The sequence below is a fragment of the Promicromonospora sp. Marseille-Q5078 genome (assembly GCF_050315395.1).
Classification (GTDB): Bacteria; Actinomycetota; Actinomycetes; order Actinomycetales; family Cellulomonadaceae; genus Isoptericola.
This window is the reverse complement of record NZ_JBNPQG010000001.1, coordinates 1,919,698-2,372,316: the sequence shown is the minus strand read 5'-3', so window position 1 is coordinate 2,372,316 and position 452,619 is coordinate 1,919,698. Positions and strand designations below refer to the sequence as shown.

Here is a 452,619-nt window from a genome sequence, read left to right as displayed (position 1 = left end):
CCCGGGGCGCCACGCCGACGACGACCCTCAACCTCGGGTTGACGGTCAGACTCGGCTACCGTAGGCACCGAACCTTCAAGTCGTGGTCGAAAGTTGAGCATCCGGCGTGAGGGCCCGTCCGGGGCGGGGCGGCGCGACACGCGGTCCCGCTCGGGGCCGACGTCGTTGACGACCCCCGGGGGGCGTCCTAGCGTGGAGTCCGACACCAGGAGGCACAGTGAACAGCAGCGGTGAGGCCAGCGTCCCCACGGGTGCGTCGATGCCGCAGGGCGCTCAGGGGCTCCTCTTCGGCGAGGACCTCACAGAGCAGGACTCCGCCACCGGGTACCGCGGCACCACGGCGTGCCGGGTCGCAGGGATCACGTATCGCCAGCTCGACTACTGGGCGCGGACCGGGCTCGTGGAGCCGTCGATCCGCCCCGCGACCGGGTCGGGCACGCACCGTCTGTACAGCTTCCGCGACATCCTCGTGCTCAAGGTCGTCAAGCGGCTCCTGGACACCGGCGTCTCCCTGCACCAGATCCGCAGCGCGGTCACGCACCTGCGCGAGCGCGGCGTGGACGACCTCGCGCAGATCACGCTCATGAGCGACGGCGCGTCCGTGTACGAGTGCACGTCCCCCGACGAGGTCGTCGACCTCGTGCAGGGCGGGCAGGGCGTCTTCGGCATCGCCGTGGGACGCGTGTGGCGCGACATCGAGGGCACGCTGTCCTCGATGCCGACCGAGTCGCTCGAGGACGAGGAGCCGGCGCCGCACGAGGGCGACGAGCTGGCCGCCCGCCGCGCCGCACGCACCGCCGGCTGACCGGCCCCTCCCGGTCCTCCGGCGCCCGCCAGGGCCTCAGAGGCAGGACCTCAGAGGAGGGGGCGCAGGGGAGCCATCAGCCGCTCGGCCACCTTCGACAGCGGGTGCCGGTGGTTCCACTCGTCCTGGGTGAGCTCGCGGGAGTTCGACTCGTCCATCCGGAAGGCCGCCTCGAGCTGTGCGGCGAGCCCGTCGTCGACGACCTCGAGGTTGATCTCGTAGTTGCCCGTGAGGCTCAGGCGGTCGATGTTGGCCGTGCCGACCGTGGTCCAGCGGCCGTCGATCGTCGCGGTCTTCGCGTGGATCATGGCGCCCTGGTAGAGGAAGATCCGCACGCCTCCGCGCAGCAGAGTCGCGTAGTGCCCGCGGGCCAGCCAGTCGGCCACCACGTGGTTCGAGCGCTCCGGCACGAGCACGCGGACGTCCACCCCGCGGGCGGCCGCGGCGAGCAGGCCCGCCTGGATGTCCTCGTCCGGGATGAAGTACGCCTGCGTGATGTAGATGTGGGAGCAGGCCCGGTCGATCGCGTCGAGGTAGATCCCGCGGATCGGGAAGACGAGCTCGGACGGCGCGTTCCGGGCCGCCCGCAGCCGCGGGAGCCACAGCGGCGACCCGACGTCCTGGAGGACGGGCTGCCGCGGGCCGCGCCAGCGGTTCCAGAAGTCCACGAACGCGTTGCGCAGCTCCCAGGCCGACGGCCCGGTCAGTCGCAGGTGGGTGTCGCGCCACTGCGTGGCGTACAGGGAGCCGATGTTGTACCCGCCCACGAACGCGACCTCGTCGTCGACCACGAGAATCTTGCGGTGGTCCCGGCCCGAGCGGCGCACGTCCAGCATGAGCAGACCCGGCCGCATCGCCGGGAACCGCAGCACGTGCACGCCGGGCATGTCGTAGAAGCGCCGCGAGATCACGAGGTTGGCGAAGCCGTCGTACACGACGTGCACCGACACCCCGCGTGCCGCCGCCTCCGTGAGCGCCTGCTTGAAGTCCTGACCGACCTCGTCGTCCTTCCAGATGTACGTCTCGAGGAAGATCTCCCGCCGCGCGCTGCGGATCGACTCGAGCATCGCCGCGTAGAGGTCCGCGCCGTAGGTGTACAGCGTCGCGGTGGTGTCCTCGACCTCGGTCGAGGACGGCGGCGACGTCGGGAAGGGCTCGTCCAGCGGGTACTGGTGGCGGCGGAACCGCTCGAGACCCATCACGGTCGCGGCCGCGACCACCGGCACCGCGGCGGCGAGGACGGCTCCCCGGGTCGCGTAGCGGCGCAGCGCGGGCCAGTCGACCTGGACTCGGACGGGCTTGCGGGGGCGTGAGAAGCGGAGCAGCACGGGCCTCACGCTATCGACGCGGCGGGGGTGGCGCGCGCCGAACTGTCGGGTACGTCGGTGATGTCACCCGGCGGGGGGTGGCTCGGCCTCGCTCGGCACGGCTCCGACCGACTCGGGCCCGGTCGCCGTCGCGGTCGTGAGGCCGACCGACAGCGGGTGGGACCGGATGGCCGCGGCGAGCTCACCCTCGATGCGGTCCAGGTACACCCCCGTGGTGGCGATCGACCGGTGTCCGAGGAGCTCGGCCACGACCTTGACGTCCCATCCCTCGGCCACCAGCAGGGTGGCGGTCGTGTGCCGCAGGGCGTGCGGCGTGGCGGGCCGACGGTAGGTCGAGGGCATCCGTTCGACGGCGCGCGCGAGGAGGGCGCGCACGGTCTGGGTGTCGACCCGGCGGCCGCGCCAGGTGAGCAGGAGGGCGCGCCGGGCGTCGGGGTCGTCGGCCCGCCGGGCGGCAAGCTTCGGCCGGAGCTCGCGCAGGTACTCCTCCAGGGCGGACGCGAGCGGCGGCGAGAGCGTCACCGTGCGGATCGAGCCGCCCTTGCCCACGATCCGCCAGCGCGTCTCCTCGGGCTCGCGCGCGAAGTCGGCGACGTCGGCGCGGGCGAGCTCCGAGACCCGCGGGCCGAGGACGAGGAGCAGCGCGACGACGAGCCGGTCGCGCAGGGCGAGCGCCTGGTCGGCGCGCGGGGTGCGCCCCGAGCGTGCGACGGGGGCCGGCAGGTCGGGCGCCGCCGCCGACGCCTGCAGCAGGGCGCCGGCGGCGGACGCGGAGAGCGCGGTGCGCTCGACACGCAGGCGGTCGCGGGAACGCGCGGGCGGGGCGGCCCACTGCATCGGGTCCGCCTGAACCCAGCACTGGCGTGCGGCGTGGGCGAAGAACCGGCTGACGGACTGCCGGAACCGGTTCACCGTGGCGATCGACCTGCCGGGGCCGCCCTTGCGCTCGGGGTCGCTGTACCGCAGGTCCGGGCTGGCCTGGTAGCGCACGAGCGCGTCGTCGACGTCGTCGCCCGTCACGTCGTCCAGGACACGGTCCGCGCCCACGAGGCCGGCGAACTCCCGCACGTCGCGCTCGTAGCTGCGGGCGGTGGTGGGGGAGAGGACCCCACGCACGCTCTCCACCCGGACCGCGGCCAGGTACCGGTCGACCGCGGTCGCGACGGCGACGCGGTCCAGCCGGGGCGGGGCGACCATCTCTTCCTCCAGCGCGTCGTCCCGTGGTGCGGCGGGCTCTCTGCGCGCCGATGACCTGCAGCGACGCCCACCGCACGGCCCGCGCCCAGGCTAGGCGGCAGCACCGACACGACCGCGGCGCTCGCGGGCACATGGTCCGACCGCGCGACCGCGCGCTGGGGTCAGCCGTCGAAGAGCGTGGGGTGCTCGAGGTGGACGCCCTCGGCCTCGAGCATGCGCAGCTTGGTGCGTCGCCCGCCCCGCGCGGAGAAGCCTCCGACCTGGCGGCCGGCGGCGAGCACGCGGTGGCACGGGACGATCGGCGGGAACGGGTTGCGCCCGAGCGCCTGACCGACCGCCTGCGCCGCGCCGGGGGCGCCGAGCCGTGCCGCGACGTCCCCGTAGGTGAGCGTCGCGCCGGGGGCGATGGCGCGCACGACCTCGTACACCCGCCGGTCGAACTCCGGGACGGTCCCGAGGTCCAGCTCGACGCCGGAGAGGTCCGCCGTGCCGGTCTCCAGCAGCGTCGTGATGCCCGTGACCGCCGTCGCCACCGCGCCGTCAGGGAGTGCGTCGCGGGCCGACGGGTACCACCGGGCGAGAGCGTCGCGGGTCTGGTCCGCGGACCCGTGGGGTAGGGCGGCGCCCACGATCGCTCCCGACTCGCGCCACACGACGGCGCAGTGACCGATCGTCGTGGGGAAGACGTGGGAGGCGAGCCCGTCACGGGGAGTGGCCATGCGGCCCACCGTAGGCCCCGGGGCTGACATCCAGCCGTGCGTCATCCAGCTGTGCGCCGGGGAGCGGAGCGAGCTCCGGACGCCCACCTCCGCGAGACCACTGTGTTGTGTCATACACAATGGTTTGAGTCGTATGTCCGAATCATCCTACCGCGGGCCGCCGGGCAGGGCGAGTGCCATGTTGGCCGCCGACCTGCCTCGGGCCGAGATCGGCCGACGCCGCCTCTGGGCTGCAGTACCTCGGGGCCGCGATGCGGGCGATCGCCGGTCCGTGCCGGGGGACCGCCGGGCGGCGCCGGGGCGGCCATCGAGCCGCTGGTGCCGGACGTGCGCCCGGAGCATGCGGCGTGGCGACGCCGGCGACCGGTGACCGTCGCGTCCTGACGGCCGGCTCAGGACGCATTCAGCGCGAGCTGCATTCCGAACGGCGCGACGCGCGAACGTTCGGCCGGCGCGGCCTGCTCGGGCGGCGCGGCCGCCGTGAGCCGCCCGCGGTGCGGCGTTCTCGGCCGATAGCGCGTCCAGGGAGGAGCGCCGACGTGGACCCGTGGAGTGCAAGCGACGTGACAGACGATTCCGCGAGCAGGAACGCGCCCCGGGGAGAGGGCCTCAGGGCCCGATCTCTCACGTAATGACATAATGTGCATTATCGGCTGGGCGTGCTGGTTGCTGCTGAGCCGCTCGGCAGGGCCGATTCTCAGGTTCATCGGCCTCACAGCGGCGTGCTGCCCCCGGGTGGCGGCAACGGCCCGACGCCCTTGCGTGACCACACGACCCGAGCCCCGGGCTCCGGCCACTCCGGCGGCACGTACGCGCGACCTTCCCGGCGTGCGCGCCGTGCTGCGGTCCGCCTGCGACGAGCCGCCCGCAGCCTCGCGACGATCCTCACGCCCGCCACCTCATCGCTTTCGCGATGCGGAACTGAGGTGCTCCACTGCCCGTCCGCGCCTCGGCGACCTCATCGGCCCGGCCGAGCGCGCCAGTGGCCGGTGACCGGGCGGCCGGCGCGCTCGTGGGGCGGCACCCAGGTGGCGGAGGCGGGACCGGCGTCCTCTCCCCCGCGCTGCGACCGGCCGAGCGCCCGCACGACGTCGGCGGAGCGGGCCGCGGCACGGTCCACGAACCGCTCCGCGACGTCGTCCCCGACGTGGTCGCGCTCGCCGGCCGCGGCCTCACGCACGGCGTCGGGCCAGGCATCGGCGTACGCGGCGGCGGTCTCCAGGAGCCAGCCCGCGTCGACGCCGAGCTCGCCCGCGGCGCGTTCGACGTGGCGGGCCCCGAGCGCGCGCAGCCGGTACTCGCCGCCGAGCTTCATGGCGAGCCGCGCCTTGTAGCGGACCTCGTCGGCGGGCCACAGCAGCGCGGCGCTGACCAGGTCGTACAGCGGCGCCAGCACGGTACGCGCGCCCACGTGCAGCAGCGCGAGGTTCTTGGCGTGCGCGTCCGTGCCGGCGGCCACCCAGTTGAGGACCACGGCGCGCGCGAGGTCGTCCCGGGATCGGGCGAGGTCGCGCCGGTCGACGGCGCGCGCGACCACGGACGCGACGTCCCGCACGCCCGGGCCGCCGTCGGACTCGTACTTGGCCGAGCGCCAGAGACCGAGCGCCTGGCACATGTCCTCCTGGTGCAGCCGCCGAGCGCCGCCGTCCGCTGCGGGCAGGCGGTCGAACCGCTCGACCACGACGGCGCCCTGGTCCTCGAACCAGGCGGTCTCGACCCCCGCGACCGGCAGCCCCAGGGATCGCGCCGCGCGCATGGTGACGAGCTCGGCCGCCGCCGAGTCGGCGACGCCGTCGACGCCGATCTTGAAGATGTGGGTGCTGGCGCCGCGGCCGGTGGGCTGGTGCCAGGTGCCGTCGGCGCCGCGGGCGAGCGCGAACTTGCCCTGCTGCCCGCCCAAGGAGAACCTCCCGCCGTGCTGCTCGAACGCCCACGAGCTGTCGTCCGCGCGCAGCTCGCGCAGGTGGGCGGCGATCTCCGCCTCGCCGAGGGCGCGGCTCCCGGCGCCGTCCCGGGGCTCCTCGCCCTCGGGCACCACCTGCACGGCGCCCGCGCAGTCGGCGCCCATGTGTCGCAGCAGGTTGAACGCCGTCGGGCGCCGCTCGTCGAACTGCGCGGCCCAGCGGGCGCGCACGGTGTCGTTGTCGGGCAGCAGGTTGTCGATCCAGGGCATCGTCACGTCCGCGCTGTGCTCGGTGACGTGCCGGGGCATGCTCACCGACAGGGACGGCGCAGAACGGAGTCCCTGGTAGGACGCCGTGTACGCGAACGAGACGTCGCCGCCGCGGGCGCGGTGCAGGGTCCCCGCGCGGGCGCCGTCCAGCCAGACGTCCAGCCGGTCAGCCACGCGCCCGTCCCAGCACCGTCTCGAGGGCGTCGTCCGGCTCGTCGGGCACGACGTCGACGACCAGGTCGACGGCCCGGAGCGCGTCCAGGACGAGGTCGAGCCGCGCCGTGGGCGCGCCGGCCTCGGCGGCGATGATCCACTGTCGGGACACGTCGACCGCGGCGGCGAGCTGGGCCTGCGTCATCCCCTTGTCCTTGCGCGCGCGGCGCAGCATCGAGCCGAGCTGCTCGGCGTTCGCGACGATCACGGCACTCCTCCCCCGCCGGCCTGTCGCCCCCGCGACGGAATGTCAACGAGCGACGACATCGGGCGTGATGTCAACGCTAAGTAACATTCGGGGGTATGTCAACGATCGCTGACATCGGGGTGGTCGGCACCGGGGTGCCGCTCTCCCCCGCCGCCGAGCCGCTCGAAGCTCGCGAGGGGCCCGGCGCACCGCGAGGTTCTGCGCCAGCGACGTCAGGCGCCTTCGCGGCGGAGTAGTCCTCGTCCCCGAAGGCCTGCAGGCCGTTCATGGAGCCGACCGGCACGATCGCGCCGCCGCGGGGCAGGTGGGGCGCGGCAGCGCGCACGCAGCGCGCGGGGCCGGCGGGGTCGAGGTCCGCGACGACCACGGAGGCGCCCTCGGCCTGCGGGCGGCGCACGGTGGCCGCGCCGATCCCGTGCGCGCCGCCGGTCACCAGCGCCGCGCGACCCTCGAACCGTGCTGTCACGATCTCCTCCTGGGACGGGGCAGCTGACGTCGGCGTCAGAGCGTGAGCCGGTAGTAGTTCTCCTCGCCGTACCGCTCGAACCCCGCCTTGCGCAGGACCCGCGCGGACGTGCTGACGCGGCCCTTGACCAGGGCCAGGGACGCTCCCGCGTCGCGGGCGAGGCGCAGCCGCTCGGCGAGCACCGCCAGGTAGGCGCCGCGTCCGCGACGGTCGGGCAGGGTGCCCGCGCCCCACAGCCGGGCGACCGTTCCCAGCTCGGCGTGCGGCGCGGGGGCGAGCGTGACGCCTGCGGTCGCGACGGGCTCGCCGTCCAGGTAGGCCACGACACGCATCTCCGGGCTCGGGTCGGCCAGCAGCGTCCGCGCGGACTCGGCGAGGCGGTCGTCGTCCATCGGCTGCTGGTCCCACACGAGCGTGTCGACGCGGTCGGCATCGCGCAGGCCGTCGACGTCCTCGACGCGCCGCACGACGAGTCGGCCGTGCTCGCCGGGCCGCCCGACGTCGTCCAGGGGCCGGGCCAGCACGTCCACCGTGTCCTCGAGGCGGGCGCCGCGCGCGAGCAGCTCCGCGGTCGGGTCCGGGGTGCTGCCCGCCGAGACCCACACCCCGAGGGTGTCGCTCCCCCACGCCCGCGCGCGGTCGACCGACTCCCGCAGCACCTCGGCCGCCGGGCGCTCGGACGCCAGCCCGGTCAGCACGACGCGACCCTGTGCCCAGGCGGGCCAGCGGGTGAGCGTGACGTCGGTCGTGACGGACTCGGCGTCCGGCGGCACCCACGACCACTCGGCGGCGGCGTGCAGCACGGTGCGCGGGTCCCAGGCGACGGTCATGACCGCAACCTAACGAACCTGCCGTGCTGCGCGGGGGCGGCGCGCAGCACAGCGCGCAGCACGACAGGCGGCCGGTCAGAGACCGGCGGCCAGGGCCCGCACGACGTCGCCCGCGGGACCGGTCGGCGCGCTGCGGTGCCCCGTGCCCGCCCACAGGTGCAGGCGGTCGGCGTCCCCGGCGGCCGCGGCCGCGCGCCGCAGCCCGCGGGTCAGGTGGTGCACCTGCGGGTAGCCGACCGGGGCCGCGCCGTCGTGCCGGCGGGCGAAGCCGTTGCGCAGCGCCCGCGCGGGGCGGCCGGTGAAGGCGCGGGTGACGATCGTGCCGTCGCCGGCGCTGCCACCGAACCGCGGGTCGACGAGGGCGTCGCGGTGGGTGGCCGAGGCGCCGGACTCGTCGGTGCGCAGCAGGAGGGTCCCCACGGCGACCGCCTGCGCACCTGCGTGCAGCAGCCGGGCCGCCGACCGGCTGCCGTCCACTCCCCCGGCGGCGACCAGCGGCAGGGGCGTGCGCGCGGCGACCGCGGCGACGACGTCGGCGGTCGCGTCGTCCCCCACGGCGCGCGCCGGGTCCCACGTGCCGCTGTGGCCGCCCGCGCGCGGGCCCTGCACCACGAGCCCGTCCGCCCCGAGGTCCTGGGCGGCCGCCGCCTCCTCGGGCGTGGTCACGGTGACGAGGACGACCGACCCGGCGGCACGGAGCGACGCGACGTCGTCCGCCGGCGGGGCGCCGAAGGTGAACGACACCACCGGGACCGGGTCGCGGCGCAGGAGGTCGACCTTGGCGGCCCAGGCGTCGTCGTCGGACACCGGGACCGGGCCGAGCGGCACGCCGAGCGCCGCCGCGTCGGGCGCGATTCGACGGGCGTAGGCCGCGAGCGCCGCGGGGTCGACGGTGGGCGCGCCGGGGGGTGCGGGGACGAAGAGGTTGACGCCGAAGGGGCGTCCGTGGCGGCGGGCGAGGCGGATCTGCTCGGCGAGCGCGTCGGGGGCCTGGTAGCCGCCGGCGAGGAACGCGAAGGCGCCTGCGTCGGTGGTGGCGGCGAGGAGGTCGACGGTGGTGGCGCCGCCGGCCATGGGGGCGGCGACGATCGGGAGGGCGGTGTCGAGGAGGCGGGTGGCCATGGGGTGATGCTGCCACCCGCGGTGGGTGCGGTCCTGTGCCCGCACGGGTCCGGGGACGGGGCGGGACGGGTGGCGTGCGGCATAGGGTCCGGTCATGACCCGGACGGATGTCTCTCGGTTGACGCTGGCGCGGCTGGTCTCGCACGTGCGCGGGGCGGGTGACGGCGTGCTGTCGACGCGGGGGCCGGACGGCGGGCCGCAGGCGGCGTACCTGGCGCTGGCGGTGACGGACGAGGGCGAGTTCGTGCTGGATGCGCGGGCGGGGTCGCGCAAGGTGCTGAACGTGGGGCGCGACGACCGGGTGGCCGTGGTCGTGGGCGGCCGGGAGGGGACGACGCTGCAGGCGGAGGGCGTGGCGGACGTCCCGGCGGGGGTGGACCGTGCCCGGTGCGTGGACGCGTGCCGGGCGGCGTTCCCGCAGTTCGCGGGGTCGTTGTCCGACCCGGGGATCGTGGTGCTGCGGGTGCGGGTGGAGTGGGCGCGGTGGGGGGACTTCCGGGTCTCTCCCCCGGTGCTGGAGGAGGCCTCGGGCGGCGTGCGTGCCTGAGGCGGCCAGGCTCGTGCGGCTGGACGGCCCGGAGGGTGTGCGGGGTGTCCCCCGCGTCCCCACGGGGACGGGTGCGCTGGTGCTCGCCGGGTCGAGCGGGAGGGTGGACGAGGGGCGGGTGCGGCTGCTGGCGGAGCACGGTGTCCTGGCGGAGTCGGTCCGGTGGTTCGGCGGCCCGGGGCAGCACGCCGGGCCATGGGAGATCCCGGTGGAGACCTTCGTGCGTCGGGTCGAGGCGCTCGCGGAGCGCTGCGACCGGGTGGCGGTGGTGGGGACGTCGTTCGGCGCGGAGGCCGCCCTGGTGACGGCGGCGGTCTCGCCGCGCGTGGACGTCGTGGCGGCGTTCGCGCCGTCGGACGTGGTGTGGGCGGGGGTGGCCCCGGACGGTCGACAGACGTCGCACTGGACGCTCGGCGGTGAGCCGCTGCCGTTCGTGCCGTTCCTTGCGGGGTGGGTGCCGCCGGACGACCCGCCCGCGTTCCGGGAGCTGTACCGGCGGTCGCGGGAGGCGGACCCGCGACGTGCGGCTGCGGCTGCGGTCCCGGTGGAGCGCATCGCCGAGGTGCTGTTGGTCGCGGGCGGTGACGACCAGGTGTGGCCGGCGGTGTCGCACGCGGAGGCGATCGTGCGTCGCCGGGAGGAGCACGGGCTGACGACGACGCTCGTCACGGACCCGTCGGCGGGGCATCGGGTGCCCCTGCCGGGCGAGCCTCCGGTGGCGGCGGGGATGTCCATGCGCCGCGGCGGGACGCCGGCCGCGGACCGGGACCTGGGTGTCGCGGCGTGGGACGCGCTGTGCGCGGTGCTGCGGGTCCCGCGCGGCGGCACGCGGTGACGGGCCGCCGCCCGGGAGGCCGAGCGGTCGTCAGCGCCAGCCGAGGGCGGGCGCCACGTGCTGGACGACGTTTTCGATGACGTGCGCGTTGTACTCGACGCCGAGCTGGTTGGGCACGGTGAGCAGCAGGGTGTCGGCGGCGGCGACGGCCTCGTCGCCGGCGAGGTCGGTGACGACGTCGTCGATCTCCCCGGCGTAGGTCTTGCCGAACCGGGCGCGCACGCCCTCGAGCACGCCGACCTGGTCGGTGCTGAGGGCCTCCGCGCCGAAGTAGGCGCGGTCGCGGTCGTCGGTGATCGGGAAGATGCTGCGGGACACGGACACACGCGGCTCCCAGGCGTGCCCCGCGGCAGCCCAGGCGTCGCGGAAGCGCTGGATCTGCTCGGCCTGCAGCTGGTGGAACGGCACGCCGGTGTCCTCGGTGAGGAGGGTGGAGCTCATGAGGTTCATCCCCTGGGCGGCGGCCTGCTCGGCGGTGGCGCGGGAGCCGGCGCCCCACCAGATGCGCTCGCGCAGCCCCGCGGAGTAGGGCTCGACGCGCAGGGGCCCGGGCGGGTTGGGGAACATGGGGCGCGGGTTCGGTTCGGCGAACCCCTCGCCGTCGAGGACCTCGAGGAGGCGTGCGGTGTGGCGGCGTGCCATGTCGGCGTCGGACTCCCCCGGCCGGGGGTCGTGCCCGAAGTGGCGGAACCCGTCGATCACCTGCTCGGGTGACCCGCGGCTGATGCCGAGCTGCAGCCGCCCGCCGGCGATGAGGTCGGCCGCGCCGGCGTCCTCGGCCATGTACAGGGGGTTCTCGTAGCGCATGTCGATGACGGCGGTGCCGATCTCGATCCGGCGGGTGCGCGCGCCCACGGCGGCGAGCAGCGGGAACGGTGAGGCGAGCTGCCGGGCGAAGTGGTGCACGCGGAAGTAGGCGCCGTCCGCCCCGAGCTCCTCGGCCGCGACGGCGAGGTCGACGGACTGCAGGAGGGCGTCCGACGCGGAGCGGGTGGCGGACTGCGGGTGCGGCGTCCAGTGGCCGAAGGAGAGGAATCCGAGGCGTTTCACGGGGGCGTCAACCTCCTGCGGGTCGTGGTCCTTCCCGGGGCGTCCTTCCCGATCCTCGCCGCGCGGGACGCCGTTCGCGCGGCGGGTCGAATGCCCGTGCCCGCGGGGGTCCGCGCGCCTAGCCTGGGCGCATGACCCTCGCTCACGACGTCGCCGGTGATCCCGGCGCGCCCTCCGTCCTGCTCGTCCACGCCGGGGTGGCCGACCGCCGCATGTGGGACGCCGTCGCGCCCGCCCTCGCGCACACGTTCCGCGTGATCCGCCCGGACCTGCGCGGCTTCGGGGACTCCCCGCTGCCGGTGGGCGACGCGGAGGGGTATACGAACGCCGGCGACCTGGCGGGTCTCCTCGACGAGCTCGGGGTCGCCGACGCCGCGGTGGTGGGGGCGTCGTTCGGCGGCGAGGTCGCGCTGGAGCTCGCCGGCGCCCACCCGGGGCGCGTGCGCGAGCTGGTGCTGCTGTGCCCGGCCGCGCCCGGGGTGCCCGGCACGGCGGTGTCGGACACGTTCGACGCCGAGGAGGGCCGCCTCCTGGCGGTGGGCGACGTCGAGGGGGCCGTGCGGCTCAACGTGTCGACCTGGCTCGGCCCGGACGCCGACGACGCCGCGGCCGCGGCGCTCGCGGCCATGCAGCGGCGCGCGTTCGAGGTGCAGCTGGCGGCGGACGAGGCCGCGAGCGCCGCCGGCCTGCCGGAGCCGGGTCCCGCGGAGGTCGAGGTGGACCTGGCGGGGGTCCACGTCCCGACGTTCGTCGTGGAGGGGGCGCACGACATGGACTTCCTGCGGGCGTGCGCCCGGCACGTGGCGGCGTCGGTGCCGGGGGCGGAGCTGTCCCTGCTGGAGTGGGCGGGGCACCTGCCGGTGCTGGAGCGCCCGGACGCGATCCTGACCTTGCTGCTCGACGTGCTGCGCGACGACCCGACGGTGCACGCTCCCTGACGTGCGCGGCTACCTGCGCGAAACATGCGCGCGCGAGGATGCGGCGGTGAGGATCGCCCCCGAGTCGCCGGACCGCGCGGACGTGCGGGCGCTGCTGGCCGAGCACCTGGCCGACATGCACGCCACCTCTCCCGCGGAGTCGGTGCACGCGCTCGACGTGACCGCGCTGCTGGCGCCGTCGGTCACCTTCCTGACGGCGCGCGACGACGAGGGCGTGCTGCTCGGCTGCGGTGCGCTGAGCGAGCTGGTCCCCGCGATCGGCACAGTCGGCACAGTCGGCATGGGAGGCGGACCCGTCGGCGGGGGCGTGGGGCACGGCGAGGTGAAGTCGATGCGCACCGCCCCGGCCGCGCGCGGCCGGGGGGTGGCCGCCGCGGTGCTCGGGCGGCTCGTGGACCTGGCCCGGGAGCGCGGGTACGCGCGGGTCAGCCTGGAGACCGGGCCGCAGGAGTTCTTCGCGCCCGCGCGCCGCCTGTACGCCCGCCACGGGTTCGTGCCGTGCGGCCCGTTCGGCGCCTACCGCCCCGACCCGTTCAGCGTGTTCCTGACCCTCGACCTGACGGCACGGCCGGCGGCGCTCGACGAGGTCGGGGCGGCCGCGAGCGCCGAGGTGGGCGTCGGTGGAGGCGGAGGCGCGGTGGTCGAGGCGGGTGTCGGTGGAGGCGGAGGCGCGGTGGTCGAGGCGGGTGTCGGCCCCCGCGCCTAGCCTCGCGGGATGAGCGACGCCCCGGGCACCACGGACACCACGACGGCAACCGCGAGGATGACCGCGAGCACGACGCCGGACGGGCCGGCGCCCCTGCTGGAGCGCCGGTTCGCCTGGCGGGACCGCGAGGTCGCCTGGACGGCGTTCGGGTCCGGCCCTCCGCTCGTCTTCTGCCACGGCACGCCCTGGTCGTCCTGGCTGTGGGAGCCGTACGCGCGCGCCCTGGCGGCCGAGTTCACCGTGCACCTGTGGGACATGCCCGGCTACGGCGCGTCGTCGAAGGACCCCGCGCACGCCGTCGACCTGGGCGTGCAGGGCGAGCTGTTCGCCGCCCTGCTGGAGCACTGGGGCCCGGCCTGGGAGGAGGTCGCGCCCCACGTCGTCGCGCACGACTACGGCGGGGCGGTCAGCCTGCGCGCCGCCCTGCTGCACGGTGCCCGGTACGCGTCCCTGTGCCTCGTGGACGTGGTCGCGCTGCGCCCGTGGGGGTCGCCGTACTTCGCGCTGGTGCGCGAGCACGCGGACGTCTTCGCGAGCACGCCCGCCGCGGTGCACCGGGGCGCGCTCGAGGCCTACGTGCGCACGGCCGCGCACCGCCCGCTGAGCGACGCCCACCTGGACGCCCTCGTCGCCCCCTGGACGGGCGAGCCGGGCCAGGGGGCGTTCTACCGGCAGGTCGCCCAGGCCGACGAGCGGTACACCGCGGAGCTGGAGCCGCTTCTCGGCGCCCTCGACGTGCCCACCCGGGTGCTGTGGGGCGAGGAGGACACCTGGATCCCCGCGAACCGTGCGTCGCGCCTGGCCGCCGCGCTCCCCCGCGCCGAGGCCCGGCTGCTGCCGGGCGCCGGCCACCTGGTGCAGCTCGACGCGCCGGTCGCGCTCGCCGTCGAGCTGCACCGCTGGCTGTCCGGGGAGCACGCCACGGCATGACGCAGGCGGCGCTGTGGTGAAGTGCTCGCGGTGCGGCCGGTCAGTACCAGCCCGCCCGCGCGTGCTGGAAGATCAGGTTGGTCTCGGTGAGCGCCACGTCGGGGTCCGTGGACAGGTGCTCGATGACGAACTCGTTCAGTGCGTCGGAGTCGGCCGCGGCCACGTGCACGAAGAAGTCGTGGGCGCCGCCGAGCAGGAAGACGTTCAGCACGCCGGGCAGCTCGGCCAGCCGCTGCAGGTAGGTGCTGAGCCGGGTCCGCGCCGCGCCCCGCATCTGCACGGCGATCATCGCCTGCAGCGGGTGCCCGGCCCGGCCCGGGTCGACGTCCGCGTGGAACCCGCGGATCACGCCCCGCTCCCGCAGCTGCCGCACCCGCGTCAGGCACGTCGAGGGGGCGATGCCCGCCCGCGCGGCCAGCGCGTTGTTCGGGATCCGCGCGTCCTCCGCGAGCGCCGCGAGCAGGCGCTGGTCGACGTCGTCCAGGGGGGCGGCGGGCTCGCTGCGCCGGTCCAGGCCCCACGACCCGGCCGGGCGAACATCCTTCGGCCGCGGCTGGCGCGCCCCGGGGGTTGCTGAGCCTCGTGTCGACATCTGGTCAATCTACCGAACGATCTGCGGAATCGTGGCGCCGTGCCGAATCGCTGCCTCAGACTTGGTGGTGAGCGGGATCACACCCCGCGGTCAACCTGCGGTCACCCCCACGGTCACGAGCCACGAAGGCGGACTCTCCCCATGCGCATCGGCGTCCCGAAGGAAGTCAAGAACCACGAGTACCGGGTGGCGATCACCCCGGCGGGCGTGCACGAGCTGGTCGGCCGCGGGCACGCGGTGAGCGTGCAGGCGGGCGCCGGGCTCGGCTCGGCCGTCACCGACGAGGAGTACCGGGCGGCGGGGGCGGACGTCGTCGAGGACCCCGACGAGGTGTGGGCCGGCGCGCAGACGGTGCTGAAGGTCAAGGAGCCGGTCGCCGAGGAGTACCACCGCCTGCGGCCCGGGCAGGTGCTGTTCACCTACCTGCACCTCGCGGCCGACAAGGCGCTCACCGAGGAGCTCCTCGCCCGCGATGTCACCGCCGTCGCCTACGAGACCGTGCAGGCCGCCGACGGGCACCTGCCCCTGCTCGCGCCCATGTCGGAGGTCGCGGGCCGGCTCGCCCCCCAGGTCGGCGCCGCGACGCTGCTGCGCGCCGCCGGCGGCCGCGGCGTGCTCCTCGGCGGAGTCCCCGGCGTCCCGGCGGGGCACGTCGTGATCGTGGGCGCGGGCGTCTCCGGGATGAACGCGGCGCGGATCGCCGTCGGCCTCGGCGCGCGCGTCACCCTCCTGGACACCAGCGCCGACGCGCTCAAGGCCGCCGACCGCGAGCTCGGCGGCCGGGTGCAGACCCTCGCCTCGAACCGGCTCACCCTGACGGAGGCGGTGCTGGAGGCCGACCTCGTGATCGGCGCCGTGCTCGTCCCCGGCGCGAAGGCGCCCGTCCTCGTGCCGAACGACGTCGTGGCGCGCATGCGTCCGGGCGCGGTCCTGGTCGACATCGCGATCGACCAGGGCGGGTGCTTCGAGGACTCCCGACCGACCACGCACGACGACCCGACGTTCCGCGTGCACGACACGGTCTTCTACTGCGTCGCGAACATGCCCGGCGCCGTGCCCCGCACCTCCACGTTCGCGCTGACCAACGTCACGCTGCCCTACGTCGTGGCGCTCGCGGACCACGGCTGGCGCGAGGCGCTGCGCCGCGACCCCGTGCTGGCCCGCGGGCTGAACGTGCACGACGGCCGCGTCACCAACCCGGGCGTGGCCGAGGCGCACTCGCGCGAGCACGTCGACGTCGCCGAGCTGCTGCTCTGACGGTCGGGGGCGTCGGGAGTCGTCAGCGGGTCCGCCCGGCGCGCGGCCGGGGCGGCAGCGGCACCCGGTCGAGGTCGGACGCGACGGTGAGGCCGCCGTCGAAGACCTCGCGCGCCTCGCGCTCGAACCCGTCGGGGAGCTCGTCGGGCACCCGGTAGCGCTGGGAGAAGTGCGTGAGCACCAGGTGGCGCACGCCCGCACGGGAGGCCACGACGGCGGCCTGCCGGCACGTCAGGTGCGCCCACCGCGCGGCGAGCTCGGCGTCCCGGTGCAGGAACGTCGACTCGACCACCAGCAGGTCGACGCCGTCGGCCAGCTCCAGGACGGCGTCGCACAGCCGGGTGTCCATGACGAACGCCACCGACTGACCCGGCCGGGGCGCGGACACCGCGTCCCGGCGCACGGTGCGCCCGTCCTCCAGGGTGACGACGCCGTCGCGCAGCAGCCGGCCGACCGTGGGCCCGGGCGGGACGCCGGCGGCCGCGAGCGCCGCCGGGTCGAGGGAGACGCCGTCGGGCTCGTCGAGGCGGTAGCCGACGGCGTCGACGCGGTGCTCCAGCGGGCGGGCCGTGAGCACGGGGGCGCCGGGGCCGGCGCCGCGCTCGCCGTCCACTCGGGGGAGCTCCACCTGCGGCACGGCGTCGCGACGGGCGTCGTCCCCCGCGGGGAACGCGACGGGCTGCAGCGTGACGCGCTCGTGGTGGTCGTACGCGCTGGCGTCCAGCAGGTGGCGCACCCAAGGCTCTCCCGAGGCGGGGAAGGAGATCGGCACGGTGTGCCGCACCCGGTCGCCGGACAGGCGCTGCGCGACGCCGGCCAGGCCGAGGGAGTGGTCGCCGTGCAGGTGGGTGATCGCGATGCGGGTCAGGTCCGTGGCGGACACGCCCGCCAGCGTCATCTGCCGCTGGGTGCCCTCGCCCGGGTCGAACAGGACGGTGGTGTCGTCGAAGAACAGCACGTACCCGTTGTGGCTGCGGGTGCGGGTGGGGACCATGCTGGCCGTGCCGAGCACGACGAGCTCGCGTCTCGACACCTGTCGACCCGTCTCAGCGGGCCAGGGCGCGCCCGACGACGCGCACGATGCCGGTGGTGACGTGCTGCACCGGGCGCCACAGGTCGCGGTCGAACACGGCGGTGCGGGTCGCGGGCCCGCGGCGCAGGCGGCCGGTGAGCCGCGGGGCGACGTCCGTCACCTTCGCGCCCGCGAGCACCGACGGCCGGTAGCGGGCTCCGGGGTCCCACCGCAGGTCGGGTCGCTCGCGGGCGTCGTCGTGCATGGGGTCATCGTGGCGTGACGGGCGGTGGCCCGCAAGGCCGCGGCGCAGACCCGCCACCGGTGCCGGCGCGTGCGGGTCAGGCGTCGGGGTAGCCCTGCGGGTTCGCGGACTGCCAGCGCCACGTGTCGGCGCACATGTCGTCGATCGTCTTCGTGGCGCGCCACCCGAGCTCGGTCTGCGCGCGCGTGGGGTCGGCCCAGAACGCGGGCAGGTCCCCGGCGCGGCGCGGCCCGACCTCGTAGGGCAGCTCGCGGCCGACGGCGCGCTCGAAGGCGTGCAGCATCTGCAGCACGGACGTGCCGGTGCCGGTGCCGAGGTTGAACGCGCGCACGGGCTCGGTCATGGCGTCCAGGTGCTGCAGCGCGGCGACGTGCCCGGCGGCGAGGTCCTCGACGTGCAGGTAGTCCCGCTCGCAGGTGCCGTCGGCGGTCGGGTAGTCGTCGCCGAACACGACGAGCTTGTCGCGCTTGCCGACCGCGACCTGCGCGAGGAACGGCATGAGGTTGTTGGGGATGCCCTGCGGGTCCTCGCCGATCCGCCCCGACGGGTGCGCGCCGACGGGGTTGAAGTAGCGCAGCAGCGCCACCTTGAGGCCGTCGCTGGCCGCGGCGACGTCGGACATGATCCGCTCGACCATGACCTTCGTCTGCCCGTACGGGGACGAGGACGACAGGTGCGCGTAGTCCTCCTGGTACGGCACGGGGGCGTGCTCCCCGTACACGGTGGCCGAGGAGGAGAAGACCAGGCGCGGCACGTGGTGGCGGCGCATCGCCTCCAGCAGCGCCAGCGTGGAGTCGAGGTTGTTCCGGTAGTACTCCAGCGGCTTGGCCACCGACTCGCCCACGGCCTTGAACCCGGCGAAGTGCACGACGGCGTCGAACTGCTCGTGCGCGAACAGCCGCTCGGTCTTCTCGGCGTCGGTCAGGTCGATCGCGTGCACCGGCACGTGCACCCCGGACAGGGACTCCAGCCGCCCCACGACGGTGGGCTTGCTGTTGGAGAAGTCGTCCACCACGACGACGTCGTGCCCGGAGGCGACGAGGGACAGGACGGTGTGGGAGCCGATGTACCCGGCGCCGCCGGAGACGAGAACGCGCATGGGCCCAGCCTAGGGTGTCCGGGCCCGTCGTCGGACGGGCGTCCGCACCCCGGGCCGGGCCCGTGCGCGTGCCGCTGCTGCAGGGAGCTCCAGCCGGTCAGCTGCCGCCGAGGAGCTCGGTGAAGCTCGGGGTGGCGGCGAACGGGTCGACCGGCCCGGCGTTCCGGCTGCGGTCGACGCGCAGCGCGAGCTCGCGGCCGGCGCGCCCGATGCGGCGGGGCAGCCCACCGTCGTCACGCCGCCCTGAGCCTGTCGAAGGGTCGGCGCTCGCGGCCCAGTCGTCGGTGGCGGCGAACACGCTGGTGGGCACGACGTCGGCGCGCAGGTAGGTGAACAGCGGCCGCATCGCGTACTCGAGCGCCAGGGAGTGGCGGGCGGTGCCGCCGGTGGCGCCGAGCAGCACGGGCATGCCGGTCAGCGAGTCGGGGTCCACCACGTCCCAGAAGGACTTGAACAGCCCGGAGTAGCTCGTGGTGAACACGGGCGACACCGCGATCAGGCCGTCGGCGCCGGTCACGTGCTCCAGGGCGCGCGCCAGGTCGCCGGTCGGGAACCGGGTGAGCATCGCGTCGACGACCGCGTGGGCCACGTCGCGCAGCTCGACCGTCTCCACCCGCACGGTGTGCCCGAGGTCCTCGAGCTCCCGCACGGTGGCGTCGGCCAGCCGGTCGGCCAGCAGCCGCGTGGACGACGGCTGCGACAGGCCCGCCGAGACGACGGCGAGCGTGCGGGTGGGGGTCTGGCCGGGGATGCCCGAGGGCCCCGAGGACATGGTCATGCGCGTGCCTCCTGCGATGCGGCGGGCTGGGTGCCCTCGGCAACGGTACCGGTGTACGGGTCCGAGGTGTCACCGACGTGGGTGGCGCCGGCCTCGCCCGCGGCGCGGGCGGCGGCGACACGCTCGGCGTGCGTCGGCGGGTTCAGCGGCACGTCCTCGGACGGCCGCTTGGCCTCGACGATCTTGCGCAGCTCGGGCACCACGTCCTCGGCGAGGAGGTCGATCTGCTCGAGCACCGTCTTCAGCGGCAGCCCCGCGTGGTCGAGCAGGAAGAGCTGGCGCTGGTAGTAGCCCACCTCGTCCACGAACGACGCGTACCGGTCGATGACCTGCTGCGGCGAGCCGACCGTCAGCGGCGTCTCGCGCGTGAAGTCCTCCATCGACGGGCCGTGCCCGTACACGGGCGCCTCGTCGAAGTAGGGCCGGAACTCGTTCCACGCGTCCTGCGAGCGCTTGCGCATGAACGCCTGCCCGCCGAGCCCCACGATCGCCTGGTCGGCGCGGCCGTGGCCGTAGTGCTCGAAGCGCTGCCGGTAGAAGCGCACCATCTGCCGCGTGTGGTGCATGGGCCAGAAGATGTTGTTGTGCAGGAAGCCGTCGCCGTAGAACGCGGCCTGCTCGGCGATCTCGGGGCTGCGGATCGAGCCGTGCCACACGAACGGGGGCACACCGTCCAGCGGGCGCGGGGTGGAGGTGAAGCCCTGCAGCGGGGTGCGGAACTTGCCCTCCCAGTCCACGACGTCCTCGGTCCACAGCCGCCGCAGCAGCGCGTAGTTCTCGACGGCGAGCGGGATGCCCTGGCGGATGTCCTGGCCGAACCACGGGTACACGGGGCCCGTGTTGCCGCGGCCCATCATGAGGTCCATGCGCCCCTCGGAGACGACCTGGAGCATCGCGTACTCCTCGGCCAGCCGCACCGGGTCGTTCGTCGTGATCAGCGTCGTCGCGGTCGACAGGGTGATGTTCTTGGTGACGCCCGCGAGGTAGCCGAGCATCGTGGTGGGCGAGGAGGCGACGAACGGCGGGTTGTGGTGCTCGCCGGTGGCGAAGACGTCGAGGCCGGCCTCGTCCGCGTGCCGCGCGATAGTGAGCATGTTGCGCACCCGCTCGGTGTCGTCCGGCGTACGGCCCGTCGTGGGGTCGGTGGTGACGTCGCTGACGGAGAAGATTCCGAACTGCACGGCTGCGCTCCCTGCTCGTGGACTCTCGTTGACGTGAAGCCTAGGTCCATGCGTTTGCATGTACATGCCGGTGAACCGCCGCACCCGCCCCGTTGTTCCCCGCCGCCCCCGTGCCACGCGTGACGTCGCGCACAAAGGGTGCCCGCAGGGCGGTCTCGAGTTGCGCACGGCGCGCCGACTGGCCAGCCTGAGGGGGCAACTCGTCACGTCCACCACCATCCTGCCCGGTCGCCTCCTGGCCACCGGCACCCGGGTGTGGACCGTGCTTCACGGGACCTTCACGGACCGCCGGAACAACCGCCGGTGGGGCCGCGTTGAAAACCCAGGCCCCTTCCCACCGACCCCCAGGAGGACGACATGCCCGACCGGTCCCTGCGCGGCATGAGCATCGGCAGCAAGAGCATGGAGTCCGACGAGGGCGTGGACTTCGCCCCCCGGTTCCAGGCGCACTACGACTGCCCCAACGGCCACACCATCATCCTGCCCTTCTCCACCGAGGCCGAGGTGCCGCCGGTGTGGGAGTGCCGGTGCGGCGAGGAGGCGCTCCTGCGCGACGCCGAGAAGCCCGAGCCGAAGGCCACGAAGCCGCAGCGCACCCACTGGGACATGCTGCTCGAGCGCCGCACCGTCTCCGAGCTCGAGGAGCTCCTGGACGAGCGCCTCGAGCTGCTGCGCGCCGGCAAGCTGCGCCGCAGCGCCTGAGCCAGACTCCACGTAGCTCGACATAGCTGCACATAGCTGCACGCACGAAGGGCGGGCACCCCACCGGGTGCCCGCCCTTCGTGCATGCGGCGCCGGAGCCGGCGGCGCCGACCGCCCAGCGGGTCAGGCGCCCTTCCGCAGCGCCCGCCGGGCCCGCCGCGCCCGGGCCGCCGTGACGACGCCGCCGGCCACGAGCACCACGGCGGCCGCCCCGACGGCCCAGCCCGGCCAGTAACCGGCCCGCACCGCCGGCGTCAGCTCCGTGCGCAGCGGCAGGTCCGCCACCAGGTGGTCCGGGGTGAACAGCTGCGTGCGCGCCACCAGCGTCCCGTCCGGCGCGACCACGCCGCTCACGCCCACCGTCGAGACCTGCACCGCCGCGCGCCCCGTCGTGATCGCCTGCATCCGCGTCATCGCGAGCTGCTGCGTCGACTCCGCCGTGTACCCGAACGAGGCGTTGTTCGTCGGCACCACGAGCACCTGCGCGCCCCGCTGCACCGCGTCGCGCACGATCTCGTCGTACGCCACCTCGAAGCAGATCACGGTGGCCATCGGCACCGTCGCGGGGCCCGTCCCGTGCCCGATCGCCGCACCGTCCACCGGCAGGTCGATCAGCGCCGGCTCCGTGCCAGGGATCATGTCGGTCGTGACCCGGTCCACCTGGGAGCTGAACAGCCGCACGAAGCCGCGGATCGGGATGTACTCGCCGAACGGCGCCGGGTGCTGCTTCGCGTACCGCTCGGTGACGCCCACGCCGGGCTCCCACAGCAGCGACACGTTGTAGCGGCCGCCCGTCTCCGGGAACTCCTGGGCGCCCACGAGGATGGGCGCGTCCACGGCCTGCGCCGCGTCGTCGATCGCCGCCGCCACGTCCGGCGTGGTCTGCGGGTCCAGGTCCGAGCCGTTCTCCGGCCACAGCACCACGTCCACCGCGTCGCCCGGGGCGTCGCCGAGGTCGCCCGACGCCTGCTCGTCCGCGATCGCGTACGTCCCCTGCAGGTGGTTGTTGAGCACCTCCGCCCGGTTGGCGAACGAGCCCTCCCCCGGCTCCGACACGTTGCCCTGCACCGCGCCCGCGCGCAGCACGCCCGCCTGCGCCGTCCCGGTCCCGGCGTCCACGACCGTGCCCCGGTGCCCCGGGTCGTTCGCGTCCGTCACCTCCCGGGTGCCCGCGTCGTGCGCCAGCGGCAGCAAGAGCGGCCCGAGGACCAGCGCCGCCGCCGCGACGACCATCGCCCCGGCGCTCGCGGACCCGCGGGCCCGATGCGCGGCGTCGCGCCAGTCCGTGCGCAGCACCCGGCCGACGGCGAGCGCGAGGAGCACGCCCGCGGCCGCGACGAGGAACGACACGAGCGTCGTGCCGCCCAGCCACGCGGCGCGCCCGGTGGGGGCGCCGGCGACCGTCCAGGCGAGCCGGCCCCACGGGAACCCGCCGAACGGGATCTCCGAGCGCCACTGCTCCACCGCGACGAACAGCACGGCGAACACCAGGCCCTGGGCGAGCGGGTGGCGGCGCACCCAGCCCCAGCGGCGCGCCCACGTCCACAGCGCGCCGAACCCCGCCAGGAACAGCGCCTCGAGGGACGCGAGCGCGATCCACGGCACCGTGTCCGTGGCGAAGTTGGCCCACCAGATGTGCGGCAGCCAGAACGTCACCCCGGCCACCAGGCCCACGAGGACGTTCCAGCCGGCCGCACGGCGGCCGTCGCGACGCAGGGCGGCGAACAGCAGCCCCACGGCGACGAACGCGAGCGGCCACGCGCCCACGTCGGGGAACGACGCCCACAGCGCCGCGCCCGCGGCGACGCCGAGCAGCAGCGTCGCCGGACGGCTCGTCCACCGGTGGGCCCACCGATCGGCCCACCGCGAGGCGGAGAAGCTGCCGGCGTCCGCGCCGGCGTCGCCCGCGGGCGCGCCGGGTGACGTCGCGCCGGTGGCCGTCGTGCGGCGGTCGGTGCGGCCGTCCGAGTCCGGGTCCGAGGGGCCGTCGAGAGGCGCCGAGCTCACGTGCAACACCCCCGCAGGGTACGTGACCGGAGACCGCCACCGGGCCGGGGGCTGCCCGCCTTCGAGCACGCGGTCGATCGCGGGAACCGGACGGTTCCCGCGATCGACCGCGTGCTCGAAGGCATGGGAGGGTCGGGCTCAGTCGAAGGTGTCGTGCAGCACGACGCCGTCGCGCACCGTCTGCAGGCACACCGGCTCCGGCTCGCCCGGCGACAGGTCGGGCAGCAGCGGCTGGCCGGCGCGCGCCTCGGGGTTCCACGCCGACAGGCGGTCCCCGGGGGCCTGGACGGACAGGGTGTCCGCCCGCCACACCGCCAGGTGCGCGGGCGCCCCGACGCGCAGCTCGCCCGCCCCCGTGTGGTCGAGGCCCGCCAGCCGCCAGCCGCCGCGGGTGTGGGCGCGGAACGCGGCCCGCGCGGAGATGCGCTGCGTCGCGTCCTCGTGCGTGAGGGTGGCGCGCACCGCCTGCCACGGGTCGAGCGGGGTCACGGGCGTGTCGGACCCGAACGCGAGCGGGACGCCCGCGCCGGCCAGGTCCGCGAACGGGGACAGCGTGGACGCGCGGGCCACGCCCAGCCGGGACGCGTACATGCCGTGGGTGCCGCCGAACGCCGAGTCGAACGCCGGCTGCACGGACAGCGCCACCCCGTACAGCAGCAGCGCCGCGAGGGCGGACGCGTCGACGAAGAGGGCGTGCTCGACGCGGTGGTGCCCGGAGCGCAGCAGCGACGGCCCGTGCTCGGCGGCGGCGAGCTCGAGCCCGCGCACCACCTCGTCCATCGCGCGGTCCCCGATGACGTGGAAGCCGCCCTGGGTGCCGGCCGCGGAGCAGGCGGCCAGGTGCGCCGCGATGTCCTCGCCGGTCAGGAACAGCCGCCCGGTGGGCTCGACGCCTCCCGGGCCGGTGAGCAGGTCGGCGTACGGGTGGCGCAGGGCCGCCGTGCGCGAGCCGATCGACCCGTCGGCGCACAGGTCGCCCGCGATGCCGGTGAGGAAGGGCAGCTCGGCGAGCACCTGCCGCGCGTCGTCCGCCGTCGCGCACAGCTCGCCGCGGTAGGCGACGACGTGCGGCAGGGCGCCCGCGGGGTCCGCGGTGAGCCCGACGAGCTCCGCCAGGCCATCCCGCGTGTCCATGTTGGGCTCGCTCATCTCGTGCACCCCGACGATGCCGCGGGCCGCGGCGTCCGCGAGGGCGCGGCGGTACGCGCGGGTGCGACGGGCGGGCGACACCTGCCGCACGACCGCGGCGGCCGCGTGGTGGGCGTCGGAGGTGACCATCCCGGACGGGTCCCACCCGGGCGCCCGGTCGATCCCCGCCGACCGGGCGAACGCCCCGGACACCACCGCGGAGTGGCCGTCCACCCGGGCCGCGTACACGCGCCGGCCACCGCAGGCGGCGTCGACCTCGTCCGCGGTGGGGGCACGACGCTCCGGCCAGGCCTGCTCGTCCCAGCCGAACGCCAGCAGCACCTCCTCGCCGCCCGCGTCGGCCGCGTCCAGCGCGCGGGCACCACGCGCGAGCGCGTCGAGCGCCGCCGCCAGGGACGTCACGCCCGCGGCCGCGGTGAGGTCGACGGACTCCGCCGCGAGCCCGGTCTCGAGCAGGTGCACGTGCGCGTCGACGAACCCGGGGGCGACCAGGGCGCCGTCGAGGTCGATCACGCGGTCGGCGCGGGCCGCCAGCCCCGCTGCCGTGTCCTCCGCGCCGAGCCAGGTCACGACGCCGTCGTCGACGAGCAAGGCCTCGGCGAACGGGTCGGCGGGCGAGTGGACGGCTCCGTTGCGGTACAGGGTGGACGTCACGGCCTGCACTCTATGGCACGGCCCCGGCCCGCCGACCCCCGGGCCCCCGCCCGACCCGCACGGGTTCGTCACACCCGGGCGGCGGCGCGCCCCGGCGCGCCGGGGCGGCCGGTCACACGCTCGAGTAGGCGACCACGCCGCGCAGCACCGCCGTCTGCGCCTTGCGGGCGGTGGCGCGCAACCCCGCGCGGGGGGCGGCCTTCGCCAGCTGGTCGAGCACGTCGAGCACCTGCTTGCACCAGCGCACGAAGTCGCCCGCGGCCACGTCGGTCCCGCGCAGGACGGCGTCCAGGTTCCGGCCCGACGCCCACCGGTGCACCGGCGCCACCAGGCCCAGGTCCAGCGGCCCGGTCGCCTCCAGCCGGTGCTGGGACTCGAGGTCGGTGACCTCCGACCAGACCCGCGTCGTCGCGTCGAGCACCTGGGCGAGGCGGCCGTGGGGCCCGCCCGGCACGAACGGCTCCGCGGCCTCCTCGCGGCGCCCCGAGTACACGACCGTGGACACCGCCGCCGCCAGCCCGGGGGCGTCGAGCTCGTCCCAGATGCCGCGGCGCAGACACTCCGCGAGGAGCAGGTCGTCCTCCGCGTACAGGCGGCCGAGCCAGCGCCCGTCCTCGGTGACGCCCAGGCCCCCGTCCGCGCCCGCGCCAGCCGTGTCGGCCGCGTCGGCCGACCCGCTCTTGTCGCCCGACCCGCTGGCCGGCGGAGCCAGGTAGCCCAGCCGGGTCAGCACGTCGCAGGTGCGGTCGAACGTGCGCGCGATCGTGCCCGTGCGCCCCTCGACGCGCCGCACCAGCTGCTCGTGCTCGCGGCGCAGCCGCTCCCAGCGCTCCGCCCACCGCGCGTGCTCGTCCCGGTCCGGGCAGCCGTGGCAGGGGTGGGCCCGCAGCGCGGAGCGCAGCCGCTGCAGCTCGGCGTCGGACGCCGCGTCCCCGCGCCGCCCGGCCCGGCCGCCCGCGGACCCGGCCCGGCCGCCGCGCCGGCCCGGCGCTCGACCCGTGCCGCCGTCGCCGGCGAACGCGCCGAGCGCGTTGCGCATGCTCGACGCCAGGTCGCGCCGCTGGTCGGGCCGGCGCTGGTTGAACGACTTCGGGATCCGGACCGTGGCGACCACCTCCACCCCGTCCGGCGCGTCCGCGAGGGTGAGCTTCTTGACCTGCTTCTCCTGCGTGAGGACGGTGGGCCGCGGGCCGTCGAAGGTGCGGTCGTCGCGGCCAGGGTCCAGCACGACGACGTAGCCGCGGCGCCGTCCCGACGGCACCTCGACGACGTCCCCGCGGCGGAGCTTCTCGAACGACTCGACCGCGTCCGCGCGCCGGGCCCCCGTCGCCGCCCGCGAGAGCTCCTTCTCCCGGTCCTTGATGGCCACCCGCAGCTCCATGTAGTCCGCGAAGTCGCCCTGGTCGCAGGCCATCGCCTGCGCGTACCCCTCCATGGCCTCGGCGTGCGCCTGCGCCTGCTTCGCCAGGCCCACCACGCCGCGGTCGGCCTGGAACTGCGCGAAGCTCGTCTCGAGCACGTCCCGCGCCCGCTCGCGGCCCACCTGGCCCACGAGGTTGACCGCCATGTTGTAGGTGGGGCGGAAGCTGGAGCGCAGCGGGTACAGCCGCTTGGACGCGAGGCCCGCCAGCGCCACCGGGTCGAGCCCCGTGTGGTCGACCACCACCGCGTGCCCCTCGACGTCGATGCCCCGGCGGCCCGCGCGGCCGGTGAGCTGCGTGTACTCCCCCGGCGTGACCGGCTGGTGCGCGGTGCCGTCCCACTTCACGAGCTTCTCCAGCACCACCGACCGGGCCGGCATGTTGATGCCGAGCGCCAGCGTCTCGGTCGCGAAGACCACCTTCACCAGCCCCCGGGAGAACAGCTCCTCCACGGTCTCCTTGAACACCGGCAGCATCCCCGCGTGGTGCGCGGCCACGCCGCGCGACAGGGCGTTGGCCCACTCCCAGTACCCGAGGACGTCCAGGTCCTCGGTCGGGATCGTGGCCGTGCGCTCCTCCACCACCTGCCGGATCTCCGCCTCCTCCGCGGCGTCGGTCAGCCGCAGCCCCGCCCGCAGGCACTGCTGCACCGCCCCGTCGCACCCCGCACGGGAGAAGATGAAGTAGATCGCCGGCAGCAGCGCGTCCGCGTCGAGGGAGTCGACCACGGCGAACCGGGGCGGCGTGCGCCGGTGCTGCACGGGCGACGCCCCGCCCGGCCGGTGGCCCCCACGGCCCCGGTAGCCGCGGTCGCCGCGGCCCTTGTGCCCGTGCCTGCCCTCCGCCCGCGCCGAGACGCGGAACATCGCCTGCAGGTCCGGGTTGATCGGCGGGTTCGTGCCCGGGTCCGTCGGGTCCACGTGCCCCGCGTACAGGTCCATGAGCCGAGGCACCCCGCGCGGCTCCGGCGCGGACACCACCACGTGCTGCCACAGGGGCACCGGCCGGCGCTCGCTGACCACCACGGCCGTGTCGCCCCGGACGGTGGCGAGCCAGTCGCCGAACTCCTCCGCGTTCGACACCGTCGCCGACAGGGAGACCAGCTGCACGTGGTCGGGCAGGTGGATGATGACCTCCTCCCACACCGGGCCGCGGAACCGGTCCGCGAGGTAGTGCACCTCGTCCATCACGACGTACGCCAGCCCGTCCAGCGCGGACGACCCCGCGTACAGCATGTTGCGCAGCACCTCGGTGGTCATCACCACGACGGGGGCGCCCGCGTTGATCGACGTGTCGCCGGTGAGCAGGCCCACGTTCGCGACCCCGTGCCGGGCGACGAGGTCGGTGTACTTCTGGTTGCTGAGCGCCTTGATCGGCGTCGTGTAGAACGCCTTGCCGCCCTGGGCGAGGGCGAGGTGCACGGCGAACTCCCCCACCACGGTCTTGCCCGCGCCCGTCGGCGCCGCCACGAGCACGCCGCGCCCCTCCTCGAGGGCCACGCAGGCGTCCACCTGGAACGGGTCGAGCTCGAACCCGACGACCTGCCGGAAGAGGCGCAGCTCGCCCTCGGCGTCGGCGCGGTCGCGGGTGGCGCGCGCCCGCGACGCGGCGTAGCGCTCGGCAGGGCTGGGCGCGTCGGTGCCGGTGTCGGGGCGAGGGTGGGCGGTCATGCCGCCAGCCTAGGCGCCGGGCACGACGCCCGGCCGCCACGCACCCCGCCCTCGTCGGACCGGCGGGGTGCTCAGCGGGGAACTCAGCGGGGCTCGACCAGCACCTGCAGCGCGCGGGCTCGGGCCTCGACCCGCAGCGGCAGCGGCCCGAGGCGCTCGCCGTCGGCGTGCGTCACGGGCAGCGGGCGCTCGCCGGCCGCCCACGCGTCGGGGCCGGGCTCGATCGTCACGGCGCGCGCCCGCACGACGTGCACCTTGCGGCGCCGCACGTGCCCGCCGGTGAACATGCTCGGGAAGACCAGGAGGGCGCCGGGCCGGGACAGGTCGGTGGCCACCAGCACGTCGAGCAGCCCGTCGTCGAGGGACGCCGCCGGGGCCACGCGGATGCCGCCGCCGATCTGCGGCCCGTTCGCTGCGGTGACGAGCGCCGCGCGCCCCGTCCAGGTCGCCGTGCCCGCGGGCCCGGGTCGCAGGTGCAGCCGGTCGTCGCGCCTGCCCCGCCGGGCGCGGTCCGCTCGGTCGCCTGCCCGGTCGGCTGCTCTGTCATCGCAACCGTCGTCGGCCTCGACGACGCCGTCGAAGGTGAGCCGGTACGACCAGGGCCGGTAGCGCAGCAGTTCGAGTGCGGCGGCCACGGTGTACCGGGCGCTGCCGCGGGGGTGGCGCAGCAGGTTGGCGCGGGCGTTCACGGCGGCGTCCAGCCCGGCGGACACGGCGCCCGCCACCCAGCGGGTGCCGGGCGCGATCCCGGGGCCGGTGACGAACGCGGCGTCGACGGCACGCCGCCCGGCCGGGCCGGCGTCGAGGGCGCGGCACAGCGCGGACCCGGCGGCCGCCGGGTCGCGCACGGGCAGGCCGAGGGTGGCCGCGAAGTCGTTGCCCGTGCCGACGGGGACGATGCCGAGCGGGACGGCCGTCCCGGCGACGGCCTGCGCGCCGAGGTGCACCATGCCGTCGCCGCCCACCACGACGAGGGCGTCGACACGTCCGGCCGACCCCGTGGGCCCCGCCGCGCCGGTGCCGTCGACGGCGGCACGGGCCCGCGCGAGCGCCGCGTCGGCGTCCGGGCCGGACAGGTCGACGACGTCGTGCCCGGCCCGGCGCAGCCCGGCGAGGACGCCGGTGCCGGCCTGCGCGGCACGCCCCTTGCCTGCCGTGGGGTTGACGACGACACCCAGGCGGTACGGGCGCGGCTCAGGCAGCGGGGGCGACCCTGCGCTTGTCGACGCGCCGGTCGTGCAGGACGCACAGGCCGAGGGCGCCGAAGTACAGCACGCAGATCGGCAGGGCCACGAAGATCATCGTCAGGGCGTCGGGGGTCGGCGTCATCACGGCCGCGAACACGAAGGCGACCAGCACCGCCCACCGCCACCCCCGGGCGAGGGCCTCGTGCCGCAGCAGCCCGGCCACGTTCAGCCCCACCAGCAGCACGGGCGAGACGAACGCGATGCCGAACGCCAGGACCAGGCGCATCACGAAGCTGAGGTACCCCTGCGCGTCGGTGAAGTTCACCGCGCCGTCGGGCACGAAGCCCGCGAGAATGTCCACGGCGTGCGGCAGCACCCACCACGCGAGGGCGGCGCCGCCCAGGAACAGCGGCACGGCCGCGCCGAGGAACCCGTACGCGTAGCCCTTCTCCTTGCGGGTCAGGCCCGGGGTCACGAACGACCACAGCTGGAACAGCCACCACGGGCACGACACGATGACACCGAGGAACAGCGCGACCTTGATCTTCATGTCGAGCGCGGACGCCATGCCCGTGAAGTTGAGCGCGATCGTCTTGCCCTGCTCCTGCGCGGCGACCTCGAGGGGCGCCTGCAGCGCGGCGAGCAGTGGTTCGTACAGGACCCAGCCGGCGATTCCACCCACGACGAGGCCGCACGCGGCGAGGAAGAGCCGCTTGCGCAGCTCCAGCAGGTGCTCGCGCAGGGGCATGCGCCCCTCGGGGTCCCGGGAGTCTCCGGGCACCGACTACGCCCGCGGCTGCTTCGGGTCGATGAGACCCGGGATCTGGTCCTTGCCGTCACCGGTCCCGCCCGGCGGCGCATGCGTCGACGGCGTGGTCCCGGCAGCGGGGGTCGACGGCGTCTGTGCCGTCGTGTCGTCGGCCGGCGGCTCGTTCGAGTCGTTGAGCTTGCCGTCGTCCGTGAGGTCCTTGACCTCCTTCTTGAAGATCTTCAGCGACTGGCCGACGCTGCGCGCCAGGTCAGGGAGCCTGCGCGCCCCGAACAGCAGCAGGATCACGACCACCAGCACGATGATGTGCCAGGGCTTGAGCATGCCCATGAGAATGGCTCCTCGTTCTCGTCCGCCCGGAGGGCGGGTCCGTCGGGGTCAACCCTAGTGGGTCCTGGGAGTGCTGGTGTCGCGCGTCACAGATCGGCCGCGCGTGGACCGCGCCCGTGCGCACGTGCCTGCGCCCGGCCGGCCTTCTCGGCGGTGCGGCGGGAGAGCCAGCTCTCGGCGTCCCACCGCTGCCACGTGGCCGCCTGACGTGCACGGCGCTCGGTCGCGCGCGCGGCGCGGCGGCGGCGCTGCTGCGCCACCCGCTCCCGCAGCGCCGTGGGGTCGTCGAAGAGGGTCGGCGACGTGTCGACGCGGTGCGCCTCCGCCTCGGCCACCGCGGCGGACACCCGGTCCCCCGCGGAGCCGAGCGCCTCGCCGGCGCGGGACGCCTCCCGCAGGGTGCGCACCCCGACTCGCCACAGGTGGCGGCCCAGGAAGAACGCGCCCACGAGCGTGCCCACCACCAGCCCGGCCCAGATCCAGCCCCACATGCCGGTCAGCCTACGGTGCCGGCGTCGGGGCCCGTGTCACGGGGTGTGTCACGCCCCGCGCCGGGGCCGGTGACGGCGTACGCGTCGAGGGCCGTGCGCGCGGCCTGCGCGACCTCGTGCCCGACGTCGGGCGGGTCCACCGCCACGACGTCGGGCGCGTTCGCCAGCAGCAGGCGCCGCAGCCACGCCGGGTTCGTCACCCGCAGCCGCACCTCGACGGTGCCGTCGGGCAGGTCGAGCACCGACTCGGCGGGCACCTCCTCGGCGACCCACCGGGCGGCGGACGCGAGCCGCAGGGTGGCCGCCGGCGCCCCCCGGTGCGCGACGGACGCCCACACGTCCGCGCCGAGGTCGCCCGCCACGGCGACGTCGTGCTCGGCCACCGGGTCGTCCAGCACCCGGGCCGCGAGGATGCGGTCCACCCGGAACGTGCGTCGCCCGTCCACGCGCAGGCACCAGCCCACGAGGTACATCGCGCCGTCCTGGGTCAGCAGGCGCAGCGGGTCCACGTCGCGCTCGGTCGTGATGTCCGCCGCGTTCACGTACCGCAGGTGCAGGCGGCGCCCCTCGGCCAGGGCGGTCGTGACGGCGGCGACCACCTGCGGGTCGCCGTCCCCGGCGAGCTGCACGTCCACCGCGCCCGCGGCCTCGCCCGTCGCGGCGGTCAGCTTGTCCAGGGCGGACGCGACGACGGCGGCCCGCCCCCGGTCGGCCTGCACGGCCGGGGAGGCGTGCATCGCCCGCAGCGCCGCGACCAGCGCCACCGCCTCCCGGGTGCCGAGCCGCAGCGGGCGGGTCATGCCGCGCGCCTGCGTCATGGACACGACACCGTCCTCCAACGAGAACGCGTCGAAGTCGATGAGGTCGTCGGGCATGTACCCGGGGGTGCCGGACACCCACAGCGCGTCGACGTCCTCGCGCACCTGCCGCGGCGTCACCCCGAAGCGGTCCGCGAGCTCCTCCACCCGCACCGGGCCCGCACCGTCGAGGAACGCGACGAGCCCCAGCAGCCGCACCAGCCGGTCGTCGGCCCGCTCAGCCATCGCTGTCCTCCCCCGTGCCGTTCGTCGTGCTGTCGGTCGCGCCATCGGCCGTGCCGTCAGGCCCGTCCTCGGGCTCGCGGGGGGCGTCGAGCGTCGCCGCCGCCCCCAGGCGGCGCAGCACGTCCGCGCGCAGCTGCGCCGGGCCGAGCACGACGACCGCCGCCCCGTACCCGGCGACCTCGTCCGCGAACGCCGACAGGCTGCGGAACTCCACCTCCACCAGGTCACGACCGTCTCCGCGAGCGTCTCCGTGCCCGTCTCCGTGCCCGTCGCCCGGCCCGTCCGTGCGCGCCGCGTCGTCCGCCGGCAGGGCGCGCGCCCGCAGCGCCTGCGCCCGCTCCGGGACCACCGCCAGCCGCGCCCGCTGCAGCACCCCGACCCGCTCGCCCAGCATCGCGTCCACGTCCACGGCCTCGGGCACGTCGAACGCCCCCGCCCGCGCCCCGACGCGCACCCGCCCGGCGATCCGGGACAGGCGGAACACCCGCGCCGCCCCCGCGCCCGGTCGAAGCCCACCAGGTACCAGCCGCTGCCGCGGGCCGCGATCCGCCACGGCTCCACGTGGCGCGTCAGCTCCTGCCCCGTGCTCGCCGCCCGGTACCGGAACGACACGTCGCGCCGCTCCGAGACCGCCTCCAGCAGCGGCACGTACGCGTCGCCCGCCGCCCGCACGCGCGGGGCCAGGCCCGCCACGGCGTCCGCCGCGGCCTCCCCGCCCCGGCGGCGCGCAGCTTCGTCATCGCGCGCGACATGTCCGTGCGCAGCGTCTTGTCCGACCACAGCTGCGCCGCCAGGGCGACCACGCCCAGCTCCGCCGGGGTCAGGTCCACCGCCCCCAGCGCGTACGCGTCGTTGTCGATCCGGTACCCGACCTCGTCGCTGTGCCCGCCCGCGTCCACCGTGACGATCGGGATGCCCAGCGCCCGCAGCGTGTCCTTGTCGCGCTCGAACATCCGCTCGAACGCCTCCGTCGACGGCGCGTCGCCGTACCCGGCCACGCCCCCGCGCACCTGCTGCTTCGTCATCGACGCGCTCGTGTTCACGAGGGCGATCACGAGGTTCAGCAGGCGCTCGGCGGGCGGGGTGCCCCGCGACGACGGCGCAGGGTCGACGGCAGGGTCGACGCGCGCGCCGGCGGCCGGGTCGACAGGGTTCGCAGGCATCGGGACCACGGTAGTCGCCGGTAGCCTCGGACGGGTGACGACAGCGCCGAACCCCCGCAGCCCGCCGCCCCCGTGACGTCCCCGCCGGGCACGTCACCTGGCGCACCGGCACCGTGACCGCCCGCGGCAACACCTGGACCGGGGCGCGCGAGGTCAGCGTCCGCCTCGACACCCCGCTGCCCGCCCGCGGCCTCACCACCGCCCCCGGCGAGGTCCGCGGCCTCGCGTACACCGCCCTCGTCGGGGACCCCGACGTCGACGACCGGCTGCTGCTCAACGTCTCCGCCCTCGCCCGCGGCCTCGGCACCGGCGGGTACGCCCTCGTCGTCGGCCCCGCCGGAGACACCGCCACCCGACTGCCCGACGACCCGCCGCCCGGCCCCGGCCACCTCGTCAAGGCCCGCTACACCCCGCTGCAGGCCATGGTGCTGGGCGTCGACGAGCAGGAGTCCGACCACCACGACACCCTCCGGGACGCCGACGACCTCGCCGGCCTCCCCGTCGTCGTCGCCGACCTGCACTCCGCCCTGCCCGCCGTCGTCGCCGGCGCCCGCCACGCCGCCGACCTCGCCGGCCGCCCCCACCCCCGCATCGCCTACGTCATGACCGACGGCGGCGCCCTGCCCGCCGCGTTCTCCCGCACCGTCGCCACCCTCCGCGAGACCGGCTGGCTCGCCGCCACCGTCACCGTCGGCCAGGCCTTCGGGGGCGACCTCGAGGCCGTCACCGTGCACACCGGCCTGCTGGCCGCCGGCCACGTCGCCGACGCCGACCTCGTCGTCGTCGCCCAGGGGCCCGGCAACCTCGGCACCGGCACCCGGTGGGGCTTCTCCGGCGTCGCCGCCGGAGAAGCCGTCAACGCCGTCGCCACCCTGGGCGGCCGCCCCGTCGCCTCCCTGCGCGTCTCCGGCGCCGACCCCCGCGACCGGCACCGCGGCGTCTCCCACCACAGCCTCACCGCCTACGGCCGCGTGGCGCTCGCGGCCGCCGACGTCCCCGTCCCGGCCCCCACCCCCGAGCTCGAGGCCCTGCACGCGTGGGGCGCCGAGCTCACCCGCCAGGTGCACGACCAGGCGGCCACCCTCGCCGCCACCACCGCCGGCCACCGCCTCGTCGACGTCCCCGCCGACGCACCCCTGCTCGACGCCCTCCGCGGCTCCCCCGCCCGGCTGTCCACCATGGGACGCAACCTCGACGGCGACCCCGCCTCCTTCGTCGCCGCCGCCGTCGCCGGCGTGCACGCCACCCGCCTGGCCCAGGGGGACACCACGACGACCGCCTGACCCGATAGCGTCAGCGCATGGCAGCCCCACCGCCGCGGTCACGCCGAGCCGCCGCGCCCCTCGTGGCCGCGGCGCTCGCTGCCCTCGTCGTCCTCGGAGCCGCCACGGCCACGCCGTGGCGCGTCCAGGTGCCCCGCGCCGTCGTCCCGGAACCCGACAGCGACCCCGCACTGCCGCAGCGGCCCGGCCAGATCGTGCCCGGCGACCAGCCAGAGACCTCCTCCGACGTCGTCACCTGGATCGTCGTCGCCCTCAGCGTGGCCGGCGCCGTCCTCGTGATCGTCCTCCTCGTGCTCCTCGCCCGCCGCGTCCTGCGCGCGCTCGCCGTCCCCGACGAGGACGACGACGGCGACGACCTCTCCCCGGCACCGCTGCCGCGGGCACCCTGACCGACCTCCCCTGCCCGCGCTCCAGGACGCCGTGGCCGCCGCCCTCGCCCGCGTCGACACCGCCCGCACCCCGCACGACGCCGTCGTCGCCGCCTGGGTCGCCCTCGAGGACGCCGCCGCCCGGCACGGCACCGCGCGCGACCCCGCGCAGACCGCCACCGAGTTCACCGCGCACCTCCTCACCGCCCAGCGGCGCGACGGGCGCACCGTCCCCACCCTCGACGTCGACACCCTCCGCCGCCTGTACCAGCGCGCCCGCTTCACCGAGCGCCCCGTCGCGCCCGACGACGTCGACGCCGCCCGCGCCGCCCTCACCCGCATCGCCCACACGCTCGCCCCGTCGCCCCGTCGTGCGCCCGGTGCAGAGCAGGGTGCAGAGCCTGGTTCAGTGCCCGGTCCCGTCCCCGGCACCGCGGACGGACACCCATGACCCGCGCCCGGCTGCCGCGCGCCGCCCTCACCGTCGTCCTGCCGGCGCTCGCTGCGGGTGCGCTCCTCGCGCTCACCGGGGCCGTCGACGTCCTGCACGCGGCGCTGCTCGTCGTGGTGGTCGCCACGGCCACCGTGCTGTGGCGGCGGCTCGACGACGGCGACGAGGCGCCCTGGCCCGACCCCCGCAGGACCGGCGCGAGGGCGCGCGCAACGACGTCAGCGAGCTGGGCTGGGCCACGTTCACCCGCAGCGGTGCGGTGGGAGACCGCGTGCTGCGCCGGGTGCGCGCCCTCGCGTCCGCGCGGCTCGCGCGCCACGGCGTGGACCTCGCGGCCCCGGGCGGCCCCGAGGCCGCGGCGCCGCTGCTCGGGGCCGACGTCGTCGACGGGCTCACCGCGCGCCGCCAGGTGGGCCGGGCCGAGGTGCACCGATGGCTCGACGCCGTCGAGGCCCTCGACCCGACGCCCCCGGCTCCCCGCCCGCCGCGGGCACGTCGCCCACCATCGCCCCCGTCCCCGGAGGAAGGCCCCGCCCATGACCGTCGAGCACCCCGCCGCCGAGCCCACCGACCACCCGCTGCCCGTCGCCGAGGTGGCATCCCTCGGCCGGCGCGTCCTGGCGGAGGTCGGCACTGCCGTCGTCGGCATGCGCGACACCCTCGAGCTCGCGCTCGCCACGGTGCTCGCCGGCGGGCACGTGCTGTTCGAGGACGTGCCCGGGCTCGGCAAGCCCCTCGCCGCTCGCTCCCTGGCGTCCGCACTCGGCCTCGACTTCGCCCGCCTGCAGTGCACGCCCGACCTGCTGCCCAGCGACATCACCGGGTCGTCGGTGTACGACCCCGCGTCGCGCGAGTTCGTCTTCCGGCCCGGCCCGGTGTTCACCGGCCTCTTTCTCGCCGACGAGATCAACCGCACCCCGCCGAAGACGCAGTCCGCGCTGCTCGAGGCCATGGCCGAGCGGCAGGTCTCGGTCGACGGCGCGAGCCGCCCGCTGCCTCGTCCGTTCCACGTCATGGCCACGTCCAACCCCGTCGAGTACGAGGGCACCTACCCCCTCCCGGAGGCGCAGCTGGACCGGTTCATGGTGCGCCTCGCCGTCGGCTACCCCGACCGGTCCCAGGAGCAGGACGTGCTGCTGCGGCGCGTGGCCCGGCGTCAGGAGGCGGCGCCCGTGCGCCCCGTCGTCGACGCGGCCACGGTGCTCGCCATGCAGGCGGGCGTCGAGACCACCGAGGTGGACGCCGACGTGGCGGGGTACTGCGTCGACCTCGCCGCGGCCACCCGCACGCACGGCGCGCTCGAGGTCGGGGCGTCGCCGCGCGGCTCGCAGAACCTGCTGCTCCTCGCCCGCGCGGTCGCCGTGCTCGGCGGGCGCGACTACGTGCTGCCCGAGGACGTCAAGCGCGTCGCGGTGCCGGTCCTGGCGCACCGGCTGACCCTCACGCCCACCGCGTGGGCGTCCGCGGTCCGGGCGGAGGACGTCGTCACGGGGCTGCTCGGGTCCGTGCCCGGCCCCGCCACGGTGGGCCGGGAAGGGTGACCGGCCCATGACCGACCGGACGTGGCGGCGCACCCCGCAGGCGGCCGCCGGAGTCGGCGCGGGCGTCCTCGTGCTGGGCCTGGGACTGCTCGTCGGGCGGGCCGACGTCGCCCTGCTCGGCGTCGCGCCGCTGCTCGGCGCGCTGTGGGCCGGGCGGCCCGGGGCATGGCGGTCCGGTGCGCCCGAGCAGGGGACGACGGTCGCGATCGAGCCGACGACGGACTCCGTCGACCCCGGCAGGCTGACCGCGACCCTGCGGCTGGACCCGCCGCCCGGCGCCGAGCTCGTCGTCGCCCGGGTCGCGGCACCGGGCCACCGCTCCACCGGCGTCGTGGTCGCCGCCGAGGCGCGCGCGCTGCCGCTGACGCTGAGCACGGTGCGCACCGGCCCGCAGCGGACCTTCCACGTCGACGCGCGCGGCTACGGCGCCGGCGGGACGTCGGCCGAGGACCCCCTGTCAGCCACCGCCCCCGACCGCCTCGTGCTGCCCACGGCCATGCCCCTCGGGCGGGTGCCGGTTCCGCGGCGGCTGCGCGGCCTCACCGGACCGCACACCTCGCGGCGGCTCGGCGACGGGGACGAGCTGCGCGACGTGCACCCCTTCGCCCCCGGCGACCGGCTGCGCCGGATCGACTGGCGCACCACCGCCCGCCGGTCGCCCGACCTCGCCACCCTCTACGTGCGCCGCACCTACGCCACCGCGGAGGCGACGGCGGTCCTCGTCGTCGACTCGCGTGACGACGTCGGCCCCGACCTCCGCACGTGGCGCGGCACCGGACCGCAGCGCGTGGACGAGCCCACGTCCCTCGACCTGGCGCGGCACGCGGCCGCGTCAGTGGCGGCCGCGCTCGTCGCCGCCGGGGACCGGGTCGGCGTCGACGACCTCGGCCGGCGGCGGCGTCCCCTGACCCCGGCCGCCGGCCGCCGGCACCTGCGACGCGTGCTGCACGCCCTCGCCCTGAGCAGCCCGGCCGGCGCCCCGGCGCGCCGGCTGCGCGCGCCCCAGGTCCCGGCCGACGCGATCGTGTACCTGTTCAGCACCGTGCTCGACGACGAACCGGTCGACCTCGTGCGCGCCTGGCGGGCGACCGGCCACCCGGTCGTCCTCGTCGACACGCTGCCCGACGTGCGCGGCGCGCGCGAGGAGCACATGCGCCTCGCGTGGCGGGTCACCCGGGCCGAGCGCGACGGCCGCCTGCACCGCATGGCCGCCGAGGGCGTCCCGGTGGTGCGCTGGGCGGGCGAGGCCCGCCAGGGGGCGGCGCTCCGGCTCGAGGCGCTGGTCCGCGCCGCCGAGCGCCACCACGGCGGGGCAGGTGTCCGATGATCGCGACGGTGCGCTCGCGGCTGCGCGCGTGGTGGCGGTCGCGATACGAGACAGGGCGCCCGCTGCCGGCGGTGGGAGTCGGGCTCGGGCGGGGGCTCCCGGGCTGGGTGCTGCGCGCCGCCTTCGTCGCCGCCGTGCTCGCGCTGGTCCTCGGGACGGCCGCGCGCACCACCCTGGTGGTCGAGTTCGACGTGATACTCGCCCTGCTGGTGGCCGGCTGGGGCGCGGCCCGGCCGGGCCCCGCGCCCGCGCACATCGCGCTCGTGGTCGCCGCGCTCCTGCTGCTCGGCTCCACCGAGGCCCCCTTCGACCCGGCGGTGCTGTGGCTCGCGCCCCTGGGGTACGTCGTGAGCCGGCTCGGCTGGTGGGCGAGCCGCGTCGGCGCCGCCGACCGGGTGGAGCTCGCCGCCCTCGGGCGCACGGCCGTCCGCGACGGGATGGTCGTCGCCGTGTCCCTCGCGATCGGCGGCGCGGCGTGGGCGTCGGCCGGCCGGCCGGTCACCGGGCTCGTCGCCGTCGGGGTCGCGGCACTGGCCGCACTCGCGTGGACGGTCGCGCGGCGCGACGATGGCGAGGCGCGCTGACCGGCACGGTCCGCGCGCCGACACGACGAGGACGGAGACGACCCGATGGCCGACAGCAGCAACCCGCGATACACGGTTCCCTCGCTCACTCCCGCGCAGGGGGCCAAGACCGCCGCCATCCTGCAGGGGCGGCTCGATGCGCTGACCGACCTGCACCTCACCCTCAAGCACGTGCACTGGAACGTCGTCGGCCCGCACTTCATCGCGGTGCACGAGATGCTGGACCCGCAGGTCGACGCCGTGCGTGCCATGACCGACGCGATCGCGGAGCGGATCGCGACGCTCGGCGTCTCCCCCGTGGGGACCCCCGGAGCGCTGGTCGCGGCCCGGACCTGGGACGACTACGCGCTGCGGCGGGCGTCGGCGATCGAGCACCTGGGCGCTCTCGACGAGGTCTACCAGGGCGTCATCACCTCGCACCGCAAGGCCGCGAAGGACACCGAGAAGCTGGACGACGTCACGAACGACCTCCTCATCGGCCACCTGCACGACCTCGAGCTGTTCCACTGGTTCGTCCGTGCCCACCTCGAGAGCGCCGGCGGCGAACTGTCGACGGCGGGCGCCACCACCGAGAAGGGCGCCGCGCGCCAGGCCGGCGCCGCCACCCGGTCGCGGACCACGAAGAAGAAGTAGCCCGGCGAGGCTCGTGCCCGGGTGACGACCGGGCAGGTCGGAGGGGTGCCCCGCGGTGTCGACGCGCGGCGCCCCTCCGGCATGATGACCTCGTGATCCGTACCTACCGTGCCTCCGACCGCGCCGCCGTCGCCGAGGTCTGCGTCCGCACCGCCGCGGGCGGGGCCGACGCCCGCGGCCTCTACTCCGACGACCTCCTCATGCCCGAGGTGTTCGCCCTCCCGTACGTCGAGTACGCGCCGGAGCTCGCGTTCGTCGTCGTCCGCCCCGACTCCGAGCTCGGCGCAGAGGCCGAGGCCGACCCCGCGGACGACGTCCTGCGGGTCGCCGACGGCCGCCTGACGGGGTACGTGATCGGCGTGGCCGACACCCGCGACTTCGTCTCGTGGTGGGAGCGGACCTGGGGCCCGGGCTTCGCCGAGCGGTACCCCGAGGCCGGCGCGTCGCCGACGGGCCGCGAGCCCAGGTTCGCCGAGCCCGCGCTGGTCGCCGCCGGCAAGGACCCCGGCCGGATGGTCCGCGGCCTGACGGACGACGAGCTCGACGGGTACCCCGCGCACCTGCACATCGACCTGCTCCCCGAGAACCAGGGGCAGGGCATGGGACGGAAGCTGATGGAAACGCTGCGCGCGGCCCTCGCCGAGCGCGGGGTGCCCGGCGTGCACCTCGGGATGGACCCGAACAACACGCGCGCCCGCACCTTCTACGACCGCTACGGGTTCCACGAGCTGCCGTCGCACTCCCCCGGCTCGCCCCTGCTGGGGATCGCCACCGGCTGACGAACCGGATGTCGGCCCGCGTTCGGGGCCGGCACCTCCGAAGGGGGCCCACGTCACCGCGACGTGGGCCCCTCCGGTCCGTGCTGGACGGTGAGGTGTCCGCTGTGCGTACCCGTGGTTGTTCTGGGCGCTTGGCACACTATTTTCTATGAGGAGATCGGCGACTCGTCCACGCCTTCCGTCGCTCCCGATCCCTCGGGGGCGACGACGTCCCGACCGAGGTCCGGGGTCCCCGCCTCCACCCATGCCCTCCGCACCTGCTCGAACCGCGTCGGCAGCGGCGCCCGCACCGCCCCGTAGCGCGCGTTCGTCCGGTGCACGAAGCGCCGCCACGACAGCACCAGCCCCTGCCGCGTGATGGGCAGCCCGCTCGACACCGTCGTGCCGTGGTCGTGGGTGTGGTGCACCGTGAGCAGCAGCGCCCGGGGCACGGAGCCCTCCAGCTCCGCCGCGAGCTCCGTGCGCACCACCATCCAGTGCCGCAGCAGCAGCACCACTTCGGGCGGGAGCCGGTGCTCGCGGACCGTCCGATGCTTGCCGTGCCGCAGCACGACCCTCCCCTCCCCCGGCTCCCGCGTGCCCCCGACGCGGCCCCTGGGGCTCGCCGCCTCCGACTCGGGGCCGAGGTCCAGGTCCTCCGCCCGCACGCGGAGCAGGTCCCCGTACCGCGCGCCCGTCGCCCGGGTCAGTCCGGCGATGACCGCGAGGCGCACCACCTCGGGCTTCCCTCCCGGCCGCAGCGCCTCCACCGACAGCTCGCGCCACACCCACTCCGCCTCCTCCAGCGTGACCGTGGGACGCGGGTAGCGGGCGACGTTCGGCGCGGCGGGATCCGCGGGACCGTCGAGGTCAGAGGCCGGGTCTGGCGTCGCGCCGGGCGTGGAGGTCATGGGTCGATTCTGGCGCTTGGCACACTTTTTCGCGCCCAAGCGCTCGGCGTGTCGGCGGACGCGTAGCCTCGTCCGCGTGAGTCGCCCCGACAGTCCCGACCCCGCGCCGCTCCCGGGGACGCTCGCGACGCCCGTCGACCACGAGCTCGTGATCAAGAAGTCGCGGTTCCTGGCACACCTGGCCCCCGCCCGGAGCGTCGAGGAGGCGGACGCCGTCGTCGCCCGCCTCCGCAAGGAGCTCTGGGACGCCCGGCACCACTGCGTGGCCCTCGTCGTCGGCACGCACGCCGACCAGCAACGCTCCTCCGACGACGGCGAGCCGTCCGGCACCGCGGGCGTGCCGATGCTCGAGGTGCTGCGCCGCCGCGGGCTGACCGACGTCGTCGCGGTGGTGACCCGCTACTTCGGCGGCGTCCTGCTCGGGGCGGGCGGCCTCGTGCGGGCCTACTCCGGCGCCGTCGCCGAGGCGCTGGACGTCGCCGCGTCCCGGCGGCTCCTCCTGCGACGCGAGACGCTGACCGAGGTCACCGTCGACGTACCGCACGCCGACGCCGGGCGGGTCGACCACCTGCTGCGCGACTGGGCGACGACGCACGGCGCGGTGCTGGAGGAGCCGACCTACGCCGCCGTGGCGCGCCTGGCCCTGCTCGTGCCGCCCGGCGCGCTCCCCCGGCTGCGCGACGACCTCGCCGCCGCCTCGGCGGGCGCCCTGGTGCCCGTCCATGGCGCCGACCGCGTCGTCGACCTCCCGCCGCCGAGATAGAGAGGCAGGCCCGCGAGATAGTGAGGCGCCGTCCCGTGGCGCGACGGGACGGCGCCTCTCTATCTCGCGGGCCTGCCTCTCTATCTCGACGTGACGCCGTCCGCGGTGACCGTGGCGTCGTCGGGCACGGTGGCGGGCTCGCCCGCGTCGGGCAGGGCGGCCTCGCCCTCGGCGCGCACCCGCCCGCCGAAGGTCCAGTCCCCCTCGACCGTCAACGAGGACGCCTCGCGCAGGGACGGCGCCCCGGCGGCGAACCGCTCGTCGAACGCCGAGATCGTCTTGTAGGTCTTCGACAGCGACACGAGCGGGGCCTCGACCTGCGCGACCAGCCGGTAGTCGTCGGTGAGCTCGTACACGTCCGAGCGCATGAGCAGCAGGTCGCCGGTCGTCTTCACGGGCAGGAACCGCTCGCGCCCGACCTCGATCGCCGTCGCCCCCTCGAACACCGCCACGGCGGCGCCCATCGCCGACTCGATCTGCACGACGGCCGGGGACGACGCGTCCGTGGGGTCCACCGTCTTCTCGTTGCGGATCAGCGGCAGCTCGAGCACGCCGCCGGTGCGGTCGAGCTCGGCCGCCAGGGCCTCCAGGTCGAACCAGAGGTTGTTCGTGTGGAAGTACGGGTGCACCGTCGGGTCGAGCGACACGTCGACGTCGTCCGGGTGGGTCTGCGCCGTCTCGCGCTGCACGATGCGCCCGTCGCTCCTGCGCACCACGAGCTGCCCGCCCTTGACGTCCGCCGGCGACTTGCGGCACATCTCCGCGGCGTAGGGGGCGCCCGAGGCCGCGAACCAGGCCGCGATGGCGCCGTCGGGCGCCGCGCCGAGGTTGTCGGAGTTGGAGACGCTCGCGTACCGGAAGCCGGCGTCGAGGAGCGCGCGCACGACGCCGGAGGCGTGCAGGGCCGGGTACAGGTCGCCGTGCCCCGGCGGGCACCACTCGAGCGACGGGTCGGCGGACCACTCGACCGGCTCGAGCGTGTCGGCACGGAGCTTGGGCTCGCGGTTCTGCAGGAAGTCCACGGGTAGCCCGCCGACGGCGAGGTCGTCGTACGGCGCGAGCGCGGCGAGCGTGTCGTCGCGGGTGCGGAACGAGTTCATCAGCACCAGCGGGATCCGCGCGCCGGTGGCGGCACGGGCCGCCCGCACCTGCCGCACGATGACGTCGAGGAAGCTCAGCGCCGTGCCCCCGCCGCCGTCGCCCCCGGGCGCGTCGTCGCGCACCGTGAGCAGCGACTTCGCCTTGTCCATGCCCATCGAGGTGCCGAGGCCGCCGTTGAGCTTGATGATCGCCGTCCGCGCGAGGGCGGCCTGGGCGTCGGCGTCCGAGACGTCGAGGTCGGCGTGCCGCGGCAGCCCGGTGAGGGGCTCGACGTCGGCCTCGCGCACGAGGCCCGTCTCGCCGGACTCGAGCAGGTGGTAGAAGCGGGTGAAGGTCTCGATCGCGGCGGGGGCGACGCCCTCCGCCGACATCTTCTCTCGGGCCAGGGCAAGTCCGCGGTCGCTCATGGGCAGCACCCTAGCCGGGGCGCGGGAGCCCCGGGCGGGGAGTCCGCGGCCTACTCGAACCGCGACGGGTCGCCAGCTCCCGCGCGGACGACCTCGGGGTAGCCCTCCGACCAGTCGACGACGGTGGTGGGCTCGGCGAGCACCTCGCCGCCGTCCACGACCGCGTCGACCACGTGGTCGAGCTCCTCCTTGACCTGCCACCCGTCCGTGAGCGGCTGGTCCTGGCCCGGCAGGATGAGCGTGGACGACAGCAGCGGCTCCCCGAGCTCGCGCAGCAGGGCCTGCACCACCCGGGAGTCGGGGATCCGGACGCCGATCGTCTTCTTCTTGGGGTGCGCCAGCCGGCGCGGCACCTCGGCGGTCGCCGGGAGGATGAACGTGTACGGGCCCGGGGTCGCGGCCTTGATGGCGCGGAAGGCGTTGTTGTCGAGGCGCACGAGCTGGCCGAGCTGCGCGAAGTCGGCGCACACCAGGGTGAAGTGGTGACGCGCGTCGAGGTGGCGGATCTGGCGGATGCGCTCGGTGCCGTCGTGCTGGCCGACCCGGCACCCCAGCGCGTAGCCGGAGTCGGTCGGGTACGCGATCAGGGCGCCCTCGTCGAGCATCGCGACCACCTGCGTGACCGCCCGGGGCTGCGGGTCGACCGGGTGCACGTCGTAGTAGCGGGCCATGCCCGGAAGCGTATCCCCGGGCAGCGCTCCCCCACCCGGCGAGCGTGCGTCGGGACCCCTCCGGCATCCTCCGGCAGGGGCCGGCGCTCAGACCCCGAGCGCGCGGCGGAGCTCGTCCTCGCTGGCGTTGCCGCCGGAGCAGACGACGCCCACCCGGCGCCCCGCGAACGCCGCGGGACGGGTGAGGACGGCGGCCAGCGCCGCGGCGCCGGCGCCCTCGGCGACCGTGCGCGCGCCCGTGAGGTACGCCCGCTGCGCGGCGGCGATCGCGTCGTCGTCCACCAGCAGGAAGTCGGCGAGGCGCTCGCGCAGCACCGCCTGCGTGAGCGCGAAGCCGCACCCGACGGCGAGGCCCTCGGCCCGCGTGGTGTTGGCGGCGGTGCGCAGCTCGCCGGCCCGCCACGAGTCGTGGGCCGCCGGGGAGGCGGCCGCCTGCACGGCCACGACGCGCAGCCCGGGGGCCAGCGCCGCGGCCACGAGACAGGCCGCCGCGGCGCCGGAGCCGCCGCCCACCGGCACCACGAGGACGTCGAGGTCGGGCGCCTGCTCCAGCAGCTCCAGGGTGGCGGTGGCCACCCCGGCGACGAGCACCGGCTCGTTGGCGGCGCCCACGAGCCTCGCCCCGCCCGCGGCGGCCAGCTCGCCGGCTCGGGCGCGGGCGTCGTCGAACGTGTCGCCGTGCAGGACGACGTCGGCACCCAGGTCGCGGACCGCACGCTCCTTCAGCGGGTTCGGGTGGCGCGGCATGACGATCGTGCAGCCGGTACCCGTGCGTCGTGCGGCGTGCGCGAGCGCCTGGGCGTGGTTGCCCGTGGAGTAGGCGACGATCCCCCGCCGACGCTCCTGGTCGTCGAACCCGAGCAGGAGGTTGAGCGCCCCGCGCACCTTGAAGGCACCGGTGTGCTGCAGGTTCTCGTGCTTGACGACGAGGGTCGCCCCGTCGGCACCGGCCGCGGCGGCGGCGCGGTCGAGCTCCGGGTGGCGCAGCGCGGGGGTGCGCACGACGAGCCCGTCGATCCGGCGGGCCGCGGCAAGCACGTCGCGCATCGTCGGGGGCTCCGGCACGGCGGTCGCGGGGGGCGAGGTCGTCATCACCCCAGGATCGCCGCGCGGCGACTGATAGGTCTAATGCCTGTTCCGACTGCTCCCCATCGAAGGCATCGATGCGTGGCCGTAGGCTGGCGTCGTGTCCGTCGAACCCGTTCCCCCGCCCCACCTGGACCTCACCCGCCTGCGCGTGCTGGCCGCCGTCGCCCGCACCGGCTCGGTGACCGCCGCGGCGCGCGAGCTGCACTACGCCCAGCCGTCGGTGAGCCACCACCTGGCCCGCCTCGAGGCGGAGGCCGGGATCCCCCTGCTGCAGCGGGCGGGCCGCGGCGTCCGGCTCACCGAGGCGGGCCGGCTGCTGGCGGCACGGGCCGAGGAGATCCTCGGCCGGGTCGAGGGCGCGCGCCGCGAGCTCGACGCGCTCGCCGGGCTGCGCGCCGGGCGGGCCCGGCTGGCCGCGTTCCCGTCCGCGCTGGCGACCCTCGTCCCGACCGCCGTCGCCGGCCTGCGGGCCGCGCATCCCGGCCTGGGCGTCGGGCTGGTCGAGGCGGAGCCGCCCGAGGCGGTCGCCGCCCTGCAGGCAGGGGACGTCGACGTCGCCCTCGTCTTCCGGCACACGGACTCCCCGCACGCCCGGCCCGCCATGGACCTGTCCCGCTTCGAGTCCACGGTGGTGCACGAGGAGCCCGTCGCCCTCGTGCGTCGCGCGGCCGACGGGGCGACGGCCGGCGACGCCCCGCCGCCACTGGCCGACCTGCGCGACGCGGCGTGGATCGCGGGCTGCGAGCGGTGCCGCGCCGACCTCGTGGCCCGGTGCGCGACCGCCGGCTTCGTGCCCCGCATCGCGTTCGAGACCGACGACTACGTGGCCGTGCAGGCCCTGGTCGCGTCGGGCGCCGGGGTGAGCCTGCTGCCGTCGCTGGCGCTGCGGGCGCACCGCAACCCCGACGTCGTCGTCCAGCACCTGCCCGGCGCGACCCGGCAGGTCCTCGCCCTCACCGTGGGCGCGCCCACCCCGGCGGCGCACGCCCTCGTCGAGCGGCTCGTCGAAGCGGGCGAGGCCGCGCGCGACTAGCGTGGTGGCGTGCCTCCGCAGCTGCCCGCCGGGCTGCCGCCATGGCTCGCGGGATGGCTCGACGGGTGGTGGGCCACCACCGACTACGACGTCGCCCGCGAGGTGCTGCAGCGCGGCGTCGGCGCGCTGCTGTGCCTGGCGTTCGTCCAGGCGCTCGGGCAGTTCCGGCCGCTGCTCGGGGAGCGGGGTCTGCTGCCCGTGCCGCGGTTCACCGCGCGCGTCCGGTTCCGGGACGCGCCGTCCCTCTTCCACGCGCGCTACTCCGACCGGCTCCTGGTCGTCGTGGCGGGCCTCGGGGCCGCGGGCGGCGCGGCCCTCGTCGTCGGGCTGCCGCAGGCCGGGCCGTGGTGGGTCCCGACGCTCGTCCTCCTCGCGCTGTGGGCGGCCTACCTGTCGATCGTCTCCGTGGGCCAGCGCTTCTACGCCTTCGGCTGGGAGACGCTGTTGTGCGAGCTCGCGTTCCTCGCGGCGTGGTTCGGCTCCCCCGCCGTCCCCGTGCCGTTCCTCCTGGTGCTGGCCGCCCGCTGGTTGCTGTTCCGGCTGGAGCTGGGCGCCGGGCTCATCAAGTGGCGCGGGGACCCGGCGTGGCGCGACCTCACCGCCCTCGACTACCACCACGAGACGCAGCCCATGCCCGGACCGTTCAGCTGGCACGCGCACCACCTGCCGCGCTGGTGGCACCGCACCGAGGTCGTGGGCAACCACGTGAGCCAGCTGCTCGTGCCGTGGCTGCTGTGGCTGCCGCAGCCGTTCCCGAGCGTCGCCGGCGGCGTGGTCGTGCTCACCCAGGGGTGGCTGGTGCTCACCGGCAACTTCGCGTGGCTCAACTGGGCCGCCATCGTGGTCGGCGCCGCCATGGTCTCCGACGGCGTGTGGCACGCCCTGCTCGGCGGGCTCGCCCCTGGCGCGGCCGCGAGCGCCGGCGCCGTGCTCCCTCCCGCGCCGCCCTCCGTGCCCCTCGGGTACCTCGTGGCGGCGACGCTCGTCGCCCTCGTCCTCGCGGCGCTGTCGGTGCGGCCCGCGCTCAACCTCGCCTCGCGGCACCAGCGGATGAACGCGAGCTTCGAGCCGCTGCGCCTGGTCAACGCCTACGGGGCGTTCGGCAGCGTCACCCGCCACCGGGACGAGGTGATCGTGGAGGGCACGCTGGCCGACCGTCCGGGCCCGGACGACTGGCGCGAGTACGGGTTCCGCGGCAAGCCGGGCGACGTGCGGCGACGGCCGCCGCAGGTGGCCCCCTACCACCTGCGCCTCGACTGGGTGCTGTGGTTCGTTCCGCTGGGCGCCTCGGGGCCCTGGATCGCGCGGCTGTGCGAGCGGCTGCTGGAGGCGGACCCGGCCGTGCTGCGCCTGCTGCGGGAGGACCCGTTCGACGGCGCCCCGCCGCGCTGGGTGCGGATGCGACTGTTCCGCTACCGGTACACGACGCCCGCCGAGCGCCACCGCTCCGGCGACTGGTGGGTACGCCGCGAGCTGGAGACGATCGTCGACCCCGTCCGGCTCTCCGACGGCGGCGGCCTCACCCGCGGCGGGCCTGCCGCAGGTACTTCCACCCCACCGCGAGGCCGCTGACGAGCAGGGCGAGGCCGAGCACGATCATCGCGACGACAGCAGGCCAGGCCAGCTCGGGCGGCACGCGAAGGGCGAGGAACCACGACGGCTCGACGTCGTCGGCCCCGACTCCCGCGCGCAACATGACTGCCGGAACGGCCCGGGGAGCCCGCCGGATCGGGGGCGGCCGGGGGACACCCGGACGTCGCGGCGCGACCGGTGCGCGGCGAGGACCGCGGGTGCCGGTCCGGAGCGCCAGCAGGAGCTCCGGGGCCGTCGCGTCGAGGCGTCCGACTCCCCCGACACGGGAGACGTGGTGGCGGACGTCAAGCGGCAGATCTACGGCTCCGTCGATCTCCTCGCGAGCGACGAGGTCGCCCCGCTGTTCCGCGCACTCGTCGCCGAGGCGCAACGGGACCCCGACGTCGCCGCCTCGCTCGTCGAGCGCTTCGCTGCCGCCCGCGCCATGGGTCAGGTCGCCGCGGACGCCGACCTCGGCCTCGCGCCCCGCGTTTGAGCCCGGCACCTGAGCCCGGCGCACCGACCGTCCCGGGATTGCCACCCGTCGTCCGCGCGTGCCACGATGCCCAGCAACCGGTTTCTCATCGCCGAGGACCGACCGGGTCAGCGCTGACCCACCGACCCCAGGAGGCAACGTTGCCCGCAGCACAGAAGAGTCCCGTCCCCGCATCGCGCCCCCGCAGGACCTCGGCCATGCCGCGCCGGGCCGTCCTCGCACTTCCCGGGGCGGTCGCCCTCGGGGCGGTCCTGGCCGGCGCCCCGGCGGCGTCGGCGGCGACCGCACGGCGTCCCCGGCCTGCCGGGTGCGCCCGCATCGTGGTGGCCACCGACGGGTCGGGCGACGCCGCCACGATCCAAGAGGCCGTCGACCTGGCCCCCGCCGGCTCCACGGAGCGTGTCGAGATCGTCATTCGCCCCGGCACCTACCACGGCCGCGTCGATGTCGGCGCGGACCGGACCAACCTCGCGTTCCTCGGGTCCACGGGCGACCCGGAGGACGTGATCATCACCGACGACCGCGCTGCCGGGACCGTGAAGCCGGACGGCAGCACGTGGGGCACCACCGGCAGCGCGACGGTGACGATCTCCGGAGCTGGCTTCAGCGCCTCCGCCGTGACCTTCGAGAACGCCTTCGACGAGGCGGCGCACCCGGAGCTCTCCGGCCACCAGGCCGTGGCCGTCAAGACCCGCGCCGACCGGGTCGTCTTCGACCAGGTCCGGTTCCTCGGCAACCAGGACACCCTCTACCTCGACACCCCGGCGGCGGACGTGCCCTCGCGCGTGTACGTGACACGCTCCTACGTCGAGGGTGACGTCGACTTCATCTTCGGCCGCGCGACCGCCGTCATCGAGGACTCGACGATCAAGGCGCTCTGGCGCGACAGCGACCCCGACGGTTACGTGTTCGCGCCGAGCACCTCGAGCGCGTTCTCCCACGGATTCCTCGCGACCGGGTGCAGGTTCGTCACCACCGCAGACGACGGGTCCTACTTCCTGGGCCGCCCGTGGCACCCGAGCAGCAACCCCGACACCGACCCTCGAGTGGTCGTGCGCGACTCGTGGCTCGGCGCGCACGTCAAGGGCGACGACCCGTGGACGACGATGTCCGGCTTCGACTGGTACGAGGGCAGCAACGCCGAGTACCGCAACGTGGGCCCCGGCGCCGCCCACGGCGGGCAGCCGAACCCTGAGCGCCCACAGCTGTCCCGTGAGGAGGCCCGCGCCCACACGGCGAGCGCCTACCTCTCCGGCGACGACGGCTGGGCACCTCAGCGCGACCGCGGGCACGGCAGTCGCGGACGGAAGGACTGAAGGACTGAAGGAACGCAGCGCGGCCCCGCCAGGACCGGTGAGACCAGGTCCCGGCGGAGCCGCGCTGCGTCGCCGTCAGACCAGCGAGTCCTGCCAGGCGGCGTTGAGGGCAGCGTAGTGCCCGTCCCCGGCCGCGAGCTCGTCCGGTGTGCCGTCCTCGATGACGCGGCCGTGCTCCATGACGAGCACGCGGTCCGCGATCGCGACGGTGGACAGGCGGTGGGCGATGATGATCGCCGTCCGGTCGGACAGCAGGGTCTGCAGGCCGTGCTGCACGAGCCGCTCGCCCGGGATGTCGAGCGAGCTCGTGGCTTCGTCGAGCACGAGCACCGCCGGGTCGGCGAGGAAGGCCCGCGCGAACGACAGCAGCTGCCGCTGGCCGGACGACACCCGCCCGCCGCGCTTGTTCACGTCGGTGTCGTACCCGTCGGGCATGTCCATGATGAACTCGTGCGCCCCGACCGCCCGGGCCGCGGCCTCGATGTCCGCCTGCGGGGCGCCCGGGCGCCCGAGGGCGATGTTCTCCCGCACCGACCCGCTGAACAGGTACGCCTCCTGGGTCACCATGACGACGGCCCTGCGCAGGTCGGTGGTCGTCAGGTCGCGCACATCCACCCCGTCGAGCTCCACCCGGCCCTCGCTCGCGTCGTAGAACCGCGTGACGAGCTTGGCGAGCGTGGACTTGCCCGCACCCGTCGTGCCGACCAGCGCGACGGTCTGCCCCGCCGGGACGGTGAGGTCCAGGTCGGGCAGCACGACGGGCCCGTCGCCGTAGCGGAAGGTGACGTCCGCCAGCCGCAGGGCGCCGCGCGCGTGCGGGAGCGCGACGGGACGGCGCGGCTCGACGACCGTGGGCTCCTCGGACAGCAGGCCCGACACCTTCTCCAGCGCCGCCGTGGCGGACTGGAAGGAGTTGTAGAAGTTGCCCAGCTGCTGGATGGGCTGGAAGAACCGCTTCACGTACAGCAGGGTGGCGACGAGCACGCCGACGTCGAGCGAGCCCTGCACCACGCGCCACCCGCCGACTCCCAGCGCCGCCGCGACCGCGATGTTGCCGATGAGGACCAGCCCGGGCTGGTAGCGGCCGTTGAGGCCCATCGTCCTGAGGTTCGCGTCGCGGTACTGCTCGTTCAGGCTCCCGTACTCCGCCTCCGTGGTGGACTCGCGGCGGAACGCCTGCACCGCCCGCATGCCCGTCATCGTCTCGACGAACTTCACGATGAGCCGCGCGGAGGTGGTGCGCTGCTGGCGGTAGAACAGCTGGGAGTGCTTCTGGAACCAGCGCGTGAGCAGCCAGGCCGGGATCAGGGCGGCGGCGAGCACCAGGCCCGACTGCCAGTCGAGCAGGAACAGCCCCACCCCGGTGAAGATCATGAGCATCAGGGACGAGACGACCCCGGTGAGGCCGCCGTCGAGCAGCTCGCGCAGTGCCTCGAGGTCGGACGTCTGGCGGCTGATGATGCGCCCCGACGTGTACGACTCGTGGAACTCCAGGGAGAGCAGCTGGGTGTGCCGGAACACCCGGCGGCGCAGGTCGAGCAGCACCCCCTGGGCGATGCGGGCGGCCTGCCGCACGTACGCGCCGGCGCACACGCCGCCGACCACGGCGGCGACCAGGTAGGCCGAGCCGACCAGCACGAGGGTGCCGACGTCCCCGTCCATGAGGTCCGGGACGGCGGAGTCGATCGCGACGGACACCAGCCACGGGCCTGCCACCTGGCCGAGGGTGGAGAGCACGACCAGGAGGCCCGCGACGCCGAGCGCACCCCGGCGCGGCCGGAGCATCTCTCCCAGCAGGAGCATCGAGCGGGACCGGACGGCGCGCGACGTCTCCTTGTCGAGTCGGGTGGCGTCGTCCGCGTCCGCGTCCGTGGGGCGACGACGTTCCTCGGGCAGGGGCTCGGCCAAGGGCTCGGGCAGGGGCTCCGCCGCGGGGTCGGGTGACGCGGGACCGGGTGCGGGCGTGCTGGGGCGGCTCACCGCTGGACCTCCTGGGTCTGGGCCTGCTCGGACTCTCGCTGCTCGAGATCTCTCTGCTCGGAGTGCTCGGGGCTCTCCTCCCAGTCCTGCTCGAGGCTGGAGATGACGTGCCGGTAGTGGGCGTCGGTGGCCAGCAGGTCGCTGTGCGTGCCGACGGCCGTGATGCGCCCGTCCTGCAGCACCGCGACGCGGTCCGCGAGCGCCACGGTGGACGGACGGTGCGCGATGACGAGGCTGGTGGTGCCGGCGAGGACGTCGCGCAGGCGGCTGGTCACGGCCTCCTCGGTGGCGACGTCGAGCGCCGACAGGGGGTCGTCGAGCACCAGCACGGCGGGCCGGGCGGCGATCGCCCGGGCCAGCGCCAGGCGCTGCCGCTGCCCGCCGGACAGGGACAGCCCCTCCTCGCCGATCTTCGTCTCGACACCGTCGGGCAGGTCGGCGACGAACCCCGCCTGCGCCACCTCGACGGCCTCGTGGAGGCGGCGCTCCCGCTCGGCCTCGGGCACGGCGTCGGGGCCGGCCTCCGGGACGCCCAGGAGCACGTTGTCCCGCACCGACGCGGAGAACAGCGTGGGGTCCTCGAAGGCGACCGCGACGGCCCGGCGCACGTCGTTGCGGCGCATGCTGCGCACGTCGACGCCGTCGAGCAGCATGGCGCCGCCGGTGACGTCGAAGATGCGCGGCACGACCATCGCCAGGGTGGACTTGCCCGAGCCGGTGAGCCCCACGAGCGCGGTGGTGGTGCCGACGGGCAGCTCGAGGTCGACGTGCTCGAGCACGGGGTGCGCGGAGTCCTCGTAGCGGAAGCTCACGTCACGCAGCTCCACGTGGCCGCGGGGCGCCCCCGCCTGCACCGGGTCGGCCGGGTCGGCGAGCGGGTTCGGGGTCTCCATGACCTCGAAGAAGCGGTCTACGGCGGTGCGGGCGTTGAGCGTCATCGACAGTGTCATGCCGAGGTCGACCACGGGGCCGTTGATCACGGCGGCCGTGAGGAAGAAGGCGACGAGGCTGCCGAGCGTGACCTGCCCCTGGGCGGCCAGCACCGACCCGAGCACGAGGCAGACGGCGAGCGTGATCTCCGGGATGAGCTGGAGCGACGTCGTGACCGTGGCTTGGTTGCCCGCCTTGCGGATCTCGGTCTGGCGGAGCTCCTCGGCCTGGTCGGTGAACGAGTCGAGGGCGTCGCGCCCCCGGCCGAACGCCTTGAGCACGCGGATCCCGTGCACGGACTCCTCGACGGTGGTGGCGAGGTCGCCCGACTGGTCCTGCGAGAGGCGTGCGATCACGCGGTAGCGGCGCGAGAAGCGGAAGGCGATCACCGTCACGGGGATGGCACCGGCGAGGTACACGAGGCCGAGCCAGCCCGCGGTGCTGAGCAGGATCGCGACGCCGACCACGATCGTCACGACGCTCACGACGAGCTGCAGCAGGCCGAACACCAGCCAGCGGCGCAGCAGCCCGAGGTCGCCCATGACGCGGCTGAGGAGCTGGCCGCCCGGCCACCGGTCGTGGAACGCGACGGGCAGGTCCTGCAGGTGGCGGAACAGCGCCATCCGCATCACTGCCTCGATCCGCGTGCCCGGGTACATCACGAGGTTGCGGCGCAGCAGGACGAGGCCGGCCTCGGCGACGCCCAGCAGGAGGACCGCGACCAGCGGCACCACGAGAGCGCCCAGGTCGTGGGCCGCAGCGCCGTCCGCGAGCGGCCCCTCCACCAAGGCCTGCAGGACGCGCGGGATCGCGAGCGCGGCGAGGCTGGCGCCCAGCGCGGAGAACAGGCCGCCCACGAGCCGCGGCACCGCCGGCTTGACGTAGGGGTACAGCCGGCGCACGGAGGCGAGCGTGGAGAGCTCGGACCCCGCGGGCGCGGGCGGGCCGGGCGGCCCGGAGGACCGGCCCGGCGGGGTGCCGGTCGCGGCGGGGCGGCGCGGTGCGGAGGAGGCGGAGCTCCTCCTGGGACTGTCGGAGGGATCGGCGCTGCTGGCGCCTCGGCTGCTGCTGCGCGAAGTGCGCGTCGTGTCGGGCATCACACCTATTCTGTCACTCGCCCCCGACATCCTTGCCCCGGTCACCCGGCACGTCGCGTCGGCGGGACACCGCTTACCCCCGGCGGGGCGCCGCGGCATCCCGCCGGAACGGCCCGGGCTCAGCCGACGACGGCCCCCGCGCCGCGGCGCCCCGGGGCGTCGTCCGCGGCGCCGGTCTGGTCGAAGAACGCCAGCTCGTGCTCGCAGGCCTCCTGGAACGCCCGCGCCATCCGGGCCCGCGTGGTCGGCGGGGCGGCCCCGGCGACCCGGCGCAGGATCGCGACGGCCTGCGCCGTGGCCTGCGCGAAGGCGTCGTCCGCGTACGTGCCCAGCCACGCCGAGTACGGGTGGTCCGCGTGGTCCCGGGCGGCGAGGCGCTCCCCCACGTCCTGATAGATCCAGTAGCAGGGCAGGACGGCGGCCACCAGCGTCGCGTAGTCGTCGCCGGCCGCACGCAGGTGCTCCAGGTAGGCCGCGGTCGTCGGGCTGGCGGGCACGTCCTGCGGCTCCCCGCCCAGCCACCGCGTGTGCAGGTCCAGCTCGGTCACGAGCGCGCCGTGCGCGCCGCCCGCCCAGAACGCCTGCTCCGCCCGGGTCGGCGCGAGCTCGCTGGCGCGGGCGAGGCAGCGCGCGTACTCGCGCAGGTAGATCGCGTCCTGCTCCAGGTAGGCGCGGAAGTGCCCGGCACCCAGCGAGCCGTCGCCGAGCGCGCGCACGAACGACAGGTCGTCGATCGCGCCGCGCACGCCCGCCACGTCGTCCCACCACCGGGCGACGAGCTCGTCGCCCGCGCGGTCGTCCCCGGGCGTGGGCCCCGCCGGCCGCGACGCGCCCGGCGGCGTACTGCCCGCCAGGTGGTCCACCGGGCCGTGCCCGCCGCCCACCGCGAGCGCCTCCCCCGCCCGGATGGCCGCCGTCAGCCACGCCTTCGTGCCGCGCAGCGCCTCGGCCCAGTCGCCGGTCCGGACGAACCGCGCCGCGAGCCCGCTGGACAGCGAGCAGCCGGTGCCGTGCGTCGCGCGGGTGGGCACGCGCTCCCCGGCGAGCTCGACGAGCACCCCGTCCGGGCCGACGAGCGCGTCCGGGGCGCCCCCGCCCGCGAGGTGCCCGCCCTTGGCCACGACGAGCACCCCGTGCCGGGCGGCGAGGCGGCGCGCCTGCTCGAGGGCGGCCGGCCAGCCGGGGGCGACCGGCTCCCCGGCCAGGACGGCGAGCTCGGGCAGGTTCGGGGTCACGACGTCGACCTGCCCGAGCATGTCCCGCACGGCGCGCTCCGCCGCCGGGTCGAGGAGCCGGTCGCCGCTGGTGGCCACCATCACCGGGTCCAGCACGACCGCCGGCCGCACGGTGGTCGCCCCCCGCGGCAGGCCGTCGAGCCAGGCGCCCACCGCCTCGGCGACGGGCGCCGAGGCGAGCATGCCGATCTTCACCGCGTCGATCGCCACGTCGTCGGCCACCGCGTCGAGCTGGGCGGCGAGGAACGCGGGCGGCGGCACGTGCACGTCCCGCACACCGTGCGTGTTCTGCGCCGTGAGCGCGGTGAGCGCGGCCATCCCGTACCCGCCGGCCGCGGCGACCGACTTCAGGTCGGCCTGGATCCCGGCACCGCCGGACGGGTCGGAGCCCGCGACCGCGAGCACGCGGGGCCGGCTGGGGACGGCGGCCGACCACGAGGAGCGGGCAGAGGAGCGGGCAGAGGTGCCGGCGCTGCCGGCGGAGCTGTCGTGAGGTGCGCGCGCACTCATGTCGACATCCCTTCGCTAGTGCGAGCTAGATCAGGTTCGACGGGTGTGATCTCAGCGGCCCGACGCCGACCGTGGCCGGCGACGTCGGGTCGCACCCCGTGTCGTCGCGCCACGCTAGCCCAGCGCGGACGACGACGCCGGGCGGGTCCGGCGCGCGCGTCGCGACGGGGGCGGCGGCGGGACGGGAACGGGGACGCGGGCGGGAGGGGGCCGCCGGAGGGCGCGCGATAGGGTGACCCGGTGCCCGTGGTCCTCCGTCGTGCGCGCGAGCTCCTCGTCGCCGGTACGACGCTCAGCATCGCGGCCGCCGCCCACCTCCTGGCCGGCGGCACGCTCCCCGGGGCACCCCTCGCCTGGCTCGTCGTCATGGCCCTCACCGCCCCGCTCGCGGTGTGGACCGCACGCCGCCGGCTCACCCTCCGCCGCCTGCTGCCCGCCATGGTCGCGCTGCAGCTGGTGCAGCACTCCGCCCTGGAGCTCCTCGGCACGACCCGGACGGCCGGTCCGGCCGGGACCGGTGCCGTGGGACTCGCGGGCCACGCGGGCCACGCCGGGCACGACCTGGGGCCCGGCTCCCTGCCGCCCGCGACCGGCACGGCCGCGCACCTGCACCACGCGGACGGGGGCGGTGCAGCGACCTGGATGCTCGCCGCGCACGCCGCGGCCGTCCTCGTCACGGCCCTGCTGCTCGCGGCGGGCGACCGGGCGGCACAGAACGTCCTGACCCACCTGCGGCACGTGGCGGTGCTCGTGCAGGGCCCGCCCGCGCTGCCGGTGCCCCGCCGGGCCGCCGTCGTCACCGGCCGCACCTGGCGTCCCCGGCCCGGGGACGCCGTCCGACGCCCGCCGGTGCGCGGGCCCCCGCTGCTCCAGGCCGCCCTCGTGCGCGCCGCCTGAACCTGCCCCGGTCCGACGTCGGACGGGGGCGGGCCCCTCGTCGTCCCCGACCGTCAGACCCACGGAGCAGACACCCATGCCCACGACCACCCGTTCCTCCCTCCCCCGCGCGCGCCGCCTCGCGGGGGCCGCGGCCCTCGCCGTGCCCGCCCTCGTGCTGGGCGCGGGCGCCGCGTCCGCGCACGTCACCGTGACACCGGACTCGGCAGAGGCCGGCGCATACGCCACCCTGACCTTCAAGGTCCCCAACGAGTCCGCCGACGCGTCCACCACCGCCGTGAAGGTCGACCTCCCGCAGGACTCCCCGTTCACCAGCGTGTCCGTCGAGCCCGTGCCCGGCTGGACCGCGAAGGTCACCCAGGCCCCGCTCGACGAGCCCGTCGAGGTGCACGGCACGAAGGTCACCGAGGCTCCCGCGAGCGTCGAGTGGACCGCCGACGGCCCCGACGCCGCCATCGCCCCCGGGGAGTTCCTCCGCTTCACGGTGTCCGCGGGCGCCGTGCCCGACGGGGTCGACGCCATCTCCCTCCCGGCGACGCAGACCTACTCCGACGGCGAGGTCGTCGCGTGGGACGACGAGACCACCGGCGACGCGGAGCCCGAGCACCCCGCGCCCGTGCTGCAGGTCGTCCCGGCCGCGGGCGACGACGCGCACGGCACGACGTCCGGCACGGCGTCCGGCGCTGCGCAGGCCGCGGGCGACGACGGGAGCGCCGGCGGCGACTCCGACAGCACCCTGCCCCTCGCGCTCGGGGCGGCCGGCCTCGGGCTCGGCCTGGTGGGCGCGGCGACGGGCGTCGCGGCCCTCGTCCGCACGCGCGCCCGGACGGAGCAGCGGTGAGGGCCCGGCCGGCCCTCGCTCGGCGGTGGGCGGCTCGACGGTCGGGGGCTCGGAGGTCGGCCGTCGCGGCCCTCGCCGCGGTGGGCACGCTCGGCCTCGCCCTGGTCGGCGCCGTCGGCGCGGCGGCACCGGCGAGCGCGCACAACGTCGTCGTCGGCACGGCGCCCGCGACGGGCTCGACCGTCACGAAGGCGCCGGAGACGGTGGACGTCACGTTCGACGACGTGGTGCTCAACCTGTCGGCCGACGGCTCCAGCACGGTCGTCACCGTGACGGACCCGGACGGCACCGACCGTGCGACGGGATGCCCCACCTCGCAGGACCGCACGGTGTCCGTGCCGGTGAGCATGGGCGCGGCGGGCGAGTACACCGTCGACTGGCGCATCGTGTCCGCCGACGGCCACCCGACCAGCGGCGAGTTCACGTTCACCTACGACCCGCCCGAGGGCGCCGCGACGAGCGCCCCGCCCACCGGCGGCGCGACGCCCTGCGGCGCGTCCGCCGCGGCGGACGGCGGGACGGGCGCGAGCACCGGCGCCGGGACCAGCACGGGAACGAGCGCCGGGTCGAGCGACGGGGCGAGCGACGGCGGGGCGTCCGAGCTCGCCGTCGTGCTCGGCATCGCCGGCGGCGTCGTCGTGCTCGCGGGCGCGGCCGTGCTCGTGACGCTGCGCGTCGCGCGCCGGCGGGACTGACGCCGGACCGACACCACCGGAGCACCGCGGCGGCGCGGTCCGGCCTCGCGCCCGGCCGCGCCGCCGTCGCGTCCCCGGACGGCGGCGGCGCCGCCTACGATGCCCACCATGGATGCGGGGCAGATCGTCGGGATCGTCACGGGCGTCGTCGTGGTGGTCGTGCTGGTGACGGCCGTGGCCGTCTGGGCGGTCCGCCGCCGGCGTGCCGCGGGCACGCGGGCGCGGGACCGCGAGGCGGAGCTCGAGCGCATGGGCGTCGAGGCCGGCTCCGCGCTCGTGCGCGCCGACGAGCGCGCGCGGCTCGCCGAGGACGAGCTCGCCTTCGCCGTGGCGGAGCTCGGCGAGCGCGAGACGCGCGACCTCGCGCCGACGCTGCGGCGGGCGCGCGAGCGGCTCGGCGAGGCGTTCCACCTCAACCAGCTCCTGCACGACCACGTCCCGGACACCGACCAGCAGCGGCACGAGTGGTCGGCGCGCATCGTCGACCTGTGCCGCTCGGCCGGCGCCTCGCTGGACGAGCTCGACTCGGGCCTCGCGAGCCTGCGGCAGACCGTCCGCGCGACGCCCGACGTCGTCGCCCGCGTGGACAAGGAGCTCGCCCGCGTGCGCGAGAGCATCCCCGGCGCGCGCGCCGACCTCGAGCGGCTGCGCGGCCAGTACGCCGAGCAGGCGCTGCTGCCGGTGGCCGACAACCCCGAGCAGGCGGAGCGGCTGCTCGAGTTCGCCGGGCGCAGCGCGGCCGCGGCCCGCAAGCGGCTCACGACGCAGCAGGTGGCCGAGGCCGGCGCCGCCGCCCGCGCGGCGGAGGAGGCGGTGCGGCGTGCCGAGGGCCTGCTGCGCGCCGTCGACGACTACGAGGCGGAGGCCCTGCGCGCCGAGTCCGCCCTCGGCGCCATCGTCGCGGAGTCCCGCGCCGAGCTCGCCCAGGCCCGCGCCCTGCCGGGGTCCCAGCGCGCCGGGCGGATCGACGGCGCCGTCACCGCGCTCGAGGACGCGCTCGCCGAGCTGCCGCCCCCGGGCCGGCCGGGCGACCCGGTCGGCGCCCTCACCCGGGTACGGGAGGCCAACACGGCGCTGGACGACGCGGTGGCCGAGCGGACGGAGCAGGACGAGCGCGCCCGCCGGGCCGCCTCCCGGCTCGGCCCGGCGCTCGACGACGCCGAGCGGCAGCTCGCGTCGGCGCGGTCCGTCGTCGACGACTACCGCGCCCCCGTCGGCCCGGACGCCCGCACGCGCCTGGCCGAGGCCGAGCGGGAGGTCGCGGAGGCGCGTGCCGCCCAGGACCCCGAGCGCGGGGTCGCGGCGGCGCGGCGGGGCGCGGCGCTGGCCGCGGAGGCCGCCACGCTCGCCCACCGCGACATCGCGCGCTCCGGGCACGGGCAGCGCTGGGACGGCGGCTACAACGGCGGGTACGACGGCGGCTGGCAGGGCGACCCGCGACGCCGCCAGGTCGGCCGCGGCGGCTCGGACGTCTTCGGCGCCGTGCTGGGCGGGATGGTGCTGGGCGGGATCCTCGACGACATCGGCGACATCGGCGACATGTTCGACTGACACGACGGGCGCCCCCGGGCGCCGCGGGAGCGAGCCGGCGGGAGGTCCGATGTCCGGGACGGTACGACGACGGGTGCGCGTGCACGGCCGCGTCCAGGGCGTGGGGTTCCGCTGGGCCACCGTGGACGCCGCCGCGCGGCTCGGCGTCGGCGGCGTGGTACGCAACCTGCCCGACGGGACGGTCGAGGCCGAGGTCGAGGGGTCGGCGGAGTCCGTCGACGCGATGCTCGCGTTCCTGCGGGAGGGCCCGGCCGGCGCGCTCGTGACCCGCGTCGAGGTCGCCGAGACGGAGCCGCGCGGGGAGACGACGCTCGTCGTCAGTCGCTGACCGGGAGCCGTGCCGCGAGGTGCTCGATGACGCCCGCGCGGGTCCGCTCGTGCTCCTCGACCACGAGGCCGCGCTCTCGCACCCCGCGCAGCGGGCGCCGTCGGAAGTGCTCCCCCGCCAGGGGCACGCTCACCAGGTCCGCGAGCGCCTGCAGGGCGTACAGCGGCCAGACGCTCGACCCCACGTGGTCGGCGAGCAGCAGCAGCCCGCCCGGCCGCAGCACCCGCGTCATCTCGTCGAGGGCGGCGCGGTCGTCCGGGATCGCGCACAGCGAGAAGGTGCACACCACGGTGTCGAACGCGTCGTCGGGCAGGTCGAGCGCCTGCGCGTCGCCGAGGCGCAGGTCGACGTCGGTGCCCGGGCCCAGCCGTGCCGCCCGGCGGCGCGCGAGGTCGAGCATGCCCGGGCTCCACTCGACGCCGGTGTACCGCCCGCCGAGGACCGCGCGTGGGTAGTGCTCGAGGTTGAGGCCGGTGCCGACGGCGACCTCGAGGGTGCGCCCCTCCGCCCGGGCGCACAGCCGTCGGCGCACGTCGGGGAACATCCGGCGCTCGGCCGCCGCGAACGCGCGGTCGTATCCCGGGGCCTCGCGGTCCCACCGCGAGCGCAGCCGCGCCGCCCGACGCGTCACCCCGTCGTCGCTGGTCACCGCTCCAGGCTGCCAGACCGTCGCCGCGCGCGACAGGTCCCCGGCGGCCGCCCCGACCACGTAGCATCGCGCACGTGAACCGTCCCACCCACGCCCGCCCCCGACGCCACGGCGTCGGCAGCGCCGTGGTGGGCGGTGTCGGCGAGCTGCTCATCACCCTCGGGGTGGTGCTGGCTCTCTTCGTGGTGTGGCAGCTGTGGTGGACGTCCGTCGAGGCCACGGCCCAGGCGGACAAGGTGCTCACGGAGTTCCGCGCCACCCTCCCGCCGGCCAACCCGGAGCCGGCGGAGCTGCGCACGGACGCCCCGCCCGTCCCGGACCCGGTCGGGTACGGCGAGACGATCGGCACGCTCATCGTGCCGGCCTGGTACGGGCTGACGAACAACGCGATGCCCATCGAGGAGGGCACCGGGATGGACGTGCTGGACCAGGCCGCCGCGGGGCACTACGAGGCGTCCCAGCAGGTGGGCGACGTGGGCAACTTCGCCCTCGCCGGGCACCGCCGCACGCACGGCAACTCGTTCCGGCACGTCGACAAGCTCGACGAGGGCGACCAGATCATCGTCGAGACGGCCAGCACCTGGTACGTCTACGAGGTGACGGGGCACGAGATCGTGACCCCCGACCAGGTGGACGTCGTCGCCCCGGTGCCGCACCATCCGGACCAGAAGCCGACGGAGCGGCTGCTGACGCTCACGACCTGCCACTCGCTCACGCTCGGCGAGTACGGCAACGACCACCGCTGGATCACCTACGCCACGTTCGTCGGCTGGATGGACCGGGCCGACGGCACCCCCGACCAGGTCCGCTGAACGACCCGCTGAGACGTTCCGCGAGAGGAGACGACCGATGTACGCATGGATCTTCCGGCACCTGCCGGGCAACGTGTTCTGGCGCGTGCTGCAGTCGCTCGTGCTCGTCGGGGCGGTGGTGGCCGCGCTGTTCCTGTGGGTGTTCCCCGCCGTCGCCCCGTACCTGACCCTGCTCGAGGGCGACCCGGCGGTCGGCTGACCGGCTCAGCTGCTCTGCCGCACCACCAGCTCCGGGTCGAAGAGCACCTCCTCGCGCGCGGCGGAGGGGTCGGCGATCTCGCGCAGCAGGATCTCGGCGGCCGTGGTCCCGATGGCTGCGGCGGGCTGACGCACCGTCGTCAGCGGGACGGCGCCCGTCGTCGCGAACGGGATGTCGTCGTACCCCACGAGCGCGACGTCCTCGGGCACCCGCACCCCGCCGTCGAGCAGCGCGCGCACCAGCCCGAGGGCGTGCATGTCGTTGCCCGCCAGCACGGCGTCGGGGCGATCGCCCGGGGCCGCGGCGGCGATCCGGAGGCCGATCTCGGCCCCCTCGGCGAGGCCGAGGTCGTCCGAGTGCACCACGTCCAGCCGGGCGCCGGGCGTCGCGTCGACCACCTCCTGCATCCCCTCGAGCCGGTGCCGCACCTGCTGCACCCGGGCCCGGCCGGTGGCCGCGAGCAGCCGGCGGCGGCCGCCGTCCACCAGGTGCTGCGCGGCGAGGCGACCGCCCTCCCGGTGCCGCAGGGACACCGTCGACAGGCGGCGGGCCGGGTCCTGTTGGTCCACCACGACCACCGGGTTGCCCCGCTCCTTGCGCGCCACGAGGGCGGCCATCTGCGCGTCCGAGGGCGCCACGACCATGCCGTCGAAGCGCAGCTGCTCGAAGAGCGCGACGAGCCGCTCCTGCTGCTCCGACGACTCGTGGGTGCTGCCCGTGACGAGCGTGAGCCCCGCCCGCGCCACGACGCGCTCGACGGCGGTCACGACGTCGGCGAAGAACGGGTTGGACGCGTTGATCACGGACACCCCGACGATCCCGGAGCGCTGCCAGCGCAGCTGCCGGGCGGACAGGCTCGGCACGAAGCCCAGCTGCTCGACCGCGGCGCGGATCCGCGCGGACGTCGCGGGCGCCACCTTCTCCGGGCGGTTGAGGTAGTTGGAGACGGTGGCCGCGGAGACGCCGACGTGCCGGGCGACGTCGTGGATGGTCACCATGCGCGCGCCCCCGGCCCGGCGAGGGGCTCGCCGGACCGGCCGCAGCCCGCCAGGATGGGCCCATGACGCTGCGGTTCGGGATCAAGCTGACGCAGGACGCCCCCGTCGGGACGTTCCGGCACGTGTGGCGCACCGCCGACGAGGAGGGGTTCGACCACGTGTGGGTGATGGATCATCTGGCCTCCCTCGGCGCGGACGACGCCCGCCCGATCTTCGACGCGTGGGCCATGCAGGCGGCGATGGCAGTGGCCACGACGCGCGTGCGGCTCGGCTGCATGGTGTCGGGCAACACCTACCGCCACCCGGTGATGCTGGCCAAGCTCGCCACGACCGTCGACCACCTGTCGGGCGGCCGGCTCGAGCTCGGCATCGGCGCCGGCTGGAACGAGCACGAGCATGCCATGTACGGGCTCGACCTCGGCAACGTGCGGTCCCGCATGGACCGGCTCGGGGGGTCCCTTCAGGTCCCCACGGCGCCCCGGACCGCGCCGCGCACCACGTTCGAGGGGCAGCACTACCGGCTCGTCGACGCCGTCGCCGAGCCCAAGCCCGTGCAGCGCCCGCACCCGCCGGTCTGGGTGGGCGGGTCGGGGCCGCGCCGCACCCTGCGGCTGGTCGCGCAGTACGCCGACGCGTGGAACGACACGTCCAGCACGCCCGAGCAGCTCGCGGCGCTCGGCGACGTGCTGGAGCGACACTGCGAGGACGTCGGCCGCGACCCGGCGACGATCCGGCGCACGGTCCAGCTGCGGCTGCGCGAGCATCCCGTGGCGGACCTGCCCGCGCTGGTCGAGCGGTACGCGGCCGTGGGCGTCACCGAGTTCGTGGTGGTGCTCAGCTCCGGCGAGGCGGCCCTGCACGAGCTCGACGACGTCGTCGCCGCGCTCCCCGCGCTGCGCACCGCCGCCTGACCCGGCCGCCGCAGAGACCACCCCGCGGGGCACCACGCGGGGCACTACGCCGCCCCCGCCTGCGCCGCGTGCAGCGCGGGTACCGGGCGCCGCGGCGCATCAGCTCGTCGTGGCTGCCGACCTCCACCACGCGGCCGCGCTCGAGCACGACGATGCGGTCCGCGGCGCGCACGGTGGACAGGCGGTGCGCGACGACCAGCGTGGTGCGGTCGCGCATCAGCCGGTCGAGGGCGTCGCGGACGGTGGCCTCGGCCTCCGGGTCGAGCGCGCTGGTGGCCTCGTCGAGGAACAGGATGCGCGGGTCGCGCACCAGCGCCCGGGCGATCGCCAGGCGCTGGCGCTGGCCGCCGGACAGCCGGGCGCCCCGCTGCCCCACGACGGTGTCCCAGCCGTCGGGCTGGGCGTCGACGAACTCGAGCGCGTTCGCGTCGCGCAGGGCGGCGCGCACCCGGTCGTCGGTCGCCGCGTCCTCGTCCAGCCCGTACGCCACGTTCTCGCGGATCGTGCCCTCGAACAGCACCGATTCCTGCGGCACCACCGACACCGACCGCCGCACGGTGCGCAGGTCGAGGCCCGCCATGTCCGCGCCGTCCAGCAGGATGCGACCGGACGTGGGCCGTACGAACCCGAGCACGAGGTTGAGCAGGGTGGACTTGCCGGAGCCGGACGGGCCGACGAAGGCGACGGTCTCGCCCTCGCGCACCTCGAGGTCGACGTCGTGCAGCGCGTCCTCGGCCGCGTCGTCGTACCGGTGCGAGAGGTGCGCGAGCGTCGCCACGGAGGATGTCGGCACGGCTGTCAGACTCCCCGCATGAAGATCGTGGTCGCCGGCGGTTCCGGCTCCCTCGGCCGCGCCCTGTGCGCGGACCTCGTCGGGCGCGGGCACGAGGTCGTGGTCCTCACCCGCTCCGCGGGCACCTTGATCGTCATCGTGACCGCGCCGATCATCACCATGGCCGCCAGCACAGCAGCGGACGTTCTCGACGTCACCTTGCTCTGCGCGCGGCGCAGGGCGGGGCGCGGGGCGGGACGTCCGCGAGGTCGCCTGGGACGCCCGCACCGTCGGCCCCTGGGCCGACGAGCTGGCCGCCACCGAGGGCGACGTCGGCGTGGTCAACCTCGCGGGCCGGCTGGTGGACTGCCGCCCGACGCCCCGCAACGTCGAGGAGCTGCGGCGGTCGCGGGTCGACGCGACGACCGCGCTGGTCGCGGCGTCCGCCCGGCTCGGGCATCCGGTGTCCCGCTGGCTCCAGGCCTCCACCACGGCGATCTGGTCCGACGCGGGCGAGCGCCGCGTCACCGAGTCGAGCCCGCTGCCCGACGACGGTCTCCCGCAGATGACGGGCGTCGCCCGGCCGTGGGAGGAGTCCGTCCGCGGCGCGCGCGCCCGGCACCTCGTGGTGCTGCGCACCTCGATCGTGCTCGACGCCGCGACCCCGGCCCTGGACCGCCTCCTGCTCCTCGCCCGGCTCGGGCTCGGCGGGCCCGTCGGCCCCGGCGACCAGTGGTTCAGCTGGATCCACGTCGACGACTGGCTCCGCGTCGCGCGCGCCGCGCTCGGGCTCGCGCCCGGGGTGCGCCTCCCGGACGGCCCGTCGTCGCCGCGGCGCCGCACCCGGTGCGCAACCGCGACCTCATGGCCGCGCTGCGCCGCGCCCGGGGACGACGGCTCGCCCTCCCGACGCCCGCGCCCCTGCTGCGCCTGGGCGCCGTCGCGCTGCGCACGGACCCCGCGCTCGCGCTCACCGGCCGGCACGCCACGTCCCGGGTGCTCGCCGACGCCGGGTTCGCCTTCCGGCACCCGACCCTCGACGACGCGCTCGCCGACCTGCTCGCGCGGCCGTGACGCCGCCCGACGCGCGCCTTCCGGAGGCCCGGCGCGTGCGGCGCTCGCCACAGTCGGCCCCCGAAGGTCCGGAGCGCCCCCGGACACGACTAGCCTGAGGCCGTGGCTACCTTCTCGAGCGTGACGCGCCAGCACCTCCTCCGGGCGATCGAGGTACGACGACCGCGGCGCCGACGCCTTCGTCGGCGTCTACGGCTTCACCCGGACCCCGGGCCACACGTTCGTCCACGAGGACCGCGCGTACGACTCGAAGGCGGTGCTCGGGGTGGCGCACAAGTTCGCGACCGGCAGCCCGGCCCGCGCCGAGGACCTCGTGGACGCCAAGTGCGACGACGCCGCGATCCTGCGCAAGCACGGGTTCGACGTCATCGCGCCGCTGGCGCCGGCGACGCCCGCCCCCGCCGTCCGCAAGGCCGCCCCGCGCCGCAAGGCCGCGAGCGCCACGGTGCGCAAGCCCGCGGCGCCGGAGCCCGTGGTCGCGATCTGCCCCACCTGCTACACCGTGCTGCCCGCCACCGGCATCTGCGACGAGTGCGGCTGACCCCTCCCGGCCCGCCCGGCCGCTGACCAGGCCGGCGAGGGCGGCGAGGCCTGCGCCCCGGTGGTGCGGGCCCCGCGGCTAGCCCTGCGCCTGCCGCACGCGCCCGGCCTGCTTGGTCAGGTGGGTGCGCTCCGCGGTGCTGGTGGCGGCGTCGGCCGCGGCGGCGTACAGCCGGGCCGCGTCGGCCAGGTTGCCCGCCTGCTCGTGCAGGTAGGCGGCAGCCGCGTGGCGGCGCGGCAGGTCGGCGTCGAGCGCCTCCACGAGCCGCAGCCCTGCCAGCGGCCCGTCGACGTGCCCGACGGCGACCGCGCGGTTGAGGGCCACCACCGGGTTGCGGGGCTCGAGGCGGGCCAGCTCGTCGTACCACTCGAGGATCTGGGACCAGTCGGTCTCCTCCGCGGTCGCGGCGTCGTCGTGCAGCGCGGCGATCGCGGCCTGCGCCTGGTACGGCCCGAGCCGGTCGCGCGCGAGCGCCCCCTGCAGCAGGGCCACCCCCTCCGCGACCGTCGCCGTGTCCCAGCGGGACCGGTCCTGCCGGTCGAGCGGCACCGGCTCCCCCGTCGGCGACGTCCGGGCGTCGCGGCGGGCGTGGTGCAGCAGCATGAGCGCGAGGAGGCCGGCGGCCTCGGCGTCGTCGGGCACCGCCGCGACCAGCTGCCGGGCCAGGCGGACCCCCTCCGCCGCGAGGTCGACGCCGTCGTCCGCGCCCGACCTGCCGGTGAAGCCCTCGTTGAAGATCAGGTAGAGCACGCGCAGCACGGCGTGCACGTCCCCCGGCTGCTCGAACCGCTCCCCCGTGACCGTCCGCTTGGCGCGCGAGATGCGCTGCGCCATGGTCGCCTCCGGCACGAGGAACGCCCGGGCGATCTGGGCCGTCGTCAGCCCGCCCACGGCCCGCAGCGTCAGTGCGACCGACGACGCCGGCGTGAGCGCCGGGTGGCAGCAGCGGCTGAGCAGCAGCAGCGTGTCGTCGGCCTGCTCGGTGGGGCCCGCCGGCGGCTCGAGGGTCACCCGGATCTCGCGCTGGGCGCGGGAGGACGCGGAGCGCCGGGCGTCCACGAACTTGCGCCACGCGACGGTGACCAGCCACCCCTTCGGGTCGGCAGGCACGCCGGTGCCGTCGTCGCCCGCGACGTCCCACCGGCGCACCGCCTCCAGGAGCGCCTCCTGGACGGCGTCCTCCGCGCTCGCGAAGTCCGCCCCCCGACGGACGAGGACGCCGAGGACCTGGGGGCCCAGGTCTCTCAGCGCCTCGTCCCGGAGAGACCCGTTCACCCCGTGACCTCGCTGTTGTCGGTGAGGAACGGGCGGACCTCGATCCACTCGTGCAGCGCGCGGCCGCCCGGGCCCGGCGCCGACGAGAGGTGGGCCGCGGCCTCGTAGGCCCGCTCCTGCGACTCGACGTCGATCGCCATCCACCCGGCGATGAGGTCCTTCGTCTCGGCGAACGGGCCGTCCGTGACGGGCGCCTTCCCGGCGCCGTCGTACCGGACGAACGCGCCCCGCGGCGAGAGCGCCTGCGCGTCGACGAACTCGCCGCGCTCCTTGAGGTCGTCGATCATCCGGCCCATGAACGCCATGTGCTCGGTCACCTCGTCCGGCGTCCAGCGGTCCATCGGCACGTCGGTGCCGGGCACGGGCTCGGGGATACCGCGGTAGTGCTTCAGCAGCAGGTACTTGGCCATGGGTCCATCCTGTCGTCGCGGGCGGTGCCTGTCACCGCCTCTCGCCCCTGGGACGGAGCCGCCCCCGGGTTCTCGACATCGGCGCGCGGCGGGTTCTGCCCGCCCAGGTCAGCGACCGAAGAGACGCGCCAGGAACCCGCCGCCCGCCGGACGGTCGACCGAGGCCGGCTCGTCGTCATGGCCGAGGCACCACTGCCCCGCCGGGACGGAGCGGCGGACGTCGTCGACGTGCTGGCCGCAACCCTTCCAGGTCGTCTTGCCGCAGGTCGTGCAGGTGACGGGGTAACACACGTGGGAATCTCCTTCGGTGGTTTCGGTCGGTGTCTCGAGCCGGGGGCCGCTCAGGCCAGCGTGAGGAAGAGCTTCTCCAGCTCCTCGGTGGTGAGGCCGTCCTCGCCGGAGCCGCCGTCCGGGTCGGCGAGGCACTCCTTCATCGCGGTCGAGATCACGGCGAAGCCGGCGCGGTCCAGCGCTGCCGAGACGGCGGAGAGCTGGGTGACGACGTCGCGGCAGGAGCGGCCCTCCTCGACGGCCTCGATGACGGCGTTCAGCTGGCCGCGGGCACGGCGCAGGCGGTTGGCAATGCGGCGCTGGGCGTCGGTGTCGGTGGTGAGCATCGGAGTCCTCCGGGTCGGGCGAGCGGTCGTCAGGGTCAGGCGTGGACGGGCACCACGAGGAGGTCCTCGGCGCGGTCGCCGAGCACGGCGCGCAGGGTGAGCGCGCCGCCGGACAGCGAGGCGGAGTCGAACCCCGCCTGCGCGAGCACCCGGTGGGCGATCGCCGACCGGACGCCCGACGCGCACATGACGCGCACCGGTCGTCCGGCGGCGGCCTCCCGGACCTCGTCGAGGCGCCCGCGCAGCTCGGTGTGCGGCACGAGCAGGGCGCCGGGCAGGTGGCCGGTCGCCACCTCCTGCGCGCTGCGCACGTCGAGCACCAGCGAGTCCGCGAGGACGGCGTCCACGTCCTGCGCGTACCAGAGCCGCAGGGTGCCGTCGAGGACGTTGGAGCCGACCATCCCGGCGAGGTTCACCGCGTCCTTGGCCTGCCCGTACGGCGGGGCGTACGCGAGGTCCAGGTCGACGAGGTCCCCCACGGTCATCCCGGCACGGAGCGCCGTGGCGAGGACGTCGATGCGCTTGTCGACGCCGTCGCGCCCGACGGCCTGCGCGCCGAGCACCAGCCCGTCGCCCGGGCGCACGTGCAGCACGAGGTGCACCTGGCTCGCGCCCGGGAAGTACCCGGCGTGCTGGTTCGGGTGCAGGTGCAGGGTGCGGAAGGCGAGCCCGGCCGCCGTCAGCGCGGACCGGCCGGCCCCGGTCGTGGCCGCGGTCAGCTCGCCGACCCGCACGATCGCCGTGCCCAGCGGCGCCGGCACGGGGCGTGCGGTGCCCGGCCGGACGACGTCGTCGGCGACCAGGCGACCCGCACGGTTGGCGGGGCCGGCCAGGGCCACCGGACGCCGGAGGCCCGTGACGGCGTCAGTCTGCACCACCGCGTCGCCGACCGCCCACACGCCGGGGGCGGAGGTGCGGCCGTGCTCGTCGACGACGATCGCGCCGCGCTCGCACTCCAGCCCGGCGGCCTCGAACGTCTCGGTGTCCGGTCGCACGCCGACGGACAGCACCACGACGTCGGCCGGCACCCGGGTGCCGTCGTCCAGCACGACGACGTCCTCGTCGGGCCGGGACTCGACGGCCCCGGCGGCGACCCCCGACCGCACGGACACGCCGAGGCGGCGCAGCTCCTGGGTGACGGGGTGCGCGACCTCGTCCTCCAGCGCCGGGAGCACGTGCGGGCCGAGCTCGACGAGGGTCACCGCGAGGCCTGCGGCCGCGAGCGCCTCGGCGGCCTCGACGCCGATGAACCCGGCCCCGAGCACGACGGCACGGCGCGCCCCGGCCTGCACGCGCGCCCGCAGCGTCCGGGCGTCGTCGACGGTGCGCAGGGTGCGCACCCGCAGGGAGTCGAGCCCGTCGATCGCCGGGCGCACGGCGCGCGCGCCCGGCGACAGCACGAGGGCGTCGTACGGCAGCTCGACGACGCCGTCGGCGGTGGTCGCGGTGACGACGCGCCGGTCGGTGTCCAGCGCGGTCACGTCGTGGCCGGTGCGGACGTCGAGGGCGAGGGCCGCGCGCAAGGACTCCGGGGTCTGCACGAGGAGCCTGTCCGCGTCGGGGATCTCGCCGCCCACGTGGTACGGGAGGCCGCAGTTTGCGAACGAGACGTGGGCGCCGCGCTCGAGCACGACGATCTCGGCGGTCTCGTCGAGACGCCGGGCGCGGGCGGCGAAGCTCATGCCGCCGGCCACTCCCCCGACGACGACGATCCGCCGGCGCGCGGGCGAGGCGACGACTTCCGGTGCGGTCTGGCTGTCGATCATAGGACGAGAATACCCCAGGGGGTATTGATCGCCCCATCGGCCGGTCAGCGACGCGCGGCCCGACCGGTCATTCCTCCACGGCCTGCTCGGCGTCCTGCGCGGACAGCGGTGTCGCGACGTCCTCCAGCGACCGCCGCTCGGCGCCGACGCCGAGGAACATCGCCACCACGCCCCCGCCGACCATGAGCGCGGCGCCGATGTAGTAGCCGACGGCGATCCCGGAGATGTCGCCCGTCGCGCTTGCCGACTCGATCAGCCGGCCGAACAGCAACGGCCCGGTGATGCCGCCGACGGCCGTGCCGATCGCGTAGAAGAACGCGATGCACAGCGCGCGCGTCTCCATCGGGAAGACCTCGCTCGCGGTGAGGTACGCGGAGCTGGCGCCCGCGGACGCGACGAAGAAGATCGCCATCCCGAAGAACGTGAGCGTCCAGGCGGTGAGCCCGCCGAGCACGAGGCCCGCGACCGCGAGCAGCACGCCCGAGACGATGTACGTGCCGGAGATCATCCGCACCCGACCGACCTTGTCGAACAGCGGCCCGAGCGCGAGCGCCCCGAGGAAGTTGCTGACCGCGAAGAGCGCGATGTACGCGCCGGTCTGGCCGACCCCGAGGAACGTCTGCAGGGTGTCGCCGAACGTGAAGAAGAACGCGTTGTAGAGGAAGGCCTGCCCGACGAACAGCGCGAGACACAGCACGGTGCGCCGCGGGTAGTCGGCGAACACGGTCCGGGCGATCCGCGCCAGGCTCACGGTGTGCCGCTGCTTCACCGTCAGGGTGCCCTCGGGCTCGGGGAGCTCCACGCCGTCCTGCGCGGACACGCGCTCCTCGATGCCGGCCACGATCCGCTCGCTGTCCTTCTCCCGGCCGTGGATGAACAGCCACCGGGGGCTCTCGGGCACGTTGCGCCGGACGAACAGCACGCACAGGCCCAGGACGGCGCCGAGCGCGAAGCAGAGCCGCCAGCCCAGCCACGCGGGGATCAGCTCGGGGTTGAGCAGCGGGATGGTCAGCAGCGCGCCGCCGGCCGCCCCGACCCAGTACGAGCCGTTGATCGCGATGTCGATCCGGCCGCGATACCTCGCCGGGATGAGCTCGTCGATGGCGGAGTTCACGGCCGCGTACTCGCCGCCGATCCCGAGGCCGGTGACGAACCGCATCGCGAAGTAGTACAGCGGGTTCATCGAGAACGCCGTCAGCACCGTCCCCGTGAGGTACACCAGCAGCGTGATGATGAACAGCCTCTTGCGACCGAACCGGTCCGTGAGCTGGCCGAAGACCAGCGCCCCGAGGCACGATCCCGTCACGTAGACGGCGCCCGCCAGGCCGATGTCCGCGCTGGTCAGGCCGAGGCCGGTCTCGCCCTTGAGAGCGTCGGACAGGTTGCCGACGATCGTCACCTCGAGGCCGTCGAGGATCCACACCGTGCCCAGGCCGATGACGATCACCCAGTGCCAGCGCGCCCACGGCAGGCGGTCCAGCCGGGCCGGGACGTCGGTCGTGATCGTGCGCAGCGTCGTCGCGTCGCTCCCCGTCGAAGCCATCCTCCGGTTGTACGCCCGACCCGCGCGGAGCGCAGCGCGAGCCCCTGCGCTCCGCGCGCGGCGCTTGTACGTTCGATCACATGGTTGATCACAGGAACAGACCGGAGTCCCCCACCCCGACCCCGCGCCGGGCGGCGTACCTGGCGAGCGCCGCGGCGCTCGCCGCACCCCTCGCGCTGGCCGCCACCGCGGCGAGCGCCACGGAGACCCGTACGGCCTCGGGCCTCGCGCCGCCTGCCACGCAGGTCGCCGGCCCGTCCGACGACGGCCACCCCGACGCGACCGGCGGCATCGACGGCGCGGCGATGCGCGAGCGGATGCAGCACGACGCCCCGAGCAAGGACGCACCGGGCCTCCGCGCCGCCGACGACGTCCCCCGCGTCCAGGAGAAGGACGCGGGCGACGGCGTCGAGAAGGGCGACGGCGCCCAGCGCCTCCCCGCGCCGCGGTCGATCGGCGGCTGGGAGCTGCAGGTGGACGGCGACCTGGACACCGAGCCCGTCAGCACGCAGGCCGTCGCCCCGAACGAGGAGGACGACGGCGCCATCCCGCTGGCGCGCGACCTCGGCCTCGGCGCGGACCGCCGCGGCGTCTCGACCACCGGCGTCGTCGGCGACGGGCCCCACGGCTCGGAAGGCACGGCGACCGGCGACTACGACTTCTACCGCGTCGACGCAGCGAAGGGCGAGACCCTCACGGTCGACATCGCCCCCGACGACGAGCTGGTGGCGAACGCGCTGCTGTACGACGCCGAGGGGGACCTCCTGGTCGGCACCCAGGACATGACCGGCGAGGGCTCCGTGCACCTCTCCCAGCGGATCGAGGAGCGCGGCACCTACTACGTGGCGGTGGGCAACCACTACCCCGACGACCCGTTCGACCCGTCCTCGGGCCCGGCCGTCGTCACCGAGGGACCCTACGAGCTCGACGTCACCCTGCACGCACGGGGCGCGGCCGACACGGACGTGTACGCCGTCCCGCTGCGCCAGGGCGACGTGCTGGGGGCCACCGTCACCGGCTCGGCCCGGCAGGTCGCCGTGCACGAGCTCGACGGGGACCTCGTGCAGCGGTCGTCGGCCGACACGGGGCTCATCTACCCGGACGACTCGCCCCTGGCCCGCGGCGGCAACGCCACCGCGCACCACGTCGTCGACCGCACCGGGCTCTACCTCGTGTCGGTGAGCGACGGCGCGGGCGACTACTCCCTCACCCTGGGCGCGCACCGCGCACCCTCGGTGCGGGGTGAGCAGGTCCAGACCGTCCTGCTCGACTTCAGCGGCCCGTCGTTCGACAACCGCATCTTCGGGGCCGGCGCCCTGGAGCCCGGCGTGCGGGACATCAGCCCGATGCGCGACTTCCTGCCGCGGTGGGGGCTCGAGGCCTCCGACGAGCGCGCCGTCATCGAGGCGACGACGCGGCACGTCCGGGAGATGCTCCACGACGAGATCCCCGGCTCGCAGGTGCGGGTGACGAACGACCTGGAGGACCCCGACCTGTTCGGCGAGCCCGGCGTCAGCCGGGTCATCGTCGGCGGCACCGTGGCGGAGGCCGGCATCATGCCCGCGCTGGGCCTGTCCGAGTCGGTCGACCCGGGGAACTTCGCCCGGGAGGAGACCGCGATCGTGATGCCGGAGCTCATGGCCGGCGACCACCCGATCTCGCTGAACCCGTTCCTCACGGCCGACAGCGACCGCGTCCAGGCGGTCGGGCAGTCGCTCGGCAACGTGGCGGCCCACGAAGCCGGTCACTTCCTCGGGAGCTTCCACACCGACGACCACGACGACCCGACGAGCGTGATGAACACGGGGAACCTGCTGCACTTCTACGCGGTCGGCCCGGACGGCGTCGCGGGCACCGACGACGACGACCACGTCGCGATGCGCACGGCCCGGTACGACCGGCTGCAGGGCCTCTCCGGGGTCGAGGACACCCCGTTCCGCACCGCCGTCGCGCTGCGCTGAGGGACCTGCGGGGTGCCGTCGGTACCCTCCCCGGCAGGGGAGGGTACCGACGGCGCGTCGATTCGGCATGCGCCGGCCGCCCGCGCGCCGGATGTCGATAGGTTGGGTCGCGTGACCCCACCGCACGACGCTCAGGACGACGAGGCGGCTCCGCGGCGCGGCTACGCGAAGGGCACCGCCCGGCGCGCGCAGATCCTCGACCAGGTGATCCGGATGGTCGCCGACCAGGGCGTGGACGCGTCGTCGCTCCGTTCGATCGCCGACGCCCTGGGGATCTCGCACGCCGCCCTGCGGCACTACTTCCCCACCCGCGACGACCTGCTCGTGGCGGTGTACCACGAGCACGAGGTGCAGCGCGGGGGCACGGGCGGGCCGCGAAAGTCGGCGGTCGGGGGCATGCGCGCGAGCGCGGAGCTGAACCGGGAGGTCCCGGGGCTCGTGCAGCTCTACACGACCCTCGCCGGCGACGCGGTGCAGGAGAGCCACCCCGTCACGCGCGAGTTCTTCCGGGCGCGGTTCGCCCGCGTCCGCGGCGAGGTCGCCGAGCGCGTCCGCGCCGACCAGGCGACGGGCAGGATCGACCCCGGCATCGACGCCGAGGACCTCGCCGCGCTCGCGATCGCGGCGTCCGACGGCATCCAGGTGCAGTGGCTCCTCGACCCCGGCGCCGTGGACGGCGCGCGCGTGCTGGAGCTGCTGGAGCGGCTGGTCCCGCCGCCCGCGACGCCTGGGGCCACCGGAGACTGACCCGGGACCCGAGCCCGGACCTGGCCTTCCAGCACGCGATCCCTCGCGCCATCGAGGTCGACGGCGTGAGGGATCGCGTGCTGGAAGGAGACCCGCGTGGGGTCAGAGGGTCGACGCCGCCGGGTCGAAGTCCTCCGGCAGCGGCGGCGGCGCGTCGACGACGGAGGCCACGTCGACCGCCGTCCGCGACTCCGCCGCGTCGCGGACCGCGAGCAGCACGTCGAGCACGTGCAGCGCGACGGCGCCCGAGGCGCGCTCGGGCCGACCCGCGCGGATCGCGCGCGCCAGCTCGACGACGCCCGTGCCGCGGCCCCGGGTGGAGCCGGTCGCCGGGATCGTCTCGGGCTCGTCCTGCCCGTACCGCCACAGGGTGGAGTCGCCGTCGAAGGTGTTCGGGTCCGGGAGCGAGATCGTGCCGAGCGTGCCGTTGATCTCGACGAATCCCGCGCGCGGCAGGGCGTGCTGGAACGAGAACGTCGACTGCGCCGACTGGCCGCCGCGGAACTCGATGAGCGCCGCGTGGTGGGTCGGCACCTCGACCGGGAACGTCGCGCCGGCGCGCGGGCCGGACGCGATGGTCCGCTTCTCGAGCGACTTCGACGACACGGCCTGGACGCGGGACGCCGCGCCCAGCGCGTGCACGAGCGTGGTGACGTAGTAGGGCCCCATGTCGAACAGGGGGCCCGCGCCCGTCGCGTACAGGAAGTCGGGGTCCGGGTGCCACGCCTCGGGGCCGGGCACGTGGAACATCGTCGTGGCCGAGAGCGGCTCGCCGATGTCGCCGCGCGCGATCGCCCGCAGCGCCGTCTGGATGCCGGCGCCGAGCACGGTGTCGGGCGCGCACGCGACGCGCAGGCCCTTCGCCTCGGCCGCGGCCAGCAGCTCGGCGGCCGACGCGTGGTCGGTCGCGATCGGCTTCTCGCTCCACACGTGCTTGCCGGCCGCGACGATCTGGTGCCCGACCTCGGCGTGGACGGCGGGGATCGTCAGGTTGAGGACGATCTCGATGTCGTCGCGCGCGAGGAGCTCGTCGACAGTCCCCGCCGACGCCACCCCGTACGCCTCGGCCTGGGCCTGGGCCCGGTCGAGGCGCACGTCGGCGACCATGAGCACCTCGACGTCAGCGAACGTCGTGAGGTTCTCGAGGTACTGGGTCGAGATGTTCCCGGCCCCGATGATGCCGACGCCCACGCGGCTCACCGGTCGTTCTCCTTCAGCCAGGCGAGGGACTCGGCGATGCCCTCGAAGACGTCGCCGGCGTAGGAGTCGAACTCGACCACGCGGATGGCCTGCGGCGCCGCGGCGAGGATCGCCGCCACGTCGACGTCGCCCTGCCCGGCGGGCTTCTGGTTCTCGTACGCCGCCTTGAGGGCGGGAGGCACGTCGAGCGCGCTCTCGCTGGACGGCAGCACGGTGGCGATGTCGCCCGACACGTCGCCGTCCTTGACGTGGATCGCGACGACCTGGTCCCCGAGCGTCTTGAGCACGGCCGGCGCGTCGGCGCCGCCGACGGTCGCCCAGAAGGTGTCCACCTCGAGCACGGCCTCGGGGGCCAGGTGCTCGGCGAAGATCTCGAAGACCGGCCGGCCGTCGACCTTGTTGGTGAACTCCCACTGGTGGTTGTGGTAGCCGAAGCGCAGCCCGTGGCCGGCCGCGCGGACCGTCAGCTCGTTGACGCGCTCCGCGAGCTTCTTCGCGTCGTCGGCGGTCTGCCAGCGCTCGGTCGGGACGAACGGGTCGATGACGATGCCGATGCCCAGGCGGGCGGCGGCGTCGAAGACGACGTCGGGGTCACGGGCGTCGATGACGGCGGCGTGGCCGGACGGCGCGGCGAGGCCGGTCGCGGCGAGGGCGCGCTCGAAGTCGGCGACGCGCTCGACGAACGCGTACGGCTCGACCTGCTCGTACCCGATCTCGCGGACGCGGGCGACGGCGGCGTCGAGGTCGGCGGCGACGGCATCCCGCAGCGAGTACAGCTGCACGGATGTGGTGGACATCTGAAGCTCCTTTGGCGTGGTCGATGGTCCGGACTTCCGTCGACCGCTGTGCAGAAGTGTGTCGCGGAGCGCCGGAAGCGTGCCGCGAGCGTACATCAGAAACCTGACAGTGGAAGGTTTCTTTCCGGCGGTGCAGGTCGGCGCGTCGGCGCGTGTCCCCTGGTCGCCACTGAGTCAACGCTGTACCTTCGATCGCGCCGACGGCGGACGACGACGCCCGCCCATGACCGAACAGGAGACGCAACGTTGCATCACTCCCCGAGGACCGAGACCCACACCCGGCGCGCAGTTCTGACAGCGGTCGGCGGGCTGGGGGTCGCCGCCGCAGCGCTGGGCGCGGCCCCTGGCGCCGCCGCCGCGGCGCGCGGATACCGCAACCCCGTGGTGCCGACCAACAACCCGGACCCGGCCGTCCTGGCCGCCGACGGCGCGTTCTACCTCTACGCGACCAACGGCGTGGCCGGCGCGATGCCGGTGCTGACCTCGCCCGACCTGGTCGACTGGAGCCCCGTCGGGAACGGCATGCCGCAGATCGCCGCCTGGTGCCGGCCCGGCCGGCACTGGGCTCCCGAGGTGATCGCGGTGGGCGGCCGCTACCTGTCGTACTACACCGCCTGGCGGGCAGACCTCGACCAGCAGGCGGTCTCGGTGGCGGTCTCCGACTCGCCGACGGGGCCGTTCGTCGACGACCGCACCGCGCCGCTGATCGACCAGTCGGACGAGGGCGGGAGCATCGACGCCTCGCCGTTCCGGGACGCCGACGGGTCGCTCTGGCTGCTGTGGAAGAACGACGGCAACCACGACGACCTCCCGTCGTACATCTACCTGCAGCGCCTCTCCGACGACGGCCTCGAGCTCGTCGGTGAGCCGCAGCGGCTGTTCGGGATGGACCAGCCCTACGAGACCTACACGATCGAGGGCGCCTCGGTGGTGATCCACCAGGGTCGCTACTACTGCTTCTACTCGACCGGCGAGTTCTGGAACGACAGCTACGGCGTGTGCTGGGCGAGCGCGCCGTCGATCACCGGACCGTGGACCAAGGAGGGCGACGGGCCGATCCTGGCCAGCAACGACGTGGCTGCCGGGTCGGGGCACGGCATGCCGATCAAGGTCGGCCCGCAGTGGTGGTACGTCTACCACGCCTGGCAGCCCGACCACGTCAACGAGGACCCGGGCCGGCTCGTCTGGCTGTCCCGGATCAGGTTCACCGGGCACGGTCCCGTCATCGACGGGCCGGCGGTGGACAACCCGGTCGCCCCCAAGGTCTGAGCCGCGCGATGAGTCCGGCCCGGGCGGGCGGTCTCCCCTGACGACCGGAGCGACCGCTCCCCGGGAGGAACCATGGGACTCATCCATCTCGAGCTCTTCGCGACCCTCGACCTCGTCGCGCAGGCGCCCGGCGGCCCGGAGGAGGACCCGGCAGCGGGGTTCACCTTCGGCGGCTGGCAGGCACCCCTGCTCGACGAGGTCGCGGGGGCGCAGATCGCCGCCGCCTACGCCGTGGGGACGGACGCACTCCTGCTCGGGCGGCGGACCTACGACATCTTCGCCGCCTACTGGCCGCAGCAGGACGACGAGTTCGGCGCCCTCTTCAACCGCCTCCCGAAGTACGTCGCCTCCCGCGGGAACCCCGACCTCTCCTGGGCCCGGTCCAGCCAGCTCGGGCCGGACCTGCCCGCGGCCGTGCGCGAGGTCCGTGACCGGCACGAGCACGTCCGCGTCGTCGGGAGCCTCGACCTGGTGCAGACCCTCCTGCGGGAGAAGCTCTTCGACCGCCTCGACCTCTGGCTGCACCCGATCGTGCTCGGCCAGGGCAAGAAGGTGTTCGACGGCGGCGAGGTGCCGACGAACCTCACGCTCCTGGAGCCGCCCGCGTCCAGCCCGGTCGGCGTCGTGTTCCTGCACTACGCGCTCGCCGACGGCGTGCCCGCTACGGGCGACATGGCCGCTCCCGACCGCGGGGCGCGGTCCACCGGCTGACGGACGCCGCCACGACGACGCCGGCTCCGTTACCTGTACGACCTCGCGACCGCGTTCACCCGGTTCTACGACGCCTGCCCCGTCCTGAAGGCCGACGGCGCCGTGCGCGCCAACCGGGTCGCGCTGTGCGACCTCACCGGCCGCACCCTCGCGACGGGGCTGGACCTGCTCGGCATCGCCGCGCCCGAGCGCATGTAGCGTCGACCGGTCGCGACCCCGGCGCCGAGGGGTCGCGACCGGAACCCGCGCGCGGCATGATCGACTCGTCCTCGTGACTCGACCAAGGCGCACCGTGCGCAGCACTGCTCGTCGCGACGCAGCGGCGGGAGCGCGCACCCCGCCCGCCGAGCAACGGCAGCACGGGTGCCCTGCCGTGCCGGCCACCTTCTTTCAGATGCCTCAACGAAGAGGAGTCGAATCATGTGCTACGGCTACGACGGCCACGAAGCGTTGCACCGTTCGCTCGACACCCGGGACGCGCCCGCGCCCGGCGGCCCGTCCCGACGCACGGTGCTGCGGGGTGCCCTCACCGGCGCGGCCGGGCTCGCGCTGACGGGGACGGCCGCGGGGACCGCGGCAGCCGGACAGCACCAGAACGGGTGGCCGCCCCAGGGCCGCCGCCGGGTCCCGCCCGGGCGCATCAGTCTCCAGCTGTGGACGGTGCGCGAGGGCCTCGGGGAGCCGTGGGGGCCCGGCGACTACGACGAGACGCTCACCGCCGTCGCCCGGACGGGCTACCCGCGGGTGGAGCAGGCGCTCGGCTACTTCGGCAGGACCGCCAGGGAGCTCCGCGCCTTCTACGACGACATCGGCCTGCGAGCCTCGTCGTCGCACGACGGCATCTCCGAGTCCCGGGCGGCCATGCACGAGAAGTTCCAGAACGCCGTCACGCTCGGCCAGCGCTACGTCGTGGTGCCGTTCCTGAGCTCCGAGTCCCTGTCCGACTGGACGCTGTGGGCCGAGCAGATGAACACCGAGGCCCGCGTCGCACGGCAGTACGGCCTCGCGTACGGCTATCACAACCACGCCCACGAGTTCACCACCGACCTCGGCGGCGGCATCACCCCCTGGGACGTGCTGATGTCGCGGCTCGACCGCCGGTACGTGCACCTCGAGGTAGACATCTACTGGGTCGTGACCGCCGGCGTGAACCTGGGGCTCTCCAACGACGCCGCCCAGCGGTTCGCCATCCGCACCATCCGCAGGTCGCCGCTCCAGGTGCGGCAGTACCACGTCAAGGACCGGCACACGACCGGCCCCGAGGAGACGAGCCACGCCGACCTCGGCACGGGCTTCATCGACTTCGAGCGGTTCTTCCGCGCCCACCAGGTGGAGGAGTACATCGTCGAGAACGACACCCCGGACGTGACGTACCTCCAGACGGCGGACGTCGGCTACGACTACCTCCGGAGGATCCGCTTCTGACCACCGGCACCGTTCGTGTTCGCCGGTCTCCGCCCGATGCACGGGGGCCGACCTCTCCCGGCGAGGACCGGCTTCAGTTCCACCCGACCGTGCCACGGACGGAGACGCCGACGTGCGAGGTCACCCCTTCACCGACCCGGCTGTCAGGCCCTTCATGACCCGCTGGTTGAGGAAGAGGTAGATCGCGAGGGTCGCGAACACGTTGAGGCAGATCGCCGCGAACGTGGGCCCGTAGTCGACCTGTCCGAACTGGCCGCGGAAGTTCAGCAGGCCGACCTGGATCGTCCGCAGCTCGTCGCGGTTGGTGAACGTGAGCGCGATGAGCAGGTCGTTCCAGATGAAGAAGAACTGCACCAGCGCGACGGTGAAGATCGCGTTGCGCACCAGGGGCAGGCCCAGGGAGAAGAACATCCGGAAGACGTTCGCCCCGTCGAGCGTCGCTGCCTCGAAGATCTCCCGGGGCACACCGCGGAAGAAGGTGGCCATCATGAAGACTGTCAGCGGCAGGCCGATGGCGGTGTAGGTGATGATCAGCGGCCACAGCGAGCCGGTCAACCCCACCTCGAAGTACATGGTGAACAGCGGCAACAGGATCATCTGTCCGGGCACCATGATGCCCGCGAGGAAGAGCAGCAGAGTGGTGGCGCGACCCTTCCAGACCATGACCTCGAGGGCGAACCCCGCCGCCACGCCGAACAGGATCGTCAGGGCGAGGGACGGGACCACTGCCAGGACGCTGTTGCGCGCGTAGGTGCCGAGGTTCCCGTCGGTCACGGCGGTGATGTAGTTGTCGACATTGGTCCAGTTCTCCGGCAGGGAGAACGTCGGGTTGTTGAGGAACTCCGACTGGGTCTTGAGCGAGCCGAGGACGAGCCAGATCAGGGGGTAGACCACGATCACCAGGACCACGGCGACGATCACCCCGGTCCAGATCGACCGCCATACGGCGCGGGCAGGACGCCTGCGCCGAATCGGGCGAGTTGCGGTGGGCGTCACGCCAGGGGCAGGAGAAATCAGTGTCTGGGACATGGTCAGGCCTTCGTCAGGTCGCGGCGGCTCGAACGGAAGATGAAGAGGGTCACCATGAGGCAGAGCGCTGTGAGCAGGAGCGCGATTGAGCTGCCGAACCCGTACTCCCCGTAGCTGAACGAGGTCTGGTACATGTACAGCGTCAGCGGGGTCGTCTGGTTGCCGGGGCCGCCGTTGGTGAGGGCCAGCACGGAGTCGAAGACCTTGAGCGTGCCGTTGATGGAGAAGATCACGGACGACAACAGCACCGGGAGCGACAGGGGCAGGACGATGTGGCGCACCAGCCGCGGGCCGGAAGCTCCGTCGAGACGGGCAGACTCCAAGGTCTCCTCGGGGATGTCGACCAGCCCCGCGTAGAGCAGGACGGCGTAGAAGCCCATCGACCGCCATGTCTCCATGGCGATGATCACCCAGAACGCGGTGCTGCCGGAGGCGAACCAGTCCACACCGCCGATCCCGACTGCCTCGAGCAGCGCGTTCACGGGGCCGGTCCGCGGCGCGGACTCGAACAGCTGCTGGAACATCAGCGCGACGGCGACGGTCGGCAGGACCACGGGGAAGAAGACCAGGGTGCGCACGATGCCGGAGGCCCGGCGCAGGATGAAGACGTACAGCAGGGCGAGCAGGTAGCCGACGACCACCTGCACGACGGTCAGCACGACGGCAAAACGCACCGTGAACCACAGGGCTTCGCGCACGCTCGGGTCGTCGACGAGCCGGGCGAAGTTGTCCAGCCCCACGGGCTCGAACCCGGTGATCGCGTTGCCCTCGTAGAACGTGTAGCCAAGGGACCACACCACCGGGACGAGCATCACGAGCGTGTAGACCAGGAGCGCTGGGCCGAGCAGCAACGCGATCGCGCGCCGGTCGCCAAGGACGTGTCGCATGGGACTCTCTCTACTTTCGACGCTGCGGGGGGTGCCCGCGCCGCAGGCACCCCCCACGTGTGGATGAGGTCAGCCGAGGTCGGCCTGGACTGCGGCCATGTAGTCCTCAGGGCTCATCTGCCCGGTGACCAGGAGCTGGGCGTTCGAGGTAGCGGTCGTGGTGGCCTTCGGGTTGAAGAGGGCCTCGAACCACAGGACTGTCGTGTCGGCCTTGTCGATCTGGTCGAGAACCGTCGTCGTCAGGGGCGGGACGTCGGCGTCGGTCTCCGCCTTGAACCCGGTGACCACGCCCTGGCCGGTCAGGGACTGAGGACCGAACCCGTCGGCGATGCATCCGAGCCAGTCCTTCGCGCCGTCGTCGAAGCGATCCTTCGACATGGCCAGCGGGACGCCGATGTTCGCAGCGAGCTGGGACGAGTCCCCGGCTCCGCCGTCAACGTTCGGGAACGGGACGAAGCCGATGTTCTCGGCTCCGACCGTGTTCTGGGACTCGTCGTTGAAGTTCGCCAGCGCCCAGCTGCCCATGTAGTACATGCCGGCCTTGCCGGTGAGGAACTGGTTCATCGCCGTGGTGTAGTCAATCGACCCGACCGACGTGCCGAAGGCGCCGGCCTTGCCGAGGGCGGCTACCTGGGCCGCGGCGTCGACATACTGCGGGTCAGTGAGCTTTGCCTCCCCCTCGGCAACCTTCTCCAGGGCGTCGGGACCGAGCGCGCGGTAGATGTAGTTGCCGACGAGCCGGGTCAGCGGCCAGCCGTCCTTGCCCGCGGCCGCCATCGGCGTGACGCCGGCCTTCTCCAGGGTTGCGGACGCGGCGACAAGCTCGTCCCAGGTCTCGGGGATCTGGATCCCGTTCTCCTGGAAGAGCGTCTTGTTGTACCAGATGCCCTCGACGTTGAACTCGGAGGGCAGGACGTAGACCTCGCCGTCGTACAGCGCCTCGATCGTCGAGCGCGCCGCGGGGATGATGGCGTCGGACTTTCCGAGCGCCTCAAGCTCGGCGTCGATGTCGACGAGCTGGCCGGACTCGTGGATGTCCTTGATGACCTCGGGCGAGTTGCCCGTGGCGAACACCGAGGGCAAGGCCCCCTGCCCGGCCAGGAGCTGGAGCTGCTGGTCGAAGCTGGCCTGCGGCTGGGTGGTCACCTTCAGCGGGGAGTCCGACTCCTGCTGGGTGCACAGGTCCGTGCTCAGGGCGGTCAGCGTGTCCTTGACCGCGGTGTTCTCCGCGAGCGAGAGGTAGTCGAAGCTGCCGGTGGCGCCGGAGCCCTCGTCGCCGGACCCGTTGCCCGACGAGCATGCCGACAAGGTCAGCGCCAGGGCCGCCATCGAAGCGGCGACAGCCGTCGCTCGCCGCTGTGTCGCAGTGATCATCACTTCCTCCTTGAAGTCGTCGCGCCGCCTTTGAAGCGCTTCAAGCGGTGAGGCTAGAGGGCGTTCGCACCACGGGGCAAGGAATTCTGAAACGTTCGGATGTCACGGTTTGGCTACGCACCACGGGACGTGCAGCTATTCATCGCGCGGATGGAGCGGATCAGGACGACCAATGCTGCCTGGAACGCGCGCACCGTCATGCTCAGCTCAGCCGGGTGCGGACATGGGGCGTGCAGGCGCCGAGCTCGTGCTCGACGAAGCACAGGGACGGCCCGAGCACCGTCACCGCTCGCTGGTGCTCGAACCGTCCCTCGTCGTGCGTGCGAGCACGGGTCGACAACCTCTGCCGCTCGTCAGGAGACGGCGGCGGCGCGATCCATCACACCGTCGGGGAGGTCGTCCATGCTGGCGCCCGCACCGAGATCGACAGCTCCGAGCCAGACCTCTCGAGCCCGCAGCCGGGGAGTCTCGCTCACGGGGACGACATGTCCGCCGTCCAGCGCGATCAGGTGGGACCACCGTTCCGCCTCGAGGTCCCGCCACTCGACGTTGAGGTGCACGGCGGCGTGGGAGTGCAGGTTCCGCAGCGCCACGCCGGGCAGCGTCGATCCGAGCTCGACCTCCTCGTCCCGCTCTTGATCGGAGTCATCCATGGGGAGCGATCGCCCCGTGCGCACGCCCTCGACGATCCGTGCGAGCGCACGCGCGTGATAGCCCACGTGTGCCACGACGTGGGCTCTGCTCCAGCCGGGGACACGAGAGGCTCCTGAAAGCTCGGCGTCTCTGAGCTCCCGCAATGTGCGTGAGAAGAAGGCCGTGCCCCGACGCGCCAGGAGCAGATCCTCGAGAATCTGAGGATCGGTGACCAGATCGGTCCTCGCGACCATCAGGTCACCCGCGGCTTCCAGGGACGAGTCGTCCCGATTCCGGAAGGTAGGCGCGCTGGAAGTGGAGTCGCTCGACGATCGGCGCGTCCGAGAACCGGAAGAGGTCGAACTCGCTCTCCGCCTCCAGCGACCACGCCGTCCACGACGGCAGCACGAACAGGTCGCCCTTCACCAGGTCCCGACGCTCGCCGTCGAGCACCACGGTTCCGCCACCCTCGAACACCTGCCAGACCGAGGACCCGACCTCGCGCCGGATCGCCGTGCGGGCACCGGCGCGGAGCCGATGGAACTCGCACCGCATCGTCGGCAGCACGTCTCCCCCGTTGGTGGGGTTCGTGTACTTGATGGCCGCGTGCCCCTGTTCCACGGTCGCCGGATGGCCCTCGTCCTCCAGCGCGAGCTGCTCCCGCAGGGCGGCGTCGGTGTGCTCCCAGCGGTAGGCACCGATCGGCGTGGACACCTGCGGGTCCTGGGCGGACAGCGGCGTGAGGCCGGGGTGTGCCCACAGCCGCTCGGATCTCGAGATGCGCGGTGAGGCCTCGTCCGTGACCCGCTCGGAGCCGAACTCGAAGAAGCCGAGGTCGACGTCGTGCACGAACGGCACGTCGAGGCCGTCGATCCAGGCCATCGGCTTGTCGGTGTCGTTGTGATGCCCGTGGAAGTTCCAGCCAGGGGTGAGAAGCAGGTCGCCCCGGCTCATGCGCACCGGGTCGCCGTTGACCACCGTCCACACCCCCTCGCCCTCGACGACGAACCGGAACGCGTTCTGCGCGTGCCGGTGCTCCGGGGCCGTCTCGAAGGGTCCGAGCCACTGGATGGCGCACCAGAGGGTCGGGGTGGCATAGGCCGTCGGGGCGAGTCCGGGGTTCGCCAGCCCGATCGCACGTCGCTCGCCACCGCGGCCGACCGGGACGAGGTCGCCCGCGCGGCGGGCGATGTCGAGGAGCTCGGCCCACTGCCACACGAACGGGACCGCCGAGGGCTTCGGCGACAGCGGCATCAGGTCGTTGGTCTGCGTCCACAAGGGCGCCATGCTGTTGCGTGCGAAGTCGGCGTACAAGCGGTCGAGCTCCGGGCTCGGCTCGGGCTGCCCGGGGTCTCCGGGCTGGGCGTGGGACGCGATCTGGCTCTGGGTGGTCATGCGCTTCCTCCTTCGCTCTGAGGTGCGGCGTGCGCGACGGCAGCGGCCGGCGTTGATGCCGATGGACGGGTGGCGGGCTCGGGGACGACGGGGCGACGCCTCAACAGGGCGATCGCCGCGGCGCCGACGAGCATGGGGATGACGAACAGGTAGTAGAGCTGGCCGGGCTCCCACCCGGTGTCGAGGAGCCGTCCCGCAACGATCGGCGAGACGATCGCGCCGACGCGGCCGAGCCCGATGATGAGGCCGACGCCGGTCGCCCTGGCGGCGGCACTGAAGTAGACCGGCCCGATGGAGAACATGCCGGCCATCGCCGCGCTCGTCATCGCGCCGAGGGCTGCCGCGAGGACGAACGCGGTGACCAGCGAACTCATCGATGTCGCGTATCCCGCGAACGCGGCACCGGCGAGCACGAAGCACACGATCAGCGTGGGACGGACGCCGAGCCGAGAGGCCACCGGTCCGAAGCCGAGCGAGCCGACGATGCCACCGACGCTGAACATGACGCCGGCCTGGACGCCGTCGCTCGCCGCGAACCCGTTCAGGACCACCAGCTGCGGGGTCCACGAGTTCGCGAAGTAGAAGCCGGCCATGAGCATGAAGAAGGCGATCCCGAGGGATGCCGTCACCAGGCCGGCGCGGCCGGCGAGGACGTCACGCCAGCGGGCGGCTGCGGTGCGGGCCGGTTCGGCGGGCGGAAGCGCGGCCTCCGGCGGCTGTCCGATCCGGGTCAGGATCCGGTTCAGGCGCTCCAGGGCACCTCGCGGGCGCCTGCTGACGAGATAGTCGATCGACTCGGGAAGGACCCGCCACACGACGATCATCAGCACCGCCGTGGCGACGGCGCCGACAGCGAACACCGACCGCCAGCCGAGAGCCGCGAGGAGCACGCCCGCGAGGATCCCACCCAGCGTGCCACCGATCGGCTGACCAGCGGTGTAGAAGCTGATGGCGGTCGGACGGTGCTTGGCCGAGGAGTACTCCGAGACCAGCACGTTGAGGCAGGCCTGGAGCGTCCCGATCGCCAGGCCGGTCAGCACGCGGACCACGAGCAGCATCTCGTAGCCGGTGGCCGCCGCGGACAGGCCCATGCCGACGGCGATGACCACGCCGCAGGCCAGGATGGTGGCACGCCGTCCGATCACGTCCGCAACCTGCGACACGAAGGCGGACCCGACGGCCATGCCCAGGAGAGCGCTGCTGAGCAGCACGCCGAGCTGGCCGCCGCTGAGCTGCCACTCGTCGGCGATGTGGGAGCTGCTGAAGGCGAGCGCGAGCACGTCGAACCCGTCGAGCATGTTCATCGCCACGCAGAGCGAGATGACGGCGTACTGCGTCCGGCTCATGGGCGCGGACTCGACCCGTTCCTTGAGGTTCATCGCCACCGCCCTCATCCCGCCAGCGAGCCGACGCGACCCTGGGGCCGCGACCGGTAGGGGACGACGTTCGTCGCGGTGACACCGACCTCGAGCGCGCCGATCCGCTCGATCTCGACGCGTACCCGGTCGCCGTCGTGGATCGGCCCGACGCCGGCCGGCGTCCCGGTGAGGATCACGTCACCGGGCTGGAGCGTCATGACCGAGCTCGCGTAGGCGATCAGCTCGGGAACGGAGTAGATGAGCTCGGAGGTGCTCGTGCTCTGCCGCAGCTCCCCGGCGACCGAGCAGCGCAGGTCCAGGTCTCCGGGGTCGCCGACCTCGTCCGCAGTGACGAGCCACGGCCCGAGCGGGGCGAACGTGTCGAACGACTTGCGCGTCGATCGGTCCTCGGTCGAGCGGACCGTGATGTCGAGCCCGCAGGTGTACGCGAACACATGGCCCAGCGCGTCCTCGGCCGCGACGTGGCGTGCGCGGCGGCCGATCACCACGGCCAGCTCACCTTCCTGGTCGGTGCGCTGGTCGGTGTAGGGCAGCTCGACATCCTGGCCGGGGCCGATCACCGAGCCGGGCGCCTTGAGGAAGACGCCGTACTCGGCGATCGTCTTCTGCTCGGACATCTCGACCTTGTGGTCGAGGTAGTTGACGGGCGCCGCCACGATCTTTCCGGGACGCGACAGCGGCGCCGTCAGTCGGGCGTCGTCACGGCGATGGCGCGGGCTGCCGGCCAGGTCCAGGTCGCGCAGCTGGTCGAGGCCGTTCCCGGCGTCGAGCCAGGAGGCCCACGGGCCGCCGGAGCCTCCCGCCGGCACCCCCAGGACGTCGAGGACGTCGTACATCTCGTCGTCGGTCACGACGACCGGGATCCGGTCGTCCAGTACTGCAAGTCGCATGGTTGATCTCCGTTGATCGGGTGCTGATCGGGTGTTGATCGGTTGTCGCGTGCGCGCCGGCGCTCAGGTGAGCGACAGCGGACGAGAGGGGGCGACGCGGTCGGCCACCGTCCCCTCGTAGAGCCAGTCGGTGTACTCGCTCAGGTCATCGGCGTGGGCGAGGAGCGCGTTGCGCAGCAGCCGGGTCGCGCCGGCGGCGTGGCAGATCTCGCCGAAGAAGCGGGCGCGTCGTTGCACCTCCGTGGTCCGGGGGGCGCGAGCCTCCGTGAACCGGCGCACGACCTGCGGCCAGTCGACCGGTCCGGCCGCACGGTCCGCCAGCAGAACCTCCAGGGTCTGGGCGTCCTCCAGCGCCTGGCAGCAGCCCTGCGCGAGGTACTGCAGCATCGGGTGCGCCGCGTCACCGGTCAGCACGACGCGGCCCTCGCCCCAGACGTCGGCCGGCTCGCGGTCGAACAGCGGCCAGCGTCGCTGGGTGCCGACGTGCGACACCGCTTCACGGACACGCGGGTGGCAGGCGGCGAACACCGCCTCCAGCTCCTCGGGCGTGCCGTACTCCGCCTCGCCACGGTCGTAGCCGGGCGAGCGGAAGGTCGCGACGACGTTCAGGACGCTGCCCGCGCGCAGCCGGTACTGCACCACGTGGGCGTTCGGCGCGACCCAGCACACGACGTCGTCGAGGTCCTGCTCCTCGGGCACCTGGTCGATGGGAACCGTGCCCCGGTACGCCACGAACCCCGAGGGCACCACGGAGTCTCCGACCAGCTCGTCGCGCAGCGCCGACCGGAGGCCGTCCGCCCCGAAGGTGACGTCGGCAGGGAACGTTCGCCCGTCGTCCGACTCCGCGACGGTGCCGCGGTCGTGCTGGACCACGGACGAGATCCTCGTGCCGGTCGACAGCTCGACCCCGGCTTCCCGGCACGCCTCCAGGAGGATGGCGTGCAGATCGGTGCGATGGATCACCACGTAGGGCGACCCGTACCGCTCGAGGAAGTCCCCCTGCAGGTCCAGCGCGGCCAGCTCCTGCCCGTTCACGGCATCCCGCAGGACGAGACGCGCAGGCTCGACCCCTACCTTCCTGACCTTGTCCATGAGCCCCCAGGAATCGAGAATCCTGGTGGCGTTGGGGCCGAGCTGCAGGCCCGCCCCGATCTCGCCGAATTCCGGCGCCTGTTCGACCACCCGCACGGGGAGCCCTGACCTTTTCAGCGACATCGCTGTGGCGAGGCCTCCGATGCCGCCGCCGACGACCAGTGCTCGTTCCGTCGGGAACACCACGTTGTGAACCATGCCGGGGACCGTACGCACGCCGGCCGTTCCGGGCGATAACGTTCCTCTGTGAGGAATCCGCTGTGAGGAACGCCCGTAGCCATCCGCCGTTGCCCGAACGGCCGCCGACGGCGGTGGAGTCGCTCGACCGCGGGCTGAGGCTGCTGCAGATGCTGCGGGACTACGGGAGTCTGCGGATCGCCGACGCGGCCCAGCAGCTCGGCATCTCCCGCTCGAGCACTCACCGCCTGCTGCAGACCCTCGTCTTCCGAGGGTTCGCGGTGCAGGACGAGTCCCATGTCTACCTCCCGGGCCCGTCCCTGGACGCCGGACCGGCCCGGCTCGCCTGGACCAACAACTTCCGGCGCCTGTGTCAGCCGCACCTGGAGGTGCTCTCCCGGCGCAGCCGAGAGTCCGCCAACCTCATGATCCGTGTGGACCGCAACGTGCGGTTCCTCGTCACGGTGCGCGCGAGAACGGTGGACGCCACGCACGACCGCGACGGCGTCGTGATGCCCGCGAACGAGGCCTCAGGAGGCAAGGCGCTCCTGGCGGAGCTACCCGACGACGAGGTACGCACCCTCTTCGGCACGGGGCCTGCGTCCGGGCTGTCCGACCTCGAGACGACCAAGCTCCTGTCGGATGTCGCCGCGGTCCGCAAGCACGGGTTCGCCCTCAACGTCGAGGAGACGGAGCGTGGGGTGGCAGCCGTCGGAACGGCGATCCACGACCGCTGGGACGCAGCAGTGGGCGCCGTGTCGGTCTCGACACGCGCCGACAAGTTCTCGGAGCGGCTCCACGGGTTGCTCCTGCCCCTGCTGCTGGACTCCCGTGCCCAGATCGAACGTGACCTCGCCGAGATCGACCTGGGCTGACCGGACCCGGGATCACCTATGCGGCCGTCCCGTTCCCCGCCACCACCGACGCGGCCGCCCGCTGCACGACGCCCCGCAGGAACTCGTGCTCAGGGTCGTGGTCGTTGACCGGGTGCCACCACATCGCCTCCATCAGAGCACCGAGATCGATCGGCGAGGGCACCGACCGCACCGCGAACCCGTGCGGGAGGAGGCTCACGACCCGCTCCTGCAGGAGAGCCACCCGACGCGTCCCGGCCACGAGCGCCGGAACGGTGAGGAACTGTTCCGTCACGACCTCCACGTGCGGCTCGATCCCCACCATCCGAAGATGGCGCGCCGCCGGGGTCGACGCCGTGGGGCTGTGGAACGTCATCACCCACGGCAGGGTGCGCAGCTGCTCCTCGGTGAGCTCGTCACCGACCTCGGGATGGGACTCCGCCACGATGCAGACCCACCGGTCGTCGTGCAGGTCGGCGTGCCGCAGGTCGGTGAGGAAGCCGTGCGGCATCAAGATGAGATCGGCACCGATCAGGACGCGTTCGGCCTCGTCGATGAGGCTCGGGGTGTTCGCGACGAACTGCAGTCGCATGCCGGGCGCCTCGCGTGCCAGGAGCGTGGCGATCGCAGGGCCCAGGACGACGACGCTGTAGTCGCTCGCGATGATCCGTACCTCGCGGGTCGAGGACGCCGGGTCAAAGACCGGCTCCGCGGCGAACACACGCTCCACGCCCGCCAGCACGGTCCGGGTGCGCTCACGCAGCTGCAGTGCCAGCGGACTGAGGAAGTACTCGTTGCCGCGGCGGCTGAGCAGCGGGTCGTCGAAGTGGCGCCGCAGCTTCGCCAGCGACGCCGAGAGAGCCGGCTGGCTGAGCCCCATCTGCGCCGCGGCCTTCGTCACGCTGCGGGTCTGCAGCAGGGAATCGAGAGCGACCAGAAGGTTGAGGTCGAGGTTCACCAGCCGCGACGACATCGGCGCGGACCCGGCAGCGTCCAGGGGACGCGCATCCATGCGATTGATGGGCACCATCGGCACATCATGCCTTGCCAGGTCCGCCGACGGGGCCGAGCGTGTCACCATGACACGACGCGACGCCGCATCGGACGGCCTCCACGAGAAGGTGGCGGTCGTGACCGGCGCGGCCCGCGGCCAGGGGGCGGCCGAAGCGCGGGCCCTGGCATCGGCCGGGGCGCACGTGCTCGCCGTCGACCTCGCCGAGCAACCCGCCGAAGATCTCGGCGACGCGCGATACGAGCGCCTCGACGTGACCGAGCCGGCCGGGTGGTCCGCCCTCGTGGCCGGTCTGCGCGAGCGGTGGGGACGTATCGATGCGCTCGTGAACAACGCCGGCATCACCTGGCGTGCCCGGCTCGGCGAGGTCGATCCCGACGACATGCAGCGGGTCTACCGCGTCAACGTCATCGGGCCGCTGCTCGGCATCCAGCACTGCACCCCGCTCATGCCTGCAGGGTCGTCGATCGTCAACGTCGGGTCGGTGGCCGCACTCACGGGCCATGTCCCGGTCGCCTACACGACGAGCAAGTGGGCGCTGCGAGGGCTGTCCAAGGTGGCGGCACTCGAGTTGGGCCCCCATGGAATTCGCGTCAACACCGTCCACCCTGGGTACATCGACACCCCCATGACCGCGTCCGCCGCCCCCTCGTTCCGAGACGCGAACGTCGCCGAGACACCGCTGGGCCGCACCGGGACCGTCGACGAGGTCGCCGCGCTCGTGGCTTTCCTCGTCGGCGACGGCTCGTCATACCTGAGCGGTGCCGAGATCCCGGTCGACGGGGGCATGACCGCGCACGGCGGCGTGAAGTCGATCGCGGACCTGCTCGACTGACCCGCGAACCCTGCCCTCGACTCATGCACATCACTGTGGCCGATACTCCGTATCCACATCTCCTTCTTCCCTGATGCCCGTCCCGCGGTGGAAGGTCGTCTCAGGCCGCGCGGCGTAGCGCAACTCCTCAGGTGCAACGCCGCGCGGGCCGATGATGACCGACCCGAGAGGAACGTTCGATGACGAACCTGCTGGCACACCTCGCCCACCTGGAGATCGCCTCCCCGGACGTCGCGGCCACGGCTGCCTTCTTCGAGAAGCAGTTCGGGCTCCGCCCGGTGCAGACCGACGACGACGGCACGACCTACCTGCGCTGCTGGGGCGACTACTACCCGTACAGCTTGATCGTCTCTCCCGGCGACGAACCGGCGTTGGTGACCATGGCCTGGCGCACGACGAGTGCGGACGCCCTCGAGGAGGCCGCGGCGCGCGTGCAGGCCAAGGGCGTCGAGGGCACGTGGCACGACAAGCGCCAGGGCCACGGCCGGTCGTTCCGGTTCACCGGCCCCTACGGCCACACGATGGAGCTGTACTGGGACGTGCCGCAGCACCAGGCGCCCACCGAGCTCGCGTCGGTGTTCCCGGACCGGCCGGAGCGGCGCAGCTCGCACGCCGCCGCGCCGCGCTTCCTCGACCACGTGACCATCGCGGCGTCCGACGTCAAGGGCTTCGCCGCCTGGTACTCCGAGGTGCTCGGCTTCCGCACGATGGCTTTCACGGAGCTCGACCACGCCGAGGTCACCGTGTTCAGCGTGCTGACCACCAACGAGAAGTCGCACGACCTGGGCGTGGTGCTCGACTCGTCGCAGCGACCCGGCCGCGTCAACCACGTCGCGTTCTGGACCGACTCCGTGCAGGAGCTGCTCGTCGCCGCCGACGTGCTCATGGAGCACGGCGCGCAGATCGAGTACGGGCCGAGCATCCACGGCATCGGCGAGCAGTCGTTCCTGTACTTCCGCGAGCCCGGCGGCATGCGGGTGGAGCTCAACACCGGCGGCTACCGCAACTACGTGCCGGACTGGCAGGCGAACACCTGGAAGCCGTCGCTCGGCTCCAACAGCATCTACCGCAACTCGGCCATGCCGATGTCGATGACGGAGTCGTTCCCGCCGGACGAGGGCAAGCCGTCGGCGACCGAGGAGGGGATCCTGCCCGGCACCGAGGACGCGCTGATCAACCCCTACGCCCGGCACGGCCAGGGCTGAGGGGGCGGCGCATGTTCCAGTACTTCCCCGGCAACTACGTGTGGAACCTGTCGGTCAACCTCGCCATGGAGATGGGCGCGAAGATCGGCGAGGTCGACACGGTCTGCCGCCCCCTGCTCGACGCCGCGGCCCGCGGCGAGGACGCCGGCACGAGCGAGTTCATGGCCGCCTGGGAGCGGCAGGGCGACACGCTCGTCGAGCTGGCCGCGCAGGACGAGGCCGCGGGCCGCCTGCTCTCGGCGGGCGAGAAGCTCGGCCGGGCGGCCACCTACTTCCTCACCGGCGAGCGGATGCAGCCCGCCGGGCACGCGCCGCGCGTCGCGCTGTACGCGAAGTTCCTCGACACGTTCGCGCGCGGCACGACGCTGGCGCGCGAGGACGCCGAGCGGGTCGAGGTCCCGTACGCGGGCGCGCACCTGTCCGGCATCCTCACCCGTGCCCGCAACCCCGACGGCACCCGCCGCGAGGGCCCAGCGCCGCTGCTGATCCAGGTCAACGGCCTCGACAGCACCAAGGAGATGCTCTACCGCACCGGGCCCGCTGCGAAGCTCGCCGCCCGCGGCGTCGCCAGCCTCTGCCTCGACCAGCCGGGCACCGGCGAGGCGCTGCGCCTTCACGACCTGCACGCCGTCCCCGAGTCCGAGCAGTGGGCGTCCGCGGTCTACGAGCACCTCGCGGCGCGCGACGACGTCGACGCCGCGCGCATCGGAATCCTGGGCGTGTCGCTCGGCGGGTACTACGCCCCGCGGGCGGTCGCGTTCGAGCCGCGGCTCGCCCTCGGCGTCGCGTGGGGCGCCAACCACGACTGGCGCGCGGTGCAGCAGGCCCGGCGGGCCCGCGAGGGCGAGCGACCCGTGCCGCACTACTGGGACCACGTGCAGTGGGTGTTCGGCACCAAGGACCTCGACGAGTTCTTCGAGGTCGCCGAGCGCATGCACCTCGACGGCGTGCTCGACCGCGTCGCCGTCCCCTTCCTCGTCACCCACGGCGAGCACGACAAGCAGATCCCGCTGGAGTACGCGCACCGCACGTACGACCAGCTCACGTCGTCGCCGGACCGCGAGCTCGTCGTGTTCACGGACCGCACCGGCGGCACCGCGCACTCGAGCGTCGACAACGGGTCCGTCGCCACCGATGTCATCGCCGACTGGGTGGCCGAGCGCCTGGGCGGGTGGACGAAGTGACGGCCGTGCACCCGGGCCTCGACCCGGCCGAGCTCGACCGCACCGACCCCGAGGGCGCGATCGCGGCCACCGCGAAGCGCGTCTCCAACTGGGGCCGGTGGGGCGAGGACGACGTCAGGGGCACCCTCAACCTGCTCACCGACGCCCACCGCCGACGCGCCGCCGGCCTGGTGCGCCGCGGGCGGAGCTTCTCCCTCGCGCAGCGGTTCGACATGGACGGACCGCAGAAAGGCTGGCGTCGTCGCACCAACCCGGTGCACACCATGCTCGACACCGGCACGGACGCCGAGGCCGGGATCCAGGGCTTCCCGCACGGGCTGGGCGGCGCGGACGACGTGGTGGCGATGCCGCTGCAGTGCTCCACGCAGTGGGACGGGCTCGGGCACATCTTCGACCACGGTCGCGCCTGGAACGGCCGGCGGGCCGGCGAGGTCGTGACGTCGCTCGGCGACGGCGTCACCGGCATCGAGACGGTCGCCGCCGACCTCGTCGGGCGCGGCGTCCTGCTCGACGTCGGGCGCGCGCTGGGCGACGACGTCGCCGGCACCGGCGGCGAGCTGCCCGACGGCTTCGCCGTCACGCCCGAGCACCTGGAGGCGACGATCGCCGCCCAGGGCGCGTCGTCCGAGGTCGGGCCCGGCGACATCCTCGTGGTGCGCACCGGGCAGTACGGGCGCGCGCTGCGCGACGGGTGGGGCGAGTACGCGGGCGGGCCCGCGCCCGGTCTGTCCTTCACGACGGCGGACTGGCTGCACGACCGCGACGTGGCTGCCGTCGCCACCGACACGTGGGGCTTCGAAGTGCGGCCCAACGAGTTCGACGTCGCGTTCCAGCCGCTGCACCAGGTCGTCATCCCGAACATGGGCCTGTTCCTGGGCGAGATGTGGGCGCTCGAGGAGCTCGCGGCAGACTGCGTGCACGACGGCGCCTACGAGTTCCTGCTGGTCGCGGCGCCGCTGCCCGTCACCGGCGCCGTCGGCGCGCCGCTGAACCCGATCGCCCTGAAGTAGCCCCCCGAACCACTGGAAGTGAGGCGACGATGCCCGCAGTCCGTACCGTCCTGATCGTCGGCGGCGGCGCCGCCGGCTGTGCCACCGCGATCCTGCTCGCCGAGGCCGGCGTGCAGGTCGAGATCGTGGAGTCCCGGCCCGACGTCCCCGCAGTCGGCTCCGGCATCACCCTGCAGGGCAACGCCCTGCGCGTGCTGCGCGACCTCGGCGTCTGGGAGCCGGTGAGCGCCGCCGGCTACGCCTTCGACGCCCTCGGCATCCGCGCCCCCGACCCCGCGGGCACCGTCGTCGCGGAGATCCCCGACGTGCGCACCGGCGGCCCCGACCTGCCCGCGACGCTGGGGATGCCGCGCCCCGTGCTCGCGCGGGTGCTGCTGGACCGCGCCGCCGAGGTCGGCGCGAAGGTCCGCTTCGGCGTCTCCCCCACCGCCCTGCGGCAGGACGACGCCGGCGTCGACGTGACCTTCTCCGACGGCGCCGACGGCCGGTACGACCTGGTGGTCGGCGCCGACGGCATCCACTCGTGGACGCGCCGCGAGCTCGGGATCGATGCCGAGCCCGTGAGCACGGGCATGGGCATCTGGCGGGTGTACGTGCCTCGCCCGGCCGACGTCGTGCGCACCGACCTCACCTACGGCGGCCGCTGCTACATCGCCGGCTACTGCCCCACCGGCGAGGACACGATGTACGCCTACCTCGTCGAGGACGTCCAGGACCGGTCCGAGCTGGACCAGGCCGAGCAGATCGCCGTCTTCCGGGAGCTCTCCGGCGCCTACGGCGGGCCGTGGGACGACGTCCGCGCGAGCCTCACCGACGACACCCCCGTCAACTACGCGCGGTTCGAGTCGCACGTGGTCGACGGCCCCTGGCACCGCGGCCGCGTGGTGCTCGCCGGCGACGCCGCGCACTCCTGCCCGCCCACCATCGCGCAGGGCGCGGCGCAGGGGTTCGAGGACGCCGTCGTGCTCGCAGAGCTCCTGCTCGGCGCCGCACAGGTCGACGACGGCCTCCTCGACCGGTACGCGGCCCGACGCTGCGCGCGGGCCCGCGAGGTCGTCGACGCGTCCGTGCAGATCGGACGGTGGATGCTCGACCACACCCCGCCGGCCGAGGCCGACGTGCCCGGGCTGATGCGCCGCGTCTCGACCCTCGTGACGGAGCGGCCATGAGGTTCGCGAGGTACGCCCTGGACGGCGTCACGAAGGATTCGCTGGTCGTCGGCGACTCGGGCGAGGAGCGGCTGTACGACCTGCGCGGTGACACCACCGTGCTCGACCTGGCCGCGGCGGGGCCCGACGCGGCGCAGGAGGCGGCCGCGTGGGCGAGGCGTTCGTCGGCACTCGTTCCCGCAGCCGACGTCCGGCTGCTGCCGCCGCTGCAGCCGCCGTCGGTGCGGGACTTCGTCGCGTTCGAGGAGCACGTCGAGGGTGTGGCCCGAGCCGTGTCCGGCGACGACGGCGTCGCGCCCGAGTGGTACGACGCCCCGACGTTCTACTTCACCAACCCGCACTCGCTGATCGGCGCCCACGACGACGTCCCGGTGCCGCCCGGGAGCCGGATGCTCGACTTCGAGCTCGAGGTCGCCGTCGTGGTCGGGGCCGCCGGCACGAACCTCTCCCCCGCGGCGGCGCGCGACCACGTCTTCGGCTACACCGTCTTCAACGACTGGTCCGCGCGCGACCTGCAGGGCCGGGAGATGAAGGTGAACCTCGGGCCCGCCAAGGGCAAGGACTCCGCCGCGACGCTCGGCCCGTGGGTCGTCACCGCCGACGAGCTCGAGGAGTACCGGGACGACGACGGGTACCTCGCCCTCGGCCTCCAGGCGTTCGTCGACGGCCGCCGCATCGGGCACGACCTGCTGTCCAACGCCGCGTGGACGTTCGAGGAGATGATCGCGTACGCCTCGCGCGGCACCTGGGTGCGCCCGGGCGACGTGCTCGGCTCCGGCACCTGCGGCAACGGCGGCTGCCTGGCCGAGCTGTGGGGCCGCACCGGTGTCCAGGACCCGCCGCCCCTCGTGCCCGGGAACGTCGTGCGGCTCGAGGTCGAGGGCATCGGGGCCGTGGAGAACCGCGTCGTCCCGGGTCCCGACCTCGCCGACCTGCCCGCCGTCCCGCGTGCGCGTGACCGCGACCGACGTCGGGCCCGCCTCACGGAAGGAGCCGTCCCATGACGGCCCTCGCCCCCGACGCCCGCGCGGCCCTCGAGGGGGTGCTGCACGACGGCATGACCATCGCCGTGGGCGGGTTCGGCCTGTGCGGGGTGCCGTACGACCTGATCGACGCCGTCCGCGACTCCGGCGTGCGCGACCTGACCGTCGTCTCCAACAACCTCGGGGTCGACGGCGTCGGCCTCGGGGTGCTGCTGGAGAACGACCAGGTCGCCCGCGTGCTCGCCTCCTACGTGGGCGAGAACAAGCTGTTCGCGCGACGATTCCTGGACGGCGAGCTCGACGTCGAGCTCGTCCCGCAGGGCACGCTCGCCGAACGCCTCCGCGCCGGCGGCGCGGGCATCCCCGCGTTCTACACCCCGACCGGCGTGGGCACGCCCGTCGCGGAGGGCAAGCCCACCATCGAGCTCGACGGACGCACCTACCTGCTCGAGCGCGCGATCCGCGCCGACCTCGCCCTCGTGCACGCGCACACGGGCGACGCGGCAGGCAACCTGCGCTACCGGCTCACCGCGCGGAACTTCAACCCGGTCGTCGCGACGGCGGCGCCCGTCACCCTCGCGGAGGTCGAGCACCTCCTCGACCCCGACCGGGACGGCTACCTCGACCCGGACGACGTCATGACGCCGAGCGTGTTCGTCACGACGGTCGTGACGACGGCCCACGAGCGACCGATCGAGAAGCGCACCGTCCGGACGCCGGCCGAGCCTGTCGAGAGCCCGCCGGTCGAGCGCGTCGAGAGCCCGCCGGTCGAGCTTGTCGAGACCCGAGGAGGAACACGATGACCTGGACCAGGAACGAGATGGCGGCTCTCGCTGCAGCAGAGCTGCGCGACGGCGACTACGTCAACCTCGGCATCGGCATCCCGACGCTCGTCGCCAACCACGTGCCCGAGGGCGTGCGGGTCACGCTCCAGAGCGAGAACGGCCTGCTGGGCATCGGCCCGTACCCGTACGACGGGGACGAGGACGCCGACCTGATCAACGCGGGCAAGCAGACCGTGACCGCCCTGCCCGGCGCCAGCTGCTTCGACGCCGTCACGTCCTTCACGATGATCCGCGGCGGGCACGTCGACGTCGCGATCCTCGGCGCCCTTCAGGTGTCCGCCCGGGGCGACCTGGCGAACTGGCAGGTGCCCGGCAGCATGGTCAAGGGCATGGGCGGCGCCATGGATCTCGTCGCCGGGGCGCGGCGCGTCGTCGTGGTCATGGACCACGTCGCTCGCGACGGCAGCCCCAAGATCGTCGAGGAGTGCACCCTGCCGCTCACCGGGCTCGGCGTCGTCGATCGGATCATCACCGACCGGGCCGTCGTCGACGTCGGCCCGGGCGGCCTGACGGTTCGGGAGCTCGCGCCGGGCGTGTCGTCCGATGGCCTGACCTCCGCCACGGCAGCGCCGCTCACCGTCTCGAACACCCTCGGAGGACGCGCGACCTGATCGGCGCCAGGCATTCACACGATCACCCCGCGCCTGGGCGGGTGTCTCCCCGGTGAGGCAGGTCATCGTCGCCGGGGCGCGGCGCGAGGTCCGTGCCTCGGTCCGGGGCGTTCATCTGCCGGCGCCCGAGACGCGGCGGGAAGACGCTGCATGAGCAAAGGGCGACCGCGTCGCTGGTGGCTCGAAGTCCCATGACGTCGTCGCTGCGCGGCACCACGTCGACCCGTGCCGAGCCCGAGCTGCGCCGCGTGTCCCTTCACGGACGCAACAGCTCGAACCGCCACGCATCCCGAGCGCGCGGGCCACGTCGGCCCAGCTGCTCGCGGCCGCGACGGCCTCCCGATGTCCGTCCTCGGTCCAACGGGCTGCCCTGTGAGGTGGCCGTACTCGACGCCGAGCCGATCAGCATGTGCGCGTACCGACCGCATCGCCCCTGCCAAGGTCCCCAGGAGGCCGAGACGGCGCAGCACGCCTCGCCAGGAGCTCGATGCGGCCATCGCTTCAGCAAGCTGGGTCATCGGTGTGGGTCGGTGCGGGCCCCATTCGCCGAACCGTAGGGCTCGCCACCGACGAGTCGACCGCGCGGGCACGTCCTCGAACGAGGAGAGGCTCGGACCGCCGTGCGGTCCGAGCCTCTCGTTCGACGGTCGGGCTGACAGGATTTGAACCTGCGACCCCCTGACCCCCAGTCAGGTGCGCTACCAAGCTGCGCCACAGCCCGTCGGCCCTTCATGTGACACGAGTGTCACCCCGAAGGGCCGACCGAAATACTACCCCAGGTCGGACACTGCTCCTGCATCGGCGAGGGCCGCGTCGGCACCGTCCGCGCGGATCTCCCCGAGCACACGCGCCGTGGCGAGCGCGGCGGCCACGGCCTCGTAGCCCTTGTCCTCGTGCGAGCCGGCCAGCCCGGCGCGGTCGAGGGCCTGCTGCTCGTCGTCGCATGTCAGGAGGCCGAAGCCGACGGGGACGGCGTGGTCGAGGGCGACGCGGTTCAGCCCGTCGGTCGCGGCGGCGCACACGTAGTCGAAGTGCGGGGTGCCGCCCCGGATGACGACCCCCAGCGCGACGACGGCGTCGTACCCGGCGGCCGCGAGCGCCTGCGCGGCGACGGGCAGCTCGAACGACCCGGGCACGCGCACCACCCGCGGCGCGGTGACGCCTTGGTCGGCGCAGGCTCGCAGCGCGCCGTCGAGCAGCCCGTCCATGACGGCCTGGTGCCAGCTCGCGGCGACGACGGCGACGCGCAGGTCCGAGCAGTCGACAGGCGCGGTCGACGGCGCCCCTGCGCCGCTCATCGCGCGGCCCCTGCGGTAGCGGTCAGCGAGTGGTGCGTCATCGTTCCTCCGTCGTGGTGGTCGTCGCGGTGGTCGTCGTGGTCCGGCTCGACATCGGTCGTCGGGTCGGTGGGGCGTGGTGCGCCGCCCAGGTGCGGCAGGTCGTGGCCCATGCGGTCGCGCTTGGTGCGCAGGTAGCCGAGCGTGCGGGGGTGCGCGGGCAGGGCGAGCGGGAGCCGCGCGACGACGTCCACTCCCCCGCCGGCCAGGCCGTCCACCTTGGCCGGGTTGTTGGTGAGCAGCCGCACCTGCGCGACGCCGAGGTCGCGCAGCACGTGGGCGGCGGGCGTGTAGTCGCGGGCGTCGGCGGGCAGCCCCTGGTCGAGGTTGGCGTCCACGGTGTCGCGGCCGGCGTCCTGCAACGCGTACGCGGCGAGCTTGGCCGCCAGGCCGATCCCCCGACCCTCGTGCCCGCGCAGGTACACCACGACGCCGCGGCCCGCAGCGACGACCCGACGCAGGGACTCGTCGAGCTGGGGGCCGCAGTCGCAGCGCAGGCTGCCGAACGCGTCGCCCGTGAGGCACTCGGAGTGCACGCGCGTCAGCACGGGGCCGGCGGCGGGGTCGCCGAGGGCGTCCAGGGCCCCGGCGACGAGCGCCACGTGCTCGTCCCTGGTGCGGGCGTCCCGGTACGCGACGGCGGTGAGCTCGCCGTGCCGCGTGGGCAGGGTCGTCACGGCGACCCGCTCGACGAGCACCTCGGTGGCACGCCGGTAGGCGACGAGGTCGGCCACGCTGATCAGGGCGAGCCCGTGCTCGGCGGCGAACTCCCGCAGTGCGGGCAGGCGCATCATCGTGCCGTCGTCGTGCACGAGCTCGGCGAGGACGCCGGCTTCCCCGCGGCCGGCGAGGCGCGCGAGGTCGACCGCGGACTCGGTGTGCCCGCGCCGCTCCAGCACCCCGCCGGGCCGCGCGCGCAGGGGCAGCACGTGCCCGGGCCGGGTGAGGTCGGTGGGCGCGGTCGCCGGGTCGGCGAGCAGCCGCGCGGTGCGGGCCCGGTCGGCGCCGGAGATGCCCGTCGTCACGCCGTGGGCGGCGTCCACCGTCACGGTGTACGCGGTGCGGTAGGCGTCCTGGTTGGCCTCGACCATGAGCGGCAGGCCGAGGCGGTCGAGCGTCTCGCCCGCCACGCCCACGCACACCAGGCCGCTCGTGTGCCGCACGAGGAACCCCATCAGCTCGGGGGTAGCGGCGTCGGCGGCGAGGATCAGGTCGCCCTCGTTCTCGCGGTCGGCGTCGTCGGCGACGACGACGGGCCGCCCCGCGGCGACGTCGGCGATCGCTCGCGCGACGCGCTCGACCACCGCGCCCGTGCCCGTCCCAGTGCTCGTGCCCGCCGCGGCGCTCGTCGGCGGGACCGTCCGCGCGGTCATCGCGCCGCCCCCGCCGCGAGGAGCCCGTGCGCGAGGTGACGCTCCACGTACTTGCTCAGCACGTCGACCTCGAGGTTGACCTGCTCCCCCACGGCACGCCGGCCGAGCGTCGTGCGCGCCCGCGTCTCCGGGATGAGGCTCACCGTGAACGACGCGCCCCCGGCCTGCACCACGGTGAGGCTCACGCCGTCGACCGCGGTCGAGCCCTGCGCCACGACGTACCGCGCGAGATCGGCCGGCAGGGCGATCTCGACGACCTCCCATTGCGTGCCCGCCGTACGCGAGAGCACCGTGCCGACGCCGTCGACGTGCCCCTGCACGACGTGCCCGCCGAGCCGCCCGCCGGCCGCGAGCGCCCGCTCGAGGTTCACGCGGTCGCCGGGGATCCGCGCCCCGAGACTGGTGCGCTCGAGCGTCTCCGCCATGAGGTCGGCGGTCCAGGCCGGGCGGCCCCCGTCGTCCCCGATCGACGCGACGGTGAGGCAGCAGCCGTCGACGGCGATCGAGTCGCCCAGCCGGGTGCCGTCCAGCACCGCGTCCGCCGCGACGGTCAGGCGGGCCCCGTCGGCGTGCTCGCGCACGGCCACGACGGTGCCGAGCTCCTCCACGATGCCGGTGAACATGGCTCAGCTCTCCTTCCGCGGCCGCAGGGTGAGCCGCACGGTGGGGGTGTCGGTGGGGTCGGCCGGGTCCCGCTGCAGGACCACGACGTCGAGGAGGTCGAGGCGCGCGGCGTCGGCGATGGTGCCGATCCCGAGGTCCGCCACGGCGGACGCCCCGACCCCGAGCAGCACCGGCGCGACGTACGCCACGACGTCGTCGACGAGGCCGGCGCGCCAGAAGGCGGCGGCGAGGGCGGGGCCGCCCTCGAGCAGCACGTGCCGGTGCTCGCGGTACCAGAGCAGGTCCAGCACCTCGTGCGGGTCGTGCGTGCGCAGGTGCGCGACCGACTCGCCGGCGGCCGCGGCCCGCGCCAGGCGGGACGACGCGGGCAGGTCGCGCAGGCCGACGACGACCCGCTCCGGCTGCTGGCCCGTCAGGGGCGCGTGCCGCACGGTGAGGTCGGGGTCGTCGGCGAGGGCGGTGCCGGTGCCGATCACGACGGCGTCCACCCCGGCGCGCAGGCGGTGCACGTCGTGCCGGGCGGCGCGCCCGGTGATCCAGCGCGAGGTGCCGTCCGCGGCCGCGGCCCGGCCGTCGAGGGTGCTCGCGAGCTTCCACGTCACCACCGGGCGGCCGAGCTCGAGCGCGCGGGTCCACGTCGCGTTGAGCGCGCGGGCCTCGTCGGCCAGCACGCCGCCGAGGACGTCGACGCCGCTGGCACGCAGGCGGGCAGCGCCGCCCGACGCGGCCGGGTTCGGGTCGTGCTGGGCGTGCACGACGCGCGCCACGCCCGCCTCCAGCAGGGCGTCGACGCACGGGCCGGTGCGGCCGTGGTGGTTGCAGGGCTCGAGGGTGACGACGGCGGTCGCGCCCCGCGCGGCGCCCGGGCCGCGCGACTCGACGGCGCGCCGCAGCGCTTCGACCTCCGCGTGGGGCGTGCCCGCCCCGCGGTGGAAGCCCTCGGCGATCGTCGCGCCGTCGGCGTCCAGGAGGACGCACCCCACGCGCGGGTTGGGTCCGCGGGCGGGGACCTGGGCGGCGAGCGCCAGCGCGCGCTGCATCGCGGCGCGCTCGACCCTGGTGGCACCCGTCGCCGGGGTTCCGGCGGGCTGCGTCATCTTCCTGCCCCTGTCGTCCGGTCGCGGACCCGGGGGTGCAGGAAGGCTGGGTCGGACGTGCTCGCACCGACCGGTCGCGTGCCTCCACGGTGGGCGGCGCCGGCCCACGCGGGGCCGGGTACGGACCGGACGGGGAGCCGTCGCGTGCGCTTCCCATCCGGACTTTGACCGTCGGTCCAGGAGTTCCACCTGGTCAACCGGTCACAGGATGTGACCGGGTCGCGGACTGTTACCGCCGGCTCGGAATTTCACCGACCCCAGAGCACGCGAGCATTTCGCTCGTCATCGCCGACCGTGCCACGCCGCACGCGGCCATGGCAAGCCCGCGTGGTGCACGTCACCCACCGGCCCGCGGCGCCGTCGCGGGGTCAGTCCCAGACGAGGGACAGCACACGGTGGCCGACGGGCACGTCCGGCACGTCGGTGAACCAGTCGTCGGGGTACACGTACCCCGCGACCACGCCGTCGGCCTGCAGCTCGTCCGCGCCGACGAGCTCCTCGACCTCCTCGGGGACGAGCGTCGCGCACACGGCGACGGCCTCGGCGGCGATCCAGTCCCCGTCGTCCTCCACGGACTCCTCGTGCAGCTCGACCCGCACCCAGGCGACGCCCTCCTGGGCGGCCAGGCGCTCGAGGCGGCGCCGGATCTCGGCGAGCGGCGGACGCCCGTCGCCCCACTGGTTCGGGGCGAGCGACTCCTCGTCGTCGTTGTCGTCGAAGAACTCGGCGAGCGTCAGCAGCGGGAGGCGCCGGTCCTCGCCGTCGTCGGCGGCACCGGAGCGCCGGTCCAGCTCGTCGCGGGTGATCACCGCTCCGACACTAGGCCGTCCGGGCCGGGCCCGCGACGGCGGTCAGCGGCTCTGTGTCCGGGCCGGCCGGGTGGTGCGCCGCTCGTCGTCCCGCCCGAGGGCGACGCCGAGCGCAGCGAGCACCAGCAGGTCCGCGACCAGCCCGGCGACGGCCACCCACTGCACGGCCCGGAACGCGAGGAGCTGCGTGACGAGCAGGCTGACGAGCACGCCGCGGCGCACCCACACCGCGCCCGCGCGGTGGTCGGCCGACCCCACGAGGATCCCCCGCACCACGCAGGCCACCGTCGCGGCGACGGCCACGAGGATGCCGGCGCCGACCCAGGCCGGCACGTCGACCGCCCCGACCAGCACGCGCACCCCGACCACCGCCGACCCGGCAGCGGTGGTCAGCACGGCGAGGATCACGAGCGTGGCGGCCCATCGGCGCTCCATCGCCTCCCCGAACCACGCGGACGCCCGTCGCACCAGGGCGCGGACGGGGTCGGGCACGGCCACGTCGTCGCGGGGCACGGCCTCCACCAGCGCCGCCACCTCGTCCGCGCCCGGCTCGCCGCGCCCGCGCGCCACGAGGGTCCGCGCCTCCTCGCGTTCGGCGTCGGTGAACCCGCCCGCGACGCCGGCAACTGCGCGGTCCGTCGCCACGGCGAGTAACTCCGCCGGGTGGCGCGCCCGCCGCCCGTGCAACGCCTCGACCAGCAGCACGAGCGCCACGACGACCGCGTAGATGAGGGCCGCCGTCGGCGCGTAGAAGTAGTCGTTGTCGGAGGTGACGAACTTGCCGATCTCGTCGACGAACAGGCCGAAGCCGAGCCCGCCGAGCACGGCGCCCAGCGACCGCGGCGCCGGGCCGACCCACGACAGCAGCACGACCACGGCGAGCGCCATGCCGAGCCCGCCCCAGAGCACGTGCGCGACGTGCAGCCCGCCGCCGCCGACCTGCGGGTACCCCGAGGCCGCGAGGAGGAACCGCGTCACCAGCACCGTCGCCACCGTGACCACGAGGAACGTCACCAGGTGGCGGACGGCGGAGGTGTCGCGCGCCGCGCCCAGGCGCAGCAGGCGACCCCTGGAGGCGAGCGGACCGGCGCTCATCGGCGCCTCATCGGCGGCTCATCGGCGGCGCTTCTCCCGCACCCGCACGCTGATCTCGATGGGCGAGCCCTCGAAGCCGAAGGTCTCGCGCAGGCGGCGCTCGATGAACCGGCGGTACCCGGCCTCGATGAACCCCGTGGCGAAGATGACGAACCGCGGCGGCCGCGTGGACGCCTGCGTGCCGAACAGGATGCGCGGCTGCTTGCCGCCGCGCAGCGGGTGCGGGTGCGCGGCCACGAGCTCGCCGAGGAAGGCGTTGAGGCGGCCCGTGGGGATACGCATGTCCCACGACTCCAGCGACGTCTCGAGGGCGTGCGTCAGCCGGTCGGTGTGCCAGCCCGTGCGGGCCGAGACGTTGACCCGCGGCGCCCACTGCACCTGGACCAGGTCCTTCTCGATCTCGCGCTCGAGGTACGGGCGGCGATCCTCGTCCATGAGGTCCCACTTGTTGTACGCGATGACGAGGGCGCGCCCGGCGTCGACCGTCTGCGAGATGACGCGGGTGTCCTGCTCCGTCATGGGCTCCGAGGCGTCGACGAGCACCACCGCCACCTCGGCCTTCTCGATGGCGGCCTGCGTGCGCAGGGAGGCGTAGAAGTCGGCGCCGCGCGTCTGGTGCACGCGGCGGCGGATGCCCGCCGTGTCGACGAACCAGTAGGGCACGCCCTTGATCGTCACGAGCTCGTCGACCGGGTCGCGGGTGGTGCCCGCGGTCTCGTCGACGACGACGCGCTCGGCCCCGGCGATCTTGTTCAGCAGCGACGACTTGCCGACGTTCGGGCGACCGACCAGCGCGACGCGGCGCGGGCCGGCGGGCCGCAGCTCGCCGTGCTCGGACACCTCGGGCAGCACCTTCATCGCCGCGTCGAGCAGGTCGCCCGTGCCGCGCCCGTGCAGCGCGGAGACCGGGTGCGGCTCCCCCAGGCCGAGCGCCCACAGGTACGCGGCGTCGGCCTCGCCGGAGGGCCCGTCCACCTTGTTGGCGGCGAGGACCACGGGCTTGCCCGAGCGCCGCAGCAGCTCGACCACGCGCTCGTCCGTGGACGTGGCGCCCACGGTCGCGTCCACCACGAAGACCACGGCGTCGGCCAGCTCGACCGCGACCTCCGCCTGCTCGGCGACCTTCGACTCGATGCCCGCGACGTCGACCTCCCACCCGCCGGTGTCCACCAGGGTGAACTCGCGCCCGGACCACTCGCCGGGGTAGCTCACGCGGTCACGCGTGACGCCCGGGGTGTCCTCGACGACGGCCTCGCGGCGGCCGAGGATGCGGTTGACCAGGGTCGACTTGCCTACGTTCGGGCGGCCGACGACCGCGAGCACGGGCAGCGGGGCCTCGCCGTGCCCGAAGCCCTCGTCGTCCCACTCGTCGTCCAGCAGCGCGCGGTCGGCCTCGTCGAGCTCGAAGTCCTCCAGGCCGGCGCGCAGCGCGCGCTCGCGCGCCTCGTCGTCGCCGTCGGACTCGAGGACCTCCGCGACGGCGTCGAGGGTCGGCTCCTCCGCGGGAGCCGCGGCGGCCTCGGGCGCGGGCTCGGCGGTGTGGTCGTCGGTGGGCTCGGCAGCGGGCACGGAGCCGTCGGCGGGAGAGGTCATGGCGACCATTCTCCCAGGACGAACGGCGTGTCACGAACGAGACCCCCGTCACCGCGGTGCGACGGGGGTCGGGCGGCCCGCACCGGGCGGGGTCAGCCCTGCCCGGGCCCGGTCAGGCGGTGACCTGGGCGACGACCGACAGGACGGCGTCGATCGTCTGCTCGAAGTCGAGGTCGGAGGAGTCGACGGTGACGACGCCGTCGGCCGCCACCTGGAACTGGCTCACCGTCGAGTCGTCACGGTCGCGGCGCAGCACCTGGTCGCGCGTCGCCTCGACGGCCGACGCGTCGGCGGCGCCGTGCACCTCGAGCGAGCGCCGGCGCAGCCGCGCCTCCTCGCTCGCGGTGAGCAGCACGCGGGCGTCCGCGTCGGGGGCGACGACGGTCGTGATGTCGCGGCCCTCGGCGACGACGCCCTTGCCGCCGGAGAAGCCGCCGGGCGCGTCCTCCGCCTCGATGACGGCGCGCTGCCGGCGGCGCAGCTCCGCGCGGACCTCCAGGTTGGTCGCGACCTGCGACACCGCGGTGGACACCTCGGTGGTGCGGATGGCCTCGGCCACGTCGCGGCCGTCCAGGAGCACCGAGGGCGCGGCCGGGTCGACGCCCATCTCCAGCGGCATGGCGCGCACGGCGTCCGCCACCGCCGCCTGGTCGGCGAGGTCCGTGCCGCCGTCGACGCACCACAGCGTCGCGGCCCGGTACATCGCGCCCGTGTCGAGGTAGGCGAGCCCCAGCCGGGCCGCCACCGCCTTCGAGACGCTGGACTTGCCGGACCCGGAGGGACCGTCGACGGCGATAACGACCACGTGTGAGCTCACCTTCTGTTGACGCGCGGCGTGGCCGCGCGGTTGCTGCTGGACTCGGAGGGACAGGTTCGGGGCGAGTGCCCGACGGGGACGTCACATGTCGACGTCGCGCATGAGCGTGCCGAGCTCGGTGCGCCCGAGCACCCGCGAGCGCCCCACCCGCAGGTCGCCCAGGGCGATCGGGCCGATCCGGGTGCGCACCAGCCGGGTCACGGGGAAGCCCACGGCCTCGAGCATCCGGCGCACGATGCGGTTGCGGCCCTCGTGCAGCACGACCTCGAGCATCGTGGTTCCCGGCACCGCATCGACCACGCGCACCTTGTCGGCACGGGCGAGCCCGTCCTCGAGCTCGACGCCGTCGGTCAGCTGCTTGGCGTGGCGCGGGTAGAACTCGCCGCCCGTCACGGTGACGAGGTAGGTCTTGCGGATCTCGTAGCGCGGGTGCGCGAGCCGGTTCGCGAGCTCCCCGTCGTTGGTGAGGATCATCAGGCCCTCGCTGTCGGCGTCGAGGCGGCCCACGTGGAACAGACGCTCGGAGCGGTCCTTGACGAGGTCGGTGAGCGTCGGGCGGCCGTCCGGGTCGCTCATCGTCGACACGACGCCGAGCGGCTTGTTGAGGGCGATCGTCACCTTCGTCGCGTCGAGCTGGACCCGCATCCCGTCCACGTGCACGACGGCGGTGGCAGGGTCGACGCGGACGCCGAGCTCGGTGACGAGGACGCCGTCCACCTCGACGTGCCCCTCGGCGATCAGCTCCTCGCACTTGCGGCGCGAGCCGAGGCCCGCCTGGGCCAGCACCTTCTGCAGCCGGACGCCGTCGGCGACGTGCACGTCGTGGTCCGGCTCGGCGGACCGCGGTGCGGGACGACGGGTGGCGGCGCCGCGCGGGCGCTGCGACCGCTGTGCGGCGGGGCCCTGCGGACGGCTGGTGCGGCGGCTCCCGCCGCGGCGTTCGGTGCTCATGGTGCCCGATTCTCTCAGGTCGGGCGGGGCGCGCCCGACGACGGGGCGCCCGGCCCGCCGGCGGCGTCCCGGTGGGCGGCCAGGACGGCCGCGAACGCGGAGGCGAGGCGAGGTGCGACGGCGGTCGCGTCCTCGACGTCGCCGCACACCATCGCCCCGTCGCGCAGCATCATCAGCTCCGCCGCGGCCGCCCGCGGGTCGTCGGCCCCCGCATCCTGGGCGACGTCGCCGAAGAAGCCCGCGTACCAGGCGCGATGGGCCGCCACGGCGCGCCGCACGGGGTGCGCCGGGTCCGCGTACTCCGCCCCGGCGTTGACGAACGCGCAGCCGCGGAACTGCGGGCTGCGCGCCACGGTGCCGAGCACCTCGGCCAGCGCCGCGAGCGTGCCGCCGGGGTCCCCGGCATGCTCAACCCGGAGCCGCGCGAGCTGCACGCGCTCGGCGTCGGCGATCGCCTCGAGATAGGCGACGACGAGGTCGTCCTTGGTCCGGAAGTGCCGGTAGAAGGTGACCTTCGACACACCCGCCGCAGCGATCACCTTGTCCGCGCTCACGGCGCGGATCCCGTCCGCGTAGAACAGCCGGCTCCCCGCGTCGAGGATCCGCTCGCGCACCTGGCCGCGCCCGGCCGTCGCGGGATCGGGCGTCGCGGCGGCCGCCGTCCTGGTTCCCATCGTCCCAACCTCTCACGTCCGCGCGGCCGACAGGCCGCTGCTTGCGGCGACGATCGCCGCGTGGTCTAGTAGACGAACTAGTACCCCTACATAGGAGGATGCACCATGAGCGCGATCTACACCGCTGTCGCCACGGCCACCGGCGAGGGACGGGACGGGCGCTCCCGGACCGACGACGGCGTCCTCGACGTCGACCTCGCGATCCCGAAGGAGATGGGCGGCGCGGGCGGCGCCACCAACCCGGAGCAGCTCTTCGCCGCCGGGTACGCCGCGTGCTTCCACTCCGCGCTCAAGCTCGTCGCGCGGCGCGAGAAGGCCGCCGTCGGGGACTCCGCGGTCGTCGCCGAGGTCTCGCTCCTGCCGACCGACGAGGGCGGCTTCGGCCTCGCCGTCGCGCTGCACGCCGAGATGAGCGGCGTCGACCAGGCCACCGCCGACACGCTCGTCCGGGCCGCGCACCAGGTGTGCCCCTACTCGAACGCCACCCGCGGGAACGTCGAGGTCACGGTCGACGCCACCGTCGCCTGAGGTCGGTCCGTCCCGTCGCTCCGCACGGGCGCGCCACGGTCACTCCGTCGGACCGAGGGACCCGTCCTCCGCCCGGCCGCGCAGCAGGGCCGAGGACGGGTCCAGGCCGATCGCCTCCTCGACGTCCGGGAGGTGCGGAGCGAGCGGCGGCAGCGCGTCGAGCGACGTCCAGCCCATCCGGTCGAGGAACTCGCCGGTGGTGCCGAACAGCACCGCCCCGGTCATCGGGTCCTGGCCGGTCTCGGCGATCAGCCCGCGCGCGAGCAGGGTGCGCACCACCCCGTCCACGCTGACCCCGCGCACCGCCGACACCTGGCCCCGGGTCACCGGCTGCCGGTAGGCGATCACCGCGAGCGTCTCGAGCGCGGCCTGGCTGAGCCGGGACGACTGGCCCTCGAGCACGAAGGCCCCCACGACGTCCGCCTGCGCCCGGGCCGAGTACACGCGCCAGCCGTCGGCGCCCTCGCGCAGCTCGAAGCCGCGCGGCCGGGCGCCCGTCTCGCCCCGATACTCCGCCGCCAGCTCCTCGAGAACGGCGGACACCTCCGGCACGGGCCGCGCCACGCCGGACGCCAGGCGCTCGACCGGCACCGGGGCCTCCGTGACCATGAGCACGGCCTCCAGCGCCGCGGCCAGCCCTCCGGGCAGGTCGTCGACGTCCACCTCGAGCTCCGGCACCTCCGGGGCCTGCTCGGTCGTCTCGGGCTCGGCCGTCTCGGGCTCGGCCGTCCCCGGCTCGGCCGTCCCCGGCTCGGTCACGTCCGTCTCCTGCGTCATGCCACGATCTCCCTCACGTCCGTCCCGCCCTCGCCGTCGGTGGCGGACCCGTCGAACTCCTCGAACCCGGCCGCGAGCGACCCGTCGTCGAGCACGCCGGCGTCGTCCCCGCCGTCCCCGGCCGTCCAGCGCACGGTGAGCTCCCCCAGCGCGGCCGCCTGCTCGAACGCGACGCGGCCGGACCGGAACAGCTCCAGCAGGGCGAGGAAGCGAGCTACCGCGACCAGCCGCTCCTCCCCCGCGACCAACGCGCGGAACGTCGCGACGTGCTCGCGCCGCAGCCGCCGCGCCACCACCCCCGCCTGCTCGCGCACGCTCACGGTCGGGGCGTGCAGGTGCTCGAGGCCGACGACGGGCGGGAGCTTCGGCTCGAGGGCCTTGGCCGCCAGCTCCGCCAGGCGCGCACCGTCCAGCGTCCAGACGAGCTCGGGCAGCAGCGCCGTGAGGTGCGGCTCGAGCGGCACGGACCGCGGCACGCGGCGCCCCTCCGTCTCCAGGCGCTCCGCCAGGATCCGGGAGATCTGCTTGTACGCGCGGTACTGCAGCAGCCGGGCGAAGAGCAGGTCGCGGGCCTCGAGCAGCTCCAGGTCCTCGGCGTCCTCCTCGACGACGCCGGGCAGCAGCCGCGCGGCCTTGAGGTCCAGCAGGGTGGCCGCGACGACCAGGAACTCGCTCGCGGTGCCGAGGTCCCACGACGGGTGCTCCTCGCCGCGCGCCGTGGCGGCGCGGGCCTCCTCCTCGGCGGCACGGATGTGCGCGACGAACTCGTCGGTCACGGCCGCGAGCGCCACCTCGGTGACGTCGAGCTCGTGCTTCGCGATCAGCGACAGCAGCAGGTCGAACGGTCCCGTGAAGTTGTCGAGGTGCACCTCGAACCCGGGGCGCCCGCCCGCGGCGCCCGTCGGCGCGTCGGGCGCGACGCCGCCGGCGGCAGGCTCCGCGGCGACGTCAGGCAGCGTCACCACGGGCGACGAGCTCCCGCGCGAGCTGCCGGTACGCGGCGGCCCCGGCGTGCGTCGGCGCGTAGTTGGTGATCGGCTCGGCGGCGACGGACGCGTCCGGGAACTTCACGGTGCGACCGATGACGGTGTGCAGCAGCGTGTCGCCGAAGGCCTCGTGCACGCGGGCCACCACCTCGCGCGAGTGCAGCGTGCGCGAGTCGTACATGGTGGGCAGGATGCCGTCGATCTCGAGCGCCGGGTTGAGCCGGTCGCGCACCTTCTCGATCGTCTCCACGAGCAGCGCGACACCGCGCAGCGCGAAGAACTCGCACTCGAGCGGGATGAGCACGCCGTGCGCGGCCGTGAGCGCGTTGACGGTCAGCAGGCCGAGCGACGGCTGGCAGTCGACGAGGATCACGTCGTACTCGTCCAGCGCCGGGCGCAGCGCCCGGGCGAGCACGGACTCGCGCGCCACCTCGCCGACGAGCTGCACCTCAGCCGCGGACAGGTCGATGTTCGCCGGCAGCACGTCGAGACCGTCGATGTTCGTGGGCTGGAGCACGTCGGTGTAGGTGACGTCGCGCTCCATGAGCAGGTTGTAGACGCTCAGGTCGAGCTCGTGCGGGCTGACGCCCACCCCGACCGACGCGGCGCCCTGCGGGTCGAAGTCGACCAGCAGCACGCGCCGGCCGTACTCGGCCAGCGCGGCGCCCAGGTTGATGGTCGTCGTGGTCTTGCCGACGCCGCCCTTCTGGTTGCACATCGCGACGATGCGCGCCGGCCCGTGGGAGGCCAGCGGCGCCGGGTCGCGGAAGTCGGGCAGCGGTCGCCCGACGACGTCGGTTCGCGGTGCCTCGGTCCCGCCCGCCGGACTGCCCGGGGCGGGGCTGGTCGCGGGGGCCGCGGCCGGTGAGGCGTCGCTCGTGGTCGTCTGCGTCATGGTGTCGCTCCCGAGTCCCTCGCTCACCTGCGTCACGCTACCCCAGCACCTGTCGGGGTCCGGGCGGCACGCCGGGCGCGCCGCCCATCCCCCTCGCCGTGTGATCGAGCGCCCGCGGGTGCGCCGCGGCGTACACCTCGCGCAGGGCCTCGCGGGTCACCATCGTGTAGATCTGCGTGGTCGTCACGGACGCGTGCCCCAGCAGCTCCTGCACCACCCGCACGTCGGCGCCGCCCGCCAGCAGGTGGGTCGCGAACGAGTGCCGCAGCGTGTGCGGCGACACGTGCTGCGTGAGCCCGGCGCGCTCCGCCGCCGCCTGCAGCACCGACCAGGCGGACTGCCGCGACAGGCGCGCGCCGCGGGTGTTGAGGAACAGGGCCGGGGTGCCGCGTCCGGCCGACGCGAGCGGCGACCGGGCCCGGACCAGGTAGGCGTCGATCGCCGTGCGCGCGTAGGACCCCACCGGCACCACCCGCTCCTTGTCCCCCTTGCCGCGCAGGCGCACCGACCCGGCGGCCTGCGCCCCGTCGTCGCCCGGGTCGGTGGCGACCAGCCCGTCGACGTCGTCGACGTCGAGGCCGACCACCTCGCTGATGCGCCCGCCCGTGGAGTAGAGCAGCTCCAGCAGCGCGCGGTCGCGCAGCGGGACCGCGCCGTCGCCCGAGCCCGCCGCGTCGAGCAGGCGGGCCACCTCGTCGATCGAGAGCGCGTGGGGCAGGCGGCGCAGCGTGCTCGGGGCGTGCACCTGCGACGCGGGGTCCGCGCGGGTCACGCCCTCGGCGTGCGCGAAGCGGTGCCAGCCGCGCACGGCGGCGAGGGCGCGGGCGGTGGACGACGGCGACAAGGGCGCCCCGCCGTCCGTGCCCTGGCGCAGCACCAGCACGTAGTCCTCGACGTCGCGCTCCCCCACGGCGTCCAGGCCCGAGCGCCCGGACGCCTCCAGGTGACGGGCGTACCGACCGAGGTCGCGCCGGTAGGCCGACACGGTGTTGGCCGACAGCCCGCGCTCGACGCCGAGGTGCGCCAGATAGTCCTGCAGCGCGGCCGTCAGCGCGGGCGAGAGGGTCGGGGCGGGCGACGTGTCGGGCACCGGCCCATCATGCCTCGCGGTCGCGACGGACCGGCGCGGCGCCGCGGGGGGCGGGCTCAGAAGGGCAGGAAGACGTCGACCGCGACCGCGATGAACAGCACCGTGAGGTACGTGATCGAGCCGTGGAAGACCTTCATCGCGCCGAGCTTGCCCCGCTCGGGGTGGTCGGCGCGGCGCAGCATGGAGATGACGAGCCACAGGAACCAGCCGCCCGAGGCGACCGCGACGACGGTGTAGAACCACGACATCCCGGCGAGCGGCACGAGCGCCAGCGAGCAGACGATCATCGCGACCGTGTGCGCGACCATCTCGATCGCGACGCGACGGTCCGTCGCGACCACCGGGAGCATCGGGACGCCGGCGTTGGCGTAGTCCTTCTTGAACTTCACCGACAGCGGCCAGTAGTGCGGCGGCGTCCAGAAGAAGATCACGCCGAACAGCGCGACGGCGGCCCAGCTGAGCGAGCCGGTGACAGCGGCCCAGCCGATGAAGACGGGCATGCAGCCGGCGATGCCGCCCCACACGATGTTCTGCGGCGTGCGCCGCTTGAGGATCATCGTGTAGCCGACCACGTAGATCGCGATCGCGGCGAAGGTCAGCCAGGCGGAGGCGACGTTGACCAGCAGCGCGAACCAGAGCAGCGAGACGACGCCGAGCGCCGTGGCGAACACGAGCGCGGCCCGCGGGGTGATCTCACCGGTGGCCAGCGGGCGCCGCTTGGTGCGGTTCATCACCTGGTCGATGTCGCGGTCCAGGTAGCAGTTGAAGACGTTGGCCGACGCCGCGGCCAGCGTGCCTCCGACGAGCGTGAGGACCACCAGCCACAGGTCGGGGAGCCCGCCCTGGGCGAGGATCATCGTCGGCAGCGTGGTGACCAGGAGCAGCTCGATGATGCGCGGTTTCGTCAGCGCGACGTACGCGCCGACCCGGTCCCGCCATCCCTTGCCCGGCGCCGCGGTCGGACCGCGGCGCTCCGGCCGGTCGGCATCGGCACGCTCCCGCTCGGCCCGCACGGCTGCGCGGGTCGGCGTCGACGGGTGGGACGTCGTGGTGCTCGTGGTGCTCACGCGCGTGCTGGTCCGTTCTCGGCTGGGGGTCCGGGGCGCTCGGGCGACGGGGTAGGTCGCCGCCTCATCGTACGCCGAGGTCACCGGCGCGGCGGCCCGGGCGATCGGCACGCGGCTGTGAGAAATACCCGTCACCGCGCCCCCTCCCCGGACAATGTGCGGCCGAGTGTCCGGCCGAGTGTCCGGCCGCCGCGACGGCGCGCCCACCTGATGGGACGAACGCGGTCGGGACGGGCGCGCCGGGAATGCTCGGCGCTATCGTGGTGCTGCACAACGGTGAACAGCGGGCCGCCCGTCCCCCGGTCGGCCCCTCGCCACCGTGCCCCGCCGTCGCGTCGAGGACCCCGTTGCGGCGTCCGGCGCGCCGGCGCCCCGTACCGGCAGAGCAGCAGCAATCACCCGGGGCTCGCTCCGGGCAGGAAAGAGGCACATCTGTGAACGCGTTCGACCCCGTCGTCGCCCCGCTCGAGTGGAGCTCGCTCGACGACCGCGCGGTGAAGACCATCAAGGCGCTGGCCGCCGACGCCGTCGAGAAGGTCGGCAACGGCCACCCCGGCACCGCGATCTCCCTCGCGCCCGCCGCGTACCTCCTGTTCCAGAAGACGATGCGGCACGACCCGAGCGACCCGCACTGGGTGGGTCGTGACCGGTTCGTCCTCTCCGCGGGGCACTCGTCCCTCACGCTGTACCTGCAGCTGTTCCTCGCCGGCTACGGCATGGAGATGGGCGACCTCGAGGCGCTGCGCACGTGGGGCTCCCAGACCCCCGGCCACCCCGAGGTCCACCACACGCCGGGCGTCGAGATCACCACCGGGCCCCTCGGCCAGGGGCTCGCGTCGTCCGTCGGCATGGCGATGGCGGCCCGCCGCGAGCGCGGCCTGCTCGACCCGGACGCCGCCCCCGGCGAGTCCCCGTTCGACCACCACATCTACGTCATCGCGTCGGACGGCGACCTCCAGGAGGGCGTCACCTCCGAGGCCTCGTCGCTCGCGGGCACGCAGAAGCTCGGCAACCTCGTCGTGATCTGGGACCAGAACAAGATCTCGATCGAGGACGACACCGACATCTCGTTCACCGAGGACACGCTCGCCCGCTACGCCGCCTACGGCTGGCACACGCAGGCGGTCGACTGGACGCAGGGCGGCACGGGCTACGCGGAGGACGTGGACGCGCTCGCCGCGGCGCTCGACGCCGCGAAGGCCGAGACCGACCGGCCGTCGTTCATCGCGCTGCGCACCATCATCGGCTGGCCCTCGCCGACCAAGCAGAACACCGGCGGGATCCACGGCTCGGCCATGGGTGCCGACGAGGTCGCCGGGCTCAAGACCGCCCTCGGCCTCGACCCCGAGGCGTCCTTCCACATCGACGACGACGTGCTGTCGTACACGCGCGCCGTGGCCGAGCACCAGGCCACCGAGCGGGCGGCCTGGGACCGGTCGTTCGAGGCGTGGAAGACCGCTGCCCCCGAGGCCGCCGCGCTCCTGGAGCGCCTCACCGCGCGCGAGCTGCCCGCGGACTGGACCGACTCGCTGCCCACGTTCGAGGCCTCCGAGAAGGGCGTCGCGACCCGCGCCGCGTCCGGCAAGGTGCTGACCGCCCTCGCCGACGTGCTCCCCGAGCTCTGGGGCGGCTCCGCCGACCTCGCCGGCTCGAACAACACCACGATGGACGGGCAGCCCTCGTTCATCCCCGTCGAGCACGCGACGAAGAAGTTCCCCGGCCACGAGTACGGCCGCACGCTGCACTTCGGCATCCGCGAGCACGGCATGGGCTCGATCCTCAACGGCATCGTGCTGCACGGCCTCACCCGCCCCTACGGCGGTACCTTCCTGCAGTTCGCGGACTACATGCGGGCCTCCGTCCGCCTGGCCGCGCTTATGGAGATCCCGACCACCTTCGTGTGGACGCACGACTCCATCGGCCTCGGCGAGGACGGCCCGACCCACCAGCCGGTCGAGCACCTGGCCGCGCTGCGCGCCATCCCGAACCTCGACATCGTGCGCCCCGCGGACGCGAACGAGACCGCGTGGGCCTGGCGCGGCATCATCGAGAACACGTCGAACCCGGCCGGCCTCGTGCTGACCCGGCAGAACGTCCCCACCTACCCGCGCGGCACCGACGGCTTCGCCGGCGCCGAGGGCACGCTCCAGGGCGCGTACACGCTCCTGGACGCCACGAACGACGAGACCGGCGCGCCGGACGTCATCCTCGTGGGCACCGGCTCCGAGGTGCAGCTCGCCGTGCAGGCGCGCGAGCAGCTCGCCGCGGAGGGCGTCGCCGCCCGCGTCGTCTCCATGCCGAGCCGCGAGTGGTTCGACAAGCAGGACGCGGACTATCGCGAGTCGGTGCTGCCGGCCGCGGTGAAGGCCCGGGTGTCCGTCGAGGCGGGCGTCGCGCAGGGCTGGCGCGACATCGTCGGCGACGCCGGCCGCAGCGTCTCGCTCGAGCACTACGGCGCGTCGGCGGACTACCAGACGCTGTACCGGGAGTTCGGGATCACGGCGGAGGCCGTCGCGGCCGCCGCCCGGGAGTCGCTCGCCGCCGTGCGCGGCGCTGGCGACGCCGCCTGAGCACTCGTAGATTCCCAGGGTGGGGCGTCGGCCACCGGCGCCCCACCCGGCCCCTCCTCGAGGCCTCCGACTTGGAAGGACGTCCGATGACGCAGAGCACCGTCCCCGCACCGATCACCGACCTGACCGGCGCCGGGGTGTCCATCTGGCTCGACGACCTGTCGCGCGAGCGCCTGCGCAGCGGCAACCTGGCGGCCCTCGTCGCCGAGCGGGGGGTCGTCGGCGTGACCACCAACCCGACGATCTTCGCCAAGGCCCTCTCCAGCGGCGACGCCTACGACGCGCAGCTGGCCGAGCTCGCCGGCTCCGACGTCGACGCGGCCGTGGAGGCCATCACCACCGACGACGTGCGCGCCGCGGCCGACCTGCTGCGGCCCGTCTACGACGCCACGGACGGCGTGGACGGGCGGGTGTCCATCGAGGTGGACCCGCGCCTCGCGTACGACGCCGACAAGACGGTGGTCGTCGCGGAGCGGCTGTGGCGCACCGTCGACCGGCCGAACGTGTTCATCAAGATCCCCGCGACCGTGCCGGGCCTCGACGCCATCTCCCGGACCCTCGCCCAGGGCATCAGCGTCAACGTCACCCTGATCTTCTCGATCGAGCGCTACCGGTCCGTCATGCAGGCGTTCGCGATCGGCCTCGAGCAGGCCCGCGCCGACGGCATCGACCTCGGCCCGATCGGGTCGGTCGCGTCGTTCTTCGTCTCCCGCGTCGACTCGTCCGTGGACGCCGCGCTCGAGAAGATCGGCACCCCGGAGGCGCTCGATCTGCGCGGGCAGGCCGCCGTGGCCAACGCCCGCCTCGCGTTCGAGGCGTACGAGCAGTTCCTCGCCACGGACGAGTGGCGCTCCCTCGCCGCCTCGGGCGCCCACCCGCAGCGGCCGCTCTGGGCCTCGACCGGTGTGAAGAACCCCGAGTACTCCGACACCCTCTACGTCGCCGAGCTGGTCACCGACGGCGTCGTGAACACGATGCCGGAGCCGACGCTGCAGGCGTTCGCCGACCACGGCGTCGTCACCGGCGACACGGTGCGCGGCACCGCGGGGTCGGCCCGCCGCACCATCGAGACGATCGAGTCGCTCGGCGTCTCGCTCGCCGAGGTCACGGACCACCTCGAGACCGACGGCGTCCGCAAGTTCGAGGACTCCTGGACCGAGCTCCTGGACACCGCGTCCGCGGGCCTGAAGGCCCAGGCCGCCGGCTGACCGCCCTCACCGGGGCGCCGTCGCGCACCGGACCGCACCACCTCCCGCCCGCACGACGAAGAACGGTGCCCACCACGTGAGACCGGCCAAGATCACCGCCGAGCACAACCCGCTGCGCGACCCCCTCGACCTGCGGCTCCCCCGCATCGCCGGCCCCTGCGGCCTGGTGATCTTCGGGGTCACGGGCGACCTGTCGCGCAAGAAGCTCATGCCTGCCGTGTACGACCTGGCGAACCGCGGTCTGCTGCCGCCCGGCTTCGCGCTCACGGGCTTCGCCCGGCGCGACTGGGAGGACCAGGACTTCGCGCAGGTCGTGCACGACGCCGTCAAGCAGCACGCCCGCACCCCGTTCCGCGAGGCCACCTGGCGGCAGCTCGCCGAGGGCATCCGCTTCGTGCAGGGCTCGTTCGACGACGAGGACGCGTTCGAGCGGCTGCGCCAGACCGTCGAGACGCTCGACGCCGAGCGCGGCACGGGGGGCAACCACGCCTTCTACCTGTCCGTGCCCCCGAGCGCGTTCCCGGTCGTGTGCCGGCAGCTGTCGGAGTCCGGCCTGTCGAAGTCGTCCGAGGACGCCTGGCGCCGGGTCGTCATCGAGAAGCCGTTCGGCCACGACCTCGAGAGCGCGCGCGCCCTCGACTCGGTGGTCTCGGAGGTCTTCGACCCCGAGTCCGTGTTCCGGATCGACCACTACCTGGGCAAGGAGACGGTCCAGAACCTCCTCGCCCTGCGGTTCGCGAACCAGATGTTCGAGCCGCTGTGGAACAACAACTACGTGGACCACGTGCAGATCACGATGGCCGAGGACATCGGCATCGGCGGGCGCGCGAGCTACTACGACGGGATCGGCGCCGCCCGCGACGTCATCCAGAACCACCTGCTGCAGCTCCTGGCGCTCGTCGCCATGGAGGAGCCGGTGAACTTCGACGCCGAGGCCCTCCGCGCCGAGAAGATCAAGGCGCTGTCCTCTGTACGCCTCCCACGGGACCTCGGCCGGCACACGGCCCGCGGCCAGTACGCCGGCGCGTGGCAGGGCGGCGAGAAGGTCGCCGGGTTCCTCGAGGAGGAGGGCTTCAACCCGGACTCCACCACGGAGACCTTCGCCGCCGTGCGGCTCGACATCGACAACCGCCGCTGGGCGGGCGTGCCGTTCTACCTGCGCACGGGCAAGCGCCTGGGACGCCGGGTCACCGAGGTCGCGGTCGTCTTCAAGACGGCGCCGCACCTGCCGTTCGAGTCCTCGCTCACCTCCGACCTGGGCAGCAACGCCCTGGTCATCCGGGTGCAGCCCGACGAGGGCGTCACGCTCCGGTTCGGCGCCAAGGTGCCGGGCACCGCCATGGAGGTGCGCGACGTGACGATGGACTTCGGGTACGGGCACTCCTTCACGGAGTCCTCCCCCGAGGCCTACGAGCGCCTGATCCTCGACGTGCTGCTCGGCGACCCGCCCCTCTTCCCCACCCGCGAGGAGGTCGAGCTGTCCTGGAAGATCCTCGACCCGATCACCGAGTACTGGGCCGGCAAGGGGAAGCCGGAGCCGTACCCGTCCGGCACCTGGGGCCCGCCGTCCGCGGACGCGATGATGGCCCGCGACGGCCGGTCGTGGCGGCGGCCGTGAGCCTGCTCGTGCACCCCGCCGTGCCACCGGTCCACCCGCCGGTCGCGACCCCGTACGACGCCGCCCGCGCCGCGGCGAGCCGCGCTCACCGAGGAGTTCCCCGATGATCATCGACATGCCGGACACGACCACCAACGCGGTCGGCAAGCGGCTCGACAACCTGCGCGACGAGGGGGGCGCGGTCGCGCTCGGCCGGGTCCTGACGCTCGTCGTCGTCGCCGACGAGGCCGACATCGAGGAGTCGGTGCGGGCGGCCAACCAGGCCAGTCACGAGCACCCCTGCCGCGTCATCGTCGTCGCGCCCCTGGCGCAGCGCGACCCGACCACGCCCCGGCTCGACGCCGAGATCCGGGTGGGCGGCGACGCAGGCGCCTCGGAGGTCGTCGTCCTGCGCGCCGCCACGCCGATGCGCGAGCACACCGACACGCTCGTCATGCCGCTCCTGCTCCCGGACGCCCCGATCGTCGTCTGGTGGCCGACGGGCGGCCCCGACGACCCCGCCAGCACCCCGATCGGCGCGATGGCGCAGCGCCGCATCACGGACACCACGACGGCGCCCGACCCGGTGGCGATGCTCCACCGGCTGGCGGGCTCCTTCCGGCCCGGCGACACCGACCTGGCCTGGGCGCGCGTCACGCTGTGGCGCGGCCTGATCGCCGCCGCCGTGGAGCAGCCCCCGTACGAGCGCGTGACCGCGGTCAGGGTCGAGGGTCAGGACGAGCACACGTCGCTCGACCTGCTGGCGGCGTGGCTCGGCCAGCGCCTGCGCTGCCCCGCCACCGTGGTGCGCACGAACAGCGACGACGCGATCACCCGCGTCACCCTCGAGCGCAAGAGCGGTCCGATCGTGCTCGACCGGCCCGACGGCCGGGTCGTGTCGATCACCCAGCCGGAGAAGCCGGAGCGGCGCATGGCGCTCCCGATCCGGGCGCTGAGCGAGGCGCTCATCGAGGAGCTGCGGCGGCTCGACCCCGACGAGCTGTACGGCGAGGTCCTCACCAAGGGCGTGTCCCGCGTCGAGACCGTGAAGGCGGACGCGTGAGCGACGCCGCCGCGACGGGTGCCACGCCGGGTGCCGCGCCGCTCGTCGTCGTCCACCCGGACCCGGCGGTGCTCGCCGAGGCCGCCGCGGCGCGCCTCCTGACCCTGCTGCTCGACGCGCAGTCCGTCCGCACGCCGGTGCACGCCGTGCTCACGGGCGGAACCGTCGGCATCAAGACCCTCGCCGCGGTGGCCGCGAGCCCCCTGCGCGCGGCGGTCGACTGGTCGGGGGTCCACCTGTGGTGGGGCGACGAGCGCTTCCTGCCCGACGGCGACCCCGACCGTAACGAGACGCAGGCACGCGCCGCCCTCGTGGACGCGCTGGTCGACGCGTCGGGCCTCCCGGCCGACCACGTCCACGCGATGCCCGCGCGTGGCGCCGTCGCGGGCGGCCGCACCGTCGAGACGCCCGAGCAGGCCGCCGACGCATACGCGGCCGAGCTTGCCCGCTTCGCCGGCGCAGCGGTCGCGGTGCCGGAGTTCGACGTCCTGCTGCTCGGCATGGGACCGGACGGCCACGTCGCCTCGCTGTTCCCCGGCCACGACGGGCTCGGCGCGCGCGGTGCCACCGTCGGCGTGCACGGCTCCCCGAAGCCGCCGCCGGAGCGCGTCTCCCTCACGTTCGACGCCATCGGGCGCGCCCGTGAGGTGTGGGTCGTGGCCGCCGGCGCGGAGAAGGCCGCGCAGGCCGCCGCCGCGCTGGCCGGCGGCCCCGTGGCGGAGGTCCCTGCCGCCGGGGCGCGCGGCACCGCGCGCACGCTGTGGCTGCTGGACGCCGCGGCCGCGGCGCCCCTCGCCTGACCGCGATGCCGGACGGCCCCCTCCTCATGCGAGGATGGGGCCGTCCGTCGACAGGTACCAGCGGTACGGCCGGTCCTCGTACCGGGGACCGATCTGCACCCGCTCCAGCCCCAACCGGTCGAGCGCCGCACACGACGCCACCTCCGCGGGCAGGACGCGGAAGACGTGGGCCGCGAGCGGCCATGCGGTACGCAGCCAGTCCTGCACGGCCCGCACCACCTCGTCCACCAGGCCGGTCGTCTGCTCGTCCTGGCGAACCCAGAACGTCACCATCGCCGACGGCGCCGACCCGCCCCGATCGCCAGCGGCCCCAGGGAGCGGGCCGTCGAGCGGCCTGACGTACAGACAGCCCACCGCCCTGCTCCGTCGCGGGTCCAGCAGAGCGAAGGTGAACGCCCGCCCGCTCTCGTGGTCCTTCGCGTGCGCGGCGACGAGCTCCAGGTCCTCTCCGAGGGTGAACCCCTCCGCCCGCCACCGACCCGCGCTGTGCAAACGGATCACGTCGGGGCTCGCCGTATAGGCCTCGTGGTCCAGCTCGACGAGCGCCGCGGTGAGAGGGGTCACGACGAGGCGCGCGTTCTGCAGGCCGTCGACGACGGGCGCAGTCCCCGCGAGCTCCGCTCCTGTGGCCCGGCGCGGCGTCAACTCGCTGAGCGGTGCCGAGCGGCGAGGAGCCGGCCGGGGGTGTCGTCGTCGAACTCGGCGAAGAACTCCCCCACGCGCTCGGTGAGCTCGTTCATGCCGTCGCACGCGAACAGCGTCGGCTGGTAGTGCGAGATGTCGTACTCCACGGTGCCCATGGAGTAGAAGTCCAGCGGCAGGATCGTGGCGCCGCGGAACTCCTCGATCTCTCCGTACGAGGAGAGGAGCCCGGCGCCGTAGCAGCGCAGCTCGCCGTCCTCGTACATGACGCCGAACTCGATGGTGAACCAGAAGACGTCGGCGACGAACTGCAGGCCCTCCGCGGTCTCGCACCGCCGCGCGGCCTCGCCGGCCCGCCGCTTCACGTCGGCGATCGCCGGGTTCGCCAGCAGGTTCCCGTGGCCCACCACCTCGTGGATGATGTCGGGCTCCGGCGTGTACAGCGGCTGCGAGCCGTGCCGCAGGTACTGCGTGGAGTGGAACACGCCGTCGGCGAGCGAGCCGTAGAACTGGTCCAGCGGCACCAGCCCGGCGGCGGGGTGCAGCCGGAAGTCGCTCAGCCGCTCCAGCCCAGCGCTGACCTCGTCCAGCTGGGGCACACGGTCGGTGGGCAGGCCGAGGGCCTCCTTGCCCTCCAAGAACCCGCGGACGGCCAGCCGCTCGTGCTTGGGCGCCAGCTCCGCGCACACCGTGCGCCAGATCGCGTTCTCCCCGTCCGTGTACTCCACCCGGGGCACCGGGTCTCCCGGCTTCCAGCGCAGCGCCGGACCGGCGATGACCTCCCGCCGCCGCCGGTACTCGGGGTCGTTCGCGCCGGGGTGGTCGTCAGCGAGGTGCACCGTGACGCCGTTCTCGTCCTCGGTGACGGGGGCGTAGAGCTGTCCTTCCTCGAACATGGCGACAGACTACGCCCGGCGCCCCCGTCTCGACAGGTGGACGTCGCGGCTCCTCAAGGACTGCCCCACGGGATCGCCCGGGTGTGTCAGCTCGCCCGGCGCAGGCCCGTGCGACGTGCCCGCAGCGTCGCGAGCGCCTCCTCCAGCAGGGCCGCGCCGTCCTCCTCGGACCGCCGCTCCTTCACGTACGCGAGGTGCGTCTTGTACGGCTCGTTGCGCGACGGTGACGGCGGGTTCGCGGCGTCCAGGCCGGCGGGGAACCCGCAGCGCGGACAGTCCCAGAACTCCGGCGGCTGCACGTCCTCGTTCGCCGAGAAGCTCGGCGTCGTCTCGTGCCCGTTGGCGCACCAGTACGACACCCGCACCCGGGGTGCCGCCTCGCCGCGCTCGGTTTCTCCCAAGGGACCCGCGCCCACGCGCGAGCCCCGGATCGCATGACCAGCTGTAGCCACGTCCTGTCGTCCTCACCTTCGACTCAGTGGGCGTCTACCCACGGACGATCTTCGTGAACCATCGGGACGGACAGGGCCGCCCCGCGTGCCCCCGCGCCGGCCCGGGGGCCGGCGACGGTCGCGTCGTGCCGGCTCAGCTCACCTTCGTGATGAGGCCCAGCAGCACGATCACGACGAACCAGACGAGCGCGAAGCTCACCGTGATCCGGTTGAGGTTGCGCTCGGCGACGCCGGAGCTCCCGGCGGCGCTCGAGATGCCTCCGCCGAACATGTCGGACAACCCGCCGCCCTTGCCCTTGTGCATCAGGATGAGCAGGGTCAGGAACCCGCTGGTGATGACCAGAAGAACCTGAAGGATGATCTGCAACGCGTCCACGATGTCCTCGGCTGTCCTCGTTCGTCGTCCGCCCCGCGGGACGGGCTCGGCACCGGGACGTCGTCCCGGCCGGGTCAAGACTAAGTGACGGACGCCTCCCGAGGCGAACACCGGTGTTTCCACCGTGTGACGATCCCGGGAGGCGTCCTTGGTGCGGGCTCGCGCCCGCTGTCGTCGGCGTCGCGTCAGGCGACGTGCGACTGGTAGCGCGCGATCTTGGCGAACTCGACCGGGTCGAGGCTCGCCCCGCCCACGAGGGCGCCGTCGACGTCCGGCTGCGCCATGATCTGCGCGACGTTGCCCGACTTCACCGAGCCGCCGTAGAGCACCCGCACGCCTGCGGCGAGCTCGGCGTCGTAGAGCTCCGCGAGCCGGCCACGGATCGCGCCGCAGACCTCCTGCGCGTCCTCGGGGGTCGCGACCTCGCCCGTGCCGATGGCCCACACCGGCTCGTAGGCGATGACGACCTGCGCGGCCTGCTCCGCGGTCACGTCGGCGAGCGCGGCGTCGACCTGCGCGAGCGTGTAGGTGACCTGGTCGCCCGCCTTGCGGACGTCCAGCCCCTCCCCGACGCACAGGATCGGGACAAGGCCGTGCTCGAAGGCGGCGCGCACCTTCGCGTTGACGAGCGCGTCGTCCTCCGCGTGGTACTCGCGGCGCTCCGAGTGGCCCACGGCCACGTACGTGGCGCCCAGGCGGGCCAGCATGGGGCCCGAGACCTCGCCGGTGTAGGCGCCCGACGCGTGCGTCGACAGGTCCTGGGCGCCGTAGCGCACCTCGAGCTTGTCGGCGTCCACGAGCGTCTGCACCGACCGCAGATCCGTGAACGGCGCCAGGACGGCGACCTCCACGGCCTCGTAGTCGTGCTTCGCGTCCTTGAGCGTCCACGCGAGCTTCTGCACCGCGGCGATCGCCTCGGTGTGGTCCAGGTTCATCTTCCAGTTGCCCGCCATCAGGGGCGTGCGGGTGGTGGCCACGATGGGCTCCTCGTTCTCTCGTGCGGGGGACGGACAGGTCAGGCGGCGAGGACGGCGAGCCCGGGGAGCTCCTTGCCCTCGAGCAGCTCCAGGCTGGCGCCGCCGCCGGTGGAGATGTGGCTGAACCCGGCCTCGTCGAAGCCGAGGACGCGCACGGCCGCGGCCGAGTCGCCGCCGCCGACGATCGAGAACGCGCCCGCGGCGGTCGCGTCGACGATGCCCTGCGCCACGGCACGCGTGCCCGCGGCGAAGGCGTCGAACTCGAACACGCCCATGGGCCCGTTCCACACGACGGTCTTCGCGTCCGCCAGCCGGGCGGCGAACAGCGCGCCCGAGTCCGGGCCGATGTCGAGGCCCATGGTGCCGTCCGGGATCGCGTCCGCGGGCACCGTGCGGTGCGGGGCGTCCGCGGCGAACGAGTCGGCGGCGACGATGTCGGTGGGCAGCACGATCTCGACGCCCGACTCCGCCGCCTGCGCGAGGTAGCCCTTCACGGTGTCGACCTGGTCGGCCTCGAGCAGCGACGAGCCCACCGAGTGGCCCTGCGCGGCGAGGAACGTGAAGACCATGCCGCCGCCGATGAGCAGGCGGTCGGCCTTCGTGAGCAGGTTCTCGATGACCCCGAGCTTGTCGGAGACCTTCGAGCCGCCAAGGACGACCGCGTAGGGACGCGCCGGGTCGGTCGTGGCGCGCGAGAGGGACTCGACCTCTTTGAGCACCAGGTCGCCGGCGGCGGCCGGGAGCACCTTCGCGACGTCGTACACCGACGCCTGCTTGCGGTGCACCACGCCGAAGCCGTCGGACACGAAGGCGTCCGCCAGCGCGGCCAGCTCGCCGGCCAGCTCCTCGCGCTCGGCGTCGACCTTCGAGGTCTCGCGGGCGTCGAAGCGCACGTTCTCCAGCAGCGCCACCTGGCCGTCGGCGAGGTCGGCGACCGTCTCCTGCGCGGACGGGCCCGTCAGGTCGGCCGCGAGGGCGACGTCCTGGCCCAGCAGCTCGCCGAGGCGTGCCGCGACCGGCGCGAGGGAGTAGGCCGGGTTCGGCTCGCCCTTGGGACGGCCGAGGTGGGCCGTCACGACGACGCGGGCGCCGGCGTCCAGCAGACGGCGCAGCGTGGGCAGCGCTGCCTTGATGCGGCCGTCGTCCGTGATCGTGGTGCCGTCGAGCGGCACGTTGAAGTCCGAGCGGACGAGGACGCGCTTGCCGCGCAGCTCGCCCAGGGAATCGATGGTCTTCATGAGGCCCACCTGTCCGTGAGGGCCCGGTGCGCGTCGCATGGCCGCACGCGCCGGGCGAGGGTGTTCTGTTCCGTACATGACGACGTCCGCGTGCGCTGCCGGGGTGCGGCGCGCACGCGGACGTCGTGACTCACGCTCGAGCGGTGTCGGGCGCCGGAGTCGTCAGAGCTTCTCGCCGACGTGCACCGTCAGCGCGACGAGCGAGTTGGAGTAGCCCCACTCGTTGTCGTACCAGGAGACGACCTTGACCTGGTTGCCGATCACCTTGGTGAGCTTCGAGTCGAAGATGCTCGTGTGCGGGTTGGTGACGATGTCCGACGACACGATCTCGTCCTCGACGTACTCGAGGGTGCCCTTGAGCGGGCCCTCCGCGGCGGCCTTGACCGCGGCGTTGACCTCGTCGACCGTCACCTCGCGCGGGGCCTCGAACGTGAGGTCCGTGGCCGAGCCGGTGATGACCGGCACGCGCAGGGCGTAGCCGTCCAGCTTGCCCTTGAGCTCCGGGAGCACCAGGGCGACCGCCTTGGCGGCACCGGTCGTGGTCGGCACGATGTTCTGCGCGGCGGCGCGGGCGCGGCGGAGGTCCTTGTGCGGGCCGTCCTGCAGGTTCTGGTCGCCCGTGTACGCGTGGATCGTCGTCATCAGGCCACGCTCGATACCGATCGAGTCGTTGAGGGCCTTGGCGAGCGGCGCGAGGCAGTTCGTCGTGCAGGACGCGTTCGAGATGATGTGGTGCGCGGCCGGGTCGTACTGGTCGTTGTTCACACCCATCACGAAGGTCGCGTCCTCGTTCTTCGCCGGGGCGGAGATGATGACCTTCTTGGCGCCGGCGTCGATGTGCGCCTTCGCCTTGGTGGCGTCGGTGAAGAAGCCGGTGGACTCGATGACGACGTCCGCGCCCAGCTCGCCCCAGGGCAGGTTGGCCGGGTCGCGCTCGGCGAGCGCACGGATCTTCACGCCGTCGACGATGATGTTCTCGTCGTCGTGGTCGACGGACTTGGGGAAGCGGCCGAGCACCGTGTCGTACTTGAGCAGGTGGGCCAGAGTCTTGTTGTCGGTCAGGTCGTTGACGCCGACGACCTCGATGTCCGCACCCGACTCCACGAGAGCGCGGTAGAAGTTCCGTCCGATCCGACCGAAGCCGTTGATCCCGACGCGGATGGTCACGATTGCCCTCCTCAGGGCGCGCCGGATGAGACCCGGCGCACACAATTGATGCCGACTTCCGCGCGCCACCACGGGCACGCTGATGAACGCGTCGCGACCCTGGGACCCCCGACGTCTTCCTCCGGGCGGTCAGCCTTGGGTCACGTCGTCGTCACCTGACGCCAAGAGCCTATACCCGAACCGGCGGTGCCGCCGACCCTGTGCGGCCCCGTGAGACATGTGGTCTGACCATATGGACCGCGGGCCGCCGGACCCTCTCCGACGAGCCGTCAGAGGTCCAGCAGGTCCGGGCTCAGGCCCGCCTCGGTGTCCGGGATCCCGACCTCGAGCGCGCGCTTGTCGGCCGTCGACAGCAGCCGCCTGATCCGCCCGGCGACGGCGTCCTTGGACAGCGGAGGGTCGGCGAGCTGGCCCAGCTCCTCGAGCGACGCCTCCTTGTGCGCCAGGCGCAGCTCCCCCGCCTGCCGCAGATGCTCGGGCACGTCCTCGGCCAGGATCTCGAACGCGCGCTGCACGCGGGCGCCCGCCGCCACCGCGGCCCGCGCCGAGCGCCGCAGGTTCGCGTCGTCGAAGTTCGCGAGCCGGTTCGCCGTGCCCCGCACCTCGCGCCGGGCGCGACGCTCCTCCCACACCTCGCGCGTGCGGACGGCACCCATCCGGCGCAGGATCTCGCCGATCGCCTCGCCGTCGCGGACCACCACCCGGTCCACCCCGCGCACCTCGCGCGACTTCGCCTGCACCCCCAGCCGGCGGGCGGCCCCGACCAGCGCGAGGGCCGCCTCCGGCCCGGGGCACGTCACCTCGAGCGCCATCGAACGGCCCGGCTCGGTGAGCGAGCCGTGCGCGAGGAAGGCCCCGCGCCACACGGCCTCCGCCTCCACGACGCCCGCCGAGACGACCTCGGGCGCCAGCCCGCGCACGGGCCGACCCCGGGAGTCCAGCAGCCCGGTCTGGCGGGCGAGGGACTCGCCGTCGCGCACGACGCGCACCACGTACCGGTTGTTCTTCCGCAGGCCGCCCGCCTGCACCACGATGAGGTCGCTCGTGTGCCCGTACAGCTCGGTGATCGACTGCCGCAACCGTGCCGCGGCCGCCTCGTCGTCCAGCTCCGCCTCGATCACCACGCGCCCGGAGATGATGTGCAGTCCGCCGGAGAACCGCAGCGTCGCCGAGACCTCGGCCTTGCGGCACGACGTCCGCGTCACCTTGATCCGCGCGAGCTCGTCCTTCACCTCTGCCGTCAGCGCCATGGCGTCATCCTGCCACGGGCGGCAAGCACCCTCGGCGCGGGCGACAAGCCCGTCCGCGCCGCCCGGCGCCCGCGGTCAGACGTCGCCGTACACGCCCTCGAACACGTCGCGGTACGCCGCGGCGAGGCGCAGCGGGTCGTGCCGGGCCGTGCCGTCGCCCCGCCGCACCTGGCGCATGAGCAGCCGCGCGCCCATGGCCTTGGCGGCGTCGGCGAGCCCGTCCACGTCCTCCACGGCCGACGGGTCCGCGAGCACCGCGTCCACGGTCAACCCGGGGGCGTGCCGGTGCAGCGCCTCGAGGTGGTCGGTCGCGGTCAGCCCCTGCGTCTCGCCCCGCTCGGCCGCGAGGTTGAGCGTGACGCACACACGCGCGTCCGTCTCGTGCAGCGCCTGCGCCAGCTCGGGCACCATGAGGTGCACCAGGACCGACGAGTACCAGGAGCCCGGCCCGAGGACGACCCAGTCCGCCGCGCGCACGGCCTCGACGGCCTCGGGACACGCCGGCGGGTCGGCGGGCACCAGCCGGAGCTGCTCGATCCGGCCCTCGGTCAGCGCGACCTCGCTCTGCCCGACGACGGTCTCGATCGACGTCCCGCCACCGTGATCGCGGCGGACGTCCGCCTCCACGACGAGCGGGACGGACGCCATCGGCAGCACGCGCCCGCGCGCCCCGAGGAGGCGACCCACCCAGTCCAGGCCGCTCACGGTGTCGCCCAGCAGCTCCCACAGCGCGACGATCATGAGGTTGCCCATCGCGTGCTTGTCCAGGCTGCCGCCGGACACGAACCGGTGCTGCAGGAGATCGCTCCAGGTGCGGCCCCACTCCGAGTCGTCGCACAGGGCCGCGAGCGCCATGCGCAGGTCGCCGGGCGGCAGCACGTCCAGCTCGTCGCGGAGCCGTCCCGACGAGCCGCCGTCGTCGGCGACGGTGACGACGGCGGTGAGCCGGTCCGACATCAGCCGCAGCGCGGACAGGCTCGCGAACAGCCCGTGACCGCCGCCCAGCGCCGCCACCGCGGGCGCGCCGAGGCTCGTGGCCGGCGTCGTCACTCCTTCCCCAGGTCGCGCGCCGTGAGGGTGACCCGCTGGCCGGCGTCGCGCAGCCGCTGGGCGATCTCCCCCGCGATCGCGACAGAGCGGTGCTTGCCCCCCGTGCACCCGACGGCGATCGTCACGTACCGCTTCTCCTCGGCCAGGTAGCCCGCGAGCACGGGCTCGAGCGCCGCCACGTACCGGTCCACGAACTCGCGCGCGCCGGGGCGGTCCAGCACGTACTCCCGCACGGGCGCGTCGCGGCCCGTGAGGTGCCGCAGCTCGGTGATCCAGTACGGGTTCGCCAGGAAGCGCACGTCCACCACGTGGTCGGCGTCCAGCGGGATGCCGTACTTGAACCCGAACGCCAGGACGTTCACGCGCAGCGCCTCGGGAGCGCCGTCCGCGACGGCCGCGCGCACCTCCCGCGCCAGGTCGTGCACGGACAGCTCCGACGTGTCGATGACCACGTCGGCACGCTCCTCGATCGAGGCGAGCCGGCGACGCTCCTCGCCGATGCCGTCCAGGATGCGACCCTCGCCCTGCAGCGGGTGCGGGCGCCGCACGCTCTCGTACCGGCGCACCAGCGTCTCGTCCCGCGCGTTCAGGAACAGGATCCGGTAGTTCACCCCGGCGTCGCGCAGGTGCTGCAGCGCCCGGGTGAGCTCGGCGAAGTACTCCCGCCCGCGCACGTCCACGACCACGGCGAGGCGCTCCACCGAGGACCCGGAGCGGGTCATGAGGTCCACGAGGGGCACCATCATCAGCGGCGGGAGGTTGTCGACCACGAACCAGTCGAGGTCCTCCAGCACGCCGGCGGCACGCGACCGGCCAGCTCCGGACATGCCGGTGATGATCAGCACCTCCGGCTCCGACTGCTCCGGCGCGTGCGTCGTGGCCTCGATCTCGGGGATGCCCTGCGGGACGGTGGTGGGCGACGGCTCGCTCATGCGCCCAGCATGCCAGCGCCCGACCCGTCCTGGCCGCCCGGCGCGCGGCTCCCGTCGTCCGCGGACGCCCCGACGGGGGCCGCACGGCCGTCCTCGGCCGACCCGGCGCCCGCGTCCCCGCCGAGCGCCGCGACGACCGCCTCGGCGGTCCGCCGCCCCATGCCGCGCACCGCGGCGATCTCGTCGACGCTCGCCGCGCGCAGCCGCTTCACGGAGCCGAACGTGGCCAGGAGGGCCTTGCGCCGCGCGGGCCCGAGCCCCGGCACGTCGTCGAGAGCCGACGCGGTCATGCCCTTGCTGCGCCGCCTGCGGTGCTGGGTGATGGCGAACCGGTGCGCCTCGTCCCGCACGCGCTGGAGCAGGTACAGGCCCTCCGACGAGCGCTGCAGGATCACCGGGTAGTCCTCGCCGGGCAGCCAGACCTCCTCGAGCCGCTTCGCCAGGCCGCACAGGGCGACGTCGGTGACGCCGAGCTCGTCAAGGGCGCGCTGGGCCGCCGCGACCTGGGGCGGGCCGCCGTCGACGACCACGAGGTTGGGCGGGTACGCGAACCGCTTGCGCTCCCCCGGCTCCTCGGCGGAGACCTCGCCCGACCGCGGGCGGGCGACCCCCCGGACGTCGCCGCCCGGCTCCCGCTCGTCGCCGTCGTCGAGCTCCACGTCGCCCGCCGCCAGCCGGTCCGACAGGTAGCGGCGGAACCGTCGCGTGATCACCTCGTGCATGGCGGCGGTGTCGTCCCGCGCCCCGTCGCCCTCGGGCCCCCGCACCGAGAACGTGCGGTACTCGCTCTTGCGCGCCAGCCCGTCCTCGAAGACGACCATCGACGCGGACTGGTACGTGCCCTGGGTGTGCGAGATGTCGTAGCACTCGATCCGCAGCGGCGCGGACTCCAGCCCGAGCGCCTCCTGGATCTCGCGCAGCGCCTGGCTGCGGGTGGTGAGGTCCCCCGCGCGCCGCGTGCGGTGCAGGTTCAGGGCGTGCTCCGCGTTGGCCTTCACGGTGCCCGCCAGGTCGCGCTTGTCCCCGCGCTGCGGCACCCGCAGCTCCACGCGGGCGCCCCGCAGCCCCGTGAGCCACGCCGTCATCTGCTCCGGGTCCGGCGGGAGCACGGGCACCAGGACCTCCCGCGGGAGGGCGGAGCGCGCCTCCCGCCGGGCCTCGGCCCGCACGTGGGCGTCCTCCACCACCTCGTCGGCGGCGGCCCGCGCGTCCTCCACCGCGCCGTAGACCTGCTGCAGCAGGTGCTCGACCAGCTCCGCGTCGGTGACGTCCTCGACCTTCTCCACGATCCAGCCGCGCTGCCCGCGGATGCGGCCGCCGCGCACGTGGAACACCTGCACCGCGGCCTCGAGCTCGTCCCCCGCCAGGGCGAAGACGTCGGCGTCGGTCGCGTCCGGCAGCACCACCGCGTTCTTCTCGGTGGCGCGGCGCAGCGCCTGGATGTCGTCGCGCAGCCGGGCCGCCTGCTCGTACTCCATCGACGCGGCGGCCTCGTTCATGCGCGCGGTGAGCCGCCGCTCGAAGCGCTGGGTGTCCCCCGCCATGAAGTCGCAGAAGTCCTGCGCCAGCTGCTTGTGGTCGTCCACGCCGATGCGACCGACGCACGGCGCCGAGCACTTGTCGATGTACCCCAGCAGGCACGGCCGGCCGGTCTGCTGCGCCCGCCGGTAGACGCCGGCGGAGCAGGTGCGGACCGGGAAGACGCGCAGCAGCAGGTCGAGCGTCTCGCGGATCGCCCACGCGTGCCCGTACGGCCCGAAGTACCGCGTGCCCGGGCGCTTGGCGCCGCGCATCACCTGGGCGCGCGGCACCTCCTCCGCCATCGTCACCGCGAGGTACGGGTACGACTTGTCGTCGCGGTACTTCACGTTGAAGCGCGGGTCGTACTCCTTGATCCACGAGTACTCCAGCGCCAGGGCCTCGACCTCGGTGCCCACCACCGTCCACTCGACCGACGCCGCGGTCGTGACCATCGTCTGCGTGCGGTGGTGCAGGTGCGCGACGTCCTGGAAGTAGCTCGACAGCCGCGCCCGGAGGTTCTTCGCCTTGCCCACGTAGATGACGCGGCCGTGCACGTCGCGGAACCGGTAGACGCCGGGCGACGTGGGGATCTCCCCCGGCTTCGGGCGGTAGGTCGCTGGGTCGGCCATGCCGTCAGCCTAGGTCAGGCCACCGACGCCTCCGACGGCTACTTCATCGTGCCTGCCGACACCGAGCCCTGGAGCTGCCGCTGGAAGATCAGGTAGGCGATGAGCACCGGGACGATCGTGATCACCACGGCGGCGAACATCGCGCCGAAGTCGACCGCGTAGCCCGCGGACGACACGAACGCCGCCAGCCGCTGGGAGAGCACCCAGTTCTCCGAGTTGGGGTTCAGGGCGACGGGCAGGATGAACTGGTTCCACAGGCCGAGGAAGTTGAAGATCGCCACCGACGCCATGCCCGGTGTCGCCATCGGGAGCATGACCTGGAAGAACGTGCGCCAGTTCCCGGCGCCGTCGATCGCGGCGGCCTCCGCGATGTCGTCCGGCAGCCCGCGGAAGAAGGCGTACAGGAAGAACACCGTGAACGGCAGGGCGAACGCCACGTACGTGACGATCAGCCCCGGCAGGGACCCGAGCAGGCCGATGTTGTCCAGCACGAAGAACAGCGGGACGATCGCGAGGAACACCGGGAAGGTCAGCCCGGCGAGCATCAGGTAGTAGATCGCCCGTCTCCCCCGGAACTCGAAGCGCGCGAGGACGTACGCGCACATCGACCCGAGCAGCATGACCAGCACCAGCGCGCTCCCCACCACGATGATCGTGTTGGCGAACGCCCGGCCGATCTCGGCGTCGGTCCACGCCGTGCTGTAGTTCGTCCAGCTCCACTCGGCGGGCAGCGAGAACGGCGACCCGAAGATCTCCGAGCTGGTCTTGAACGAGCCGATGACCACCCACACCATCGGCGCGATCACCAGCACGCACCAGATCCCGAGGACGGTGTGGGACATCCCCGCCACCGTGCGGTCGCCCCGGCCGCGCCGCGCGTCGCGCGCGTCGCCCGCGCTCCCCGCCGCCGCCGGCGTCTTCGTCACGGTGGTCATCGTCGCCCTCCCTCGCCCTTGCCCCCGGTCAGTCGGTTCACGGTGAAGACCAGCGCGGCGAAGACCAGTGTGACGATCGCCATCGCCACGCCCATGGCGCTCGCGTAGCCGAACTTGCCCTCCGTGAAGGCGGTCCGGAAGAGCTGCTGGGACATCACCAGCGTGCTGTTGTCGGGCCCGCCCTGCGGGTTGAGCGCCTGCACGTACACGAACAGGTCGAGCGCGGTGATCCCGAGGTAGATGTATGCCGTCTGCACGTTGTCCCGGATCAGCGGGAGCGTGATCGACCACGACGTGCGCATCCGCCCCGCGCCGTCGATCCGTGCCGCCTCGTAGATCTCGGCCGGCACGCCCTTGATCGCCGCGATGAACAGGAGCATGTAGAAGCCCACGAAGCCCCACACCACGACGAGCATCGTGACCGGCATCGCCGTGCTCACGTTGCCCAGCCACGCGAAGGACTGGAAGCGGTCGAGCCCCAGGGCCGTCAGCACCCCGTTGACGAGGCCGTTGCTCGGGTCGAGGATCAGGCGCCACATGATGCCGACGGCGATCGCCGGGATCACGTAGGGGAACAGGGAGACCACGCGGTAGAACCCGGAGCCGCGGACCCCCCGGATCTGGCCCTTCGCCGAGCCGCCGACGGTGATGAGGATCGCGAACGTCAGCGCGATCCCGATGGTGATGAGCGGGATGAAGATACCGAACATCACGCTGTTGCCGACCGCGTTGACGAAGCGCGGGTCGGTCAGCAGGGCCACGAAGTTGTCGAGCCCGACGAAGTTGAACTCCGCCGAGAAGCCGGACCAGTCGGTCATCGCGTAGAACGCGGCCTGGACGAACGGCCAGATCACGAAGATCAGGAAGAGCGCCAGCGGCAGGCCGAGGAACACCACGAAGAAGCTGACGCTGTCGAAGGACGCCTTGCCGACCCGCCGCTTGCGGGGCCCGTCGCCGGGCCCCGCAAGCGTCCCCTCCGAAGCGGGCAGCGCCCGTCCCGGGATGGCCGTCATGACACCTCGATCTTGTCGATCGTGTCGTCCTCGCGGATACGGTCGCTGATCGCCTGCAGCTCCTTCGTCAGGTCGGCGACCGACTTCTTGCCGTCCAGGAACGAGTTCCAGATCGGCAGCTGCTCCTGGTTCATGCCGTAGGTGTTGACGAAGTTGAAGGTGTAGATGTCGCTCCCGGCGGCGCTGAGCATGTCCGTCTGGGACACGAGCGCCGTCGACCCGAACCCGTCGGCGGGGACGATGTCCTTGACGATCGTGGGGGCGAGCTTCGTCTTGGAGAAGTTCGTCGCGGACTCCTTCGAGAGCATGACCCGCAGCAGCTCCTTGCCGCCCGCCACGCTCTTCGCGTCCGTCGGGACGATGAAGGGCTCGCCGGCCGTCGAGTGGAGCGCGGTGGGTGCCATCTGGGCGCCCGACGTGACCGAGAAGCTGGGGACGCCCATCATCTGGAAGTCCGGCGCGGTCTGGTCCTTCATCTCGTTCTCGATCCACGACCCCGACGGGTAGAGCAGCGCCTCCATCTTGTTGCTCCACTGCGCCTGGGCGGCGGTGAACTGCGTGCCCGAGCCGCCGGGCTTGAAGTACCCGAGGTCGATGATCTCCTTCATGATCGCGAAGGTCGCCTGCACGGCGTCGTTCGACCACGAGCCGGGCTCGAGGTTCTCGAGCGCGAGGCGCACCTCGTCCCCGCCCTCCTTGATCGCCGACTCGATCGCCAGGGTCTGGTAGTAGGTCGCGGCCTCGGTGCCCCACAAGAAGAGGTACTTGCCGGCCTTCTTCGCCTCGGCGCCGAGGGCCTTCGCCTCCTCCCAGGTGGCGGGCGGCTGCCAGCCGTTGTCCTCGAAGAGCGACCCCGAGTACCAGACGCCGTAGACGGTGAGCACGTAGTTGAGGGCGGCGAACTTGTCCCCGTAGGTGCCTGGTGCGAGCACGCCCTCGTAGAGGGTGTCGCGAATGGTCGTGCCCTCGACGTTCGGGGCGTCGATGACGTCCGTGAGGTCCTCGAGCTGGTCCAGGATGGTGTTGAAGCCGATCGACTGGGCGCCGGAGTTGTCGATGAGGTCCGGCGGGTTGCCGCCCACGAACCGGGGCTGAAGCTCGGTGGCGATCTGCGTGGAGGGCGAGACCTTCACCGTGGAGCCCGCGTGCAGGCCCGCGAAGACCTCGCCCGCGAACTCGACGTAGTCGACGCCGTAGCCGCCGTCGAAGATCACGGCGTCCACGGTGGTGTTCTCGGCCATGCCGAACGGGTTCTTCGGGTCCGCGTCGCCCGTGGGCGCCGCGCTCGTCGCGCCCGTCTCGCCGCCGCCGCCGGTGGCGCACGCGGCGAGCGGAAGGCCGAAGGGGACCGCCGCGGCCGTGTACATCACGGCCCGGAGGACGGTCCGGCGGGAGGGGTCGGGGGCGGAGCTGCTGGAGTGGGAGGTGATGTTCCTGGTCATCGTCGTTGGTGCCCTTCGTGTCAGGGTGCGCCGGTCAGCGACCCGTCAGCCGGTGACGCCGTGTCCCGCGCCGTGGACCCTTCGCCAGACCTCCTCGTCTCGCGCGGCAGCGGACCGTCCCCCGGGAGCGTCGTTGCTCCCGAGGCCGTGGCGGCGCCCCGAGCCGTGGCCGGGTCGGCCGCGGTACGGGGTGCGTGACACCCCCGAGGGTGGGATCGCGTGAGCGTGGCCGCACAGGGTCCAGACGTCCACATCGCTCACGGAACTTTCTCCCATCCTTGGAGGGATGGATGGAAAGTATTCACCGGTGGACCGCACGTCAATATGTGACGCGCACCTGTAACCGGACTGGTACCGACCTTCACCCTCCCGGCAACAGCACGGTCAGAGGGCGGGCGTCGACAACCGCACCGGGGCCGGCTCGATCAGCACCGAGAAGTTCACCGACCTCGAGATGAAGCACAGCGCGTGCGCGCGGTGGTGCAGCTCGGCCACGGCGTCGTCCGTCGCGTGCTCCCCCGGGTCCACCGTGACCCGGGGCCGCAGGGTGACGTCGGTGAACTGGCCCTCGCCGCGGGACTCCACCCGCATCGTGCCCGTCGTGTCGTCGACGTACTCCCGCACCACGAGCCCGCGCTCCGCCGCGAGATGCAGGAACCACAGCATGTGGCACTGCGCGAGGCTGACGACGAACAGCTCCTCCGGGTTGTACCGGGTCGGGTCCCCCCGGAAGGCGGGGTCGGCGCTGCCGGGCAGCGGCGGCTTGCCGGTCAGGCGCACCTGGTGGTCCCGCGAGTACGACGTGTACGACGTCGTCCCCGCGGCACCACCGCCGCCCGTGTCCGGGTCGGGCCAGGCGACGGTGACGGCGTAGTTGTGGTGCGCACCCATGGCCACACGCTAGGGCGTCAGGCGGCGCTGCGCTTTCCGGACCGCTTCGTCGCCGGCTTGCGCTCGGCCTTCCCGGTCGAGCCTTCCTTCGACGTGCCCTTCGACGCCGTGCCCTTCGCGCTCTTCGACGCGGTGCCCTTCGACGCGGTCCCCTTCGCCGATCCACGTGTCCTGGGCGCGGACGACGCCGACGTCGCGGCGGCGCTGCGTGCCCGCGGTCGGGCCGCCGTCGGCACGGCGGGGTGCTCGTCGAAGATCGGCGCCAGGAAGCGGCCCGTGTGGCTCGCGTCGACCCGCGCGACGTCCTCCGGCGTCCCCTCCGCCACGACCGTGCCGCCGCCGGAGCCGCCCTCGGGGCCCATGTCGACGACCCAGTCGGCGCTCTTGATGACGTCGAGGTTGTGCTCGATCACGAGCACGGTGTTGCCCTTCTCGACCAGGGACTGCAGGACGCCGAGGAGCTTGCGGATGTCCTCGAAGTGCAGGCCGGTGGTCGGCTCGTCCAGCACGTAGATGGTCCGCCCCGTCGAGCGCTTCTGCAGCTCGCTCGCCAGCTTCACGCGCTGCGCCTCGCCGCCCGACAGGGTCGGCGCCGGCTGCCCGAGGCGCACGTACCCCAGCCCCACCTCGGACAGGGTGGTGAGGTAGCGCGAGATTGCCGGGAACGCGGCGAAGAACTCCGCGGCCTCCTCGATCGGCATGTCCAGCACGTCCGCGACCGTCTTGCCCTTGAAGTGCACCTCGAGCGTCTCGCGGTTGTACCGCGCGCCGTGGCACACCTCGCACGGCACGTACACGTCCGGGAGGAAGTTCATCTCGATCTTGAGCGTGCCGTCGCCCGCGCACGCCTCGCAGCGCCCGCCCTTGACGTTGAACGAGAAGCGGCCGGGCCCGTAGCCGCGGACCTTCGCCTCCTCGGTCTCGGCGAAGATCTTGCGGATCCGGTCCCAGACGCCGGTGTACGTGGCCGGGTTCGAGCGCGGCGTGCGCCCGATCGGCCCCTGGTCGACGTGCACCACCTTGTCGAGCTGGTCCATGCCCGTGACGCGGGTATGCCGGCCGGCCACCTGCCGTGCCCCGTTGAGCTCGTTCGCGAGCACGGTGTGCAGGATCGAGTTCACCAGCGTCGACTTGCCCGAGCCCGAGACCCCCGTGACCGCGGTGAGCACGCCGAGCGGGAAGGAGACGTCGATCCCCCGCAGGTTGTTCTCGCGCGCCCCGACGACCGTCACCTCACGGCCCGGCTCCGTCGCACGTCGCTGGGCCGGCAGGGCGATGCTCCGGCGCCCGGAGAGGTAGGCGCCCGTCATCGACCCCTCGGCCTCCAGCAGGCCGGCGTAGTCGCCCGAGTGCACGACGCGCCCGCCGTGCTCGCCCGCGCCGGGGCCGACGTCGACGATCCAGTCCGCCGCGCGGATGGTGTCCTCGTCGTGCTCGACGACGATCAGGGTGTTGCCGAGGTCCCGCAGCCGCGTGAGCGTCTCGATCAGGCGACGGTTGTCGCGCTGGTGCAGGCCGATCGACGGCTCGTCGAGCACGTAGAGCACGCCCACCAGGCCGGAGCCGATCTGCGTCGCGAGCCGGATGCGCTGCGCCTCGCCGCCCGACAGGGTGCCCGCAGGGCGCTCGAGCGACAGGTAGTGCAGGCCGACGTCGACGAGGAAGCCGAGCCGCGCGTGGATCTCCTTGAGCACCTCGACCGCGATGGCACGCTCGCGCTCGCCCAGCTCGAGGCCGTCGAGGAAGTGCTTCGCCTCGTCGATCGGCAGGCGGCACACGTCCCAGATCGACTTCCCGCCGACCGTGACCGCGAGGACCTCCGGCTTGAGGCGCGCGCCGGAGCAGACCGGGCACGGGACCTCGCGCATGTAGGCCTCGTACTTCTCCTTCGACCAGTCGGACTCGGTCTCCCGGTGGCGGCGCTCCAGGAACGTCACCGCGCCCTCGAACCCGGTCGAGTACTGCCGCTCACGGCCCCACCGGTTCTTGTAGCGCACGTGCACCTGATGGTTGCGGCCGTACAGGATCGCGTCGCGGGCACGCTGCGGCAGCGCGCGCCACGGCACGTCCATGGAGAAGCTCATCTCCTCCGCGAGGGCGGTGAGCACGCGCTCGAAGTACTCCGAGGACGTCAGCGCCCACGGCACGACGGCGCCCTCGCGCAGCGTCTTCTCCTCGTCCGGCACGACGAGGTCGGCGTCGACCTCCAGCCGGAAGCCGATGCCCGTGCACTCCGGGCACGCGCCGTACGGGGCGTTGAAGGAGAACGTCCGCGGCTCGATCTCGTCGAGGGCGAGCGGGTGGTCGTTGGGGCACGCGCGCTTCTCGGAGAACTTGCGCACCCGGCCCAGGTCGTCGATGTCGGCGTCGACGAGCTCGACCATGACGAGGCCGCCGGCGAGGCGCAGGGCGGTCTCGACGGAGTCGGTGAGGCGCCGCTGCACGCCGTCGCGCGAGACGAGCCGGTCCACCACGACCTCGATGTCGTGCTTGAGCTTCTTCTCCAGCGTGGGCGGGCTGGTCAGCTGCACGACCTCGCCGTCCACCCGCGCCCGGGCGAAGCCCTGCGTCTGGAGCTCGGCGAACAGGTCCGCGTACTCGCCCTTGCGGCCGCGCACGACCGGCGCGAGCACCTGGTAGCGGGTGCCTTCCGGGAGCTCCAGCAGCTTGTCCACGATCTGCTGCGGCGTCTGCGAGCGCACCGGCTCCCCGCACACCGGGCAGTGCTGCGTCCCCGCGCGCGCGAACAGCAGGCGCAGGTAGTCGTAGACCTCCGTGATCGTGCCGACGGTCGACCGCGGGTTGCGGTTGGTCGACTTCTGGTCGATCGACACGGCGGGCGACAGGCCCTCGATGAAGTCGACGTCGGGCTTGTCCATCTGCCCCAGGAACTGGCGGGCGTACGCGGAGAGCGACTCCACGTAGCGGCGCTGACCCTCGGCGAAGATCGTGTCGAACGCCAGCGAGGACTTGCCCGAGCCGGACAGACCGGTGAAGACGATCAGCTCGTCACGCGGGAGGTCGAGCTCGACGTTACGGAGGTTGTGCTCGCGGGCGCCGGAGATGACGAGGCGGTTGCTCACCCGGGCATCCTACGTCGGCGCACCGACACTCGTACAGGCGTTCTATGCCCCCGAGGGTGCGGGACCGGTCACACCGAGGCCCGCCCGCCGGCCTCTCGCCGGCGCGCCGGACGCTCCCCGCCCGCGGGGCGTCCGGGTGCTTGGATACCGCCATGTCCGTCTTCGCCGTCACGTACGTCTACGTCACCGACCCCGACCGCCTCGCCGAGGTCCGGCCCGAGCACCGCGAGTTCCTGCGCGACCTCCACGCGCGGGGCGAGCTGCGCGTGTCCGGCCCGCTGCCCGCCACCCCGGACGGCGAGCCCGGGGGCGCGCTCCTCCTCGTCGAGGCCGAGGACGCCACGGCCGCCCTCGAGCTGCTCGGCGCCGACCCGATGCGCCGGGAGGGCCTGGTCGCGCACCGCGCGGCGCGCGAGTTCGTCCCCGTCATCGGCGGCTTCGCCGCCTGACGTCGCGCGGCCGGGCCACGGCGCCACCGGCGACGCACACGACGAGGGCCCGGACGGTGCGCCGTCCGGGCCCTCGTCGCGCCGTGGTCGTGCCGTGGTCGTGCCGGTGTCGCCCCGCGGCCGGCACGGGTGCGGTCAGTGACCGGTCGCGTCCTCGCGCGTCGCGTCCGCCTCCGTCGCCCCGCCCGACGTCGCGGCGTCCTCCGCCGCCGCCACCGCGGCCGTCCGGCGCGTCTTGGCGAGGCTCGCGACCGTGGCGACGGCGATCGAGCCGAGGATCACCGTCAGCGACGCCCAGATCGGGATCTCCGGCGCCCACGCGACGTGCTCGCCGCCGTTGATGAACGGCAGCTCGTTGGTGTGCAGCGCCTCGAGGATGAGCTTGACCCCGATGAACCCGAGGATGACCGCGAGCGCGATCGGCAGGTACACGAGGCGCTCCAGGAGGCCGCCCAGGAGGAAGTAGAGCTGGCGCAGGCCCATCAGGGCGAAGATGTTCGCGGTGAAGACGATGAACGGGTCCTTCGTCAGCCCGAAGATCGCGGGGATCGAGTCGAGCGCGAACAGCAGGTCGGTCGACCCGATCGCGACGAAGACGACGAGCATCGGGGTGAACAGCCGCTTGCCGTCCACGACCGTGCGCACCTTGGCGCCGTCGTACTTCTCGCTCAGCGGCAGCACTCGCCGCAGCATCCGGATCGCTACGTTCTCCTTGTACTCGTCCTCGTCGTCCCCCGCGACCAGCTTGACCGCGGTGTAGATGAGGAAGGCACCGAACAGGTAGAACACCCACACGAACTGCTCGAGGATGGCCGCGCCCGCCAGGATGAACGCGCCGCGCAGCACGAGCGCGATGATGATGCCCACCATCAGCACCATCTGCTGGTGCTGCTTGGGCACCGCGAAGCGCGACATGATGATGACGAAGACGAACAGGTTGTCGACGCTCAGCGAGTACTCGGTGAGCCAGCCCGCGTAGAACTCGCCGGCGGGCGCCGTGCCCCCGACCGCGAGCATGACCAGGCCGAACACGAGGGCCAGGCCCACGTAGAAGGCGACCCAGATGCCGCTCTCCTTCATGCTGGGCACGTGCGGCCGGCGGCCGACGATCACGAGGTCGACGGCCAGCAGCAGGATCAGCGCCGCGAGCGACGCCGCCTCGAACCAGAACGGCAGCTCGTGGATCATGCATCTCCTTCGGAGGACGAGGTCGCGCCGGCGCCGACGCGGCGGTCGCGCCGGTCACGGGCCAGGGAGGCGATCGTCGTGACGGCGAGCACCACCACGATGAACGCGAGCGACAGGGTGGTCGAGATCTCGGGGATGGCCTCGATGTGCTCCCCGCCGTTGATGAACGGCAGCTCGTTGGTGTGCAGGGCGTGGATGACCAGCTTGATGCCGATGAAGCCGAGGATCGCCGCGAGCCCGTAGTTGAGGTAGACGAGCCGGTCCAGCAGGCCGTCCACGAGGAAGTAGAGCTGGCGCAGGCCCAGCAGCGAGAACGCGTTCGCCGCGAACACCAGGTAGGTCTCCTGGGTGAGCCCGAAGATCGCGGGGATCGAGTCGACCGCGAACAGCAGGTCGGCGCTGCCGATCGCGACCATGACGATGAGCATCGGCGTGATGTACCGCTTGCCGTCGATCTTCGTCGTCATCTTGTCGCCGACGTAGGAGTCGGTCGTGGGGAACAGGCGGCGCGTCAGCCGCAGCACGCCGTTCTCGCTCCACTCGTCGTCGTGGCCGGTGCCCGAGCGGGCCTGGGCGATCGCCGTCCAGATGAGGAACGCGCCGAAGATGTAGAACACCCACGCGAAGTTCGCGATGATCGCGGCACCGGCGATGATGAAGACGGTGCGCAGCACGAGCGCGATCGTGATGCCGATGAGCAGCACGCGCTGCTGGTACTCCCGTGGCACCCGGAAGCTCGTCATGATGAGGACGAACACGAAGAGGTTGTCGACGCTCAACGACTTCTCGGTGATGTATCCGGCGAAGTACTCGCCGCCGTACGTCCCGCCCCACACGATCCACACGATCACGCCGAACACGACCGCCACGGCGACGTACGCCAGCGACCAGGTGGCCGACTCGCGCAGCGTCGGGGCGTGCGGTGTCCGCACATGGCCGAGGTAGTCGACGGCGAGCATCGCCAGGATGACGGCGACGGTGACGATCCAGACCCACACGGGCACGATCACGGGCAAACCTCCGGTACGTAGCACTGAGCACCGGAGGTCTTCCCCACCCGGACCGGCCGATGGCCTGGCGTCCGGGCCGACGAGGCCGGACCGACAACGGTGCCGGACGTGATGACGACCTCATCGTGGGCGGGGTACTCCCCTCCAACCCGCATACCCTACATGAGACCCTGGCCCGGGCCTCCGCGCGCGCCAGGACGCGGAACCGCTGATCAGGGCGGCGCGACGACGCGCGGGACCGGGGGCCCGCCGCCTCAGGCCGTGGCCGCCTGCATCTGCCGCAGCTCCTTCTTCAGGCCGCCGATCTCGTCGCGCAGCCGCGCCGCGACCTCGAACTGCAGCTCGGCCGCGGCGGCATGCATCTGGTCGCTCAGCTCCTGGATGAGCTCGGCGAGCTCGCCCGCGGCGGCGCCGGCCAGCCGGTTCCCCGAGACCGCGCCCTCCTTTGGCGAGCCCGGCACGGGCGCACGACCGCGGCCCTGCCCGGACGCCGGCGCCTTGCGGTACCCGCCCGAGAGCAGCTCCTGCGTGTCGATGTCCTCGCGGGCCAGCATGTCCGTCACGTCGGCGATCTTCTTGCGCAGCGGCTGCGGGTCGACGCCGTGCTCGGTGTTGTAGGCGACCTGCTTGGCGCGCCGCCGGTCGGTCTCGTCCAGCGCGTACCGCATGGCCGGCGTGATCTTGTCGGCATACATGTGCACCTGGCCCGTGACGTTGCGCGCCGCGCGACCGATGGTCTGGATGAGCGACCGCTCGGAGCGCAGGAAGCCCTCCTTGTCCGCGTCCAGGATCGCGACCAGGGACACCTCGGGCAGGTCGAGGCCCTCGCGCAGGAGGTTGATGCCGACCAGGACGTCGTACTCCCCGAGCCGCAGCTCCCGCAGCAGCTCGACACGCCGCAGGGTGTCGACCTCCGAGTGCAGGTACCGCACCCGCACGTCCTTCTCGAGGAAGTAGTCGGTGAGGTCCTCGGCCATCTTCTTGGTGAGCGTCGTGACGAGGACGCGCTCGTCGCGGTCGACGCGCTCGCGGATCTCGTGCAGCAGGTCGTCGATCTGCCCGGTGGTGGGCTTGACGACGACCTCGGGGTCCACGAGGCCGGTGGGGCGGATGACCTGCTCCACCACGCCGTCGGACATCGACAGCTCGTAGTCGCCCGGGGTGGCGGACAGATACACCGTCTGTCCGATCCGCTCGACGAACTCCTCCCAGCGCAGCGGCCGGTTGTCCATCGCGCTCGGCAGCCGGAAGCCGTGCTCGACCAGCGACCGCTTGCGGGACATGTCGCCCTCGAACATCGCGCCGATCTGCGGCACGGTCTGGTGCGACTCGTCGATGACGAGCAGGAAGTCCTCGGGGAAGTAGTCGAGCAGCGTGTTCGGGGGCGAGCCCTGCTCGCGCCCGTCGATGTGCCGCGAGTAGTTCTCGATGCCGCTGCACGTGCCGATCTGGCGCATCATCTCGATGTCGTAGGTGGTGCGCATGCGCAGCCGCTGCGCCTCGAGCAGCTTGTTCTGCTGCTCGAGCTCCGCGAGCCGGTCCGCCAGCTCCGCCTCGATCCCGCCGATCGCCCGCTCCATGCGCTCCGGACCCGCGACGTAGTGCGTGGCCGGGAACAGGTAGACGCTCTGCTCGGACCGGATCACCTCGCCCGTGAGCGGGTGCAGCGTCTGGATCGACTCGATCTCGTCGCCGAACATCTCGATGCGCACGGCGAGCTCCTCGTACACCGGGATGATCTCGACCGTGTCACCGCGCACTCGGAACGTGCCGCGCGTGAACGCCGTGTCGTTCCGGCTGTACTGCATCTGCACGAAGCGCCGCAGCATGTCGTCGCGGTCCACCAGGTCGCCGACGTCGAGCCGGACCATCCGGTCGACGTACTCCTGCGGCGTGCCGAGGCCGTAGATGCACGACACGGAGGCGACGACGATCGTGTCGCGCCGCGTGAGCAGCGACGACGTCGCCGAGTGCCGCAGCCGCTCCACCTCGTCGTTGATCGACGAGTCCTTCTCGATGTAGGTGTCCGTCTGCGCGATGTACGCCTCGGGCTGGTAGTAGTCGTAGTACGAGACGAAGTACTCGACGGCGTTGTTCGGCAGCAGCTCCCGGAACTCGGTGGCGAGCTGGGCGGCGAGCGTCTTGTTCGGCGCCATGACGAGCGTCGGCCGTTGCAGCTTCTCGATCAGCCACGCCGTCGTCGCGCTCTTGCCGGTACCGGTGGCGCCGAGCAGCACCACGTCCTTCTCCCCCGCCTGCACGCGGGCGGCGAGGTCCGCGATCGCGGTCGGCTGGTCACCCGCGGGCACGTACTCGGACACCACCTCGAAGGGGGCCACCGCACGCTGCAGGTCGGTCACAGGTCGCATGCCCACCACGGTACGGCGCGCCGCCGACACCCGGCCGGCCGAGCCGGTCCATGGCGCCGTCCAGAGCGCGGCTCAGGTCTGCGACGCCTCGGCGTCGGACTCCTGCTCGACCTCGCTCCGCAGGCGCTGCCACAACGCGTCGACCTGCTCCCGGAGCCCGCCCTCGGAGCCCGTGCCGTCCAGGGTCACGTCCGCGACGGCGGCCCGCTCCTCGTCGGTGGCCTGCGCCCCGACGCGGGCGCGCGCCGCGGCCTCGTCCAGCCCGCGGCCCTCGACCAGCCTGGCCACCCGCTGCTCGGCCGGGGCGTGCACCACGACGAGCAGGTGGAAGTGGTCGGCCTGCCCGGTCTCGACCAGGAGCGGGATGTCGTGCACGACGACGGCCCGGTCGTCGGCCGCCCCCGCGAGGGCCTCGCGCTCCGCGGCGACCCGCCGGATCTCCGGGTGCAGGATCCCCTCCAGGCGCGCCCGTGCGTCCGGGGCGTCGAAGACCACCCGCCCGAGCGCCGGGCGGTCGAGCGACCCGTCGGCCGCGAGCACGCCCTCGCCGAAGGCCTCGACGACCTCCTCGAGCCCGACCGTGCCGGGAGCCACCACCTCCCGGGCCAGGACGTCGTGGTCCACCACGACGGCGCCCAGCTCGGCGAGGCGGCGCGCGACGACGGACTTGCCGGCGGCGATGCCGCCCGTGAGGCCGATACGGAGCATGGGCCCATCCTGCCCCCGGCGTAGGCTTCCCGCCATGAGCGCCCACGGCACCCGGCCGCAGCGCGAGGGGGAGGTGGCATGGCGGGCGGCGGCATGATGCGCTCGTACCTGAAGGACTCGTCGGTCAAGGACCGACGCCTGTCGGGCTCGACGCTCAGGCGGATCCTCGCTTTCGCCCGGCCGTACCGGGCGCAGCTCACCGGCTTCGTGGCGCTCCTCGTGCTCAGCGCGGGCGCCGGCGCCGTGACCCCGCTGCTGTTCCGGCGGCTCATCGACGACGGCATCGCGCACGGCGACCGTTCCCTGGTCCTCTCGATGGCCGCGGCGGCCGTCGCGATCGCGCTCGCCTCCGCGGCTCTGGCGGTGGCCGAGCGCTGGCTGTCGTCGCGGGTCGGCGAGGGGCTCATCCTGGACCTGCGCACGGCGGTCTTCGACCACGTGCAGCGGATGCCGCTCGCGTTCTTCGCGCGGGCGCGCACCGGTGCCCTGGTGCAGCGCCTCAACGGCGACGTCCTCGGCGCGCAGCAGGCGTTCACCTCCACCCTGCAGACCGTGGTGTCCAACGGCCTGACGATCGCCTTCACCCTCGCCGCCATGTTCGTCATGTCCTGGCAGCTCACGCTCGTCTCCCTGGTCCTCCTGCCCGCGTTCGTGTTCCCCGCGCGCTGGTTCGGGCGCCGGCTCGCGACGCTGGCGCGCACCGGCTACGACCTGAACGCCGACGCCGGTCAAATGATGAACGAACGCTTCAACGTCGCGGGCGCGCACCTCGTGAAGGTGTTCGGCGACCCCGACCTGGAGAGCGCGCGGTACGCGGACCAGGTGCGCAGCCTCCGCGACCTGGGGGTGCGCACCGCGCTGCTCGGCACCTGGTTCCGCGTGGGTCTCACGACGCTGGCCTCCGTCGCCATCGCCCTGGTCTACGGGCTCGGCGGGCTGCAGGCGATCGCCGGCGAGCTCACGGTGGGCACCGTCGTGGCGCTCACCGCCTACCTCGGGCGCCTGTACGGCCCGCTGTCCGCCATGTCGAACGTGCAGGTGGACGTCATGACCGCGCTGGTGAGCTTCGAGCGGGTGCTCGAGGTGCTCGACCTCGAGCCGGCCATCGCCGAGAAGCCGGGCGCCGTCGACCTGCGCGAGGCCGTGGCGGGCCGCGGCGCGTCCGTGGAGCTGGACCGGGTCACGTTCCGCTACCCGACCGCCGAGGAGATCTCGCTCGCCTCGCTCGAGTCCGTCGCGGCCCTACGTTCGGACCCCACGGACGACACCCTGCACGACGTCTCCTTCAGCGTGCCTGCGGGCGCCATGGTCGCGCTCGTGGGGCCGTCGGGCGCTGGGAAGACCACCGTGTCGCAGCTCGTGTCGCGCATGTACGACCCGACGTCGGGGGCGGTGCGCATCGCCGGCACGGACCTGCGCGACGTCACGGCAGCGTCGCTGCGCGGCACCGTCGGCGTGGTGTCCCAGGAGGCGCACCTCTTCCACGACACCGTCGCGGCCAACCTGCGGTTCGCCCGCCCCGACGCCTCCGACGAGGACCTCGAACGGGCCCTGCGGCAGGCGAGGATCTGGGACCTCGTCGCCCGGCTCCCGGAGGGGGTCGACACCGTCGTCGGCGACCGCGGCTACCGTCTCTCCGGCGGGGAGCGCCAGCGGCTCGCGATCGCCCGGCTCCTGCTCCGGGCGCCGGACGTCGTGGTGCTCGACGAGGCCACGGCGCACCTCGACTCCGAGTCCGAGGCCGCCGTGCAGGCGGCCCTCGACCAGGCGCTGGCCGGCCGCACGTCGCTCGTCATCGCCCACCGGCTGTCGACGGTCCGCGCCGCGGACGCCATCGTCGTGCTGGCCGACGGCCGCGTCGTCGAGGTCGGCACGCATCCCGAGCTCCTCGCCGCCGGCGGCCTGTACGCCGAGCTCTACGCCACGCAGTTCGCCGACACCGGGGCCCCGGCGACCGAGTAGCAGCCCGCGCCCCCGGGCGGCCAACCACTCCGGCGCCCCACTCCGGCGACATCGAGACGGGGCGGCGACCCTGCCCTCGCCGGGTCCGGCGGGGGCGGTACCGCCGCGCTCCCCCGCACGCACGACGGCGGCCCGCCACCCCGAGGGGTGACGGGCCGCCGTGGGCACCGGTGGGTCGCGCGCGACCCGGCCGGGTCAGTTGCCGGTGAGCTTCTCGCGAAGCGCGGCGAGCGCCTCGTCCGAGGCGAGCGTGCCCGCGGCCTCCTGCGCCGGCGGGGCCGACGAGTAGGAGGAGGACGAGGACGACGACGACGAGCTGCTGCTGCTGCTCGAGGAGCCGCCGCCGGGGACCGCGTCGTTCACGGCCGCGTCGGCGTCCGCCGCGATGGCCGCACGGACCTGCTCGCGGTGCGCCTCCCAGCGGGTGTGTGCCTTGGCGTACTCCGCCTCCCAGGCCTCACGCTGCGTCTCGAAGCCCTCGAGCCACTCGTTGGTCTCCGGGTCGAAGCCCTCGGGGTACTTGTACTCGCCGTTCTCGTCGTACTCCGCAGCCATGCCGTAGAGCGCGGGGTCGAAGTCCTCGGACTCCGGGTCCATGCTCTCGTTGGCCTGCTTGAGCGACAGCGAGATGCGGCGACGCTCGAGGTCGATGTCGATGACCTTGACGAAGACCTCGGCACCGACGCTGACGACCTGCTCGGGCAGCTCGACGTGGCGCACGGCCAGCTCCGAGATGTGCACGAGACCCTCGATGCCGTCCTCCACGCGGACGAACGCACCGAACGGCACCAGCTTCGTGACCTTGCCGGGCACGACCTGGCCGATGGCGTGCGTGCGGGCGAAGGTCTGCCACGGGTCCTCCTGCGTCGCCTTCAGCGACAGGGAGACACGCTCGCGGTCGAAGTCGACGTCGAGCACCTCGACGGTGACCTCCTGGCCCACCTCGACGACCTCGGACGGGTGGTCGATGTGCTTCCAGGACAGCTCCGAGACGTGCACCAGACCGTCGACGCCGCCGAGGTCCACGAACGCACCGAAGTTGACGATCGAGGACACGACACCCGGGCGCACCTGGCCCTTCTGCAGGGTCTGCAGGAAGGTGGAGCGGACCTCGGACTGGGTCTGCTCGAGCCAGGCACGGCGCGACAGGACCACGTTGTTGCGGTTCTTGTCGAGCTCGATGATCTTGGCCTCGATCTCCTTGCCGACGTACGGCGCGAGGTCGCGGACGCGACGCATCTCCACGAGGGAGGCGGGGAGGAAGCCGCGCAGACCGATGTCGAGGATGAGGCCGCCCTTGACGACCTCGATGACGGTGCCGGTGACGACGCCGTCCTCCTCCTTGATCTTCTCGATCGTGCCCCAGGCGCGCTCGTACTGCGCGCGCTTCTTGGACAGGATCAGACGACCCTCCTTGTCCTCCTTCTGGAGGACGAGCGCCTCGACGGCGTCGCCGACGGCGACGACCTCGCCGGGGTCGACGTCGTGCTTGATCGACAGCTCGCGGGAGGGGATCACGCCCTCGGTCTTGTAACCGATGTCGAGGAGGACCTCGTCGCGGTCGACCTTGACGATCGTGCCTTCGACGATGTCACCATCGTTGAAGTACTTGATGGTGGCGTCGACGGCGGCAAGGAAGTCCTCTTCGGTGCCGATGTCGTTGACGGCAACCTGCGGGGCGGACTTCGTGGTGGAGATGGTCATTGAGTAGTTGCTCCGATGCGGACAGGACGTAGTGCGGACAGGGTCTGCGGTACAAGCACCGGGCGTCGCCACGACGATCGATCCGCACGACGGCGATTCGAACCCCAGGACGTCCTCGGGCGCACTGCACCGCCGAACATCCTATCGATGGCGCCCTGCTGGGTCAACGCGCCGACCATGCCGACGGCGATGCCGCCGCCTGCCCGACCGGAGCCCGTGCCACGATGACCGGGTGAGCCACCAGTCTCCCGCCCCGCGGCCGATCTCGCACGCGGGCTACGAGGACGTGCCCGACGCCGCGGGCAGCGCGGCCGCGCGCGGCTGGTGGGACGAGAACGCCGACGACTACCTCGCCGAGCACGGCGAGTTCCTGGGCGACGCCGGCTTCCGCTGGGGCCCCGAGGGGCTCACCGAGGCGGAGGCCGGGCTGCTCGGCGACGTCGACGGGGCACGGGTCGTCGAGGTCGGCGCGGGCGCCGCGCACTGCTCGCGCTGGCTGAGCACCCGGGGCGCGCGCGTCGTCGCCACCGACGTGTCGGCGCAGATGCTCGCCGGCGCGGCGCGGCTCAACGTCGCGACCGGCGTCGCCGTCCCGCTGGTCCAGGCGGACGCCCGGAGCCTGCCGTTCGCGTCGGCCTCCGCGGACGTCGTGTTCACGTCGTTCGGGGCGATCCCCTTCGTCGCGGACGCCGGGCGGGTGCACGCCGAGGCGGCGCGGGTGCTCCGGCCCGGCGGGCGGTGGGTGTTCTCCGTGACCCACCCGGTGCGGTGGGCGTTCCCGGACGACCCCAGCACCCACGGCCTCACCACCCACCGCTCCTACTTCGACCGCCGGCCCTACGTCGAGGTCGACGACCGCGGCGGGGTGCTCTACGCCGAGTACCACCGCACGGTCGGCGACCACGTGCGGGACGTCGCCGCCGCCGGGCTGCGCGTGCGCGACGTCGTCGAGCCCGAGTGGCCGGCGTGGAACACCTCGACCTGGGGTGGCTGGAGCCCCGAGCGGGGCGCCGTCCTGCCCGGCACGGCAGTGTTCGTCACGACCAAGGACTGAGCAGCGGCACCGTCGGTGCCCCTCAGTGCCCGGCGTCGTGCCAGGTCGGTCCGGCGCCCACCGAGACGTCGAGCGGCACGTCGAGCGAGGCCGCGGACCCCATCTGCGAGCGCAGCACGTCCTCCGCAGCCTCGCGCTCGCCGGGGGCCACCTCGACCACGAGCTCGTCGTGCACCTGCAGGAGCAGACGCGAGGCGAGGCCGCGCTCGTCCAGCTCGCGCTGCACGCCGAGCATCGCGACCTTGATGATGTCGGCGGCGCTGCCCTGGATCGGCGCGTTGAGCGCCATGCGCTCGGCCATCTGACGGCGCTGGCGGTTGTCGCTCGTGAGATCGGGCAGGTAGCGGCGCCGGCCCAGGATCGTCGCGGTGTACCCCGTGGCGCGCGCCTCCTCCACCACCCCGGTGAGGTAGTCGCGCACGCCGCCGAACCGGGTGAAGTAGTCGTCCATCAGCGACTGCGCCTCGCTGGTGGGGATGGTGAGCTGCTGCGACAGGCCGAAGGCGCTCAGCCCGTAGGCGAGGCCGTAGCTCATGGCCTTGATCTTCGAGCGCATCTCGGCGGTGACGTCCTCGGGCGCCACCTCGAAGACCCGCGAGCCCACGTACCGGTGCAGGTCCTCGCCGGACCGGAACGCCTCGATGAGGCCCTCGTCGCCGGACAGGTGCGCCATGATGCGCATCTCGATCTGGCTGTAGTCGGCGGTGAGCAGCGTCTCGTAGCCCTCGCCCACCCGGAAGGCGCGCCGGATGCGCCGGCCCTCCTCGGTGCGGATCGGGATGTTCTGGAGGTTCGGGTCCGTGGAGCTCAGCCGGCCCGTGGCGGCGATCGTCTGCTGGAAGGTCGTGTGGATCCGGCCGTCCGGCGCCACCGACTTCAGCAGCCCCTCGACCGTGGAGCGCAGGCGGGTCGCGTCCCGGTGCGCCAGCAGGTGCTCGAGGAACGGGTGCTCCGTCTTGACGTAGAGGTCCTGCAGGGACGCGGCGTCGGTCGTGTAGCCCGTCTTGATCTTCTTGGTCTTGGGCATCCCGAGCTGGTCGAAGAGCACCTCCTGCAGCTGCTTCGGGCTGCCGAGGTTCACCTGCCGCCCGATCACGTCGTAGGCGTCGGCGGCGGCGTCGGCCACCATCGCGGCGAACTGCTTCTCGAGCTCCGTCAGGTACTCGACGTCGGCCGCGATGCCCGTGGCCTCCATCCGCCCCAGGACCGCGGTGAGCGGCAGCTCGAGGTCGGCGAGCAGGCCGGCGGCCCCGCGGTCGTCGAGCTGGCCCGTCAGGGCCTGCGCCAGGTCGACCACGGCTGCGGCCCGGACCGCCGCCTGCCGCGCCCGCGGGTCGTCGTCCCCGCCATCGAGCGCGAGGTCCAGGGCGCCCTGCCCGGCGGCGCCGGCGGACTCCCCCGCCGACAGCTCCCGCCCGAGCAGCCGCACGGTGAGGTCCGCGAGGTCGTACCCGCGCTGGTCGGGGTAGCAGAGGTAGGCGGCGAGCTCGGTGTCGAAGGCCACGCCCCGCAGCTCGAGGCCGCGGCCCGCGAGCTCGTGCCACGCCGACTTGGCGCCGTGCACGACCTTCGGCGCCTCGGGGTCCGCGAGCCAGGCGGCCAGCGCCCGCTCGTCCTCCGGCGCGGCGTCGGCGAGGTCCACGACCGCGGCCGACCCCTCGTCGTCCGCCCCTCCGTCGGCGACCGCGACCTCCCAGGCGTCGCCGGCCCCCGGCGTGGCGGTCCCCGTGACCTCCACCCCCAGGGGGCGCCCCGCCCGGTCCGCGAGCCAGGCGCCGAGCCCGCCCGTCTCGATCGACGCGAGCTCCACCTGGACGCCGGACACCGCCGCGACCTCGACGGGCTCGGCCGCCGGGTCCGCGGCGAGCAGCCGGTCGCGGAGGGTGCCGAACTGCAGCGTGTCCGAGACCCGGTGCACGGCCTCCCGGTCGAAGCCGGCCAGCGCCAGCTCCTCCACGGCGAGCGGGAGCTCCAGGTGGTCGAGGAGCGCGTTGAGCTCCCGGTTGAGCCGCACCTGGTCGACCGCGTCGCGCAGGTTGGCGGCAGCCTTGCCCTTGAGCTCGTCGACGTGCTCCAGCAGCGGCTCGAGCCCCCCGTAGGTGGTGACCCACTTGGCCGCCGTCTTGGGGCCGACCCCGGCGACACCGGGCAGGTTGTCGCTCGTCTCCCCCACCAGGGCCGCGAGGTCCGGGTACTGCTGCGGGGGCACGCCGTACTTCTCGACGACGGCCTCCGGCGTCATGCGCGCGAGCTCGGAGACCCCGCGCTTGGGGTACAGCACGGTCACGTGCTCCGTGACCAGCTGCAGCGAGTCGCGGTCGCCGGAGCAGACGAGGACGTCCAGCCCGGCCTCGGCGCCCTCGCGGGCGAGGGTGGCCAGGATGTCGTCGGCCTCGATCCCCTCGCGCTGCAGCGACGGGATCCGGAGCGCCTCGAGGACCTCCTTGATGAGCGGGACCTGGCCGCGGAACACCTCGGGCGTCGCGTCGCGGTTGCCCTTGTACTCGGGGAAGCGCTCGGTGCGGAACGTCACGCGACCGGCGTCGAACGCCACGGCGGCGTGGGTGGGCTGCTCGTCGCGCAGCAGGTTCGTCAGCATCGACGTGAAGCCGTAGACGGCGTTCGTCACCTGGCCGCTGGACGTCACCAGGGTGTCGGGCAGCGCGAAGAACGCGCGGTACGCCATGGAGTGGCCGTCGATCAGCAGGAGGCGCGGGCGCCCCTCGGTTCGCGCAGAGGTCGTCACGGGTGCCAACCTATCGCCCATGGCCGACACACCTGACGACGCCTCGACGTTCCCCGGCACCCTGGAGCAGTGGTCGGCGGCCGGCCGCGGCACTCTCCTCGAGCGGCTGGGCATCGCGCTCACCGGCGTGGCCGCGGACCTCACCACCGGCGTCATGCCCGTCGCGGGCAACACCCAGCCCGCGGGGCTGCTGCACGGCGGGGCGACGGCGTCCCTCGCGGAGACCCTGGCGTCCGTCGCGGCGCAGCAGCACGCCGGGCCGGGACGCGGCGCCGTGGGCCTGGAGCTCAACGCGACCCACCACCGAGGGGTGCGGTCGGGGACGGTGCACGGGGAGGCACGGGCGCTCCACCTGGGCCGGACGACGGCCTCCTACGAGATCGTCGTCACCGACGACGAGGGGCGGCGCGTGTGCACCGCGCGGCTGACCTGCATGATCCTCGACGGTCGCTGAGCGACCGGAGCGGCGCCGGGTGCGCCTGGCATCAATCAGGAGGGGACGGACTCGCTCGTGGCGTCCGGGCGCGGCACCACGCCGAGGGCGGTGAATCCGTCGCCGGTGGGGGCGTCGCCGGGACGGTCGACAGCACGCTCGGCCGCGGCCCGCAGCGCGGCGTCCCGCTCCGCCTGGAAGGCGCGCAGGTCGACGGGGCCGGTCGGCAGGCCCGCGGCGCGCGCCCGGCGGCGCCGGGCGACGAGGTCCTCGATCGCCGCCCGGGTCGCCTCGCGGCGCCCGACGCGCACGGCGGTGCGGGACGAGCGGGGGCTCTCCTGGGCGAGGCGGCGCTGCAGCGTCGCCGTGGCCACCACGCGGTGGCCGGAGGTCGGCGCGAAGCCCAGCCGGGCGAGGAACCGGTGCATGCCCCGTGCGCCGGGCGCCGGCGCGCAGTAGACGTTCTCCGCGCCGCGCTCCCCCGCCACGGCGGCGGCCGCCGCGAGGAGCGCGTGCCCCACGCCGCGGCGACGCGCGGCCGGGGAGACGAAGACCGCGTCGACGTAGAGGCTCGTCGTGGTCGCGAACAGCAGCGGGTCGATGACGCGCAGCACCGCGAAGCCGCAGACCTCGCCCTCGTTGGTCGCGACGAGGACCTGGCCGCCGGCGCCCAGCAGGACGCTCAGGTGCTCGAGCAGGCGCGACGCGTCGACGGGCGACCCCTGCACGGCCGCCGGCGACTCCTCGACCGCGCGCTCCGCGAGCTGCGCGACGCCGACCATGTCGTCCTGCTCGACCGGTCGGACCTCGACCGTTGCACGCATCGGCACCTCCTCGACGAAGACCGTGAACCCCGGCCCCGGTCCGGTGGGAACCCTCCCACCTGTCCTCACGGGCCCGGCCCGGGAGGATCCCGGGCTCACGATCGTTGAAGCATGAATATCACAGATCGGTTACGACACCCAGGCGACCATAGCCGCCGCAGAGTTGTCGCACAATGCCGGTGGCCCGGCCGCAGGACGAGTCCTGGGGCCGGGCCACCGATGTGCGGGTCAGGCCCCGCCGACCTGCTCGATGACGGCGTCCGCGACCTCACGCATCGTGAGGCGACGGTCCATCGACGTCTTCTGGATCCAGCGGAAGGACTCCGGCTCGCTCAGGCCCATCTTGGTCATGAGCAGGCCCTTCGCGCGGTCCACGCGCTTGCGGGTCTCGAAGCGCTCGGTGAGGTCGGCGACCTCCGCCTCGAGCGCCCCGATCTGCTGGTAGCGCGAGATCGCGATCTCGACGGCCGGGAGCAGGTCCGCCGGGGTGAACGGCTTGACGACGTACGCCATCGCGCCCGCGTCCCGCGCCCGCTCGACGAGCTCCGTCTGGGAGAACGCGGTGAGCAGGACGACCGGGGCGGCGTGCGCCTTGCCGATCCGCTCGGCCGCCGAGATGCCGTCCAGCTCGGGCATCTTGACGTCCATCACCACGACGTCCGGCTTGAGCTCCGTCGCGAGACGGACCGCCGTCTCGCCGTCGCCCGCCTCGCCGACGACGTCGAAGCCGGCCTCACGGAGCGTCTCGACGACGTCCATCCGGATGAGGGCCTCGTCCTCGACGACGATGGCACGGCGCGCAGGTCGCTCCGGCGCCTTGGGAGCCTCCGGCTCCTGGTCGATCATGGGCGGCAGGTCGAGCGGCACCGTCGCCTCGGGCTTCGCGTCGTTGGGCTTCTCGTCGGTCACCCGTTCATCCTAGTGGCCACGGCGGGGCGCCGCGTCCCGTGCCCGGTGTGACACGTGCGACGCCTGGTCGGCGGCCTGGTCGACGCGCGGCCGGTGACCGGACGCCGCGGTTCGGCCCCCGACCTGCACGTGTGGTTCGATAAGCCCCGCGCCCCGGTAGCCCAACCGGCAGAGGCAATCGGCTCAAACCCGATCCAGTGTGGGTTCGAATCCCACCCGGGGCACCCTGCCACCCCTCAGGCGGCAGACCGGCCGAGCCCGTTCGCCTCCCAGCCGGCCGTCCGCCACCGCTCGAGGTCGAGCCGGCCGCGGCCGTCGATCACGCGCGGCGTCGACGTCAGGTGCGCGAGCGGGCCCGGGTCCGCGTCGGCGAAGGCGTCCCACTCGGTCAGCACGAGAACGACGTCGGTGTTCTCCACGGCCTCCTCGGTCGACGTGGCGAAGGCGAGGGTCGGGAAGGTCCGCCTCCCGGTGTCCCCCGCCTCGGGGTCGTAGACCGTCACCTGCGCGCCCTGCAGGTGCAGGGCCGCGGCCACGTTGAGGGCCGGCGAGTCCCGGACGTCGTCCGTCCCGGGCTTGAACGCCGCGCCGAGCACCCCGACGCGGCGGTTGAGCACCGACCCGCCGCAGGCGTCGACCGCCATCGCGACGACGCGGCCGCGCTGCGCCATGTTGATCTCGTCGACCTCCTGCATCAGGGACGCGGCACGATGCGCCCCCAGCTCGCGCGCCCGGTGCATGAGGGCCCGGATGTCCTTGGGCAGGCATCCGCCGCCGAAGCCGAGCCCGGCGTCCAGGAACTGCCGGCCGATCCGCCCGTCGTGCCCGAGCGCGTCGGCCAGGACCGTGACGTCCGCGCCCGCCGCGTCGCAGACCGCCGCGACGGCGTTGATGAAGGAGATCTTGGTCGCGAGGAACGCGTTGGCGCTGACCTTGACCAGCTCCGCCGTCGGCAGGTCCGCGACGATCACGGGCGCCCCCTCGGCGATGGGCCGCGAGTACAGCAGGCGCAGCGTCGCCTCGGCCTCCTCGCTCACGCCGCCGAGCACGATGCGGTCGGGGTGCAGCGTGTCGTGGACCGCCTTGCCCTCGCGCAGGAACTCCGGGTTCCACACCAGCTCGACGCGACGGTCCGCCGGCACCAGCGTCCCCAGCATCTCGCGGAGCCGCGCCGCCGTGCCCACCGGCACGGTGGACTTGCCGACGACGAGCGCGTCGTGGTCCAGGTGCCGGGCGATGCCGGTCACCGCCGCCTCGACGTACGAGAGGTCCGCCGCGTGGCTGGTCGCGCGCTGGGGCGTGCCGACGCACACGAAGTGCACGTCCGCCCAGGCCGCGGCCTCGGCGAGGTCGGTCGTGAACCGCAGGCGCCCCGACTCCGTGTGCCGCTGCAGCAGCTCGGGCAGGCCCGGCTCGAAGAACGGGACCTTGCCCGCGGCGAGCGCGTCGACCTTCGCCGGGTCGACGTCCACGCCCATGACCTCGAACCCGAGCTCGGCCATCGCGGCGGCGTGCGTGGCGCCGAGGTACCCGGTGCCTACGACGCCGACCCGCGGCGCGGTACGTCGGCCGGCGGGCCCGCCGGCCGCCGGGCGTGTGGACCTCTGTCCCGCACGGCGGGACACGGTGCTGGTGGTCATGTTCGCTCCTCCGGTCCGTACTGCCTGGTTGCTGCCTGGTGGCGTGCTGCCTGGTGATGTGCCCGGTGCGTCCGGCGGCGGACCGGTCGCGGCTGTCCCGCCCGGTCAGGGCCGGGGCAGCGCCGTCCAGCCGACCCCCGCCATGTGCTCCGCGAACGCCGAGGACGTCGACGCGCGCGAGTCGATCCGCCAGTCGTTCGTGACGGTCTGGCCGGACACCTGGGAGGTCACCGCGAGGTTGAACCACGAGAACCCGACGATGTCGTCGTTCTCCGGCGCGGTCAGCGCCCAGGCGAGGTGGTCGATCCAGCGGGACTTCTGCCCGCCGATCTCGCTCGCCCCGATCTCGGCCAGGAACAGCGGCTTGCCCGCCGCGACGTCGCGCAGGTCCGCGAGCGTCGCGCCGAAGGTGCTGCTGAAGGTCGGCACGTCGTCCTCGCGGAACGGCGGCCGCCAGTAGGCGGACATGCCGGCCCAGTCGACGTACTCGTCGCCGGGGTACTGGGTACGCAGGAACTCCGTCGACGCACGGTCGGGCGCGAGGTTGTCCACGCGGTTCGGCGCCCACAGCCAGATGACGAGGTCGTTGGCGCCGGCCTTCTCGAAGATGTCGTGCACGTGGCGCCAGACCTTGACGTAGTCGCCCCGCTGGTTCGTGTTGACCCCGTCGGACCACGGGTACCAGTCGCCGTTCATCTCGTGGTTGAGGCGGATCACCAGGGGAAGCCCCGTCCGGGTGATGTCCCGGGCGTACTTCGCCAGGTAGTCGTCGTAGCGGCCGGAGAGGACGACCTCGGACGTGTAGTCGGGCTCCGACACCTGGTCGTTGGCCGCCGCCATCGGGCGGCTCTCCCACGTGAGCACGGGCAGCTCGCCGTGCCGCCAGGACCGCTCGACCCCCTCAGGACGGAAGTCGGTGTCCCAGCCCTGGAAGTAGCCCGAGACGGTGGCGTCGAGGTCGGTGCCGACCTTCTGCTGCACGTTGTCGAACTCCGCCCAGTTCCACGGCGACTGGGTGGTGTACATGCCCCACCACCGCGCGTCGCCGGCCGCGGCGCGGAGGATCTGCTTCTTGGTGGGTGCGGAGACCGCCTCCGGCGTCTCCTCCCCGCCGCTCCCGGCGCCCTGCAGCGACTGCTGCAGCTTCTTCTCCCGGGCGCGCGCCTCGGCGAGCTGCGCAGTGCGGTCCGCCGCGGTCGCCTCGGCGTCCCCGACGCGCGCCCACGCCTGGTCGGCCGAGCCCCAGGCCTCCCCCGCGGCCGCCTCGGCCTCGCCGACCCGGCTCCACGCGCCCCGCAGGGCCGCGCCGTCACCGCCGCCCCCGCTGCCGCCGCCGTCGCTGTCGTCGCCCGTGCCGCCGCCCGCCCTGCTCGCGGACCACGAGTCGCTCCCGGAGCCGCCGGCCGCGGCGGCCTCGGCGGCCCGCGCCTCCGCCCTGCCCGCCCGCGACTGCGCCTCGACCAGCTTCGCGGCGGCGGCCTTGTCGGCGGCCTTCTTCCTGGCCAGTCGCTTCGCCTCGGCCTCCGCCCGCTCCGCCGCGGCCTTCTCCTGGCCGGAGACCATGCCCTGCTCGCGCTCGCCGGCGGCCTTGGCCTCGATGCGGTATCTCTCGGCCTGTTCCTCGGCGGAGGCCAGGTCCTGTTCCAGGGCGTCGACGCGGGCCTGCAGGTCCTCGGCCGACGGCGCGTCGTCGCCGACGTCGATCCGCGGGGTGGCCCACACGAAGGCCGACACGGCGAGGAGCGCGAGGACCAGCACGCCGGCGGCGACGCGCGCCCGCCACGACGTGGCGCGCAGGACGGACGTGATCTTGTCAGACATACAGGAGCGCCTCCAGACCGAGGATCACGACGGCGATGCCGTACGGGACGAGGACGAGGGGGTTGCGCGTGCGGACCGTCGTGGCGCGCCGGCGGGTCGTGGGCGCGGGGGCTTCGGCCCGGAGTTCCACCGCGGTGCCCGCCACCGGTTCCGACGCGGGCGCGGCGGACGGCTCCCCCGCAGGTCGTGGCCCGAACACCTCGTCGGCGAGCGAGCGCCCCGCCGCGTCGTCCGCGACCTGGCCCGCAGCCTGGCCGGCAGCCTGGCCGGCAGCCTGGCCGGCAGCCTGGCCCGCGACCTGGCCCGCGACCTCGCCTCCGGCGGGCTGCCCGCCCCGGTCGACCACGTCGACCGGGGCGGTCGCGTCCTGCAGGTCGTCGAGCTCGGCCATGAGCTGGTCGGTCGTGCGGTCGTAGGCGCCCGCGCGAGTCCCCCACCCCGCCACGTGCGCCATCCGCACGAAACCGAGGAAGCGCACCGGCATGAGGAAGAGGGACGAGACGATGATGAACACCGGCAGGCGGAAGAAGTCCGACGGCTTCTCCCGGAGGTGCCGGAGCTGCCGGAAGGCCATCGACAGCACGGACGAGACGACCATCAGCCCGATGACGAGGATCCAGCCGCTGTTGCCCACCGCCTCCTGCAGGATCGCCTGGTAGAGGTTCACCCCCGTGCCGCTCGCCGCCCGGTAGACCCAGCCGACGATCGTGCCGAGGAGCATGAACGGCAGCAGGATGTCCACGACGAAGAAGACCGCCAGCACCGGGGCGTGCATCAGCATCCACGGCAGCATCCGCAGGGTGTTGTACTGGCTGCCGCGCGCCCAGCGCAGCTGCTGCTTGTAGAGCTTCCGCACCTGCAGCGGAGCGTCCGTGTAGACCAGGGACGAGAACTGGTAGACGGTGCGGTAGCCCTCCTTGAGGGTCAGGTTCGTCAGCGTCCGGTCGTCGGAGACCTCCAGGAACACGCCCAGGAACTTCTCGGTCATGAACTTCTCCATGACCCGCACCAGGATGTTCCGCCGGAAGGCGATGGTGCGACCGGGCAGGCACCCGACCTGGCCGACCACGGACTGGGCGGGCATCGAGTACAGCCCGCGCGAGTTCTCGAGCCAGTCCGCCCAGCGCGTGATCCAGCTGCGCTCCGGCTCCAGGATCCGCTGCCGGGTGGTGACGCCCCCGACGCTCTCCTCGGCGAACGGGCGGAGCAGCTCGACCAGCGTGCCGTCGGTCCAGATCGTGTCGGAGTCGACCAGCACCGTGATCTCCCCCGTCGACGCCTCCGTCCCGACCTTCACGGCGTTGCGCTTGCCGGGGATCGGCGTGTGCAGCCACCGCACGGCCGGCGCGAGGTCGTCGCAGATCCGCTCCAGCGCCTCGTTGCGGGCCCCGTTGATGACCACGATCGTCTCGTGCGGGCCCTGGGCGACGATGCGGCGCAGGACGTCGCGGAAGAGGTCCTCGGGCTCGTCGACCACGGGGACGATCACGCTCGCCGTGCCGGTGAACTCGCCGGTGAAGGTCTCGTAGCGGCGGGACAGCACCACCTTGAGCAGCCAGATCGCCCACACCGTGGCAGAGAAGGCCGCGAAGAGGTAGAACTCCGCGTGCTCGTCGAGCATGTGCCGGACCTGCAGGATGAAGATGAACATCGGGCACCTTCCGCCAGGGTCGCTCGCACACGACGGTGCGGGCGACGCGTCGTCGGGTCTCGCGATGGGCCCCCTCGGGGCCGTCCAGACCGTCGCGCGGCCCCCGCGGAGGGACCCGGGGGCGCTGCCCCCTGGCGACCGTCATGCTCGCCGGACCAGGCGGTCCGGGTCGGTGCCGCGGAGCGGGTCCTGCTCCCCCCGCGGCCTGTCGAGCACCGGTAAGTGCTGACTCCGACGCTATGCGTGGCACAGGCGAAGGCGCAGGTCAAGGATGAACTTTTCACGTGCTGTTCATCGGCTCCCGGCGGGGCGCCGCGGCCCACGGAGCGGCGACGGCGCAGGTCACGAACCGGTCACGACGGCCGTGGCGCCTGCGCGGGTCGGGGTCCAGATCCTGGACGCTTCACACGACCGCAACGTGGAGGGCCGGCCGGCGGCACACGGACGAAACGTCCCCCGGGCGGACGCCCGGCCCGGGCACGACGAAGGGCCCCGCACCGCCGGAGCGGTACGGGGCCCTTCGTCACGGACATCGCGCGCGGCCGGGTCCCGAGGACCCGGCCGACCGCGGTCACACGTCGCTGTGGCTGCCGACCTGGTGCACGAGGATCGAGTTCGTCGTGCCGGGCACGCCCACCGGGGCACCCGAGACGATCACGACGCGGTCGCCGGGCTCCGCGAGCCCGTTGGCGCGCAGGGTGGAGTCGACCTGGCCGACCATCGCGTCGACGCTGTCGACCTTCGGCACCTGGTAGCTCGAGGTGCCCCAGGTGAGCGCGAGCACGCTGCGCACGCTCTCCTCCGGCGTGAACGCGAGCAGCGGGATGCCGGAGCGCAGGCGGGACATGCGCTTCGCCGAGTCGCCGGACTGCGTGAACGTCACCAGGTACTTGACGCCGAGCGAGTCGCCGATCTCCGCCGCGGCGCGGGTGATGATGCCGCCGCGGGTGTGCGGGGTGGAACCCAGCGGCGCGATGCGCTCGCGGCCCATCTCCTCCGTGGCCTCGATGATCCGGGCCATCGTCTGGACCGTGATGATCGGGTAGTCGCCGACGCTCGTCTCGCCCGAGAGCATGACCGCGTCCGCGCCGTCGAGCACCGCGTTGGCGCAGTCGGAGGCCTCGGCGCGCGTCGGCGTCGGGCTGGTGGTCATCGACTCCAGCACCTGCGTGGCGACGATCACGGGCTTCGCGTTGCGGCGGGCGAGCTCCACGATGCGCTTCTGCACCAGCGGCACCTGCTCCAGCGGCATCTCCACGGCGAGGTCGCCCCGGGCCACCATGAAGCCGTCGAAGGCCGCGACGACCTCCTCCAGGTTCTCCACGGCCTGCGGCTTCTCGATCTTGGCGACGACGGGGACCGTGCGGCCCTCCTCCGCCATGATCGCGGCGACGTCGTCGTAGTCCTTGGCGGACCGCACGAACGACAGCGCGATGATGTCCGCGCCCATGCGCAGCGCCCAGCGCAGGTCGTCGGTGTCCTTCTCCGACAGCGCCGGCACGGAGACCGCGACGCCGGGGAGGTTGATGCCCTTGTTGTTCGAGACCGGGCCGGCGACCTCGACGGTCGTGACGACGCGCGGGCCCTCGACGGCGATGACGCGCACGCGCACCTTGCCGTCGTCGATGAGGAGCGGGTCGCCGACGCGGGCGTCGCCCGCCAGACCCTTGTGGGTCGTCGAGACGAGCTCCTTGGTGCCCTCCACGTCCTCCGTGGTGATCGTGAAGGTGTCGCCCTCGTTCAGGTGGTGCTTCACGTCGCCCGCGAACCGGCCGAGCCGGATCTTGGGGCCCTGGAGGTCGACGAGGACAGCGACGTTACGGCCGGACTCCTTCGCCGCCGCCCGTACACCGTGGTACACGGCCTCGTGCTCCGCCTGCTCCCCGTGGCTCCGGTTGATCCGGGCCACGTCCATGCCCGCGTCGACCAGCTCACGGAGCTTGGTCGGGGACGCGGTCGCGGGTCCGATGGTGCACACGATCTTCGCTCTGCGCATGTCTCCAGCCTCGTCGTCGATCGGCCCCGACGCGAGCCGGGGCCGGCACCGGGCGCCGGTAGGGCGCCCGGGTACTGCTTCATCCTTGTCGTGCTTATCCTCGCAGCGCGACCGTCCGCGGTCCCACCGGCGCGGGCAGCTCGCTGCTGCCCTGCAGGTAGGCGTCGACCGCGGCCGCGGTCGCACGGCCCTCGGCGATCGCCCACACGATGAGCGACTGCCCCCGGCCCGCGTCGCCCGTCGCATAGACGCCGGGCAGGCTGGTGGCGTAGTCGTCGCCGCGCCGGACGAGCCCACGGGTGGTGAGCTCGGTGCCGGTCTGCGTCACCAGCTCGTCGGTCTCCGGACCGGTGAACCCCATGGCGATCAGGACCAGGTCCGCGGGGATCTCGCGCTCGGTGCCCTGCTGGGGCACCCGGCGGCCGTCGGGCAGGTATTCCGTCTCGGCGATCCGCAAGGCGCGGACGTTGCCGTCCGCGTCCCCCACGAACTCTACCGTCGAGGCCAGGTAGCTGCGCTCCCCGCCCTCCTCGTGCGACGACGAGACCTCGAACAGGATCGGGTCCGTCGGCCACGGCTGGCTCGCCGGGCGCTCGAGCGACGGCTTCCGGCCGATCGCCAGCGTGGTCACGCTCGCCGCGCCCTGCCGCAGGGACGTGCCGAGGCAGTCCGACCCGGTGTCGCCGCCGCCGATGATGACGACGTGCTTGCCCTCGGCCGACGGGGCTCCCTCGACGGGGCTGCCCGCCGCCGCCTTGTTCGCCGGGGTCAGGAAGTCCATCGCGAAGTGGATGCCCGCCAGGTCCCGGCCGGGCAGGCCCAGGTCGCGGGGCACCGTGGCACCGGTGGCCACCACGACGGCGTCGAACCGGCGGCGCAGCGCGTCCCACGTGATGTCGCGGCCGATGGCGACGCCCGCGCGGAAGCGGGTGCCCTCGGCCTCCATCTGCTCGAGCCGACGCTCGATGTGGAGCTTCTCCAGCTTGAAGTCGGGGATGCCGTAGCGCAGCAGGCCGCCGATCGCGTCGTCGCGCTCGTACACGACGACGGTGTGGCCGGCCCGGGTCAGCTGCTGGGCGGCCGCCAGGCCCGCGGGGCCGGAGCCCACGACGGCCACGGTGGACCCCGTGAGTCGCTGCGGCACCTGCGGCGTCACGAGGCCGCGGGCGAACGCCTCGTCGATGATCGAGACCTCGACGTTCTTGATCGTCACCGCGGGCTGGTTGATGCCCAGCACGCAGCTCGTCTCGCAGGGCGCCGGGCAGACGCGACCGGTGAACTCCGGGAAGTTGTTGGTCGCGTGCAGCCGCTCGATGGCGTCGGCCCACTGGTCGCGCCACACCAGGTCGTTCCACTCCGGGATGAGGTTGCCCAGCGGGCAGCCCTGGTGGCAGAACGGGATGCCGCAGTCCATGCAGCGGCCCGCCTGCTCCTTGAGGAACGGCTGCCCGTCCTCGCGGTGCGCGTGCGTGTCCTTCCAGTCACGCAGCCGCACCTCGACCGGGCGGTTCGGCGGGAGCTCGCGCTCCCGCACCTTCAGGAATCCGCGGGGGTCAGCCACGCGCCACCTCCATGATCTGCTCCCACATCGCCGGGTCGAAGTCGTCGCCCTCGCCCAGCGTCTTCCCGGCGGCCTCGGCGTCGGCCAGCGCAGCGCGCACGCGCGCCCAGCCGGCCGGCACGACGCGCGAGAAGCGCGCCCGGGCCCCGTCCTCCTCGAGGAGCTCGGCCGCGACGGGCGAGCCGGTCTCCTCCTGGTGCTGCTCCAGCAGGCCGCGCACGCGGTCCCAGTCCTCGTCGTCCAGCGGGCCCACCTGGAGCTCGCCGCTCGCCACGGCCTGGGTGTTCATCGCGGCGTCGCGCAGGTTCAGCACGTACGCGACACCGCCGGACATGCCGGCGCCGAAGTTGCGGCCCGTGGGGCCGAGGACCAGCACCGTGCCGCCGGTCATGTACTCGCAGCCGTGGTCACCCACGCCCTCCACGACCAGGGTCGCGCCGGAGTTGCGCACGCCGAAGCGCTCGCCCACCCGGCCGCGCAGCAGCACCTCGCCCGACGTCGCGCCGTAGCCGATGACGTTGCCCGCCACCACGTTCGCGGCGCCCTCGAGCACCGCCGAGCGGTCGGGGCGCACGACGATCCGTCCGCCCGACAGCCCCTTGCCGACGTAGTCGTTGGCGTCGCCGTACAGCCGCAGCGTGACGCCGCGGGGCAGGAACGCGCCGAGCGACTGGCCGGCGGACCCCGTCAGGGTCACGTCGATCGTGTCGTCCGGCAGGCCCGCGGCGCGGTACCGCTTGGTCACCTCGTGGCCGAGCATCGTGCCGACCGTGCGGTTGACGTTGCGCACCGGCAGCTCGATCCGCACGGGGAGCGCGTCCTCGAGCGCGGGGCGCGCCTTCTCGATGAGCTGGTTGTCGAGCGCCTTGGCCAGGCCGTGGTCCTGGGTCGTCACCTGGTGCAGCGTCGAGCCCGGGGCGGGCTCGGTCGCGGCCAGCACCGGGGCCAGGTTCAGCCCCTGCGCCTTCCAGTGGTCGACCGCCTTGCGGGTGTCGAGCGCGTCGACGTGCCCGACGGCCTCCTCGACCGACCGGAAGCCGAGCGACGCCAGGTGCTCACGCACCTCCTGCGCGATGAACTCGAAGAAGTTCACGACGAACTCCGGCTTGCCCGTGAACCGGCGCCGCAGCTCGGGGTTCTGCGTCGCGACGCCCACCGGGCAGGTGTCCAGGTGGCACACGCGCATCATGACGCAGCCCGAGACCACCATCGGCGCCGTCGCGAAGCCGAACTCCTCGGCGCCCAGCAGCGCGGCCACCACGACGTCGCGACCGGTCTTCATCTGGCCGTCGACCTGCACGACGATCCGGTCGCGCAGGTTGTTGAGCACGAGGGTCTGCTGGGTCTCGGCCAGGCCGATCTCCCACGGTGTGCCCGCGTGCTTGAGCGACGTCAGCGGGCTCGCGCCCGTGCCGCCGTCGTGGCCCGAGATGAGGACGACGTCCGCGTGCGCCTTGGAGACGCCCGTGGCCACGGTGCCCACGCCGAACTCGGAGACGAGCTTGACGTGCACGCGTGCCGACGGGTTGGCGTTCTTGGCGTCGTGGATGAGCTGCGCCAGGTCCTCGATCGAGTAGATGTCGTGGTGCGGCGGCGGCGAGATCAGGCCGACGCCGGGGGTCGAGTGCCGGGTCCGCGCGACCCACGGGTAGACCTTGGGGCCGGGCAGCTGACCGCCCTCGCCAGGCTTGGCGCCCTGGGCGAGCTTGATCTGGATGTCGTCCGCGTTGGTGAGGTACTCGCTCGTCACGCCGAAGCGGCCGGACGCGATCTGCTTGACCCGCGAGCGGCGCTCGGGGTCGTACAGGCGCTCCGGGTCCTCGCCGCCCTCGCCGGTGTTCGACCGGCCGCCGAGGCGGTTCATGGCGATCGCCAGCGTCTCGTGCGCCTCCGCCGAGATGGACCCGTAGGACATCGCGCCGGTGTTGAACCGCTTGACGATCTCGCTGACCGGCTCGACCTCGTCGATCGGCACCGGCTCACGGTCGGGCGTGAAGCGCAGCAGGCCGCGCAGCGTCATCAGGCGGCGGGACTGCTCGTCCACGCGGCGCGTGTACTGCCGGAAGATGTCCATCCGGCCCGTGCGGGTCGCGTGCTGCAGGCGGAAGACGGTCTCGGGGTCGAAGAGGTGCTCCTCGCCGTCCCGGCGCCACTGGTACTCGCCGCCGCTCGTGAGCCGCTGGTGCGGCTTGTGGTTGCCCGACGCCGGGTACGCCTCCGCGTGCCGCGCCGCGACCTCGGCCGCGATGACGTCGAGGCCGATGCCCGCGAGCCGGCTCGTCGTCCCGGTGAAGTAGTCGTCGACCAGCTCGTGCGAGAGCCCGACGGCCTCGAAGATCTGCGCACCGCGGTACGACATGATCGTCGAGATGCCCATCTTGCTCATCACCTTGAGCACGCCCTTGCCGAGCGCCTTGATGAGGTTCGCGACGGACTTCTCGGGGCTGACGTCGAGGTAGCCGCGCAGCGCGAGGTCCTCGACCGTCTCCATGGCGAGGTACGGGTTGATGGCCGCCGCGCCGTAGCCGACGAGGAGCGCCACGTGGTGCACCTCGCGCACGTCGCCGGCCTCGACGACCAGCGAGATCTGCGTGCGGGTGTGCCGGCGCAGCAGGTGGTGGTGCACGGCGCTGGTGAGCAGCAGGGACGGGATCGGGGCGAGCTCGGAGTCCGAGTCGCGGTCCGACAGCACGATGTGCGTGGCCCCGGCCTCGATCTCGGCGTCGACCTCCGCGAAGATCTCCTCCAGGCGCGCCTGCAGCGCACGGCCGCCGCCCGAGACCTCGTACAGGCCGCGCACCATGTGCGCCCGGAACTCGCCCTCGAGCCGCTCGTCGCGGTCGATGCGGACGATCTTCGCCAGCTCGTCGTTGTCGAGCACCGGGAACGGCAGCACGAGCTTGCGCGCGTGGCCCGCGTCGTCCGACAGCAGGTTCGGCTCGGGGCCGATGGCGCCGCCGATCGAGGTGACGAGCTCCTCGCGGATGGCGTCCAGCGGCGGGTTCGTCACCTGCGCGAACATCTGCGTGAAGTAGTCGAACAGCAGCCGCGGCCGGCTGGAGAGCACGGCCACCGGCGTGTCCGAGCCCATCGCGCCGAGGGGCTCGGCCCCCTGGTTCGCCATCGGCGTCAGGATGATCTTGAGCTCCTCCGACGTGTAGCCGAAGGCGCGCTGGCGCCGCTGCACGGAGGCCGGGCTGTGCGCCACGTGCTCGCGCTCGGGCAGCGACTCGAGCGAGATCGAGTTCTCCTCGATCCAGCGGGCGTACGGGCGCTGGGCGGCGAGCTGCGACTTGAGCTCGTCGTCCTCCACGATCCGGCCCTGGGCGGTGTCGACCAGGAACATCCGGCCCGGCTCGAGGCGGCCCTTGCGCACGATCGTCGCGGGGTCGAGGTCCAGGACGCCGGCCTCCGAGGCCAGCACGACCAGCCCGTCCTCGGTGACCCAGTAGCGACCGGGGCGCAGCCCGTTGCGGTCGAGGACGGCGCCGATCAGCGTGCCGTCGGTGAACGTGAGGCAGGCGGGCCCGTCCCACGGCTCGATGAGGTTGGCGTGGTACTGGTAGAACGCCCGGCGGGCGGGGTCCATCTCGGCGTGGTTCTCCCACGCCTCGGGCAGCATCATCAGCACCGCGTGGGGCAGGGAGCGCCCGCCCAGGTGCAGCAGCTCGAGCACCTCGTCGAGGCTCGCGGAGTCGCTGGAACCCTCGGTGCACACCGGCAGGAGCGGGGCGAGGTCGCCGAGCTCCTCGCTCGCCAGGGTGCCCTCGCGGGCGGCCATCCAGTTGCGGTTGCCGCGCACGGTGTTGATCTCGCCGTTGTGCGCCACGAGGCGGAACGGCTGCGCCAGCGGCCACGACGGGAACGTGTTCGTCGAGAAGCGCGAGTGGACCAGCGCGATCTCCGAGGCGTACCGCGGGTCGGACAGGTCGGGGAAGAACGGCTCGAGCTGTGCCGTGGTGAGCATGCCCTTGTACGTCAGGGTGCGGCTCGACAGCGACGCGAGGAACAGGTCCAGCTCGTGCTGCGCCCGCTTGCGCAGGCGGTACGTGCGGCGGTCGAGCTCGAGGCCCGACAGCTCGCGCGACGGGTCCGCGACGACGACCTGCCGGAACAGGGGCATGGACGCGCGCGCCGTCGGGCCGACCAGGTCGGCCGTCACGGGCACGTCGCGCCACGCGAGGACGTCGAGCTTCTCCTCCGCGGCGATCGCCTCGAAGCGGCGCGCGAGCGCGTCGGCCCCCGCGACGTCCTGCGGCAGGAACGCCATCCCGATCGCGTAGTGCCCGGCGGGCGGCAGCTCGGCGGCCACCACGTCGCGGACGAAGGCGTCCGGGATCTGCGTGAGGATCCCGGCCCCGTCTCCGCTGTTCTCCTCGGCGCCCACCGCTCCGCGGTGGTCGAGGTTCAGCAGGGCCGTCAGGCCCGCATCCACGATGTCGCGGCCGGGCGTCCCTCGCAGGGTCGCGACGAACGCGACACCGCACGCGTCGTGCTCGGCCGCGGGGTCGTAGAGGCCCTGGGCCGAGGGCCGCGCGACTCGATGCTGCGGCGTGGTCATCAACACCGTCCTCCTGCACGCCCGCACGCGGGCGCGTCATGCTCATGGGTGGTCGGGACGTCGTCGGCCCGTCGGAAACATCAGGTGGTCCGCCCGGGTCTGCCCCGGTCGGAACCCCCTCAGGCGCGGTCGGCCGGCCCCGGGTCGGGCCCGGCGACGTCCGCGTCCGCACGGTTCGGGTCGGTGCCGCTGTCGCGGCCGTCGTCCCGGCCGGGGGCGCCTGCGGCGGCCCCGGCGTGCGCGGTGCTCGTGGTGTCAAGCTCGGTGTCGTGCTGGTCGTCGTCCGTCCCGGCCGGTACGGCGCGCGTGCGGCCGGGCAGCTCGACCCCGTCCTCACGCTCCGGGTAGCGCCGACCGATGACGTAGAAGGCGACGAGGGCACCGAGGCCCACGACGATCGACGTCCACACGTTCAGACGCAGCCCGAGCACGTGCTCGGCGGTGTCGATGCGGAGCATCTCGATCCACACCCTGCCGAGAGTGTAGAGCGCGACGTAGGCCCAGAATACCCGCCCATGACCGAGCCTGTACCGGCGGTCGAGCCAGACCAGAACCGCGGCGGCGCCGAGGTTCCACAGCAGCTCGTACAGGAACGTCGGGTGGAACAGCGTGCCCGCCGCGAACGACGTGCCCGTCTGCGCGTTGAGCTGCTGGATGACCTCCGGGGAGACCTCCAGGCCCCAGGGCAGGGTGGTGGGCGCGCCGAAGAGCTCCTGGTTGAACCAGTTGCCGAGCCGGCCGATCGCCTGGGCCACGAGGAGGCCGGGCGCGAGGGCGTCGGCGAACGAGCTCAGGCGCACGCCCTTGCGGCGGCAGCCGATCCAGGCGCCGACGGCGCCGAGCGCCACCGCGCCCCAGATGCCCAGGCCGCCTTCCCAGACGTAGAGGGCGCGCACGGGGTCCCCGCCCTCGCCCCAGTACGGCTCGGGGGTGCTGATCACGTGGTAGAGGCGGCCGCCGACGATGCCGAACGGTACCGCCCAGAACGCGATGTCGAGGACGTCGTCCGCCACGCCGCCGCGGGCCACCCAGCGTTTGGTCGTGATCCAGATCGCGGCGGCGATGCCGGCGAGGATCGCGAGCGCATAGGCACGCAGCGGCACGGGGCCGAGGTACCACGTGTGCTGCGACGGGCTGGGGATCGCGGCCTGCACGGTGGTCAGGATCGTCCCGGTCACGAGATCTCCTCCGGGGTGGTCCGGCGGGAACGGCGGACGCCGCCGGCGAGCTCCGCGACCGTCGACCGCAGGGCGTCGAGCCGCTCCGGCCACGGCCGGTCGGCGAGCAGGGGCCGTACGAGGGCCGAGCCGACGATGACGCCGTCGGCGAACCGGCCGACCTCGGCGGCCTGGTCGCCCGTCGAGACGCCGAGGCCCACGCAGACATGCTCGGCGCCGGCTGCTCGCGTGTCGGCGACCAGCTGCTCGGCGCGCTCGCCCACCTGCGCACGGGCGCCGGTGACGCCCATCGTCGAGGCCGCGTACACGAAGCCGCGCGACGCGCGGGCCGTGAGGGCCAGCCGCTCGGGCGTGGAGCTCGGGGCGACCAGGAACACCCGGTCGAGCCCGTGGGCGTCGGACGCCGCGATCCAGTCGGCCCCCTCGTCGGGGATGAGGTCGGGGGTGATGAGGCCGGCGGCGCCCGCCCCGGCGAGGTCGCGCGCGAACGCGTCCACGCCGTACCGCAGGACAGGGTTCCAGTACGTCATCACGAGGGCGGGCACACGGCCGCCGGAGCGGTCGGCGACGGCCTCGACGACGCGCAGCACGTCGCGGACCCGCGCGCCCCCGGCCAGTGCCGCCTCGGCGGCCCGCTGGATCACCGGACCGTCCATGACGGGGTCGGTGTAGGGCACGCCGATCTCGACGACGTCCACGCCGGCGTCGACCATCGCGAGGACGGCCTCGACGGAGCGCTCGACGTCCGGGTAGCCGACCGGCAGGTACCCGACGAGCGCGGCACGGCCCTCGGCGCGCAGCGCGTCCAGCCGCGCGGCCGTGGTCGACATGCCCGTGGGCGAGGAGTGGGTCGCGGTGCTCACTGGTCGCCCTCCGAGGACTGCGGGGCGTCGGCCTGCTCGTCCAGGAGGCCGAACCACCGCGCGGCGGTGGCCACGTCCTTGTCCCCGCGCCCGGAGAGGTTCACCAGGACCACCTGGTCCGTGCGCCCCGCCTCGGCCGCGGCACGGCCGACGCGCAGCGCGCCCGCGAGGGCGTGCGCCGACTCGATCGCCGGGATGATCCCCTCGGTGCGGCACAGCAGGCGGAACGCCTCCATGGCCTCGTCGTCGGTCACGGGCTCGTAGGTGGCGCGGCCGAGGTCGTGCAGCCACGAGTGCGCCGGGCCGACGCTCGGGTAGTCCAGGCCTGCCGAGACGGAGTGGCTGGGCAGCGTCTGCCCGTCGTCGTCCTGCAGCAGGTAGGACCGCGCACCGTGCAGCACGCCCGGCGCGCCGCCGGAGAATCGCGCGGCGTGCCGTCCGGTCTCGACGCCCTCTCCCCCGGCCTCGAACCCGTAGAGGGCCACGCCCTCGTCGTCGAGGAAGGCGTTGAAGATGCCCAGCGCGTTGGAGCCCCCGCCGACGCATGCCGCGACGGCGTCGGGCAGGCGGCCGGTGCGCTCGAGGATCTGGGCCCGCGCCTCCTCGCCGATGATGCGGTGGAACTCGCGCACCATCTCGGGGAACGGGTGCGGCCCGGTGACGGTGCCGAGCAGGTAGTGGGTCGACTCGACGTTCGCCACCCAGTCGCGGAGCGCCTCGTTGATGGCGTCCTTGAGGGTGCGCGAGCCGATCCTCACCGGGATCACCTCGGCGCCGAGCAGGCGCATCCGGGCCACGTTGAGCGCCTGGCGCTGCGTGTCCTCCTCGCCCATGTAGACGACGCACTCGAGGTCCAGCAGGGCGGCGGCCGTGGCGGTCGCGACGCCGTGCTGGCCGGCGCCCGTCTCGGCGATGACGCGCGTCTTGCCCATGCGCTTGACCAGGAGCGCCTGGCCCAGCACGTTGTTGATCTTGTGCGACCCCGTGTGGTTGAGGTCCTCGCGCTTGAGGAACACCCGCTGCCCGCCCGCGTGCTCCGCGAAGCGGGGCACCTCCGTCAGCGGCGACGGGCGGCCGGTGTAGTCGCGGTGCAGCCGCGCCAGCTCGTCCGTGAAGGCGGGGTCGCCCAGCGCCTTGCGGTACTCGGTCTCGAGCTCGTCGAGCGCCGCGATGAGGGCCTCGGGCACGAAGCGGCCGCCGAACTGCCCGAAGTACGGGCCCTCGACGTCCGCGAGGCGCCCGAGCACCTGGTGCGCCAGGTTCTCGGTCAGCGCGTCCCGTACGGGCTGGTCGGGCACGGGTCCTCCGTCTCGGTTCGGCGGGTCTGCCGGGTGGATGTCCATGATGAGTCGTCCGAGGGTACCGGCCGGCGGGACCTCGGTGGTGCGGCGTCCTGTCGTCCTCGGGACGGCCCGCCGCGGGCCGCCCGGACAGCGGTTACGGCTGGGCCGCCGGCCGGACCGACCACAGGGCCGGGTGCTGGCCCGCCGCGACCAGGTCCGCGACGGAGCGGCGCGGCGTGCCGTCGGTGACGAGGGCCTCGCCGACGAGCACGGCGTGCGCCCCGGAACGGGCGTAGTCGAGCACGTCGTGCGGGCCCCGGACACCCGACTCGGCGACGCGCACGACGTCGTCGGGGATGAGGGGGGCGAGCCGGGCGAAGGTGGACCGGTCGACCTCCAGCGTCTTGAGGTTGCGCGCGTTGACGCCGACGACCCGGGCGCCGGCGTCCAGCGCGCGGCGCACCTCGTCGTCCGTGTGGGCCTCGACCAGCGCCGTCATGCCGAGCGAGTGCACCCGCTCGATCAACGACGTCAGCACGGTCTGCTCGAGGGCGGCGACGATGAGCAGCACCACGTCCGCCCCGTGCGCCCGCGCCTCCCAGACCTGGTAGGGCGTGACGACGAAGTCCTTGCGCAGCACCGGCACGTCGACCCGCGCCCGCACGGCGTCCAGGTCGGCGAGGCTGCCGCCGAACCGGCGCTGCTCCGTGAGCACCGAGATGACGCTCGCGCCGCCGCGTGCGTACTCCTCGGCCAGCGCGGCCGGGTCGGAGATCGGCGCGAGGTCGCCCTTGCTGGGGCTCGACCGCTTGACCTCGGCGATCACGGCGACGCGGTCCTCCGAGAGCAGGCGCCGGGAGCACTCCAGCGCGCCCGGCACCCGGGCCGCGCGCTCCTTCAGCTCGTCGAGCGAAGTCCGCGCCTGACGCACGGCGAGGTCCTCGCGGACCCCCGCGACGATGTCCTCCAGGACCGTCATGGTCTGCCTCCCCCGTCCCCGCGACGCCGGACGACGTCTGCCTGCCATCGTAGGCCCGTCCGCGGGGCGGTCCCGACACGTCTCCGAGCGTGAGACGACGGGCCCCGGGCGCGTCTCCGGAGACGCCGACGGCGCGCACCCCCCGCGGTGGGTGGGTGCGCGCCGTCGGTGCGTTCCGGAGTGGCGATCAGTGGCCGGAGGGCGCCCGGCGCGGGGCCACGCCCGGCTTCGCCTGGCCGAAGCCCATGTTCCGCAGCACGAGGCCGAGCACGAGCGCGGCGGCGACGATCACGGCGCCGATCCAGACCACCGCGTCCGGGACGTCGGGCAGCATCCCCACGGCGCCGACGAGAACGCCCAGCATGATGCCGATCATCGCCGTCCACGCGGCGGTCGTGTGGCCGTGGTTCGTGGGCGGGACGGCCGGGGGCAGGTAGGCGACCTCGGCGTTGCGGTTGTCGGTCATTGGAATGTGATGCCCTTTCGTGACGTGGTGCGCGGTCCAGCCTAGCGGTCCGCGGACGGGTCCGTGCCCCGGGAGAGCGCGTCCCAGGCGTCGTGCGGGTCGTGCTGACCAGGAGCGTCGGGGTCCTCGCCCGCACCGCCGGTCGCCGGGCCGGGGTCCGGTGCAGCAGTGCCGCCGTCCGACGGCGGCGCGGCGTGCGCGCGCTCGTGCCGTCCGGACGTGCCGCCCCAGGCGGGGGCGCCGAGGGCCGCGAGGACCGCGACGACGACCGCCGCCACGCCGAGCGCCGCCGTCAGCCACGGCCAGACGGCCACCGCGACGGGCGACGTGAGGTCGGTCACGCCCGCGGCGTCGGACGCGCCCGAGGTCGCGGCGGGCACCGGGTCGAGCAGCACCGCGACGGCGGAGGCGGCCGCGAGGACGCCGGCGAGCGCCACGACGACCAGCGCGACCCAGCGCGCCACCCGCCCGGCGATGGCCAGCGCCACCCCCCCGGCCACGACCACGAGCGCCGCCGCGCCGACCGCCGGGGCAGCGCTCGTGCCCGTCACGGCGACGTCGACCGTGGGCTCGAGCGCCGTCGACACGGTCGTGCTCAGCCAGGTGGGCGACGCCGTCGCGAGCGTGAGCCCGCCGACGACGACCACCGCCCACACCGCGCGCGAGCGCGCCCGCAGCGGGCCCCGTCCCGGCGTCGCCGCGGGCCCCCCGGCCGTCCCGTCGCCGTCCGTCGTGCGTGCTGCGTCGTCCATCCGTCCTGACCGTCCGTCCTGCGCGACCGCGCGCCCGCTCACAGCGCCCGGAACCGGGCGGCGAGCTGCACGGCGCGCACCGCCGCGGCCGCCTTGTTGCGCGACTCCTCGTACTCCAGCGCGGGCACCGAGTCGGCGACGATGCCGCCGCCGGCCTGCACCCATGCCCGCCCGTCGCGGATGCACGCGGTGCGGATCGCGATGGCCATGTCCATGTTGCCGCCGAAGTCGAAGTAGCCCACGGTGCCGCCGTAGATCCCGCGCGACGCCGGCTCGAGCTCGTCGATGAGGGCGATGGCCCGCGGCTTGGGCGCCCCGGACAGGGTGCCCGCGGGGAACGTGGCGCGCAGGGTGTCGAGCGCCGTCGCGCCCGCCCGCAGTCGCCCGACCACGGTGGAGCACAGGTGCATGATGTGGCTGAACCGGCGGGTGGCCATGAACTCGACCACCTCGACCGAGGTCGGCTCGCACACCTTGACGAGGTCGTTGCGCGACAGGTCGACGAGCATGAGGTGCTCGGCGCGCTCCTTCGGGTCGGCGAGCAGCTCCTCGCCGAACGCCACGTCCTCCTCGACGGTCTCTCCGCGCGGGCGCGAGCCCGCGATCGGGTACGTCGTGACGTGGCCGTCGGTCACCTTCACCAGCGTCTCCGGGCTGGAGCCGACGACGGAGAACTCGCGGCCGTCCGGCCCGGTGAGCCGGAAGTAGTACATGTACGGGCTCGGGTTGATGGTGCGCAGGGCCCGGTAGACGTCGAGCGGCGCGGCCGGGCAGTCCAGGCCGAGGCGCTGGGACAGCACCACCTGGAACACCTCGCCCCCGCGGATCGCCTCCTGGCCGGTGCGCACGGCCGCCTCGAACTCGTCGCGGCTGGAGCGGAACTCGAGCGCGGGCTCCGTCACCTCGTCGTGCCCGCGCAGCACGGTGGGCACGGCCGGGGCAGGCACGGCGAGGCGCGCCTGCATGGCGTCGAGCCGGGCCACGGCGTCGGCGTGCGCCTCGTCCACCCGCTCGTCGGTGCCGTCGCCGTTGATCGCGTTGGCGATGAGCCACGCGCTGCCGGTGTGGTGGTCCACCGCGACGAGGTCGGTCGCGAGGCTCAGGGCGACCTCGGGCACACCGAGCTCGTCGGGCGCGTTCGCCGGAAGCGTGGGCTCCCAGTGCCGCACGACGTCCCACCCGAGCGCCCCCGTCAGGCCGCCGGTCAGGGGCGGCAGCCCCTCGATGGGCGGCGTGCGCAGGGCCTCGAGCGCCGCGCCGAGCACGTCGACGACGTCGCCCTCGGTCGGGATGCCGGCCGGGACGTCGCCGTGCCACACGGCCCGGCCCCCGTCCGCCGTCAGGGTCGCACGCGAGTCGACGCCGACGAACGACCAGCGCGACCAGCCGCCGGACGACTCCGCGGACTCCAGCACGAACGTGCCCGGGCGGTCCTGCGCCAGCGTGCGGTACAGGCCGACCGGCGTGACGTCGTCCGCCAGGACCCGCCGCACCACGGGGATCACCCGACGGTCGGCGGCCAGCGCGCGGAACGTGCCGAGGCCCGGCCACGTCGCGCCCCACGCCAGGTCCTCCGCCGAGGGGCCCGCGACCGCGGGCGGGCGCGGGGTCGCCGCCGGCATTGCCGGGGCGGTGTCGGGGGCGTGACGGCGGGGGTGGTCACCGGTCCTCCTGGGGGTCGTCGAGGCGGGTCGAGGTCGGGCCCGAGGTCGAGGTGGTCGTGGCGGGCGCGTCGGGGCCGACGACGGCCCCGAGGTCGCCACCCGCCTCGAAGCAGGTGCGGGTGCCGGTGTGGCAGGCGGCGCCCACCTGGTGCACGCGCACGAGCAGGGCGTCGCCGTCGCAGTCGAGCGCGACGGACCGGACGAGCTGCACGTGCCCGGAGGTGTCGCCCTTGCGCCAGTACTCCTGGCGCGACCGGCTCCAGAACGTCACGCGGCCCTCGGTCAGCGTGCGGTGCAGCGCCTCGTCGTCCATCCAGCCGAGCATGAGCACCTCGCCCGAGTCGTGCTGCTGCACGACGGCGGCGACGAGGCCGTGCGGGTCCCGCGTGAGCCGTGCCGCGATCGCGGGGTCGAGGGGCGAAGCGGGGAGGGTGGGCGTCTGCACCCGAGCATCTTGACACGTCGGCGGGGCCCGGCGGGCGCGGGCCCGGGTCCGGTCGGACACAGTGCCGGACAGGGTGGTGGACCCGTGCCGGGTGCAGCGGCCGGCCGCCGGCGCGCTCAGCGCGTCTGTGCCACCCAGCTCGCGTGCATCCCGGCGTACACGCCGCCGCGCTCGACCAGCTCGGCGTGCCCGCCGACCTCCACCACGCGCCCGTCGTCGACGACGACCACGAGGTCGCTCGCCTCCGCCGTCGACAGCCGGTGCGCGATGGTCAGGGTGGACCGGCCCGACGTGAGGGAGTCCAGCGCGCGGGCGATGCGCACCTCCGCGGCCGGGTCGACGGCCGAGGTCGCCTCGTCCAGCACCAGGAGGTCGGGGGCGGCGAGGTAGGCGCGCGCGATGGCGACCAGCTGCCGCTCCCCCGCGCTCAGGGCCTCGCCGCGCTGCCCGACGGGCGTGTCCAGGCCCTGCGGCAGGCCCGCCACCCAGTCGGCCAGCCCGAGCGCGGCGACCGCCTCGGCGACCCGGTCTGCCGCGCCGTCGGCGCCGTCGTCCCGCAGCCCGTAGGCGACGTTCTGCGCGACCGTGCCGTCGAAGAGGAACCCCTCCTGCGGCACGAGGACGACCCTCTCCCGGAGCGAGCCGAGGGTCAGGCGACGCAGGTCCGTGCCGTCGAGCAGCACCTGCCCTCCGGTGGGGTCCATGAGCCGGGTGACGAGCTTGGCGACCGTGGTCTTGCCGGACCCCGTCCGCCCGACGACCGCGATCTTGCGGCGCGCGGGCAGCTCCAGGTCCAGCCCGTGCAGCACCTCGGGCCCGCCCGGGTACGCGAAACGGACGCCCCGCAGGGTCACCGCCGCGGGGCCGCGCGGGCTGGGCACCGCGTCGTCGGCCTCCGCCACGTCGACGGGTGTCTCGAGCACGGCGAGGACGCGCCGCCAGCCGGCCACCGCGTTCTGGAGCTCGTTGAGGATCTCGGTGGCCTGCTGCACGGGCCCGGTGAAGAGCTGGACGAGGAACAGGAACGCGACCAGCTGCCCCGCGGTGAGGCCGCCGCCCACGCCGAGCAGCGTGCCCACCACGACCACGACGGCCAGCACCAGGTTGGCGACGAGCACGCCGCTCGAGAACACCGACGCCACGAGGAGCTGGGCGCGCGCCTGCGTGGCGCGGGTCTCCTCGACGGCCGCGTCGACGCGCCTGCCGGTGCGCCCGGCGGCGCCGTAGGCGCGCACCGTCTCCGCGCCCACGACGGCCTCCGAGATGGCGCCCAGCATCGCGCCGACGGCCTGGCGCACCGCGGCGTACGCCCGGTTGACCGTGCCCTGCGCGCCGCGCAGCACGAGGAAGAGCGGCACGAAGCACGCCCACACCACGAGCGTCAGCTGCCACGAGTACACGGCCATGAGGGCCGTGGCCACCAGCACCTGCAGCGTGGAGACGAGCAGCTGGATGCCGCCCCACTGCACGAACAGCGAGATCGTGTCGACGTCCGACGTGACCCGGGAGACCAGGGAACCGCGCCGCTCCGTGCCCTGCGCGAGGGTGGACAGGTCGTGCACGTGCCGGAACGCCTGCACGCGCAGCGCCGCGAGGCCCGCCTCCGTGCCGCGGAACAGCCGCACGTTCACCACGGCTGAGCACAGCCCGGCCACGACCACCGCTCCCGCGGCGAGCCCCGTGAGGAGCGCCACCCGCCCGACGTCCGGGCCGCCGTCGGCGAGGATGCCGTCGTCGATCGTGCGCTGCACGGCCACCGGCACCACGACCCGCCCCGCCGCGGCGAGCACCGCGAGCGCCAGGGTGAGCCACAGGCCGTCCACGATCTGCGGGGAGATCTGCACGCCGCGGCGCAGCGTGGCGAGCACCCCGAGCTCGCTGGCGGCGGCGATGCGGGACGTGCTCACGACGCCTCCTCCCCCGTCGGCGGCTCCTCGCCCGCGGCCCGCTCGTCCGCGAGCTCGCGCGCCCGGCGGGCGGTCTCCTGCTCGTAGGCGGTGGCGAGGGCGCGGTAGCCGGTGTCGCGGGCCAGCAGCTCCGCGTGGGTGCCGACGTCGACGACCCGCCCGCCCTCGACGTGCACGACGACGTCGGCGAGCGCCACGGACGACATGCGGTAGGCCACCATCACGACGGTCGTGGCGCCCGCGCCGTCCCGCCCGGCGGACCCGGCGGCCTGCAGGGCGCCGAGGATCTCCGACTCGACCCGGGGGTCGACCGCGGACGTGGCGTCGTCCAGCACGAGCAGCCGGGGCCGGCGCACCAGGGCGCGGGCGATCGCCAGGCGCTGCCGCTGCCCGCCGGACAGGTTGGCGCCGCGCTCGCCGAGCGGGGCGTCGAGCCCGCCGGCCAGGTCCCGCACGACGTCGTCCACCCGGGCGACGCGCAGAGCGTCCCAGACCGCGGCGTCGTCGGGGGCCCCGTCCTGGCCGGGATCGGCCAGGGTGACGTTGGCCCGCACCGTGTCCTCGAAGACGAAGGTCTGCTGGGTGACGAGCGCGACCTGCGCCGGGATCTCGCCCGCGGCGAGGTCGCGCACGTCCGCGCCGTCGAGCAGCACCCGGCCGCGGCTCGGGTCGCTGAGGCGCGCCAGGAGCGACACCAGGGTGGTCTTGCCCGCGCCCGTGCGGCCGACGACGGCCACGGTGGCGCCGGGCGCGACGTCGAGGTCGACGCCGTCCAGCAGGGTGGCGGTCGTCCCGGCCGCGGGGACGTCCACGCCGATGCCCTCGAGCCGCACGGCGAGGCCGCCGGCGGCGCGCGGCAGGGGGGCGTCCCCGGGGACGAGGGTCGCGGGCGCGTCGAGGACCGTCGCGATGCGGTCGTAGCCGACGAGCGCGCGCGGCAGCTCGCCGAGCACCCAGCCGAACGCGCGCACCGGCACCGCCATGACCGTCAGCAGGTACGCGGCCGTCACGACGTCCCCCGTGTCCACCGCACCCGACGACGCCCGCCACGCGCCCACGCCGAGCACCAGGAGCGTGCCGAGGGACGGCAGCAGCTCGATGACCGGGTCGAAGAACGCCCGCACGGTGCCGACGCGCACGTTGGCCGCCCGCAGCGCGTCGGTGCGCTCGGCGAACCTGCGCTCCTCGCGGTCGGCGGTGCCCAGGGACTTGACCAGCAGCGTGCCCTCGAACGACTCGTGCGCCACGTCGGCCACCTCGGCGCGCAGCTGCTGCGCGCGCGTCACGGCGGGCGACATGGCGCGCTGGAACACCAGGTTGGCCGCGATCGCGGCCGGCACGACCAGCAGGGCCGCCGCCGCCAGCCACACGTCGATCGCGAGCAGCATCGCGGCGGCCACGCCGATCATCACGACGACGCCCAGGGCGAAGGGCAGCGGGTTGAACACGCCCGTCGCGGCCTCGACGTCGGCGCTCGCCGCGGACAGCAGCCGACCGGCCGGGTGGGCCCGGTGCCAGGACACGGGCAGCCGCAGGTACTGGCGGGTCAGCCCGCGCCGGTGGTGGGCCTGGATCGCGGCGAAGCCGAACCCCGCCCAGATGCGGCGGCCGGCCACGCCGAGGGAGAGGGTGAGCGCAACGGCGGCGAGCACGAGGCCCGCGACCCAGATCCGGTCCTGCGCGGCCGGGCCGCCCGCGATCGCCGGGACGACGACGGCGTCGGTGGCCCAGCCGACCGCGCGGCTCACGGCCACGGTGGCGGCGCCGAAGAGCGCGGACGCGACCACCGCCAGCACGTACAGGCGGGGCTCGGAGCGCATGCCCCGCCACACGAGGGTCGCCGAGCGGCGCAGCCGCGAGCCCGCCAGGGTCAGGCCCGGGGGCGCGGCGGGACTGCCGCTCACGGGACGTCGCGGCGACGCCGGGCCGACGCGGCGGTCACCGCCGCACCACGACGCCCGCCGCGTCGAGCGCCTCCTTGACCTGGCCGACCGTCAGCGTGCCGAAGTGGAACACGCTCGCGGCGAGGAGCGCGTCCGCGCCCGCCCGCGCCGCGGCGACGAAGTGCTCCGGGACGCCCGCGCCCCCGGACGCGACGAGGGGCACGTCCACGCGCTCGCGCACCGCGGCGAGCATCTCGAGGTCGAACCCGGACGTGGTGCCGTCGGCGTCCATGGAGTTGAGCAGGATCTCCCCGGCGCCCAGGTGCGCGGCCCGCGCGGCCCACTCGACGGCGTCGATCCCGGTGCCCCGGCGGCCGCCGTGGGTCGTCACCTCGTAGCCCGACGGCGTGACCGTCTCCCCCGTGACCCGGCGGGCGTCGACCGAGAGGGTGAGCACCTGGCGCCCGAAGCGGGCGGCGATCTCGGCGACGAGCTCCGGCCGCGCGATGGCCGCGGTGTTGACGCCCACCTTGTCCGCCCCGGCGCGCAGCAGGCGGTCGACGTCGTCCGTCGAGCGCACGCCGCCGCCCACCGTGAGGGGGACGAACACCTGGTCGGCGGTGCGGCGCACCACGTCGATCATCGTGGCGCGGTCGCCCGAGGAGGCGGACACGTCGAGGAACGTCACCTCGTCGGCGCCCTCGCGGTCGTAGCGCGCGGCCAGCTCGACGGGGTCGCCCGCGTCGCGCAGGTGGGTGAAGTTCACGCCCTTGACGACCCGTCCGTCGTCGACGTCGAGGCACGGGATCACGCGGACGGCCACGGACATGCGGGACTCACCCTTCCTTGCTGTCGTCGCTGCCGGCGGAGCCGCCGCCGGCCTTCTCACCGGACTTTTCACCGGGCGCGCCGCCGTCGTCGCCCTGGCCCCCGCCGGTCGACTCGTCGTCGGTGACCTGGAAGTGGGCGTCGAGGATGTCCACCACGTAGACCAGGGTCTCGTCCGCGAGGTCGCTGCTGGTGCCACCGTAGCCGAGCTCCGGCGGCACCACGAGCAGCACCTGCGACCCGACGGTCTGCTCCACGAGGCCCTGGTCGAGCCCGTCGACGAGCTGCCCGATCCCGATCGTCGCGGACTGCGGGCGCGTGCCCTCGGACCAGGTCGTGTCGAACTGCTTGCCGTCGCTCCACCGCACGGCCGTGAAGCGCATGGTCACCACCTGACCGACCTGCACCTGCGGCCCCGTGCCGCGCACCAGCGGCTGCACCTGCAGGTCCTCCGGGGGGTCGGCCTTCGCGGGCACGGAGACCTCCGGGGAGCCGTCGTCGCCGCGCTCGACCGTGGGCAGCCCCTTGGCCGCGCGCACGTCGGTGCCCGACGCGTGCGTCGGCAGCACGTCGACGACGAGGATCACCGGCACGCCGTCGTCCTCCTCGGTCAGCAGCATGCGGGCCCCGACCTGCCGTCCGCGCAGCGTGTCGTACAGGTTCGAGCCCAGCGACTCCGGCGACATGGTGTACCAGGCCGGCGCGTCGATGTACGTGCTGGAGATGACCGTGCCGTCGCGCCCGTCCTCCGCGTACATGTTCAGGAGCACGGGTTCCCCGTCGACCACGGGGTCGCCCGTCCCCGGCCACACGGTGCGCGCGCCCGGGCTCGTGACGTCGTAGGGCTGGTCGTACGTGAGGGCGGGCGGCTCCCCGACCGCGCCCGACACCTGCACGGGCTCCCCGGACGCGGCCGACGTCGGCGCGTCGTCCAGCAGCGACGTGCTGCACCCGCCGAGCACGAGGGTGCCACCGAGCAGCAATACCAGCAGGAGCGTCAGACGGCGGAGCACCGCGACAGTTTGCCACGCACCCTCACCGGACGATGTATCCGGTCATCTGTCGAGCCACCCAACGGGGACCGACAGGGCCGGCGTGTCCCGCCGAATCCTTCGCGCGGACGTATCCCTCCCGAAGTGGAGGGCGCCCTGGCGCCCGTGAACGCGTCCGCGCGAAGGAATCGGTGGGTCACGGCGGCAGCGAGCGGGCACCGAGCGGCCCATGCCCCCCTACATCGACTCGATCAGCCGATCCACGCGCTCGTCCACGCTGCGGAACGGGTCCTTGCAGAGCACGGTCCGCTGCGCCTGGTCGTTGAGCTTCAGGTGCACCCAGTCCACGGTGTAGTCGCGCCGCGCCTCCTGGGCGGCGCGCACGAAGTCGCCGCGGAGCTTGGCCCGCGTCGTGGGCGGGGGCACCGCCGTCGACTCGAAGACCTCGAGGTCGGTCACCACCCGCTCCACCATGCCCCGCGCGGCGAGCAGGTTGTACAGCCCCTCCGTGCGCGAGATGTCGTGGTACGCCAGGTCGAGGCGGGCGATGCGCGGGTCGTCGAGCGGGAGGTCGTGCTTCGCCTGGTACCGCTCGATGAGCTTCAGCTTGATGACCCAGTCGAGCTCGCGGTCCACGAGGGACAGGTCGCGCGACTCGAGGGCGCGCAGCCCGCGCTCCCACAGGTCCAGCACCTGCTTGACGACGGGCGTCGCGCCCGCGTGCCCGTCGACGTGCTCGCGCACCCGGTGGAAGTACTCCCACTGGATGTCGACGGCCGTCGCGGTGCGCCCGTTCGCGAGCTGCACCGGGTGCAGGCCGGTGCGGTCGTGGCTGATCTCGCGGATCGCGCGGATCGGGTTCTCCAGCGTGAGGTCGCGCATCGGCACGCCCGCCTCGACGAGGCGCAGCACGAGGTCGGTGGCGCCGACCTTGAGCATCGTCGTCGGCTCGGCCATCGACGAGTCGCCCACGATGACGTGCAGCCGGCGGTAGCTCTCCGCGTCGGCGTGCGGCTCGTCGCGCGTGTTGATGATCGGCCGGGACCGCGTGGTGGCGCTCGAGACCGCCTCCCAGATGTGGTCGGCGCGCTGCGACAGGCAGAAGACCGCGCCGCGCGGCGTCGCGAGCACCTTGCCGGCCCCGGTGAGCACCTGGCGCGTGATGAGGAACGGCACCAGCACCTCGGACAGCCGCGAGAAGTCGCCCTGGCGGCGCACGAGGTAGTTCTCGTGGCAGCCGTAGGAGTTGCCCGCCGAGTCAGTGTTGTTCTTGAACAGGTGCACCTTGCCCGACAGGCCCTCGTGCTCCAGGCGCTGCTGAGCGTCGGCGACCAGGCCCTCGAGGATCCGCTCGCCGCCCCGGTCGTATGCCACGAGCTGGCGCACGTCGTCGCACTCCGCCGTGGCGTACTCGGGGTGCGACCCGACGTCCAGGTAGAGCCGCGACCCGTTGCGCAGGAAGACGTTCGACGACCTCCCCCAGGCGACGACCTTGCGGAACAGGTAGCGCGCCACCTCGTCCGCGGACAGGCCGCGCCCGTCGTCCGCCGCGCACGTCACTCCGTACTCGGTCTCCAGACCGAAGATCCTGCGGTCCACGACGTCTCCCTCCGCTCGGCCCTGCTCGCCCCGGTCTCAGTCGCCCGGCTGCTCGAGCAGCCCGGCCAGCGCCGTGCCCTGCAGCCGGCGGAACGCCCGCCGCCGGCCCGCGCGCTCCAGCACCGCCACCTCGAGCCCCGTGGGCGCGATCGTGCGCTCCTCGCCCTCCGCGGCGACGGAGCCGTCGGACCCCACCGCGCCGAGGGTGCGCACCGCGAGGGCGAGCACCTCGGCGAGGGACATGCCCTCGTGCCAGGCGTCGGTCACGCGCGCGCCCAGCTGCTCGGCCTGTCCGCCCATGACGACGTGCCCGTGCTCGTCGGCCACCGACCCGTCATAGGACAGCCGGTAGATCTGGTCCGCGGCCGGGGTCTCCCCCACCTCCGCGACGACCAGCTCCACCTCGAGCGGCTTCGACTCCGTGGTGAACACCGTGCCGAGCGTCTGCGCGTACGCGTTGGCGAGGCCCCGCGCGGTGACGTCGGTGCGGTCGTAGGAGTACCCGCGCAGGTCCGCGTAGCGCACGCCCGCGACGCGCAGGTTCTCGAACTCGTTGTACTTGCCGACCGCGGCGAACGCGATGCGGTCGTAGATCTCCGAGATCTTGTGCAGCGCGCGCGACGGGTTCTCCGTGGCGAACGCGATCCCGCCGTCGTAGGCCAGCACGACGACGGACCGGCCGCGGGCGATGCCCTTGCGGGCGAAGTCCGCCCGGTCCTTCATCAGCTGCTCGGGCGAGACGTAGAACGGCATCGTCATGCGTGCGCACCTCCCTGCGTCCCGCGGCCCGCGGGCCGGTCGCCGTGGGCGGCGCGGTGGGCCGCCCCCCGGTCCGCCACGATCCGCTCGACCGCGGTCGCCAGCTCGTCGTCGCCCACCCGGTGCACGCCGTCGGCGGTCACCACGGTCACGACGGGCCAGATCTGGCGCACCGGGTCGGGCCCGCCGGTCGCGCTGTCGTCGTCGGCCGCGTCGTACAGCGCCTCGACCGCGACACCGACCGCCGCGTCGGCGTCGAGCCCGGGCCGCCACAGCTTCTTCAGGGCCCCGCGGGCGAACACCGAGCCCGACCCCACGGTGTGGTGGTCGTGCTCCTCGTAGCGGCCGCCGGTGACGTCGTAGCTGAACAGCCGCCCGTAGCCACGGTCGAGGTCGTAGCCGGCGAAGAGCGGCACCACCGCGAGCCCCTGCAGGGCCAGCGGCAGGTTGCCGCGGATCATCGTCGACAGCCGGTTGGCCTTGCCGTCGAGGGACAGCAGCGAGCCCTCGATCTTCTCGTAGTGCTCCAGCTCGAGCTGGAAGAGCCGGACGATCTCGACCGCGACGCCCGCCGATCCGGCGATGCCGACCACGGAGTACGCGTCGGCGGCGAAGACCTTCTCCATCTCCCGGCTCGCGATGAGGTTGCCCGCGGTGGCGCGCCGGTCGCCGGCCATGAGCACGCCGCGGCCGCCGTCGTCGGTCCCGAAGGTCAGCGCGACGATGGTCGTCGCGTGCGGCGCGAGGCCGTCGCCGGAGGCGCTCGCGCCCCCGGACGACAGCCGCTGCCCCGGCAGGAGGTCCGGCGCGTGCGCCGCGAGGAAGTCCACGAACGAGGACGAGCCGGGGCGCAGGAACGCGTCCGGCAGGCGTCCCGAGGTGTCAGCGCTGGTCATGGGCGATCACTGACCGCCCTTCTGCACGAAGCCGCGCACGAACGACTCGGCGTTCGTCTCCAGGACCTCGTCGATCTCCTCGAGGAGGGCGTCCACCTCGGCGTCCCGCTCGGACGCCTGGGGCGCGGCGGCCGGGGCCGGGGTGTCCGCGTCGTCGTCGGGCGTGCGGTCCTCGTGCTGCGGGTTGATCCGTTCCTGACCGGCCATGGTCCGCCTCCTTCGCTGCTGCGGGTCTCCCGGTGAGGGAGGCCCGGGGAGAGTCTCGCGTCGCCAGCCTATGCGTTGCGGCCGACACTGCGCGGCGACGTCCACGCCGGTTGCGCCCAGGGCTGAACGACTCCACCCGACGACGTCAGGCGGAGGTCAGCCGTCGCCCCGGAGCCCCTTGAGCAGGGCCGCCGCGTCCGGGCTCGCGTCCAGGAGCGCGCCGATGTGCTGCCGCGTCCCCCGCGAGGGGTCGAGCATCGGCACGCGCTGGAGGGCGGCCGCGCCGGGGACGTCGAAGATGACGGAGTCCCAGCTCGCGGCGGAGACCTGGTCGGCGTAGCGCGCCATCACCTCGCCGCGGAACCACGCCCGGGTGTCGGCCGGCGCGTGGTGCACCGCGTCCGCGACCCGCCCGTCGTCCACCAGGCGCTCGACCGCGCCGGACGCCACGAGGCGGTGGTAGATCCCCCGCTCCGGGCGCACGTCCGTCCACTGCAGGTCGAGCGCGTGCAGCCGCGGGTGGTCCCAGGCCAGGCCGTCGCGCGACCGCATGCCCTCCAGGAGCCTCCGCTTCGCGACCCACTCGACCTCGCGGGCGCACGACGCCGGGTCGGCGGCGAGGCGGGTCAGCACCGACCGCCACCGGTCCAGCACGTCCGTCGTCTCGTCGTCGGTCAGGTCGGGCGTGCCCGACGTGCCCGCGAGCGCCGCGAGCGACCGGGTCGCGACGTCGACGTACGCCTCCTGGATCTCCAGGGCCGTGCGACGGCTGCCGTCGGCGAGCTCCAGGCGCGCCGACAGGTCCAGGTCGCGCGAGACCCGCTGCACGTCGGCCACCGGGTCGGCCAGCCGCAGCGCCGCGAGCTCCGCCCGGGCGGGCACGCCGGCCTCGGCCAGCTCGTCCAGGTGCTCCAGCACCCACAGCACCAGGGAGGTGGTGCCGAGCTTGAGGTAGGTGGCGACCTCGAACAGGTTGGCGTCGCCGATGATGAGGTGCAGCCGCCGCCAGCGCGTGCGGTCGGCGTGCGGCTCGTCGCGCGTGTTGACGATGGGCCGGCGCAGGGTGGTCTCCAGCCCCACCTCGGCCTCGATGTAGTCGGCGCGCTGGGAGAGCTGGAAGCCCGGCTCGGCGCCCGTCGGCCCGAGGCCCACCCGGCCCGAGCCGGTGAACACCTGGCGGGTGACGAGGAACGGCGTCAGCAGGTCGACGAGCGTGCCGAAGGGCAGCTCCCGGTCGACCAAATAGTTCTCGTGCGTCCCGTAGCTGGCGCCCTTGCCGTCGACGTTGTTCTTGTAGAGCACCACCTCGCCGCCGGGCGTCTCGGCGAGCGAGCGCACCGACGCGAGCATCACCTGCTCCCCCGCGACGTCCCACAGCACCCCGTCGCGCGGCCCGGTGACCTCCGGCGAGGAGTACTCGGGGTGCGCGTGGTCCACGTAGAGGCGGGCGCCGTTGGTGAGGATGCAGTTCGCCGCGCTCGGGTCGTCGTAGTCCTCGGCGGCGGGCCGCTCGACCTCCTCCGGTTGCTGCCGCGCCGCCGCGCGACCCGCGGACCGGCCGCGCGCCGAGGCACCGGGCGTGCCGGCCGCGGAGGCGACCTGGGCCGACGCCGGCGTGTCCCCCGCGCCCGCCGGTCCGGACGGCGCGGGGCGGGACGGGTCGTCGGTGAGCAGCGAGGGGTGGGCCGACGCGCGCTGCAGGTGGAACCCGCGGGCGTCCTGCAGCGGGTCCTCGTCGTCGTAGTCCCAGCGGGCGGGCGGGCGACCGCCCGCCCGCGCCACGAGGGCGCGGTACGTCATGACCACCTGGGAGCTCATGAGCATCGGGTTGGCCATCGGCCGTCCCGGTGCCAGCACGCCGTACTCGGTCTCGATCCCCATCACGCGACGAACGCTCACGTCACCACCCTAGGGCGCGCCGGACGAGAACGAGGCACCCGTCCCGATCTCGGCCCGGTGGGTCGAGGGTGGGACGGGCGCCTCGGTCTGCGCGGCAAGGTCTCGTGCGCGGCGGGCGACGGCTACAGGTACTGGCCCGTGCTCGTCACGGTGTCGATGGTGCGGGGCGCGCCGTCCCCGCCCTTCTTCTGGACGATCGTGCGGATGAAGACGATCCGCTCGCCCTTCTTGCCGCTGATCCGTGCCCAGTCGTCGGGGTTGGTCGTGTTGGGCAGGTCCTCGTTCTCCTTGAACTCGTCGACGCACGCCGACAGCAGGTGCTCCACCCGGATGCCGCGCTGCCCGGTCGCCAGGAGGTCCTTGATCGCCGACTTCTTGGCCCGGTCGACGACGTTCTGGATCATCGCGCCGGAGTTGAAGTCCTTGAAGTACAAGGTCTCCTTGTCGCCGGACGCGTAGGTGACCTCGAGGAACTGGTTCTCCTCGTCCTCGGAGTACATGCGCTCCACGACGCTGCCGATCATCGCGGTGATCGCGTCGGACTCGCTGCCCCCGTGCTCCGCCAGGTCGTCGGGGTGGATCGGCAGCTCCGGGGTGAGGTACTTGCCGAAGATCTCGGTGGCGCCCTCGGCGTCCGGCCGCTCGATCTTGATCTTCACGTCCAGGCGGCCGGGCCGCAGGATCGCGGGGTCGATCATGTCCTCGCGGTTGGAGGCGCCGATGACGATGACGTTGTCGAGCCGCTCGACGCCGTCGATCTCGGCGAGCAGCTGCGGCACGATCGTCGTCTCGACGTCCGAGGAGAGCCCCGTGCCGCGGGTGCGGAACAGCGACTCCATCTCGTCGAAGAACACCACGACGGGTGCGCCCTGCGTCGCCTTCTCGCGGGCCCGGGCGAAGATCAGCCGGATGTGCCGCTCCGTCTCGCCCACGTACTTGTTGAGCAGCTCGGGGCCCTTGACGTTGAGGAAGTAGCTCTTCGCGGTCGGGTCCCCGCCGCGGGCGTTCGCGACCATCCCCGCGAGCGAGCTCGCCACCGCCTTGGCGATGAGCGTCTTGCCGCACCCGGGCGGGCCGTACAGCAGCACGCCCTTGGGCGGGCGCAGCCCGTGCTCGCGGAACAGGTCCGGGTGGGAGAACGGCAGCTCGACGGCGTCGCGGATCTGCTCGATCTGCGGACCGAGCCCGCCGATGTCCTCGTACGCGATGTCCGGGACCTCCTCGAGGACGAGCTCCTCGACCTCGGACTTGGGGACCACCTCGTAGACGAACCCGCTGCGCACGTCGACCGTGAGCGCGTCCCCGACGCGCAGCGCGGCGTCGGCCACGGACCCGGCGAGGCGGACCACGCGCTCCTCGTCGGCGCGCCCGACCACGAGCACCCGCTCGGCGTCGAGCACCTCCTTGACCGTCACCAGCTCGCCGGTGCGCTCGTACCCGCCGGCCTCGACCACCGTCATGGCCTCGTTGAGCTTGACCTCCTGGCCGGGGCGCAGGCCCTGGACGTCGAGCCCCGGGCTGGCCTGCACGTGCATCTTGCGCCCCGCCGACGAGATGTCGACGGTGCCGTCCTCGTGCGCGGCGAGGAACGTCGCGTACGTGCCCGGGGGCTTCGCGAGCTCGTCGATCTGACCCTTGAGCTCGACGATCTGGTCGCGGGCGGCGCGGAGCGCCTCGGCGAGCCGCTCGTTCTTCGCGGCGAGGAGGGCGAGCTGCGCGTCGTGGCTCGGTCCCGTGGGCAGCGCGGGCTGCTCGGGTCGAGGCTCCGGGCGGACAGGGTTGTCGGTCATCGCATCCCCTCTCGTGCGGGCCGGGTGGCCGCCTCCCCGGACGGGAAGGTGCCCCTGGAGTACAGCACCCTAGACATCAACACGGGCGTCCGGGGGTTCATTTCACGGAGCGGTCGCGAGGTTCACACGACCGAGACCTCCCGGTGACCTGGCTGCGACTGGCTGCGACCTCTCCGCGACCAGGCTGCGACCCGTCCGCGACCTGTCCGCGACCAGGCGCCGCGGCGTCAGCCCTGCGCGTCGTCGGGCGCGACCCCGAGGTCGCGGCGCACCCGGCGGATCTTCTTGTCCGACACGGCGCGCTCCCCCAGCTCCTCCTCCGACCAGTCGGCGTCGGGCGCGGGGTACGACCCCTTGGCGGGGCGGCGGGTGCGCTCGGGGGGCGTCACGCCGTCCGCGAGACGCCGCGCCGTGATCAGGAACCCGGTGTGGCCGATCATGCGGTGCTGCGGGCGCACCGCCAGCCCCTCCAGGTGCCAGCCACGGACCATCGACTCCCACGCCTGGGGCTCCGCGAACCGCCCGTCGGCGCGCAGGTCCTCGGCGGTCCGGGACAGCTGCGTGGCCGTCGCGACGTAGCAGATCAGGACGCCGCCGGGGACGAGCGCGCGGGCCACAGGGTCCACGTTCTCCCACGGTGCGAGCATGTCGAGCACGACGCGGTCGACGGTGCCGGGCTCGGCGATCGTGGGCAAGACGTCGGCCAGGTCGCCCACGGAGAGGCGCCACGCCGGGTGCTCGGCACCGAAGAAGGACTCGACGTTGCCGCGCGCGATCGCGGCGAAGTCCTCGCGCCGCTCGATCGAGTGCAGCTCGCCCGCGTCGCCGACGGCGCGCAGCAGGGACATCGTCAGCGCGCCGGAGCCGACGCCGGCCTCCACGACGCGCGCGCCGGGGAAGATGTCGGCCATCTGCACGATCTGGCCGGCGTCCTTCGGGTAGACGACGGCGGCGCCGCGCGGCATGGACAGCACGTAGTCGCTCAGCAGGGGCCGCAGCGCCAGGTACTCGATGCCGGCGGTGTTGGTCACGACCCACCCCTCGGGGTGGCCGATGAGGTCCTCGTGCCGGAAGTAGCCCTTGTGCGTGTGGAACGTGCCGCCGGGCTTGAGCGTGATGGTGTGCAGGCGACCCTTGGGGTCGGTCAGCTGCACCCGGTCGCCCTCGCGCAGCGGGCCGCGGCGCAGGTCGGCGCCGGTGGCCGTGCCGGCCGGTGCGGGGACCGACGCGTCGGTCGGGGGGTTCTCGGGCGCGGCGTGGTCGGCGGAAGTCACGACGAGCGAGTCTACCGGCCACGCTGTCGACGGAGCGCTGCCGACCGAGCGCTGTCGACGGAGCGTTATCGACGGAGCGTTATCGACGGAGCGCGGCCGCGACCCGCGCGACGTCCAGCACCCCGGTCAGCCGGCCGCCGTCGACGACCGGCACCACGCGCGCCCCCGAGGACCCGCGGGCCAGCCGGTCGAGCAGGGCGTCGCCCTCGAGGTCGGCGGTCACGGCCGAGCCCGGCGGGAACGGCACGACGACGGCCTCGACCGGCGTCGTGGCCGCCCGGTCGGCGGGCACGTTCGCGACCGCGCCCGGGTCCACCCAGCCGACGGGCTCGCCGGCGGGCCCGACGACGGCCACGACGGCGCCGGCACCCGCGGCCGCGGCGTCGGAGACCCCGGACACGGAGGTCGTCACCGGGACGACGACGACCGGTACCGCCAGGCCGCGCGCCGACAGCTGCGCGACCCGCGCGCGGGCCGCGGCCCCCTTGATCGCGTCGCCCGCGCCGGACCAGAGGAAGGCGCCGATGAGAGCCGCCCACATCACGGTCACCCAGGACGGCGACCGGCCCTCCAGCACCGGCCACACCAGGGCCCACGCCACCACACCGACCGCGACGACCCTGCCCACCCAGCCGGCGGCGAGCGTGCCGCGGGAGCGGGACCCGGTCGCGCCCCAGACGATCGACTCGAGGACCTGGCCGCCGTCCAGCGGCAGGCCCGGCAGCAGGTTGAAGATGCCGACGAACGCGTTCGAGAACGCGCCGGCGAACAGCAGCATGGACGGCACCGTCGTCGCGGGCTGCAGCTGGTAGGCGACCCAGAACGCCCCCGCGAGGGCGAGGTTCGTCAGCGGGCCGACGACCGCCACCAGGGCGCCGTCGAGCGGGCGGGCGCCCGCGCCCGTGTAGGCGGTGTGGCCGCCCCAGAGCGTCACGGCCAGCTCGGTGACGCGGTGCCCGCGGGCCCGCGCCACGAGCGCGTGCGCCACCTCGTGCAGGAAGACGGACGCGAACAGCAGCAGCACGAACGCGAACGCGACGACCAGGACGCCGGTCGGCTCCATCTGCGGGGCGAACCGGCTGACGGTGGGCGCGAACACGAGAGTGAGGACGACGGCGCCGAGGAACCACGACGGAGTGACGAGGACGGGGGCGCCCGCGATGCGGCCGACCACCCAGCCCCGGGTGCGAGAGGTCACCCGGTCAGGCTATCCGGCCCCGGGCGTGTCCCCGGCCGCGCGTACGGTGGCGCGCATGACGACGACCGCCGCGGCCGACGCTCCCTCGGGCGCCGCCGCCGTCCGGCCGCCGGCCCTGTCGCCGTCGCGGGCGGGTGACTTCATGCGCTGCCCGCTGCTGTTCCGGTTCCGCGTGGTGGACCGCCTGCCCGAGCCGCCGGCGTCGGCCGCCGCGCGCGGCACGCTGGTGCACGCGGTCCTCGAGCGCCTCTACGACGCCCCGCCCGGCGAGCGCACCCCCGACGCGGCGGCCGCGCTGCTGCCGCTGGAGTGGGACCGCCTGGTCGAGGCCGAGCCGCGGTACGCCACGCTGTTCGACGAGGGCGGGGACGCCGCGGGCAGCACCCCCGACCAGTGGCTCGCACGCGCCCGCCGGCTCGTCGCCGCGTACTTCGCGCTCGAGGACCCGAACCGGCTGCAGCCCGAGGCGCGGGAGCTGCGTGTGGAGACGGCGCTCGACGGCGGGCCGCTGCTGCGCGGGATCGTCGACCGGCTCGACGTCGCGCCCGACGGCGCGCTGCGGGTCGTGGACTACAAGACCGGCCGCGCCCCCGGCCCGGGCTTCGAGGGCTCGGCCCTGTTCCAGATGCGCTTCTACGGGCTCGTGCTCTGGCGGGAGCGGGGCGTGCTGCCGCGCATGCTGCAGCTGCTGTATCTCGGCGACGGCCAGGTGCTGCGCGCCCAGCCCACCGAGCATGAGCTCGAGGCCACGGAGACCAAGGTGCGGGCGCTGTGGTCGGCGATCCAGGACGCGGCCCGGACCGGCGAGTGGCGCCCCCGCCGCAGCCGGCTGTGCGGGTGGTGCGCCCACCAGGCGGTGTGCCCGGAGTTCGGCGGCACGCCGCCGGTCGTCCCGGTCGGCGCCCTGCGGCAGCGGCTCGGGGTGGACGACGCGTCCGAGGGTCCCGTCAGCGGGTGAGGTCGACGACCTCGCCGGCGCCGATGCGCGCGATCGTCGCGACGTCCACCGACTCCAGGGACGCGGCACGGCTGAGGCCGTCCAGGCGCGGCACCGGGACGACGGCCTCCACGCCGAGCGTCGAGATCCCGGCGGCGCGGGCGGAGGCGATGCCGGTCGGCGAGTCCTCGATGGCCACGCAGGCGCCGGCGTCGACGCCGAGCCGGGCGGCGGCCATCAGGTAGGGCTCGGGGTCCGGCTTGCCGCGCGAGACCTGGTCGCCCGTGACCAGCGTGACGAATGCCCCGGCGGGACCGCGCGAGACGACCTCCTCGGCCAGCGCCGTGTAGCTCATCGTCACGAGCGCGCACGGCACGCCGGCGTCCGCGAGCGCCCCGAGGAGCTCCCGCGCGCCGGGCTGCCACGGCACCTGCTCGCGGACCTGCTCGACGACACGCCCGAGCAGGCGCTCGACGATGGCGTCGACCGGCAGGTCCACGCCGCCCTGGTCGCGCAGGATCGTGGCCGAGACGGTCAGCGCGTTCCCGACCAGCTGCAGCGCCTGCTCGTGGCTCCAGGTGCCCCCGTGCTCCGCGACCAGCTCCTGCTCGGCCGCGATCCAGTACGGCTCGGTGTCCACGAGGGTGCCGTCCATGTCCCACAGCACGGCCGCGGGCAGGGTCGGCGTGGGGGTCTGCGGGGTGGGGGCGAGGGTCTCGGGCACCCGTCCATGGTACGGACCGGCCGGCCCGCACCGGCCGGGTACCGTCCGTGAGATCGGGCACGCGCTGTATACGCTGGTCGGATGACGACCGAGCCGGAGACCACCGGGCGCCACGCCGCACGGCAGACCGTGATGATCGCCGCGTTCGAAGGCTGGAACGACGCCGGGAGCGCGGCCACGTCGGCGCTCGCCCACCTCGACCACGTGTGGGACGGCCGCCAGGTGCGCGAGCTCGACCCGGAGCTGTACCACGACTTCCAGGTGAACCGGCCCGTGATGGAGACCGGGCCCGACGGGGAGCGCACGCTCACCTGGCCGACGACCACGGTGTCGGTCGCGGAGCTGCCCGACCGCACGGTGGTTCTGGTGCACGGCATCGAGCCGTCGTTCCGGTGGCGGACGTACTGCACGGAGCTGCTGGACCTGGCCGAGGAGCTCGACGTCCGCACCGTGGTGACGCTCGGCGCGCTCCTGGCGGACGTGCCGCACACCCGCCCGATCCCCATGTCGGCCACCACCGAGAGCGAGGGGCTGCAGGCCGTGCTCGACGTCGAGCCCAGCACGTACGAGGGGCCCACCGGCATCGTCGGCGTGCTGCAGCACGAGGCCGACCGCCGCGGCTTCCAGTCCGTGTCGCTGTGGGCGGCCGTGCCCCACTACGTCGCCAACCCGCCGTCGCCCAAGGCCACGCTCGCGATCCTCACCCGCGTGGAGGAGCTCCTCGCGGCGGCGGTGCCCATGGGCGACCTCCCCGAGGACGCCGAGGCCTGGCAGCACGGTGTCGACGAGCTGGCGTCGGACGACGCCGAGATCGCGGAGTACGTGCAGCAGCTCGAGGAGGCCAAGGACACCGCGGACCTGCCCGAGGCGAGCGGCGAGGCGATCGCGCGCGAGTTCGAGCGCTACCTGCGCCGTCGCGACGTCGGCGGCGACAAGGGCGGGGACAAGGGCGGCGACAAGGGCGACCGCGGCTAGGTCCTGCCGACGTCGCCGACCTCACACGACGAGCGCGCTACCGGCGAGCGGTCGCCTGGCGCGGGGCCGCGCGATCGTCGCTGCGGGCACGTACGCGACGCGACGACGCCGTACCAGCGCAACTCCACACCGTGGGCGCAGCGGCCGCAGTGCAAGGACCTCCGCCAGCCTGACCGCTGCTGACCGCTGCTGACCGCTGCTGACCGCTACGGGCTGCTACAGGCGGACGCCGAGCAAGGCGTTCACCGCGCGGGCCAGCACCCCCGGGGCGCCCTCGTGGTCGGCGCTCGTGTCCCGGCCTGGTTCGAGAGACCGGTCGGCCCAGGCGTCGACGGCGGCCAGCGCCGCCGGGCCGTCGAGGTCGTCCGCGAGCGCGGCACGCAGCACGGCGAGGGCGGCGGTCGCGTCGGGGGCGCCGTTGCCGGACACGGCGGCACGCCACCGCTCGAGCCGGGCGACGCCGGCCTCGAGGTCCGCGTCGGTCCACTCCCACTCGGTGCGGTAGTGGTGGCCCAGCAGGGCCAGCCGGATCGCCATCGGGTCCACCCCGGCGCGGCGCAGCGCGGAGACGAACACGAGGTTGCCGCGCGACTTGCTCATCTTCTCGCCCTGGTAGGCGACCAGCCCGGCGTGCACGTGCACGCGCGCCCCGCCGCCGCCCAGGAGGCGGTCGTGGGACGTGGACATCTCGTGGTGCGGGAACAGCAGGTCCGCTCCCCCGCCCTGCAGGTCGAACGGCAGCCCGAGGCCGTCGCGCGCGATGACCGCGCACTCGATGTGCCAGCCCGGACGGCCGGTGCCGAGGGACGCGCCGTCCCAGGCGGGCTCGCCGGCGCGCTCGCGCCGCCACAGCAGCGGGTCGAGCGGGTCCTTCTTGCCCTCGCGCCGCGGGTCCCCGCCGCGCTCGGCGAACAGGGTCGCCATCGCCTGCGGGTCGAGCCGGGCGACCTGGCCGAAGTCGGGGTCGGCGGACAGGTCCGCGTACACGTCGCCCAGGCCGGGGTCGTCGCCGCCGGCGCCGGGCTCGACCGGGACGCGGTAGGCCGCGCCCTCGGCCAGCAGGCGCTCGACGGCGGCGACGACGGCGGGGACGGACTCGACGGCGCCGGTCCAGGTCGCGGGCGGGACCATGCCGAGCGCGGTCATGTCCTCGCGGAAGAGCGCCACCTGGTCGGCGGCCAGGTCCTGCCAGTCGACGCCGGTGGCGGTGGCGCGCTCCAGCAGCGGGTCGTCGACGTCGGTCACGTTCGAGACGAACGTCACGTCCTTGCCGGCGTCGCGCCACGCCCGGTGCAGCAGGTCGAACGCCAGGTAGGTGTTCGCGTGCCCCAGGTGGGTCGCGTCGTAGGGCGTGATGCCACAGACGTAGTAGCGGGCGGTGTCCCCCGGGGCCGGGTCCACGAGCCGTCCGGTGGTGCTGTCGTGCACCCGGACGGGCGTGCGACGGCCGTCGGCCGGTGCGGGGAGCTCAGGGATCTGCGGGGCGGGCCAGGAACGCACGCGCCCAGGCTACCGGCCGTCCCGCCCGGTCCGGTCCCACCGTCTCGTCACCGTCAGACGACGATCCCGCCGTTCGCCGTGAGGGCCCCGGTGAGGAGCAGCACGACGACCACGGCGGCGAGGCCCAGGCGGTACCAGACGAACGGCATGAACGAGTGGGTGGTGATCAGCTTGAGGAACCCGATGATCACGATGTATCCGACGACGAACGCCACGAGGGTCGCGATGAGCGTCGCGCCGGCCCCGGGCGAGCCGGGTGCGGGGTCCTCGCCGACCGACTTGGCGAGCTGGTAGAAGCCCGAGAGCAGGACGGCGGGGATCGCGAGCAGGAACGAGTAGTCGGCGGCGGCCTTGCGCGTGAAGCCCATGAACAGCCCCGCCGTGATGGTGCCGCCCGAGCGGGACACGCCCGGGATCAGCGCCAGCGCCTGCGCGAGGCCGAAGCCGACGGCACGCTTCGGGTTCAGCTCGTCCAGCTTGCGGGTGCGGCGGCCCACCTTGTCGGCCCAGCCCAGCAGCAGGCCGAAGACGACGAGCGTCGTCACGGTGATCCAGAGGTTGCGCAGGTACGTCTCGATCGCGTCCTGGAAGAGCAGGCCGAGCACCCCGATGGGGATGGAGCCGAGGGCGATGTACCAGGCCATGCGCGCCTGGTCGTCGTGGGCGCCCATGCGGGAGCGCCAGTCGCGGCCGTGGGTGCCCACGAGCGAGCGCCACCAGGCGACGCAGATGTCCCGGATCGTGCGGCGGTAGTACAGGAGCACGGCCGCCTCGGTGCCGATCTGGGTGATCGCGGTGAACGCGGCCCCGGGGTCGGTCCCGCCGAGCAGCTCGCCGACGATGCGCAGGTGCGCGCTCGACGAGATCGGCAGGAACTCGGTCAGGCCCTGGACCAGGCCGAGCAGGATCGCTTCCCAGGCATTCACGGGCGGTCACACTACCCGGACCTGCAGGGTTTCCCGGTAGCCTGACCCGCCATGGAGCGTCGTCAGGTGGGCCGCACGGGCCTGCGCGTGTCCGAGCTCGGCCTGGGAACCATGACCTGGGGGCGGGACACCGACGACCTCGATGCCGCGGAGCAGCTGCGCGACTTCGTCGACGCGGGCGGGAGCCTCGTGGACACCGCCGCCACGTACGGCGACGGCGACGCCGAACGTCTCATCGGCTCCCTCCTGGACGGGAAGGTCGACCGCGACGAGCTGGTGCTGTGCACCAAGGGCGGCGTGCGCGCCGGCCGGTCCGGCGCCCGGGTCGACGCCTCCCGGGCGGGCCTGCTCGCCGACCTGGACGCCTCGCTGGCCCGCCTGGGCACCGACCACGTCGACCTGTTCCTCGTCGCGTGCCCCGACCCGGCGACGCCGCTGGCCGAGACGGTGTCCGCGCTGCGCCTCGCCGTGTCGTCCGGCCGGGCGCGCTACGTCGGGCTCTCGAACCACCCGGGCTGGGCGTCGGCGCGCGCGGCGACGCTCCTGGAGGCCGACGGCACCGGCCTCAGCGCGCTGGAGCTCGAGTACTCCCTGCTCCAGCGCGGCGCCGAGCGCGACGTCGTCCCCGCGGCGGACGCCCTGGGGCTCGGTCTGCTCGCCTGGTCCCCCCTCGGCCGGGGCGTGCTCACCGGCAAGTACCGGCGGGCCATCCCCGCGGACTCGCGCGCGGCGTCGGCGCACCTGGCGGCCTTCGTCGACCCGTACCTGGACGCCGCCGCGTCCTCGGTCGTGGAGGCGGTGGCCACCGCGGCCGACGGCCTCGGCCGGGCACCCCTCGAGGTGGCGCTCGCCTGGCTCCTCGCCCGCGACCCCGTCGCCAGCGCGATCGTCGGCGCGCGCACGCCGGCACAGCTGCGGGCCTCGCTCGCGGTCGTCGACCTCGACCTGCCGGGCGAGGTGCACGCCGCGCTCGACGACGTGTCCGCGCCCGCGATCGGCTACCCCGAGCGCTGGTAGGCCTGGCCGGGCGACTCGGCGTCGGCCGTGCCCTCGGCCCCGAGGTCCGCGAGACCGGGACCCGAGAGATCCGAGTCGAGGTCGGTGTCGAGCTCCGCGTCGAGGTCGTCGTCACCCTCGTCGTCGCGGTCGTCGTCATCGTCGTCATCGTCGTCGCCGTCGTCCAGGAAGAACGGCGTCACCTCGGAGTAGACCTGGGCGAGGGCGTCCTCGTAGACCTCGAACGCGTCGGCCAGCACCTCGTAGGCGTCGTCGACCGCAGGGTCGTCGTCCCCCCGGCGGGTCGACACCGCGTGATAGTGCGCCTCGAGCGCGGCGACGAAGCGGTCCAGCGCGGCACGCGGGTCTGCGGTCATGCTCTGACGGTAGCGCCCCGAGGGGCACAATGGGCAGACGAAAACCGCCCGCGACACTTCGGGAGGACGGCGGATGGCTTCGATCTCGTCGACGACGCAGGCAGGCGAGCGCTCCGGCGCGACGTCCGCCTGGCGCAAGCACGGACAGTACGAGTACCGCATGCTGACGATCGGCCGGGACACCAGCGTCCCGGACGCGCGCAAGATGCTCACCGACGAGGCCGAGTACGGCCGGTGGGAGCTCGCGCGCACCCGTCTGTACATGGGCGGCGAACGCCGGGTGTGGTTGCGCCGCAAGATCATCAAGGTCACGCCCACGTTCTGACCCCGGCCCGCACCGGCCGAGGGACACGCATGGTCGCCGCGTTCCGCAAGTCGCGCCAGGACGCACCACCCGGCTTCTTCGACACCGAGGCCGCCGGGCTGCGCTGGCTCGTCGTGCCCGGGGGCCCACGGGTCGCCCAGGTGCTGGACGTCGGCGCGGGGCACCTGGACCTCGAGCGCGTCTCCGCGGCAGGGCCGACGCCGAGCGCCGCGCGCGACCTCGGCCGCCGCCTGGCCGTCCTGCACGGTGCGGGCGCGGACGGGTTCGGCGTGCTGCCGCCGGGCGCGGACCGGGGGTGGTTCGGCCCGCTCGACGACCCGCTGCCGATGGCTGCCGGGACCTGGGGCGACTGGCCGGCGTTCTACGCCCACGCCCGGCTGCGCCCCGTCGTCGCGCAGGGGCGCGAGCGCGGCGTCCTCACCGCACAGGACGCCGCCGCGGTCGAGCGCGTGTGCGGGCGGCTCGGGGTGCTCGCCGGTGCCGCGGCCCGCGAGCGCCCCGCGCGGCTGCACGGCGACCTGTGGTCGGGGAACGTGCTGTGGGCCCCCGGGCCGGCGGGAGCCGGCGAGGCGGTGCTGATCGACCCGGCGGCGCACGGCGGTCACCGCGAGGCCGACCTGGCGATGCTCGCGCTGTTCGGCGTGCCGCACCTCGACGAGATCGTGGCCGGCTACGAGGCGGTGAGCCCGCTCGCGCCCGGGTGGCGCGAGCGGACCGGCCTGCACCAACTGTACCCGCTCGCGGTGCACGCCGTGCTGTTCGGCGGGGGCTACGTAGGGCAGACCCGCCGGCTGCTCGACCGGCTCGCCGCCGCCTGAACGCGGCGGCCGGGTCAGCAGTCGCGCAGCAGCCGGTCGAGCACGCGCGTGCCGAAGCGCAGCGAGTCGGTGGGCACCCGCTCGTCGACGCCGTGGAACATGCCGGAGAAGTCGAGGTCGGCGGGCAGGCGCAGGGGCGCGAACCCGTAGCCGGTGATGCCCAGCCGCGACAGCGACTTGTTGTCCGTGCCGCCCGAGAGCGTATAGGGCAGCACCGTCGCGCCCGGGTCCTCCGCCAGGAGGGACGCGACCATCGAGTCGACGAGGTCGCCCGAGAACGGCACCTCGAGGGCGGTGTCCTGGTGGATCGGCTCCACGCGCACGGCGGGGCCGGCCAGCTCGCGCAGCGTCGCCATGCCCTCCTCCTCGTGGCCCGGCAGCAGCCGGACGTCCACCGTGGCCTCCGCCCGCCCGGGGATGACGTTCGTCTTGTAGCCGGCGTCGAGCTGCGTCGGGTTGGACGTGTGCCGCACCGTGGCCCCGACGAACTTCGCCGCGGGGCCCAGCGCCGCCACGAGCGCGTCCACCGCGCCCGGGTCCTCGCCCTCGAAGGGCAGGCCCGTGAGGTCGGACACCCCGCGCAGCAGCTTCTCCACCGTCGGGGTGAGCGTGTACGGCCAGCGGTGCTGCCCGATCCGCGCGACCGCCGCCGCGAGCTCGGTGACGGCGTTCTCCGCGTTCACCTGGGAGCCGTGGCCGGCGCGCCCGTCGGCGACGAGGCGCAGCCACGCGAGGCCCTTCTCCGCCGTCTGCAGCAGGTACGCGCGCCGCCCGCCGACCTCCACCGAGAAGCCGCCCACCTCGCTGATCGCCTCCGTGGCGCCCTCGAAGAGCTCCGGCCGGTGCCGCACCGCCCACTGGGCGCCGCGCACGCCGCCGGCCTCCTCGTCGGCGAAGAAGGCGACGACGACGTCGCGCGACGGGCGGCGGCCCTCGCGGACCATCTGCCGCACGACGGACAGGATCATCGCGTCCATGTCCTTCATGTCGACCGCGCCGCGCCCCCACAGGAGCCCGTCGATCTCCTCGCCGCCGAACGGGTCGACCGACCAGTCGTCCGCCGCGGCGGGCACCACGTCCGTGTGCCCGTGCAGCACCAGCGCGGGCCGCGTCGGGTCGGTGCCCGCGAGGCGCGTCACGACCGACGTGCGCCCCGGCTCCGACTCGAACAGCTCCACGTCGAGCCCCACCTCGGTGAGCAGGCCGGCCACGTGCTCCGCCGCGCGCCGCTCCCCCGGGCCCTCGCCGTTGCCGTAGTTGGACGTGTCGATCCGCAGCAGGTCGCGACAGATGTCCACGACCTCCTGCTCGGCCGTGGGCTGGGTCGAGGGCGTGGTCGGGCGAGGGGCGATCGGCTGAGACGTCACCCGCACACCGTACCGGCGGCTACGACCGCAGCTCGGTGAGCGTGCCGTCGGGGGCCAGCGCCAGCTCGGCGTCCAGCCCGAGCCGGTCGAGGAACGCCCGGTCGTGGCTCACGACCAGCAGCCCGCCGCGGTACGCAGACAGCGCCTGCACCAGCTGGTCGGTGCTGGCGATGTCCAGGTTGTTGGTGGGCTCGTCGAGCACCAGCAGCTGGGCGGGCGGGTCGGACAGCAGCAGCCGCGCCAGGGTGACGCGGAACCGTTCCCCGCCCGACAGGGTGGCGACCGGGCGACCGGTCTGGTCGCCACGCACGAGGAAGCGCGCCAGGCGGTTGCGCAGCTCCCCGGGGGCGACGTGCGGCGCCCCGGCGCGGACGGCGTCGAGCACCGTGTGGTCGTCGTCCAGCACGTCGAGCCGCTGGGGCAGGTAGCCGACGCGGTCGGTGAGCGCCTCGGCGCGGGCGCCGGTCCCGACGTCGCCGGGCCGCCCGTCCGGGACCGCGCCCGTGAGCTGCTCCAGCAGCGTCGTCTTGCCCACGCCGTTGGGCCCGGTGAGGGCCACGCGCTCGGGCCCGGCGAGCACGACCTCGCGGCCGTCCGTGCCGCGCAGGACGGCGAGGCGCCGGGCGGCGGGCACGTCCGGGTCCGGCAGGTCGACGACGATGCGGTCGTCGTCGCGGACGAAGCGTTCGGCCGCCTCGACCGCCGCCCGCGCCGCGGACTCCTTGTCGGCCGCCGACCCGCGCCGCGCCCCCTGCGCCTTCTGGGCGGAGTTGCGCCGGTCGTTGACCACGGCCTTGACGTAGCGGCTGTTCGCGGCGTCCTTGCGGCCCTGGCGCTCGGAGTGCGCGATACGCTCCTCCGCCTCGATGCGCTGCCGCTTCTCCCGGCGCAGCGTCTGCTCGGCGTCGCGCAGGCCGGCGCGCGCCGCCTCCTGCTGCGTGGCGAGGTGTTCCTCGTACTGGGCGTACGTGCCGCCGAACGTCGTCAGCCCGCCCGTGCGCAGCTCGGCCGTCTCGTCGACGAGCTCGAGCAGGGCGCGGTCGTGGGAGACGACGACGAGCGCGCCGCGCCAGGTGCGCACGATCTCGTGCAGCCGCTCGCGGGCCGAGCCGTCCAGGTTGTTCGTCGGCTCGTCGAGCAGGGCGACGTCGGCGCCCCGCAGCCGTACGCCGGTGACGGCGACGAGCATCGCCTCGCCGCCGGACAGGGTGCCCACCGGACGGTCGAGCACGCCGTCGGACGCGGGGAGGCCGGCGCCCGCCAGCTCGGCGAGCGCGCGCTCCTCGGTGTCCCAGCCGTCGCCGACGACGTCGAACAGCTCGGGCCGCACGTCGCCGCCCGTGATCGCGCGCACGGCGTCGACCACGGCGCGGACGCCCAGCAGGTCGGCGACCGTGGCCCGGGTGTCGAGGGTGAGGCGCTGCGGCAGGTAGTCGGCGACGCCGGAGACGCTGATCCGTCCCGAGGTCGGGCGCAGGCGGCCCGCGACGAGGCGCAGCAGCGTGGACTTCCCGGCGCCGTTGAGCCCCACGAGGCCGGTGCGGCCGCGGGAGAACGCGCCGGACACGCCGGCGATCGGCGTGGCCCCGTCGGGCCAGGAGAAGGTGACGTCGTGCAGGACGACGGAGGGATGGGTGACAGGCACGGTGGCGCTCCAGGACAGCGGGGGGACGGCGGACGACGGGTGCGTCGACGCCGCTCCTGCTCGCCGGCAGGGCCGGCGGGGAGCCTCGGGGTCGACGCGCTCAGGCGGTCCGGATGCCCGTCATCGCTCGGTCTGTGCCTCTCGTCCTGGGGCCGTCCCCTCTCACGCGCGGCGGAGGCCGCGGGGACGCCGACGACGATGCCACGCCGCCGTCCCCCTCGGCAACCCGAGATCGCCCCTCGCGACCGTCAGGCCGCAGGGGTGGCGCCGGCCTCGGCCGGCCACGGCTCGCTCGGCTCGCGCGGCTCGCCGGGCACGTAGGAGGCCACCCACGAGTCCTGCAGCACGCCGCGCTGGGCGCCGAACCGGCGGAGCAGGCCCTCGTACCGGAACCCGAGCTTCCACGCGACGCGGCGCGACGCCCAGTTGCCGACGTTGGCACGCCAGCGCACGACGCCGAGCCCCAGGCCCTCCGGGTCGACCGCCCAGTCGACGACGAGGCGTGACGCCTCGGTGATCAGACCGCGGCCGCGGGCGTCGGGGGCGCACCAGAAGCCCAGCTCACCGGACGCCTGGACGCCGGGAGCTCCCTCGTGGGAGATGCCGACCATGCCCTGCACGGGACCGTCGGCGTCCCCGGGCGCGCGCACCGCCCAGGTGAAGTCCTTCTCCTGGGCCCAGCCGTCCGCGACGAACCGCTCCACGAACCCGTCCGCGTCCTCCCGCGTGTACGGCGAGGGCACCGTGGTCCACCGCGCGATGGCGGGGTCGGCGCAGATCTCGGCGATCCGGTCGACGTCGGCGGGCGTCGGGACGGACAGGCGGACGCGGTCGGTGGCGAGGACGAACGGCTCCATCCGGGCATGGTGGCACGGGGCACCGACGGCTTCACGCTATTTGTCGGGCGTCTCCTCGGGGGCTCCGGCGGCCCCACGGTCGCCCGGCGCAGGGTCGGCGTCGGGCGGGCGGACGACCGGGGCGACGGCGAGCGGCCCCTCGCCGAGGCCGGCGGACTCCTCCAGCTCGGGGTGCGGCCGGTCGCCGCGGAGGGTCGAGAAGACGGTCCACGCGACGGCCATGAGCGGGACGGCGATGATCGCGCCCAGGATCCCGGCCAGGACGGTGCCCGCCGTGACGCCGATGCCGATCACGAGCGGGTGCAGCGCGACCTGCTTGCCCATGATGAGCGGCTGGAGCACGTGCCCCTCGAGCTGGCCGATGAGCGCGATGCCGATCGTGACGATGAGGGCCGTGACGATCCCGTTGGCCGCGAGCGCCACGACGGCCGCGATGATCATCGCCAGCGGCGCACCGATCAGGGGGATGAAGGCGCCGATGAACACCAGCACGGCCAGGGGCGCGGCGAGCGGCACGCCGAGGATGGTCAGCAGGATGAAGGCCAGGACGCCGTCGGTGAAGGCGATGATCACGGTGCCGCGGGCGTACCCGGAGAAGCTGTACCAGCCGGCTCCCGCCGCGGCCTGCCACCGCGTGCGGTGCTCTCCCGGGATCTGGCCCAGGAACCACCGCCACATCTTGCCGCCCGACGCGACGAAGAAGACGGTGCAGAAGATGGAGAGGGCGAAGACGGCGAAGCCCTCGAACACCGACCCGGCGCTCTGCGCGGCCTGGCTCACCAGCGAGTCGGCGTTGTCCGCCACCCACTGGCGCCCCTGGTTGATCCACTCGTTGATCTGGTCGACCGTCACGGACAGCCCGAACGGGCCGCTCTCGAGGTACTCGAGGATCTGCTGCACACCGGTGTCGAACTGCCCGGCGAGCTGCTCCCACTGGCCCGCCACGGAGGCGACGACGTACGTGATCAGGCCGCCGAGGACGAGGAACGCGCTGAGGATCGCGAGCCCGGTGGCCAGCGCGCGGGGCATCACCTTGGCGTAGAAGTCCGCGACGGGGTTGAGCACCGACGCGAACACGAGACCGAGGAACACGGCGACGAAGACGAGCTGGACCTGCACCGTCGCCCAGAACACGAGCGCCACCGCCGCGGTCAGGGCGATGAGCCGCCACGACCAGCCGGCCGAGGTCCGCAGCCACGCCGGGACGTTCTCGTTCGCGCGCTTCGCCACCCGTGCACCCCTCTCGCGATCGTCCGCCCAGTCTGCCGCACCACGCCGCCGGACGAGGGAGGACGGCCCGGGCGTCGCCGTTCCGCACCTCCCTCCCGCAGGGCCTGGCGGGGTGAACGTCGCGATGCCGGCCCGGGCACGGTGCGCGACACCCGACCGCGGACGACCACCCGCGGACGACCACCGCGTGCCGGCCGGGTCTCGGCGCACGCACCGCAAGGACGGCGACGTCACCGTGAGGCTGCCGCCGACGCTCTCCTCGGAGGTCCCCCCGCCCCGGAACTGTCGAGCGAGGCGACGCCGGGCGCGGCTCAGCCGCCGTCGCGCCGGGACCCGGGCTGCGCCGTCGGCAGCAGGCGCGTGAGGAAGACCGCGACCGCGGCGACGATGGCGAGCACCGCGAGACTGGCTCGGAGCCCGGCGAGGCGGGCCGCGGTGTTCTGCTCGACGACGACCTGCGCCGCATCGTCGCTCAGATCGGTCGTGGCCAGCACTCCCGCGAGGTCCTCGTCCGAGACGAACGGGATCCCCGCAGCCATCGCGACCTGGGCCTCTTCGCTCACCGCCGCCATGACGCGCTCGTCGTCCGCGATCCCGGCGACGAAGCTCGCGGTCAGCGCGCCGATCAGCACCGACCCGGCCAGCGCGGTGCCGAGGGACGCCCCGAGGTTGGTCGCGGTGTTCTGCAGCCCGCCCACCTCACCGCTGCGTTCGTCGGGCACCGCCGACACCGTGACCGCGCCGAGCTGGGACGCCAGCGCCCCCACGCCGAGCCCGGCCAGGAGCAGCGGCACCGTGACGACCTCCGCGCCCGCGCCCACCTCCAACGCTCCGACCAGGGACACGATCCCCGCGAGGATCCCCACCAGGCCCCAGGTCACCACCCGCCGCGGGGAAGCCCGCGGCGCGAGGCGCGGCACGCCGAGCGCGGTGACGAGCAGAGCCACGGAGAGCGGCAGGAGTCGCACGCCCGTGGCGAAGGCGCTGAGCCCCAGCACCACCGACAGGTACAGCGGGATGGTGAAGAACAGGCCGGCCTGCAGCAGGAACTGGAAGAAGAACATCGTCAGGCCGCCGCGCAGCCGCGCGTCGTGCAGCATCGCGACGTCGACGAGCGGCTCGGCGCCCCGGTCCACGACGTGCCGCTCCCACCCGACGAACAGTCGCAGCACGAGCAGACCTGCCAGCGCCATCCAGAGCGTCGGAGACAGGCCGAGGATGGCCGGCGCGCCGGGCACGGCCCGGATCCAGCCCCACTCCGCCGCGCGCAGCACGCCCAGCACGACCAGACCCAGGCCGACTGCGGAGAGGCACGCGCCCACCACGTCGAGCCGGGACCGTGGGCCGACCGGAGAATCGTGGATGCGGCGGGACAGAGCGAGGATCACGAGCACCACACCGACCTCGCCCACGAACACCAGGCGCCACGTCCACAGCGTCGTGACCGCGCCGCCGATCAGCGGGCCTGCCGCCACGGCGACCGCCCCTGCCGCGGCGATCAGGCCGTAGGCCCGCGCCCGCCCCTGCGCGGGGACGTTGGCGGCGACCAGGGCGACGATCGCCGGCATGATCAGGGCGGCGCCCAGCCCTTCGAGGACCGACCAACCGAGCACGAGGACCACGAGGTCGGGCGCGAGCGCCGTGGTCAGCGAGCCGACTCCATAGATGACCAGGCCGAGGCCGAACGCGCGGCGCCGCCCGATCATCGAGCCGATCTTGCCGCCGGTGATCATCATCGTGGCCATCACCAGCGTGTACAGCGTGATCGCCGTCTGCACCCCCGTGACCGTGGTGCCGAGGTCCTCCGCGACCTGCGCGATCGAGACGTTCATCACGGAGCTGTCGAGGGTCATGAGGAACTGTCCTGACGCGAGCGTCAGGAGCACAGCGCCCGAGCCCGCGTGGGCCACCGTCGTCGCGCTCGGCGCCTCACCGGCCATCCCGCGGCCTCCTCGCTCGCACCCGGGTCGGGCGGGGCTACGGTGGACGCGTCCCGCGAGGCCACGACCGCGTCGTGACCGTTCCAGACTGGCACCACCCCCCGCCCGCGACCAGGCCGGGTGCCGGTCGCCGCGCGAGTTCACCCCCGGGCACGAAAAAGACCCTCCGTTGTGGACCGGAGGGTCTTGGTCGTCGCTGTCTCAACGAGTGTCCGGAGGGGGACTTGAACCCCCACGCCCGATAAAGGGCACTAGCACCTCAAGCTAGCGCGTCTGCCATTCCGCCACCCGGACGAGTGGACCTCGACAGCGCCTCGGCGCCGTCTCGGTGCGGGGAAAAACATAGCACGGGCGGGACGGGATCTCGCAAACCGCGCTCCCCCTCGGCCGACGCTCGGCGGGCCGGAGCGGCGCACCGGCCGCCGTGGTCGGACCCGTCGTCGGACCCCCTCGTAGCTGACGCCCCCATCGACGCGTCCCCGCAGGTCCGAACGCCGGACGCGGGTGTCGGAGGCGACGTGTAGCGTCTCGCCCGGCCCGGACCAACCGGTCAAGGGTGAGGAACGGGACGACCCCGCCGAACAGGTCGAGCACGCGCCGACCCAGAACAGGAGCGCCGCAGGTCATGATGGGTGGGCACCACGCCGCGTCGGGAGCGGCCGCCTGGGTCGCGGTCACGTCCACGGCACCGTTCGCGCTCGGCTGGCACCCGGTCTCCGACGTCGGGGTGATGACGGGAGCCCTCGTCTGCGCCGGCGCGGCCCTGCTGCCGGACGCCGACCACCACAGCGGCACCATCGCGCACTCGCTGCCGCCGGTCTCCGAGGGGGTCACCAAGCTCGTCGCGACCGTCTCGGGCGGCCACCGCAACGGCACCCACTCGTTCCTCGGCATCGCCGTCTTCACCGCGATCGCGTGGGTGATGGGCATGGTCTCGATCCGCACGGAAGCCTTCGGCGAGGTGCTCGTCGGCCCCGGCATCATGGCGGTGCTGCTCATCGCCTTCGCCCTGCGGGCGTGGAAGGTCACCGGCGGGCGACGGTGGTGGACCTGGACGCTGTCGCTGCTCCTCGCCGCCTGCGTGGCCGTCTTCGCGCCCGAGGAGTGGAACTGGATGCCGTTCTGCGTGGCGCTCGGCTGCGCGGTGCACGTGATCGGCGACCTGCTCACCACCGCCGGCGTCCCCCTGCTGTGGCCGTTGAAGTTCCGCTCGCCGTACTGGGTCCGCCGGTACCGGGTACTGCCGTTCGACGACGTGTGGCGCGACGGCGGCAACCTGTCCCTGCCGATCCTCGGCGACGCCGGGTCGTGGCGGGAGTGGGTGGTCATGACGCCGGTCAGCCTGTACGCCGTCGTGGGCATGGTCTGGGCGGGGCTCCAGCAGATGGGTTACGACACCCAGCCCGTGTGGGAGCAGGTCACCGCCTGGGCAGGCGCGCTCGGTTCCTGAGCGCCCTATCCCCCGACGGCGGCTCGCAGCCGCCGGTCCTCCGCGGCCGCCCCGGGCAGGGACAGGCGCGGGTCGTCGGCCGGGCGCCCGCCCAGCACGGCCTCGAGGTAACGACGGTCGGCATCGAGGCGCTCCCTCGCGGCCGACGTGGGCGCACCGTGCCCCGGCACCAGGACCGCACAGCGCGCGACATACGGCGCGAGGCGGTCCAGCCCTGCCAGGTATCCCGCGACGTCACGGCGCGCTCCGCCGCGGGTGTTCTCGTCGCCGGTGGTCTCGTCGCACGGCAGCGGGAGCTCGACGTCGCTCAGCATGTCGCCCGCGACCAGCACGCGGCTGCGCGGCAGCCAGACCGCGGCGTGCCCGGGCGCATGCCCGTCGTGCTGCACGACCTCCGAGGCCGGCAGCAGACCGTCCGGGTCGGGGACGCCGCGCTCCTCCGCCGGGATCGGCGCGACGCGCCCCATCAGCTCCAGCGCCTCGGGCGCGTGCCCCGCGCCGCCGTACCGCTCGGCGTCGGCCGCGGCCTCCGCGAGCAGCCGTGCCCGGTACCGTCGCGCCACGGCAGCGGCCGGCGGCGTCGCCCACCGCGGCACGTCGGTGCCGAGGCCCGGGTGCCACAGGAGGTGGTCGTGGTGGGCGTGGGTCGAGAACCCCGCGACGACCCGCGCGCCCCGGGCGTGCACCTCGTCGGCGATCGCGACGAGCTCGTCGGGCTCCCAGCCAGGATCCACGAGGAGCGCCGCCCGCGCGCCGTCGGCGCCCCTCGCCGGCGGCGCGAGCACGAGGGTGCTCGTGGTGCGCAGGCGCCGGCTGGTGCGGACCAGGACCTCCTCGACGCCGCCGGACCCGTCGACGACCGGCACGAACCCCATCCCCGCACCCTACGGACCGCGCGAGGCCCGGTCGGGGCCGGGCCGAAAGACAGCCGAAAGACGCCCGGAAAAAGGGGTGCACCGCGCTGCGCCGGGCTGGCATGCTCCCCGCAGGCGGCACGCGATCGGCGCGGGCCCGCACGCGAAGGAGGGCAGATCGATGGACGACGTCGTCATGCGCGCCCTCCCGGAACCTCTCCGGCGAGCGGTCACCACCCGATCCTGAGGGGCCGTGCTCGAGCTCCTCGACCTGACCAGGAGCCTCGCGTGCACCAGCACACCCCTACCTCTTCCTCTTCCGCCTTCTCCCTCCCGCTCTCCCCCTCCCCCTCCCCCTTCGGGACGTCCACCGACCTCGACGTTCCCATGGAGCCCGGGCCCGACCAGCGGTGGTCGACCTGGACGTCCGTCACCAAGGGCCAGCGCGGCCCCGAGCCCCGACCCGACTGGGTCGTCACCGCGGACGCTGCCCTCGACACCGAGCTGGGCGTCCTCAAGACCGGCAAGGAGGCGGACGTCTTCCTCGTCGAGCGCGCCGTGCCCGACGACCCCGGCCGCCGCAGCCTGCTCGCCGCCAAGCGGTACCGCGGCCGCGACCACCGCCAGTTCCACCGCGACGGCGAGTACACCGACGGCAGGCGCGTGCGCCGCACCCGCGACCAGCGCGCGATCGAGGACCGCAAGTCCTCGTGGGGCAAGGCCGTGGCCGCCACCCAGTGGGCGGACGCGGAGTTCCTCGCCCTCGCGAAGCTGTGGGACGCGGGCGCGCCCGTGCCCTACCCGGTCCAGATCGACGGCACCGAGATCCTCCTGGAGTTCGTCGGGCAGGAGTCCGCCGACGGTGCCGTCGAGGCGGCGCCCCGGCTCGCCCGCATGCGCCCCGACCCGGAGCAGCTCGCCAACTGGTTCGACCAGCTGCGCCACGGCATGAGCGTCGTCGCTCGGCTCGGCTGGGCGCACGGGGACCTCTCGCCCTACAACATCCTCGTGGACGGCGCCGAGGACGGCGGACGCCTCGTGATCATCGACCTGCCCCAGGTCGTGGACCTCGTGGCGAACCCGTTCGGCGCCGACCTGCTGCACCGCGACTGCCGCAACGTGTGCACCTGGTTCGCCGCCCGCGGCCTGGACGTGGACCCGGACGAGCTGTTCGCCGACGTCTACTCCCAGGCCTGGTGAGCCGGGGCACGACGTGCTGCCCGCCGCGGCCTCACGCCTCTGCGAGGTCGCGGCGCAGCACCCACCTCGGCAGCCGTCCGCTCGTCGCCGCGGTGTCCCCGACCCGCGCGAACCCGACCGACTCGAACAGGTCCACCGTGCCGACGAACGCCGCGCTCACCGGGACGCGACGGCCTGGCTCCGGCTCGACCGGGAAGCCCTCGACGACCCGTGCCCCGTGGTCCCGGGCGTAGTCCACCGCCGCCGCCAGCAGCGCGCGGGCGATCCCGCGGCGGCGGTACCCCGGCCGCACGACGAAGCACATCACGGCCCACGTCGTCGGCCACTCGTCCGGGTCGCCCCTCGGGAGCACGCGCGTGCGCTGGAGCGACGGCGCCGCGGACCTCGGGGCGAGGCCCACCCACCCGACCACGGTGGCCGTGCCGGCGCGCTCCTCCTCGTCGTCGAGGTAGGCGAGGAGCCCGGGACGAGGGTCCTGCCCCGCCAGTTCTCGGAGGTGCTCGCCCCGGCCGCCGACCGGCAAGCCCTTCGGCTGGCGCCAGTGCAGGCACCAGCAGGCCTCCGCGCGACCGCGCGGGTTGAGCATCGTCGCGACATCGTCGAACCGGTCTGCGTCGGCCGCCTCGATCCGGAGCCCGGAGGTCATGCCCGCCACGCTAGGCCCCGGTACCCACAGCGGTCTCGGCGGCGCGCGCCCTCAGCCGCCGGCGCCCACGCTGTTGTCCGGCGCCCCGTCACCCGGGGGCAGGTCGCCCCGCTCCGTGCCTCCCATGCCTCCCATGCCTCCCATGCCTCCCGGGTCCGAGGGCGTGCCCTCGACCAGGGCGGCGAGCTCGTCGTGCGTCGGGACCCGGACGTTCCCGGCGGCCTCGCGGAGGGCGTCGTGGTCGGCGGCACTCCCCGAGACGCGCACCAGGACGTCGTCGCGCACGACGACGTACTCCTCGGCGTCCCCCGCCGTCCTGCGGAACGCGCCGTCCTCCGGCGTGCACGTCACGGACCCGTCGAGTCCCCCGCCGGAGACGTCCGTCACCGCTCCGTCCGCGCAGTCGTCCGCGCTCATCGCGCCTCCGACGGCGGTGAGCAGGAACGCGCCTCCGGTCGGTGCGCCGAAGACCAGCGAGAATCCGTCCGCGCCGTAGACGCCCGCCGCGAGCGGAACGGCCTCGAACCCGGCGGCCGACGTCGTCAGCACGTACTGCGGGGCGGAGCCCCACCGGTCCGCTGCGGCGGCGATCTCCTCGGGGGAGGCGGGCCCGTCCGAGGAGGTGGGCGCCTGGGAGGAGTGCGACGGGGAGGCGTTCCCGGTCAGGCCCGCGCACGCGCTCAGGGCCAGCAGGGCGACGACGGCGGCGGGCGCGAGGCTCCGCGCGCGACGGGGGCTCATGAGCGGTGATGATGCCACAGCGCTACCGTGAACGGATGGGGACACCGGCCGCCGGCACGTACGACGACGAGGCCCTGGCGTCCTTCCTCGCCGACCTCGGCCTCGTGCTCGGCGCGGAGGACCTCGAGGCCGTCACGGACCGCTACGACCTTCCCGTCCTCGTCGTGGGCCAGGAGCGCTCGGTGCTGCTCGGCTCCCCCGAGGAGGTGCTCGACCTGTCGCGGCAGCGGCCGGCCCGGGCCGGCGACGCGGTCGCGGTGGTGCCCGACCTGGGCACGGTCGAGGAGGTCGGCTGGGGGCTGCTCTGGGTCGACGTCCGATGGTCCTACCGCGACGAGCTCGCCGCGGAGAGCGCGAGCGAGCGGTGCCGCTACCTCCTGCGGCGCGGGCGCGGGACGTTCGTCGTGTGCGTCGTCGTGCCCCTCGACTGAGGACCCGAGGGGACGCCCCGCCCCCACCGGCTCTCCGGGTCTTCCCCTCAGCACTCGTCCGTGCTTCTATATAAGTACTGGCTTATCTATCCGGAGGAGCGGACATGACCATCACCATCGACCCGGTCGCCACCGCAGGGCTGGTGACGCGGGAGATCCGCACGGGCGAACGGGACGGCGCGCCCACGAAGATCGCCGTCGCGCGGCGCGCGTACGCCACCGACCTCGCCGACCTCTGGGACGCGCTCACCTCGCCCGAGCGCATCCCCCGCTGGTTCCTGCCCGTCACCGGCGACCTCACCGTCGGCGGGCGGTACCAGCTCGAGGGCAACGCGGGCGGCACGGTCGAGCGCTGCGACGCCCCGGGGGACTTCGCGGTCACCTGGGAGTTCGGGGGGTCGGTCTCGTGGCTCGCGGTGTCGTTGTCGGAGGCCGAGGGCGGCACCGTGCTGGAGCTCGTGCACGAGGCCTCCGTGCCGCAGGAGCTGTGGGACCAGTACGGCCCCGGCGCCACGGGCGTCGGCTGGGACCTCGCCCTCATGGGCCTGGGCCTGCACGTCACCGACCCCGCCGCCCCGCTCGACCCGCAGGTGGCCGAGGCGTGGTCCCTCTCCCCCGACGGCGTCGCCTTCTCCCGTCTCGCCGCCACGGGCTGGGCGGACGCCGCGATCGCCGACGGCGACGACCCGGACGCCGCCCGCGCCGCGGCCGGGCGCACCGTCGCGTTCTACACGACGGCGCCGGAGGCCTGATGCCCGGCGCCGCCGCGCGGCGGGGGGTGTTCGAGGCCCTCGGCGACCCCGTCCGGCGGCGCCTGCTCGAGCTGCTGGCGGACGGCGTCGAGCGGCCCGCCGGCGCGCTCGTCGAGGCGCTGCGGGCCGAGGCGCGCATCTCCCAGCCCGCGGTCTCCCAGCATCTGAAGGTGCTGCGGGACGCGCGCCTCGTCACCGTCCGCGCCGAGGGCACGCGCCGGCTCTACGCCGTCGACGGCGCCGGCCTGGACGTCGTGCGGCTGTGGCTCTCCCGCTTCGCCGACCCGTTCGCCCAGCCGCTCGACGCCCTCGGGACCGAGGTCGCCCGCGGCCGGCGCGCCCGCCGCGCGGCCGGCGCGGGCTCCGGCGACGCGGCGAGCGCCGCGGGCTGATCCACCGCACCGCGCGCCGAGAGCGTAGGTCAGCCCGCGGTGGCAGCGTCCGTCGGCCGGTGCCCCGGCTCGCGGTACGGCTTCGGCAGCTTCAGGTGACGTTCGGCCATGATGCGGCGCAGCACGTCGGGGGCGTCCGTGATGAGACCGTCGACCCCCAGGTCCAGGAGCGAGCGGATCGTCGCCGGGTCGTCGACGGTCCACGGCACCACCGCCATGCCGGCGTCGTGCGCGGCGGACACCAGCTCGGCCGTGGTGAAGGGCACGTAGCCCGGGTCGCCGACGCCTCCGCCCTGCGGGTCCCCGTGCACGGGCGAGACGGCGTCCGCCCCGAAGGACGCGGCCGCGGCGACGAACCGCTGCTGGAGCGAGCCCTCGAAGTCGTCGATGTCGAGCCCTCCGAGCCACGGCGAGGCCCCCGCCTGGCCCTGCTGCAGGAACTGCTGGCCGTTGGTGAGCGCCACCACCGGCAGGCGCGGCGCGACCTCGCGCATCCGCATGAGAGAGCCCCAGTCGAAGCTCTGGATCGTCACCTGGTCGGTGAGCCGCGCGCGGCGCACCTCGCGCGCCACGACCTGCACGAACTGCTCGCGCGGCGCCGTCTGGTCGGGCGCCCCCGCCTCGACCTTGGTCTCGACGTTCAGGGTGACCTGCCGCGCCCGGTAGCGGTTCACGAGGTCGAAGACCTCGGACAGCAACGGGATGCGCTCGCCGGGGTGCAGCTCCTGGTCCGGGAACTGCGGCTGCCGCAACGAGCCGCAGTCGATCGTACGGACCTGCGCGAGCGTGAGGTCCTTGATGTACGTGCGCCCGGGCACGTACGGGTACTCCGGGTCGCCGGGGGTCGCGGGTGCGGTGTCGACGCACTTGGCGGGGCTGAGGTCACGGTCGTGGGTCACCACCGCGTACCCGTCGGCGGTGATCTGAACGTCCAGCTCGAGGGTGCTCACCCCGAGCTCGAGGGCGTTCGCGAAGGCGGGCAGCGTGTTCTCGACGGTCATCGCGACCCCGCCCCGGTGCGCCTGGAGATCGAACGTCCGCGTGTTGCCGTGGCCGTGCTCCTGTCCATGCCCACGCCCCTGCCCCGTGGCGACGGCGGGGGCGGCGCCCGCGGCCGCGAGGGCGGCGCTGACGACGACGGCGGCGACGGCGGCGACGGCTCGACGGGTGCGCATGGGCCGAGCCTGGGAGACGGCGGTGATCCCCGGGTGGACGGGGTGCAGCCGGAGGCCGACGGCGGGGTGAACTCCCCACGGACGCCCAGGCGGCTCCGAGGGTGCGGTTCCGCGCAGGACGTGGGCCTCACCGGAAGTCCCGGGACCGGGTCGCGACGGGCAGCCGCAGCGGCGCGAGGTGCTCCGCGAGCAGGTTGACCGCGCCGTCGGCGCTCTCCACCCGGCCGCGGACCACCATCGCGGGGGCCCCGCGCGCGACGACGGCGAAGCGCCGCCACAGCCCGGCGGAACAGATGACGTTGAGCAGCCCCGTCTCGTCCTCGAGCGACAGGAACGTCACGCCGCCCGCCGTGCCCGGGCGCTGCCGGTGCGTCACGACGCCGCCGACCGCCACCCGCCGGCCGGGCTCGGTGGCGCACACCCCGGCGACGGTGAGCACCCCCGCCCGCTCCAGGCCCTCGCGCACGTGCTCCAGCGGCGACGTCGAGCCCGGGGTGATCCCGGTGGCCCAGGCGTCCGCGACGTCCACCTCGACCGGCGTCATGCCGGGCAGGGTCGGGGCGTCCACCCCGACGGACACGCCCGGCAGGGTGCCCGGTCCCTCCTGCCCGAGGGCGCCCGCCGCCCACAGCGCCTCCCGCCGTCCGGCGCCGAGGCCCTCCGTGGCGCCCGCGGTCGCGAGCCCCTCGAGCCGGGCGGTGCTGAGCCCCACCCGGCGGGCCAGGTCGCGCAGGTCGCGGAACGGGCCGCCCTCCTCCCGCTCGGCGACCATCCGCTCGGCGAGGTCGTCCCCGATGCCGCGCACCGCGGACAGCCCGAGCCGCACCGCGAGCGCCGGGTCCGGGGCCGGCCCGAAGCCCGCGTCCGGGGGGGCGGGGGCTTCCGCCCCGGCCTCTGCCAGCCGCTCCACGCCCGCGAGCGCCCGCGAGGCGTTGACGTCCGGGCGCAGCACCTGCACGCCGTGGCGGCGCGCGTCGGCGGCCAGCGACTGCGGCGAGTAGAACCCCATCGGCTGCGCGGCCAGCAGGCCCGCGTAGAACGCGGCCGGGTGGTGCACCTTGAGCCACGAGCTGGCGTACACGAGGTAGGCGAACGAGTAGGCGTGCGACTCGGGGAAGCCGAAGTCGGCGAACGCCTTGAGCTTGTCGTAGATCTCCTCGCGCACGCCCGCGTCGTCGACCCCCTTCTCGCGCATCCCTTCCAGGAGCCGGCCGCGCAGCTCCTCCATCCGTTCGACCGACCGCTTGGAGCCCATCGCCCGGCGGAGCTGGTCGGACTCCTTGGCGCTGAAGCCCGCGACGTCGATCGCCATCTGCATGAGCTGCTCCTGGAACAGCGGCACGCCCTTGGTCTTGGCCAGCGAGCTCTCCAGCAGCGGGTGCAGGAAGGTCACGGGCTCCCGGCCGCGCGCCCGCTCGATGTACGGGTGCACGGACCCGCCCTGGATGGGCCCCGGCCGGATGAGCGCGACCTCGATGACGATGTCGTAGAACTGCCGCGGCTGCAGCCGCGGGAGCGTCGCCATCTGGGCGCGCGACTCCACCTGGAACACGCCGACCGTGTCGGCGGCGCACAGCAGGTCGTACACCGCCGGGTCGTCGTCGGGCAGGCCGTGCAGCGTCAGCCGCTCCCCCGTCTGCTCGGCGATCGAGTCGAACGCGTACCGGATGGCGGTGAGCATGCCCAGGCCGAGCAGGTCGAACTTCACCAGCCCCGCGTCCGCGCAGTCCTCCTTGTCCCACTGCAGCACCGTGCGCCCCTCCATGCGGGCCCACTCCACAGGGCACACCTCGATCACCGGGCGGTCGCACATGACCATCCCGCCGGAGTGGATGCCCAGGTGGCGCGGCAGGCGCAGCATGCGGTCGGCCAGGTCGAGCACCGGGCCGGGGATCTGCCCCTCCTCCTCGGCCGACGGCGGGCGCCGTCCGGGCACGACGTCGTGCGCGTCGTCGGCGCGCCGGACCTCGCCCGCGTCCGTCGCGACCGGGTCGACGACGCGTCCGGCGCCGCGCGCGGCGGGGCCCCACAGCGCGTCGGTCCGCGCGTCCTTGGCGGCGGTCCGGTTCGGCGGCTCCCCCGGTGCGCCCCCGGTGCCCGGGGAGCCGGCCTCCGCCCGCGCGGCCCGGACCGCGGCGTCGGCCGCCGGGCTGACGGGGTCCGGGCCGCGCAGCGACCCCCAGCGCTCGATGGACTTGCTCCAGGCGTCCTGCTGCCCGACGTCGTACCCGAGGGCGCGGGCGGCGTCGCGCACGGCCGAGCGCGGACGGTAGGAGATGACGTTCGCCACCTGCGCCGCGTGCGTGCGCCCGAACGTCGCGTAGACGTGCTGGATGACCTCCTCGCGGCGCCCCGACTCGATGTCGATGTCGATGTCCGGCGGGCCGTCCCGCTCCGGCGCGAGGAAGCGCTCGAACAGCAGGCCGTGCTTCACGGCGTCGACGGCGGTGATGCCCAGCGCGTAGCAGACCGCCGAGTTGGCGGCGCTCCCGCGGCCCTGGCACAGGATGCCCTCCCGCCGGCAGAACTCCACGAGGTCGTAGACGACGAGGAAGTAGCCGGGGAAGGTCAGCTGCTCGATGACGCGCAGCTCGTGGTCGATCTGCGCCCAGGCACGCTCGTTGCCGGGGACGCCGGGGGCGGGGCGCGGCCCGTACCGGTCGGTGGCGCCCCGCCGCACCAGCTCGCGCAGCCAGGTCGCCTCGTCGTGCCCGTCAGGAACGGAATAGGGCGGCAGGTTCGGCGCCACCAGGCGCAGGTCGAAGGCGCACTCCGCCGCGAGCGCGGCCGCCGTGGCGACGGCCTGCGGGTGCCGCCGGTGCAGCACGCGCATCTCGGCGGCCGAGCGCAGGTGCGCAGTCGGGGCGCCGGGCAGCCAGCCGTCCAGGCCGTCCAGGGAGGACCGCGCCCGCACCGCGGCCAGCGCCCCCGCCAGGTCGGCGTCGCGCGGGCGGGCGTAGTGCGCGTCCGTCGTCGCGACGAGCGGCAGCCGGGCCTCGCGGGCCAGGCCGGCGAGCGCCGCGTGCAGGTCGGCGTCCCGCGGGTCGCCGGTGGCGGTGATCTCGACGGCCACGTTGTCGCGGCCGAAGGTGGCGGTCAACAGGTCGAGCTCGTGCCGCGCGGCCCCGACGCCGCCGCCCGGTGCGGTGAGAGCGCGCCGGACGGCGCCCTTGCGGCACCCCGTGAGCACGAGCCACTCGCCACCCGCCTCGCCGCCCAGCCCCTCGAGGTCGTACCGGGCCTTGCCCTTGACCCCCGCCTCCAGGTGCGCGGTCGCGATCGCCCGGGACAGGTTCCGGTAGCCCTGGTCGCCCCGCGCCAGGACCAGCAGGTGGGTGGCCCGCGGGTCGGGGACGCCGGTCGGCGGGTCGAGCACCGGCCGGCTCCCGGCGGTGCCCGGCGCCGCCCCGGGCGTCAGCGGGGCCGGCAGGTGCAGCTCGGCACCGAAGACGGTGGGCAGCCCCACCTTCCGGGCGGCCTCCGCGAAGCGCACCACCCCGTACAGCCCGTCGTGGTCGGTCAGCGCCAGCGCGTCGAGCCCGAGCCGGGCGCCCTCGGCCGCCAGCTCCTCGGGGTGCGACGCGCCGTCGAGGAAGCTGAACGCCGAGTGGGCGTGCAGCTCGGCGTAGCCGCTGCCCCGCTCCGCCTCAGTCATGGCTCTCCTGACGACCGAGGCTGCGGTTCCGCTCCCGGCGCGCGCCTCGTACCTCGGCCCCCACCCTCCGCTGCACCTCCGCCTCAGTCATAGAACGCCTCCACCTGCCAGGTGCCGCCGGACTGCGCCAGCAGCAGCGCCCGGCCGTCGTCGAGCACCGCCTGCAGGTAGACGCGGCGGGCCCCGCCGCCGGCGGACCCCCAGCGCTCGGCGAGCGGCCACGGCCCCGCCCAGCCCGTCACCGCCGCCACGTCCCGCGCCCCGCCCCGATCGCCCGGGCGCTCGACGGCGGCGGGCTCGCCGCTCATCGCGAGCCGGGCGTCCACGACGACGTCGCGCCCCGTCGCGTCGAGCAGCCGGGCGGGCACCGGCTCGTCCGGCAGGCCCGCGGGCGCGGGGCTCGGCAGGGCGCCCGGCCAGGGCTGGTCGGGGTCACGACCGGCGTCGCCCTCCGTGCCGAAGGGGACGAGCCGCACCCGGTCGCGGGGACCGCGGCCGCCCTGCAGCTCCACCGTGAGCACGGCGTGCCCGCCGAGCAGGCCCTGCACCCGCCCGAGCGCACGCCGGGCGCGCTCGCCCTCGCCGGCGTCCGCCCCCCACAGGCCGGGCTGGTGCGTCGTCGCCGGGACGACGTCCTCGGCCGCCAGCGCGAGGTGCGCGATCGGCGCGACGACGGGGTCCGCCTCTCCCCCGCGCCGGGCGGACGCCGCGGTGAGCCACCCCTCGAGCTGCCAGCGCACCCGGTCCGTGATCCGCGCCGCGCTCATCCCGCCCGCGGCCGCGTCGTCCGTGCGCCACACGCGCTCCAGCACCGCGCCTTCCCCGTCGCCGCCGACGTCGTCCCCGCCGAGGTCCCCGCCCGCCGTCGTGCGCGCGGTGATGCGCAGCCGCCCGCAGGCCAGGCCGCGGGAGGCGAGCAGGTCGTGCAACGCGGTGGCCAGGCGGCGCGCGGCGAAGGTCGCGACGTCGACCCGCAGCGCGGGCGGGTCGAGCTCCTCCGCGACGGCGAGGTCCTCCTCGACCCGGCGGCGGGCGGGCGGGCGCAGGTCCTCCCCGCGGGCCAGTCGCTGGGCCCACACGCCCAGGTCGCCGAAGCGGGCCTGCACGCTCGCGGCGGGCAGGCGCGCCAGGTCGCCGAGGGTGCGCAGGCCGAGCCGCCACCACAGCCCCGCCGCCTCGCGCACGGCGGCCACCCCGGTCGGGTCGCAGACGGCGTGCACCAGCTCCCCCACGGGGCGGTCGGCGAGGAACGCCGCGGACCCGCCCGCGGGCACGACGGCGTCCTCGCGGGCGGCGAGCACCGCCGCGAGCAGCCCGTCGGCCACGCCCACCTGGCTCTCGTGCCCGGTGCGCGCGGCGACGGCCCCCACCAGGGCCTGTGCCAGCGCGAGCTCCGAGCCGTGGTAGCGCGCCGCCCCGCCGGCCGGCAGCAGGAGCAGGCCCGGGCGCGCCACCTCCAGGCCCGCGACCACCGTCTCGGCGGCGAGCGCCACCGGCTCGAACTCGCGCGCGTCGCGGGCGTCGTCGGCCGGCAGCAACGCCACCTCGGGGCAGCGCTCCTGCGCCTGCCGGCGCCGCATCCCCCGCCGCACCCCCTGGGCGCGGGCGACGGCCGAGACGGCCACGACGCTGTGCCCCGCGCCCGTCCCGCCGCCCGAGCGGGCGCCGAGCACCGCGGCCGGGACGTGCGCGTCCAGGCCGGCGGCCGTCAGCGCCGCCACCACCGGCCAGTCCGGGACCCACAGCGCGGACGTCCGCGCCCCGCCGCCCGACCCCGTGCCGTCCGGTGCGTCGCCCGCCATCACGCCACCCGCAGGCGGGGGCCCGCCGCCCGGTCCCCGGCGCGCCGGGCGACGTCCCCGTCGGTGCGCGTGCCGGCGACGGCGCCCGCCGCGACGGGGTCGCCCCCGACGACGCGCTCGACCCGCAGCGGTACGTCCACCTCGATGTCGACCGGCCGCGCGGCGGCGCCGCGACCCGCGCGACGCACGCGCAGGGTCCGGCGGCGCAGCCAGCCCGCCCCGTGGTCGACGCCGGACCAGGTGCCGCCCCGCGCGTCGAGGGTCACGTGCGCGCCCTGCCACGCGGCCTGCGCCACCAGCACCGCGCCCCGCTCCCGGGCGCGCGCGGCCAGGCGACGGCGGTCGGCGTCCAGCAGCGTGGCGCCCGGCCCGACGACCACCACGTCCATCCCGTCGAGCAGCGCGGCCACCGCGGCCGGCGCGTCCGGGCCGGGGGCGGGCACGAGCACCGTCCGGCCGAGCGCGATCCCCGCGTCCGCGGCCGCGAGCATCCCGACCGCGGGCGCACCGACGAGCGCGACCCACGCGCCGGACCGCGACGCCTCCGCCAGCAGGGCGAGCAGGAGCGTCGTCGAGCCCCGCACGGCGAGCACCGTGCCGGCGGCCAGCCCGCCCCCGGGCAGGAGCGCGGCCAGCCCGGGGTGCACCGGCAGCAGCCGGCCGTCGGGCTCCGGGCTCCCCCGCCCGGTGCGCTGCTCCGCCGCCCGCAGCGCCGCCCGGGCGGCGGCGGCCCGGCCCGGGACGGGGACGGAGCCAGGTGCCGGGCCGGGTGCGGGGGCAGGTGCCGCGGTACTACGCGGAGGGGCGACGACCGTCACGCGACCTCCTCCCGGGCCCGGCGCGCGAGCACCCGGACGACCAGACCTGCACGACGCGCGACGTCCGGCGTCGGATTCGAACGCTTGTTCGAACACTGTCAGTAGACGTCGCGCCGACGGCGCCTGTCAACCGCGCAGGTCGGCCGCCCGGCCCGACCCGCAGCGCGACCCGCAGGCCGGGTGCAGGCGCCCTCGCGCGGCGCGCTTCCTGTACGCTGCACTCGACATACCGCGCAGTCGGTATGTCGATCCCGGCGCCCCGCGGTCCACACTGGGGGCGCCAGCACCGACGACGAGGAGGTCGTGCCCGTGCCGCCCACCGGCGTCCCGCCGCGCACCGTCGCGCGCCATGCCCGGACCTGCGCCCCCGTCGTCGCGTCCGCACCGTCGTCCCATCGAGGAGAGGACCCCGCATGACCGAGCAGGCACCCCAGCCCCGCACCGCGATCGTCACGGGAGGAGCCCGCGGCATCGGCGCCGCGACCGCCCGCCGCCTGTCCGCCGACGGCCACGCCGTCGCCGTCCTCGACCTCCTCGAGGAGCAGGCGGCCGACACCGCCGCCGGCATCGTCGCGGGCGGCGGGCGCGCGATCGGGCTCGGCGTGGACGTCGCCGACGCCGCGGCGGTCGAGGCCGCCGTCGCCCGCGTGACCGACGAGCTCGGCGCCCCCACCATCCTGGTCAACAACGCCGGGATCCTGCGCGACAACCTGCTGTTCAAGATGTCCGAGGACGACTGGGACGCGGTGCTGCGCGTGCACCTGCGCGGCGCGTTCGTGATGTCCCGGGCGGTCCAGTCGCACATGGTCGCGGCCGGGTGGGGCCGCATCGTCAACCTGTCCAGCACGTCCGCGCTCGGCAACCGCGGCCAGGCGAACTACTCCGCCGCGAAGGCGGGCATGCAGGGCTTCACCAAGACCCTCGCGATCGAGCTGGGCAAGTTCGGCGTCACCGCCAACGCCGTGGCACCCGGCGTCATCGCCACGGACATGATCGCCGCGACCGCCGAGCGGGTGGGCGTCTCCCTGGACGACTTCCTCGCGGCCGCCGCGAAGGACGTGCCGGTCGGCCGCGCCGGGCGCCCCGAGGACATCGCCGCCGCCGTGGCGTTCTTCGCCTCCGAGGAGGCGTCGTTCGTCTCGGGCCAGGTGCTCTACGTGGCGGGCGGGCCGAAGGCATGAGCGCCGCAGCCCCCGGGACGAACGGGACGCCCGAGGCGCCGTCCACGGTCCGGGTCGCCTCGCCCGCCGCGCTGGCGGACGCCGTCGGGCAGCGGGCCACCGGCGCGTGGTTCACGGTGGAGCAGGGGCGCATCGACGCGTTCGCCGACGCCACCGAGGACCACCAGTGGATCCACGTCGACCCCGCGCGCGCCGCGTCGGGACCGTTCGGCACGACGATCGCCCACGGGTTCCTCACCCTGTCCCTGCTCCCCCGGCTGGCCTCGTCGCTGGTCGAGGTGGACGGCGTCGCCATGGCGATGAACTACGGCCTGGACAAGGTGCGGTTCCTCCACCCCGTGCCCGCCGGCGCCCGCGTGCGCGCGACGACGGAGCTCACCGGCGCCGAGACGGTCGCGCAGGGCGTGCGGCTGGCCTCCACGGTGACGGTCGAGATCGAGGGCGTCGACAAGCCGGCGCTCGTCGCGCAGACCCTCGCCCTGTACGTCCCGGCAGGCTGACCGCGCCGGGCCCACGGCCGGTCACCAGGACAGCTCGCCGTGCCGGGAGACGAAGGTGCCGGTCGGCCCGTCGGGGCCGACCTGCGCCATCCGGACGACGATCTCGGCCCCCTCCGCGACGGTCTGCGTCCCGGTCCGGCCGTTGAGGCCCGTCCTCGTGAACCCCGGCTCGACGGCGTTGACACGGAACGCCGGGAAGGCCTTCGCGTACTGGATCGTCAGCGCGTTCACCGCGGCCTTCGACGTCGGATAGCTCAGGCCCGGGTAGAAGTGCGTGGGGCCGTCCGGGTCGCCGAGGCCGGCCAGCGACCCGAGGCCGCTGGACAGGTTGACGATCACCGGGGACGCCGAGCGCCGCAGCAGCGGCAGGAACGCGTGCGTCACGCGCACGACGCCGAGCACGTTGGTCTCGAGGGTCCGCCGGACGTCGTCGGCCGACTCGTCCGCGGGCGTCGGGACGGCGTTGCCGGCCAGGCGGGGCTCGATCCCCGCGTTGTTGACCAGCACGTCGAGCCCGCCCTCGGCCTCGACGAGGGCGGCGGCCGCCGCGACGGAGGCGTCGTCGAGCACGTCGAGGAGGACGAAGCGCGCCCCGAGCTCCTCGGCCGTGGCACGGCCGCGGGCCTCGTCGCGGGCCGCGACCCAGACCGTGTGGCCAGCGGCCGCGAGCTGTCGGGCGGTCTCCCTGCCGAGACCCTGGGTGGCACCGGTGATGAGTGTGGTCGTCATGGTTCGAGCATCGCCCCGTCGGCCCGGCCCAGGCAGTCGTCGCCCTGTCGTAGGACTGCCAGGGCCAGGACAGCGCGTCGTCCGGGCCGCACACTCGGAGGATGGTGTCCCACGAGCGGATCAACGAGCTCGGTCCGGCGGTGCGACGGTGGCGCGAGCGCGTCGCGCCCGAGGCGGCCGGTGTCACGGTCGGCAGCCGGCGCCGGGCGAAGGGGCTGCGCCGGGAGGAGCTCGCGGATCTCGCGGGCATCTCCATGGACTACCTCACGCGCCTCGAGCAGGGCCGGGCGACCTCCCCGTCGGCCCAGGTCACCGAGGCGCTCGCCCGGGCGCTGCGGCTCTCGGACCCCGAGCGGGAGCTCCTGTTCCGCCTCGGCGGGCTGCCGGTGCCCGACGCCGGGGCGGTCCCGTCGCGGATCCCGCCGAGCGTGCAGCGGCTGCTCGACCGGCTGGCGGGCAACCCGGTCGCGGTCTACGACGCGACGTGGACCCTGGTCGTCGCCAACACCCCGTACGACGCCCTCCTCGGCGCGACCACGGCGTGGCGCGGGATCGAACGCAACGCGCTCTGGCGCCACCTGGTCGGCCCGGCCTCGCGCGTCGTGCACACCGCCGAGGAGCACGCGGACCTGGTCGCCGGGCTGGTCGGCGACCTGCGCCTGACGACGGCGCGGTACCCCTCGGACCCCCGCGTGCAGCGCCTCGTCGACGAGCTGGGCGCCCGGAGCCCGCGGTTCGTCGAGCTCTGGGAGTCGGCGCCGATCGTCCGGCGCGAGGACCCGTCACGGCACAAGGTCGTCGAGCACCCGTCGGTCGGCCGCATCGCCGTCGACTGCGACACGCTGGTCGTCGCGGGCGACGACCTGCGGATCATGGTCTACAGCGCCGAGCCGGGCTCCGAGGACGCCGACCGCCTCGCGCTCGCCGTCGTGCTGGGCACGCAGTCGCTCGTCGGGTGAGCTGCCCCGTCCCCGGACGTCACGGCCGGCCGACGCGCTCCAGCACCATCGCCATCCCCTGCCCGCCGCCGACGCACATGGTCTCCAGGCCGTAGCGGCCCCCGGTCACCTCCAGCCCGTTGATGAGCGTGGAGGTGATGCGCGCGCCGGTCATGCCGAACGGGTGCCCGACGGCGATCGCACCGCCGTGGACGTTGAGCCGGTCCTCGTCGACGCCGAGCTCCAGGGCCGACGGGATCACCTGGGCGGCGAACGCCTCGTTGATCTCCACCAGGTCCATGTCGTCGACGCTCAGCCCTGCCCTGGCCAACGCCTGTCGGCTCGCCTCCACGGGCCCGAGCCCCATGATCTCCGGCGAGAGGCCGGTGACCCCGGTCGACACGATGCGGGCGAGCGGCTGCAGCCCCAGCTCCTCGACCACCCGCTCGGAGACCACGACGACGGCCGCCGCGCCGTCGTTGAGCGGGCAGGCGTTGCCTGCCGTCACGGTGCCGTCGGGGCGGAACACCGGCTCCAGCGTCGCGAGCCTCTCGACCGTCGTCCCCGGGCGGGGCCCGTCGTCCGCCGCGACGACCGTGCCGTCGTCGAGCGTCACGGGCGTGATGTCCCGCGCCCAGAACCCGTCGGCGATCGCCGCGGCGGCCCGCTGCTGGCTGCGCGCCGCGAACTCGTCCTGGTCGGCGCGCGTGATGCCCCGCATGGCGGCGACGTTCTCCGCCGTCTGCCCCATGGCGATGTACGCGTCGGGCAGCAGCCCCTCGGCACGGGGGTCCGTCCAGCCCGGGGCGTCCCCGACGGCGCGCTTCGCCGTCCGCTCGAGCGCCTGCGCGAAGCGCGGGTTGGTGAGGTCGACGCCGGGGATGTCGTCGCTGGAGCCGACCGCCATGCCGCTGACCGACTCGACGCCGGCGGAGACGAACACGTCCCCCTCCCCCGCCTTGATGGCGTGGAATGCCATCCGGGTCGTCTGGAGGCTGGACGAGCAGTAGCGCGTCACCGTGGTGCCCGGCACGGTGTCCCAGCCGGCCAGCACGGCCACCACCCGGGCCATGTTCATCCCCTGAATGCCGCCGGGCAGGCCACAGCCCAGCATGAGGTCGTCGATGCGGGCCGGGTCCAGCCCGGGGACCTTCTCGACGGCCGCCCGGACCATCCGGGCGGCGAGGTCGTCGGCGCGCGCGCCGGCCAGCGAGCCCTTGTACGCGCGGCCGATCGGCGAGCGCGCGGTGGCGACGATGTACGCCTCGGTCATCATGTCTCCTTCGACAGTCGGTCTGGTCGGTCTGCTCGTCCCGGTGCGCGCCACTCAGACGCCGGTCAGACGAACGCGGCGTGGCCGGTGATCTCGCGCCCGACGATGAGGTTGTTCATGTCGCGGGTGCCCTCGAACGTGTACACGGCCTCCGCGTCGGCGAAGTAGCGGGCGACCCCGTGGTCGAGCTGGATGCCGTTGCCGCCGAGCGACTCGCGGCACAGCGCGACCGTCTCGCGCATCCGGGTCGTGACGAACGACTTGGCCATCGCCGCGTGCGCGTCGCGCTGCGTGCCCTCGTCCTGCATCTGGGACACGCGGACGCAGACGGCGAAGCTCGCGGTGACGTTGGCGAGCGCTGTGGCGAGCTTGTCCTGGACCAGCTGGTAGCTGGCGATCGGGTGCCCGAACTGCTCGCGCTGCTTGGTGTAGGCGACGGCGGCCTCGTAGGCGCCGATCATGGTGCCCAGCGACTGCCACGCGACCCCGTCGCGCGTCACCCGCAGCACCTTCGCGACGTCCTGGAAGCTGTCGATCCCCTGCAGTCGGTCCGCCTCGGCGACCTCGACGCCGTCGAGCACGATGTCCGCGTTCTGCACGATGCGCAGCGACTGCTTGCGCTCGATCTTCGTGGCGGTGAAGCCCGGCGCGCCCTGGCGGACGAGGAAGCCCTTGACCTGGTCGTCGGCCGTGTCCTTGGCCCAGATCACGACGACGTCGGCGAACGTCGCGTTGCCGATCCAGCGCTTGGCACCGTGCAGCACCCAGGTGTCGCCGTGCCGGGTGGCGGTGGTGCGCAGCCCCTTGGCGGTGTCGGAGCCCGCGAGCGGCTCGGTGAGGCCGAAGGCGCCGATGAGGTCGCCGCGCGCCATCGGGGGCAGCCACTGCTCGCGCTGCTCGGGCGACCCGCCGAGGCCGATCGAGCTCATCGCCAGGCCGCTGGAGACCCCGATGAAGGTGCAGAACGAGGAGTCGACCCGGGCCAGCTCCATCCCGATCCAGCCGCGGAACACCGCGGAGCTGGCGAAGCCGGCGGTCTCCGACCAGGCGGCGCCCACCGTGCCGAGCGCCGCGAACGGCTTGAACAGGTGCACCGGGCAGTCCGACCGCTCCCAGTAGTCGTCCGCGATCGGGCGCACCTCGCGCTCCATGAACTCGCGGACCGCGACGGCCTTCTCCTGCTCGAGCGGCGTCAGCAGGCTCTGGAAGCCGTAGAAGTCGGCGTCGAGGGCCGACGCCGCCCAGGTCTCGGCCGTCGGGGCGGCCGTCGTCGAGACGGACGTGGTGGTCATGGTCTGCTCCGATCGTCGTCGATCCCGCACCGGCACTGCGCCACGGTGCGCGTTCCAGGGTCAGTGTGCATCATTCTGGAATATGTTGCACCATCCTGACGGTCCGGCGCTAGGCTGCGGACATGTCCTCGCCGGAGCCGCCGACCAGCTCGCCGACCAGCCCGGCGGTCGACGCCACGATCGGCTCCCCGATCAGCTCGGTCGGGCTGCGCGCCGCACCGACCCGGCTGTCCGCCCGCCTCGCCGGCACCACCCACCCCGACGCGCGCCGGGCGTTCGACCTCGCCCGCGAGACCTTCGTCGCCGGCGGGCGCATCGACATGAGCAGCCTCGCCGCGGCGCTCGGCGTGGACCGCACCTCGGTGTTCCGCTGGGTCGGCAACCGCGACGCGCTGCTGTCCGAGGTGCTGTGGTCGCTCGCCGTGCCCACGCTCGGCCAGGCCGACCGCGCCACGGCCGACCTCGAGGGCGCCGAGCGCGTCGCGGCCCTGCTGACGCGCTTCGCGGGCGACCTCATCTCCGCCGGGTACTTCCGCGAGTTCCTGCGGCGCGAGCCGGCCCGCGCCCTGCGCCTGCTCACCACCAAGGCGAGCCCGATCCAGCACCGCTACACGGCCACCGCCGAGTGGCTGGTGCGCACGCACCTCGGCGACGACCCGTTCGACGGCGCCATCGACCCGCCGACGCTCGCCTACCTGCTCGTCCGCGTCTCGGAGTCGTTCACCTACGCCGACCTCATCGCCGGCGAGGAGCCGAGCCCCGACGCCGCGCGCACGGCCTTCCGCCACCTGCTGCGCGTCGCCTGACGCCCCGAAGGAGAACCGATGCCCCGCGCCCGCCACCCGTTCCCCCTGCGCTGGAACGACAACGACCAGTACGGCCACGTCAACAACACCGTCTACTACGCGGCGATGGACACGGCCGTCAACGCCTGGATGATCGCCCACGGCGGGCTGGACCCGGCCGGAGACGTCATCGGGCTGTGCGTCGCGTCGTCGTGCGAGTTCCGCGCGCCGGCCTCCTATCCCGAGGAGCTCGAGGTCGCGATCGGGGTCGAGCGGCTCGGGCGCACCAGCCTCACGTGGGACCTGCACATCCTGCGGGCGGGCGACGGCGACGGCGAGCACGCCGGCGAGCCGATCGCGCTCGGCCGGTTCACGCACGTCTTCGTCGACGCGACGACGCGGCGCCCGGTGCCGCTGCCCGACGACCTGCGCACCGCCGTCACCGGCCGGCTCGTGGACCCGGCCGGCACCGACTGACGCGCGCCGGCCGCGCGACCGGGACCCGGGGACGACCATGGTCGCCAACATACCGACCGCGCGGTATGCTCACCAGGTCCTGACGACGCGACGACGGAAAGCAGGTCGACGATGACCGACGTGCCCGGCCTGGACCTTGCCGGACTCACCCGCTGGCTGAGCGGCGCCCACCCCGACCTGCTCGACGAGCGGGACGGCGCGCTGACCGCCCGGGTCGTCGCGGGGGGCCGGAGCAACCTCACCTACCGGGTCGACGGCGCACGCCGCCCCCTCGTCCTGCGGCGACCGCCGCTCGGGCACGTGCTGTCCAGCGCGCACGACATGGCCCGCGAGCACCGGGTGATCTCGGCGCTCGCCGACGCCCCCGTCCCCGTGCCGCGCACCGTCGACCTCGTCGACGACACCGCGGACGGCCACGTGACGGGCACCGTCTTCTTCGTCATGGAGCACGTCGCGGGCGAGGTGCTCGCCCGGCCCGAGCAGAACGCGGGCTACACCGCGGGCGGGCTGCACACGCTCGGCCTCGAGCTCGCCACGACCCTCGCGGACCTGCACGCCGTCGACCCCGCCGCGGTGGGGCTCGCCGACTTCGGCCGGCCGGCCGGCTACCTGGAACGCCAGCTCGCCACGTGGCGGCGCCAGTACGACGCCTCCCGCTCCCGCGAGATGCCCGCCCTCGACGCCCTGCAGGACGCGCTCGCCACCCGCCTGCCCACCGGGCGGGACGGTCGCGGCGCGATCGTGCACGGCGACTACCGCCTCGACAACGCGATCGTGGCCGGCCCGCCGGACGCCCCGCGCGTCGCGGCCGTCCTCGACTGGGAGATGGCCACCCTCGGCGACCCGCTCGTCGACCTGGGCATGCTCGGCCTCTACTGGGACATCAACGCCGTCACGGACGGGCACGGCGCCACCAGCGCCGTCGTCCCCGGCGCGGGGTACCCCGGGTTCGACGAGGTCGTCGACGCGTACGCGGAGCGGTCCGGCGCGTCCCTGCCCGGGCTCGGCTGGTACCGCGCCTTCGCGGCGTACAAGCTCGCGGTGATCCTCGAGGGGATCCACTACCGCTACCGCGCGGGCGACACGGTGGGGGACGGCTTCGACCGCATCGGGGAGCTCGTCGCCCCGCTCGCGGCCGACGGCCTGGCCCACACGAGCGGGGCGACGACCGGGACGGTGGCCTGACATGGACTTCGCCCCCGACGCGCGCACCGCCGACCTCACCGCGCAGGTGCGGGCCTTCCTGCACGAGCGCGTGCTGCCCGCCGAGCCCGTGCTCGACGCCCAGCTCGCCGGGACGCCCGGGGAGTGGTCGTTCCGCCCCGTCGTCCGCGAGCTGCAGGCGGCCGCCCGCGACCAGGGCCTGTGGAACCTCTTCCTCCCCGCCGGCGGGCCGACCGGTCCGTACGGTGCCGGCCTGACGAACCTGCAGTACGCGCCGCTGGCCGAGCTCACCGGCTGGAGCCCGCGCCTCGCGCCGGTCGCCCTCAACTGTGCGGCGCCCGACACCGGCAACATGGAGCTGCTGGCCCACTTCGGCACCCCCGAGCAGCGCGAGCGCTGGCTCGAGCCGCTGCTCGACGCGCGGATCCGCTCCGCGTTCTGCATGACCGAGCCCGACGTCGCGTCGTCGGACGCCACGCAGATCGGCACCCGGGTCCGCCGCGACGGCGACCACCTGGTGGTCACCGGGCGCAAGTGGTGGTCCACGGGCGCGATGAACCCCGACGCCGCGCTGCTGATCGTCATGGGCAAGACCGACCCCGAGGCGCCCCGGCACCGGCAGCAGTCCATGGTGCTGGTCCCCCGCGACACCCCCGGCGTGACGGTCGTGCGTCCCCTCACGGTCTTCGGCTACGACGACCGCGACCACGGCGGGCACGCGGAGATCGTCTTCGACGACGTCCGCGTCCCCGCCTCCGCGCTGCTGGGCGGCGAGGGCGAGGGGTTCGCCATCGCCCAGGCCCGCCTCGGTCCCGGGCGGATCCACCACTGCATGCGGGCCCTCGGCACGGCCGAGCGCGCCCTGGCGCTGGCCGGGGACCGGGCGCGCGGGCGCGTGGCGTTCGGCCGTCCGCTCGCCGAGCAGGGCGTGGTCCGCGCGTGGGTCGCCGACGCGCGGATCGAGATCGAGGCCCTGCGGCTGCTCGTGCTCAAGACGGCCTGGCTCATGGACACCGTCGGCAACAAGCAGGCCATGACGGAGATCCAGGCCATCAAGATCGCCGTCCCCCGGGCCGTCCAGAGGATCCTCGACCACGTCATGCAGCTGTTCGGCGCGGCCGGGCTCTCCGGCGACCAGCCCCTGGCCGAGATGTTCGCCGGCGCGCGGGCGCTGCGCCTCGCCGACGGCCCCGACGAGGTGCACCTGAGCGCGCTCGGCAAGGCCGAGCTCCGTCCCTGAGGCCCCGGCCCAGGGCGCACGAACACGAGTCCACCATCGACGACGAGGAGAGGACCTGACATGACCCACACCCCCGACGAGGCCGTCGACGGCCTCGGCTTCGGGACCCTGTCCCTGGCCAGCATCCTGGCCGAGACGGCCACGCGCTCCCCCGGCCGCCCCGCCCTGCACTTCATGGGCAGCACCACCCGGTACGGCGACCTGTGGGACCAGACCCGCGCCTACGCGGGCGCGATGGCGGCCCGCGGCATCGGACGCGGCGACCGCGTCGCGCTGATCGTGCCCAACGTCCCCGACTTCCCGCGGGCGTTCTACGCCGCGCAGGCCCTCGGCGCCGTCGTCGTGCCGGTGCACCTGCTGTTCAAGGCCCGGGAGATCGAGTTCGTGCTGCGCGACAGCGGCGCCGACCTGGTCGTGGTCGCCGCCCCGCTGCTCGCCGAGGCGCTGCCCGCGGCACAGGCCGCGGGCGTGCCCCTGGTCACCGTGCTCGCGCCGCCGGTCGCCGCCGGCGGGCCCGACCTGCCCCGGCTCGAGGACGAGGCCGCGGCCGCCGTCCCCGTGGCGCGCCACACCCCGGTGCACCCGACCGACGCGGCGACGATCCTGTACACGAGCGGCACCACCGGCACCCCGAAGGGCGCCGTCGGGTCGCACCTCGCCGCCGTCGAGCAGGTGCACTGCTCCCTCATCGACTCCTTCGACCTCACGCCGGACGACGTCGTGTTCGGCGGGCTGCCGCTGTTCCACGCGTTCGGCCAGATGGCCGTGATGAACATGGCCTTCCGGGTCGGCGCGTCCGTGGTGCTGCTGCCCCAGTTCGACCCCGACGCCGCGCTCGAGCTCCTCGTGGCCCACGGCGCCACCGTGTTCACCGCCGTGCCGACGATGTTCGTCGGCATGATCGAAGCGGCGGGGCGCACCGCGGCGCGCCCGCCCCTGCGGTACGCCGTCTCCGGCGGCGCGGCCCTGCCGACGGCGGTGCTCGAGGCCTTCTCGGACGCCTACGGCGCGGAGGTGCACGAGGGGTACGGGCTCACCGAGACATCGCCGTCGGTGTCGTTCAACGTGCTCGGCGAGCCGATCCGCCCGGGCACCGTGGGCCGGTCGATGTGGGGCGTGGACGTGGCCGTCGCCGACCCGCTCGTCGAGCCGCGGGTGGAGCTGCTGGCCGAGCCCGGCGCGCTCGGCGAGATCGTGGTGCGCGGCCACAACCTCATGAAGGGCTACCTCGGGCGCCCGGACGCCTCCGCGGCGGTCGTGGCCGACGGCTGGTTCCGCACCGGGGACCTCGGCACCGTCGACGCCGAGGGGATCATCACGATCGTCGACCGCAAGAAGGACATGATCATCCGCAACGGCTACAACGTGTATCCGACGGAGGTCGAGTCGGTCCTGGTCGGCCACCCCGACGTCGCCCTGGCCGCCGTCTTCGGGCTCGACGACGCGGTGCACGGGCAGGAGATCCACGCCGCCGTCGTGGCCGCCGACGGGCGCACCGTCGACGCCGAGATCCTCCGTGAGTACGTGCGCGACCGCGTCGCGGCGTTCAAGTACCCGCGGGTCGTGCACGTGGTGGACCAGCTCCCGATCGGCCCGAGCGGCAAGATCCTCAAGCGCACGCTCCAGGACCGGTTCGCGTCCTCTCCGGCGAGATAGAGAGGCGAACCTGGCGAGATAGAGAGGGCACGGACCACAGAGCCTGTGGTCCGTGCCCTCTCTATCTCGCCGGGTTCGCCTCTCTATCTCGCCGCGCTCTACGGGGCGGGGATGCCGTCGTTCTCGAGCGGCACCGGCTCGGCGTCCACCGCCGAGACGGACTCGCTGTCCACGCGGTAGGTGGCGCCGACGAAGTCCTGCACCCCGTCCTGGACGACCGCGATGCCGACCCCGTCGTACGCGGCGTGGTCGTCGGCGCCGAAGGTCAGTGGCAGGATGCCGTTGCCGACCAGCTCGCCGGACTCCACCGCCTCGACCAGCGACTCGCGCGTCGGGTCCTGCCCCGCCTTCGCGAGCGCCTCCGCGAAGACGTAGCCGAGACTCATGCCGTAGACCGTGTTGCCGTCGAACGCGGCGCCGTCGTTGTACTCGTCGTTGATCTGCTGGAACAGCTCGTACCAGTCCCCGCCGGGGCTGTTGGGCAGGTAGTTGGCGCTCACGAAGCCCTCGAGGAGCTGCGGGCCGACGTCCTCGCCCAGGAACCCGACGAGCGTCGGGTAGTCACCGCCGGACGACGACGCGTACCACTTCGGGAACCAGTCCATCTGCGCGGCGGTGCCGAGCGCCATCGCCGTGAACCCGTTGATGGTGGCCAGCAGGTTGATCTCGCAGCCGGCCTCCTTCATCGCGCCGATCTGCGCCGTCACGTCCTCGTTCGACGTCGAGTACGTCTGGGCGCTGGTCACGCCGTCCGGGCCGAGCGCGAGCTCCACCCCCTGGAGGAAGGTCTCGCCGAAGTCGTCGTCTTGGCCCAGCACGCACACGACGGCCCCGGGCTGCTCGTCGGCGGCGTACTGCGCGAGCGCAGCCCCCTCCACGACGTAGTCCGCGTTGAACCCGAACGTGCTCGGGTACTCCTCGGGCTGGTTCCAGGACGTGCTGCCCGAGGACACGAACAGGTCCGGCACCCCGTTCTGGTCGAGATAGTCCAGCACCGAGGAGTGGGTGGGCGTGCCCAGCCCGCCCAGCACGGCGAAGACGTCGTCCTCCTGGACGAGCTCGCGCACCACGGTCTGGGTGGTGGCCGGGTTGTAGCCGTCGTCCTTCACCACGTAGTCGATGGTGCGGCCGTTGATCCCGCCGTTCTCGTTGACGTAGTCGAAGTACGCCGACGTCGCCGCCGAGATGGACGAGAACCCGGCGGCCGCCGGGCCGGTCAGGGGCTGGTGCGTGCCGACCGTGACCGTCGCGTCGTCGATGCCGGGGGTCGCGGCGGCCGGGCTGCTGCACGCCGTGAGGGTCAGGCCGACGACGACGGCGGAGGCCGCGGCGGCGGCCCGCACGGCGGGCGAGGGGGTGGGCGTGGGGGTGTGATTCCGCATCGGAGTCACCTCTCTGTGATCGGTTGCGGGTCGGGTCGGGTGTCGGACGGCGGGGGAGGGCGGGCGCGGGCGTGCGGGTCAGGCGGCGGGCGAGGCGGGCGCGCGGGCCGGCGGTGGCCGCCGCGAGGCCGCCCGGCCAGGCGAGGGTGACGGCGACGAGGAGCGCGCCGAAGACGGCGACGGCGAGATTGCCGGACAGCCGCTGCGCGAGGTCGGCGGGCAGCCCCGACACGGCGGTGTCGACGAGCCACGGCAGCAGCACGACCAGCGCGGCCCCGGCCGCCGCTCCCCCGATGCTGCCGAGGCCGCCGACGACGACGGCCACCAGGAGCAGCAGGGAGAACGCGAGCGAGTAGCGGCCGGGGCTGACGTTCTGCGTCACGACGGCCAGCACGGCCCCGCCGAGCCCGGCCGCCACGGAGCTCACGAGGAAGGCGCCGACCTTGACGCGGGCCGGCGAGACGCCGGCGAGCCGGGCCGCGACCTCGTCGCCGTGCACGGCGCGCATGCGCAGCCCGGGCCGGCCGGAGCGCAGGACGACGAGCGGGGTGACGACGACCGCGGCGACCAGGACCGCGATCCAGGCGTGCCACTGCTCCACGACCATCAGGCCCGCGAGCGGCGCGGGCACCCCCTCGAACGGGACGCTCAGCCCCTGGTCCTTGCCCAGCCCGGGGACCTGCGTCGCGAGGGCGGGCAGCGCGATGACGAGGGCGAGCGTCAGGCCCGCGAGGTAGGGGCCGCGCAGGCGCGCGCCGGCGAGCCCGAGCAGACCGCCGACGGCGCCCGAGAGGGCCAGCGCCCCGAGGATGCCGAGGGCGAACCGGGCGGGTCCGCCGAGCCCGGCGTCGGCGGCGGGCGCGCTCGCGAGGGCGTACCCGTACCCGCCGGCGGCCATGAGGACGGCGTGCCCGAGCGAGAGCTGGCCGGTGAGGCCGACGAGCAGCGTCAGCCCCGCCGTCGCGCAGAACGTGGCCGCGACGACGGCGAGCTGGTAGTTGCGGAACGGGTCCAGGGCGAACGTCGCGGCGAGGGCGAGCACCGTGAGCAGCAGGGCGCGCAGGACGATCGTCCGGGTGCGGGTCGGGGTCATGCGGTCCGGGCCTCCCTCGTGGCGAAGATGCCGCCGGGGCGCACCAGCAGCACGACGGTGAGCAGGGCGAGGACCGCGAGGGGCGCCAGCCCCGCGGAGGCGTAGCCGGTGACGAGGCTGACGAGCACGCCCACGACGAGCCCGCCCACGAGCGCCCCGGCGGGCGAGTCGAGGCCGCCCAGCACCGCGACGGTGAACGCGTGCACGAAGAGCACGTCGCCGGAGTGGGCGTTGAGCCCGAGCTCGGTCGGCACCAGGAGCAGCACCGCGAGCGACGCCACCGCGGACGAGAGCATCCAGCCGATGGTCACCATCCGCGGGACGCGGACCCCCAGCAGGCGTGACACCTCGGGCGCGACGGCGGAGGCCCGCAGCTGGAGGCCGAGCGTGGACCGGTTGAACAGCAGGCCGAGCCCGACGACCACCACGAGCGCCACGACGAGCACGAACAGGTCGTAGCGGGAGAGCACCGGGACGCTGCCGACGTACAGCGGCGACTGGGAGAGCACCGGCGCCATGGGCCGGTGCTGCGGTCCGACCAGGATGCCCAGGGTCGACTGCAGCACCATGACCAGCCCGATCGCGACGATCATCCCGGGCAGCGGGGTGCGCCCGGCCACGTGCCGCATCAGGCCGCGCTCGACCGCGACGCCGAGCAGGGCCCCGGTCACGAGGGCCGCCAGGAGCGCGAGCACGTACGACCCGGTGGCCTGCTGGACGGCGAACGCGACGTACACGGCCACGACGGCCATGGCCGCCTGCGCGAAGTTCACGATCCGGGCGGCGCGCCAGATGATGACGAGCGACAGGGCGAAGAGCGCGATGACGAGGCCGCGCGCGACGCCGGTGGAGACGAGCAGGACGAGCCGGTCCATGGATACCTCTCAGAAGCCCAGGTAGGCGTGACGGAGGGCGGGGTCGGCGGCGAGGTCGGCCGCCGGCGCGTCGGCGACGACCTGCCCGAGGCCGAGCACGACGCCGCGGTCCGCGATCGACAGCGCGCTGGTGACGTTCTGCTCGGCGAGCAGCACGGTGAGCCCGGTGGCGTCGGCCGCGGACCTCAGGACGGCGAAGAGCTGCGCCACGACGCGGGGTGCGAGGCCGAGCGAGGGCTCGTCGAGCAGGAGCACGCGCGGACGGGAGATCAGGGCGCGGGCGAGGGCGAGCATCTGGCGCTCGCCGCCGGAGAGCTGGTGCCCCGCGCTCGCGCGGCGGCGGGCGAGCGGCTCGAACAGGCCGTACATCTCGTCGACGGCCACGCGGCGCTCCGCGCGCCCGGCGCACCGCCACAGCGCGCCGAGCTGGAGGTTCTCCTCGACCGTGAGCTCCGCGACGACGCTCCGCCCCTCCGGCACCTGGGCGAGCCCGCGCCGGGACCGGTCCTCGACGCTCACCGCGCCGAGGTCGTCGCCGTCGAGCAGCACCCGCCCCGCGCGGGGCGTGAGCAGCCCGGACAGGGCGCGCAGCACCGTCGTCTTGCCCGCCCCGTTGGCCCCGAGGAGCGCCACCACGGCCCCGGGCGCGACCTCGAGCGTCAGCCGGTCCACGACCGGCGCCCCCGCGTAGCCGACGACGAGCCCGTCGACGGCCAGCGCCGCCGTCATCGGGCCGCCTCCAGCCCGAGGTAGGCCGCCTCGACCGCGGGGTCGGCCCGGACCTCGTCGGGCGTGCCGCACGCGACCACCCGCCCGAAGTCGAGCACCACGACGCGGTCCGCGACCTCCATGACGAAGTCGACGTGGTGCTCGACGAGGAGCACCGAGCGGCCGTCACCGACCACGCCGCGCACGAGGCCGGCCAGCTCGCGGATGTCCTCGGGGCCCAGCCCGCCCGCCGGCTCGTCGAGCAGCAGCAGGCGGGGCCGCGTCACGAGCGCCCGGGCGAGGGCGACCCGCTTGCGCTCGGGGTAGGACAGCGCGTCCACGGCGACGTGCGCGACGTCGAGCAGCCCGAGCCGCTCCAGCGCGGCCCGGGCCGCGGCGACGTCGTCCCCGCCCCGACCTCGCCCGGCGGCGGGGACCTGGACGTTCTCCAGGACCGTCATCCCGTCGAACAGCCCGAGGCCCTGCAGCGTCCGCGCCACGCCGCGCTCGAGGAGCCGCGACGTCGACGACGGCGCCGGCCGGCCATCGATCCGCACGGTTCCGCTCCGGGGCCGCACCAGGCCGCAGACCACGTTGAAGACGGTCGTCTTGCCGGCCCCGTTGGGCCCGATGAGGGCGACGACCTCGCCCTCGCCCACCGTGAGGCCGACGCCGTCGAGCGCGGTGAGGCCGCCGAACGTGACGGTCAGGGACTCCACCTCGAGCCGCGGGACCGGGGCCGCGGCCCGGTCCTCGGCCGCGGGCGGGCCGGACCTCACGTCCGGTCGCGCGGCGGCCGCCGGGGGGATCGACGAGCGGGACATCGGCACCTCTTCGTGTCGGGTGCGCCCACGATAGCCGAAAAACCGACTGGCCGGTATGTCATTCTGGAGAATGTTGCACGGCGATGCCGAGCAGGGGTCGGCTTTCGGGATCACACCCGGGTCTCGCGAACCCGCGTCCGTGCACCATGGCAGGGGTGGGCGTCAGGTCACGGCCCGCGGTCGAGGCCTTAGTCGACCAGGTCCTCGCACCTGATGGACCGTCCAGCGTCGAGGCGGTCCAGGCCGCGCTCAGCGATCGTCTGGTACCAGTCGACCACGGCCGCGCCGTGCGCATGACGAATCGACCAGTCCACCTGACGCAAGCTCATGTGTGCCCACCACCGACGGAGCGGCTGCTGCGGCGCGCCGGCCATCCGATCCAGCACCTCGCCAAGTCCTGCCCGGTCGAGTCCGTGGCAGCCGGTTCGGGTGCGCAGCCTGTGACTCAGGTCGAAGGACAAGGTCGTCAGAGCGAATCGGCGATCCCCTCGGGCCGCTCCGTCCCAGTCGACCAGGCCGGTGACCCGACCGTCCTGCACCAGAACGTTTCCCGGATGAAAGTCGAGATGCACCAGGTCGTCGCCGCGCTCGCAGGAACCGTCGAGACCGATCTCGCGGACCCGTGCCAACAACCGTCGGCTGCGGTCGTCGTGGGACATCAAGGTCTCGTGGAGGCAGAAGCCGGGCCCGCTGGACGACAGGTACAGCTCAAGGTCGTCGGCATGATCGCCGAGTCCGGCGAACGTCTCGACCAGGTCGAGCAGATGCCGCACCAGGTCGTTGTCGACCTGCGCCGGCGCTGCGCCCCTGAGCCGCCCCTGGATAAGTGCTCGTGCTGTACCGAGATCGACGATCGCCTGGTACGCCGGGACGGGAACGCCTGCTGCGGCAGCCCTGGTGAGCAGTCGACCGGTGCGCTCGACCTCCTCGACCGTTGCCCCCGTCCTGGTCAGCACTCCGGCTCGGCGGTCGGGCCATCGAACGTACGCCGCCCCCACCTCACCGTGATCCGCCAGACCTGTCAGCTGCAACCCGGCACCGGTGCGGCGATTCACCTCGGCGAGCATCTCTTCCGCGTCCAGGCGCGGCGTACGGTCCGGAATCACGATGAACCAGGCTATATGGAGCACCCACGGCCTCCTGCAGCACGACCAGCTCACCTCCGATCCGACTGCGTCGTCGACGACCTTCGTGCCGGAGAACCTGACCTGGAGGACACGAGCGCGTCTGCAATTTCGGTCGATCCGACCGCCGCGAGGTCCTACCGTGCTCCGGATGAACTTCTACGTGCTGGGTGCCCCTGGGTCGGGGAAGTCGGCCGTCGTGCCCGTCCTCAAGAGTCTGCTTCCGAGCCACGCGGTCATCGACTGGGACGCTCTCGCGACGCCGGCGTCCGAGCTCGCAGGAACGACGATCAGCACGGCACCTCATACCTGGAGCGCGTACGAGAACCTCGTCCGTTCCGCGCTGCAGGCCATCGAGCCGATCCCGAGCGTCCTGCTCGGCGTGGCGACTCCCGACCAGCTCTCGGGCTGGCCCTTGGACGCGTGGTTGCTCCTGGACTGTGGCGACGACGAGCGGCGGAGACGGCTCGCGCCACGAGGCGATGCCGTCGACGTCCCCGACGCCTTGCGGGATGCCGAGGCATGCCGGGGCCTCGGCCTGCCCGCGATCGACACCACCACCCTGAGCCCCGGTGCCGTGGCCGCCCGGATCGCGTCCTGGGTCCAGGCGGCGCCCGAGCGGCACCCCTGACGCACGGGTCGGGCAACCTGCTCCGCACGCCACGCACGGGTTCGTGCAGTCAGCGGTGGCCGACGCCGGCGGTCATGCCGCCGTCGACGACGATCTCGGCGCCCGTCATGTAGGCGGAGTCGTCGCTCGCGAGGAAGACGACCGCGCCGGCGAGGTCGTCGGTCCGCCCGCCGCGCCCGAGCGGGATCGGCAGGCGGCTCGGGTCGATCCGGCCGGTCATGGCCGTGTCCACCCACCCCGGGTGCACGGAGTTCGCGCGGATCCCCGCGCGCCCCAGCTCGACGGCGACGGACTTGGTCAGGCCGCGCACGCCGAACTTGGCCGCGACGTAGCCGTGCAGGCCCTCGCTGCCGAAGAGCCCCTCGACCGACGAGATGTTGACGATGGACCCGCGCCCGGCGGCGCGCATGGTCGGCACCACCGCCTGGCACCCGAGGAAGGTGCCGGTGAGGTTCACCGCGATCACCGCGTCCCACTTGGCCCGGGTGTAGTGCTCGAGGGGCCCGGCGTTCGCGATCCCGGCGTTGTTCACGAGCACGTCGAGCGCGCCCCAGGCCTTCATCGTCGCGGCCACGACGCGCGCCCAGGCCTCCTCGTCGGTGACGTCGAGCCGCTCGAACCGGGCCCGGTCACCGAGCTCGGCGGCGAGCGCCTCCCCCTCGGCCTCGAGCAGGTCGGCGACGACCACCCGCGCCCCCTCGGCGTGCAGGGCGCGGACGTACGACTCCCCGAGCCCGCGGGCTCCGCCGGTGACGACCGCGACCCGCCCGTCCAGGCGCCCGGTCACGCGCCCTCCCCCGGGGACGCGACGCGGACCACGAGCCGGCCGGTGGTCCGGCCGTCCGCGAGGCGCTGCACCGCGGCGGGCGCGTCGCCGAACTCCACGACGCCCTCGACGACGGGCCGCACGCGGCCCGCGGCGGCGAGCTCGGTGAGCCGCGCGTGCGCGTCGTCGACGAGGTCGGGACGCCGCTGCTGGTAGAGCGCCCAGTGCAGCCCGAGGACCGAGTAGTTCTTCACCAGCGCATGGTTCGCACGCACCGGCGGGATCTCGCCGCTGGCGAAGCCCACGACCACGATCCGTCCCTCGAAGGCGACGCAGCGCGTGGACTGCTCGAACGAGGTGCCGCCGACCGGGTCGAAGACGACGTCCGCCCCCGCGCCCGCGGTCAGCTCCTTGACCTGCGCGGCGAGGTCGGCCCCGTCGGCCCTGTCGGCTCCGCGCACGATCACGCGCTCCGCGCCCGCCGCCCGGGCCACGTCGGCCTTGGCCTCGCTGCCGACGACGCCGATCACGCGCGCGCCCGCGGCGGCACCGAGCTGGCAGGCGGCCGTCCCGACCCCGCCCGCGGCGGCGTGCACGAGCAGGGTCTCCCCCGCCCGCAGGCCGGCCCGCCGGTGCAGGCCGAACCAGGCGGTCTGGTAGGCGATGGTCAGCGCCGCCGCCTGCGCGTCGTCGAGCGTCTCCGGGGCGAGCCGCACGGACTCGACCGGCACGGTGGCGTACTGCGACAGCACGCCGATCGTCGAGCCGACCACGCGGTCGCCCACCGCGACCCTCCTGGCGGAGACACCCGGCCCCAGCGCGGCCACGTCGCCGGACAGCTCGATCCCCGGGACGAACGGGAGCTCCGGCTGCACCTGGTACCGGCCGCGGGCCAGCAGCGCGTCGGGGAAGTTCACCGCGACCGCCCGCACCCGCACGAGCACCTCGCCGGGACCGGGCTCCGGGACGGGGACGTCCGCGAGCTCGAGCACCTCGGACGGTTCCCCGTGGCGCACGACGCGCCAGGCGCGCATCGTCGCCGGGGTGTCGGTCGCCGGCGCCGGGGTCTCGACGGGGTCGGGGGTCGGGCGGGGCAGCGTCGTCATCGTCGCTCTCGTCTCGTCGGGGTCCCGCCCGCGGAGCACCCGGGGCGGCGTCGGTCAGGTGGTGGAGGTGCGGATCCCACGCAGGAACAGCTCCGTGAGCTGCTGGGCCACCTCGGTCTTGGTCTCGGGCCCCGCGGGCGAGTACCAGTGCGACAGGTAGTGCACGTCGCTGAAGAAGTGCGCGACGAGCAGCGACCGGGGCACGTCCGTACGGAAGACGCCCTCGTCCTGGCCGCGCCGCAGCAGGGCCGCGAACTCGTCGTGGTACTCGCGCCGCCGCTGGGTGACCTCCTTGAGCCGCGGCTCGGCGAGCATGTGCATGCTGCGGAAGAAGACGGTGCCCTCCGGCAGGAAGTCGATCGACGTCTCGACGACGTCCACGCACACGGCCCGCACGACGTCCTGCACCGGCCCGCCCGCGGCGACGATCTCGTCGAGGTGGGCCTTCTGCAGCGACAGCATCCGGTCGTAGATGGCGAACAGCAGGTCGTCCTTGGACTGGAAGTAGTGGTACATCGCGCCCTTGGTGACGCCCGCGGCCTCGACGATCTGCTGCACGCTCGTGGTGGCGTACCCCTGCGTGGCGAACAGGTCCAGGGCGGCCGCGGTGACCCGGTCGGCGACGTGGGTGCTCTTCATGGCTCCCATCCTTCACCCCACCGGCGCGATGCTCGCGCCGCCGTCGATCCGGAGCGTCTGGCCCGTCACCCACGCCGCGTCGTCGGAGAGCAGGAAGGCGACCGGCCCGGCCACGTCGTCCGGCTCGCCGAGGCGGGCCAGCGGGTAGCGCGCGACCGCCTCGTCCTCGTGGCCCTCGTAGAGCGCCCGGGAGAAGCGCGTCCGCACGACGGCCGGGGCCACGGCGTTCACGCGGAGCGCCGGCGCCAGCTCCTGGGCGAGCTGCTGCGTGAGGTTGATCAGGGCCGCCTTGGACGCGCCGTAGAAGGCGATGTTCGGGCTGGACGACGTCCCCGAGATGGACGACACGTTCACGATCGAGCGGCTCAGCCCCGCGGCGACCGTGTCCCGCGTCCACTCGAGCGCCGCCACGACGTTCACCTCGAGGATCTTGCGCGCCACGCCGGGGTCCACCTCGAGCGCCGGGCCCCAGGCAGGGTTGATGCCGGCGTTGTTCACCAGGTGGTCCAGGCGCCCGTGCTTCTCGGCGACGTGGGCGAGGACGGCGGCCCGGTGCTCCGGGTCGTCCACCTTGCCCGCGACGCCCGAGGCGTGCTCGGGCCCGAGGGCGGCGACCGCCTCGTCGAGCGCGTCCTGCCTGCGCCCGGTGAGGACGACGGCGGCGCCCTCGTCGACGAGCCGACGCGCCACGGCCAGGCCGATCCCCCGGGAGCCGCCGGTCACGAGCGCGACCCTGCCTGCGAACCTGAGCACCATCGCCTCCTCGCGCCGCCCGAGCGGGCGTACCGTCTGGTCGGTTTGCGCGAGCACCGTACCATGGCACGCCCGCGTCGCGTCCTGGCCAGCACCGCCACCGGTCGGGCAGCATGACCCACATGGACTTCGAACGCCCGCTTCCCCCCGACCCGTACTCGCTGCTCCCCGTCCCCGCCACGTTCACGCTCAAGAGCATGGACGTCGCCGAGGGCGAGCCCCTCGCCGTCGACTTCAGCGTCGACGGCGCGGACGTGTCGCCGCACCTCACGTGGTCCGGCGCGCCGGAGGGCACGCGGTCGTACGTGGTGACCTGCTTCGACCCGGACGCGCCGACGCCGTCGGGGTACTGGCACTGGACCGCCGTCGACCTGCCCGCCGACGTGACGTCCCTGGACCGCGGCGCGGGGGCCACGGGCGGGGCCGCGCTCCCCGCCGGGGCGTTCCACGTGCCGAGCGACGGCGGGCGCCTCGGCTTCGAGGGCGCCGGCCCGCCGCCCGGCGACCACCCGCACCGTTACGTCTTCGCGGTGCACGCCCTCGACGTGCCGTCGCTGGGCCTGTCCGAGGAGAACAGCCCGGTCCACGTCGCCTTCAACGTCTACTTCCACGTCCTCGCGCGCGCCACGCTCACGGCGACCTACCGGCGATGAGCGGCACGACGGCCGGGCTCCCGATCCTCGGCGACCTCCCCTGGGCGCCCGCGCTGGAGCACCCGGACCTGCTCGCCGCCCCCGTGCTGGCCGCCCTGGAGTCCTGGGCCGGCGACGACGCCCGGGTGCGCGGGCAGGTCGCGGTGGCCGAGATCGACCCGGACCACGCGGACACCGCCACGCTGAACGACGTGCACGGCCTGCCGCCCGAGGCGTCCGCGAACTGCGTGGTCGTGGCGGGCCGCCGGGGCGACGTCGAGCGGGTCGCCGCGTGCGTCGTCACGGCCACGACGTTCGCCGACGTGAACACCCGGGTGCGCAAGCTGCTCGACGCCCGCAAGGCGTCGTTCCTGCCCACCGACCGGGCGACGGCGGAGTCCGGGATGGAGTACGGCGGCATCACCCCGGTGGGCCTGCCCGGCGGCTGGCGCGTGCTCGTGGACGCCCGGTTCGCCGAGCCCGGGGCGCTGGCGCTGATGGGCTCCGGCCTGCGCCGGTCCAAGCTGCTCATGCCGGGCGAGCTGCTGTGCGCGATGCCGCGCGTCGAGGTGGTCGACGACCTCGGCGTGGCCCGCGGCTGACGCACGACGCCCCGCCGCCCGGCCTCTGCGGTCGGGGGCGGGGCGTCGGTCAGCGCCGGGTCGTCAGCACTCCGCGCGGCCGCGGCGCCAGTAGCCCATGAAGGCGACGGCCTTGCGGTCCACGCCCTTCTCGGAGACGAGGTAGCGGCGCAGGGTCTTGATCGAGCCTGCCTCGCCGGCGAGCCAGGCGTACAGCACGGTGTCCTGGGCGAGCGGCTTGCCGGTCGCGTCGACGGGGACCTCCCAGAGGATGTCCGCGTCGATGTCGACGTCGGGCAGCTCGCCGTCGAGGTCCAGGCCGGCCGCGGTGAGCGCCGGGGCGTCCGCCTCGGCGGCCAGCAGCTCCGGAGCCACGGGCGCGTCCGACGACGGACGCACGCCCATGGCGAGCAGCCGGTCGGCGGCGGCCTGCACGGCGGGCACCAGGACCTCGCCGTGCTCGCGGTCCTCGCGCGGCAGCCAGGAGATCCGCACGCCGGCGGGCGCGGCGAGCGTCCAGCGGTCCTCGCGGTGCGGCACCTCGAGGAAGACCTCGCCGACGGCGTCCTCGGGCAGCGACTCGCAGATCGCGGCGATCGCGGGGACGGCGGTCTCGTCGCCGGCGAGCAGCAGCGCGTGGCTGCGGGCGGGCGGGTTGAACTCGAGCCCGCCGTGCGGTCCGTCGGTGTACGCGGAGTTGGGGCCCATGATGACGAGCGGGGCGCCCGGCTTCGCGCCGTTGGCCCAGCGGGACGCGGGCCCGGTGTCGCCGTGCAGCACGATGTCGACGTCCACCTCGCGCAGGTCCTGGCGCACGGCCCGGACGGTGTACGTGCGCAGCGGGTTGCGGCGCTCCTCGGGCAGCGCCCGCCAGGAGGTGAACCAGTCGGGGTTCTGCCGGTCCAGGTACTCCCAGCCGCCGCACGGCGCCGGCAGCAGGAACTTGATCCGCTGGTCGCGGCCGTTGTCGGCGAACTGGTCGAGGTCGTCGCCCGTGAAGGTGACCCGGATGAACGACGGGCACAGCCGGGTGACCCGGGAGACGGTGACGTCGAACATGCGGTACGGCTGGGCGGGGGCCTGGTCGGCGCGCTGGGTCGCCTCGACTGTCTCGGTCACGGTGGTAAGCCTAACCTCACCTCGCCGGGGGTCCGCAAGCCCGGGTGACCGTCGTCACACGCTCAGACGTCGTCGGCGCCGGGCACGCGCACCACCACGACCGGGCAGGCCGCCGTCCGCACCAGGGTGTGCGTCGCGGAGCCCAGCAGCAGGGACGCGAAGCCGCCTCGCCCCCGGGTGCCCAGCAGCAGGCGCTCGGCCCCTTCCGCCTCGCGGTGCAGCGTGCGCACCACCTGTCCCTCGCGCGTCTGCCCGACCACCTCGAGGGCCCCCGGCGACGCGCCGCGGTCCCGCAGCCTGTCCTCCACCCTGCCGACCGCACGCTCCAGCACCGGGCCGGCGTCGGCCTCGGTGAGGTCGTGGGCCTCGTGCTCGGTGGGGCCGCGCGAGGTGACCCACTCGACCACACCTGGGCGCCACACGACGACGACGCGGAGCGTCCGCCCGAGCTCCCAGGCGGAGTCGGCGGCGGCGTCCAGCGCCAGGCCGGCCGGCTCCGAGCCGTCGTACCCCACCACGACGGGGGCGTCGGAGGGGAGGTCCGGCCGCACGCCCTCGGCCGGCACCACGACCACCGGGCAGTGCGCGTGCGCGGTGACCTGCAGCACCACCGTGCCCCGGGTCGCCTCGTACAGCCCGCCGTGCCGCGTCGCGCCGAGCACGAGCGCGCCGGCGTCCCGCGACACCCCGACGAGCGCCGAGGCGGGCGAGGCGTACTCCACGTACGTCTCGGTCTCCACGCCGGGGGCGACGTCGCGCGCGCGAGCGGCGGCCTCCTCCACGACGGGCCAGGCTCCGCCGTCGCCCCGCGCCCCCAGGTCGTCCCCGTGGGGTCGCGCCGCGACGCCCGTGTCGTGGGCGTCGCGCACGTACACCACGCGCAGCGGCACGCCCCACGTGCGGGCCTCCCGCGCCGCCCACGCGAGGGCGACGTCGGCAGGTTCCGACGCGTCGTACCCGACCACCACAGGGCCGGCCGCGGGCTCGCTCACCCGGCCATCGTCTCGCGGCGCGCGCCCGCTCGAAAGGCGAAGCACCACGTCGGGGGACGTCCGCCGCGCTGTCAGGCGGTCGCGCGCCCGCGCGTCCGCCAGAGCAGGTAGACGAAGTAGGGCGCGCCCAGGAGCGCGGTGCCGAGCCCGGCCGGGATCTGCCCCGGCGCGATGACGACCCGGCCGAGGGTGTCGGCGACCGACACCAGGACGGCGCCGATGAGGATCGCCACCGGCAGCACGCGCGCGTGCCGGGCGCCGACGAGCGCGCGGGCGGCGTGCGGTGCGACGAGGCCGACGAACCCGATGACGCCGACGGCGCACACCGCGGCGGCCGTCGTCAGCGCGGCGGCGCCGAGGAGCACCAGCCGCGAGCGGTCGACGGCGAGGCCGAGCACGCGGGGCGTGTCCTCGTCGAGCGCCAGCACGTCGAGCTCGCGGCGGTACGTCGCCGCGAGCGGCACCATGACCAGCAGCGCCAGGGCGACGGGCAGGAGCTGTTCCAGGGTGCGCCCGTACGTCGAGCCAGACAGCCAGGTGAGCGCGAGGTTGACGTCCCACGGCGCGATGACGAGGACGACGAGGGTGATGAGCGCCGTCGTGCCCGCCTGCGCGCCGATGCCGACCAGCACCAGGCGCTCGGAGCCGAGGCCGCCGCGGGCGGACAGCAGGTACACGAGCGCGAAGACGGCGAGCGCGCAGCCGCCCGCCGCGGCGGACATCGGCCAGATCCCGACCCCGGGCACGAGCAGGATCATCAGCACCGCGCCGAGCCCCGCGCCGGACGTCACGCCGAGCAGGCTGGGCTCGGCGAGCGGGTTGCGGCACACGGCCTGCACGATCGTGCCCGCGAGCGCCAGCGCGGCGCCCGCGAGCACGGCGGCGAGCACGCGCGGCACGCGCTGGTCGAGCACGAAGCTCACCTGCCGCCCCGCGACGCCCTGGGCCCAGTTCGAGACGTCGCCCAGCAGCACGACCCGGTCGCCCAGCAGCAGGCCCGCGACCACGGCCGCGACGAGCGCGACGCCGAGCACCACGAGGACGGTGACGACCCGCGCGCGCGAGCGGGGGCGGCCGAGGGCTCCCCGGGCGCCGCGCGCGCCGGCGCCCGCGTCGCGCAGCCGGCGGGCCATCCACACGAGGATGCCAGCGCCGAGGACGGTCGTGACGACGCCCGTCGGCACCACGACGGACGCCTGCCCCGGCAGGATCGCCCTCAGCAGCACGTCGGAGCCGAGCACCACGACCACGCCCACGAGCGCGGAGAAGGGCAGGAGCAGCACGTGCCGCCCGAGCCCGGGAACGCGCCGCCCGACGAGGCGGGCGATGACGGGGGCCGCGAGGCCCACGAAGCCGATCGGCCCGGCGACCGTCACGGCGATCGCGGCGAGCAGGACGGCGGCGACCACCGCCAGCACGCGGGTGCGGCGCACGTCGATGCCGAGCACGCGCGCGGCGTCGTCCCCGAGGCCGAGGAGGTCGAGCCGCCGCGCGAGCAGGAGGGCGCCCACGACGCCGACGGCGACGACCGGCGCCGCGAGGCTCACCGTGCGGGTGCCGGACTGCACGATGCTGCCGCTGCCCCACGCGAACAGGCCGGTGGTCTCCTGCTCGAAGAGGACGAGCAGCACCATCGTGAGGGAGTGCAGGGCGAGCATGATCGCCGAGCCGGCCAGCACCAGGCGGGTGGGCCCGTCGGCGCCGCCGCGGGCGAGCGCGAGCACCAGCGCGGCGGCCGCCAGCCCGCCGACGAACGCGAGCCCGCCCTGCAGGTAGAACGGCACCGACAGCCCGAGGGCGGCCGCCGCGACCACCGTGACGTAGGCGCCCGCGTTGACCGCGAGCGTGTCGGGCGAGGCGAGCGGGTTGCGCGCCACCGACTGGAGCACCGCGCCGGCCACGCCGAGCGCGACCCCCACGAGCAGGCCGGCCAGCAGCCGCGGGAGGCGGGACGAGACCAGCACCGCGACGGTGCCGTCGGTGTCGGCGCCGACGGCGGCGCGCAGCACGTCGAGCGCCCCGACGTCGGCGGTCCCCTGCGTGAGGTGCACGGCGGCCAGGAGGAGCACGGCGACCAGCGCGATCGCGAAGGCCGCGACGACGCGCACCGGCGCGGTGCGGCGCGCCGGTGCCCCACCGCCCGGCCGACCGACCGTCGTCGCCGTCGAGATCTCCCCGCCGTCCACCGTCCCCGTCCCGGCGCCCGATCCGCTGCTCACCGTGCCCGCGCGCCGATCAGGCGAGCGCGTCGACGAGCGCGTCGATGTACGCCGCGCCCGAGAGGGGCCCGCCGAACATCCAGATGCCGTCGGGGATGCGGTGGACGTCGCCCGCGGTGACGAACGGCAGCTGCTCCCAGACCTTGTTGTCCTTGAGCCCGTCGGCGAACGGGTCCGCCTCGGAGTCGTTGGCGGCGTACACGAACTGGACGTCGCCGAGCTTCGTCAGGCCCTCGACGTCGGTCTGCGCGAGGCCGTAGTCGGGGTCGCCGCCCTCGGTCCATGCGTCCTTGAGACCGACCGCCTCGCCGAGCGCGCCGAAGAACGACCCCGGCGTGTACATGCGGACCGACACGGTGCCGTTGGCGATCCAGCCGTCCGCCATGGCGAACTCGGCGCCGCCGAGCCCCGCGTCCTCGAGGGCGGACGTGCCCTCGTCGACCTTGGCGTCGAAGTCCGCCAGCGCCTGGGTGGCCGCGTCCTGCGTGCCCGTGACCTCGCCGAGGGTCGTGACGGTCTCGCGCATGTAGCCGAGCGGGTCCGCGCCGTCGGAGCCGCGCAGCGCCAGCACGGGCGCGACCTCCTCGATCTGCGCGATGACGTTCTCGGGCAGGTCGGTGGTGGTGACCACCAGGTCGGGCTCGAGGGCCGAGATCGCGTCGAGGCTGGGCTCGCCGCGCGTCCCGACGTCCGGCGTGCCCGCGTCGATCGGCGCGACGGTGTCCCAGGTGTTGTAGCCCTCGACGTCCGCCTGCCCGGCAGGCTCCACCCCGAGCGCCACGAGGTTCTCGGTGAGGCCCCACTCCAGCGAGACGACGTCGGTCGCCGGGGCGTCGAGGGTGTGCTCGCCGCGCTCGTCGGTGTAGGTGACCGGGCCGCTCGCGGCGGACGACTCGGGGGCCGCCTCCGCCTCGGCGTCCTCGGTGGTGCCGCACGCCGCGAGGGCCAGGGCGGCGACGGCGGCGGTGACGCCGGCGAGCAGAGGTCGGGTGGGAATGCGCATGGGGTCTCGGTGTCCTTCGAGTCGGTGCGGGGTCGGTGCGGGGTCGGTGCGCCGCGGGATCGGGCGCGACGGGCCGGCGACGCGCACCGGCGGTGCGGTCGGGAGGCGCGTCGGGTGGGTGGTGGAGTGCGGTCCGGCGGGGTCGTCAGGCGCGGGCGTCGTGCCGGCCGACGGCCTCGCAGCGGGTGCGGCCCGTCTCGGGGTGGGTCGTCACGTCGACGCGGATGCCGTAGACGTCGGTGAGCAGCTCGCTGGTGAGCACCTGGGCGGCGGGGCCCGAGGCCCGCACCTCGCCCCGGTGCAGCACCACGACGTGGTCGGCGACGGCGGCGGCCTGGTTGAGGTCGTGCAGCACGACGCCGACCGCGACGCCGTGCTCGGCGGCGAGGTCGCGCACCAGGTCGAGCAGCTCCACCTGGTAGCGCAGGTCGAGGTAGGTGGTGGGCTCGTCGAGCAGCAGCACCCCGGTGTCCTGCGCGAGGCAGGTCGCGAGCCACACGCGCTGGAGCTCGCCGCCCGAGAGCTCGTCCACGCCGCGCTCGCCCATCTCGGCGACGCCGGTGACGTCCATGGCGTGCGCGATCGCCCGCGGGCCGTCGGTGTCGGCGGAGCGGAAGCGCCCGCGGTACGGGTGCCGGCCGTAGGCGACGACGTCGCGCACGGTCACCCCGCTGGGCGTCGGGTGGCTCTGCGAGAGCAGCGTGACGCGGCGGGCGAAGTCCTTGGGATGCAGCGCGAGGGCGTCCGTGGCGCCCGCCCCGTCGTCGTCCGCGAACGTGACCGTGCCCGCGTCCGGGCGGTGCAGCCTCGCGAGCGAGCGGAGCAGCGTGGACTTGCCGGACCCGTTCGGGCCGAGCAGCGCCGTCACGGCGCCCGGCCGCAGCTCGATCTCCGCGCCGTCGACGACGGTGCGGCGGTCGTAGGAGAGGCGCAGGTCGCGACCGGCCAGCGCCACGCCGGCGCGGGGATCGACCACGGGGGGCGCCGAGGGAACCAAGGTCTGACTCACGTAGGTGAGGCTAACCTTCGTCTCCAGGTTTCGTCATCCCCCTGTTGCGTTATTCCTTGTGACGCGGGTCACCAGGACGCGCCGGATCGAGCACCCTTCGCTCCTGTTGACAGGAGCACCGACCCCGGTCAGGGTGGTCAAACTGGTCTAGACCAATGGAGGTTTCCATGACCACCGTCAGACGACGACTCGCCGCCGGGACGCTCACGGTCGCGACGCTCCTCGCCACCGGCGCGACCGCCACCGCGGCCGCGTCGCCCACCGCCCGGGACGACCTTCCCACCGTCAGCCCCGCGCCGCAGGAGATGCGGCGCTCCGACCACGACCTCCGCCTCTCCCGGTCCGTCGACGTCGTGGTCGGCGACGACACCGACGCGGCGGCGCGCGGCGCGCTCGAGGTGGCGCTGCACGAGCACGGGGTCCGCGCCGTGGTCCGCGACGCGGACGAGCGCACCGGACACCGCACCGGGCACGGCGACCGTCAGCGCGGGACGGTCCGCGTGCTGCTGGGCGACGCCGCGCGCGCCGACGTCGACGACGCGCTGGGGCGCGTCACGGTGCCCGACCACGACGAGGCGTACGCCGTGAAGGTCGACGGCCACCGCGGGCGCGGCACCGTCGTGCTCGCCGGCGCCGACGCCGCCGGGCAGTTCTACGCGGTCCAGACGCTGGAGCAGCTGCTGGTCGACGGCCGGGGCGGCACGCGCGTCGCGGGCGCCACCGTGCGCGACTTCCCGGCGATGCCGCTGCGCGGCACGATCGAGGGCTTCTACGGCGAGCCGTGGACGCACGCCGAGCGGCTCGACCAGCTGGCCTTCTACGGCGACGTCAAGGCGAACACCTACGTGTACGCGCCGAAGGACGACCCGTACCACCGGGAGAAGTGGCGCGAGGACTACCCGGCGGACAAGCTCGCCGAGCTCGCGGAGCTCGTCGAGACCGCCACCGCCAACCACGTGCGCTTCACCTTCGCGCTCTCGCCGGGCAACAGCGTCTGCTACTCCAGCGGCGACGACCTGGCCGCCCTGGAGCGCAAGTTCCAGGCGCTGTACGACGTCGGCGTGCGGGCCTTCAGCATCCCGCTCGACGACATCGACTACTCCGCCTGGGCCTGCGACGCCGACCGGGAGGCCTACGGCGAGCCGTCCCCGGCCAACGCGGGCACGGCGCAGGCGGACTTCCTCACCCGGGTGCAGCAGGGGTGGATCGAGACCCACGACGGCGCCCAGCCGCTGCAGATGGTGCCGACGGAGTACTACAACACCACCGAGTCGCCGTACAAGGCCGCGCTGCGGGAGATGGAGCCCGACGTCGTCGTCATGTGGACCGGCAACGACGTCGTGCCCCAGTCGATCTCCGTCGACCAGGCGATCGAGGCGGACACCGTCTTCGGCGGCCCGACGTTCCTGTGGGACAACTACCCGGTCAACGACTACGGGCAGACGAGCGGGCGGCTGCTGCTCGCCCCGTACGACAAGCGCGAGCCGGGGCTGTCCGACCACCTGGCGGGCCTGGTGTCGAACCCGATGAACCAGGCGGCGGCGAGCAAGGTGGCCGTGTTCGGCATGCTCGACTTCGCGTGGAACGACCGCGGGTACGACCGCGACCGCAGCTGGACCGAGGCGATGCGCTACCTGGCCCACGACGACCGGGACGCGGTGGAGTCGCTCCTCGCCTTCGGCGACCTCAACCACCTGGCGCCGAGCTTCGGCGACCCGTGGCAGCCGCAGGCGCCGGAGCTCGCCGCCGACGTGGACGCCTTCTGGGAGCGCTGGGGGTCCGGCGACCGGCAGGCGGCCGTCGACGGGCTGCGGGAGCGGGCGGCCCTGATCGCGGACGTCCCCGAGACGCTGCGGTCGGCCGACGTCGACCCCGCGTTCGTCGCCGACGCCGCGCCCTGGCTGGACGCGACGGACCTGTGGGGCGACGCGCTCCTCGCGACGCTCGACGCCGCCCAGGCCGACATCGACGGCGACGCGGGCACCCGGGACGCGCGGCTCGCCGAGGCGCAGGCGTCCGCCGAGGCGGCCGCGCAGGTGATCGTCGACCCGCCGGACAACCGGTGGGGCGCGGCACCCGTCAAGCTCGGCGACGGCGTGCTCGACACGTTCCTCGACGACGCGCGCGAGGCGCTGCAGGGCTGAGCGGGGCACGGGACCGCGCGGGCGACGCGGGGGCGACCCCTAGGCTCTCGACCATGCACAACGACTTCGAGCCGGTGGAGGTGCTGCACCGGACCGGCCAGTGGTGCGACGGGATCCGTCAGGGGAACGTGCTCGCGTACGACGTGAACGTGCTGCCCGAGTATCGGATCGAAGGAGGTGGCACCGTCGACCGGTGCTACCTCCTTCCCGACGAGGGGGTCCAGCTGACCTGCCCCGTCACCTTCGGCGGCGCGCTCGCCGGCGGCTGGTACGTCGACCTGATCGAGCTCGAGGAGGTCCCGGACGGCGGCCTGATCGTCCACGACCTGTACGTCGACATCCTCGTGCCGCCGCGGGGGCGACGGTACGAGATCCTGGACCTCGACGACCTCGCCGCCGCGGTCGAGTCCGGGGCCGTCGGGAGCCGAACGGCGACCCGCGTGCTGCGACAGACCCAACAGTTCGTCGACAGGCATCTCTTCGCCCCGGAGGCCCGACCCCATGACCCGTGGCCGGACTTCCCACCGGCGACGATCCTGCCCCTGGTGACTGCCCCGATCGGCTAGGGCGTGTCTCCCAACTCTGAGGTGAGTTGAGCGGCAGACTCGCGGCCGTGAGTCGTTTCCGGGTCTTGACCAATGAGCAGTGGGAGCGGATCGAGCCGTTGCTGCCGTCGAACGCGGGCAAGGTGGGCCGCCCGTTCGGTGATCACCGCGCCGTGGTGGAGGGCATCGCTTACCGGTACCGGACCGGGATCCCGTGGCGGGACCTGCCGCGGGAGGCTTTCGGGCCGTGGCAGACGGTGTGGAAGCGGCACAAGAGGTTCGCCGAGGACGGCACCTGGGACCGGGTCCTGGCCCAGCTGATGGCCGAGGCTGACGCGGCGGGTGAGATCGAGTGGACGGTATCGGTGGACTCGACGATCAACCGGGCCCATCAGCACGCGACGAACACGACCCGTCCGGAGCGGGACACAGGGGGCGAGGTCGAATTACAGGAATCACCGCGCAGGCGTCATCCACAGTGAGCCTGCAGATCACGGTATTGGCCGGTCTCGCGGCGGGCTGACGAGCAAGATCCACCACGCCGTCGACGGGCGCGGTCGTCCGCTGGCGGTCGTGGTCACTCCTGGGCAGTCGCACGACGGGCGCGCGCTGGAGATGGTGCTGGCGGACATCTGGGTGCCCCGACTGGGTGCTGGTCGGCCCCGGTCGACGCCGGAGGCGGTGCTCGGCGACAAGGCGTACTCCTCACGCGGCAACCGGGCCATGCTGCGCCGGCGTGGGATCACGGCCGTGATCCCCGAACCGTCCGACCAGCTGGCCAACCGCAAACGCCGCGGCTCCACGGGCGGTCGCCCGCCGAAGCTCGACCGTGAGACCTACAAGCGACGCAATGTCGTCGAGCGATCCTTCAACCTGCTCAAGCAGTGGCGCGGCCTGGCCACCCGCTACGACAAGCACGCCGTGACCTACCGCGCCGGCGCCGTCCTCGCCGCGATCATCGTCTGGCTCCGGACCTCCCAACGTCCGACTCCTCAACGATAGTCTCGCGAGGTGCAGCCAAGTCGGGGCTTCCGCAACCCTCCCACTTCGCCCCACGAGTTCGTGATGGAGGCGCTTGAGCGAGCCCTACTCGACCCGTCAGCACTCGCAGACGCCACGGACCTCCTCGTCGGGTGCGCACTGAACGACGACGATGCAGTTTTCATCGAGCAGTTGTGCGTGAGCGCCGGCACGCGCGCGACTCCAGGAAGCCCTCTCCTGGGACTGGCTACCCTCTGCCTGGGGCATGCTGCTCGACGCTTCGGTCGTCTCGGAGACGATGCACTGGCCCTGGCGGAGTCGCTCGCTACCCGAGCCGAACTTGATCCATCGGACGTAGACATGCGTGCCGTCGATGGCTACGACGACATCCGGACCTTTCTCGACACCGGAGAACAGACAACGGGGCGATGAGTGTCCATCTTTGGGAGACACGCCCTCGATGTACCCGGCCAGGAGGTTGGTGCCAGTTCCGGTTGTCGAAGGGAGGACCTCCGGGCTTAGTGGAGATGTCGAAGTCTTCACAACCCGGAGGTCCTCGTGTCCCACGCTAATGCCCGTCTGACCGTTCGCGGCAGGATGTTGATCGTCGAGCGTCGCCGGGAGGGTTGGAAGCAGGCCCATATCGCCGCGGCGATGGGTGTCTCTCGCAAGTGCGTGCGGTACTGGCTGGACCGGTTCGTCACCGAGGGTGAGGCCGGGCTGGCTGACCGGTCCTCGCGCCCGCACCGCTGCCCGACCAAGACCCCGCGCCAGGTCGAGGCCAAGGTCGTGGCGATGCGCCGGGCCGAGCGGCGCGGTCGGGACTGGATCGCGGCCGAGCTCGGCCTGCCGGCCCGGACCGTCTCGCGGATCCTGACCCGTCACGACATGCCGCACCTGGCTGTGCTGGACCCGATGACCGGTGAACGACTGCGGGCCTCGAAGACGACCGCGATTCGGTATGAGCGCGACCGGCCGGGCGAGCTGGTGCACATGGACGTCAAGAAGCTCGGCCGCATCCCCGACGGCGGCGGGTGGCGCGCCCACGGCCGCGGCCTGGGGGACAACCGGGACCGCGAGCACGGGACCGGGTATGACTACGTGCACTCGCTCGTGGACGACCACTCCCGCCTGGCCTACTCCGAGATCCTGCCCGACGAGAAGGGCACCACCTGCGCGGCGTTCCTGGACCGCGCGATCGCCTACTTCGCCGCCCACGGCATCACCCGGATCGAACGCCTCATGACCGACAACGCCTGGGCGTACCGCTGGTCGCTACGCGACCTGTGCGCCGCACACGGCATCCGGCAGAAGTTCATCAAGCCGCACTGCCCATGGCAGAACGGCAAGGTCGAGAGACTCAACCGCACCCTGGCCACCGAATGGGCCTACCGGCAGGTCTTCACCTCGAACACCGAACGCGCCGCAGCCCTGGCACCCTGGCTCGAGTACTACAACACCCGACGTCGCCACCAAGCACTCAACGGGCTCCCGCCGATCAGCCGGCTGTAACCAACGTCATGGCCGGGTACACCTAGATGTGATGTCCAGGGAGGTTGGTCAGCCGGGTGATCGGTGGCTGGCCGCCGATGGCGGAGTGGGCTCGATGGTGATTGTAGAAGTGGAGCCATCCGGGCAGGGCAGCGTTGCGCTGGCTGGTTGAGTCGTAGAAGCGGGCGTAGGCCCATCCGTCAGCCAGGGTCCGGTGGAATCGCTCGATCTTGCCGTTCGTCTGCGGGCGGTAGGGGCGGGTGCGCTTGTGCACGATTCCGAGGTCCGTGCATGCGTGGGCCCAGGCGTGGGACTTGTAGGCGGCGCCGTTGTCGGACAGGACTCGCTCGATGGTGATGCCGTGATCGGCGAACCAGGTCTGGGCGCGTTGCAGGACGCCGATCGCGGTCGGGGCCTTCTCGTCGGCGTGGATCTCGGCGTAGGCGACACGGGAGTGGTCGTCGATCACGGTGTGCACGAATGCGGTGCCGACCAGCGGTCCCCGCACGCGACCCTTGCGGCGTTCGGTCACGGTCGCGGCACGGTTGCGGTCGCCCTGCGACTTGCCGACATACCGCCACCCGCCGCCGTCGGGGATGTTGCCGAACTTGGTCACGTCCACATGGATCAACGATCCGGGGTGATCGTGCTCGTAGCGGCGCAACGGTTCTCCGGTGACCCGGTCGATGCGCCAGAGCCGGTTGATCCGGCAGCGCACGAGGACGGCATGCACGGTCGCGGCCGGGATGCCGAGCCGGCCAGCGATCTGAACCGGGCCGAGCCGGTGGCGCCAACGCAGTCGCACGATCGCCTTGACGACCGGCTGCGGAGTGCGGGTCGGGCTGTGGTGCGGGCGCGAGCTGCGGTCGGCCATGCCGGCCGTGCCCTCGGCCCGGTATCGATCGGCCCATTTCTTCGCAGTGCGCGGCGAGACCATGAACATCTTCGCCGCGGCGGCGTGGGTCCAGCCCGACTCGACGATCAGCAGCGCCAGACGCAGCCGCGTCTTCGGAGTCAGCAGGGCGTTAGCGTGGGACACGAAGGCCTCCGGTGGGTGGAAGTGGTTCCTCGACAGCTCCACTTCACAACCGGAGGCCTTCGTCTGTCAGACAGGCTCACCGGATCCGAACGGGACAACGTCCCTGGACATCACATCTAGCGCGTCGCCCAGAACGCCACGGCCGACGCGGCGGCGACGTTGAGCGAGTCCACTCCCCGGCCATCGGGATGGTCACGACGACGTCCGCCGTCTCGACCGCCCCGCGCGAGAGCCCGTCGCCCTCGGTGCCGAGCACCATCGCCAGGCGCTCGGGCGGGTCGGCGACGACGTCGTCGAGCGACACGGCGTCGTCGGCCAGCGCAAGGGCGGCGACGGTGAAGCCGTCGTCCTGCAGCGCGTGCAGCCCGCCCGGCCAGGACTCCAGCCGCGTCCACGGCACCTGGAAGACGGTGCCCATGGAGACGCGCACCGACCGGCGGTAGAGCGGGTCCGCGCAGCGCGGCGAGACGAGCACGGCGTCGACGCCGAGCGCCGCGGCGGAGCGGAAGATCGCGCCGACGTTGGTGTGGTCGACGATGTCCTCCAGCACCGCGACGCGTCGCGCGCCCTGCCCGCCGCGCGCGCCGGCCACCAGGTCGTGCACGCTCGGCAAGGACGGCCGGTGCATGGCCGCGAGCGCCCCGCGGTGCAGGTGGAAGCCGGTGATCTGGCGCACCACGTCGTCGGAGCCGACGAAGACGGGCGCGTCGGGGTGCGCGGCGAGCACGTCGGCCATGGAGTCGAGCCACTTGTCGCCCATGAGGAACGACCGGGGCCGGTGCCCGGCCTCGAGCGCACGCCGGATCACCGACGACGACTCCGCCATGTAGAGCCCCTCGGCGGGCTCCCGGACGGAGCGGAGCTTCACGTCCTTGAGGTCGGTGTAGTCGTGCAGGCGGGGGTCGGCGGGGTCGGTGACCCGGGTCACGCGGCTGGCGTCGGTGACCCGGGGGCGCTGCCGGGATCGGTGGTGCTCACCGGGGCATTCTCCCCGTCGCCTCAGCGCCCGAGCACGTCCTCGAGGGTGCGCGGCGGCTCGGACGCGCGCCACGCGCCGGGCGTCGTGCCGTACCGCCGGACGAAGGCGCGGTGGAAGCCGGGCCCGGAGTCGTAGCCGACCCGGCGCGCCACGCTCGCGACGCTCGCCCCGGGCTCGCGCAGGAGCCGCGCGGCGGCGTCCATCCGGCACCCCGTCACGTAGGTCATCGGCGGCTCGCCCACCGTGCCCGCGAACCGCTCGGCGAACGACGACCGGGACAGGCGCGCCACGGCGGCGAGCGACCCCAGCGTCCAGGGGGCGCCCGGCGCCGCGTGCACGGCGCGGAGCACCGGGCCGAGCGCCGGGTCGCGCAGGGCCGCGATCCAGCCCGACGCAGGCTCCTCGGCCTCCAGCCAGCCGCGCACCACGTGCACGAGCAGGACGTCGGCCAGCCGCGCGGTCACGACGTCGGTGCCGGGCCGGGGGCGGCGCACCTCGTGGTCGATCGCCTCGACGACGGCACGCAGCCAGCCGCCGTCGCCCTCGACCTCCGGCGCCCGCAGCACCGGCGGGAGGCTGGCCAGCAGGCGCCCCGCGCCGGGGTCCGTGAACCCCACCGCCCCGCAGACGAGGGCGGCCGGCCTGCCGCCCCGTCGATGCGCAGCTGCTCGTACCGGTCGGCGACGACGGTCCGGTCGATCTCCCACAGCCCCGTGGCCGGGTCGTCGGCCGCCCCGGTGATGCGGTGCCCGGTGCCGTGCGGCACCAGCACCAGGTCGCCGGGGCCGAGGTCGTGCCGCTGCCCCTCGACGTCGACCACGGCCCGGCCCGTCAGCAGGAGGTGGAACATCGTGGTGCCCGGGAGCGGGGGCAGCGCGATGCCCCAGGGCTCCGTGAACCTGCCCGTCGAGCAGAAGACCGCGACCATCTCCAGGTGCCCCAGCAGGTCCGCCCACGGGTCCTCCTGCGGGAGCCCCGCACCGGGGACCGGAAGCAGGGTCACGTCGTCGGCCATGCCGTCATCGTGCGCCCCGGTCGGACGATCGGTCAAGAGGTCCGGATGGTTTCTCATTGTTCGTCCGCCCGATCCCCGACAGCCTGGATACAGACGCAGGGACCGCCCGGGGACCTGCTCGAGACGGAGGCAGATCGACGTCCTGGTGGTAGGAGCGACCCGGGGCAGCGGCCTCGCGGTGACGCGTCGGCTCGCGGCCGACGGGCACACGGTGACGGCGTTCGGGCGGACGGCGAGCAGCGCGTTCGACGCGCCGGTCCCCGGGCCGGGCGTCGTGCGCCCGGTCGACGGCGACGCACTGGACCCCGACGCCGTCGCCAAGGCCGTCGCGGGGCACGACGCCGTCGTCGTCACGCTCGGCATCTCCGACAACCCGCTCGCGGTCCAGTGGCTGCGCCGCGCCGGCACCGCGCTGGACGTGCGCTCCCGCGGCACCGCGGTCGTGATCGGGGCCATGCGCGAGACCGGCGTGCGCCGCCTGGTCGTGCAGACCACCTACGGCCTCGGGGACTCGTGGCGACATCTGGACCTCACGTGGAAGCTCGTGTTCCGGTTCGTCATCGGCCGACAGTTCGCCGACTCCGGCCGGCAGGAGGAGGCAGTGCGGGCGAGCGGCCTCGACTGGACGATCGTGCGGCCGGTCTCCTCACCGACACCGACCCGGTCGACGGGCCGGAGGCGCCCGCCCGTGTCACGACCGACGACACCCGGCGCGGCCTGCAGGTCTCCCGGGCGCAGCTCGCGGGCGCGCACGCCGACGCCCTCGCCGACCCGGCGACGGTCGGCGCCACGCTGAGCGTCTCGGCGTGACGGGCGGCGGGCGGCGGGCGGCGGGCGGCGGGCGGCGGGCGGCGGGCGGCGGGCGGCGGGCGGCGGGGCGTCGGTCAAGAGGCAGGCGGCGACGGCCGGTGGGCGTCGGGACGCCGTGCCAGGATCGTCCGGTGACCCAGGACGTGACCCAGGACGTGACGCACGACACGACACCCCCGCGCCCGCGCCCGCCGTCGTCCTGCGCGACCGCGCGCCCGCCGACCTGCCCGCGCTCGCGGAGATCCTCGCGGCCCAGCAGCCGGCCTCCGGCTACCCGCACCGGTGGCCGTTGCCCTTCCCCGTCGAGGAGTTCCTCGTGCGCCCCGACGAGGAGCGCGCCTGGGTCGCGGAGGTCGACGGCGACGTCGTCGGGCACGTCAGCGTGACGACCGTGCCCGACGACCGGTACGGGGCCATCTGGTCCGCCGGGGCCGGCCGGCCGGTCGCCGAGCTGGGCTGCGTGTCGGTGCTCTTCGTCGGCCCGGCGGCGCAGGGCCGCGGCGTCGGCGGCGCGCTGCTCGACGTCGCCGTGGCGCACCTGCACGACCAGGGCCGCACCCCGGTGCTCGACGTCGACGACCGCGAGGGCGTCGCGCACGCCGTCTACGTGCACCGCGGGTGGCGCGTCGTCGGCGAGGCCCGGTTCGACTGGCAGCGGCCCGAGGCGCCGCCCGCGCGGCTGCTCGTGCTCCCCTGACCGCAGGGACACGAATCGAGCGTCAGGCCCCGGCCGGGCCGACCACCACGTCCTCCTCGTCCACCGCCGGGGCGCTGAACTGCGACTCGTACAGCCGCGCATAGGCGCCCCCGGTGGCGAGCAGCGTGTCGTGGTCGCCCTGCTCCACGATCTGCCCGTGCTCCATCACCACGATCGCGTCGGCGTCGCGGATCGTGGAGAGGCGGTGCGCGATGACGAACGACGTGCGGTTCGCCCGCAGCGCGTTCATCGCCTGCTGCACCAGCACCTCGGTGCGGGTGTCGACCGAGCTCGTCGCCTCGTCGAGCACGAGGATCTCCGGGTCGGCGAGGAACGCGCGGGCGATGGTCAGCAGCTGCTTCTCGCCCGCGGACAGCGACGTCGCCTCGTCGTCCAGCACGGTCGCGTACCCGTCGGGCAGAGTGCGCACGAACGGGTCCACGTGGGTGGCCTCGGTGGCGGCGAGGAACGCCTCCTCGCCCACCGTGGCGTCGTCGCGCACCCCGTACCGCAGGTTCTCCTCGATGGTCCCCTTGAACAGCCAGGTGTCCTGGAGCACCATGCCGATCCGCGAGCGCAGGTCGTCCCGCGTCATCGCGCGGGTGTCCACGCCGTCCAGCGTGATCCGGCCCTCGTTCACCTCGTAGAACCGCATGAGCAGGTTGACGAGCGTCGTCTTGCCGGCGCCCGTGGGCCCGACGATCGCGATCGTCTGGCCCGGCTCCGCGACGAGGTCGAGGTGCTCGATCAGCGGCGTCTCGGGGTCGTAGGAGAACGACACGTCCTCGAACGCGACCCGTCCGCGCACGCGGTCCAGGCGGCGCGGGTCCGCCGGGTCCGGGTCCTGCTCGGGGGCGTCGAGGAGCTCGAACACCCGCTCGGCCGACGCGACGCCCGACTGGAGCAGGTTCATCATCGACGCGATCTGCGTGAGCGGCTGCGTGAACTGGCGCGAGTACTGGATGAACGCCTGCACGTCGCCCAGCGACAGCTGGCCGGAGGCCACCCGCAGCCCGCCGACGACCGCGACCACCACGTAGTTGAGGTTCGCGAGGAAGCCCATCGTCGGCTGCATCGTCCCGGAGATGAACTGCGACTTCCGGGACGCGTCGTACAGCGCGTCGTTCTCGGCGCCGAACTTCGCAGCGGCCGCGTCCTGGCGCCCGTAGACCTTGACCACCGAGTGCCCGGTGAACATCTCCTCGACGTGCGCGTTGAGCCGGCCGGTGGCCGCCCACTGCGCCACGAACTGCGGCTGGGAGCGCTTGGCGATCTGCATCGTGAGGATGACGGACAGCGGCACGGTGACGAGCGCGACGAGCGCGAGCACCCACGAGATCCAGAACATCATCCCGAGCACGCCGATCACCGTGAGCACGGACGTCACGAGCTGCGCGAGCGTCTGCGTCGTCGTCTGCGCGACGTTGTCGATGTCGTTGGTGACGCGCGAGAGGATCTCGCCCTTGGCCTGCTTGTCCACGTAGCTCAGCGGGATGCGGTGGAGCTTCGCCTCCACCTCGTCGCGCAGGCGCCGCATCGTGTTCTGCACCGCGATCGTCATGATCCGCGCCTGCAGCCACCCGAAGAGGAACGCGCCCAGGTAGATGGCCAGCACCCACATGAGGATCTCGCCGAGCCGCGTGAAGTCCACGCCCTGGCCCGCCACCACGTCGGGCAGGGAGGAGATCAGGCCGGCCTGGGCGCTGTCCCCGGAGGCGCGCAGCGTGGCCGCGGCCTCCTCACCGGTGGTCCCGGCCGGGACACCGGCCAGTGTCAGGCCCTTGCCGACCACGCCCGCGAAGATGACGTTGGTCGCGTCGCCGAGGATCTTCGGGCCCGCGACGGTGAGCGCCACCGAGACGATGCCGCACAGGGTGAGCAGGACGACGCGCGCCCGCTCGGGCCGCATCACCCCCGCGAACCGCTTGAGCGACCCGGTGAAGTCCATCGCCTTCGCGCCCGGGGCACCGCCCATGCCCATCGGGCCGCCGCCGCGGGGACCGCCGCCGGCCCGCGCGCCCGCTGCGGGCGCCTTGCGTTCGGTGCTCATGCCGCCTCCTCGAGGGACATCTGGGAGGAGACGATCTCCTGGTAGGTCTCGTTGTCCGCGAGCAGCTCGACGTGCGTGCCCCGCCCGACGATGCGCCCGTGGTCCAGCACGAGGATCTGGTCCGCGTCGCGGATGGTCGCCACCCGCTGGGCGACCACGACGACGGTCGCGTCCCGCGTGCGCGGCCGCAGGGCCGCGCGCAGCCGCGCGTCCGTGCTGTAGTCGAGCGCCGAGAACGAGTCGTCGAACAGGTAGACCCACGGCCGGCGCACCACGGCGCGCGCGATCGCGAGCCGCTGCCGCTGACCGCCCGAGAACGTGGAGCCCCCCTGGGCCACCGGCGCCTCGAGCCCCTCGGGGAGCGCCTCGACGAAGTCGCGCGCCTGCGCGATCTCGAGCGCGGCCCACATCTCGTCCTCGGTCGCGTCCGCCTTGCCGTAGCGCAGGTTGTCGGCGACGGTGCCGCTGAACAGGAACGCCTTCTGCGGCACCAGACCGAGCAGCGAGCCCAGGTCGCCGGTGGACAGGTCGCGCACGTCGACGCCGTCCACGAGCACCCGGCCCCCGGTCACGTCGAAGAGCCGCGGCACCAGGTTGAGCAGCGTCGTCTTGCCGGCGCCGGTAGAGCCGATGATCGCGGTCACCCGGCCCGGCGACGCCGTGAACGTCAGGTCGTGCAGCACCGGCTCGTCCGCGCCCGGGTACCGGAACTCGACGCCCTCGAACCGCACCTCGCCGCGGGGCCCCTCGCCGTCCGCCAGGGACGTGAGGCCGACCGGGGCGGCCGGCTCGGTGACCGAGGTCTCGGTGCCGAGCACCTCGCTGATGCGGCCCGCCGCCACCGAGGCGCGCGGCACCATCATCACCATCATCGTCGACATCATGACGGCCATGAGGATGTACATGATGTAGCTGAGGAAGGCCATGAGCGCGCCCACCTCCATCTGGCCGTTGTCGATCCGCTGCGCGCCGAACCACAGCACCGCGACGCTCGACGCGTTCATGATCAGCATGACCATCGGGAAGGCCAGCGCCATGAGCTTGCCCGCGTTCAACGACGTGTCGTACAGCGCCTCGTTCGTGGCGCCGAACCGCTCCAGCTCCCGGCGCTCGCGGACGAAGGCGCGCACGACGCGCAGGCCGGTGATCTGCTCGCGCAGCACGCCGTTGATCGCGTCGATCCGCTTCTGCATCGCCCTGAAGTACGGCACCATCCGCCACATCAGCAGGCCCATGGCGACGCCCAGCACGGGCACGACGATCAACAGCAGCGTGGACAGCTCGACGTCCTCCTGCAGCGCCATGATGACGCCGCCGACCAGCATGATCGGCGCCATGACCATGATGGTGAAGGTCATCAGCACGACCATCATCACCTGCTGCACGTCGTTGGTCGTGCGGGTGATGAGCGACGGGGCGCCGAACTGCCCGAGCTCGCGCGCGGAGAAGCCCTGCACGGAGTCGAACAGGTCGCGACGCACGTCGCGGCCCAGCGCCGTGGCGGCCCGCGCGCCGAGGAAGACGGCGCCGACGGCGCAGAGGACCTGGACGAGGCTCACGACGAGCATCCAGCCGCCCACGCGCATGATGTAGGCGGTGTCGCCCTGCGTCACGCCCTGGTCGACGATGTCCGCGTTGAGCGACGGCAGGTAGAGGGAGGCGAGCGTCGCGAGCAGCTGGAGCACCAGCAGCAGGCCGACGGCGCCGGCGTAGGGGCGCAGATAGGTCCGCGCCAGGGAGACGAGCATCAGGGCTCCTGGGGGTGGGAGGTGCGGGGCGAGGCCCCGGGGGGATTCTCGGTCACTGCGGGCTCGGGGTCTCGCCCTTTTCCTGCTCCTGCTCCCCTCGATCCTGCGCGATGCCGTGCACGAGCGCATCGGCGACGACGCGGGGCGAGGGCGCGGGCAGGAGGTGGTCCACGCGGGCGTGCGTGCCGGCGATGCTCGCCTCGATGAGGGCCACCGCGACCTCGACGGGCACCCGGAGGCGGTGCTCGTCGGGCTGCAGCACCCCGATCAGGCCCGCCACGGTGGCCTCGCGCTGCCGCTCTCGCTGCTCCGCCAGCTGTGCCCGGAACTCCTGCACGTGCTCGGGCTCGACCTGGTCGCGGGCGCCGGTGCGGTGGTGCAGCGCCCGGAGCACGCCCATCCAGCGCATGACGTCGCTCATGCGCCGCCGGCCGAGCTCGATGACGCGCTCGAGCCGTTCCTCGAGCGGAGCCTCCCGGTCGATCGCCGCCAGCTCGGCGCGGGTCTCCACGGGCCCCGAGGCGCGGTGCAGGCCCTCGACGGCCACCGCGCCGATCAGCGAGTACTTGTCGCCGAAGGCGCGGAACAGCGTGCCCTCGGCCACGCCGGCGGCGTCCGCGAGCTCGCGGGTGGTCACGTCGACGCCGAACTCCCCCACCAGGGGCATCACTGCCGCGGCGATCGCCGCACGGCGGTCGTCCGGCGCCATCGGGGCGGCGCGACCGCCCGGCTTCAGGTCAGGACTCACGCGGGACACCATAAATGAGTGAGCACTCACTCCGCAACGGACGTCGTGACCCGCGGGGGCCCGGACGCGACGAGAGGGCCGCCACCCTTCGGGTGACGGCCCTCTCGACCGGGGCGACTCGGCTGCTGCCTACGGCTGCGGCTCGTCCGGCTCGCCGCCGAGCGTGCGCGGCTGCGCGCCCGGCGACGGCGGGGCCGTGGGGCCGTCCGCGGGGCGCTGACCACGCGTCGCGTTCGGGTCGAACGGAGCACCCGACCGCGTGCCCGCGCTCGTCGCGTCCGCCGTGGCCGCCTCGGCCTGGCGACGGGCCTCGGCGAGCGCTTCGCCCGGGTCGGTGAGCGCCGACTCCGGGAAGGCCGTCCGCTGCCGGGGGCCACGCTCGCCCTCGTCCTCCGACGGCGACGTCGGGATGCCGGGTGTGCCCGGCACGCCGCCGAAGCCCTGGGCGATCGAGCCGAGCGCCGCCGTGAACTCGGTCGGCACGACCCACAGCTTGGACGCGGTGCCGTTGGCGATCTGCGGCAGCATCTGCAGGTACTGGTACGCGAGCAGCTTCGGGTCGGCGTCGCCCTGGTGGATCGCGTCGAAGACCTGCAGGATCGCGCGCGCCTCACCCTCGGCCGTGAGGATCGCGGACTGGGCGTTGCCCTCTGCGCGGAGGATCTGGGACTGCTTCTCACCCTCGGCCGTCAGGATCTGCGACTGCTTCACGCCCTCCGCCGTGAGGATGGTGGCACGCCGGTCGCGCTCCGCTCGCATCTGCTGCTCCATCGCGCCCTGCACGCTGGCGGGCGGCTCGATGGACTTCAGCTCGACACGGTTGACGCGCACGCCCCAGCGCCCGGTCGCCTCGTCGAGGACGCCGCGCAGCTGGCCGTTGATCTGGTCACGGCTGGTGAGCGTCTGCTCGAGGTCCATCGAGCCGACGACGTTACGCAGCGTGGTGACGGTGAGCTGCTCGATACCGGTGATGTAGTTGGCGATCTCGTAGACGGCCGACTTGGGCTCGGTCACCTGGAAGTAGATGACCGTGTCGATGCTCACCACGAGGTTGTCGCTCGTGATCACCGGCTGCGGCGCGAACGAGACGACCTGCTCGCGCAGGTCGACGCCGGCGCGCACGCGGTCGATGAACGGCACGAGCCAGTGCAGCCCCGGCTCGAACGTGTGCCGGTAGCGGCCCAGGCGCTCGATGATGAGCGCCGTCGCCTGCGGCACCACCCGCACCATCTTGAACAGCGCCACGACCACGAAGATCACGAGCGCGAGAATCACGATCCACAGCACGATGGTGCCGGCATTGGGGTCGGACACGTGGGTCCCTTTCTGTCGACGTCAACAGGACTGCCGGCGGGCCGGCAGGGTGGTGCGCCGCGCGAACGCGGGTCAGACGGTGTGCTCGGGTTGGGAGTGCGACGACGGGACGGGCTCGACCACCGCCGTCGCGCCCTCGATGCGCACGACGCGCAGCTCGGCGCCCGCCGGCACCCGCACCGTCGAGTTCGGCACGCCGTCGTCGACCAGCCGCGCGCTCCAGACCTCGCCCGCCAGCTTCACGCGCCCGCCGGACTCGGTGATCTCGGTGAGCGCCTGGGCCGGGCGCCCCACGTGGGCCGCGACGTTCGTCTCCATGAGCGGCACCCGCTGCTTGAGGTGCTGCAGCAGCCACGGGCGCAGCACGAGGATGAGCAGCAGCGCGGCCACGCACGCGACCACGAACTGGAGCCACACAGGCCCGCCCGCGGCGGCGGTCACCGCGCCGGCGACGGCGCCCCCGGCCAGCATGATGAAGACGAGGTCCAGCGAGAGCATCTCGATCGCTGCGAGCACCAGCGCCGCACCGACCCACCACAGCCAGGAATCCATGGTCACCTCCGCCACGCCCTGCGCCGGGACCGGAATGCCGCGGCCACAGGGTTTTGCACAGACTTTACCAAGATTTCCCCGGGCCAGGGAACGGTCAGCGACCCGCGGGTCGCGCGGCGCGCGCGAGCCAGCGACCGCCGCCGTGGGCCACCATCAGCGGCGTCCCGAAGGCCTGGGAGAGGTTGTCCGCGGTGAGCACCTCGTGGATCGGGCCGGCGGCCTGGATGCCGCCGCGGCGCATGAGCATCAGGTGCGTGAAGCCCGGCGGGATCTCCTCGACGTGGTGCGTCACGAGCACCAGGACGGGCGACGCCGGGTCGGCCGCGAGCTCGGAGAGCGCCGCGACGAGCTCCTCGCGCCCGGCGAGGTCGAGGCCCGCCGCGGGCTCGTCGAGCAGCAGGATCTCGGGGTCGGTCATGAGGGCACGGGCGATCTGGACCCGCTTGCGCTCGCCCTCGGACAGGGTGCCGTAGTAGCGGTCCGACAGGTCCGCGACATCGAACGCCGCGAGCAGGTCCTTGGCGCGCTGCTCGTCGAACTCCTCGTAGGTCTCCTGCCAGCGGCCGGTGACCCCGTAGGCGGCCGTCAGCACGACGTCGCGCACGGTCTCGTGCCCCGGGATGCGGTCCGCGAGCGCGGCGGAGGCGAAGCCGATCCGCGGGCGCAGCTCGAAGACGTCCACCCGGCCCAGCCGCTCCCCCAGGAGCTCGGCCGACCCGGCGGTCGGGTGCGACCGCGCGGCGAGGATCTGCAGCATCGTGGTCTTGCCGGCCCCGTTGGGGCCCAGGACCACCCAGCGCTCGCCCTCGTTCACCTGCCAGTCCACGCCGTCGAGGATGGTGGTGGTGCCGCGTCGTACGGTGACGCCCTGCAGGTCGAGAACCGCGCTCATGAGGCCCGACCCTACCCGAGCGCCGCTCTCCGTCCGGACGATCGCCTCGCCCTGCGGACGCGCTTCCCGGACGTCTACTGTGAGCCCCGTGGAGACCGACCCGAACACTCTGCCGCGCAGCGTCGTGCTCGCGCTCTGGCTGCAGACGGCCGGTGCCGCGCCCGGCATCGTGGTGCGCAGCGTGCAGGGCGACGACGAGCCGCACGGCGTCGTCGGGCTCCCCGGGGCGGACGACGCCGGTCTGCGCGACCTCGTCACCCGGTGGCTCGAGGGTCCGCGCGAGGTGTGCGCCCTGCTGCCAGCCCCGGGCGACCTCGCCGGCGTGCCGGCGGCCGTGAGCACCGAGGCCGCCGAAGCCGGCGAGTGCGTGATGGTGACCACGGGGGCGGGCTCGTGGGCCGCCGTGCCCGCGGTCACCGCGTTCGGCAGCGCGCTCGAGCCCGGGCACCTCGTCGCGTGGCAGGTGCAACCGGTGCCGGCGTGGTCCACGCTCGTCGCGGGCACGCTCGGTTCCCTGGCCGACGCCGAGCGCGAGCTGCGCACGTGCCTCGTCACCGCGACCGACGCCCTCGACGCCCTCGACGTGGCCCGCTGGCGCGACGACGCCGCCGACGCGATCGAGCGGCTCCGCGGCGGCACCACCGACGGCTGGCCCGTCCCCCGCCTCGACGGGCGGCGGGCGCGGGTGCTGCAGCTCGCGACGCGCCTGCTGGCGATCGTCGACCTCGCGACCGTCGACGAGGGCGGCGCCGTCAACGTCTGGCAGTCGGACCAGCGGGCCACCGCGCTGCGCGAGGTCGAGCGCACCGCCCGGCGCGCGCTGAGCGCGGCGACCTACGGCGCGGTCGACTGACGCCCCGGCCGACGCCCCGGCCGACGCCCTGGCCGACACCTGTGGCCCGACCCGGCGCGCTCAGCCGGCGGCGACGCCCCGGTACACCTCGAGGGTGCGCTCCCCCACGGCCTCCCAGGAGAACAGCTCCTCGGCCCGGCGGCGGCCCGCCGCGCCCATCGCCGCCGCTCGTGCGGGGTCGTCGAGCACCCGCTGGAGCGCGGCCGCCAGGTCCGTCACGAACCGCTCGGGGTCCAGGGGCGTGCCCGTGCCGTCGTCGGCCTGCTCGATCGGCACCAGCGCCCCGGTGACGCCGTCGTCGACCACCTCGGGGATGCCGCCGGTCGCCGTGCCCACCACGGGCAGGCCGACGGCCATCGCCTCCAGGTTGACGATGCCGAGCGGCTCGTACACCGAGGGGCACACGAAGACGGTGCTCGCCGCGAGCACCGCGATCAGGTCGGGGCGCGGCAGCATCTGCTCGATCCAGACGACGCCCGCCTCGGCACCGGTGCCGCCCGGGCCCGCCTCGCCGGTCCCGCCACGGGCGCGGCGCAGGTCGGTGACCAGGCCCCGCACCTCGGCGAGCAGCTCGGCCGTGTCGGGGGCGCCCGCGCAGAGCACGACCTGCACCTCGCGCGGGAGCCGCGCCGCGGCACGCAGGAGGTAGGGCAGGCCCTTCTGCCGCGTGATCCGCCCCACGAAGACGACGGCCGGGCGCTCCGGGTCGATGCCGAGGTCGCGCACCACCCGCTCGGCCTCCGGGTCGCCGTCGGCGGGGCGCCGCCAGCCGGCGAGGTCGATCCCGTTGTGCACGACGTGCACCCGCGCCGGGTCCAGCTCCGGGTAGACGCGCAGGATGTCCGCGCGCATGCCCGCCGAGACCGCGATCACGCCCGCCGCGCCCAGGTAGGCGGTGCGTTCCGCCCACGACGACAGCGCGTACCCGCCGCCGAGCTGCTCCGCCTTCCACGGGCGCAGGGGCTCCAGGGAGTGCGCCGTCACGACGTGCGGCACGCCGTGCAGCAGCCCGCCGACGTGCCCGGCCAGGTTGGCGTACCAGGTGTGGGAGTGCAGCACGTCCGCGCCCGCCACGTCCTGCGCCATCGCCAGGTCCACGCCGAACGTGCCCAGCGCCGGGTTGGCGCCCGCGAGCTCGGCGGGCGCGTCGTACCCGGTCACTCCCGCCTCGGCCTCGTCCGCCGGGCGCGGCCCGTCGAAGCAGCGCACCCGCACGTCGAGGTGCCGCCGCAGCACGGCGGCCAGCTCCGCCACGTGCACTCCGGCGCCCCCGTAGACGTGCGGCGGGTACTCGCGGGTCAGGAGGTCGACTCTCGTCGGGGCGGGGCCGGTCGGGAAGCCCTGCTCGGGGCTCTGGGGCGTGCTCACGCGGCCAACCTAGCGGCGACGCGAGCCGGTCGCGGACCGAGGCTCGCGCCCCTGCCCGGACCGGCCGGGAACTCGTGGGGCGGGTCGCGGGCGCGGCGGCCCACGACCCCCTAGGGTCGGGGGCATGGCGTCGACCCAGCCCCGCGTCCTCGCGATCGTCCTCGCCGGGGGCGAGGGCAAGCGCCTCATGCCGCTCACCGCGCACCGCGCCAAGCCGGCCGTCCCCTTCGGGGGCATCTACCGGCTCGTCGACTTCGCGCTCTCCAACGTCATCAACTCGCACTACCTGCACGTCATCGTGCTCACCCAGTACAAGTCGCACTCGCTGGACCGGCACATCTCCAAGACATGGCGCATGTCCTCGCTGCTCGGCAACTACGTGTCGTCGGTGCCCGCGCAGCAGCGGGTGGGCAAGCACTGGTACCTCGGCTCGGCGGACGCGATCTACCAGTGCCTCAACATCATCGAGGACGAGCGGCCCGACATCGTCGTGGTCGTCGGCGCGGACCACGTGTACCGGATGGACTTCTCCCAGATGGTCGAGTCGCACGTCCAGTCCGGGGCCCGCGCCACGGTGGCGGCCATCCGCCAGCCGATCGCGATGGCGGACCAGTTCGGGGTCATCGAGGTCGACCGCGAGGACCCGACGCGGATCATCGATTTCCTGGAGAAGCCGGAGAGCCCGGTGGGGCTGCCCGACTCCCCCACCGAGGTGCTGGCCTCGATGGGCAACTACGTGTTCGACGCCGACGCCCTCGTCGAGGCGGTCACCAAGGACTCGGCCGACCCGGACTCGCGGCACGACATGGGCGGCGACATCATCCCCGCGTTCGTGGCCCAGGGCACCGCCGGCGTGTACGACTTCATCCGCAACGACATCCCCGGCTCCACGGACCGCGACCGGGACTACTGGCGCGACGTCGGCACGATCGACGCCTACTTCGAGGCGAACACCGACCTCATCGCCGTGCAGCCCGTGTTCAACCTGTACAACCAGGACTGGCCGCTGCTCACGGGGTACACGGGCCTGCCGCCGGCGAAGTTCGTGCACGCCGGCCCCGGCCGCCTCGGGCACGCCGCCGACTCGATCGTCTCGCCTGGTGTGCTGATCTCCGGGGCGACCGTCGCAGGGTCCATCCTGTCCCCGGGCGCGCACCTGCACTCCTGGGCCACCGTGACCGACGCCGTCGTGATGGACGACGTCCAGGTGGAGCGGCACGCCCAGGTCCACCGCGCCATCCTCGACAAGAACGTGGTGGTGACCGAACGGGCTCGGGTCGGCGTCGACCACGAGGAGGACCGGGCCCGCGGGTTCACCGTCTCGGAGTCGGGGATCACCGTCGTCCCGAAGGGCTCCGTCGTTGCTTGATCCCGCTCCCCGCACCGCACCCGTCACCGTCCCCGACGACGAGGGCCGGCGGCGCCTCGTCGTGACCGACGTCGACTCGACCTTCATCACCGCCGAGGTGATCGAGCTCCTCGCCGACCACGCCGGCACGCGCGCACAGGTCGCCGAGGTGACCGAGCGCGCCATGCGCGGCGAGCTCGACTTCGCCGGCTCGCTGCGCGAGCGCGTCGCCACGCTCCGCGGGGTGCCGGTCGAGGCGCTCACGGCCGTGCGCGAGGCCGTCGTCCTCACGCCGGGCGCGGCCGACCTCGTCAGCGAGGTGCACCGGAGGGGCTGGGAGTTCGGCCTCGTCTCGGGCGGCTTCGCCGAGATCCTCGCCCCGCTCGCCACCGCGCTCGGCATCGGGCGCTGGCGCGCCAACCACCTCGAGGTCGCCGACGGCGTCCTCACCGGCCGCACCGTCGGCCCCGTCGTCGACCGCGCCGACAAGGCCGCCACCCTGCGCCGCTGGGCGCGCGAGTGCGGCCTCGAGATGGTCGACACCGTCGCCGTCGGCGACGGCGCGAACGACCTCGACATGATCGACGCGGCCGGCATCGGCATCGCGTTCGCGGCCAAGCCGCTCGTGCGCGCGCAGGCGCCGTTCAGCGTGGACGGCCCCCGGCTCGACTCCGTCCTCGACGTCATCGACGAGGTGGACGCCGCCGCCGGCCGGGCACCCGCCACCCCGCACCCGTAGCGCCGCGCGCCCGGCAGGGCCAGGATCGGACCCATGGCGACGACGGTCGAGACGAACGCGCTCAACACCATCGACGAGTCCGAGCGGCACGGGCGCCCGCGCGACCTGTTCTGGCCGTGGTTCGCGGCCAACGTGTCCGTGCTGGGCCTCGGCTACGGCGCGTACCTGCTCGCGTTCGGCGTCTCCTTCTGGCAGGCCGTGGTGGTGGGCCTGGTCGGCATCGTCGCGTCGTTCCTGTGCTGCGGGTTCATCTCCCTCGCGGGGCGGCGCGGCTCGGCGCCGACCATGGTGCTGAGCCGGGCCGCGTTCGGCGTCGACGGCAACCGGCTGCCGTCGCTCCTGTCGTGGATCCTCACCGTGGGCTGGGAGACCGTGCTGGTCGCCCTCGCGACCCTCGCCACCGCCACGGTGCTCGACACCCTCGGCTGGGGCGGCGGCACCGTGACCCAGGTCGTCACGCTGGCCGTGGTGGCGCTGGTCGTGGTGACCGCCGGGATCTTCGGGTTCCAGCTGGTGATGCGGCTGCAGCAGGTCATCACCGTGCTGACGGCCGTGCTCACGGTGGTGTACGTGGTGCTCGTCGCGGGCCACGTCGACTGGGCGACGGTCGCGGCGATCCCGCCCGGGCAGGCGCCGCAGGTGATCGGCGGCCTGGTCTTCATGATGACCGGCTTCGGCCTCGGCTGGGTGAACATGGCGGCCGACTACTCCCGCTACCTGCCGCGCACCGCGTCCGGGCCCGGCGTCGTCGGCTGGACGACGTTCGGCGCCTCGTTGCCGCCCGTGCTGCTCCTGGTCGCCGGGATGCTGCTCGCCGGCTCCGACCCCGCCCTCGCGGACGCCATCGGCGCCGACCCGATCGGCGCGCTGGCGGTACTGCTCCCCGACTGGTTCCTCGTCCCGTTCATCGTCGTCGCGCTCGCCGGGCTGATCGGGGGCGCCGCGCTCGACATCTACTCCTCGGGCCTCGCGCTCCTGTCGCTGGGGCTGCCCGCCCCGCGCTGGGTGGCCGCGGCGATCGACGGCGTCCTCATGGTGCTCGGCGCCGTCTACGTCGTCTTCGTCGCCGACGACTTCTTCGGCCCGTTCCAGGGCTTCCTCATCACGCTCGGCGTCCCGATCGCGGCGTGGTGCGGGGTGCTGCTCGCCGACATCGCGCTGCGCCGCCGGGACTACGCGGACGCCGAGCTGGGCGACCGGCGCGGCCGGTACGGCAGCGTGCGCTGGTCGGCCGTCGGTCTCGTCGTGGCGGGCACCGCGATCGGCTGGGGCCTCGTGACCAACACGTACGCCGGGTGGCTGTCGTGGCAGGGCTACCTGCTGGGGCCGCTGGGCCTCGGCGGGCGGGACGGACAGTGGGCGGGCGCCAACCTCGGCGTGCTCGTGGCGCTCGCGCTCGGGCTGCTCGGCACGTTCGTCCTGTCCGCCCGGGCCGTGCGCCGCCAGGAGGCCGCATGAGCCGCCCGGCGGGCGGCGCCGCGCTGGTCGTCGTGGACATGCAGGCGGTCTTCGCGCGGCCGGACAGCCCGTGGGCGTCGCCCGGCTTCGGGGCCGCGGCCGACGGCGTGCGGCGGCTGCTGCCAGCCTTCGCCGGCCGCACCGCGTGGACGCGCTACGTGGCCCCCGCGACGCCGGAGGGGGCGTGGCGGGAGTACTTCGCGCAATGGCCGTTCGCCCTCGTGCCCGCCGACGACCCGCTGTACGCGTTCGCCGACGGCCTGGACCCGGCGGAGGCCCCGGTCGTGACCGCCACGACGTTCGGCAAGTGGGGACCGGATCTGGACGCGGCGACCGGGCACGCCGCGGAGCTGGTGGTGGCCGGGGTCTCCACCGACTGCTGCGTGCTGTCCACCGTGCTCGCCGCCGCGGACGCCGGCCGGCGGGTGCGGGTCGCGGCGGACGCGTGCGCGGGGGCGAGCCCCGAGGACCACGCGCGGGCCCTGGACGCGATGCGGCTCTACGCGCCGCTCGTCGACGTCACGACCGTCGGCGACGTGCTCGGCGGGTCCTGACCGGGCGCAGGCGCGCCCGGAAGACCCACGGGACGGCCGTCGATCAGGACGGGCGGCCGACGTGCACGAGCCGGGCGGAGCCGCGGCCCCAGTCGGCCCAGGGGTGCTCGGCCGACTCCAGCACGGAGTACGTGGCCGTCGGCACGCCGACGCGCACCTGGGCGAGCGCCGCGGGCTCGGAGCCGTCGGCGGCGAGGTAGGCCGCCGTCGCGGCCATCGTCGGCTCGTGCCCGATGACGAGCACGGTGCGCGTCGACGCCTCGACCCCCCGCAGGAGGCCGAGGACGTCGCGCACGCTCGCCTCGTAGAGCTCGTCGCGCACCTCGAGGGCGGTCCCGGAGGAGCCCTCCAGGTGGGCGGAGGCCAGGTCCCACGTCTGCCGGGTGCGCACGGCGGAGGACACGAGCGCGACCTGCGGCAGCAGGCCGGCGGCCGTGAGCGCCATCCCGACGCGGCCGGCCTGCTTGCGCCCGTTCAGCGCCAGCGGACGCCGGTCGTCGGGCAGCACGCCCTTGCCGGGCTCCGCCTTGGCGTGGCGCAGCAGCACCAGCCGCCAGGTCGGCGCCTCGCCCTCGGCCTGCGTTACCGCTCTCATGGGCTCCGTCTCACAGGTCGTTCCGGGGGTCGCTCCGGGCGTCGGACCCGTCACTGACCCATCGCGTGCACACCACCGTCGACGTGGACGATCTCACCGGTCGTGGCGGGGAACCAGTCCGAGAGCAGCGCCACGACGGCGCGCGCAGCCGGCTCCGCCGTCGTCTGGTCCCACCCGAGCGGGGCCCGCTGCGGCCAGGCGTCCTCCATGGTCGCGAACCCCGGGATGGACTTCGCGGCCGTGGTGCGGATCGGCCCGGCGGAGACGAGGTTACACCGGATGCCGTGCGGCCCGAGGTCCCGCGCCAGGTACCGGTTGGCCGACTCCAGGCCGGCCTTCGCCACGCCCATCCAGTCGTAGACGGGCCAGGCGAACGTCGCGTCGAAGGTGAGCCCCACGTAGGCGCCGCCCGACATCAGCGGGCGGGCCGCCTCGATGAGCGACTTGTACGAGTAGGTGGACACCTGCAGCGCCGTCGCGACGTCGCCCCACTCGGCGGACAGGAAGTTGCCGCCCATCACGGACTGCGGGGCGAAGCCGATGGAGTGCACCACGCCGTCGATGCCGTCCACGTGCTCCTTCACCCGCGCCGGGAGGGCCGCGAGGTCCTCCTCGCTCGTCACGTCGAGCTCGACCACGGGCGCCGCGACCGGCAGACGCTTGGCGAAGGCCTGCGTCAGCTTCATCTGGCGGCCGAAGGAGGTCAGGACGACCTCGGCGCCCTCCTCCTGGGCGAGGCGGGCCGCGTGGAACGCGATCGAGCTGTCCGTGAGGACGCCGGTGATGAGGAGCTTCTTGCCGTCGAGCAGAGCCATGATGACCTTCCGGTTGTGCTGAGGTTGAGCGTAGCGAGGGTGGGGTCGGCGACCCGTCAGTGCCCCATGCCGAGGCCGCCGTCGACGGGGATGACGGCGCCGGAGACGTAGGCCGCGGCGTCCGAGGCGAGGAACTCGACGACGCCGGCCACCTCCTCGGTCGCGGCGAACCGGCCTGCGGGGATGCTGGCCTTGTACTGCTTCTGGGTCGCCTCGGGCAGGGCTGCCGTCATGTCCGTCTCGACGAAGCCCGGAGCGACGACGTTCGCGGTGATGCCGCGGCCGCCGAGCTCGCGGGTGATCGACCGGGCCATGCCGACGAGGGCGGCCTTGGACGACGAGTAGTTGACCTGCCCGGGCCCGCCGTACAGGCCCACGACCGAGCCGACGAGGACGATGCGGCCCTTGCGGGCGCGGATCATGCCCTTGGACGCGCGGCGGACGCAGCGGAACGTGCCGGTGAGGTTCACGTCCAGCACGGTCTCGAACTCCTCGTCGCTCATGCGCATGAGGAGCTGGTCGCGCGTGACGCCCGCGTTGGCCACGAGCACCACGACCGGGCCGAGCTCCGACTCGATGCTCGCGAACGCGGCGTCGACGGCCGTGCTGTCGGTGACGTCGGCGACGAAGCCGTGCACCCCGGCGGGCAGGTCGCCGCCGCGGTAGAGCGTGGCGACCGTGTCCCCGGCCGCGACGAAGCGCTCGGCGATCGTGCGACCGATGCCGCGGGCGGCGCCGGTGACGACGACGACCCGGCCCGTGGGGGCGGCACCGGCGGCGGTCTCCGCGGTGGGCTGAGAGGCGGGGGCGTCGGTCACGGGGTCTCCTCGGCGGTCGCGATCAGGGTCGTCTGCGTGTCGTGCTGGCGGTCGTGCCGGCTGCGGTGCGGCTGTCGTGCGGGTCTTTCGCGCGACGGCCGGGCGGCGGCCGACGCCCAGGTGACGCTACCCCGACGGGGCGGCCGTGCAGGGTCGCGGCGCGTCACACGTCGTCGCGGCGGTTTGTCGGATCCCTACAACTCGGGGCCCGCGGGGGCCGGTCCTGGCCCCCTGGGTGCCGCCGTAGACTGGCCGGGTGAGCAACGCCCGCGCGACCTCGCCCGGTCCGCGCCCCTCCGGGAACCGCCGCCAGCCGGCGGGCCACGGTGCCGAGGTCCCCTCCATCACCAGCGCCCCGGAGCCGCTGGAGGAGGACCAGGCGCGCCGCACCCGGCGCTACCTCGTGCAGATGGGCATCCGGATCGTCTGCTTCCTCGGCGCCATCGTCGTGGACGTCGGCTGGGTGCGCTGGACCCTCGTGGTCGCGGCCGTCGTGCTGCCGTACTCCGCGGTGCTGTTCGCCAACGCCGGGCGCGACCGCGTGTCCTACGACACCTCGCCGATGACCGCCGTCCCCGAGGTCCCCCCGGCGGCGCTCCCCGCGCCCGACCCCGCCCGGCCCGAGTCCTACGACGCCGGCGGCCACCGCGTCGTCGAGCACCGGGACGACGCGCCGGACCCGCCCGAGGACACGCCCGAGGACACGCCCGAGGACATGCCCGGCACGACCGACCACCCGACCGACGAGACCCGTGGAGAAGATCGCTGATGGACGTGCTCGGGACGGGCGCCGACCCGGTGGCGGGAGAGCTCGTCTGCTCCGCCAAGGGCTGCCGCGCGGAGGCCGCGTGGGGGCTGCTGTGGAACAACCCGCGGCTGCACACGCCCGAACGCCGCAAGGTCTGGCTGGCGTGCGACGACCACCGCGAGCACCTCGAGCAGTTCCTCGGGGCCCGCTCGTTCTGGAAGCAGACCGTCCCCGTCACGGAGCTCGACCGCGCGTGACCACGACTCCTGCGCCCCCGGCCCCCGCCGCCCCGCGCACCCTCCGGCAGTGGATCGTCCTCGGCCTCGGCGCCGTGCTGCTGGCCGCGCTGTGCATCCTCGCCGCCGTCTGGCAGTGGCACCGGTACACCTGGCGCGAGGCCCAGATCGACCTGGTGAAGGACAACTACGCGAGCGCGCCCGCGTCCCTCGACCAGCTGCTGCCCGAGGCGGGCGCGGACCTCGACCCGGGCGACGAGTGGCGCCCCGCGGTGGCCACCGGCACGTACCGGCCCGAGGACACCGTGCTGCTGCGCAACCGGCCCGTCGGCGGCGAGCCCGGCTTCCACGTGCTGGTGCCGTTCGAGACCACCGGGGCCGACGGTCAGCCGTTCGTCATCGTCGTCGACCGGGGCTTCGTGCCGCTCGGCCAGGACGCGAGCAGCCCGTCGTCCGTCCCCGACCCCCCGAGCGGCCCGGTCGAGGTGACGATGACGATGCGACCCGACGAGCCGACGTCCGACCGCGGGACCCCCGCGCACCAGGTCCAGGCCATCAACACGGATCAGGTGCTCGCCGCCGGGCCGGACGGCGCGGCCTGGGCCGAGGGCGAGACGGTCGGCGGCTACGGGCAGCTGCGCAGCGAGGACCCGGCGGCCGCCACGACCCCGGGGGCGCTGGAGCAGCCCGACACCGACCCCGGCTCGCACCTCAGCTACACGGTGCAGTGGTGCATCTTCGCGCTGGGCGCGCTGGGCGGCTACGTGATGCTGTGGCGCCGCGAGACCCGTCCCGTGCGCGTCACGGCCGGCGACCTCCTCGCCGCGTACGACGGCCCCGACCCGGACGGGTCAGGGAGCGCCGGGAGCGCGGTGCGTCCCGTCCGCCCGCGCCGGCGGAAGGTGGACGAGGACTACGAGGACGCCCTGCTCGACGCCGCCGAGCAGGACACCGCCGAGCAGGCCCGCGGGCCTCAGGCGAGGGACACCAGCTCCGCGTAGTCCGCGGACCACAGGTCCTCGTCGCCGTCCGGCAGCAGCAGCACGCGGTCCGGCTGGAGCGCCTCGACGGCGCCGTCGTCGTGGGTGACCATCACGACGGCGCCCTCGTAGGTGTTGAGCGCACCGAGGATCTCCGCGCGCGAGGCCGGGTCGAGGTTGTTCGTCGGCTCGTCCAGCAGGAGCACGTTCGCGCTGGACACGACGAGCGTGGCGAGCGCGAGCCGCGTCTTCTCCCCGCCCGAGAGCACCTTCGTGGGCTTGTCGGCGTCGTCCCCCGAGAAGAGGAACGACCCCAGCACCGAGCGCACCTGCGTGTCCGTGAGGTCGGGGGCGGAGTGCCGCAGGTTCTCGACCACGGTGACGTCCATGTCCAGGGTGTCGTGCTCCTGGGCGTAGTAGCCGATCTTGAGCCCGTGCCCGGGCACGACCCGGCCGGTGTCCGACGCCTCCACGCCCGCGAGGATGCGCAGCAGCGTCGTCTTGCCTGCGCCGTTGAAGCCGAGCACGACCACCCTCGAGCCGCGGTCGATCGCGAGGTCCACGCCGGCGAAGACCTCCTGCGAGCCGTAGCTCTTGGACAGCTCCTCGGCGGTGAGCGGCGTGCGGCCGCACGCGGCGGGCTTCGGGAAGCGCAGGTGCGCCACCTTGTCCGCGCGACGCTCTCCCTCCACGCCCGCGAGCATGCGCTCGGCGCGCTTCATCATGTTCTGCGCCGCCGTGGCCTTGGTGGCCTTGGCGCGCATCTTGTCGGCCTGCGCCAGCAGCGCGCCGGCCTTCTTCTCGGCGTTGGCGCGCTCGCGGCGGCGGCGGCGCTCGTCCTGCTCGCGCTGCTCGATGTAGGCGTCCCAGCCGAGGTTGTACTGGTCGAGCTCGCCGCGGTTGGCGTCCAGGTGGAACACCTTGTTCACCGTGGCGCGCAGGAGCTCGACGTCGTGGCTGATCACGACGAAGCCGCCGCTGTAGGTCTTGAGGTAGTCGCGGAGCCAGAGGATCGAGTCGGCGTCGAGGTGGTTGGTGGGCTCGTCCAGCAGCAGCGTGTCCACGCCGGAGAACAGGATCCGGGCCAGCTCGACCCGCCGGCGCTGACCACCCGAGAGGGTGTGCAGCGGCTGCCCGAGCACCCGGTCGTCCAGGCCGAGGTTGCTGGTGATGCGGTGCGCCTCGGACTCGGCCGAGTAGCCGCCCGCCGCGAGGAACCGCGCCTCGAGCTTCGGGTACCGCTCCAGCGCCGCGGCCTGCGTGTCCGGGTCGGCCGAGGCCATCAGGCCCTCGGTCTCGCGCATCTGCGCCACGACGTGGTCGAGGCCCCGGGCGCTGAGCACGCGGTCCATCGCGACGACGTCGAGGTCGCCGGTGCGCGGGTCCTGCGGCAGGTAGCCGATGTCGGTGCCCCGGGTGATCTGCCCCGCCGCGGGCAGGGTCTCCCCCGCGAGCGTCTTCGTGAGCGTCGTCTTGCCCGCGCCGTTGCGGCCGACGAGGCCGATGCGGTCGCCCGGGGCGATGCGGAACGTCGCCTCGTGCAGCAGGGTCCGGGCGCCGAAGCGCAGCTCGACGCCGTGGGCGGTGATCAAGGCAGGGGTGTCCTTCGAGAGATCGGTGGGGGGCCTCGGCGAGTCTAGTGCGCCGGGCGTCGTCGCACGACGACTTACGTCACACCTCCGGTCGGTACAGTTCGCGCGTGACCCACGCCCCCCGCCCGACGACGGCGCTCCTCGCCGTCGTCGTGCTCCTCGCCGGCCTCGCCGGCCGGATGCTGCTGCCCCCCGCGGTCGGGGGCCCGGTGGGCGACGCGCTGTACGCCACGCTGGTCGTCCTGCTCATCGCCCTGGTCCGTGCGCGCACGCGACCCGTCGTCGCCGCGGCGGTCGGCCTCGCCCTGTGCGCGGCGGTCGAGGCGGCGCAGCTCACCGGCGTCCCCGCCGCGGTGGTGGAGCGCGTGCCCGTCGCGCGGTTCGTGCTCGGCACGACGTTCGTGCCCGCCGACCTCGCCTGGTACGCCGCCGGCGCGGCGGCGGGCGGGATGCTCCTCGCCCTGGTCGCGCCCCGGACCCTGCGGGTCGACGGGCTGCTGCGGCACGTGCGCGACGACGACGCGACCGCGCCGCGCCGCCGGCGTCCCCGCGCGGCGGTCGTCGTGCCGGTCGTGGTGCTCGTGCTGCTCGCGGCCGCGGGCGGCGGCCTCGCCTGGGTGCTGCGCCAGGAGTCGGGCGCGCTGACCACGCAGGTCGCGGCCGCGCAGGAGACGCTCGACGACTCCGCGGACCGGGTCGCCGACGACGCGGTCCGGCCCGCCCTGGCCGCGTCGATCGACCGGGCCGAGGCCGTGCTGGCGGCGACGCCACTGCTCGAGCGGCGCCCCGGCGACGCCGACGACGCGCGCCGGCAGCTCGAGCAGGACGCCGCAGCGGTGCAGAGGTCGCGCCTGGAGCTCGCCCGCACCGAGGTGTCCGAGGCGCGCGACGACCTCGACCCCACGACGTCCCGGGCCGAGCAGGTGCTCGCCGCGGTCGACGGCCTCGACGCCGACGGCACGGCGGCCGGCGACGCGGTCCGGTCCGCCGCGAGCGCCGCGCTGGACGACGCCGAGGACGCGCTGGCCCGGACCACGGACGACCGGCTCGACGGGGCCGACGCGCCCGAAGTGGAGGCGGCCACCGCGGCCCTGGGCGCGCGACGCGACGCGCTGGACTCCGCCACGACCGACCTCATGACCGCGCAGGACGCCGTCCTGTGCCCCGAGCCGGACCAGGTGTGGTTCCCCGTGACGGGGCGGCTCGCCGACGACGAGCTCGCGGCACTTCCCTGGGCGCCCGGCTACTCCGTCCGCGCCGACCTCCTCGACGGGCTCGTCGCGCTCGACGACGCCTACCGTGCCGAGTTCGGCGAGCACCTCACGGTCAACTCCGCCTACCGCAGCCACGCCCAGCAGGTCGCGGTGTACGACCCCGAGCACCCGAACCCCCTCGCGGCGCCGCCCGGGTGCTCCAACCACGGCCTCGGCACCGCCGTCGACATCAGCGTCGGGCCTGCCGGCTTCGACAGCGCCACGTACGCCTGGCTGACGGCGCACGCCGAGAAGTTCGGCTGGACGCACCCCGACTGGGCGGAACCGGACGGCCGCCTGCCGGAGCCGTGGCACTGGCAGTCCGTCGAGACGCCGGTCGACTACGGGTCGTGACGCCCCGGTGGGGTCAGGAACCCGGGAGCCGGCGGACGTCGAACGCGGTCTCGACCGCGGTCCCGCCGTCCCGCTCGACCCGCAGCACCGGGCGCCCCGGGCGCTCGCACACGGCCTCGACGGGCACACCGTCCACGAACCGCAGGGCCGCGTGGTCGTCGACGGCGTACCCGCCGGGCAGCGCCCCGGAGGCCACCCAGCCCCGGTAGGCGTCCCTCCGGGCGGCCTCGCCCAGGTAGTGCGGGCAGGCGCTGCCCGGCAGGAGCCCGAGCCCGTCGTCGAGCGGCGCGAGCGGCCCGAACGAGTCCGTCGACGAGGCGTCGAACCAGCAGTTCATGCCCGCGCTGATGCCCGCCAGGACGGTGCCCTGCGCCGCGGCCCTCGCCAGCAGGTCCGGCAGTCCGTGCCGCCGCCAGACGACGAGCAGGTTCGCCGTCGAGCCCCCGCCGACGTACACGACGTCCTGCTCCAGCAGCATCTGCGGGTCGGTGTACCCCCACGGCTCGCGGCAGAACAGCGACAGCACCGAGGTCCGGGCGCGCCCCGCGAACGCGTCCTCGAACCGCCGCGCGTACCCGAGGTCGTCGCCGCTCGCGGTCGGGACGAAGCACACCCGCGGGTTCTCCGTGCCGGTGAGGTCCAGGAGGTGGTCGTCGAGGGCCGAGGACCCGTCGTCGGACATCGAGAAGCCGCCCCCGCCGAGCGCGAGCACCGTACCGATCATCTGCGCCGCCATGGGCGCCACCCTAGAGAGCGCTCCCGCCCGCGCGCCCGTCATTTCCCGCGCGGCCCACCGCGACGCCCCGTCCGCGCGCACCTTCTGAACGCTTCCCGGTGCATCCCGGCAGGCCGGACCCTACGATCCGATCATGGGCGACCCGCCGGACCTGCACACGATCCTCGTGACCGGGGCGGCCGGACCGGCGGGACGGACCCTCGGCGCGCAGCTCGCCCGCCGGCCCGATGCCGGCCGCCGGCACGTCGTGGGCGTGGACCTCTCCCCCGTCCCGGACCCCGGCTTCGCCGCGGTCGAGCACGTCCCTGCCGCCGTCGACCCCGCCTACGAGGCGGCGACGCTCGAGCTGCTGGCACGGCACCGCCCCCGCCTCCTCGTGCCGACCGTCTCCGACGAGCTGCCCCGGCTCGCGGTGCTCGCGCGCGCCGCCGGGCTCGGGGACGCGGTCGTCCTCTCCGCGCCCGGGCCGACCGCCGTCGCCGACGACAAGCTCCTGACCATGTGGGCGCTGGACCGCCTCGGGGTCGCGGTGCCCCGGCACGCCCCCGCCGGCGCCCTGGCCTCCGCGGCCGAGGCCCTCGCGTGGGGCGACGGTCCCGTCGTCGTCAAGCCCCGCGTCGCGCGCGGGGGCCGCGGCGTGCACGTCGTGGAGGACGCCAACGACCCGGTCTGGACCGGGCTCGACGCGTCCTGGGTGGTGCAGGCCTTCGCGCCGGGCGTCGAGTACAGCCCCCAGGTCTACCGGTCGCCCACGGACGGGCGGTGCATCGTCGTTGTGCTCGAGAAGACCGGCCGCAAGGAGGGCCGGGTCGGCAACGCCACCACCGTCGTGCGGCTCCCGGACGGCGCCGTGCCCGACGTCGCGGAGCTGGCCGCGCGGGCCGCGGAGGCGCTCGACCTCGTCGGCCCGCTCGACATGGACGTTCGCCGGCTCGCCGACGGCACGCCGGTGCTGCTCGAGGTCAACGCCCGGTTCGGGGCCGTGTCCGCCGGGGCGCCCGAGCTGCTGGACGCCGTCCTCGGCCGCTGGCCGGGCTGAGCCGTGAGCTCCGTCCTCGACGCGTTCGTCCTCGTCCTCGGCACGTCGCTCCTGGTCGTCGGCGTGCTCCGGCTCGCGTTCGTCCCCGCCTCGCTCGTCTTCGAGGCCCGGCGGCGCCGCGACGACCCCGGCCCCGCCGGCTGCGGCCCGCAGTTCGCCGAGGCGCCCCTGGTGAGCGTCGTCGTGCCCGCCTTCGACGAGGCGGTGGTGATCGAGAACTGCGTGCGTTCGGTCCTGCGTAGCGAGCATCCCGCCCTGGAGGTGGTGTGCGTCGACGACGGCTCCTCGGACGACACGTTCGTCCGGATGCAGGAGCTGGCCGCCGAGCACCCGCAGGTGCGGGCGCTGCGGCAGGACAACGCCGGCAAGGGCGCCGCGCTCAACACCGGCATCGCCGCGGCGCGGGGCGACGTCCTCGTGCTCGTCGACGCCGACGGCCTGTTCCGACCCGACACCGTCACGCGGCTGCTGCGCGGCTTCCGCGACGACCGGGTCGGCGCCGTCTGCGGCAACGACCGCCCGGTGAACCTCGACCGCGTGCTCACCCGGCTCCTGTCGCTGATCAGCCACGTCGGGACCGGACTCATGCGCCGCGCGCTGGACGTGCTGGGCTGCCTGCCCGTCGTGTCGGGCAACATCGGCGCGTTCCGGCGCGACGTCCTCGAGGACGTCGGCCCGTTGCACACCGACACGCTCGGCGAGGACATGGAGCTGACCTGGCGCGTGCACCGCGCGGGATACCGGGTCACCTTCGCCCCGGACGCGCTCGTGTACGCGGAGTCCCCGTCGACGGTCCGGGGGCTGTGGCGCCAGCGGGTCCGGTGGGCGCGCGGGCTGCTGCAGGTGACGGCGCTGCACCGGTCGATGATCGGCAACCCCCGGTACGGCGCGTTCGGCCCCTACCTCGTCTACAACACGGCGGCGCAGGTCGTCGCGCCGTTCGCCCAGGTGCTGGCCATGGTGGTGCTCGCGACCCTGCTGGTCGTCGACGGGGGCGCCTGGGTGCCGACGTCCTGGTGGGGCTGGATCCTGTTCGTCGGCCTGCCGCTCTCGTTCGTGCTGCTGCTCCTGGCGGTGCTCCTCGACCGGGCCCCCGGCGACCTCCGACAGCTGTGGACCGTGCCCCTGTGGCCGGTCTACGCGACGATGATGACCTTCGTCGTGCTCGACGCCGCCCGGCTCGAGCTCGGGAACGCGGAGAACCGATGGAACAAGCTGGACCGCAGCGGGACGGTGTCGGTGCGCGGCCTCGTCGACGACGATGGCCCTGGATCCTGACGGTCGCGCTCGCGCTCGGCGCCACGGTCGGCGCGACAGTGCTCGTCGCGCGCCCCTGGGAAGAGGTCCCGCCCACGATGCGTCCCACGGTCGTCCCGGACGAGGAGCGCTCCGTCAGCGTCGACTTCGGCGTCGTCACCGACCCGGGCACGGACTGGGCGGCGGTCGACCGGCACCTCGACGCCGCGGCTGCGAACGGCGTCGAGCTCAACGCGGGCCGGGTCGAGTTCACGGCGTTCGACTGGCCGGCGCACCCCGACGTCGCGGCCGAGCCCGGCACCGACCACCTCTCTCGCGCGGCCCGCGCCCTGCACGAGTCCGCGGACGGCACCACCCGGCAGGTCGGTCTCATCGTCGACGCGTACGTGCCCGAGTGGATCAAGGCGGACCCCGCCGTGGCGGGCGTCTCCGCCGACGGGCGCCGGTCGCCCTACCAGGCGTCGGCCTCCGAGCTCGCCCACGGGGACGTCGGCGACCGGCTCGTCGAGTACGTCGCCGCCCTCGGCGAGCGCTACGACCCGAGCCGCATCGCCGTCACGGAGCTCTTCCTCGACCAGTACAGCTTCGGCGCCGACGACCTCGACCTGTACCGCGCGATGACGGGCGCCGACGACTGGCCGCGCGACGCCGACGGCGAGATCGACGAGTCCGCGCGCGAGCTCGGCGCCTGGCGCTCGGAGGTGATCGCGGACCTGCTCACACGGATGCGCACGGCGCTCGACGGCGTGCGGGGCGGCGAGGGCACGCAGATCGAGCTCGCGATGGACGTCCGCGTCGACTGGGACGACCCGGCCGCGGGGGCGCCGTCGAGCGGGCACGACTACGAAATCCTCCTGGGGGCCGCCGACCGGCTCGTCGTCTGGGCGTACGTCGGCCCGCGGGACCACTCGCCCGCGGAGGTCGAGGGGCTGACCGCCGACCTCGAGGAGGCGGGCTTCGACATGTCGCGTCTCACGATGTCGGTCGGCCTGTGGGCGGGGTCGGCGGACGCCGACCCGCCCGAGGTGATCTCTCCCGAGCTCATGGTGGAGACGCTCGGGGCCGCAGCCACGCACGGGGTCACGGACGTCAACGTCACGCCGCTCTCGCACCTGTCCGACACCCACTGGGAGGCACTGGAGTCGGCGTGGGGCGCCGGCTCCTCCTGAGCGGTCACGGGTGCGACGCCGCGCCCGTCACGTCGAGGTCCGGCAGCGTGACGTCCACCTCGGTGCCCTGCCCCGGCTCGCTGCGGATCGTCAGCAGCCCGCCGTGGTCGTGCACGATCTGGTCCACGAGGGAGAGGCCGAGGCCCACCCCCCGCACGCGGAGACGCCGGGTCGCCCGGGTGCGGTAGAAGCGCTGGGTGACCTTCCCGAGCTCGTCGGCGGAGATCCCGGCCCCCTCGTCCGTGACCCGCAGGCGCGCCAGCCGCGACCCCTCGGGCGTCGACCCGGCGGTGACGGCGACCCACACCCGCCCGCCCCGGTGGCTGTACTTCACGGCGTTGCTCAGCAGGTTGTCGACCACCTGCCCCACCCGGGCGCCGTCCGAGACGAGCGGCACCGTCGGGTCGCCCTCCACCACGACCTCGACCCCCGCGGCCTCGGCCGCCGGGAGCTGGCTGGCGACCGCCTCCCGCACCACGCGGACCAGGTCCACGTCCTCGGCCGCCAGCGTGTACGACCCCGACACGATCTGCGCGCTCGTGAGCAGGTCGTCGACCATCGAGCGCAGCCGCCGCGCGTTGCGCTCGACGACGGCCAGGTACTCCTGCTGCTCGGTGTCGAGCCGGCCGCCCCCCAGCCGGAGCAGGTCGAGGTACCCGAGGATCGACGCGAGCGGGGTGCGGAGCTCGTGGCTCACGAGGCCGATGAACTCGTCCTGGGTGCGCTCCTCGTCGTGCCGCGCGGTGACGTCCGTGAGCACCAGGAGATAGCCCGCCGGGAGCTCGGGCGCGCGCCCCGCCAGGGCGGGCCGCTCGGTCACGGTGAGCTCGACGTGCCGACGCGCGCCGTCGGGGAGCGCGACCTCCCACTCCTCCACCTGCGTGCCGCCCTCGACGGCGCGGCCGAGCACCACCCGGTTCGCCGCGTCCGCCTCGTGCGGAGCGCCGGGCTCCGCCAGCCTCGCGGCCAGGGCGTCCTCGGCGACGAGCCCCGACACGTCCGTCCCCACGAGCTCGTGCTCCGGCCGCCCGACGATCCGCTCGCCACCCGGGTTGACGGAGACGATCCTGCCCGCGAAGTCCGCCGCGACGAAGCCCTGCTCCGTCGCGGCGTCGAGGATGCCGCGCAAGGTGTCCCGCGAGTCGCGGAGCCGGCGCGCGCCGACGGCGAGCTCGTCTCGGGCGCGTTCGAGCTGCCGGGCCTGCCGCCGGGAGACGCTGACGATCCCGTGCGCCCCCACCGAGACGAAGCCGAGGATGAGGAGACCCACGAACGCGTGTACCCCCGGCGGCACGCGACCCGGCACGTCGTCAGGCCAGATCAACGGGGCGAGCAGCACCGCGGCGGCCCCACCGAGCCCGACCACCACCCCCCAGACCCCCGGCTGCAGCGCGAGGCTGACCACCGGCATGACGATCAGGACGTCGAGGGCGGAGAGGCTGTACCCGGATCCGGCCCCCATCATCCCGATCGCGAGGATCTGCACCAGCGACAGCACGTACTGCCACGCCCGCGGCCAGCGGTCCCAGCGCCCGAGGCTGCCCAGCAGCTGGACCGCCACCACCAGCCCGGTCGACACCACGAGGTAGACCGGGGTCCTGGGCTCCGGCGCCCACCACCGGTCCACGCTCGCCGGGCCCCACATGACGAAGACGACGACCACCACGAAAGAGATCGTCACGGGGACCTGGCGCAGGCCCACGGCGCGGTCGGCGAACCAGGCGTCGAGCGCTCGCCGGTAGGCGTCGTCGGCCCGCCGTCGCAGCCGGCCGGGCATCAAGGTCCGCTCCCGTGCTCACCTGCCTCCTGACCGTCGACGGCGACGAGGGGGCGCACCGCCCGCGCGGTCGCCACGGTCTCGCTGGCCCGCACGGTCTCGAGCGGCTCCACCTCGCGGGCGGGGCTGAACCGCGCCCAGTAGCGGGCCGCGGCGCGGACCGCGTCGGGCTGCATGTACTCCCGGTGCGCCTGCGACACGTACGCCGCGAGCATCCGGAGCTTCGTCTCGACGAACCCGTCGACGGCGACGAACCGGTTCGGCGTGAAGTCGACCGTCGCCGACGGGCTCTGGAAGCACCACAGGCTCGGGACCTGGCGTGCCGCGACCTGCACGGCCTCGTTCACAGCCCGGTGGTCCTGGTGCCGGTCGCGCGCGCTGTGCGTGTAGATCCGGTCGGGCACGACGTCCTCGACGACGTCCTCGATCGCGCCGATGAGCCCGTCCGCCGGGTCGAGCCGGGTGTCGGGGAAGTCGAGGTGTACCAGGCGCGCCCCGACGACCGCTGCGGCCGCCATCGCCTCGTCGTGGCGCACCGCGGCCCGCCCGCCGACCGCGCCGCCCGACATCGTGAGGATCACGAGCTCGTCGCCCGCCGCCGCGTGCGCGGCGAGAGTGGCTCCGACGCCGATCTCGACGTCGTCCGGGTGGGCCCCGACCGCGAGCACCCGGTGCCGGGACGAGTCCCGCTCGCGCCGCGCGCGCTGCGCCAGCTCCGTGGCCCGGTCCACGACCTGCGAGGCGGTCACGGGCTTGACCAGGAAGTCGTCGGCGGCCTCGCGCAGCGCGGCGACCGCATGGTTCACCGTCGGGAACGCGGTGACGATCATGACCGGCAGCGTCGGGTCGATCACCCGTACCTCCGGCAGGATCTCCAGGCCGGAACGCCCTGGGAGCTGGATGTCGCTCACGAGGACGTCGTAGGTCGACCGGCGCAGCGCGCGCAGCGCCCCCTCGGCATCCGTGGCCAGGTCCACGCGCATCCCGCCGTAGCGGTCGAGCGCGATGCGGAGGAACTCCGCCGCGTCGTGGTCGTCCTCGAGCACGAGCGCCCGGAATCGGTCGTCGGACAACGGTCCTCCCCTCCCGGCCCCGCCTCGCTCGTACCGTACGCGCCGCACGGCGCGGCCGCGCGGGAACGCATGCCCCGACCTGCTCCGGGGCGTGCGTCGTCACCGCCCGTCGCCGAGCCGGGCCCGCGCCTCCCGGACCGCGGACGCCTCGGCCACGCGACGCCCGAGCGCGTCCGCCGACAGGTCCGCGCGCTCGCCGGTCGCGGGGTCGGTGACCGCGAGCACGCCCGCGGCCGCCTCGCGGGGGCCTCGCACCGCCAGGAGCGCGTCCCGCCGCCCGCGGGCGAGGCGGACCCGGTTGCCGAGCGACCCGTCCGCCTCGACGCGTACCCGCGCGCCCCGGCGGCGCAGTGCCCGTGCGACGCCCTCCACCTCCGCGCCGCCGACCGGCAGGAGGCACACCTGCACCGGGGCCAGCCAGACCGGCAGTCGGCCGGCGTGCTGCTCGAGCAGGAACGCCACCATCCGCTCCATCGACCCGACGGTGCCGCGGTGGATCATCACGACTCGCTGCCGCGAGCCGTCCGCGGCGGTGTAGCCCAGGTCGAACCGCTCGGGCTGGTTGAGGTCGAGCTGCACGGTCGCCAGGGTCTCCTCGTGCCCGCGCGCGTCGCGCACCTGCACGTCGAGCTTCGGCCCGTAGAACGCCGCCTCCCCCGGACCGTCCGCCCAGGGCAGGCCCGAGGTGCCGAGCGCCGCGCGCAGCCGCTCCTCCGCCTCCGCCCACCGCTCGGGGCCGCCCAGCCACCGCCCGGAGCCGTCGCGGCGCGAGAGCCGGACGTGGTGGAGCTCGAGGCCGAGCACCCCGAGCACGTCGATGACGGCGTCGAGCGCGGCGCGCACCTCGTCGGCGACCTGGTCCGGGCGGCAGAAGACGTGGGTGTCGTCGAGGTTGATCTGCCGCACCCGGGACAGCCCGCTCAGGACGCCCGACCGCTCCGCACGGAACATCGCCCCGAGCTCGTGGTACCGCACCGGTAGGTCGCGGTGGCTGCGCGGCTCGGCCGCGTAGAGCTGGGCGTGGTGCGGGCAGTTGGCGGGCCGCAGGACCAGAGGGTCGTCGCCGCCGTCGTCGAGCGCCGGGAACATGTCGGCAGCGAACTTGCCCCAGTGGCCCGAGCGCTCGAACAGGGACCGCTTGCCCAGCACGGGGGTGTAGACCGGCTCGCAGCCACCCGCGAGCGCGACGTCCTCCGCGAGCCGCTCGAGCTCGCGGCGCACGACGGCGCCGGCCGGCTGCCACAACGGCAGCCCCGGCCCGACGAGCGGGCTGGTGGTGAAGATCCCCATCGCGGCCGCGAGGTCGCGGTGGTCGAGCGCGGCGGGGGTCGACGGGTCGGGGGCAGGAGAGTCGGGGGCGGTGCTCATGTCGGTGCTCCTTCGGGAGGGAGCCGCCCGGGTACGACGAAGGCCCCGGAGCGAGCTCCGAGGCCTGGACGGGGTGCGTGCAGCGGTCAGTCGGCGCCGGAGGTGTCCGGCGTCGTCGTGACCAGTGCGCTGCGCATGGTGCCGACGATATCCACGGCGCCGCGACACGGTCAACGGCGTTGCCGCCGGTGCCGACTCACAGCAGGCCCATAGCCACACCCGTCCCAGGGGCGCTCCCTAGCCTCCGGACCACAGGCCGCCTGCCGGGTGGCCACGAGTCCAGGGAGTCGAGGGTGTTGCTGCAACGCTCACGGTCGTCTGACACCGCGCGGCCGTCGGGGACGAGCCCCGACGCCCCGCCCGAGACACCCGAGGACCCCGGCACGGGTTCCGAGCACGGCACCGTGCGCCGCCGCCGGGTCGCCCGGCTGCGCGCCCTCAAACCGCGGCGGCGCGCCCGGTGTTCGGCGTCGTCGGCCTGGTCCTGTGCGTCACCTATGACGTCGTGACGGCCTCCCTCGCGTGCCGGGCCACGAGCAGGGACGGCAGGTCGGCGACGCTGTCGACGACGTGCGTGTGCGGCGCCGCCGCGAGCACGGCGCGCGGCACTCCCCGCTGAGCACGCCGACCACGAGGCCGGCGCCGGCGTTCGTCCCCGCCTCGAGGTCGAGCACGGTGTCGCCGACGGTCAGCACCCGGCGCACGCTCGTGACCCCCGTGCGCTCCATCGCCCGGTGCACCATGTACGGCGCGGGGCGGCCGGCGGGCACGTCGTCGGTGGTGATCACGGCGTCCACCACGCCGTCGGTCCAGCCCAGCCGCTCGAGCAGCAGCCCGGTGACGTCCGCGGAGAACCCGGTGGTCAGCGCGATCCGGGCGCCCTGGTCGCGCAGCGCCGCGAACGCGTCGAGGACGCCGGGCATCGCGGTGGGCGGGGTCGCGTCGTAGGCCTCGCGCAGCAGCCGCTCGAAGTCGGCGAACGCGGGCTCGACGGCGGTCGGGTCTCCACCGAGCCCCAGCAGGGACCGGATGGCGGTGCGCTTGTCGGCGCCCATCCACCGGGCCACGTCGGCGACGTCGGCGGTGCTGCCGTGCCGGCGGACCGCGTCGTGCAGCGCCCGGTAGACGGCGCCGCCCTCCTCCACGGTGGTGCCGGCGATGTCCAGGGCGGCGAGGTCGATCACAGGGGGTCCTTCCGGTCGGGCGAGCGGGGGTGGGTGTCGGGTCGGGCCGGGCCGCTCACGCGGCGACCCCGGCGCGGTCGAGGACGTCGGCGGCGAGGCCGAGCCCGGTGGTCATGCCGATGCCGGTGGTGACGACGGCGACGTGCACCCCCGGCGCGGGCTCGGCGACGAGGAACTCGCGCCCCGGGGCCGTGGCGTAGGTGCCCTGCCAGCGCTCGACGACGCACAGGTCGTCGCGCCCCAGCAGGTCGCGCCCGAGGCGCAGGAGCAGGTCGAAGGCCTCCTCGTCCTGGAACACGGGAGCGTCGGCGGCGCGCAGGTGCGTGTCCCCGAGGATCAGGCTGCCGCCCTGCGGGGTCGCCATGAGGTTGACGTCCCAGGCCGCACCGGACGGGTCCGCGGCCGCGAGCTCGGCCGCGACGGCCGGGGCCGAGGGGAGCGCGGACAGCGCCGCGTACCGGACGGTCGACCAGCCGGTGAGCAGCGGCGTCGTCAGGCCGACGAGCGGTCCGGTGGGACGCACGCGCAGCATGTGCAGGCGGCAGCGGCGCAACCCCGCGCCCTCGGCCACGTCGGGCAGCAGCCGGTCGACGTCGTGGTGGGCGGCGACCACCACGACGTCGGCCTCGATCGTGCCGCGGGTCGTCTCGACCCGGCCGGGGGCCACGGCGCGCGCGGCCGTCCGCCAGCGGACGTCGACGCCCCTGGCCTCGAGCCAGCGGGCGAGGGCGGGGGCCGCCGCGCGGGGGTCGACGAGGAGATCGAGCGGCAGGTGCGCTCCCCCGACCACCGGGTCCGGGCGCACCGGGACCGCGGCCCGGGCCTCGGCGGCGTCGAGGAGGCGCACCTCGTCCGGTCCGCGCTCGGCGGCGAGCTCGGCGAGCAGCCGCTGCTCGGCGTCGGTGCGCGCGACGACGTGCGCGCCCACCGGCGCGACGTCGAACCCGGCCGCGGAACCGAGACCGAGCCACCGCTCGCGGGCGGCGAGCGCGTAGTCGCGGGCGGCGCCGGCCTGAGCCGTGACGCACACGTGCCCGAAGTTCTGCACCGACGACCCGACCACCCCCGACGCCTGCTCGACCACGGTCACCCGGTAGCCGCGCCGGAGGGCCTCCGCGGCGACGCCCAGGCCGACCACCCCCGCGCCCACGACGACGACGTGACGGCCGGTCGCCGCCGACGGGGCCGAGGTGGCGGACGGTGCGGACGGTGCGGACGGTGCGGACGGTGCGGACGGTGCGGACGGTGCGGACGGTGCGGACGGGGTCATCGGGTCCCTCCCGGGGAGCGGTCGTGGACGAGGTCGTTCACCGCGCGGCCACCTGGGCCGGGTACGGTCCGTGCGTGATCAGTCAGACCCCGCCGGCGAGGTCGTCGGCGCAGATCGTGCGCGTGCTCGCCGACGAGCTCGCGGGCCTGCCGTCCGGCACGCGGGTGGCTTCCGAGGCGGAGGTCGGGCAGCGCTTCGGCGTGGGGCGCGCCGCGGCGCGGGCCGCGCTGGGCGAGCTGGAGCGCCGGATGCTGGTGAGCCGCATCCAGGGCCTCGGTACCTTCACCCGCCGGCGCGTCGACTACCTGGTCGCGCCCGGCCGGGCGCCGTCGTGGAGCCGGACCCTGCGGGAGGCGGGCGCCTCGCCCAGGACGGTCGTGCTCGCCTGCGACGCCGTCCCGCTGCCGCCGGACGTCGCCGCGGCGCTGGAGACCGCTCCCGGCACCCCCGGGTTCCGGCTGGTCCGCCGGTCGTACATCGACGAGATGCCGGCCGCGTGGGGGGTCGAGTGGCTGACCGCCGGCCTGGTGCCCGAGCTGCCCGCCGCGCTGCGGCTCGAGGAGTCGCTGGACGCGATCCTGCGGCAGACCGCCGGGGCGCGGCCCGAGCGCGCGTGGGCACGGGCGAGCATGGAGCCCGCCCCCGAGGAGGCGAGCGACGGCCTGGGCTGCCGGCCGGGCGACCCCGCGTGGCTCATGGCGAGCCTCGCGCGCGACGGCGCCGACGGGCGTCCGCTGCTGTCCACCGAGCGGTGGGTGCGCGCCGACGCGGTGCGCGTCGTGCTGGAGCTCGGGCACGGCCGGGACGGCTGAGCGTGCCGCGGGCGCGGGGCCGGTCACGGGACCACCGCCGCCCGCGGCGCGGTGCCGGCCGGCCCGGTGAGGAGGGCGCCCACGTCGGCGAGCGGCGCGGCGGGCGTGACGAGCTCGGCCCACGGCACGGAGTCCCGCGTCCGCTCCAGCAGGCCGAGGGCGGCCCGCAGATGGCGGGGCTCGTAGTTGTGCACGCCGGTCACGGTGAGCCAGCCCCGCACCACCCGCTCCGGGTCGAGCGGCACGGCGGGCGCGGGCGCGACGGACCCGGCGAGGACGAGGCGCCCGCCGACGTCGAGCGCGTCGAGGCTGCGGGCCACCGCCGTGCTCGCGCCGGAGAGCTCGATCGCGACGTCCACGGGCCCGACCGGCTCGTGGGTACCGACGGCCGCGGAGGCGCCGAAGCGCGCGGCGACGGCGCGCCGGTCGGCGTCCGGGTCGGTGACGACGACGGTCGCCGCCCCCGCGTCCACCGCGGCCACGACGGCGGCCACCCCGAGCATCCCGGCACCGCTGACGAGCACGCGGCGGCCGGACAGCGGGCCCGCCGCCTCGACCGTGGCCATGACGGTCGCGGTGGCGCACCCGGCGGGGGCGGCGAGCGCGTCCGGCACGGTCACGGGCACGCGGGCGATCGTCGCGCCGGCGGGCAGCACCAGGTGCCGCGCATACGTGCCGGACAACGGCCACGCCGAGTCGAACGCCTCGTGGCCCACCTTGCGGACCGACCGGCACTTCGCCGTGCGCCCGGCCCGGCACCGGTCGCACCCCCCGCAGGCCACCGTGACGCCCCACACGACCCGGTCGCCCGCGACGAGCGCGCCGCCGTCGTCGCCCACGGCGCCGCCGGGTCCGACCTCGACGACCTCCCCCACGGCCTCGTGCCCCAGCACGGACGGCGACGGCGACGCGCGGCGCCCGGAGACGGTGTGCCGGTCGCTGCCGCACACGGTGGCGAGGAGCACACGGACGAGCACCTCGCCGGGACCGAGCGCGGGGAGCGGGACGTCGACGAGCCGGACGGCGTCTCCCCCCTCCCACAGCGCGACGGTGGTCAGGACAGCTGAGCGCGGATCCATCCGGAGAGCCTCTCGATGAGCAGGACGACGACGAAGACGAGGAGCACGATCCCGCCCGCCACCTGGAAGTGGAGGGTGCGGACCGCCTCGAAGAGCAGGAAGCCGACGCCGCCCGCGCCGACGATCCCGAGGATGGTCGAGGTGCGGATGTTGACGTCCAGGAGATACAGGCCCGACCCGACGATCGACGGCATCCCCTGCGGCAGCACGGCGGCGAACAGGACCTTCCACCAGCCACCGCCCACGGAGCGGACGGCCTCGGACGGGCCCGCCGGGAGCTCCTCGACGGCGTCGGCGACGAGCTTGCCGAGGAAGCCGATCGACCCGATGCCGAGCGCGACGGCCCCCGCGACCGGCCCGAGCCCCACGGCGGCGACGAAGACGACGGCGAGGATGAGCTCGGGGACGGCGCGCACGACGAGGATCACCGTCCGCGCGGCGCCGTAGACTAGCGGGTGCGGCGCCACGTTGCGGGCCGCCAGCAGGCCCAGCGGCAGCGACAGCAGCACGCCGATGCCGGTCGCGGACAGCCCGATCGCGAGCGTCTGGAGCAGCGCCTCCCACAGCGCGGGCCCGAGCGTGGTGAGGTCGGGCGGGACCGTCCGCCCGGCCACGGCGAGCAGGTCCGGCACGGAGGTCACGAGCGTCAGGGGGTCGATCCCGAGCCGGACGAACGACACGACGAGCAGCACCGCAGCGGCTCCCCCGACGGCGAACCGGACCGCGCGGTCGCGGCCGTACCGGGGGTTCGTCGGCGCGAGCAGCGTGCGGCGGATCGCGACCGACAGCAGCTCCATGCCCGCGACGAGCACGAGGATCACCAGCACGATCCCCATGGCCTTCGGGTAGACCAGGCCCCGCAACGCGTCCTGGAGGGCGAACCCGATGCCGCCGGCGCCGACGAAGCCGAGCACCACGGACGTGCGCAGGTTGATGTCGACGCGGTACACGAACGCGGACACCCAGGCGGGCACGACCTGCGGGACGACGCCGTTGAGCAGCTCGCGCACCCGGCCCACGCCCACGCTGCGCACGGCCTCGCGCGGCCCGGGGTCGGCGCTCTCGATCGCGTCGGCGAACAGCTTGCCGAGCATGCCCACGGAGTGCAGCGCGAGGGCGAGCACGCCCGGCAGGACGCCGAGCCCGAGCGCCCGCACGAACAGGACCGCGAACACGAGGTCGGGCACCGCCCGGCAGAAGGTGATGACGCCGCGGGCGACGGCGGCCACCGCGGGGTGCGGCGTCGTGGTGCGGGCCGCGAGGAAGGCCAGCGGCACGGACAGCACCGTCGCGAGCACCGTGCCGAGGAACGCCATGAGCACCGTGTCGACGGCGAGCGTCGCGACGCGGGCGGGGTCGGACAGCTCGGGAGGCACCATCCGCCCGAGCAGGTTCGCCACGTCCCCACTGCCCGCGACGAGCGTCGGCAGGTCGAGCCCGATGGCCGACGACGCGGCGAGGGTCAGCAGGACGGCGCCGCCGGCCAGCCAGCGGATGGTCCGCAGGCGGCGGTCCACCGGCGGGCGGAGCGGGTCGGGGCCGCGGTCGGCGCCGCCGGCGTCACCCTCGCCGGGGCGGCGCGGCGCCGTGGTGCCGGGGGCGGGTGCCACGGGGGCCGCCGTCATGCCGCCACCGACGATGCGGCCACGGTCGACGGCGCCACGCGGCGGTAGATCGCCATCGCCTCGTCCTTGGTGAGGCCGGCCGCCGGCCGGTCCAGCACCTTCTCGCCCTGCCGCAGGCCGACGAGCCGGTCCGCCCAGCCGAGGGCGAGGTCCACCTGGTGCAGCGTGCACAGCACCGTCAGCCCCTCCTCGGCGCAGACGCGCACGAGCAGGTCCATCACGGTGCCGGCGTTCTCCGGGTCGAGCGACGCGACCGGCTCGTCCGCGAGCACGAGCTGGGGCCGCTGCATCAGCGTGCGCGCGAGCGCGACGCGCTGCTGCTGGCCGCCCGACAGCGTGTCGGCGCGCTGGTAGGCCTGGTCGGCGAGCCCCACGCGCTCGATGTGCGCCATCGCCTCCGCGCGCATCCGACGCGAGTAGGTGGAGACGCCGTAGCGCGGGCCGCGCACGCGGCCCAGGCCCCCGACGAGCACGTTCTCCAGGCACGTGAGGCGGCCCACGAGGTTGAACTGCTGGAACACGAAGCCGACCTCGGTGCGCAGGTGCCGCAGCTCGCGCGACGACGCGCGGTCCACGCGCGTGCCGGCCACCGTCACCTCGCCGCCGCTCGGGCGGTGCAGGCCGTTGAGGCAGCGCAGCAGCGTCGACTTGCCGGAGCCGGACAACCCCAGCAGGACGACGAGCTCGCCCTGCGCCACGTCCAGGTCCACCCCGGCGAGGGCCGTGGTCCCGTCGAACTCCTTGCGGAGGCCGCGGACCCGCACCAGGGGCTCGTCGATGTCCGGCACGGTCAGCCCTCCTCGCACTTGTCGGACTTGGTGATCGCACAGACCTCGCGCGTGCCGTCGTAGTCCGCGTCCGCGGCGGGCACGAAGCCCCACGCGTCCTCGTCCGTCAGCAGGCAGTCGCCGTCGCAGTAGCCGTGCTCGCGCAGGTAGTCGCCGTTGGCCTTCTCGGTCAGCAGCGTCGTGAGCTTGTCGTTCACCTCGGTGCCCAGCGCGTCGTTGCCGACGAAGAGCGAGCCGGAGATCGTCTCGGACTTCCAGACCTCCTTGAGGTCGCCCTTCGCGACGTCTCCGGCGGCGGGGAGCGTGTCCTCGACCATCGACTGCATGGCGAAGCCGACCTCGCAGTCGCCCGACGCGACGGCCAGCGCGGACGCGTCGTGGCCGCCCGCGTACACGGGCTCGACCCCGGCGGCGACGTCCTTCTCCGTGCCCGAGGCGATGACGCCCGCGTCGATGAGGCCGGCGGTCGGGTAGAGGAAGCCCGAGGTCGACCCCGGGTCCACGAAGCAGACCGTCTTGCCGGCGAAGTCCTCGAGCCCGTCCACGGCGTCGTTGTCCCCCTGGGTGATGCCGAGGGAGTAGTAGCCGGGCTCGGCGCCCTTCTCCGCGATGACCGACGCCAGCGGCGTGACGGCGGCGTCGTTGTGCGTCGCGAGGACGTACCCGAACGACCCGAGGAAGGCCAGGTCGACCTTGTCGGCGATGAGCCCCTCGATGACGCCGGCGTAGTCGGACGCCTGGCTGACCTCGACCTTCGCGCCCGTCTCGTCCTCGAGCATCGCGATGATGGGCTCGTACCCCTCGGCGAGGTTCGTCGAGTTCTCCGCCGGGATGGCACCGAGGCGCAGCACCTCCGGGAAGCCTTGGTCGGTGGTCCCCCCGCCGGCGGACGCCGTGCCGAGCGACCCACAGCCGGACAGCGCGAGGGCCGCGACGCCGGCGAGCGCGACGGCGGCGAGGGTGGTCCTGGTGGTCTTCATGTCGTCTCCGGTGATGGCTCTCCGCGTGGGCGCCGAGGTCCGGCGCCGACCAGGAGTCTGGGAGGGCGCGACGACGCGCCGCCCCCGGGAAGGTGAACGACGGATGAAGCCTCGTTAACCGTCTCGCCAGGTCGTCCGGACAACATGCCCCCGTGCTCACCACGCTCCGCCCCGCGCCCGACGCCCCCTGGCCGGTCGGCGCCCCGCCTGCCGAGTGGACGCTCGCCGGCGTCCGCGCCGTCCTGCCCGACCGGGTCGTGGACGACGCCCGGGTCGTCGTGCACGAGGGCCGCGTCGCCGAGGTGGGCGGGCGCCCCCGCGGCTTCCGCGCGGACCTCGACGGCGGCGGCGCGTGGTGCCTGCCCGCGCTCGTCGACGTCCACACGGACGTGCTCGCGCACGAGCGACGTCCCCGGCCCGGTGCGGACCTGCCCCTCGACCTGGCGGTGCGGACGGCCACGGACCGGCTCGCCGCGCACGGGGTCCTCACGGCGTTCCACGGCGTGCCGTTCGGGGAGCGCACCCCGGTCGGCCTCGTGGCCGGCGACCCCGGGCCCGGGCCGGTGCTGGCGGAGCTGCGCGACCCGGCCGCCGCCTCGGCGGGCGCGCGCGTGCTGCACCGCCTCGACGTCCGCTGCCGCACCGGGCTGGCCGACCTCGAGGCCGCCCTGGTCGGCGACGCCGGCGACGTGCCGCCGCTGGTCTCCCACGAGGACCACACCCCCGGCATCGGGCAGTACGCCGACCCGGCGACCATGGAGCGCTACCTCGTCGAGCGCGAGGGCATGGTGCCGCGCGACGCGCGACGCCACGTGGCGGCCTGGCGGGCCGAGCGCGAGGACCGCGCGGACGTCGCGGCCGAGGCGCTCGGCCGCCTGCGGGACCTCGCCACCGCGGGCCGGGTCCGGCTCGCCGGCCACGACCCGGAGACGCGGGCCGACGTCGAGGCGCTGGCCGCGCGCGGCGGCGCCGTCGCGGAGTTCCCGACGACGCTCGAGGCCGCACGCGCCGCCCGGGCGCACGGGCTGCACGTCGTGGCCGGCGCGCCGAACGCCGTCCGAGGTGCGTCGCACACCGCCAACGTCTCGGCCCGCGAGCTCGTCGCCCTCGGCCTGGTGGACGCGCTCGCGTCCGACTACGTGCCCTCGTCCATGCTCGCCGCGGTCGACGTCCTCGTCCGTGAGGGGCTGACCGACCTGCCCGGTGCCGTGGCGCTCGTGAGCTCGGGGCCCGCGCGCGCCGCCGGGCTCATCGACCGCGGGTCGCTCGTCCCCGGCGCCCGGGCGGACCTGCTGATCGTCCGCCGCAGCGGCCGCTGGTCCACCGTGGTCGGCGTGCTCCGGGCATTCCCTGGCCCGACGTGACGGGGCCGCGGGGACCTACCTCTCGAACAGCGCGTCCGGCCCGGCCGTCAGACGTCGAACACGACATCAGCTCGCTGACCTGCGTACCCGTCACGAGTCCGGGCGGTCGGTCGGCGCCAGGTATCCCGCGGGGACCTGCGGCATCCGGCGGACACCGGTGCTGAAGGCCTCGACGACCGACAGCCGTGCGCCGTCCCCGACCAGCTCGACCGTCAGCTCCTGCGTCGTCACCGGCTCGACCAGGTGGATCCTCCCGGCGCCCACGGTCCCGCCCGACGCGAGCACCCGGTCCCCGGCGCGGACGGTGTGCCGCACCACGCGCTGGCCGCGCGTGAGGTCCTCGCGCAGCCGGACGTGGTCGAGGGCGACCGGCCCGTCGAAGCGGGCCGTCCAGGTCGCCGCCCCCTCGCCGCCGGCGGGCGGCCCCGAGGGCTCTGCGGCCGCGGCCGGGGCCCCGAACCTCCGCGCCACCTCCGCCCCGAGCTCGCGCGCACGCGCGGCGTCCTCGTCGGGGATCAGCCCCCGGTCGTCGGGCGGCAGGTTGAGCAGCAGGTTCGCCCCGAGACCCACCGACCGGTAGTAGATGGCCAGCAGGTGCTCGAGCGACTTGGGCTCGTCGTCCGGGCTCCAGAACCACCCCCGCCGGATCGACACGTCGCACTCCGGCGGCAGGTACAGCGCCTCGGCGAACTCGGAGGTGACCACGGTGTAGTTGCTCATCTGCGTGTGGTCCACCACGTACTCGACGGGGTCGGACGCGAGCCCGTCCTCGTTGCCGACCCACCGGATGGTCGGGTCGCCCATGGTGAACACCATCGCGTCGGGCTGGTGCTGGTGGGCGACCGCCATGATCGCGGCCCAGTCGTAGGAGTAGCCCTCCGACCCGGCGCCGTCGAACCACAGCTCGACGAGCGGGCCGTACCAGGTGCAGAGCTCCCGCAGCTGCTCGGCGTAGAGCGTCGTGTAGGTCGCGGGGTCCTCGTACTCGGGCGCGTGCCGGTCCCACGGGGACAGGTAGACGCCGAACCCGAGACCGGCGTCGCGGCACGCCTGGGCGAGCTCGCCGACCACGTCGCCGCGGCCGTCCCTCCAGGGCGAGGAGGCCACGGAGTAGCCGGTCGTCCGGGTCGGCCACAGGCAGAACCCGTCGTGGTGCTTGGCCGTGACCACGACGTACCGGGCGCCGGCCGACCTCGCCACCGCGACCCACTGGGCGGCGTCGAGCTCCGACGGGTCGAACGACGCCGCGGGGAGCGTCCCGTCGCTCCACTCCTGGGCGTGGAACGTGTTGACGCCCACGTGGAAGAAGGCCCCGACGCCCAGCTCCTGCCAGGCGAACTGCTGCGGTGTGGGAGAGATCATGTGACGGCTCCTGGGTCCGCCCCGCGCACGGGACAGCCGCCGGGGCACGTCGGAGAGCGCCACGCTGGGCGGACCGGGTCAGCGCGCATGGCGGTCGAGGAAGTCGAGGGCGGGGGCGAAGACGGTGTCCAGGTCGTCCACGCCGCGCCACAGGTGCTCGGCACCGGGCACGGTCTGCAGCTCGACCGGCACGCCCGCCGCCCGCAGCCTCTCCGCGAAGAGCTCGCTCTGCCCGTACGGGACGAACGAGTCGGCAGTGCCGTGCGCGAGCAGCAACGGCGGGGCTCCGGCGCGCACCTGATGGGCGGGGCTCGCCGCGCGGGCGGCCGCGGGAGCGGCAGCGACGGGACCACCGAGGAGCGCTTCCTCGCGGGTGGGGCCGCCGCCGGGTTCCGGCTCCTGCGGCAGCACGGTGAGATCGCTCGGGCCGTACCAGTCGACGACGGCGCGCACGGCCGGGTCACCCGCCAGCGCGGCGAGCGCGGCGAGATGCCCACCCGCGGACTCGCCCCACAGCGCGGTGCGGGCCGCGTCGAGCCCGTGCTCCGGGCCGCCGACGTCGCGCACCCAGCGCAGGGCGTCGCGGACGTCGTCGAGCGGGGCCGGGAACGTGGCCTCGCCGCTGAGCCGGTAGTCGACCGCCGCGACCGCCCAGCCTCGCGCCGTGAGGCGGCCGAAGGTCTCCGCCTCGGTGCGCCCCGGCACGAAGGTGCGGCGGCTGCCCTGCCGCCATCCCCCGCCGTGGACGAGCACGACGACGGGCGGCGCCGGCCCGGACGCGGCGGCGGCCGCGGGCAGGTGCAGGTCGAGGGACAGGGGCCGGTAGCCCGGCCGCTCGGCGTAGACGACGTCCCGCAGGACGCCAGCGGTGGCCCTGACCGCCATCGTCAGTCGAACAGCTCGTAGCCGGCGACGAAGTTCACGTCGTGCTGCGCGCCCTGGCGGGCCATCTCCTCGAACGACGGGATGTGGAACTCCGCCGGCTCCGGGATGCCGGGCTTGTCGGTCGGGCGCGCCACGGCGCGGAAGTAGTCGCTGAACCCGCCGGAGGTGACGCCGAAGACCTTGCCGGTGCGCTCGATCCGGTAGGAGTGGATCGTGTCGCGTGGCACGTACCCGAACGCGCCGGCCTCGAGGATCCGGGTCTCGCGGCGCCCCTGCCGGTCGTCCATCCAGAGCCGGATCGCGCCCTCGAGCACGAAGAACGTCTCGTGCGTCTTCGCGTGGAAGTGCGGCGGCACCGCCTGGCCCGGCCGGCCCTCGGTGAGGAACGCGTCGAACTCGCCGCCGGTCTGCGGCGACGTCGTCAGCAGCGTGAAGAGCTGGTCGAACAGGACCAGCTTGTCGCCGGTCCCGTCGTCCAGGAAGTACGGGTTGGGGCCGGCGGGCAGGGCGCTGACGGGCGCGGTCGGTTCGGTCATGCCGCCACCCTCCACCCACATGGCCCCGCTGGCCAGCACCCCGCCCGCCGCGCGTGTGGCGTATGGATGGCACCACCGACCAGACGTCGAAGGCCCCGCCCCAGAGGGACGGGGCCGGCGCGTGTCCGACGCGCGCAGACGCCTCGTCAGACGTTGAAGCCCAGCATCCGCAGCTGCTCGCGGCCCTCGTCGGTGATCTTCTCCGGGCCCCACGGCGGCATCCAGACCCAGTTGACGCGGAACCCGTCGACCAGCCCCTCCAGGGCCTGGCCGGACTGGTCCTCGATGACGTCGGTCAGCGGGCAGGCCGCGGACGTGAGCGTCATGTCGATGGTCGCCATGTTGTTCTGGTCCACCTGGATGCCGTAGACGAGGCCCAGGTCGACGACGTTGATGCCCAGCTCGGGGTCGATGACGTCGCGCATGGCCTCCTCGACGTCGGCGGCCGTGGTGGGCGTCGGTGCCGCGGCGGGCGCCTCGACGGGGCGGGCGCCCGCGTCGGTGGTGTTCTCGGTCATCGTCTCCTCCGGTGTCCGGTGGTCCGGTACGTCATCCTGCCAGCGCGCCGCTGCGCGCCAGCGAGTCCTTGAGCGCCGCCCAGCCGAGCAGCGCGCACTTGATGCGGGCGGGGTACTGCGAGACCCCCGTGAAGGCGCTCGCGTCCCCGAGGGCGTCCAGCGAGTCCTCGTCGTCCAGGCCCTTGCCGCGCGACGACATGAGGTCGTGGAACACGGCGTCCAGGCGGGCGACGTCCGCGAGGTCGTGCCCGGTGACGAGCTCCGTCATCACCGAGGCCGAGGCCTGCGAGATCGAGCAGCCCTGTCCGTCCCAGGACACCCCGGCCACCGTCGTCCCGTCGACGTCCACGCGCAGCGTGATCTCGTCGCCGCAGGTCGGGTTGACCTGGTGCGACTCCCCCGACCGGTGGTCGCCAGGCGCCTCCACGAGCCCCCGGCCGTGCGGGCGCTTCGCGTGGTCCAGGATCACCTGCTGGTACATCTGCTCGAGCGAGCTCACGTGCCTGCCTTCTACGTCGTCCTACCCTGCCCGGTCCTGCCTCGTCCTGAGTCGGTCCGGTCCTGTCAGTCCACACCGAAGAACGCGCGCACGCCCGCCAATGCTTCCCGGAACGCCGCGATCTCCTCGGCCGTGGTGTACACGGACGCGGACGCGCGTGCCGTCGCGGCCACCCCGAACCGGCGGTGCAGCGGCTGTGCGCAGTGGTGGCCCACCCGCACGGCGATCCCCCGGTCGTCCAGCACCTGCCCGACGTCGTGCGCGTGCACGCCGTCGACGACGAACGACACGACCGCGAGCCGGTCGCGCGCGTCCGCGGGGCCGACGATCCGCACGCCCGGGATCTCCCCGATGCGCACCAGCTCGGCCGCGAGGTCGCGCTCGTGCCGCGCCACCCGGTCCATGCCCAGCTCGTCCAGCCACTGCGCCGCCACGCCCATGCCCACGGCCTGGGCGACCATCTGCGTGCCGGCCTCGAACCGCTGCGGGGGCGGGGCGTAGGTCGTCTCGGCCATGGTCACGACCTCGACCATGGACCCGCCCGTGGTGACGGGCGGCATGGCCTCGAGCAGCTCGCGCCGCCCGTACAGCGCCCCGACGCCGGTGGGGCCGAGCATCTTGTGCGCGCTGAAGGCGGCGAGATCCACGCCGAGGGCGTGCAGGTCCACCGGCAGGTGCGGCACGGACTGGCACGCGTCCAGCACCGTGAGCGCCCCGACGCGGCGCGCCGCCGCGACCAGCTCGGCCACCGGGGCGACGGCGCCGGTCACGTTGGACACGTGCCCGAACGCCACCACGCGGGTGCGGTCGGTGATCACCCGGTCGGCGTCCGCGAGGTCGATGCGCCCCTCGTCGTCGACGCCGAACCACCGCAGCACGGCGCCCGTGCGGGCGCACAGCTCCTGCCAGGGCACGAGGTTCGCGTGGTGCTCGGCCTCCGTGACGACGATCTCGTCGCCCGGCGCCAGCCGGAACCGCTCGGCGGCCGCTCCCCCGCGCCCGGCGGTCGCGTTCGAGAACGCGTAGGCCACGAGGTTGAGCGCCGCCGTCGCGCCCGGGGTCCAGACGATCTCGTCCGTGTCGGCGCCCACGAAGCCCGCCACGGCAGCCCGGGCGTCCTCGAACGCCTCGGTCGCCTCCTCGGCGAGCTGGTGCGCCCCGCGGTGCACGGCGGCGTTGCGCTGCTCGTAGAAGTCGACCTCGGCCTCGAGCACCACGTTCGGCTTCTGCGAGGTCGCGGCCGAGTCCAGGTAGACGAGCGGCTGACCGCCCCGCACCGTGCGCCCGAGCAGCGGGAAGTCCGCCCGCACGGCGGCGAGCTCCGCCGCGCCGAGGGTGCCGGGGTCGTGGGACCCCGGCGTCCCGGCGGGGCGCACGGTGTCGGTGGTGGTCATGGTGCTCCTCCTGGTGACGACTGCTGACCGCGAGGGTCAGGCCATCGTCGCGCCGGTGCCGACGTACTTGTCGTAGCCGTTCTCCTCGAGCTGCTCCGCGAGCTCGGGGCCGCCCTCCTCGGCGATCTTGCCGTCGACGAAGACGTGCACGAAGTCCGGCTTGATGTAGCGCAGGATGCGCGTGTAGTGCGTGATGAGCAGCACGCCGACGTCGGTGTTCGACTTGGCGCGGTTCACGCCCTCCGACACGACGCGCAGCGCGTCGACGTCGAGGCCCGAGTCGGTCTCGTCGAGGATCGCGAAGTGGGGCTTGAAGAGCTCCATCTGCAGGATCTCGTGGCGCTTCTTCTCGCCGCCCGAGAAGCCCTCGTTGACGGAGCGCTCGGCGAAGGTCGAGTCGATGCGGAGGTTCTCCATCGCACCCTTGACCTCCTTGCCCCACGTGCGCAGGGCGGGCGCCTCGCCGTCGATCGCGGTCTTGGCGGTGCGCAGGAAGTTCGCCACCGACACGCCCGGCACCTCGACCGGGTACTGCATGGCGAGGAACAGGCCGGCGCGGGCACGCTCGTCGACGGTCATCGCGAGGAGGTCCTCGCCGTCGAGCGTCGCGGTCCCCGAGGTCACCGTGTACTTCGGGTGGCCGGCGAGGGCCGAGGCGAGGGTGGACTTGCCGGAGCCGTTCGGCCCCATGATGGCGTGGGTCTCGCCCGACTTGATGGTCAGGTCGACGCCGCGCAGGATCGGCTTGGCGCCTTCCTTGGTCTCGACGCTGACGTGCAGGTCGCGGATCTCCAGGGTGGGCATGCTTCGTGTCTCCAGGTCTGTGTTGCGAAGAGTCTGAGTTGTCGAGGCGGTCAGGACGCGACCGCGAGGGGCTCGTCGACGTCCACGAGGACGCGGTCGCCGTCCACCGTCACCGGGTAGACCGGCACGGGCTGCGTCGCGGGGAGCTGCACGGGCTTGCCGGTGCGCAGGTCGAACTGCGACCCGTGGAGCCAGCACTCGACCAGGCAGCCCTCGACCTCCCCGTCGGACAGGGAGACCTGTCCGTGGGAGCAGATGTCGGACAGGGCGTGCCAGTCGCCGTCGGCGTCGCGCACGACGGCGACCGGGACCGGGGCCCCGTCCGCGCGGTCGAGCTCCACGAGCATGGCTTCCTCGGGGGCGAGGTCGTCGGCCATGCAGGCCAGCTGGGAGGTCATCGCGGGGTCACTCCGCCGGGGCGGGCGCCGCGACGCCGGAGATGACGCTCATCGACTTCTCGAGCTCCGCCTCGATCGAGGCGAGCAGGCGCTCCTCGACCGACGCGACGCCGATCTGGTCGATCAGCTCGGCGAAGAAGCCGCGCACCACGAGGCGACGGGCGTCGACCTCGGGGATGCCGCGCGCCATGAGGTAGAAGAGCTGCTCGTCGTCGAAGCGGCCGGTGGCGGAGGCGTGCCCCGCGCCCTCGATCTCGCCGGTCTCGATCTCCAGGTTCGGCACCGAGTCGGCGCGGGCGCCGTCGGTGAGGACCAGGTTGCGGTTGAGCTCGTAGGTGTCGGTGCCCTCGGCCTCGGCCTGGATGAGCACGTCGCCGACCCACACCACGTGCGCGCCGGCGCCCTGCAGGGCGCCCTTGTAGGTGACGCGCGACTTGCAGCGCGGCACGGCGTGGTCCACGAAGAGGCGGTGCTCCTGGTGCTGGTCCGCGTCGGCGAAGTACAGCCCGACCATCTCGACCTCGCCGCCCTCGCCCGTGAACGTCGCGTCCGGCGTGATCCGCACGACGTCGCCGCCGAAGGTCACGACGACGTGCTTGAGCTTGGCGTCGCGGCCGATGCGGGCGCGGTGGCTCGACGCGTGCACCGCGCCGTCGGCCCAGTCCTGCACCGTGACCAGCGTGAGGTGCGCGCCCTCGTCGACGACGACCTCGACCGTCTGGTTGAGGACGGCGTCACCGCGGTGGTCGATGACGACGACGCCCTCGGCGTGGTGCTCGGCGTGCACCAGCAGGTGGTGCGCCGTCGGGTCCTTGGTCACGCCCTCGACCCGGACGGAGGTCACGTCGGTCGCGACGGCCTCGGCCGGGAGGGTGACGACGGTCGCCTCGGACGCCGCGTTCCACGCCGTGACGGCCGTGCGGTCGCCCGGCTTGCCGGCGGTGCCCAGGCGCGGGTCGCCCTTGCCGACGATCTCGACCTTGACCTCGGGGGCCTCGACGACGGTCGTCAGGACGCCGCCGGCGCCGAGGTCCTCGCCGAACAGCGGCTGGAGGCGTGCGACGGGAGAGAACCGCCACTCCTCCTCGCGCCCGGTGGGCACGGGGATGTCGGCCAGGTCGAACGACGTCTTGCGCTCGGCGCGCGACCCCGCGGGGACGACCCCGTGGGAGTGGGCGCCGTCGGCCACGGCGCGGGAGTGATCGGTAGTCATGGTCTGCGCAGTCATTTAGCCGACGGACCCTTCCATCTGCAGCTCGATGAGGCGGTTGAGCTCGAGCGCGTACTCCATGGGCAGCTCGCGCGCGATGGGCTCGACGAACCCGCGCACGATCATGGCCATGGCCTCGGTCTCCTCCATGCCTCGGGACATGAGGTAGAACAGCTGGTCCTCGCTCACCCGCGAGACCGTCGCCTCGTGCCCCATGGACACGTCGTCCTCGCGGACGTCGACGTACGGGTAGGTGTCGGACCGGGAGATCTGGTCGACGAGCAGCGCGTCGCACAGCACGGTCGACGCGGAGTGCTTGGCGCCCTCCAGGACCTGGACCAGGCCGCGGTAGGAGGTGCGGCCACCGCCGCGTGCGACGGACTTCGACACGATCGACGACGACGTGCGGGGCGCGGCGTGCACCATCTTGCAGCCGGCGTCCTGGTGCTGGCCCTCGCCGGCGAAGGCGATGGACAGCGTCTCGCCGCGGGCGTGCTCGCCCAGCAGGTAGATCGCCGGGTACTTCATCGTCACCTTGGAGCCGATGTTGCCGTCGACCCACTCCATGGTGGCTCCCTCGGCGGCCGTGGCCCGCTTGGTCACCAGGTTGTACACGTTGTTCGACCAGTTCTGGATGGTCGTGTACCGCACGCGGGCGTTCTTCTTCACCACGATCTCGACGACCGCGGAGTGCAGCGAGTCGCTCGAGTAGATCGGGGCGGTGCAGCCCTCGACGTAGTGCACGTACGAGCCCTCGTCCGCGATGATCAGCGTCCGCTCGAACTGGCCCATGTTCTCCGTGTTGATGCGGAAGTAGGCCTGCAGCGGGATCTCCACGTGCACGCCCGGCGGCACGTAGACGAACGAGCCGCCCGACCACACGGCCGAGTTCAGCGCGGCGAACTTGTTGTCGCCGGACGGGATGACGGTGCCGAAGTACTCCTGGAACAGCTCCGGGTACTCGCGCAGGCCCGTGTCGGTGTCCACGAAGATGACGCCCTGCGCCTCCAGGTCCTCACGGATCTGGTGGTAGACGACCTCCGACTCGTACTGCGCGGCGACACCCGCGACGAGGCGCTGCTTCTCCGCCTCCGGGATGCCGAGCTTGTCGTAGGTGGCGCGGATGTCCTCGGGCAGGTCCTCCCAGCTGGCGGCCTGCTTCTCCGTGGAGCGCACGAAGTACTTGATCCGGTCGAAGTCGATGCCGGTGAGGTCGGCGCCCCAGTTCGGCATGGGCTTCTTGTCGAACAGGCGCAGCGCCTTGAGGCGCGCCTTGCGCATCCACTCGGGCTCCTTCTTGAGCGCCGAGATGTTCTTGACGACGTCCTCGTTCAGGCCGCGCTGCGCGGCCTCGCCGGCGGCGTCGCTGTCGCGCCAGCCGAACTGGTACGCGCCGATCGAGGCGATGATCTCGTCGTCGGACCGCTTGTCGGTGACCTGCTCCGGTGCCGCCTGGGCGGCGTCCTGGGTGGGAGCGCTCATCGTGTTCCTTCCTGCGTGCCGCGGGTGCGGGGGGCCGGGGTGGGGAGGTTCTGGGTGGAGATCGTCGGGACGTTCGTGACGCAGGCGTGCGCGCCGCCCGCGATCGTGGCCAGGCGTTGCACGTGGGTGCCCAGCAGCTCGGAGAAGGCGCGGGCCTCCGCCTCGCACAGCTCGCCGAACTCCTCGGCGACGTGCTGCACCGGGCAGTGGCCCTGGCACAGCTGGACCGTCGACAGGCGCGGGCCGGCCACCGGGCGCACGGACGCCGCGTAGCCGTCGGCCGAGAGCAGGGCGGCCAGCTGGCTCGCACGCTCCTCGGGGTCCGTGGCCGTGAGCCGCGGGGCGTACCGCGCGACGACCGCGTCGTACCGGTCGGCCGCGAAGCGCGCGACGGCGTCGGAACCGCCGGTCTCACGCAGGTAGCGCATGACCTGTGCCGCGAGCTCCGAGTAGCCGCCTGCGAGGTCGGACTGCCCGCGTGCGCTGACGACGTACCGGCGGGCGGGGCGCCCGCGGCGGCCGGAGGACGGGCCGGCCTCGTGCACGGCGATCGTGCCGTCCTCCTCGAGGCAGGCCAGGTGGCGGCGCACGGCCGCGGAGGTGAGGCCGAGCCGGTCGGCCAGCTCGGCGGCGGTCACCGGGCCCTCGCCGGCGACGAGCTCCAGGACGCGGCGGCGCGTGGTGCCGTCGGCGTCGGGGCCGCCGTCGAAGGTGTGCGGGTCGACGCGTGCAGGTGTGCGGTCGGCCGTGCTGGTCGGCATGCGCTCACCCCCGTGCGAGTCGTGGAGCACCGGGGGCGGACCTCACCCCGGCGACGTCGTCGATATAGAGAACATCCTTGTTGCGTAATCCAGGATGTCAAGCAAGGCATGCCTCACCGGGGGCGCGTCAGGGCCAGGATGTCGCGAACGTCACTCGGAGACGATGCGCCCCTCGATCACCTCGCCCGGTCCCCCGCCGGGGCCCTGCTGGCCGAGCTGGCGCAGCTTGATCCCCAGCGCGATCATCACGATGCCGATGATCACCGCGAACACGCCGATCACGATGGACAGGCCCACGATCGCGTCGGCGGGGTTGGCGAAGCACACCACCGCGAGCGCGATCAGCAGCAGGCCCGCGAGCAGGTTCCAGACCCACGACGCCCCGCCGCGACGCCGCATCGCCGGGACGACGAACAGCTGGAGCAGGCCGACGATCAGCGCCCAGATGGCCACGAGGATCAGGCCGATCCCTAGGAACACCTTCGGCATGAGCAGGAGCAGAGCGCCGAAGACAAGGGCGACGATGCCGATACCGGTGTTCACCGAGCCCGCCGAGGACCCCCGACGGCGCAGCCCGTCGACGAGGCTCACCACGCCGTCGATCAGCACGAACACCCCGAAGATCTGGACGAGCGCGGTCGGCGTCTTGTCCGGCCAGAAGATCGCCAGCAGACCGAACAGCACCGCCAGCACACCGCGGATCACCGGCCAGTACCACAGGCGCCGGGCCAGGGCGGCGACGTCCTGCGGCGGGGTGAACGTGTAGAAGGTCATGGTCGTGCTGCTCCTCCGGTCGGGCCTGGCGCGGGGCCGCCCGTCCGGGCGACTCCGTAGAATCTTCCGGTGCCCACCTCGATCGCGCCATCGGGCGCGGACGGCGCCACGTCGTCCGCCCGCCCTGCCGAGGACCCCCGCGCCGACGGCGCCGGAGCCGCCGTCCACGTCCAGGGCCTCGTCAAACGCTACGGCGGGAGGGACGTGGTCGCAGGGCTGGACCTCGTCGCCGACGCCGGCGCGGTGACCGCCGTGCTCGGGCCGAACGGTGCCGGCAAGACCACCACCGTCGAGTGCTGCGAGGGGCTGCGCACCCCCGACGGCGGTACCGTGCGCGTGCTCGGCCTCGACCCGGTCGCGGACGCCCGCGCCCTGCGCCCCCGCGTCGGCGTGATGCTGCAGGACGGCGGCCTGCCCACCGGCGCCCGCGCGGGCGAGGTGCTGCACCACGTCGCCGCGATGTACGCGGCGCCGCGGGACGTGGACGAGCTCGGCGAGCGCCTCGGCATCGGCTCCTTCGCCCGGACGACCGTCCGCCGGCTCTCCGGCGGCCAGCGCCAGCGGCTCTCCCTGGCGGCCGCCGTCGTCGGGCGACCCGAGGTCGTGTTCCTCGACGAGCCGAGCGCCGGCATGGACCCCCAGAGCCGGCACGCGGTGTGGGACCTGGTGCGCGAGCTCCGGGACGAGGGCACGGCCGTCGTCCTCACGACGCACCTCATGGACGAGGCGGAGGACCTCGCCGACCGCGTGCACGTCGTCGACCACGGCCGGGTCATCGCGACCGGCAGCGTCCCCGAGCTGCTCTCCCCCGACGCGCAGGACGACCGCACCGTGCGGTTCGACACCGTGCCCGGCCTCGAGCTCGCCGCCGTCGCCGCCGCGCTGGGCGGCACCCTCGACGACGCGCTCGGCGGCACCCCCGGCGGCCCCGCGGCGACCGGGCCCGCGACGTGGACCGTGACCGAGCCGCAGCCCGGCTCGTACGTCGTCACGGGCCCCGCCGGGCCGCGCGCGCTCGCCTCGCTCACCGCGTGGCTCGCCGACCACGACGTCCTCGCGAGCCGCCTCACGGTGGGCCGCCGCACGCTGGAGGACGTCTTCCTCGACCTGACGGGACGGCACCTGCGATGACCACCACCACGGGCGCCCCCGCCCCGACCGCGCTCGCCGCGCCGGCCTGGCGCCGGGTGCTGGCCCAGGCCGGGTTCGAGACCCGGGCCGTGCTGCGCAACGGCGAGCAGCTGCTCGTCACCATCGTGCTGCCCGTCCTCGTGCTCCTCGGCCTGACGCGCACCGGCGTCGTCGAGATCGACACCGGCGGCCTCGCCCGCATCGACTTCGTCACACCGGGCGTCCTGGCGCTCGCCTGCGTCTCCACGGCGTTCACCTCCCAGGCGATCGCGACGGCCTTCGACCGTCGCAACGGCGTGCTGCGGCTCCTCGCGACGACGCCGCTCGGGCGCGGCGGGCTGCTCGCCGGCAAGCTGCTGGGCGTCCTGGCGGTCGAGGTGGTGCAGGTCGTCGTCATCGGCGCGGTCGCGCTCGCGCTGGGCTGGCAGCCCGCGGCCGGCGGGATCCTCCCGGCGATCGGCATCGGGCTGCTGGGCACGGCGTGCTTCACCGCCCTGGCCCTCCTGCTGGCCGGGACGCTCCGCGCCGAGGGCGTGCTCGCGCTCGCCAACCTCGTGCTGGTGCTCCTCGTCGTCGGGGGCGGCCTGCTGGTGCCGCCGGAGCAGCTGCCCGGGCCGCTCGAGCAGCTCGCGACGTTCCTGCCGTCCGGGGCCCTCGGCGAGGCGATGCGCGGCGCGCTGCTCGGCACCGGCGTCCCCGCCGTCGCGGTGGCCGTCCTCGCCGCGTGGACGGCGCTGCTCGCCTGGGCCGCGGCACGCTTCTTCCGCTGGCAGTGACCGGCACAGGGCCGGCACGGGGCCGGCACCCCACCCGGGTCAAGGTCACACCGCGGAGGCCTCGGAGGCGCCCGGGGCGCCCGTGCCAGAGCGATAGCGTGGACCCGTGACCTCGCCGAGCCCTGCCGTGCGCCCTGCCTCCGAGGCAGGGTCGGGCGCCACGTCCGACCGCGCCGGATCTCCCGACCGCCTCGCCCGGTTCCGTTCCTGGACCCGCGGCGCGCTGCTGGCGAACGTCATCGGCCAGATCCTCATCATCGGCTCGGGCGGCGCCGTGCGCCTCACGGACTCCGGGCTCGGCTGCTCCACCTGGCCGAACTGCGAGCCTGGGCAGTTCACGCCCGCGTTCCACCAGGCGTCGACCATCCACCCGTACATCGAGTTCGGCAACCGCACCGTGGCGTTCGTGCTCGGTATCGTCGGGCTGCTGGTCCTCCTGCTCGTCGTGACCGACCGGAGGCGGCCCTGGTCGTACCGGGCCCTCGGCGTCGTGCCGCTGGCGGGCGTGATCGCGCAGGCGGTCATCGGGGGCGTCGTGGTGCTGCTGCACCTGAGCCCGGGCTGGGTCTCGCTGCACTTCGGCGTCTCCGCCGCGCTCGTGTGGTTCAGCGCCTACCTCCTGCACCGGCACGGCGAGGGCGACGCGCCCCCCGAGCGGGTCGCGGGGCGCGGCGTCGCCACCGTGGGCGCCCTCCTCGGGCTGCTGCTGATCCCCGTCGTCACGCTCGGCGTGCTCGTCACCGGCTCCGGCCCGCACTCCGGGGACACCGAGGTCGGCTACCGGCTGGCCCTCGACCCGCTGACCGTCACCCGCGCCCACTCCGGCACCGTCTGGCTGTTCACGATCACGCTCGTGGTGCTGCTGGTCCTGCTGCACCGCACGGCCTCCGGTCCGCGGGTCCAGACGGCCCGGAAGGCGGCGTGGCTGCTGCTCGCGGTGACGCTGGCGCAGGGCCTCATCGGCTACGTGCAGTACTTCACGGGCCTCCCCGAGCTCCTCGTCGGCTTCCACCTGGTGGGTGCCGGCTGCCTCACCTGGGCAACGGCGAACGCCGTGCTGCGGCTGCGCACCCGCGCCTGAGCCCTCCGCGCTACGGTGCTGGCGTGCGTATCGAGGTCGACGGCCGCCCCGCGACGGCCGAGCAGGTCGCGGCCACCGACGGGCACTTCACCGCCATGCAGGTCCGCGGCGGCGGCGTGCAGGGCCTGGAGCACCACCTGCGACGCCTCGTCGCCGCCCACCGGGAGATCTTCGACCGCCCGCTCGACGACGAGCGGGTCCGCGGGCTCGTGCGGCACGCACTCGACGGGCAGGAGGACGCGTCGGTGCGCGTCGTGCTGCGCGACCCGGACCACGTCGCCGTCCAGGTCGGCGATCCCCGCCGCCCGCCGTCCGTCCCGCAACGGCTGCGCGCCGTCCCGTACCTGCGCCCGTTCGCGCACCTCAAGCACCTCGGGGGCTTCGCGCAGGCCGAGTGGGCCCGCCGCGTCCGCCGGGACGGCTACGACGACGCCCTGCTCACCGGACCGGACGGCGCCGTGGCCGAGTCGACGATCGCGAACGTCGGGTTCGTCGAGCCGGACGGGAGCATCGTCTGGCCCGCCGCCCCGCACCTGCGCGGCACCGGCCTCGCACTCGTCGAGGAGACGACGCCGGGCCGGCGCCGCCCGGTCCACCTCGACGGTCTGGGCGGGTTCGCCGGCGCGTTCCTGGTGAACTCGATCGGGATCGTGGCCGTCGCGTCCGTCGACGGGAGCGACCTGCCCGACGCGACGGCGCACGTCGGCGCGATCCGGCAGCGGGTGGCCGCCCTGCCCTGGGACCTCGTCTAGGACGCGCGGGCGGCGAGCACCGCCGCGAGGCCCTCCTGCACGTCGGTGACGAAGTGCTCGGGCACCTCCAGCGAAGGGAAGTGCCCACCGGCCTCGGGCGTGCGCCACCGGACGATCCGTCGGTAGCGCTCCTGCGCCCACGGGCGCGGGCACTTCTCGACGTCGCGGGGATACATGGTGAGCGCCGCCGGCACGTCGACGCGGAGGTCGGGGTCGAGGGAGTCGTGGCTCTCGGCGTAGAGCCGGGCCGCCGACGCGCCGGTCCGCGTCAGCCAGTACAGCGTGACGTCGTCGAGGACCTTGTCCACAGGGATCCGCTCGAACGGGCTGTCCTCGGTGTCCGACCACTCCGCGAACTTGTCGAGGATCCAGGCCAGGAGCCCGACCGGCGAGTCCACGAGCGAGTACCCGATGGTCTGCGGCCGGGTCGCCTGCTGCTTCGCGTACGCCGCGCGGAGGCGCCAGAAGTCGCGGGTCTCCTCGGCCCACCGTCGCTCGACCGCCGTCAGCCCGTCCGTCGGCAGGCCCGGAGGACCCTCCGCGAAGGTCGTGTGGATGCCGAGGACGTGCTCCGGGAACCTGCCGCCGAGCACCGTGGTGATGTTGCCGCCCCAGTCGCCGCCGTGGGCCACGAACGTGCGGTAGCCGAGCCGTCCCATCAGCTCCACCCAGGCGGCCGCGATCCTCTCGGTCCCCCACCCGGTGGTCGCCGGCCTGTCGCTGTAGCCGAAGCCCGGCAGCGACGGGACCACGACGTGGAACGCCGGGGCGTCGGCGTCCGCCGGGTCCGCCAGCTCGTCGACGACGTCGACGAACCGCACGACGCTGTCCGGCCAACCGTGCGTCAGGAGCAGAGGGGTGGCGTCCGCGCGGGGCGAGCGGCGGTGCAGGAAGTGGATCCCCAGGCCGTCGACGGTCGTGCGGAACTGGCCGATCTCGTTCAGGCGCGTCTCGAACGAGCGCCAGTCGTACCCGGTGCGCCAGTGGTCGACGACGGCCACGAGGTCGGCGAGCGGGACACCCTGGTCCCATCGTCGGCGGCCGGACGCGGCACGGTGGAGGGTCTCGGCCTCCGGCAGCCGCGCGGCGGCCAGCCGCGCGCGCAGCTCCTCGAGCTCGGACTCGGGCGCGTGGGCCTCGAACGGCTGCACGTCGGTCGACCGGGGGTTCATGAGGAGCTCCTGCCGGGGTGGGGGGACGACCTGTGATCGGTTGGAACCGGCACCAACGGTTCTACCAGCCTCGACGCCGGCACGCAACCGGCTATGGTGGTTCCATGCCCACCTCGTTCCCCGACTTCCGTCTCGGCAGGGTGCTGGCGACCAGCTTCACGGCGACCCTGACGGAGCGTCAGGGCGACGCGGTGGAACGCATCCCCACGCCCGGCCGGCTCGTCGACTGGCTGGCGGTGAGCGGTCTCGCCGTCGAGTCCTGCACCCCCGGCCAGCTCGACCGCGCGCGAGAGCTGCGGGAGTCGATCCACGCCGCCGCGACGGCGGCCGCGCGACGCGAACCCCTCCCCGAGCCCGCCGTCCGGGTCATCAACGACTGCAGCACGCAGGGCCGGGCCGCGGCGGTCCTGACGGCCGAGGGCGCCCGGCACTGGCGCCTCGGGTCGACCTCGGCCGTGACGGACGCCCTGGGCGTGATCGCCGCCGACGCGATCAGCATCGTCGCCGGCGAACGGGACGGGAGGCTGGCCCTGTGCGCGTCGCCGACCTGCCGGGCGGCCTTCTTCGACACCAGCCGGAGCCGCACCCGCCGCTGGTGCGACATGAACACGTGCGGGAACCGCGAGAAGAAGGCGCGCTTCCGCGCCGCCGCGCACGACCGCTCAGGACCAGGATCGGGATCGGGATCGGGACCGGCGACGTAGCCACGCCCTCGCCGCGTGACGGCGCCGCGCGAGGCCGTGACAGCGCCGTGACAGCCGGCTGCGAGCGCCGCCGCGCAGGGTGGAGCCATGACCACCACCGCGATCGAGGCCGAGGGCCTCGTCAAGATCTTCGGCGACAACCGCGCCGTGGACGGGGTCGACCTCCGGGTCGCCACCGGCACGGTCTACGGGGTGCTCGGCCCGAACGGGGCCGGGAAGACCACCACGATCCGCATGCTGGCGACCCTCCTGCGTCCCGACGCCGGCCGCGCCTCCGTGTTCGGCCACGACGTGGCGCGCGAGCCGTTCGTCGTGCGGCAGCTCATCGGCGTGACGGGCCAGTACGCGTCCGTCGACGAGACGCTCAGCGCCACCGAGAACCTCTTGCTGTTCTGCCGCCTCAACGGCCTCAAGGGCGCCGCCGCGACGCGCCGCACCCGTGACCTGCTCGAGGAGTTCCACCTCACCGACGCCGCCGCGCGCCCGCTGAAGAACTTCTCCGGCGGCATGCGCCGGCGCCTCGACCTCGCGGCCAGCCTCATCGCCCAGCCGCCGCTGCTCTTCCTGGACGAGCCCACCACGGGACTCGACCCGCGCACCCGCGCGCAGATGTGGGAGACCATCCGCCGCCTGGTCGAGACGGGCTCCACCGTGCTGCTCACCACGCAGTACCTCGACGAGGCCGACCAGCTCGCCGACCGCATCGCGGTCATCGACCGCGGGCAGGTCGTCGCGGAGGGCACCGGCGACGAGCTCAAGTCGTCCGTGGGGCAGCAGTCCCTGCAGCTCACCCTGTTGCAGCCCGAGCACCTGCCGGCCGCGCTCGAGGCCGTGCAGGACGTGCTCGGCGTCGCCGCCACCCCGTCCCCCGAGGCGCGCCGGCTCACCGTGCCCGTCGCCGACCCGGCCCGCGTCACGGACCTCCTGGTCCGTCTGCGCGGCGCCGGCGTCGACCTCGACGGGCTGTCGATGGACAAGCCGACCCTCGACGAGGTGTTCCTGACCCTGACCGGCCACGACGCGACCGACCAGGCCACGACCGACCGAGCCACGACCGACCGAGCCGCGGCCGGCTCCCCCGAGCTCGAGGAGATCTCCGCATGACCACGCTGACCACCGCCCCCGCGGCGCCCGTCGCGCCCGGCGGGCGCATCGTCCCGGGCGCCGCACGCACCCTGCGCAACCGCGTCACCCTCCGCCAGGGCGTCGCCGACTCGCTCGCCATGGCTCGCCGCGGCCTGATCAAGATCCGCCGGACGCCCGAGCAGCTCATCGACGTCACCGTGCAGCCGATCATCTTCACGCTGATGTTCACGTACATCTTCGGCGGCGCGATCGCCGGCGACGTGGCGAGCTACCTGCCGATCAACATCCCCGGCATCCTCGTGCAGACCGTCATCACGACGTCCGCCGTCACCGGCACGCAGCTGCGCGAGGACATGGACAAGGGCGTGTTCGACCGGTTCCGGTCCCTGCCCATCGCCCGCATCGCCCCGCTCGCGGGCGCCCTCCTCGCGGACACCGTGCGCTACCTCATCGCCACGACGCTCACGATCGTCATGGGCCTCATCATGGGCTGGCGGCCGGGCGGCGGCGTGGGCGGCGTCCTGCTCGCCGGCCTCCTCGTCGTCGTGTGCGCCTGGTCGCTGAGCTGGATCTTCGCCTTCCTCGGCGTCGTGGCCCGGTCCGCGTCGTCCGTGCAGGGCATCTCGTTCCTGGTGCTCTTCCCGCTGACGTTCCTGTCGAACGCCTTCGTCCCCGTGGACACCATGCCCGGCTGGCTGCAGGGCTTCGTCAACGTCAACCCGGTGTCGCACCTGATCACCGCCGTGCGCGACCTGGCGAGCACCGGCTCCGTGACGGGCCAGGTCGGGATCGCGCTGTTCAGCTGCGCCGTCGTCGTGGCGATCTTCGCCCCGCTCGCCGTGCGGAGCTACATGAAGAAGGCCTGAGCAGCGCCGGGCCCGAGCTCCTGGCCCGCCTCGCCCGCGAGGCGGACCAGGAGCTCTTCCGCGCGCGGCACCAGGTCGCCGCGGCCCAGCGCGGCGGCCCGCTCCTCGGCCGCTCGCACCACGTCGGCGCCGGCATCGCCGAGGGCGTCCACCACGGAGTCCCGCAGACGACGCGTCCGGAGGGCGGGCAGGTCCTGGCGCGCGCCGAGCCGACCTGCGAGCGCCAGCAGCTCCGCACCCGCGGCCACGCGGTCGGGGTCCGGCCGCCCCGAGCGCCCGTCCCCGAGGCAGGCCCAGTACGCGACGCCGACCGACGACGTCGCGAGCACCGGTCGGTCGACGAACCCGCGGCCCCCGCCACGCACCCGGCGCCCCACCTCGACGATCCGCCGCACGAGGCCGTCGTCGTCCTCCGCGCCCGCCTGGACCCGCCGCACCAGCGTGGCCGACGCCGCCATGAGGAACCACGGGGCGGCGTCCCCCGGGGGCTGTCCCGCGCCGAAGGCCGTCACCGACCGCGAGAAGTGGGCCAGCGCCGCGTCACGGTCCCCGCGCAGCCACGCCACCTCGCCCCGCCCGAGCTCGAGCACCGCGACGGTCTCCGTCGCCTGCGCGCCCCGGGTCCCCTCGAGCGCCTCGGCCATGCTCGCGACCGTCGCCTCGGCCGCCGGCAGGTCCTCCAGCGTCAGCGCCGCGCTGAGCTCGATCCACTGGACCTGACGCTGCATCTCGTCGGCGCCGATCGCCAGCAGCCCGTCGCGCGCCGCGGTGACCCAGCCCGCGGCCGCGGAGGCGTCGCCCTGCTCCGCCATGAAGGAGGCCACCACCATCGCCGTCATCGCGGTGGCCGCGGGGTCCTCCAGCCGGCGGGCGACCTCGTGGGCCGTCCCGGCGAGCTCCACGGCGCGCGTCAGCTCGCCGTCGTTCTCGCGCTGCTGCGCCTCGAACATGTGCGCCAGCAGCGACGTGTACCCGTCGTCCGAGCGCTGCAGCCGTGCGAGGACGTCGGCGACCTCCTCCGGCGACCGGGCCAGGACCAGGCCGGCCAGGTCGCGGGTGCGCGTCCCCACGGACCGGCTGGTGCGCAGCAGCCGGCGCAGGCGTGCCAGCGGCCGCGCCGCCCGCTCGGGCGCCCCGAAGACGGAGGCCCCGGCGATCACCACGAGGGCGATCGCGGTGGCGTCCGCGTGCTCCTCCGGGACCGGCCAGCCGGCGAGCGAGTCGAGCACGACGGGGGCGAGCCCGACGACGCGTTCCTCGGCTCCCCGCGAGGTCCAGCTGCCGAGCAGCGCGACGAAGCCGTGCACGACGGCGTCCGGCCTCCCCCGGTCCACCGCGCGGCGCACCGCGAACAGGAGGTTCTCCTGCTCGCGGGCGAGCTCGGCCACCGCCTCGCGCTGCCCGGGCGTCAGCAGGCGCGAGGCGCACCGGCGCGCGACCGTGGTCGACCACCCGAGCACGGCGTCCTCCGTCGCCGCCTCCTCCCGGGAGGCGGCGAGCCGCAGCAGCCCGAACTCCCGCACGGTCTCGACCATGCGGTAGCGGGTCGCCCCGTCGGCCTCCTCGACCCGCACCAGCGACTGCAGCACGAGCGCGGCGACGTCGTCGTCCACCTGCCACCCGGACGCGTCGGGCACCAGGGCCCGTGCAGCCTCGGCCGAGAAGCCGTCCGGCAGGACGGCGGCGCGCCGCCACAGCGCCTGCTGGCCGGCCGTGAGCAGGTTCCAGCTCCAGTCCAGCACCGCCTCCAGCGTGCGGTGCCGGTCCGGGACGGAGCGGTCGCGCACCCGCAGCAGGGCGAACCGCTCGTCGAGCCTGGCGTCCACCTCCGCGACGCTCAGGGTGCGGACGCGCGCGGCCGCGAGCTCGATCGCCAGCGGCAGCCCGTCCAGGCGCTCGCAGAGCCGGGCCACCGCCCCCGGCTCGAGGAGGGCGTCGGGGCGCACGGCGCGGGCCCGCTCGACGAACAGGCGCACCGCGGGGCCGCCGTCGGCCTCCGCCAGGTCGGAGCCGAGCGGCTCCGGCGCGTACGTGACCTCGCCCTCGAGCAGGAGCGGAGTGCGGCTCGTGGCCAGCACCTGCAGCCCCGGGGACGCGTCGAGCAGCGTCGCGGCCCACCGGGCCGCGCCCTCCACCACGTGCTCGCAGTTGTCGAGCACCACGAGGGCGTCGGCGTCGCGCAGCCGGGCCGCGACCTGGGTCGCCAGGTCGCCGGCCTGGAGCCGCTCGGCCAGACGTAGCGAGCCGGCCCCGGGCGCGAGGCCGAGGGCGTCCGCGAGCGCCAGCACGACGTCGTCGTCGGCGCGCACGCCGACCAGCTCGACCACGACCACCAGCGCATTGCGCGCCACGGCCCGTCGGGCGACCTCCTGCGCGAGCCGGGTCTTCCCCAGGCCGCCCGGGCCCAGGACCGTCACCAGGCGAGCCGCGCCGAGCGCCTCCAGCACAGCGGCGACGTCGTCCTCGCGGCCGAGCAGGGGCGTCGGGTAGGTCCGCAGCCCGCGGGCGGTGCCGACCCCCAGGGCAGGCGGTTCCCCGGCGGCGACGCCGGCCGCCGACCCGGACGGGCCCGCACCCGGCGGTGCGCCCGGCCCGGGCTCGGCCCCGTGCTGCGCGACGGCGGCGGCGAGGCGGTCGTACAGCGCGGCCGTCGCCGGGCCGGGCTCGCTCCCCAGCTCGCGCACCAACACCGACCGCAGGCGCGTGAACACGCGGAGCGCCTCCGCGGGCCGGCCGAGACCCCCGAGCGCACCCATGAGCGCGCGGGCCGCGTCCTCGTCCGTGGGGTCGGCGGCGACGTCCGCCCCGGCGAGCTCGGCGACCACGGCATGCTCCCCCGCGGCCTCCGCCGCGTCCCGGCGCACCACCCGCAGCTCGTCGCGCCAGCGCTCCGCGACCGTCGCCAGCTCGCGCGCCACGGCGGCGAACTCGCCGCCCTCGAGGTCGGTGCCGGGCGTCCCGGACCACAGGCCCAGCGCCCGCCCCGCGACGGCCGCGGCGACCGCCGGGTCCCCCGAGACGATCTCCCGGCGGGCGGCCGTCAGCGCGTCGCGCACCACGGCCAGGTCCGAGGCGACGCCCAGGGCGTACCCGGTCTCGGTCGCGCGCACGACGCGGCGCCCGGACACGGCACGCAGGCGCGAGACGAGGTTCTGCAGCGCGGCCCGCGGGTCGGCGGGGAGGTCCTCCTGCCAGAGCCGGTCGACGAGCGTCGTCGAGGACATCCCGTGGTCGCCCGCGAGGGCGAGGAGCACGACCAGCGCCGCCGACCGCGCCCCGCGGGGCGACCGGCCGGCGCCGTCGGGCCCGAGGACCCGGACGGGGCCCAGCACGCGCACCGCAGGGCTCCCCGACGCCGCCGGGGCGTCGTCGGGACCGGCGGCTCGGTCGGTGGCGTCACGCACGCCTGTGGAGCCTACCGGCCCTCAGGCCCCGCGCCGGGAGGGCCAAGGCGCGTCCGCCGGCCGCAGGGACGCCCAGCCCCCCGCCCGGCTCGCCGCGGCGGCGAGGACGCCCACCACGGCGGACGGGTTGTGCAGGCTGCCGTCGAGCACCCGCGCCACCGCCTCGTCGAGGGGCACCCAGCGCACCTCGATGCCGGCCTCCTCGGCCGTGCGGGTGTGGCGGGAGCCGGCCGGAACGTCGCCGAGGCCGCGGGCCAGGAAGATGCGCACGGCCTCGTCGCTGCTGCCCGGCGACGACGCGAAGTCGGCCAGGACGTGCCACTGCTGCGCGGTCGCGTCCGCCTCCTCGGCGAGCTCGCGCGCGGCGGCCTCGACGGGCGGCTCGCCGTCGACGTCGAGCAGGCCCGCGGGGACCTCCCAGAGCTGCGCCCGCACGGGGTGGCGGTACTGGCGCAGCAGCAGCACCCGGTCGGCGTCGTCCAGCGCGACGATCGCGACCGCCCCGGGGTGCACGACGTACTCCCGGGTCACCGTGCCCGCGTCGCCGAGGTCGACGTCGTCGCGCACCAGGTCCACGATCCGGCCGCGATGCAGCACCTCGCTGCGCACGACCGGGCGCGGGGCGGCCTCGTCGGCGACCGACGAGGCGCCCCCCGCCGCGGCGGGCGGCACCGTCACGCCTGGCCGCCCTGGCGCACGAGCGCCGCCGCGACCAGCCCCGAGAAGAGGGGGTGGGACCGCGTCGGGCGCGACTTGAACTCGGGGTGGGCCTGGGTGCTCACGTAGTACGGGTGCACGTCGGCCGGCAGCTCGACGAACTCGACGAGCTTCGAGTCGGGCGACGTGCCGGAGAACACGAGGCCCTCGTCCTCGAGCTGCGCCCGGTAGGCGTTGTTGACCTCGTACCGGTGACGGTGGCGCTCGGAGACCCGCTCGCTGCCGTACGCCTTCGCGACCACGGAGCCGGAGCCCAGGTGCGCCTCGTAGGCGCCGAGCCGCATGGTGCCGCCCAGGTCGCCGTCGCCGCCCACGATCGCGAGCTGCTCCGCCATGGTGGCGATCACCGGGTGGGTGCTGTTCGGGTCGAACTCCGTGGACGAGGCGTCCTCGAGGCCGAGCACGTTGCGCGCGTACTCGATGACCATCGACTGCAGCCCGAGGCAGATGCCGAGCGTCGGCACCAGGTTCTCGCGCGCCCAGCGCAGGGCGCCGATCTTGCCGTCGATGCCGCGCACGCCGAACCCGCCGGGCACCAGCACCGCGTCGACGCCCTCCAGCGCCTCCTGCGCGCCCGCCGGCGTCTGGCAGTCGTCCGCGGCCACCCAGCGGATCCCGACCTTGGTGTCGTTGTCGAAGCCGCCGGCGCGCAGCGCCTCGGTCACCGACAGGTACGCGTCGGGCAGGTCGATGTACTTGCCGACGAGCGCGATCTCGACGTTGTGCTCCGGCTCGTGCACGCGCTCGAGCAGGCGGTTCCAGCCGTCCCAGTCGACGTCGTGGAACGGCAGGTCGAGGCGCCGCACGACGTACGCGTCGAGGCCCTCGGAGTGGATGACCCGCGGGATGTCGTAGATCGACGGCGCGTCGGCGCAGTTGATGACGGCCTCGTTGTCGACGTCGCACATGAGCGCGATCTTGCGCTTGATGCCGTCCGGCACCACGCGGTCGGAGCGCAGCACGATCGCGTCGGGCTGGATGCCGATGGAGCGCAGCGCCGCCACCGAGTGCTGGGTGGGCTTGGTCTTCAGCTCGCCCGACGGGCCGATGTACGGCACCAGGGAGACGTGCAGGAAGAAGCAGTCGTCGCGGCCGAGCTCGTGCCGCACCTGGCGGGCGGCCTCGAGGAACGGCTGGGACTCGATGTCGCCGACCGTGCCGCCGATCTCGGTGATGATGACGTCGACGTCGGCGCCCGCCTGGTCGCGCATGCGGGACTTGATCTCGTCCGTGATGTGCGGGATGACCTGCACCGTGTCGCCGAGGTACTCGCCGCGGCGCTCCTTGGCGATCACGCGGGAGTAGACCTGGCCGGTGGTGACGTTCGAGGAGGCCGGCAGCTCGATGTCGAGGAACCGCTCGTAGTGCCCGATGTCGAGGTCGGTCTCGGCGCCGTCCTCGGTGACGAAGACCTCGCCGTGCTGGAAGGGGTTCATCGTGCCCGGGTCCACGTTGAGGTACGGGTCGAGCTTCTGCATCGTGACCCGCAGGCCCCGAGAGCGCAGGAGGCGCCCGAGCGAGGAGGCGGTGAGGCCCTTGCCGAGCGACGACGCCACACCCCCCGTCACGAAGATGTGTCGTGTCTGGTGCGTCGCACCTGTACGGCTGGAGGAGCGGGGCTGGAGTCTGTTCGCGGTGTCGGCCACGGAACTCCATCCTAACAGCGGCTCCGGCAGCGGCACGCGGGCCGCGCGGTGCGTCAGGTCACTCCGCGGACCTGGCGCGGCGCCGGACGATCCCCATGACGGCCGACCGGTCGACGAGCAGGGAGCCGCCGACCACGACGACGCCGGCGACGAGCGCGGCGAGGACGCCGACACCCAGCGCGGCCGGGATCCCCCCGTCCGGTGGCAGCAGCGCCCGGGACACCAGCGAGCCCGCCCAGGCACCCAGGGCGGTCAGCGCGACGAGCACCGCCACGGTGCGTGGCACGCCGCGGACGGCGTCGCTCCCGGCAAGGCGCCAGGTCGCGACCAGGAGACCTGCCCCGGCGACGGTCATGCCGATCGACGTGGCCAGGCCCAGCAGAGCGAGGACCCCGGGCTGGTCACGGGCCCCGGTCAGCGCGGGCAGCGCGAACGCCGCGACCGCGACCACCGCCCAGCCCGTCACCGTCACGGCCACCGCCGCGCGCTGCCGGTCGATCGTGTACAGCGCGCGGGACAGGTGCAGGATCAGCGAGAAGCCGAAGATCCCCGGGGCCATCCAGGCGACCGCGCCCCCGAGCCCGGCGACGGATCCGGTCGCGATCCCGGTGAACACCACCTCGACCGCTGCCGACGCCGCCACCAGGGCGGCGACACCCACGCCGGCGACCACGAGAAGCATCCGCGTCGTCGTCGCGAGGAGCCCCCGGAAGGCGTCGTGCCGGGCGTGCGCCACGTGCTCCGCCAGGCGGGGGAACGTGCTCGTCGCGAGCGGGAACGCGAGCACCGCGTACGGCAGGAGGTACACCTGCTGCGCGAACCAGTAGGTCGTGAACGTGGACTCCGGGCCGAACCGTGACGACGCGCCGAGCATGGCGAGCACGGACAGCTGCTGGGCCACGAGCGCGCCGACGCCGGCGAAGGCGAGGTTCCGGGCGCGCGCGCCCTCCCCGCCGGGGAAGCGCAGCGTCGGCCGCAGTCGTACGCCGGCGCGCAGCACCGGGGAGACGAGCGGCAGCGCGAGGACCGCGACCCCTGCCGTGGTGCCCCAGCCGAGCCACGCGATCGCCTCGCCGGACAACGCGGCCACGTCCTTCTGGTCCCCGTCGGCGAGATGCGCGAACACGAGGAACACGGCGATGACCGTCAGGCTCGACAGCAGCGGCGAGAAGGCCTGCCAGAAGAAACGCTTGTGCGCCTGGAGCACGCCGCCCAGCACGACCGCGATCCCGTAGAGCGGGACCTGGAGCGCGAACACGCGCACGAAGGTCGCGGTGACGTCGACCAGTTCGGGGTCCTGGGGCCACAGCACGAGGGAGATCGGGTGGGCGAGGATCGCGAGCAGCGCCCCGACCGGGACGAGGACGGCCAGCGTCCACCCGAGCATCGCCGACGCGATCCGCGAGACCTCGGTCCCCGCCCGCCGCACGATCGGGCCGGCGAGCAACGGCACCACGGATCCCGCGAGCGCCCCGCCGGCGGCCACCTCGAAGAGCACGTTGGGCAGGAGGTTGGCGGCCTGGTAGGCGGCGCCGATCCCCTCGGTGCCCACCGCGTTCGACTGCACCAGCGACCGGGCGAACCCGACCAGCCGGCTCGCCACCGTGACCACGGTGATCATGGCGGCGGCCCCCGCGAGCGTCTGGGTCGCGGCCCGCAGCCCGCCCGGGCGCGACGTCATGCCGTCACTCCCCCGTCGGAGCATCCTGTGCCATCGCGCCCTGTGCCGCCGCGTCCTCCCGGCGTCCCCACCGGTCCGCGCGGCGCAGCCACGGGGTGCGGTCGACGAAGGCCGAGAAGCTCACGCGCTCGGAGGCGAGGGTCAGCCCGACGACGGACGCCAGCGCGGCGAGCCGCACCGCGCGCGGGGCGCCGAACGCCCACTGCGCGCCGACGAGCGCGCCCAGCGCGTTCGCCCCGCCGTCGCCCAGCATGTCGCGCTCGGCGAGGTCGCCGGGAGCCGCGACGGCCGCGGCCCCGAGGACGACGCCGGTCGCCGAGCCCGCGCCGCCGCACGCGACGGGCAGGCTCAGCGCCGCGGACGCCTTCAGCGCGCGGCCCGGGCGCAGGTCGAGGAGGTTGAGGAGGTTGGCCGTGCCGGCCACCAGGGCGCCGTTCACCGCGACGTCTACCAGGTGCCCGGCCGCCCCACCGCGCCGCCGGGTGCCGATCGCGGCGCCGGCCAGCGCCGTCGCGCCGATACCGAGCACCTTGAGGCCGCCGGTCGTGAGGCGCCCCTCGGCGAGCGCCCCCAGGTGGCCTCGCAGCCCCTTGACGCGGGTGCTGGTGTCCTCGGCGAGGTCGTCCACGAGCCCGAACGCCGCCGCGCCGGCGGTGGCCACCGCCGCGCCGGCCCGCTCGCGGCCGCCGCCGGCGGCGAGCGTCCCGGCGACGAGCCCCGCGGCGACGGACGGCCCCTCGAGCATGCTCACCGGCTCGCCCCGGTGGTTCGTGCGGGTCCACCGCGCGGCCCCCCCGGGCGGGTCGGTCTCCAGCGCGCGGCGCACGAGCGTCGTGCCGGCCGCGGCCACCACGGCGCCGCGCAGCAGCGCCCCGATCCCGCCGGCCATCAGCCGTTCCCCTGCGGCGCGCCCTGCTCGACCACCGGCGGCAGCACGGTCGCGCCGTCCTCGAAGCCGTACTGGTCGACGGTGCCGGCCTCCTGGGCCGCGATCGCGAGCGGCACCACGATCTGCCCCGCGGTCTGCTCCACGCCGCTCACGGTGCTCACGAGGTCGGCGAGGTCGTCGTCCGCGCGGACCGTGGCGACCAGGTCGCCGTCCTGCGTCGTCGGGCCGGCCACGACCGACGTCCCCGCGATCTGCGCGGACGTCCCCGCCAGCGCCGAGAGCGCGCCCATCCCGGTCTGCTCCGGGTCGGCGTCCTGCGTCTGCGTGTCGTCGTCCTCCGCCGTGCCGCCGCCCGAGAGCAGCAGGATCGCGTCCGCCGGGGCGTTCGGCTCCGCCACCTGCTCCACGAGGCCCACCTGCTCCAGCAGGTGCTGCTGCTCGAGCGCGGCGTCGCTGAACGAGTCCGACTGCCCGGGGGCGGCGTCCGTCAGGGCCACGGTGAGCGACGCGGCGAGCAGCTCGGCCGTGCCGGACTCGCCGTCGATCACGCCGTCGATGGCGTCGTCCGGCAGCTTCTCGCGCAGGCCGTCCGCCACCGTCTCCCGCATGGTCAGCTCGTCGGCCGAGGTCCACGAACCCGCCAGGCGCTCCTGCGCGACGACCGTCCCGTCCGACGCGTCGAGCTGGTCGAGCACCGCCTGCCGCGTCGCGTCGTTCACCTCGTCGACCTCGACGACCGCGACGCGCTTGCCCGCGAGCGATCCGGCCACGAGCTGGTCGCCGGCGCTGTCGATGAACCGGCGCTGCTCCTCGGCGGTGGTCTGCGCCTCGCCGAGCTCCTCGCGCAGGGTGTTGCGCTCCGTGCGCAGCGCGTCGACCTGGTCGGTGAGCTGGTCGCCGATCGCGCCCTGCAGCGGGCCGGCACCGAGGATGATGCCCACCGCGAGGGCGAGGAACACGGAGATCAGCGAGACGAGGTGGTACCTGAAGTCGATCACGGTCGGCAGAGGTTCCTTCTGTCGGGTCGGGTGGGGCGGGCGCCAGGCGGGGTACGGAGGGACGTCACCCGCCGAAGAGGCTACCCACCCACGAGACGAGGTCGTCGATCCGGGCACCGACGATCCCGAAGATCGTCTGCCCCGCGGCGGTCGACCACAGCGCGGCGACGACGGCGGCGACGCCCGCCAGCGACAGCAGCGTGAGCTGCAGGTTGGAGATCCGGGTGCGGTACAGCCGCGACACGCCCTTGGCGTCCACGAGCTTGCCGCCCACCCGCAGGCGCGTGAGGAAGGTGCTCGCCATGCCGGCGCGCCCCTTGTCGAGGAACTCGACGAGCGTCGCGTGCGTCCCGACCGCGACGATCAGCTCGGCGCCCTTGTCGTCGGCGAGCAGCATGGCGATGTCCTCGCTGGTGCCCGTCGCCGGGAAGACCACCGGCTCGACGCCGAGCGCCTCCACGCGGTCGAGCCCCGGCGCGTTGCCGTCGCGGTAGGCGTGCACCACGATCTCCGCGCCGGACGACAGCGCCCGGTCGGACACCGAGTCCATGTCGCCGACGATCATGTCCGGCCGCCAGCCGGCGTCGATGATCGCGTCCGCGCCGCCGTCCACCCCGACCAGCACCGGCCGGTTCTCGGTGATGTAGGACCGCAGCATCGCCAGGTCCTCGCGGTAGTGGTAGCCGCGCACGACGATGAGCACGTGCCGGCCGTCGAACGTCGTCCGCACGTCCGGCACGCCGACGCCGTCGAGCAGGAGGTCCCGCTCGCGCCGCAGGTAGGTCATGGTGTTCTCGGCGAAGTTCTCGATCTCCGCGGAGAGGCCCTCGCGCGCCGCAGCCATGTCGACCTCGACCGTGTCCGGCGTCTGCCGGACCCCCTCGGCCACGGTGGTGCCGTCGACGCGGACGGCGCCGCCGTCGATGCGCACGACGGCGCCCTCGGGCAGCGACATCACCGCGGGCCCCAGGTCGTCGACCAGCGTGATCCCCGCCTCGATCAGGATGCCCGGACCCGCGTTCGGGTAGCGGCCCGACGTCGAGCGCGCGGCGTTGAGCACCGCGGCGGGCGCGACGGCCACGAGGGCGTCGGCCGCGACCCGGTCGATGTCGACGTGGTCGATGACGGCCACGTCGCCGGGACGCAGCCGCTTGGTCAGGTCCTTGGTCCGCGTCCCGACCCGGGCGGGCCCCGTCACGTCGGGGCCGTCGTCGCCGGCGTCGGGGGCGCGCTCGGACTTGCGCAGGATCATTCTCATCGCCCCTATCGTCCCACGGTGGAGGACTCCAGGAGCTCGACCGCGTGCTGGCGCGCGGTCGCGGACTCCTCCTGCCCGGAGAGCATGCGTGCGAGCTCGCGCACCCGGTCGTCGTCCGCGACCGCGCGCACGCCGGTCACGGTGACCCCGCCGTCGTCCTCGCGTGCGTCGTCGCCGCCGGACGTGGATTTCGTCACCACGAGATGGGTGTCGGCGAACGCCGCCACCTGGGCCAGGTGCGTCACGACGACCACCTGTGTGCTGCGGGCGAGCGTCGCGAGCCGGCGGCCCACCTCGACGGCGGCGCGACCGCCCACGCCGGCGTCGACCTCGTCGAAGACGAAGGTCGGCAGCGGGACGGCAGGGCGGCCGTCCCCGCCCGCCGACTCGAGCCGCGCGGTCGCCAGCGCGACCTCGACGGCCAGCATCACGCGCGACAGCTCGCCACCGGACGCGCCCTTGCCGAGCGGCCGGGCCGGCGCGCCGGGGTGCGGCTCGAGCAGGAACGACACCTGGTCGGCGCCCCAGGGGCCCGGCTCGTCGGCGGCCACGACGTCGACCACCAGCCGGGCGCCCTTCATCGCGAGGCCGGACAGCTCCTGCGTCACCGCCTCGGACAGGGCCTCGGCCGCGGATCGGCGCCCCGCCGTGAGCCGCTCCCCCGCGGCGGTCAGCTCGGCGTCCAGCTCGGTCGTGCGCTCGCGCATCGACGCGAGCCGCTCGCCGCCGTCGTCCAGGTCGAGGAGGCGCAGCCCGGCGTCGCTCGCCCAGCGCAGCACGTCGTCGACCGTCTCCCCGTAGCTGCGCGTGAGCGCGTTGAGCTCCGCGAGCCGGGCGTGCGCGGTCTCGAGGCCCGCGGGGTCGGCCTGCAGGTCGTCGACGTACGCCGACAGCTCGGTCGCGACGTCCCCCAGCAGGTAGCCGGCCTCCGCGAGCCGGGTCGCCTGGCCGCCGAGCGCCGGGTCGTCGTGCGCGGCCGCCTCGAGCGCGCGCCGCGCCCGCTCGACGGCCGCGACCGCGCTGCCCTCGGTCTCCACGTCGTCGCCCGCGACGGCGTCGTGCGCCTGCTGCGCGGCGACCCGCAGCTGCTCGGAGTTGCCGAGCCGCCCGACCAGCGTCGTGAGCTCGGCGTCCTCCCCCGGCCGCGGGTCCACCCGCTCGACCTCGGCGAGGCCCAGGCGCAGCAGCTCCGCCTCGCGGGCGCGCTCGGCGCCCCGCGCGGTGAGGTCCGCGATCTCGGCCAGCAGCCCGGCCCGCTCCGTCCACGCCGCGCGGTACGCGTCCAGCCCGTCCTGGTGGTCCGGACCGGCGAAGGCGTCCAGGGCCTCGCGCTGCTTCGCCGCCGTGCGCAGGCGCAGCTGGTCGGCCTGGCCGTGCACCGTCACGAGCTCGTCGGCGATCTCCGCCAGCACGGCCTGGGGCACGCCGCGGCCACCGAGGTGGGCGCGGGAGCGGCCCGCCGCCGCGACCGTCCGCAGCACGACGACCGTCCCGTCGTCGTCCACCTCGCCACCGGCCTCGTCGACCCGCGCCGAGACGGCGGGGTGGGCGGCGACCCGCAGCCGGCCCTCGACGACGGCGCCGTCGGCCCCGGGGCGCACGGCGGCGGCGTCCGCCTTGCCGCCCATGAGCAGCCCCAGCCCGGTGAGCACCATGGTCTTGCCCGCGCCCGTCTCGCCTGTGATGACGGTCAGGCCGTCGGCCAGCGACACCCGGGCGGCGCGGATCACGCCCAGGTTCTCGATCGCGATCTCCTCGAGCACCTCACGCCTCCTTCTCGTGCGCGGACCCGTCCGAGGGCCCGTCCTGCTCGGCCTGGTCCGCTCGATCCGGCGCCCGGTGGTCGGGCCGCTTCGCCGCCAGCTCCCGCCAGCCGACCACCGGCAGCGAGAACTTCGACACCAGCCGGTCGGTGAACGGCGCGTGCGAGAGGCGCGCGAACCGGAGCGGCAGCGCACCGCTGCGCACCTCGACCCACGACCCGACGGGCAGGTCGATGCGTCGTCGGCCGTCGCAGGTCAGCACCGCCGGGACCGGGCTGCGCTCGAGCACCTTCACGGTGTAGGTGGACCGCGGGCCGATCACCAGCGGCCGCGCGAACAGCGCGTGCGCGGACAGCGGCACCAGGAGCACGCCGTCGACCTCGGGCCACATCACGGGCCCGCCCGCCGAGAACGCGTGCGCCGTCGAGCCGGTCGCCGTGGACATCACCACGCCGTCGCAGCCGAAGGACGACAGCGGGCGGCCGTCGACGGCGATGCCCACCTCGACCATGCGCTCCCGGCTGGCCTTCTCCACCGTGGCCTCGTTGAGCGCCCACCCGGTCCGCGGCGTGTCCTCGCCGGGCAGGTGCACGGCGATGTCCACGACCGCTCGCTCCTCGACCTCGTAGTCGCGGGCGGCGAGCCGGCGCACGGCATGGCGCAGGTCGTCGCGCTCGCTCTCGGCGAGGAAGCCGACATGGCCGAGGTTGACGCCCAGCAGCGGCACCCCGGTGCCGTGCGTCAGCTCGGCGGCCCGCAGGATCGTGCCGTCGCCGCCGAGCACCATGACGGCCTCGGACTCCGTGACCCCCTCCCGCGCACGGGCGGCGGCCATGTGGTCGCCGAAGGACTCGGCCAGGTCGTCGTCGTGCAGCGCGACCTCGAACCCGGCCTCGGTGAGCTCTCGCACGGCCTCGGACAGGGCCGCCACGGCCTCCGGGCGACCCCCGTGGGTGACGATGAGGACTCGACGGCTCACGGTGCTCCTCCGATCGAGAAGACGGGCAGGACGGGCGGGACGGACGGCGGCGAGTCGGGCTCCCCCGGACTCCAGCCGACCGCCGCGGAGAGCGCGGCCTCGAGCGCGGTCCCGGTCGCGCCGTCGTCGGGCGGGCCGCCTCGCGCCGGGCGGAGCCAGCAGAAGTACTCGCGGTTGCCGCTGGGCCCGGGGAGCGGGCTCGGCACGACGGCGTGGGTCGCGAGGCCGTGGTCGGCCGCCGCGCGCACGACGGTGCGCACGGCCTCGGCGTGCAGGCCGGGGTCGCGGACCACGCCGCCGCTGCCCAGACGATCCCGCCCGACCTCGAACTGGGGCTTGACCAGCAGGAGTGCCTGGGAGCCCGGCCCGAGCACCGAGGCCAGCGGCCCGAGCACCAGCGTCAGCGAGATGAACGACAGGTCGCCCACGACGACGTCAGGGGCACGCTCGAGGTCCGCGGGGGTGAGGTCGCGCAGGTTGAACCCCTCGACCACCGTCACGCGGGGGTCGGCGCGCAGCGCGGGGACCAGCTGGTCGTGCCCGACGTCGAGCGCGACCACGTGCCGCGCCCCCCGCCGCAGGAGCACGTCGGTGAAGCCGCCCGTCGACGCCCCGACGTCCAGGCACCAGCCGCCGTCCACGGACCGCAGCAGGTCGCGGCCCTCCGGGTCCGCCTCGAGCGCGTCGAGCGCCCCGGCCAGCTTGCCGCCCGCCCGCGACGCGTACCCCGGGTCGTGCGGGTCCGCGAGGACGGTCATCGCCGCGCCCTCCGGCACGACGGTGGACGCCTTCGTGACCAGGCGGTCGCCCAGCCGTACCCGGCCCGCCCCGATCAGTTCGACGGCCTGGCGCCGGGAGCGGGCCAGGCCGCGGCGGACGAGCTCCGAGTCCGTGCGCGCCTCCGGCGTCACCGCGCCGGTCCCGCGTCCGGGCCGGTGTCGCCCTGCTCCTCCCGCCCGTCGAGGCGGGCGCGCAGCACGTCGTGGACGTGCGTGAACCGCTCGACGTGCTCCCCGACGGGCAGGTCGTCGAGGCCGTCCAGGCGGTCGAGCGCACCGGGCGCGGGCGCCTCGTCCGGCGACGGGTCCGCTGCGGGCGTGCCGCCGGGGCCGGCGGCTCCGGGCGTCGCCGAGTCCTGCGTCATGGTCCCTCCCTGCCGCTCGCGGTCGTGGTCTCGTCGCCGGCACCCGAGCCGGGTGCGCGCGGACCGCCGGGCCGAGGGCGGCTGCTGCTCCGGGAACGACGCCGCCGTCCGAGGTCCGGGACCACGCTACCCGCTGGCGCCGAGGTGTCGCGCACGACGCACAGCCCGCGACCAGGTCCGTCACGGACCCGTCGCACGGCGACGGACCTGGCCCCTGCGGCCGACCGGGTCAGGCCCGCAGCTCCGGGACCGTCGCCGGGTCGACCGGTCTGCCCGCGTCAGCGGCGTCCCACGCGGCCGCGCAGGCGGCACGCACCACATCGATCCCGTGCGGCCCCGACCGGTCCAGCTCGAGAGCCCCGTCCACGACGCGCGCGGCGCGGCCCTCGCACGTCCACCAGCCCTCCGCGGAACGCTCCGGACGCGGGTGCGCCTCCAGGAGCGCCCGCAGGTCGCCGCCGAGGTAGTCGGGCCGGAGCCCCGGCTCGGCCAGCACCGCGTCGCGGGCCGAGGACACGCCGGTCAGCACGTGCAGCCCGGGGTACCCGTCGGAGCGGGCGCCCGCGAGGTCGGTGTCGAGCCGGTCGCCGATCACGAGGGGGCGCTCCGCGCCCGCCCGCTCGACGGCCATCCGGTACATGGCCGGCGACGGCTTGCCGGCGCTGTCCGGGCTGACCCCCGTCGCGGCCACGACCGCACCCACAAGCGCCCCGTTCCCCGGGGCGAACCCGCGCGCCGTCGGCAACGACAGGTCGAGGTTGCTCGCGACGTGCCACGCGCCGCCCGCCACGGCGTAGGCGGCCTCGGCGAGGTCCTCCCACGCCAGACCCGGGGCATAGCCCTGCGCCACGGCGTCCGGGGCGTCGTCCGCCGAGCCGACGACCGTCAGGCCGGCCGCCGTGACGGCCGTCCGCAGCCCGGCACCGCCGATCACGAGGACGCGGGCACCGGGCGCGAGCCGCGTGCGGAGCAGCGCGGCGCACGCCTGGGCGGCCGTCAGCACCTCGTCGGCCCGCGTCGGGATGTCCAGGCCGGTGAGCTGACCGGCCACCTCCTCCGGCTCGCGCGACGCGTTGTTCGTCACGAACACCAGCCGCAGGCCCGCCGACCGCGCCCCGGCCAGGCTCTCCGCGGCGTGCCCGATCGGAAGGTGCCCGCGGTACGCCACGCCGTCGAGGTCGACGAGCGCGAGGTCGTGCGCCTCCGCGAGCGGGACGTCGCTGCGCCCCAGCGTCGCCGTCATGCGCGCCCCTCGTCCGGCGCGCTCGCCTCCCCCTCCGGTGCCTCCGGGTCGGCCTCGGGGACCTCCTCGGACTCCGTCGTCCCGCCCTCGGATGTCAGGTCGTCCGCAGCCTCGTCTTCCGCAGCCTCGTCGTACATGTCGAACACCACGACGTCGTCCTCGTCCGCAGAAACGCCCGAGGCCCGCTCGAGCGCGGCCGGGTCCACGCCGGCGAGGAGCTCGGCGGCCTCCTCGACGCGCCCTGCGGCCTCGAGCGCGGCGGCGCGGGCCTGGAGCACGCGCACGCCGAGGTCGCCCCGACGCTCGGTGGCCGGGATGCGGTCGAGCACCGCGAGGGCCGCGTCGTGCTCGCCGAGATCGGACCGTGCCCCGCTCGCGACGATCGCCAGCTCGGTGCGCCCCTCCGCGTCCAGCGTGCGCGCCTCCTCGCTCGCGGCGAGGGCGAGCGCACGCTCAGGACGCCCGAGGCCGCGCTCCGCGTCCGCCATGACCGGCAGGTGCTCCGAGGAGCCGTTCAGACGTCGCACCGTGCGCAGCTCGCGCAGCGCCTCGGCGAACCGGCCGGTGCGGTACGCCGCGATTCCCGCGGCCTCGCGCACCACGTCGACCCGGCCGCCGCGACGCACCGCCGCCTGGGTGTGCTCGTACGCCCGCTCGGGGTCGGCGTCGAGGAGGCGGCCCGCCATCACCAGGTGCAGGCCGATCTTCTCCGCGTTCTCCTTCGTCAGACCACGCAGCCGGCCGCGGACCTCACGCCCCAGCTGCCCCATGGTCACGTCCTCGTCGATCTCCGGCTCGACGACCCGCGGGCGCCGCTCGGCGCCCGTCGCCAGGCGTGCGGGGCGACCCGCACCACCGGAACGTGCCGGGCCACCCGAGCGGGACGGGCCGGAGCCTCCGCGGGCGGGGGCGCCGGCGCGGCCTCGATCTCCGCCGCCGCTGCGCGCGCCGTCGGCACGATAGCCCTGGCGCGGTCCGCCTCCACGCGAGTCACGCGAGTCACGCGAGTCACGCGAGTCACGCGAGTCACGCGAGTCACGGCGATCGCCCGAATATCCCCGGCCGTCGCGCGAACCGCTGGTTCGTTCCCGGTCGTCACGACGGCCACCGGTGCGCTCCCGGTCGTCGGGACGCCCGTCGTACCGCCGCGCACCGCCGCGCGCGGGACGGTCGTCCCCGCGGCTCGTGGAGCGCTCGTCGCGACGGTCGGGCCGAGAGGTCGTAGGCCTCTCCGTCCGCGCGCCGAACCCGCGTCGGTCAGCTCCACGGTCTCCGGTCGAGCTACCGCGCCGGTCCTGGCGCTCCTCGCCGTACCGACGATCGGGCCGGCCCGTCGACGGCCTCGCACCGCGCGCGTCCGAGCCACGCCGGTCCGCTCCGCGGTCTCCGGTCGGGCCGCCGCGCCGGTCCTGGCGCTCCTCGCCGTGCCGACGGTCGCCGGAACGCCCGCCGCGGTCGTCGCCGCCGGCAGGTCGCCCGCCCCGCTCCGCACGTGGGCGTCCGGAGTCGGTACCGTAGCCGCCTCGCGACTGGTCAGGACGCCGGCGCTCGTCGCCCGAGCCCCGGTCCGACCCGCGATCGCGGCCCGCACTCGACGACCTCCCCGTACGTCCGCCGTCATGCCCGCCCGAGCGCGCACTTCCGCCACGGGAGGACGATGCTCGACCGCCTGCACCGCCCTTGTTCTCGTCCCGCGGTGATTCGTTCACGGTGTTCCTTCCGACGCCGACACAGCCCGTATTCTCCCACGCCAGCGCCAGCCGAGGACTGTCCAGGCCCCCTCACTCCGTGTGAGAGGACGCACTGGAACAAGGCCCAGGATCACGCCCCGCCAAGCGGATCACGCGACAGGCCATGCGGACGCCTCAACGTCGAGGGCCCGCGTCACGCCGGCGAACGGCACGGCCCACGTCACCGCCCGACCGCCCCCTACCGCCCGACAGCGTCCTGATCAGGGTCCGGCCTGAATCTGGGTATGCGAAAGGCCCACCCCCGGCGTGCGGGGGTGGGCCTTTCGTGAATGGGTGTCCGGCGGCGTCCTACTCTCCCACCCCCTCTCGAGGGCAGTACCATCGGCGCTGAAGGGCTAAGCTTCCGGGTTCGGAATGGGACCGGGCGTTTCCCCAACGCTATGACCGCCGTAACTTTATCGAGTTGTCAGGGTCAAACCCCGTTCCACCTGGTGGTGGTGGGGGTTGGTGCCCGTTTCTCGGGAACCGCACAGTGGACGCGTAGCATGTTATTGACCAAACAGTGTTTGGTGGGTGTGTGAAGTTGTCGGCTTATTAGTACCGGTCAGCTCCGACAGTCTTTCGTCCTGTCTTCCACATCCGGCCTATCTACCCAGTGGTCTAGCTGGGTGCCTTCACCCCCGAGGGGGATGGAAACCTCATCTTGAAGCAGGCTTCCCGCTTAGATGCTTTCAGCGGTTATCCCTTCCGAACGTAGCTAACCAGCCGTGCTCCTGGCGGAACAACTGGCACACCAGAGGTTCGTCCGTCCCGGTCCTCTCGTACTAGGGACAGCCCTTCTCAAGTTTCCTGCGCGCGCAGCGGATAGGGACCGAACTGTCTCACGACGTTCTAAACCCAGCTCGCGTACCGCTTTAATGGGCGAACAGCCCAACCCTTGGGACCTACTCCAGCCCCAGGATGCGACGAGCCGACATCGAGGTGCCAAACCATGCCGTCGATATGGACTCTTGGGCAAGATCAGCCTGTTATCCCCGGGGTACCTTTTATCCGTTGAGCGACGGCGCTTCCACAAGCCACCGCCGGATCACTAGTTCCGACTTTCGTCCCTGCTCGACCTGTCGGTCTCACAGTCAAGCTCCCTTGTGCACTTGCACTCGACACCTGATTGCCAACCAGGCTGAGGGAACCTTTGAGCGCCTCCGTTACATTTTGGGAGGCAACCGCCCCAGTTAAACTACCCACCAGGCACTGTCCCTGATCCGGATCACGGACCGAGGTTAGATGGTCGATGCGGCCAGAGTGGTATTTCAACGATGACTCCTCCCGACCTGGCGGCCGGGAATCATAGTCTCCCACCTATCCTACACAAGCCGCACCGAACACCAATACCAAGCTATAGTAAAGGTCCCGGGGTCTTTCCGTCCTGCTGCGCGTAACGAGCATCTTTACTCGTAGTGCAATTTCGCCGAGCTCGCGGTTGAGACAGCGGAGAAGTCGTTACGCCATTCGTGCAGGTCGGAACTTACCCGACAAGGAATTTCGCTACCTTAGGATGGTTATAGTTACCACCGCCGTTTACTGGGGCTTAAATTCTGGGCTTCACCGAAGTTGACCCGTCCTCTTAACCTTCCAGCACCGGGCAGGCGTCAGTCCGTATACATCGTCTTGCGACTTAGCACGGACCTGTGTTTTTAGTAAACAGTCGCTTCTCCCTGGTCTCTGCGGCCCTCCCCGCTTACCACCGCTAGGGTGTTCACAGTTCAGGCCCCCCTTCTCCCGAAGTTACGGGGGCATTTTGCCGAGTTCCTTAACCACGATTCGCTCGATCGCCTTGGTATTCTCTACCTGACCACCTGAGTCGGTTTGGGGTACGGGCGGCTAGAACCTCGCGTCGAGGCTTTTCTTGGCAGCTGAGGATCACCCGTTTCCCGCATACGCGGTCACTATCAGTTCTCACCCTTGGTGCTCTGCGGATTTGCCTACAGAGCGGGCTACAACCTTGGACGTGGACTACCATCGCCACGCCGGGCTACCTTCCTGCGTCACCCCTGTTAACACGCTTACCTACTACCGGTTCGGGTCCCACGCCGCGCCTGCCGGTGTCGCCCGAAGGCAACGGTGACAGGTTTGGGGCGGTTAGCATCACCGGGCTCGGTATGGGCGGTTCTTCGCCGGTAGGAGAATATCAACTCCTTGTCCATCGACTACGCCTGTCGGCCTCGCCTTAGGTCCCGACTTACCCAGGGCGGATTAACCTGGCCCTGGAACCCTTGGTCATTCGGCGGACGGGTTTCTCACCCGTCATTCGCTACTCATGCCTGCATTCTCACTCGTGTGGGCTCCACCACTAGGTCACCCTGCAGCTTCACTGCCCACACGACGCTCCCCTACCCACCCACACACCTGAACATCGATCAAGTCGATGCTGGGCTAACGTGTGAGTGCCACGGCTTCGGCGGTGTACTTGAGCCCCGCTACATTGTCGGCGCGGAATCACTTGACCAGTGAGCTATTACGCACTCTTTCAAGGGTGGCTGCTTCTAAGCCAACCTCCTGGTTGTCTGTGCAACTCCACATCCTTTCCCACTGAGCACACGCTTAGGGGCCTTAGCCGATGATCTGGGCTGTTTCCCTCTCGACTACGAAGCTTATCCCCCGCAGTCTCACTGCCACGCTATGTCTTACCGGCATTCGGAGTTTGGCTGACGTCAGTAACCTGGTAGGGCCCATCGGCCATCCAGTAGCTCTACCTCCGGCAAGGAACACGTGACGCTGCACCTAAATGCATTTCGGGGAGAACCAGCTATCACGAAGTTTGATTGGCCTTTCACCCCTAACCACAGGTCATCCCCTCAGTTTTCAACCTAAGTGGGTTCGGTCCTCCACGCCGTCTTACCGGCGCTTCAACCTGCCCATGGCTAGATCACTTCGCTTCGGGTCTAGACCCGGCGACTGAATCGCCCTATTCGGACTCGCTTTCGCTACGGCTTCCCCACACGGGTTAACCTCGCCACCGAGCACTAACTCGCAGGCTCATTCTTCAAAAGGCACGCCGTCACCCCTGCTAAGGAGGCTCCGACGGATTGTAGGCACACGGTTTCAGGTACTATTTCACTCCCCTCCCGGGGTACTTTTCACCTTTCCCTCACGGTACTTGTCCGCTATCGGTCACTAGGTAGTATTTAGGCTTAGCAAGTGGTCTTGCCAGATTCACACGAGATTTCTCGGGCCCCGTGCTACTTGGGATCCCCTCTACCAGGCCGCGACATTTCGCCTACGGGACTCACACCCTCTACGGTCCGCCTTTCAATGCGGTTCGACTATGACACGGCTTTCTTACTGGCTGAAGAGTTGTCAGACTCCTCCAGAAGGTCCCACAACCCCGCATGTGCAACGCCTGACAGCTTGACACACACACGGTTTGGCCTCATCCGCTTTCGCTCGCCACTACTCACGGAATATCTCTTCCTGTCGGTACTGAGATGTTTCACTTCCCGACGTTCCCCCCTACACCCTATGTATTCAGATGCAGGTGACTGAGCATGACCCCAGCCGGGTTCCCCCATTCGGACATCCTCGGATCACAGCTTGTTTGCCAACTCCCCGAGGCTTATCGCAGGCTACAACGTCCTTCTTCGGCTCCTAGTGCCAAGGCATCCACCCTGTGCCCTTAAAAACTTCGACACACTACAATATTTCACAGAGATCAGAAAACCAGCCCGACCAACAACGCGGCAACCAGTCCGAAGACCACCACCACGCGCCGACCAGACCAGTACTGAACATCTGGGATGCTCGCGTCCACTGTGCAGTTCTCAAGCAACGGACGAACCCGTGAACCCACCGGCACGCCTACCCCGGCACCAGCCCCCCGAAGGAGACCCACCGAAGCGGTTCACACCAGGCCCACGACCCGTAACCATGCAGATCCAACAAGACCCTCACCATCGCCCACCCACCAGCCAGCACGAAACCCGTGCCGACCACCAGGAAGGGACGCCGATTGCCTCAGGACCCAACAGTGTGCTTGCGGACCAGACCCCGCCCCCACCCACCAGCTTTCCGCCACACCCGGAGCAAGACCCCGAACGCGTGTACTCACCAGCCGGCATGAACCGAACCGATCCTGCTAGTCAATGTTCCACCCATGAGCAACCACCAGACGCTCGAACGGCGCCTCAAGTGGCCTGCTGACCCCCAACGGGGCCTCAGATGCTCCTTAGAAAGGAGGTGATCCAGCCGCACCTTCCGGTACGGCTACCTTGTTACGACTTAGTCCCAATCGCCAGTCCCACCTTCGACCACTCCCCCCGGAAAACCGGTTGGGCCATGAGCTTCGGGTGTTACCAACTTTCGTGACTTGACGGGCGGTGTGTACAAGGCCCGGGAACGTATTCACCGCAGCGTTGCTGATCTGCGATTACTAGCGACTCCGACTTCATGGGGTCGAGTTGCAGACCCCAATCCGAACTGAGACCGGCTTTTTGGGATTCGCTCCACCTTACGGTATCGCAGCCCTCTGTACCGGCCATTGTAGCATGCGTGAAGCCCAAGACATAAGGGGCATGATGATTTGACGTCATCCCCACCTTCCTCCGAGTTGACCCCGGCAGTCTCCCATGAGTCCCCGGCATAACCCGCTGGCAACATAGGACGAGGGTTGCGCTCGTTGCGGGACTTAACCCAACATCTCACGACACGAGCTGACGACAACCATGCACCACCTGTGTACGAGTGTCCAAAGAGAACCCCATCTCGGGGGCTTTCTCGTACATGTCAAGCCTTGGTAAGGTTCTTCGCGTTGCATCGAATTAATCCGCATGCTCCGCCGCTTGTGCGGGCCCCCGTCAATTCCTTTGAGTTTTAGCCTTGCGGCCGTACTCCCCAGGCGGGGCACTTAATGCGTTAGCTGCGGCACGGAACTCGTGGAATGAGCCCCACACCTAGTGCCCAACGTTTACGGCATGGACTACCAGGGTATCTAATCCTGTTCGCTCCCCATGCTTTCGCTCCTCAGCGTCAGTTGCGGCCCAGAGACCTGCCTTCGCCATCGGTGTTCCTCCTGATATCTGCGCATTCCACCGCTACACCAGGAATTCCAGTCTCCCCTACCGCACTCTAGTCTGCCCGTACCCGATGCAAGCCCGAGGTTGAGCCTCGGGATTTCACACCAGACGCGACAGACCGCCTACGAGCTCTTTACGCCCAATAATTCCGGACAACGCTTGCGCCCTACGTATTACCGCGGCTGCTGGCACGTAGTTAGCCGGCGCTTCTTCTGCAGGTACCGTCACTTGCGCTTCTTCCCTGCTGAAAGAGGTTTACAACCCGAAGGCCGTCATCCCTCACGCGGCGTCGCTGCATCAGGCTTTCGCCCATTGTGCAATATTCCCCACTGCTGCCTCCCGTAGGAGTCTGGGCCGTGTCTCAGTCCCAGTGTGGCCGGTCGCCCTCTCAGGCCGGCTACCCGTCGACGCCTTGGTAGGCCATCACCCCACCAACAAGCTGATAGGCCGCGAGCCCATCCCCCACCGAAAAACTTTCCAACCCACACCATGCGATGCAGGCTCATATCCGGTATTAGACCTCGTTTCCAAGGCTTATCCCGAAGTGGAGGGCAGGTTGCTCACGTGTTACTCACCCGTTCGCCACTGATCCGTCCCAGCAAGCTGGGACATCACCGTTCGACTTGCATGTGTTAAGCACGCCGCCAGCGTTCGTCCTGAGCCAGGATCAAACTCTCCGTAAAAGAAGAGAAAACACCACGAACCCCAAAAGAGCCCGCAGCATTCAACGATACTGGCCAGACCAAGCTGAACTGCTCAGTCCGATCCAAAGAAACCAACAAAGGTTCCAAATAATTGGCATTGACTATCAAACACACTGTTGAGTTCTCAAACAACCGACGCACACCCACAAGACCAGGACCTTTTCGATCCTGACCCCGCCGGGGCAACCCCTCAAACTTACTCGGTTCGTCCTGCCCCGTCAAGTTCCGGCCGAAGCCTGAAAGCGAAGGTTCGAACGTCCCGTTCCCGAACGAGGGCGCACTCGGCGTCCTCGTGAAGAAGGATTCGGGGTGTTCGCTCCGGGCCGGCCACCGGTACCCAGCCTCTCGGCTGTCTCCTCGGTGTCCGTTCTCCCTGTCGGGCGAACGACCAGAACATTACACACACTCCGGCCGAGGTGCCAAATCGCGCGCTGACCTGCGGAGATACCTCGACGCGGGACGCCTCCCGCACGCACGAGGGCCCCGGCGGGAGCTCACGCTCCCCCGGGGCCCTCGCCGGCGCAGGCGGTCGGCTACTCGGCGACCGCGACCGCCAGAGTCCGCTTGCCGCGGCGCAGGACCGCGTACCGGCCGTGCAGCAGGTCCTCGGGGCTGAGGGCGGCGTCCTCGGACTCCACCTTCGTGTTGTTGACGTAGGCCCCGCCCTCGCCGATCGCCCGGCGCGCGGCGGCCTTCGACGCCACGAGGCCGGAGCCCACGAGGGCGTCCACCACGAGGTCGCCCGCCTTCGCCGTGGTCCGGGGCAGCTCCGCCACCGCCGCCCCGAGCGTCCCGGCGTCGAGACCGCGCAGCTCGCCCCGCCCGAACAGCGCCTGACTCGCCGCGATCACCGCGTCGGTCGCCCCCTGCCCGTGCACCAGGGTCGTCAGGTCGCCCGCGAGGGCGCGCTGCGCCTCCCGGGCGAACGGCCGGTCGGTGACCTCGACCCCGAGCGCGTCGATCTCCTCGCGGCTGCGGAAGGTGAACACCTTGAGGTACTTCACGACGTCCGCGTCGGCCGTGTTGAGCCAGAACTGGTAGAAGGCGTACGGGCTCGTCAGCTCGGGGTCGAGCCACAGCGCCCCGCCCTCGGACTTGCCCATCTTGGTGCCGTCGGCCTTGGTGATGAGCGGCGAGGTCAGGGCGTGCACGGCCGTGCCGTCGGTCTTGCGGATCAGCTCGACGCCGGACAGCAGGTTGCCCCACTGGTCGTTGCCCCCGAGCTGCAGCGTGCACCCGTGGCGCTCGTAGAGCTCACGGAAGTCCATGCCCTGCAGCACCTGGTAGCTGAACTCCGTGTAGCTGATGCCCTCGTCCGACCGCAGGCGCCTCGCCACGATGTCCTTCGACAGCATGGTGCCCACGCGGAAGTGCTTGCCGACGTCGCGCAGGAAGTCGATCGCCGACATGGACCCGGTCCAGTCGAGGTTGTTGACCATGCGCGCCGCCGCGGGGCCCTCGAAGTCCAGGAACGGTTCGATCTGGGCGCGGATGCGGTCCACCCAGCCCGCGACGACGTCCCGCGACTGCATCGAGCGCTCCGTGGTCGGGCGCGGGTCGCCGATGAGGCCGGTGGCCCCGCCGACGAGCGCGAGCGGCCGGTGCCCCGCGAGCTGCAGCCGGCGCATGTTGAGCAGCTGCACCATGTGGCCGACGTGCAGGCTCTGCGCCGTCGGGTCGAAGCCCGCGTAATAGGTGACGGGTCCCTCGGCCAGCGCAGAACGCAGCGCGGCCTCGTCGGTGGACTGCGCCACCAGGCCTCGCCAGTGCAGCTCGTCGAGAACGTCGGTCACCGTGTGCTCCTCGTGCAAGGGGATCGCGACCCGGCCGGGTCGCCCTCCTAGTGTGCCCGACCGCTACCGCGGACGGCGCCGGGATATCGCGGCCCGGTACGGCGACACGGTGGGCTCGCCGGCGAGCCAGGCACGCCAGGGGAACAGGTCCGCGCGGCCGCCGTCGCCGCTCACCCCGACGCGCGGCCCGGTCGCGACCTCGCCGGCGGCCTTCGTCCCCACGCGCAGGACCAGCGCCCCGGCAGGGTCGGTGACGTCCTCACCGTCGTCCGCCAGACCGATCCCGAGGGCGACGGTGAGCCGCGCCGGTCCGCGGGCCAGGTCCACGTCCGAGCGGGTCACGCCGGCCGCGGCGCGGCGCGCGCGGGCGAGGTCGACGCCCTCGACCACCTCACCGGCGCGCAGCAGCACCGCAGACGCCGTGCCGCGCGGGCTGCACACGACGTTCATGCAGTGGTGCAGGCCCAGGTGCCGATACACGTACACGTGGCCCGGCCCGCCGAACATCGTGCGGTTCCGGGCGGTCTCACCCCGGAAGGCGTGCGAGCCCGGGTCCTCCGCCCCGGCGTAGGCCTCGACCTCGGTGAGGCGCACGGTCACCGTGCCCTCGGAGGTGCGGCGCGTGACCAGCGCGCCCAGCAGGTCCCGCGCCACGACGTGCACGTCGCGACCGAACCACGCGCGGCCCGGCACCTCACCGGGCGCCTCTCCGGGCACCTCTCCGGGCGCCTCCGTCCTCGTCACCGCACGCCCGCCGCGGCCGTACCGGCGGCCCCGTCGAGCACCCGGCCGACGCCGTCGATCCGGACGTCCGCACGCTCCCGCGTGCGCTCGCGCGCGTAGTGGTCGCGCTCGTCGGCCATCCAGCGCAGCCAGTGGTCGAGCGCGTCGGACCCGTCGCGCTCGAGCCCGCGCGCGAGGCGGACCGCGTCGTCGGCCTCGACCCAGACCCGCAGCGCGGCCCGGCCGTCGACCTGGCGGGCGGCGGCGCCGCAGCCCTCGACGACGAGCACGGGACCGGGCTCGACGTCGTGGGGCTCGGCGTACTCCCCGAGCACCCAGTCGTACCGGCGGTACCTGCCGTCGCGCCCGGCGGCGAGCGGGTCCAGGACCCACTCCCCCAGCCGCCGTGCGCCGCCGGCGGGCCCCGCCTCCCAGCCCTCGTAGAGGTCGTCCAGGTGCACGACCTGGCACGCGAACCGCACGGCGAGCTGCGTGGCGAGCGTCGTCTTGCCCGAACCCGCCGGCCCGTCGACGCACACGAGCCGCGTGCGGCGCCACGGCTCGGGCGCGCCGGCGCCCGGGAGCCGCGCCGGCGCCGCGCGCACGCGGGCAGCCAGCAGGTCCAGCACGTCCTCGCTCGTCGTCACGCCCTCACCTTCCTGCGGCTCGCCCGAGCCGATCGTCCTCGACGCCTCGTGCGCCCGCGACCCGCCAACGCCGACGGCCGCGCGCCCCTGGCAGGGCGCGCGGCCGACGACGACGCGGGACCGCTCAGCTGTCGGCCCAGATGCGGAACTCCGCGGACCGCTCCTTGGCCCCCTCGAGCTGCTCCGCGACCCGTGCCGGCGCGGTGCCGCCGACGCCGTCGCGCGACGCCACCGAGCCCCCGACGCTCAGCACCTCGCGGACGCCCGGGGTCAGGTGCTCCGAGATCGCCGCGAGGTCCGCGTCCGACAGGTCCCACAGCTCGATGCCGCGCTGCTCGCAGGCCCGGACGCTGGCGCCCGCTACCTCGTGCGCGACCCGGAACGGGACGCCCTGGCGCACCAGCCACTCGGCGATGTCGGTGGCCAGCGAGAACCCCTGGGGCGCGAGCTCGGCCATCCGGCCCGTGTCGAAGGTGAGCGTCCGCACCATCCCCGCGAACGCGGGCAGCAGCACGGTGAGCGTGGAGACCTGGTCGAAGACCGGCTCCTTGTCCTCCTGCAGGTCCCGGTTGTACGCGAGCGGCAGGCCCTTGAGCGTGGTCAGCAGCCCCGTGAGGTCGCCCACCAGCCGGCCGGCCTTGCCGCGCGCGAGCTCGGCGATGTCCGGGTTCTTCTTCTGCGGCATGATGCTCGACCCGGTCGACCAGGAGTCGTCCAGCCGCACGAAGCCGAACTCCTTCGTGTTCCAGAGGATGATCTCCTCCGACAGCCGGGACAGGTCGATGCCGACCATCGCGGCGACGAACGCGAACTCCGCGACGACGTCGCGCGCCGCGGTGCCGTCGATCGAGTTCTCCACCGGGCCGTCGAAGCCGAGCTCCGCCGCGACCGCCGCGGGGTCGAGCCCCAGCGACGAGCCCGCGAGCGCCCCCGAGCCATAGGGCGAGCGCGCGGCGCGCACGTCCCAGTCCAGGAGCCGGTCGACGTCGCGCAGCAGCGGCCAGGCGTGCGCCAGCAGCTGGTGCGCGAGGAGCACCGGCTGGGCGTGCTGCAGGTGCGTACGGCCCGGCATGACGGCGTCGCCGGCGGCCTGCGCCTGGACGATGAGCGCGTCCACGACGTCGAGCACCTGGCGGACGACCGTCCGCGCCTGGTCGCGCAGGTACAGGCGTACGAGCGTGGCGATCTGGTCGTTGCGGGAGCGGCCCGCGCGCAGCTTGCCACCGAGGTCCGCGCCCGCGCGCTCGATGAGGCCGCGCTCGAGCGCGGTGTGCACGTCCTCGTCCCCGAGCACCGGCAGGAAGGCCCCCGACTCGACGTCGGCGAGCAGGACGTCCAGCGCGTCGAGCATCCCTGACAGCTCGTCGTCGGTCAGCAGGCCGGCGGCGTGCAGCACCCGGGCGTGCGCCCGGGACCCACGGATGTCGTAGGGCGCGAGCACCCAGTCGAAGTGGGTCGACTGGGAGAGTGCCTGCAGCTCCGGCGACGGGCCGCCGGAGAACCGGCCGCCCCACAGCGACACGTTGTCCGACGGCGACGTCACCGTGCCGTCGGACCCCGCGCCGCCGGACGGCGTGATCTCCGAGCCCATCAGAACTCCCCGGTGCCGAAGTCCACGCCGTTGCCGAACTTCTCGTCGCGGGCGGCGGCCTGCTTGGCCGCCAGGCCGTAGATCTCGATGAAGCCCTTGGCGTGCGACTGGTCGAACGAGTCGCCCTCGTCGTACGTGGCGAGGTTGAAGTCGTACAGGCTGGACTCCGAGCGGCGGCCCGTCACGGTGGCCCGCCCGCCGTGCAGCACCATGCGGATGTCGCCGGAGACGTACTTCTGCGTCTCGTCGATGAACGTGTCGAGGTTCTTCTTGAGCGGGGAGAACCACATGCCCTCGTAGACGAGCTCGGTCCAGCGCTGCTCGACGGTCCGCTTGAAGCGGGCCTGCTCGCGCTCGAGCGTGACGTTCTCCAGCTCCTGGTGCGCGGCGATGAGCGCCACGGCGCCCGGCGCCTCGTAGATCTCGCGGGACTTGATGCCCACCAGGCGGTCCTCGACGATGTCGATGCGGCCCACGCCCTGGGCGCCGGCGCGACGGTTCATCTCCTGGATGGCCTGCAGCGGGGTGACCGCCACGCCGTCCAGGGCGACGGGCACGCCCTGGTCGAACGTGATGACGACCTCGTCGGCGACCGGGGGGAACGTCGGGTCGTCGGTGTAGGAGTAGACGTCCTTGGTGGGCTCGTTCCAGATGTCCTCGAGGAAGCCGGTCTCCACCGCGCGGCCCCACACGTTCTGGTCGATCGAGAACGGGTTCTTCTTCGTCGTCGCGATCGGCAGGTCGTGACGCTCCGCGTACTCGATGGCCTTCTCGCGGGTGAGGGCGAGGTCGCGCACCGGGGCGATCGTCTTGAGGTCGGGGGCGAGCGACGTCGTCGCGACCTCGAAGCGCACCTGGTCGTTGCCCTTGCCGGTGCAGCCGTGCGCCACCGTGGACGCGCCGAACTGGCGGGCCGCGCGCACCATGTGCTTGACGATCACCGGGCGCGAGATGGCCGACACGAGCGGGTAGCGGTCCAGGTACATGCCGTTGGCCCGCAGGGCGGGCATGCAGTACTCGGCGGCGAACTCGTCGCGCGCGTCCGCGATGTACGCCTCGACGGCGCCGCAGTCGAGGGCGCGCTTGCGCACGACGTTCATGTCCTCGCCGCCCTGGCCGACGTCGACGGCCACGGCGACGACCTCGGCCCCGGTGGCCTCGGCGATCCAGCCGATGGCCACGGAGGTGTCCAGGCCGCCGGAGTAGGCGAGCACGACGCGATCAGTCATCTCAGTTCTCTTTCTAGCGTGGGGGTTCAGGTCAAGTCTGGCAGGGTGCGCCCGGCGGGCACGACCCTCGGGGTCGTGTCGGCTCAGGGTTGGGTGAGCTCGAGGAAGCGGCGGGCGAGCTCGTCGCCGCCGAGCGGGTCCCGGGCGATCACGAGGATCGTGTCGTCGCCCGCGATGGAGCCGAGGACGCCCGGGAGGACCGAGTGGTCGATCGCGGACGCCAGGTAGTTCGCCGCGCCGGGCGGCGTGCGCAGCACCACGAGGTTGGCCGAGGCCTCGGCGGAGACGAGCAGGTCGTTGCACAGGCGCGCGAGGCGGGCGGCGACGTACTCGACGTCGTGCTCCCCCACCCCGGCGGCCTGGACGCTGCGGTCGCCGCCCTCGCCGGGCACGGCGTAGACGAGCGAGCCGGAGGCGTTGCGCACCTTCTCGGCGCGCAGCTCGATGAGGTCGCGCGACAGCGTGCCCTGCGTGACGCTGACGCCCGCGTCGGCGAGCTCGCGGGCCAGCTCGGCCTGCGAGTGGATCGCCGTGCGCCGCACGATCTCGACGATCCGCGCGTGGCGCGCGGCCTTCGTCGTCGGCCCCGCGGCGACCGAGGCGCCGTCCGTGGCGCTCACCGGTGCTCCAGCAGCCAGGTCAGGAGCGCCTTCTGCGCGTGCAGCCGGTTCTCCGCCTCGTCCCAGACCGCCGACGCGGGGCCGTCGATCACCGCGGCGGTGACCTCCTTGCCGCGGTAGGCGGGCAGACAGTGCAGGAAGATCGCGTCGTCGAGCGCGGCGGACATCAGCGCCTCGTCCACGCGGTAGGCGTCGAGGTCGGCGAGCCGCTCGGCCGCCTCGTCCTCGTCCCCCATGGACACCCAGGTGTCCGCGGCGACGACGTCGGCCCCCGCGACGGCGGCGCGCGCGTCGGTCGTCACGGTCACCGAGCCGCCCGTCGTGGCGGCGATCTCCCGGGCGCGGGCCACGACGTCGGCCGGCGGGAGGTACCCCTCCGGCCCGGCGACGGCGACGTGCAGGCCGGCGGTCACGCCGCCGAGCAGGTACGACGCGCCCATGTTGTTGGCGGCGTCGCCCACGTAGGCGAGCCGCTGGCCGGCGAGCGCGCCGATCCCGCCGCGGTGCTGCGCGACCGTGAGGAGGTCGGCCAGGATCTGGCACGGGTGGAAGCCGTCGGTGAGCGCGTTGACCACCGGCACCCGGGAGACGGCGGCCATCTCGTCGATCCGGTCCTGCCCGAAGGTGCGCCAGACGATCGCCGACACCTGGCGGTCCAGCACGCGGGTGACGTCGGCGACCGACTCGCGCACGCCCACCTGGGCCAGGCGTCCGTCCACGATCACGGGGAACCCGCCGAGCTCGGCGATCCCGGTGGAGAACGAGACCTGGGTGCGCAGCGTCGGCTTGTCGAAGAGGACCGCGACGCCCTGGGGGCCGGCGAGCGGCGCGCGCACGAACCGGTCCTCCCGGAAGGCCATGCCGAGCTCGAGCACCTCGCGCTGCTCGTCCGGGGTGAGGTCGTCGTCGCGGACGAAGTGGCGGGGCATCAGGGCTCTCTTTCAACGGGCTCGGAGGCGTCGGGGGCTGGGACGGTGACCGCAGCGAAGAACCGGGCGGCGTCGCGCGCCTGATCCGCGGTGAGGATCAGCGGCGGGGCCAGGCGGATCGCGTCGGAGGCCACGGCGTTCACGACGAACCCGGCGTCGAGCGCCGCCGCGGCGACGTCGGCCGCGACCGGCCGGGTGAGCTGCACGGCGAGCAGGAGGCCCCGCCCGCGCACGCCCGCCACGAGCGGGTTGCCGGCGGCCTCGATCTCGGTGCGCAGCACCTCGCCGACGCGGCGGACGTTCTCGAGCAGGCCGTCGCGCTCGATGACGCCCAGCGTGGCGAGGCCCGCGGCCGCGGCCACGGGGTTGCCGCCGAAGGTCGTGCCGTGCTGCCCGCGGCCGAGCAGGGTGGCGGCCCGCTCGCCGAAGGCGATCGCCGCGCCCACGGGGAAGCCGCCGCCGAGGCCCTTGGCCACGGTGACGACGTCGGGGAGCACGCCGCCGCCGACCTCGGGCTGCTGGAACGCGAACCACGAGCCGGTGCGCCCGACGCCGGTCTGGACCTCGTCGAGCACGAGCATCGCGTCCGCCTCGGCGGTCAGCCGGCGCGCGTGCGCCAGGTAGCCGGGGGGCAGCGGCCGGACGCCGGCCTCCCCCTGCAGCGGCTCGAGGACGAGCGCCGCGACGCCGCCGCGCGCCGCCACGGCCTCGGGCGAGAACGCCTCCTCGAGCGCGGCGGTGTCGCCGAACGGGACGTGCTCGACGCCGCCGGGCAGCGGCTCGAACGGCTCGCGGTAGGCGGCCTTGGCCGTGAGGGAGAGCGCGCCCATCGAGCGGCCGTGGAAGCCGCCCTCCAGGGCCAGCACGCGGGTGCGAGACCCGTCGTCGCCACGGTTGCGGCGCGCCATCTTGAACGCCGCCTCCACCGCCTCCGTGCCGGAGTTGGTGAAGAAGACGCGCGACCCGTCGGGCGCGCCCGCGAGGTGCAGGAGCCGTTCCGCGAGCCCGATCTGCGTGGGCGTGGCGAAGAAGTTCGACACGTGGCCGAGGGTGCCGAGCTGCGCGCTGATCGCGGCCGTGAGGGTGGGGTGCGCGTGGCCGAGGGCGTTCACGGCGATCCCGGCGAGCAGGTCGAGGTACCGACGCCCGTCCGCGTCCCACACGTAGGCGCCCTCCCCGCGCACCAGCACCCGCTGGGGCGGCCCGAAGGTGTCCATCACCGCGTCGGTGTAGCGATCGGTCCACGCCGCGTTCGAGGCGTCGGCCAGGGCACCGCCGGTCACGGCCTCCAGGTGCTGGGCTGCGGTGCCGCTCATGCGTGCGCCTCCTTCGTCGTCGGGGCCGCGGGACCCGGCACGACCATCGTGCCGTTGCCGCGGGTGGTGAAGACCTCCAGCAGCACGGAGTGCGGCTGCCGGCCGTCGATGACGGTGGCGCGCGGCACGCCGCCCTGCACCGCCCGCAGGCAGGCCTCCATCTTCGGCACCATGCCCGCCGTCAGGCTCGGCAGCAGGGTCGCCAGGTCGGGAGCCGCGATCTCCTCGACGAGCGAGTCCTTGTCGGGCCAGGAGGTGTACAACCCCTCGACGTCGGTGAGCATGATCAGCTTGCTCGCGCCGAGCGCCACGGCGAGCGCCGAGGCCGCCGTGTCCGCGTTGATGTTGAGCACCTGGGTCGGGTCGTCGATGTCGGGCGCGACCGTCGAGACCACGGGGATGCGGCCGGCGTCGAGCAGGTCCTGCACGGCACCGGCGTCCACCTGCACGACGTCGCCCACGAGGCCGACGTCCACCGGCTCGCCGTCGACGACCGCGTGCCGGCGGGCCGCGCGGAACAGGCCGGCGTCCTCGCCCGACATGCCGACGGCGTGCGGGCCGTGCGCGTTGATGAGGCCGACGAGCTCGCGGGACACCTGGCCGGTGAGCACCATCCGCACGACCTCCATCGCCTCCGGCGTGGTCACGCGCAGGCCGCCGCGGAACTCGCTGTGGATGTCGAGGCGCTCCAGCATCGCGTTGATCTGGGGGCCGCCGCCGTGCACCACGACGGGCCGCAGCCCGACCTGGCGCAGGAAGACCATGTCCTGGGCGAACGCGGCCTTGAGCCGGTCGTCGATCATCGCGTTGCCGCCGTACTTGACCACGACGAGCGCACCGGCGAACTCCTGGAGCCACGGCAGCGCCTCCAGGAGCACCTCTGCCTTCTGCTCGGGCAGCAGCCCGTTCACCACGTCGCTGCTCATGAGCTGTACGCGCTGTTCTCGTGGACGTAGTCGTGCGTGAGGTCGTTGGTCCAGACCGTCACCTGCGCGTCGCCCGCGTGCAGGTCGACCTCCACGTGCACCTCGCGCTCCGAGGCGAGGTCGACGAGCTCGCGCGGCTCGCCGACGCCGCCCGCCCGGCAGACCTGCACGCCGTTGATGGAGACGTCGAGCGTCAGCGGGTCGTACGGGGCGACGTCGGGCGGCACGGTGCCGACGGCCGCGAGCACGCGGCCCCAGTTCGGGTCGTTGCCGAAGACGGCGGCCTTGAACAGGTTGGAGCGCGTGACGGCCCGGGCGCACGCCAGCGCGGCGTCCTCCGTGGTCGCGCTCCGCACGGTGACCGCGATGTCGTGGCTCGCGCCCTCGGCGTCGGCGACGAGCTGGCGCGCGAGCGACGCGGTGACCTCGGTGACCGCGGAGGACAGCTCCTCCAGCCCCACCTCGACGCCGGAGGCGCCGCTCGCGAGGAGGATCACGGTGTCGTTGGTGGACATGCAGCCGTCGGAGTCGACCCGGTCGAACGTGGTCCGGGTGGCGGCGCGCAGGGCCGCGTCGGCCGTCGCCGGGTCGACCACGGCGTCCGTCGTGAGCACGCTGAGCATCGTCGCGAGGCCGGGCGCGAGCATGCCCGCGCCCTTCGCCATCCCGCCCACGCTCCAGCCGGCGCGCTGGGCGAGGGCCTGCTTGGAGACCGTGTCGGTGGTGCGGATCGCGTCGGCCGCGGCGTCGCCGCCATCGGTCGCGAGCGCGGCCGCCGCGGCGTCCACGCCGCCGAGCAGCGCGTCCATGTCGAGGCGGAGGCCGATGAGGCCCGTGCTGCACACGAGCACGTCGCCCGCGCCGACCTCGTCCTGCGGCGTCGCGGCCCCGGCCGACAGCACCGCGGCGACGTGCTCCGCCGTGCGGTGGGTGTCGGCGAACCCCTCGGGGCCGGTGCAGGCGTTGGCGCCGCCGGAGTTCAGGACGACGGCGCGCGCGGCGCCGTCGGAGACCGCCTGCCGGGTCCAGACGACGGGCGCGGCCTGCACGCGGTTGGTCGTGAGCACCGCCGCGGCCGCGCGTCGGGGGCCGTCGTTGACGACGAGCGCGACGTCGCGCGCCCCCGTCGACTTGAGGCCGGCGACGACGCCGGCGGCCCGGAAGCCTGCCGGTGCGGTGATGCTCATGCCGGGGCCCCCGCGGTGTCGCGAGCGCAGCGAGTGAAACCGTGGGGTGGGTTCATGGTGCGACTCCTTCGGTGACGAGGCCGGCCGTCTCCGGCAGGCCGAGGGCGAGGTTCATGGCCTGGACCGCCTGGCCGGCGGTGCCCTTGACCAGGTTGTCGATGGCGGTGACGGCCACGACGCGGCCGGCGGCGGCGTCGAGGGCGACCTGCACGAGCGCCGTGTTGGCGCCGAGCGTGGCCGCCGTCGTCGGCCACTCGCCCTCGGGCAGCAGCTCGACGAAGGGCTCGGCGGCGTACGCGCGCTCCCACACCTCGCGCACCTCGTGGGCGGACGCGCCCTCGTGGCCCGGCGCGAGGCGCGCGGTCGCCGTGGCGAGGATCCCGCGGGACATCGGCACGAGGGTCGGCGTGAAGCTGATCGAGACCTCCGGGGCGCCCGCGGCCCGCAGGTTCTGCGCGATCTCGGGGATGTGCCGGTGGGTGCCGCCCACGGCGTAGGGGACCGCGGAGCCCAGGCCCTCGGCCGCCAGCAGGTGCGGCCTGAGCGACTTGCCGGCGCCCGAGTAGCCGTTGGCGAGGACGGCGACGACGTCGACCGGGCTCACCAGGCCCGCCGCGACGCCCGGCTGGAGGCCGAGGGTGACGGCGGTGACGTTGCAGCCGGGCACGGCGATCCGGCGGGCTCCCGCGAGGTGGTCGCGCTGGGTGCCCATGACCTGTCCCGTGCCGTCCGCGTGGATCAGCTCCGGCAGCCCGTAGGGCCAGGTGCCGGCGTGCGCCGAGCCGTAGAACTGCTCCCAGTCCGCGGCGGAGGCGAGGCGGTGGTCGGCGCCGAGGTCGAGCACGAGCACGTCGTCGGGCAGCTGCGCGGCGATCTCGCCGGACGCCCCGTGCGGGAGCCCGAGGACGACGACGTCGTGGCCCGCGAGCGCCCCGGGCGTCGTCGGCTCCAGCACGCGGTCGGCGAGCGAGCGCAGGTGCGGCTGGAGCGCGCCGAGGCGCGACCCGGCGTTCGAGTGCGCCGTGAGGGTGCCGATCTCGAGGTGGGGATGGCGCGCCGCCAGCCGGAGGAACTCTCCCCCGGCGTATCCGGACGCGCCCGCCACCGCCACGCGGAGCTGCGGCTCAGTGCTGACCATATGCAGCACTATACATACCTATGCAGAGCGCGTCATCGAGCCCCCACGAGGTCTCAGCCCGTGAGCGGGAGGTACATGACGTGCAGCCCCACGTACCCGTGGGACGGGCTGCGGAACGCGCCCGGCACCGTGCCCACGACCTCGAAGCCGAGCGACCGCCACAGACGCACAGCGACCTCGTTCGACTCCACCACCGCGTTGAACTGGATCCCGCGGAACCCCTGCTCCCGGTGCCAGGCGACGGCGTGCTCGCCGAGCGCGCGCCCCACCCCGAGCCCGCGCGCCGCGGGCGACACCATGAACGACGCCGTCCCCACGTGGTCGCCGCGGCCGGGTCGGTTCGGACCCATCTTGGCCGTGCCGAGCACGGCGCCGTCCGCACCCACCGCCACGACGGTCGCGCCCGGCGGCCGCTCCATCCACACGTCGCGCGCCTGGTCGCTCGTGAGGTCGAGGGGGTACGCGTACGTCTCGCCCTCGCGGACCACCGTCTCGACGATCGGCCACAGACGGGGCCAGTCGTCGTCGGCCGCGGGACGGATCGCGAACGGGGCAGGGGTGTCTGGAGTCACAGCCGCAGCATAGGGTCGGCAGCGTGACCGACACCCCGACCTCGACCACCGACGTCCGGGCCGCGGTCGGCGCGGCGTACGACGCCCGCGCCGCGACCTACGACGAGAGCCGCATGCACCGCGACCTGGCCGAGGAGGTCGCCGCCTTCTGCGACCTCGACGGCGTCCGGGACGTCCTCGACGTCGCCACCGGGACCGGCCTGGTGCTGCGCGCGCTGGCCGCGGCGTCGCCGGGCCCGCTGCGGACCACCGGCGTCGACCTCTCCCCCGCGATGCTCGATGCCGCCCGTCGCGCGCTCCCCGGGGCGATGTTCGTCCGGGCCGACGCGGCGGCGCTGCCCGTCGAGTCCCGCTCCGTCGACCTCGTCACCTGCGTCACGGCGCTGCACCTCGTGCCCGACCCCGAGCGGGTGCTGGCCGAGTGGGCCCGCGTGCTGCGGCCCGGCGGCCGCGCCGTCACGGCGACGTTCACCGGCTTCGGCCGGCCCGCCCGCCCGCGGCGCGACTTCCCCGTCCATCACGACCGGTTCGCGACGCCCGGGCTGCTCGCCGACCAGGCCGGGACGGCCGGGCTGCGGCTCGTGCGGCACGCCGTGTGGCGGCACGCCGACGGGGACGGCTTCCTGCTCGCCGAGCTGGAGGTCGCGGCGTGACTCCGGCCACCGTCGTCGAGCTCGCGGACTGGCGCCGCCGCGTCGCCGAGCTGTACGCGGCGGTCCGCGCCGCGCCCGACCCGGCGAGCGGGCACGCGAGGTGGCGAGAGGGCCGCGACGCGCTGTTCCGCACCCACCCGCAGAGCCCGCTCGCCGCTGACGACCCGCTGCACGGCTCGGGCCTGCCCGTCTGGCCGTACGACCCGGCCCTGCGGATCGAGGCCCGGCTGCTGCCGGCGGAGTCGGCCCGGCTGGAGATCGACACCGGCGCGGACGGCACCACGACGATGGAGCGGGTGGGCGTGCTCGAGCTCCCCGGCCTCGGCACCCTCGACGCCTGGTGGCTGTCCCAGTACGGCGGCGGCCTGTTCGTGCCGCTGCGCGACGCCACCGCCGGGGCCGAGACGTACGGCGGCGGCCGCTACGTGCTCGACACCGCCAAGGGCGCCGACCTGGGCGGCGGCGACGGCCGCGTCGTCGTCGACCTCAACTTCGCCTACCACCCGTCCTGCCGCTACGACCCGGCGTGGACCTGCCCGCTCGCGCCGGCGGGCAACCGGCTGGCCGCGCCCGTGCGGGCCGGCGAGCGGATGTCCTGACCGGCCCGGGCGAGCGCGACCGGTGCGTAGTCTCGGACGCATGCATGCAGTGGTGGCCCGCGCGGCGGGCGGTCCCGAGGTCCTGACCTACGCCGAGCAGCCGGACCCCGTGCCGGGCCCGGGCGAGCTCCTCGTCCGCGTCGCGGCGGCGGGCGTCAACTTCATCGACACCTACCGGCGGGCCGGCGTGTACGCGATGGCCTACCCCCACGTCGTCGGCGTCGAGGGCGCGGGCACGGTCGAGGCGCTCGGCGACGGCGTCGGGGGCTTCGCCGTCGGCGACCGGGTGGCCTGGAACGAGGCGCCCGGCTCGTACGCCGAGCTCGCCGCCGTCCCCGCCTCGAACGCCGTCCGCGTCCCCGCGGGGCTCGACCTCGTGACCGCGGCGGCGCTGCCGCTGCAGGGCATGACGGCGCACTACCTCGTCGCGTCGACGTTCGAGGTCGGCCCGGGGCACGACGTCCTGCTCACCGCCGGGGCCGGGGGCGTCGGCCTGCTCGCGACCCAGCTCGCCACGGCGCGCGGCGGGCGCGTGATCACGACGGTCTCGTCGCCGGAGAAGGCCGCCCTGTCGTCGTCGGCGGGCGCGGCGCACACCGTCGACTACGCCGCGATGGACGACGTCGCGACCCGGCTGCCCGCCGTCGTGCGCGACCTCACCGACGGCAGGGGCGTGCACGTGGTGTACGACGGCGTGGGCCGCGCGACGTTCGAGGCCTCCCTCGCGTCGCTGCGTCCGCGCGGCACGCTCGTGCTGTTCGGCGGCGCGTCGGGGCAGGTGCCGCCGTTCGACCCGCAGCGGCTCAACTCCGGCGGCTCGCTCTACCTGACCCGCCCGACGCTGGCCCACTACACGCTCACCCGCGGCGAGCTCGAGTGGCGGGCCGGGGAGGTGCTCGGCGCCGCCGCGGCGGGCGACCTCGACGTCCGCGTGGGCGCGACGTTCCCCCTCGCCGACGCCGAGCAGGCCCACCGCGCCCTGGAGGGGCGCGCCACCACCGGCAAGGTGCTGCTGGTCCCCTGAGCCGGAGGCCGGCCCGACGTCAGCCCGCCGTCGGGCTCGAGACGTGCCAGCGGTGCCCGTAAGGGTCGACGACCCACGCGCTGCGCCAACCCTCTTCGGGCCCGTCGTCGACCCCTCGCTCCAGCCGCGCGCCGGAGTCGACGAGGTGCGCGACGAACGCGTCGGCGTCCTCCACCTCGATCGAGAGCGAGACCGACCAGCCGCCGAGCGTGGTGGGGGCCAGCACCTGCATCGACTCCCACTCGTCGGCGAGGTAGACCGTCGCGCCCCCGATGCCGAGCTCGGCGTGACCGACGACGCCGCCCTCCTCGATCCGGGTGCGCTCCTGCGCGCCGAAGGCCCGGCGGTAGTAGTCGATCGCCTCGGCCGCGCCGCGGACGGCGAGGTAGGGCACGACGGTGGCGGGGGTCGCGTCGCCCCGACCGGGCGGGGGCGGGGAGCCGTCCATGGGGACAGCCTGGTGCCGGCGGGGGCCGCACGCTACTCTCTCGACATCAAGAAACTTGACGTCGAGAGGAATTGTCGTGGCCGACTGGTCCCCCACCGCCTACCTGCGCTACACCGACGAGCGGTCGAGGCCGTTCGGCGAGCTGGTCGCCCGGGTGCTGCGCGAGCCGTCGAGCGTCGTGGACCTCGGGTGCGGCCCCGGGCACCTCACCCCGGTGCTGCGGGAGCGGTGGCCGGGCGCCTCGTTCGTCGGCCTCGACGCCTCGCCCGCGATGATCGAGCGCGCCCGGGCCGCCGACCCCGGCGGGCGGTACGAGCTCGCCGACGTGCGCGACCACGTCGCCGGCCGCGGCCCCGCGCCCGAGGCCGACCTGGTGATCAGCAACGCCACCCTGCAGTGGGTGCCCGGCCACCGCGACCTGCTGCCTGCGCTCGCCGGCACGGCCCGCCAGACGTTCGCGTTCTCCGTCCCGGGCAACCACGACGCCCCGAGCCACCGGCTGCTGCGCGAGGTCGCCGGTCGCGAGCCGTACGCCGCCGCGGTCGGGCCGGTGGAGCGGCGCGCCGTCGGCGACCCGGCCGAGTACCTCGAGCTCCTCGCGGCGCCCGGCTGGACGGTCGACACGTGGGAGACCACCTATACGCACGTGCTCGACGGCGACGACCCGGTGCTGCGATGGATCTCCGCCACCGGCGCCCAGCCGGTGCTGCACGCCCTCGACGCCCACGACGCCGCGCACGGCACCGCCCTGCGCGCGCGGTTCGACGCCGAGTTCGGCGCGGCGCTGCGCGCGGCCTACCCGCGCCGGGCCTTCGGCACCCCGCTCGCCTTCCGCCGCGTGTTCGCGGTCGCCACCCGGACGTCACCGGAGCACAGGTGACCAGGGTCCCTATGCTCGTCCCATGACCTCCACCACACCCCGTCCGATCCGCATCGGCGTCCAGCTCCAGCCGCAGCACGCCGACTACCGGCAGATGCGCGACGCCGTCCTGCGCGCCGAGGACGCCGGGGTCGACGTGATCTTCAACTGGGACCACTTCTACCCGCTCACCGGCGACCCCGACGGCAAGCACTTCGAGTGCTGGACGATGCTCGGCGCCTGGGCCGAGCAGACCGAGCGCGTGCAGCTCGGCGCGCTCGTCACCTGCAACTCGTACCGCAACGCCGACCTCCTCGCCGACATGGCGCGCACCGTCGACCACATCAGCGAGGGCCGGCTGATCCTCGGCATCGGCGCCGGCTGGTTCGCCAAGGACTACGAGCAGTTCGGCTACGAGTTCGGCACCGCGGGCTCCCGCATCGCCGACCTCGGCGAGGCGCTCCCGCGCATCAAGCGGCGCCTCGCGGCCGGCAATCCCGCCCCGACCCGCGAGATCCCGATCCTCATCGGCGGCGGGGGCGAGAAGAAGACGCTGCGCCTCGTGGCCGAGCACGCCGACGTGTGGCACTCGTTCGGCGACGTCGACACCCTGACCCGCAAGTCCGCGATCCTCGACGAGCACGGCGAGGCCGTCGGGCGCGACACCGCGGCGCTGGTGGAGCGGTCGGTCGGCGTAGGCGCCCCGCCCGAGGAGGTCGGCAGCAAGCTGCTCGACGCCGGCGCCACGCTGTTCACGATCGGCGCCAGCGGGCCGGACTACGACCTGTCGCTCGTCGAGCGGTGGGTGCGCTGGCGCGACGAGCGCCGCTGACGCTCGGCCCCGCGACCCTCAACGACCCGTGAGCACCTCGGCCAGCGGGTCGTCGCCCGCCGCCGGCTGCACCCGCAGCCGGCGCGCGGCGGGCGCCGACGCCTCGCCGGCGAGCCGCGCCAGGGACTCCGGGGTGTCGTGCGAGGCACGCACGAACCATCCCGAGCACGCGTCCAGCTCGCCCCGCGCGAACGCGGACACCAGGTCGACCGTCCGCTCGACGGGCGTCCACTCGGTGCGCCCGACGTGCGCCCGCATGGCCCCGGTCATGTCGGTGCGCACCACCCCGGGAGCGACCTCGAGCACCCGCAGGCCGCGGGTGTGGCCGGCGTCGTGCAGCCCGGCCCCGAGCCGCATCAGCGCCGTCTTGCTCGCGTTGTAGGCCGACGCCTCGGCGTTGTCGTGCGACCCGGCGCCGCTGTTGAGGTCGACGACCCGGCCGCCGCCGCGCGCCAGCATGCCGGGCACCACGTGCCGGGCGAGCAGGAACGGCCCGCGCACATTGGTCTGCAGCACCGACCACCACTCGTCCGGGTCGGCCTCCCACAGCGGCACCTCGGCGTCGATGCGGCCGGCGTTGTTGACCAGCAGGTCCACGGACCCGAGCCCACCGTCCGCCGACGGCGCCTCGGCCGTCCGGACCGCGGCCTCGACCGCGGCGCCGTCCGTGACGTCCGCCGGGAGCGCGACGGCGGCCCGGCCGAGGCCGCGCACCTCGCGCGCGACCTCGGCCAGCCGCTCCGCGTCCCGCGCGACGAGCGCCACATCCAGGCCGGCCCGGGCGAGCCCGAGCGCGACCTCGCGGCCGATGCCCCGGCTCGCCCCCGTGACGAGGGCGGTCCGGGCCGGGGGCACGCCGGGCTCAGCCACGCAGCACGGCCCCCACGCGCTCCGCGGCCGCCGCGACGACGCCCTCGCGGACGGCGCGCACGTCGTCGGCGGTGAGGGTGCGGTCGGCGGCGCGCAGGCGCACCGAGTAGGCGAGCGACTTCTTCCCCTCGCCCACCTGCTCGCCGGTGAAGACGTCGAAGAGCCGCGCGTCCTCCAGCAGGGAACCGGCGCCCGCCACGACGGCGGCGTGCACGTCCGCCGCGGGGACGGCCGCGTCGACGACGAACGCGAAGTCCTCCTTCGCCGCGGGGAACGCCGACACCGGGTGGGCCGCGAAGGGCTCGTCCGCGGCGGCCGCGATCAGCGCGGACAGGTCGAGCTCGAACGCCGCCGCGCGGGCGGGCAGGTCGAGCGCCTCGACCACCTTGGGGTGCAGCTCGCCCGCGTGCCCCACGACGGTGCCGTCGGCGAGCGTGACCGCCGCGCAGCGCCCGGGGTGCCACGGCATCGTGTCGTGGTCGGCCCGGACCGCGACGGTGGCCCCGGCGCGTGCGGCGACGAGCCGGGCGGCCGCGACCGCGTCGGACCAGTCGGCCGCGCGACCGTCGCCCCACCAGCCCGCCGGCCGGGCCCGGCCGGTCAGGACGCCGGCGACGAGGCGCGGCTGCGCCGGAACGGCCGCGACGAGGGCCTCGAGGTCCTCGTCGGACGGCCGGACGCCGACCGGCAGCTGCGGCGGCGGCGGGGTGCCCGGCGTCGGCCGCGTGACCTGCCCGGTCTCGAAGACGGCCACGTCGGGCAGCCCGCGCGAGACGTTGCGTCGCGCGACCTCGAGGAGGGTCGACAGGAGGTCGGCGCGCATCAGCGGCCGGTCGTCCGCGAGGGGGTTCGCCAGCCGCAGGGTCACCCGCCGCACGTCGTCGTCGGGCAGCCCGAGCGTGTCCAGGTCCGCCTCGCCGACGAACGGGTAGGACAGGACCTCGACGAGCCCGGCCTCCGCGAGGGCGCGCGCCACGGAGCGGCGCGCGCGCTGCTCGGTGGTGAGGCCGCGACCGCCGGAGGCGGCCGGGAGCACGGACGGGATCTGGTCGTAGCCCGCGATCCGCACGACCTCCTCGACCAGGGCCGCCGGCTCGGTGAGGTCGGGGCGCCACGACGGCGGCGTCACACGGACGGCGTCCACGGCGGTCCCGGCGACGGCGTCCGTCACCGTGCAGCCGATCTGCTCGAGGATCGCGACCACGGTCGCCCGGTCGTACTCGACGCCCACCAGCCGGGTCGGCAGCGTGACGTCGAGGCGCACGGACGAGGGCGCCGCGGTGGTGTCCAGGTCGCTCACGGCCGGGTCGGCGGTGCCGCCCCCCAGCTCGACCAGGAGGTCGACCACGCGCTGGGCCGCCACGGCGGGCAGGCGCGGGTCGACGCCGCGCTCGAACCGCTTGGCGGCCTCGGACGGCAGCCGGTGCCGGCGCGCCGTGCGGGCCACGGTGATCGGGTCGAAGTGGGCCGCCTCGACCAGCACGTCGGTCGTCGAGGCGCTGACCTCGGAGGACTCGCCGCCCATGACGCCGGCCAGCCCCAGCACCCGCGAGCCGCGCTCGCCCGCGGGCGAGTCGGTGATGAGCAGGTCCTCCGCGTCCAGGGCGCGGTCGACGTCGTCGAGCGTCGTCAGGCGCTCCCCGGGCGCCGCGCGCCGCACGACGATCGGCGCCGCGACCTGCGCGAGGTCGTAGGCGTGCAGCGGCTGCCCGAGGTCGAGCATCACGTAGTTGGTGACGTCGACGGCCAGCGAGATGGCGCGCATCCCCGAGCCCTCGAGGCGGCGCTTCATCCACGGCGGGGTCGGCGCCGCGGGGTCGATGCCCCGCACGACGCGCGTGACGAACCGGTCGCAGCCGACCTGGCCGTGGACGGGCGCCGCGTCGTCGACCTCGACCGCGAACCCGTCGGCCGTGGGGGCCGGCGGGGGCGTGGCGAGGTTCGCCGCCAGCCCGGGGTCGGTGAAGCGCGCGCCCGTGGAGTGGGCGTACTCGCGCGCCACGCCGCGGTAGCTGAACGCGTAGCCGCGGTCGGGGGTCACGTTGATCTCGAGCACCTCGTCGCCGAGACCGAGCAGCGCGACCGCGTCCTGCCCGGGGGTGAGGTCGGCGGCGTCGAACCCGGCGCGCGTGAGCACGAGGATGCCGTCGTGGTCGTCCCCGATCCCGAGCTCGCGCACCGAGCAGATCATGCCGTCGGAGACGTGCCCGTACGTCTTGCGCGCCGCGATGGCGAACCCGCCGGGCAGCACGGTGCCGGGCAGCGACACGACGACGAAGTCGCCCACGCCGAAGTTGTGCGCGCCGCAGACCACGCCGCGCGCGCCGCCGGCGGGGACGTCGGCGTCGTCGACGCCCTTGATCTGCGTGGCGTTGTGCTCCGGGCCGACGTCGACCAGGCACCAGTTGATGGTCTTGCCGTTCTTCTGCGGCTCGGGGGTCTGCTCGAGCACGCGGCCCACGACGAGCGGGCCGGTGACGGCGGCCGGGTGGATCTCCTCCTCCTCCAGGCCGACCTTCACCAGCGCCTCCGCGAGCTGCTCCGCGGTGAGGTCGGCCGGCAGCTCGACGTGCTCGCCGAGCCAGTCAGTGACGATGCGAGGCATCAGATCTCCGTCCCGAACTGGGTGGAGAAGCGCACGTCGCCCTCCACGATGTCGTGCATGTCCGCGATCGAGCTGCGCAGCATGAGCGTGCGCTCGATGCCCATCCCGAAGGCGAAGCCCTGGTACTCCTCGGGGTCCACCCCGGCGGCCCGCAGCACGTTCGGGTTGACCATGCCGCAGCCGCCCCACTCGATCCAGCCGGCCCCGCCCTTCTTCTGCGGGAACCAGAGGTCCATCTCGGCGCTCGGCTCGGTGAACGGGAAGAAGTTGGGGCGCAGCCGCGTGCGGGCCTCGGGCCCGAACATGGCGCGCGCGAAGGCGTCGAGCGTCCCGACGAGGTTCGCCATCGTGAGGCCCTTGTCGATCGCGATGCCCTCGACCTGGTGGAAGACCGGGGTGTGCGTCTGGTCGAGCGCGTCCGTGCGGAAGACCTTCCCCGGGCAGGCCACGTACAGCGGCACGCCTCGCTCCAGCAGGGAGCGTGACTGCACCGGCGACGTGTGCGTGCGCAGCACGAGGTTGGACGGCTTGCCGCCCGCCGTGCCGTCCGACCCGTCGGTCGTGCCCGCGGCGCCGTCCACACCCTCCACGTAGAACGTGTCCTGCATCTGCCGCGCCGGGTGGTCGGGCTCGAAGTTCAGGGCGTCGAAGTTGAACCACTCCGCCTCGACCTCGGGCCCGTCCGCGATCTCCCAGCCGAGCCCGACGAAGAAGTCGGCGATGCGCTCCTGCACCAGCTCGATGGGGTGGCGGGCGCCGACGGGGTCACGGTCGGTGGGCAGCGTGACGTCGACGGTCTCCTCGACGAGCACCCGCTCGTCCCGCTCCACCTCGAGCTCGGCCTGGCGCGCCGCGATCGCCTGGTTGACACGGCCGCGGCGCGGACCGACGTTCTTGCCGGCGGCGGACTTGTCAGGGCCGGGCAGGGCGCCGATGGCGCGGTTCGCGAGCGCGAGCGGGCTCTTGTCCCCGGTGTGCGCGCTGCGGACGACCTTGAGCGTGTCGAGGTCGCTCGCGGCGGCGACCGCGGCGAGCGCGTCCTCGACGGCGGCGTCGAGGGCACCGACGTCGAGCGGGTCGGGGCCGTGGTCTGGGGTGGGTGCGGGCGTGGACATGCGTGCCTTCCTGAGAGGGGCCCTGCGAGGGGTGTGGCGGCCGGGTCAGTTTATGTGCCCGCCCGGGCCTGTCAGGTCGGCGTCCGCGGTGCCGCGCGCGGTCAGCGCGCGGGGACGGCCGGGACCGGGCCCGTGGCGGGCCCGGTAAATCGGTGGTCGCGGCGTGTCACGCCTCCCATGATGGCACGGGCCCGCCCGCCTCGTCGCGGCCCTCCAGGGGAACGACCGCGACGTCCTCGTGCAGCGGGCCGCCCGAGCGTCCCTCCCCGAGCCGGGAGGCGACCACGTGCACAGCGTCGACCTCGAACGTCGGGCCACGGTAGACGGCGAGGGCCTGCGCCCACGGCACCAGGGGCGACGCCTCCTGCTCCCGACCCCGCGGGCGGCGCGTCCCGCCGCGCGCGCCGGCCACCTGCCGACGCCCCTCCGCGGCCCGCAGCGTCGCGCGGGCGACCGTGAGGTGCGGGCGCCCCGAGGCACGGTCGGAGGCCGGCAGTCCCGCCGCGCCGACGGCGACGTCCTGCGCGAACCCGGCCGCGCGCCGGAGCTCCTCGATCGCGCCGGTGACGCCCACCCAGAGGGTGCGGCCGCCGAACGACCCGCTGCCGGACAGCGCCAGCCGGAACGGCGGGACGTCGCGCAGGGTGTCGTGCAGCGCGTCCACGTAGCCCGGCACGGCGCCGTCGGGCACCTCGCCGTGGAAGACGAGCGTCACGTGCCGCTGCTCGGGCGGCACCCACCGCAGCCCGCGACCAGGGTCGGCGAGGGACGGCCCGCCCACCCCCGCGAGGGCGAGCTCCAGGTGCGCGGCAGCATCGACGGAGGGGTACACGGCCGTGAACAGACGCATCCGGGCATCGTGCCACGGCCCGGCGACGCGGCGAGGCCGGCGCCGCGTCACACGTCAACGCTGCGCGCGGCTGCTGGCGTAGAGGCAGACCGTCGCGGCGGTGGCCAGGTTGAGCGACTCGGCGCGGCCGCGGATGGGGACGCGCACCACGGCGTCGGCGAGCGCGCGGTCGGCCTCGGGCAGGCCCCACGCCTCGTTCCCGAAGACCCAGGCCGTGGAGCCGGCGAGGTCGGGCCGGCCGTCGCTCGGCGCGGCGCCGGCGACGTCGAGCAGGTCGTCGAGGTCGTGATCACCGGCGCCGTCGGCGGCGAGGACCGTGCAGCCGGAGGCGCGGAGCGCGTCGACGGCGTCGGTCAGGGCGAGTCCCGTGACCACCGGCAGGTGGAAGAGCGAGCCGGCGGTGGACCGCACGACCTTGGGGTTGTGCACGTCGACGGTCTCGCCGGCCAGGACCACCAGGTCGGCGCCTGCGGCGTCCGAGGCACGGATCACGGTGCCGGCGTTTCCGGGGTCGCGGACGTTCGCGAGCACGGCGACCAGGAGCGGGCGGCCCGCGGTCGTGGCCAGGGACCGGATGGTCTCGAGGGGCTCGACCGGCGTCCGCCGGACGACGGCCAGCACGCCCTGGGCGTCGGGGCTCATCGCGTCGAGCACCTCCCGGGTGCCCACGTGGACGCGCAACCCGGCGTCCTGCGCGCCGGCGACGATCTCGTCGTAGCGCTCGGCAGCGTCGGGCGCGAGGTAGACGTCCCGGACGTCGGCGGGCGCGTGCCGCACGGCCTCGCGCACGCCCTGGGGTCCCTCGACGAGGAACTGCCCGTGCCGGGAACGTGCAGGACGCCCGGACAGCGCCCTGACCTGCTTGACCCGGTCCGCTCGCGGGTTGGCGAGCGTCACGTCGGGGATGCCGGGGAACGGGTGTGGCATCGGCAGGTCAGGGGTGTCCGGGCGTCCGGGTGCTGAGCAGGGTGGCTCAGGCGGCCTTCGGCGCGTTGACGTCGGCCGGCAGCGCGTCCTTGGCGACCTGGACGAGCGCGTTGAACGCCGCCACGTCGTTGACCGCGAGCTCGGCGAGCATGCGACGGTCGACCTCCACACCCGCGGCCTTGAGGCCCTGGATGAGGCGGTTGTAGGTCAGCCCCTGCGCGCGGGACGCAGCGTTGATGCGCTGGATCCACAGCTTGCGGAAGTCGCCCTTCTTCGCCTTGCGGTCGCGGTACGAGTAGACGAGGGAGTGGGTGACCTGCTCCTTCGCCTTCCGGTACAGGCGCGAACGCTGGCCGCGGTAGCCGCTGGCGCGCTCGAGGGTCGTACGGCGCTTCTTGTGGGCGTTGACCGCCCGCTTCACGCGTGCCACGTGATGCTCCTTGCAGTGTCGGGACCGGAAGTGGACCCGGCGGCCGTGCTCATCGGTCGATCACCGTGAACGGGGAGGCCGCCGAGGGCTCACTTGCCGAGCAGCTTCTTGATGGTCTTGACGTCGGCGGCCGAGACCACCTGGTCCTGGGCCAGACGGCGGGTGCGGCGGCTCGACTTGTGCTCGAGGTAGTGGCGAGCGTTCGTCTGCTCGCGCATGATCTTGCCGCTGCCGGTGACCCGGAAACGCTTCTTGGCGCCGGAGTGCGTCTTGTTCTTCGGCATGACTGCCGTCTCTCCTCGTGTCGGTCACCCGCCGGGTGGCGGGGACGTGGTGCGGACCGGGGTCGACGAGCGACCCGGTGCCAGATGGTCGGTGTGCGGTGCTGCCTCAGCGCCCCGCGCGGGGGGTGGGCTTCGGCCGCGGTGCCGACGGACGCGGGACGCCGGGCTTCGGCGTCGCGGCGGCGGGCTTGGGCGTTGCCGGCGTAGCCGTCGCAGGCTTGGGCGCCGCAGCAGGCCGGGCCTGCGTCGCGGGCTTGGGCGCCGCGGACGGGGCCGCAGACCTCGGCGCCGCGGCCGGCTTCGACGTCGCGCGCTTGGCGGGTGCCGCCTCCGCGCGCGGTGCCGGCGCTGCCTTCGGGGCCTCCGCGACCGGGGCCTCCGCGACCGGGGCCTCCGCGACCGGGGCCTCCGTCACCGGGGCCTCCGTCACCGGGGCCTCCGTCACCGGGGCCTCGGCCACCGAGTCCTCGGGGACCTCGTCGGCCTCCGTGGCGGGCTCGGACTGGGCGCGGGCCTCGGCCTTGACCTCCGACTTGGTCTTGCGCTGCGCGTTGATCTCGCTGGACCGCTTGCGCTGCTCGACCTTGGCGTCGGCCTTCTTCTTCACCGGGCCGAGCACCATGGTCATGTTGCGGCCGTCCTGCTTCGGCATGGACTCGACGAAGCCGAGCTCCGCGACGTCCTCCGCGAGCCGCTGCAGCAGACGCACGCCCATCTCGGGGCGCGACTGCTCGCGACCGCGGAACATGATCATGACCTTGACCTTGTCCCCCGCCTCGAGGAAGCGGACGACGTGGCCCTTCTTGGTGCCGTAGTCGTGCGGGTCGATCTTCAGGCGGAACCGGATCTCCTTGAGGACCGTGTTCGCCTGGTTGCGCCGCGCCTCGCGCGCCTTCATGTCCGACTCGTACTTGAACTTGCCGAAGTCCATGAGCTTGGCGACGGGCGGACGGGCGTCCGGGGCCACCTCGACGAGGTCGAGGTCGGCGTCCTGGGCAAGCTTCAGGGCGACTCCCGTGGCGACCACGCCGACCTGCTCCCCGCCCGGGCCGATGAGTCGGACCTCGGGGACGCGGATCCGATCGTTGATGCGAGGCTCGCTGATGGTGATGCTCCTAGGAACTCGTCGGTAGACCGTCAGGGACGGGAAAGGCCCCCGACCTGAGCACAGGTGGAGGCCATCTACCGACGCCGGGGCGCGAACGCTCCGACGACCGAGGCGGACGCCCACGAGGAGCGTCCGACCGGGACCCGGCTCCTGTCGACGCCCGGGGGCGCTCGGTCGGTGCTCGGGTGGGATGGGATCCACTTGATGCACCCGAGCCCGACGACGACGCTCGGTGGAGCGGCGTACAGACGGACCCAGGTCGGTCAGCGGTCAACATTAGCACGGTCGAGGCCCGACCCGGCAGGGTCCGGGAACGGTGTGGCGAGCGTCTCCCGCCGACCGCACCGCAGCCTTTACTGGAATCGTTCCAGCATGTGTGGCAGGGTCGCCGACATGACCACGGTGACGAGGGACGACGCGCTGCTGCGGGACCGCGGCCTGCGCGTCACCGGCACCCGGCTCGCCGTCCTGCGCGCGCTCGACGAGCACCAGCACGCCACCGCCGACGACGTCGTGCAGGCCGTGCGCGCCGACCTCGGCTCCGTGTCGGTGCAGGCCGTCTACGACTGCCTGCACGCGCTGACGACCGCCGGCCTCCTGCGTCGCATGGAGCCGGCCGGCCACCCCGCGCGCTACGAGCGTCGCACCGGCGACAACCACCACCACGTGGTGTGCCGCTCGTGCGGGGCCGTGGCCGACGTCGACTGCACCGTGGGCCACGCGCCGTGCCTGACGCCCGGCGCGTCCCACGGGTTCGCCGTCGACCTCGCCGAGGTCACCTTCTGGGGTCTGTGCCCCGGCTGCGCCGCCGACCCCGTCCCGGCAGCCGGAGCCCCCGGCACGACCCCCTGATACCGGAACCCCCTGAGAAAGGACGTCATATGACGACGCCGTTCACGACGACCCAGACCGGCACCCCGGTCGCGAGCGACGCACACTCGCTGACCGTGGGCGCGGACGGACCCACCGTCCTGCACGACCGCTACCTGGTCGAGAAGCTCGCCTCCTTCAACCGCGAGCGCGTGCCCGAGCGCAACCCGCACGCCAAGGGCGGCGGCGCCTTCGGCGAGTTCGTCGTCACGGAGGACGTCTCGCGCTACACCCGCGCGGCCGCCTTCCAGAAGGGCTCCAAGAGCGAGACGCTCCTGCGCTTCTCCTCGGTCGCGGGCGAGCAGGGCTCCCCCGACACGTGGCGCGACGTGCGCGGCTTCTCGCTGCGCTTCTACACCACCGAGGGCAACCTCGACATCGTCGGGAACAACACGCCCGTGTTCTTCCTGCGCGACGCCATGAAGTTCCCGGACTTCATCCACTCGCAGAAGCGTCTCGGCGCCTCCGGCCTGCGCGACGCCGACATGCAGTGGGACTTCTGGACCCACTCCCCCGAGTCGGCCCACCAGGTCACCTACCTCATGGGCGACCGTGGGCTGTCGAAGTCGTGGCGCCACCTCAACGGGTACGGCTCGCACACCTACCAGTGGATCAACGCCGAGGGCGAGCGGTTCTGGGTGCAGTACCACTTCATCTCGCACCAGGGCGTGGAGCACCTGTCGGCCGCCGACGCCGAGCGCATCGCCGGCGAGGACGCGGACTACTACCGCCGCGACCTCTACGACGCCATCGAGCGCGGCGAGCACCCCTCGTGGGACGTCAAGGTGCAGGTCATGCCGTACGAGGACGCGAAGACCTACCGGTTCAACCCGTTCGACATGACGAAGGTCTGGCCGCACGCGGACTACCCGCTGATCAAGGTCGGCACGTTCACGCTGAACCGGAACCCGCGGAACTTCTTCGCGGAGATCGAGCAGGCGGCGTTCTCGCCGGGCAACCAGGTGCCGGGCACCGGCATCTCGCCGGACAAGATGCTCATGGCGCGCGTGTTCGCCTACAACGACGCGCACCGCCACCGCATCGGCGCCAACTTCAACCAGCTCCCGGTGAACCAGCCGCACGCCGCCCCCGTCGCGAACTACATGCACGAGGGCGCCATGCAGTACCAGTTCAACGGCCCGGAGCACCGCGTGTACACGCCGAACTCCTTCGGCTCCGAGGGCGGCCCGACGGCCGACCCGACGCTCGGGGTCGAGGCGGCGTGGGAGACCGACGGCGAGCTGATCCGCTCGGCCTACTCCCTGCACGCCGAGGACGACGACTTCGGCCAGGCCGGCACGCTGTACCGGGAGGTCTTCGACGACGCCGCCAAGGCGCGCTTCCTCGAGACGCTCACCGGTCAGGGCCAGGGCATCACGATCGACGCCATCCGCGAGCGGTTCTTCCAGTACTGGACCAACGTGGACGCCGAGCTCGGGGCCAAGCTGCGCTCCGAGGTCGCGGCGGGCTGACGCCCGCACCTCCGCACGCACGCCGAGGCCGGGTCCCGCACGGGGCCCGGCCTCGGCCGTCCCGATGCGAAGATGGACCCATGAGCACCACGCCCGACGCGGCCCCCTCCACCGACGCCCCGACACCTCCCACGGCGACCACGGCGTCGACCACCGAAGACACCGCGACGCGCGACATCGCCGACGTCGCCGCCGTCGAGGTCATCACGGCGTCGGCCGTGCACCTCATGAGCGCCGCCGCCGTGAAGTGCGGCCTGGCCGAGGACGCCGACGCGCAGGGGCACCTGGACCTCGACGAGGCCCGCAAGCTCATCACCGCGCTCGCGGCGCTCGTCACCGCCAGCGCCCCGGACATCGGCAACCAGCACGCGCGGTCCCTGCGCGACGGCCTGAAGTCGCTCCAGCTCGCGTTCCGCGAGGCGTCGGTGGTCCCGGACGCCCCTGGCGAGGGCCCCGGCGAGAAGTTCACCGGCTCCGTCGTCTGACATGTCCGAGCCGTCCGCCTGGACGCCGCCCCCGCGGCCGGAGCACGCGACCTCGCCCACGGGCGTCGGCGCCCCCGCACCGCGACGCGACCGCAGGGCGGCGGTGGTCGTGCTGGCCGTGCTGCTCGCCGGCGCCCTCGGCGTCGGCGTGTACCTGTGGCTGACGACGACGCGGTGGCAGGAGCACAGCGCCGCGTGGGAGGACGAGGCGCGGGGGTACGCGGACCAGGTCGCGACCCTCGACGCGGAGCTCCTGGCGACGGACGCCGAGCTGGTCGCCGCGCGCGAGCAGCTCGCCACCGCGACCGCCCGCATCACGGACCTCGCCAACGAGAAGGCGCAGCTCGGCGACGAGAACGTCGCCTCGCAGCAGTACCTGGACTACCAGACGCGCGTGAGCGAGGCCGCGGGGGTCGTGACCACGGCACTGGGCGACTGCGTGGACGCGCAGTCTCAGCTCATCGCCTACCTCGAGGACCGCGGGTCGTACGACGCGAAGGACCTCGACCGGTTCGCCTCCGACGTCCGGAAGCTCTGCAAGCAGGCGTCGAAGGCCGACGACCAGCTGCAGCAGGAGCTCGGGCAGTGACCCGAGCGGACAGGCCCCGGGCCGCGCGGACGGTGCGCCCGGCGGCCGCCCTCCTCCTCGTCGCGTCCCTCGCCGGCTGCGGGGTGCTCCCGGCGCTGCCCGGTCCGGTGCCGAGCGACGTCGTGCCCACCCGCGTGGCGACCACCCCGGCGCCGTCCCTCGACCCGAGCAGCGCCGACGGCCTGTCGCCCGACGGCTTCGACGCCGTGCAGCGCATGGCCGTGCGCATCCGCAACGTCGGCTGCGACGGGCTGTCCACCGGGTCCGGTTTCGCCGTCGACGAGCACACGCTCGTCACCAACCGGCACGTCGTGGCCGACTCCGACTCCCTGGAGGTCAGCACCTACGACGGGCGTGACCTCGCCGTCTCCGCGGCGGGCAGCGCGTCGCTGGCCGACCTCGCGCTGGTGCGCACGACCGACGCGCTGCCGAGCCATCCCACGCTCGCGCGCGCCGACCCCCGGTCGGGCGACCAGGTGACCGTGGTCGGCTACCCGGAGGGCGGCCGCCTCACGGTGACTGCGGGCGAGGTGATCGGCCCTACCACCGACCCGCTGCACGAGAACCTGGGCGAGGTGCTGCTCACCGACGCGCCGGTCGAGCCCGGCTCGTCGGGGTCCGCGGCCCTCGACGCCGACGGCCGGGTCATCGGCGTGGTGTACGCGAAGACGTCCGACGACCGCTCGCTGCTGGTGCCCGTCTCCACCCTGGAGCGGGTCCTGGACGACGCCGACGGGTTCCGGGCCATGCCGCCGTGCGAGCAGGCGTCCGATCAGACGTCCGATGGGGCGTCGCAGGAGCCGTCCGCGCGGCCCTCCGACTGACGGCCCGCCGGCTGCCGGCTCAGCGCGCCGCGCCGACCCGCAGCTCGAGGGAGTCCACGCGCGCGGAGATCACCGTCGAGGCGCCGAGACGGGCGTTGACCTGGCCGAGCACGCGGTCCAGGCCGGCGCGGTCGAGGCCCGGGTCCAGCGCCAGCACCACCGCGATCTCGGCCCGCCTCCCCCGCTCGGCGTGCGCGCGCACCACGTACTGGACCGGGGCGGCCGCGTCCGCGACGGCGGCGGCGACCTCCGGGTCGACCACGACGTCGCCGTCCGGGCCCGACGGGACCAGCGCGGGCCGCCACTCGAGGCCCTGGGCGAGCGCCCAGACCGCGGGACGGGGCACGAGCGCGGTGGCCGGCCCGGCGGGGTCGACGACGACCAGCGACCAGTCCTCGCTCACCGCCGACAGTGCGGCGCGGGCCGCCTCGACCGGGACGGGGCGCGCGTCCTCGCGCCAGGCGCGCATCGCCTCGACCGAGGTGAACACGGGCAGCGCGCGACGGCCGTCCGGCGCCTCGATGGCGACCACCCCGGCGGCGGCCTCCTTGTCGACGTGCAGCTCCTGCGTGCCCGAGGGGCCCTCGTGCTCGACCACGTCCGCCACCGCGAGCTCGGCCAGCACGGGGACGAGCACGCGGGTCGCCGCGAGGCGCCGGACCACGTCCTGCAGGTTCCCCGCCCCGTCGGCGTGCGCGCGCAGCAGCCCGGCGAGCTCCGGGTCCGCCGTGCCGTCGTCCCCGGCGAACTGCGACGTGGGCTGGATCGAGCGCAGGTGCCCCGGCAGGGCGCGGTCCTCGCCGCCGGCTGCCGCGGCGTCGTCGGCCCCGGTCACGGCCGGCCTGCCACGTCGAGCGCCTCGGGCAGCGTGAAGGCGCCGGCGTACAGCGCCTTGCCGACGACGGCTCCCTCGACGCCGGCCGGCACCAGCGCCCGCAGCGCCTCGAGGTCGGCGAGCGAGGAGATCCCGCCCGACGCGACCACCTTGGCGGGCGTGCGCGACGCGACCTCGCGCAGCAGGTCGACGTTCGGGCCGCGCAGCGTGCCGTCCTTCGTCACGTCGGTGACGACGTACCGGGCGCAGCCGGCGTCGTCCAGGCGGGCGAGCACCTCCCAGAGGTCGCCGCCCTCCTTCGTCCAGCCGCGCGCGGCGAGCGTCGTGCCGCGCACGTCGAGGCCCACCGCGACGGCGTCGCCGTGCTCCGCGATGACGCGGGCGGTCCACTCCGGGTCCTCCAGGGCGGCCGTGCCGATGTTGACGCGGCGCGCGCCGGTGCCGAGGGCGCGCTCGAGCGACGCGTCGTCGCGGATCCCGCCCGACAGCTCCACCTGCACGTCCAGCGCGGCCACGACCTGCGCGAGCAGCTCGGCGTTCGAGCCGCGCCCGAAGGCCGCGTCGAGGTCCACGAGATGGATCCACTCGGCGCCGCCGGCCTGCCAGTCGCGGGCGGCGGCCAGCGGGTCGCCGTAGGACGTCTCGGAGCCGGCCTCCCCCTGCACGAGGCGGACGGCCTGGCCGTCGGCGACGTCGACGGCGGGCAGCAGCACGAGGCGGTCGGTCATGGGTGTCTCTCCAGGCTGGTCGGTGCGGTGCGGTATGTGCGTGGGGGCCGGGCCAGGCGGCGGGGCCGGTCAGAGCGAGCGGACCCAGTTCTCGAGCAGGACGGCGCCCGCGTCGCCGGACTTCTCGGGGTGGAACTGCGTGGCGGACAGCGGCCCGCTCTCGACGGCGGCGACGAACCGGGCCTCCGAGCCCGGGGCCCCGTGCCGCGCCCACGTGACCAGGGGCGGCGTGTACCGGGGGTCGGCGTCGCCGTCGTGCCCCTGCGTGAACTCCTGCGCGGCGTACGAGTGCACGAAGTAGAACCGTTCGTGCTCCACCCCGGCGAACAGCCGGGAGCCGTCGGGCACCTCCACGGGCGACCAGCCCATGTGCGGCACCACCGGCGCGTCGAGGCGCTCGACCACGCCCGGCCACTCCCCCAGGCCCTCGGCACGATCGCCGTGCTCCACCCCGGCGTCGAACATGACCTGCATGCCGACGCAGATGCCGAGCACCGGGCGTCCCCCGGCGAGGCGCCGGTCGATCACCTGGTCGCCGCGGACGGCGCGCAGCCCGGCCATGCAGGCGGCGAACGCACCGACCCCGGGCACCACCAGGCCGTCGGCCTCGGCGGCGCGCGTGAGGTCCGCCGTGAGCTCGACGTCGGCGCCGACGCGCTCGAGCGCGCGCACGGCCGAGCGGACGTTGCCGAAGCCGTAGTCGAGCACGACCACCCGGTGGCGCCCGCCCGGACGCTCCGCCGTGGTCGTGGGGTTCAGCTCGGCCGACGCGCCGCCGTGCGGCAGCAGCGGCGGGACGCCGGCCGCCTCCTGGGCGGCGGCGAGGCCCGTCTGGTCGGCCTCGCGAGGCGTGTCCGGCATCCGTCCCCCTACCGCTGCTTCTTGCGGGCCTTGCGCGCGGCGCCGGTGAGCATCCGCATCGCCTTGAACCGGCCGATGCTGCCGGACGCCACGACGCCGGGCAGGTCGGCCACGGTGAGCTGCCCCGTGACGAGGTCCTCGAGCGCCTCCGGCGCCCCGCCGAGCACCAGCCCGGGCGGCAGCTCGCCGTCGACCTCGCCGTCCGCGTAGCGGACGCACGTGAGCTGCTCGCCCCAGCGCGTGACGAGGACCAGCGGCACGCCGGCCACGAGCTTCGAGATCGCCGCGGCGGCGTGCGCGGGTGCGTCGCCGCTTGTGTCGCGCAGGACCGCGAGCGCGCCCACGGGGGTGGGCGCGGCGTCGACGTCGAGCTCGGCCAGCGCACAGGCCGCCGCCAGGGGCTCGGCCCCCGCGATCTGGGTGAGGAGGACCGCCAGCTCGGGGTCCTTGCGACCGCCGTCGAGGCCGGACAGGTCGTCCGGGACCTCGAAACCCTCGGGCAGCTCGTCGGGCAGGTCCGGGTGCTGTTCGGGATCGGTGGACATGCGGCTACAGCGCACCCTTCGTGGACGGGACGCCCTCGACCCGGGGGTCGGGGGCGACGGCGGCGCGCAGCGCACGGGCCAGCGCCTTGAACTGGGCTTCGACGATGTGGTGGGGGTCGCGCCCGGCGAGGACGCGCACGTGCAGGCAGATGCCGGCGTGGTGGGCGACCGACTCGAGCACGTGGCGGGTGAGGGAGCCGGTGAAGTGCCCGCCGATGAGGTGGTACTCCTGCCCCTCCGGCTCGCCGGAGTGCACCAGGTACGGGCGGCCCGAGACGTCGACCACCGCGAGCGCGAGGGCCTCGTCCAGCGGCACGGTGGCGTCGCCGAAGCGGGCGATGCCACGCTTGTCGCCGAGCGCCTCGCGCAGCGCCTCCCCGATGACGATGGCGACGTCCTCGACGGTGTGGTGCGCGTCGATGTGGGTGTCGCCGGTGGCGCGCACCGTGAGGTCGATCAGGGAGTGCTTGCCGAGCGCCGTGAGCATGTGGTCGTAGAACGGCACGGTCGTCGAGATCTCCGTGCGCCCCGTGCCGTCGAGGTCCAGCTCGACGACGACGCTCGACTCGCTCGTCGTGCGCTCCACGCGGGCGGTGCGGTGCTGCATCAGTCCTCCTTCTCGGACGGCGCCGCCGCTGCGCCGCTGACGACCTCGGTGAACGCGGTGCGGAACGCGACGTTCTCGGCAGGGGTGCCCACCGACACCCGCAGCCAGCCGTCGGGCCCGGTCTCGCGGATGAGGACGCCGCGGTCGAGCAGCCCCTGCCAGACGGCGTGCCGGTCGCCGAAGGTGCCGAAGAGCACGAAGTTCGCGTCGGAGTCCGCCACCTGCAGGGGGCGTCCGCCCACGCTCTGCGCCCGCAACCACGCCACGAGGGAGTCCCGCTCGCCGCGCAGCTCACGCACCTGCGCACGCAGCTCGTCGTGGTGCGCCAGGGCGCCCCGGGCGGCCGCCTGCGTGACGGCCGACAGGTGGTAGGGCAGCCGCACGACGCGCAGCGCGTCGACGAGCGCGGACGACGCCGCGAGGTAGCCGAGCCGGAGGCCGGCGGCGGCGAACGCCTTGGACATCGTGCGGGACACGGCCAGGTGCGGGTGGGCCCCGAGCAGGTCGAGGGCCGAGGGGGTGCCGGGGCGACGGAACTCGGCGTAGGCCTCGTCGACCACGACGACGGCGCCGGCGCGGCGCCCGTGGTGCACCGGGGCGTCGGGCACCTCGACCCGCGCCGCCGCCCCGAGGACCGCCTCCACCGTCGCGAGCGGCAGCGCCGTCCCGGTCGGGTTGTTCGGGCTGGCCAGCAGGATCACGGAGGGCCGGACCTCCTCGATCGTCGCGACCGCGTGGTCGACGTCGAGCGTGAAGTCGCTCTCCCGGCGCCCGGTGACCCACCGGGTGTGGGTGTCGCGGGCGTACTCGGGGTACATGGAGTAGGTCGGCGCGAACGAGAGCGCGGTGCGGCCCGGGCCGCCGAAGGCCTGCAGGAGGTGCAGCATCACCTCGTTCGATCCGTTCGCGGCCCAGACCTGCTCGGGCCCGACCCGCACCCCGGACTCGAGCTCCAGGTAGTCGGCCAGGTCTCCCCGCAGCGCCGCGAAGTCGCGGTCCGGGTAGCGGTTGAGCCCGCGCGCCGCGTCCGCGACATGGGCGGCGATCGTCGCGACGACGGCCTCCGACGGCGCGTACGGGTTCTCGTTGACGTTGAGGCGGACGGGCACGTCGAGCTGCGGGGCGCCGTAGGGCGCCTCGTCGGCGAGCTCGGGGCGCAGCGGCAGCCGCGCGCCGTCCAGGCCGCCCGCGGGCGCGGGGGCGGACAGTGGGGTGGTCACGGCGCCAGTCTACGGAACCGCCGGGGGCCCGGCGGCGTCGTCCGCCCTTCGGCACCGCGACCTCCCCGGTCCGGCGGCCCGGTGCCGCGTCCGCTCGGGAGGGACGCGCGCGCCCCGCCTCGTGAAGGACTTCGCCCGTCATGAGCCGCGACTTTCCAGGCCTTGTGATCATCTTCACAAGGCCCGAGGAGTGCGTGCGGACCGCGCCGTGCCTACCGTCGAGACATCAGCAGTTCCGCCGTGTGGGCCGTGCAGCCGGCGGCCCGTGATGGGAGAAGCAGATGAGCACCATGCAGGCCGCCGTCGTCCGCTCGTTCACCGAACCCCTGACCGTCGAGGACCGCGAGGTCCCCGCCCCGGGCCCGCACGAGGCCCTCGTGAAGGTCGACTACACCGGCGTGTGCCACACCGACCTGCACGCCGCCCACGGCGACTGGCCGGTCAAGCCGACCCCGCCCTTCGTCCCCGGCCACGAGGGCGTCGGCCACGTCGTCGCCGTCGGCGACCAGGTGACGCGCGTGGCGGTGGGCGACACCGTCGGCAACGCCTGGCTGTGGAGCGCCTGCGGCGAGTGCGAGTACTGCGAGACCGGCTGGGAGACGCTCTGCCCGGACCAGAAGAACGGCGGTTACTCGGTCGACGGCTCCTTCGGCCAGTACATGCTCGTCGACGCACGCTACGCCCCGGTCGTGCCCGAGGGCGTGGACCTCGCCGCCGTCGGGCCGATCCTCTGCGCCGGCGTCACCGTCTACAAGGGCCTCAAGGTCACGGACACGAAGCCGGGCGAGTGGGTGCTGGTCTCCGGCATCGGCGGGCTCGGTCACATCGCCGTCCAGTACGCGGTCGCCATGGGCCGCCGCGTGGCCGCGGTCGACGTCGACGACGCGAAGCTGGAGTTCGCGCGCACGCACGGCGCCGAGGTGACGGTCAACGCGGCGACGTCCGCCGACGCCGCCGCCGAGATCCAGGAGCAGACGGGCGGCGGCGTGCACGGCGCCCTCGTCACTGCGGTGAACGCGCACGCCTTCCCCCAGGCCGTGGGCGCGCTGCGCCGGGGCGGCACGGTCGCCCTCGTGGGCCTGCCCCCGGAGAAGTTCCCGCTGGACATCTTCACCACGGTCCTGTTCGGCCTCACCGTGCGCGGCTCGATCGTCGGGACGCGCAAGGACATGGCGGAGGCCCTGGAGTTCTTCGCCCGCGGGAAGATCGACCCGACCTACACCGTGCGACCGCTCGGCGACATCAACGCGATCTTCGAGGAGATGGAGCAGGGCAGGATCGACGGCCGCGTCGTGCTGGACATGCGGAGCTGACCGTCACGCGAGGACGACGTCGCCCCCCGAGACCTCGACCTGGATCGCCGGGAGGGGCTCGGGGGCCGGGCCGCCGAGCACCGCGGCGTCCGTCAGCGCGTACCGCGACTGGTGGCACGGGCACAGCAGCTCCCCGTCGCCCGGCGCGACGGTGCACCCGGCGTGGGTGCAGATCGCGCTGAACGCGTGCACCTCCCCCTCGGTCGGCTGGGTGACCAGCACGTCCTGGCCCTCCACCTTCGCGGCGACGGCGCCGCCCACGGGCACGTCCGCGAGCGCCACGACGACCGTCCCGGCCCCGGCGGAGCTCGCGGCCTCCGCGGCCTCCTCCGGGCTGGGCGCCGGGTCCGAGCAGGCGGCCAGCACCCCGGATCCGGCGACGACCCCCGCCAGCGCGCCGGACCCGCGGAGGACCTGGCGCCGGCTGGGCCCGCACGCGCAGTCGTGGCCCGTCCCGCACCCGGGTTCCAGGGGCGCGGCGGTCGGGGGCGTCGCGACGGTCGGGCTCGGGATGCTGCTCACGGTGGTCTCCGGGGGTCGGGCGGACGGACGGCACCTCGGGCGTGTCGTGCCGATCCGATGACGGCGCGCCCGAGGAGTGGGAGCATCAACATCATGGACTCGTCGCAGGGCGCCGTGCCACCCAAGCCGCAGGTCACGTCCTCGGCCCGGCCGCCGGTCGCGCGTGGGTGGCGCCTGGTCGCCGCCGTCGCCGCGCTCGTCTCTGCGGTGGTCCACGTCCTGCTGTACCTCGACGGGTACGACACGATCGCCGTCGTCGGCCCGCTCTTCCTCCTCAACGCCGTGGCCGGCCTCGTCCTCGCCGTGCTCCTGCTGCTGTGGCGACACTGGCTGCCGCTGATCGGCGGCATCGGGTTCGGCGGCCTGACGCTGCTCGCGTTCGTGCTGTCCACGACGGTCGGGTTCTACGGCGTCAACGAGACGTTCGCGGGGACCAACGAGATCGTCGCCGCCGCGTCCGACGTGCTGGTGGTGGTCGCGTCGGCCTTCGCGCTCCTGCGCGAGTACGTGCGCTGACGGCCCGTCCCGGCCGGGCCGGCGCCTGGCCTGTGGAGGGACGCCGGCGGCGTCGGCGGCGCCCCCTACGATCGAGAGCGTGAGCCACCCCGACGACCCGTACGCCGACCTCGTCTTCGACCCGACGGACGAGGACGCCCCGCCGCCGGACGACCTGGCGCCCGAGCCCGACCCGGAGCCCCGGCCGGACGCCGCCGCGGCGCCGGGCACGGCACCGGCCGCGACACCGCGGCCCGAGCAGGCGTCGGCGGCCGCGGGGACGGGGACGGGGACGGACGCTGCCAAGCGCGCGAAGCTCGCGATGCTGCGCGGCCTGCTCGACAGCGCCGGCGAGGGCGGCGGCACGCTGCGGGAGCAGGCCGAGGAGTCGCTGCGTGCCCTCGTCGGGCGCGAGGACGCGACGCTGCGCGAGGACCAGTGGCGTGCCATCGAGGCGCTGGTCGCGTTCCGCCGGAGGGCGCTCGTGGTGCAGCGCACCGGGTGGGGCAAGTCCGCCGTCTACTTCGTCGCGACGGCCCTCCTGCGCTCCCGCGGCGCGGGCCCGACGGTCATCGTCTCGCCGCTCCTGGCGCTCATGCGGGACCAGATCGCGGCTGCCGCGCGGGCGGGGATCCGGGCGGTGACGATCAACTCCTCGAACGTCACCGAGTGGGACCAGGTGCACGCGGCGATCGCCGCGGGCGAGGTGGACGTGCTGCTGTGCTCCCCCGAGCGGCTCAACAACCCGGCCTTCCGCGACGAGGTGCTCCCCCGGCTCGCGGCGGACGCGGGCCTCGTGGTGATCGACGAGGCGCACTGCATCTCCGACTGGGGGCACGACTTCCGCCCGGACTACCGCCGCATCCGCACCCTGCTGACCGACCTGCCGCCGGGCATCCCCGTGCTCGCCACGACAGCCACGGCCAACACGCGCGTGACGGCCGACGTCGCCGAGCAGCTGGGCGTGCACGGCGAGCAGACCGCCGACCCCGCGTCCGCGGAGGGCCGGACCGACGAGGTGCTCGTGCTGCGCGGCGGGCTCGACCGCGAGTCGCTGCACCTGGCCGTGCTCGAGCTGCCCGACCAGCCCACCCGCGTCGCCTGGCTCGTCGAGGCCCTCCAGGACGTCGAGGGGTCCGGGATCGTGTACTGCCTGACGGTCTCCGCCGCCGAGCAGGTCGCGGAACAGCTGCGGGGCGCGGGGCTGGCGGTCGCCGCCTACACCGGCCGCACCGACCCGACGCAGCGCGAGCAGCTCGAGGAGGACCTCAAGGAGAACCGGGTCAAGGCGCTCGTCGCCACGTCGGCGCTCGGCATGGGCTTCGACAAGCCCGACCTCGGGTTCGTCGTGCACCTCGGCGCGCCCTCGTCGCCCATCGCCTACTACCAGCAGGTGGGCCGCGCGGGCCGCGGCGTCGACGACGCCGTCGTGGTGCTGCTGCCCGGGCACGAGGACCGGGCGATCTGGGACTGGTTCGGGTCCCAGGCGTTCCCGGCCGAGCCGCAGGTCCGCACCACCCTCGACGCACTGTCGGCGGCCGACGGCGCGCGGTCCACGGCCGCGCTGGAGACCCAGGTGGACCTCAAGCGCTCGCGCCTGGAGACGATGCTCAAGGTGCTCGACGTCGACGGCGCGGTGCGCCGCGTCCAGGGGGGCTGGGTCGCCACGGGGACGCCGTGGGCCTACGACGCCGAGCGGTACGCCCGCGTCGAGGAGACCCGGGCGGCGGAGCAGCAGGCGATGGTCGACTACGTGGCGACGACCGGGTGCCGGATGGCCTACCTGCGCTCCCAGCTCGACGACCCGGAGCTGCCCACCGGCTGGACCTGCGGGCGCTGCGACCGCTGCGGCGGCGTCTCGCTGCCCGCCGTCCCGGACGCCGAGGCCGTCGCGGCGGCGCGCGCCGACATGGACCGGCCGGGCGTCGAGGTCGGCGCCCGCGCGATGTGGCCGTCCGGGCTCGCCGCGCTGGGGCTCGACCTCAAGGGCAAGATCGCGCCCGACGAGCGGGCGGAGACGGGCCGCGCCGTCGCGCGGCTCGACGGCCTGGGCTGGTCCGGGCCGCTGCGCGACCTGTTCGCCCCCGGCGCCCCCGACGGCGAGGTGCCCGTGCCCCTGCGGCACGCCGCCGCGCGCGTCCTCGACGACTGGGACGCGATCCGTGCGGCCGCCGACGACGCCGGGGACGGCGCCGGGGACGGCACCGGGGACGGCACCGGCGCGGACCAGGGCGCGGCGGGTGCGCGGCGCACGCTGGTCGAGGGGGTCGTGGCGGTGCGGTCGGCCTCCCGCCCGCAGCTGACCTACCACCTGGCCTCGGGCCTCGCCGCCTACCTCGGCGTGCCCCTCATCGGCGCGGTCGGGCCGGCCGCCGGCGCGGAGGAGCCGGCGCGCCACGACGTGAACTCGGCGATGCGGCTCGCCGGCGTGGCCCGACGGCTGCGGCTCGAGCTGAACGACGCCGCCGCGCGAGGGCTGCCCGGACGCACGGTGCTGCTGGTGGACGACTGGACCGAGTCGGGCTGGACGCTCACCGTCGCCGCCCGCCTGCTGCGCCAGGCCGGGGCCGCCGCCGTCCATCCCTTCGTCCTGGGGGTGCGCTGACGGAGCGCGCTGACCGGTGAACTGACGGGGTGAGCAGCACCGGGTGCGCCGTCTGTGAACCGGGTGTTGCAGGGATTGTTCGCCCCGAGCACGAATAGGTAACGATCGTCGCCCGGGAGCAAGATGTGGCGAGCGCCACGTCCGGCGGGCTATAGCCTCGCCGGACCGCACTCGTTCTCCAGAAAGCCCCCACACCCTTGTCCCGATATCTGCTCCGCCGCACCGCTGGCTGGTTGCTCATGGTCGTGGCTGTCACGAACCTGACGTACTTCCTCGCCTGGGCCTACCTCGACCCGCGCAGCAACTACGTCGGCCGACGCCCCCCGTTGAGCGAGCAGCAGATCGTGAACCTGCTCGAGCCCCGCAACCTCGACGAGGGCACCCCGCTCCTCGAGCGATGGTGGACCTGGTTCAGCGGGATCCTCTTCCACTGGGACTGGGGGGTGAGCCCCACCGGGCAGTCGGTCAACGAGCAGGTCTCCTACCGCATGTGGGTCTCGGCGGAGCTCATGCTCGGCGCGACGATCCTCCTGACGCTGATCGGCATCGCGCTGGGCGTCTACAGCGCGTCGCGGCAGTACCGCGTGGGCGACCGCGTGGCCCAGGGCACCTCGATCATCACGATGAACATCCCGATCGTCGTGGCCGCGCTCGGGCTGGTGCTGCTCGCGATCGCCTTCAACGGCGCCGTCGGCACCACGGTCTTCTACGTCACCGGGTCGTCGAGTCCCGGGGTGAGCGGGTTCTTCCCCACCCTGATCGACACGATCCAGCACCTGACGCTGCCCACGCTCGCGCTGGTCATCGTCGGCTACGCGCAGTACCACTTCCTGCAGCGCTCCCTGCTGCTCGACAACATCAAGTCCGACTACGTGCGCATGGCGCGGGCCAAGGGCCTGACCAAGCAGCAGGCGATCCGCAAGCACGCGCTGCGCACGTCCCTCATCCCCGTCACCACCCAGGTCGCCTTCTCGATCCCCGGCATCTTCACCGGCGCCGTGCTGACCGAGTCGATCTTCGCCTGGAAGGGCATGGGGCAGTACTTCATCGAGACGATCTCCAAGAACGACATCAACGGCGTGGTCGCGGTCGCGGCGTTCGGCGCGGTCATGACCGCGATCGGCGCGATCCTCGCGGACGTCGCGGTCGTCGTCCTCGACCCCCGAGTGCGGGTGAGCTGACATGGCCAACGATCCCTCCATGGTCGACCCTCTCGCCGAGGCCGAGCCCGTTCCCCCCGTCGCGGCGCCCGGCGAGCGCAAGCGGCTCTCGAAGTGGCGGCTGTACAGCCGCCGGTTCGCCCGTAACCGTCCCGCCGTCGGTGGCGTGGTCATCTTCGTGCTGCTGGTGCTGTTCGCCCTGTTCGGCTCCCTGTTCGAGAAGTACGACCACGTGGAGCTCGACTTCCTCGCGCTGTCCGACCCGCCGAGCCCCGAGCACTGGTTCGGCACCAACAACGCGGGCAACGACCTCTACGCCATGGTCGTGGTGGGGCTGCAGCGCTCGCTGCTCATCGCGGTCATCGTCGCCACGGGGACGACGATCCTCTCCGCGGTCATCGGCACCGCGGCCGCGTACTTCGGCGGCCGCATCGAACGGGTCTCGCTGTTCATCATCCACTTCCTGATGGTGGCGCCCACGTTCCTGCTGCTCGCGATGATGTCCAACGACTCCGGCGGCGACTGGAAGGTCATCGCCCTCGTCCTCATCCTCGTCAGCTGGTTCTTCCAGGCCCGCACGATCTGGACGCTCTCCCTGTCGCTGCGCGAGCGGGAGTTCGTCCACGCCGCGCGCTACATGGGCGTCCCCGGCATCCGGATCGTGCTCCGCCACCTGATCCCCAACATCGGGTCGCTGCTCGTCATCAACTTCACGCTGGGCGTCGTCGGCGCCGTCATGGCCGAGACGGGCCTGTCGTTCCTCGGCTTCGGCGTCAAGCTGCCCGACGTCTCGCTCGGGTCCCTCATCGGCATCGGTGCCTCGAGCATCTCCAGCGCGCCGTGGATGTTCTACTTCCCCGCCGCCGCGCTGACCCTGCTGACCGTCTCCATGGCGCTCGTGGCCGACGGCCTGCGCGACGCCCTCGATCCCACCTCCGCAGCGGGAGGCCGCGCATGACCACCCCCGTTCTCTCCGTCCGCGACCTCACCGTCAGCTTCCCGTCCGAGGCGGGCCGGGTCGACGCCGTCCGCGGCGTCTCGTTCGACCTGGAGCCGGGGCGCACCCTCGGCATCGTCGGCGAGTCCGGCTCCGGCAAGTCGGTCACCTCGCTCGCCGTCATGGGCCTGCTCGACGAGAACGCCCGCGTGGGCGGCTCCGTGACGTTCGAGGGCGAGGAGCTGCTCGGCAAGAGCGACGCGGCGATGTCCAAGATCCGCGGCAACGGCATCGCGATGATCTTCCAGGACCCGCTCACGTCGCTGACGCCCGTGTTCACCGTGGGCGACCAGATCGTCGAGGCGCTCACCGTCCACAACCCGCGGATGTCGCGCCGGGCCGCGTGGGACCGCGCCGTCGAGCTGCTCACGCTGGTCGGGATCCCCCGGCCCCAGGAGCGCGTGAAGTCGTTCCCGCACGAGTTCTCGGGCGGCATGCGCCAGCGCGTGGTCATCGCGATCGCGATGGCGAACAACCCGAAGCTCATCATCGCCGACGAGCCGACCACGGCCCTCGACGTCACGATCCAGGCGCAGATCCTCGACCTCATCAAGACCGCCCAGCGCGAGACCGGCGCCGCGGTCATGATGATCACCCACGACATGGGGGTCGTCGCGAACATCGCCGACGACGTCGTCGTGATGTACGCGGGCCGGCCGATCGAGCAGGCGCCGGTCGAGACGCTGTTCGCGGACACGCGCATGCCGTACTCGATCGGCCTGCTCGGCGCGATCCCCCGCGTGGACAAGGCCGAGAAGCAGCCGCTGGTCCCGATCAAGGGCAGCCCGCCCCTGCTGGTCGACCTGCCGGACGCCTGCCCGTTCGCGGCCCGGTGCCCGATCGTCACCGACGCCTGCCGGGCCGCCGAGCCCGAGCTCGTCACCGTGGGCGGGCACGCCGACCACCGCGCCGCGTGCATCCGCGCGGAGGAGATCCGCGCGGGCCGCATCGACGGGCGGCCCGTCTACCCGGTCCCGGAGATCCCCACCTCGACGCTCGAGGCGGTCCCGCGCGACCAGCGCCGGCCCACGCTCGAGGTCGAGAACCTCTCGAAGTCGTTCCCCCTCACCAAGGGCGCGTTCCGCAAGCGCAAGATCGGCGAGGTGCACGCCGTCAAGGGCGTGAGCTTCGACGTCCGCGAGGGCGAGACGATGGCGATCGTCGGCGAGTCGGGGTCGGGCAAGACGACGACCCTCCTGCAGATCATGGACTTCGCCCCGCAGGCGAACGGCGACATCCGGATCTCGGGCACCAGCGTCGCCGACATCACCGGCGGCCGCGCCGAGCGGGAGCTGCGCCGCGACGTCCAGATCGTCTTCCAGGACCCGGTCGGCTCGCTCGACCCGCGCATGACCGTCTTCGACGTCATCGCCGAGCCCCTGCGCACCGCGCGCACGCCGCACGCCGAGGTCGGCCCGCGGGTCGACGAGCTGATGGACCTCGTCGGGCTCGACCCCGCCCACAGCGACCGTTTCCCCGCGGCCTTCTCCGGCGGCCAGCGGCAGCGCATCGGCATCGCGCGCGCCCTGGCCACCAACCCGCGGCTCGTGGTGCTGGACGAGCCCGTGTCGGCGCTCGACGTGTCGGTCCAGGCGGGCGTCATCAACCTGCTCGACGAGCTCAAGGTGCGTCTGGGGCTGTCGTACCTCTTCGTCGCGCACGACCTGTCGGTGGTGCGGCACATCGCCGACCGCGTGGCCGTCATGTACCTCGGCAGCTTCGTCGAGCACGGCGACGTCGACGCGGTGTTCGACGACCCGCAGCACCCGTACACCCGCGCGCTGCTGTCCGCGATCCCCGTCCCCGACCCGGTCAAGGAGCGCACCCGGGAGCACATCGTGCTCACCGGCGACCTCCCGAGCCCGACGGACACGATCGTGGGCTGCGCCTTCGTCTCCCGGTGCCCGCTCTACCAGACCCTCGACGAGGGCAAGCGGATCGCCTGCGAGACGAAGGTCCCGTCCCTCGGCGGTCGCACCGGCATCCACGTGAACGCCTGCCACCACCGCTGAGGCCCGGGCCCAGCCGTCCGCTCTTCACCCCTACCGAGAAGTCAGCATCAAGTCAGCGCCCACGAGGCGCGAAAGGAGCAACCATGAGGCTGCAGAACCGACTGGCAGGCAGCGTCGCCCTGGCCGGCGCGCTCGCCCTGACCCTGGCCGCGTGCAGCGGCAGCAGCGGGGAGGGGGGCGACACGCCGTCCGCCGAGGCACAGACCATCCAGGGCGCGGACTACAACCCGCAGCCCCGGGAGAACCTCGAGCAGGGTGGCGAGGTGACCTTCAACCTCACGGAGATCACCCCGCAGATGAACCCCAACCACTCCGACGGCTCGGTCGACACCGCCCGCATCTGGGAGTGGTACAACCCGCAGCCGATCCTGATGTCCCCGGAGGGTGAGGCCACCGCCAACCCCGCCTACCTCTCCGACTGGACCACCGAGGTCGTGGACGGCAAGACCGTCGTCACCTACACGATCAACCCGGAGGCGGTCTGGAACGACGGCAGCCCCATCACCTGGAAGTCGTACGAGCAGCTCTGGAAGGCCAACCGGTCGACCGAGGAGGGCTACGTCCCGAGCTCGACGGACGGCTACTCGCAGATCGAGTCGGTGAAGCAGGGCGAGGACGAGCGCCAGGCGGTCGTCACGTTCAAGTCCGAGTTCCCGTGGACCGACGGCCTCTTCTGGCACATCATGAACCCTGCGGTCGACTCCGCCAAGGTGTTCAACGAGGGCTACATCGAGGACGCGCACGCCGACTGGGGCGCCGGCCCGTACAAGATCGACGACTTCGACCTCAACGGCGGCGTCGTCTCGTTCGTGCCGAACGAGAAGTGGTGGGGCGACGCCCCGATGCTCGACAAGGTGACGTTCCGCGTCCTCGAGCCGACCGCCGCGGTCAACGCGTTCCAGAATGGCGAGATCGACTACGTCGACGGCCTCACGGCCGACAACCTGGAGCAGCTCGCCGACGTCGAGGGCGTCACGACCTACCGCGCCCAGCGCACGTCGACGAACCTCCTCGAGCTCAACGCGGAGTACCCGCAGTTCAAGGACCTCAAGGTCCGCGAGGCCATCTTCAAGGCCGTCAACCGCGACCAGATCAAGGAGGTCGTCTGGAACGGCCTCAACTACACCGAGCCCGACGCCGGCTCGCTGAACCTGTTCCCGTTCCAGGAGGGCTACGTCGACGCGCTGGCCGAGGCCGGCTACAAGTTCGACGTCGACGCCGCCAACAAGACCCTCGACGAGGCCGGCTGGACGCTGAACGGCGACGTCCGCGAGAAGGACGGCAAGAAGCTCGAGGGCCGGATGCCCATCTTCGGCGACGAGCCGATCACCGAGGCCCGCGCCAAGGTGCTGCAGCAGCAGCTGGCCGAGATCGGGTTCTCCCTCGAGATCGACAAGCGCCCCGCGAGCGACTTCTCGACCGTGCTCTCCACGAAGGACTGGGACCTCGTCATCCTCGGTTTCTCGTCGAGCGACCCGTACGGCGTGGCGTACATGTGCCAGCTGTACTGCTCGGACAGCGGCCTGAACCTGTCCGCGACGGGCACCAAGGCGATCGACAAGAAGATCGCCGACCAGGTGTCGTCGCTGCCCACGGCCGAGGAGCAGACCGCGGCCGGCATGAAGCTCGAGTCCGAGATCATCGGCGAGACCTGGGGCATCCTGCCGCTGTACAACGGCCCGTGGATCTCCATGGCCAAGGACGGCCTCGCCAACCTCACGCCGGAGACCTACACCGGCCTCGACCTCTTCGGCCTGCAGCCGGTGGAGAACGTGGGCTGGGAGAAGGACACCGCGGCCGCGGAGTGACCCGGGCGTCGTGACACGCGCCCGCTGAGCTGTCGCAGCTCGACGTGAAAGCCCTCGGGGCCGGTGGTTCGTCCGCCGGCCCCGAGGGCTTTCCTACGCCTCCAGCAGGCCGCGGATGTCGTCGGCGGCGAGCGCGCGCGCGAACGTGCCCGCCGCGTCGTCGAGCACGGCGTCGAAGAGCGCCGCCTTGCGCCGCGCGAGCGCCATGACCTTCTCCTCGATCGTGTCCTGGGCGACGAGCCGGGTGACCACGACGTTCCGGGTCTGCCCGATCCGGTGCGTCCGGTCGACGGCCTGCGCCTCCGCGGCGGGGTTCCACCACGGGTCGAGCAGGTAGACGTAGTCGGCCTCGGTGAGGTTCAGTCCCACGCCGCCCGCCTTGAGGCTGACGAGGAAGACCGGGGCGTCCCCGTCCTTCCAGCCGCGGATGACCTCCGCGCGGCGCCGGGTGGCGCCGTCCAGGTACCCCACCGGCAGCCCCGCGTCCGCGCAGCGGGCCTCGACCCGGCGCAGGAACGACGTGAACTGGGAGAAGACGAGGGCGCGGTGCCCCTCCGCGGCGATCTCGACGAGCTCGTCGATCACCACCTCCAGCTTCGCCGAGCCCATGTGCGCGTACGCGTCGTCGACCAGGGAGGCGTCGAGGGCCAGCCGGCGCAGTGTGGTCAGGGAGCGGAAGATCGCGACCCGGTTGGCCTCGAAGTCCTCCAGGAGGCCGAGGAGCCGCTGGCGCTCGCGCTGCAGGTGCGTGTCGTACACCTTGCGGTGGTCGGGGGTGAGCGGTACCCGCAGCACGCGCTCCTGGCGCTCGGGCAGCTCGGGCGCGACCTGCTCCTTGGTGCGCCGCAGGACGAGCGGGCGGATGCGCCGCTTGAGCCGCGCGAGCGCCCGGTTCCCGGCCGCGACCACCTGCGGGTCGTCGTCGGTGGCCGCGGCGTCGACGAGCCGGGCCGTGTCCGCGCGGAAGCGGTGCACGGACGGGTAGAGCCCCGGAGCGACGATCGCCAGCATCGCCCAGAGCTCCAGGAGGTTGTTCTCGAACGGGGTGCCCGTGACCGCGAGCTTGAACGGGGCGCGGAGCAGCCGCGCGGTCTCGTGCGCCCGGGTGCGCGGGTTCTTCGTCACCTGCGCCTCGTCGAGGATCAGCCCGCCCCACTCGAGAGCGTCGAACGCGTCGAAGTCCAGCCGGAAGACGGCGTACGACGTGACCAGCACGTCGGCGTCCGCCGCCAGCTCCGCCACGCCCGTGCGGAGCGTCCGCGCCGTCGCCGGCATCGCGACCACCCGCAGGCCGGGCGTGAACCGGGTCGCCTCGTCCACCCAGTTCCCGACCACCGAGGCGGGCGCGACGACGACGAACGGCGGACCGCCCGGCTCGGCGGACCGCGCGTGCGCCAGGAACGTGAGGGTCTCGACCGTCTTGCCGAGGCCCATGTCGTCCGCCAGGATCCCGCCCAGCCCGTGCCGCCACAGGAAGGCGAGCCACTCGAACGCCTGCCGCTGGTACGGCCGCAGCTCGGCCCGCACGCCCTGCGGCACGGCGACGGGCGTGTCGAGCCCGGCCGGTCGCTCCCCCGCCGCGAGCGCGCGCAGCCCGGCGAGCGACCGCCGCCACGCCTCGGCGGCCTCCACGACGTCGGCGACGTCCTCGAGCTCGCCCCACAGGTGGGCGTCGTAGCGGCTGACCCGGGCACGCCCGGGCCGGTCGCTCAGGGCGGACGCCTCCGCGATGAGGTCGCGCAGCCGCCCGAGCACCGGCTGGTCGAGGCGCAGCCACGACCCGTCGACGAGCAGGAGCCGCTTGTCGCCGCGCGCGAGGGCGGTGAACAGGCGCGTGAACGGGAGCTCCTTGCCGCCCACCGTCACGGAGACGCCGAGGTCGAGCCAGTCGGAGTCGCCGGACGGCGCCCCCGAGACGACGACGCGCGGCGCGGCGTCGAGGTGCAGGTAGTCCGGCACGTCGGTGGCCTCGACCCGCACGTCGCCCGCGGAGGCGAGCACCGGCAGCACGCCGTGCGCGAGGTCGAGGGCGTCCAGGCCCTGGAGCTCGGTCCGCGCGGCGAGGTCGAACCGCTCGAACCCCGCGACCCCGCGCACCGTCGCCTGCGCCTTGGCGCGGATCTCCGCCTCGGCGTCGCCGTCGCGCAGCGGGTCGGAGGCCACGCCGTCGAGCGGGACGCGGCGCCGCGCCGCACCGGGCGGCGCGTACTCGAAGGACCACCCGAGGTGCGCGTGCTCGGGCGACGCGAAGACGACCTCGGCCACGAGGACGGGTCGCGGAAGCTCGGGCAGGTCGACGGAGCCGTCGGTGACGACCCGGACCGCCCGCCGCAGGACGGGCAGGTGGTCGGCGAACAGCTCGTCGGCGTCGCCGGACGGCACGTCCACCCGGCCCACGGCCACCAGCTCGCGGGCCGCGTCGCCCAGGCGCCGCGCCGTCGGCCCCAGCCGCAGCACGGTCCGGGCGCCCTCGGCCTCGACGGCGTACAGCCCGGTGTCGCCGACGCTGCCGAGCGCCGCGCCCGCCGCCGCGTCCTCGCCGTCGAACGCCAGGACGGGGTCGAGGCGCAGGCCGTCGGAGGTCGCCCCCACCACGAGCCGCGCCTCGGCCGCGGCGGCCAGGCGCACCTCGTCGCGCGACCCGTGGGCGACGAGCGGGATCTCCAGGTCGGCCGCCTCGGCGAGCAGCGCCCACAGCCCGCGGCCACCGGCGGCGAGCGGGCGCCAGACCTGCCGGCTGCGGCCGTACCCGCCGCCGTCACCGAGGGCGGACCCCAGGTCGGCGAACCAGCGGCGTACCTCGGGCGCGGGGGTCGCGCGCACGTCCGCGAACGCGTAGAGCCCGGTGGCCAGTGCCTCCCAGCTCGCCTCCGGCGCGACCTTCCAGCCGGACCGGCCACGCACCACCGGGCGCACCGACAGCTGCGGCGGCAGGTCGCCGAACGGCTCGTCGAGGCGGAAGCGCAGGGCGACCGGCAGGACGCCGCCCGCGCGGGGGCCGGCCGCGGCGCTCTCCCCCGCGCCCCGTGCCTCGGCGCCTCCGCCGGTCACCGCGGCGAGCAGGCCGCGCCAGCCCGCGGGCCGCTCGTCGGCCTCGCCGGGCCCGCCGGCCTCGGCCGCCTCGGCCTGGGCCCCGACGTGCAGCAGCGCGGCCGCGACGTGCTTGCAGTCGGCGCGGACCGGGCAGGTGCACGTGGAGGTGTCGTACGCGTACCGGCCGTCGTCGCCGAGCACGAACCACACGCGGCAGGCGTACGGCTGCGGCCCGCTGCCCGCGACGCGCGCGGTCAGGACGAGGGCGTCGGCGTCCCAGCGCCACGTCGAGACCATCCCCGCGCGCTGGTAGCCCTGGGCTCGCCGGAAGGCAGCGTTCCCGACGATGCCGCCCAGCACGACGGGGTCGATGCGGGGTGGCGGGGCGGGCATGGGTCCATGCTCGCATGCGCCCCCGACGCGACCGGCGGTCGGGTCCGAGCCGCTTGGCACACTATTACCAGCGCCTGCCGAGCACCCTGAGGACGGCGCCCGGGGCGCTCAGATCTCGCGGATCAGAGGAACCGGCCGCGCACGGCCTCGCCGTGCGCGGGCAGGTCCTCGTCGTTCGCGACCGCGACGATCCGGTCGCCCAGCTCCTCGAGCGCGTCGCGGGTGTACTCGATCACCTGGACGGACTTGAGGTAGGCGTGCACCCCCAGGCCGCTGGAGAAGTGGGCCGACCCGCCGGTGGGGAGCACGTGGTTGCTGCCCGCCATGTAGTCGCCGAGGGAGACCGGCGACCAGGGACCGACGAAGATCGCCCCCGCCGAGCGCACGCGCTCCGCGAGCCCGGCGGCGCCGTCGGCCTGGATCTCGAGGTGCTCGGCGCCGTAGGCGTCCACCACCGCGAGCCCGTGCTCCAGGTCGTCCACGAGCACGACCGCCGACTGCGGGCCGCCGAGCGCCTGCATGACGCGTGCGGAGTGCTTGGTCGAGCCGACCAGGTCGCTGAGCCGGGCCTCGACGGCGCCGGCCAGCTCCACGGACGGGGTGACGAGCACCGAGGCCGCCATCGGGTCGTGCTCGGCCTGGCTGATGAGGTCGAGGGCGACGTGCCCCGGGTCGGCGGTGGCGTCGGCCAGCACGGCGATCTCGGTGGGCCCGGCCTCCGCGTCGATGCCGACCACGCCGCGCACCAGGCGCTTCGCCGCCGCGACGTACACGTTGCCCGGCCCGGTCACGACGTCCACCGGCTCGCACAGCACGGGGCCGTCCTGCGGCTCGGTGGCGGCCGCGCCGTACGCGAACATCGCCACCGCCTGGGCGCCGCCGACCCCGTACACCTCGTCGACGCCGAGCAGCGCGCACGCGGCGAGGATGGTCGGGTGCGGCAGGCCGCCGCTGTCCTTCTGCGGCGGCGACGCGACGGCGAGGCCCGGCACGCCGGCCTCCTGCGCGGCGACCACGTTCATGATCACGGACGACGGGTACACGGCGAGGCCGCCCGGCGCGTAGAGACCGACCCGCTGCACCGGGACCCAGCGCTGGCGCACGAGCGCGCCGGGAGCCAGCTCGGTCGTGTGCTCGGTGGGCACCTGGTCGGCGTGCACCCGCCGCACGCGGCGGATGGCCTCCTCGAGGCCTGCGCGGACCGCCGGGTCGAGCCCGGCGAGCGCGTCGTCGAGCGCCGCCGCGGGGACCCGCAGATGCTCCGGACGCACCCCGTCGAGACGCTCCGCCAGGTCGCGCAGCGCGGCGGCGCCCCGGGTACGGACGTCGGCGAGGATCGGGGCGACGGCGTCCACGGCCTGGTCCACCCCGATCTCGGGGCGCGGCAGCACCCCGAGCAGCTCGGTGCGGGTCAGGTCCTGCCCGCGAAGGTCGATGCGTCGGATCACCCCACCAGTCTAGGTCGGGCCCGCCCGCGCCCCCGCGCCCCGACCGGGGGCTGGACGGGCCTGAGTGCAGGACGGCGGGCAGGACGGCGCGCCGCGGCGCCCCGCTCCCTAGGATCGGTGGGTGACCACGACCCCGGCGCCCTCCGACGACCGCCGCTCGCTGCGCCAGACCGCCTACGAGGCCCTCAAGGCGCGCATCATCGGCCTGGACCTCCACCCGGGGCAGCGGCTGGTCGAGCGGGACATCGCCGCCGAGCTCGGCGTCTCGCGCGTGCCGCTCCGCGAGGCGCTGCAGCAGCTCGAGGGCGAGGGGCTCGTGGTCCTGGTCCCGCGCCAGGGGGCGCTGGTCGCGCCCTTCACCCGGGACGACGTCGAGCAGCTCTTCGAGGTCCGGGAGAGCGTCGAGGTGCTCGCCTTCCGCCTCGCCGCCCTGCGCCGCACCACCGCCGACCTCGACGCGATGGCGGCCGCGGTGCAGGCGGCGCGCCGCGCACTCGACGCGCACGACGACGCCGCCACGGCCGCCGCGAACGCCGGCTTCCACGCCGTCGTCGTGCAGGCCTGCGGCAACCCGCTGCTGCGGTCGATGCTCGCCCCGCTCGACGCCCGCGTCCGCTGGCTCTTCCACCTGACGAAGCGCCGGGACACGCGCGAGCAGTGCGAGGAGCACGCCGCCATGCTGGCGGCGATCGAGGCCCACGACGAGGAGACGGTCGCCGCCCTCGCGCAGCGGCACGTGACCTCGGGGCGCGAGCCGAGCCTCGCGCTCGCCGAGACCTGGGCCTCGGGCCCGATCGACCCCGTGGCGGCGACCCGGTCGCGCAACCGCGCCCGGCGAGCGGGCTGACGCCCGACAGCCCGACCGCCCCCTCCCGACGCTCGCCGTCTCCCGCCGACGGTCACGCACGATTTACGGCCGGGTGACCCCGTGGAAACACGGCGTCCCGAGACTCCTCCTGTAGTGGTATACCGCTAACTCTCTGGAGGACGTCATGCGCAGCCCCCGCCCCGGCACCGGACACCGCCCCACCCATCCCGCCGTCCGTCCCGGGCTCCGCCCCGGCACGCCCACCCGACGGAGCCTGGCCGCCGCGCTCGGCGCGGCCGGGCTCCTCGCCCTCACGGCGTGCGGCACGACCGCCGCCTCCGGGAGCGACCCGGCCTCCGACGACCCGCTGGCCGTCGGCGTGTTCCTCCCCGGGTCGACCTCGGACACCGGGTTCATGCAGTCCGCGTACCTCGGCTACCAGCGCGTCGAGGAGGACCTGGGCGACGAGGTCGACCTGTCGTTCGTCGAGGAGGTCGCGGCGGCCGACTACGAGCAGACGCTGGTGCGGCTCGCCGGGGGCTCGGACCTCGTGATCTCCGTGGGCGGGCAGACCGACGCCGACCTGCGCAAGGTCGCGCCCCAGTTCCCCGACGTCACCTTCGTCGAGATCGGCGGCCCCGCGGACGCCGAGCCGCTCGACAACCTCGCCTACTACGACCCGCAGCAGGCCGAGGCGGAGTACCTGTCGGGCGCCGTCGCCGCCCTGTCCTCGAGCACCGGGAAGATCGGGTTCATCGGCGGGGTCGAGCTGCCCGCCATCGTCAACGCGTCCGCCGCCTTCGCCAACGGGGCCGAGGCCGCGGTGCCCGGCACCACGGTGGTGACGCCGCAGTTCCTCGGCGACTTCAACGACCCGGCGAAGGCGAAGCAGGCGGCCGCGGCGAACTTCGGCGTCGGGGTCGACGTCGTGGGCCAGATCGTCAACCTCGGCAAGCAGGGCATCGAGCAGGCGGCGACCGACGCCGACGCCGCCATGATCGGCGGGCCCATCCCCGGCGAGTGCGCCGCGCCCTACGCCGGGTACGTCCGCACCGACATCGGCACGGAGGTCGAGCACGCGGTGCAGTCCGTCCTGGACGGCACGTGGGAGGCGGCCCAGGTGCCCTTCGGCCTGACGTCGGACCTCGGCGGCACCGAGTTCGTGCTGTGCGACGACGACCCCGAGGTCGCGGCCGCGCTCGAGAAGATCACCGACGCCGTCGCGAGCGGCGACGTCAGCCCGTACTGACGATCGTCCGCCCACCCCGCCACCCGACCGACCGAGGAGGTCACGTGCCCCCACCGCCACCGGCCGACGCCCCCGCGCTCGAGCTCCGCGGCGTCACCCGACTGTTCGGCGCGCACGCCGCGCTCGACGGAGTCGACCTCACCGTCGCCGCGGGCGAGGTGCACTGCGTGCTCGGGGAGAACGGCGCCGGCAAGTCGACGCTGTGCAACGTCGTCTTCGGCACCCTGCCGCCCACCCGCGGCCAGGTGCTGCTCGCCGGCGCGCCCTTCGCGCCCTCCTCCCCCGCCGAGGCGCTCCGGCTCGGCGTCGGGATGGTCCACCAGCACTTCTCGCTCGTGCCGACGCTCACGGTCCAGGAGAACCTCCTGCTCGGGCGCGGGCGGCGGCTCCGCCCCGACCGGGAGGGCCTCGCGGCACGGCTCGCCGAGATCGAGGAGGACCTGGGCCTGCGCGTGGACCCGACGGCGGTCAAGGGGTCCCTCAGCGTCGGCGCCCGCCAGCAGGTCGAGATCGTCCGCGCCCTGCTCGACCGGCCGCGCCTGCTGCTGCTCGACGAGCCCACGGGCGTGCTCGGGCCGGACGACGTCGAGCGCCTCCTCGCGACGTGCCGGCGCGTCGCCGAGGCGGGGACCGCCGTCGTGCTCATCACCCACAAGCTGGCGGAGGTGATGCGGGTCGGCGACCGTGCGACGGTGCTGCGCGGGGGCCGGGTCGTCGGCAGCGGGCGCATCGCGACCGCCACGGCTGGCACGGCACCGTCCGACGGCGCCGCGCCGCTCGGTGCGGCGGACCTCGTCGCGCTGATGGTCGGCCGCGACGTCCGCCTGCTCGACCCGGTGCTCGCTGCGAGCGTCGACGCCGGCCCCGCGGGCTCACACCCCGGGAGGCCGCCCGGCCCGCGCCGGGCGCGCACGGCGCCCGAGCCCGCCGGCGAGGGCGCTCCTGCCGTCCTCGACGTCCGGGGGCTGGTGGTGGAGGACGCCGACGGCGCGCGCCGCGTGGACGGGGTCGACCTCGTCCTCCGGCCCGGCGAGGTCGTCGGGATCGCGGGCGTCGAGGGCAACGGGCAGAGCGAGCTCGTCGCCGCGCTCTCGGGGTCCCGCGTGCCCGCCGCCGGGCAGGTGCTGCTCGGCGCGGACGACATCACCCGCGCGACCCCGGGCCGGCGCACGGAGCTCGGCCTCGGCGTCGTCCCGGAGGACCGGCACCACGAGGCCGTCGTCCCGGCGCTCAGCGTCACGACGAACCTCCTGCTCGGGCGGCTCGGCTCCTACCGGCGGCTCGGCCTGCTCGACCGCCGCGCCATGCGGGACGACGCGCGCGACCTCGCCGCGCGGTTCGACGTCCGGGCCGCCGACCTCGACGCGCCCCTCGCGTCGCTCTCGGGCGGCAACCAGCAGAAGGCCGTGCTCGCCCGCGAGCTCAGCCTGGACCCCCTCCGCTGCGTCGTGGCCGCCCAGCCGACGCGCGGGCTCGACCTCGGCGCCGTCGACGACGTCGTCACCCGCCTGCGGGACGCCGCCGCCTCCGGCGTCGCCGTGCTGGTGGTCTCGAGCGAGCTCTCCGAGCTCCTCGCGACGTGCGACCGCGTGCACGTCGCCTACCGGGGCCGCCTGAGCGGCCCCGTGCCCACCGACGCACCCGACGCGCGCGACCGGGTCGCGCACCTCATGACGGGAGCAGCCGCATGACCTCCCCCGCACGTACCGTGACCACGCCCTCGACCGACGCCGACGCTGCGCCGGCCGCCGCGCCCGCTCCTCCGGGTCCGAGGCGGCCCCCGCGGGAGAGCACGGCGCCCGCCGAGCCCCGGCGCGGCCCGGCGGCCCGGCTGCGGGACCTGAGGCCGGTCCTCGTCCCGCTCGCCGCGGTGATGGGCGCCCTGGCCGTCAGCGCCTGGCTGGCCGCCCTCGCCGGAGCGCCGCCCGCCGAGGCCGCCGCGGCGCTCTGGGACGGGATGGTCGGCACCCCGTACGCGATCGGGTCGGCGGTGAACACCGCCGCGGTGCTGCTCCTGGTCGCCACCGGCTTCCTGGTCGCGCACCGCGCGGGCCTGGTCAACGTGGGCGGCGAGGGTCAGATCTGCGTGGGGGCCGTCGCCGCCACCGCGGTCGGCACCGGCCTCCCGCCGACGACGCCCCCCGCCGTCGCGCTGCCCCTCGTCCTGCTCGCGGCCGCCGCCGGCGGCGCGGGATGGGCCGCGACCGCGGCCTGGCTCGCCGTGCGGCGGGGGGTGAGCGAGGTCATCACGACGCTGCTGCTCAACTTCGTCGGCGCCGCCGTCCTCGTCCTCGCCGTGCACGAGGAGGCCCTCCTGCGGCAGCCGGTCACCAGCTCCGAGACGCTCCCGCAGTCCGCGCCGCTCGTGGAGGCGGCGCACCTGCCGCTCCTCGGTCTGCCCGGCTCCCCCGCCACCGTCGCCCCGGTCCTCGCCCTCCTCGTGGCCGGCGTCGCGGCCCTGGTGCTGCACCGCACCGGCACCGGCGTCCGGCTGGCGGCCGTCGGGCTGTCGCGGCCCGCTGCGCACCGGCTCGGGCTGAGGGTCGACCGCCTCCGCTTCTCGGCGCTGACCACCGCGGGGGCCGCCGCGGGCGTCGCCGGCGGCGTCCTCGTCGCCTCCGCCCCGCACGTCCTCGACGACGGCCTCTCGTCGGGGTACGGCTTCTCCGGCCTCGTCGTGGGCCTCCTCGCGCGCGGGTCGCTCGCCGCCGCCGTCGGCGTCGCGACCGCGCTCGGCTTCCTCGTGTCCGGGGGGATCAACCTGCAGCTCGCCGCCGGGGTCCCGGCCTCGCTCACGCAGGTCGCCGAGAGCCTCGTCATCCTCGGCGTCGCAGGCACCGCGGTCTGGGCGGTCCGCCCGGCGCGGGCCCGGCCCGCCGTCCCCGCCCGACGCCGCCCGACCCCACCGCTCCCCCGACCGGAGGCGACCCCGTGATCGACACCCTGACCGACCTCCTCGCCGCCGGCGTCGCGCTGGCCGTCCCCGTGCTCGTCGCCGCGAGCGGCGAGCTCGTGGGCGAGCGCTCCGGCGTCCTGACCATGAGCGTCGAGGGCATGATGCTCACCGGCGCGTTCGCGTCCGTCGTCGGCGCCACCACCTCGGGGTCCGCCCTGGTCGGCGTCGCCTGCGGCGCGGCGGCCGGCCTCCTGGCCGGGCTCCTGCAGGCGCTCCTGAGCGTCGTCCTGCGCGCGAACCAGATCGTCGCCGGCATCGCCGCGAACGCGCTCGCCCTCGCGGGCACGACCTTCGGCGCGCGGCTGCTCCTCGAGCGGGGGACGGTCGTCCCCGGGTTCGAGCGGCTCCCGGTGCCCCTGCTCGCCGACCTCCCCGTGCTCGGGCCGGCGCTGTTCCAGCAGACCGGGCTCGCGTACGTGCTGCTGGCGGTGGTCGCGGCCCTCGGGCTCCTCACCTCCCGCCGGACGACGTGGGGCATCGCCCTGAGCGCGGTCGGCGAGGACGCCGCGAGCGCCGACCGCTCGGGCGTCCCGGTGCTGCGCATCCGGTTCCTCGCCGTGCTCGTCGTCGGGGTGCTCTCCGGGCTCGCGGGCACGCAGCTCGCCCTCGCGGAGGTGCACACCTTCACCGACAACATGACGGCCGGCGTCGGCTACCTCGCGGTCGTGGCCGTCATCGCCGGGAGCTGGCGGCCCGTCGGCGTCGCCGTCGCCGCGCTGGTGTTCGGGCTCGCGCAGGCGCTGCAGTTCACGCTGCCCGCGCTGGGCGTGGACGTGCCGTTCGCCCTGCTCGTCATGCTGCCGTACGTCCTCGCGCTGCTGGCCGTCGCCGGCCTTGTCGCCCACAGCCGCCCGCCGGCCGGCCTGACGACGCCCTTCGTCCGGCTCGGGCGCACGGCATGAGCGCCGCCGCGACGACCGACGCCCCGTCCGTCGCCCCCTCCGCCCGCCCCTCCTCCGACTTCCCTGGAGCGCCCGTGCCCCTCGTCCTCACCCGTTCCGAGCTCACCGGGCTGGTCACGCCGCGGGAGGTGGTCGACGTCGTCGAGCAGACCTTCGCCGACCTCGCCGACAAGACCGCCGCCCAGGCCCCGCTCACGGTCGCCGCGTTGGAGCCCGCCGCGCACTTCCTCCCGATGACCGCCGTCTCGGCGCGGGCCGGCCTCGCCGGGTCGAAGCTGCTCGCGGACGTGCCGGCCAACCGCGACCGCGGCCTGCCCCCCCAGCGCTCCGTGCTCGTGCTCGTCGACTCCACGACCGGCGCGCCCGCCGCGGTGCTCGACGGCGCCGTCCCCACCCGGCTGCGCACCGCCGCCGCGAGCGCCGTCGCGACGCGGTGGCTGGCACGCGAGGACGCCCGCGTGCTCGGGCTCGTGGGAGCGGGGGCGCTCGCCCTGGAGCACGTGCGGGCGCTGGCCGAGGTCCGCCCCCTCGAGCGCGTGCTCGTCTGGTCCCGCACCGCCGCACGGGTCGCGGCCTTCGCCGCGCAGGTCGCCGAGCACCGGCCCGACGTGACCGTCGTGGCGGTCGGCTCCCCCGAGGCGGCCGTCCGCCCCGCCGACGTCGTCTGCACGCTGACGCCCTCGCGCGACCCCCTCGTCCGGGGGGCGTGGTTCGCGCCGGGGCAGCACGTGAACGTCGTCGGTGCCCCGCCCCGCCCCGACCACCGGGAGGTGGACGGCGCGGCCATGTCCCGCTCGCGCGTGGTCGTCGACTCCGTGGCGACGGCGCTGCACGAGTCCGGCGACGCGCTCCTCGCCATCGCCGAGGGCGCCATCGGACCCGACGCGTGCCGCCTCGAGCTCGGGGACGTCGTCACCTCCCGGGAGCCGGGCCGGCGGTCCCCGGACGAGATCACGCTCTTCGACTCGGTCGGGCTGGGCGTCCTCGACGTGGCGCTCGGCGCCGTCCTCCTCGACCGGGCCCGCGCCGCCGGCCGGGGGGTCGCCGTCGACCTGGCCGCCTGAGCCGCCCGAGTAGCCCGAGTAGCCCGACGCGCCGCCCGCCGTCGTGCCCGTGCGAGAGGGGACAATGGGTCCCATGAGCGCCCCGAACGAGGTCCCCATCCGCGACGACGTGATCCGGCTGGGTCAGTTCCTCAAGCTCGCCGGCCTGGCCGAGTCGGGCACGCACGCCCGCGACCTGGTGGCGGACGGCGAGGTCAGGGTCAACGAGGAGCCGGAGACGCGGCGCGGGCGGCAGCTCGTGCGCGGGGACCGCGTGACCGTGGCCCTGCCGGAGGGCGACGAGTCCGCCGTCGTCGCCTGACCGCGGGTCAGGCCATGTAGGTCGAGGCCATGACCCGGTCCACCCGCAGCCGGAGCACGACGGCCTCGGGCTCGGGCACCAGCGGGCCGTAGCGCCGAGTGTTGCGGACGACGACGTCCGCGACCTCCGCGGCGTCCTCGTCGACCTCGATGACGCCCTCGAGCGTGATCCAGCGGCCGCCGTCGACCTGGCAGAGCGCCGCCCGCGGCGCCGAGCCGTCGGCGGACGTGCGGCGGGCGTTCCGCACCTTGACCGACGACGACGGCGCGACCGCGCGCGCCACCCCGGCCGAGGCGTCCCACGTGAACGCCACCGGCACGACGTGCGGGCTCCCGTCGGCGCGCAGCGTGGTCAGGGTGGCGAGGTGGCGCTCGGTGACGAACACGAGCTGCTCGGGGTTGAGGCGGAACACGTGCACGAGCCTACGGCCGTCGCCGATGAGTCCAGGGCCGCGGCCGGGTCTCACCGACGACCGGACCGTCCCGACCGAGGAGCCCGCCGTGACCGCCACCGCCCCCGCCCCGGGCGCTCCCGTGCCCGCCGCCGTCGACCGCGCGACCTGGCTGCGCGAGCGGGAGGCGCTCCTCGTCCGCGAGAAGGCCCACACCCGCGAGGGGGACGCCATCGCGGCCGCCCGCCGGCGCCTGCCGATGACCGAGGTCGACGCCGGCGCCGTGCTCGTCGGGCCGCACGGGCCCACACCGCTGCTGGACGTCTTCGAGGGCCGCGACCAGCTGGTCGCGTACAAGCACATGTGGCACGCCGGCCAGCCGGTCGAGGGCCAGTGCGAGGGCTGCACCGCCAGCATCTGGAGCGTGCAGGACGCCGCGTACCTGCACCACCGGGGCGTCTCGTTCGCCGTCTTCTGCGAGGGCCCGTGGGAGGAGGTCGCGCCGTACGTCGCGTTCATGGGCTACACCGTGCCGTGGTACTCGATGCGGGGCGTGGCCGACGACGCCGTCGGCGGCGGGCTCAGCGACGACCGGGGCCTGATCTCCTGCTACCTGCGGGACGGCGACCGGGTGTTCCTCACCCACGAGACCGTCCACCGCGGCGTCGAGGCGATCATGGCGCAGGCGCAGCTGCTCGACATGACGGTGTACGGGCGCCAGGAGGAGTGGGAGGACTCCCCCGCCGGGTGGCCGCAGCACCCGACCGCCACCTGGTGGAAGGACAGGGGCCGCCCGGTGCCGCAGTGGTCGCGGCCCGCCGCCGCGCCGTACGACCCGCACGCGGCGCACGGCCACTACCACTGACCGCGAGCTGAGCCCGAGCACAGTATTCGAGCACGGCCCTCGAGGTCCGCGCGTCAGAACCCGTCGGCCAGCACCGGCGGCACCCGGGTGCCGTGCCGGCCCTCGTCGTGCAGGGCGCGCAGCACCACCAGCTCGTGCGGCACCACCGGGTCGGGCAGCGCGACGAACGGGAACCACCGCAGCTCGGCGACCTTGCCCGGCTCCCGGATCTCGGGGCTGCCCGACCAGCGGGCGGCGGTGAAGAAGAAGTCGACCCGCTGCTCGAGCGCCGGGCCGCCGGGCTGCCCGCGGTGCATCGTCGTGACCGGGACGAGGTCGGCCGGGTCGACGACGACGCCGAGCTCCTCGCGGGCCTCGCGCACGGCGGCGGCCTGGACGGACTCCCCCGCCTCGACGTGCCCGGCCGCCGCGGCGGCCCAGTGGCCGTCCATGAACCCGGTGCCCTGGCGCAGCTGGAGCAGCACCTGTCCCTCGCGGCGCAGGTAGACGTACGCCGCGGGCACCACGCGGAAGCGGCGGTCCGCGGAGCCGTCGTCCCAGGACGCGTCGGCCCTCCCGGGGGCGGCGGGCCCGGTCATGACAGGCAGCTCGGGCCGAGCAGCGCCTTGAGGTCGCCGAACAGCGCCGGCGACTTCTCGACCCGCAGCGTGTCGGCCGCGCGCACCACGGTGCGCTTGCCCGGCTCCACGACGCTCACGTGCACCTCCGCCGACCCGGGGTGGGTGGAGAGCACCTCCCGCAGCCGCACCATCACCGGCTCGACGCACCGGGTGTGCGGCACGGTCACGAGGACGGGCGCGTCGGCCACGGCGGACGTGTCGGGCAGCGACACCTCCATGGCCTGCAGCTGCATCTGGTCGTCGCGGCGGCGGACCCGGCCCCGCAGCGTCACCACCTGGTCCTCCGCGAGGATCGTCGAGTACGCCAGGTACGTCTCGCCGAAGAACATCACCTCGACGGCGCCCTCGAGGTCCTCGACGGTGACGGCGGCCCACGGGTTGCCGTTCTTGCTCATCTTGCGCTGCACGCTGGTGAGCAGGCCGGCCACCGTGACGGTCGAGCCGTCCGCGCGCCCCTCGTCGACCATCAGGGCGGCGATCGACGTGTCCGCCGCCCGGGCCAGCACGTGCTCCAGCCCCGACAGGGGGTGGTCGGACACGTACAGCCCCAGCATCTCCCGCTCGAACGCGAGGCGCTGCTTCTTGTCCCAGTCCGGCAGGTCGGGCACGTCGACGGCGAACGTCATCGCCGCGTCCTCATCGGCCCCGCCGAAGCCCGCGAACAGGTCGAACTGGCCCTCGGCCTCCTTGCGCTTCACGGAGATCACCGAGTCCACGGCCTGCTCGTGGACCACGAGCAGCGCGCGGCGCGGGTGCCCGAGCGAGTCGAAGGCGCCGGCCTTGATGAGCGACTCGATGGTGCGCTTGTTGCACACCACGGCCGGCACCTTGTCGAGGAAGTCGGTGAAGGACGTGAAGGCGCCCTTCTCCTCGCGCGCGGCGATGATGGCGGCCACCACGTTCGCGCCGACGTTGCGCACCGCGGTGAGGCCGAACCGGATGTCGGCGCCGACGGCGGTGAACTTGGCCGCGGAGTCGTTCACGTCCGGCGGCAGCACGGTGATGTGCATGCGACGGCACTCGCCCAGGTAGAGCGCCATCTTGTCCTTGTCGTCCCGCACGCTCTGCAGGAGACCGGCCATGTACTCGGTGGGGTAGTTCGCCTTGAGGTACGCCGTCCAGTAGGAGACGACGCCGTACCCGGCCGAGTGGGCCTTGTTGAAGGCGTAGCCGGCGAACGGGACCAGGGTGTCCCAGACCGCCTGGATCGCGGGCTTGGAGTAGCCGCGCTCCTTCATGCCGGCCTCGAACGGCACGAACTCCTTGTCGAGGATCTCCTTCTTCTTCTTGCCCATCGCGCGGCGCAGCAGGTCGGCCTGGCCGAGCGAGTACCCGGCGAGGATCTGGGCGGCGCGCTGCACCTGCTCCTGGTAGACGATGAGGCCGTAGGTCTCGCCGAGCACCTCGGACAGCGGCTCCGCCAGCTCCGGGTGGATCGGCTCGATCTGCTGCAGCCCGTTCTTGCGCAGCGCGTAGTTGATGTGCGAGTTCATGCCCATCGGACCCGGCCGGTACAGGGCGATGACGGCGGAGACGTCCTCGAAGTTGTCGGGGCGCATCTGGCGCAGCAGCGAGCGCATCGCCCCGCCGTCGAGCTGGAACACGCCCAGCGTGTCGCCGCGGGCCAGCAGGTCGTAGGTGGCCTTGTCGTCGAGCTCCACCGTCTCGATCGCCACCGGCTCCTTGCCGTTCATGACGATGTTCTCGAGCGCGTCGTCCAGGATCGTGAGGTTGCGCAGCCCGAGGAAGTCCATCTTGATGAGGCCGAGGCCCTCGGACGTCGGGTAGTCGAACTGCGTGATGACCGCGCCGTCCTGCGGGCGCCGCATGATCGGGATGATGTCGATCAGCGGGTGGCTGGACATGATGACACCCGCCGCGTGCACGCCCCACTGCCGCTTCAGTCCCTCGATGCCGCGCGCGGTCTCGACCACGCGCTGCGCCTCCGGGTCGGCGTCGTGCACCGCGCGGAACTCCGACGCCTCGGCGTACCGCTCGTGCTTCGGGTCGAAGATCCCGGACAGCGGGATGTCCTTGCCCATGACGGCCGGCGGCATCGCCTTGGTGAGCTTCTCCCCCATGGCGAAGGGGAAGCCGAGCACGCGCGAGCCGTCCTTGAGGGCCTGCTTCGCCTTGATGGAGCCGTAGGTGACGATCATGGCGACGCGGTCGTCGCCGTACTTCTCGGTGACGTACCGGATCACCTCGGAGCGCCGGCGCTCGTCGAAGTCCACGTCGACGTCGGGCATGGACACGCGCTCCGGGTTGAGGAAGCGCTCGAAGATCAGGCCGTGCTTGAGCGGGTCGAGCTCCGTGATGCCCATGACGTAGGACACCATCGAGCCGGCCGCGGAGCCACGGCCCGGGCCGACGCGGATGCCCTGCTCCTTGGCCCAGTTGATGAAGTCGGCGACCACGAGGAAGTACCCCGGGAAGCCCATCTGGATGATGACCTCGACCTCGTAGTTCGCCTGCTTGCGCACGTCGTCCCCGATGCCCTCGGGGTAGCGGCGGCGCAGGCCCTCCTCGACCTCCTTGACGAACCAGCTGACCTCGTCCTCGCCCTCGGGGACGGGGAACCGGGGCATGTAGTTCGCCTTGGTGTCGAACGACACCTCGCAGCGCTCGGCGATGAGCAGCGTGCTCTCGATCGCCTCCGGCACCTCGGAGAAGAGGCGGCGCATCTCGGCGCCCGAGCGGACGTAGAAGCTGTCCCCGCTGAACGCGAACCGGCTGCCGCCCTGGTCGTAGGTCGGCTCGTCGAGCGTCGACCCGGAGTTCACCGCGAGGAGCACCTCGTGCGAGTGCGCGTCCTCCTGCTTGGTGTAGTGCAGGTCGTTCGTCGCCACCAGCGGGGCGTCGATGGTCTTGGCCAGGCGCAGCAGGTCCTTGTACGTGCGGGACTCGATGTCGATCCCGTGGTCCATCAGCTCGACGAAGAAGTTCTCCTTGCCGAGGATGTCCTGCAGCTCGCCCGCCGCGCGCACCGCTTCGTCCCACTGGCCGAGCCGCAGGCGGGTCTGGACCTCGCCCGACGGGCAGCCCGACGTGCCCATGAGGCCCTTGCCGTACGTCTCGAGCAGCTCGCGGTCCATGCGCGGCCACTTGCCCATCTGGCCGTCCAGGGACGCCAGGGACGACGCGCGGAAGAGGTTGTGCATGCCCTCGTTGTCGCGCGCCCAGAGGGTCATGTGGGTGTACGCGCCGCCCGCGGAGACGTCGTCGCGCCGCTGGTGCTGCTCGCCCCACAGCACCTTGGTGCGGTCGCGCCGGCTCGTGCCGGGCGTGACGTAGGCCTCGACGCCGATGATCGGCTTGACCCCGTACTTCTGCGCCGTGCTCCAGAAGTCGAACGCGCCGAACAGGTACCCGTGGTCGGTGATGGCGATGGCCTTCTGGCCGAGGCGCTGCACCTCGCTGAACAAGTCGTTCATCCGCGCCGCGCCGTCGAGCATCGAGTACTCGGTGTGGACGTGGAGATGGACGAAGTCGTCAGTCTCAGCCGGCATGACGACGAGTCTAGAAGGCCCCACCGACGCTCCCGCGCGCACGCGCCGAGGGGCATCTCACAGCCGGCTCAGGACCGGCTCACCACCGCACGAGGAGCCGCAGGACGCGCAGGCCGTCCTCCGTGCCCGGCCAGTGCCGCCGCACCACGTCCGGCCCGGCGCTGCGCACCACCGCCCGCAGCACCAGCGCCACCACGACGACGTCGTCGGCCCAGCCCAGCACCGGGATCACGTCGGGCACGACGTCGAACGGCATCGCCAGGTAGCACAGCAGCACGACGACCAGCGCGCGCACCCGTCGCGTGAGCGTCCGGTCCGCCACGAGCCGGCGCACGAGGCCCAGGACGTCGGGCAGCAGCCGCACCGCGCCGCGCATGGACCCGCGGCCGGTGCGCCGCCGCACGACGAGCATGCCGACGAGGAGGACCGTCCAGAGGGCCAGCAGGGCGGCGGCCAGCCCCAGGAGGACGTCCGCCCACAGCGGCAGGTCGCGCACGGGCGGTCCCTACCGGTAGGCCCCGCGGACGACCTCGAGCGCGTGCGCCAGGTCGTCCGGGTACTCGCTGGTCACCTCCACCCAGCGCCCCGTCAGCGGGTGCTCGAACCCGAGCCGCACGGCGTGCAGCCACTGCCGCTCCAGCCCGACCTTCGACGCGAGCACCGGGTCGGCCCCGTACGTGAGGTCGCCCACCAGCGGGTGCCGCACGGCCTGGAAGTGCACCCGGATCTGGTGGGTGCGGCCGGTCTCGAGGTGCACCTCGACGAGCGAGGCCGCCGGCAGCATCTCGAGCACCTCGTAGTGGGTCACCGAGTGCTTGCCGTCGGCCACGACGGCGAACCGGTAGTCGGCGGTCGGGTGGCGGCCGATCGGGGCGTCGATCGTGCCGGTGGTGGGCTCGGGGTGGCCCTGGGCGAGCGCGTGGTACACCTTCTCGACCGTGCGCTCCTTGAACGCCCGCTTGAGCCCGCTGTACGCGGCCTCGCTCTTGGCCACCGCCATGAGGCCCGAGGTGCCGACGTCGAGCCGGTGCACGATCCCCTGCCGCTCGGCCGCGCCCGACGTGGCGATCCGGTAGCCGGCCGCGGCCAGCGCCCCGACCACCGTGGGGCCGGTCCAGCCCGGCGACGGGTGCGCCGCGACCCCGACGGGCTTGTCCACGACGACGACGTCCTCGTCCTCGTAGGCGATCGCCATGCCGGGCACCGGCTCCGCGACGACCGCCGGGGTCGCGGGCCGCGCCTCGGGGATCGTCACCTCGAGCCAGCCCCCGGCGACCACGCGGTCGGACTTGCCGACCTCCCGCCCGTCGAGGAGCACCGCGCCCGACGCCGCGAGCTCCGCGGCCTGGGTGCGCGAGAACCCGAGCATGCGCGCGAGCGCGGCGTCGACGCGCTCCCCCGCGAGCCCGTCGGGCACGGGCAGGGTCCGGGTCGACACGGTCAGCGACCCTCGGCCGGCTCGTCGCCCGTGCCGGCGTCGGCGCGGGTGCCCTTGTGGTCACGTGTGTCGTCGCCCGTGCCGCCCTCCACGTGCCGGCGACCGTCGAGGCCGATGCCCCGGAACGACAGGATGACGATGAGCACCGCCGCGGCGACGATGGCGATGTCCGCGACGTTGCCGATGAAGACGCCGTAGTCGATGAAGTCGACCACGTGGCCGCGGGCGAAGCCGGGCTCGCGGAAGAAGCGGTCGCCCAGGTTGCCCATCGCGCCACCGAGCAGCAGCCCCAGCGCGACGGCCCAGCCGACCGACCCGATCCGCCGGATCGCGCGCAGGATCACGACCACCACGACGCAGACCACGATGGTGAGGATCCAGGTCATGCCCGAGGCGATCGACAGGGCCGCGCCGTCGTTGTAGATGAGCCGCAGCTGCAGCAGCTCGCCGACCAGCGGCTTCGGCTCGCCGCCGAGCACGAGCGCGGACTCCGCCCACCACTTGGTGAGCTGGTCCACCAGCAGCACGAGGGCCGCGAGCACGAACGTCCAGGTCACCAGCCGCCGACGGCGTGCCTCGGAGACGGGTGCGTCGTCCGCCTCGGTCGCCACGGGTGCGCCCTCGTCGGCGACCCGGGGGACGCCGTCGGCGGGCGCGCCCGACCCGGGCGACTCGGGGGCGCCGTCGTGCGGCGCGGGCTCAGGGGCCGGGGCGGAGCCGGCGGGCGTGGTCGACATCGTCGGCCAGTCTAGGCGGACGTGGTGCGAGCCGGGACCGGCTCAGCGCCGCTCCTCGCGCGCCTTCGCCTCGACGGAGAGCGTCGCCCGCGGGAACGCCTGCAGGCGCGCCTTGCCGATCGGCAGACCGGTGATCTCGCAGGTGGCGTACGTGCCCTTGCGGATGCGGTCGACGGCGTGCGCGGTCTGGGCGAGCAGGTCCCGCATGTTGTTGACCAACGTGAGCTCCTGCTCGCGCTCGAGGGCGCTCGAGCCGTAGTCCGCCTGGTCGTCGCCGGCGCCGTCGCCCGAGTTGCGCAGCAGGTCGGACAGCTCCTGGTCGGCGGCCGCGAGCTCGCGCTCGAGCCGCTCCTTGTCCTCGAGCAGGAACGCCGCGAGCTCCTCGACCTCGTGCAGGGTCCAGGGCTCCTCGCCGTCACGGACCGGGAACGACTTCACGTCCCGCGCGAGGTGCGGGAAGTTCTCGCGCAGGGATGCACGGGTGGTGGTCGAGAGCTTGGCCATCGGTGCCCTTTCTTTGGTGCGTCGACGACGAGTCACCGAAGCGTAAGTGCGCCGAGCGGCCCGCACAACAGCACGCGCGGTGAAGGCGCATGAGGCGTACGGGCCGCTCGGGACGAGGGGGACGAAGGAGCGCGGTGCGCGGGGTGACGGCCCCCCGCTCAGAGCTCCGAGCCGCGGCCGGCCGCGGCGTTCTGCCGCTGCTGCGGCGGGAGCGCCGAGCCGCGGGCGTCGAGGTCGCCCAGCAGGTTCTGCAGGAAGCTCTTGAGGCGCGTGCGGTAGTCGCGCTCGAAGAGCCGCAGCTCGTCGATCTTGCGCTCGAGGAGCGAGCGCTCCTGCTCGAGCTGCGAGAGCGTGCGGTGGCTGGTCTCCTCGGCCTCGCGCACGATACGGGAGCCCTCCGACTTCGCCTCGGAGATGAGGCGGTCGCCCTCCTCCTGGCCGGAGCGCACGTAGTCGTCGTGCAGCTTCTGGGCCAGCTGCAGCATCCCCGTTGCCGACTCCGGCTCCGCGGGCTGCTGCTTGGACGCCGCGGGCGCGGGCGTCGGTGCCGGCGCGGGCGCCGGGGTGGGCGTCGGCTGCGACTGCTGTGCCGCGTCCGAGCGGCTCAGCTCGCCGACGCGGTGCTCCGCGGCGGTGAGCTTCGAGCGCAGGTCGTCGTTCTCCTCCTGCACCGCCGTGAGGGTCCGCACGACCTCGTCGAGGAAGTCGTCGACCTCCTCGACGTCGTAGCCCTCGCGGAACTTGGTCGCGGCGAACTTCTTGTTCAGGATGTCCTCTGCCGTCAGCAGCGCCATCGTCTCACCTCATCGCTCTTGCAGGGTCGTCGGAGACCCGGGTCCCGGGCCGTCTGGATGACCACGGTAGCGGACGCGTTGGCGGGCGACCTGTCCGAGGAGGCCGGGTCGTCCCGCCCACACGACGTCTTCACACGTCGGTGCAGTGGCGTACGTCATCTCCCGAGCGCACCGAACAGCTGGGCGAGGATCGACGTGCCGAGGAACAGGATCAGGAACGCCAGGTCGAGGCGCACCTGACCGAGGGTGAGGGGCGGGATCACCCGCCGCAGCGTGCGCAGCGGCGGGTCGGTGACGGTGTACACGGCCTCCGCGAGGACCAGCAGGATGCCTCGGGGACGCCAGTCACGGGCGAAGAACTGCACCCAGTCGAAGACCAGCCGCACGACGAGGCACAGCAGGAAGAGCCAGAGCAGGAAGCTGATGAGGGTAAAGACGGCGCTCACGGGGTCGAACCTACCCGAGCACGACGACGGGCCGGGGCAGGCGTGCCCCGGCCCGGTCGGACGGACCCTCGACGTGGCCGGCTCACGACCGGCTCCGCGCGATCAGCTCTGGTTGTAGAAGGCCCCGCGACCAGGCGCCTTCTCCGGCGGGGGCTCCTCACCCGCGATCTCGACGTGCTCCGGCGAGAGCAGGAAGACCTTGTTCGTCACGCGCTCGATCGAGCCGCGCAGACCGAAGATCAGCCCGGCCGAGAAGTCCACGAGCCGCTTGGCGTCGGCGTCGTCCATGTCCGACAGGTTCATGATCACCGGCGTGCCGCCGCGGAACGCCTCGCCGATGGTGCGGGCGTCGTTGTACGAGCGCGGGTGGATCGTCGTGATGCGCCGCAGGTCGGCGCCGACGACGGACTCGCTCGCCCCGCCGCGGTGCAGCGGGGTGACCTGCGCCTGGTACTCGTCACGGTCACGCACCGGTGCCTCCAGCTCCTCGTACTCGTCGAGGTACTCCTCCGACTCACCCTGGTCGTCGGCGAGCCCCAGGTACAGCATCGTCTTGCGAAGCGCTCCGCCCATCGCCTTGCTCCGTTCGTCGCCACGTCCCGCCCTCCGTCCCGGACGGTGTCACGACGGTAACCACGCGCGCACCGGCATCGACGCACGACACGCCGGTGTGTCGTGCCCGCGGGCGTGTCCATGCTGCACGGGCCCGGTGGCGGCTCGTGGCCGGTACCTCAGGCCAGGACCACGACCCCGGCCTGCCGCCCCGTCGTCGTCCCCTGGGCGGTCGCGTGACGGTGGGAGTAGAGGTCGGCGTCGGTGAGCGTGCAGCGGTCCACCCGGGTGGCGGCCACGCCACGGGACGCCAGCTGGGCGAGGACGCCGGCCGGCAGGTCGAGGGCGGGCGTGCCCGCGGCGGTCGTCGCCCACGTCTCGGGGACGACGGCGCTCACCTCCGCCCGCATCTCGTCGGGCACCTCGTAGCAGGCGCCGCAGACCGCCGGGCCGACGGCGGCCCGGACGTCCTCGAGCCGCGCGCCGCGCGCGACCATCGCGTCGAGCGCGCGGTGCACGACGCCCGCCGCGACCCCCTTGCGCCCGGCGTGCGCGACGGCGACGACGCGGGCCGCCGGGTCGGCCAGGATCACGGGCACGCAGTCGGCGACGAGCACCCCGAGCCCGAGGCCCGTCTCCGCGGTCACCATCGCGTCGGCCTCGCCGGCCGCCGACGGCGGCTCGGCCGACGACCACTCCGCGAGCTCGGGAGCGCCCAGATCCAGCACTCGGTCGCCGTGCACCTGCGCGGCGAACGCCACCGGGGCGCCGACCCACGACCCCAGGCGGGCGCGGTTCTCCCGCACCCGCACCGGGTCGTCGCCGGTGGACGTGCCCAGGTCGAGGGAGGACCACGGGGCGGGCGACACCCCGCCGTGGCGCGTGGTGAAGCCGGCCACGACGCCCTCCCCGAGGTCCACCCGCAGCAGCCCCGCACCGAACTGGTCCGGCAACAGCGCCTCCTGGGCCCAGCCGACCGCTCCGCTCACTCCGCGCTCACTTGAGGAAGTCGGGCACGTCGAGCTCCTCGGCGGGACGGCGCGGCTCGTCGAACAGCCGCGGCACCTCGACCGGGCGCTCCACCGTGACCCCCTCGCCCTCGGCGTCCTCGACCACCGTGAACGGGCGCCGGGGCTCCGCCGGGCGCGCACCGGTCGGCGGGGCCGGGGGCGCGTCGAGGCTCACCGGCACGTCGTCCGGCTCGGCCGGGATCGGCCGGGGCTGGGCGGCCGCGGCGGGCACCGACGCGGTGACGGGCTGCGCCGGCCGCGCCGGGACCGACGGGCCGCCGGGCTGCGGCACGGGCGTCGAGGCGGGTCCGCCGTCGGCACCGGCCGCCGGCTTCGCCGAGGCGCCCGCGATCTGGCCGAGGCCCCGGCCGTCCTTGCGCGCCTGCGGGACGCCGCCGTCGAACCCGGCGGCGATGACGGTGACCCGCACCTCGTCGCCGAGCGCGTCGTCGATGACGGTGCCGAAGATGATGTTCGCCTCGGAGTGCGCGGCCTCCTGGACCAGGCGCGCGGCCTCGTGCACCTCGAAGAGGCCGATGTCGCTACCGCCCTGGATCGACAGCAGGACGCCGTGCGCGCCGTCGATCGAGGCCTCGAGCAGCGGGGAGGAGATCGCGAGCTCGGCCGCCTGGACGGCGCGGTCCTCGCCCCGGGCGGAGCCGATGCCCATGAGTGCGGAGCCCGCCCCCTGCATCACGGACTTCACGTCCGCGAAGTCCAGGTTGATCAGGCCCGGGGTGGTGATGAGGTCCGTGATCCCCTGCACGCCGGAGTGGAGCACCTGGTCGGCCGAGTGGAACGCCGCGATCGCCGAGACGCTCTTGTCGGACATCGACAGGAGCCGGTCGTTGGGGATGACGATGAGGGTGTCGACCTCCTCGCGGAGGGCGTCGATCCCCTGCTCGGCCTGGACCGAGCGCCGTCGCCCCTCGAAGGTGAACGGCCGGGTCACGACGCCCACGGTGAGCGCCCCCAGCGAGCGCGCGATGCGCGCCACCACGGGTGCGCCGCCGGTGCCGGTGCCGCCGCCCTCGCCCGCGGTCACGAAGACCATGTCGGCGCCGCGCAGGACGTCCTCGATCTCCTCGGCGTGGTCCTCGGCCGCCTTCTTGCCGACCTCGGGGTCGGCGCCGGCGCCCAGGCCACGGGTGAGCTCGCGACCGACGTCGAGCTTGACGTCGGCGTCCGACATCAGCAGCGCCTGCGCGTCGGTGTTGATGGCGATGAACTCGACACCCTTGAGCCCGACCTCGATCATGCGGTTCACGGCGTTCACGCCGCCACCGCCGATACCGACCACCTTGATCACTGCCAGGTAGTTCTGCGGAGTTGCCACGTCGTTGCCTCTCGGGTCGTTCCTTGTCCCGACGTCCGGTCCTCGTTCCCCTCGTCGACCCGCCGGGGCTAACCTTAAGGTTCGACTTGAGGGTTAGAGTTATGTCAGGTTGCTGCTGCGATCGACGGTAGGCGCCGCGTCGGGCGCGACGCCGGACGTCTCTCGGCGTGTCGCGCGCGCCCGGGTGCTTGCGCTCGTGCGCCGGGCTGCCCCGGTCAACGGGTCACCGGGAGCTCGGGGGACGACACGTCGACGGTGCGCGCGTCGGGGTCGACCTTGCGCAGCGTGCGCACCGCCTCGACCTTCAGGGGCAGGTCCGAGCTGCCGCCCCACCGGACCGTGGTCCCGTCCTCGAGCTCGGTCTCCACGGCGTCCTGGGTGTCCGCGCTCACGTGCTCCACCTGCGCCGCGAGCCTCGCGGGCAGGGCGGCGAGGACGTGCAGCGCCGCCTGGAGCGCCAGCGCGTCGTCGAGCGGCACGTCCACCTGCGGGAGCCCCTTCGGCGCCGCGTCGCGCGTGGCGACGCGCACGCCCGCGGAGTCCAGCAGCGCCAGCCGGTCGCCGTCCGGCACCGCCGCCACCGGGACGCGCGGGGCCAGCTCCACCGACAGACCGTGGGGCCACACGCGCGCGATCCGCACGTCCTTGACCCCGCGCAGCCCGAGCACCTGCTCGCGCAGCGACACCGTGTCCAGCCGGGGCAGCGGCGTGCCGTCCGGGGCCTCCACGATCTCGCGGACGGCGCCCTCGTCGATGTACGCGTCCGCGCCGGAGACGGTCACGTCCGCCTTCTCCAGGGCCAGCACCGGCGACCAGAGAGCCGCCACGGCGACGCCCACGACGAGTGCCAGCGACAGCACCCAGGCCACGACCCGGCGCCAGGCCCGGTGCCGGCGCATGGCCGTGCGCTCGGCGATCCGGTCCGCCATCGCGGTCGACACGCGGGGCGGCACCTCCTGGCCGGCGGGGACGACCGCCGTCGCCGCCGACCGCGGCCCGGCCGACGAGCGGTCGCGGGCCGCCGGGGTACCGGTCGAGACGGTGGCGACGCCCGACGGGCGCTTCCGAGACGCCGGGGACCCGGCGCTCCCCCGCTCCGCCGGCGACCGCGCCCCCGTGGACCGCGGTGCCGCCGGCGTCGTCGTGGGGCTCGCGCCCGTCGTCGGCCCTGACGACCCCTTCCGGGGCGTCGGGCGCGGGCGGGCTGGCGGTCGCATCAGCCCATGGTCTCCTCGCCCGGTACCGCCGGGGGCGACGCCACGCCGTGGCCGCGGGCCGCCAGGTCCGCGAGGATCACCGGACCGAGCTCGGTCACGTCGCCCGCGCCGACGGTGAGCACGAGGTCGCCCGGGCGCGCGAGCGCCGCGGCCGCGTGCGCCGCCTCGAGCCGGTCGTCGACCGCGCGCACTCCCCCGCCCGACCCCGTCCGCTCGAGCAGGTCGGTGATCGTCTGCGGGCCGACCGTCGGGTCCACGTCCTCGCGCGCCCGGTAGACGCCCGTGACGACCACCTCGTCCGCGAGCGCGAGCGCCGCGGCGAACCGGTCGGCGAAGATGCGCGTGCGCGAGTACAGGTGCGGCTGGAAGAGGATCACGATGCGGCCGTCCCCGGCCACCGGTCGGGCCGCGCGCAGGAGCGCCTCCACCTCGGTGGGATGGTGGTCGTAGCTGTCGAACACCCGCACGCCGTCGGCCTCGCCCTTGGGCTCGAAGCGGCGGCCCGTGCCGACGAACGTGGCCGCGCCCTCGACCGCCGCGCCGGGCTCCGCCCCGAGCAGCACCGCCGTCACGACGGCCGCGGTGGCGTTGAGCGCGTTGTGCGCGCCGGGCACGGCGAGGCTCAGCTCCTGCGGCGCGTCGCCCAGGGGGCCGCCGGACACGACCGCGGACACGGTGCCCGCGCCGACCTCGACCTCGCGCACCCGCACGTCGGCGCCGTCGGCCTCGCCGTAGGTGACGACGGACCCCCCGGAGGCCCGGTGCCGCGCCGCGAGCTCCGCCGACCCGGCGTCGTCGGCGCACACGACGAGGGTGCCGCCCGGCACGATCCGCCCCGCGAACTCCACGAACGCCCGCTCGAACGCCGCTTGCGAGCCGTAGTGGTCGAGGTGGTCCGGCTCGACGTTGGTCACGACGGCGACCGTGGGCGCGTAGTTGAGGAACGAGCCGTCGGACTCGTCGGCCTCGGCGACGAGCACGTCCGAGGAGCCGAGGTGGCCGCCGGGCACGGCGCTCTCGCGGCCGTCGGCGTCGCGCACCCGCACCGTGCCGCCGATCGCGAACGACGCGTCCACGCCGCAGGCGCGCAGCACGGTCGCCACCATGGCCGACGTGGTCGTCTTGCCGTGCGCCCCGGCGACCGCCACGGACCGGCGGTCCAGCATCAGCGACGCGAGCGCCTGCGAGCGGTGCACCACGCGGATCCCGGCCGCGCGCGCGGCCGCCAGCTCGGGGTTGCTCTCCCGCACGGCGGACGAGACGACGACGGTGTCGACGAGCCGCGTGCCGTCCGGGCCGACGACGTGCGTCGCGTCGTGCCCGACCCAGACCCGCACGCCGTCGGCGCGCAGCGCCTCGAGGGCAGGGCCGGCGACCGCGTCGGAGCCCTGGACGTCGGCGCCACGCGCGGCGAGCAGGCGGGCCACGACAGACACCCCGGCGCCGCCCACGCCGACCAGGTGCACCCGCCCGAGCTCCTCGACGGGCAGCGCCGGGGGCGGCGTGGCCGGTCCGGTCGCGGCGGTCATGCGCGGTCCGTCCCCGCCTGGGCGACGGCCTCCGCGACGAGGTCCGCCACGCGTGCGGCGCCGTCGCGCACGCCGGTGGTCCGCGCCGCGGACGCCATCGCGTCGAGGCGGGCCCCGTCGGCGACCAGGGCGGGGACGTGCTCGGCGACCCACGCGGAGGTGAGGTCGTCGTCGTCGACGAGCAGGCCGCCGCCCGCCTCCACGAGGGGCGCGGCGTTGAGCCGCTGCTCCCCGTTCCCGACGGGCAGCGGGACGTACACGGCCGGCACGCCGAGCGCGGCGAGCTCGCACACCGTGCCCGCCCCGGACCGGGCGACGACCAGGTCGGCCACGGCGAGGGCGAGCTGCATCTCCGACAGGTACTCGCGCACCTGGTACCGGGCGGCCTCGTGCCCGCCCGCGGCGGTCGCGGCCTCGACGGCCGTGCGCACCGGGCCGTCCTTGCCCTTGCCGGTGAGGTGCAGCACCTGGACGCCCGCACCCAGGAGGGCGTCCACGGCGCCGGCGAGCGCCGCGTTGACCGACGCCGCGCCCGACGAGCCGCCGGTGACGACGAGGGTCGGCAGCGTCGGGTCCAGCCCCAGCGTGTCGGCGGCCTGCACGCGCGCGCCGACCGGGTCCGCCTCGCGCCGGGTGACGAGGTCCGCGATCTCCGCGCGCAGCGGCAGCCCCACCACCTGGGCGCCCGGCAGCGGGGTGCCGGGGAAGGTCGCGCCCACGCGCGCGGCCCAGCGGGCGCCGAGCTTGTTGGCCAGGCCGGCGCGGGCGTTCTGCTCGTGGATCACCACGGGGACGCCGCGGCGGCGCGCGGCGAGGTACGCGGGGGTGGAGACGTAGCCGCCGAAGCCGACCACGGCCTGGGCGTCGATCTCGTCGATCGCCGCCTCGGCCGCCTTCACGGCGGCGCTCAGCCGGCCGGGCAGCCGCAGGAGGTCGACGCTCGGACGCCGCGGGAGCGGCACGCGCGGCACCGGCCACAGCCGGTATCCGCGCTCCGGGACGAGGTCGGCCTCCAGGCCCGAGGTGGTGCCGAGAGCGAGGATCTTGGCCTCCGGCTCGCGGGCGCGGAGCTCGTCCGCGACGGCGAGGAGGGGGTTGACGTGGCCGGCGGTGCCGCCCCCGGCGAGGACGACGGACGTGACTGCAGAGCTCTTCACACGAGGACCCTATCGGCCCGCGCGACCCTCCCCGGAGCGTGCGGTGCGCCGGCGCCCGAGCACCGCCACCGACCTCCGCACCACGCTCCGCCGGGCCGCGAGGGCCTCCGCGGCGCCCGGCTCGGTGCGGGCGAAGCTGATCACGACCCCCAGGGCCAGCATCGTGGTGACCAGGGCGGACCCGCCCGCCGACACGAGCGGCAGCGGGACGCCGATCACCGGCAGGACGCCGATCACCACGCCGATGTTGATGAACGCCTGGCCGACCACCCAGCAGCCGATCGCGGCCGTGGTGATCTTCACGAACGGGTCCGGGTGGCGGCGCACGACCCGAGCCATCGCGACGCCGAGGACGACGAACAGCGCGAGCACCAACAGAGTGCCGAACAGCCCGAGCTCCTCGCCGATCACGGAGTAGATGAAGTCGTTGTGCGCCTCCGGCAGGTACTTCCACTTCTCGCGGCTGGCGCCGAGCCCGACGCCGAAGAGCCCGCCCGTGCCGAGCCCGTACATGCCGTGGATCGACTGGTAGCACTCCCCCTGCTCGTCGGTACAGGTGCCGTAGGTGGCGAGGATGCGGGTGAGGCGGTCCGAGCTGCCCTGGTTGACGATGGACGTCCACCCGACGAACAGCGCGGCGCTCACCGCGCCCAGCCCCAGCATCGAGGCCGGCGCCCCGGAGACCCAGTACGCGCCGAGGCCCAGGAGCGCGAGGATCAGTGCCGTGCCCAGGTCGTGCCCGGCCATGACGAGGCCGAGCACCGCGGCGAGGCCGACGGCCGCCGGGACCAGCGCCTGCACCCAGCTGCCGAGCAGGTGCTGCTTGCGGCCGAGCACCGCGCCCAGCCAGACGGCGAGCGCCAGCTTGGCCAGCTCCGACGGCTGGAACTGGATCGGGCCGAGCACCAGCCAGTTCCGGTTGCCGTTGACCAGCTTGCCGACGAACGGCACGGCCACCAGCATGCCGAGCGCGACGAGCATCGCGGGCCAGGCCAGGCGCTTGTACCAGCGCACGGGCAGCCGCGCGGCGATCAGCATGAGGGGCAGCCCGATGAGGGCGAACCGCGCCTGCACCAGGAACGCGGCGAAGGGCGAGTCCCCCGCGGCGATCGACGTCACGGTCGAGCTGGACAGCACCATGACGAGGCCGATGACGAGCAGCAGCCCGGTGGCCCCGACCAGCAGGTAGTAGCTCGTGACCGTGGAGTTCCACTGCCCGAGCCACGGGCGCTCGGCGGTGCCCCGCCGGGTGCTCTTCGCCGCCCCCGCGGACGACGCCTTCGCGGACGTCTTCCCGGAGCCCTTCGACGGGCGGCCCGAGGATCCCCGGGGGCTGCGCCGGGTACCCGTCGTCACCGCCATCCCGACACCCCTCGCTCGCGTCCCGGCGGCTGCGCGCCGCCTACAGCTCCGCCACGGCCGTGGCGAACGCCTCCCCCCGCTGCGCGTAGGAGGCGAACTGGTCCATCGATGCGCCGGCGGGAGCCAGCAGCACGGTGTCGCCCGGCTCGGCCAGGTCCCGTGCCGCCGCGACCGCGCGACGCATCACCGACCCAGTGTCGCCGGGATCGACCACGACGACGGGGATCTCGGGGGCGTGTCGGGCCAGCGCACCGCGGACCGGCTCCGGGTCGACGCCGATCACCACGGCGGCGCGCAGCCGGTCGGCGCGGTCGGCGACGAGCTCGTCGAACGACGCGCCCTTGGCGAGGCCGCCCGCCAGCCAGACGACGCTGCCGGCCGGGAACCCGGCGAGCGACGCCGCCGCGGCGTGGGCGTTCGTCGCCTTGGAGTCGTCCACCCACGCGACGCCGTCGAGCTCGCGCACCCGCGCGATCCGGTGCGCGCCGGGCCGGTAGGCCCGCAGGCCGTCCCGGACGGCGGCCGCGGGGACGCCGTGGGCGCGGGCGAGCGCGGCGGCCGCGAGGGCGTTCGCGACGACGTGCGCCGGCACGGCGGCGGCGGTGTCGGCGTCGGCGTCGGACGACCCGCGCGGCGCGAGGTGCGCCAGGTCGGCGAGCGTGCCCAGCTCGGCGGCCGTCCGCTGCCGGTCGCGCGCCTCCGGTGCCGCGTGGAACGCCCGGTCGACGAGCACGTCCTCCACGAGGCCGAGCTGCCCCGGGCCGGGGGCGCCCAGCGTGAACCCGACCGCCGCGGCGCCGTCCGCCACGTCGGCCTCGCGGACGAGCTGCTCGGTGCGCGGGTCGGCCGCGTTGTACACGCAGGCCACCTGCGCCCGGGCGAAGATGCGGCCCTTGTCGGCCGCGTAGGCCTCCAGCGAGCCGTGCCAGTCCAGGTGGTCGGCCGCCACGTTGAGCACGGCCGCCGCCTCGAACGACGTCGAGAGGGTGTGGTGCAGCTGGAAGCTGGACAGCTCCACCGCGAGGACGTCGAGCGCCGGGTCGCCGGCGGCCTGCACGACCGGGGTGCCGACGTTGCCGACCGCCGAGGTGCGCAGGCCCGCCGCGGCGAGGATCGACGCGAGCATCTCGACCGTCGTCGTCTTGCCGTTGGTCCCCGTGACGGCGAGCCACGGCGCGGGGCCGCGCCGGGCGCCGTCCGCCCCGGGGGCGCGGTCGACCCGCAGCCGCCAGGCGAGCTCGACCTCGCTCCAGACCGGGACGCCCGCGGCGCGGGCGGCGGTCAGCAGCGGCGTGCTCGGGGCCCAGCCCGGGGAGGCGACGACGAGGTCGGCCCCCGCGACGACCCGCTCGGCCACGCCGGGGTCGTCCGCGTCGCGCACGTCCGCGTCCTCGGCACGCCCGTCCACGGTCACGAGCGAGGCGGCCCGGCCCGCGAGCGCCTCGACGACGGCGCGGCCGCTCACGCCGAGCCCCGCCACGACGACGCACGCGCCGTCCGGCAGGGTCACGGTCACGTGGCCACCCACTCGGCGTAGAAGACGCCCATGCCGAGCGCGGCGAACAGGCCGGCGATGAGCCAGAACCGGATGACGATCGTGACCTCGCCCCACCCGGACAGCTCGAAGTGGTGGTGCAGCGGCGCCATCTTGAACACCCGTCTGCCGGTCATCTTGAAGAAGCCGATCTGGATGACGTCCGACATGACGATGATGACGAACAGCCCGCCGATGAGGGCGGCGAGGATCTCCGTGCGGGACAGGATCGAGATGCCGGCCAGCGCGCCGCCGAGGGCGAGGGAGCCGGTGTCGCCCATGAAGATCCTCGCGGGGCTGGCGTTCCACCACAGGAAGCCGATGCAGGCGCCCGCGATGGCGGCGGCGACGATGGCGAGGTCCTGCGGGTCGCGCACCTCGTAGCATCGCGGCCCGGCCGCGGCGATCCGCTGGCACGACTGGTTGAGCTGCCAGATGCAGACCAGCACGTACGCCCCGAAGACGATGATCGACACGCCGGTCGCCAGGCCGTCCAGGCCGTCCGTGAGGTTCACCGCGTTGGACCAGGCGGTGATGAGGAAGTTCGCCCAGATCACGAAGAGGATGAGCCCCACCGTCACGCCGGCGAACGCCAGGTCGAGGTTGGTGTCGCGCAGGAACGAGATCCGCGTGGACGCGGGCGTCCGGGCGTTGGCGTTGGGGAACTGCAGCGCGAGGACCGCGAAGCTGATCCCGACGAATCCCTGGCCGATGATCTTCGCCTTCGGCGTGAGCCCCAGCGACCGCTGCTTGCGGATCTTGGTGAAGTCGTCGAGGAAGCCGACCACGCCCAGGCCGGTCATGAGGTAGAGGCACAGCAGCGCCGACGCGCTCGGCGGCCGTCCCGCGACCAGCATGGACACCGCGACGCCGACCAGGGCCGCCGCGATGATGACGACCCCGCCCATCGTCGGCGTGCCGCGCTTGGTGAAGTGCGCCGTCGGCCCGTCCTGGCGCACGAACTGGCCGTAGTTCCGGTGGATCAGGAACCGGATGAACAGCGGCGTCCCGAAGAGCGCGACGAGCCCGGAGACGCCGGCCGAGACCAGGATCGCGATCACGGGGCGACCTCCGTCGCGGGGTCGCCGACAGCCGGCCCGCCGGCGGCGAGCTCGTCGCCGAGCTCCCACAGCCCGGAGCCGAGGGAGGACTTCACCAGGACGACGTCGCCCGGCTCGAGCGCCTCGGCGAGCACCGCGCGCGCGGCGTCGATGTCAGGCACGAAGACCGACTCCTCTCCCCAGGAACCCTCCTGCAGGGCCCCCTCGTGGATGTGGTACGCCCCGTCGCCGACGACGACGAGGAGCTTGACGTTCAATCGCACCACGAGGCGGCCGATCGCGTCGTGCGCCGCGCGCGAGCCGTCACCGAGCTCGAGCATCTCGCCCAGCACGGCGACCGACCGGCGCGTGCGGCCGGCCATCACGGCGAGCGCCCGCAGCGCGGCGCGCATGGAGTCGGGGTTCGCGTTGTACGCGTCGTCGACCACGGTGATCCCGTCGGGCCGCTCGGTCACGGCCATCCGGTGCGGGCTCACGGGCGTCGCGCGGGACAGCCCGGCGGCCACGTCGGCGGTCGTGCCGCCGAGGGCGAGGACGACGGCGGCCGCCGCGAGGGCGTTGCTCACGTGGTGGGCGCCGACCAGGCGCAGCGCGACGGTCGTCGCCTCCGGCGTGGGCGCCTCGCCGGAGAGGACCAGGGAGAACGTCGCCCGCCCGGACGGTTCGACCTCCACGTCCGCGGCGCGCACGTCGGCCGACGAGATGGTGCCGAACCGGGTCACGGTGTGCTCGGGCGTCGCGAGCGACACCATCGCGGCGACCCGCTGGTCGTCGGCGTTGAGCACGACCGTGCCGCCCGGCACCACGCCGGAGACCATCTCGGCCTTGGTGCGCGCGATCGCGTCGACCGACCCGAACTTGCCCACGTGGGCGACGCCCACGGCGAGCACGACGCCGACGTCGGGCGGCGCGATCCGCGTGAGGTAGGCGATGTTGCCGGGGCCGTCCGCGCCCATCTCCAGCACGAGGAACCGCGTGGCCTCGGTGACGCGCAGCACGGTGAGCGGCAGCCCGACCTCGTTGTTGAACGAGCCGGCGGGCACCACCAGGCCGTCGGCGGGCGCGACGCCCTCCGGCAGGAGGTCCACCAGGAGCTGCCCGAGCAGGTCCTTGGTGGTCGTCTTGCCGACCGAGCCGGTCACGGCGACGACGCGCAGGTCGCCCCGCTCCCGCACCCGGGCCAGGACGACGCGGGCGAGCTCGCCCAGCGCGGCCTGCACGTCGTCGACCACGACCGTCGGCACGCCGTCGAGCTCGCGCGCGGCCAGCACCAGCGCCGCGCCCGCGTCGACCGCGCCCCGGGCGAAGTCGTGCCCGTCGACCCGCTCGCCGGGCAGCGCGACGAACAGCGCGCCGGCCTCGACGCGGCGGGAGTCCACGACGACGGGCCCGGTCACGGGCGTGTCGGCAGCGGCGTGCAGCCGTCCCCCGGTCGCCTCGGCGACGTCGGCGGCGGTCAGCGCGATCATGCGGTCGTCCTCTCCTGCCGCCGCTGCAGCGCGCGGCGGGCCTCGTCCCGGTCGTCGAGCTCGATGTCCACGCCCGCGACCTCCTGGATGGTCTCGTGCCCGCGGCCGGCCACCAGGACCGTGTCGCCCCGGGCGGCGTCGAGCACGGCGGCCGCGATCGCGTCCGCGCGCGGCGCGACCTCGGTCACGACGACGTCGCGCCCGGCCTCGTGCGCCACGTCGCGGGCCGCCCGCGCGCCGTCGAGCACCGCCGCGCGCACCGCGGCCGGGTCCTCGCCGTGCGGGTCGTCGTCGGTCACGACCACGACGTCGGCGCCGGCGACGGCGGCCGCGCCCATGGCGGGCCGCTTGCCCTTGTCCCGGTCGCCGGTCGCGCCGAAGACGACGACCAGCCGACCCGTCGTCGTCGGGCGCAGCGCCGCGAGCGCGAGCTCAAGGGCCTCCGTGTTGTGGGCGAAGTCCACGACGACGCGCGGGTGCCCGTCCCCGCCCGCGCCGACGACCTCCATGCGGCCCGGCACGACGGCCGAGAGCCCGTCCGCCGCGGCGAGCGCCTCGGCGACGTCCTCGACGTGCGCCCCGCCCTCGAGCACCATCGCGACGGCGAGCGCCGCGTTCGCCACGTTGAACGCCCCCGGCAGCGAGGTGGAGGTGCGCAGGGACCGCCCGTCGGCGTGCGTGAGGGTGAAGGCGGAGCCCGTGCCGTGCGGCGCGACGTCCGTCACGGTCCAGTCCGCGGCGGTCCCGCCGCCGGGCTCGTCGTCGTGCGCGGCACGCGTGCGCAGCGTCGCGACCGGCACCTGGGCGGCCGCCGCCATCCGCTCGCCCCACACGTCGTCGACCACGACGACGCCGCGCCGCGCGTGCTCGGGCGTGAACAGGAGCGCCTTGGCGTCGAAGTACGACTGCAGGTCGCCGTGGAAGTCCAGGTGGTCCTGGCTGAGGTTGGTGAAGCCGACGACGCCGAACTCGATCCCGTCCACGCGGTGCATCGACAGCGAGTGCGACGAGACCTCCATCGCGAGCGTGCGCACCTCGGCCTCGCACATCGCCGCGAGCAGTGCCTGCAGGTCCGCCGCCTCGGGGGTGGTCAGCCGGCTCGGCAGCACCTGGTCGCCGGCGCGCATCTCGACGGTGCCGATCAGCCCGCCCGTCCAGCCCAGGGCGCGCAGCAGGTGGTCGACCTGGTAGGTGGTCGTGGTCTTGCCGTTGGTCCCGGTGACGCCGAACGTCATGAGGTGCTCGGCGGGCTCGCCGTAGACCCACGCCGCGACCGGCCCGAGGGCGGCGCGCGGCTCGGCGGCCACCAGCACGGGGACCGCGGGGTCGAGACGGCCGGGACCGGCGGCGAGCGTCGCGGCGCCGGCCGCGTCGGTGAGCACCGCGCGGGCGCCGCGCGCCACGGCGTCGGCGGCGAACCGGGCGCCGTGCGCGTGCGCCCCCGGGAGGGCGACGAACAGGTCGCCGTCGGCGACCACACGGTTGTCGGACGCGACCGAGGTGACGACGACGTCGGCGGGGACCTGCGGCCGGGCCCTGTCGTCGGGGCCCTCCGGCGTCGTCACCTCCAGCCCGAAGGTCAGGGCGAGGTCCCGCACCCGCCGGGGCGTCGTGCCCGCGGGCCGGATACGGGGAAGCGGGGATGTCACGGAGAAGAACCTACCGTCTGCGGGCTGCCGGCCCGGCACCGGACGTGCCCGGCATGACCACCGTCACGGCGGCCGTGAGCGCCCCGCGGGCCGGGCCGGCGGGGGCCTCGCGGGGTGCCCGGGACGGGCTCACGACGGGCTCACCACGGGCTCACCAGGTGAGCTCGTACGGGTCGGACGGCCTGGTGCTCGGCGGCACGTCCCTCTTCTGCAGCGTGTACCCCATGAGGTCGCTGAACACCGGCGCCGCGACCACGCCGCCGTAGATGGACGACTGCGGGCTGCGCAGGAACACGGACACCGTGTAGCGCGGGTCCTCCGCCGGCGCGACGCCGATGAACGAGGCCATGTAGGTGGTGCCGCCGCCGGGCAGCCACATCTGGGCGGTGCCCGTCTTGCCCGCCACGCGGTAGCCGGGGACGCGCGCGTTGGCGGCCGTCCCCTCCTCCCCCGTGACCGACTCCATCATCCGCATGAGCGAGTCCGCCGTCTTCTCCGACACCACGCGCGTCTTCCGGGGCGCCTCGGACGGCGTGAAGGCGCCGTCGGCGTCGCGCGTGCCCGCCACGAGGCTCGGCTCCACCCGGACGCCCCCGTTCGCGACCGTCGAGAACACCTGCGTGGCCTGCATGGCGTTCACGGCCACGCCCTGACCGAACAGGATCGTGTACGGGGTGCGGGCGTCGTTCGCGAAGCTCGTCCTCGACGGCAGGATGCCGGCCGACTCGCCGGGCAGCCCGAGCCCGGTGGGCTGCCCGAAGCCGAACTTCCCGAGGTAGTCGTAGCGGACCTGCTGGGGGATCTTCTCGCCGATCTGCACCGTGCCGGTGTTCGACGAGTGCGCCAGCACGCCCGCGAGGGTCAGGTGCTGCACGTCGTGCTCGTGCGAGTCCTTGAACGTCTCGCCGTTGGGCGTGGTGTACCGGTACGGCACGGTGAACTGGCTGTCCGGCGACCAGTAGCCCTCCTCGAGGGCGGCCGCCATGGTGATCACCTTGCCCGTCGAGCCGGGCTCGAAGACGTCCTTCACGGCCCGCGACCCGTTCGCCACCGCCGAGGTCGACCGGTCGTTCGGGTCGACGTCGCCGGAGTCCGCCACCGCGAGCACCGTGCCGTCCCGCACGTCCTGGACGACCGCCATGCCGTACGCGGACCCCGACTTCGACACCGCGTCGTCCAGCAGCTCTTCCGCCTTCCACTGGATGTCGGCGTCGATCGTCAGCTCGACGTCGCTGCCCGGCACCGCCGGCGTGGCGTCCTGCTCGGAGTTAGGGATCGCCACCCCGTCGCGCCCGCGCTCGAACGTGACCTTGCCGTCCGTGCCGGCCAGCACGTCCTCGTAGGCGCGCTCGAGCCCGCCCTGGCCCACCTGGTCCTGGTCGACGTACCCGACCAGCGTGCCCGCGACCACCCCCGACGGGTAGGTGCGGCGCGACGTGAGCTCGGTGCGGATGTACGCCTGCAGGTCCAGCTTGGCGATCGCCCGCTGCACCTCGGGCACCACGTTGCGGGCGAGGATCACGTACCGGTCGTCGCCGTTGAGCTTGGCCGCGAGCTCTGCGGGCTGCTCGTCGAGGATCGGCGCCAGGAGCTGCGCGATGCCGAGCGCCCCGTCCTGCACCGCCTTGCCGGTGGCCGCGTCCACGCGCTGCCCGCCCTGGAAGCTCTGGATCGCCAGCGTGTCGGCCGCGACCGTGTACCGGTCCACCGACGTCGCCAGGACGCGGCCGTTCGCGTCGACGATGTCGCCCCGGTGCGCGACCTCCACCGACTGCGTGGTCCGCTCCTGCTGCGCCTTGGCCGCCAGTGCCGGGCCCTGGAAGATCTGCACCTGCACCAGCCGACCGACGAACACCGTCAGGACGAGCGCGGCGACGACCATGATCCAGCGCTGCCGGCGTCCCGGGTCGCCCGGGCGCCGGCCGCCCGCCCGTCCGGTGCGCGGCCGGGGCGGGGAGCCGGAGCCGGCCGCGCCCCGGCCCGTCGCGCGGACGGCGGTCCCCGACCCGGACCTCGGCGCGGTCGTCCGGCCCGACGCCCGTCCTGCGGAACGCGGCGTCGTCCGGCTCGTCGTGCTGCTGGTGGTCCGGCTGGTCGTGGTCCGGCTGCTCGTGGTCCGGCTGGTCGTGGCGCGGCTGGTCGCGCCGCGCGCCGAGGAGCCGCGGCCCGACGACGTGCTGCGCCCGGCGCCGCCGGACGCGGGTCGGGAGGTGCTCACCCCCCGAGTCTGCGGTGCGCCGCCCCGCGTCGGACGCGGGGCGCCCTGGCGTGTCGCGCCACCGCCCGCCGACCCGCCCCGGCCGCCGGTGCTGCCGCTCGCGCCCGGAGGCGTCCGCCGCGCGCTCACGGCGTCCCCTGGTCGCCCTTCGCGTCGCTCTCGCCGATCCCGACCTTCGCGCGCTTCTCGACGCTGATCATCGTCGGGTCCTCGGCCGGGACCATGCCCAGCTTCGTGGCCCGCTCGGCCAGGGACGCCTCGGCCGCCCGCAGCTCCTCCTGGCTGGTCTGGACGTCCTGGGCCACCCGGCCGACCTCCGCCTGCAGCCGCGCGGACTCGTACGACCCGCGCGCCATCGACGTGTTGAGGAGCAGGGCCGCCAGGAGCGCCACGGCGAGGACGACCGCGCACAGCACGAGGAACGGCACGCCCGACGTCGCCTGCAGCGGGGCCCGGACGGCGTCGAGGCGACGCCCCCGGTCGCCCGCGCCGCCCGGCAGCGGGGTCAGCGGCGCGCGGCGCCCCGGGCCGGCGGGCCGGGTCCGGGGGGCGGCGGTGGCACGCAGAGCGCTCATCGGCGGTCCTCCTTGGTCGTGCGCGCGGTGGTCGTGCGCAGGTGGTCGGGGGTCGGGCGGACGCGGCGGGCGGCGCGCAGGCGGACCGACGCGGCCCGCGGGTTGCGCTCGAGCTCGGCCTCGTCGGCCTCCTCGGCGCCCCGCGTCAGGGCCTCGAGATAGGGCTTGTGCGTCTCGGGCTCGACGGGCAGGCCGGCCGGGGCGCTCGACGTCGTGCCCCGGGCCAGGGCCCGCTTGACGATGCGGTCCTCCAGCGACTGGTAGGCCTCGACGACGATCCGGCCGTCGGTGGCCAGGGCCTCGATCGCGGCCGGGACCGCGCGCTCGAGCACCTCGAGCTCGCCGTTCACCTCGATCCGCAGCGCCTGGAACGTCCGCTTGGACGGGTTGCCGCCCGTGCGCCGCGCTGCCGCGGGGATGGACGCGCGCACGAGGTCGGCCAGCTCGCCGGTCCGCTCCCACGGGCTCTCGTCGCGACGGCGCACGATCGCCCGCGCGATGCGCGGCGCGAACCGCTCCTCGCCGTACTCGCGCAGCACCCTGGTCAGGGCGCGCTCGTCGTAGGTGTTCAGCACGTCGGCGGCGGTGTCGCCGCTCGTCTGGTCCATCCGCATGTCGAGCGGGGCGTCCTGCGCGTAGGCGAACCCGCGGCCGGCCTCGTCGAGCTGGAGCGAGGACACCCCCAGGTCCATGAGGACGCCCTGGACGCCGTCCAGCCCGAGGTCCGCGACCACGTCACCGATCTCGTCGTACACGGCGTGCACCGGCGTGAACCGCTCGCCGAAGCGTGCGAGCCGCCGGGCGGCGAGCCGCAGCGCCTGGGTGTCGCGGTCGATGCCCACCACGCGGGCCGTCGGCACCTGCTCCAGCACGGCCTCGGTGTGCCCGCCCATGCCGAGCGTGCAGTCGACCAGCACGCTGCCCGGCTCCGCGAGCGCCGGCGCGAGGAGGTCGACGCACCGCTGCAGCAGCACGGGCAGGTGGCGGTCGCCCGTGGGTCGCGCGTCGTCCGGTGTGCTCATCGGTGGCCCTCCTCTCGCAGATCGTGCGTGTCGTGCGTGCCGTCCTGGTGCTCGGGGCCCCGCCCGGCCAGGTCTCCCTCCGCGTCGTTCTGGCGCCGGGGAAGTGCGCCAGACCCTCGCGGGAGGAGGCCTCGTCGTGCGGGGCCCGTACGGCGCCGTGGGTGGCGCCGGTGCTGCTGTGCGGTTGTGCGTGCGGTGGACGTCGGTGCTCAGAACTGCAGGTCGGGGAAGATCTGCTCGGACGTCTCGGAGTACGACGACTCCTGCTCGGCCAGGTAGGTCTCCCAGGTGGTCCGGTCCCACACCTCGACGCGGGTGCCGGCGCCGATCACGGCGACGTCCCGGTCGAGACCGGCGTACGTGCGCAGGGCGGACGGGATGACGACCCGACCCTGCTTGTCCGGCAGCTCGTCGCCCGCACCCGACAGGAACACGCGCAGGTAGTCGCGTGCCTGCCGGCTGGTCACGGGCGCCTGCCGGACCTGCTCGTACATGCGGCCGAACTCGTCCATGGGGAGGAGGAAGAGGCAGCGCTCCTGCCCCCTCGTCATGACGAGGCCGGGAGCGAGTCGGGCACGGAACTTCGCGGGGAGGATGAGCCGGCCCTTCTCGTCGAGCTTGGGGGTGTAGGTGCCCAGCAGCAGCCCGGCCCCCGGAAACGTGTCGTCCAGACCCGCCACGGCTCGCACCTCCCCTCGCGCTCCCGCATGCTCCACGCTACTCCACTTTCCTCCACCGGGCGCGGCAAAAGGTGGGCAGTTCTCCCCATCTCACCCGCCCGACGGACGTCCTCGCAGGTCAGGTGCAACGGAGCGCGGTGGAGCGCCGGGCGGGGCACTCGTCCCACCCGGCGCGGGCTCGGGGTACCAGGTCGCCCCGGAGCCGCCCCCGGCGGTCCGCGAGGGCGCGGCCACGGGGCGGGGACGCGCGCCGTGGAGCGATGTGGAGCGGGTGATCGTCGTCACGTCGGGCCGGGATTCCACTAGGCTGCGAGAACCGTCACGAGCACGTGAACCGGAGGTCACCCGTGCACCCAGAACCCGTCTCCCCCACGCTCGCCGACGCACGCACGGAGACGGAGGAGATCGGGACGCTCGACGAGCTCGTCGCCGCCACCGCGCGCGTGCGGGGAGCGGTCGACTCGGTCGTCTCGGGACGCCACGGGCTCGCGGAGGTGACCGTCGCCGTCCTGCTCGCAGAAGGTCATCTGCTGATCGAGGACGTCCCCGGTGTCGGCAAGACCACCCTCGCCAAGGCCCTCGCCCGCAGCATCGACTGCCGCGTGGGGCGCATCCAGTTCACGCCCGACCTCCTGCCGAGCGACCTCACCGGGGTGAACATCTTCCGCACGGCCACCCACGACTTCGAGTTCCGCCCCGGGCCCGTGTTCAACAACGTCGTGATCGGCGACGAGATCAACCGCGCCTCCCCCAAGACGCAGTCCGCTCTGCTCGAGTGCATGGAGGAGGGCCAGACCACGATCGACGGCACCACCCACTCGCTCCCGCGGCCGTTCCTCGTCGTCGCGACGCAGAACCCGGTCGAGATGGAGGGCACGTATCCGCTGCCCGAGGCCCAGCGCGACCGCTTCATGGCACGCCTGACGGTCGGGTACCCCGACACCGAGGCCGAGCTGCAGATGCTCGACCGGCAGGAGACCGCGGACCCGCTCGCCCACCTGTCGCCCGTCGCGACCGGCGACGACATGGTCCGCTACGCCCGGCTCGTCCGGGCGGTCTACGCCGCGCCGGCCGTCAAGCAGTACGTGCTCGACCTCGTCGGCGCGACCCGCGGGCACGACGGCCTGCGGCTCGGTGCGTCACCGCGCGCGTCGCTCCAGCTCCTGCGCGCCGCCAAGGCCTCCGCCGCGATGTCGGGCCGCGAGCACGTGCTGCCGGACGACGTCCAGACGCTCGCGGTCCCCGTCCTCGCGCACCGGCTCATCCTCAACACCGAGTCGCGGCTCGGCGGGGTGACGGCCGAGGGCGTGATCGAGGAGATCGTCCAGCGCACCCCCGTACCGGGTGGCCGCGTCTCGCCGGCTCCCCTGCCCGCCGGGTCGTTCGCGCGGCCCGCGCGCGGCTGACAGGGGAGCCTGCCATGAGCGGCACGGCGGGCGAGGCCGCCGCCGACCGTCCCGTCGCGGGCCGGGCCGAGGACGGGGACCGGCGCGCGACGCCGAGCCCCGGGCACGGGGACGCCACGCACCCGACCCTGCGCCGCATCGCCCGGGTCCGTCCCACGCGCCGCGGGCTCGCGCTCCTGCTGGCGGGGGCGGCGCTCGTCACGGCCGGGGCGCTGCTCGAGCTGCCCGACGTCGTCGGCCTCGGCGCCGCCGCCGTCCTCGCCGTCCTCCTCGCGTGGGCCCTCATGGGGGTGCAGCGCCTCGACGCCGGCCGCGGGGCGCTCGTCGTGACGCGCGACCTCACCCCGAACCCGGTGGTGCGCGACCAGACCGCCGCCGTCCGACTCGTCGTCGGCGCCCGGGCCCGCACCGGCGCGGCCTACGAACGGCTCGCGCGCCTGCGCCTGTCCGAGCAGGCCGCGCACGAGCTGGCCGGTCCGCACGGCATCCGCGCGCGCGTCACCGCTCACGCCGACCGCATCGCCGTCTCCTATGCGCTCACCCCGTCGCGGCGCGGGCGCTGGGCGCTCGGCCCGCTGCTCACCACTCGCACCGACGCCTTCGGGCTGGTCCGCACGACACAGCCCCTCGGGGCGGCGACCCGCGTCGCCGTGTGGCCGCGCGCCGTCGAGCTCCCCACGCGCACCCGGGTGCTCGGCGAGGTCGACCGGGCGGCCACCGGCGCCCGGCTCGCGTCGACGGACGACTCGGTGCTGCGCGAGTACGTCGCGGGCGACGACCCGCGCCGGGTGCACTGGGCAGGCTCCGCGCGCCAGGGCCGCCTCATGGTCCGCGCGGACGAGAGCGCGGGCGTCCGCCCCGTGACCGTGCTGCTCGACCGCTCCCTCCTGCCGTCACCGCCGGACCCCCGCACCGGGGTCTGGCCCACCTCGCGCGGCGTGCAGTCGCACGCGGAGGGCGAGGTCGCGGTGGAGCTCGCGGCGTCGATCGCCGTCTCGTTCCTCGACGCCGGGCACCCGGCACGGCTCGTGCCCACCGGCGCCGGGCCCGCCCCCGTGCCCTTCGCCGCGGGCGTCCGCACCGGTCGCGGCGTCGTCCTCGACTCGACGGTCGACCTGCACGGGCACCGGGGGGTCGCGGACGCGGAGCGGGCCACCCTCCAGACCGTCCGTTCGCTGCGCACGACGCGCACCCAGGACGAGGTCACGGTGGCGGTGCTGGGCCCGCAGACCGACGCCACCCTGCGGGAGATCGCCGAGCTGGGCGTCGAGGGCACCTGCTGGGCGCTCGTCGTCGCGGCCGACGCCCCCGGCGCACGGGACGCCGACGCGGCAGGCCGCGGGGAGCGCACCGTGGCCGAGCTCCGGGCGGCGGGCTGGCGGGTCGCGACCTGCCGGCCCGGGACGCCGCCCGACCGCGCCTGGGCCCTGCTCGCCGAGGGGGCCGCGTGATCCCCGCCCACGCGGGCCCGACCGCCCGCACGATCGCGTCCGGTGTCCTCGTCGCGGTGGCCGTCGCCGCGTCCATGCTGTCCCTCACCAGCATCGTGGTGCCGGGCGGCTGGACGCGGGCCGGTCTCGTCGGCATCGTCCTCGTGAGCGCGACGACGGTCGTCGCCCGCGTGACGATCGAGCGGCGGGCGCGCGCCCGGAGCCGGACCGCCCGGGAGACGGGATCGGCCTGGCCCACCGTCCTCGGGGGCGTCGTCGCCGCGTGGTTCGTGCTCGCACGGTTCGGCGGGCCGACCGCCGACCCGACGCTCGTCGTGACGCCCGAGCACGTCTCACGGGTCGTGGCCCGCCTCGGCGAGGCCGGCGAGATCGCGCGCTCCGAGGTGGCTCCCGTGAGCGGCAGCGTCCCCATCGGCCTGCTCGCCGTGGGCGGCACCCTCCTCGTCCTCCTCCTCGCCGACGTCCTCGCCGGCGCGCTGCGCCGCCCCGCCGCCGTCGGCCTCCCGCTCCTGGCGCTGTGGGCGCCGCCGCTGGTGCTCACCGGACGGGTGCCGTGGGGCGTGTTCGTGGTGACGGTCACCGCCCTGCTGCTCCTGCTCACCCTCGACGGCCCGCTCGTCGCGCGGGCCCGACGGCAGGAGCGCAGCCCGGCGCCGGTCCGGCGGGCCGAGCGCTCCCGCGCGGTCGCCACGACGGCGGCGGCCGCCGTCCTCGCGATCGCCGCCGGCCTGGTCGGGAGCGCCTCGAGCGCCCTGCCCGGCGGGCCCGCCGGCTGGTACCGGGCGTTCACCACGACCGGCGACACGATCCGGCTCTCCGAGGACCTCGACATCCTGCGCAGCCTCACGGAGCGCTCGGGGTCGGTCGTCCTCTCCTACGACACCGGGACCGACACCGACGCCGGCCCCCTGCGCAGCTACACGGCCACCGCCTTCGACGGGCGCCGCTGGCAGCGCGGCGAGGAGCGCGGCGGGCGGGAGTTCGCCGCCGGGGACGTCCTGTGGCCCGAGGACCCGCCGTCCGCGAGCGGCGTCCGCACCGTCGCCGTGGACGTCGGCGAGCTGCGGGACGACAAGCTGCCCCTCACCATCGACCCGCGGCAGGTGGCGACGGGCGGGAGCGCCGGCCAGTGGGGCTACGACCCCGCCCGCGACGAGGTCGTGGGCGGCCTGACGAGCGCCGGCGACTCCTACACCTTGACCGTCCACGAGCGAGACCTCGACCCGGACTCGCTCCGCGACGCGCCCGCGGCCGACCTCGACGCGGTGTACACGCAGCTCCCCGAGACCGCACACGCCGACGACGTCGAGCAGGCCGCGCGGGACGTGGTGGACGACGCCGACACCGCCTACGACCAGGCCGTCGCACTGCAGCGCTGGTTGCGCGACCCGACCCGCTTCACGTACTCCACCACCATCCCCCGCGGCGGCACGGGCGACCCCGTCTGGGACTTCCTGCAGCACCGCACCGGGTACTGCATCCAGTTCGCGACGACGATGGTCGTGATGGCGCGGTCCCTCGACATCCCCGCCCGGCTCGCCGTCGGATACCTCCCCGGCGACCGCACCGGGGACACCAGCTGGCAGATCACCGGGCAGGACTCGCACGCGTGGCCGGAGATCTACTTCGCCGGCACGGGTTGGGTGCGGTTCGAGCCCACGCCGGCGCAGCAGACCGGGAGTGCGCCCGTGTACACGATGCCGCAGGCCCAGGGCGGCGCCGCGGCGGTCCCGACCGCGGACGAGCTCCGCGGCCGGCGGCCCACCGCGGGCAGCACCCCGACCGACGACCCCTCGCCCACCGCCTCCACGTCGGTGTCGGTGACCCCCGTCGTCGACACCGGGCTGCCCGCGTGGGTGTGGATCACGTGCGGCACCCTCGTCGTCGTCCTCGCCGGCGGGCTCGTGCTGCTGCTGGCGCGCCGCCGCAGGGCGGCGCAGGAGCTGGACCCCGAGCTCGCGTGGCAGCAGGTGCTCGCCGCCCTGGCGTCGGAGGGGGTGCGGCTGCCTCCCGCCACGACGCTCCGCCGTGCCCCGGAGGCCATCGCCTCGGCCGTGACCACCCGGACCGGGCACGACTTGCCCGCGGAGGTGGTCGAGGACCTGACGACGCTGGCGGGGGCCGCCGAGTCGAGCCGGTACGCACGCGAGCCCCGCGTCCCCGAGCCCGGGGAGCTGGAACGGCTCACCGGAGCGGTGACGGCGGGGCTCGGCGAGAGCCTCGGGGCGCGCTGACGGGCACCGCGCGGGCTAGAGCGAAGGTTCGAACAGAAAGGTCGCGCGCGCCACGTCGGACGTGGCGCGCGCGGTCGTGCGTGGTGCGTGAGCTCTCAGCGGCCCTGGTCGCGTCGCCGCTCCCAGCGCTCCTCGAGCCGGGCCAGGAAGCCTTCCTTCTTCGCCGCCGCAGCGGCGGGAGGGCGCGTGCTGGCCCCACCAGGGCGGGACCGGTCAGGGTTGGCGGTCGGGTCGACCGTGCCGTCCGGGCGGACGACACCGGTGGGACCAGACTTGCGAGGGGCGGCGAAGGCGTAGGCCACGCCGGCGAACATGAGGACGAACCCCACCACGCCGACCCATGCCTGCGACGTCGCGGCACCGACCACGAGCAGCAGCAGCCCCGCGACGACTCCGACGCCGGCCAGGACATAACGCAGGGGCGACCGGCGGCGCGCCTGCTGCAGCGTGTTGGCCAGACGGGGGTCGTCGCTGCTCAGCGCGCGCTCCATCTGCTCCAGCACTCGCTGCTCGTACTCGGACAGTGGCATCGAGTCCCCCCGGGTCTCGCGGTGGAACGGTTACGGACTCAGGATATGCCTGCGCCGCCCGCCATGGTAGTCGGCGGGGGTGAACCTGGACGGCGCCCCGAGTCCGCACCCAGGTTGATCGCCGATCTCCCGAACCGTTCGCGGACCGCGTCGAGCGCCAGCTCGGCCTCGCGACGCGCCTCCTGGCGCGGATCCATCGACTCCTCCAGCGTCACCTGCTCGGCAAGACCGGTCCTGACCTGCAGGTTCTCGCCCCGCACCCCGACCAGGCGGACCGGCAGCCCGCGCAGGTCCGCCGCCGCCAGCAGGTCGCGCGCCACGAGATAGATCTCGCGCGCCACGTCGGTCGGCCCCGCGAGCGTGCGCGACCTGGTCAGCGTGCGGAAGTCGCTGGTCCGCACCTTGATCGCCACCGTGCGGGCGACGACCCCCTGGTGACGCATCCGCGCGGCGACCCGGTCGGCGAGCTCCAGCACCCGCTGCTCCACCGCTCGCAGGTCGTACAGGTCGCGCTCGAACGTCGTCTCGGCACCGACGCTCCGCTCCTCGCGCCCCGGGACGACGGGCCGCGGGTCCCGGCCCCACGCCAGGTCGTACAGGTGCGCACCGGACACGGAGCCCACCGCCGCCTGGAGCGTCGGCACGTCGGTGTCGGCGAGCTCGGCCACCGTGGTGATGCCCCACCGCGCGAGCGCGGCCTCCGTCTTCTCCCCCACGCCCCAGAGGGCCCCGACCGGCAGGGTGCGCAGGAACGGCACCGTGGCGTCCGCCGGCACGAGCAGCATTCCGTCCGGCTTCGCGTGCGTCGAGGCGAGCTTGGCCACGAACTTGTTCCGCGCGACGCCGACCGAGCACGTGATCCCGTGCTCGGCGTGGACCTGCTCGCGCAGCAGCGCCCCGATCGTCGTCGGGGAGCCGAGCCGACGGCGCGCGCCGCTCACGTCGAGGAACGCCTCGTCGACCGAGATCCGCTCCACCAGCGGCGTCACCGCGGAGAGGATCTCCATGACCGACTCGGACACGTCGTGGTACAGGTGATGGTCGGGCGGCACCACGACCGCCTGCGGGCACAGGCGCAGCGCCGCCGCCATCGACATCGCCGAGCGGACGCCGAACGCCCGGGCCTCGTAGGTCGCCGCGAGCACGACCCCGCGCTCCCGGCCGCCCACGATCACCGGGCGCCCGCGCAGCTCAGGTCGGCGCACGAGCTCGCAGGACGCGAAGAAGGCATCCATGTCGACGTGGAGCACGGAGGTGCCCGACTCGTCCGAGCCCCAGTCGCGGAACGCGCCGGTGGCCCGCGGGCCTCGGCTCATGACGCCGCCGGCGCCACGACGAGCGGGCGGGCGAACCCTGCGCGCGGGTCGACCAGCAGGCCCACCTCGTCCCGGAAGTCCTCGGCGCACGCGACCAGCTCCGCGGCGCGGCGGGCGTCGACCTCGGGCTCCAGGCCCGCCTCGACGGCCGCACGCACCCGCGCGCCGGACGCGAAGTACCCTGACCAGGCGGCGAGGTCCGGTTCCACGAGCGCCAGCATGTCCCACACCGAGCGCGCCCGCGTCCGTGCCGACGGGCGCCCGCGCAGCGCGACGACCGCGGCCGCCGACCGGAGCGCGGCCAGGTGGGCGTGCACGAAACGGTCGGCAGGGTCGGCCGCGGTCGCGGCGGCCGCGAGCTCCGCGTCCGACCGGTCCAGCAACCGGGTCACCTCGGGGCTCGGGGGCAGCACGCCCGCGCCGGTGGAGCCATGACCACCCGTCCTGGCAGATCTCGTGCGAGCCGACATCCTGCACCTCCCGTGCTCCGCGGCCTACCCCGCGCCCGTCCAGTGTCGAACACCTGTTCGATTCCTGTCAACCGCCGGCCCCCGACGCGACCACCGCCGCGGACCGGGGAGACTGGTCCTATGCCCCGCACCTCCCGAGGCGGCTCGCGCCCCGACCGCCGGTCCGGTCGACGCACCCCAGCATCCCCCGACGCACCGACACTCCCCGACGGCGAGGTGCCGATCGACACGGGGACCGCGCGCGTCGAACGCGACCCCGACCACCCCGACCGGGTGACGCTGCACGTCAACGGCGTGCCGAGCTCGGCCCTGGACCTCGCGGACCCCGGGTTTCTCGCCTTCGAGTACATGCAGCAGATGGCCGCCGTGCTGGCCGTGCTGCCCGCAGGGCCGCTGCGCGTGCTGCACCTGGGTGCCGCCGGGTGCGCGCTGCCACGGCACGTCGAGCACGAACGACCGGGCTCGCGCCAGCTCGGTGTCGACGTCGACGCCCGCCTGCTCGAGCTCGTGCGGAGCTGGTTCGCCCTCCCGCGCTCCCCCCTGCTGCGGCTGCGGGCGGACGACGCGGGCCACGCCCTCGCGTCCCTTGCCCCGGAGTCGTTCGACGTCGTGGTCCGGGACGTGTTCGCCGGCGACCGCACGCCCGACCACCTCGCGGACGCCGACTTCGCGGCCGCGGCGCACCGCGCGCTCCGGCCCGGCGGCGTGCTCCTCGCCAACTGCGCGGACCGGCCGCCGCTGCACCTCGCGCGACGGGAGGTCGCCACCCTCGCCGCCGCGTTCGGGGACGGTGCCGTCCGCGACGGGCGGATCGGGGTGATCGCCGAGCACGCCGTCCTGAAGGGCCGTCGCTACGGCAACGTGGTGCTCGTCGCGGTGCGGGCCCTGCCGGACCGGGGCGAGGGGGCCACGGACGCCGAGGAGGCCGCCGGCGGCGCGCAGGTAGACCTCGACGACGCCGCGCTCGCCCGGGACCTGCGCAGCCTGCCCGTCCCGACCCGGCTCCTCGTCGGCGACGAGCTGGCGCGCTTCGCGGGGACCTGAGCCACACCTGAGCCCTCTGCCGGCGCCGCCCGCCCGGCGGGCGACGCCCGCGCACGACGACGGCCGCGCACGACGACGGCCGCGCACGACGACGGCCGCGCCCCGGGGGGACGCGGCCGTCGTCGGGTGAGCCGAGCGTCAGAGCGGGACGACCTGCTCCGCCTGCGGGCCCTTGGGCCCCTGGGTGATCTCGAACTCGACCCGCTGAGCCTCTTCCAGGCTGCGGTACCCCTGCGACTGGATCGCGGAGTAGTGCACGAAGACGTCCGCGCCGCCGTCGTCCTGCGCGATGAAGCCGAAGCCCTTCTCGGCGTTGAACCACTTCACAGAACCTTGCGCCATGCTGATCCTTCGACCTTCCGTCACAACGGTCACGGGCAGGCCGGGCGGCCACCCGTCGCTGCACAGGCCGCCGCCGCTTCCTGCGTGGGGACGCCTCTGCAACGCGGTCAGTGTGGCACGGACCACACCGGTGCGCCACGGATATGCCGCGGATGCCGCGAGACGGCCATCCCGGACGGCCGTCCCGGACGGTCAGTCGTCGTCCCGCTGGGCCAGGAACCGCTCGAACTCGGCGCCGAGCTCTTCGGCTGTCGGGAGCGGCGCCTGCTCCGCCAGGAGGCTGGGGCGGCCCACCGATCGCGTGAACGCGTCGTACTGCTCCTCGAGCGCCTTCACGACGGCCTTGACCTCGGTGGACTCCCCCACCTGCTTCTCGACCTCGATCGTCGCGTCCGCCGCCGCCTCGGAGAGCAGCCCGGTCGCGAGGTCGAGGCCCGTGGCGCGCTCGACGTGGCGCAGCGCCACCACCGCGGCGGGCGTGTAGCGGGACTGCGCCAGGTAGTGCGGCACGTGCACGGTGAACCCGATCGCGTCGTGCCCGGCCTCCCCGAGGCGGTACTCCAGCAGTGCGGCCAGCGACCCCGGCACGCGCACGGTGCCGAAGAACGACGTGTAGTCCTCGACCAGGCCCGGCCGCGTGCCGTGCGCCGTGAGGGACAGCGGCCGCGTGTGCGGCACGCCCATCGGGATCCCGTGGAAGCCCACCGTCAGCGAGACGTCGAACCGCTCGACGAGGCCCTTGACGGCCGCGACCACGCGCTCCCACTGGAGGTCGGGCTCGGACCCGTGCAGCAGCAGGAACCCCGAGCCCTCACGGTCCGCCACGTGGTCGATCGCGAGGAACGGCTCGTCGTAGGACGACCAGCGGTCGGCGTCGAACGTCATCGCGACCCGCTTGGACCGGTAGTCGAGCAGGCGGTCGACGTCGAAGGTCACGAGGCGCGTGGTGGCCAGCTCCTCCGTGACGTGCTCCACGGCGATCTCGCCCGCGGACCCGGCGTCGACGAACCCGTCCAGCGCGTGCAGCAGCACGGGTCCGTCGCCGGTCGACGGCGCGTCGTCCCCACCGCGGGGCAGGACGCGCGCGACGGCGGCCTCGTCGACCTCGTAGATGCTCTGCGGGTCCAGCAACGGTTCTCCTCCTCGGGGTGCCCGGCGCTCCTGCGCCCGGCTCTCGCCTGCCCGGCTCTCGCCGACGGGCTCGCGCCCGCAGGAGTCACAACCTCACCGGCGCCCGGATCCTTCCCGACCGCCGGGCCCGGGCGTCAGTGGCGCGGCAGGCGCACCACCGTGACGAAGAAATCGTCGATCTGCCGGACCACCTGGATGAACCTGTCGAAGTCGACCGGCTTCGTCACGTACGCGTTCGCGTGCAGCGAGTACGACCGCAGGACGTCCTCCTCGGCCTCCGACGTCGTCAGCACGACCACCGGGATGTGCTTGAGCCGCTCGTCCGCCTTGACCGCCGCCAGCACCTCGCGGCCGTCCATCCGCGGCAGGTTGAGGTCCAGCAGGATCAGGTCCGGCGTCGACGCCTCGGCGTGCTCGCCCTCCTTGCGCAGGTACGCCATCGCGCTCACGCCGTCCGCGACCACGGAGAGCCGGTTGACGACCTTGTGCTCCTCGAACGCCTCGCGCGTCATCAGCACGTCGCCCGGGTCGTCCTCGACGAGGAGGACCTCGATGCCCGTCTGCTGGTCCGCCATGCACGCTCCTCGGCGTCGTCGGGGCCCCGGTCGGGGCGTACCGCTCGTGCGTCGTCGCAGGTCAGCGACGACCTCGAGCCTAACCGACGACGCCGCCGGTCGCCTCGTCGCGGTCGGGCAGGGTCCATCGCACGGTGGTCCCGCCGCCGTCCGTCGGCTCGAGCCAGACGCTCCCGCCGTGGTGCTCGACCACCCGCTTGACCAGCGCGAGCCCGATACCCGTGCCGGTGTACACGTCCTTGGGGTGCAGCCGCTGGAAGATGACGAAGACCCGCTCGGCGTACTGCGGGTCGATGCCGATCCCGTTGTCCGTGCACGAGATCTCCCACCCCGCCTCGGGGGCCGGCAGGCGACGCGCCGACAGGTGCACCCGCGCCGGCCGTGCCGGGTCACGGAACTTCACCGCGTTGCCCACGACGTTGGTCAGCAGCATCGCGAGGAGGGGCCGCTCCCCGCGCACCACCGGGAGCGGGTCGTGGGTGACCTCGGCGCCCGCCTCGGCGATCCGGTCGCCCTGGTCGTGCCGCACCTGCTCGAGGACCTGCTCGAGGTCGACGTCCTCCGGCTCGCTGCCCGAGCGGCCGACCCGCGAGAAGCTCAGCAGGTCCTGGATGAGCCGCTGCATGCGGCGCGCGCCGTCGACCGCGAACGCGATGTACTGGTCCGCCCGGTCGTCGAGCTGCTCGCCGTAGCGCTTCTGCAGCAGCTGGGTGAAGCTCGCGACCTTGCGCAGCGGCTCCTGCAGGTCGTGCGACGCGACGTAGGCGAACTGCTCCAGGTCCCGGTTGGAGCGCTCCAGCTCCTGGTTGGAGCGCGCCAGCTCGCGTGCCTGCTCCGCGAGCCGGGCGTGCGCACGCGCCGTCTCGCCGTGCGACGCGCTCACCTCGGCGACCTGCTGCACCAGCTCGCGGCGCATGTGCTCGACGTCGGCCGCGAGCGCCGCGACCTCCCCCGTGCCCTCGACCCGGATCTCGTGCTCGTGCTCGCCCGTGCTCGCCGCGCGCACCGAGTCGGCGAGCCGCGCCAGCGGCCGCGTCACCCCGCGCTGCAGGGCCCGCCACATGAAGAGCCCCATGACGACCACGAGCAGCACCAGCACGATCACCACGACCAGCAGGGTGAGGTTCCAGGCGTGCGCCGCGTCCATGGCCTCGTCCCCGACCCCCACCCGAAGCAGCACGAGCGAGCGCTGGATCGCGACGAGCGCCACGGCGAGCGCCAGCAGCAGCACCGCCCCGACGACGAGGAGGAGCCGCAGGACGACGTCGTGCAGCGGGCGCTCGCGCCTCACGGCCTGGCCCACTCGGCCGAGTCCGCCAGGGTCGAGGAGCGCTCCCCCAGGTACGGGGTGTCGCGCCCGGTCCAGCCGACGACCAGGAGGGCCGCGTCGTCCGTGAACGGCCCGCCGTGCAGCGCGCGGACGCGCCGCAGCACCCGTTCCACGACGCCGACGACGCCGTGCCGTCCCAGGTCGTCGCGCACGAGCTCGTGCAGCCCGGACTGCCCGAGCCGGGGCACCCGCTGCCGCAGCAGGCCGACCCGGGCGGGCCGCTCGCCGTGCAGGGCGGCGAGGCCGAGGGCGTCGCGGCCCAGCCCGTCGAGCTCCGGGTCGTCCGTCCGCGCCGCACCGAGGTCCACCTCCGCCTCGACGAGCCCGTCCGTGTAGAGCATCAGCGCGAAGGGCCCGTCGAGGTCGATCCGCCGCGGCTCCCACCCGCCCTCCACAGGGACGCCCAGCGCACGGCCGCGCCCCGTCGGCGGCAGCGCCTCGCACCGCAGGTCGCCCACCGGGCCGGTGATGAGCAGCGGCGGCAGATGGCCAGCCAGGTACACGTCGGCGCCGGAGCGGTCGGGCGTCACGACCACCTGGCACAGGGTCACGAACACCTCGGGCCGCGACCGTTCCGTCAGGAGCACGCGCTCCAGGTGCTCGAGGATCCGCTCGGGCTCGGTCCCGGTCAGCACCAGCGTGCGCCACGCCGTGCGCAGCGTGGCTCCGAGGGCGGCCTCGTCCGGGCCGTGACCGGCGACGTCGCCCACCACGGACAGGACCGTGCCGTCGGGCGTCTCCACCGTGTCGAAGAAGTCGCCGCCGAGCAGCCCGCCGCCGCCCGGCAGGTAGCCGACCATCACGGAGACCTTCTCGTCGCCCACGAGGGGCTTGGGCAGCAGCGCACGCTCCAGCCGCGCGGTCTCCTCCGCGCGCACGGCGCTGCGGTAGAGGGCCCGCTGCTGGGCGGCGGACCGGCGGCGCTGCAGCGCGTAGCGCAGCGACCTTCCGAGGAGCCCCGAGTCCGTCTCGCCCTTGACCAGGTAGTCGTCGGCGCCCGCCGCCACGGCACGCAGCCCCTGGTCGCCGCCCGTGAGGCCGGTGAGCACCACGAGGGCGGGCACGTCGTGCACCCGCTCGGCCACCTCGCGGAGCCGTTCCACGGCCGTGAGCCCGACGGCGTCGGGCAGCCCGAGATCCAGCAGCACGCAGTCGACGCCCGGCGCGCCGCCGGGGCGGGCGAGCGCGTCCACCGCCTCCGCGACGGACCGGGCACGCCTCAGGACGATCGACACCTCGGCGTCCTCGAGCAGCTCCGTGACGAGCAGCGCGTCCCCGTCGTCGTCCTCGACGAGAAGCACGGTGGCCGTCGCGTCCTCGGCCGGCCCCTCGGACCCGGCTCGCAGGACGTCGCCGCTGCTCATGGGCCAGATCCTAGCCCGCACGTGCCCGCCCGGGCGGTGCCCCCGGCCCGGCGCGTCGCCGCTCGGCGCCCGGACGGCGCACCCGGGCGCCCGCGGCATCTGCAATGATGGTCCGCCGCACCGTGGCCGCGCCGCCGACCGCGCGCGGCGCGAAGGACGCTGGGGAGGATGCGTGGCAGGCAGGCACGACGAGCTGGCCCGCGAGCAAGGGGTCGTCGACGGCCTCTACGCCCGACTGGACGAGCTGCGGCGCGCGACGCGCGACCGCCTGGTGGAGGTCCGCCGGTCCGGGCCCTCCGGATCGCCGCAGAACCGGAGCGAGCGCGACGCGTTCGCCACCCTGTACGAGGACCGCGTCGCGCAGCTCGACGCCGTCGAGGACCGGCTCGCGTTCGGCCGCCTCGACCTCGACGACGGCGACACTCGGTACGTCGGGCGCCTCGGTCTCGCGGACGACGAGCACCGGTCCCTGCTGACCGACTGGCGAGCGCCGGCCGCCACCCCGTTCTACCGGGCCACGGCCCTGCACCCCGCGGGGGTGCGACGCCGCCGGCACCTCGTCACCAGCGGGCGCGCCGTGACCGGCCTCGAGGACGAGGTGCTCGACCTCGACGCGCTGCAGTCCGTCGACGGAGAGGGCGACGGCACGGACGGCACCCTCGCCGCCTCCACGCTGTCGGGCGAAGGCGCGTTGCTGGCGTCGCTCGCCGCGCGTCGCACCGGCCGGATGACCGACATCGTCGCGACGATCCAGGCCGAGCAGGACCGCATCATCCGCTCCGACCTGCCCGGCGCGCTCGTGGTCCAGGGCGGGCCCGGCACCGGCAAGACCGCCGTCGCGCTGCACCGCGCGGCCTACCTCCTGTACGCACACCGGCGCGTGCTGGAGCGCAGCGGCGTGCTGCTCGTCGGCCCGAGCCGCGCGTTCCTGCGGTACATCGACCAGGTGCTTCCCTCGCTCGGCGAGACGGGCGTCGTGGCGACGACGGTGGGCGAGCTGCTGCCCGGCGTCCGCGCCACCGAGGTCGACGGCCCGGAGGCCACGGAGATCAAGGGACGCCTGGTGTGGCGCGACGTCGTGCACCGCGCCGTCCGCGCCCGCGAGCGCGTCCCCGCCCGCGACGTGCGCTTCCGGCTCGAGGGGTACGACCTCGCGGTGCGGCGCCGGGACGTGCGCGACGCCATCGCCCGCGCCCGGCGCACCCACAAGCCCCACAACGAGGCGCGGGCGACGTTCGTGCGCGACATGCTGGCGCGGCTCGTGGACCAGTACCGCGCGGCGGCGGACACCGAGCTCGCGCCCGAGGACGTCGCGATGGTCACCGAGGACCTGCGCTCGCATCGCGACGTGCGCGTGGCCCTCAACCTCGCGTGGTTCCCGATCACGCCCGAGAAGCTCGTCGCCGACCTCTTCGCGAAGCCGCACCGCCTCGCCGAGGCGGCCCCCGAGCTGTCCGACCGCGAGCGGGCCGCCGTGCGGCGGGACCCGGGCACCCCGTGGACCGAGGCCGACGTCCCCCTGCTCGACGAGGCCGCGGAGCTGCTCGGCGAGGACGACTCCATCGCGCGCGCCGAGGCGCGGGCCCGGGCGTCCGAGCGCGCCGCCGAGCTCGAGTACGCCCGCTCGGTCCTCGAGTCCACGGGCGCGGGCGGCGGGCTCGTCGACGCCGAGACGCTGGCGTCCCGCTTCGAGTCCACGGGCCCGCGCCTGACCACCGCCGAGCGCGCCGCGGAGGACCGCACCTGGACGTACGGCCACGTCGTCGTCGACGAGGCCCAGGAGCTCTCCCCGATGGCGTGGCGGATGCTCGTGCGCCGCGTCCCCACCCGCTCGATGACGATCGTCGGCGACGTCGCGCAGACGTCGTCGGCGGCGGGCGCCCGGTCGTGGGCCGGCGCGCTCGGCCCCGTCCTGGGCGACTCGTGGCGCCTCGAGGAGCTCACCGTCAGCTACCGCACGCCGGCCGAGGTCGCCGACGCCGCGCAGCGCATGGCGGCGGCCGCGGGGCTGCCCACCTCGCCGCTGACGGCGGCCCGCGAGGTGGTCGGCGCGCTCGAGCTCAGCCGCGTCACCCCGTCCGGCCCCGCACGGCCCGTGCTCGTGCGGGAGGTCGTGGACCACGTGCTCTCGCTCGCGGCCGAGTTCGTCGGCTCCGACGGCGCGGGCCGGGTCGCGGTGGTCGCGGCCGCCGACCAGGTGCGCGCGCTGCGCGAGGCCGTGGAGTCGGCGCTGCCCGGCGCGCTGGGACCGGAGGAGGCGTCCCGGCTGCTCGCGCAGCGCCCGGAGGACGCGCAGGTCGTCGTGCTCGACCCGCGCGGGACCAAGGGCCTGGAGTTCGACGCGGTCGTCCTGGTCGAGCCCGAGGCGGTCACCGGCGGGCCCGGGGGCGCCTCGGACCTGTACGTCGCGATGACCCGGCCCACCCAGCGACTCGTCGTGGTGCACGAGCAGCAGCTCCCCGCCGGGATCGTGGAGCTCGCCGTGGCGTGAGACGGGTTTGTGGGCACGGCCCCGCACGGCGCACCATGGGCACGTGCTGCGTGCCCTGTTGCTCGAGAACGTCCACCCTGTCGCCGCCCAGAATCTCCGTGACGCGGGGATCGAGGTCGTCACGCGCTCCGGCGCGCTCGACGAGGCCGAGCTGATCGAGTCCCTCGCGGACTTCCAGATCCTCGGTATCCGGTCCAAGACCACCGTGACGCGGAAGGTCCTGGAGAGCGTCCCGAGCCTGCAGGCCGTGGGCACCTTCTCCATCGGCACCAACCAGATCGACCTCGAGGCCGCCGCGGCCCACGGTGTCGCGGTCTTCAACGCGCCGTACTCCAACACGCGCTCCGTGGTGGAGCTGGCGGTCGCGGAGATCATCTCCCTCACCCGCCGCCTCACCGTGCGCGACAAGGCGCTGCACGACGGCGTCTGGGACAAGACCGCCGACGGCGCGCACGAGGTGCGCGGCCGCACCCTCGGCATCATCGGCTACGGCAACATCGGCTCCCAGCTCTCGGTGCTCGCGGAGAACCTGGGCATGCGGGTCGTGTTCTACGACACGGCCGAGAAGCTGTCCCTCGGGAACGCGCACCGCGTCGAGACCGTCGAGGAGCTCCTCGCCGTCTCCGACGCCGTGACGATCCACGTGGACGGGCGGCCCGGCAACGCCGGCCTCTTCGGGGCGGAGCTGTTCGCCGGGATGAAGCCCGGCGCGATCTTCCTCAACCTGTCCCGCGGGTTCGTGGTCGACGTGGAGGCGCTCCGTGAGCACATCCTGTCGGGCCACCTGGGCGGCGCGGCCGTCGACGTCTTCCCGACGGAGCCCAAGAAGCGCGGCGACGAGTTCACCTCTCCCCTGCGCGGGCTGCCGAACGTCATCCTCACGCCGCACGTCGGCGGCTCGACCGAGGAGGCCCAGGAGGCCATCGGCGAGTTCGTGTCCAAGAAGGTGCGGGACTTCGTGCTGACCGGGTCGACGACCCTGTCCGTGAACCTCCCGAACCTCCAGCTCGCGCACACCGGCGTCGGCCGCATCATGCTGCTGCACCGCAACGTCCCCGGCGTCCTCGCGCGGGTGAACCAGGTGTTCGCCGACCACGGCGCCAACATCGAGGCGCAGATGCTCGCCACCCGCGGCGAGGTCGGCTACGTGGTCACCGACATCTCCGACGTCACGCAGCGCGGCGCCTCGGCGAAGCTGCAGGCGATGGACTCCACGATCCGCCTGCGCATCCGGGACGCCTTCGAGCGGCCCGAGTTCCCGCCCGGGCCCGCGGCCGGCTGATTCCGGCCCCCCCACGCACGAAGGGCCTCCCCGGTTCCCCGGGGAGGCCCTTCGCACGTGCGGCCGGCGTGCGGCCGAGCGGCTCAGCCGGACTTGCGCCGGAACATCTTCTGCACCGGCCCGGCGGTCTCGGAACCGTGCACCTGGCCGGTGTTGCCGTCCTTGCCGGCGGTCGGGTGGCTGGCGGCGTTCTTCCGCTCCAGCGCCTCCCGGAAGCGCGCCTTCGTGTCCTCGGAGGGCTTCGCCGCCTTGGAGTCGTCCGTCGTCATCACGGTCACCTCGTGGTCCGTCGGGGTGGGCGTGCTCGCACGGCGGACCGCGCAGCACCTGGTGCGGTCCAGCATGCCCTGGCACCTTGGGAGACGCCAGGGCATTTCGCCCGGACCGGGCGGGGATCCCTCAGCGGGCCGTGTCGCGCCCCGCGACCGTCGCCCCCGACGTCGCACCGTCGCGGTCGGACGAGCCACAGTCGTCCGCCGACGACTCGCCGTCGTCCCGGGCCTCCCGCTCGGCGCGGAGCGAGACGATCGCGCTCTCGAAGTCCTCCAGCGACTCGAACGACTGGTAGACGCTGGCGAACCTCAGGTAGGCGACCTCGTCCAGCTCGCGCAGCGGCCCCAGGATCGCGAGCCCGACCTCGTTCGCCTCGACCTCCGGGCGGCCCGACGCGCGGAGCGTCTCCTCCACCTTCTGCGCCAGCAGGGCCAGGTCGTCGGAGCTCACGGGCCGGCCCTGGCACGCCTTGCGCACCCCCGCCACGACCTTGTCGCGGCTGAACGGCTCGGTGACGCCGGAGCGCTTGGCGACCGACAGACTGGCGGTCTCGATCGTGGTGAAGCGGCGCTGGCACGCCGGGCACTGCCGCCGTCGGCGGATGGACGAACCGTCGTCGGAGGTGCGCGAGTCGATGACTCGCGAGTCCGCATGGCGGCAGAACGGGCAGTGCATCGCTGGTCTCCTGCGCTCGGCTCCGGACCGGCGCCCGGCTGCCCGACAAGGTAAGCGGCGGGCGACTCCAGGCGCAAGCAGGTCCATCCTGCCACCGGCGCCGGCTCGCGGCGGACACCACGACGGAAGCAGCGCGGCGGCGGACCCGTGGCCGATCAGTCGAGCGGCAGGAGCACGACCTGCCCCGTCCGGAGCTCTGCCGTCGCGAGGCCGTTGAGGTCGCGCAGCTCCGCGACCACGTCCCGCAGGTCGTCACCCGAGTCGCGCACCGACTGCGCGTACTGCCAAAGGGTCTCCCCGGGGGCGACCGTGTGCAGCCGGACCTCGACGCCGGACCCGGGCGACTCCGCCACCGCGCGCTGCCCGATCAGGCCGGCACCGACGAGGACCACCAGAGCGAGCAGGGCGATCACGACCCTGCCCCGCCGGGTGAGCCGGAGCCCCCCGAGGCCGAGGAAGCCCGGTGCGTCGGTGGTGCTGCGCGGGTTCTGCATCGTCCTGCCTCCGGTCCACGTCGCCGCGCCGCCCCGCGGGCGGCGCCTTCGTCGAACATCCGTTCGTCGAACACCTGTACGTCGAACTGCTGTACTAGGTGTACCACGTCGCGACGACACGGTCGAGGTCTGATCGAACAGATGTTTGATGTCGGGGCGGAACTGTCCTAGAGTGACCAGCAGCGCGATGGAAGGTTTGTCGGATTTCATCGGCCCGCCCGCGGGCCGCGCCCCTGCAGGACGGAGAACGCGATGACCAGCGGACGGGACCAGGCCCCGGCGGCTCCGGCGCCGTGGACGGCGCCGAGCGACACCCCGGAGGACGTGGCCGGCGGCACCGGGACCGCGCTCGCGTCCGTGAGCGAGCTCGCCCCCTCGGCCGACCGGCTCACGCCGCGCCAGCGGCGTGTGCTCGAGACGATCCGCAGCTCCGTCGAGGCGCGCGGGTATCCCCCGACCATGCGCGAGATCGGCGAGGCCGTGGGCCTCGCGAGCCCCTCCTCCGTCAAGCACCAGCTCACGACCCTGGAGCGCAAGGGCTACCTGCGGCGCGACCCCAACCGTCCCCGCGCGATCGAGGTGGTCGACCCCTCGGCCCCGACGGCCGACGGCGACACCGGGTCCGCCGCCGCGCTCCCGCAGGGACTCGTCGCCGGGTCGGTCGCCGGGTCGGACGCCCAGCCGGCGCAGGCCCCCTCGTACGTCCCGCTCGTGGGCCGGATCGCCGCCGGCGGGCCGATCCTCGCCGAGCAGGTGGTGGAGGACGTGTTCCCGCTCCCCCGTCAGATCGTGGGCGACGGCGCCCTGTTCCTGCTCAAGGTCGCCGGTGACTCCATGGTCGACGCGGCGATCTGCGACGGCGACTGGGTCGTGGTGCGCAGCCAGCCCGTCGCCGAGAACGGCGAGGTGGTGGCCGCGATGATCGACGACGAGGCCACGGTGAAGACCTTCAAGCAGGCCGACGGCCACACCTGGCTGATGCCGCAGAACGCCGCCTACTCCCCCATCCCCGGTGACGAGGCCCAGGTGCTGGGCCGGGTCGTGGCCGTGCTCCGCAGCCTCTGAGCCGGCCGGCAGGGCGACCCTGCGGGTTCAGAGGCCGAGCCGGCGCTGCACCGACCGCATGTTCTCGGCCGAGGCGCGCAGGCCGGCCAGCTCGTCGTCGGACAGCGGGGTGTCGATCGTCTCCGCGACCCCGCGCCGGTCCACCAGGGACGGCACGGACAGGCACACGTCGTCGATCCCGTAGAAGCCGTCGAGCCGTGACGACACGTTCATCACGCGGTGCTCGTCGTTGAGGACCGCCTCGATGATGCGGGTCGCGGCCAGCCCCACCGCGTAGTTGGTCGCCCCCTTGCCGGCGATCACCCGGTAGGCCGACTCCACCACGTCGGTGGCGATCCGGTGCCGGGCCGGCTCGTCGAGAGGCGGGCGCCCCCGGAACGGACGCCAGTCGAGCAGCGGCACGCCGGCGATGGAGGCGGAGCTCCACAGCACGATCTCCGAGTCCCCGTGCTCGCCCGCGATATTCGCGTGCACGTTCCCGACGGCGACCCCGCAGTGCCGGGCGACGGCGTCGCGCAGCCGCGAGGAGTCGAGCACCGTCCCGCTCCCGAAGACCCGCTCGCGGGGTAGGCCGCTGATCTCCTGGGCGGCGTACGTGACGACGTCCACGGGGTTGGTGACCATGAGGTAGACGGCGTCGGGGGCCACCTCGAGCAGGCGCGGCAGGATCGTGCGCGTGAGCCCGACGGTCGCCTCGGCGAGGTCCAGCCGGCTCTGGCCGGGCTTCTGCTTCGCGCCCGCGGTCACCGCCACGACGTCCGCGCCCCGGCACACCTCGATGTCGTCGGACCCCTCGATCTCCGCCTGCGGGATGAACATGCCGCCGTGCCGCAGGTCGAGGACCTCCGCCTCCACCTTGGCGCGGTTGACGTCCATGAGCGCCACGGAGCGGGCCGCCCCCCGGGCCAGGGCGGCGTACGCGAGGGTGGACCCCACCGCGCCGGCGCCGACGATCGCGAGCTTGGTCGTACTGCGTGTGCCGTCCACGGCCCCAGGCTAGGTGTCGAGCCGCCGCAGCGCAGCACGGACGAGCTCGCCGTCCGTGGTCGGCCAGAAGTCCGGCATCGACCGGGTGAGGAACGACCCGTACCGAGCCGTCGCGAGACGCGGGTCGAGGACCGCGACCACGCCGCGGTCCTCGGACGTGCGAACCAGGCGGCCGGCCCCCTGCGCGAGCAGCAGCGCCGCGTGCGTGGCCGAGACCTGCATGAACCCGTTGCCGCCCGCCTGCTCGACGGACCGCGCGCGGGCCGCCTTCACCGGGTCGTCCGGGCGCGGGAACGGGATGCGGTCCACGAGCACGAGCTGGCAGCTCGGCCCGGGCACGTCGACGCCCTGCCACAGCGACAAGGTGCCGAAGAGGCAGGTGGCCGGGTCGTCCGCAAAGGCGCGCACCAGCGTGGGCAGCTGGTCGTCCCCCTGGCACAGCACCGGCACGTCGAGCCGCTCGCGCATGGCCTCGGCCGCCGCGAGGGCCGCGCGCCGCGACGAGAACAGCCCCAGCGTGCGTCCTCCCGCGGCCTCGATCAGGCCGGCGATCTCGTCGAGCTGGGCGTCCGTCGTCGGCTCGCGCCCCGGCGCGGGCAGGTGGCGGGCGACGTACAGGATCCCCTGGCGCGGGTAGTCGAACGGGCTGCCGACGTCCAGGCCGCTCCAGTCCGCCGTCTCGTCCGTCCCGCCGGAGCCGGCGAGGCCGAGCGAGCGCGCGACCGGGTCGAACGTGCCGCCCAGGGTGAGCGTCGCGGACGTGAACACGCCCGTCGCCTCGCCGAGCAGGTGCGTGCGGATCAGGCCCGCGACCGCGAGGGGCGCCGCGTGCAGCCGGGTGATGCCGTCGCCCGCCCAGGGCGCGTTCTCGGGCGGGCGCGAGCACCACAGCACGTCGGACGTCGTGTCCTCGGCCGCCATCCGCTCGGCGACCTCGAAGAGCTGGAGCACGGCGGACTGCGCCATCTTCATCCCGGCGTCGGGCGCGCCCTGCCCCTTCGCCTCGCCCTGCGGCTTGAGGCGGGTGAGCAGCTCGCGCGCCGCGTCGCGCACCGCCCCGACGGCCGCGCGCAGCTCGTCCGGCAGCCCGAGCGGGAAGCGTTCCGCCGGCGCGGTGGCGAGGAGGGACCCGAGCCGCTGCGACGCCGCGTCCAGCGACTCCGTCTCGGTGCCCCCGTGTCGGCGCGCGAGGCGTGCCGCGTGCTCCACCACCGTGAGGGACATGTCGACGGTGGCGGCCGCCGTCACGCGCTCCGCGAGCTCGTGCGCCTCGTCGACGACGACGGCGTCGTGCTCCGGCAGGACGCCGGGGTTCCCGGAGACGGCGATCCCGAGCATCGCGTGGTTGGTCACGACGACGTCGGCCTCCCGCGCCGCGGCACGCGCGTGCTCCGGGAAGCACTCGGCCAGCAGCGGGCAGCGGTTGCCCAGGCACTCCAGGGCAGTGACGGACACCTGGCGCCACGCCCGGTCGGGGACGCCGGGCACGAGGTCGTCCCGGTCGCCGGTGTCGGTCTCGTCGGCCCACGCGTGCAGGCGCCGCACGTGGTCGGCGAGGGTCGTGGCGTCGTCGGCGCGAGCGCCCTTGGCGCGGGGCGCGGGGGGCGCCGGGTGCTGCTCGGCGCCCGCCCCCTCACCCGGCCCGGGGTCGGCCGGGAGGTCGAAGAGGGTGGCGCCCTCCACCGGGTAGCCGCCGGTCACCTTGTGCCGGCACAGATAGTTGTGCCAGCCCTTGAGCAGCGCCACCTTCGGCACCCGCGGCAGCCGCGGTCCCACCGCCTCGGCCACGAGCGGGAGGTCTCGCGTGACGACCTGCCGCTGCAGCGCCAGGGTCGCTGTCGAGACGAGCACCCGCTTGCCGTCGACCACCGAGTGCCGCACGGCCGGCACGAGGTAGGCCAGCGACTTGCCCGTCCCGGTGCCGGCCTGCACGAGGAGGTGCCGCCCCTCGTCGACGGCCTCGGCGACCGCCGTCGCCATCTGGTGCTGGCCGTCGCGGCGGCCTCCGCCGAGGGCCCCCACCGCCAGGTCGAGGAGCGTCTGGGCGTCGGGGGTGTCGGCGGAGGTCACCCGTCGATCCTAGGGCGGTCCGCCGACCTCCGGCCGCGGCGCCCACAGCCCGTGGGCGCCGCTCCGCCGTCGGGGTCAGGCGGTGACGGCGACGTGGCGCAGCTCGGCGGCGAGGCCCTCGTCCACCCGGCCGCGCAGGCGGGTGCCCTCGGCGAGGTGCTCCTCCTGCACGGACCCGCCGACCTCGTGCGCGCGGTGCACGAGGTCGCCGCGCGAGTACGGCACGACGAGGTCGATCTCGACCTGCGGCTGGGGCAGCTCGGCCGCGACGAGCTCGCGCAGCTCGGCCATGCCCTCGCCCGAGTGGGCGGACACGACGACGCTGTGCCGCTCGCGGCGCTGCACGCGGCCGACCACCGCCGGGTCGGCGACGTCGGCCTTGTTGAGCACGACGACCTCGCGCACGTCGGCGATACCGGGGATCTCGGCGAGCACCTCGCGCACCGCGGCGATCTGGCCCTCCGGGTCGGGGTGGGAGACGTCGACGACGTGCAGCAGCAGCGCCGAGTCGCCCACCTCCTCCAGCGTGGAGCGGAACGCCTCCACGAGCTGGTGCGGCAGGTGCCGCACGAAGCCGACGGTGTCGGTCAGCGTGAAGGGCCGACCGTCCTCGGTGCGCGCGCGGCGCACCGTCGGGTCGAGGGTGGCGAACAGCGCGTTCTCCACCAGCACGCCGGCGTCGGTCAGCGCGTTGAGGAGCGAGGACTTGCCGGCGTTGGTGTAGCCCGCGATCGCCACGTTGGGCACCGCGTGCCGCTTGCGCTCGAGGCGCTTCGTCTCGCGCGACGGAGCCATCGCGGCGATCTCCCGCCGCAGCTTCGCCATGCGGTTGCGGATGCGGCGGCGGTCCAGCTCGATCTTGGTCTCGCCGGGGCCGCGGGAGCCCATGCCGGCGCCCTGACCGCCCACCTGCCCGCCGGCCTGGCGGGACATCGAGTCGCCCCAGCCGCGCAGGCGCGGCAGGAGGTACTCGAGCTGCGCCAGCTCGACCTGCGCCTTGCCCTCCCGGGACTTGGCGTGCTGGGCGAAGATGTCGAGGATCAGCGCGGTGCGGTCCACCACCTTCACCTTGACGATGTCCTCCAGCGCACGCCGCTGGGAGGGCGCCAGCTCGGTGTCGGCCACGACGGTGTCCGCGCCGACGGACGCGACGACCTCCGCCAGCTCGGCCGCCTTGCCGGAACCGAGGTAGGTGCCCGGGTCGGGCTTCTGGCGGCGCTGGAGCAGGCCGTCGAGCACCTGCGAGCCGGCGGTCTCGGCGAGGGCGGCGAGCTCGCGCAGCGACACCTCGGCGTCGCGGGCCGCGGCCTCGCCGCCGGAGAACAGGCCGACGAGCACCACGCGCTCCAGGCGCAGCTGGCGGTACTCGACCTCGGTGACGTCCTCCAGCTCGGTGGAGAGCCCGGCGACGCGGCGCAGCGAGATGCGCTCCTCGAGGTCGAGCTGCTCGCCGTCGTGCGTCGTGTGCACCGTGGCACCCTCCGACCGCGCCGTACCGGCCCGCGCGAGCACTCGCGCCACGACGTCCTGCGCGATCGCCTGGGCGTCACGCTCGGCCTCGCGGCGCGCGTCCGCCGAGGTCTCGGGGCCGCCGGCCCCGGCGGACGGCTCCTGGGCCTGCGGGGTGTCGGGGTTGGTCGGGCTGTGGGTCAAGGTGTGCCTCTCGGGTCGGGATCGGCGGTCCGGCCGCCACATGGCTACAACAAGGGTCCCACGCCAGATCGTCCCGGTGGAGAGTTTTTCCCCCGCCCGGGTGCGGCGACCTAGGATCGGCGCGTGACCGAGCAGCCCGACCACTACTTCACGGCCCAGCCGGCCTCGGCCGCCGACCGCCGGCGCGCCGTCGTACACCTCGCCGGCCAGGACGTGGAGGTCGACGTCGCCTCCGGGGTGTTCTCCCCGGGCGGGATCGACAAGGGGACGCGGGTGCTGCTGCGCGAGGTGCCGGAGCCGCCGGCGGCCGGCGACCTGCTCGACCTCGGCTGCGGCTGGGGGCCGGTGGCCCTCACCATGGCGCTCGGCTCGCCCGGGGCGACCGTGTGGGCCGTGGACGTCAACGAGCGCGCCCTCGACCTGCTGCGCACGACGGCGGGCCGCCTCGGCCTCGACAACCTCCGGGCGGTGCGCCCCGAGGACGTGCCGGACGACGTGCGGTTCGCCGCGATCTGGTCGAACCCGCCCATCCGCGTGGGCAAGTCCGTGCTGCACGGCCTGCTGCGGACCTGGCTCCCCCGCCTCGCGCCGGACGCCGCGGCATGGCTGGTCGTGCAGAAGAACCTCGGGTCCGACTCGCTGGCCCGCTGGATCGAGGCCGACCTGGGTCGCGACGTCGAACGGGCGGCGTCGTCGAAGGGCTTCCGCGTGCTGCGCGTCGGCTGACGACCCGCCGCCTGCCCCGGTCAGACCTCGGTCTCGCCGCTGAACACGAGCTCCGCGGGGCCGGCGAGCTCGACGTTCCCGCCCTCGAGCAGCCGGACGCGGACCAGGCCGCCGGGCACCTCGACCTCCCACACGTCGGGCACGGGGCCCTCCGCGCCGGCCGCGAACCAGGTGCGGACCGCGAGCGCCGCGGCGCACGCACCCGTGCCGCACGACTGGGTCTCGCCCACGCCGCGCTCGTGGACGCGCATGCGCACGTGCCCGACCGTGCGGCCCTCGTCGTCCGTCGTCTCCGCGAGCGGCACGACGAGCTCGACGTTGGTGCCCTCCGGCGGCACCGGGTCGACCTCCGGGGCGCGGGTCAGGTCGGCCTCGGCGAGCTCGGAGGCCCGCGCGAGCGCGACCACCGTGTGCGGGTTGCCCATGTCGACGCTCAGCGCCGGACGCGGGGCGTCCCAGCCGGCCACCAGGACCGCCGCGTCGGCGCCGCGGGCGGCGGCCTCCTCCCCGCCGGGGAGCGACCAGGCACCCATGTCGACGGCGTACCAGCCGCCGGGCTCCTTGCGCACGCGCCGCACGCCGGCGCGCGTGCCGAGCGCGAGCTCCTGCCCGTCGTCGAGGTCGGCGAGGCCGAGCTGCTCGGCGAACGCCGTGAAGACGCGCACGCCGTTGCCGCACATCTGCGCCACGGAGCCGTCCGCGTTGCGGTAGTCCATGAACCAGATCGCGCCGGGCTCCTCCGCAAGGACGCGGTCGGCGATCTCCTCGCCCGCGCGGGCGACGGCCGCCGTCGGGGCGAGCCGGATGACCCCGTCGCCGCCGATCCCCGCGCGCCGGTCGGCCAGGCGCCGCACCTGCTCGGGGGTCAGGTCGAGGTCCCCGCGGGTGTCGGCGACCAGCACGAAGTCGTTCTGGGTGCCGTGACCCTTGGTGAAGCGCAGCGTCATGAGCCCAGACTACGGCGCACGAGGCCGGTCCCGGGCGCGGGCAGGGCCCCGGAGTCGGCGGCGCGCACCACCGCGAGCGCCTCGTCGAGCAGCGTGGGCGACCCGGCGTCGAGCCACGTCACGCGCGGGTCGCGGCCGAACCAGCCCATCTGCTTGCGGGCCAGGCGGCGGGTGTTCGCGACGATCGCGTCGCGCGCGCCGTCGAGGGTGAGCTCGCCGCGCCAGCACGCGAGCAGCTCGGCGTAGCCGACGGCGCGGGCGGCCGTCGTGCCGAGCCCGGTCCCCGCCCCGCCCTGCTCCGGCGACGCGAGCGCACGGACCTCCTCGATCAGCCCCTCGTCCCACATCCGCTCGACCCGGTGGGCGACGCGGGCGTCGAGGACCTCGCGGTCGCAGTCCAGCCCGATCTGCACCGCCGGGCGCACGTGCTCCTGGCGGGGCAGGTTGGCCGTGTAGGGGCGGCCGGTCAGCTCGATCACCTCGAGCGCGCGCACGATCCGGCGCGTGTTGTGCGGCCCGATCGACGCCGCGGCGTCGGGGTCCAGCCGGGCGAGCTCGTCGTGCAGTGCACGCCGCCCCTCGCGCTCGGCGCGGTCCTCGAGGCGGGCCCGCGCCTCGGGGTCCGTGCCGGGGAAGTCCATGTGGTCGAGGAGCGCGCGCACGTAGAGGCCGGAGCCCCCCACCACGACCGCGCGGGCCCCGCGGCCGGCGATGCCGTCGAGGTCGGCGCGCGCCGCGGCCTGGTAGCGGGCCACCGAGGCGTCCTCCCGCGGGTCCAGCACGTCGAGCTGGTGGTGCGGGATCCCGCGGCGCTCGGCGACCGGCACCTTCGCCGTCCCCACGTCCATGCCGCGGTAGAGCTGGAACGCGTCGGCGTTCACCACCTCGCCGGGCGCCAGGGCCTCCGCGAGGTCGAGGGCGAGGTCCGACTTGCCGGTGGCCGTGGGGCCGACCACGGCGACGATCACGGGGCCTGGGGCGGTGGACGCTGCGCTCACGCGACGACCCTAGCCCGCCGCGGACACCGGCCGTCGGGGGCCGCCGGGCCGTCACGCCCGGCTGTCGGACGGCGTGGTTAGGGTGTCCTTCGCCACCCACCGCTGCTCGGCGCGACGACGTGTGCGCCCGGGCCCCGCACGAGGACGAGGACCCATGGCCTTCTTCACCAAGCCGAACGACGCGGCGCCCGCCGCCCCCACCACGCTGACGCGCGCCCGTCTCGAGGCGCTGATGACGCGTCGCGAGTGGTTCTTCGGCATCGACGACGACGGCGACCTCGGCGGCGTGTGGGACGACAACACCTTCTACTTCCTGCTCGTCGGCGAGCCGCAGGCGATCCTGCAGATCCGCGGCCGGTGGAGCCGGACCCTCCCGGTCGAGGAGCTGGAGGCCCTGACGTCGCTGCTCAACGCCTGGAACGTGGAGCGCATCTGGCCCAAGGCCTTCGCCCGGCCGGAGGACGACGGGTCCGGGGTGGTCGTGTACGCCGAGGTCGCCACGGACCTGCGCAGCGGCGCGAACGACGAGCAGCTCGAGCGCATCGTCGACTGCGGCCTGGCCACGGGGCTGTCCTTCTTCGAGATGCTGGACGAGCGGTACCCCGACCCCGAGGGCGGGGCGGGTCCCGGCCTCGGGGCGACCGCGGGCGACCCGCGGTGAGCAGCGGCACGGACGCCTTCCAGGTCGACCTGCGCGGGCTCGTCGAGCTCCTCAGCCGCCACCTCTACTCCAGCCCGCGGGTCTACCTGCGCGAGCTGCTGCAGAACGGTGTCGACGCCATCACCGCACGCCGCGCCCTCGACCCGGAGGCCCCCGCCCGGGTGCTGCTGCGGCCGCTGGACGACGGCGGCCTCGAGGTGCACGACACGGGGGTCGGCCTCACGACCCACGAGGCACGCGACCTGCTCGCCACCATCGGCCGCAGCTCGAAGCGCGACGCCGACCCGCAGGACCCGCTCGCGGGCGCGCTCGGCACCGGCTTCGGCGGCGGGCGCGAGGAGTTCCTCGGGCAGTTCGGCATCGGCCTGCTCTCGGCGTTCATGGTGGCCGACGAGATCGACCTGGTCTCCCGCTCGGCCCGCGACCCGCAGGCGCCGCCGGTGCGCTGGCGCGGCTACGCGGACGGCCGGTACGAGCTGACCGAGCTCGGCCCCGACGACCCGGCGGCGCCCGCCGGACCGGGGAGCGTCGTGCGGCTGCGCCCGCTGCGGGACGCCGAGCACTGGCTCGAGCCCGAGACCGTGGCCACGCTCGCCGCCGACTTCGGGGGGCTGCTGCCCGTGGACGTGTCCGTGGAGGTGCGTCTGGAGGACGGCGGCACGGCGCGCCGCCGGCTCAGCGGGGACGAGCTGCCCTGGCGCCGCGCCTCCCCGGACGACGGCGAGCGTGACCGCGCGCTGGCGGCGTACTGCGAGCGCACGCTCGGGTTCACGCCGCTGGCGCACATCGACCTCGACCTGCCCGTCGCCGGCCTGACCGGGGTCGCGTTCGTCCTCCCGGCGGCCGTCGCCCCGACGACGACGGCCCACCACCGCGTCTCCCTGAAGCGCATGTTGCTCGGGACCGGCGTCGAGGGCCTCCTGCCGGACTGGGCCTTCTTCGTCCGCTGCGTCGTCGACGCCACGGCGCTGCGCCCCACGGCGTCCCGCGAGGGCCTGTTCGAGGACGAGATCCTGCTCGCCGCCCGCGAGGCGCTCGGGGAGCGCGTCCGCGCCTGGACCCTCGAGACGCTCGCCGAGCCGTCGCCCCTCTCCCACGCCTTCCTGTCGACGCACCACCTCGCGGTGCGCGCCCTCGCCGTGCAGGACGACGCGATGCTCGACCTCGCCGCGCGGGTGCTGCCGTTCGAGACGACGCTCGGCACGCGCACGCTGACGGACCTCGCCGAGCCCGCGGACGGGGCCGCGCCGCCGCGCGTGCTGTGGACCACCAGCGTCGAGGAGTACCGCCGGGTGGCGGCGGTGGCGGCCGCGCAGGGCCTGCCCGTCCTCAACGCGGGCTACGTCTACGACGCCGACCTGCTGGCACGCGTCGCGCGGCGGCGGCCCGCGTGGCGACTCGCCCCGGTGGCGCCGGGCGACCTCGAGGCGGTGCTCGCCGAGGTCGAGCCCCTGCGCGAGCTCGAGGTGACCGACGCCCTCGCCGCGCTGCGCGACGACCTCGGGGACCAGGACTGCGACGTCGAGCTGCGCGTCTTCGAGCCCGTCGAGGTGCCGGCCATGCTGCTCACCGACCGCGACGGCGAGCACGCCCGCCAGGCACGCGAGGCGGCGGCCCCCGTCGACGGGCCGACCGACGTGTGGGGCGCGGTGCTGGCCGGCCTCACCGGCCCGGCGCGCGCCCGTCGGCTGGTGCTGAACGACGCCAACCCGACGGTCCGCGCCCTGCTCGCCGCCGGGGACGCGCCCGTCCGCGCCGCGGGCGCCAGGTCGCTCTACGTCACCGCGCTGCTCGCCTCCGGGCGGCCGCTGGCGGGCGCCGAGGCCGGCCTGCTCGACGACGCCCTGCGCACGCTCCTCGAGCGCGCGCTGCCCACCCCGCCGCACGACGGCGCCCGCACCGAGACCGAGGACGACGCCCGATGACCCGCACCCTGGACGAGGCGAACCACGCCGTCTCGGCGATCATGAGCATGCCGTACGGCGTCGCGCGCAGCGCCGCCGCGGAGCAGGAGGCCGCCCGCATCACGGCGGAGGGCCCGGACGAGGCCCGCGCGTACGCCCTGTTCGCGCTGGTCGACTCCTACACGTCCACCCCGGAGGCGGAGAAGGCGTTCCTGCCGTTCACGCAGATGCTGCGCTGGTGGGACGAGCGGCCCGAGCTGTTCGACGGCAGCGACACCCACTCGCTGTTCTGGTCGTTCAAGTGGATGGTCGGGCTGCTCGCCCGGTTCCCCTCCGTCCCGACCGCCCAGATCGACGCGACGCTGGACGACATGGAGCGCCGGTACGCGCTCGCCGGGAACGGGACGAGCGCGGTGGCCGGCGAGCGGTTCGCCTGGCTGCGCTCGCAGGGCGCCCCCGGCACGGAGGCGGCGTACCGCACCTGGGTCACGACGCCCCGCGACGACTTCTCCGACTGCGCCGCCTGCACGCCCAGCGGGCAGGCCGAGTACCTCGCGGAGACGGGCCGCACCCGGGAGGCCGCAGACGTCGTCCGCGCCGCCGTCGCCGCGGGCGCCACCTGCGGCGACGAGCCCGCCGGGATGGAGTCCCTGCTCGAGCTGCTCCTCCTCGACCTCGGCGACGCCGACGGCGCCGCCGCGGCCCACCGCAGCGCCATGGGCCACCTCGAGGCCGCGGTGTCGAAGGAGGTCGCCACCGCGCGCCACGTGGAGTTCCTCGCCCGGGCCGGCCACCCCGAGCGCGCGCTGCGACTGCTGCACGCCCGCCCGGAGCACCTCACCGTCTCCGACTCGCCGGGCGAGCGCCTCGCCGTGCTCACCCACGTGGCCGTCGCCGCCGGGGTCCTGCGCGAGACGGTCGCCGACGCGCCGGTCGCGCTCGAGGGCGTGCCCGCCGTCACGGTCGCCGAC

General features: G+C 74.4%; 408 protein-coding genes, 3 tRNA genes, 3 rRNA genes, 7 pseudogenes and 2 riboswitches (1 of these 423 only partly in view). Of the genes and pseudogenes, 141 read left to right on the top strand and 280 right to left on the bottom strand.

Annotation, left to right across the window (positions count from 1 at the left end; all coding sequences use genetic code 11):
* Nucleotides 1-217: 217 nt before the first annotated feature.
* A complete protein-coding gene (locus ACQFYA_RS10985) occupies nt 218-805 on the top strand; it encodes a MerR family transcriptional regulator (RefSeq protein WP_499123997.1) in 588 nt (195 codons plus the stop codon).
* A gap of 50 nt (nt 806-855) precedes the next feature.
* On the opposite strand, the gene ACQFYA_RS10980 is transcribed toward ACQFYA_RS10985, so the two are convergent.
* The 8 genes from ACQFYA_RS10980 to ACQFYA_RS10945 form a co-directional block, all read right to left on the bottom strand.
* On the bottom strand, nt 856-2,133 hold the full coding sequence (locus ACQFYA_RS10980) for a phospholipase D-like domain-containing protein (RefSeq protein WP_499123995.1): 1,278 nt from the start codon (nt 2,131-2,133) through the stop codon (nt 856-858).
* Between the two features lie 63 nt (nt 2,134-2,196).
* Nucleotides 2,197-3,330: a tyrosine-type recombinase/integrase gene (locus tag ACQFYA_RS10975; protein WP_499123993.1), complete on the bottom strand. Its 1,134-nt coding sequence runs from the start codon at nt 3,328-3,330 to the stop codon at nt 2,197-2,199.
* Between the two features lie 161 nt (nt 3,331-3,491).
* The gene (locus ACQFYA_RS10970) at nt 3,492-4,049 is read right to left on the bottom strand and encodes a methylated-DNA--[protein]-cysteine S-methyltransferase (protein WP_499123992.1); all 558 of its coding nucleotides are present in this window, start codon (nt 4,047-4,049) and stop codon (nt 3,492-3,494) included.
* A gap of 958 nt (nt 4,050-5,007) precedes the next feature.
* On the bottom strand, nt 5,008-6,396 hold the full coding sequence (locus tag ACQFYA_RS10965; RefSeq protein ID WP_499123990.1) for a type II toxin-antitoxin system HipA family toxin: 1,389 nt from the start codon (nt 6,394-6,396) through the stop codon (nt 5,008-5,010).
* Nucleotides 6,389-6,643 (bottom strand): helix-turn-helix domain-containing protein, encoded by a 255-nt coding sequence (locus ACQFYA_RS10960; protein ID WP_499123987.1) that lies wholly within the window; start codon nt 6,641-6,643, stop codon nt 6,389-6,391. Before ACQFYA_RS10960 ends, ACQFYA_RS10965 begins: the two co-directional genes overlap by 8 nt.
* A 76-nt stretch (nt 6,644-6,719) precedes the next feature.
* A complete protein-coding gene (locus tag ACQFYA_RS10955; RefSeq protein ID WP_499123985.1) occupies nt 6,720-7,109 on the bottom strand; it encodes a hypothetical protein in 390 nt (129 codons plus the stop codon).
* A 35-nt stretch (nt 7,110-7,144) separates the two neighbouring features.
* The gene (locus ACQFYA_RS10950; protein ID WP_499123983.1) at nt 7,145-7,939 is read right to left on the bottom strand and encodes a GNAT family N-acetyltransferase; all 795 of its coding nucleotides are present in this window, start codon (nt 7,937-7,939) and stop codon (nt 7,145-7,147) included.
* A gap of 75 nt (nt 7,940-8,014) precedes the next feature.
* On the bottom strand, nt 8,015-9,061 hold the full coding sequence (locus ACQFYA_RS10945) for a nitronate monooxygenase (protein WP_499123981.1): 1,047 nt from the start codon (nt 9,059-9,061) through the stop codon (nt 8,015-8,017).
* Nucleotides 9,062-9,155: 94 nt separating this feature from the next.
* On the opposite strand from ACQFYA_RS10945, the gene ACQFYA_RS10940 reads away from it, so the two are divergent.
* Both ACQFYA_RS10940 and ACQFYA_RS10935 read left to right on the top strand, forming a co-directional pair.
* Nucleotides 9,156-9,608, top strand: coding sequence for a pyridoxamine 5'-phosphate oxidase family protein (locus tag ACQFYA_RS10940; RefSeq protein ID WP_499123977.1), 453 nt, complete (start codon nt 9,156-9,158; stop codon nt 9,606-9,608).
* Nucleotides 9,601-10,443: an acyl-CoA thioester hydrolase/BAAT C-terminal domain-containing protein gene (locus ACQFYA_RS10935; protein WP_499123975.1), complete on the top strand. Its 843-nt coding sequence runs from the start codon at nt 9,601-9,603 to the stop codon at nt 10,441-10,443. The genes ACQFYA_RS10940 and ACQFYA_RS10935 overlap by 8 nt, the downstream gene beginning before the upstream one ends.
* A gap of 30 nt (nt 10,444-10,473) precedes the next feature.
* Here ACQFYA_RS10935 and ACQFYA_RS10930 read toward each other — a convergent pair whose 3' ends face one another.
* Nucleotides 10,474-11,493: an LLM class flavin-dependent oxidoreductase gene (locus ACQFYA_RS10930; protein ID WP_499123973.1), complete on the bottom strand. Its 1,020-nt coding sequence runs from the start codon at nt 11,491-11,493 to the stop codon at nt 10,474-10,476.
* Between the two features lie 131 nt (nt 11,494-11,624).
* Here ACQFYA_RS10930 and ACQFYA_RS10925 point away from each other — a divergent pair, with 131 nt between their 5' ends.
* The 3 genes and pseudogenes from ACQFYA_RS10925 to ACQFYA_RS10915 all read left to right on the top strand — a co-directional run bounded on the left by ACQFYA_RS10925 (nt 11,625) and on the right by ACQFYA_RS10915 (nt 14,067).
* Nucleotides 11,625-12,431, top strand: coding sequence for an alpha/beta fold hydrolase (locus ACQFYA_RS10925; protein ID WP_499123971.1), 807 nt, complete (start codon nt 11,625-11,627; stop codon nt 12,429-12,431).
* Nucleotides 12,432-12,477: 46 nt separating this feature from the next.
* A pseudogene (locus ACQFYA_RS10920) lies at nt 12,478-12,999 on the top strand (GNAT family N-acetyltransferase); the annotation flags it as partial.
* A 147-nt stretch (nt 13,000-13,146) separates the two neighbouring features.
* A complete protein-coding gene (locus ACQFYA_RS10915; protein WP_499123968.1) occupies nt 13,147-14,067 on the top strand; it encodes an alpha/beta fold hydrolase in 921 nt (306 codons plus the stop codon).
* A gap of 40 nt (nt 14,068-14,107) precedes the next feature.
* Here ACQFYA_RS10915 and ACQFYA_RS10910 read toward each other — a convergent pair whose 3' ends face one another.
* On the bottom strand, nt 14,108-14,659 hold the full coding sequence (locus ACQFYA_RS10910; RefSeq protein ID WP_499123966.1) for an Lrp/AsnC family transcriptional regulator: 552 nt from the start codon (nt 14,657-14,659) through the stop codon (nt 14,108-14,110).
* A 141-nt stretch (nt 14,660-14,800) separates the two neighbouring features.
* Between ACQFYA_RS10910 and ald the strand changes: the two genes are divergently transcribed.
* Complete coding sequence (gene ald / locus ACQFYA_RS10905) at nt 14,801-15,916, top strand: alanine dehydrogenase (RefSeq protein WP_499123964.1); 1,116 nt, start codon at nt 14,801-14,803, stop codon at nt 15,914-15,916.
* Nucleotides 15,917-15,938: 22 nt separating this feature from the next.
* Here the strand turns inward: ald and ACQFYA_RS10900 are convergent, their stop codons facing one another.
* From ACQFYA_RS10900 to ACQFYA_RS10880, 5 genes are all read right to left on the bottom strand, one after another.
* Nucleotides 15,939-16,949 carry a ribonuclease Z gene (locus tag ACQFYA_RS10900; protein ID WP_499123962.1) on the bottom strand — a complete coding sequence of 337 codons (1,011 nt, stop codon included), beginning with the start codon at nt 16,947-16,949 and terminating at the stop codon, nt 15,939-15,941.
* Nucleotides 16,950-16,962: 13 nt separating this feature from the next.
* Nucleotides 16,963-17,193 carry a hypothetical protein gene (locus ACQFYA_RS10895; RefSeq protein WP_499123961.1) on the bottom strand — a complete coding sequence of 77 codons (231 nt, stop codon included), beginning with the start codon at nt 17,191-17,193 and terminating at the stop codon, nt 16,963-16,965.
* Nucleotides 17,194-17,269: 76 nt separating this feature from the next.
* Nucleotides 17,270-18,292: a UDP-glucose 4-epimerase GalE gene (gene galE / locus ACQFYA_RS10890; protein WP_499123959.1), complete on the bottom strand. Its 1,023-nt coding sequence runs from the start codon at nt 18,290-18,292 to the stop codon at nt 17,270-17,272.
* A gap of 97 nt (nt 18,293-18,389) precedes the next feature.
* Nucleotides 18,390-19,070, bottom strand: a complete 681-nt coding sequence (locus tag ACQFYA_RS10885) for an FMN reductase (protein ID WP_499123956.1) — start codon at nt 19,068-19,070, stop codon at nt 18,390-18,392.
* Nucleotides 19,067-20,251: an LLM class flavin-dependent oxidoreductase gene (locus tag ACQFYA_RS10880; RefSeq protein WP_499123953.1), complete on the bottom strand. Its 1,185-nt coding sequence runs from the start codon at nt 20,249-20,251 to the stop codon at nt 19,067-19,069. Before ACQFYA_RS10880 ends, ACQFYA_RS10885 begins: the two co-directional genes overlap by 4 nt.
* 357 nt (nt 20,252-20,608) lie before the next feature.
* Between ACQFYA_RS10880 and ACQFYA_RS10875 the strand changes: the two genes are divergently transcribed.
* Nucleotides 20,609-20,953 (top strand): RNA polymerase-binding protein RbpA, encoded by a 345-nt coding sequence (locus ACQFYA_RS10875; RefSeq protein WP_225566476.1) that lies wholly within the window; start codon nt 20,609-20,611, stop codon nt 20,951-20,953.
* Between the two features lie 123 nt (nt 20,954-21,076).
* Here the strand turns inward: ACQFYA_RS10875 and lnt are convergent, their stop codons facing one another.
* From lnt to ACQFYA_RS10825, 10 genes and pseudogenes are all read right to left on the bottom strand, one after another.
* Nucleotides 21,077-22,960, bottom strand: coding sequence for an apolipoprotein N-acyltransferase (gene lnt, locus ACQFYA_RS10870; RefSeq protein ID WP_499123950.1), 1,884 nt, complete (start codon nt 22,958-22,960; stop codon nt 21,077-21,079).
* Nucleotides 22,961-23,098: 138 nt separating this feature from the next.
* Entirely contained in the window at nt 23,099-24,763 is a 1,665-nt protein-coding gene (locus ACQFYA_RS10865; RefSeq protein WP_499123947.1) for an amidohydrolase, read from the bottom strand.
* A gap of 112 nt (nt 24,764-24,875) precedes the next feature.
* On the bottom strand, nt 24,876-27,854 hold the full coding sequence (locus tag ACQFYA_RS10860; RefSeq protein ID WP_499123946.1) for a DEAD/DEAH box helicase: 2,979 nt from the start codon (nt 27,852-27,854) through the stop codon (nt 24,876-24,878).
* Between the two features lie 83 nt (nt 27,855-27,937).
* Nucleotides 27,938-29,032 carry a diacylglycerol/lipid kinase family protein gene (locus ACQFYA_RS10855; RefSeq protein WP_499127501.1) on the bottom strand — a complete coding sequence of 365 codons (1,095 nt, stop codon included), beginning with the start codon at nt 29,030-29,032 and terminating at the stop codon, nt 27,938-27,940.
* A gap of 16 nt (nt 29,033-29,048) precedes the next feature.
* A complete protein-coding gene (tatC, locus tag ACQFYA_RS10850) occupies nt 29,049-29,789 on the bottom strand; it encodes a twin-arginine translocase subunit TatC (protein ID WP_499123943.1) in 741 nt (246 codons plus the stop codon).
* Nucleotides 29,790-29,825: 36 nt separating this feature from the next.
* Nucleotides 29,826-30,134, bottom strand: coding sequence for a Sec-independent protein translocase subunit TatA (gene tatA, locus ACQFYA_RS10845; RefSeq protein ID WP_499123941.1), 309 nt, complete (start codon nt 30,132-30,134; stop codon nt 29,826-29,828).
* 92 nt (nt 30,135-30,226) lie between these two features.
* Nucleotides 30,227-30,631 (bottom strand): hypothetical protein, encoded by a 405-nt coding sequence (locus ACQFYA_RS10840; protein ID WP_499123938.1) that lies wholly within the window; start codon nt 30,629-30,631, stop codon nt 30,227-30,229.
* 5 nt (nt 30,632-30,636) lie between these two features.
* Nucleotides 30,637-31,674, bottom strand: a complete 1,038-nt coding sequence (locus ACQFYA_RS10835; RefSeq protein ID WP_499127500.1) for a helix-turn-helix transcriptional regulator — start codon at nt 31,672-31,674, stop codon at nt 30,637-30,639.
* Entirely contained in the window at nt 31,667-32,158 is a 492-nt protein-coding gene (locus ACQFYA_RS10830; protein WP_499127499.1) for a WYL domain-containing protein, read from the bottom strand. Before ACQFYA_RS10830 ends, ACQFYA_RS10835 begins: the two co-directional genes overlap by 8 nt.
* 68 nt (nt 32,159-32,226) lie before the next feature.
* A pseudogene (locus tag ACQFYA_RS10825) lies at nt 32,227-32,286 on the bottom strand (hypothetical protein); the annotation flags it as partial.
* Nucleotides 32,287-32,950: 664 nt separating this feature from the next.
* On the opposite strand from ACQFYA_RS10825, the gene ACQFYA_RS10820 reads away from it, so the two are divergent.
* The 8 genes from ACQFYA_RS10820 (at nt 32,951) to ACQFYA_RS10785 (ending at nt 39,803) form a co-directional block, all read left to right on the top strand.
* A complete protein-coding gene (locus tag ACQFYA_RS10820) occupies nt 32,951-34,120 on the top strand; it encodes a DUF3866 family protein (protein ID WP_499123936.1) in 1,170 nt (389 codons plus the stop codon).
* 17 nt (nt 34,121-34,137) lie between these two features.
* Nucleotides 34,138-34,509, top strand: a complete 372-nt coding sequence (locus ACQFYA_RS10815; protein ID WP_499123934.1) for a hypothetical protein — start codon at nt 34,138-34,140, stop codon at nt 34,507-34,509.
* Nucleotides 34,510-34,540: 31 nt separating this feature from the next.
* Nucleotides 34,541-34,939 (top strand): DUF4129 domain-containing protein, encoded by a 399-nt coding sequence (locus ACQFYA_RS10810; protein WP_499123932.1) that lies wholly within the window; start codon nt 34,541-34,543, stop codon nt 34,937-34,939.
* A gap of 536 nt (nt 34,940-35,475) precedes the next feature.
* The gene (locus ACQFYA_RS10805) at nt 35,476-36,480 is read left to right on the top strand and encodes an AAA family ATPase (protein ID WP_499123929.1); all 1,005 of its coding nucleotides are present in this window, start codon (nt 35,476-35,478) and stop codon (nt 36,478-36,480) included.
* 7 nt (nt 36,481-36,487) lie between these two features.
* Nucleotides 36,488-37,807: a DUF58 domain-containing protein gene (locus ACQFYA_RS10800; protein WP_499123928.1), complete on the top strand. Its 1,320-nt coding sequence runs from the start codon at nt 36,488-36,490 to the stop codon at nt 37,805-37,807.
* Entirely contained in the window at nt 37,804-38,391 is a 588-nt protein-coding gene (locus ACQFYA_RS10795) for a hypothetical protein (protein WP_499123927.1), read from the top strand. Before ACQFYA_RS10800 ends, ACQFYA_RS10795 begins: the two co-directional genes overlap by 4 nt.
* 45 nt (nt 38,392-38,436) lie before the next feature.
* Nucleotides 38,437-39,024 carry a Dps family protein gene (locus ACQFYA_RS10790; RefSeq protein ID WP_499123926.1) on the top strand — a complete coding sequence of 196 codons (588 nt, stop codon included), beginning with the start codon at nt 38,437-38,439 and terminating at the stop codon, nt 39,022-39,024.
* Between the two features lie 92 nt (nt 39,025-39,116).
* Nucleotides 39,117-39,803 (top strand): GNAT family N-acetyltransferase, encoded by a 687-nt coding sequence (locus ACQFYA_RS10785; RefSeq protein ID WP_499123924.1) that lies wholly within the window; start codon nt 39,117-39,119, stop codon nt 39,801-39,803.
* A gap of 146 nt (nt 39,804-39,949) precedes the next feature.
* On the opposite strand, the gene ACQFYA_RS10780 is transcribed toward ACQFYA_RS10785, so the two are convergent.
* Nucleotides 39,950-40,693: a site-specific integrase gene (locus ACQFYA_RS10780; protein WP_499123921.1), complete on the bottom strand. Its 744-nt coding sequence runs from the start codon at nt 40,691-40,693 to the stop codon at nt 39,950-39,952.
* Nucleotides 40,694-40,769: 76 nt separating this feature from the next.
* Here ACQFYA_RS10780 and ACQFYA_RS10775 point away from each other — a divergent pair, with 76 nt between their 5' ends.
* Entirely contained in the window at nt 40,770-41,456 is a 687-nt protein-coding gene (locus ACQFYA_RS10775; protein ID WP_499123919.1) for an IMPACT family protein, read from the top strand.
* Nucleotides 41,457-41,536: 80 nt separating this feature from the next.
* Here ACQFYA_RS10775 and ACQFYA_RS10770 read toward each other — a convergent pair whose 3' ends face one another.
* From ACQFYA_RS10770 to ACQFYA_RS10760, 3 genes are all read right to left on the bottom strand, one after another.
* On the bottom strand, nt 41,537-42,964 hold the full coding sequence (locus tag ACQFYA_RS10770) for a UTP--glucose-1-phosphate uridylyltransferase (protein ID WP_499123917.1): 1,428 nt from the start codon (nt 42,962-42,964) through the stop codon (nt 41,537-41,539).
* A 50-nt stretch (nt 42,965-43,014) separates the two neighbouring features.
* Entirely contained in the window at nt 43,015-43,635 is a 621-nt protein-coding gene (locus ACQFYA_RS10765) for an L-threonylcarbamoyladenylate synthase (protein WP_499123916.1), read from the bottom strand.
* An 87-nt stretch (nt 43,636-43,722) separates the two neighbouring features.
* Nucleotides 43,723-44,727 carry a threonine ammonia-lyase gene (locus tag ACQFYA_RS10760; protein WP_499123913.1) on the bottom strand — a complete coding sequence of 335 codons (1,005 nt, stop codon included), beginning with the start codon at nt 44,725-44,727 and terminating at the stop codon, nt 43,723-43,725.
* A 94-nt stretch (nt 44,728-44,821) separates the two neighbouring features.
* On the opposite strand from ACQFYA_RS10760, the gene ACQFYA_RS10755 reads away from it, so the two are divergent.
* Entirely contained in the window at nt 44,822-45,757 is a 936-nt protein-coding gene (locus ACQFYA_RS10755; RefSeq protein ID WP_499123909.1) for a LysR family transcriptional regulator, read from the top strand.
* Between the two features lie 9 nt (nt 45,758-45,766).
* A complete protein-coding gene (locus tag ACQFYA_RS10750) occupies nt 45,767-47,329 on the top strand; it encodes a lipase maturation factor family protein (protein WP_499123907.1) in 1,563 nt (520 codons plus the stop codon).
* Here the strand turns inward: ACQFYA_RS10750 and ACQFYA_RS10745 are convergent.
* The gene (locus ACQFYA_RS10745; protein ID WP_499123905.1) at nt 47,277-47,453 is read right to left on the bottom strand and encodes a hypothetical protein; all 177 of its coding nucleotides are present in this window, start codon (nt 47,451-47,453) and stop codon (nt 47,277-47,279) included. The genes ACQFYA_RS10750 and ACQFYA_RS10745 overlap by 53 nt on opposite strands.
* 165 nt (nt 47,454-47,618) lie before the next feature.
* Between ACQFYA_RS10745 and ACQFYA_RS10740 the strand changes: the two are divergent.
* Nucleotides 47,619-47,825, top strand: a pseudogene (locus ACQFYA_RS10740) (hypothetical protein); the annotation flags it as partial.
* A gap of 197 nt (nt 47,826-48,022) precedes the next feature.
* A complete protein-coding gene (locus ACQFYA_RS10735) occupies nt 48,023-49,141 on the top strand; it encodes a pectinesterase family protein (RefSeq protein ID WP_499123901.1) in 1,119 nt (372 codons plus the stop codon).
* Between the two features lie 75 nt (nt 49,142-49,216).
* Here the strand turns inward: ACQFYA_RS10735 and ACQFYA_RS10730 are convergent, their stop codons facing one another.
* The 3 genes from ACQFYA_RS10730 to ACQFYA_RS10720 form a co-directional block, all read right to left on the bottom strand.
* Nucleotides 49,217-51,037 carry an ABC transporter ATP-binding protein gene (locus ACQFYA_RS10730; RefSeq protein WP_499127498.1) on the bottom strand — a complete coding sequence of 607 codons (1,821 nt, stop codon included), beginning with the start codon at nt 51,035-51,037 and terminating at the stop codon, nt 49,217-49,219.
* A gap of 80 nt (nt 51,038-51,117) precedes the next feature.
* Nucleotides 51,118-53,148: an ABC transporter ATP-binding protein gene (locus tag ACQFYA_RS10725; RefSeq protein ID WP_499123898.1), complete on the bottom strand. Its 2,031-nt coding sequence runs from the start codon at nt 53,146-53,148 to the stop codon at nt 51,118-51,120.
* 119 nt (nt 53,149-53,267) lie between these two features.
* Nucleotides 53,268-54,893 (bottom strand): bifunctional hydroxymethylpyrimidine kinase/phosphomethylpyrimidine kinase, encoded by a 1,626-nt coding sequence (locus ACQFYA_RS10720; protein WP_499123895.1) that lies wholly within the window; start codon nt 54,891-54,893, stop codon nt 53,268-53,270.
* A riboswitch (TPP riboswitch) is annotated at nt 54,884-55,002 on the bottom strand. (Overlaps the previous gene by 10 nt.)
* A 131-nt stretch (nt 55,003-55,133) precedes the next feature.
* Between ACQFYA_RS10720 and ACQFYA_RS10715 the strand changes: the two genes are divergently transcribed.
* From ACQFYA_RS10715 to ACQFYA_RS10695, 5 genes are all read left to right on the top strand, one after another.
* Nucleotides 55,134-55,790 carry a hypothetical protein gene (locus tag ACQFYA_RS10715; protein WP_499123892.1) on the top strand — a complete coding sequence of 219 codons (657 nt, stop codon included), beginning with the start codon at nt 55,134-55,136 and terminating at the stop codon, nt 55,788-55,790.
* Between the two features lie 76 nt (nt 55,791-55,866).
* A complete protein-coding gene (locus tag ACQFYA_RS10710; protein ID WP_499123891.1) occupies nt 55,867-56,631 on the top strand; it encodes a YcnI family copper-binding membrane protein in 765 nt (254 codons plus the stop codon).
* Entirely contained in the window at nt 56,628-57,326 is a 699-nt protein-coding gene (locus tag ACQFYA_RS10705; RefSeq protein WP_499123889.1) for a copper resistance CopC family protein, read from the top strand. Before ACQFYA_RS10710 ends, ACQFYA_RS10705 begins: the two co-directional genes overlap by 4 nt.
* A 108-nt stretch (nt 57,327-57,434) precedes the next feature.
* A complete protein-coding gene (locus tag ACQFYA_RS10700) occupies nt 57,435-58,877 on the top strand; it encodes a hypothetical protein (RefSeq protein WP_499123886.1) in 1,443 nt (480 codons plus the stop codon).
* Nucleotides 58,878-58,926: 49 nt separating this feature from the next.
* On the top strand, nt 58,927-59,205 hold the full coding sequence (locus tag ACQFYA_RS10695) for an acylphosphatase (protein WP_499123885.1): 279 nt from the start codon (nt 58,927-58,929) through the stop codon (nt 59,203-59,205).
* Here ACQFYA_RS10695 and ACQFYA_RS10690 read toward each other — a convergent pair.
* Nucleotides 59,195-59,854: a class I SAM-dependent methyltransferase gene (locus tag ACQFYA_RS10690; RefSeq protein ID WP_499123882.1), complete on the bottom strand. Its 660-nt coding sequence runs from the start codon at nt 59,852-59,854 to the stop codon at nt 59,195-59,197. The two genes, ACQFYA_RS10695 and ACQFYA_RS10690, sit on opposite strands and share 11 nt — an antisense overlap.
* 74 nt (nt 59,855-59,928) lie before the next feature.
* On the opposite strand from ACQFYA_RS10690, the gene ACQFYA_RS10685 reads away from it, so the two are divergent.
* Nucleotides 59,929-60,666, top strand: a complete 738-nt coding sequence (locus ACQFYA_RS10685; RefSeq protein WP_499123881.1) for a class E sortase — start codon at nt 59,929-59,931, stop codon at nt 60,664-60,666.
* 37 nt (nt 60,667-60,703) lie between these two features.
* Nucleotides 60,704-60,865, top strand: a complete 162-nt coding sequence (locus tag ACQFYA_RS10680) for a hypothetical protein (RefSeq protein WP_499123880.1) — start codon at nt 60,704-60,706, stop codon at nt 60,863-60,865.
* 5 nt (nt 60,866-60,870) lie between these two features.
* Here the strand turns inward: ACQFYA_RS10680 and ACQFYA_RS10675 are convergent, their stop codons facing one another.
* The gene (locus ACQFYA_RS10675; protein ID WP_499123878.1) at nt 60,871-61,863 is read right to left on the bottom strand and encodes a LacI family DNA-binding transcriptional regulator; all 993 of its coding nucleotides are present in this window, start codon (nt 61,861-61,863) and stop codon (nt 60,871-60,873) included.
* Nucleotides 61,864-61,925: 62 nt separating this feature from the next.
* On the opposite strand from ACQFYA_RS10675, the gene ACQFYA_RS10670 reads away from it, so the two are divergent.
* On the top strand, nt 61,926-62,774 hold the full coding sequence (locus ACQFYA_RS10670) for a TIGR03560 family F420-dependent LLM class oxidoreductase (protein WP_499123877.1): 849 nt from the start codon (nt 61,926-61,928) through the stop codon (nt 62,772-62,774).
* Here ACQFYA_RS10670 and ACQFYA_RS10665 read toward each other — a convergent pair.
* Nucleotides 62,698-63,567 carry an ABC transporter ATP-binding protein gene (locus ACQFYA_RS10665; RefSeq protein ID WP_499123875.1) on the bottom strand — a complete coding sequence of 290 codons (870 nt, stop codon included), beginning with the start codon at nt 63,565-63,567 and terminating at the stop codon, nt 62,698-62,700. The genes ACQFYA_RS10670 and ACQFYA_RS10665 overlap by 77 nt on opposite strands.
* 825 nt (nt 63,568-64,392) lie before the next feature.
* Between ACQFYA_RS10665 and ACQFYA_RS10660 the strand changes: the two genes are divergently transcribed.
* Together ACQFYA_RS10660 and ACQFYA_RS10655 are read left to right on the top strand one after the other, a co-directional pair.
* Entirely contained in the window at nt 64,393-64,620 is a 228-nt protein-coding gene (locus tag ACQFYA_RS10660; protein ID WP_499123873.1) for a DUF1731 domain-containing protein, read from the top strand.
* Between the two features lie 211 nt (nt 64,621-64,831).
* Nucleotides 64,832-65,161 (top strand): annotated as a pseudogene (locus ACQFYA_RS10655) (ScoMcrA-related endonuclease); the annotation flags it as partial.
* Nucleotides 65,162-65,239: 78 nt separating this feature from the next.
* Here ACQFYA_RS10655 and ACQFYA_RS10650 read toward each other — a convergent pair.
* The 6 genes from ACQFYA_RS10650 to ACQFYA_RS10625 all read right to left on the bottom strand — a co-directional run bounded on the left by ACQFYA_RS10650 (nt 65,240) and on the right by ACQFYA_RS10625 (nt 70,772).
* Nucleotides 65,240-66,436, bottom strand: a complete 1,197-nt coding sequence (locus ACQFYA_RS10650) for an RNA polymerase sigma factor (RefSeq protein ID WP_499123870.1) — start codon at nt 66,434-66,436, stop codon at nt 65,240-65,242.
* Nucleotides 66,433-66,846, bottom strand: a complete 414-nt coding sequence (locus ACQFYA_RS10645; protein WP_499123868.1) for a YciI family protein — start codon at nt 66,844-66,846, stop codon at nt 66,433-66,435. The genes ACQFYA_RS10650 and ACQFYA_RS10645 overlap by 4 nt, the downstream gene beginning before the upstream one ends.
* A gap of 108 nt (nt 66,847-66,954) precedes the next feature.
* Nucleotides 66,955-67,137 (bottom strand): DUF8730 family Cys-rich protein, encoded by a 183-nt coding sequence (locus ACQFYA_RS10640; RefSeq protein WP_499123867.1) that lies wholly within the window; start codon nt 67,135-67,137, stop codon nt 66,955-66,957.
* Nucleotides 67,138-67,187: 50 nt separating this feature from the next.
* Nucleotides 67,188-67,463, bottom strand: a complete 276-nt coding sequence (locus ACQFYA_RS10635) for a metal-sensitive transcriptional regulator (RefSeq protein ID WP_499123864.1) — start codon at nt 67,461-67,463, stop codon at nt 67,188-67,190.
* 35 nt (nt 67,464-67,498) lie between these two features.
* Nucleotides 67,499-69,229, bottom strand: a complete 1,731-nt coding sequence (locus ACQFYA_RS10630) for an FAD-dependent oxidoreductase (protein WP_499123861.1) — start codon at nt 69,227-69,229, stop codon at nt 67,499-67,501.
* Between the two features lie 67 nt (nt 69,230-69,296).
* The gene (locus ACQFYA_RS10625; RefSeq protein WP_499123859.1) at nt 69,297-70,772 is read right to left on the bottom strand and encodes an MFS transporter; all 1,476 of its coding nucleotides are present in this window, start codon (nt 70,770-70,772) and stop codon (nt 69,297-69,299) included.
* Between the two features lie 80 nt (nt 70,773-70,852).
* Here ACQFYA_RS10625 and ACQFYA_RS10620 point away from each other — a divergent pair, with 80 nt between their 5' ends.
* Together ACQFYA_RS10620 and ACQFYA_RS10615 are read left to right on the top strand one after the other, a co-directional pair.
* Nucleotides 70,853-72,733, top strand: coding sequence for a hypothetical protein (locus ACQFYA_RS10620; RefSeq protein WP_499123857.1), 1,881 nt, complete (start codon nt 70,853-70,855; stop codon nt 72,731-72,733).
* A 111-nt stretch (nt 72,734-72,844) separates the two neighbouring features.
* The gene (locus ACQFYA_RS10615) at nt 72,845-73,480 is read left to right on the top strand and encodes a TetR/AcrR family transcriptional regulator (protein WP_499123855.1); all 636 of its coding nucleotides are present in this window, start codon (nt 72,845-72,847) and stop codon (nt 73,478-73,480) included.
* A gap of 102 nt (nt 73,481-73,582) precedes the next feature.
* Here the strand turns inward: ACQFYA_RS10615 and ACQFYA_RS10610 are convergent, their stop codons facing one another.
* Together ACQFYA_RS10610 and ACQFYA_RS10605 are read right to left on the bottom strand one after the other, a co-directional pair.
* Nucleotides 73,583-74,680 (bottom strand): Gfo/Idh/MocA family protein, encoded by a 1,098-nt coding sequence (locus ACQFYA_RS10610; protein ID WP_499123853.1) that lies wholly within the window; start codon nt 74,678-74,680, stop codon nt 73,583-73,585.
* Nucleotides 74,677-75,477, bottom strand: coding sequence for a sugar phosphate isomerase/epimerase family protein (locus ACQFYA_RS10605; RefSeq protein WP_499123851.1), 801 nt, complete (start codon nt 75,475-75,477; stop codon nt 74,677-74,679). The genes ACQFYA_RS10610 and ACQFYA_RS10605 overlap by 4 nt, the downstream gene beginning before the upstream one ends.
* A gap of 381 nt (nt 75,478-75,858) precedes the next feature.
* Between ACQFYA_RS10605 and ACQFYA_RS10600 the strand changes: the two genes are divergently transcribed.
* The 4 genes from ACQFYA_RS10600 (at nt 75,859) to ACQFYA_RS10585 (ending at nt 78,882) form a co-directional block, all read left to right on the top strand.
* Nucleotides 75,859-76,746 (top strand): glycoside hydrolase family 43 protein, encoded by an 888-nt coding sequence (locus tag ACQFYA_RS10600; RefSeq protein ID WP_499123848.1) that lies wholly within the window; start codon nt 75,859-75,861, stop codon nt 76,744-76,746.
* A 72-nt stretch (nt 76,747-76,818) separates the two neighbouring features.
* Nucleotides 76,819-77,457, top strand: a complete 639-nt coding sequence (locus ACQFYA_RS10595) for a dihydrofolate reductase family protein (protein WP_499123846.1) — start codon at nt 76,819-76,821, stop codon at nt 77,455-77,457.
* A gap of 33 nt (nt 77,458-77,490) precedes the next feature.
* A complete protein-coding gene (locus ACQFYA_RS10590) occupies nt 77,491-77,655 on the top strand; it encodes a DALR anticodon-binding domain-containing protein (RefSeq protein ID WP_499127497.1) in 165 nt (54 codons plus the stop codon).
* A 222-nt stretch (nt 77,656-77,877) separates the two neighbouring features.
* Nucleotides 77,878-78,882: a sugar phosphate isomerase/epimerase family protein gene (locus tag ACQFYA_RS10585; RefSeq protein WP_499123844.1), complete on the top strand. Its 1,005-nt coding sequence runs from the start codon at nt 77,878-77,880 to the stop codon at nt 78,880-78,882.
* Between the two features lie 120 nt (nt 78,883-79,002).
* On the opposite strand, the gene ACQFYA_RS10580 is transcribed toward ACQFYA_RS10585, so the two are convergent.
* The 9 genes from ACQFYA_RS10580 to ACQFYA_RS10540 all read right to left on the bottom strand — a co-directional run bounded on the left by ACQFYA_RS10580 (nt 79,003) and on the right by ACQFYA_RS10540 (nt 87,759).
* Nucleotides 79,003-79,803 carry a carbohydrate ABC transporter permease gene (locus ACQFYA_RS10580; protein ID WP_499123841.1) on the bottom strand — a complete coding sequence of 267 codons (801 nt, stop codon included), beginning with the start codon at nt 79,801-79,803 and terminating at the stop codon, nt 79,003-79,005.
* A gap of 110 nt (nt 79,804-79,913) precedes the next feature.
* The gene (locus tag ACQFYA_RS10575; protein WP_499123840.1) at nt 79,914-80,798 is read right to left on the bottom strand and encodes a carbohydrate ABC transporter permease; all 885 of its coding nucleotides are present in this window, start codon (nt 80,796-80,798) and stop codon (nt 79,914-79,916) included.
* Between the two features lie 69 nt (nt 80,799-80,867).
* Nucleotides 80,868-82,172, bottom strand: coding sequence for an ABC transporter substrate-binding protein (locus ACQFYA_RS10570; protein ID WP_499123837.1), 1,305 nt, complete (start codon nt 82,170-82,172; stop codon nt 80,868-80,870).
* 202 nt (nt 82,173-82,374) lie between these two features.
* A complete protein-coding gene (locus ACQFYA_RS10565; protein WP_499123835.1) occupies nt 82,375-82,512 on the bottom strand; it encodes a hypothetical protein in 138 nt (45 codons plus the stop codon).
* A gap of 13 nt (nt 82,513-82,525) precedes the next feature.
* The gene (locus ACQFYA_RS10560) at nt 82,526-83,059 is read right to left on the bottom strand and encodes a maleylpyruvate isomerase N-terminal domain-containing protein (RefSeq protein ID WP_499123832.1); all 534 of its coding nucleotides are present in this window, start codon (nt 83,057-83,059) and stop codon (nt 82,526-82,528) included.
* 4 nt (nt 83,060-83,063) lie between these two features.
* The gene (locus tag ACQFYA_RS10555; protein WP_499123830.1) at nt 83,064-84,200 is read right to left on the bottom strand and encodes a cupin domain-containing protein; all 1,137 of its coding nucleotides are present in this window, start codon (nt 84,198-84,200) and stop codon (nt 83,064-83,066) included.
* On the bottom strand, nt 84,197-85,594 hold the full coding sequence (locus ACQFYA_RS10550; protein ID WP_499123828.1) for an MFS transporter: 1,398 nt from the start codon (nt 85,592-85,594) through the stop codon (nt 84,197-84,199). The genes ACQFYA_RS10555 and ACQFYA_RS10550 overlap by 4 nt, the downstream gene beginning before the upstream one ends.
* A complete protein-coding gene (locus ACQFYA_RS10545) occupies nt 85,591-86,469 on the bottom strand; it encodes a fumarylacetoacetate hydrolase family protein (RefSeq protein WP_499123825.1) in 879 nt (292 codons plus the stop codon). Before ACQFYA_RS10545 ends, ACQFYA_RS10550 begins: the two co-directional genes overlap by 4 nt.
* A 63-nt stretch (nt 86,470-86,532) precedes the next feature.
* Entirely contained in the window at nt 86,533-87,759 is a 1,227-nt protein-coding gene (locus tag ACQFYA_RS10540; protein WP_499123822.1) for an FAD-dependent monooxygenase, read from the bottom strand.
* Nucleotides 87,760-87,848: 89 nt separating this feature from the next.
* Here ACQFYA_RS10540 and ACQFYA_RS10535 point away from each other — a divergent pair, with 89 nt between their 5' ends.
* Nucleotides 87,849-88,613, top strand: coding sequence for an IclR family transcriptional regulator (locus tag ACQFYA_RS10535; RefSeq protein ID WP_499123819.1), 765 nt, complete (start codon nt 87,849-87,851; stop codon nt 88,611-88,613).
* A 16-nt stretch (nt 88,614-88,629) separates the two neighbouring features.
* Here ACQFYA_RS10535 and ACQFYA_RS10530 read toward each other — a convergent pair whose 3' ends face one another.
* Nucleotides 88,630-89,622 (bottom strand): LysR family transcriptional regulator, encoded by a 993-nt coding sequence (locus tag ACQFYA_RS10530; protein ID WP_499123817.1) that lies wholly within the window; start codon nt 89,620-89,622, stop codon nt 88,630-88,632.
* A 49-nt stretch (nt 89,623-89,671) separates the two neighbouring features.
* Between ACQFYA_RS10530 and ACQFYA_RS10525 the strand changes: the two genes are divergently transcribed.
* The 8 genes from ACQFYA_RS10525 (at nt 89,672) to ACQFYA_RS10490 (ending at nt 97,446) form a co-directional block, all read left to right on the top strand.
* Complete coding sequence (locus ACQFYA_RS10525) at nt 89,672-90,439, top strand: SDR family NAD(P)-dependent oxidoreductase (RefSeq protein WP_499123814.1); 768 nt, start codon at nt 89,672-89,674, stop codon at nt 90,437-90,439.
* 179 nt (nt 90,440-90,618) lie between these two features.
* A complete protein-coding gene (locus tag ACQFYA_RS10520; RefSeq protein ID WP_499123812.1) occupies nt 90,619-91,644 on the top strand; it encodes a VOC family protein in 1,026 nt (341 codons plus the stop codon).
* An 11-nt stretch (nt 91,645-91,655) separates the two neighbouring features.
* Nucleotides 91,656-92,828 carry an alpha/beta hydrolase family protein gene (locus ACQFYA_RS10515; RefSeq protein ID WP_499123810.1) on the top strand — a complete coding sequence of 391 codons (1,173 nt, stop codon included), beginning with the start codon at nt 91,656-91,658 and terminating at the stop codon, nt 92,826-92,828.
* Nucleotides 92,825-93,838 carry a cyclase family protein gene (locus tag ACQFYA_RS10510; RefSeq protein ID WP_499123808.1) on the top strand — a complete coding sequence of 338 codons (1,014 nt, stop codon included), beginning with the start codon at nt 92,825-92,827 and terminating at the stop codon, nt 93,836-93,838. The genes ACQFYA_RS10515 and ACQFYA_RS10510 overlap by 4 nt, the downstream gene beginning before the upstream one ends.
* Nucleotides 93,839-93,867: 29 nt before the next feature.
* Nucleotides 93,868-95,007 carry an FAD-dependent monooxygenase gene (locus ACQFYA_RS10505; protein WP_499123806.1) on the top strand — a complete coding sequence of 380 codons (1,140 nt, stop codon included), beginning with the start codon at nt 93,868-93,870 and terminating at the stop codon, nt 95,005-95,007.
* Entirely contained in the window at nt 95,004-96,011 is a 1,008-nt protein-coding gene (locus tag ACQFYA_RS10500; protein WP_499123804.1) for a fumarylacetoacetate hydrolase family protein, read from the top strand. The genes ACQFYA_RS10505 and ACQFYA_RS10500 overlap by 4 nt, the downstream gene beginning before the upstream one ends.
* Nucleotides 96,008-96,793, top strand: coding sequence for a CoA transferase subunit A (locus ACQFYA_RS10495; protein WP_499123802.1), 786 nt, complete (start codon nt 96,008-96,010; stop codon nt 96,791-96,793). Before ACQFYA_RS10500 ends, ACQFYA_RS10495 begins: the two co-directional genes overlap by 4 nt.
* Nucleotides 96,790-97,446 (top strand): 3-oxoacid CoA-transferase subunit B, encoded by a 657-nt coding sequence (locus tag ACQFYA_RS10490; protein ID WP_499123799.1) that lies wholly within the window; start codon nt 96,790-96,792, stop codon nt 97,444-97,446. The genes ACQFYA_RS10495 and ACQFYA_RS10490 overlap by 4 nt, the downstream gene beginning before the upstream one ends.
* Nucleotides 97,447-98,093: 647 nt before the next feature.
* On the opposite strand, the gene ACQFYA_RS10485 is transcribed toward ACQFYA_RS10490, so the two are convergent.
* The 11 genes from ACQFYA_RS10485 to ACQFYA_RS10435 form a co-directional block, all read right to left on the bottom strand.
* Nucleotides 98,094-98,167, bottom strand: a tRNA-Pro gene (locus ACQFYA_RS10485).
* Between the two features lie 49 nt (nt 98,168-98,216).
* A complete protein-coding gene (gene ribH, locus ACQFYA_RS10480; protein WP_499123796.1) occupies nt 98,217-98,744 on the bottom strand; it encodes a 6,7-dimethyl-8-ribityllumazine synthase in 528 nt (175 codons plus the stop codon).
* Nucleotides 98,741-100,156, bottom strand: coding sequence for a bifunctional 3,4-dihydroxy-2-butanone-4-phosphate synthase/GTP cyclohydrolase II (locus tag ACQFYA_RS10475; RefSeq protein ID WP_499123795.1), 1,416 nt, complete (start codon nt 100,154-100,156; stop codon nt 98,741-98,743). Before ACQFYA_RS10475 ends, ribH begins: the two co-directional genes overlap by 4 nt.
* Nucleotides 100,153-100,779, bottom strand: a complete 627-nt coding sequence (locus ACQFYA_RS10470) for a riboflavin synthase (protein ID WP_499123793.1) — start codon at nt 100,777-100,779, stop codon at nt 100,153-100,155. Before ACQFYA_RS10470 ends, ACQFYA_RS10475 begins: the two co-directional genes overlap by 4 nt.
* A 3-nt stretch (nt 100,780-100,782) precedes the next feature.
* Nucleotides 100,783-101,877: a bifunctional diaminohydroxyphosphoribosylaminopyrimidine deaminase/5-amino-6-(5-phosphoribosylamino)uracil reductase RibD gene (gene ribD / locus ACQFYA_RS10465; RefSeq protein ID WP_499123791.1), complete on the bottom strand. Its 1,095-nt coding sequence runs from the start codon at nt 101,875-101,877 to the stop codon at nt 100,783-100,785.
* Between the two features lie 140 nt (nt 101,878-102,017).
* Nucleotides 102,018-102,147, bottom strand: a riboswitch (FMN riboswitch).
* A gap of 98 nt (nt 102,148-102,245) precedes the next feature.
* A complete protein-coding gene (locus ACQFYA_RS10460) occupies nt 102,246-102,686 on the bottom strand; it encodes a YfbO family protein (protein ID WP_499123789.1) in 441 nt (146 codons plus the stop codon).
* 42 nt (nt 102,687-102,728) lie between these two features.
* The gene (locus ACQFYA_RS10455) at nt 102,729-103,781 is read right to left on the bottom strand and encodes a hypothetical protein (protein WP_499123787.1); all 1,053 of its coding nucleotides are present in this window, start codon (nt 103,779-103,781) and stop codon (nt 102,729-102,731) included.
* A gap of 18 nt (nt 103,782-103,799) precedes the next feature.
* Nucleotides 103,800-105,374 carry a ribosome biogenesis GTPase Der gene (der, locus tag ACQFYA_RS10450; protein WP_499123785.1) on the bottom strand — a complete coding sequence of 525 codons (1,575 nt, stop codon included), beginning with the start codon at nt 105,372-105,374 and terminating at the stop codon, nt 103,800-103,802.
* A 112-nt stretch (nt 105,375-105,486) separates the two neighbouring features.
* Nucleotides 105,487-106,179, bottom strand: coding sequence for a (d)CMP kinase (gene cmk / locus ACQFYA_RS10445; protein ID WP_499123783.1), 693 nt, complete (start codon nt 106,177-106,179; stop codon nt 105,487-105,489).
* 93 nt (nt 106,180-106,272) lie between these two features.
* Nucleotides 106,273-107,142, bottom strand: a complete 870-nt coding sequence (locus ACQFYA_RS10440) for a pseudouridine synthase (protein ID WP_499123780.1) — start codon at nt 107,140-107,142, stop codon at nt 106,273-106,275.
* Between the two features lie 14 nt (nt 107,143-107,156).
* Nucleotides 107,157-107,816 (bottom strand): TetR/AcrR family transcriptional regulator, encoded by a 660-nt coding sequence (locus ACQFYA_RS10435; RefSeq protein ID WP_499123777.1) that lies wholly within the window; start codon nt 107,814-107,816, stop codon nt 107,157-107,159.
* A 105-nt stretch (nt 107,817-107,921) separates the two neighbouring features.
* On the opposite strand from ACQFYA_RS10435, the gene ACQFYA_RS10430 reads away from it, so the two are divergent.
* On the top strand, nt 107,922-108,344 hold the full coding sequence (locus ACQFYA_RS10430) for an organic hydroperoxide resistance protein (RefSeq protein WP_499123775.1): 423 nt from the start codon (nt 107,922-107,924) through the stop codon (nt 108,342-108,344).
* 39 nt (nt 108,345-108,383) lie between these two features.
* On the opposite strand, the gene scpB is transcribed toward ACQFYA_RS10430, so the two are convergent.
* From scpB to ACQFYA_RS10405, 5 genes are read right to left on the bottom strand one after another with little or no spacing between them, the layout of a single operon-like run.
* Complete coding sequence (scpB, locus tag ACQFYA_RS10425; RefSeq protein WP_499123772.1) at nt 108,384-109,121, bottom strand: SMC-Scp complex subunit ScpB; 738 nt, start codon at nt 109,119-109,121, stop codon at nt 108,384-108,386.
* A complete protein-coding gene (locus tag ACQFYA_RS10420; protein WP_499123770.1) occupies nt 109,118-110,086 on the bottom strand; it encodes a segregation and condensation protein A in 969 nt (322 codons plus the stop codon). Before ACQFYA_RS10420 ends, scpB begins: the two co-directional genes overlap by 4 nt.
* Complete coding sequence (locus ACQFYA_RS10415; protein ID WP_499123768.1) at nt 110,070-111,038, bottom strand: ParA family protein; 969 nt, start codon at nt 111,036-111,038, stop codon at nt 110,070-110,072. Before ACQFYA_RS10415 ends, ACQFYA_RS10420 begins: the two co-directional genes overlap by 17 nt.
* 1 nt (nt 111,039) lies before the next feature.
* Nucleotides 111,040-112,092, bottom strand: a complete 1,053-nt coding sequence (xerD, locus tag ACQFYA_RS10410) for a site-specific tyrosine recombinase XerD (RefSeq protein WP_499123766.1) — start codon at nt 112,090-112,092, stop codon at nt 111,040-111,042.
* Between the two features lie 56 nt (nt 112,093-112,148).
* A complete protein-coding gene (locus ACQFYA_RS10405; protein ID WP_499123763.1) occupies nt 112,149-113,159 on the bottom strand; it encodes a heme o synthase in 1,011 nt (336 codons plus the stop codon).
* A 434-nt stretch (nt 113,160-113,593) separates the two neighbouring features.
* Between ACQFYA_RS10405 and tkt the strand changes: the two genes are divergently transcribed.
* From tkt to pgl, 5 genes are all read left to right on the top strand, one after another.
* Entirely contained in the window at nt 113,594-115,729 is a 2,136-nt protein-coding gene (tkt, locus tag ACQFYA_RS10400) for a transketolase (RefSeq protein ID WP_499123761.1), read from the top strand.
* 86 nt (nt 115,730-115,815) lie between these two features.
* Entirely contained in the window at nt 115,816-116,937 is a 1,122-nt protein-coding gene (gene tal, locus ACQFYA_RS10395) for a transaldolase (protein WP_499123759.1), read from the top strand.
* 76 nt (nt 116,938-117,013) lie between these two features.
* The gene (gene zwf / locus ACQFYA_RS10390; RefSeq protein WP_499123757.1) at nt 117,014-118,555 is read left to right on the top strand and encodes a glucose-6-phosphate dehydrogenase; all 1,542 of its coding nucleotides are present in this window, start codon (nt 117,014-117,016) and stop codon (nt 118,553-118,555) included.
* Nucleotides 118,556-118,658: 103 nt separating this feature from the next.
* A complete protein-coding gene (opcA, locus tag ACQFYA_RS10385; protein ID WP_499123755.1) occupies nt 118,659-119,597 on the top strand; it encodes a glucose-6-phosphate dehydrogenase assembly protein OpcA in 939 nt (312 codons plus the stop codon).
* The gene (gene pgl, locus ACQFYA_RS10380; protein WP_499123752.1) at nt 119,594-120,397 is read left to right on the top strand and encodes a 6-phosphogluconolactonase; all 804 of its coding nucleotides are present in this window, start codon (nt 119,594-119,596) and stop codon (nt 120,395-120,397) included. The genes opcA and pgl overlap by 4 nt, the downstream gene beginning before the upstream one ends.
* Before the next feature lie 24 nt (nt 120,398-120,421).
* Here the strand turns inward: pgl and ACQFYA_RS10375 are convergent, their stop codons facing one another.
* The 16 genes from ACQFYA_RS10375 to uvrA all read right to left on the bottom strand — a co-directional run bounded on the left by ACQFYA_RS10375 (nt 120,422) and on the right by uvrA (nt 138,891).
* Nucleotides 120,422-120,961 (bottom strand): GNAT family N-acetyltransferase, encoded by a 540-nt coding sequence (locus tag ACQFYA_RS10375; protein ID WP_499123749.1) that lies wholly within the window; start codon nt 120,959-120,961, stop codon nt 120,422-120,424.
* A 77-nt stretch (nt 120,962-121,038) separates the two neighbouring features.
* Nucleotides 121,039-121,935 carry a phenylalanine 4-monooxygenase gene (locus ACQFYA_RS10370; RefSeq protein ID WP_499123747.1) on the bottom strand — a complete coding sequence of 299 codons (897 nt, stop codon included), beginning with the start codon at nt 121,933-121,935 and terminating at the stop codon, nt 121,039-121,041.
* Between the two features lie 86 nt (nt 121,936-122,021).
* The gene (locus tag ACQFYA_RS10365; protein ID WP_499123745.1) at nt 122,022-122,387 is read right to left on the bottom strand and encodes an RNA polymerase-binding protein RbpA; all 366 of its coding nucleotides are present in this window, start codon (nt 122,385-122,387) and stop codon (nt 122,022-122,024) included.
* Nucleotides 122,388-122,520: 133 nt separating this feature from the next.
* Nucleotides 122,521-122,763 (bottom strand): preprotein translocase subunit SecG, encoded by a 243-nt coding sequence (gene secG / locus ACQFYA_RS10360; protein ID WP_499123740.1) that lies wholly within the window; start codon nt 122,761-122,763, stop codon nt 122,521-122,523.
* 185 nt (nt 122,764-122,948) lie between these two features.
* Nucleotides 122,949-123,740: a triose-phosphate isomerase gene (gene tpiA / locus ACQFYA_RS10355; RefSeq protein ID WP_499123738.1), complete on the bottom strand. Its 792-nt coding sequence runs from the start codon at nt 123,738-123,740 to the stop codon at nt 122,949-122,951.
* A 38-nt stretch (nt 123,741-123,778) separates the two neighbouring features.
* Complete coding sequence (locus ACQFYA_RS10350) at nt 123,779-124,978, bottom strand: phosphoglycerate kinase (RefSeq protein WP_499123735.1); 1,200 nt, start codon at nt 124,976-124,978, stop codon at nt 123,779-123,781.
* Nucleotides 124,979-125,140: 162 nt separating this feature from the next.
* Complete coding sequence (gene gap, locus ACQFYA_RS10345; protein ID WP_499123732.1) at nt 125,141-126,145, bottom strand: type I glyceraldehyde-3-phosphate dehydrogenase; 1,005 nt, start codon at nt 126,143-126,145, stop codon at nt 125,141-125,143.
* 269 nt (nt 126,146-126,414) lie between these two features.
* Entirely contained in the window at nt 126,415-127,395 is a 981-nt protein-coding gene (whiA, locus tag ACQFYA_RS10340; RefSeq protein WP_499123730.1) for a DNA-binding protein WhiA, read from the bottom strand.
* A 75-nt stretch (nt 127,396-127,470) separates the two neighbouring features.
* Nucleotides 127,471-128,445 (bottom strand): gluconeogenesis factor YvcK family protein, encoded by a 975-nt coding sequence (locus tag ACQFYA_RS10335; protein WP_499123728.1) that lies wholly within the window; start codon nt 128,443-128,445, stop codon nt 127,471-127,473.
* Nucleotides 128,442-129,377: an RNase adapter RapZ gene (gene rapZ, locus ACQFYA_RS10330; RefSeq protein ID WP_499123725.1), complete on the bottom strand. Its 936-nt coding sequence runs from the start codon at nt 129,375-129,377 to the stop codon at nt 128,442-128,444. The genes ACQFYA_RS10335 and rapZ overlap by 4 nt, the downstream gene beginning before the upstream one ends.
* A complete protein-coding gene (uvrC, locus tag ACQFYA_RS10325) occupies nt 129,374-131,527 on the bottom strand; it encodes an excinuclease ABC subunit UvrC (RefSeq protein WP_499123724.1) in 2,154 nt (717 codons plus the stop codon). The genes rapZ and uvrC overlap by 4 nt, the downstream gene beginning before the upstream one ends.
* A gap of 38 nt (nt 131,528-131,565) precedes the next feature.
* Nucleotides 131,566-132,462 (bottom strand): carbohydrate ABC transporter permease, encoded by an 897-nt coding sequence (locus tag ACQFYA_RS10320; RefSeq protein ID WP_499123723.1) that lies wholly within the window; start codon nt 132,460-132,462, stop codon nt 131,566-131,568.
* The gene (locus ACQFYA_RS10315) at nt 132,459-133,475 is read right to left on the bottom strand and encodes a carbohydrate ABC transporter permease (protein WP_499123721.1); all 1,017 of its coding nucleotides are present in this window, start codon (nt 133,473-133,475) and stop codon (nt 132,459-132,461) included. The genes ACQFYA_RS10320 and ACQFYA_RS10315 overlap by 4 nt, the downstream gene beginning before the upstream one ends.
* A complete protein-coding gene (ngcE, locus tag ACQFYA_RS10310; protein WP_499123720.1) occupies nt 133,472-134,917 on the bottom strand; it encodes an N-acetylglucosamine/diacetylchitobiose ABC transporter substrate-binding protein in 1,446 nt (481 codons plus the stop codon). The genes ACQFYA_RS10315 and ngcE overlap by 4 nt, the downstream gene beginning before the upstream one ends.
* Nucleotides 134,918-135,301: 384 nt before the next feature.
* Nucleotides 135,302-135,808, bottom strand: a complete 507-nt coding sequence (locus ACQFYA_RS10305) for an OsmC family protein (RefSeq protein WP_499123718.1) — start codon at nt 135,806-135,808, stop codon at nt 135,302-135,304.
* 17 nt (nt 135,809-135,825) lie between these two features.
* On the bottom strand, nt 135,826-138,891 hold the full coding sequence (gene uvrA / locus ACQFYA_RS10300) for an excinuclease ABC subunit UvrA (protein ID WP_499123716.1): 3,066 nt from the start codon (nt 138,889-138,891) through the stop codon (nt 135,826-135,828).
* Nucleotides 138,892-139,043: 152 nt separating this feature from the next.
* Between uvrA and ACQFYA_RS10295 the strand changes: the two genes are divergently transcribed.
* Nucleotides 139,044-139,340, top strand: a complete 297-nt coding sequence (locus tag ACQFYA_RS10295; protein WP_499123714.1) for a YciI family protein — start codon at nt 139,044-139,046, stop codon at nt 139,338-139,340.
* 135 nt (nt 139,341-139,475) lie between these two features.
* Here the strand turns inward: ACQFYA_RS10295 and ACQFYA_RS10290 are convergent, their stop codons facing one another.
* From ACQFYA_RS10290 to coaE, 4 genes are all read right to left on the bottom strand, one after another.
* The gene (locus ACQFYA_RS10290; protein WP_499123712.1) at nt 139,476-140,528 is read right to left on the bottom strand and encodes a TerC family protein; all 1,053 of its coding nucleotides are present in this window, start codon (nt 140,526-140,528) and stop codon (nt 139,476-139,478) included.
* Nucleotides 140,525-141,538 (bottom strand): TerC family protein, encoded by a 1,014-nt coding sequence (locus tag ACQFYA_RS10285; RefSeq protein ID WP_499123709.1) that lies wholly within the window; start codon nt 141,536-141,538, stop codon nt 140,525-140,527. Before ACQFYA_RS10285 ends, ACQFYA_RS10290 begins: the two co-directional genes overlap by 4 nt.
* Nucleotides 141,539-141,792: 254 nt before the next feature.
* Nucleotides 141,793-143,907, bottom strand: coding sequence for an excinuclease ABC subunit UvrB (uvrB, locus tag ACQFYA_RS10280; protein ID WP_499123707.1), 2,115 nt, complete (start codon nt 143,905-143,907; stop codon nt 141,793-141,795).
* Between the two features lie 72 nt (nt 143,908-143,979).
* On the bottom strand, nt 143,980-144,615 hold the full coding sequence (gene coaE, locus ACQFYA_RS10275; RefSeq protein WP_499123705.1) for a dephospho-CoA kinase: 636 nt from the start codon (nt 144,613-144,615) through the stop codon (nt 143,980-143,982).
* A gap of 78 nt (nt 144,616-144,693) precedes the next feature.
* Between coaE and ACQFYA_RS10270 the strand changes: the two genes are divergently transcribed.
* The gene (locus tag ACQFYA_RS10270) at nt 144,694-146,577 is read left to right on the top strand and encodes an ABC transporter ATP-binding protein (protein ID WP_499123703.1); all 1,884 of its coding nucleotides are present in this window, start codon (nt 144,694-144,696) and stop codon (nt 146,575-146,577) included.
* Between the two features lie 195 nt (nt 146,578-146,772).
* Here the strand turns inward: ACQFYA_RS10270 and rpsA are convergent, their stop codons facing one another.
* Nucleotides 146,773-148,281: a 30S ribosomal protein S1 gene (gene rpsA / locus ACQFYA_RS10265; RefSeq protein WP_499123701.1), complete on the bottom strand. Its 1,509-nt coding sequence runs from the start codon at nt 148,279-148,281 to the stop codon at nt 146,773-146,775.
* A gap of 232 nt (nt 148,282-148,513) precedes the next feature.
* Here rpsA and ACQFYA_RS10260 point away from each other — a divergent pair, with 232 nt between their 5' ends.
* Nucleotides 148,514-149,335 (top strand): class I SAM-dependent methyltransferase, encoded by an 822-nt coding sequence (locus tag ACQFYA_RS10260; RefSeq protein WP_499123699.1) that lies wholly within the window; start codon nt 148,514-148,516, stop codon nt 149,333-149,335.
* 22 nt (nt 149,336-149,357) lie between these two features.
* On the opposite strand, the gene polA is transcribed toward ACQFYA_RS10260, so the two are convergent.
* Nucleotides 149,358-152,102: a DNA polymerase I gene (polA, locus tag ACQFYA_RS10255; protein WP_499123697.1), complete on the bottom strand. Its 2,745-nt coding sequence runs from the start codon at nt 152,100-152,102 to the stop codon at nt 149,358-149,360.
* Here polA and ACQFYA_RS10250 point away from each other — a divergent pair.
* Nucleotides 152,101-152,535, top strand: a complete 435-nt coding sequence (locus ACQFYA_RS10250) for a hotdog fold thioesterase (protein WP_499123695.1) — start codon at nt 152,101-152,103, stop codon at nt 152,533-152,535. The genes polA and ACQFYA_RS10250 overlap by 2 nt on opposite strands.
* Before the next feature lie 35 nt (nt 152,536-152,570).
* Here ACQFYA_RS10250 and ACQFYA_RS10245 read toward each other — a convergent pair whose 3' ends face one another.
* Both ACQFYA_RS10245 and ACQFYA_RS10240 read right to left on the bottom strand, forming a co-directional pair.
* Complete coding sequence (locus ACQFYA_RS10245) at nt 152,571-153,338, bottom strand: GNAT family N-acetyltransferase (RefSeq protein ID WP_499123694.1); 768 nt, start codon at nt 153,336-153,338, stop codon at nt 152,571-152,573.
* Nucleotides 153,339-153,566: 228 nt separating this feature from the next.
* Nucleotides 153,567-154,184, bottom strand: a complete 618-nt coding sequence (locus tag ACQFYA_RS10240; protein ID WP_499127496.1) for an ANTAR domain-containing response regulator — start codon at nt 154,182-154,184, stop codon at nt 153,567-153,569.
* A gap of 213 nt (nt 154,185-154,397) precedes the next feature.
* On the opposite strand from ACQFYA_RS10240, the gene ACQFYA_RS10235 reads away from it, so the two are divergent.
* Nucleotides 154,398-154,471 (top strand) — tRNA-Leu (locus ACQFYA_RS10235).
* A 12-nt stretch (nt 154,472-154,483) separates the two neighbouring features.
* Here the strand turns inward: ACQFYA_RS10235 and ACQFYA_RS10230 are convergent.
* The 26 genes from ACQFYA_RS10230 to ACQFYA_RS10105 form a co-directional block, all read right to left on the bottom strand.
* Nucleotides 154,484-155,887, bottom strand: coding sequence for a UDP-glucose dehydrogenase family protein (locus ACQFYA_RS10230; RefSeq protein WP_499123693.1), 1,404 nt, complete (start codon nt 155,885-155,887; stop codon nt 154,484-154,486).
* Nucleotides 155,888-155,992: 105 nt separating this feature from the next.
* A complete protein-coding gene (locus tag ACQFYA_RS10225; protein WP_499123692.1) occupies nt 155,993-157,708 on the bottom strand; it encodes a glycoside hydrolase family 26 protein in 1,716 nt (571 codons plus the stop codon).
* The gene (locus tag ACQFYA_RS10220; RefSeq protein WP_499123690.1) at nt 157,701-159,359 is read right to left on the bottom strand and encodes a glycosyltransferase; all 1,659 of its coding nucleotides are present in this window, start codon (nt 159,357-159,359) and stop codon (nt 157,701-157,703) included. Before ACQFYA_RS10220 ends, ACQFYA_RS10225 begins: the two co-directional genes overlap by 8 nt.
* Before the next feature lie 571 nt (nt 159,360-159,930).
* Nucleotides 159,931-161,355 (bottom strand): pyruvate kinase, encoded by a 1,425-nt coding sequence (gene pyk, locus ACQFYA_RS10215; protein ID WP_499123688.1) that lies wholly within the window; start codon nt 161,353-161,355, stop codon nt 159,931-159,933.
* Nucleotides 161,356-161,449: 94 nt separating this feature from the next.
* Nucleotides 161,450-162,916: a glutamate synthase subunit beta gene (locus tag ACQFYA_RS10210; RefSeq protein ID WP_499123686.1), complete on the bottom strand. Its 1,467-nt coding sequence runs from the start codon at nt 162,914-162,916 to the stop codon at nt 161,450-161,452.
* Nucleotides 162,909-167,477 carry a glutamate synthase large subunit gene (gene gltB, locus ACQFYA_RS10205; protein ID WP_499123685.1) on the bottom strand — a complete coding sequence of 1,523 codons (4,569 nt, stop codon included), beginning with the start codon at nt 167,475-167,477 and terminating at the stop codon, nt 162,909-162,911. Before gltB ends, ACQFYA_RS10210 begins: the two co-directional genes overlap by 8 nt.
* Before the next feature lie 119 nt (nt 167,478-167,596).
* Complete coding sequence (gene lgt, locus ACQFYA_RS10200; protein ID WP_499123684.1) at nt 167,597-168,655, bottom strand: prolipoprotein diacylglyceryl transferase; 1,059 nt, start codon at nt 168,653-168,655, stop codon at nt 167,597-167,599.
* Nucleotides 168,652-169,485 carry a tryptophan synthase subunit alpha gene (gene trpA, locus ACQFYA_RS10195; protein WP_499127495.1) on the bottom strand — a complete coding sequence of 278 codons (834 nt, stop codon included), beginning with the start codon at nt 169,483-169,485 and terminating at the stop codon, nt 168,652-168,654. The genes lgt and trpA overlap by 4 nt, the downstream gene beginning before the upstream one ends.
* A 29-nt stretch (nt 169,486-169,514) precedes the next feature.
* Entirely contained in the window at nt 169,515-170,861 is a 1,347-nt protein-coding gene (gene trpB, locus ACQFYA_RS10190; protein WP_499123683.1) for a tryptophan synthase subunit beta, read from the bottom strand.
* A gap of 94 nt (nt 170,862-170,955) precedes the next feature.
* Entirely contained in the window at nt 170,956-171,780 is an 825-nt protein-coding gene (gene trpC / locus ACQFYA_RS10185) for an indole-3-glycerol phosphate synthase TrpC (protein WP_499123682.1), read from the bottom strand.
* Nucleotides 171,781-171,967: 187 nt separating this feature from the next.
* On the bottom strand, nt 171,968-172,246 hold the full coding sequence (locus ACQFYA_RS10180; RefSeq protein WP_499123681.1) for an HGxxPAAW family protein: 279 nt from the start codon (nt 172,244-172,246) through the stop codon (nt 171,968-171,970).
* Between the two features lie 41 nt (nt 172,247-172,287).
* Nucleotides 172,288-172,998, bottom strand: a complete 711-nt coding sequence (locus ACQFYA_RS10175) for a Trp biosynthesis-associated membrane protein (RefSeq protein WP_499123679.1) — start codon at nt 172,996-172,998, stop codon at nt 172,288-172,290.
* A gap of 38 nt (nt 172,999-173,036) precedes the next feature.
* Nucleotides 173,037-174,620, bottom strand: coding sequence for an anthranilate synthase component I (locus tag ACQFYA_RS10170; RefSeq protein WP_499123678.1), 1,584 nt, complete (start codon nt 174,618-174,620; stop codon nt 173,037-173,039).
* Between the two features lie 37 nt (nt 174,621-174,657).
* Nucleotides 174,658-175,107 carry a phosphoribosyl-AMP cyclohydrolase gene (hisI, locus tag ACQFYA_RS10165; protein ID WP_499123676.1) on the bottom strand — a complete coding sequence of 150 codons (450 nt, stop codon included), beginning with the start codon at nt 175,105-175,107 and terminating at the stop codon, nt 174,658-174,660.
* Nucleotides 175,108-175,223: 116 nt separating this feature from the next.
* On the bottom strand, nt 175,224-177,014 hold the full coding sequence (locus tag ACQFYA_RS10160) for an ABC transporter ATP-binding protein (protein ID WP_499123675.1): 1,791 nt from the start codon (nt 177,012-177,014) through the stop codon (nt 175,224-175,226).
* Nucleotides 177,011-178,918, bottom strand: a complete 1,908-nt coding sequence (locus ACQFYA_RS10155) for an ABC transporter ATP-binding protein (protein ID WP_499123674.1) — start codon at nt 178,916-178,918, stop codon at nt 177,011-177,013. The genes ACQFYA_RS10160 and ACQFYA_RS10155 overlap by 4 nt, the downstream gene beginning before the upstream one ends.
* A gap of 34 nt (nt 178,919-178,952) precedes the next feature.
* A complete protein-coding gene (gene hisF, locus ACQFYA_RS10150) occupies nt 178,953-179,726 on the bottom strand; it encodes an imidazole glycerol phosphate synthase subunit HisF (RefSeq protein WP_499123673.1) in 774 nt (257 codons plus the stop codon).
* Nucleotides 179,727-179,733: 7 nt separating this feature from the next.
* Complete coding sequence (locus ACQFYA_RS10145; RefSeq protein ID WP_499123672.1) at nt 179,734-180,738, bottom strand: FKBP-type peptidyl-prolyl cis-trans isomerase; 1,005 nt, start codon at nt 180,736-180,738, stop codon at nt 179,734-179,736.
* A 216-nt stretch (nt 180,739-180,954) separates the two neighbouring features.
* Nucleotides 180,955-182,316: a Pup--protein ligase gene (pafA, locus tag ACQFYA_RS10140; protein ID WP_499123668.1), complete on the bottom strand. Its 1,362-nt coding sequence runs from the start codon at nt 182,314-182,316 to the stop codon at nt 180,955-180,957.
* A 36-nt stretch (nt 182,317-182,352) separates the two neighbouring features.
* Nucleotides 182,353-183,075, bottom strand: coding sequence for a proteasome subunit alpha (gene prcA, locus ACQFYA_RS10135; protein WP_499123665.1), 723 nt, complete (start codon nt 183,073-183,075; stop codon nt 182,353-182,355).
* The gene (prcB, locus tag ACQFYA_RS10130; RefSeq protein WP_499123662.1) at nt 183,072-183,971 is read right to left on the bottom strand and encodes a proteasome subunit beta; all 900 of its coding nucleotides are present in this window, start codon (nt 183,969-183,971) and stop codon (nt 183,072-183,074) included. Before prcB ends, prcA begins: the two co-directional genes overlap by 4 nt.
* 6 nt (nt 183,972-183,977) lie before the next feature.
* Nucleotides 183,978-184,178: a ubiquitin-like protein Pup gene (locus ACQFYA_RS10125; protein ID WP_499123660.1), complete on the bottom strand. Its 201-nt coding sequence runs from the start codon at nt 184,176-184,178 to the stop codon at nt 183,978-183,980.
* A gap of 156 nt (nt 184,179-184,334) precedes the next feature.
* Nucleotides 184,335-186,059, bottom strand: coding sequence for a depupylase/deamidase Dop (gene dop, locus ACQFYA_RS10120; protein WP_499127494.1), 1,725 nt, complete (start codon nt 186,057-186,059; stop codon nt 184,335-184,337).
* Between the two features lie 140 nt (nt 186,060-186,199).
* Nucleotides 186,200-187,867, bottom strand: a complete 1,668-nt coding sequence (gene arc, locus ACQFYA_RS10115) for a proteasome ATPase (RefSeq protein WP_499123657.1) — start codon at nt 187,865-187,867, stop codon at nt 186,200-186,202.
* A 227-nt stretch (nt 187,868-188,094) separates the two neighbouring features.
* A complete protein-coding gene (locus tag ACQFYA_RS10110) occupies nt 188,095-189,141 on the bottom strand; it encodes a tRNA (adenine-N1)-methyltransferase (protein ID WP_499123654.1) in 1,047 nt (348 codons plus the stop codon).
* Between the two features lie 79 nt (nt 189,142-189,220).
* Nucleotides 189,221-190,339: a site-2 protease family protein gene (locus tag ACQFYA_RS10105; RefSeq protein WP_499123653.1), complete on the bottom strand. Its 1,119-nt coding sequence runs from the start codon at nt 190,337-190,339 to the stop codon at nt 189,221-189,223.
* Between the two features lie 55 nt (nt 190,340-190,394).
* Here ACQFYA_RS10105 and ACQFYA_RS10100 point away from each other — a divergent pair, with 55 nt between their 5' ends.
* Nucleotides 190,395-191,297: a RecB family exonuclease gene (locus ACQFYA_RS10100; protein ID WP_499123651.1), complete on the top strand. Its 903-nt coding sequence runs from the start codon at nt 190,395-190,397 to the stop codon at nt 191,295-191,297.
* Here the strand turns inward: ACQFYA_RS10100 and ACQFYA_RS10095 are convergent.
* Nucleotides 191,287-192,000, bottom strand: coding sequence for an HAD family hydrolase (locus tag ACQFYA_RS10095; protein ID WP_499123649.1), 714 nt, complete (start codon nt 191,998-192,000; stop codon nt 191,287-191,289). The genes ACQFYA_RS10100 and ACQFYA_RS10095 overlap by 11 nt on opposite strands.
* Nucleotides 192,001-192,081: 81 nt before the next feature.
* Between ACQFYA_RS10095 and ACQFYA_RS10090 the strand changes: the two genes are divergently transcribed.
* Entirely contained in the window at nt 192,082-192,975 is an 894-nt protein-coding gene (locus ACQFYA_RS10090) for a PAC2 family protein (protein ID WP_499123648.1), read from the top strand.
* A gap of 216 nt (nt 192,976-193,191) precedes the next feature.
* Here ACQFYA_RS10090 and mshC read toward each other — a convergent pair whose 3' ends face one another.
* Both mshC and ACQFYA_RS10080 read right to left on the bottom strand, forming a co-directional pair.
* Nucleotides 193,192-194,475, bottom strand: coding sequence for a cysteine--1-D-myo-inosityl 2-amino-2-deoxy-alpha-D-glucopyranoside ligase (mshC, locus tag ACQFYA_RS10085; protein WP_499123646.1), 1,284 nt, complete (start codon nt 194,473-194,475; stop codon nt 193,192-193,194).
* 53 nt (nt 194,476-194,528) lie between these two features.
* Nucleotides 194,529-195,401: an undecaprenyl-diphosphate phosphatase gene (locus ACQFYA_RS10080; protein ID WP_499123645.1), complete on the bottom strand. Its 873-nt coding sequence runs from the start codon at nt 195,399-195,401 to the stop codon at nt 194,529-194,531.
* Between the two features lie 51 nt (nt 195,402-195,452).
* Here ACQFYA_RS10080 and ACQFYA_RS10075 point away from each other — a divergent pair, with 51 nt between their 5' ends.
* Nucleotides 195,453-196,418: an aldo/keto reductase gene (locus tag ACQFYA_RS10075; RefSeq protein ID WP_499123643.1), complete on the top strand. Its 966-nt coding sequence runs from the start codon at nt 195,453-195,455 to the stop codon at nt 196,416-196,418.
* Here ACQFYA_RS10075 and ACQFYA_RS10070 read toward each other — a convergent pair.
* Nucleotides 196,400-196,774, bottom strand: a complete 375-nt coding sequence (locus tag ACQFYA_RS10070; protein ID WP_499123642.1) for a primosomal protein — start codon at nt 196,772-196,774, stop codon at nt 196,400-196,402. The genes ACQFYA_RS10075 and ACQFYA_RS10070 overlap by 19 nt on opposite strands.
* A gap of 73 nt (nt 196,775-196,847) precedes the next feature.
* On the opposite strand from ACQFYA_RS10070, the gene ACQFYA_RS10065 reads away from it, so the two are divergent.
* Nucleotides 196,848-197,099, top strand: coding sequence for a DUF5703 family protein (locus ACQFYA_RS10065; RefSeq protein WP_499123639.1), 252 nt, complete (start codon nt 196,848-196,850; stop codon nt 197,097-197,099).
* Between the two features lie 29 nt (nt 197,100-197,128).
* Nucleotides 197,129-197,917 carry a fructosamine kinase family protein gene (locus tag ACQFYA_RS10060; protein WP_499123636.1) on the top strand — a complete coding sequence of 263 codons (789 nt, stop codon included), beginning with the start codon at nt 197,129-197,131 and terminating at the stop codon, nt 197,915-197,917.
* Nucleotides 197,918-197,931: 14 nt separating this feature from the next.
* Here the strand turns inward: ACQFYA_RS10060 and ACQFYA_RS10055 are convergent, their stop codons facing one another.
* The 6 genes from ACQFYA_RS10055 to ACQFYA_RS10030 all read right to left on the bottom strand — a co-directional run bounded on the left by ACQFYA_RS10055 (nt 197,932) and on the right by ACQFYA_RS10030 (nt 205,250).
* Entirely contained in the window at nt 197,932-199,284 is a 1,353-nt protein-coding gene (locus ACQFYA_RS10055; protein WP_499123634.1) for a M20/M25/M40 family metallo-hydrolase, read from the bottom strand.
* A gap of 19 nt (nt 199,285-199,303) precedes the next feature.
* Nucleotides 199,304-200,929 carry an ABC-F family ATP-binding cassette domain-containing protein gene (locus ACQFYA_RS10050; protein ID WP_499123631.1) on the bottom strand — a complete coding sequence of 542 codons (1,626 nt, stop codon included), beginning with the start codon at nt 200,927-200,929 and terminating at the stop codon, nt 199,304-199,306.
* Between the two features lie 248 nt (nt 200,930-201,177).
* Complete coding sequence (locus ACQFYA_RS10045) at nt 201,178-201,786, bottom strand: GNAT family N-acetyltransferase (protein ID WP_499123629.1); 609 nt, start codon at nt 201,784-201,786, stop codon at nt 201,178-201,180.
* A gap of 36 nt (nt 201,787-201,822) precedes the next feature.
* On the bottom strand, nt 201,823-203,016 hold the full coding sequence (locus tag ACQFYA_RS10040) for an AI-2E family transporter (RefSeq protein WP_499123626.1): 1,194 nt from the start codon (nt 203,014-203,016) through the stop codon (nt 201,823-201,825).
* Between the two features lie 311 nt (nt 203,017-203,327).
* A complete protein-coding gene (locus tag ACQFYA_RS10035) occupies nt 203,328-204,956 on the bottom strand; it encodes an MFS transporter (protein WP_499123625.1) in 1,629 nt (542 codons plus the stop codon).
* Nucleotides 204,957-205,165: 209 nt separating this feature from the next.
* A tRNA-Leu gene (locus ACQFYA_RS10030) sits at nt 205,166-205,250 on the bottom strand.
* Nucleotides 205,251-205,581: 331 nt separating this feature from the next.
* Here ACQFYA_RS10030 and ACQFYA_RS10025 point away from each other — a divergent pair.
* On the top strand, nt 205,582-206,406 hold the full coding sequence (locus ACQFYA_RS10025) for a metal-dependent hydrolase (protein WP_499123623.1): 825 nt from the start codon (nt 205,582-205,584) through the stop codon (nt 206,404-206,406).
* 5 nt (nt 206,407-206,411) lie between these two features.
* Here the strand turns inward: ACQFYA_RS10025 and ACQFYA_RS10020 are convergent, their stop codons facing one another.
* The gene (locus tag ACQFYA_RS10020) at nt 206,412-207,281 is read right to left on the bottom strand and encodes an MBL fold metallo-hydrolase (RefSeq protein ID WP_499123621.1); all 870 of its coding nucleotides are present in this window, start codon (nt 207,279-207,281) and stop codon (nt 206,412-206,414) included.
* A gap of 366 nt (nt 207,282-207,647) precedes the next feature.
* Between ACQFYA_RS10020 and ACQFYA_RS10015 the strand changes: the two genes are divergently transcribed.
* Nucleotides 207,648-208,460: a serine protein kinase RIO gene (locus ACQFYA_RS10015; RefSeq protein WP_499123619.1), complete on the top strand. Its 813-nt coding sequence runs from the start codon at nt 207,648-207,650 to the stop codon at nt 208,458-208,460.
* Between the two features lie 31 nt (nt 208,461-208,491).
* Here ACQFYA_RS10015 and ACQFYA_RS10010 read toward each other — a convergent pair whose 3' ends face one another.
* Both ACQFYA_RS10010 and ACQFYA_RS10005 read right to left on the bottom strand, forming a co-directional pair.
* Nucleotides 208,492-209,106, bottom strand: coding sequence for a GNAT family N-acetyltransferase (locus ACQFYA_RS10010; RefSeq protein ID WP_499123618.1), 615 nt, complete (start codon nt 209,104-209,106; stop codon nt 208,492-208,494).
* Between the two features lie 51 nt (nt 209,107-209,157).
* Nucleotides 209,158-209,847 (bottom strand): hypothetical protein, encoded by a 690-nt coding sequence (locus ACQFYA_RS10005; RefSeq protein ID WP_499123616.1) that lies wholly within the window; start codon nt 209,845-209,847, stop codon nt 209,158-209,160.
* 35 nt (nt 209,848-209,882) lie between these two features.
* Here ACQFYA_RS10005 and ACQFYA_RS10000 point away from each other — a divergent pair, with 35 nt between their 5' ends.
* The 3 genes from ACQFYA_RS10000 to ACQFYA_RS09990 all read left to right on the top strand — a co-directional run bounded on the left by ACQFYA_RS10000 (nt 209,883) and on the right by ACQFYA_RS09990 (nt 211,422).
* The gene (locus ACQFYA_RS10000) at nt 209,883-210,278 is read left to right on the top strand and encodes a DUF6841 family protein (protein ID WP_499123614.1); all 396 of its coding nucleotides are present in this window, start codon (nt 209,883-209,885) and stop codon (nt 210,276-210,278) included.
* A gap of 104 nt (nt 210,279-210,382) precedes the next feature.
* Nucleotides 210,383-211,030 (top strand): SRPBCC family protein, encoded by a 648-nt coding sequence (locus tag ACQFYA_RS09995; protein ID WP_499123613.1) that lies wholly within the window; start codon nt 210,383-210,385, stop codon nt 211,028-211,030.
* Entirely contained in the window at nt 211,030-211,422 is a 393-nt protein-coding gene (locus tag ACQFYA_RS09990) for an ArsR/SmtB family transcription factor (protein WP_499123610.1), read from the top strand. The genes ACQFYA_RS09995 and ACQFYA_RS09990 overlap by 1 nt, the downstream gene beginning before the upstream one ends.
* 29 nt (nt 211,423-211,451) lie before the next feature.
* Here the strand turns inward: ACQFYA_RS09990 and ACQFYA_RS09985 are convergent, their stop codons facing one another.
* The 4 genes from ACQFYA_RS09985 to imuA' all read right to left on the bottom strand — a co-directional run bounded on the left by ACQFYA_RS09985 (nt 211,452) and on the right by imuA' (nt 218,872).
* Nucleotides 211,452-212,597, bottom strand: a complete 1,146-nt coding sequence (locus tag ACQFYA_RS09985; protein ID WP_499123608.1) for a glycerophosphodiester phosphodiesterase family protein — start codon at nt 212,595-212,597, stop codon at nt 211,452-211,454.
* A gap of 127 nt (nt 212,598-212,724) precedes the next feature.
* Nucleotides 212,725-216,252 carry an error-prone DNA polymerase gene (locus tag ACQFYA_RS09980; protein WP_499123607.1) on the bottom strand — a complete coding sequence of 1,176 codons (3,528 nt, stop codon included), beginning with the start codon at nt 216,250-216,252 and terminating at the stop codon, nt 212,725-212,727.
* Nucleotides 216,253-216,335: 83 nt separating this feature from the next.
* Nucleotides 216,336-218,054, bottom strand: coding sequence for a Y-family DNA polymerase (locus ACQFYA_RS09975; protein ID WP_499123605.1), 1,719 nt, complete (start codon nt 218,052-218,054; stop codon nt 216,336-216,338).
* Complete coding sequence (imuA', locus tag ACQFYA_RS09970) at nt 218,054-218,872, bottom strand: DnaE2-dependent mutagenesis accessory factor ImuA' (protein WP_499123603.1); 819 nt, start codon at nt 218,870-218,872, stop codon at nt 218,054-218,056. The genes ACQFYA_RS09975 and imuA' overlap by 1 nt, the downstream gene beginning before the upstream one ends.
* Nucleotides 218,873-219,285: 413 nt before the next feature.
* Here imuA' and fabG (ACQFYA_RS09965) point away from each other — a divergent pair, with 413 nt between their 5' ends.
* Together fabG (ACQFYA_RS09965) and ACQFYA_RS09960 are read left to right on the top strand one after the other, a co-directional pair.
* Nucleotides 219,286-220,053, top strand: coding sequence for a 3-oxoacyl-ACP reductase FabG (gene fabG, locus ACQFYA_RS09965; protein WP_499123601.1), 768 nt, complete (start codon nt 219,286-219,288; stop codon nt 220,051-220,053).
* The gene (locus tag ACQFYA_RS09960) at nt 220,050-220,553 is read left to right on the top strand and encodes a MaoC family dehydratase (protein WP_499123599.1); all 504 of its coding nucleotides are present in this window, start codon (nt 220,050-220,052) and stop codon (nt 220,551-220,553) included. The genes fabG (ACQFYA_RS09965) and ACQFYA_RS09960 overlap by 4 nt, the downstream gene beginning before the upstream one ends.
* A gap of 21 nt (nt 220,554-220,574) precedes the next feature.
* Here the strand turns inward: ACQFYA_RS09960 and ACQFYA_RS09955 are convergent, their stop codons facing one another.
* Nucleotides 220,575-221,282 carry an SDR family NAD(P)-dependent oxidoreductase gene (locus ACQFYA_RS09955; protein WP_499123596.1) on the bottom strand — a complete coding sequence of 236 codons (708 nt, stop codon included), beginning with the start codon at nt 221,280-221,282 and terminating at the stop codon, nt 220,575-220,577.
* A 101-nt stretch (nt 221,283-221,383) separates the two neighbouring features.
* Here ACQFYA_RS09955 and ACQFYA_RS09950 point away from each other — a divergent pair, with 101 nt between their 5' ends.
* Complete coding sequence (locus ACQFYA_RS09950; protein WP_499123594.1) at nt 221,384-222,241, top strand: helix-turn-helix transcriptional regulator; 858 nt, start codon at nt 221,384-221,386, stop codon at nt 222,239-222,241.
* 19 nt (nt 222,242-222,260) lie between these two features.
* On the opposite strand, the gene ACQFYA_RS09945 is transcribed toward ACQFYA_RS09950, so the two are convergent.
* Entirely contained in the window at nt 222,261-223,493 is a 1,233-nt protein-coding gene (locus ACQFYA_RS09945; RefSeq protein ID WP_499123591.1) for an acetyl-CoA C-acetyltransferase, read from the bottom strand.
* Between the two features lie 65 nt (nt 223,494-223,558).
* Nucleotides 223,559-224,785 carry an acyl-CoA dehydrogenase family protein gene (locus tag ACQFYA_RS09940; protein ID WP_499123590.1) on the bottom strand — a complete coding sequence of 409 codons (1,227 nt, stop codon included), beginning with the start codon at nt 224,783-224,785 and terminating at the stop codon, nt 223,559-223,561.
* 122 nt (nt 224,786-224,907) lie between these two features.
* Here ACQFYA_RS09940 and ACQFYA_RS09935 point away from each other — a divergent pair, with 122 nt between their 5' ends.
* From ACQFYA_RS09935 to ACQFYA_RS09915, 5 genes are all read left to right on the top strand, one after another.
* Entirely contained in the window at nt 224,908-225,591 is a 684-nt protein-coding gene (locus ACQFYA_RS09935) for a QsdR family transcriptional regulator (protein WP_499123587.1), read from the top strand.
* Nucleotides 225,592-225,609: 18 nt separating this feature from the next.
* The gene (locus tag ACQFYA_RS09930) at nt 225,610-226,047 is read left to right on the top strand and encodes an acyl-CoA thioesterase (protein WP_499123584.1); all 438 of its coding nucleotides are present in this window, start codon (nt 225,610-225,612) and stop codon (nt 226,045-226,047) included.
* A gap of 111 nt (nt 226,048-226,158) precedes the next feature.
* Nucleotides 226,159-227,232, top strand: a complete 1,074-nt coding sequence (locus ACQFYA_RS09925) for a phosphotransferase family protein (RefSeq protein WP_499123582.1) — start codon at nt 226,159-226,161, stop codon at nt 227,230-227,232.
* A gap of 1 nt (nt 227,233) precedes the next feature.
* Complete coding sequence (locus ACQFYA_RS09920) at nt 227,234-228,451, top strand: acyl-CoA dehydrogenase family protein (RefSeq protein ID WP_499123580.1); 1,218 nt, start codon at nt 227,234-227,236, stop codon at nt 228,449-228,451.
* Nucleotides 228,452-228,511: 60 nt separating this feature from the next.
* Nucleotides 228,512-230,107, top strand: a complete 1,596-nt coding sequence (locus tag ACQFYA_RS09915; RefSeq protein ID WP_499123579.1) for an AMP-binding protein — start codon at nt 228,512-228,514, stop codon at nt 230,105-230,107.
* Nucleotides 230,108-230,205: 98 nt separating this feature from the next.
* On the opposite strand, the gene ACQFYA_RS09910 is transcribed toward ACQFYA_RS09915, so the two are convergent.
* From ACQFYA_RS09910 to ACQFYA_RS09885, 6 genes and pseudogenes are all read right to left on the bottom strand, one after another.
* Nucleotides 230,206-231,489, bottom strand: a complete 1,284-nt coding sequence (locus tag ACQFYA_RS09910) for an ABC transporter substrate-binding protein (protein WP_499123578.1) — start codon at nt 231,487-231,489, stop codon at nt 230,206-230,208.
* Nucleotides 231,490-231,649: 160 nt separating this feature from the next.
* Nucleotides 231,650-232,582, bottom strand: a pseudogene (locus tag ACQFYA_RS09905) (branched-chain amino acid ABC transporter permease); the annotation flags it as partial.
* Nucleotides 232,579-233,457, bottom strand: a complete 879-nt coding sequence (locus ACQFYA_RS09900) for a branched-chain amino acid ABC transporter permease (RefSeq protein ID WP_499123575.1) — start codon at nt 233,455-233,457, stop codon at nt 232,579-232,581. The gene ACQFYA_RS09900 and the pseudogene ACQFYA_RS09905, both read right to left, overlap by 4 nt.
* Before the next feature lie 9 nt (nt 233,458-233,466).
* The gene (locus ACQFYA_RS09895; protein WP_499123572.1) at nt 233,467-234,186 is read right to left on the bottom strand and encodes an ABC transporter ATP-binding protein; all 720 of its coding nucleotides are present in this window, start codon (nt 234,184-234,186) and stop codon (nt 233,467-233,469) included.
* A complete protein-coding gene (locus ACQFYA_RS09890; protein ID WP_499123570.1) occupies nt 234,183-234,989 on the bottom strand; it encodes an ABC transporter ATP-binding protein in 807 nt (268 codons plus the stop codon). Before ACQFYA_RS09890 ends, ACQFYA_RS09895 begins: the two co-directional genes overlap by 4 nt.
* Before the next feature lie 188 nt (nt 234,990-235,177).
* Nucleotides 235,178-236,095, bottom strand: coding sequence for a phosphotransferase (locus ACQFYA_RS09885; RefSeq protein WP_499123568.1), 918 nt, complete (start codon nt 236,093-236,095; stop codon nt 235,178-235,180).
* Between the two features lie 169 nt (nt 236,096-236,264).
* Here ACQFYA_RS09885 and ACQFYA_RS09880 point away from each other — a divergent pair, with 169 nt between their 5' ends.
* The gene (locus ACQFYA_RS09880) at nt 236,265-236,744 is read left to right on the top strand and encodes a DEAD/DEAH box helicase family protein (protein ID WP_499123567.1); all 480 of its coding nucleotides are present in this window, start codon (nt 236,265-236,267) and stop codon (nt 236,742-236,744) included.
* A gap of 49 nt (nt 236,745-236,793) precedes the next feature.
* Here the strand turns inward: ACQFYA_RS09880 and ACQFYA_RS09875 are convergent, their stop codons facing one another.
* The 4 genes from ACQFYA_RS09875 to ACQFYA_RS09860 form a co-directional block, all read right to left on the bottom strand.
* Nucleotides 236,794-237,531 carry an SDR family oxidoreductase gene (locus ACQFYA_RS09875; protein ID WP_499123565.1) on the bottom strand — a complete coding sequence of 246 codons (738 nt, stop codon included), beginning with the start codon at nt 237,529-237,531 and terminating at the stop codon, nt 236,794-236,796.
* Complete coding sequence (locus ACQFYA_RS09870; protein WP_499127492.1) at nt 237,528-238,544, bottom strand: NADPH:quinone oxidoreductase family protein; 1,017 nt, start codon at nt 238,542-238,544, stop codon at nt 237,528-237,530. Before ACQFYA_RS09870 ends, ACQFYA_RS09875 begins: the two co-directional genes overlap by 4 nt.
* 126 nt (nt 238,545-238,670) lie before the next feature.
* Nucleotides 238,671-239,255 (bottom strand): TetR/AcrR family transcriptional regulator, encoded by a 585-nt coding sequence (locus tag ACQFYA_RS09865; RefSeq protein ID WP_499123563.1) that lies wholly within the window; start codon nt 239,253-239,255, stop codon nt 238,671-238,673.
* Between the two features lie 12 nt (nt 239,256-239,267).
* A complete protein-coding gene (locus ACQFYA_RS09860; protein WP_499127491.1) occupies nt 239,268-240,011 on the bottom strand; it encodes an SDR family oxidoreductase in 744 nt (247 codons plus the stop codon).
* A 119-nt stretch (nt 240,012-240,130) separates the two neighbouring features.
* Between ACQFYA_RS09860 and ACQFYA_RS09855 the strand changes: the two genes are divergently transcribed.
* Nucleotides 240,131-240,661 carry a YbhB/YbcL family Raf kinase inhibitor-like protein gene (locus tag ACQFYA_RS09855; RefSeq protein WP_499123561.1) on the top strand — a complete coding sequence of 177 codons (531 nt, stop codon included), beginning with the start codon at nt 240,131-240,133 and terminating at the stop codon, nt 240,659-240,661.
* Entirely contained in the window at nt 240,658-241,242 is a 585-nt protein-coding gene (locus ACQFYA_RS09850; RefSeq protein WP_499123559.1) for a YbaK/EbsC family protein, read from the top strand. Before ACQFYA_RS09855 ends, ACQFYA_RS09850 begins: the two co-directional genes overlap by 4 nt.
* A 63-nt stretch (nt 241,243-241,305) precedes the next feature.
* Here ACQFYA_RS09850 and ACQFYA_RS09845 read toward each other — a convergent pair whose 3' ends face one another.
* From ACQFYA_RS09845 to ACQFYA_RS09825, 5 genes are all read right to left on the bottom strand, one after another.
* Nucleotides 241,306-242,340, bottom strand: coding sequence for a siderophore-interacting protein (locus tag ACQFYA_RS09845; protein ID WP_499123557.1), 1,035 nt, complete (start codon nt 242,338-242,340; stop codon nt 241,306-241,308).
* A gap of 62 nt (nt 242,341-242,402) precedes the next feature.
* Nucleotides 242,403-243,332: a universal stress protein gene (locus tag ACQFYA_RS09840; protein WP_499123554.1), complete on the bottom strand. Its 930-nt coding sequence runs from the start codon at nt 243,330-243,332 to the stop codon at nt 242,403-242,405.
* Between the two features lie 71 nt (nt 243,333-243,403).
* Nucleotides 243,404-245,551 carry an iron ABC transporter permease gene (locus tag ACQFYA_RS09835; protein ID WP_499123553.1) on the bottom strand — a complete coding sequence of 716 codons (2,148 nt, stop codon included), beginning with the start codon at nt 245,549-245,551 and terminating at the stop codon, nt 243,404-243,406.
* A gap of 16 nt (nt 245,552-245,567) precedes the next feature.
* Nucleotides 245,568-246,554, bottom strand: coding sequence for an ABC transporter substrate-binding protein (locus tag ACQFYA_RS09830; protein WP_499123551.1), 987 nt, complete (start codon nt 246,552-246,554; stop codon nt 245,568-245,570).
* Between the two features lie 145 nt (nt 246,555-246,699).
* Nucleotides 246,700-247,563 carry an ABC transporter ATP-binding protein gene (locus tag ACQFYA_RS09825; RefSeq protein ID WP_499123547.1) on the bottom strand — a complete coding sequence of 288 codons (864 nt, stop codon included), beginning with the start codon at nt 247,561-247,563 and terminating at the stop codon, nt 246,700-246,702.
* Nucleotides 247,564-247,730: 167 nt separating this feature from the next.
* On the opposite strand from ACQFYA_RS09825, the gene ACQFYA_RS09820 reads away from it, so the two are divergent.
* The 3 genes from ACQFYA_RS09820 to ACQFYA_RS09810 all read left to right on the top strand — a co-directional run bounded on the left by ACQFYA_RS09820 (nt 247,731) and on the right by ACQFYA_RS09810 (nt 251,254).
* Nucleotides 247,731-249,707, top strand: coding sequence for a glycoside hydrolase family 84 protein (locus ACQFYA_RS09820; protein ID WP_499123545.1), 1,977 nt, complete (start codon nt 247,731-247,733; stop codon nt 249,705-249,707).
* A gap of 53 nt (nt 249,708-249,760) precedes the next feature.
* A complete protein-coding gene (locus ACQFYA_RS09815) occupies nt 249,761-250,273 on the top strand; it encodes a DUF402 domain-containing protein (RefSeq protein ID WP_499123542.1) in 513 nt (170 codons plus the stop codon).
* A 47-nt stretch (nt 250,274-250,320) separates the two neighbouring features.
* A protein-coding gene (locus tag ACQFYA_RS09810; protein ID WP_499123540.1) for an IS5 family transposase occupies nt 250,321-251,254 on the top strand; the annotation gives its coding sequence in 2 pieces (ribosomal slippage) (nt 250,321-250,683 and nt 250,685-251,254; 933 coding nt in all).
* A 96-nt stretch (nt 251,255-251,350) separates the two neighbouring features.
* On the opposite strand, the gene ACQFYA_RS09805 is transcribed toward ACQFYA_RS09810, so the two are convergent.
* Nucleotides 251,351-251,800: a hypothetical protein gene (locus ACQFYA_RS09805; RefSeq protein WP_499123538.1), complete on the bottom strand. Its 450-nt coding sequence runs from the start codon at nt 251,798-251,800 to the stop codon at nt 251,351-251,353.
* Between ACQFYA_RS09805 and ACQFYA_RS09800 the strand changes: the two genes are divergently transcribed.
* Nucleotides 251,792-252,745 (top strand): IS481 family transposase, encoded by a 954-nt coding sequence (locus ACQFYA_RS09800; RefSeq protein ID WP_499123536.1) that lies wholly within the window; start codon nt 251,792-251,794, stop codon nt 252,743-252,745. The genes ACQFYA_RS09805 and ACQFYA_RS09800 overlap by 9 nt on opposite strands.
* 22 nt (nt 252,746-252,767) lie before the next feature.
* On the opposite strand, the gene ACQFYA_RS09795 is transcribed toward ACQFYA_RS09800, so the two are convergent.
* The 4 genes and pseudogenes from ACQFYA_RS09795 to ACQFYA_RS09780 all read right to left on the bottom strand — a co-directional run.
* Nucleotides 252,768-253,763, bottom strand: coding sequence for an IS481 family transposase (locus ACQFYA_RS09795; RefSeq protein ID WP_499127490.1), 996 nt, complete (start codon nt 253,761-253,763; stop codon nt 252,768-252,770).
* Between the two features lie 116 nt (nt 253,764-253,879).
* A pseudogene (locus ACQFYA_RS09790) lies at nt 253,880-254,691 on the bottom strand (TrmH family RNA methyltransferase).
* Nucleotides 254,692-254,762: 71 nt separating this feature from the next.
* Nucleotides 254,763-255,449 (bottom strand): AraC family transcriptional regulator, encoded by a 687-nt coding sequence (locus ACQFYA_RS09785; RefSeq protein ID WP_499123535.1) that lies wholly within the window; start codon nt 255,447-255,449, stop codon nt 254,763-254,765.
* 56 nt (nt 255,450-255,505) lie between these two features.
* Nucleotides 255,506-255,670, bottom strand: a pseudogene (locus tag ACQFYA_RS09780) (cupin domain-containing protein); the annotation flags it as partial.
* A gap of 232 nt (nt 255,671-255,902) precedes the next feature.
* Here ACQFYA_RS09780 and ACQFYA_RS09775 point away from each other — a divergent pair.
* Nucleotides 255,903-256,553, top strand: coding sequence for an NAD(P)-dependent oxidoreductase (locus ACQFYA_RS09775; RefSeq protein WP_499123533.1), 651 nt, complete (start codon nt 255,903-255,905; stop codon nt 256,551-256,553).
* A 129-nt stretch (nt 256,554-256,682) separates the two neighbouring features.
* Entirely contained in the window at nt 256,683-257,264 is a 582-nt protein-coding gene (locus tag ACQFYA_RS09770) for a GNAT family N-acetyltransferase (protein ID WP_499123532.1), read from the top strand.
* 22 nt (nt 257,265-257,286) lie between these two features.
* Here the strand turns inward: ACQFYA_RS09770 and ACQFYA_RS09765 are convergent, their stop codons facing one another.
* The 6 genes from ACQFYA_RS09765 to ACQFYA_RS09740 all read right to left on the bottom strand — a co-directional run bounded on the left by ACQFYA_RS09765 (nt 257,287) and on the right by ACQFYA_RS09740 (nt 264,568).
* Nucleotides 257,287-259,314 carry an ABC transporter ATP-binding protein gene (locus ACQFYA_RS09765; RefSeq protein WP_499123529.1) on the bottom strand — a complete coding sequence of 676 codons (2,028 nt, stop codon included), beginning with the start codon at nt 259,312-259,314 and terminating at the stop codon, nt 257,287-257,289.
* Nucleotides 259,311-261,062, bottom strand: a complete 1,752-nt coding sequence (locus tag ACQFYA_RS09760; RefSeq protein WP_499123525.1) for an ABC transporter ATP-binding protein — start codon at nt 261,060-261,062, stop codon at nt 259,311-259,313. The genes ACQFYA_RS09765 and ACQFYA_RS09760 overlap by 4 nt, the downstream gene beginning before the upstream one ends.
* Before the next feature lie 52 nt (nt 261,063-261,114).
* Nucleotides 261,115-261,810: a TetR/AcrR family transcriptional regulator gene (locus tag ACQFYA_RS09755; protein WP_499123522.1), complete on the bottom strand. Its 696-nt coding sequence runs from the start codon at nt 261,808-261,810 to the stop codon at nt 261,115-261,117.
* Nucleotides 261,811-261,939: 129 nt separating this feature from the next.
* Nucleotides 261,940-263,124 (bottom strand): SPFH domain-containing protein, encoded by a 1,185-nt coding sequence (locus ACQFYA_RS09750; protein WP_499123519.1) that lies wholly within the window; start codon nt 263,122-263,124, stop codon nt 261,940-261,942.
* A 72-nt stretch (nt 263,125-263,196) separates the two neighbouring features.
* Nucleotides 263,197-263,676, bottom strand: coding sequence for an NfeD family protein (locus ACQFYA_RS09745; RefSeq protein WP_499123516.1), 480 nt, complete (start codon nt 263,674-263,676; stop codon nt 263,197-263,199).
* A gap of 94 nt (nt 263,677-263,770) precedes the next feature.
* Entirely contained in the window at nt 263,771-264,568 is a 798-nt protein-coding gene (locus ACQFYA_RS09740; protein WP_499123514.1) for an ABC transporter ATP-binding protein, read from the bottom strand.
* 88 nt (nt 264,569-264,656) lie between these two features.
* On the opposite strand from ACQFYA_RS09740, the gene ACQFYA_RS09735 reads away from it, so the two are divergent.
* The gene (locus ACQFYA_RS09735) at nt 264,657-265,421 is read left to right on the top strand and encodes an Rv1486c family protein (RefSeq protein ID WP_499123511.1); all 765 of its coding nucleotides are present in this window, start codon (nt 264,657-264,659) and stop codon (nt 265,419-265,421) included.
* Nucleotides 265,422-265,481: 60 nt separating this feature from the next.
* Here the strand turns inward: ACQFYA_RS09735 and glgA are convergent, their stop codons facing one another.
* Nucleotides 265,482-266,789: a glycogen synthase gene (gene glgA, locus ACQFYA_RS09730; protein ID WP_499123509.1), complete on the bottom strand. Its 1,308-nt coding sequence runs from the start codon at nt 266,787-266,789 to the stop codon at nt 265,482-265,484.
* Between the two features lie 124 nt (nt 266,790-266,913).
* Here glgA and glgC point away from each other — a divergent pair, with 124 nt between their 5' ends.
* From glgC to ACQFYA_RS09710, 4 genes are read left to right on the top strand one after another with little or no spacing between them, the layout of a single operon-like run.
* The gene (glgC, locus tag ACQFYA_RS09725) at nt 266,914-268,158 is read left to right on the top strand and encodes a glucose-1-phosphate adenylyltransferase (protein WP_499123507.1); all 1,245 of its coding nucleotides are present in this window, start codon (nt 266,914-266,916) and stop codon (nt 268,156-268,158) included.
* Entirely contained in the window at nt 268,151-268,876 is a 726-nt protein-coding gene (gene serB, locus ACQFYA_RS09720) for a phosphoserine phosphatase SerB (protein ID WP_499123504.1), read from the top strand. Before glgC ends, serB begins: the two co-directional genes overlap by 8 nt.
* 33 nt (nt 268,877-268,909) lie before the next feature.
* On the top strand, nt 268,910-270,334 hold the full coding sequence (locus ACQFYA_RS09715; RefSeq protein WP_499123501.1) for a purine-cytosine permease family protein: 1,425 nt from the start codon (nt 268,910-268,912) through the stop codon (nt 270,332-270,334).
* Nucleotides 270,331-270,888 (top strand): cysteine hydrolase family protein, encoded by a 558-nt coding sequence (locus ACQFYA_RS09710; protein WP_499123499.1) that lies wholly within the window; start codon nt 270,331-270,333, stop codon nt 270,886-270,888. Before ACQFYA_RS09715 ends, ACQFYA_RS09710 begins: the two co-directional genes overlap by 4 nt.
* Before the next feature lie 43 nt (nt 270,889-270,931).
* Here ACQFYA_RS09710 and ACQFYA_RS09705 read toward each other — a convergent pair whose 3' ends face one another.
* The 3 genes from ACQFYA_RS09705 to fabG (ACQFYA_RS09695) are packed head-to-tail and all read right to left on the bottom strand — an operon-like array spanning nt 270,932 to nt 273,116.
* The gene (locus ACQFYA_RS09705) at nt 270,932-271,483 is read right to left on the bottom strand and encodes a SixA phosphatase family protein (RefSeq protein ID WP_499123495.1); all 552 of its coding nucleotides are present in this window, start codon (nt 271,481-271,483) and stop codon (nt 270,932-270,934) included.
* Between the two features lie 50 nt (nt 271,484-271,533).
* On the bottom strand, nt 271,534-272,298 hold the full coding sequence (gene fabI, locus ACQFYA_RS09700; protein ID WP_499123494.1) for an enoyl-ACP reductase FabI: 765 nt from the start codon (nt 272,296-272,298) through the stop codon (nt 271,534-271,536).
* Between the two features lie 56 nt (nt 272,299-272,354).
* Nucleotides 272,355-273,116: a 3-oxoacyl-ACP reductase FabG gene (gene fabG, locus ACQFYA_RS09695; RefSeq protein WP_499123491.1), complete on the bottom strand. Its 762-nt coding sequence runs from the start codon at nt 273,114-273,116 to the stop codon at nt 272,355-272,357.
* 256 nt (nt 273,117-273,372) lie between these two features.
* Here fabG (ACQFYA_RS09695) and ACQFYA_RS09690 point away from each other — a divergent pair, with 256 nt between their 5' ends.
* Genes ACQFYA_RS09690 through ACQFYA_RS09680 form a run of 3 tightly spaced genes read left to right on the top strand, consistent with a single transcriptional unit; the run spans nt 273,373 to nt 275,101 of the window.
* Nucleotides 273,373-273,885 (top strand): DUF3099 domain-containing protein, encoded by a 513-nt coding sequence (locus ACQFYA_RS09690; RefSeq protein ID WP_499123489.1) that lies wholly within the window; start codon nt 273,373-273,375, stop codon nt 273,883-273,885.
* Nucleotides 273,885-274,121: a hypothetical protein gene (locus ACQFYA_RS09685; protein WP_499123486.1), complete on the top strand. Its 237-nt coding sequence runs from the start codon at nt 273,885-273,887 to the stop codon at nt 274,119-274,121. The genes ACQFYA_RS09690 and ACQFYA_RS09685 overlap by 1 nt, the downstream gene beginning before the upstream one ends.
* Nucleotides 274,118-275,101 carry an SURF1 family cytochrome oxidase biogenesis protein gene (locus tag ACQFYA_RS09680; protein ID WP_499123484.1) on the top strand — a complete coding sequence of 328 codons (984 nt, stop codon included), beginning with the start codon at nt 274,118-274,120 and terminating at the stop codon, nt 275,099-275,101. The genes ACQFYA_RS09685 and ACQFYA_RS09680 overlap by 4 nt, the downstream gene beginning before the upstream one ends.
* Here the strand turns inward: ACQFYA_RS09680 and ACQFYA_RS09675 are convergent.
* Nucleotides 275,074-276,672, bottom strand: coding sequence for an ABC-F family ATP-binding cassette domain-containing protein (locus tag ACQFYA_RS09675; protein WP_499123483.1), 1,599 nt, complete (start codon nt 276,670-276,672; stop codon nt 275,074-275,076). The genes ACQFYA_RS09680 and ACQFYA_RS09675 overlap by 28 nt on opposite strands.
* A 107-nt stretch (nt 276,673-276,779) precedes the next feature.
* Between ACQFYA_RS09675 and ACQFYA_RS09670 the strand changes: the two genes are divergently transcribed.
* A complete protein-coding gene (locus ACQFYA_RS09670; RefSeq protein ID WP_499123481.1) occupies nt 276,780-278,279 on the top strand; it encodes a DUF2809 domain-containing protein in 1,500 nt (499 codons plus the stop codon).
* Nucleotides 278,280-278,292: 13 nt separating this feature from the next.
* Here ACQFYA_RS09670 and ACQFYA_RS09665 read toward each other — a convergent pair whose 3' ends face one another.
* Nucleotides 278,293-279,015: a Type 1 glutamine amidotransferase-like domain-containing protein gene (locus tag ACQFYA_RS09665; RefSeq protein ID WP_499123479.1), complete on the bottom strand. Its 723-nt coding sequence runs from the start codon at nt 279,013-279,015 to the stop codon at nt 278,293-278,295.
* A 133-nt stretch (nt 279,016-279,148) separates the two neighbouring features.
* Between ACQFYA_RS09665 and ACQFYA_RS09660 the strand changes: the two genes are divergently transcribed.
* The 3 genes from ACQFYA_RS09660 to ACQFYA_RS09650 all read left to right on the top strand — a co-directional run bounded on the left by ACQFYA_RS09660 (nt 279,149) and on the right by ACQFYA_RS09650 (nt 282,480).
* Entirely contained in the window at nt 279,149-280,054 is a 906-nt protein-coding gene (locus ACQFYA_RS09660; RefSeq protein ID WP_499123476.1) for an ATP-grasp domain-containing protein, read from the top strand.
* 3 nt (nt 280,055-280,057) lie between these two features.
* Entirely contained in the window at nt 280,058-281,332 is a 1,275-nt protein-coding gene (locus ACQFYA_RS09655; protein WP_499123474.1) for a glycosyltransferase family 2 protein, read from the top strand.
* 77 nt (nt 281,333-281,409) lie between these two features.
* Nucleotides 281,410-282,480, top strand: a complete 1,071-nt coding sequence (locus ACQFYA_RS09650) for a hypothetical protein (protein ID WP_499123472.1) — start codon at nt 281,410-281,412, stop codon at nt 282,478-282,480.
* Nucleotides 282,481-282,484: 4 nt separating this feature from the next.
* Here the strand turns inward: ACQFYA_RS09650 and ACQFYA_RS09645 are convergent, their stop codons facing one another.
* From ACQFYA_RS09645 to ACQFYA_RS09625, 5 genes are all read right to left on the bottom strand, one after another.
* Nucleotides 282,485-284,257, bottom strand: coding sequence for a sensor histidine kinase (locus ACQFYA_RS09645; RefSeq protein WP_499123470.1), 1,773 nt, complete (start codon nt 284,255-284,257; stop codon nt 282,485-282,487).
* Nucleotides 284,257-285,330, bottom strand: a complete 1,074-nt coding sequence (locus ACQFYA_RS09640) for a PIG-L deacetylase family protein (protein ID WP_499123468.1) — start codon at nt 285,328-285,330, stop codon at nt 284,257-284,259. Before ACQFYA_RS09640 ends, ACQFYA_RS09645 begins: the two co-directional genes overlap by 1 nt.
* A gap of 99 nt (nt 285,331-285,429) precedes the next feature.
* The gene (locus ACQFYA_RS09635) at nt 285,430-286,698 is read right to left on the bottom strand and encodes an aminoacyl--tRNA ligase-related protein (protein ID WP_499123465.1); all 1,269 of its coding nucleotides are present in this window, start codon (nt 286,696-286,698) and stop codon (nt 285,430-285,432) included.
* Between the two features lie 491 nt (nt 286,699-287,189).
* The gene (locus ACQFYA_RS09630) at nt 287,190-287,882 is read right to left on the bottom strand and encodes a phosphonatase-like hydrolase (protein ID WP_499123463.1); all 693 of its coding nucleotides are present in this window, start codon (nt 287,880-287,882) and stop codon (nt 287,190-287,192) included.
* 55 nt (nt 287,883-287,937) lie between these two features.
* The gene (locus tag ACQFYA_RS09625; RefSeq protein ID WP_499123462.1) at nt 287,938-289,152 is read right to left on the bottom strand and encodes a TIGR03364 family FAD-dependent oxidoreductase; all 1,215 of its coding nucleotides are present in this window, start codon (nt 289,150-289,152) and stop codon (nt 287,938-287,940) included.
* A gap of 74 nt (nt 289,153-289,226) precedes the next feature.
* Here ACQFYA_RS09625 and ACQFYA_RS09620 point away from each other — a divergent pair, with 74 nt between their 5' ends.
* On the top strand, nt 289,227-289,964 hold the full coding sequence (locus ACQFYA_RS09620) for a GntR family transcriptional regulator (RefSeq protein ID WP_499123460.1): 738 nt from the start codon (nt 289,227-289,229) through the stop codon (nt 289,962-289,964).
* 23 nt (nt 289,965-289,987) lie between these two features.
* On the opposite strand, the gene ACQFYA_RS09615 is transcribed toward ACQFYA_RS09620, so the two are convergent.
* From ACQFYA_RS09615 to ACQFYA_RS09600, 4 genes are read right to left on the bottom strand one after another with little or no spacing between them, the layout of a single operon-like run.
* A complete protein-coding gene (locus ACQFYA_RS09615; RefSeq protein WP_499123459.1) occupies nt 289,988-291,043 on the bottom strand; it encodes a zinc-binding dehydrogenase in 1,056 nt (351 codons plus the stop codon).
* Nucleotides 291,019-292,668, bottom strand: a complete 1,650-nt coding sequence (gene phnE, locus ACQFYA_RS09610) for a phosphonate ABC transporter, permease protein PhnE (protein ID WP_499123456.1) — start codon at nt 292,666-292,668, stop codon at nt 291,019-291,021. Before phnE ends, ACQFYA_RS09615 begins: the two co-directional genes overlap by 25 nt.
* On the bottom strand, nt 292,665-293,456 hold the full coding sequence (gene phnC / locus ACQFYA_RS09605; RefSeq protein WP_499123454.1) for a phosphonate ABC transporter ATP-binding protein: 792 nt from the start codon (nt 293,454-293,456) through the stop codon (nt 292,665-292,667). The genes phnE and phnC overlap by 4 nt, the downstream gene beginning before the upstream one ends.
* 2 nt (nt 293,457-293,458) lie before the next feature.
* Entirely contained in the window at nt 293,459-294,436 is a 978-nt protein-coding gene (locus ACQFYA_RS09600) for a phosphate/phosphite/phosphonate ABC transporter substrate-binding protein (protein WP_499123453.1), read from the bottom strand.
* Nucleotides 294,437-294,588: 152 nt separating this feature from the next.
* Between ACQFYA_RS09600 and ACQFYA_RS09595 the strand changes: the two genes are divergently transcribed.
* Complete coding sequence (locus ACQFYA_RS09595) at nt 294,589-295,800, top strand: alpha-D-ribose 1-methylphosphonate 5-triphosphate diphosphatase (RefSeq protein WP_499123451.1); 1,212 nt, start codon at nt 294,589-294,591, stop codon at nt 295,798-295,800.
* Nucleotides 295,801-295,890: 90 nt separating this feature from the next.
* Here the strand turns inward: ACQFYA_RS09595 and ACQFYA_RS09590 are convergent, their stop codons facing one another.
* The 12 genes from ACQFYA_RS09590 to ACQFYA_RS09535 form a co-directional block, all read right to left on the bottom strand.
* Nucleotides 295,891-297,162, bottom strand: a complete 1,272-nt coding sequence (locus ACQFYA_RS09590) for an alpha-L-fucosidase (protein ID WP_499123449.1) — start codon at nt 297,160-297,162, stop codon at nt 295,891-295,893.
* A gap of 78 nt (nt 297,163-297,240) precedes the next feature.
* Nucleotides 297,241-298,047 carry an alpha/beta hydrolase fold domain-containing protein gene (locus tag ACQFYA_RS09585; protein WP_499123447.1) on the bottom strand — a complete coding sequence of 269 codons (807 nt, stop codon included), beginning with the start codon at nt 298,045-298,047 and terminating at the stop codon, nt 297,241-297,243.
* 2 nt (nt 298,048-298,049) lie between these two features.
* The gene (locus tag ACQFYA_RS09580) at nt 298,050-298,583 is read right to left on the bottom strand and encodes a quercetin 2,3-dioxygenase (protein ID WP_499123445.1); all 534 of its coding nucleotides are present in this window, start codon (nt 298,581-298,583) and stop codon (nt 298,050-298,052) included.
* Nucleotides 298,584-298,729: 146 nt separating this feature from the next.
* Nucleotides 298,730-299,101, bottom strand: a complete 372-nt coding sequence (locus ACQFYA_RS09575) for a metal-sulfur cluster assembly factor (protein WP_499123439.1) — start codon at nt 299,099-299,101, stop codon at nt 298,730-298,732.
* Between the two features lie 31 nt (nt 299,102-299,132).
* Nucleotides 299,133-299,600: a Fe-S cluster assembly sulfur transfer protein SufU gene (gene sufU / locus ACQFYA_RS09570; protein WP_499123437.1), complete on the bottom strand. Its 468-nt coding sequence runs from the start codon at nt 299,598-299,600 to the stop codon at nt 299,133-299,135.
* Nucleotides 299,601-299,665: 65 nt separating this feature from the next.
* A complete protein-coding gene (locus ACQFYA_RS09565; protein ID WP_499123435.1) occupies nt 299,666-300,994 on the bottom strand; it encodes a cysteine desulfurase in 1,329 nt (442 codons plus the stop codon).
* Nucleotides 300,995-301,030: 36 nt separating this feature from the next.
* Complete coding sequence (sufC, locus tag ACQFYA_RS09560) at nt 301,031-301,798, bottom strand: Fe-S cluster assembly ATPase SufC (protein WP_499123433.1); 768 nt, start codon at nt 301,796-301,798, stop codon at nt 301,031-301,033.
* Nucleotides 301,799-301,848: 50 nt separating this feature from the next.
* Nucleotides 301,849-302,196, bottom strand: coding sequence for a non-heme iron oxygenase ferredoxin subunit (locus tag ACQFYA_RS09555; protein ID WP_499123431.1), 348 nt, complete (start codon nt 302,194-302,196; stop codon nt 301,849-301,851).
* 7 nt (nt 302,197-302,203) lie between these two features.
* Complete coding sequence (gene sufD, locus ACQFYA_RS09550; protein ID WP_499123429.1) at nt 302,204-303,424, bottom strand: Fe-S cluster assembly protein SufD; 1,221 nt, start codon at nt 303,422-303,424, stop codon at nt 302,204-302,206.
* Nucleotides 303,425-304,888, bottom strand: coding sequence for a Fe-S cluster assembly protein SufB (gene sufB, locus ACQFYA_RS09545; protein WP_499123427.1), 1,464 nt, complete (start codon nt 304,886-304,888; stop codon nt 303,425-303,427).
* A complete protein-coding gene (locus ACQFYA_RS09540; protein ID WP_499123424.1) occupies nt 304,885-305,649 on the bottom strand; it encodes a helix-turn-helix transcriptional regulator in 765 nt (254 codons plus the stop codon). The genes sufB and ACQFYA_RS09540 overlap by 4 nt, the downstream gene beginning before the upstream one ends.
* Before the next feature lie 150 nt (nt 305,650-305,799).
* Nucleotides 305,800-306,423: an HdeD family acid-resistance protein gene (locus tag ACQFYA_RS09535; protein ID WP_499123421.1), complete on the bottom strand. Its 624-nt coding sequence runs from the start codon at nt 306,421-306,423 to the stop codon at nt 305,800-305,802.
* Between the two features lie 69 nt (nt 306,424-306,492).
* On the opposite strand from ACQFYA_RS09535, the gene ACQFYA_RS09530 reads away from it, so the two are divergent.
* The 4 genes from ACQFYA_RS09530 (at nt 306,493) to ACQFYA_RS09515 (ending at nt 310,163) form a co-directional block, all read left to right on the top strand.
* Nucleotides 306,493-307,554 carry an ABC transporter ATP-binding protein gene (locus ACQFYA_RS09530; RefSeq protein WP_499123419.1) on the top strand — a complete coding sequence of 354 codons (1,062 nt, stop codon included), beginning with the start codon at nt 306,493-306,495 and terminating at the stop codon, nt 307,552-307,554.
* Nucleotides 307,551-308,330, top strand: coding sequence for an ABC transporter permease (locus ACQFYA_RS09525; RefSeq protein ID WP_499123417.1), 780 nt, complete (start codon nt 307,551-307,553; stop codon nt 308,328-308,330). The genes ACQFYA_RS09530 and ACQFYA_RS09525 overlap by 4 nt, the downstream gene beginning before the upstream one ends.
* A 106-nt stretch (nt 308,331-308,436) precedes the next feature.
* Nucleotides 308,437-309,411: a COX15/CtaA family protein gene (locus tag ACQFYA_RS09520; RefSeq protein WP_499123415.1), complete on the top strand. Its 975-nt coding sequence runs from the start codon at nt 308,437-308,439 to the stop codon at nt 309,409-309,411.
* 23 nt (nt 309,412-309,434) lie between these two features.
* Entirely contained in the window at nt 309,435-310,163 is a 729-nt protein-coding gene (locus ACQFYA_RS09515) for an aminotransferase class IV (protein ID WP_499123413.1), read from the top strand.
* Here ACQFYA_RS09515 and ACQFYA_RS09510 read toward each other — a convergent pair.
* Nucleotides 310,160-311,335 (bottom strand): epoxide hydrolase family protein, encoded by a 1,176-nt coding sequence (locus tag ACQFYA_RS09510; protein WP_499123410.1) that lies wholly within the window; start codon nt 311,333-311,335, stop codon nt 310,160-310,162. The two genes, ACQFYA_RS09515 and ACQFYA_RS09510, sit on opposite strands and share 4 nt — an antisense overlap.
* Before the next feature lie 104 nt (nt 311,336-311,439).
* Here ACQFYA_RS09510 and ACQFYA_RS09505 point away from each other — a divergent pair, with 104 nt between their 5' ends.
* From ACQFYA_RS09505 to ACQFYA_RS09495, 3 genes are all read left to right on the top strand, one after another.
* Nucleotides 311,440-312,039 (top strand): CGNR zinc finger domain-containing protein, encoded by a 600-nt coding sequence (locus ACQFYA_RS09505; RefSeq protein ID WP_499123407.1) that lies wholly within the window; start codon nt 311,440-311,442, stop codon nt 312,037-312,039.
* Nucleotides 312,040-312,126: 87 nt separating this feature from the next.
* On the top strand, nt 312,127-313,143 hold the full coding sequence (locus ACQFYA_RS09500) for an ATP-binding cassette domain-containing protein (protein ID WP_499123404.1): 1,017 nt from the start codon (nt 312,127-312,129) through the stop codon (nt 313,141-313,143).
* On the top strand, nt 313,140-313,991 hold the full coding sequence (locus ACQFYA_RS09495; RefSeq protein ID WP_499123401.1) for an ABC transporter permease: 852 nt from the start codon (nt 313,140-313,142) through the stop codon (nt 313,989-313,991). Before ACQFYA_RS09500 ends, ACQFYA_RS09495 begins: the two co-directional genes overlap by 4 nt.
* On the opposite strand, the gene ACQFYA_RS09490 is transcribed toward ACQFYA_RS09495, so the two are convergent.
* From ACQFYA_RS09490 to ACQFYA_RS09355, 28 genes are all read right to left on the bottom strand, one after another.
* Nucleotides 313,973-317,395 carry an AfsR/SARP family transcriptional regulator gene (locus ACQFYA_RS09490; protein WP_499123399.1) on the bottom strand — a complete coding sequence of 1,141 codons (3,423 nt, stop codon included), beginning with the start codon at nt 317,393-317,395 and terminating at the stop codon, nt 313,973-313,975. The genes ACQFYA_RS09495 and ACQFYA_RS09490 overlap by 19 nt on opposite strands.
* A 21-nt stretch (nt 317,396-317,416) precedes the next feature.
* Complete coding sequence (locus ACQFYA_RS09485) at nt 317,417-318,073, bottom strand: NUDIX domain-containing protein (protein WP_499123396.1); 657 nt, start codon at nt 318,071-318,073, stop codon at nt 317,417-317,419.
* A complete protein-coding gene (gene pyrG, locus ACQFYA_RS09480) occupies nt 318,070-319,758 on the bottom strand; it encodes a CTP synthase (protein ID WP_499123393.1) in 1,689 nt (562 codons plus the stop codon). Before pyrG ends, ACQFYA_RS09485 begins: the two co-directional genes overlap by 4 nt.
* 58 nt (nt 319,759-319,816) lie before the next feature.
* The gene (gene murJ / locus ACQFYA_RS09475; RefSeq protein ID WP_499123392.1) at nt 319,817-321,439 is read right to left on the bottom strand and encodes a murein biosynthesis integral membrane protein MurJ; all 1,623 of its coding nucleotides are present in this window, start codon (nt 321,437-321,439) and stop codon (nt 319,817-319,819) included.
* Nucleotides 321,440-321,443: 4 nt separating this feature from the next.
* Complete coding sequence (locus ACQFYA_RS09470) at nt 321,444-322,328, bottom strand: hypothetical protein (protein WP_499123390.1); 885 nt, start codon at nt 322,326-322,328, stop codon at nt 321,444-321,446.
* On the bottom strand, nt 322,328-323,326 hold the full coding sequence (locus ACQFYA_RS09465) for a copper transporter (protein WP_499123389.1): 999 nt from the start codon (nt 323,324-323,326) through the stop codon (nt 322,328-322,330). Before ACQFYA_RS09465 ends, ACQFYA_RS09470 begins: the two co-directional genes overlap by 1 nt.
* Nucleotides 323,327-323,390: 64 nt before the next feature.
* Nucleotides 323,391-324,584 (bottom strand): putative cytokinetic ring protein SteA, encoded by a 1,194-nt coding sequence (gene steA, locus ACQFYA_RS09460; RefSeq protein WP_499123386.1) that lies wholly within the window; start codon nt 324,582-324,584, stop codon nt 323,391-323,393.
* A 5-nt stretch (nt 324,585-324,589) separates the two neighbouring features.
* Complete coding sequence (recN, locus tag ACQFYA_RS09455) at nt 324,590-326,347, bottom strand: DNA repair protein RecN (protein WP_499123384.1); 1,758 nt, start codon at nt 326,345-326,347, stop codon at nt 324,590-324,592.
* 1 nt (nt 326,348) lies between these two features.
* Nucleotides 326,349-327,326 (bottom strand): NAD kinase, encoded by a 978-nt coding sequence (locus ACQFYA_RS09450; protein WP_499123382.1) that lies wholly within the window; start codon nt 327,324-327,326, stop codon nt 326,349-326,351.
* Complete coding sequence (locus ACQFYA_RS09445) at nt 327,323-328,237, bottom strand: TlyA family RNA methyltransferase (RefSeq protein WP_499123379.1); 915 nt, start codon at nt 328,235-328,237, stop codon at nt 327,323-327,325. Before ACQFYA_RS09445 ends, ACQFYA_RS09450 begins: the two co-directional genes overlap by 4 nt.
* Nucleotides 328,234-328,470 (bottom strand): hypothetical protein, encoded by a 237-nt coding sequence (locus ACQFYA_RS09440; protein ID WP_499123377.1) that lies wholly within the window; start codon nt 328,468-328,470, stop codon nt 328,234-328,236. The genes ACQFYA_RS09445 and ACQFYA_RS09440 overlap by 4 nt, the downstream gene beginning before the upstream one ends.
* Before the next feature lie 229 nt (nt 328,471-328,699).
* Complete coding sequence (locus ACQFYA_RS09435; protein ID WP_499123375.1) at nt 328,700-329,713, bottom strand: HAD-IIA family hydrolase; 1,014 nt, start codon at nt 329,711-329,713, stop codon at nt 328,700-328,702.
* Nucleotides 329,710-330,483 (bottom strand): hypothetical protein, encoded by a 774-nt coding sequence (locus tag ACQFYA_RS09430; protein WP_499123373.1) that lies wholly within the window; start codon nt 330,481-330,483, stop codon nt 329,710-329,712. Before ACQFYA_RS09430 ends, ACQFYA_RS09435 begins: the two co-directional genes overlap by 4 nt.
* Before the next feature lie 1,256 nt (nt 330,484-331,739).
* Nucleotides 331,740-331,856 (bottom strand): 5S ribosomal RNA (gene rrf / locus ACQFYA_RS09425).
* 122 nt (nt 331,857-331,978) lie between these two features.
* Nucleotides 331,979-335,092 (bottom strand): 23S ribosomal RNA (locus tag ACQFYA_RS09420).
* A gap of 538 nt (nt 335,093-335,630) precedes the next feature.
* A 16S ribosomal RNA gene (locus tag ACQFYA_RS09415) occupies nt 335,631-337,156 on the bottom strand.
* The 16S, 23S and 5S rRNA genes sit together here, the layout of an rRNA operon.
* 554 nt (nt 337,157-337,710) lie before the next feature.
* On the bottom strand, nt 337,711-338,970 hold the full coding sequence (gene tyrS / locus ACQFYA_RS09410) for a tyrosine--tRNA ligase (RefSeq protein ID WP_499123372.1): 1,260 nt from the start codon (nt 338,968-338,970) through the stop codon (nt 337,711-337,713).
* Between the two features lie 63 nt (nt 338,971-339,033).
* Entirely contained in the window at nt 339,034-339,714 is a 681-nt protein-coding gene (locus ACQFYA_RS09405; protein WP_499123370.1) for a DNA-3-methyladenine glycosylase, read from the bottom strand.
* Nucleotides 339,711-340,340: a uridine kinase family protein gene (locus ACQFYA_RS09400; protein ID WP_499123368.1), complete on the bottom strand. Its 630-nt coding sequence runs from the start codon at nt 340,338-340,340 to the stop codon at nt 339,711-339,713. The genes ACQFYA_RS09405 and ACQFYA_RS09400 overlap by 4 nt, the downstream gene beginning before the upstream one ends.
* 124 nt (nt 340,341-340,464) lie before the next feature.
* Nucleotides 340,465-341,931 carry an argininosuccinate lyase gene (gene argH, locus ACQFYA_RS09395; protein WP_499123365.1) on the bottom strand — a complete coding sequence of 489 codons (1,467 nt, stop codon included), beginning with the start codon at nt 341,929-341,931 and terminating at the stop codon, nt 340,465-340,467.
* Complete coding sequence (locus ACQFYA_RS09390) at nt 341,931-343,160, bottom strand: argininosuccinate synthase (protein ID WP_499123363.1); 1,230 nt, start codon at nt 343,158-343,160, stop codon at nt 341,931-341,933. Before ACQFYA_RS09390 ends, argH begins: the two co-directional genes overlap by 1 nt.
* Before the next feature lie 83 nt (nt 343,161-343,243).
* Complete coding sequence (locus ACQFYA_RS09385) at nt 343,244-343,780, bottom strand: arginine repressor (protein WP_499123362.1); 537 nt, start codon at nt 343,778-343,780, stop codon at nt 343,244-343,246.
* The gene (argF, locus tag ACQFYA_RS09380) at nt 343,777-344,709 is read right to left on the bottom strand and encodes an ornithine carbamoyltransferase (RefSeq protein WP_499123359.1); all 933 of its coding nucleotides are present in this window, start codon (nt 344,707-344,709) and stop codon (nt 343,777-343,779) included. Before argF ends, ACQFYA_RS09385 begins: the two co-directional genes overlap by 4 nt.
* On the bottom strand, nt 344,709-346,025 hold the full coding sequence (locus ACQFYA_RS09375) for an acetylornithine transaminase (protein ID WP_499123355.1): 1,317 nt from the start codon (nt 346,023-346,025) through the stop codon (nt 344,709-344,711). The genes argF and ACQFYA_RS09375 overlap by 1 nt, the downstream gene beginning before the upstream one ends.
* Nucleotides 346,022-346,951 carry an acetylglutamate kinase gene (argB, locus tag ACQFYA_RS09370; protein WP_499123352.1) on the bottom strand — a complete coding sequence of 310 codons (930 nt, stop codon included), beginning with the start codon at nt 346,949-346,951 and terminating at the stop codon, nt 346,022-346,024. The genes ACQFYA_RS09375 and argB overlap by 4 nt, the downstream gene beginning before the upstream one ends.
* The gene (argJ, locus tag ACQFYA_RS09365) at nt 346,948-348,138 is read right to left on the bottom strand and encodes a bifunctional glutamate N-acetyltransferase/amino-acid acetyltransferase ArgJ (RefSeq protein ID WP_499123349.1); all 1,191 of its coding nucleotides are present in this window, start codon (nt 348,136-348,138) and stop codon (nt 346,948-346,950) included. Before argJ ends, argB begins: the two co-directional genes overlap by 4 nt.
* 52 nt (nt 348,139-348,190) lie before the next feature.
* The gene (argC, locus tag ACQFYA_RS09360; protein WP_499123347.1) at nt 348,191-349,276 is read right to left on the bottom strand and encodes an N-acetyl-gamma-glutamyl-phosphate reductase; all 1,086 of its coding nucleotides are present in this window, start codon (nt 349,274-349,276) and stop codon (nt 348,191-348,193) included.
* Between the two features lie 53 nt (nt 349,277-349,329).
* Complete coding sequence (locus tag ACQFYA_RS09355) at nt 349,330-349,848, bottom strand: GNAT family N-acetyltransferase (RefSeq protein WP_499123345.1); 519 nt, start codon at nt 349,846-349,848, stop codon at nt 349,330-349,332.
* 23 nt (nt 349,849-349,871) lie between these two features.
* Here ACQFYA_RS09355 and ACQFYA_RS09350 point away from each other — a divergent pair, with 23 nt between their 5' ends.
* From ACQFYA_RS09350 to ACQFYA_RS09340, 3 genes are read left to right on the top strand one after another with little or no spacing between them, the layout of a single operon-like run.
* On the top strand, nt 349,872-350,501 hold the full coding sequence (locus ACQFYA_RS09350; RefSeq protein ID WP_499123344.1) for a class I SAM-dependent methyltransferase: 630 nt from the start codon (nt 349,872-349,874) through the stop codon (nt 350,499-350,501).
* Nucleotides 350,498-351,100 carry a DUF1684 domain-containing protein gene (locus ACQFYA_RS09345; protein WP_499123341.1) on the top strand — a complete coding sequence of 201 codons (603 nt, stop codon included), beginning with the start codon at nt 350,498-350,500 and terminating at the stop codon, nt 351,098-351,100. Before ACQFYA_RS09350 ends, ACQFYA_RS09345 begins: the two co-directional genes overlap by 4 nt.
* Nucleotides 351,101-351,140: 40 nt before the next feature.
* Nucleotides 351,141-352,124 carry a quinone oxidoreductase family protein gene (locus tag ACQFYA_RS09340; protein WP_499123339.1) on the top strand — a complete coding sequence of 328 codons (984 nt, stop codon included), beginning with the start codon at nt 351,141-351,143 and terminating at the stop codon, nt 352,122-352,124.
* A gap of 19 nt (nt 352,125-352,143) precedes the next feature.
* Here ACQFYA_RS09340 and ACQFYA_RS09335 read toward each other — a convergent pair whose 3' ends face one another.
* Entirely contained in the window at nt 352,144-352,572 is a 429-nt protein-coding gene (locus ACQFYA_RS09335) for a VOC family protein (protein WP_499123338.1), read from the bottom strand.
* Nucleotides 352,573-352,648: 76 nt separating this feature from the next.
* Here ACQFYA_RS09335 and ACQFYA_RS09330 point away from each other — a divergent pair, with 76 nt between their 5' ends.
* Nucleotides 352,649-353,452 carry a methyltransferase domain-containing protein gene (locus ACQFYA_RS09330; RefSeq protein ID WP_499123337.1) on the top strand — a complete coding sequence of 268 codons (804 nt, stop codon included), beginning with the start codon at nt 352,649-352,651 and terminating at the stop codon, nt 353,450-353,452.
* A 22-nt stretch (nt 353,453-353,474) separates the two neighbouring features.
* Entirely contained in the window at nt 353,475-354,263 is a 789-nt protein-coding gene (locus tag ACQFYA_RS09325; RefSeq protein ID WP_499123335.1) for an LLM class F420-dependent oxidoreductase, read from the top strand.
* An 18-nt stretch (nt 354,264-354,281) separates the two neighbouring features.
* Here ACQFYA_RS09325 and ACQFYA_RS09320 read toward each other — a convergent pair whose 3' ends face one another.
* The 8 genes from ACQFYA_RS09320 to infC form a co-directional block, all read right to left on the bottom strand.
* Nucleotides 354,282-355,133, bottom strand: coding sequence for an SDR family NAD(P)-dependent oxidoreductase (locus ACQFYA_RS09320; protein WP_499123334.1), 852 nt, complete (start codon nt 355,131-355,133; stop codon nt 354,282-354,284).
* Complete coding sequence (pheT, locus tag ACQFYA_RS09315; protein WP_499123331.1) at nt 355,126-357,738, bottom strand: phenylalanine--tRNA ligase subunit beta; 2,613 nt, start codon at nt 357,736-357,738, stop codon at nt 355,126-355,128. The genes ACQFYA_RS09320 and pheT overlap by 8 nt, the downstream gene beginning before the upstream one ends.
* Nucleotides 357,738-358,853: a phenylalanine--tRNA ligase subunit alpha gene (gene pheS, locus ACQFYA_RS09310; protein WP_499123329.1), complete on the bottom strand. Its 1,116-nt coding sequence runs from the start codon at nt 358,851-358,853 to the stop codon at nt 357,738-357,740. Before pheS ends, pheT begins: the two co-directional genes overlap by 1 nt.
* Before the next feature lie 166 nt (nt 358,854-359,019).
* Entirely contained in the window at nt 359,020-359,703 is a 684-nt protein-coding gene (locus ACQFYA_RS09305; RefSeq protein ID WP_499123326.1) for a 2'-5' RNA ligase family protein, read from the bottom strand.
* A gap of 54 nt (nt 359,704-359,757) precedes the next feature.
* Entirely contained in the window at nt 359,758-360,630 is an 873-nt protein-coding gene (locus ACQFYA_RS09300) for a TrmH family RNA methyltransferase (protein ID WP_499123324.1), read from the bottom strand.
* A gap of 46 nt (nt 360,631-360,676) precedes the next feature.
* Nucleotides 360,677-361,060 carry a 50S ribosomal protein L20 gene (rplT, locus tag ACQFYA_RS09295; RefSeq protein ID WP_079576292.1) on the bottom strand — a complete coding sequence of 128 codons (384 nt, stop codon included), beginning with the start codon at nt 361,058-361,060 and terminating at the stop codon, nt 360,677-360,679.
* Between the two features lie 89 nt (nt 361,061-361,149).
* Nucleotides 361,150-361,344 (bottom strand): 50S ribosomal protein L35, encoded by a 195-nt coding sequence (gene rpmI / locus ACQFYA_RS09290; RefSeq protein ID WP_079576291.1) that lies wholly within the window; start codon nt 361,342-361,344, stop codon nt 361,150-361,152.
* A 106-nt stretch (nt 361,345-361,450) separates the two neighbouring features.
* Nucleotides 361,451-362,398 (bottom strand): translation initiation factor IF-3, encoded by a 948-nt coding sequence (gene infC / locus ACQFYA_RS09285; RefSeq protein ID WP_499127489.1) that lies wholly within the window; start codon nt 362,396-362,398, stop codon nt 361,451-361,453.
* Nucleotides 362,399-362,845: 447 nt separating this feature from the next.
* Here infC and ACQFYA_RS09280 point away from each other — a divergent pair, with 447 nt between their 5' ends.
* The 5 genes from ACQFYA_RS09280 (at nt 362,846) to ACQFYA_RS09260 (ending at nt 366,692) form a co-directional block, all read left to right on the top strand.
* Nucleotides 362,846-363,304, top strand: a complete 459-nt coding sequence (locus tag ACQFYA_RS09280) for a Fur family transcriptional regulator (RefSeq protein ID WP_499123322.1) — start codon at nt 362,846-362,848, stop codon at nt 363,302-363,304.
* Between the two features lie 29 nt (nt 363,305-363,333).
* Entirely contained in the window at nt 363,334-364,794 is a 1,461-nt protein-coding gene (locus tag ACQFYA_RS09275) for a catalase (protein WP_499123320.1), read from the top strand.
* Between the two features lie 80 nt (nt 364,795-364,874).
* Nucleotides 364,875-365,279, top strand: a complete 405-nt coding sequence (locus ACQFYA_RS09270) for a DUF1844 domain-containing protein (RefSeq protein WP_499123318.1) — start codon at nt 364,875-364,877, stop codon at nt 365,277-365,279.
* Between the two features lies 1 nt (nt 365,280).
* Nucleotides 365,281-365,868: a hypothetical protein gene (locus tag ACQFYA_RS09265; protein ID WP_499123316.1), complete on the top strand. Its 588-nt coding sequence runs from the start codon at nt 365,281-365,283 to the stop codon at nt 365,866-365,868.
* The gene (locus ACQFYA_RS09260) at nt 365,865-366,692 is read left to right on the top strand and encodes a S1C family serine protease (RefSeq protein WP_499123313.1); all 828 of its coding nucleotides are present in this window, start codon (nt 365,865-365,867) and stop codon (nt 366,690-366,692) included. Before ACQFYA_RS09265 ends, ACQFYA_RS09260 begins: the two co-directional genes overlap by 4 nt.
* Before the next feature lie 19 nt (nt 366,693-366,711).
* Here the strand turns inward: ACQFYA_RS09260 and ACQFYA_RS09255 are convergent, their stop codons facing one another.
* The 6 genes from ACQFYA_RS09255 to ACQFYA_RS09230 all read right to left on the bottom strand — a co-directional run bounded on the left by ACQFYA_RS09255 (nt 366,712) and on the right by ACQFYA_RS09230 (nt 371,488).
* Nucleotides 366,712-367,467 carry an SseB family protein gene (locus tag ACQFYA_RS09255; RefSeq protein ID WP_499127488.1) on the bottom strand — a complete coding sequence of 252 codons (756 nt, stop codon included), beginning with the start codon at nt 367,465-367,467 and terminating at the stop codon, nt 366,712-366,714.
* 56 nt (nt 367,468-367,523) lie between these two features.
* Nucleotides 367,524-368,255, bottom strand: a complete 732-nt coding sequence (gene priA, locus ACQFYA_RS09250) for a bifunctional 1-(5-phosphoribosyl)-5-((5-phosphoribosylamino)methylideneamino)imidazole-4-carboxamide isomerase/phosphoribosylanthranilate isomerase PriA (protein ID WP_499123311.1) — start codon at nt 368,253-368,255, stop codon at nt 367,524-367,526.
* Between the two features lie 69 nt (nt 368,256-368,324).
* Nucleotides 368,325-369,116 carry an imidazole glycerol phosphate synthase subunit HisH gene (gene hisH, locus ACQFYA_RS09245; protein ID WP_499123309.1) on the bottom strand — a complete coding sequence of 264 codons (792 nt, stop codon included), beginning with the start codon at nt 369,114-369,116 and terminating at the stop codon, nt 368,325-368,327.
* Between the two features lie 8 nt (nt 369,117-369,124).
* On the bottom strand, nt 369,125-369,661 hold the full coding sequence (locus tag ACQFYA_RS09240; protein ID WP_499123307.1) for a hypothetical protein: 537 nt from the start codon (nt 369,659-369,661) through the stop codon (nt 369,125-369,127).
* Nucleotides 369,662-369,665: 4 nt separating this feature from the next.
* Nucleotides 369,666-370,268: an imidazoleglycerol-phosphate dehydratase HisB gene (hisB, locus tag ACQFYA_RS09235; RefSeq protein WP_499123305.1), complete on the bottom strand. Its 603-nt coding sequence runs from the start codon at nt 370,266-370,268 to the stop codon at nt 369,666-369,668.
* Nucleotides 370,268-371,488 (bottom strand): histidinol-phosphate transaminase, encoded by a 1,221-nt coding sequence (locus ACQFYA_RS09230; RefSeq protein ID WP_499123303.1) that lies wholly within the window; start codon nt 371,486-371,488, stop codon nt 370,268-370,270. The genes hisB and ACQFYA_RS09230 overlap by 1 nt, the downstream gene beginning before the upstream one ends.
* 281 nt (nt 371,489-371,769) lie before the next feature.
* On the opposite strand from ACQFYA_RS09230, the gene adhP reads away from it, so the two are divergent.
* Nucleotides 371,770-372,801 carry an alcohol dehydrogenase AdhP gene (gene adhP / locus ACQFYA_RS09225; RefSeq protein WP_499123300.1) on the top strand — a complete coding sequence of 344 codons (1,032 nt, stop codon included), beginning with the start codon at nt 371,770-371,772 and terminating at the stop codon, nt 372,799-372,801.
* Between the two features lie 3 nt (nt 372,802-372,804).
* Here the strand turns inward: adhP and ACQFYA_RS09220 are convergent, their stop codons facing one another.
* Nucleotides 372,805-373,323 carry a Rieske (2Fe-2S) protein gene (locus ACQFYA_RS09220; RefSeq protein ID WP_499123298.1) on the bottom strand — a complete coding sequence of 173 codons (519 nt, stop codon included), beginning with the start codon at nt 373,321-373,323 and terminating at the stop codon, nt 372,805-372,807.
* A 93-nt stretch (nt 373,324-373,416) separates the two neighbouring features.
* Here ACQFYA_RS09220 and ACQFYA_RS09215 point away from each other — a divergent pair, with 93 nt between their 5' ends.
* The 6 genes from ACQFYA_RS09215 to ACQFYA_RS09190 all read left to right on the top strand — a co-directional run bounded on the left by ACQFYA_RS09215 (nt 373,417) and on the right by ACQFYA_RS09190 (nt 382,400).
* Nucleotides 373,417-373,839, top strand: a complete 423-nt coding sequence (locus ACQFYA_RS09215; protein ID WP_499123296.1) for a hypothetical protein — start codon at nt 373,417-373,419, stop codon at nt 373,837-373,839.
* Nucleotides 373,840-374,140: 301 nt separating this feature from the next.
* Nucleotides 374,141-376,423, top strand: a complete 2,283-nt coding sequence (locus ACQFYA_RS09210; protein WP_499127487.1) for a RecQ family ATP-dependent DNA helicase — start codon at nt 374,141-374,143, stop codon at nt 376,421-376,423.
* A 239-nt stretch (nt 376,424-376,662) separates the two neighbouring features.
* Nucleotides 376,663-377,604, top strand: a complete 942-nt coding sequence (locus ACQFYA_RS09205; protein WP_499123293.1) for an ABC transporter permease — start codon at nt 376,663-376,665, stop codon at nt 377,602-377,604.
* Nucleotides 377,605-377,623: 19 nt separating this feature from the next.
* A complete protein-coding gene (locus ACQFYA_RS09200) occupies nt 377,624-378,541 on the top strand; it encodes an ABC transporter permease (RefSeq protein ID WP_499123291.1) in 918 nt (305 codons plus the stop codon).
* Nucleotides 378,538-380,592, top strand: a complete 2,055-nt coding sequence (locus tag ACQFYA_RS09195) for an ABC transporter ATP-binding protein (protein WP_499123288.1) — start codon at nt 378,538-378,540, stop codon at nt 380,590-380,592. The genes ACQFYA_RS09200 and ACQFYA_RS09195 overlap by 4 nt, the downstream gene beginning before the upstream one ends.
* An 83-nt stretch (nt 380,593-380,675) precedes the next feature.
* Nucleotides 380,676-382,400 carry an ABC transporter family substrate-binding protein gene (locus ACQFYA_RS09190; RefSeq protein WP_499123286.1) on the top strand — a complete coding sequence of 575 codons (1,725 nt, stop codon included), beginning with the start codon at nt 380,676-380,678 and terminating at the stop codon, nt 382,398-382,400.
* Between the two features lie 93 nt (nt 382,401-382,493).
* Here ACQFYA_RS09190 and ACQFYA_RS09185 read toward each other — a convergent pair whose 3' ends face one another.
* Nucleotides 382,494-385,826, bottom strand: coding sequence for a DEAD/DEAH box helicase (locus tag ACQFYA_RS09185; protein ID WP_499123284.1), 3,333 nt, complete (start codon nt 385,824-385,826; stop codon nt 382,494-382,496).
* A gap of 122 nt (nt 385,827-385,948) precedes the next feature.
* Nucleotides 385,949-387,274 carry a histidinol dehydrogenase gene (gene hisD / locus ACQFYA_RS09180; protein ID WP_499123283.1) on the bottom strand — a complete coding sequence of 442 codons (1,326 nt, stop codon included), beginning with the start codon at nt 387,272-387,274 and terminating at the stop codon, nt 385,949-385,951.
* A gap of 121 nt (nt 387,275-387,395) precedes the next feature.
* Here hisD and ACQFYA_RS09175 point away from each other — a divergent pair, with 121 nt between their 5' ends.
* The 7 genes from ACQFYA_RS09175 to ACQFYA_RS09145 all read left to right on the top strand — a co-directional run bounded on the left by ACQFYA_RS09175 (nt 387,396) and on the right by ACQFYA_RS09145 (nt 394,554).
* On the top strand, nt 387,396-388,121 hold the full coding sequence (locus ACQFYA_RS09175) for a GntR family transcriptional regulator (protein ID WP_499123281.1): 726 nt from the start codon (nt 387,396-387,398) through the stop codon (nt 388,119-388,121).
* Nucleotides 388,122-388,266: 145 nt separating this feature from the next.
* The gene (locus ACQFYA_RS09170; RefSeq protein ID WP_499123278.1) at nt 388,267-389,331 is read left to right on the top strand and encodes a BMP family ABC transporter substrate-binding protein; all 1,065 of its coding nucleotides are present in this window, start codon (nt 388,267-388,269) and stop codon (nt 389,329-389,331) included.
* A gap of 44 nt (nt 389,332-389,375) precedes the next feature.
* On the top strand, nt 389,376-391,022 hold the full coding sequence (locus tag ACQFYA_RS09165; RefSeq protein WP_499123277.1) for an ABC transporter ATP-binding protein: 1,647 nt from the start codon (nt 389,376-389,378) through the stop codon (nt 391,020-391,022).
* Nucleotides 391,019-392,266: an ABC transporter permease gene (locus ACQFYA_RS09160; RefSeq protein ID WP_499123276.1), complete on the top strand. Its 1,248-nt coding sequence runs from the start codon at nt 391,019-391,021 to the stop codon at nt 392,264-392,266. Before ACQFYA_RS09165 ends, ACQFYA_RS09160 begins: the two co-directional genes overlap by 4 nt.
* Complete coding sequence (locus ACQFYA_RS09155; protein ID WP_499123275.1) at nt 392,263-393,189, top strand: ABC transporter permease; 927 nt, start codon at nt 392,263-392,265, stop codon at nt 393,187-393,189. Before ACQFYA_RS09160 ends, ACQFYA_RS09155 begins: the two co-directional genes overlap by 4 nt.
* Before the next feature lie 74 nt (nt 393,190-393,263).
* A complete protein-coding gene (locus tag ACQFYA_RS09150; RefSeq protein WP_499123274.1) occupies nt 393,264-394,253 on the top strand; it encodes an ornithine cyclodeaminase family protein in 990 nt (329 codons plus the stop codon).
* A gap of 73 nt (nt 394,254-394,326) precedes the next feature.
* Nucleotides 394,327-394,554, top strand: coding sequence for an RNA-binding S4 domain-containing protein (locus ACQFYA_RS09145; protein WP_499123273.1), 228 nt, complete (start codon nt 394,327-394,329; stop codon nt 394,552-394,554).
* Nucleotides 394,555-394,561: 7 nt separating this feature from the next.
* Here the strand turns inward: ACQFYA_RS09145 and ACQFYA_RS09140 are convergent, their stop codons facing one another.
* Nucleotides 394,562-394,966, bottom strand: coding sequence for a pyridoxamine 5'-phosphate oxidase family protein (locus tag ACQFYA_RS09140; protein ID WP_499123272.1), 405 nt, complete (start codon nt 394,964-394,966; stop codon nt 394,562-394,564).
* 88 nt (nt 394,967-395,054) lie between these two features.
* Here ACQFYA_RS09140 and ACQFYA_RS09135 point away from each other — a divergent pair, with 88 nt between their 5' ends.
* Nucleotides 395,055-395,810, top strand: coding sequence for a DUF899 family protein (locus tag ACQFYA_RS09135; protein WP_499123271.1), 756 nt, complete (start codon nt 395,055-395,057; stop codon nt 395,808-395,810).
* 53 nt (nt 395,811-395,863) lie between these two features.
* Here ACQFYA_RS09135 and ACQFYA_RS09130 read toward each other — a convergent pair whose 3' ends face one another.
* The 23 genes from ACQFYA_RS09130 to mraZ form a co-directional block, all read right to left on the bottom strand.
* The gene (locus tag ACQFYA_RS09130) at nt 395,864-396,388 is read right to left on the bottom strand and encodes an NUDIX hydrolase (RefSeq protein ID WP_499123269.1); all 525 of its coding nucleotides are present in this window, start codon (nt 396,386-396,388) and stop codon (nt 395,864-395,866) included.
* On the bottom strand, nt 396,385-399,939 hold the full coding sequence (gene dnaE / locus ACQFYA_RS09125) for a DNA polymerase III subunit alpha (RefSeq protein ID WP_499123268.1): 3,555 nt from the start codon (nt 399,937-399,939) through the stop codon (nt 396,385-396,387). The genes ACQFYA_RS09130 and dnaE overlap by 4 nt, the downstream gene beginning before the upstream one ends.
* Nucleotides 399,940-400,018: 79 nt before the next feature.
* A complete protein-coding gene (locus ACQFYA_RS09120; RefSeq protein WP_499123266.1) occupies nt 400,019-400,435 on the bottom strand; it encodes a YkvA family protein in 417 nt (138 codons plus the stop codon).
* Between the two features lie 9 nt (nt 400,436-400,444).
* Nucleotides 400,445-401,377 carry an RluA family pseudouridine synthase gene (locus ACQFYA_RS09115; protein ID WP_499123265.1) on the bottom strand — a complete coding sequence of 311 codons (933 nt, stop codon included), beginning with the start codon at nt 401,375-401,377 and terminating at the stop codon, nt 400,445-400,447.
* A gap of 2 nt (nt 401,378-401,379) precedes the next feature.
* Nucleotides 401,380-402,114: a signal peptidase II gene (locus tag ACQFYA_RS09110; protein ID WP_499123263.1), complete on the bottom strand. Its 735-nt coding sequence runs from the start codon at nt 402,112-402,114 to the stop codon at nt 401,380-401,382.
* Nucleotides 402,115-402,156: 42 nt separating this feature from the next.
* The gene (locus tag ACQFYA_RS09105) at nt 402,157-402,618 is read right to left on the bottom strand and encodes a TraR/DksA family transcriptional regulator (protein WP_499123262.1); all 462 of its coding nucleotides are present in this window, start codon (nt 402,616-402,618) and stop codon (nt 402,157-402,159) included.
* 158 nt (nt 402,619-402,776) lie between these two features.
* Nucleotides 402,777-403,412 carry a DivIVA domain-containing protein gene (locus tag ACQFYA_RS09100; protein WP_499123260.1) on the bottom strand — a complete coding sequence of 212 codons (636 nt, stop codon included), beginning with the start codon at nt 403,410-403,412 and terminating at the stop codon, nt 402,777-402,779.
* Between the two features lie 155 nt (nt 403,413-403,567).
* Nucleotides 403,568-403,858 (bottom strand): YggT family protein, encoded by a 291-nt coding sequence (locus ACQFYA_RS09095; RefSeq protein ID WP_499123259.1) that lies wholly within the window; start codon nt 403,856-403,858, stop codon nt 403,568-403,570.
* Nucleotides 403,859-403,960: 102 nt separating this feature from the next.
* Nucleotides 403,961-404,431, bottom strand: coding sequence for a cell division protein SepF (locus ACQFYA_RS09090; RefSeq protein WP_499123258.1), 471 nt, complete (start codon nt 404,429-404,431; stop codon nt 403,961-403,963).
* Nucleotides 404,432-404,589: 158 nt separating this feature from the next.
* Entirely contained in the window at nt 404,590-405,399 is an 810-nt protein-coding gene (pgeF, locus tag ACQFYA_RS09085; RefSeq protein WP_499123256.1) for a peptidoglycan editing factor PgeF, read from the bottom strand.
* 7 nt (nt 405,400-405,406) lie between these two features.
* Nucleotides 405,407-406,756 (bottom strand): cell division protein FtsZ, encoded by a 1,350-nt coding sequence (gene ftsZ / locus ACQFYA_RS09080; RefSeq protein ID WP_499123254.1) that lies wholly within the window; start codon nt 406,754-406,756, stop codon nt 405,407-405,409.
* A 215-nt stretch (nt 406,757-406,971) separates the two neighbouring features.
* Nucleotides 406,972-407,697, bottom strand: a complete 726-nt coding sequence (locus ACQFYA_RS09075) for a cell division protein FtsQ/DivIB (RefSeq protein WP_499123253.1) — start codon at nt 407,695-407,697, stop codon at nt 406,972-406,974.
* A gap of 275 nt (nt 407,698-407,972) precedes the next feature.
* The gene (gene murC / locus ACQFYA_RS09070; RefSeq protein ID WP_499123250.1) at nt 407,973-409,502 is read right to left on the bottom strand and encodes a UDP-N-acetylmuramate--L-alanine ligase; all 1,530 of its coding nucleotides are present in this window, start codon (nt 409,500-409,502) and stop codon (nt 407,973-407,975) included.
* Complete coding sequence (murG, locus tag ACQFYA_RS09065; RefSeq protein WP_499123247.1) at nt 409,499-410,659, bottom strand: undecaprenyldiphospho-muramoylpentapeptide beta-N-acetylglucosaminyltransferase; 1,161 nt, start codon at nt 410,657-410,659, stop codon at nt 409,499-409,501. The genes murC and murG overlap by 4 nt, the downstream gene beginning before the upstream one ends.
* Nucleotides 410,660-410,668: 9 nt before the next feature.
* Nucleotides 410,669-412,021: a putative lipid II flippase FtsW gene (gene ftsW / locus ACQFYA_RS09060; RefSeq protein WP_499123246.1), complete on the bottom strand. Its 1,353-nt coding sequence runs from the start codon at nt 412,019-412,021 to the stop codon at nt 410,669-410,671.
* A gap of 40 nt (nt 412,022-412,061) precedes the next feature.
* Nucleotides 412,062-413,537, bottom strand: a complete 1,476-nt coding sequence (gene murD, locus ACQFYA_RS09055) for a UDP-N-acetylmuramoyl-L-alanine--D-glutamate ligase (protein ID WP_499123244.1) — start codon at nt 413,535-413,537, stop codon at nt 412,062-412,064.
* A complete protein-coding gene (mraY, locus tag ACQFYA_RS09050; protein WP_499123241.1) occupies nt 413,534-414,616 on the bottom strand; it encodes a phospho-N-acetylmuramoyl-pentapeptide-transferase in 1,083 nt (360 codons plus the stop codon). Before mraY ends, murD begins: the two co-directional genes overlap by 4 nt.
* Nucleotides 414,613-416,085: a UDP-N-acetylmuramoyl-tripeptide--D-alanyl-D-alanine ligase gene (locus ACQFYA_RS09045; protein ID WP_499123240.1), complete on the bottom strand. Its 1,473-nt coding sequence runs from the start codon at nt 416,083-416,085 to the stop codon at nt 414,613-414,615. Before ACQFYA_RS09045 ends, mraY begins: the two co-directional genes overlap by 4 nt.
* Complete coding sequence (locus tag ACQFYA_RS09040; RefSeq protein ID WP_499123237.1) at nt 416,082-417,734, bottom strand: UDP-N-acetylmuramoyl-L-alanyl-D-glutamate--2,6-diaminopimelate ligase; 1,653 nt, start codon at nt 417,732-417,734, stop codon at nt 416,082-416,084. The genes ACQFYA_RS09045 and ACQFYA_RS09040 overlap by 4 nt, the downstream gene beginning before the upstream one ends.
* A gap of 151 nt (nt 417,735-417,885) precedes the next feature.
* Nucleotides 417,886-419,952 carry a peptidoglycan D,D-transpeptidase FtsI family protein gene (locus tag ACQFYA_RS09035; RefSeq protein ID WP_499123235.1) on the bottom strand — a complete coding sequence of 689 codons (2,067 nt, stop codon included), beginning with the start codon at nt 419,950-419,952 and terminating at the stop codon, nt 417,886-417,888.
* A gap of 125 nt (nt 419,953-420,077) precedes the next feature.
* On the bottom strand, nt 420,078-420,527 hold the full coding sequence (gene ftsL / locus ACQFYA_RS09030) for a cell division protein FtsL (RefSeq protein ID WP_499123234.1): 450 nt from the start codon (nt 420,525-420,527) through the stop codon (nt 420,078-420,080).
* A complete protein-coding gene (gene rsmH, locus ACQFYA_RS09025) occupies nt 420,524-421,549 on the bottom strand; it encodes a 16S rRNA (cytosine(1402)-N(4))-methyltransferase RsmH (RefSeq protein ID WP_499123232.1) in 1,026 nt (341 codons plus the stop codon). The genes ftsL and rsmH overlap by 4 nt, the downstream gene beginning before the upstream one ends.
* A gap of 209 nt (nt 421,550-421,758) precedes the next feature.
* Nucleotides 421,759-422,193 (bottom strand): division/cell wall cluster transcriptional repressor MraZ, encoded by a 435-nt coding sequence (mraZ, locus tag ACQFYA_RS09020; RefSeq protein ID WP_499127486.1) that lies wholly within the window; start codon nt 422,191-422,193, stop codon nt 421,759-421,761.
* Nucleotides 422,194-422,576: 383 nt separating this feature from the next.
* Between mraZ and ACQFYA_RS09015 the strand changes: the two genes are divergently transcribed.
* The 3 genes from ACQFYA_RS09015 to ACQFYA_RS09005 are packed head-to-tail and all read left to right on the top strand — an operon-like array spanning nt 422,577 to nt 427,320.
* On the top strand, nt 422,577-423,635 hold the full coding sequence (locus tag ACQFYA_RS09015; RefSeq protein ID WP_499123229.1) for an AAA family ATPase: 1,059 nt from the start codon (nt 422,577-422,579) through the stop codon (nt 423,633-423,635).
* Nucleotides 423,636-423,649: 14 nt separating this feature from the next.
* On the top strand, nt 423,650-425,086 hold the full coding sequence (locus ACQFYA_RS09010; RefSeq protein WP_499123228.1) for a DUF58 domain-containing protein: 1,437 nt from the start codon (nt 423,650-423,652) through the stop codon (nt 425,084-425,086).
* Complete coding sequence (locus tag ACQFYA_RS09005) at nt 425,083-427,320, top strand: transglutaminase TgpA family protein (RefSeq protein WP_499123225.1); 2,238 nt, start codon at nt 425,083-425,085, stop codon at nt 427,318-427,320. The genes ACQFYA_RS09010 and ACQFYA_RS09005 overlap by 4 nt, the downstream gene beginning before the upstream one ends.
* Before the next feature lie 95 nt (nt 427,321-427,415).
* On the opposite strand, the gene ACQFYA_RS09000 is transcribed toward ACQFYA_RS09005, so the two are convergent.
* Genes ACQFYA_RS09000 through ACQFYA_RS08990 form a run of 3 tightly spaced genes read right to left on the bottom strand, consistent with a single transcriptional unit; the run spans nt 427,416 to nt 429,579 of the window.
* Nucleotides 427,416-427,850 carry an SCO2097 family morphological protein gene (locus ACQFYA_RS09000; RefSeq protein WP_499123223.1) on the bottom strand — a complete coding sequence of 145 codons (435 nt, stop codon included), beginning with the start codon at nt 427,848-427,850 and terminating at the stop codon, nt 427,416-427,418.
* 38 nt (nt 427,851-427,888) lie between these two features.
* Complete coding sequence (locus ACQFYA_RS08995) at nt 427,889-429,166, bottom strand: DNA polymerase IV (protein WP_499123221.1); 1,278 nt, start codon at nt 429,164-429,166, stop codon at nt 427,889-427,891.
* On the bottom strand, nt 429,163-429,579 hold the full coding sequence (locus tag ACQFYA_RS08990; protein WP_499123219.1) for an SAV_6107 family HEPN domain-containing protein: 417 nt from the start codon (nt 429,577-429,579) through the stop codon (nt 429,163-429,165). Before ACQFYA_RS08990 ends, ACQFYA_RS08995 begins: the two co-directional genes overlap by 4 nt.
* A gap of 273 nt (nt 429,580-429,852) precedes the next feature.
* Here ACQFYA_RS08990 and ACQFYA_RS08985 point away from each other — a divergent pair, with 273 nt between their 5' ends.
* Nucleotides 429,853-430,680 carry a spermidine synthase gene (locus tag ACQFYA_RS08985; RefSeq protein ID WP_499123217.1) on the top strand — a complete coding sequence of 276 codons (828 nt, stop codon included), beginning with the start codon at nt 429,853-429,855 and terminating at the stop codon, nt 430,678-430,680.
* A 138-nt stretch (nt 430,681-430,818) separates the two neighbouring features.
* Here the strand turns inward: ACQFYA_RS08985 and ACQFYA_RS08980 are convergent, their stop codons facing one another.
* The 5 genes from ACQFYA_RS08980 to ACQFYA_RS08960 form a co-directional block, all read right to left on the bottom strand.
* Nucleotides 430,819-431,022 (bottom strand): cold-shock protein, encoded by a 204-nt coding sequence (locus tag ACQFYA_RS08980; RefSeq protein WP_499123215.1) that lies wholly within the window; start codon nt 431,020-431,022, stop codon nt 430,819-430,821.
* 192 nt (nt 431,023-431,214) lie between these two features.
* Nucleotides 431,215-432,153, bottom strand: coding sequence for a proteasome assembly chaperone family protein (locus ACQFYA_RS08975; RefSeq protein ID WP_499123213.1), 939 nt, complete (start codon nt 432,151-432,153; stop codon nt 431,215-431,217).
* 134 nt (nt 432,154-432,287) lie between these two features.
* The gene (locus ACQFYA_RS08970) at nt 432,288-432,728 is read right to left on the bottom strand and encodes a response regulator (RefSeq protein ID WP_499123211.1); all 441 of its coding nucleotides are present in this window, start codon (nt 432,726-432,728) and stop codon (nt 432,288-432,290) included.
* A 79-nt stretch (nt 432,729-432,807) separates the two neighbouring features.
* Complete coding sequence (locus ACQFYA_RS08965; RefSeq protein ID WP_499123210.1) at nt 432,808-434,019, bottom strand: sensor histidine kinase; 1,212 nt, start codon at nt 434,017-434,019, stop codon at nt 432,808-432,810.
* Nucleotides 434,016-435,422, bottom strand: a complete 1,407-nt coding sequence (locus tag ACQFYA_RS08960; protein WP_499123209.1) for a PP2C family protein-serine/threonine phosphatase — start codon at nt 435,420-435,422, stop codon at nt 434,016-434,018. The genes ACQFYA_RS08965 and ACQFYA_RS08960 overlap by 4 nt, the downstream gene beginning before the upstream one ends.
* Before the next feature lie 172 nt (nt 435,423-435,594).
* Between ACQFYA_RS08960 and ACQFYA_RS08955 the strand changes: the two genes are divergently transcribed.
* Nucleotides 435,595-437,913, top strand: coding sequence for a HelD family protein (locus tag ACQFYA_RS08955; protein ID WP_499123208.1), 2,319 nt, complete (start codon nt 435,595-435,597; stop codon nt 437,911-437,913).
* 43 nt (nt 437,914-437,956) lie between these two features.
* Entirely contained in the window at nt 437,957-439,195 is a 1,239-nt protein-coding gene (gene serA, locus ACQFYA_RS08950; RefSeq protein ID WP_499123206.1) for a phosphoglycerate dehydrogenase, read from the top strand.
* An 83-nt stretch (nt 439,196-439,278) separates the two neighbouring features.
* Here serA and ACQFYA_RS08945 read toward each other — a convergent pair whose 3' ends face one another.
* The 3 genes from ACQFYA_RS08945 to ACQFYA_RS08935 form a co-directional block, all read right to left on the bottom strand.
* Nucleotides 439,279-439,539: a DUF5302 domain-containing protein gene (locus ACQFYA_RS08945; protein ID WP_499123203.1), complete on the bottom strand. Its 261-nt coding sequence runs from the start codon at nt 439,537-439,539 to the stop codon at nt 439,279-439,281.
* Between the two features lie 55 nt (nt 439,540-439,594).
* Entirely contained in the window at nt 439,595-440,143 is a 549-nt protein-coding gene (gene nrdR / locus ACQFYA_RS08940) for a transcriptional regulator NrdR (protein WP_499123201.1), read from the bottom strand.
* 155 nt (nt 440,144-440,298) lie between these two features.
* Nucleotides 440,299-440,637: a LysM peptidoglycan-binding domain-containing protein gene (locus ACQFYA_RS08935; protein WP_499123199.1), complete on the bottom strand. Its 339-nt coding sequence runs from the start codon at nt 440,635-440,637 to the stop codon at nt 440,299-440,301.
* Nucleotides 440,638-440,889: 252 nt separating this feature from the next.
* On the opposite strand from ACQFYA_RS08935, the gene lexA reads away from it, so the two are divergent.
* On the top strand, nt 440,890-441,702 hold the full coding sequence (gene lexA, locus ACQFYA_RS08930; RefSeq protein ID WP_499123197.1) for a transcriptional repressor LexA: 813 nt from the start codon (nt 440,890-440,892) through the stop codon (nt 441,700-441,702).
* A 27-nt stretch (nt 441,703-441,729) separates the two neighbouring features.
* On the opposite strand, the gene ACQFYA_RS08925 is transcribed toward lexA, so the two are convergent.
* The 3 genes from ACQFYA_RS08925 to hflX all read right to left on the bottom strand — a co-directional run bounded on the left by ACQFYA_RS08925 (nt 441,730) and on the right by hflX (nt 446,412).
* Nucleotides 441,730-442,689, bottom strand: coding sequence for an L-lactate dehydrogenase (locus ACQFYA_RS08925; protein ID WP_499123195.1), 960 nt, complete (start codon nt 442,687-442,689; stop codon nt 441,730-441,732).
* Between the two features lie 9 nt (nt 442,690-442,698).
* On the bottom strand, nt 442,699-444,759 hold the full coding sequence (locus tag ACQFYA_RS08920; protein WP_499123193.1) for an ATP-dependent DNA helicase: 2,061 nt from the start codon (nt 444,757-444,759) through the stop codon (nt 442,699-442,701).
* 75 nt (nt 444,760-444,834) lie between these two features.
* Nucleotides 444,835-446,412, bottom strand: coding sequence for a GTPase HflX (gene hflX, locus ACQFYA_RS08915; RefSeq protein ID WP_499123191.1), 1,578 nt, complete (start codon nt 446,410-446,412; stop codon nt 444,835-444,837).
* A 123-nt stretch (nt 446,413-446,535) separates the two neighbouring features.
* Between hflX and ACQFYA_RS08910 the strand changes: the two genes are divergently transcribed.
* Nucleotides 446,536-447,138 (top strand): class I SAM-dependent methyltransferase, encoded by a 603-nt coding sequence (locus ACQFYA_RS08910; protein ID WP_499123188.1) that lies wholly within the window; start codon nt 446,536-446,538, stop codon nt 447,136-447,138.
* A 20-nt stretch (nt 447,139-447,158) separates the two neighbouring features.
* On the opposite strand, the gene dapF is transcribed toward ACQFYA_RS08910, so the two are convergent.
* Nucleotides 447,159-448,085, bottom strand: a complete 927-nt coding sequence (dapF, locus tag ACQFYA_RS08905; protein ID WP_499123185.1) for a diaminopimelate epimerase — start codon at nt 448,083-448,085, stop codon at nt 447,159-447,161.
* Nucleotides 448,082-449,083, bottom strand: a complete 1,002-nt coding sequence (gene miaA, locus ACQFYA_RS08900) for a tRNA (adenosine(37)-N6)-dimethylallyltransferase MiaA (RefSeq protein WP_499123183.1) — start codon at nt 449,081-449,083, stop codon at nt 448,082-448,084. The genes dapF and miaA overlap by 4 nt, the downstream gene beginning before the upstream one ends.
* Before the next feature lie 154 nt (nt 449,084-449,237).
* On the opposite strand from miaA, the gene ACQFYA_RS08895 reads away from it, so the two are divergent.
* The 3 genes in view from ACQFYA_RS08895 to ACQFYA_RS08885 are tightly spaced (each overlapping or abutting the next) and all read left to right on the top strand, a layout consistent with a single transcriptional unit that may run on beyond the window.
* A complete protein-coding gene (locus tag ACQFYA_RS08895) occupies nt 449,238-449,744 on the top strand; it encodes a type III secretion system chaperone family protein (RefSeq protein ID WP_499123182.1) in 507 nt (168 codons plus the stop codon).
* Nucleotides 449,741-451,669: an HSP90 family protein gene (locus tag ACQFYA_RS08890; RefSeq protein WP_499123177.1), complete on the top strand. Its 1,929-nt coding sequence runs from the start codon at nt 449,741-449,743 to the stop codon at nt 451,667-451,669. The genes ACQFYA_RS08895 and ACQFYA_RS08890 overlap by 4 nt, the downstream gene beginning before the upstream one ends.
* Nucleotides 451,666-452,619 carry the beginning of a hypothetical protein gene (locus tag ACQFYA_RS08885; protein ID WP_499123175.1) on the top strand. The gene runs 1,032 nt beyond the window's last position, so the window shows 954 of its 1,986 coding nt (coding positions 1-954); the start codon lies at nt 451,666-451,668; its stop codon lies beyond the right edge, outside the window. The genes ACQFYA_RS08890 and ACQFYA_RS08885 overlap by 4 nt, the downstream gene beginning before the upstream one ends.

Bases quoted from the DNA above. Each gene is read 5' to 3' on its own strand.
- ACQFYA_RS10975 (WP_499123993.1), bottom strand. From the start codon at position 3,330: ATGGTCGCCCCGCCCCGGCTGGACCGCGTCGCCGTCGCGACCGCGGTC.
- ACQFYA_RS10970 (WP_499123992.1), bottom strand. From the start codon at position 4,049: ATGGCCACTCCCCGTGACGGGCTCGCCTCCCACGTCTTCCCCACGACG.
- ACQFYA_RS10950 (WP_499123983.1), bottom strand. From the start codon at position 7,939: ATGACCGTCGCCTGGGACCCGCGCACCGTGCTGCACGCCGCCGCCGAG.
- ACQFYA_RS10945 (WP_499123981.1), bottom strand. From the start codon at position 9,061: ATGGCCACCCGCCTCCTCGACACCGCCCTCCCGATCGTCGCCGCCCCC.
- ACQFYA_RS10940 (WP_499123977.1), top strand. From the start codon at position 9,156: ATGACCCGGACGGATGTCTCTCGGTTGACGCTGGCGCGGCTGGTCTCG.
- ACQFYA_RS10925 (WP_499123971.1), top strand. From the start codon at position 11,625: ATGACCCTCGCTCACGACGTCGCCGGTGATCCCGGCGCGCCCTCCGTC.
- ACQFYA_RS10915 (WP_499123968.1), top strand. From the start codon at position 13,147: ATGAGCGACGCCCCGGGCACCACGGACACCACGACGGCAACCGCGAGG.
- ACQFYA_RS10910 (WP_499123966.1), bottom strand. From the start codon at position 14,659: ATGTCGACACGAGGCTCAGCAACCCCCGGGGCGCGCCAGCCGCGGCCG.
- ald (WP_499123964.1), top strand. From the start codon at position 14,801: ATGCGCATCGGCGTCCCGAAGGAAGTCAAGAACCACGAGTACCGGGTG.
- ACQFYA_RS10895 (WP_499123961.1), bottom strand. From the start codon at position 17,193: ATGCACGACGACGCCCGCGAGCGACCCGACCTGCGGTGGGACCCCGGA.
- galE (WP_499123959.1), bottom strand. From the start codon at position 18,292: ATGCGCGTTCTCGTCTCCGGCGGCGCCGGGTACATCGGCTCCCACACC.
- ACQFYA_RS10885 (WP_499123956.1), bottom strand. From the start codon at position 19,070: ATGACCATGTCCTCGGGGCCCTCGGGCATCCCCGGCCAGACCCCCACC.
- ACQFYA_RS10875 (WP_225566476.1), top strand. From the start codon at position 20,609: ATGCCCGACCGGTCCCTGCGCGGCATGAGCATCGGCAGCAAGAGCATG.
- ACQFYA_RS10860 (WP_499123946.1), bottom strand. From the start codon at position 27,854: ATGACCGCCCACCCTCGCCCCGACACCGGCACCGACGCGCCCAGCCCT.
- tatC (WP_499123943.1), bottom strand. From the start codon at position 29,789: ATGCCCCTGCGCGAGCACCTGCTGGAGCTGCGCAAGCGGCTCTTCCTC.
- tatA (WP_499123941.1), bottom strand. From the start codon at position 30,134: ATGCTCAAGCCCTGGCACATCATCGTGCTGGTGGTCGTGATCCTGCTG.
- ACQFYA_RS10840 (WP_499123938.1), bottom strand. From the start codon at position 30,631: ATGTGGGGCTGGATCTGGGCCGGGCTGGTGGTGGGCACGCTCGTGGGC.
- ACQFYA_RS10835 (WP_499127500.1), bottom strand. From the start codon at position 31,674: ATGGCTGAGCGGGCCGACGACCGGCTGGTGCGGCTGCTGGGGCTCGTC.
- ACQFYA_RS10815 (WP_499123934.1), top strand. From the start codon at position 34,138: ATGGCAGCCCCACCGCCGCGGTCACGCCGAGCCGCCGCGCCCCTCGTG.
- ACQFYA_RS10805 (WP_499123929.1), top strand. From the start codon at position 35,476: ATGACCGTCGAGCACCCCGCCGCCGAGCCCACCGACCACCCGCTGCCC.
- ACQFYA_RS10800 (WP_499123928.1), top strand. From the start codon at position 36,488: ATGACCGACCGGACGTGGCGGCGCACCCCGCAGGCGGCCGCCGGAGTC.
- ACQFYA_RS10795 (WP_499123927.1), top strand. From the start codon at position 37,804: ATGATCGCGACGGTGCGCTCGCGGCTGCGCGCGTGGTGGCGGTCGCGA.
- ACQFYA_RS10790 (WP_499123926.1), top strand. From the start codon at position 38,437: ATGGCCGACAGCAGCAACCCGCGATACACGGTTCCCTCGCTCACTCCC.
- ACQFYA_RS10780 (WP_499123921.1), bottom strand. From the start codon at position 40,693: ATGACCTCCACGCCCGGCGCGACGCCAGACCCGGCCTCTGACCTCGAC.
- ACQFYA_RS10770 (WP_499123917.1), bottom strand. From the start codon at position 42,964: ATGAGCGACCGCGGACTTGCCCTGGCCCGAGAGAAGATGTCGGCGGAG.
- ACQFYA_RS10765 (WP_499123916.1), bottom strand. From the start codon at position 43,635: ATGGCCCGCTACTACGACGTGCACCCGGTCGACCCGCAGCCCCGGGCG.
- ACQFYA_RS10760 (WP_499123913.1), bottom strand. From the start codon at position 44,727: ATGACGACCTCGCCCCCCGCGACCGCCGTGCCGGAGCCCCCGACGATG.
- ACQFYA_RS10745 (WP_499123905.1), bottom strand. From the start codon at position 47,453: ATGTTGCGCGCGGGAGTCGGGGCCGACGACGTCGAGCCGTCGTGGTTC.
- ACQFYA_RS10735 (WP_499123901.1), top strand. From the start codon at position 48,023: ATGCCGCGCCGGGCCGTCCTCGCACTTCCCGGGGCGGTCGCCCTCGGG.
- ACQFYA_RS10725 (WP_499123898.1), bottom strand. From the start codon at position 53,148: ATGCCCGACACGACGCGCACTTCGCGCAGCAGCAGCCGAGGCGCCAGC.
- ACQFYA_RS10720 (WP_499123895.1), bottom strand. From the start codon at position 54,893: ATGAGTGCGCGCGCACCTCACGACAGCTCCGCCGGCAGCGCCGGCACC.
- ACQFYA_RS10710 (WP_499123891.1), top strand. From the start codon at position 55,867: ATGCCCACGACCACCCGTTCCTCCCTCCCCCGCGCGCGCCGCCTCGCG.
- ACQFYA_RS10700 (WP_499123886.1), top strand. From the start codon at position 57,435: ATGGATGCGGGGCAGATCGTCGGGATCGTCACGGGCGTCGTCGTGGTG.
- ACQFYA_RS10695 (WP_499123885.1), top strand. From the start codon at position 58,927: ATGTCCGGGACGGTACGACGACGGGTGCGCGTGCACGGCCGCGTCCAG.
- ACQFYA_RS10680 (WP_499123880.1), top strand. From the start codon at position 60,704: ATGTACGCATGGATCTTCCGGCACCTGCCGGGCAACGTGTTCTGGCGC.
- ACQFYA_RS10675 (WP_499123878.1), bottom strand. From the start codon at position 61,863: ATGGTGACCATCCACGACGTCGCCCGGCACGTCGGCGTCTCCGCGGCC.
- ACQFYA_RS10670 (WP_499123877.1), top strand. From the start codon at position 61,926: ATGACGCTGCGGTTCGGGATCAAGCTGACGCAGGACGCCCCCGTCGGG.
- ACQFYA_RS10645 (WP_499123868.1), bottom strand. From the start codon at position 66,846: ATGGCCAAGTACCTGCTGCTGAAGCACTACCGCGGTATCCCCGAGCCC.
- ACQFYA_RS10635 (WP_499123864.1), bottom strand. From the start codon at position 67,463: ATGCTCACCACCGACACCGACGCCCAGCGCCGCATTGCCAACCGCCTG.
- ACQFYA_RS10630 (WP_499123861.1), bottom strand. From the start codon at position 69,229: ATGATCGACAGCCAGACCGCACCGGAAGTCGTCGCCTCGCCCGCGCGC.
- ACQFYA_RS10625 (WP_499123859.1), bottom strand. From the start codon at position 70,772: ATGGCTTCGACGGGGAGCGACGCGACGACGCTGCGCACGATCACGACC.
- ACQFYA_RS10620 (WP_499123857.1), top strand. From the start codon at position 70,853: ATGGTTGATCACAGGAACAGACCGGAGTCCCCCACCCCGACCCCGCGC.
- ACQFYA_RS10605 (WP_499123851.1), bottom strand. From the start codon at position 75,477: ATGTCCACCACATCCGTGCAGCTGTACTCGCTGCGGGATGCCGTCGCC.
- ACQFYA_RS10595 (WP_499123846.1), top strand. From the start codon at position 76,819: ATGGGACTCATCCATCTCGAGCTCTTCGCGACCCTCGACCTCGTCGCG.
- ACQFYA_RS10585 (WP_499123844.1), top strand. From the start codon at position 77,878: ATGTGCTACGGCTACGACGGCCACGAAGCGTTGCACCGTTCGCTCGAC.
- ACQFYA_RS10575 (WP_499123840.1), bottom strand. From the start codon at position 80,798: ATGCGACACGTCCTTGGCGACCGGCGCGCGATCGCGTTGCTGCTCGGC.
- ACQFYA_RS10570 (WP_499123837.1), bottom strand. From the start codon at position 82,172: ATGATCACTGCGACACAGCGGCGAGCGACGGCTGTCGCCGCTTCGATG.
- ACQFYA_RS10560 (WP_499123832.1), bottom strand. From the start codon at position 83,059: ATGGTCGCGAGGACCGATCTGGTCACCGATCCTCAGATTCTCGAGGAT.
- ACQFYA_RS10555 (WP_499123830.1), bottom strand. From the start codon at position 84,200: ATGACCACCCAGAGCCAGATCGCGTCCCACGCCCAGCCCGGAGACCCC.
- ACQFYA_RS10550 (WP_499123828.1), bottom strand. From the start codon at position 85,594: ATGAGGGCGGTGGCGATGAACCTCAAGGAACGGGTCGAGTCCGCGCCC.
- ACQFYA_RS10545 (WP_499123825.1), bottom strand. From the start codon at position 86,469: ATGCGACTTGCAGTACTGGACGACCGGATCCCGGTCGTCGTGACCGAC.
- ACQFYA_RS10540 (WP_499123822.1), bottom strand. From the start codon at position 87,759: ATGGTTCACAACGTGGTGTTCCCGACGGAACGAGCACTGGTCGTCGGC.
- ACQFYA_RS10530 (WP_499123817.1), bottom strand. From the start codon at position 89,622: ATGGTGCCCATCAATCGCATGGATGCGCGTCCCCTGGACGCTGCCGGG.
- ACQFYA_RS10525 (WP_499123814.1), top strand. From the start codon at position 89,672: ATGACACGACGCGACGCCGCATCGGACGGCCTCCACGAGAAGGTGGCG.
- ACQFYA_RS10520 (WP_499123812.1), top strand. From the start codon at position 90,619: ATGACGAACCTGCTGGCACACCTCGCCCACCTGGAGATCGCCTCCCCG.
- ACQFYA_RS10515 (WP_499123810.1), top strand. From the start codon at position 91,656: ATGTTCCAGTACTTCCCCGGCAACTACGTGTGGAACCTGTCGGTCAAC.
- ACQFYA_RS10505 (WP_499123806.1), top strand. From the start codon at position 93,868: ATGCCCGCAGTCCGTACCGTCCTGATCGTCGGCGGCGGCGCCGCCGGC.
- ACQFYA_RS10500 (WP_499123804.1), top strand. From the start codon at position 95,004: ATGAGGTTCGCGAGGTACGCCCTGGACGGCGTCACGAAGGATTCGCTG.
- ACQFYA_RS10495 (WP_499123802.1), top strand. From the start codon at position 96,008: ATGACGGCCCTCGCCCCCGACGCCCGCGCGGCCCTCGAGGGGGTGCTG.
- ACQFYA_RS10490 (WP_499123799.1), top strand. From the start codon at position 96,790: ATGACCTGGACCAGGAACGAGATGGCGGCTCTCGCTGCAGCAGAGCTG.
- ribH (WP_499123796.1), bottom strand. From the start codon at position 98,744: ATGAGCGGCGCAGGGGCGCCGTCGACCGCGCCTGTCGACTGCTCGGAC.
- ACQFYA_RS10475 (WP_499123795.1), bottom strand. From the start codon at position 100,156: ATGACCGCGCGGACGGTCCCGCCGACGAGCGCCGCGGCGGGCACGAGC.
- ACQFYA_RS10470 (WP_499123793.1), bottom strand. From the start codon at position 100,779: ATGTTCACCGGCATCGTGGAGGAGCTCGGCACCGTCGTGGCCGTGCGC.
- ribD (WP_499123791.1), bottom strand. From the start codon at position 101,877: ATGACGCAGCCCGCCGGAACCCCGGCGACGGGTGCCACCAGGGTCGAG.
- ACQFYA_RS10455 (WP_499123787.1), bottom strand. From the start codon at position 103,781: ATGAGCGCCGGTCCGCTCGCCTCCAGGGGTCGCCTGCTGCGCCTGGGC.
- der (WP_499123785.1), bottom strand. From the start codon at position 105,374: ATGACCTCTCCCGCCGACGGCTCCGTGCCCGCTGCCGAGCCCACCGAC.
- ACQFYA_RS10440 (WP_499123780.1), bottom strand. From the start codon at position 107,142: ATGAGCACCGAACGCCGCGGCGGGAGCCGCCGCACCAGCCGTCCGCAG.
- ACQFYA_RS10435 (WP_499123777.1), bottom strand. From the start codon at position 107,816: ATGGGAACCAGGACGGCGGCCGCCGCGACGCCCGATCCCGCGACGGCC.
- ACQFYA_RS10430 (WP_499123775.1), top strand. From the start codon at position 107,922: ATGAGCGCGATCTACACCGCTGTCGCCACGGCCACCGGCGAGGGACGG.
- scpB (WP_499123772.1), bottom strand. From the start codon at position 109,121: ATGACGCAGGAGACGGACGTGACCGAGCCGGGGACGGCCGAGCCGGGG.
- tal (WP_499123759.1), top strand. From the start codon at position 115,816: ATGACGCAGAGCACCGTCCCCGCACCGATCACCGACCTGACCGGCGCC.
- opcA (WP_499123755.1), top strand. From the start codon at position 118,659: ATGATCATCGACATGCCGGACACGACCACCAACGCGGTCGGCAAGCGG.
- ACQFYA_RS10370 (WP_499123747.1), bottom strand. From the start codon at position 121,935: ATGTTCGAGGAAGGACAGCTCTACGCCCCCGTCACCGAGGACGAGAAC.
- ACQFYA_RS10350 (WP_499123735.1), bottom strand. From the start codon at position 124,978: ATGAAGACCATCGATTCCCTGGGCGAGCTGCGCGGCAAGCGCGTCCTC.
- whiA (WP_499123730.1), bottom strand. From the start codon at position 127,395: ATGGCGCTGACGGCAGAGGTGAAGGACGAGCTCGCGCGGATCAAGGTG.
- rapZ (WP_499123725.1), bottom strand. From the start codon at position 129,377: ATGAGCGAGCCGTCGCCCACCACCGTCCCGCAGGGCATCCCCGAGATC.
- uvrC (WP_499123724.1), bottom strand. From the start codon at position 131,527: ATGGCCGACCCAGCGACCTACCGCCCGAAGCCGGGGGAGATCCCCACG.
- ACQFYA_RS10320 (WP_499123723.1), bottom strand. From the start codon at position 132,462: ATGACCACCGTGACGAAGACGCCGGCGGCGGCGGGGAGCGCGGGCGAC.
- ACQFYA_RS10315 (WP_499123721.1), bottom strand. From the start codon at position 133,475: ATGACGGCCATCCCGGGACGGGCGCTGCCCGCTTCGGAGGGGACGCTT.
- ngcE (WP_499123720.1), bottom strand. From the start codon at position 134,917: ATGACCAGGAACATCACCTCCCACTCCAGCAGCTCCGCCCCCGACCCC.
- ACQFYA_RS10305 (WP_499123718.1), bottom strand. From the start codon at position 135,808: ATGGGTGCGCACCACAACTACGCCGTCACCGTCGCCTGGCCCGACCCG.
- ACQFYA_RS10295 (WP_499123714.1), top strand. From the start codon at position 139,044: ATGTCCGTCTTCGCCGTCACGTACGTCTACGTCACCGACCCCGACCGC.
- ACQFYA_RS10290 (WP_499123712.1), bottom strand. From the start codon at position 140,528: ATGATCCACGAGCTGCCGTTCTGGTTCGAGGCGGCGTCGCTCGCGGCG.
- uvrB (WP_499123707.1), bottom strand. From the start codon at position 143,907: ATGCGACCTGTGACCGACCTGCAGCGTGCGGTGGCCCCCTTCGAGGTG.
- coaE (WP_499123705.1), bottom strand. From the start codon at position 144,615: ATGCTCCGTATCGGCCTCACGGGCGGCATCGCCGCCGGCAAGTCCGTC.
- ACQFYA_RS10270 (WP_499123703.1), top strand. From the start codon at position 144,694: ATGGCGGGCGGCGGCATGATGCGCTCGTACCTGAAGGACTCGTCGGTC.
- rpsA (WP_499123701.1), bottom strand. From the start codon at position 148,281: ATGACCATCTCCACCACGAAGTCCGCCCCGCAGGTTGCCGTCAACGAC.
- ACQFYA_RS10250 (WP_499123695.1), top strand. From the start codon at position 152,101: ATGGCCGACACACCTGACGACGCCTCGACGTTCCCCGGCACCCTGGAG.
- polA (WP_499123697.1), bottom strand. From the start codon at position 152,102: ATGGGCGATAGGTTGGCACCCGTGACGACCTCTGCGCGAACCGAGGGG.
- ACQFYA_RS10245 (WP_499123694.1), bottom strand. From the start codon at position 153,338: ATGCGTGCAACGGTCGAGGTCCGACCGGTCGAGCAGGACGACATGGTC.
- ACQFYA_RS10240 (WP_499127496.1), bottom strand. From the start codon at position 154,184: ATGATCGACCAGGAGCCGGAGGCTCCCAAGGCGCCGGAGCGACCTGCG.
- ACQFYA_RS10230 (WP_499123693.1), bottom strand. From the start codon at position 155,887: ATGACCACCAGCACCGTGTCCCGCCGTGCGGGACAGAGGTCCACACGC.
- ACQFYA_RS10225 (WP_499123692.1), bottom strand. From the start codon at position 157,708: ATGTCTGACAAGATCACGTCCGTCCTGCGCGCCACGTCGTGGCGGGCG.
- ACQFYA_RS10220 (WP_499123690.1), bottom strand. From the start codon at position 159,359: ATGTTCATCTTCATCCTGCAGGTCCGGCACATGCTCGACGAGCACGCG.
- pyk (WP_499123688.1), bottom strand. From the start codon at position 161,355: ATGCGCAGAGCGAAGATCGTGTGCACCATCGGACCCGCGACCGCGTCC.
- gltB (WP_499123685.1), bottom strand. From the start codon at position 167,477: ATGACCACGCCGCAGCATCGAGTCGCGCGGCCCTCGGCCCAGGGCCTC.
- trpA (WP_499127495.1), bottom strand. From the start codon at position 169,485: ATGTCGACCACGGCCGCGCGGCTGGACGCGCTGCGCGCCGAGGGCCGT.
- trpB (WP_499123683.1), bottom strand. From the start codon at position 170,861: ATGGACATCCACCCGGCAGACCCGCCGAACCGAGACGGAGGACCCGTG.
- trpC (WP_499123682.1), bottom strand. From the start codon at position 171,780: ATGACGGTCCTGGAGGACATCGTCGCGGGGGTCCGCGAGGACCTCGCC.
- ACQFYA_RS10180 (WP_499123681.1), bottom strand. From the start codon at position 172,246: ATGACCGACAACCGCAACGCCGAGGTCGCCTACCTGCCCCCGGCCGTC.
- ACQFYA_RS10175 (WP_499123679.1), bottom strand. From the start codon at position 172,998: ATGGACGACGCAGCACGCACGACGGACGGCGACGGGACGGCCGGGGGG.
- ACQFYA_RS10170 (WP_499123678.1), bottom strand. From the start codon at position 174,620: ATGCCGGCGGCGACCCCGCGCCCGCCCGCGGTCGCGGGCCCCTCGGCG.
- hisF (WP_499123673.1), bottom strand. From the start codon at position 179,726: ATGTCCGTGGCCGTCCGCGTGATCCCGTGCCTCGACGTCGACGACGGA.
- prcA (WP_499123665.1), bottom strand. From the start codon at position 183,075: ATGACGATGCCGTTCTACGTCTCGCCCGAGCAGCTGATGAAGGACCGG.
- prcB (WP_499123662.1), bottom strand. From the start codon at position 183,971: ATGACCAGCGCTGACACCTCGGGACGCCTGCCGGACGCGTTCCTGCGC.
- ACQFYA_RS10125 (WP_499123660.1), bottom strand. From the start codon at position 184,178: ATGGCCGGTCAGGAACGGATCAACCCGCAGCACGAGGACCGCACGCCC.
- dop (WP_499127494.1), bottom strand. From the start codon at position 186,059: ATGGGGATCGAGACCGAGTACGGCGTGCTGGCACCGGGACGGCCGATG.
- arc (WP_499123657.1), bottom strand. From the start codon at position 187,867: ATGACCGACAACCCTGTCCGCCCGGAGCCTCGACCCGAGCAGCCCGCG.
- ACQFYA_RS10100 (WP_499123651.1), top strand. From the start codon at position 190,395: ATGACGACGACCGCCGCGGCCGACGCTCCCTCGGGCGCCGCCGCCGTC.
- ACQFYA_RS10090 (WP_499123648.1), top strand. From the start codon at position 192,082: ATGACGACCGAGCCGGAGACCACCGGGCGCCACGCCGCACGGCAGACC.
- ACQFYA_RS10075 (WP_499123643.1), top strand. From the start codon at position 195,453: ATGGAGCGTCGTCAGGTGGGCCGCACGGGCCTGCGCGTGTCCGAGCTC.
- ACQFYA_RS10070 (WP_499123642.1), bottom strand. From the start codon at position 196,774: ATGACCGCAGACCCGCGTGCCGCGCTGGACCGCTTCGTCGCCGCGCTC.
- ACQFYA_RS10065 (WP_499123639.1), top strand. From the start codon at position 196,848: ATGGCTTCGATCTCGTCGACGACGCAGGCAGGCGAGCGCTCCGGCGCG.
- ACQFYA_RS10060 (WP_499123636.1), top strand. From the start codon at position 197,129: ATGGTCGCCGCGTTCCGCAAGTCGCGCCAGGACGCACCACCCGGCTTC.
- ACQFYA_RS10045 (WP_499123629.1), bottom strand. From the start codon at position 201,786: ATGGAGCCGTTCGTCCTCGCCACCGACCGCGTCCGCCTGTCCGTCCCG.
- ACQFYA_RS10035 (WP_499123625.1), bottom strand. From the start codon at position 204,956: ATGGCCGGTGAGGCGCCGAGCGCGACGACGGTGGCCCACGCGGGCTCG.
- ACQFYA_RS10025 (WP_499123623.1), top strand. From the start codon at position 205,582: ATGATGGGTGGGCACCACGCCGCGTCGGGAGCGGCCGCCTGGGTCGCG.
- ACQFYA_RS10020 (WP_499123621.1), bottom strand. From the start codon at position 207,281: ATGGGGTTCGTGCCGGTCGTCGACGGGTCCGGCGGCGTCGAGGAGGTC.
- ACQFYA_RS10015 (WP_499123619.1), top strand. From the start codon at position 207,648: ATGGAGCCCGGGCCCGACCAGCGGTGGTCGACCTGGACGTCCGTCACC.
- ACQFYA_RS10010 (WP_499123618.1), bottom strand. From the start codon at position 209,106: ATGACCTCCGGGCTCCGGATCGAGGCGGCCGACGCAGACCGGTTCGAC.
- ACQFYA_RS10005 (WP_499123616.1), bottom strand. From the start codon at position 209,847: ATGAGCCCCCGTCGCGCGCGGAGCCTCGCGCCCGCCGCCGTCGTCGCC.
- ACQFYA_RS10000 (WP_499123614.1), top strand. From the start codon at position 209,883: ATGGGGACACCGGCCGCCGGCACGTACGACGACGAGGCCCTGGCGTCC.
- ACQFYA_RS09995 (WP_499123613.1), top strand. From the start codon at position 210,383: ATGACCATCACCATCGACCCGGTCGCCACCGCAGGGCTGGTGACGCGG.
- ACQFYA_RS09990 (WP_499123610.1), top strand. From the start codon at position 211,030: ATGCCCGGCGCCGCCGCGCGGCGGGGGGTGTTCGAGGCCCTCGGCGAC.
- ACQFYA_RS09985 (WP_499123608.1), bottom strand. From the start codon at position 212,597: ATGCGCACCCGTCGAGCCGTCGCCGCCGTCGCCGCCGTCGTCGTCAGC.
- ACQFYA_RS09980 (WP_499123607.1), bottom strand. From the start codon at position 216,252: ATGACTGAGGCGGAGCGGGGCAGCGGCTACGCCGAGCTGCACGCCCAC.
- ACQFYA_RS09975 (WP_499123605.1), bottom strand. From the start codon at position 218,054: ATGGCGGGCGACGCACCGGACGGCACGGGGTCGGGCGGCGGGGCGCGG.
- fabG (WP_499123601.1), top strand. From the start codon at position 219,286: ATGACCGAGCAGGCACCCCAGCCCCGCACCGCGATCGTCACGGGAGGA.
- ACQFYA_RS09960 (WP_499123599.1), top strand. From the start codon at position 220,050: ATGAGCGCCGCAGCCCCCGGGACGAACGGGACGCCCGAGGCGCCGTCC.
- ACQFYA_RS09955 (WP_499123596.1), bottom strand. From the start codon at position 221,282: ATGACGACCACACTCATCACCGGTGCCACCCAGGGTCTCGGCAGGGAG.
- ACQFYA_RS09950 (WP_499123594.1), top strand. From the start codon at position 221,384: ATGGTGTCCCACGAGCGGATCAACGAGCTCGGTCCGGCGGTGCGACGG.
- ACQFYA_RS09945 (WP_499123591.1), bottom strand. From the start codon at position 223,493: ATGACCGAGGCGTACATCGTCGCCACCGCGCGCTCGCCGATCGGCCGC.
- ACQFYA_RS09940 (WP_499123590.1), bottom strand. From the start codon at position 224,785: ATGACCACCACGTCCGTCTCGACGACGGCCGCCCCGACGGCCGAGACC.
- ACQFYA_RS09935 (WP_499123587.1), top strand. From the start codon at position 224,908: ATGTCCTCGCCGGAGCCGCCGACCAGCTCGCCGACCAGCCCGGCGGTC.
- ACQFYA_RS09930 (WP_499123584.1), top strand. From the start codon at position 225,610: ATGCCCCGCGCCCGCCACCCGTTCCCCCTGCGCTGGAACGACAACGAC.
- ACQFYA_RS09925 (WP_499123582.1), top strand. From the start codon at position 226,159: ATGACCGACGTGCCCGGCCTGGACCTTGCCGGACTCACCCGCTGGCTG.
- ACQFYA_RS09920 (WP_499123580.1), top strand. From the start codon at position 227,234: ATGGACTTCGCCCCCGACGCGCGCACCGCCGACCTCACCGCGCAGGTG.
- ACQFYA_RS09915 (WP_499123579.1), top strand. From the start codon at position 228,512: ATGACCCACACCCCCGACGAGGCCGTCGACGGCCTCGGCTTCGGGACC.
- ACQFYA_RS09910 (WP_499123578.1), bottom strand. From the start codon at position 231,489: ATGCGGAATCACACCCCCACGCCCACCCCCTCGCCCGCCGTGCGGGCC.
- ACQFYA_RS09900 (WP_499123575.1), bottom strand. From the start codon at position 233,457: ATGGACCGGCTCGTCCTGCTCGTCTCCACCGGCGTCGCGCGCGGCCTC.
- ACQFYA_RS09895 (WP_499123572.1), bottom strand. From the start codon at position 234,186: ATGACGGCGGCGCTGGCCGTCGACGGGCTCGTCGTCGGCTACGCGGGG.
- ACQFYA_RS09890 (WP_499123570.1), bottom strand. From the start codon at position 234,989: ATGTCCCGCTCGTCGATCCCCCCGGCGGCCGCCGCGCGACCGGACGTG.
- ACQFYA_RS09880 (WP_499123567.1), top strand. From the start codon at position 236,265: ATGAACTTCTACGTGCTGGGTGCCCCTGGGTCGGGGAAGTCGGCCGTC.
- ACQFYA_RS09870 (WP_499127492.1), bottom strand. From the start codon at position 238,544: ATGCGCGCCTGGCGCGTCGTGCGCCACGGGGAACCGTCCGAGGTGCTC.
- ACQFYA_RS09865 (WP_499123563.1), bottom strand. From the start codon at position 239,255: ATGAAGAGCACCCACGTCGCCGACCGGGTCACCGCGGCCGCCCTGGAC.
- ACQFYA_RS09860 (WP_499127491.1), bottom strand. From the start codon at position 240,011: ATGGTGCTCAGGTTCGCAGGCAGGGTCGCGCTCGTGACCGGCGGCTCC.
- ACQFYA_RS09855 (WP_499123561.1), top strand. From the start codon at position 240,131: ATGGACTTCGAACGCCCGCTTCCCCCCGACCCGTACTCGCTGCTCCCC.
- ACQFYA_RS09850 (WP_499123559.1), top strand. From the start codon at position 240,658: ATGAGCGGCACGACGGCCGGGCTCCCGATCCTCGGCGACCTCCCCTGG.
- ACQFYA_RS09830 (WP_499123551.1), bottom strand. From the start codon at position 246,554: ATGCGCATTCCCACCCGACCTCTGCTCGCCGGCGTCACCGCCGCCGTC.
- ACQFYA_RS09820 (WP_499123545.1), top strand. From the start codon at position 247,731: ATGACCACCGTCAGACGACGACTCGCCGCCGGGACGCTCACGGTCGCG.
- ACQFYA_RS09815 (WP_499123542.1), top strand. From the start codon at position 249,761: ATGCACAACGACTTCGAGCCGGTGGAGGTGCTGCACCGGACCGGCCAG.
- ACQFYA_RS09765 (WP_499123529.1), bottom strand. From the start codon at position 259,314: ATGAGCACCGAACGCAAGGCGCCCGCAGCGGGCGCGCGGGCCGGCGGC.
- ACQFYA_RS09760 (WP_499123525.1), bottom strand. From the start codon at position 261,062: ATGCTCGTCTCCCTGGCGCGGACCTATCTGCGCCCCTACGCCGGCGCC.
- ACQFYA_RS09745 (WP_499123516.1), bottom strand. From the start codon at position 263,676: ATGGATTCCTGGCTGTGGTGGGTCGGTGCGGCGCTGGTGCTCGCAGCG.
- ACQFYA_RS09740 (WP_499123514.1), bottom strand. From the start codon at position 264,568: ATGAGCGCGGTTCTCGACCTGCAGGGCGTCACCGTACGACGCGGCACC.
- glgC (WP_499123507.1), top strand. From the start codon at position 266,914: ATGGCGTCGACCCAGCCCCGCGTCCTCGCGATCGTCCTCGCCGGGGGC.
- ACQFYA_RS09715 (WP_499123501.1), top strand. From the start codon at position 268,910: ATGGCGACGACGGTCGAGACGAACGCGCTCAACACCATCGACGAGTCC.
- ACQFYA_RS09710 (WP_499123499.1), top strand. From the start codon at position 270,331: ATGAGCCGCCCGGCGGGCGGCGCCGCGCTGGTCGTCGTGGACATGCAG.
- ACQFYA_RS09705 (WP_499123495.1), bottom strand. From the start codon at position 271,483: ATGAGAGCGGTAACGCAGGCCGAGGGCGAGGCGCCGACCTGGCGGCTG.
- fabI (WP_499123494.1), bottom strand. From the start codon at position 272,298: ATGGCTCTGCTCGACGGCAAGAAGCTCCTCATCACCGGCGTCCTCACG.
- ACQFYA_RS09685 (WP_499123486.1), top strand. From the start codon at position 273,885: ATGGACGTGCTCGGGACGGGCGCCGACCCGGTGGCGGGAGAGCTCGTC.
- ACQFYA_RS09665 (WP_499123479.1), bottom strand. From the start codon at position 279,015: ATGGCGGCGCAGATGATCGGTACGGTGCTCGCGCTCGGCGGGGGCGGC.
- ACQFYA_RS09660 (WP_499123476.1), top strand. From the start codon at position 279,149: ATGGGCGACCCGCCGGACCTGCACACGATCCTCGTGACCGGGGCGGCC.
- ACQFYA_RS09650 (WP_499123472.1), top strand. From the start codon at position 281,410: ATGCGTCCCACGGTCGTCCCGGACGAGGAGCGCTCCGTCAGCGTCGAC.
- ACQFYA_RS09645 (WP_499123470.1), bottom strand. From the start codon at position 284,257: ATGCCCGGCCGGCTGCGACGGCGGGCCGACGACGCCTACCGGCGAGCG.
- ACQFYA_RS09635 (WP_499123465.1), bottom strand. From the start codon at position 286,698: ATGAGCACCGCCCCCGACTCTCCTGCCCCCGACCCGTCGACCCCCGCC.
- ACQFYA_RS09625 (WP_499123462.1), bottom strand. From the start codon at position 289,152: ATGACCCCGTCCGCACCGTCCGCACCGTCCGCACCGTCCGCACCGTCC.
- ACQFYA_RS09615 (WP_499123459.1), bottom strand. From the start codon at position 291,043: ATGGATCCGCGCTCAGCTGTCCTGACCACCGTCGCGCTGTGGGAGGGG.
- phnE (WP_499123456.1), bottom strand. From the start codon at position 292,668: ATGACGGCGGCCCCCGTGGCACCCGCCCCCGGCACCACGGCGCCGCGC.
- ACQFYA_RS09600 (WP_499123453.1), bottom strand. From the start codon at position 294,436: ATGAAGACCACCAGGACCACCCTCGCCGCCGTCGCGCTCGCCGGCGTC.
- ACQFYA_RS09590 (WP_499123449.1), bottom strand. From the start codon at position 297,162: ATGATCTCTCCCACACCGCAGCAGTTCGCCTGGCAGGAGCTGGGCGTC.
- ACQFYA_RS09585 (WP_499123447.1), bottom strand. From the start codon at position 298,047: ATGGCGGTCAGGGCCACCGCTGGCGTCCTGCGGGACGTCGTCTACGCC.
- ACQFYA_RS09580 (WP_499123445.1), bottom strand. From the start codon at position 298,583: ATGACCGAACCGACCGCGCCCGTCAGCGCCCTGCCCGCCGGCCCCAAC.
- ACQFYA_RS09575 (WP_499123439.1), bottom strand. From the start codon at position 299,101: ATGACCGAGAACACCACCGACGCGGGCGCCCGCCCCGTCGAGGCGCCC.
- ACQFYA_RS09565 (WP_499123435.1), bottom strand. From the start codon at position 300,994: ATGACCACCACCGACACCGTGCGCCCCGCCGGGACGCCGGGGTCCCAC.
- sufC (WP_499123433.1), bottom strand. From the start codon at position 301,798: ATGCCCACCCTGGAGATCCGCGACCTGCACGTCAGCGTCGAGACCAAG.
- ACQFYA_RS09555 (WP_499123431.1), bottom strand. From the start codon at position 302,196: ATGACCTCCCAGCTGGCCTGCATGGCCGACGACCTCGCCCCCGAGGAA.
- sufD (WP_499123429.1), bottom strand. From the start codon at position 303,424: ATGACTGCGCAGACCATGACTACCGATCACTCCCGCGCCGTGGCCGAC.
- sufB (WP_499123427.1), bottom strand. From the start codon at position 304,888: ATGAGCGCTCCCACCCAGGACGCCGCCCAGGCGGCACCGGAGCAGGTC.
- ACQFYA_RS09540 (WP_499123424.1), bottom strand. From the start codon at position 305,649: ATGCCGACCAGCACGGCCGACCGCACACCTGCACGCGTCGACCCGCAC.
- ACQFYA_RS09535 (WP_499123421.1), bottom strand. From the start codon at position 306,423: ATGACCTTCTACACGTTCACCCCGCCGCAGGACGTCGCCGCCCTGGCC.
- ACQFYA_RS09525 (WP_499123417.1), top strand. From the start codon at position 307,551: ATGACCACCACCACGGGCGCCCCCGCCCCGACCGCGCTCGCCGCGCCG.
- ACQFYA_RS09510 (WP_499123410.1), bottom strand. From the start codon at position 311,335: ATGAACCCCCGGTCGACCGACGTGCAGCCGTTCGAGGCCCACGCGCCC.
- ACQFYA_RS09505 (WP_499123407.1), top strand. From the start codon at position 311,440: ATGCCCACCTCGTTCCCCGACTTCCGTCTCGGCAGGGTGCTGGCGACC.
- ACQFYA_RS09500 (WP_499123404.1), top strand. From the start codon at position 312,127: ATGACCACCACCGCGATCGAGGCCGAGGGCCTCGTCAAGATCTTCGGC.
- ACQFYA_RS09495 (WP_499123401.1), top strand. From the start codon at position 313,140: ATGACCACGCTGACCACCGCCCCCGCGGCGCCCGTCGCGCCCGGCGGG.
- murJ (WP_499123392.1), bottom strand. From the start codon at position 321,439: ATGACGTCGCGCCCGGGCGGGCTGCGGGCCGCGACCCAGACGCTCGCG.
- ACQFYA_RS09470 (WP_499123390.1), bottom strand. From the start codon at position 322,328: ATGGCCGGCGGGATCGGGGCGCTGCTGCGCGGCGCCGTGGTGGCCGCG.
- steA (WP_499123386.1), bottom strand. From the start codon at position 324,584: ATGAGAATGATCCTGCGCAAGTCCGAGCGCGCCCCCGACGCCGGCGAC.
- ACQFYA_RS09440 (WP_499123377.1), bottom strand. From the start codon at position 328,470: ATGACGCAGGACTCGGCGACGCCCGGAGCCGCCGGCCCCGGCGGCACG.
- ACQFYA_RS09435 (WP_499123375.1), bottom strand. From the start codon at position 329,713: ATGACGGCGACGCTGGGGCGCAGCGACGTCCCGCTCGCGGAGGCGCAC.
- ACQFYA_RS09430 (WP_499123373.1), bottom strand. From the start codon at position 330,483: ATGGGGCAGCTGGGGCGTGAGGTCCGCGGCCGGCTGCGTGGTCTGACG.
- argH (WP_499123365.1), bottom strand. From the start codon at position 341,931: ATGGGCTCGGAGATCACGCCGTCCGGCGGCGCGGGGTCCGACGGCACG.
- ACQFYA_RS09390 (WP_499123363.1), bottom strand. From the start codon at position 343,160: ATGACTGATCGCGTCGTGCTCGCCTACTCCGGCGGCCTGGACACCTCC.
- argF (WP_499123359.1), bottom strand. From the start codon at position 344,709: ATGCCCCGCCACTTCGTCCGCGACGACGACCTCACCCCGGACGAGCAG.
- ACQFYA_RS09375 (WP_499123355.1), bottom strand. From the start codon at position 346,025: ATGAGCGGCACCGCAGCCCAGCACCTGGAGGCCGTGACCGGCGGTGCC.
- argB (WP_499123352.1), bottom strand. From the start codon at position 346,951: ATGAGCAGCGACGTGGTGAACGGGCTGCTGCCCGAGCAGAAGGCAGAG.
- argJ (WP_499123349.1), bottom strand. From the start codon at position 348,138: ATGAGCATCACCGCACCGGCAGGCTTCCGGGCCGCCGGCGTCGTCGCC.
- argC (WP_499123347.1), bottom strand. From the start codon at position 349,276: ATGGTCAGCACTGAGCCGCAGCTCCGCGTGGCGGTGGCGGGCGCGTCC.
- ACQFYA_RS09340 (WP_499123339.1), top strand. From the start codon at position 351,141: ATGCATGCAGTGGTGGCCCGCGCGGCGGGCGGTCCCGAGGTCCTGACC.
- ACQFYA_RS09335 (WP_499123338.1), bottom strand. From the start codon at position 352,572: ATGGACGGCTCCCCGCCCCCGCCCGGTCGGGGCGACGCGACCCCCGCC.
- ACQFYA_RS09325 (WP_499123335.1), top strand. From the start codon at position 353,475: ATGACCTCCACCACACCCCGTCCGATCCGCATCGGCGTCCAGCTCCAG.
- pheT (WP_499123331.1), bottom strand. From the start codon at position 357,738: ATGCCTCGCATCGTCACTGACTGGCTCGGCGAGCACGTCGAGCTGCCG.
- pheS (WP_499123329.1), bottom strand. From the start codon at position 358,853: ATGTCCACGCCCGCACCCACCCCAGACCACGGCCCCGACCCGCTCGAC.
- ACQFYA_RS09305 (WP_499123326.1), bottom strand. From the start codon at position 359,703: ATGCGTCTGTTCACGGCCGTGTACCCCTCCGTCGATGCTGCCGCGCAC.
- ACQFYA_RS09300 (WP_499123324.1), bottom strand. From the start codon at position 360,630: ATGCCACACCCGTTCCCCGGCATCCCCGACGTGACGCTCGCCAACCCG.
- rpmI (WP_079576291.1), bottom strand. From the start codon at position 361,344: ATGCCGAAGAACAAGACGCACTCCGGCGCCAAGAAGCGTTTCCGGGTC.
- ACQFYA_RS09280 (WP_499123322.1), top strand. From the start codon at position 362,846: ATGACCACGGTGACGAGGGACGACGCGCTGCTGCGGGACCGCGGCCTG.
- ACQFYA_RS09275 (WP_499123320.1), top strand. From the start codon at position 363,334: ATGACGACGCCGTTCACGACGACCCAGACCGGCACCCCGGTCGCGAGC.
- ACQFYA_RS09270 (WP_499123318.1), top strand. From the start codon at position 364,875: ATGAGCACCACGCCCGACGCGGCCCCCTCCACCGACGCCCCGACACCT.
- ACQFYA_RS09265 (WP_499123316.1), top strand. From the start codon at position 365,281: ATGTCCGAGCCGTCCGCCTGGACGCCGCCCCCGCGGCCGGAGCACGCG.
- priA (WP_499123311.1), bottom strand. From the start codon at position 368,255: ATGACCGACCGCCTCGTGCTGCTGCCCGCCGTCGACGTCGCCGACGGC.
- hisH (WP_499123309.1), bottom strand. From the start codon at position 369,116: ATGCCGGACACGCCTCGCGAGGCCGACCAGACGGGCCTCGCCGCCGCC.
- ACQFYA_RS09240 (WP_499123307.1), bottom strand. From the start codon at position 369,661: ATGTCCACCGATCCCGAACAGCACCCGGACCTGCCCGACGAGCTGCCC.
- hisB (WP_499123305.1), bottom strand. From the start codon at position 370,268: ATGCAGCACCGCACCGCCCGCGTGGAGCGCACGACGAGCGAGTCGAGC.
- adhP (WP_499123300.1), top strand. From the start codon at position 371,770: ATGAGCACCATGCAGGCCGCCGTCGTCCGCTCGTTCACCGAACCCCTG.
- ACQFYA_RS09215 (WP_499123296.1), top strand. From the start codon at position 373,417: ATGGACTCGTCGCAGGGCGCCGTGCCACCCAAGCCGCAGGTCACGTCC.
- ACQFYA_RS09210 (WP_499127487.1), top strand. From the start codon at position 374,141: ATGCTGCGCGGCCTGCTCGACAGCGCCGGCGAGGGCGGCGGCACGCTG.
- ACQFYA_RS09205 (WP_499123293.1), top strand. From the start codon at position 376,663: ATGGTCGTGGCTGTCACGAACCTGACGTACTTCCTCGCCTGGGCCTAC.
- ACQFYA_RS09200 (WP_499123291.1), top strand. From the start codon at position 377,624: ATGGTCGACCCTCTCGCCGAGGCCGAGCCCGTTCCCCCCGTCGCGGCG.
- ACQFYA_RS09195 (WP_499123288.1), top strand. From the start codon at position 378,538: ATGACCACCCCCGTTCTCTCCGTCCGCGACCTCACCGTCAGCTTCCCG.
- ACQFYA_RS09190 (WP_499123286.1), top strand. From the start codon at position 380,676: ATGAGGCTGCAGAACCGACTGGCAGGCAGCGTCGCCCTGGCCGGCGCG.
- ACQFYA_RS09185 (WP_499123284.1), bottom strand. From the start codon at position 385,826: ATGCCCGCCCCGCCACCCCGCATCGACCCCGTCGTGCTGGGCGGCATC.
- ACQFYA_RS09170 (WP_499123278.1), top strand. From the start codon at position 388,267: ATGCGCAGCCCCCGCCCCGGCACCGGACACCGCCCCACCCATCCCGCC.
- ACQFYA_RS09160 (WP_499123276.1), top strand. From the start codon at position 391,019: ATGACCTCCCCCGCACGTACCGTGACCACGCCCTCGACCGACGCCGAC.
- ACQFYA_RS09145 (WP_499123273.1), top strand. From the start codon at position 394,327: ATGAGCGCCCCGAACGAGGTCCCCATCCGCGACGACGTGATCCGGCTG.
- ACQFYA_RS09130 (WP_499123269.1), bottom strand. From the start codon at position 396,388: ATGACCGGGCCCGCCGCCCCCGGGAGGGCCGACGCGTCCTGGGACGAC.
- dnaE (WP_499123268.1), bottom strand. From the start codon at position 399,939: ATGCCGGCTGAGACTGACGACTTCGTCCATCTCCACGTCCACACCGAG.
- ACQFYA_RS09110 (WP_499123263.1), bottom strand. From the start codon at position 402,114: ATGTCGACCACGCCCGCCGGCTCCGCCCCGGCCCCTGAGCCCGCGCCG.
- ACQFYA_RS09105 (WP_499123262.1), bottom strand. From the start codon at position 402,618: ATGGCCAAGCTCTCGACCACCACCCGTGCATCCCTGCGCGAGAACTTC.
- ACQFYA_RS09100 (WP_499123260.1), bottom strand. From the start codon at position 403,412: ATGGCGCTGCTGACGGCAGAGGACATCCTGAACAAGAAGTTCGCCGCG.
- ACQFYA_RS09090 (WP_499123258.1), bottom strand. From the start codon at position 404,431: ATGGGCGGAGCGCTTCGCAAGACGATGCTGTACCTGGGGCTCGCCGAC.
- murC (WP_499123250.1), bottom strand. From the start codon at position 409,502: ATGACCGCCGCGACCGGACCGGCCACGCCGCCCCCGGCGCTGCCCGTC.
- ftsW (WP_499123246.1), bottom strand. From the start codon at position 412,021: ATGGCGGTGACGACGGGTACCCGGCGCAGCCCCCGGGGATCCTCGGGC.
- ACQFYA_RS09045 (WP_499123240.1), bottom strand. From the start codon at position 416,085: ATGATCGCGCTGACCGCCGCCGACGTCGCCGAGGCGACCGGGGGACGG.
- ftsL (WP_499123234.1), bottom strand. From the start codon at position 420,527: ATGAGCGCTCTGCGTGCCACCGCCGCCCCCCGGACCCGGCCCGCCGGC.
- rsmH (WP_499123232.1), bottom strand. From the start codon at position 421,549: ATGAGCACACCGGACGACGCGCGACCCACGGGCGACCGCCACCTGCCC.
- ACQFYA_RS09010 (WP_499123228.1), top strand. From the start codon at position 423,650: ATGAGCGGCACGGCGGGCGAGGCCGCCGCCGACCGTCCCGTCGCGGGC.
- ACQFYA_RS09000 (WP_499123223.1), bottom strand. From the start codon at position 427,850: ATGCCACTGTCCGAGTACGAGCAGCGAGTGCTGGAGCAGATGGAGCGC.
- ACQFYA_RS08995 (WP_499123221.1), bottom strand. From the start codon at position 429,166: ATGAGCCGAGGCCCGCGGGCCACCGGCGCGTTCCGCGACTGGGGCTCG.
- ACQFYA_RS08980 (WP_499123215.1), bottom strand. From the start codon at position 431,022: ATGGCGCAAGGTTCTGTGAAGTGGTTCAACGCCGAGAAGGGCTTCGGC.
- ACQFYA_RS08970 (WP_499123211.1), bottom strand. From the start codon at position 432,728: ATGGCGGACCAGCAGACGGGCATCGAGGTCCTCCTCGTCGAGGACGAC.
- ACQFYA_RS08960 (WP_499123209.1), bottom strand. From the start codon at position 435,422: ATGAGCAGCGGCGACGTCCTGCGAGCCGGGTCCGAGGGGCCGGCCGAG.
- ACQFYA_RS08945 (WP_499123203.1), bottom strand. From the start codon at position 439,539: ATGCTGGACCGCACCAGGTGCTGCGCGGTCCGCCGTGCGAGCACGCCC.
- nrdR (WP_499123201.1), bottom strand. From the start codon at position 440,143: ATGCACTGCCCGTTCTGCCGCCATGCGGACTCGCGAGTCATCGACTCG.
- ACQFYA_RS08935 (WP_499123199.1), bottom strand. From the start codon at position 440,637: ATGCAGAACCCGCGCAGCACCACCGACGCACCGGGCTTCCTCGGCCTC.
- lexA (WP_499123197.1), top strand. From the start codon at position 440,890: ATGACCAGCGGACGGGACCAGGCCCCGGCGGCTCCGGCGCCGTGGACG.
- dapF (WP_499123185.1), bottom strand. From the start codon at position 448,085: ATGACGCTGCGCTTCACCAAGGGTCACGGCACCCAGAACGACTTCGTG.
- ACQFYA_RS08895 (WP_499123182.1), top strand. From the start codon at position 449,238: ATGGCCTTCTTCACCAAGCCGAACGACGCGGCGCCCGCCGCCCCCACC.